The following is a 445659-nucleotide window of genomic DNA, read 5'->3' as shown; positions in this document are numbered from 1 at the left end:
CGACGGCGCGCCGCTGGCGGCCCTGAAGAGCCTGGACGGCGCGGACCGCGTCATCCACTGCGGCAGCTTCAACAAGACCTTGTTCAATGCCCTGCGCATCGGCTATGCCGTCGTGCCCAAGGCGCTGGCGCCCGCTTTCGCCGAGGCGCGGCGCAAGACCGGGCGGTCGGGCAGCCCGATCGAACAGATGACGCTGGCGCGCTTCCTGGAAGACGGCGGCTTCGCGCGCCACGTGCGCAAGGCGCGCGGCGTGTATGCGCGCCGGCGCGACGCGGCGCTGCAGGCGCTTCGCCAGGCCGTGGGCGCCGAGGCCTTGCGCGTCAGCGGCGAGCACGCCGGCTTTCATCTGCTGTGGTGGCTGCCGCCGGGCTGGGACGCGCGGCAGGTGGTCGAGGCGGGCCGCAAGGCCGACGTCGGCGTGCAGGACGTGGCCGAGTTCGCGCGCAAGGCGACGCCGGCGCCGGGCGTGGTGATCGGCTACAGCGCGGTGGACGAGGCGCGGCTACGGCGGCTGGGCGCGCTGCTGGCGGCGCTGCGGCCGGGGCGCGCGCGTGGATAAGGGCGCTGCCAGCACAGCAACGGACGCGGCGGCGCAATGACGGCAATGATGGAACGGGAGGCGGCCGGCGCGGGTTAAGCTTGCGGCCTAGATCTATCGCCACGCATGCTCTTCATGAAGAAACTCCTCGCCTTGCTGTGCGTCTCCTGGTCCGTGCCCGCGGGCGCGGCCTATGTTCCCAATGCCACCGAACAGGCGGTGCTGGAGGCGGTGCTGCGCGATGAAGTGGTTTCGTTCTCCACCGGCGGCCATAGCTTCGTGGGCGAGTCGCAAGGCATCGTCCCGGTGACGGCCGCGTCGGCTTCGCAGGCAATGGCCGCCCGCGACCGCAACGCCAGGATGCCCGAACTGAAGCAGCCGCTGCTGCTGTCGGGCGCGCTGGCCGCCACGGGCAGCGTCGCGGGGCAGGGCGAGTGGTTCGATTTCGCCGATACCGCCGCGCCCAAGGTGCGCGCGCGCCTGGCGCCGGGCCAGACCCTGGCGGGCAAGCCCAAGGCCGGTCAGGCGCTGGCCCTGGTCTGCGGCAAGATGGATCTGGCCAAGGACACGCTCAGCTTCAGCGGCTGCGAGCCCGCCGCCGCCGTCGCCGAGCGCGAGGCGGCAAGGCTCAAGGACGCCTTGGCCGCGTTCTACCAGGGCAAGCCGACCGATGCAAAGGTCGCCACGCTGGCGATCAACATCTCGCTGTACGCGCAGGAACTGCCGGTCGGCAGCGGTTGTCCCGGCGACGAGGCGCGCTGCGGGGCGTCCATCGCGGCGGTCAAGCTGCCGAGCCTGGGGCACAAGAACGCCGTATTGCAGCGCTTGCGCGAGGCCGGCGTGGACCTGAGCACGTTCAATCCGCGCCAACAGCCCTTGTTCGGGCACTAGGCGCGACAACGCGGGCCGGTCGGCAAGCCCGGCGGCCCTGGGGCCAAAGGCCCCCACCGCGTGCCCGCGCCAGACTCACTTCCATCCCCACCCACCCTAAGGGTTAGACCCGATATCAGCCGCTCCACGCGCCTTGTAGGATCCCGTTAAATATAAATGGGATCCCATTTGATCGATGTCATGGACAGGATCACGACTTTCAACACACAAGGAGCCAGAGGCACATGAGCAATATCGACCCCATCACCGGCAAGCGCATCCTCAATGAAGGCGGCCGCGGCGGCCCGTTGACCGAGGACCACCAGGGCATGCGCGCCTGCCACCAGGACGACCTGGAGTGGACCAATCTGCGTTACGAAGGCCAGTACGCCAAGATGATGTTCCACCCGACCGCCGAGGATCCGACCATCCCGAACGCCGGCATCGTGCGCTACGAGAAGGGTTCGGGGCATCCGCTGCACAACCATTACTTCGCGCAGGTCTGGTACATCCTGGAAGGCCAGTTCCGCATCGAGGGCAAGCTGTACGGCAAGGGCGCGATGATCTTCCATCCCGATCCCCATTTCGAAAGCGCGCTGGAAACCGTGGAGACGGGCGCCATCCTCTACGTGCAGTATGTCGGCCCGCACACGCGCCAGGGCGCCATCTATGAAGGCCGCTTCAACGTGAAGGAGCGGCGGCCGCTGGAGGAAGAGACCACGGCGGTCTAGCGCCGGACCCGCGCGCCCACGGCGTCGCCGCCCGGCCAGACCATGGCGGCGGCCCGCCGGTGGGACCGCCGCGCGACCAGACCTATGCATACAGACGCGCATTCCCCGCCCGCGATACGCAGGCGGGCGGGGACGAGCGCGCGCTCGAATCGGAGACATCGGGATGAATACCCCCGCAGCAGCGCCCCAACACCGTTCCCGCAAGCACTATGTGACCGCGGGCCTGTCCAGCATGATCGGCACCACCATCGAGTGGTACGACTTTTTCCTGTACGGCATCGCCGCCGCGCTGATTTTCAACAAGATCTATTTCCCCGCGATCGACCCCATCACCGGCACGCTGGCCGCCTTCGGCACCTATGCCGTGGGCTTCGTCGCGCGGCCGCTGGGCGGCATCGTGTTCGGTCATTTCGGCGACCGCGTCGGCCGCAAGTCCATGCTGATGATCAGCCTGATGCTGATGGGCGTGCCGACCGTGCTCATCGGCCTGACGCCCAGCTACGAGTCCATCGGCTACTGGGGCGCGGTGGCCCTGGTGTTCTGTCGTTTCCTGCAAGGCCTGGCGGTCGGCGGCGAGTGGGGCGGGGCGGTGCTGATGGCGGTGGAGCACGCGCCGGAAGGCAAGAAGGGGCTGTTCGGCAGCCTGCCGCAAGTCGGCGTCGCGCCCGGCCTGATCCTGTCGTCGCTGGCGATGGGCGCGGTGTCCCGGCTGCCCGAGGCGGACATGCTCAGCTGGGGCTGGCGCCTGCCGTTCCTGGCCAGCGTGTTCCTGCTGCTGGTGGGCTGGTACATCCGCGCCAAGGTCGGCGAATCGCCCGAGTTCCAGGCCGCGCTGGCCCAGCCCAAGCCCGAGGCGCCGCCGCTGCGCGCCGTGCTGCGCGATCACAAGGCGCCGGTGCTGGCCGCGCTGGTGGCCTGCATCTCGGAGAAGACCTGGTTCTACACCATCGCGACCTTCTCGCTGACCTATGCGGTCGGCACGCTGGGCCTGCCGCGCGAGACTATCCTGAACGGCGTGATCTGGGGCGCGGCCGCCGCGCTGGTCACCATTCCGCTGTTCGGCTGGCTGGGCGACCGCTGCAGCAAGCAGGCGATCTTCATCGCCGGCGCGCTGGGCATTTCGCTGTTCTCCGCGGGCTTCTTCTCGCTGCTGGACGAGAAGACGGCGTATCACACCAACGTCGCCATGCTGGTGGCCTTCGGCGTGGTCTATGCCGCCATGTACGCGCAGGAGTCCAGCCTGTTCGCCAGCATGTTCCCGCCCGAGGTGCGCTACACCGGCATCTCGCTGGCCGTGCAGATCGGCGGCGCCATTGGCGGCGGCACCGCGCCGCTGGTCGCCACCTACCTGCTGGCGCAGGGCGGCGGCTCGCCCAGGCTGATCGTGTTCTATCTGGCGGGACTGGGCGTGGTGGCGGCGGTGTGCGGGCTGATGATGCGGCCATATCGCCAGCCGCTGGCGCAGGCAGGCGCGCCGTTCGCGTCGGGCAGGGCGGGCAAGCGCGTCGCGCCGCTGGCCAGCCGTTGAATGCAGGTTTGAAGGCGGGTCTGGAAGCGCGACCCTAGCGCCGCGCTTCCATCCATTCCACCACCAGCTCGGTGGTGCGCGAGATGTGCGTGGCCATCGCTTCCCGCGCGGCCGCGCCGTTGCGCGCCGTCAGCGCGGCGATGATGTCCTCGTGCTGGCGGATGTTCTCTTCCATCAGCCGGGGCGGCATTTTCGAGGCAAAGCCCAGCACGTTCGAGACGATGCTGCCCTGCAATTCGGCGACCAGCTCGTGCAGCCGTTCGTTGTGGCTGGCCTGCGTGATCAGGTTGTGGAACAGGGCGTTGAATTTCAGCCAGTCCGACCCGCCCTCGCTGCGCACGCGGGTGCGCAGCGCCTCGGCGTAGCGCTGCTGATGTTGCGCCAGCAATTCCAGGTCCTTGTCGTCGATCCAGTCCACCGCCAGCTGCGCCGCCAGCCCTTCGAGCTCGGCCCGGATCTGGAACGATTCGCGGATGGCGCGCACCGAAGGCACCGTCACCACGGCGCGGCCGGTGCTGGTCAGCGTGATGGCGCGGCGCGCCTCCAGGAAGCGCAGGGCCTCGCGGATGGGCGTGCGGCTGGTCTCGAATTCAGCGGCCAGCTCGTACTGGCTCAGCGCGTCGCCGGGCAGGTACTGGCCATTGCGGATCCGCTGCAGGATTTCTTCCGAAATCTCGATCGAGGATCTGGATGCGTTTCGGGTGTTGCGGGTCTCGCTCATGCTCGGATCCATGGGGCCGGTCTGTGGCGGCCGTTCCTGGCGGCGGCGCCTTATGGCGGGGATGGTAGCACGCGGTTTGCGCGCGTTTTCACCGCGCGCGCGGCGCGGGATTTCACCTGGAATCGCGTCGGACATATCAGGCGCCCAGGAATTTGATATTGGACCGCCGCGCCGGCGCGTCCCTAGACTCTGCCTTGCACTGAGGGCTGTGAAGGAGACAAACACAATGCACTTGCAAGGAATCATCGGCTATCTGCTGACGCCCTGCGACGACGCCGGGCGGGTCGATCATGCGCTGCTGGCGCGCCACGTCGAGGAAATGATCGGCGCGGGCGTGCACGCGCTGGCGCCGCTGGGCAGCACCGGCTGCCTGCCGTACCTGGACGACGCCGAGCGCGAGGCCGTGGTCGAGACCGTGGTCGGCGCGGCGGCCGGCCGGCTGCCGGTGCTGGCCGGCGTGTCCAGCCTGGGCACCGCCAGCACCGTGCGCCACGCGCGCCACGCCGAGCGCGCCGGCGCGGCGGCGGTGCAGGTGCTGCCCAGCACCTACTGGAAACTGACCGAGGCCGAGATCCATGACTATTACCGCGCGGTCTGCGACGCGATCTCGCTCCCGGTGATGGTCTACAACAACCCGTTCACCACCGGCATGGACCTGCCCGTGCCGTTCCTGGCGAAGCTGGCCGCGCTGCCCAACGTCACCATGATCAAGGAAAGCAGTCCCGACGAAGGCAAGATCGCGCGGCTGCGCCAGGCCTGCCCGGACAAGACCGCCGTCTACATCGGCCTGAACCGCATGGCGCGCGGCGGTTTCGCCGCCGGCGCCGCCGGCTGGTGCACGGCCTCGGCCAATGTCGCCGCCGCGCACGCGGTGAACCTGTACCGCTGCGCCATGGCCGGCGATCAGGCTGGCGTGGACGACTGGTTCTCGCGTCAGTCCGGCCTCTTGAACTTCCTGATGGAACACGGCCTGCCGCGCACGGTGGCCGCCGGCCTGCGCCTGCGCGGCATTCCCAGCGGGCGGCTGCGCGCGCCGCTGGCGCCGCTGGCCCCGGAACACGAACACACCTTACTGAACATCCTCAAGCAAATGGAGATCGTGCAATGAAGCTGGGATTGCGCCGCCGTCTGGCGGTCTTGTTGGGAGCGGCGCTGCCGATGGCGGCGGCGTGGGCGCAGGCGTATCCGACGCAGCCGGTCCGGCTGATCGTGCCCTTCGGCGCGGGCGGCGTGACCGATACCACCGCGCGCGTGTTCGCCGAGGGACTGACGCGCGAGCTGGGCCAGCCGGTGGTGGTCGAGAACCGGGGCGGCGCGGGCGGCTCCATCGCCGCCAGCGCGGTCGCCAAGGCCAATCCCGACGGCTACACGCTGCTGGTGATCACAAATGGCATGTACGCCGTCAACCCCTTGATTTACAAGACGCTGCCCTACGACCCGAACAAGGACTTCGCCTATATCGCCATGCTGGCCAACACGCCCACCGTGCTGGCGGTGAGCGCGGACAGTCCCCACAAGACGCTGCCCGACCTGATCAAGGCGGCGTCCGCGCAGGCCGACAGGATCGCGTTTTCGACGGCGGGCGAGGGCTCCGACAACTACCAGGTGCTGGAGGTATTGCAGCAGGCCACCGGCGTGAAGATGCTGCACGTGCCCTACAAGAGCGGCGCCGAGTCGCTGACGGACGTGATGAGCGGCAACACCGACGTGACCGCCATCTCGGCCGTCACCGCGACGGGCTATATCCAGGCCGGCCAGATCCGCCCCTACGCGGTCACTTCGTCGCGCCGCCTGGCCAACCTGCCCGACATTCCCACCGCCAAGGAAGCGCTGGGTCAGGACGTGGAGGGCGGTTCGCTGTCCGGCATCGCCGCGCCGGCCGGCACGCCGCCCGAGGTGGTCGCGCGCCTGAACGCCGCCATCGGGGCTGTCGCCGGCGGCGCGATGGCGCAGGACAAGATCTATGCGCGCGGCAGCGAGCGCATGGACGGCTCGCAGGAAGCCTTCACGCTTCGGGTGGCGCAGGAGCAGAAGAAGTGGGCGGGCATCTTGGGTCGCCCGGGCAAGTAAGGGCGCGGCATGCGTTGCGGCTGGGAACGGCTCTCGCGTCTCCGGGGCCGTCCCCCCTCATTGCCGTCCCGCATCCCCGTTTTCATCCAGCGCTTCGCGCGCCGCGTCGACGAACCAGCGCACCGCCGGATTCGCCGGCTCGGCGTGCGCGGCCAGCGCCACGGCGTAGCTCAGCGGCTCGCCGGCGGCGTCCTCCAGATCGACGAACGCCACATTGTCGATGGCGATCCGGCGCAATGCCTCCGGCACGATGGCCACGCCCAGCCCGGCGGCGATCAGGGGCAGCGTGACCAGGGCGTGCGAGGACTCCTGCATCACGCGCGGATGAAAGCCCGCGCGCTGGCAGGCCGCCGCGATCTCGGCGGCGAATCCCGGGCTGTCCGAATGCGCCAGCGCCACCAGCGTGTCGCCGTCCAGCTCGGCCAGCGCGGCCGACCGGCGGCCGGCGAGCTGATGGCCCGCCGGCACCGCCAGCGCCAACCGTTGCCGGCCCAGCGGCGTCATGGCGATGCCCGGCACGCCCGACGCGGGCGGCACCAGCAGCGCCGCGTCCAGCTCGCCGCGCTGCAACTGCGCCAGGATCCCCACCGTGCTGCCGCTGCTCAGCCGCAGCCGCACCTGCGGAAAGCGCTGGCTGAACGCCGGCAGAATGCGCGGCAGCAGGTTCAGCGCCGCGCTCGGCACCGAGCAGATGCGCAGCGCGCCCACGCGTCCCTGCGCGGCATCGCGCGCCGCCTGCAGCGCGGACTCGGCGCCGTCGAGCAGGCGCCGGGCTTCATCCAGGAAGGCGATGCCCGCGACCGTCAGCCGCACGCCCTGGCGGTCGCGCTCGAACAGCTCGGCGCCGATTTCGGTCTCCAGCCGCTTGATGGCGATGCTGAGCGGCGGCTGGGTCATGTGCAGCCGCTCGGCGGCCTTGCGGTAGTTCAGTTCGGTGGCCAGCACCACGAACTGCTTGATCTGCCTGAAATCCATCGCGAGTCCCCTTGATCTTGTTCTACGGGTCGTCGCGGCTGGCTGGTCAGGCGCGCGCCCAGGCGCGATTGTGCGCGCATTGACGCGGGCTTGCACGCTTCTACGCTTCGTAACGCACCGCGCCCGGCGGGCGGCAGTATCCTCGGCTACTCAGGGTCGCCCGGGAAGGCGCCGGGCGCGGTTCCGTTCACAGGGCCCGGGCGCCTGCAATGCGCCTGGGTCCGCCATCTCCAGGAGACAAGCATGATCAGCAAGAACACGATATGCCTGTGGTACGACAAGGACGCGCTGGAGGCCGCGCAGTTCTATGCCCGCACCTTTCCCGACAGCGCCGTCGGCCGCGTGCTGCGCGCGCCGGGCGACTATCCGTCGGGCACGCAGGGCGATGTGCTGACGGTGGAGTTCACCGTGGCGGGCGTGGCCTGCCTGGGCCTGAACGGCGGCACGGCGTTCAAGCACAACGAGGCGTTTTCGTTTCAGATCGCCACCGACGACCAGGCGGAAACCGACCGCCTGTGGCACGCCATCGTTGGCAACGGCGGCCAGGAAAGCGCCTGCGGCTGGTGCAAGGACAAATGGGGCCTGTCGTGGCAGATCACGCCGCGCGCCCTCACCGAGGCAATCGCCGATCCGGACCCGGCGGCGGCCAAGCGCGCGTTCGAGGCGATGATGACGATGGGCAAGATCGACATCGCGGCGATCGAGGCGGCGCGGCGCGGTTGACGCGCCGGACACGCCGCCCGGCGATAGGGGCCGCGTCGGCCCGGCCTAGCCGGCCTCCGGCAGCAGCCGCAGCCCCGTCCGCTTCACGAATTCCTCATAGCTGATCGGCGGCCCCGCCTTGGTGCTGGCGCTGTTGGCCTGCCAGTGCACCCACGAGCGCCCGGTGGTGGCGTCGTACACGACCTTGTAGATATAGGCCGGCACGGCCACGCCGCTGCCGATGGTCCTGGGCTTGTCGGCGTAGACGGGTCCGGTGAACACGTACACGTCGCCGGACGCGCGCATCACGTACTTGCGGGTGTCCTGCTCGATCTGGCTCCAGGCGCCGCCGTTGTGCGTCTGGTCCTGCGGCACCATGTTGGCCAGCGAAAAGCTCTGCGCCATCGCGTCCGGGGTGGACATGTCTCCCGCCGGCGCCATGTGTCCGCGCGAATAGCCCGAGCCCTTGTAGTCGTCCAGCTCGGCGCGTTCCGAGCGCGGCAGGCGCGCCTCGGCGTAGAACTTGTCGGTGCGGCGCAGTCCCTGGCCCTGGGCCAGCGTCTGCCGGTTCAGGCGCTCGGCCACGAACACCGGCGTCTTGGTCTGGCCGTTATGCAGGATCGCGAAGGCCGAGAAACAGACCTCGCGCAGCTGCTGGCTGCCGGGCACCTCCGGCGGTCGGAAGTTGGGGAAGAACTGGCGGCATTCGGCGAAGATGGTCTGCGCCGGCGCGCCCGTGGGCACGGCGATCGGCGCCGTGGCGGCGGGCGCGTTCTGCTCGCGCGGCGGCTGGCGATGCTGGGAATTCTGCTGCGGGTGTTGTGGCTGATGATGCTGCTGCGGCCAGCCCAGCCGCGCCAGCACGTCCTGCACCGGCGCCGGTATCCGCCACTGCGGATTCAGCATGTAGGTGGCGGCGCCGAAGCTCGCCAGGGACGAGAACAGCAGCGCCTTCAGGAAGCGGGGGAAGCGGCCGCCGGCGCTGGCGCGGGCCGGGGATCTGCGTGGGGGGCTTTTCTTCTTGGCGGGGGTCTTCGCGCGCGTCATTACTACCTGTGAGCTACGTGGCGGCCGCTACAGGCGGCCGGCATGGTCACGGATTGTAGATGAGTGACAAATCCAGCTCTATTGACGCGCGCGGGGTTCGCGGGCACGGGCGCGGGGCAGGGCGCGCGCGAGGGAAAGACAGGCCGTCCGGGGCCGGCGGGCCGGCCCTGTCCCGCAAGCTCAGCCCTGCTGCAGATGCGCTTCGAACTGGCTGCGGTTGAACAACTCGAAATACAGCACGTCGCTCCAATACAGGCCCATCGGACGTTCCGTGGCGCCCGTGCGCGTGCTGTCGAAATCGTTGTCCAGGCGCAGTCCGTGGAAGGCGTCCAGCGGTTCCGCGGCCTGCCCGGCAACGGCCGTCCGAAGCGCGCGGGCGGCTTCGTCCACATTGGCCGGCAGCGCGTCCAGGGCCGCGCCGGCGTGCCGGCAGCGCACGATTTCCGCGTCCACGCAGGCCTTCAGCTCGGCTTCGCCGGCGTGGGACATGATGTCCAGCTCGATGGTCTCCAGCAGCAGGTGGCTGTCGCGATGGGCGTCGAGAAAGGCCAGCGTTTCGTCCAGCGCGGCCAGCAGCTGGTCCGAGGCGGGAGCGGCGGGCGGGGCCGGAACCGGCGCCGGGGCGGCGTTCGCTTGCGGCGAGAACATCTGCTTCACGCGGTCCATGAAGGAAGCCGGCTGCGGCGCGCTGGCGGCGCCGACCGCTGCGGAGGATGCCTGCGCGGGAGCCGGCGCCTGCGCCACGGCGGCGCGGACGATGTCGGCAAAGCGCCGCACGCGCGCGTAGCCCGGTTCGAACACGCTGCTGATCGCATACAGCCGGGTCTTGCTGCCCGGTTCCTCGTCTTCCATCCCGTCCGACACCAGCGAGGCGCATGGCTGCGGATCGCCGGACATCAACAGCCGGTATATGAAGGGCACGTCATAAGGCCATTCGGACAGACCGACGATCGTCTCGGGGCGGTCGGCGTAGGCGGCGGGGCGGTTGCTGAGGCTGTAGAGATAGGAACGGTTGGCCATGGGATGGGGTGCTATCAGGGGGCGGACGGAGGGATGGGCTATCTTAGGGCGGTTCTTGTCACTGTCCAGTGTCGACATGCGCCGATTTTCCGGCCTGCCCCTATCCGGGTCACTGCTACCTGGTCGTGTCGCAATTCTCACGTAAAATTTTGTTGCCGCCTTTACATATCGGCGCAACGCTATGTTGCCGAGATGCACGTCGATCTCTTCACTCTCTACCTCATCATCATCGGAACGCTGCTCGCCAGCGCCTGCCTGACTTACTGGGAGCACCGGACCCATCCCGGCCGCAGTACGTCGCTGCGGCTGCTGGCGGCCGGCTTCGCCACGCTCGCGGCGGGTTGCTCCATCGCCCTGTACCGCGCCGCCCTGCCCGGAGTGCTGGGCTCGGCGCTGAGCAATCTGGTCATCCTGGGCGGCTATCTGCTGGTGCTGAACGCCGTGGCCGCGCTCAACGGGCGGCTGTATCGCGCCGGCTCGCTGGGACTGCTGGGCGTCATGGCGCTGATCTGGGCCGGCGCGGGCTATTCGGGGCAGAACCTGGTCTGGACCTATGTCAGCGCCTTTCCCATCGCGCTGGTCAGCGGCCTGACCGCCTGGGAGCTGTTGCGCTGTAAGGCGCTGAGACCGCTGCTGCCGTTGCGCATCGCGGTGGCCGTGACCGGCCTGCACGCGCTGCTCTACCTGGGCCGCAGCTTCATCCTGCCCTGGTGGGTGGCCAGGGATGGCCCGGCCGCGCAGATGCTGGCCAGCAATATCACCATGTACGAAGGCGTGCTGTATTCCATCGTGCTGCCCATGACGCTGCTCAAGCTGGTGCGCGAAGAGACGCATGGCCAGCTGCTGCGGGAATCGCAGACCGACTACCTGACCCGGCTGGGCAACCGCCGCTGGTTCTTCGAGCAGGGCCAGCGCCTGATCGACGGCGGCCGGGGGCGCGAGCCGCTGGCCGTGCTGGCCTTCGACCTGGACCAGTTCAAGTCCATCAACGACCGCTACGGCCACCAGACCGGTGATCTGGTGCTCAAGTCCTTCGCCGACATCGCGCGCGGCGTGCTGGGGCCGGCGGTGCTGCTGGCCCGCATCGGCGGCGAGGAATTCGCCGCGGTGCTGGCCGGCAACGACGCCCGCCGCGCCGTCGCGCTGGGCGAGGACGTGGCCCGGCGTTTCGCCGAGACGCTGTCCAGCCGCGTCGACAGCCTGGGCATCCCGGCCACCGTCAGCATCGGGCTGGCGCAGTACGAGCACGACGCGCCGGCCCTGGCCCAGGGGCTGTCGACCGCCGACCAGGCGCTGTACCGCGCCAAGGCGCTGGGCGGCAACCGGCTGGAAGTGGCGCAACTGGCCGCGCCCATGGCGGCCGATTGAGACGGCCGGCGGCGCGTGCATGACGGTGCCTCAGGCTGGCGCATCAGGCGATAGGCGCAGACCGCTGGCGGCAAGAATGGATGCACGCCCGCTGGCTATACTCCCCGCGACCCGAACACGGAACCGTTCTCCATCATGTCCCATCCTCCCTCGCAGACGTCCAGCCGGGACGGCTATTGGTTCGAACACCTCAATGACGACATCGCCCTGGTGCGTGATGGCCGTCAGGTCAGGCTGGCCCGGCTCCAGCCGCCCTGGCTGGTGGTGGACCAGACCATCGCCACGCTCATCGTCAGCAGCGGCTGGCCCGGACGGCTGTGGCGCGCGCGCGTTACGGAACTGGGCGACATGTCCGGCCTGGTGGCGAACCCCGGCTATTGGCGCGCGGCTGCCATGGAGCTGCTGGAGGAACTGCCGCTGTCTGTCCTGTTCGGCGCGCACGGCGAGCGCGTGGTGGCATTGCTGGAGCAGATCCAGGCGCTGTCGCGCACGCAGGCCGAATGCCTGGCGGCGAACCTGGATCCGGACGCCGGCCACGCCTACGGCCGGGCCTGGCTGCGCTGGTCCGAGGCGCAAGGGCAGCAGCGGTCCACGCCGGCGGACGACTGGGAAGGCACGCTGGCCGCGCCCGGCGCGCGCGGCAAGGACAAATCGCCCATTCATTCCGGTTTCCTGCTGGTCCATGACCAGCTGCGCCGTCGCGCGCTGGCGCTCGACGGCGATCAGGCCATCGTGATCGAGACGGACGAGGACGGCGAGACCGAGGAAATGCTGGCGCCGCTGTGGCAGGACGTGAGCGATGCCCTGTTGTACGCGGCGATGGCGCAGGGCGCGCCGCAATACGTGGACGCCGGGGACGAGGCGGCGCTCATGCGCGCCTGGCGGGCCTGCTACGGGCAACGCTAGGCGCCGGCCCGCCGCAGCCGGGTGGCGTCCGTGCACACGCCCGGCAGCGGATCGCCGGCGGCCAGCAGCAGCGGTTCGATGTTCCGCTGCACGCGCGGCAGCAACCGTTGCAGCAGCGCCTGGCAATCGCGCCGCAGATAACTGGGCTCGCCCGTCAGCGCGCCCACGGCGCGCAATATCCAGGACTCGCGCGCCAGCACCAGCAGCACATGATGCCCGCTGGCGGCGTCGCGCAACAGCCATGCGCCGGTGGCGGCCAGCAAGAGCGGGTCCAGCATGTCCGCCAGCCTGCGCAATTCGGGCTCGCCCAGGCCGTGCGGCTCGTAGCGGGGTGCGGCGGTGTATTCAGCCAGGGTCCGGCGTTCCAATTGGTCCGCTTCCGTGCGCCAGGCCAGGGCCTGGCCGGCGTCGCCGCGCCGCAGGGCGATGGCGGTGAGTTGGCGCAGGCAGGCCAGGCGATGCGGGCCGGGCTGGGCGGCGGCCTCGCGCCATAGCGCTTCGGCGGCATCCTGCGCAGGCTCGCGCCGGGCATCGTCCGGGCCACGCGTCGTGTTCGCGTCCGGCGCTGCGTCCGGGCGGGCATTCTGGCGCTGCAACAGCGTCGCCAATTCGCACAGCGAGGGCACGTGGCCGGGATGATCCCGTAGATTCTCTTGCAGCAGCTTCATGGCGCCGTCCACATCGTCGGCCAGCATGGCGGCATGCCAGGCCATGCGCGCCCGCTCATCGGCCGACAGCGCGCGCAGGCGCTGCTTGCGCAGCAGATCGTGATGCGCCGCGACGGCCTCGCGGCGTTCGTCCTGCGCCTCGCGCAGCGCTTGCGCGGCGGCCTCGCGCCGCGAATCATCGAGCGCGCGTGCCAGCGGCAGGCGCCGGTCCTGCAACCATTCCTGCGCCGCGCAGGGCTGGGCGCGACGCCAGGGCAGGGGGCGGGAGGTTGCCGGCAAGGAGTGCGTGGACGCCATGCCCTGCGCGCCGGGCATGCCGGGCGCGGGCGTTGTCCGTTCGTCCAGGGCCCGTGGCACCTTCAGCGCCGCCAGGCGGTCCGCCAGCGAGGGATGGGTATCGTCATGGCTGGTCGGACGGCACAGGGCCTGATGCAGCCAGATCTGCGCCTCGGCCTGGTCACGCGGACTGGCCAGCGAGTCATCCTCCGCCAGCCGGACCAGGAGCCAGGGTGGTTCCGTGGCTGCGGCGTCGGCGTACAAGCTGGATGCGTATTCGTGCAGGGCACGTCCCTGCAGACAGGTCGCCATCAGGGCATCCGACGCGCACGCCACGCCGCAGACCCGCGCGGATTCCGCGTCGGCCTGGTACTCGCATTCGCGCGCGAAATCCAGGCTGGCTGCCAGGAAGCGTGGCACGTGCCAGTTCATGAAGAGCCGCAGCGGCGCGTTGGCCAAGCCCTTGCGACGCGCCAGTTGCCGCGCCGCTTCCTGCCATTGCAGCCGCGCGAAATACACCCGGCTGGCATAGCGTCCGTGCCGGCCGGCGATGTGCGCGCATTCATGCGCCAGGATGGCGCGGCAGGCGTCGGCCGACAGCAGCTCCAGCAGCGGCAGCCCGAGCCACAGCACGTTGCGCGTGCCGCCCCAGAGCCGCCGATGCTGCCGGATGCTGGCATTGCATTCGCTGTTCAGGTAGACCGCGTCCAGCGCCGGCGCGCCCACCTGGGCGCGCACCTGTTCGATCTCGCGGAACAGCGCCGGCGCGTCCGCGGGTGTGAGGAGCAGGCCGTCTTCCGGGCCGGGTGGGCGTGACGAGAAGGGCAGGCGCAGCATCGCCCAGCCCGCGACGGGCAAGGGCAGGGCCAGCGCCCCGGCGGCCACGCCCAGCGCGCCGGGCAGCGCCGCATACAGCCACAGCGGCGCCGTGCCCAGCGCCAGTCCCGCGCCGGCCAGCGCCGCGTCGCCCAGCAGCAGCCGGGACGACAGCTTCCATCCGGACCGGCCCGGGCGCGCCATGCCTACTGCGCGTCCGGCTTGGGCGGCAGGTCCTCGGCGCTGGTGCCGCCTCGGCCCATGTAGGCGCCGAACACCGTGCCGATGGTCTTGACCAGGCTGTGCGAATTCAGCACCTGCGACTGGATCTCGTCGATGCCTTCGTCGTCAGGCTGCAGCCGGCTGGCGTGCTGCGCCCATTCGATGGCGGCGAAGCGATTCTTCCTGGCGCCGCGCCCGTGCGCGTAGGCCAGCGCGATCTCGGCGCTGGCGCGCGCCGCGCGCCAGTCGTGATCCTCGTCCACCAGCGGACGCAGATAGGCGCGCACGCCTTCCTGCTGTTCCTGCTCGGTGCCGTGGTCGCGCAGCAGCACGCCGATGCGCAGCCGCGCCAGCGCGTCGGCGCGCGGCTCCTGGCGTGCGCCGTGAAGCAGGCGCAGAACCCTGTCCAGGTTCTCGCGGCGCGAGAAATCCAGTTCGTCGTCGAAGATGTTGCGATAGGCCATGTTGTACATGGCCAGCGGCGAGCCTTCTTCCACCGCGCACTGCAGCCACTGGTCGCGCACCGCGTCGTCCAGGTAGCTGTCCGGCGTGTTGTCGCGGAAGCCCCGGTGGATGTCGTACATGCTGCTGGCCGCGTCCGCCACGCGGCGGTCCGCCAGCTGCCGCGTCAGGAAATAGCCTTGCTCATGGTCGCCGCCATCCCATAGCATGGCGGCCGCCGCCAAGACGTTGAAATCGTCGTCCGCCTGGTCCTGCGCCAGCACCGCGGCGCGGTCCAGCAACTGCTGCGCGCGCGCCGGGTCTTGCGCGAAACCCCAGCGGCCGTAGTGATGGGCCACCGCCGCCAGCGCCTGCGGCGTAGCCACGGTATCCCAATGGCACATGCGTTCCAGCACGCTCTTGAAGGCGCCGTCGTCGTCCGGCAGGCCGTGGATGATGCTGACGTGCGCGAAGCTGCGGAACGGTCCGTCCACGTCGCCGAAATAACGGTTCGGCGGAAATGCCGCCGCGCTCTGTGCGTGCAGCGCGCGCGCCTGGACCTGGTCCTCCAGCGAATAGCTGACGAACTGCGCGTAAAAACCCAGCGCCATGCCGCGCTCTTCCGGCCGCAGCTCGCGCTGCAGGAACGATTCGAACATCTCGCGGTATTCCTCCACCGCCTCGGCGTCGTCCGGCTCCGGATAATCGCCCATCGAATCGAGGATGCCGATCCAGCGGATCGCGTTGCGCTGCAGCTCGGACAGCGCCGCGCACAGCGGTCCGCCGGCCATGCCGTCGATGTCCTCATAGCTGCCGCCCCAGCGCGGACGCAGGTACTGCGCATACGCCATCAGCGCGCCCAGGTGCCCGGGTCGCAGGTCCAGCGCGCGCAGCAGCCAATAATCCTTGGCCTGGTCCATCTCGTGCTCGGCGCGCGGCGCCAGGCCCGTGGGCAGGGCATCAGGCGTCTGTTCAGGCGTCAGGCGCGGCACGCCCAGCTCGGCCAGATGGGCCAGCGCGGCGTCCATCATGCCCGGCTCGTCGATGTCCTCGTGCGTGATGGTTTCCGGCGCGTTGCCCAGGAACAGCTGGCGCAGCCAGTATGGTTCCTGGAAATGCGCGCACATCTGCATCATCGTCACGCAGGCCGCGATCGGGCGCGGCGACAGCGCCATCGCCTGCACCAGCGCGGCGGCGGCGCGTTCACAGGCCAGGGCGGCGCCCAGCCAGCGGTCCTGCGTCACGCTGTCGGCCCAGCCGTATCCCCGGATGTCGCCGGCGCGGCCGAAACAGAAATTGCCCAGCACCAGATGGGCGTGGTACGAGCCCGGGCTGGCCGCGATCCAGTCTTGCAGAAAGGCGGCGGCGTCCTGGAACGGGACCATGGAATAGTCGAACAGCGTGCCCGAGTTGGCCGCCTCGAAATACGGCGCGCCCGGATCTTCGGTATCGGCCCAGTCCCGCTGTTCCAGCGCGTCGTAATAGGCGTCGATCTGGGCGTAGTCGCGGGCCTGGACCAGGGCGCGGAGGTCGCGGCGAATGGAGGTGAGGGATTGCAAGAGGCCACCTGAATCTGTGCGCGGGAAGGTCCCGCCGAGGACGCGATGATGCCTGATCCATGGCCGCGTTGGGGAGTTATGGCGACCGTATATGAATAAAGAATTCCAAAGGTAACTGCTGCCCATGCGGCAGGTGTGCAGATGCGCTGGCATGGCCGCGATCAAGCGCACCGCGCCCACGCGGACTCGCCGCCTTGCTCGGTATCATCACCAGGCTTTCACGGATCGGCCGCGTTCAAGGCCAGAAGGACTTTCGATGAAAAATGCGTTCCGCTCGCGCGTCAGCAGCAGCGGTTGCAGGTCCATGCCAGATGCGCCGTCGCGCGCAGGCGCTCGACGGCGACCAGGCCATTGTGATCGACACGGACGAGGACGGCGAGACCGAGGAAATGCTGGCGCCGCTGTGGCAGGACGTGAGCGATGCCCTGCTGTACGCGGCGATGGCGCAGGGCGCGCCGCAATACGTAGACGCGGGGACGAGGCGGCGCTCATGCGCGCGTGGCGGACCTGCTACGAGCGGGGTAGGAGTCGCGCTTATGGTGATACGCGGCAGGTTCAGCTCGTCTGATCCGCATCCGGCTTGATGCCGGCCGCTGCCAGGCGCCAGCTGGGAATGCGGTATTCATACCAGGCCTGTTCCAGCGACTGGTAGCGCGCCAGCCAGGGGGCGAGGTGGTTCTCGATGTCGGCCGGCAGGGCCGCCAGCCAGTTGGCCAATTCCTGTTCGTTGTGGATCGTCAGCACGGCGCCGCTGCCCAGCGTGGGTTCGTCGATCAACCCGTCGCCCGGCTTCAGATAGGCGCGGCGGTACAGGCGCCCCTTGTTCCAGATCTCGGCCGGCACATAGACCGGCCATTCCCTTTCGCACGGAAAGGACGCGTACACGCCCAGGGACAGGTGCTGTGCATTGTCGAAGGAGCCGCGATAGCGGATCAGCTCCGCGCCTTGCTGCACCTCGCCGCAGGTCCGCCACAGGCAACGCTTGCCCTTTTTCTTCCAACCCGCGAAGGCCGGCTGCGCGCGCAGCAGGTCCATGACGGCTTGTTCCAGATCGGCGAGGGCTATCGACATGCGGGATTTCCTTGGACGGTTGAGGGGGCAGTGCAAGAGGCGGACGGCAGGGCGGGGATGCCGGCTTCGCGGGTCGCCTTTGGTCATACCTTGATGCCAATTCAAGCCGGGACCGGCCGCACTGGCGGTCAAAGTATCATGACCACATTTTCACGGATCGGCCGCGCTCAAGGCCAGAAGGATTCTCGATGAAAAAATGCGTTCCGCTCGCGCTCTTGTCTGCCGTCCTGCTGACGGCCTGCGGTCCCAACAAGATCGTCGCCGACCTGCCGTCGCCTGACGGCAAGTACCACGTCGAGGTCCGCCTCTGCCCGCAGCCCGGCTCGCTGACCTGGACCGAGAAGACGCAGGTCTCGGTGCTGCCCAAGGGCGCCACCGAAAAATGCCAGGGATCGCTGCAGGCCGTGGCCCAGTTCGACTCCTACGGGCCGCAGGATCAGCTACAGGTCGAATGGATCTCCGCCACCGAAGTCCGCGCCTGGCATCCGCAGTTCAATCCGGAATACGGCCCGCAGTCGGCCAACTACAAGCCCGACAACCCGATCAAGCTGATCTTCAAGCCCAAGCCCTAGGCGGCGCTCACAGCGTGTTCTTGTGGACCTTGCCGTCCTTCATGATCAGGCGCAGGTTCTTGTCGGGATCCGCCAGGAAATCGAGATTGGCCGAGGGATCGCCGTCGGCCACCAGCAGATCGGCCCAGGCGCCCGGCGCGATCCGGCCCAGCGCGCCGGGGTAGGGGTTGCGCTCGCCCGACAGCGCCAGCAGCTCGCCGTTGACGCCCGTGGCCTGGCCCAGCAGCGTCAGCGGATCGTAGAAGCGCGTCAGCTTGGCCAGCTGCCTGCCCTGCGTCGCGGTGTTGCGGGGATTGAACAGGATATCCGTGCCCCAGCCCGTCTTGACGCCGTGCTTCTGCGCCAGCGCATAGGCCTGGACCGTGCCCTCGGCCACCTGCTTCTGGCTGGCCTGCCGCTCCGCGTCGGGATAGGCGTTGCTGTCCTCGTCCTGCAGGAACGGCTGCAGGCTCCACCACACGTCCTGGTCGCGCATCAGGCGCACGCTGGCCTCGTCGGCCAGCTGACCGTGCTCGATGCACTTCACGCCGGCGTGGATCGCGCGCTGGATGCCCTTGGGCGTGTAGACGTGCGTCATCACATAAGTGTTCCAGTCGCTGGCGGCCTCGACGCCGGCGCGCAGTTCGCGCTCGGTGAACTGGGTGCTGTCCAGCGGGTCGTACAGCGAGGCCACGCCGCCGCCCGCCATCATCTTGATCTGGCTGGCGCCCAGCATCAGTTGTTCGCGCACGCGGCGCAGCACCTGGGCCTCGCCGTCGGCGATCATGGCCACGCCGGTGTTTTCCACCAGGCTCAGCGGCGCGCCGTCGGCGCGCGGCAGGTCGCTGCGCAGCCGGAAATCCCCGTGCCCGGACGTTTGCGAGATCATCGCCCCGCTGGGATAGATGCGCGGCCCGTCCACCAGCCCCTCGTCGATCGCGCGCTTGAGCGCGAACGCCGGCCCGCCCGCGTCGCGCACCGAGGTGAAGCCGCGCATCAGCGTGCGCTGGGCTTCCTTGGCGGCCACCAGGTACAGATAGCCCAGGTCGGCCGTCATGGCCGTCATCTGCGGAATCGCCGCCAGCATCGTGTGCCAGTGCACGTCGATCAGCCCCGGCAGCAGCAGCTTGCCTTGGCAGTCCAGTACACGCGCGTCCGCCACGGTGGCGGACGCCGGCAGCAGGTCGGCGATGCGCTTGCCCTTGACCAGCACCTGCACGCCCTCGCGCGCCGCCGTGCCCGAGCCGTCGAACAGGCGCAGGTTGGTCAGCAGCAGCGGGCGTGCGTCATCGGCCAGCGCGGTCGCCGCCGCCATCGCCGCCGAGGGCAGGGCGAAGGGCGCCAGCATGGCGGCCATGCCGCCCAGGAAATGGCGGCGTGACAGGTCCTCGGTCACGCGCTGGTGCAGCCGCTGGCACTGCGCGCTATGGCAGGCGCACTGGCGGGCGCGCAGCGGACCCAGGATCCGGGAAAACGGCGAGGAGGAATCGGAACGGTAAGTCATGGCTGGCCCGCCCTGTCACGGTAAGCCACCGCGACCATGGTCATCAGCAAGAAGGTGATCAGCACGCACAGCAGCGTGCCGACCACGCCATAGGCGATGCGCGCGCCGGTGGGGTAGTACAGCAGCGGTTGCAGGTCCATGGCGACGAAGCTGCCGATCGCCAGCAACAGCAGCAGCGCCAGCATCAGCGGCCAGCGCGGGTAGCGCATCGCCGCGCGCGCGTCGCGGAATCCATATTCGCCGGTGACCGCGACGCGGGGCAGGGACAGTCCCGCCACGGCCAGCGCGTACAGCACCGGCAGCCAGATCAACGCCATCAGCGCGGTCAGGCAAGCGAAGAAAATCGTGTCGGTCTTGCCGTCGAGCAGCGCGTACAGCACGAAGGGCAGATCGCCGCAGATACGTGCCAGATAGGTGACGCCAATGGCCAGCGCGGCCAGCAGCACCAGGTGACGGGCCTCGCCGGCGCTGCCGCGCGCCGAGCCATCGTCGGCCGCGTGATTGACGACCCGGTGCCAGGCGTAGCTCATGCGCGCGAAGGCGATCAGGTTGACCAGCGCGAGCGCAACGAACAGCCAGTCGCGGAACTGGTACGGCTTGGGCGTCAGCAGGGCGAAGGGCAGCGACAGCGTGAAGACGGCCAGGGACCAGGGCGCGGCGGCCAGCATGGCGCGGCCCTGGGTGCGGATGGCGCTTGCGGTCGCCGCGACGAATCGGCGCGCTCCGGGGGTGTTCGACAAGGGATTCCTTTATCTGGCAACGAGAGGCTTAGTTTATACAGGTAGCGGCGCGTTGCGCGCCGGCGATCCACGCGGGCGATGGAACGCATTCAGGGCAATTGCCGACTCAGCGCGGATGGATGCCATGCCCGCCGATCCGCGCGACCCGCCCGCGTTCTCCCTGAGCCAGTTCGAGTGGCTGGTGCATCGTCGTCAGCACGAGGCCGCCGGACGGCTGTTGCTGCTGGGCCTGCGCCGCCTGGACGAGCGCCATGGGGCGCTGCCTGCCGGGCTGTCCGAGGACGCCCGGGCGCATTTCCTGGCCCGCTGGGCGGCGGCCGTCGGCGCCCTGTTCGCCGACCCGGGCTTCCAGGTCTCGCGCGACGGCTTCGAGCAGTTCCTGACGCTGCAGCGCTGGCTGGCGGCCATCTTCGGCGCCACGCCGTTCGGGCATGCGGATCACGTGATCGCCGCGCTGGCCGGCGCGATGCCAGGGCAGGGCGGCGCACTGGCGTTGAGCCCGGGCGACTTGCTCAAGTACTGCGTGTTGTGCGTGCCGGATTCCGAACTGGACGTGCCGCTGGACGCGCTCTGGGCGCATGACGCGCGGGCGGCGGTTGGTCTGTGCATCGCCCGGCTGGCCGCGCGCCAGATGGTCACGCCTTCGGCCTGCGCGCGCCGCGAGACCATGCTGCGCTGGCTGCCTCGCAAACTGGCGCAGCTTCCCGACCTGCGCGGCCTGCCGACAGCCGTGTTGCATGATGCGTACATGCATTGCAGTTATGCGCTGGCGGCGGACAAGCACGACATCAAGCGCGAGATCAACCGCCTGCTGCGACAGCGGCTGCTGGCCGACGGACTCGACGACATGCGCGCCCATCCGCCAAGGCGGGCGCGACCCTTGATGCTGGTGGTGCTGGAGGCCTTCTCGGCGCCGCATTCCCTGTATCGCACGCATTCGTCGACCTTGCGCGCGGCGCGCGCCCGCTTCGAGCTGCACGGGGTGGCGATGTCCGGGGCCGTCGATGCGGTCGCGCGGACGGTTTTCGATCGTTGCCACAGCCTGTCGCCGCCGGATGCGGTGGCGCAGGCCGTGGCGCTGGCGCGCGAACTCCGGCCAGACATCATCTATTACCCAAGCATCGGCCTGTCGCCGCTGGCGGTTCCGCTGAGCAATCTGCGCCTGGCGCCGTTGCAGCTCGCCGCCGCCGGTCATCCCGCGACCACGCACGCGCCAGGCATCGACGCCATGCTGGTCGAGGAAGACACGCTGGGCGATGCCTCTTGCTTCAGCGAGCGCGTGGTCACGCTGCCCAGGGACTGCGTGGTGCATGTGCCGCCGCCCGGCTTCCAGGCCCGGCCCGCGTCGCCCGGCGTGGAGAGCCCGCATCCAGACCCGGAACGCCCGCTGCGCGTCGCCGTCTGCGCGACCTCGCTGAAGTTGAACGCCCGCTTCCTGGCGACGTGCCGGCGCATCGGCGAGCGCGCTTCCCGGGCCGTGCAATTTCATTTCTTCGTTGGCGACTGCCGGGGCGTGGCGCACGCGGCCCTGCGGCGCACGGTGACCGCCGCCGTGCCGCAAGCCCACGTACACGAAAGCATGCCCTACGAGGACTATCTCGCGCGCCTGCGCGGCTGCGATCTGTTCCTCGATCCCTTTCCTTACGGCAACACCAACGGCATCGTCGACACCGTCAGCCAGGGCCTGCCCGGGGTCTGCATGACGGGCCGCGAAGTGCATGAACGCCTGGACGCCGCGCTGTTCCGGCGGCTGCGGCTGCCGGAATGGTTGATCGCGGCCGATGCCGGGCAATACGAGCGGGCCGCGATCGGACTGATCGACGATGCGCGGGGCAGGGCGGCGCTGACCGCGATGATTCTCGGCAATGGCGGCGCCGATGCCTTGTTCCAGGGCAGGCCCGAGAGGTTCGGCCTGATCGTCGAGCATCTGCTGGCGCAGGCCCGTTCCGCCGTTCCGGACATTCCGCGCTGACGCGTGGAACCGAAGCACGCACGCGTCCACACAGCGTCACCCGACCGTGCCACCCGGCGCGGCGAGGTCTTCGCAACCTCAATTGTTCGTTCAGGCGCCCAAGCACGGAGGCCGCATGCATTCTCAGTTCCGCATTCCACGCAAACAGCAACGACGCGTTCCGGCAGTCAGACCCGTCCATAGCCCGCTGTACCGTTCCTTGTTCCTGGGCATCGTGCTGGGCGCGGCCTTGCCCGTGGCGGCGCAAACGGTGGATGCCGTCAGGGTGGAGGGGGGCGCCAGCATGGAAGGCTTGCCCGTCGATGCCAGCCATCACGCGTCGGCCGAGCTGATCGTTTCCGGCAACGTGACGTTGCGCGGCGGCGATGTGGTGGCGGACACCGACAACACCTATGCCGTGCCCAGGCAAGACCAGACCGTCACCGGAGGCAGCGCCGCCTTGTCCGCCGCGCAGAACATGAGCGTGGCGGGTTCGATGGTGTTGTCGGGCGGCCAGGCGACCGCGCTCTCCGATTACCAGGATTACGAGGTTCCCGATCGGGGCGCGGCAAGGGGCGCGGGCGGCGCGACGACCGCGCGAATCGGCGGCAGTCTCGCGGTGGGTACGGACCTGGTCGTGCGGACGGCTCTCGCCTCGGCGTTCTCCTTTGATGGGCCCTACGCGTCGGCGCGGGCAGGCGCGGCGAGCCTGGAAGTGGGCCGGAATCTGAGCGTGGGCGGGGATTTCGTGATCGACGCCGCCCCGGTGGGCGCGATGCTGGTGTCGTCTAGCTCGGGCGCGGCCCAGGCGCTGCGCGAGGCCATCCAGGTGACGGTGGGCGGCGACGCATCCGTCGCGGGCCGCCTGGAATTGTTCGGCGGTCAGGCCCTGGCGGAAAACCAATCGTCCGAGGATGTCCTGGCCTCGGCCCGGTGGCGTCCCGTCACGCTGGACGTGGGCGGCAAGCTGGCCGTGGCCGGCGACACGACCCTGCATGGCACCGACGCCAACGTGATACGCATGGGCGATGCGCGCGCGGTCGGCGACGGCCGGGCATCGGATGCCGGCGTGATGCGGATCCGCGTCACCGGAGACAGCGTCATCGGAGGCGGCCTGGCGTTGCAGGCGGGCTCGGCGGACATCATGAATACCCGAAGCGCCTCGGATACCGCGCAGGCCACGGGCCAGTCCGTGCAGTATGTGGCGCAAGGCGACCTGCGCGTCGCCCAGGGCATCACGCTGCAAGCGGGATCGGCCAAGGTGGGACGCCCTGGGCGGGACATCAGGTTCAACGGTGTCGCCAAGGGGGGCAACAGCAGCCTGCAGGCGAGCGCCAACGTGACCAGCGATGGTCCGGTCAGCGTGCTGGCGGGCACCCATTACGTGGCTGCCCGACCCGCCGTGCTGCAGTTTCGCGAGACCGCCATGCTGGCGTTCCGCGAGACCGCCATCGATGCGCCCGCCTACGCCGCCGCCGGATCCGCCTCGCTGTCGGTGGCGGGGACGCTCTACATCCGTCACCAGGACGGACTGGTCGTGGCCGGCGAGCCTGGGGCCGCGCTGCCCGGCAACGCGATCGCCGGCAGTCCCTATGGTCAGGCCGTCTTTGCCGCCGGCGTGCTGCGCAGCCCGGCAGCGACCTTCAGTGACGCCAGTCGCGTCAGCATCGGCACGCTGGATCTGCGCGACACCAGCACCCAGCTGACGTTCGACAACACCCAGCCCTACAACGCCGCCACCGGCCAAGGCGTGCAGCTGGGCCAACTGCTGTTCGGCGGCGGCAACGCGCTGACCATCGCCGGCAACGGCGGCTTCGGCTTCCAGGGCGGCATCACCGTGCTCGGGCCCAATGCCGCCTATCAGGGCCCGGCCCTGTCCGCCAACGGAGGCCAGCTGAGCTTCCTGCTGCCCGCCGACGCCGTCAACGGCACCACCATGCTGCGCGCCAGCGCGCCGATCGCCACGCAGGGCGCCACCGTGGCCATGCAGGCCGCCGGCCCGCTCAAGCGCCTGCTGCCGGGCGACCGCATCACGCTCATCAGCGCCACCACCGGCACGGTCGCCAACCCGGGCTCCCACATCTTGGAGTATGGCGCGTACCGCTACCTGTTCGATGTGCAGAGCGCGTCCGCGCTGACCGCCACGTTGGCCGCCACCAATCTGACGCTGGCCGCCAACAAACTCTACCCGCAGTCCATCGGCGCCGGCATCGGCGCGCTGGCCGACAGCGGCGGCATGCTGTCGGCCGCCGACCTGCGCGGCCCCGAGCGGCGCGGCCTGTTCTTCAGTCCGGACCTGGGCCACACCCGCTACACCGACAAGAACCTCAAGCTGGACCGCGCCAACGCCGTGTTCGGCTACGCCCTGGGCGGCGCCACCGCCGCTGGCGACTACGTGGTGGCGCCGCTGGTCGAGGCCGGGCGCACCCGCTATCGCGGCCAGGCTTCGTCGGGCGGCCTGTCGGCCGAGGGCAAGGGCCGCGTCGACAACGTCGGCGTGGGCATCCTGGCGCGCTACTGGTTCCTGGGCGGCACGTATGCCGAGGCCTCGCTGCGCAGCGGACGCATGCGCGGCAGCTATACCGACGACATCGACGGCAGCACCAACTACCGCAGTCGTTCGAACTATTGGGGGGCCCACGCCATGCTGGGCCATGTGATGCCGTTGAGCGAGCGCGGCCAGCTCGACGCCTATGCCCGCCTGCAGTGGCAACGGCTGGGCGGCGATTCCGTGCGCAACGACGCGGGCGACCAACTCAGCTTCGACGCCACGCAGGCGCTGCGCACGCGCCTGGGCGCGCGCTACGTCTACGCGGCCGGCGACCAGATGCGCCTCTATGCGGGCGCGGCCTGGGAGCAGGACGCCAGGACCGAGGTGCGCGCGCGGCTCGATGGCAAGGCCTTGCAGGGCGCGGACACCAATGGCGGCGCGACGGTGCTGGAAGCGGGCGCGCGCTGGGAGCCATCGCCGTCCTGGTCGCTGCGCCTGAGCGCGCAAGGCCAGTTCGGGGCCAGGCAGGGAATAGGGGGAGAGGCTTTCGTCTATCGGCGCTTCTGAGGCGGGACGCCGGCAGCGCTCAGGTCGGCAGATGGGCCTCGACCGTCTCCAGGATCTGCATCACGTATTCGCCGCAAAGCTGCGCCACGAAGGGCGGGGTCCAGGCCGCATCAGCCTGGACCAACCGCGCGACAGCGCGCTCACGCCGCTCACGTCCTCGCGGATCTCCGCCGGAAACGCGGCCGCAAGCGGATCCGTGAGCGGCGTGTCGCGTGATGGAAAGAGATCGGTCATGGAACGAGACGGGCGCGGATGGACGCCGGGGATAATCCGGCATCCCCACCTGATTATCCCGCGCGGCTACTTCCGATAATTGCTGGCCTCGCGCTCGCCGGCCCATTTGCGCAAGGCATTGATGAACTCGGGGCAGACATTGCCGTCCACCTGGCTGTCGATGATGATGCTGTTCTGCATCCGCATCACCACCTTGCACTCATACACCTTGGTGCGATTGCCGTAATACCCGCTATTGCTCTGCTGGAATACCGGCGTGGCCGCGGTGGTCGCCGTGGCCGGAATCATGCCCACCACCTGCTGCGATGAGCCGGTGGACACCCATTCGGTATACGGCGCGGTCTGGTAATCGGACCAGACCAGCTCCATCGTGTTGCCCACCGCGCGCTTGGTTGATGGTTCGCCCAGCGCGGTGATCGCGTCGGCCACCGGACGGCCCTTCATATTCTTGGCCACGTTCACGCTGGGCGACAGCGACAGCCCCTGCGAGAACATGTTCGAGATCGAGGGCAGCGTCGAACTGCCGCCCGTCGGCATCGGCGCGCAGCCCGCCAGGGCGGCCGCCGCCAGCACCACCGGCAGGGCCTGCGCCGGCCGCCATATCGAACGAAGTCGCGATGTCTTCATAATGCGCTACGTGCTCCCTCTATATCTGGCGTGCTGCCGCTGGCGTACTGCCGCCGGCCTATTACCAATGCGATCGACAGGCGCGGGAAAAACCCGCGCCGAAGGTGCGTCATGTTAACGGAAAGACCGCGCCATATTGCATGGCATAACCCGTGAAACTCGTTAAGTTCTGTTTCCAAACGAGCGCGCGCCGCGCGCGGGAGTCAAACACCTGCGTGATAACATTCGCGCGTTTCGTGGCTCGTGCATATTCCTGCGCGCGCTCGCGAAAATGCCTTGTTTCCAGCACGCCGCACCTTACTTACTGGATACCGCAAAACGATGATGCCCGCGCGTCTGCTTGCCCTGTTCCGCGCCTCCGGCGCCGCCTTCGCCACCGCCGGCGCGCTCGCCCTGTCCATGCTGGCCGCGCCCGCCGCCCACGCCGAGGCGCTGTACGGCGCCGTCGCCACCGATGAAGCCCAGGCCAAGCTGTATTGGGTCATGCCGGAAACCTCGGCCGGCGAAGCCAAGCAAGGCGCGCTGGCCAAATGCAATAAGGCAGGCGCCAAGGGCTGCAAGAGCGTCACCGCCTTCTCCGACAGCTGCGTCGCGCTGGCGCGCAACTCGCGCAACGATCTGTTCTGGGGCAATAGCGTCTCGGCCGAAATCGCCGCGAAGAAAGCCATCCGCACCTGCACCAACGACAGCGCCGACGGCAAATGCAAACTGGCCGCCATGCCGCTGTGCGCCGGCCCCGGCTATAGCGAAGCCGACCTGAAGGCCCCTTACACCGCCACGCCCGCCCAGCTCGAAGCGCTGTCCGCCAAACTGGATTCGCGCGGCTACTGGGGCTCGGTCGCCGAAATGGAAACCGGCGCGCTGACCTACGCCGACGGTTATCCCACCGAGAAACAGGCCGTCGACGCCCTGCTCAAATGGGAAGACTGCAAGGGCTGCCGCACCGTGCTCACCTATACCGACACCTGCGTCGGCATGGCCTGGGGCAAGGGCAGCGAAGGTCGCGGCACCGGTTTCACGGCGCTCAACACCGACCCCGTCGCCGCCCGCAATGAAGCGCGCGCAACCTGCAACGCCAAGAGCAATGGCCTGACCTGCGTGGCCACGGTGCGCTGCTCGGGGCGTGCGTATATCAGCGGGTATAAGGGCGAGGACGAAAAGGCGAATTGATCGCTGCTCGCAACGCAGCCGGTTAGCCCCAATAACCGGCGGCATTCGTCCGACCACGGCCCGCCTGATTCCACGTCGGCGGGCTGTCTGATTTACCTCACCAGCGTTTCCCACGATCATCACGGCGGGATAATCGCGCACATCCTGGCGATGGCTTCCTGCCCTGATCCCCGCTCCAGCAGGAGTCCCACCCATGTCCGAACACCACCAATTCCTGTTTCCGCGCGACCTGCATCTGCCGCCGCCCGACTGGCGCGCGCTGGAAGCCAGATTGCTGGAAGGCGGCTACGTGCTTGAACCGCGCGGCCAGAACATTCCCCGACGCGCCCTGATCAACCTGAGCTTCGGCCTGGCCAGCCTGCACGAAGGCTCATACCAATACGACGAACACATGCGCACGCCGGGCGACGTGATCGCCCTGTATGCGCGCGCCGGTTATCTGCCTCCGGACATTCCGATCCGCCACAACGACACCATGGAAGAAACCGTGGCGCTGCTGGCCAGCCATGGCATCACGCTGGGCGATCTGTATGCCGACGACGAGGGCAGCGACTGGCATAGCCCGCAATACTGCCTGGGACCGGCGGCCAGGGAATATCTGAGCGCCGATGTGCGCGCCGACCATGACGCGGATCCCCGGAGCATTCCGCTGATGCTGCTGGCCTATGACGGGCCGTCGCCCCGCGTCGCGGTGGGCGAGAATTTATGCGAGCCGAGTTTGCCGGGTTCGGATGAACCGCTGGAGTCCTTGCCGCCGTTCGGTTCGCATATCGATTTCATCGGAGCAGCGTATGAGGATCCGGGCGTGCGGTGGCACTGCGCGGAGGCTGGGAGGGATTACCGGATCCTGGAGCTGGATTGGCATTTCAGCCTGGCGATGGGGTTTCGGATGGTGAGGCTGGAGGGGGTGGATGAGGCGAGTGCGCAGGGGCTGGCCAGGATGATCGGGAAACTTGCCGGGCTGGAGATGGTTTGCAGCCATCGGCATTTGTAAATCTGTCATGCCGGCCCTGGCTTCCCGGTGTGCTGCGGCCAGCGGCCATCCCCTTGAAAACGCCGAATATGCCGCAGGCGCATGCCGCGAATTCAGACCCGCGGCTTGATCGAAGCGATTTGCTATTCTCGTCGAACCACCTTGGCCGCGCGGTTTGACCCGCGCCTTGCCCCATCCAGTGCAGCCTCACCCACCATCGACCATGACGCCCTCGTTGAAAAAACACCGCCCGTCCGTGCAGCGCATCCTCGCGGACGTCGCCTCCCTGAGCCATGATCAACGCTACCGGCGCATGGTCGAACTCGGTCGTGACTCCCTCACGGATGCCCATCTCGCCGAAGACCTGAAATCCCTGGCGCAATCGGAGATCCACTACGAGCGGTTGTTGGCGCTGATGTCGGCCAGCGGTTCCTGCGCGGAGGATCTGATTGTCACGATGCTCGCCGATCCCTCGCCCATGCTGGCATCGCGCGCCGCCCGGCTGGCCGCGCGGGCCTTGCCCGATGAGATATTGATCCGGCTGATGCCGGACCTGACGAAGCCATGCCGCGTGGATCTGGCCTGCCGGCTTTGGCAGTCCGGACGGGGCCAGGTGAATGACGCCGTCTACCCGACACTCGAAGGGACCGCGCGCCGTCATCTGCTTTCCTGGACGACCGATGCATTCATCGAACGGCATCTGGACGCCGAGCAGTTGGCCGCGCTTGAAGCGCCGCAGTGGGCGACGTTGGCCCAACGCTTGCCCGGATTCGTGCGCGACAGGCTGACCCATGCCCTGGAGCAGTCCGGCAATCCGTCCTACGTCCTGCGCCTGGCCATCCGGGCCTCGCTCTATCGCATGTTGCGCAGCGACCCGGATGCCGGCTTGAGCCTGCTGCGCGCGGCGTTCACCCGAATCCCGGTCCATGACTTGCCGCTGGCGCGCTACGGGTCGATATTCCCGAAGGAAATCGCCGCGCTCATCGCGGGCCTGGGCGGCAGGCAGCGCATCGCGCTCACGGTGCAGGCCCTGAAGCGCCTGGACGCGTCCACGCTTTGCGAATTGTTGGCGGCCGACGCGCTGCCCAACCTGCATGAGGTCTTCCCACACCTGGATGCCGGCCAGCGTGACGCCCTCTACCGCCAGGGCGGCGAAGCCTGGCGCGAGCACAGCGGGGCGCTGCCGCTCGCCTTCGTGCAGGCCCTGTCCAGCGCGGCCAGGCAGACCGAAGCGCGCCACGCGTTCTCGCTGCGGCTGCTGGCCGCCGAGCCGATGGCCCGGTTGCCTTACCTGTCCTGCCTGCCGTTCCAGGAGGCGCTGGCCCTGGCCCAGCCCTTCCTGTCGCAACCCGATGGCGAGCTGCGCGCGCAGGCCGTGGCCGCGGTGGTCGGGGCAGGGCGGTACGAGGCTTCGAGCCTGCCCGCCATCCTGGACTTCTGCCGCGCGCGTGAGAACGAGCAGGACCCCGTGCGCCTGGCCATGCTGACGGCCCTGGCGGCGCTGCCGCCGTCGCGCTGGGAAGCCGCGCATCTGCCCGGCTTTACCGCGCTGATCGATGCCGCGTTGCGCGCCCGGGACTGCTCGCATCAGACCATGGCGGCCGCCACACAGTGGCTGATGGCCATCATCGCCGCGCATGCGGCCTTCGTGGCCGAGACGCTGCCCCGTCTGGTGGAACGCATGGGCAGCATGGGCAATCTGCGCTACGGGCATTGGGAATCACGCATGAGCGATGGCGAGTTGATCGGGATCGCCCCGCACTTGATGAGCCTGCTCGACACGTGGATCCGGCGGGAACGCGCCCCGGTCGCGCTGCAACTGATCTTCGGCTTCGGCTGCCGCGTGAAGGCCGTGGATCTGTTCATCGACCTGCTCGCCGACCTGACCCGGGACAAGCGCGGCAACGTGGCCCGTTCGGGGCTGGAGGCGCTGACGCGGCTCGGACTGCGCAAGCGGGCCGCCGAATTGATTCCCCGCCTGGTGCAGGACGATCCCAGCTGGATCCAGGTTTCGGCGGTGTCCTGGCATCTGCATCTGCACAGGCAGGACCTGCTGACGCCATTCCTGAGCGCGCGCGTGTACAAGGGACGCTTTCCGAGCGGCAAGGCGGCGTTTCTGCCCGCCTTCGACAGCGGCTTCTCGCGCTGGACGGCCGCGCAGCAGCAATGCTATGCCGACGAACTGGTCAAGATCCTCACCAGCGCCCAGCGCAACGCCTGGGAACTCTACGGGTCGGTCGAACGCTACGCGGCCATGCCGTCCATCGACCTGGCGCCGCTGGTCCAGCTTGCGCGCCTGGACGCGCCTGACCAGGGACTGCGCGACAAGACGCTGGAGGCGCTCGGGCGCGCCGACGCCGGACGCGGCGTGCCGGAGCTGATGCAGGCGCTGGACGACAACCGGGCCCGCGTCGCCATCTATGCCATGCGTCGATCCTTGATGAACCTGCGCCCGTCGCAGGTGCTGGACCTGCTCGTCCGCGTGCCGCGAGGCAAGGTCACCGTGGCCAAGGAGATCATCCGGCTCGCCGGCGATCTGAGGACGGACGACGCCTTTGCCTTCCTGGCCCGCATCGAAGGCGACGGCAAGCTGCATCCGGACGTGGCGATTGCCTTGATGCGGGCGTACTGGAATTTCCTCGAACACCCCGAAGTCTGGCAGCGATTGCACGCCGCCGCGCGCAGCGAGCAGCCGGCGCTCGCGCGCGCGACCATCCGCATTCCGCCGACGGGACTTCCCCCGGACGGCCAGCGCGCCTTGAGCAGGCATCTGGCATTGCTGCTCGGGCACGCCGATGCGCAAGTCCGCAAGGAAACCCTGGAAAGACTGATCGCGATGCCGCCCGGCGAAGGCGAGCCCTCGCTCTATCAAGCGCTGGCCGCGCAGCTCGATGACGTCGATGTCTCGCGGGTTGAACTCGCGGCCAGCGCGCTGCTGGGCATCCATGCAAGAAACCAGCCGCGTGAACTGGCCAGCAGTTTCGCGGCCGCGACGCGGGCACAGTCATTGGCCGCCATCGTGAACTCGTACCGGCGGCAGACGCGATCTGGCCTGCTGGAACTGGGCGCGTCGGCGAGCCTGGTGGTCGAAGCCTTGCTGGCCAGGCGCTGGCATCCGGGACTGGCGCTCCGGCTGGCGTTTTCGGTATTGAATCCGGAGGCCGCGCTGGCGATTGCGCGGCAGTTCGATGCGGCGGAATTGATGCATCCTGGCGTCGTTGGAGACGTCCTGGATGCGCTTTCCGACACGGTGACCGGCGCGCGCCTGGAAGCGCTGGCCCAGGTTGAAGCATCGCTTGGCGCCGAGCGCAACGCGCGCATGCGCCGCATCGGCCTGGGCATGTTGTGCGAGATGTCGGCCCGTTGCGGATGGACCCCGGAGATGCGCCAGCGGCTGTTTGCCTATCGGCAGGACAAGGATGCCTGGGTGTCCGACGCGGCCGACCTGATCACCTATCCGGATGAGTTTGCAGAATGAAGAGATTCCTTGTGGCCCACGACTACGGCATGGGCTCCCTGTGGTGGTGGATCGACGCTCCCTCGGCAGAGGCGATCATCCAGACCTATGCCGAAGTCATGATTGTTGAGCCGGCCGACGGGGAGGGGGAGAGATTCGCGGATATTCCGTCGCTTCGCATCGGCGATCCCGCGCCTGCGGGGCTTGATGATCTGGAGGAACAGCGCCGGGTTCAGCGGGCCAGTCCGAAGTTCGGGGCGCTGGTCGGGCGCGGCAGCGTCTATATCCGGAAGGATTATCCCGAGGAACAGGAAACCTATTTCTTCGAGTACGACGAGCAGGGGTATCGCACGCGGCAGGTTGTTGTGTCGGCGGGTGGCGAGGCGGAACGTAGCGGGCCGGAGGATTGGCTTTTCAATCCGCCGGAGGATTTGTGGGATCCGGAGCTGGCGGAGTGTGAGATTGCGCGGGAGGAGTTTGAGGGTTGTTGGGGGAAGGGTAAGGCTCGGCCGGACTGAGTCCTGCGCAGGGGCGATGGCAATCTGACGCTGCTGTTTTGTTTGGTGTCGCCATTGTGCTGGTTGTCTGTTGCTATGGTCGCGGCGGAAGGGGATCGATGCCCGGTTCGTTGCGGAGCCATGCCGTCTGAATTCCTGCCTCGATAGGAGGCTCGCGTATATCTGAACACCACTTTCCTGTTTTCAGACGAAAAACAGCTGCTGCCACCCGACTGGCGCGCGCTGGACAATACGACGAACACGTGCGCACTCTCGGCGACGTGATGGCCGGTACATGCCCGCCCGTTATTGATCATCAAGCATAACCATCCGCCAAAATGACACCATGGAAGAAACCGTGGCGCTGCTGGCCGGTCGCGATATCACGCTGGGAATCTGTATGCCGACGACGAAGGCAGCGATTGGCATAGCACGCGGCACAGCATGGGGCCGACGGCGGGTCACTTCATCTCGTTCATTAAGCTCTAGTTTTTTGTGCTCACGAGGGGAGGGGCGTGGAAAATACTCTACACAGCATGTTTGCATATAAGTCGACTGTGTGTTGATGCAGGAACTTGGTGAAAACGTATTCAAATTTTCTGGGTTGCACGAGTGCGGCCTTTGCTGGTAACTTTTGAACTTATTTTGAAAAAAAACACAGACAATAAGGAGTTCGATGTGGATCGTGATCGGAGTTTTGAAGTTGGAGTGGTCAATATTCGAGTTCATACGCGCCATGCGCCTGAAGAATATTTCGCCTTATGGAAAACCCTGTTTCGAGGTAAGCGTATTGCGATCCACTCTAATACAGCCATCATGATTGGTGAGGCCAGATCAACGGACAAGGATGATGAGTCTGCGCCTATTGTGGGATCTTTTTATAAATTTCTAAATATCGATCCTTCACAGACTTGGTTCGACATAGCCAGAAAGAAAAAAGCTGACGAAGACGATGTGTCGCAAATATCTATTCCTGATTATCTCAAACCAAATTTAACTGAGGTTCCGTACATTTTTTATCCAAAAAAACACCGCCTCTACTTTGTGTCGAAAGAAGGGGGGAGTGGGCATGCTGCTCCACGTACGATTATGCGCATGCTAAAGAGAATTACTGAAGATAGGGCTGTGCTGGATCGCTTTGGTAAGGTGGATGTTACGGTCGTCATGGAGCGAGCTAAGCTTGAAGAAATTTATCGATGGAAGGTTATAAAGCGTTTGGAGCTTGTAATTGAGCGTCCTAATCCGTTAGATTATGAAGATGAAGAGGTGATGTTTGAATATTTGCAGGGCCTGGGGGCTGAGTCAGAGCAGCGAGTGTGGAAGAAAGCACGAGACTCTCGAACATTGCAACCTGATGCGCAGATAAAGATGCTGGCTGTAATTGCTTCTGAGAATGGAAAAGTCGTTGCTAGCGGTCTTGATGATAAGCTACAGAAAATTAGCGTCTCGTCTGATAATTTTCCAATGATGCGGCGAGGAAAATATTCTCCAAATACGCAAACGCTCCTGGGGGCACTTCAGGACCTGGTGGTTAAATATTTCATGTGATCGGAAGATTGTGAGCCAGAGTGATAATCAAAAATACACCAATGCCGAGCTTTTGAAGCTGGCATGGAATACCCAAGGGGGTGTTAAGGGTGTAATTCATGGAATTGATCTATGGATTGCTTTGCCTGTATGGATGCTGACGGCACCCTTTTGGTTAGCTTCTGCTTGGTGGGATCAAGTCCTTGCTGTGGCGCCAAACGTACTTGGCTTTACTCTGGGCGGTTTCGCAATTTTCTTGGGTTTTGGAAGTGAGGATTTTCGCCGGGTTTTGACAGCTACAGGGAAAGATGCTGAGTCCACCCCTTATATGAGCGTTAGTGCCGCATTTCTTGTTTTCACTGTTTTTCAGATTGCGGCTATATTGCTGGCGCTTGTGGCAAAGGCTCTATACTTCCCAACTCCAGTGTGGCTCCTAAAATGGGCTACGATCATTGAGTGGGCGGGTCGAGTTGCTGGTGGTATCGGATATGGAATATTTATATATAGTTTGGTTTTTGCATTGAGGGCGGCTATCAGGATTTTTCGTCTTAGTCGATGGTATAACCACTATATGCGAATGCCTCAGAAAAAGAGGCGGCAGAGTAAATTCCCGTCTAGGGTGATGGGTTGTTCTTCGAAGGGGAGGAGAAAAAATATAAATTGTTCTCGGAGATTTTCTGATTGGCGGTCTTTGAAATAGAGGTTTCAACAGTTATTGGAGGGTGATGTGCCGAAAATTAGAAATATTATTAAAGATTTTCGCTTTGAGGAGAGTGCGGGTGTTCGGCATTGTGACGTTAATCGGGATCATGAAATAAGAAGAGGTGAGCGCCATTTTGCCTATGAGGAGGTTCCTGGGCAACGTCTCAATATATGTATGAGTTGTGCTCCCTCAGTTCTGAGGAGGGCCAGGGATCATCTGAGCGATATTATTAATGAGTTGCAGCGCTCTTAAGGGCTATGGCTATTATTTGGCTTCAGTGAGATTTGGTTGGGATTGCCACGAGACGAGTCAGCGGCAATCCCGGATAAGCCTGTTGATAGCCTGAGGGGCGCGTGGGCTACGGCGTATCGCCTTCTAACGCGTATCCGATCAAGTCTGCTAAGTGGTCGCAAAGCCCCTCAGTTCCACCCATTAAATTGGATGCAATCCAAGCATCTAATAACTGCTTCTGGCAGGCTTCCGGCGCATTTACTCCATTTCCTATAAGCCTGGAAATAGCCCAAATTCCTAAAGCGGTGCGTTCCATTTTTCGCAAATCAGCAGTCCGGACCATGCAGAATGCTGCATCATCTGGCGTTGGCCAGCGGTCGTGAGTGTAGGGGTGATTGTCCACTAGTCGCTTCGATTTGATGGCATGAAAAGAAAGCAGCTGCTATTCCTGTTGCTGCGAGTCCTGTCTTTTCCAGCTGTCAACCTGGGCGATCCTTCTGGGATTGCGGGGCCAGTATCGGCTCCAGTGGATATCGAAATCAAGCATGATGAGTGTCAAATCGAGCATGTTTCCGTCGACATGTCAGCAAACTGAAGGACGTGCGCATCGCAGTCATGAAAGCCTGCAAACATAGCAGCGCAGATTGAACGCGTGAAGGCTCCGGCGTGATCCTCATATAAGCCCGTGCCCCAAAACAAAAAGGACCGCAAGCGGTCCCTTCTCCATTCAACCTTGTCCCCCAGCCTCACCCCTCCGCCAGGAAAAACCTTTCCTTCAACTCCTGCAACCCAATCCTCTCCAGCATCTCCCGCAGCCGTTCCGCCGGTTTCCTTCTCGGCAGATCCTTGTACTGCGCGATGATCAGCTCGTTCTTCATCGAGTGCTCCCACCCGACCAGCTCGGTCACGCTGACCTGATACCCGTGCGCTTCCAGCTGCAAGCAGCGCAGCACATTGGTGATCTGGCTCCCGAACTCCCGCGTATGCAGCGGATGCCGCCAGATTTCCGCCAGCGGATCGGCCAATGCCTTGGCCTTGTTCTTGCGCAATACCGACGCCACTTCCGCCTGGCAGCAGGGCACGACCACGATGTACCTGGCCTTTTTCTCCAGCGCGAAACGGATCGCGTCGTCGGTGGCGGTGTTGCAGGCGTGCAGGGCGGTGACCACGTCGATGGACGGGGGCAGTTTGTCGGAGGTGATGGATTCGGCCACCGACAGATTCAGGAAGGACATGCCGCCAAAGCCCAGGCGCTGGGCCAGTTCTTCCGACGATTTCACCAGCTCTTCGCGGGTTTCGATGCCGTAGATGTGCGAGCCTTGCCGCTGCGCCTCGGGCTGTTCCTTGAAGAACAGGTCATACAGGATGAAGCCCAAGTACGACTTGCCCGCGCCGTGGTCGGCCAGGGTGACGGCGCCGCGTTGCGCCTGCACGTCTTTCAGCAGCGGTTCGATGAACTGGAACAGGTGGTAGACCTGCTTGAGCTTGCGGCGGCTGTCCTGGTTCATCTTGCCGTCGCGGGTCAGGATGTGCAGGGCCTTGAGCAGTTCGATCGACTGGCCGGGGCGGATGTCGTGGTTTTTTTCAGGCATGGGGCAAGGCAATGCGCCCCGCTGGGAGCGGGGCGCGGGGGAAGGCGGAAAGTGGCAGTTTAACGCTTCCACGGGGTGGCCGCGTGGTCCGGCAGGCGGTGGGCGGGGGATGGCTGCGCTGGCGGCGGCGGTGGATTCCGGGGGCGGTTTTGTTGAGCAAGTCAGCGGATGAATTGCTGGAAATCGGCGGCGGGGAATCGTCCGAATTCACGCCAATCCGCATCGCGGGCGGGAAATTTGCCCGTAGTCTTGCCGCTTTGCCGCCGCGCGGCTCCCGGGCCGATCGGGCTTGTGAGCCGCGCGGCGGGTGTTAGCGGCCTGACGGCCAAGGAGTCCTTGAATGCAACGTTCCACGCTGATCCTGTCCCTGGCGCTGTGCGCCATTCCCTACGCGGCGCAAGCAGAGACTTGCAAACCGACCACCGAGAGCGAAATCGCGGATCAGTTCGAACGCTGGAACGACATGCTCAAGACGGGCAATCCGGACAAGGTGGTGTCCATGTACGAGGACGACGCGGTGCTGCTGCCCACGATGTCCAACACGCCCCGGCTGACGCGGGACGCCAAGCGCGATTATTTCGTGCACTTCATGGAAAAGCATCCGGTGGGCAGCATCAACAGCCGGGCGGTGCGGATCGGTTGCAACGATGCCATCGCCAGCGGGCTGTACACCTTCAAGTTCGAAGACGGCCGTTCGGTGGCCGCGCGCTATACGTACACCTATGCGTGGAACGGCCAGGACTGGCGCATCACCAGCCATCATTCCTCGGCGATGCCGGAGCATTGAGCGGCGGATGGCGGCCGGCGGTGCGCAGGCTTGCCAGCCCGCCGCCGCCGTAGCGGTTTGGCATCCCGCTCCGGTCATGAGCGCGGTAGTGGATGTCCGGCGGCACGGCGCCGGACATCGACGGATGGGATGCCCGGCGCGCAAGGCGCCGGAACCCGCATGATCAGGCCGCCGCGTAGACCGGCTCGCCCAGGTTCAGCATCAAACGATTGGCCCAGGCGAAGATCGCGTCGGAATGCAGCAGGTCCAGGATCTCGCCGTCATTCAGGCCGGCGTCCTTCAGGGCCTGGATGCTGTCGGCGTTGACCGATGCCGGCGCGTCGGTGAGCTGGATCGAGAATGCGCCGATGGCGAGTTCGCGCGCCGTGGTGCCGGCGGTGGCCGGGTTCTCGAACACCTGGGCGATGACGTCGTTGCGCTTGGCCAGCTGTTCGAAGCGCTGGGCGTGGACCGATGCGCAATACACGCAGCCATTCACCCGCGACACCACGGTGGCGCCCAGCTCGCGCTCGGCGCGCGACATGCCGCCGGGGGCGTACATGATGGCGTTGAAGGCGGTGGAGCGCTGGCGCAGGATCTCGGGCTGGTGCACCAGGAAGCGGTAGTAGTCCGAGACCTTGGCCTTGGGGTGGCTTTCTTCCAGGATGGCGATCTGTTCGGGCGTGGCCTGTTCCAGGTCGACCACGTCCAGCCAGGCCTTCCATTCCAGCGATTCATTGGTGAAGCCATGCAGCCTGATGGCGTCGCCGGGCGCGGTGGCGGCGGTGTTGGCCGGATGCGGCGCGGGCGGCGTGGCGGCGGCGCGGGCGGGGCGGCTGGCCTGGGCCTGCATTGCCTTCAGGCCGGCCACCAGCCGCACCTGATACGACAGGAAGGCGACCAACTGCGACAGCGTGACCACGGCGGGCGTGGATACGCCGGCGGCGGGCAGGGTCTTGAGCGCGGCCTCGTCGCCCTCGACGGGCTTTTCGATCAGTTTGCGCGTGAATTCCAGGATGGCGGTCAGACGCGTGTCGGCGGCGTCCGCCGGCTTGCCGGTTTCGGCGACCTGGATATCGGCGGCGCTGGCGCCGGCGTCGATGGCGCGCTGGCGATAGTGCGCGGCCAGCTCGGGGGCGGGCGTCAGGCGCGCGGCATACAGCGCGACCAGCAGGCGCTCGGCCAGGGTCAGGCCGGGCAGGGTGGGGTCGAACAGCGCGTCATAGCTGCCCTGGGTGGCGGCGGCGACCTTGTCGCGTTGGTGGCGCACGGCGTAGGTGGCGTCGTCGGATTTCAGGCCGACGAGCTGGTCCACCAGATCCTGGGCGGCGTCGTAGACGATGGGTTGTTGTGCCATGGAATGAGTCTCCGGGTGTGTCGTTCAGTCGGCGCGGCCGGGCTGGGCCGTGACGTCGGCGTCGTTGCGCTGCGTGGACGGGCGGGCGTGGCCGCCGCTTGCCCGCGCCTTCACCGCCGCGTCCAGGAACTTCAGCACGCCTTCCCAGGATTCCTGGTCGGCGCGGGCGTTGTCCTTGGGATTGCCGCCGCTGGTGCTGATCTTGCCGGACACGGGGTGGGCATAGATCAGCTGGGTGGTGGGCACGTAGGGGAACAGGATGGAGTGGCCGCCGTTCTCGTAATCCAGCCACCGGACGGGATAGGGGTGATCCACTTCCGTCAGCTTGTCCCGCACCATCTTCGAGTACAGGCTGGACGGCCAGGAGCCGTCGTCGGTGGCGGACAGCAGCATGACCGGGCCCTGGATGTCCTCGACCTTGATGCGGGCGCGGGCCACGGCGTCGGGGTCTTGCAGGGCGGTGAGGATGGCCTTCTCGTGGCGGTGCGGCGAGGGGCCTTCGTCGAACGGGGCCCAGGTGGCGGTGCGGTTGTTTTCCCAGACGTGGGGCAGGGGCTTGCCGCCCAGCAGCCAGGTCGGGCCTTCGCGGCCGATCTTGGGGTCGCAGGCGTTCTGGCCGCTATGGACCACGGCGCCGGGCACGTAGGCGACCACGGCCGACACTTCCGTGGGGAAGGTGGCGCCCAGCAGCAGCACCAGCTCGCCGCCGCGCGACTGGCCGCTGACGGCGACGAAGTCGTGCTTGGGCCGGACCTTGTCGCGCAGCCAGCGCAGGCCGGTCTGGAAGTATTCCAGCGGGGTGTTGGAGATGTAGTCCGACAGGCCCGGCGCCTTGAAATAGGCCAGCGCGAAGGCGGCGTAGCCGCGCGAGGCGTACAGCGCGGCGCGCGGTTCGTTGATGCCGCCGCCGGACCCGTTCAGGATCAGCACGGCGGGATGCGAGCCGGGCGCGGCGCCGGGCGGCAGGTACAGCGTGCCGACCAGGCCGTGCTCGCGCACGTCCTGGCGCGTCACGCCCTCGGCGGCCAGGCGCTGCGTGAACTGGCCCTGGACCTGTGCGCCGGCGGCGCGCGCCAGGATCTCGGTGACCAGCGGCTCGGTGACGGGATGGTTGAAGGGCTCGCGGCTGGGCGAGTCCACGGGGGACTGCGACCAGATCAGGCCCATGGGCGAGACGCCGGCGTAGTCGCCCGAGACGGGCGCGTCGCGCGTCAGGTCCACGCTGCCGTCCTCGCCCGCGACGAAGGCGGCGTGGCTTTGCCACAGCACGCCGTTGCGGCGGGTGAGCGCGGTGATCTCGACGGTCTGGCCGGGCGCGACGTGCTCGACGCGGATGCCGCGCGGCACGTCGATGAGCGCGTCGGCGGGCTGGATGCTCAGGGTGGGAACCATGGTGCCTGCCTTACTTGCCCGAGTCCTTGGTCACCATCATGGCGGCGGTGCGGTCGCTGGTCATGGGGGTGACTTTCAGGCCCTTCTTGGCGGCCCAGATGTTCTTGTAGTGGAACAGCGGGATGATGCCCACGTCGTCGGCCACCAGCTTGACCGAGTCGCGCAGGATGGCTTCACGCTTGGCCACGTCGAATTCCGAGGTGGACTGCTCCAGCGCGGCGTCGACCTTGGGGTTGCTGTAGTGGCCCCAGTTGGACGCGCCCAGGCCCTTCTTGGCATCGACGGTCGCCAGGATGTTGACCAGCGCGTAGCTGGCTTCGCCGGTGCCGTTGCCCCAGGCCAGCATGCTCATGGCGAACTCGTTCTTGTTGGCGCGGCCCGAGTACACGGCCCACGGCACCACTTCCACCTGGGTCTTCACGCCCACGCGGGTCCAGAACTGCGCCACCGCCTGGGCCGTTTCCGGGCCTTGCGGGTAGCGGTCGTTGGGCACGTGCATGGTCAGCTTGAAGCCGTCGGGAAAGCCCGCCTCGGCCAGTAGCTTCTTGGCCTGGGCCACGTCGTTGGGGATGTCCTTGACGTCGGGGTTGTAGCCGAAGGTGCCCTTGGGCATCCACTGGTTGGCCTCGGTGGCGGCGCCCTGCAGGATGCGGTCGGCGATGGCCTTGCGGTTGATGGCCAGGTTCAGCGCCTGGCGCACGCGCACGTCCAGCAGCGGGTTCTTGTCCAGCGGCTTGCCGGCGTTGTCGGTGATGTACGGGCTGGACGCGGGGTTGAAGCTGGGTTGCAGCAGCATGACGCGCAGGCCGTCGTAGGGATAGACCGAGACGTTGGGCGCCTTTTGCAGCTTGGCCAGGTCGGACACCGAGACCTTGTCGATCACGTCCACGTCGCCGGCCAGCAGCGCGGCGGTGCGGGCGGCGGCGTTGTTGATGTAGCGGTAGTTGACCTGATCCCAGATCTGCTTGTCGCCCCAGTAGCCGTCGTTGCGCGCCATGACGACGCGGTCGCCGGGGGTGTAGGACACGAACTTGTAGGGGCCGGTGCCGACCATGGCCTTGCCCGAGTTGTAGTCCTCGGTGCTGGATTTTTCGCCCACGTGCTTGCTGACCACGTGCACCGAGGCCAGGTTCAGCGGCAGGTCGGGATTGGGAGCCTTGGTCTTGACGATCAGGGTCAGCGGGTCCTTGGCGCTCATCGAGTCGATGGTGCGCAGGTAGCCGGCGTAGGTGGCCACGCTGCCGGGCACGGCGCGGGCGCGGGTGTAGGAGTAGATCAGGTCGTCGGCCGTGAAGGGCGTGCCGTCCTGCCACTTCACGCCTTCGCGCAGCTTGAATTCCCAGGTCTTGTCGTCCAGCGGCTTCCAGCTGACGGCCAGGCCGGGTTGCAGCTTGTTCCACTTGTTCTCGATCAGCAGGTCCCAGAAGTGCAGGGCCACCGAGCGGTCGCCGGCGTGGTTGTTCAGCTGCGGATCCAGCGAGGACAGCGGGTCGGCGAAGCCGATGGACAGCTTGTCGGCCGAGGCGGCGGCGGACGCGCCCAGAAGGGCGGCGGCCAGGGTGGAGAGGATCAGGCGTTTCATGTTCGGGGTCCTTGGTGAGGGGGAACGGCAGGGGCTGGCGCCATGCCAGCCGCTTGCGATCAGTGCATGTCGTTCAAATGACAGGCGGAATGGTGGTGGATGGCGATTCCCTTCAATGTGGGAACCTCGGTCTTGCAGCGCGGCATCGCATGCGGGCAGCGCGGATGGAAATGGCAGCCGGTGGGCGGGTTGAGCGGGCTGGGGATCTCGCCCTTGATGGCGGTGAAGACCTTGCGCCGCGACTTCAGGTCGGGGATCTCGGCCAGCAGCGCCTGGGTGTAAGGATGGTTGGGGCGCTGGAACACCTCTTGCACGGTGGCGGTCTCGACCACGCGGCCCAGGTACATGATGACCACGCGGTCCGACAGGTGCTCGACCACGCCCAGGTCGTGGCTGATGAACAGGTAGGTCAGGCCCAGGTCCTCGCGCAGGTCCATGAACAGGTTCAGGATCTGCGCCTGGATCGACACGTCCAGCGCGGCCACGGCCTCGTCGCAGACCAGCATGGACGGCTGCACCGCCAGCGCGCGGGCGATGCCGATGCGCTGGCGCTGGCCGCCGCTGAACTGGTGCGGATAGCGCTGGCGCAGGGCCGGGTCCAGGCCGGCGCGCTGCAGCTGGGCGCTGACGTAGTCGTCGAACTCGCCCCGGCCGACCAGGCCGTGGATGCGCGCGGCCTCGCCCACGATCTCGTCCACGCGCAGGCGCGGGTTGAGGCTGGCGTAGGGGTCCTGGAAGATCATCTGGACTTTCAGGCGGGCCTGGTGCGCCTGGGCCGGCGTCATGTCGGCGGGGCGCAGGCCGTTGATGCGGACCTCGCCGCCGGACGGCGTGAGCAGGCCGGCCGCGACGCGGCCCAGCGTGGACTTGCCGCAGCCGGACTCGCCGACCAGGCCGACCACTTCGCCGGGGCGCACGATCAGGTCCACGCCGTCCACGGCGCGGGTCACGGCGGGCGGCCTGGACAGGCCGGCGCGCTGCAACAGGCGGCCGGCGGCGCCCACGGGGCGTTCGCCGAAGCGCTTGCTGATGTTGCGCAGCTCGATCAGGGGCGTGGCTGCGCCCTGCGTCGCCGTGGCGTCCTGCGCGTCGCGCGCCGGGTTGGCCGTGGCGTCGCGCCGCGCTGCGTCCGTTTGGCGTTCGGTGCCGCTCATGCCGCCACCTCCCGGATTTGGATGGTGGGGTGGAAGCAGCGCACGCGGTGGCCGGGCAGGGCCTCGCTGATGAGGGGCGTGCGGATACAGGCGGCGCTGGCGCGCGCGCAGCGCGTGGCGAAGGCGCAGCCCAGGGGCAGGTTGAGCAGGTTGGGCGTCATGCCGGGAATCTGGCGCAGCCGCTGGCCGCGCCGGTTGTTGCTGGGCAGGCTGTCGATCAGGCCCACGGTGTAGGGATGCTGCGGACGGTCCAGCACGTCGTCGACCGTGCCGTGCTCGACGATGCGGCCGGCGTACATCACGGCCACTTCGTCGGCCAGGCCGGCCACCACGGACAGATCGTGGGTGATCCAGATCAGGCTGGTGCCGTGCTGCTGCGCGAGCTTCTGCACCTCGGACAGGATCTGCGCCTGGATGGTGACGTCCAGCGCGGTGGTGGGCTCGTCGGCGATGATCAGGTCCGGCCGGTGCAGCATGGCGATGGCGATGGCCACGCGCTGGCGCATGCCGCCGGACAGTTGATGCGGGTAGGCCAGCAGCCGTTCCTCGGGGCTGGGGATGCCCATCATGCCGAGCGTGTCGCGGGCCAGTTCGCGCGCCTGGGCGCGGCTGACCTTGCTGTGGGCGCGCACGGTTTCGATCATCTGCGCGTCTACCCGCAGCACGGGGTTCAGCGTCATCATCGGATCCTGGAAGATCATGGCGATGCGGTTGCCCTGCAGCTTGCGCAGCTCGCGCGGCGCCAGCTGCGTCAGGTCGCGGCCCTGGAACAGGACCTGTCCGCCGACCACGCGGCCCGGCGCGTCGACCAGTCCCATGATGGAAAAGCCGGTGACGGACTTGCCCGAGCCGGACTCGCCGACCAGGCCCAGGATCTTGCCGCGTTCCAGCGTGAAGGACACGCCGTCCACGGCGGGCAGCGTGCTTGCGCGGGTGAAGAAATGGGTGCGCAGGTCGCGCACTTCCAGCGTCGCGGGCGCGGCGGCCGGGCGCGAGGCCGCGTCGTGATGGGCGGCGCTCATTTGTGGTTCCTCGGGTTCAGCACGTCGCGCAGGCGGTCGCCCACCAGGTTGATCGCCACGATGGTGATCAGGAGCGCGATGCCGGGATAGAAGCTGATCCAGTATTCGCCGGACAGCATGGTCTGGAAGCCGTTCGAGATCAGCAGGCCCAGCGACGGCTCGGTCACCGGCACGCCCAGGCCCAGGAAGCTGAGCGTGGCTTCCAGCGTGATGGCGCGCGCGATCTGCAGCGTGCCGATGACGATCAGCGGCGGCAGGCAGTTGGGCAGGATGTGCTTCAGCATGATGCGCCAGTCCGGGATGTCCAGGCAGCGGGCCGCTTCCACGTATTCGCGGCGGCGCTCGACCAGGGCCTGGCCGCGCGCGGTGCGCGCGTAGTAGGCCCATTCCAGGATCACCAGCGTCAGCACCACGTTGCCCACGCCCTTGCCCAGGTAGGCCAGGATCATCATGGCCACCAGGATGGACGGGAAGGACAGGATCAGGTCCACCAGCCGCATGATCAGCGCGTCGGTCTTGCCGCCGGCATAGGCGGCCAGCAGGCCCAGCAGCGTGCCGACCACGCCGGCGATCAGCGCCGAGCCCACGCCCACCACCAGGCTGATGCGCAGGCCGTAGAGAATGCCCGACAGCAGGTCGCGGCCCTGGCCGTCCGTGCCGAGCCAGTAGTGGAAGGTGTCCAGGCCGTTCATGCTGCCCGGCGTCAGGCGCGCGTCCAGCACGTCGATCTGCAGCAGGTCATAGGGATTCTGCGGCGCGATCCAGGGCGCCAGCGCGGCGGCCAGGATCAGCAGCAACGATACGACCAGGCCGACGACGGCGGTCTTGGACGACAGGAACTCGGCCAGATTGCGGCGCCAGGGGGATTCGCGGCGCAGGGCGGGCGTCGGGGTAGGTGTTGATGCCGCGCTCATGCCGAGGCCTCCAGCCGCACCCTCGGGTCCAGCACTTTATAAAGAATGTCCACGATCAGGTTCAGCGTGACGAACAGGCAGACCACCACGATCAGGTAGGCCACGATCACCGGGCGGTCCAGCGCGTTCAGGCTGTCCAGGATCAGCTTGCCGGCGCCGGGCCAGGCGAAGATGCTCTCGGTGACCACGGCGAAGGCGATGGTCGAGCCCAGCTCCAGGCCCAGCACCGTCACCAGCGGGATCATGGTGTTGCGCAGCACGTGCACGCCCACCACGCGAACCGGCGACAGGCCCTTGGCGCGGGCGAACTTGACGTAGTCCTGCGGCAGCACGTCGCGCACGCCGGCGCGCGTCAGGCGGATGACCAGCGAAATCTTGAACAGCGACAGGTTGAAGGCCGGCAGGATCAGGTGACGCCAGCCGTCGGCGGTCAGCCAGGACCACTGGAAGCCCAGCAACTCCACCGTCTGCCCGCGGCCGCTGGCCGGCAGCCAGCCCAGCGACACGCTGAAGGTCATGATGAGCATCAGCGCGATCCAGAACGTGGGCAGCGAGAAGCCCACGATGCTGCCCGCCATGATCAGCTTGGAGTACCGGCTGTCCGGATACAGGCCGGCCAGGAGGCCCAGCGGCAGGCCGATCAGCACCGCCAGCAGCATGGCGGCGATGGCCAGCTCGAAGGTCGCCGGCAGGCGCTGGATCACCAGTTCCACGGCCGGGATGTTGTAGACGAAGCTGTTGCCCAGGTTGCCGTGCAGCGCGCCGTTCAGGAAGCCCAGGTATTGCTGCCACAGCGGCTTGTCCAGGCCCAGCTCGGCGATGATGCGGGCGCGGTCCACCTGGTCCACGTCCTGGCCGATCAGGATGTCCACCGGATTGCCGATGGCGTGCAGGCCGACGAAGACGATCAGCGTCATCAGGAACACCACCACCGCGGCTTGCGCGATGCGGCGCAGCAGCCAGCCGGTCATTTGGCGGTCTCCGTGGCGGCGGTGGCTGGCGCTGTATGCGTGCGGGCTTGCGTGGGCGCTGCCGCCGTTGCCGGCCGCGCGGATACGGCCGAGGGCGGTGGCGCGGGCGTCCATTCGTCGCCGAACACTTCCGGCTCGGAGAACGCTTCCATGTTGGCGTAGTGCGCGGCCACGTCCTCGCGGTAGAACAGCCCGGCGATGCCTTGGGCCAGGCGCTTCGCGCCCTCGCTGATGGCGGGGATGTCGCCCGACACCGTGCCGTGTGTCAGCGCGGCCGGGTACGAGAAGCAGTGCACGCGGTCCAGCCCGGGACAGGCGCCGGGCGATTTTTCCTGCAGCTCGAAGGCGGGGCCCAGGTCGGGGGAGTCATGCAGTTCCTGGTCCTCGTCGCCGGTGGCGGGCGTGTAGCGGTCGCCCCAGGCGCGCACGTGCGGGGCCAGCGCGGCGAATTCCGGCCGCGCGGTCCAGTCGATGCGAAAACCCGTCGAGAAGATCAGGAAGTCCAGCGCGAACTCGCCCTTGGGCGTGGTCACGCGGATCTCGTCGTCGACCAGCGCCAGGTCCTGCACGCCGCAGCCCAGGTTGAAGCGGGCGTTCGGGTGGCGCGACACGCGCAGCGTGCTGCCGCGCGGCGGCGGCACCTGGGCGGCGTTGATGTAGTGGCGGATCTTCCACTTCCAGTCGTCGGGCAGGTTCAGGTGGCCATGGGTCAGGCCGGGGTTGCCGGCGCCCTTGCCCTTGTTGATGCGCGGAATGTCGTCGCGGCGGATGAGCAGGTCGACGCTGGCGGCGCCGGCTTCCAGCGCGGTGGCCGCGCTGTCCATGGCGGACGCGCCCGCGCCCACCACGCCGACGCGCTTGCCGGCCAGCATGGCGTAGTCCATGACGTCGGACGAGTGCGCCCAGCGCGCGCGCGGGATCTTGTGCGCGAAGCCGGGCACGTAGGCGCCGCCCAGGCCGTCGCGGCCGGTGGCCAGCACCACGCGGCGCGCCAGCACCGCGTGGCGGCCGGCGGGGGATTCGATATCGAGCCGGACCAGGCCGTCGGCGCGCGGCAGCACGGCCAGCACGCGATGTTCGTTGCGCACGTCCAGGCCCTGCACGCGGCGGTACCAGCGCAGGTAGTCCATCCATTGCAGGCGTGGGATCTTGTCCAGCGCGTCCCAGGCTTCCAGTCCGAACTGGGCCTCGAACCAGGCGCGGAAGGTCAGCGCCGGCAGGCCCAGCGCGGGGCCGGTCAGCTGCTTGGGCGAGCGCAGCGTTTCCATGCGCGCGGTGGTGGCCCAGGGGCCTTCATAGCCTTCGGGCGACTGGTCGAAGATGGGCGCGTTCACGCCCAGGTGAGTCAGCGCGGCGGACGCGGCCAGACCGGCCATGCCGCCGCCGATGATGGCCACGTCCAGCACGGGCTGGCCGTCTTCCAGGCGGGGCGTGACCCAGTTCCTGGCGGGGAGTTCGAGCCAGGACAGGTCCTGGCGCAGGCGCGTTTCCAGCGCGGCGAGGCCGGCGGCGGGCTTAGTCATGGCGGGGTGTTTCCGTATTGGGGGCGTCGGCGGCGCGGGCCTGGGCAGGCGCGACGGCGGCGTCGCCGGGGCCGTCGGGCAGGCTGGGCGCGTCGTCGCCGTAGACCGATTGCAGCAGCGCGCCGTGTTCGCAGGCGTCATGCCGGACGAAACCCGGCAGCAGCGCGGCGGCGGCCTCGGCCAGCGTGGCGGCGGCGGCCAGGCAGGCGGACGAGGGCGGTTGGGCTTGCGGCGTGATGACGCCGAAGAAAAAGGGTATGTCCAGGTCGATGGAACGGATCGCCACGCCCGGCATGGGCGTGCCGTAGGCGGTGACCGGCTCCAGCACCGACACGCCCAGGCCGGCGCGCACGGCGGCCAGCGCGTTGATGGACGAGTTGGTCTCGATGGTGCCGGTGGCCGGCGCGTTGGCGGCCAGCGCGGCGTCCAGGCGGCGGCGCAGGCGGTAGGGGTTGGCCATGGTGATGAGCCGGCGGCCGGCCAGCGCCGACACCGGCACCACGTCGTGCGCGGCCAGCGGATCGTTTTCCGGCAAGGCGACCACGCAGGCGGCCTGACCGATCCAGTGCACCGTCAGGCCGCGATGCTCCAGCGGCAGGCTGGTCACGCCCAGCTGGGCGGCGCCAGTCAGCACCGCGTGCACCACGCGCTCGGGCGAGGCGCTGCGTAGCTGGATGCGGCCTGGGCCGACAGGGGCGGCTGGGTGCGGGTCTGGGGGGGCGGCTTGATCGGCGACGAGGCGGGCGGCGTCCGCGCCTGCCTGCATGCGCTGCAAGGCGGCGGGCACCAGGCCGGCGGCCAGCGCCGGCGTGGCGGCGATCAAGAGGGGCTGGGCCTGGCCGCGCGCGATCTCGCCGGCGCGCTCGCGGATCTGCCGCATGCCGGCCAGCGCCCGCTCCACGTCCTCGTACAGCAGGAATCCTTGCTCGGTGGGCGTGACGCGCGGACCGCTGCGGGAGAACAGGGCGTAGCCGATCTCGGCTTCCAGCTCTTGCAGCAGCCGGCTGATCGCGGGCTGCGACCGGCCCAGCAGGCGACCGGCGGCGGTGACGCTGCCGGTGGACATGACGGCCGCGAAGGCCTCGAGTTGACGCAGTTCCATCTGGTTTGACTTATGCTAAGGACGAATTCTTACGCTTGAAGTATGCGTCCGACAAATAATTAAAGGGCATAAGTAAATTCCCTTTCTGGGGTTTTCCCTGGGAAATTCATTACTTTCAGTTATTTATCAGCGGGATGGGGGCGCCTGCCACGCCGAGGCGTGTGCGAATACGTGCATTCTTTAGCCGGCCAGGGGCGTTGATCCGGCCTGTGGCAGGCGGGCCGCGCTTCGGGATCGGGCACAATGCGCCTGCCGCGCGAACTGCCGTAAGGAGAGTGGAAGTTGATGATCAGATATTGCTCTGCCCTGTTGATCTGCGCCTCGCTGGCGGGCTGCATGACCGTGCCAGTCGATGTCGAGACCGGGCCCAGGGCGCCTGCGTCGGCCTTTCTGGATCCGTCGCTGTTGCAGTCCGCGCCGGACAAGGGCGAGATCCGAATCGCGCGCGACGCGGGCGTTTCCGGGGCGGCCGTCAATGTGCTCATTTATCTGGATGGCAGACATGTGGTCAATGTCGATGCCAACCGGGTAGCGGTGTTGCGCGTGCCTGCCGGCATGCGCAAGATCGGAATCCAGTACTTCAACGTGTCCGAACCCGTCGAGTATCACGAGCTGCGGGTCGAACCAGGCAAGCACTATGACTATCGCATCAGCGGCACTGCGGGCATGCTCATGGGCGAGTGGCGCTTCGAGCGTCTGAACTAGCGCCGGTGTCCGCTGCTGGCGCCCGGTACCCGCGCTCCGGGCCTATGACAGGGCGGCGGGTTCCCGGACCGCCCTGGCGCCTAGTGTCGGATTTGTCGCGCTCGAGGACGAGGCCATTTCGTAGCGGTTGCGCCCGGCCGCCTTGGCCGCGTACAGCGCGCCGTCGGCCTGCGCGAGCAGCGCTTCCAGATGCCTGCCGTCCTGCGGAAAGCAGGCGATGCCGATCGAGGCAGTGACGGATGCGAGGATGCCGGGATAGGGCTCGGCCAGCGCCTGGTTGAGCTTGCGCGCCACATCCCGCGCCGTGTCCGCGTCCGCGCCATCGAGCAGCACCACGAACTCGTCGCCGCCGAAGCGCGCCACGATGTCGGTGGCGCGCAAGGCGGCGCTCATGCGTTCCGCCGCGATCTTCAGCACCTGGTCGCCCGAGCTGTGTCCCTGGGTATCGTTCACCGCCTTGAAGTGATCCAGGTCCAGCGCCAGCAGCGCGGCGGGCCGGGCGCTGCGCTCGCCCGCGGCCAGCGCGCGGGCCGCCAGTTCGCAAAAGAGCAGGCGATTGCTCAGCGAGGTCAGCGGATCGTGGTACGCCTGCCGGCGGGCCTGGGACAGCATGCGGGACGCGTGCAGCAGGGACCGGCCCAGCATGGCGGTCTCGCTGTAGCGGCTTTCGGGCACGTCGATGGCCTCGCCGCGTCCCAGCGCGATCGCCGGTGGGACCAGCGCCGCCACGGCATGCTCGATCCGGGTCGCCAGGCGGTAGGCCGCCCAGATGCCGGCGGCGATGATGGCCAGCCCGGCGCAGGCGCCCCAGATCAGCGAGCGCCACAGGTCCGCCGTCAGGGCGGACAGGGGCGCGCCGACCGCCACGGTCCAGCGTCCGTCGCTGCTGCGGCTGAAGGCGGTCAGCACCGGGATGCCTTCCTTGGTTTCGCTGCGCAGCGTGCCTTCGCGTTCGCGCGCGGCGGCGGCGGCCAGCGATGGCACCGCGTGCTGGCCGACGTAGCGCATTTCCTCGCGCGTGTGGCCCACGATCAGCCCGTCGTCGTCCAGCGCCGCCGCTACCCAGCCATCCGGCATGGCCTGCCGGCGCAGCGCTTGGCCGATGCGTTGCGGCCGGACCTGCGCGTACAGGCCATAGCGCACTTCGCCACTGATCTCTACGGGTATGCCGATGGCCAGCATCGGCTCATTATGCAGGGCGGTGCTGAACAGGCCGGCCATGACGATGTCGCGGCCGCGTCCCATCTTGGCCAGCGCCGCGTCGGACAGGGCGCTGCGGATCGCCGGCCCGGGATTGGGCATGCCGCTGTCGGCTAGCGGCACGCCCTGCGGGTCCAGCAGCATGTAGCCGTCCACGTTCTGCAGGCGCAGCGCGTCGCCCAGCCGCCGATGGAAGGCCGGCAGCGCGCCGCGTTGGAGTTCGTCCTCGGTGGCCAGGATGCGCAGGCCGGTTTCCACGCCGCGCAGCTCCCGTTCCAGCTCGCCCGCCAGACTGCGGGCGGAAGCCAGCGCGGCCTCGTATACCCGTTCCTTGCGCAGCAGGAAGTCTTCGTAGGCGGCGCCCGCCGCCACGAAAATCGTCGGCGCCGTACAGGCGATGCCGAGCAGCAGCAAGGCGCGCCGGATGGAGGGAAGCCGTCCGGCGGAGGCGGCGCTGCGGTGAGGATTCGTCATTTTTCTTCAAAAGCGCCAGTTTTCCGACCGGTTTGCGAGCATTTACGCGATTTTGAACACCATGCCGGGCTACTGCGCGGTATTATTTTCGCCTGCAACATTCGCAGTGCTTCTGATCACCATCAACAAGGCGTGAGATGGGGGGCGGTTCGAATGAGCAAGCTCGCGACGACACTTGTTTTGGTTTGCGCAATGCTGGTCGCTGCGGTGGTTCCCACATTCATGGGGATCGCGCTGCTGGACTATTTTGCGTTTGAACGGGCCAAGAATCAGGCCCAGACCGTGTCCAAGGCCGTGCTCAAGCGCGCCGACGACGTGCTGACCCAGCTGTGGGAGGTCAGCCGGACGCTCGGCGACATGGGCAACAGTCCGCCGTGCGCGTCCTTCGCCCGTGCCGAGATGGGCAAGCTGGTGCTGCAGTCGCCGCTGCTGCGCGCCATCGCGGTGCTGGACGGATCGCGCGTGGCCTGTTCCTCGCTGGGCCATAGCATGGACAAGGTGGATATCGGCCAGCCCGATTTCGTGTCCGTGCGTGGCGTCAAGGTCTGGAGCGACGTGGTGCTGCCGGCCGCGCCCAATCTGCACTACAGCGCGCTGGCCGATGGCGGCTATGCCATTTTCCTGAATCGCGGCGACTTCCTGGGCGCGGCGGAGCTGCTGGCCCCGCACATGACGCTGGGGCTGGCGTATCCGGGCACGGCGGCGCAATTCCTGGGCAGCGGCAACGTCGACCCCGCCTGGATGGAAGGCCTGGAAGATCGCGTGCCCGTGACCGAGGAGCGCGCCGGCGCCGTCGTCGCGCTGACGCCGTCGTCGAAGTTCTCTTTCTTCGCCATGGCGACCCTGCCCAAGCATGCCTATCTGCACGACATGGCGCTGACCCGATGGATCGTAGGCGTCACGGGCGCGCTGGCCGGGCTGCTGGTGTTCACGGTGATCTTCTGGCAGTCGCGGCGCGCGCTGGATCTGCGCACGCAGTTGCAGCGCGCCATCCAAAACCGGGATTTCTATCTGGCCTACCAACCCATCGTGGACCTGCGCAGCGGCGCCTGGGTGGGCGCCGAGGCCTTGTTGCGCTGGCGCCGGCCATTGGGCGCCGAGGCGATCGGCCCGGACATCTTCATTCCCGCCGCCGAACGCTTCGGCCTGTCCGGGGACGTCGCCACGATGGTGTTCGACCTGGCCCGCCAGGACATCCCGGTCATCGCCGCGCAGGCGCCGGATTTCTATGTGTCGCTGAACCTGGCGCCCAGCGAGCTGTGCTCGGGCAAGGGGCGCGCCCTGACCCAGCGCCTGCTGGAAGTGACGGGCCGCGACCCGAAGCTGGTGTTCATCGAGCTGACCGAGCGTGGCCTGCTGGAGCAGAACGCCAAGGAACGCATCGAGGAATTGCGCGCGCTGGGCGTGCGGATCGCGATCGACGATTTCGGCACCGGCTATTCGAGCCTGGCCTATCTGGCGTCCTTTTCGCTGGACTACCTGAAGCTGGACAAGCTCTTCACGCAAGGCATCGCGGACAAGGGGCCGCGCCGGACGGTGGCGATCCAGATCGTCGAACTGGCCCGGTCGCTGGACCTGGACGTCATCGCCGAGGGCGTCGAAACCATCGAGCAGGCGATGGCGGTGTCCACGCATGGCGTCGCCAAGGCGCAGGGCTGGCTGTACGGACGCGCGGTGCCGCTGGATGAGCTGCTGCGCCGCTTGCCCGAAGGCTTGCGGCCGCCGCCGCGCGCGCCGCAACCCATCGCGCGGGAAGTGCCCGCCAGCTAGGCGCGGGGCGACGTGTTATCTGTTTGCCGCGCTCATGTTCCTGACGGCGGTTCGGCGCCGCCCTGGATCGAGCGCGCGCCATGGAAAGGGAGGCCGAATGCCGGGCGAGCGAGGGCGACAAACACGACGGGAAGACGGCAAGCCCCATGCCGGCGGGCCGGGCCGGCTGACGCACGCGGAGCGCGTCATCGATCCCGCGAGCGGCCTGACCAAGGGCGATCTCGCGCGCTACTACACGCAGGCTGCTCCGTTGATGAGGCCCTATCTGAAGGGGCGGCCGGTCTCGCTGGTGCGCGCGCCGTCGGGCATCGGGGGGGACCTGTTTTTCCAGCGCCACATGGATGCCGCGATGCCCGGTGCGCGTCTGTTGCCGGAGTCCCTGTATCCGGGGCATCCGCCCTTGCTGGAGCTGCCGACGCCGAGGGCGGTGCTGGCGGCGGTCCAGATGAATGCCATCGAATTCCACACCTGGAACGCCGTGAAGACGGCCATCGACAAGCCGGACCGCATCGTGTTCGACCTGGACCCGGGCGAGGGCGTGCCCTGGGAGAACGTCAGGCAGGCGGCCCGGGTGCTGCGCGCGTTGTTGAGCGAGATCGGGCTGGACGCGTGGCTCAAGACCAGCGGCGGCAAGGGCCTGCATGTGCTGGTGCCGCTGCGCAGGCAGCATGGCTGGGAAACCACGAAGGATTTTTCAGCGGCCCTGGTGCGGCATCTGGCGCAGGCCTGGCCGCAGTTGTTCGTGGCCAAGAGCGGTCCGCGCAACCGGGTGGGCAGGATCTACGCGGACTACCTGCGCAACGGCTTTGGCGCGACGACCGTGGCGCCCTGGTCGGCGCGGGCGCGGCCGGGCCTGCCGATCTCGGTGCCGATCAGCTGGGACGAACTGGAGCAGGTGCGCGGCGGCGCGCACTGGACCATCGCGGACGCGCGGGAGCGATTGGATATCGGCAATCGTCCCTGGGATGGGTATGCGCCGCAGGCCTTGGGCAAGGCCATGGCGGCGCTTGGTTCGCGTCCGTCGTGAAGGCGCGCGGCTGTCGCCAGGCAGGGCCGCGTCAGGGCGTCAGCGACTTCTTCATCGAAGGCGCAGGATGCCGCACGTAGTTTTCCTTTTCATAGAAAGGAATGGCGTCGGGCCGTGCGTCCAGGAACACCGCGCTCATTTCGCGGGCGCGCGCGTCCGCTTCGGCGTAGGCCATCAGCGCATGTCCCGCGCCGCTGCCTCGCACGGCCGCGTCCACCACCAGATCGTCCACGTGCAGGTGCGGGCCACGGGCCAGGGTGTGCACCGGTCGCATGCCCATGACGCCGACCAGCGTGTCGTTCAGGTAGGCGCCGACCAGCTCGTAGCCGCCATGCGCCTGACGGCGGGCGCGGCGCAGGAATTCCGCCTCGTCCAGGTTGCGCAGTTGCGCGATGAGCGGAAAAGCCAGGGCCCATTCAGCGGGCAGCAGTCTTCTGACGGAAATCATATTGGAGGGTGGGTTGAGTGGGAGGAGTGAAAGGCTGGCGCGCATCGAGTGGGAATCTGGCGCGCCAGGCGGGAATCAATACTGCATCTTGCCCTTGCCCATCAGCGTCAGCCCCAGGTTGCGGCCGGCGCGCATGAAGGGATACAGCGCCTTGGACAGGCAGGGCTTGCGGAAGATGGCGGCGTTGATCTGGTTGAACAGGTCGCTACCGGTGCTGAGCAGGGCCAGCCGGTTGACGCAGTCGGCGCCCCAGTAGATCTTGCCGTCCCATTGCAGCAGCATGCCTTCGTTCAGGTCATAGCCCCGCGCGCGGAAATGCGCCGCCAGGTCGGGATGCTCGCGCATGTTCAGCACGTCCAGCGGGCCGATGGTCTTGCGCAGCTGCATCAGCTGCACATAGTTCGAGCAGAAGGGGCAGTCGCCGTCATAGAGCAGCAGGTTGCAGGCGGCAGGATCGGACATGGAGCGTCTCGTGGGGAGGGGGCGATGAGCATAGCGTAGCAGGCGCTGGCGCACCCGCGCCTCAAGCCTCGCCGCCGTCCGTTTCCCACGCCAGCCGCAAGGCATAGTTGCGCACATCCTCGGGCCAGGACGCGACCTGTTCCTCGTAGCGCTTGCGATCGTCGGCATACAGCGCGCGCGTGGCCTCCTCGAATCCGGGCAGGTTGCCGGCCAGGCTGCACATGAAGAGATAGGCGGCTTCCTGCCGTTCGCGCTTGCGGTCGCGGACTTCATTGTCGCGGCGCGCCTGTTCGACCAGCTTGCGCAGCGCCACCGACGCGCCGCCGGGCTGCTCGGCCAGCCAGTCCCAGTGGCGCGGCAGCAGCGTCACTTCGCGCGGCACCACGCCCAGCTTGGGGCGGCCGCGGCCGCGCGGGGCTTCGGGTGTGGCGTCGTCCGACTCTGGGGTATCGGCGACAACTGGGGGCGGCGGCGCGTGGCGCGCGACGACTTCCTCGTCGGTGCCGCTCAGGTTCAGGTCGACCTGGTGGCCGGTCCTGTCATTGAAGATCAGCACGGGGGCGGACGGCGAAGAGGGCGGGGCGTGCTTGACGGCGAGCGCTACGTCGGCCAGGGAGCCGGAGGCGAGGATGTGGTGGCCGGCGAAGGCGGTATGGGTATCAGTGAGCTGGGCCATGAGCGGTGCGTCAGGGATGGATATGGATCTGGAGCTTGTCTGATTATGTTCCGGGTAAAACCAGCTGTCAATATTGCCCGGATAAAATATGAGATGAACGCGTTGGCGTGCGTCGTCGTCAAGACGATGATGCGGGCCGAAGACTGCTCCAAGTCCGCATCGTCAGACGGGGATGCCGGCAAGCATGTGCCAGAGCGGAGAGCCGGGCAGCGCATGCCCAGCCGCTTCTTGCAGTCGCTAAGTGCTTGATTCACAAAGTTCCCCAAAATTTTCCTAGGGTCAACACCTAGAAAAAAAGCCTGCTCGGCGTATAATCTTGCTTTGCGCCCGGAGTTACCCATGCGTCTCGTACAAAAAGCGCTCACCTTCGACGATGTGTTGCTGGTGCCTGCGTATTCCGAGGTCCTGCCTCGCGACACTTCCCTGGCCACGCGCCTGTCTCGCAACATCACCCTGAACATCCCGCTTGTGTCCGCCGCCATGGACACCGTGACGGAGTCGCGCCTGGCCATCGCCATGGCGCAAGAGGGTGGCATCGGGATCATCCACAAGAACCTGTCCGCCGACGCCCAGGCCCGTGAAGTGGCCCGCGTCAAGCGTCACGAGTTCGGCATCGTGATCGATCCGGTCACGGTCACTCCCCTGATGAAGGTGCGCGACGCCATCGCGCTGCAGCGCCAGCACGGCATCTCCGGCCTGCCGGTGGTCGAAGGCGGCAAGCTGGTCGGTATCGTCACCAACCGCGACCTGCGCTTCGAAGAGAACCTCGACCAGCCGCTGCGCAACATCATGACCCCGCAGGATCGCCTGGTCACGATGAAGGAAGGCGCGACGCTGGACGAAGCCCAGGCCCTGATGCACAAGCATCGCCTGGAGCGCGTGCTGATCGTCAACGACGGCTTCGAGCTGCGCGGCCTGGCCACGGTCAAGGACATCGTCAAGAACACCGAGCATCCGGTCGCCAACAAGGACGCCCTGGGCCAGCTGCGCGTGGGCGCGGCGGTGGGCGTGGGCGCCGGCACCGAAGAGCGCGTCGAGAAGCTGGTCGCCGCGGGCGTCGACGTGCTGATCGTCGACACCGCGCACGGCCACTCCCGTGGCGTGCTGGAAGGCGTGCGCTGGGTCAAGCAGAATTTCCCCAAGGTTGAAGTCATCGGCGGCAACATCGCCACCGCCGCCGCCGCGCGCGCGCTGGTCGAGTACGGCGCCGACGGCGTCAAGGTCGGCATCGGCCCCGGCTCCATCTGCACCACCCGCATCGTCGCGGGCGTGGGCGTGCCGCAGATCACCGCGATCTCCGACGTGGCCAAGGCGCTGGAAGGCACGGGCGTGCCGCTCATCGCCGACGGCGGCATCCGCTACTCGGGCGACGTGGCCAAGGCCATCGCCGCCGGCGCTTCCGCCTGCATGATGGGCGGCATGTTCGCCGGCACGGAAGAGTCCCCCGGCGAAGTCGTGCTGTTCCAGGGCCGTTCGTACAAGTCGTACCGCGGCATGGGCAGCCTGGGCGCCATGACGGAAGGCTCGGCCGACCGATACTTCCAGGACCCGGCCAACAACGCCGACAAGCTGGTCCCCGAAGGCATCGAAGGCCGCGTCCCCTACAAGGGCAGCGTGCTGGCCATCATTTACCAGCTGGTTGGCGGCATCCGCGCCTCGATGGGCTACTGCGGCTGCGCCACCATCGACGACATGCGCACCAAGACCGAATTCGTGGAGATCACCTCCGCGGGCGTGCGCGAGTCGCACGTGCACGACGTGCAGATCACCAAGGAAGCGCCCAACTACCGCGCCGACTGATCCGCACAGTCAACTACAATGTCAGGCATCGCGCACCGGCAGAATCGCAAAATCAGTCAGCGGTTCTGCCGGTGCGGTTTTATTTCCAATAGGTAGAGTCTCATGCACCAGCGCATCCTCATCCTGGACTACGGTTCGCAAGTCACCCAACTGATCGCCCGTCGCGTCCGCGAAGCCGGCGTCTATTCCGAAGTCCACCCGGGCGACGTCGACGACGCCTTCGTGCGCGAACAACTGGCCCAGGGCCTGAAGGGCATCATCCTGTCCGGCAGCCACGCCTCGGCCTACGAAGAAGGCTCCATGCGCGTGCCGCACGCCGTGTTCGAGCTGGGCGTGCCGGTGCTGGGCATCTGCTACGGCATGCAGTCCATGGCGCAGCAGCTGGGCGGCGTCGTCAGCTTCTCCGACCACCGTGAATTCGGCTACGCCGAAGTCCGCGCGCACGGCCATACCAAGCTGCTCGACGGCCTGGCCGACTTCACGACGGACGAAGGCCACGGCATGCTCAAGGTCTGGATGAGCCACGGCGACAAGGTCACCGCGCTGCCGCCGGGCTTCAAGCTGATGGCGTCCACGCCGTCCTGCCCGATCGCCGGCATGGCCGACGAAGACCGCAAGTTCTACGCCGTGCAGTTCCACCCCGAAGTCACGCACACCGTGCAGGGCAAGGCCATGCTGTCGCGCTTCGTCAACGAGATCTGCGGCTGCCAGGGCGACTGGAACATGCCCGACTACGTCGCCGAAGCCGTGGCCCGCATCCGCGAGCAGGTCGGCGACGACGAAGTCATCCTGGGCCTGTCCGGCGGCGTGGACTCGTCGGTGGCCGCGGCCCTGATCCACAAGGCCATCGGCGACAAGCTCACCTGCGTCTTCGTCGATCACGGCCTGCTGCGCCTGGACGAAGGCAAGCAGGTCATGCAGACCTTCGCCGAGAACATGGGCGTCAAGATCATCCACATCGACGCGACCGCCCAGTTCATGGGCAAGCTGTCCGGCGTGGCCGATCCCGAAGCCAAGCGCAAGATCATCGGCCGCGAATTCGTGGAAGTGTTCCAGGACCAGGCCGGCAAGCAGAAAAGCGCCAAGTGGCTGGCCCAGGGCACCATCTACCCCGACGTCATCGAATCGGCCGGCGCCAAGACCGGCAAGGCCACTTCGATCAAGTCGCACCACAACGTCGGCGGCCTGCCCGACACGCTGAACCTGAAGCTGCTGGAGCCGCTGCGCGAACTGTTCAAGGACGAAGTCCGCGAACTGGGCGTGGCCCTGGGCCTGCCGCCGCAGATGGTCTACCGTCATCCGTTCCCGGGTCCTGGCCTGGGCGTGCGGATCCTGGGCGAGGTCAAGCACGAGTACGCCGAACTGCTGCGTCGCGCCGATGCGATCTTCATCGAAGAGCTGCGCAACACCAAGGACGAGGCCAGCGGCCTGACCTGGTACGAGCTGACCTCGCAGGCGTTTGCCGTGTTCCTGCCGGTGAAGTCGGTAGGGGTGATGGGCGATGGGCGGACGTATGAGTATGTCGTCGCGCTGCGCGCGGTGCAGACGTTTGACTTCATGACGGCCGACTGGGCGCCGCTGCCGCATCCGCTGCTGGCTCGGGTTTCTTCGCGGATTATTAATGAGGTCCGCGGGATTAACCGGGTGGTGTATGACGTGTCGAGCAAGCCGCCTGCGACGATTGAGTGGGAGTGAGGGGAAGCAGTTTTTCCCTTATAAATCAACAGTCTAGGAGGTCTCTCAAAAGATCATCAACAAGAATGTGATTCTTCTAGATTGTTGATTTTAAAGACTATTTCGTGTGAGTAATTTACCTTTAAGGGCTTCCAGGCAGCGAAGCTGACGGTAAATTTGACGGGGTGCGCAAGCTCTTTGGACTGGGGTTGGCGTAGCCACGAAAGAACTACCGTCAGCGACGGTAGTTCTTCCTCTTAGACATCAGGATTTATGCGGGCCCGCAAGGGCATGTAGGTCTCGTGATAGGTGACGGCAATCGGCCGTTTCAATCAGGAGACTATTCCCGTGCTTACAGACTTTTCCCTGCGGAACTTGAAACCCCGCGCGATCCTCTACAAGGTCGCCGATCGCGATGGCATGTACGCCATCGTTTCGCCGAAAGGCACCATTACCTTCCGATACGACTACCGGATCAATGACCGACGAGAGACGTTGACCATAGGCCGTTACGGCTTCGGAGGAATTTCACTAGCCGAAGCCCGAGAAAAACTGCGGCGCGCCAGGAGGCTGCTGGGCGAGGGCACTTCGCCAGCGCTACAGAAGCAACGAGAGAAGGGACGTGGGCCGGAGACCGAGACCTTCAGCGATCATGCCACCCGTTGGCTTTATGGGGCCACGATGGCCGAGTCGACCCGTTCGATGCGAAAGAGCGTACTGGATCGCGACATCTTGCCGGCGTTCAACAAACGCCTTCTTGGCGAAATCCATGGGGAGGATCTACGCGCTCTATGTTTGCGCGTGAAAGCGCGAGGCGCACCAGCCACCGCCGTTCAAATTCGGGACCTCGTGAAGCAGATATATGGTTATGCGAATCTGCATGGGGAGAAGGTGGCAAACCCTGCTGATAGCGTAGATGCGGCTTCCATTGCGACTTTCGTGCCGAAGGATCGTGCCTTGTCTCCGCAGGAAATTCACCTAATGTCCAAGCAATTGGAGTGTGTGGCCACCTATCCGACGATCCGGCTAGCGTTGCGCATGATCTTGCTGACGTTGGTGCGAAAGAGTGAACTGATCGAGGCGACTTGGGACGAGGTCGATTTTGAGAAGGCTACCTGGACGATTCCAAAGCAACGGATGAAGGGACGGAGGCCGCACGTAGTTTATCTCTCACGCCAGGCGCTCGACATTTTCGTGGCGTTGCATACCTGTGCGGCCGGTTCCAAATTTGTCCTGCCGTAACGCTACAACGCTGACAGTTGCATTGACCTGCTCCCTGTGGTTAGTACGAAATCGATGTAGAGTCCGTTCACAAAGGAACGGCAATGAAGAAACGATTTACGGAAGAACAGATCATCGGGGTGCTGAAGGAGGCCGAGGCAGGGGCCAAGGTTGCCGAACTGTGCCGCAAGCACGGGATCTCGGAGGCCACTTACTACAACTGGAAGGCGAAGTTCGGCGGTATGACCGTTTCGGACGCCCAGCGACTGAAGGAGCTGGAGCAAGAGAACAACAAGCTCAAGAAGCTGTTGGCTGAATCGATGCTGGACAAGGCTGCGCTTCAGGACCTTTTGAGCCGAAAGTAACAAGCCCGCAGGCCAAACGCGAAGCGGTCAGAACGTTGATGACCGAGCGCGGCATGGGTATCACCCGGGCCTGCGGGCTGGTAGGCATTTCCCGGTCGCTGTTCGCTTATGAAAGTAAGCGTACGGGCGACGTGGCATTGACCGAGCGCATGAAGGAGATGGCAGCGCTCAAGCGACGCTACGGCTATCGGCGCATCCATATTCTGCTTCGCCGTGAAGGCTGGCAGACGAATCACAAGCGGGTCTGGCGGCTTTACAGCCAAGCCGGCTTGAGCGTTCGTAAGCGTCGCCGCAAGCGCATCGCTCCCGCAGAACGGGTAGTTCGTCCCGTTGCGACGGCGCCGAATCAGAGCTGGTCGATGGACTTCGTGTCCGACGGTCTGGCCTATGGCCGCAGGTTCCGGTGCTTGAACATCGTCGATGACTACACGCGCGAGTGTCTTGCCATCGAGGTCGATACATCACTGCCGGGATTGCGGGTGGCGCAGGTGCTGCAACGGCTTGCGGAACTGCGTGGGTTGCCCAAATCCATCACCGTGGACAACGGCCCGGAGTTTGCTGGCAGAGCCTTGGATGCTTGGGCCTATCAGGTCGGCGTGAAGCTGTCGTTCATCAGACCAGGCAAGCCCGTGGAGAATGCATACATCGAGAGCTTCAACGGAAAATTCCGCGATGAATGCCTGAATGAGCATTGGTTCATGTCGCTGCGCCAAGCCAAATCCTTGATCGAAGACTGGCGCGTCGAGTACAACACCGAACGCCCGCATAGCGCGCTGGGATACTTAACGCCGGAGCAGTTTGCTCAGGCGCACCGGCAACAACGGTTTTTAACTCTGGACTCTATGTCGGTGCCGTACTAAGTCTGGGGGCAGGTCCGTAACGGCCTTCCAACGAGCTGACAACCTAGGCCCCCGCTGTTACCGGTAATTTCCTGGACAGTACAGTGGGGTATAGCCTGAAGTCCGGTCGCCTATTCGGTATCATTGAAGTTGATTGATAATAGATCAGCGCTTCGCAAATCGCCCGAATCTTGCCCCAAAGGGCGTAACTTACTGACGGTAAAAGCGGCGGTAGAGCCCTATGTTAATCACAGCCAAACCCCTTAACCACACGGGTTTAGGCGGCCTGTTGATGATCGAGTGGGAATAAATTAACGTCATGTCAGGTCGTTTCATGCCGTCCGGAATACGCATGAAAATCCAGCCCTGACAGGCAGTTAGCGTTCCACGGCATCTCAAGCCGCCTCAGCAAAGCCCGTCGGAACCGACGGTATTGTTGGTGGCATCACAAAGCCGGACCTTGAACGACCAGGATTGGTACCGTCAAATGACTTGACGGTACCAAGGTCTCTGGTTTCGTTGAGGGATGTGATGCTTACCGACTTGAAATTGAAGGCGCTCAAGCCCACGGGAAAAGATCTACAAGATCACCGATCAGCGGCTTCTACGCAGCCGTGACGCGTACCGGGGTCATCAGCTTCCGGTACGACTACCGAATCGGGACGCGTCGAGAAACCTTGGTGATAGGCAATACGACTCGGGCCTGGGGGCGCGCAGCGTTGAGCGCGGCGACAGCCCTTCGCGCGGCAAGGCGGAGATGCGCCTGAAGGCTGCCGCGGAGCTGACCTTTGGGGCGTGGGCGAACAGGTATGTCGAGGAAGCCAAGTTGGCCGACTCGACCAAGGCGATGCAAAGGTCGGTCTATGACCGACACTCGGAAAAGGACTTCAGCAGGCTGAAGTTGGAAAAGATTCACTCTTGATTCGAGACCCTGCCTGCCGTTGCTGTAGACGCCTTGCAAAAATCCAGCTGATCCTTGGATGCGCCGGCAATGATTGGGGGTGAGCGCATGGCAGCGCTAAGAAAGGGCACGATTTGCCTCAGAGAGCAGGCAAAGTCGCTGGCGGAGCAGAGCCCGTCGGAAATCACCTCGATGCGACCTGTGTCTGCAAGAGCATATTGGTAGGCGCCGAGCATGAACATGAAGCGCCAGGACACGTCTTCGCGGGACAGGTCGGTGAGGCTGCGCGCGAACGCCGCGACGAAGCGCATTGACGATTCATCGTAGAGGCGCTGGCGCAGTTCGTGGCCAAAGCGCGTGCCGTCGAGTTGCAGATGAGCCTGCATGCGCAGAAACGCACGTCCGCTATCACCACTCGTTGCCAACCGGAATGCGGGTGCCAAAAAAATCTCGATGAGGCGCTCTACCGGGATTGGCGCCCCCTTCGCCGCGGCTTCTTCCGTGTCGAGCAGTCGCATGCGTTCTTCGACCAGTGGTGAGCCGCAGCGCAGGTACGTCTCCTGGAACAAGGCTTCTTTGCTTCGAAAGAAGTAATGGATCATGCCTTGGTTGACCCCGGCACTGTCGGCTACGTTGCGCAACGAACAGCCCGTGAAGCCAAGTTCGCCGAAAAGGCGTTCGGCCGCGTTCAGGATGCTTTCGCGCGCGTCGCTCTTGCGCCGTCGGCGTTGAGGTTGCTCGGCCGCAGTTGTCATGTGGTCTGGATCGATCTTCGGACTCATAGCTTGGCTGTTGTGCCTCTCACAGAAGGGGGTATGCGCGTGTCGGCAGTGATGGGTTTGTCTCCTGCCTGATCGGGTGGGCTCGCCACACGATTAGTTATTCGAAAGACTAATGATGAAATACCACCCCGCGTTCGTCTAGTGGTCTCCAACTGTGACTAGAGGCAGTTCAACGGACCATCGCAGCACATTGCCTTCACATTGGCGATTTGGCTGCCATGTCGCCAACGCCCACCGCCTATGCCTTCTAGGGGTTTTTACCATATCGACTTAGTCATTCGAATAACTAAAAATTAGCGCAACCCATACCTGCTTGTTGAGGAGACAAACATGCTGAGGTTCGCGCTACGGTTCGCCGTGCTTGGCTTGACCCTGTCCTTGGCGGCTTTGCCCGCAATAGCCCAGTATCCAGAGCGGCCCATTCGCCTGGTGGTGCCCTATGCGCCTGGCGGGGGAACAGACAATGTCGCTCGGCTGTTGGCCGCGAAACTCGGCGCCCGTCTGACTCAGCCCGTCGTCGTCGAGAACAAGGCGGGGGCCAACGGCATCATTGGATCGGACGCCGTGGCTAAATCCCCGGCCGATGGCTACACGCTCCTTTTGGCAGGACTTGGGCCGTTGGCCGTCAATCCGAGCCTCTTCCAGAAGATGCCGTATGAGCCCGCCCGCGCTTTCGCTCCCATCGTGAAGGTTTCGTCGGCGGCCCTGGTGCTGGTTGTCCCCGGCGTATCGAAAGACGGGCTCAAGGAGATCGTCGCAGGCGCAAAGAGCAAACCCGGCGAACTCAATATCGCAAATGCCGGAGAAGGGTCACCTCAACACATCTGCGCCGAGCTGTTCGCGCGCTCTGCCGGCATCAGGGTGAACCACATCCCCTACAAGGGCGCGGCGCCCGCTGTCACCGACTTGCTGGGGGGAGCGTGCAAGCGCTGTGTGACAACGTGGGCACTGTCCGGGCTTTCGTTCAGTCCGGCAAGGTCAAAGCCCTGGCCGTGTCGACTCGCCAGCGGGCGCAGGCGCTGCCGGATGTGCCCACCTTCGAGGAGCAGGGGCTGGCTGGCGTTGACTTCTCTTTGTGGTTCATGCTGGTGGCACCCGCTGGCACACCGGAGGAAGTCGTGACTCGCCTTAATACAGAAATCAACGCCATCCTCAAGCAGCCCGACGTGATCCGGACACTTCAAGACAACGGAAGCGAGGCCGCCGGAGGTTCGGTCGCAGAGGCATCGGAATTCCTGGCGAAGGAAAACCGTGCCTGGCCGGAACTGGTGCGCTCCATCGGTCTGACCAGACAGTAGCGCCGTTCACGAACTCTCGACCTCATTTCTCCAAGGACCTGCCTCAATGAGACTTATCGATCTGTCCGTCGCCATCGAGAACGACCTGCCAGTGGACCGGCCGGGGAATGGCCCAAAGATCCGGTATCAGAACCACCAGGAGACCTTCGAGGCTCTGGCCAAGCCTTTTGCTGGATTGCGCCCCGAAGACCTCCCCGACGGCGAGGCGTGGGCAGTCGAGCGTCTGGACCTGTCGACGCACAACGGGACGCACATGGACGCGCCGTGGCACTACGCATCGACGATGAATCGCGGCGAGCGCGCCGCGACCATCGACGAAGTGCCGTTGGACTGGTGCTACAGGCCCGGCGTCAAGCTGGACTTCCGGCACCTGCCGGACGGCCATGTGGTACGTGCCAGGGAGGTCGAGGATGAACTGACGCGCATCAACCATGACTTGCAACCCCTGGACGTCGTGCTGGTGAACACGGGCGCCGCGGCGCGCTACGGCCAAGATGATTACTTGGACAGCGGCTGCGGCATGGGACGCGAAGCGACGCTGTACCTGACCGAACGTGGCGTCCGGGTCGTAGGTACCGATGCCTGGTCCTGGGATGCCCCGTTCAGCCACACCGCCCGGCGCTTCCGCGAAACCCAAGATGCGTCGCTGATCTGGGAAGGCCACAAGGCGGGTCGGGAGATCGGCTACTTCCAGATGGAGAAGGTGAGCAACTTGCACCTGTTGCCCTCCACGGGCTTTCAGGTGATCTGCTTCCCCGTGAAGATCCGTGCCGCTTCGGCGGGGTGGGTCCGCGCAGTGGCTGTCTTGCCCTGACCAACCTACGAACCCTCAAACTTGGAGTACCCGCATGAATGCGAATGACCTGACTGGAACCTGGTTCCTGGGAGAGGCGTATGCCGTCGGCCCCCGGGGGGAGCGCCTGTACGACGTCTACGGCGCACGGCCGTCGGGCGTCATCCACTACGGCGACGACGGGCGCATGATGGCGCTCATCACTCACGACGGTCGAGAGCGGCTTGACGGCGACCGGCAGGCCGCGCCGGAAGCGCAGCGTGCACAGGCCTATAAGTCCTCCATTGCCTATGCCGGACGCTTCACGCTGGAAGCCGGTTGGATCTCGCATTGGGTCGACGTCTCCACCTATCCGAACTGGGTGGGGACGGCGCTTCGCCGCGCACTGAGCTTCGAGCAGGGCGACGCGGTCTTGACGACCGCACCGCAAATGCAAGACGGTGTCGAAACCGTCATCAAGCTGGTGTGGCGCCGCCAGCCTGTCGAGTCCTGAGTTCCATTGTTCATACATGGCAGCCCATCATGTCCAAGCCCTCTCGCAAGATCATCGTCACCTGTGCCGTGACCGGCGCCATCCACACGCCGACCATGTCGGACGCGTTGCCCTATCGCCCCGAGGACATTGCGCGCCAGGCCATTGATGCGGCGCAGGCGGGCGCCGCCGTGCTTCACCTGCACGCACGCAATCCGGAGAACGGCTCTGTGTCGATTGACTCCGAGCACTTCCTCGGCTTCCTGCCCTCGATCAAGGCGTCGACGAACGCGGTGGTCAACCTCTCTACAGGCGGCAGCCTTCGCAATACCGTGGCGGAGCGCATCGCGCCCGCAAAGCGTTTTTCGCCCGAGATGTGCTCGTTGAACATGGGTAGCATGAACTTCTCGATGCATCCCCTGGCGCAGCGTTATAAAAAGTGGAAGTTTGACTGGGAAGAGTCGTACCTGCGGGAATCGGACAGCTACATCTTTAGCAACACCTTCCGCGACATCGGGATGGTGGCCGAAGAACTAGGCCAGGAGCACCGCGTCAAGTTCGAGCACGAGTGCTATGACGTGGGACACCTATACAACCTGAAGTTCTGCCTGGACTCCGGTATGTTCAAGGCGCCGATCTTCATTCAGTTCGTCCTGGGCATTTTGGGCGGTATCGGTGCTGACCTGGAGAACCTGGTCTTCATGAAGCGCACGGCCGACAAGCTGTTCGGCGACCAGTACCAGTGGTCCGTGCTGGGTGCGGGGGCCAGTCAGATGAGTCTAGCCACAGCAGCGGCAACGATGGGTGGCCACGTGCGTGTCGGGCTTGAAGACTCGCTGCAGATCTCTCGAGGGCAACTGGCGGAATCGAACGCGCAGCAGGTACGCAAGGTGCGTGAACTGCTTGAAAGTCTGGGGCACGAAATCGCGACGCCCGATGAAGCGAGAGAGATTCTGTCGCTCAAGGGAGCTGCGGCCGTGAAGTTCTGACGTGCCTATGCAGCCGTCTTCCGGTTGAGGCGTCACGACCCGGCCGGGAAGGTGTTCCTGGAGCGGGCGACGCGAATATTCGAGGCCTTGAGGCAGGCGCGTGACGGCGTCAAGTCCGCCGCCAGCGGGTGTCGAGGACTGTTGGGCATCGCATTGAGCAGTTACAGTGATCGGCTCATCCCGAGTTTGGAGCCCGCCGAATGCCCGAAGCCTCCTTGGTACCGGAATTTCTCAAAGACTTTGCCTTGAAGCGCAATTTCGCCGTTCATGACTGCGTTTATGGCTCGATCAACCTGGGCAGGTCCTTTCCCATTGAGCAGTCATGTGGCGCGGTCTACGGAATATGGGCCAGTTCCCCTACACCCATCAGGACCGGCCTCGCTCCCATACCCGGCTACCCTCAGTGGTATCCGGTTTATTGGGGCAAGGACATCACGCCAGTCAGCCGTTTGAAGGCGCATGTCCAAGGTCATCAGAATGGAAACATCAATCTGCCAAGCATTCCCGAACTGGAGAATTTACCCCTGGTCTTTGGTTCCATTTTTGTTGCCCACTATGATGAGTTCGAGCGTTTGCTGCACGCGGGCTTTCCGCCGTTGCGTGGCACGCCCCAGGCCGGGCGTCAGTCGACGGTCGTGAAAGTGCGTGCGTGATAGCCCGTGCGCCATCAGGCCAAGTGGCCGGCCGCGTCCCCCGGCGTGCCAAGGGATGGTGGCGTTCCTGGTTTCCTTGACGGGCAGTGGGGTGCCGCTACGGACATGAGTCGCAGGCACAGGTGCCTTCCTCCGGTTCGCGTGCAATTCTTGTCCATGGAGCCGGATGGCGCGCAAGCAGGGTTGATTGAGTATTCCCGAGTCAAAGAAACCGTGACCGAATCACGTCCACATCGAACGGCGTAATCCCCTGGTGAGGCGCAAATACGGTCTCGGCCTGCTGCGGCGTTTCCACCCGTTCCCCCCGCGCGCGTACATGCAGATCAAACAGCGTCTCCAGATCCGGCCGGGGCGTATGCACCAATGCCCGCAGCATCAAGGACACCCCGCTCAGATTGTTCCGCACATTGTTCCAGCGCGGCGTGGACGTCAGCCCCAGGTCGGCCCAGATCACGCGGCGTTCCTGCAGGTCCATCACGAAAGGCAGGCAGATCTGCGTGTCCGACGCGATGTCGATCCGGTCGACCACCGTGCGTGGCTCGTACACTTCGCCCGAGGCCAGATCGGCGCGTGCCATCCAGCCGGCGAAGCACTCGGGCAGGTCGCAATACGGCTGCCGGGTGTAGGAGTTGATGGACGTGACGACGTAGCGGATGCCTTTCTCGACGAGGGCGTCGATGTCCAGGTCGATGAACTCCGAGGCGCCTTGCGGGGCGTCGACGATGTCGCCGCTGTGGTAGCCGCCGAAGCCCTTCAGGTTGTAGTACGCGACCGTCTGCATGAACAAGAAATTGGCGTCGAAGAAAGCGGCGGACAGGTCGATGTCCGTGCGCGCGCGGCCGTTCTTCCACCACAGGAACAGGCGGATGAAGCGCGTGTCCGGCAGCGGCAGGCAACTGCCGCACACCAGCGTGCGCAATGACTTCGATGCGGCGCGCTGCGCCAGCGGCACGATGTAGTCGCGCAGCGCGGGGTCGACGAAGCAGCGGCCCAGCGGCGGCAGCGAGGCGAAGCGCTTGACGAGCGCGTCCTGGCAGATCCGGGCCGCGCGCGCCAGCACTTCGGGCGCCAGCGGCTCACGGCGATCCTGGATGCCGTAGACCTTGGCCAGTGCGCCCTTGGGCGTGAAGGCCCGCAAGGGCAGGGGGCGGGGCGCCCGGGTCTGGGCCAGCACCTGCAGCAGGATCGGCGTGGACGCTTGCGCCGCCACCGTTTCGAATGCGTCCAGCACGGCGTCCGGTTCGGTCGAGCGGCGCAAGGTCACATCCAGCCGGCGCGCGAATTCGCCGGGACGTTGTTGCAGCAGGGGCGTGAGCGCGGCGATGTGCCGTTGGGCCAGCAGCGTCTCGACGCGCGACCCGAACGAGGCCGGCGCGTCGTTGCGCCGCGCCGCCGTGATGGCCGCCAGGGCGCGCGGGTATTTGTCGGCATAGTCGCCCGGGTGCAGCACTTCGGCCAGGCGCTTCCAGCGCTCGGCGTGGCGCATCACGTCTTCCACTGCGTTGGGCGCGCGATCGAGCAGGCGCAGCAGCAGGCGGCGCAAGCCGCGCTTCATCGGCGCGAAGCGTGTCGTCGCCGTGGTCAGCGACACATCTCCGCCGCTCAGGGCCACCGCCAGCCGCAGCGCGTCGGTCGCGGTCTCGACGTTGCGATCCAGGAATTCGTCCACCCGCGCATCGCCCGCCACGTGCTGGACCAGCGCGCCGCCAACCAGCGCGCGGATCTCGCGGAACGGCACGTCCCCGGGCAGCAGGCGGAAGACATCGCCGCGGTATTGCCGGATGAACCAGGCAACATCGGCGGCGTCCACCTCGGACAGCGAGGTGCGCGACGAGACCAGCGGCGCCAGCAGCGACTCGAATTCAGCGACGCGGCCCAGTTCGATGAGCCAGGGCACGAGCTTGCCCTCGAGCAATGGCGGGCGGGCATGCTCGTGCGCCGGCAGGCGGCGCAGCGTGAGGTAATGCATGACGGCCGTCAGGTACAGCTCGGCCTTCGAGGCTTTCAGCACCTGCTCGGGGAAGCCCGGATAGAACGGCTGGTGCTGCACGTGCGCGCCGACCCGGCGGCGCAGCACGCCAAGCATGTCGCGCAGCCAGCGCGCGAGTTCATCGGCGGACAGCATGCCGATCCGCTCGATCACCGACTCGGACAGGATGCAGTGGAACGCCGCGATTTCCTGGATGGCCGACGCGACCTGGGCGCGCGTGGCGCCGCCAGAACCCACGGGGACGTGGACCTTGGTGGCGCGGCGCAGGAACAGTTCCTGATTCATGCTTGCCTTGCTCCGGTGGCTCGCCGCTGCGAGCGAGCGGCGGCGTCATGGCGACGCCGATGTGAAAACGCCTGCGTGACGCAGGCGCGGTGTGGAGAGCGGGACCCCTAGGTAATCAGGGTGAGAAGGAAGGTGTCCCATAGCCACGAGGGGCATTGTACGGAAGGCCGGGCTTGCTTGCCAGATGGTGATGCGTTATATAGGTCTATAAAGATCATAAAAGTGATACTTATAAAGAAAAAATCTAGATAAAGAGCAGAGAAATGTCATTTAATTTGGCATCCACCGCCGAGATCCTGCGGGCCTTGGGCTCACGGCTGCGCATCCAGCGGTTGGCCCAGGGTCTGCCTCAGCGCGAGCTGGCGCAGATGGCCGGCCTGTCGCTCGGCGCGTTGCGCAAGCTGGAAGGCAGCGGCCAGTCATCGCTGGAGACCTTGATCCGCGTGACGCAGGCCTTGGGACTCGTGGATGAGCTGCAGGATCTGTTCGTGCTCAGGCGCCAATCCATCGCCCAGATGGCGCAGGCGGAATCCGCCGGGCAACGACAACGGGCGCCTCGTCGGAGCAAGACATGAAGCAGCTGGCCGTTCATTACTGTGGCTGGGGCGAGGACTGGCTCCTGGGGCTCCTGGCCGATGACGGCGCCACGCTGCTGTTTGAATACGCGTCCGAGGCCCTGGCGCAGGGACTGGAGCTGTCGCCGCTGCATCTGAAGCTGCGCGCTCCGGCCTACGGGGATTTTCCGCCTTATCTGCATCGGTTGCCCGGCCTGATGGCGGACAGCCTGCCCGATGGCTGGGGGCTGCTGCTGATGGATCGTTTGTTCCGCCGCCAGGGATTGCGTCATCCTGGGCCCCTGGATCGGCTGGCATTCATCGGGGACCGCGCCATGGGCGCGCTGCGCTTCGTGCCGGCGGCCGATCCGCATGCCGTGGAGCCCGACTGGAGCCTGCTGGCCCTGGCCCGGGAAAGCGAGCGGGCTCTGGCTGGAGAGGCGGGCGTTGCCTTGCGCGAACTGGCGCTGACCGGCGGGTCTCCGCAAGGCGCGCGGCCCAAGGCCTTGGTGCAGCACGACGCCGCGACCGGTCACGTCAGCACGCGCGGCGATGCGCCCGGCGTTCCCTGGTTGGTGAAGTTTCCGGCGCAGGGCGAGCATAAGGAGGTATGCGCCGTCGAACAGCTGTATGCCGAGCTGGCCCGCGATTGCGGCCTGGAGGTGCCAGCCAGCGCCTTGTTCGATCTGTCGTCCAGGCTTGCCGCCTTTGGCGTGGCGCGCTTCGACCGGGAACGAGGCATGCGCGTGCCCGTGCATAGCCTGGCGGGCCTGCTGCAGGTGGATTTCCGCATGCCGGGCAGCACGGACTACACGACCTTGCTGCGGGCCACCCGGTTGTTGACGCGCGATGAGCGCGAGGTCGAGAAGGCCTATGCGCGTGCCGTCTTCAACGTGTTGTTTCACAACCAGGACGATCATCCGAAGAACTTTGCATGGCGTCTCGGGCAGGATCGGCGTTGGCGATTGGCGCCCGCATTCGACCTGACGTTCAGCCACGGACCGATGGGACAGCATCACATGGATGTGTGCGGCGAAGGCGCCGCGGTGGGACGGGATCACTTGCTGCGGCTGGCCAGGGAGGGCGGGGTAGGCATGCCCATGGCAGAAGCCACGCTCGACCGGATGGTTGAGCAGGCGGCGGCCTTCGCCGGACGCGCCGAGGCGTTTCCGATTCGTCGCGCCACGGTGCGGCGGATGAGCATCGCGATAGCGGCCAGCCGCGCGCGGATTCAAGGCGTTCGACGGGGAAATTGACATATCGGTAATTTCCGATATGATCCCGCCATGGACTTGCTAGACATTTTCAAAGCCCTCTCGAACCGCACCCGCCTCGACATCCTCAAAGGCCTGAAGGATCCCGAGCGGCACTTCCCGCCGCAGGACGAGGGCGACGTGCATACGGTGGGCGTGTGCGTCAGCAGCATCCAGGAAGGCGTCGGGCTGTCGCAGTCCACGGTGTCCGACTATCTGGCCACCCTGCAACGCGCGGGCCTGGTCGAGGCCCGGCGCATCGGCCAGTGGACCTACTACAAGCGCAATGAAGCCAACATCAGCGCCTTTGCCAAGCTGATCGGGAAAGAGCTCTGAATTTTTTTGCCGGTAAATATCGGAAAATCTCGATATCCCTTTTTATCGAAATTAGGAGTTGAAATGAAAGCAATCGTGCTCAAGTCATTCGGCGGCCCCGAGTCGTTCGAACTATGCGACGTGCCCAAGCCCGTGCCGCAGGCGGGGCAGGTGCTGGTGCGGGTGCATGCCACGTCGATCAATCCGCTGGATTACCAGGTCCGTCGCGGCGACTATCCCGATCTGGTGCCCTTGCCGGCCATTACCGGCCACGATGTCTCGGGCGTGGTCGAGGCTGTCGGGGCTGGGGTGACGGCCTACGCGCCGGGAGATGAGGTCTGGTACACGCCGCAGATCTTCGAGGGGCAGGGCAGCTACGCCGAGTACCACGTGGCCGCCGAGAGCATCGTCGGCAGGAAGCCCGCCGCGCTGAGTCATCTGGAGGCGGCCAGCCTGAGCCTGGTGGGCGGGACGGCCTGGGAGGCGCTGGTCGCGCGCGCGGGGCTGCGGGTGGGGGAGAGCATCCTGATCCACGGCGGCGCCGGCGGGGTCGGCCACGTGGCGATCCAGCTTGCCAAGGCCACCGGCGCCCGGGTGCTCACGACCGTGCGCGAAGCGAACTTCGCCTTCGCGCGCGAGATGGGCGCGGACGTGGTGATCGACTATGAAAAGGAGGACTATATCGACGCCGTATTGCGGGCCACGGATGGCCGGGGCGTGGATGTCGTGTTCGATACCATCGGCGGCGATGCCTTGTCGCGCAGTCCCGACGCGCTGGCGCAGCTGGGCCGCGTGGTGTCGATCGTGGACATCGCGCAGCCGCAGAACCTGATCCAGGCCTGGGGCAAGAACGCGGCCTATCACTTCGTGTTCACCCGGCAGAATCGCGGCAAGCTCGATGAGCTGAGCGCATTGGTGGCGCAGGGCCGGCTGCGGCCGCATGTGGGGGCGGTCTATGCGCTGGCCGATGTTCCGGCCGCGCATGCGCGGCTGGAGAGCCGCAACAACGGGGTGCGGGGGAAGATCGCGATTGAGGTGGCGCCCGCCTAGCGAGCGGGGCGCTTGCCGCGTCGGGTGGCGCGCGGTTTGGTGGCCGGGAATCAGCGCAGGATCTGCCGTAGGGCAGTACTCGCCGGCTACGTGCCCGCAATCAGAAATTCTTCGGCGCTCGACAAGCTCAAGCCGTCCGTTCGCCCCGCGAAGTACCGCTGCGCGAGCACGGCGGGCGCGACGTGCCGGACATCGCGGAACCCCGCCTCCCGCGCCATCGCCATGATCTGGGCCGGCGCATAGAAGCTGATGAACGGCGTCCCGCTGGCGCGGGCGCCCTTGACGGCCATTTCGATGCCGGGCCGGACCTCGGGCGCCATCTGTTCCACCGGCAGCATGAACGTCATGGCGAGCGTGGAGCCGGGCGCCAGCGCGGCCACCTGTCGAAACGTGGCCAGCGTCGCGTCCCGGGTCAGATACATGCTGACGCCCGTGGAAGCGACGAAGGCCGGGCGCGTCGCATCGAAGCCCGCCTCGGCCAGCGCTTGCCAGGCGGAAGCGCCGGCCTCGAAGTCCACCGGGACCAGTTGCAGCCATTCCGGCACGCCGTAACCCAGCTCGACCAGTCGCCGGCGCTTCCATTCCTGCGGCGCGGGCTGGTCCACTTCGAACACACGCATGCGGCTGGCGATGTCGGGCCGGCGCTGGGCGAAGCTGTCCAGGCCCGCGCCCAGGATCACGTACTGCGCGACGCCCTGGGCGGCCTGTTCCAGCACCAGGTCTTCCACGAAACGCGCCCGCGCGACCATGGACGCGCGGAAGGTCCGGGTGAAGATCGGATCCATGTCGGGGCGCTCGCGCCAGCTGTCCGGCGGGGCCAGCAGCCGCAGGCCGATGTCGTCCTCGAAGACATGCGGCGGCGCATCGGCTTGCAGATGCAGGGCGCGCCACAGCGCGGTGCGCTCGGCCGTGCTGTCTGGGCTGGGGGCTTTGCTGTTCGGCATGGCGGTCGCTCCGCTTTTACTTGGGCGCCTGCAGGCTCCAGACACGGCCGTCGGGATCGCGCACCGTCATCTCCTGCGTGCCCCAATGGGTGTCCTGGAAGGGGGAGACGACTTCGACGCCGGGGTCCAGCTGGAGCGCCCGGGCATCGGCGACTTTCATCACCAGCTGCATGGCTGGCGCCTGGTCGGCGGGCACTTCGGCGATGAAGAGGTAGGGGCCCGGGCCGTTGCGGAGCTGGCCGGAGTTGTGGTCGGTTTCGAAGTCGAGCGTGTAGCCCAGGGACTGGAAGAATTTGGCCGACCTGCCCCAGTTGTGGGTCGTCAGGAATATGGCTTCTACACCTTCGGTTTTCATGGGATGGCTCCTAGTTTGGGTCGGCGGGCTTGTCGGCGTGATCGGCCAGATAGGCCCGCAGGGCTTCGGCGACCAGGGCCGACAGCGAAAGCTCGGCTTCGATCGCATGGTGCTTGACCTCCCGGATCAGGCTGACCGGCAGGTACACGTTGAACTGTTTGACGCTGTCATCACTCATGTTGCTATGATGCTAGCAAGCTATATTTTTTGTCAATGCCGTTTGCCGGCACGCTTTGTCGATACGTTTCGTCAACGTCGTCAAACGGTCACCCAGTCAGGCTGTGATGGTCGGACGCGGCAGGGGCAAGCCGCCCGACGGCGTCTCGAAGCGCTCCCGCAGCGAGGCTGGCGCCGTGGCGGCGCCGGCCCGTCCTGCCGCGCAGGCCGGGCCCAACCGCCGACGCCAGTTAACATGTGACCCAATGACCACGCAGCTGACCGTCTCACCGGCGCAGTCGTCCCATGGCGGACGCCCGCCTCAGCCAGAAGATCACCCGTTCCCGTCCCGGATCGCGACGGCGGCGGATCATCGCGGCGTCCAGTCCGCATCAAGGAGTCCCTGAATGGCGGAGCTGGCTTATGCCTATCTTGCCCCTTCCGAATTCGCGCAGCGCCCGGGCCAGGCCGACCTGAGCCTGGCCACCAGCGGCGGCGTCGCGCCGTCGGGCGCGGTGGCGCATCCCTTCTTCTTTTCCGGTTTCGTGGCGCAGCCGGCCGTGGTGGCGCAAGCGCTGCTGATGCTGGCGCGGGTGGCGCGCACGCGGTTCTATGTGCCGCCCAATACCCTGGCGGCGGTGCTGCGGGCGGCCGATCCGGTCGTGACGTCCACGCCCGAGGGCCTGCGCTTCGAGTCGTTCAGCGTGTGCTGCGGCGTGTATGCGCGCCTGGACGTGGACGCGGCGGCGCTGGACGCCACGCACGTGGCGCCGGGCGTGACCAATGTGGATGTGAATCCGCCGCTGCGCCAGGCGCTGGCGGGGCTGCGGGCGTCGGAGCCCCTGCACCTGAACGTGGGCAGTGATGCCTTGCGCGTGTCGACCGGAGCGGGCGAGATTGTCGAGGAAAAGGTGCCGCTGCCCACGCGCTGGCTCAAGGGTTTTGCCGAGACGCAGATGCTGTCGGCGGGCATGGCGTGCCGCCATGCGCTGACGGGGGCGGCCTTGCGCCAGTTCGTGCAGGCGCTGCCGCGGTCATCGTCGACCAAGACCGTGATGTGGGCGACCCAGGCGGCCCGCTCGCTGCGGCTGGCCACGCAGGCGACGCCCGGCGCGGTCTGCGTGGCGGGGCCGGAGCGGCTGCGCGTGCTGGAGCCCTTGTTGCGTTATGCCACCGCGCTGCGCGCCTATGGCGCGGAGACGGCGGCGGGCGCGCTGCCGCTGGCCAGCGCCTGGGTGCTGGAGCTGCCCGGCGCGCGGGTCACGCTGGGTCTGAGCCCGGAAAAGGCGCGGGGGTTCTCGGGCGAGGGCGCGGTGCTGCATCTGGTCGCGGGCGGCGATGCGAATGAGGACGCGGCGTTCGTGTCGACGCTGCTGGCTTTCGAGCCGCGCATCGATATCGCGCAGCTGGCCGCCCGGGCCCTGTTGCCCGACGCGCAGATCGCGTCCGCGCTGGGCGTGCTGGCGTCTTCCGGCCAGGTGGGGTTCGATCTGGCGGCGGGCGCGTACTTCCATCGCCCGCTGCCGGTGCAGGCGGGGCTGCTGGATACGTTGCATCCCCGGTTGGCCGAGGCGCGCAAGCTGGTGGCCGGCGGCGGGGTGCGGCGCGAAGGCGAGGGGCAGTACACGGTGCAATCGGCGCAGCAGCGCTACCGGATCGCGCTGGGCGCCGAGCCCGCGCAAGACCGTTGCACCTGCCCCTGGCACGCCAAGTATCAAGGCACGCGCGGGCCGTGCAAGCACACGCTGGCGGTGCGCATGTTTCTTGATCCCCTCAATGCGCCTGGAGCCGGAGCATGACCTTGAACCTGACCGAACGCCGCGCGGCGCTGCGCGAGGCCGCCGGCGGCGGCGACGCGGCGGATATCGCGCCGTTCGCGCGCGCGCTGGACGGCGCGGACGAGGACGAGCGCGCCGCGCTGGCCAAGGCCTTGCCGCCATCGCGCCTGTTCAACGCGGAGGGGCCGACGCCCCGGGCTTGCTTTGTGCTGGCCGCATTGGGCAAACCCAAGCTCGTGGCGGAGACGCTGGCGCCGGCGGACATGGAACGCAAGCGCGAATATGGCGCGCGCCACGGCGAGATGACGCCGGCCGTGATCGAGGCGGCAGCCGGACGGGACGCAACGTGGCGCGCCGCGTTCGTCGAGCTGTTAGCGGAGCAGTACTGGTGGGGTGAGCATCTGGCATGGCCGGTATGCCACGCGCTGGTCCGGCTGGACGGCGATGCGCCCTTGTCGGCGGCGTATCTGCGGTGCTTCGTGAGACAGGTCAGCGCCGTCGGCGCGGACGGGCAGCTGGACGCGGACCACGGCAAGCTCATGGCCGCGCACCTGCGGGCGCATCCCGATTGGATCGGGCGTGAATTCTGGGCCTTGTTCCGGGTCGAGGGCATGGGCGCCGATTACCAGCTCGTCGAGCGCACCGGGCCGGCTTGGGAAGCGGCCGTCCTGGCGTTGTGCCAGGAAGAGCCGGCGTTCCGCGAGCGGCTGCTGGTCGAGTCGAGGGAAGCGCTGCTGCGAGATTTTTCAGCGAAGAGCATCGCCTGGTACTTGCGCATGCATCGCCTGGCCGATCCGGCCGCGCACGAGGTCGTCGCCAGCCAGCACGCGTATCTCGCCGTGCTGGCCACGGCGCCCAGCACGGCGGTGGGCCTGGCCCAGGACATGCTCAAACGTGCCGTCGGGCTGCTGGACGCGGACGCGATGATCGATGCCGGGGCCGCCGTCCTGACGCGTGCGGAGAAGAAGCTGGTCAAGGCCCAGCTGGGGCTGTTCGCCGCGCTCAGGACCGATGCCGGGCAGCGCAACCGCCTTTCGCGGATCGTCGGCGAGGCGCTGGAAGGCATGCCGCTGGACCTCGCGCCGCTGGCGCGCAAGCTGGTGGACTCGTCGGACGAGACGCAGCGGGCCGCCACGGATGGCGAGACGGGCGCGCGGGAAGAGGGGGCGGCCCAGGCAGTCACGATACCGCCGCCGCGTCGCGAACCGTTGCCGGATCTGCCCGACCACACGCTCGCCATCGTCGATGACGAGGCATTGCATGCCTTGATCCGCGCGCAGTTCGAGGGCGCCGGAGACGGCGCCGAGTTGCCTCGCCTCTTCGCCCATCTGGCCAGCCGTCCGCAACTGCAACTGCCGGAGGCGCTGCGACACCGCGCCGCCGAGATCATCGAGTCGGTGTGGGACGAGCGCAATGCCTCGCCGCGACGCCTGCTGGCCGCCGCGCTGCTGGGCCGGGATGACGTCAGTTTCCAGGGCTATGCCCGCTATGTCGTGGCCAGCGCGGGCAAGCCGGATCCCGTGGGCGTGGCATTGCAGGAAAACACGTTCACCAGCCAAAGCTACGACGTGGCGACCGGCGACTGGACGATCCGCGAGACCTGGACCTCCCGCTCGGGCTACCAATATCTGCCGACGCATGCGCCGCTGGCTCTGCTGGCCGGCGTCTTTCACGAACTGCGGGCCAGCCGGGCGCGGGGCGAGCCGTTCATTCCGCCGGTGGCCGTCCCCGGCCAGCGCTTCGTCTGGGAACGGGTGCTGGCCGAGCCGGGCGCAGGGACTTTCTCGCGCGACTTGCAGGTGTTGGGAGAAGTGCCCAAGCCGTTCTGGATGGCGGCGGCCGACGCTTCCACATCGCCTGCCCTGGATGTCGCCGACGTGCCCGCCGAATTCACCTTCCGCGCCCAGGAGGCGCGGGAACAGGACGGCTACGACCAGGTGGTGCAATGGACGGCCTGGCTGCTGCGATCCAACCCCGACACGCTGGCCGCGCACTTCCATCCGATGTTGTGCGCGGCGGTGAATGTGATCAACGTGCGCGGCCTGGGGCCGCTGCTGGCGGCGCTGGGCGCGTCCCGCAGGGCGCCGGGCGGACCCGTGTACTCGGCCTTGGCGCTGGCCGCGTCGGCGAAGATGACCGAGCAGCGCGCCCAGGCGGCGGAAGCGATCGCGCGCTTGGCCGACGTTGGCCTGCTGGATCCCGCGCCGTTCGCCGAGCAGATCGCGGCGCACCTGGCGGACGGTTTCGCCTTGGCCGGGCGGCTGGCGCAGACGCTGGCCGACGCGGCCTCCATTAGCGCGCTCGCCGGCTGCCGCGCGCTGCAGACGCTGGAGGCGCTGCTGCCCAGGCTGGTCGATGCCGACGGCAAGCCGATGGCCCAGGCCGCCAAGCTCATCGAGCTTGCCGCGCGCCTGTCCAACGACTATGGCATGCCGATAGCCTTGCCCGCCACGCTGGCGGCGCGCCGCAAGGGCGCGTCGGTGCTGGCGGTGACCTTGCGCAGCCTGGAAACCGTCGCGCCGCGCGCGACGCCCTTGGCCGAAACCGCCGCTGCCGCCGCGCAGCGCACTCACGAGGAATAGCCGCTCGCATGACGACTTACGAAAATATCTTGGGCTACTACCGCGACCTGGCGCGGCTGGTCGAGGAAGGCGCGAGCTTGCGCGCGTTGTACGACGCCATGCTGGGCGTGCAGTCGGCAGACCTGCGCGCGGTGGACGCCTCGCCCAGGCGGCTGCGCGAGATGGCGCAAGGCTGGTCACAGCGCCCGAATTTCGTGCCGATCCGCCTGAACGAGCTGTTCAACGGGCTCCAGGTCGAGCACACCGATGACTACGTGCTGGCCATGGTCGGCGGGCTGGGCGGGCGGCACGAGCAGGAAGTGCGGCTGTTCATGCTGCGCCATGACCACGCGCTGCGCGATCAGGTGTTCTGGCGGGTCTTCGAGGTGGAAGGCGGCGGCGAGATCTCGCTGGCCAACATCGACAAGTTCTCGCGCGAGGAATTCAACTGGCACAACACGGTCGTGCTGCTGGCCAACGAAGGCACGCTGGAGCGGGGCCGCGTGCTGCGCGGCTGCCTGGAGGCGCTCAACCGGGATTTCTCCGCCTATCGCGCCGGCTGGTTCTCGCGCGTGTATGCGTCCCTGGCGCCCACGCCCGAAGAAACGGCGGCGGACCAGCCGCTGCTGCGCCTGTGTCTGGGTTCGTCGATCACCGCCACTGTCTCGCTGGGCGTCAAGCAGCTGGAGGTCCTGCACAAGCACGGCCTGCTCGACGCCGCGCCCTTCGTGCAAGCTTGCGGCGGCGCTTTTTCGGGGCCGAAGGCGGCGGCGCTGTCGGTGCTGCGCATGCTGGAGGCGCTGGGCGCGCGGGCCGCGGTCGAGTCCGACGCGGTGGCGCAGGCGCTGGCTTTGGGCCAGGGGCATCCGCATGCCGACGTGCAGCGGGCGGCGGTGAAGGCGCTGGCCAAGCTGGGCCGTGAGGATCTGGCGCATCAGCAGCGCGACGCGCTGGCGCCGGCGGTGGCGGCAATGCTGTCGGACGCCGGGGCCGGGAGCGCGGCAGGGGAACGGCTGGCGGCGGGCGGCCAAGCCCCGCCTTCGTCCAACGCGCTTCCCGGCTTGCCGCCGCCCGCGCCGCTGCGCCCCTGGACCGACGAGGATGCCCAGGAACGCTATGCCGCGCTGCTGGAAGCGCCCGCCGACGCGCTGGAGTTCGAGCTGGCGCTGGCCTGGCTGGCGACGTCCGGGCAGGTGGCGGCCACGATCGCGCCCCTGGCGAAGCGGGCGCGCCACCTTGCCGAGCGCGACGAACAGCACTACGCGGCTGCGCTGCTGCTGGCGGCGCACGATCCCGCGAGCGCGTTCCTGCCGCGAAAGTTCTGGCAAAACACCAGGAGCCGGCAGGTCGATGGCGAGTGGGTGCGGGAGAATGTGGGCGAACCCAAGGCGCTGCCCAGCGCCGAGGAAACCACCATGCTGCCCAGTTTCGTCACCCGGCTGCGCGAGGTGGCGGGGATCGTGCAGGGCAGGGCGTCGCGCCGTCCGCTGCTGGCCACGCCCACCGACACGCAGGGCTGGGTCGATGCCGATGTTCTGCTGGCCCGTTACGAGGCGGGCAAGGAGAGTGGCGCGCCGTTCCCGGTGGATCTGACCCAGGCCTTGCTGCGCGTGCCGCCCGAACAGCGCGCGCGCGTGGTCGAGGCCACCGGCGGCGCGTGGCCGCGGATCACCGACACCTTGCGGATCGAGTGGCACAGCCGTGGGTCGGAAACCTTGAAGGCCGATGGCTCTCCGCAATGGGTGTGGTGGCACCCCGAGATCCAAGCGGAGCCCATGGAAGCGCCTTCGGCCACGCAGCCGGCGCTGATTCCGTCGGGCCCGCTGCGCTACAACGACGGCGTCGACGCCCATGCGCTGGTCTGCGCCGAACTCGGCCTGGCCCATCCGGCGTCGACTTTGCCGCTGACGGCCGCCAATCTGGGGCTGATGAATGTCGCGGCGAGCGATGACGCCGAGCACCGCGCGGCCGCCATCCTGCGCGTGCTGGCCACGCATCCGGGCGCCTGGCGGTCCGAAACGGCCCAATTGCTGGCCCTGGGCATGGCGGCCAAGCAGGCCGGGGTGCGCGCGCAGGCGGTGGAAGTGTTCGCCGCCGCGATCCCGGGCCGCGTGGACGCGGCGGCCGTGGCGCAGGCTTTTGCCGCCTGCGCGCCCGCCATCGTTCTGACGCGCTGGGCGGAGTCCTTCGCGGACGCCGCGACGCTCGCGCCCGCCGCCGTCATCGCGGTGCTGGGCGGCCTGCTGCCGCGCCTGGACACCAAGGCGCGCGGCATCGGCGCGCTGCTGACGGTGCTGCTGGATGAGTCGCTGCGCCACGCGCGTCCGGTCGAGGATGTGGACCTGCGCGGCTGGCTGGCGGGCTTTGCCGGCGGGTCCGCCGCCGCCAAGGCCGCCAAGGCGCTGTTGGCGTTGGGGACGCCATAGCGCGTCCGTTCGCTTCCGCCGGCCCGCCGCGATCAGCGATATAGTGATGTGCCTTCAAGGTTCCCGCTCGCGCGGCGAGCCAGTATTTGTCTTTGATTCAGGAAGCCTGCATGACCCGGACCGCCGAACAGTTTCACGAACGCATGTGGGATATTCTGGATCCCGTTGACACCGAGTACTTCGAGGTCGTGGCCGCGCCCGCGCCCGACGCGCAGGCGATATCCAGCCTGGAGGCCGCTGTCGGCTTCCCGCTGCCGGCGGCGTTCGCGGCCTTCTGTCAGCGCGCCAACGGCCTGTGCGTGATGGCGCGCGAGGAAGTCTGGCCGCATGCGAAGGAATTCGAGGTCGGCCCCGCCTGGACCTTCTGGCGCGGCCTGGTGCTGCTGGGCATCGATGCGCCGGAACTGCCCGAATGGGCCAGCATCTCGGCGCAGCAGCGCCAGCTGGCCGAGGCCGGCCTGCCCGGCATCCTGCCCGTGCTGAAGATCGTGGGCGACGGCAGCCGGATCTGGGGCGTGGATCAGGCGGGAACGGTCGTGGTGATCGACGACATGACCGTTCCGGAGCCGCTGGAAGGCGATCTCACCGACCTCTATGCCGAACAGATCGCCGAGCTGATGCAGCGTCAGCAGGACATGGCGCAGCGATTGGCTGAGCGCGCAACGCGCAAGCAGGGCAAGCTGCCGGGATAGGGCTTGGCGGGACGCCGGCTGATCCCTGGCTCGATCAACATCTCTCGAATCACTTCAAACCGCTCAAGACCACACATGATCCGTTTACCGAGCAAAGTCGCCGCCTTGGCCGCAGGCATGCTGATGACGCTGGCGTGCCAGGCGCAGTCACCAACACAGCAACCCGCGCGGGAGACGCCCGCGTCGTCGACAACGCCATCGGCGCAGTCGCCTACCGTCGGCGCCTGGCGCAAGGTGTCCGATGCGCAGTTCAATCAGCAATACCGTTTCTCGATGCTGCCCGGCGTGGTCGCCGCGGGCGGCAAGAGGGCGGTGTACGACTACCAGGCCGGCAAGATCGTGTGCTGCCTGGTCGTGGTCGGGCCGGAGATCAGCGAGGCCGAGCTGGACAGCAACTACGGCATTCCGGGCCCGTGGATCACCGATCTGGTCAATGGCTGGAACCTGGACGCCGCGCCGTACCGGCCCCGCGTGCAGCTGCTGCGCGCCGAAGGCGCCTTGCTCGACTACGAATTCTCGGACATGGCCGACGAGCTGGGCGGCCTGCTGCTGCCCGCCCAGGCCCGGGCGGTGGCGCCGCGCACGCTGGAACTCGATGGCCAGCGTTACAGCGTGACGCGCAAGGATGTGCCGCTGGCCAGCGACGACGGCATGGTGCATGCCTATGCGCTGCGTCCGGCCCAGGGTGGCAAGCCCCTGGCGGTCGAGGTTCCCTACGGGATCTATTGAGCGCGATCGTGGCGCGACGCGTTTTGAGAAGGAGATGGCGGCAAGCATGAGCGCGACCCTGCAAGTCACGGAAGAACCCCTGTCCGACGAGGACATCCTGCTGCTGCGCCGCAGCCGCGGCGGCAGATTGCTGACGGCCGTGTTCGCCGGCCTGATGTTTCTGTTGCTGGCGAGCAGCGTGGTCCTGTTCGTGGTGCTGGTCATTGTCGACCGCAGCTTGCTGATCAGTGGCGACGGCCTGGTGATCCTGTTGTGCACGGCGGCGATGGGGGCCTTCGCGGTGTTTCTCGGGCGCAGGTTGTTGAAGCTGCCGCGCGCCTGGCGTCGCTTCAACCAGGTCTTGAAGGGGCGCATGCCCAAGCAGATCGTTGCCGGCCATCTGACCGGCTTCGGCCCGGCCGAGTCGCCCGGCATCTGCTACGCGTTTGGCGAGCAGCGCGTGAATGTGGCCCTGCCGTTCTGGAACGAGGTGTCCAGAGACACCCGCGACGGCTTCCGGCCCCTGGCGGCCGCGGCGCTGACGGACCTGCCCGTGCGGCTGCATCTGCTGACGCTGTCGCCCGACACGCCGCCCGTGCTGCTGCGGGCCGAGTATCCGATGAGCACGCAAGTCTGGAATTCGGTCGAGGAAATCAGCGATGCCGACCGCGAGGCCGTGCGCAATGAGGAACTGAGCCTGCGCAAGTTCTTCTACGTGGTCGCCCTGGCCGTGCTGGTCGGCAGCTTGTTCTGGAGCCCCTTGATCCTGCTGGCCGGCTTTCTCTTCCTGCTGGGACTCGTGCTGGGCATGCGCAGCCCCAGGCTCAAGCGCGCGCGGTACAAGCACGGCGTGCGCGGGGTGGTCGAGGAAGTCGTGACCTATCGCTTGCGCACGACCAACTCGAACGTTGCCACGTTGGTTCACAACTATCGCATCGGGGGCCTGATGTACCGGGTCGAGCACTTCGGGCCGGTGGCCGAGCCGGGTCAGCGCGTGGAGTTCGAGTATCTGGACGGATCGGACTTCCTGGGGCCGCGCGCCTTGTTCTTCCGGATCGAAGACCAGCCGGTCATGACGCTGTGAGGGCGTCGAGCAGGGCGTCGAGCGCCGCCGGCCTTCGCCGGGTCGCATGCTTAATATCACCAGGAGCAATTCATGTCCGCCATCATGGACGTATCCGATCAGCCTGAGGGGTCCGTGAGCGATGCCGGGCGCTATGCGCTCGGCCTGACGGAACCGGGCAGCCATGTGCTCATCCGGGAAGCGGGACGCGGCGATCTGGTCATCGGACCCGCCGGCATGGGCAAGAAGGCCGATCTGCACGTGGCGCCCGACGCGGCGATCCACTGGCCGGCGCTCGATCCCTATGCCACGCCAGCGGGATCGCCCTGGCCGCGCCATATCGGCTATTGTGGCAATGACGCCGGCTTCATCGGCTGGTCCGAGCGTCGCCCCATCGAGCAATTCAGCTGGACGCCGGCATTCGGCGATGCACGCCGCGTCGACGCGGGCGCCGCGCGGATCCAGACCTTGCAGCTGCGCTTGGAGGAAGGCGGCGGCCATCTTGACATGACGCTGCCGCCGGGTTGCGCGCTGCACCTGTTTGGCGATCTGTCGCGCCTGACCGCCGACGGCGAGCCGCCGGGTTCGCTGACGCTGGCGCCCACGCTGGGCCGCCGGCCTGGCATGGCGCCGTATGTCCTGCCCGACCTGGGGCTGTTGCAACAGGCGTCGTCGCTGTCGCTCGATGGCGGGCCGATGGGACAGGCGATTTCCCTGCAAGGCATCGAGCGCTTTCCGGCGCTGACGCAGCTCATGCTATGGGGCCGTTTCGCCGATTGGGACGCGCTGTTGCGGCTGCCTCATCTGCGGGCCCTGGAAATCCGGTTCACGCCAGACCTGCAGGGCCTGCCGCCGCTGGACAGCTGGCCGCTGCTGGACCGCTTCATTGCCTACAACGTCGACGAAGCCGCCGGCAAGCGGCTGAGGGCGCAGATGAAGGCGCGTGGACAGCAGCGGGCCTGGACCAGCCATGCCTCGGTCAGCCAGTTGCGCAAGCCGGAATGGTGGCAACGTGAATACGGGCGGCCTTTTTCGGGCTGGAGCGGCCGTCAGGCCAAGGCGGCGAACGCGGCCTATGATGCGGCGCGGGACGCACTCGACGGCGCGACGGATGTCGAGGCGGCGCAGGCGGCGATCACGGCCTTCGCCGCGCATTTCAACCAGATGAAGGGCATCGAAACCCCGGAGCGCGACGACATCGGCGAGGCCGTCTGGCAGTTCAGCCAGCGGGATTCGGCCTTGCGGCTCGGCGTGACCGAGGAGCAGGCGCAGCGCTGGTTCGATGCGGTGCGGGACTACTAGGACGGCAAGCGGGCAGCGTCGGGCGGCTCGGCCGCCGGGGACGCCGCGCGCCGGGGCGGTCCCGCGCAGCGGCAGCCTTAACGGAACGGATGGATATCGAAAGGGCCGTCGCCGACCGCCGTGCCCACGACCCGCAGTTCCGGATCGAGCCATTCGGAATAGTGCAGGCCCTGGTGCGCGAAATGCGTCACGGCGGCTTGCGCGACCGACTCGGTTTGCATGAAGGCGGAGAAATCCACGCTGTCCAGCTGATCCAGCGTGATCCGGCCCAGTTTCACCAGGCATTCCTTGCGCACCCAGAGCCGCAGGAAGGCCAGCGCGGCGGGCGAGACGGGGGCATCGGCGTCCGCATCGGATGCGGCCATGGACTGGAGCCGCTTGCGCTCCGCCGGGGCGAGCGCGAAATCCAGGTCGGAATGATCCGGCTGCGACGCGTTCCATCGTTCCAGGTCGATGCCGACGGGCCGGTCGCCGCAGGCGGCGGCGACGACGCCCTTCGCGTGGCTCAGGCTGACATGCAGCCCGGGATGATCGGGCAGGGTGGGGCGGCCATGCGGGCCGCCGCAGGTGTCGCAGCGCTGCCGCAGGACGATCGTCCCGGGCGGCGCGCCGATGATCGAGGCGGCCATGGCGCGCACGAGCCGGTGCGCGGCGATGAAGTCGCGCCGGTCCGCGTCGTGCGCGAAGGCGTTCGCCCGCTCGCGTTCCTCCTGCGTCAACGGGATGTCCTGGGCCGCGAGCGCGTCCAGGACGGCCCGCGTGGCGCCCCAACCCAGGACGCCGCGCCGGGCGCGTGGCGGCTTGCTCATGCGGTGGGACATGAGCAGCGCGATCCCGTCTCGTGCGCGGGCGGGCGCGTCATGCCGCCGCCGGCTGGGCCTTGCCCTTGCGGTGGTTGCGGAACAGCAGATGCGTGGCCGCCAGGTGAAAGCGCACTGCCAGCGCGGCGCATTCGGCGTCGCGCGCCCGCAGCGCGGCGATGATCTGCCGGTGGTGCTCGACGCTACGCAGCATGTCGTCGTCGCCGTAGAAATAGAACGAGCCGATGATGATCGGCATGTCCAGCAGGTTCTCGACCATGGCGCGCACGCGCGCCGACTGCGCGGCTTCCAGCAGTTTGTGGTGGAACTGATTGTTCAGCTGCTGGACCTGCTGCACGCGGTCGGGGGCGGCGGAGCGGACCGCGTCCTGCATGGACTGGTTCAGCCGTTCCAGTTCCTCGATCTGCGCGTCGCTGGCGTGGCTTGCGGCCAGCCCGGCGGCGTAGGGTTCCAGCAGCATGCGCAGCTCGAAGGCCTCGTCGATGTCGCGGTCCTGCCAGCCCAGCACCACGGCGCCGCGCCGTTCCTCGCGCGTCACCAGGCCGTCCGCGATCAGCCGTTCGATGGCGTTGCGCACCGGCGTGCGGCTGACCGACATTTCGGCGGCGATGTGCTCTTCGCGCAGCCGTTCGCCCGGCAGGAAGGAGCCCGCCATCAGGCGGCGTCGCAGTTCCCCGTATACGTGATCGCTGGCGTTGGACATGGTGAGGCGGGCGTGTCATCCAAAAACTGGACTATAGCGGACGGCGGGCGCGCGTCGAAATCGGGGCTGCGCCTACAGCCGTCCACCACCAGCGCTTGCGCTTTCGCTGTCAGTCTGTCAGTCCGCGCGCGCTTGCGCCAACCGTTCCAGGAACCGGGGCCAGACGTAGGGATTGAGCAGGCGCTCGGGCCGGACGCCGGCCAGCATCTGCGAGATCTGGCGCGCGGAGCCCGCCGCCACCTTGCGGCGGCCTTCATGCGTGACGCCGCCGGTATGGAAGGCGCTGGCCACGTTGGGATGCTGCAGCAGCCGCGACGCCGGCGAGGGCGGCTCGACGCGCCACACGTCCAGCCCCGCGCCCGCCAGATGGCCGCTGTCCAGCGCGGCCAGCAGCGCGTCTTCGTCGTGGATGCCGCCGCGCGCCGTCGACAGGAACAGCGCGCCCGGCTTCATGCGGGCAAAGGCCCACGCGTCCATCAGGCCGCGCGTGGCCTCGTCCAGCGGGCAGTGCAGGCTGAGGATGTCGGCCCGGGCCAGCAGGGTGTCGAAGTCCACGGGTTCGGCGCCGCGCGCGCGGATTTCCTCGGCGGTCAGCAGCGGATCGCAGGCGATGACCGTCAGGCCGAAGCCCTGCGCGATGCGCGCCACCCGGCGGCCGATTTCGCCGATGCCGACAAGGCCGATGGCGCGGCCCTCGATCTCGCGTCCCATCAGCGCTTCGCGGCTGCGGGCCGTGCCGGCGCGCAGGGCCGCGCCCGATTCGTCCAGGCGCTTGACCAGTGACAGCAGCAGCGCATAGGTCATTTCCGCGACCGAGGCCGCGTTGGCGCCGGCCTGGTTGACCACGGCCACGCCTGCCTGCGTGCAGGCCGCCACATCGATCGTGTCGTAGCCCGCGCCGCCGGAGGACACGCACAGCAGTCGCGGACAGGCCGCGAGCAGGTCAGGCGTGACCTGCCAGCCACGCGGCACTTCATCCCTGGCGGCGCTGACGTGATAGGCCCGCGCCTGCGCCAGGCCCTCGGCCGTGCGCGCGTCCCCGGCGGCGGCCGCTAGCACGGACAGGCGCAGCGCGGCGTCGTCCTGGATGGCCGCGTCGAAGACGGGATCGATCCACAAGTCCAGCCGCGCGACCGTGAACGCGTGCCGTGCGGGCGCTGTCATCGTCAGACCCCCGCGCAGCCGAGCTGCCTGAGGCGCGCGTCGATCCACGAGGTGTCCAGCGTGCCGGCGGCGATGTCGGCCAGCATTCGTTCCTCGATCTCGTGCTTGGCCTGGGCGGCTTGATAGAGCGTTTCGGCCTGGTCGAACGGAATCGCCAGCACGCCATCGTCGTCGCCCAGGATCAGGTCGCCGGGCGCGATGGTCATGCCGTCCAGCGCGATGATGCCGTTGATCTCGCCGGGGCCGTCCTTGTAGGGGCCGCGATGGGTCACGCCGGCGGCATAGACGGGGAAATCGCCCTGCCGGATCGCGCCGCAGTCGCGGATCGCGCCGTTGATGACGATGCCCGCCACGCCGCGCGAGCGGGCGTAGCTGGTCATGATCTCGCCGATGATGGCGTTGGTCAGGTCGCCGCCGGCGTCGACGACGATGACGTCGCCGGGCTGAGCCAGGTCCAGCGCCTTGTGCACCAGCAGGTTGTCGCCGGGGCGGGTGCGGACCGTGAGTGCCGGGCCGGCCATGACCGCGCCGCCGTGCATGGGCCGCAGGCGCGGGCCGCCGGCCGTCATGCGCGACATGCAATCGCTGATATTGGCCACCGGGATCCGGCGGAACCGTTCCGCCAGGTCCGGCGCGACCGCGCGCGTGCGCGCATGTATCTGGAATCCGTTCATGCTGCTTCCGTCTTGTCTGTGTTGATGCGCATCGGCGTCATTGCTTGGGAATGCCGGCGTCCCGGACCACCTTGCCGAACACATCGTGGTCGGCGCGATGGCGCTGCGCCAGGTCGGCGGGCGTGCCGCTCATCACGGTGTAGCCGGCGTCTTCCAGTTTCTTGACCAGCTCGGGCTTGGCCTGCACCTTGCGCAGCGCCTGGTTCAGCGTGGCGACCACGTCGTCGGGCGTCTTGCCCGGCGCCATCAGGCCCCACCAGATGAATTGGTTGATCGTGGGATAGCCGCTGTCCACGAAGGTGGGCACGTCGGGCAGGGCGGGCGAGCGGTCGGTCGCCACCACGCCCAGCGCGCGGACCTTGCCGCCACGGATCTGCGACAGCAGCGTGGCCACCGAGCCCACGTACATGTCGATGCGGTTGCTGGCCAGGTCGGGATAGGCCTGCGTCCAGCCGCGATACGGCACGTGCATCAGCTCGATGCCGGCGGCCTGGCGCCACAGGTAGCCGGTGAGGTCGCCCGTGCCGCCCACGCCGGGCATGCCCAGCGAGATGAAGTTGGGCTTGGCCTTGGCGGTCTTGACCACGTCGGCGATCGATTGGTAGGGCGACTCGGGCAGCACCACGAACACGCTGGGCGAGGACGCGACCGGGCCGACGGGCTTGAAGTCCTTGAAGGTGTCGTAGCTGAGCTTGTTGTAGAGCCAGGGGTTGAGCACGATGTTGTCGGTCTGCGCCATGACCAGCGTGTGGCCGTCCGGCTGCGCGCGTGCCGTGGCGTCCAGCGCCAGGTTGCCGCCGGCGCCGGGCTTGTTTTCCACGACGATGTTCCAGCCGGTCTCCTCGGCGATGGCGCTGCCGATCATGCGCGTGAGCGTGTCTGTGCCGCCGCCGGGCGGGAACGGCGAGATGATGGTGATGGGGCTCTTGCCCAGATCGGCGGCCGAGGCCGCGGCGCAGGCGCCCAGGAGCGCGGCGCCGATAAGCGTCTTGATGCGTTTCATTGTCTTCCTCGTGTGTTTTTTTAGTAGCGCGGCCGCGCGTTGCGGCCGGAATTCGGTGCGCGGGGCCTTCAGCGCTGGCGGGCCAGCTGCTCCAGCCAGGCCAGCCGCGCGGGGACGGTGTCCTCGACTTCGACGCCGCCCTGGGCGCGGGCGGCTTCCAGATGGCGCGCCGTGCGCGCGAACAGGCGCTCCACGCCGTCCAGCACCAGCGGCTCCAGGCCGGCTTCGTGCAGCTGGTCGCGGGCTTCGCGGACTTCGGCGTGGCGGCGTTCGGCATGGTCCACGTGCGAGCGCACGAAGGCGTCCATGAAGGTGGTCAGCGGCGTGCGGTCGATGTCGGACAGCACCTCGTAGAGCGAGGCGCGCAGGCCCATGGCGTTGGCGGCGACCAGGCATTCCACGGCCAGGCTTTCCATGCCCTTGGTCATGATGCTGCGCAGCAGCTTGAGCCGCACGGCGTCGCCGGGCGCGCCGTCGATGGCGCGGGCCGGCGCGCCGCCGCTGGCGGCCAGCGCGATCACCTGGTCCGCGCCCTGGCCGGCGCACAGCAGCGGCGTGCGCTCGGCCAGCAGGGCGATGGCGCCCATGATGGCCACGTCCGTGAAGGCCAGCCCGCGCGCCCGGGCCGCGCCGGCGGCGGCCTGCATGTCGGCGGCGCTGGCGGTGGTGAAGTCGGCGTAGACGGCGTCCGCGCGCAGGAAGGCAAGGCAGGCCTGCGCCACGGCCGAGGCGCTATGGCCGTAAACCGCCGACACCACGATGTCGGCCTCGGCCAGCCAGGGGCCCGGCGCGGCGTGCAGGGCGGCGTTCAGCGAGGCGGCGCGGGCGCGCATGGCCTCGTCGTCGCGCAGTTCGCAGATGCCGATGATGTGATGGCCGGCGGCGGTCCAGGCCCGTCCGTAGCAGGAGCCGACTTCGCCGCAGCCCAGGAGTGCGATTTTCATGGAAAAGTACAAAAAAAATACAATAGTGGCTTTGTACTCTCCAGACGATCTTGGTGTTTATTGGTAATTTCCCTTGGGTGTGGAATTCTTCTTGTACAAAAAAAACACAAAAAGGTTCGAAACAGCAGCGGGAGTCTACGGCGGGGGATGCGGGCGCCGCCCCGCGCGATCTCGGCGCTATCCTGGGGCGGCTGGTCCGCCCGTGATCGAGGCGTGCCGTGGGCTCGCAGGTAGGCAGGGCCGGCGACCAGGGTCTGCTGGCCGGCCCCGATGCGGCGCGCCACCAGCGTGGGTTCCAGCGTTCGCCCCGCGCGGATGGCCAGGTCGATGCGCTCGGCCAGCAGGTCGGCGCGGGGTGGTGGACGACGGCGCGTGCGGCTTGGATTCGTCCAGTTTCAAGGGGAATGGGGCGCCCGTCCGAGGCGGACCGGGTGTCGCGTCAGGGCATCGTCCGCGCCTCGCGCCGCACCGCCTGCGGCGGCATGCCGAAGCCTCGCAGGAAGGCCTCGCGCATGTGGCGCCGGTCGCGAAAGCCCGTTTCCCTGGCCACGACTTCCAGCGGATGCCGACTGCCTTCGATCATCAGGCGGGCGGCTTCGAGCCGCAGCCTTTCTACGGCCTTGGCGGGCGACTGGCCGGTCTCGGCCGTGAAGACGCGGCTGAACTGGCGCGGACTCAGCTTGGCCGCCTGGGCCAGTTCCTCGACGCTGAGCGGCTGCGCCAGGTTGCGCCGCGCATGTTCCAGCGCCAGCTGGATGCGGTCGGACTTGGGCGCCAGCCTGAGCATTTCCGAATGCTGTGATTGGCCGCCCGAACGGCGCTGGTGCATGACGAGGCGGTGCGCCACCGCGCGCGCCACCTTGGCGCCCAGGTCCTTTTCCACCAGCGCCAGCGCCAGGTCGATCTCGGCGGTCATGCCGGCGGATGTCCAGACCGGCCCGTCGGCGATGTAGATGCGGTCGGCCTCGACCTGCGCCTGGGGGCGGCGTTGCTGCAAGGCGTCGGCCCAGTACCAGTGCGTGGTGGCGCGGCGTCCGTCGAGCAGGCCGGCGTCGGCCAGCACGAAGGCGCCCGTGCACAGGCCGGCGACGCGCCGGGCGCGCGCGGCGAACCTGTCCAGCAGCCGCAGCAACTCGGGCGCGGCCGGCGCGGCCAGCGGTTGCAGCGTGCCGGCCACCAGCCAGGTGTCGGCCTGGCTGCGCGCGGTGAGCGGACGGGCCTGCAGCGTCAGGCCCGTCGAGGCGCGGGCCGAGCCGTCCAGCGCATAGGTGTCCACGGCATAGAAGGGCTCGGCCATCATCAGGTTGGCGAGTTCGAACACGGTCTGGGTGCCCAGCGCCATGACCTGGAAGCCCTCGGGCAGCGCGTAGCCGATGCGGTGCATGGAATTGTTCCTTCAGGGTATGTCTTGATTCATAACTATATACGTCATTTACGCCATTGCCGGCAAGCCGCAACATGCTTGCCATGGACGGGTTCCGTCCGCCTTCAAGGAGCAATACCATGGCACACACTCATCCCGGCACGGCGCTCGTCACGGGCGCTTCCAGCGGCATCGGCGCGCTGTACGCGGACCGGCTGGCGCAGCGCGGCTATGACCTGATCCTGGTCGCGCGCAACCGCGAGCGGCTGAACGCGTTGGCCAACACCATCAGCACGCGCAGCGGCCGCGCGGTCGAGGTGCTGCCGGCCGACCTGGGCGACCGCGCCGCGCTGGCGCGGGTGGAGGATCTGCTGCGCGAAGACGCCAGCATCACGCTGCTGGTGAATAACGCCGGCATCGGCACGCATACGCCGCTGCTGCAAAGCGACGTGGAGCAGATGACCCGCATGGTCGATCTGAACGTGACCGCGCCGATGCGGCTGGCCTATGCCGTGGCGCCTGCCTTCGTGGCGCGCGGCCGGGGCGCGATCATCAACATCGCGTCCATCGTGGCCATCGCGCCGGAACTGCTGAACGGCGTCTATGGCGGCAGCAAGGCCTTCGTGCTGGCGTTCAGCCAGTCGCTGCGGCACGAACTGGCCGCCGCCGGCGTGCAGGTGCAGGCCGTCCTGCCGGGCGCCACCGCCACCGATTTCTGGGCCATCGGCGGGCGACCGGTGGAGAACCTGGATCCGCGCATCGTGATGCGCGCCGAGGACCTGGTGGACGCGGCGCTGCTGGGCTTCGAGCGTGGCGAGGCGGTCACCATCCCCTCGCTGCATGCCGGCGAGAAATGGGATGCCTATGACGCCGCGCGCCTGGCCATGGCTGGCCAGCTGTCCAGCAATACCGTTGCGCCGCGCTATGCGGCAGCCCGTTGACGCAAGCCTCGATCCAGGGAGCACGCTTCATGCCACGCAACACCGAAACCATCGAAAGCCTGTTCGAACGCCAGCGCGGCACGCTGCCGGATACCTTCGGCCTGCGGCCGCTGAGAATCGCGGACGGACGCATGACCATGGAAATGACCCTCGCCCCATGGATGATGGCGCCCAACGGCTACCTGCATGCGGCCACGCAGGTATTGCTGGCGGATACCTGCGCGGGCTACGCGACGCTGGCGCATCTGCCCGAGGGGGCCAAGGGCTTCACCACGCTGGAGCTGAAATCCAACTTCCTGGGCACGGCGAAGGAAGGCGTGCTGAGCGTGGAGGCCGTGGCCGAACACCTGGGGCGTTCGACCCAGGTGTGGTCCGCGACCGTGGTGGACGGAAAGGGACGCAGGTTGTCGCTGTTCCGCTGCTCGCAGATCATCCTGTGGTGACGGGGGCGCCGATCCCGGCCGGGATCGGCCTTGCGCGGGAGCGCGGTCCCGGTACGCCTGGCCTCGGCGCGCCGCGCGCATCCAGGCAGTAGCGGCGGGTAGGGGGCGGGATGGCGGTCATCCAGAAAGCGCAGCAATGGCGGGCGTTCGCCTGGCGCCTGGACGGGACGCCTGTCATATTCCAGTCGCACAATCGGGGCGTTCTGGATTAAAAAAAGAGTCTTGCGCCGGACGTCCGGCCTACCGGGAGGAATCGTCATGGACCGCAACCGTCGGCATGCCGCCAGCAGGCGCGCATGGATCTTCATCGCGCTGTTGTCGGCGGTCCCCGCCGCGGCCTCGGCCCAGGAAGTCTGCGCCTTGCCCGCCACCATCGAGCGCGCTTCGCCCAAGCGCGTGGACTACGTCAACAAGGACCTGCCCACGGACTACCTGGCGCTGGTGCTGTCCTGGTCGCCCGAGCACTGTGAGACCCAGCGCAACCGGCCCGAGGGGCAGCGGCAGAAGCAGTCGTTCCAATGCTTTTCCGGCAACCGCTTTGAATGGGTGGTGCATGGCCTGTGGCCCCAGAACGGCCAGGCCCGCTCGGGCCGCGATCACCCGCGCAACTGCGAGGCCGCCGGCGCCGTGCCCGCGTCCGTGCTCAAGCAGCATCTGTGCATGATGCCGGGCGTGGAGCTGATGCAGAACGAATGGCAGGCGCATGGCACCTGCGGCTGGCGTTCGCCGGAGCGCTATTTCGCGGACATCCAGGCTGTGTACGGCACGCTGCATCGTCCCACCGTGCGCGACATGGCGGGCAAGAACGCCGACCTGTCGCCCAACCGCCTGCTCGACGCCACGGCGGGGGACGTCAAGCAGGCCTTCCTGCGGCTCAACCCGACGCTGCCGGCAGACAGCCTGCGCGTCAGCGTGGCCTCGAACAACCGGCTCAGGGAATTGTGGGTCTGCCTGGGCAAGGATCTGAAGCCGATGGCATGCCCGACGCGCGGGACGCCCGATGGGCAGCGGATCAAGATCAGGACGCCAATGCAGTGACTCGGCGTCGCTCGTGGCGGCGCGTATGCCAGGCGCATCTGGCGTAGCGCGGGAATGCGTGTTGGCTGGATACGCGCCAGACTTGTTACTCCCGCCGCGCGGCCGATCGGCCGCAATATCTCTCCCGACAACCCCGCAAGCGCCAAGCGCGGCGCGAGCACGGACACCAAGGAGAGAGCAATGCAAGCGCACAAGATCGGAACACGCCAGCAATGGCTGGCCGCCAGGCTGGAACTGCTGGACGCGGAAAAGAAGCTGACGTGGCAGGGCGACGAGGTGGCGCGGCAGCGCCAGGCGCTACCCTGGGTACGGCTGGACAAGACCTACCGCTTGCAGACCGACGCCGGCAGCGCCACGCTGGCCGACCTGTTCCAGGGCCGTTCGCAACTGCTGGTCTATCACTTCATGTTCGGGCCGGACTACAAGGCGGGCTGCCCGTCCTGCTCGTCGATCGCCGACGGTTTCAACGGCATCGTCACGCATCTGGCGCATCACGACGTGATGCTGTGGGCGGTGTCGCGCGCGCCGCTGGACAAGCTTCAGATCTACAAGCGGCGCATGGGCTGGACCTTCCCGTGGGCCTCGTCGGCCGGCAGCGATTTTAACTACGACTTCAATGCCTCGTTCACCGAGACCCAGCAGCGCGAAGGGCCGGAATACAACTTCCGGCGCGACGATCCCGCCATGAAGCTGGCGACCGCCGCGGCGCCGCCGCCGGAATTCGTGTCCTGGGCGGCGACGACCGGCACCGACCCGTCCACCTACCTGCGCGAACGCGAGGGCATGAGCGCCTTCGTGCTGCAGGACGGCGTGGTCTACCACAGCTATTCCTCGTACTCGCGCGGCACGGACGCGATCTGGGGCATGTACGCCTGGCTGGACCGCGCGCCGAAAGGGCGCAACGAGAGCGGCATGTGGCTGCGCCGCCGCGACGAATACGGCCAGCCATGAAGCGCCTGGCCGACAGCCTGTGCCTGGCCGCGGCGCCGGTCTTCGCGGCGATGGCCGCGCTGGCCGCCTGGCACGGCGATCCGGCCATGCGGATGCTGTGCGGGGGCGATGCCTGGCGGGTCGACGGCATGGCCTGGATGTACGCATTGATGAGCGCATTCCATGCCGCGCCGTGGCTCAGGCGGCTCGCGGGCCGGCAGGACCGGACCCGGCGGGCCATGCCCGAGGTTCGCGCCTTGTCGCCGCATCGGGGGAATCCCGGGGGAAGGACGAATTCCTTGTACGCCCCAAAGAAATGAACTAGGATTCATTGGATCATGTGAATCCAGGTTCATTTCTTCATGGCCTACCGTCAGACCCCCGAAGTCGAAGCCCGTCTCCAGGACAACCGCAGCCGCATCCTGCAAGCCGCCCGCGCGCTGGTGAGCGAAGGCGGCTGGACCGAGGCGCAGGTCGCCAGCGTGGCGGCGGCGGCCGGCATCGCCACCGGCACGGTGTACCGGTACTTCCCATCCAAGGCGGAACTGTTCGCCGAGGTGCTGGCGCTGGTCTCGCAGCGCGAGGTGGACGTGCTGGCCGCCATCGCCCGGGCGGACGGCGGCGCCACCGTGCGGCTGCATTCGGCGGTGGCGACCTTCGTCAAGCGCGCCATGCGCAATCCAAGGCTGGCCTATGCGCTGATCGCCGAGCCCTGCGACAAGGAAATCGACGAGGTACGGCTGACCTATCGCGCCGCCATCAGCGAAACAATCCGCGCCATCGTCGCCGAGGGGCAGGCCGCCGGCGAGATGCGCGCCGACGTGCGGGCGGACATCGCCGCCACCGTGATCGTGGGCGGCTTCATGGAAGGCCTGATCGGTCCCTTGTCGCCGCTGAACCGCCAGCAGGAATCGCAGGCCGAAGCCTATCGCCACGATGTCGCCGTGCTGGCCGACCAGATCGCCACGCTGGCCTGCGCCAGCGTGGCCGCCGCTGCCGGCGCCTTACGGCAGCTACCCCGGAGACGCGCATGAACGAACCCCTGCCTTGCGCCGCGCTGATGGCCGGCTCCGCCCCGGACGCGACGCCCGTCGACCGCTACCGCACCCATGCGGTCCTGAACCAGGCCGAACCGGCCTGCGGTTTCAATGCCTACACCGGCGACGCGGTGCTGCGGGCCGCCATCGCGCGCGAAGCGCCGTGGGCGCAATCGCGCTGCGCGGCCCTGGGCGCGCTGGCCGGCGACGAACAGACACAGGAGTTGGCGCGGCTGGCCAACCGGCATGCGCCCGAGCTGAAGACGCATGACCGTTACGGCAACCGCATCGACTGGGTGGAATTTCACCCCAGCTGGCACGCGCTGATGACGCTGGCCTGGAAGCACGAGGTGCCGAACCTTGCCTGGCGCGCCGACGCGCCGGGCGGCCACTATGCGCGCGCCGTGCTGTCGTACCTGTGGAACCAGGTGGAGCACGGCACCGGCTGTCCCACGGGCATGGCCTACGCCGCCCATGCGGGTTTCGAGGCCGAGCCGGCGCTGGCGGTCTGGAAGCGGAAGTCGCTGGGCACCGAATACGAGTTCAGCCGGCGCGAGGTCGGCGACAAGCCGTCCGTGGTCATCGGCTACGCCATGACCGAGAAGCAGGGCGGCTCGGACCTGCGCCAGACGCAGACCACGGCGCGCTACTCGCACACGGACGATTACCACGGCGCGGCCGCGCACTGGTGTGAACTGACGGGCCACAAGTGGTTCTGTTCGGTGCCGCAATCGGACGGCTTTTTCACGCTGGCCAAGGTGGACGGCGGCGTCACCTGCTTCTTCCTGCCGCGCACCTTGCCCGATGGTTCCTACAACCGCTTCTACGTGCAGCGCCTGAAGGACAAGGCGGGCAACCGCTCCAACGCCTCCAGTGAAGTGGAGTACGCCGGCACGCTGGCGATCCGCGTGGGCGAGGAGGGCAAGGGCATCCGCGAGATCCTGTCGCACTCGCACCTGACGCGGCTGGATTTCGCGGTCGGCTCGGCCGGCCTCATGCGGCAGGCGCTGACGCTGGCGCTGCGGCACACGATGACGCGCGGTGCGTTCGGCACGCCCATCGCCGACCGGCCCATGATGACCAACGTGCTGGCGGACATGGCGGTGGAGGTCGAGGCCTGCACGCTGATGGCGTTGCGCGTGGCCCGGGCCGCGGACGGGATGCGCGACAGCGAGCACGAGCGCCTGCTGGCCCGCGTGGCCACGCCGGCCGCCAAGTACTTCAACTGCTCGCGCGCGCCGTCGATCGCCTATGAGGCGCTGCAATGCCATGGCGGCAATGGCTTCATCGAGGAGAACCCGATGGCCCGCGTCTACCGCGAAGCGCCGCTGAACAGCGTCTGGGAAGGCACGGCCAACATGATGTGCATGGACGTGCGCCGCGCCATGGCCAGGGATGCGCGGACGCTGGACGCGCTGTTCGATGAATTGCGGCCGCTGGCCGGCCAGGACGCGCGCTTCGACGCGCTGGTCCGGCATGTTGGCCGGCTGGCGCGCGACGCGGCGCGGGATGAGTTCCTGGCGCGTCCCATGACCGAGGCGGTGGCGCGCGCGCTGCAAGGCGCCGAGCTGTTGCGCCACGGCACGGACGAGGTCGTGGACGCGTTCCTGGATACACGCGGTCCCGACGCGGCGGGCGCCTGGGGATCGCACTACGGCACGCTGGCCGGCAGGACCGGCCAGGCCGCCGCGCAACGCATCTTGCGGCGGGCCGACGTGGCTGGCTGATGGCCGGCGGCATGCCTGCCGCCGTTTCTGCTGGTGAACCTGGAGACAGGAGGTGGAGATGAATGCGCTGCATGAAGCCGCAATGCCCAGCCGGGCCGAGCTGATGTCCGGCGACGACTACCGCGAATCGCTGCGCGGCTACCGGCCCCGGGTCTACGTTGACGGCCGCCAGGTCGAGAGCGTCGCGGACGAGCCGTCCCTGCGGCCGGGCGTCAATGCCCTGGCCTACACCTATGATTTCGCGCGGCGCGAGGATGTCGCGCCCGTCGCGCTGGCCACGCAGTCTCGGCGCAACCGCGTGGTCAGCCGGATGCTGCACATCAACGAGTCGTCCGGCGACCTGCTGAACAAGTTGGAAGCGGTGCGCGCGCTGTGCCAGGAAACCGGCTGCGCCCAGCGCTATCTGGCGCACGACGCGCTCAATGGCATCGGGCAGGCCGTGGCGCGGATCGACGACGCCACGGGCGGCACGGAACACCGCGCGCGCTTCGAGGCCTATCTGGCGCATGCGCAGGACCGCGATCTGTCGCTGGGCGTGGCGATGACGGACGCCAAGGGCGACCGCAGCCTCAAGCCGCACCAGCAGCCCAATCCCGAGGCCTATGTGCGCGTGGTCGAGCGCAACGCGCGCGGCATCGTCATCAGCGGCGCCAAGGCCATCGTGACGGGCGGCCCGTACATGCACGAGCTGCTGGTCATGCCCAGCCGCAACATGGGAGCCGAGGACGCGGACTTCGCCGTCTGTTGCGCGGTGCGCGTGGACGAGCCCGGCATCACCCTGGTGTCGCGTCCGGCCGGACGCCCCGGCGAGAAGCTGGAACACGGCGATGCGCTGTTCTCGCGCAAGTACGGCCAGGCCACGGCCGTGGTGCTGTTCGACCGGGTGTTCGTGCCCTGGGAGCGCGTGTTCTACGCGGGGGACTGGGAGCACAGCCATGTGCTGACCTACAGCTATGCCACCCACCACCGCCACAGCTGCATCGCGGCAAGGGCGGGATTCGGCGACCTCTTGATCGGCGCCGGCGCGCTGATGTGCGAGGCCAACGGGCTGGATCCGGACGTCAAGGCCAATCTGCGCGAGCCGATGGTGGAGCTGATCAAGATCACGGAAGGCTTCTACGCCTGTGGCGTCGCGGCCAGCGTCTATGCCGCGCGCGATGAACACAGCGGCTCGTTCATGCCGGACCCGGTGTTCAGCAATATCGGCAAGCTGCTGCTGGCCACGCAGATCTACGACATGCACCGGCTGGCGCACGAGGTGTCCGGCGGGCTGATCGTCGCCTTGCCCGGCCCGGACGAAGATCACAACCCCGCCACGGCCGCCCGGCTGTCGGAGGCGCTGCAGGCCAATCCCGCCGTGCCCTACGACCGTCGCATACAGACGGCGCGCTTCATCGAGGACCTGACCGCCTCGTACCAGGGTGGCTGGTATTCGGTCATCAGCCTGCACGGCGGCGGTTCGCCGGCGGCGATGAAGCAGGAGATCTGGCGCAACTATCCCCTGGGTTCCAAGGTGGAACTGGTGGAACGCCTGCTGGAGCGGGGCGTGCTGCATGACGAGGCGCGCGCGGCCACGAAGAACCGCCAGCCCGGACGCTGCTGCGACATGGGGTGCAGCGCGCCGGGACAGCCCATCATGGTGCCCTTGCCCGCGCTCAAGCGTTGATCGACGCAAGCAGATCGTCGGGATGCACCATCAGCTCGCGCGCCAGCCGGCGGGTGGCGCCCAGATTCAGCATGGCTTGCCAGCGCGGGTTCTGCCGCAGGTCCTGCCACAGCGGTTCGAGCATGCGCGCGTCGGCCGGCTCGCCGGCGGCCAGCAGGGCGGCGTAGGCCAGGCTGGGCGGCGCGGACAGCAGCTGCATGCGGCTGGCGGCGTTGAGCGCCGGCGTCCAGGTTTCGTCGGGCGCGTCGCAGCAGTACAGCACGGCGTCGGCCAGATTCTCCATTTCCTGCGGCAGCGCGCGCAGCGAGGCGCCGCGCAGCCGGACCTGGCCTTGCTGCGTGGCGCAGGAATAGGACGCGTCCGGTTCGGCCTGGGCCAGCAGGCGCAAGCCGCGCAACAGGCGCGGCAGGTCGGTCGTGGCGGCGTCCACGGAGGCCTTGGCCTCGATGAGCAGGCAGACATCCCAAAGCGGCGTCTCGCTCGCGTTGTCGTTGGCGCGGCGCAGCAGCACCGCGTCCCACTCGGTCTTGGCGCGATCGGCATTGGCGGCCAGGGCCGACGGCACGCGCAGCGAGGTCACCACGCGGTAGCCGGGCGATGCGTCGCCATGGCGTGATTCGGAAGGGGACGCCTGGTCCAGATGCCGCGCCAGCGCTTCGAGCGCGCGCGCGGCCAGGATCTCGACCGCGACGCCGCGTTGCCTGGCCAGCAGGCCTTGCGCATTGGCCTCTTCGCTGCCGGAGCGCGGGCCTTGTTTCTCGCGGATCGCTTCGTACTGCCGCACCCGCGGGTCCGACGCCAGCGCGTCGAGCCGTTGCAGGCGGGCGAGCGCCGGGGCGTCGAGCAGCGCGCGCAGCGCGGACGCGAGGTCCGCGTCGGTGTGGACCTGCGGTAGATTCAGCAACGCTTGCGCGGTCTGCGCCGCCTGTTGCCATGATCCCGAAGAAACCTCGGCGTGCAGCCGCGCCAGGGATTCGCGTCCCGCGCCGGGCGCCAGGCGCGGCGGCTTGGCCGGATGCGCGACGGTGTTGATGGCGGTGCGCAGCTGGCGCTGGTCGGCGGTTTCCTGGCGGCGCAGTTCCAGGTATTCACGGACGACGGGGTGGCGGTATTCCTGCAGCGCGCCCTGGAACACGGGGTCGCCGGCATCGGGGCGCAGGGCCTCGTCGATGAGCGCGGCCAGCGCGTCGATGAACGCGTGGCGCACTGCGCCATCGGGCGCTTGGGCAGAAGCGTCGGCGGCCTGCAGCGGTTCGATGGCGCGCGCCAGCCGCGCGATGGGGCTGTCCGGATCGGGCTGCGCGACGGCGCCAGGGGCGGGCCGGGCCGTGCTCCGATAGCGCCGGGGTATGGCGCGCAGGATGGCGGCGAGCGTGGCGGAAGGCTGGGTCATGGCTGTCGGTCGGGCGCGGTGAAGTGACTGGCGCCGCCGCGTTCGCGCATCCCGCGAGCGCGGCGGCGGGACCAGCAATGATAAGCCGGGACCGTTGTTGCGATTGCCTGCCCCGCAAACGTGGCGCCAGCGCGGCGCGCGTCAGCGATTCACAGCGGCTGGCCGGCAGCCGCCTGCCGCAAGCAGGCGCGTCGCCGCGTCACGGCCAGCACGATGGCCGCCATCGCCAGCGCGAGGATGATCGCGCCATACGCGTCGGCCGCCGCCAGCAGCCCGGCGCGCTGCGCCATGTAGCCCGCGATCATGGTCGGCACACTGTTGGCCAGATAGCTCTCGACATAGAACGCGCCCATCAGGCCGGCGCGTTCGTGCGGCTCTGCCAGCGGCAGCACGGTGCGCACCGCGCCCAGGAAGGTGGCGCCGAAACCCAGGCCGGCGACGATGGAACCGGCCAGCAGCAGGGCGGGGTAGCCGGCGTTGGCGGCGATCAGGATCAGCAGCAGTCCGGACGCCAGCGCGATTTCACCGGACAGCAAGGTGCGGAAGGTGCCGACCCGGCGCAGCGCGACCAGGGCGATGGCGACGGCGCCGCTCAGCGTCAGCGCCGTCACGGCGAAACCGCCGAGCCAGGGCGAACGGGCCTGCGTGGCCGAGACGATCAGCGACGGCATCAGCGACAGGTAGAAGCCGCCCAGCATCCATACCGCGACATTGGCTGGCGTGACGCCGAGCAGCGCCTTGCGGGCCTGCGGCGGCACGGTGATGCGGGGACGCAGGCTGGCCCAGGCGCCGTCGCGGCGCGTCGCGGTCTCGGGCACGCGCCACAGCAGCGCCAGCGCCAGCAGGAAGAGCGCGAGCAGCAGCGCGTAGACGGTATGCAGCGGATCGGGTGCGTGCACCAGCAGCGCCGTGCTGCCCAGCGCGCCGGCCGCCATGCCGATCATGGGCGAGATGCCGTTGATCAGCGCGCCGCGCTCGCGGTGCAGGTCCAGCAGCGCGGCGCCCACCGAGGCCGTCGCAAGCCCCGTGGCCGCGCCTTGCAGCAGGCGCGCGCCGACCAGCCAGCCGGGGCCCGAGGCCAGCAGGAAACCGCACATGGCCACGCTCTGCAACAGCAGCGCCAGCGCGATCACCGGACGCCGGCCGATATGATCGGACAGCCGGCCGGCGGTCAGCAGCGCCGTCAGCAAGGCCAGCGCGTAGGCGCCGAAGACGACTGTGAGCAGCGTGGCGCTGAATCCCCATTCCTGCTGGTAGACGCGGTACAGCGGGGTGGGCGCCGCCGAGGCCGCCAGGAAGGACATCAGTACGAAGGCGTGGAAGGCGGTGGCGCCGCGACGCGACAGCTTGCCCGGCTGGATGACGGGGCAGGCCAGGGATTCGGATGAGATCGTGGACATGGCGCGCCTTTAAATGCAAAATATTTGCGTTAGTGAGAATACAAGATCACGCTCACTAACGCAAATATTTTGCTTTAGTGAATTGGCGCATAAGCATATCCATGACGGCAGGACCAGGCATGACCGACAAATCAGGGCCACGCCCCGGCGGGCGCAGCGCGCGCGTGCAGGCCGCGGTGCACCAGGCGGTGCGCGAATTGCAGCGGGAACAGGGCCGCGATGGGCTGACGGTGCCTGCGGTGGCGGCGCGCGCGGGCGTGACCCCGTCGACCATCTATCGCCGCTGGGGCGACCTGTCGCAGTTGCTGGCGGACGTGGCGGTGGAGCAGCTGCAGCCCGAGCAGGCGCCGCCCGACACCGGTTCGTTCTACGGCGATCTGCTGGCCTGGCTGGAACAGTACTTCGACGAAATGTCCTCGGTGCCCGGGCGCGCCATGCTGCGCGACGTGCTGGGCACGCCGGGCCACGAAGGGGCCGGCAAGTGCGACGGCTTCACGCGCCAGCAGATCGAGGCGATTCGCGAGCGCGCCATCGGCCGGGGCGAGCAGGCCGCCGAGGCGGAGCAGATCATCACGCGCGTGGTGGCGCCGCTCATGTATGGCGTGCTGTTCGCCAACCAGGCGCCGAGCGCCGCCAGGATGCTGGCGCTGGTTCGGGAAGTGGAGGCCGCCCGACGCGCCGGCGCGGCGTGAATCCGCGCGCCGTGATTCGTGCTAAATTGGAAAAAGTTCATTTCCATTTTTGAGATCCCATGCCAGATCGCACGACCGATACCGCCAGCGCGTCCCGCGCCAGGGGCCGGCCGCGCGAGTTCGACATGGAACAGGCGCTGGACCGGGCCGTGGACGTGTTCAGTCAGCGCGGCTACCACGGCACCTCCATTGGCGATCTGGCGCGCGGCACCGAGCTGGCGCAGGGCAGCCTGTACAAGGCGTTCAAGGACAAGCACGCGTTGTTCCTGGCAGCGCTGGACCACTACCGCGCGCGCCGCGTCGAAGGCATGGCGCGGGCCATCGGTGCCGGCGGCAGCGGGCGTGAACGACTGCGCAGGTTGCTGGCCTTCTACGCCGAATCGTCGCAAGGCCGGCAGGGCCGGCAGGGCTGCCTGGTGGTCGAGAGCGCGGCGGAGCTGTCGTTCTTCGACGAGGACGTGGCCGAACGCGTGACCACGGCGCTGGGCCGCAACGAGGCGCTGCTGGCCGGCCTGATCCGGGAAGGGCAGGAAGACGGCTCGCTGGCCGCGCATATCGATCCGGCAGACGCTGCCCGCATGTTGTTGTGCCTGGTGCAAGGCATGCGCGTGGTCGGCAAGACGGGCCGCCGGCGGCAGGACATGCTGGCGGTGGTGGACATGGCGCTCAAGGCGCTGGAATGACCGGCCGCCGGGAGGGTCCCGCCGGCTTTTTTTGCCAATTTAGGAAATAAATATTTCCAATTAAGGAGCAGCAACCATGAAGACGATCGCTTTCCTGGGTCTGGGCACGATGGGCCTGCCGATGGCCGCCAACCTGCTGCGCGCGGGCTATGTCGTGCGCGCCTGGAACCGTTCGCCCGCGCCGCTCGGGAAACTGGCGGCGCTGGGCGCGCAGGCGACGGCCAGCCCGGCCGAGGCCGCCGCGGGCGCCGATGCGCTGGTGTCCATGCTGGCCGACGACGCGGCCACGCGTTATGCGGTGCTGGAGGCCGGCGCGCTGGCCGCGCTGGCCCCCGGCGCGGTGCACGTCAACATGGCCACCGTGTCGGTGGCGCTGGCGGCCGAGCTGGCGCGGTTGCATGGCGAGCGCGGCGTGGCCTATGTGGCGGCGCCGGTGCTGGGCCGGGTCAACGTGGCCGAGGCCGGCCAGCTCAATATCCTGGCGGCCGGCGAGGCGCGGGCGCTGCTGGCGGTGCAGCCGCTGTTCGACGCGATGGGCCGCAAGACCTGGTATTTCGGCGAACGTCCCGAGCAGGCCAACGCCGTCAAGCTGGCGGTGAACTTCATGATCGGCAGCGCCATCGGCGCCATGAGCGAAGCGGTTGCCCTGGTGCGCGGTTACGACGTGGACAAGGCGGCCTTCCTGGAGATGGCCACGTCCACCGCATTCGCCGCGCCGGTGTACCAGGGTTATGGGCAGGCCATCGCCGAAGAGCGCTTCGAGCCGGCCGGCTTCAAGCTGGCGCTGGGCCTGAAGGACCTGCGCCTGGCGCAGGAAGCGGCCGAGCAGGTGCACGTGCCGCTGCAACTGGCCGGCGTGCTGCGCGATGCGCACATCGAGAGCCTGGCGCGCGGCGAGGGCCAGCTGGACTGGGCCGCCCTGTCGCGCACGCCGGCGCGGCGGGCCGGGCTGGAGTAAGGCGTCGGGGCGAGCCGCTCCTGATCAGGCGGGCGCCGCGCGCGCCTGCCGCCGCCATCGCGGCAAACCACAAGTGATCTTCCTGTCCCCTGCGGCGCTGCGCGCCCCGCGGGCGTCGCATACTGGCTGTCCGGTCGCCATACGGCTATGTTGAGCCGCCGGCGCGATCGCCGGTAATTCTGTCCTAGTTCATTGCAGACATGCCGTTGCGACAGTGATTGTTTGAAGTTGTCTATTGACAACCTTGTGTGTGGTTTTCGATAATGGAGGCGCTTGATGACCAGGTCTTTGCATCCGAAGAAAGAAGTCGAGGCGGCGCTCAGGCATGCCGAAACGCATGGCTGGCGCGTGACGGTGGGCGGGGCCCATGCCTGGGGCAAGATCTATTGCCCCAGGCGGCACGACGAATGCCGCTGTGGCGAGTTCTGCATCACCAGCGTCTGGAGCACGCCCAGGAATCCGGGCAATCATGCGCGCGCCTTGCGGCGCGTGGTCGACAACTGCACCGCGCACGGCGGCTGACGCGCCGCGCGCCGAGGAACAGCGATGGAATACATCTTCACCCTGAAATACCAGCTGGGCAGCGATGTCGAGGACATGGACGCCGTCATCGAGCGCCTGGGCGAAGCCGGTTGCGACGACGCGCTGGCGGGCATTGGCCTACCGGGCCGCCTGGCGCTGGAATTCACGCGCGAGGCGCCCAGCGCCGAGGTCGCGGTCGGCAGCGCGCTGGACGATGTGCGTCGCGCCTTGCCCGACGCCCGGCTGATCGAGGCTGCGCCGGACCTGGTCGGCCTGACCGACGTGGCCGAGATCGCCGGCGTGTCGCGGCAGGCCATGCGCAAGCTGATGCTGGCGTATCCGGGCAGCTTCCCGGTGCCGGTGCATGAAGGCACCACGTCCCTGTGGCATCTGGCCGACCTGCTGGAGTGGCTGCGCGCCCGGGGCAACGCCGCCTGGCCGCCCGCGCTGGCGGAAGTGGCGCGGGCCGCCTTGCAGGTCAACCTGGCCAAGGAAAGGCGCCGGGCCTCCGCCTGAGGCGCCCTTCAGGGCGCGTCGTGCAACAGCAGTTCCAGGCCGACGCGCTCGCCATCGCGCACGCGGCTGATGGCGTGCTTGAGATTGACGCGGTAGTAGCCGGCGCCGCCCTTGAACGGCCGCTGACCCGTGCCGATGATGGCGGCGTCGCCGATGCCCAGCGGCAGCACGATGGGGCGCGATTGCATGCGCGGACGCTGCTCGGTCATGACGAATTCGCCACCGGTGAAATCCCGTCCGGGCTCGGACAGCAAGGCCACGACCTGCAGCGGAAAGACGCAGTCGCCGTCGACGTGCTGATGCAGGCCCACCTCGTCTCCCTGGCGCAGCCGTTGCAGGCGCGACAGCGGCCGCGTCTGGCCGGCGGCGCGATTCCGCGCAAGGAATTCCGGCAGTTCGGCCGGATAGCGCAGCGGGTCGTCCAGGATCTGCTGCCAGCGGTTGGCAATCGGCGCCAGATGGCGATAGAACGCCTTGCGCCATGGCATCCAGGCCGCTGGCGCCGTGGGGGCGTGTCCGAACAGCTCTCCGCTGTCCGCGCTGGCGCTGGCGCGTGCAGTGGGCGCCGTGGCGGGCGCGGCGTTCGCCAGCTCGCGCGCCTGTGCCGGCGTCAGCAGTCCCGGCAGCAGCGCATAGCCTTCCACGTCCAGTTCATGGGCGATGGCGGTCCAATTCCTGCCGTCCAGCATGGCGACGATGCCGGTCATGGCTGTGCATCCCCGGCCGATGCTCGGACGGGATCGCCCGGCGGCTGCACGCCCTGGGCGGGCAGCCGCCACAGATACCATGCGGCGACGGTGCGATGCGGGCTCCAGGCCAGCCCGATGTCGCGCATCTGGCGCGGCGTGGGCGTCTTGTCCAGGCTCTTCAGGCGTCGATAGCCTTCGCGCACGCCATAGTCGTCCACCGGCAGGATGTCGGACCGCTCCAGCGTGTAGATCAGGAACATCTCGACCGTCCAGCGGCCCACGCCGCGCAGCGGCGTCAGGCGCGCGATCAGCTCGTCGTCGGACAGGCGCAAGGCGTCGGCGCGGCTCGGGACCACGCCGTCCGCAGCCGCCTGTGCGATGCCGCGAATGGCGACCAGCTTGCTGGCCGACAGGCCGCAGGCGCGCTGTTGCTGTTCATCGGTGGCCAGCAACGCTTGCGGACTGGGGAAGTCCGCGTCGGGGTACAGCGCCAGCAAGCGCGCCAGGATGGCTTCGGCGGCGCGGGCATGCAATTGCTGGTGGGCGATGGCGCGCACCAGCGCTTCATACGGTTCGCGGCCCGGCTTGGCTTCGTGCCGGCAGGGACCGACGGCCGCGACATGGCGCGCCCAGTCGGCGTCCAGGCCGGCCAGGAAATCAGCGGCGCGCCGGTAGGCGCGGGGAGACAGGTCGGCGGGGATGGCGGCGCGCGGCATCAGCGTCCTTGTTGCGGGTTCATCACGGAAGGGGTCCTGGCGGTCTTTTTAACGCATGCGCGCCGGGCCGGGCAGGGGTCAACGCGCATCATGAAAAATCAGACCCACGGTATGGCGCGAACCGCCGCGCACACGGCTCACGCCATGGCGCATGGCGACCTTGCGCGTGCCGCCGCGCTTGCCCGGAGCCGGCCGGTGATTGACCGTGAAGACCAGCGCGTCGCCCTGGTCCAGCGCGATGACCTCGGCGCGCTGGCCGCTGGAGGCGGTCTCCGTCATGACGAATTCGCCGCCGTTGAAGTCCCGGCCGGGCCGCGACAGCAGGATGGCCACCTGCAAGGGAAAGACCCGCTCGCCGTACAGGTCCTGGTGCAGGCAGTTGTAGTCGCCTGCCCCATATTGCAGGATGAGCGGCGTGGGCCGCTTCTGGCCGGCCGCATGGCATTGCGCCAGGAACGCGTCGTGCGTGGCGGGAAACCGTTGCGGATCGCCGAGCAGTTGGTTCCAGCGGTTGGCGATGGGCGCCAGGCGCGGATACAGCGCCTGGCGCAGCGCTTGCAGCAGCGGCGGCAGCGGGTAGGAAAAGTACTTGTACTCGCCCCGCCCGAAGCCGTGGCGCGCCATCACGATACGGCTGCGATAGCCGTCCGGCGAAGCGTATCCGGCAGCCAGAGCCGCGCATTGCGCGGGGTCCAGCAAGCCGGGCAGCCGCGCATTGCCGCGCGCGTCGAGCGCGCGCGCGATGGCTTCCCAATCGTGGCGGTCCAGGTCCGGCGCCATGGCGCAGGTTTCCGGCATCATCGGCCGCGCTCGCCGGCGAGCAGCGCGCGCTTGCGTTCGACGCCCCAGCGATAGCCGGATAGCGCGCCATCGCCCCGCACCACGCGATGGCAGGGAATGGCCACGGCCAGCACGTTGGCGGCGCAGGCGCCGGCCACGGCGCGCGAGGCGTCGGGCGCGCCGAGCTGGCGCGCCAGCTCGCCGTAGCTGCGGGTCTGGCCGGCCGGGATGGCGGCGAGCGCCTGCCACACTTGCTGCTGGAAAGCGGTGCCGCCCACGTCCAGCGCCAGCGGCGCATCGGTGTTGCCGTGGTCGATATAGGCGGCGATGGCGGCCAGCTCAGGTTGCAGCGATCGCGGATCCGCGTGCAGCGTCGCATCGGGAAAGGCGGCGGCCAGCTCGGCGCGCAGCGCGTCCCGGTCCGCGCCCAGCAGAATCGCGCAGATGCCAAGCTCCGTCTTGCTGGCCAGGACCATGCCCAGCGTGGTCTGGCCGATGGCGTAGCGGATCGGGCCTTGTGGCGCGCTGCCGGGCGCGCGGTAGCGGCAGGTGAATGCTGCGTCTTGGCGGATCATGGCGGGTCTCCTGGGGTTCGGGCAGTGAAGCCAGTGTAGGCAGGCCGGTCGCGTTCGCCACTCCGGTCCTTGCTGGGCGTTCCGCGAAGGGGCTTGTCACTGCCGCTGTCGCGCCGTCGCCGGCTCGTTCCCGGCGCACAGGTCGCGCACGGGCCTGGCCCGCCGCAGCAGCAGCGCCAGCCCGGCCAGGTTCAGCGCCGCGCCGGCCAGCCAGGGCCAGCCGTTCCAACCCTGGCCGGGCGCGGCATAGAGGGCGGTGACGCACAGCGGGCCGATGACGGAGGTCAGGCCCGCCAGGGAGGCCAGAGATCCTTGCAACTGCCCCTGGCGCGACGCGCCGGCCTGCTGCGAGAGCAGCGCCTGCAGCGCGGGTACGACCAGGCCGCCCAGCGCGAGTGGCAACAGGATCGGAAACGCCATCCAGCCCTGCGTCGCGAAGGCGATCAGCACGTAGCCGCAGCCATCGGCCAGCAAGCCCAGCATGGCGCTGCCGCGCTCGCCGAAACGCCGGGTGGCGGGGCCGGGCAGCAGGGCCTGCGCCAGCGCATGCAGCACGCCGAAGGACGCCAGGGACAGGCCGACCATGGCGGCGTCCCAGTGGTAGCGGTCTTCGCCGTACAGCACCCACAGGGATCCAGGCACCTGGCCAGAGATCTGCGCGAGCACGTAGGCCAGCAGCAGCGCCGGCACCGCCGGCAGGCCGCGAGCCCAGCGCAGGGCGCCCAGCGGATTGAGCGCCTGGAGCGCGCGAGCCGGGCGGATGCCGGCGGCGGCGGGGGCTGTTGCGGCCGATGTCGTGGCGTCGGGCGCGGGCCGCGATTCCGGCAGGAAGCGCCAGGCCATGAGGCAATTGAGCGCGTTCAGCGCGGCGGCGACGGCGAAGGGCGCATGCGGCGACCACTGGCCCGCCAGGCCGCCGATGACCGGCCCGGCGATCAGCCCCAGGCCCATGCAGGCGCTCAGGTAGCCGTAGCGGCGGGCGCGGTCCTCGCCGCGCGAGAGGTCGGCGATGCATGAGCTGGCGACCGCGCCGGTCGCGCCGGTCAGGCCGGCGACGGCGCGACCCAGGTACAGCACCCACAGCGCCGGCGCGACCGCCATCACCGCGTAGTCCAGCGCGGCGCCGGCCAGCGAGGCCAGCAGCACCGGACGGCGTCCGTGGCGGTCGGACAGCGCGCCCAGCAGCGGCGCGCACAGGAACTGCATCAGCGCATACAGCGCCAGCAGCACGCCGTAGTGGCGGGCGACCTGATCGGCGCCAGCCAGCGCGCGCAGCAGGCCGGGCAGCACCGGCATGATCAGGCCGATGCCGGCGGCATCCAGCGCGACGGTCGTCAGGATGACGAACAGGGCTTTGTCGGATTTCATTAAGAATTTATCAGTGATAAGTTTGTGTATGAAAATCTATCAGTGATAAATTGTCAAGCCTGGAATTTCAGTGAACGGACCTGAACGCCGGCGCGCATGCACAGAGGCATCCGCGCCGGCGGATGGGTCGATACAGAGGAAGCCGCGTGACCAAACTCAGCCGCGAAACCGTGATCCGCGCCGCGCTGGACCTGCTCAACGAGGTCGGCGTGGACGGCCTGAGCACGCGCCGCCTGGCCGAGCGCCTGGGCGTGCAGCAACCCGCGCTCTATTGGCACTTCAAGAACAAGCGCGAACTGCTGGACGCGCTTTCCCGGCAGATGCTGGTCGAACGCCACACCCGTGGCATCCCGCAGCCGGGCGAGCACTGGCGCACGTTCCTGCACGACAACGCCATGAGCTTCCGGCGCGGCCTGCTGGCCTATCGCGACGGTGCGCGCATTCATGCGGGCACGCGGCCGGACGGGCCGCAGGCCGGCGCGGTGGAAGCGCAGCTGCGCCTGCTGCGGGACGCCGGGTTTGCGCCGGACGCCAGCGTGCATGCGCTGCTGGCGGTCAGCCAGTACACGGTGGGCGCGGTGCTGGAGCAGCAGGCGGCACAGGACGGCGCGGGGCAGGGCATGACCCGGCAGGAACTGCCGCAGGACGCGCCGCTGCTGCGCGCCGCCATGGATATACTCGAAGGCGGCGGCCCGGACCAGGCGTTCGAACAGGGCCTGGCCCTGTTGCTGGACGGGCTGGCCTGCCGCCTGGAGCAGGGCGGCGCGCGCTCGCCTGCTCGCCGCGCCTCCAAGGGAAACACGTAATGATCGACCACGCCACGCTGCTTACCTATCTCGCCGTGCTGACCGGCTTCGTGCTGATTCCCGGCCCCGCCGTGCTGCTGACGCTGGCGCGGGCGGCCACCTCGGGCACGCGCGTGGGCATGGCGACCGGACTCGGCATTGCGGCCGGCGACCTGATCCATACCTGCATGGCAGTGCTGGGGCTGTCGGCCATCCTGATGACGTCCGCTTTCCTGTTCAACGTGGTCAAGTACGCCGGCGCGGCCTATCTGGTCTACCTGGGCGTGCGCGCCTTCCTGGAGCGGGCCGACCTGCCCGACCTGACGCCGGCCGCGCGCGTCGACGCGCGCACGGCGTTCCGGCAGGCGATCCTGGCCGAGGTGCTGAACCCCAAGTCGGCGCTGTTCTTCCTGGCCTTCCTGCCGCAGTTCGTGCGTCCGCAGAACGGTCCCGTGGCCTTGCAGCTGGCCACGCTGGGCGTGCTGTTCGTGCTGATGGGCGCCTTGAGCACGGGGCTGGTGGCGCTGTGCGCGGGCCGCGTCGGCCGCCTCCTGCGCCGCCATCCGGCAATCTGGCGCTGGCAGGGCAAGGCGGTCGGCACGGTCTATTGCGCGCTGGGCATACGCATGGCGATGCAGCAGCGCTAGTGCGCTGTCCCGCAGATACGCCCACACGACATCCACCCCTGGCCGCCATGACGGTTCTCGATTTCAAACCCGTGCGACTGGGCGCCGCGTTGCGGCGCTGGCGTCTGTTGAACCGGATCAAGCAGACGCATGCCGCCGAGCTGTTCGGCGTGGCGCAGTCCACGATATCTCGCTGGGAAAGCGGCGTGCAGGAGATGGAGCCGGCCGAGCGCGCGCAGGTCGAGCGTCGGCTGTCCGCCAGGCTGGACGCGGCGGCGGATCGGGCGCTGGCCCGATTGGTCGATGCCGGTCCGTCGCCGATGCACCTGGTCTGCGACCTGAGTCACGCGCTGCTGGCCTGCTCGCCGCCGCGCGCCGCCGAGTTCGGCGCGCCCTTGTCCGGGCTGATGGGCCGTTCGCTGTGGCGCTACGCCACCCCTGAAATCCAGCGCATGGAAGCGGCGCTGGAAGCCATGGGCTGGCGCGAAACGCAAGCCCCGCCCGCCATCGAGTTCCGCACCGGCGCCAATCGCTCGGATGAGGTGCCGATCCGCCAGAGCGCCTGCCGCTGGACGCGCATCGTGCTGGCGGACGGCTCGGCGGCGCGGCTGGTCGAGACGCTGTGACGCGGCCTCGGGTTCAGTCCTCGCGTCCGGCTACTTCCCTGCGTTGCAACAGCGCCAACCCCACCAGGCTGGCCGCCGGCATGGCGGCGCAATAGGCGACCAGCGGCCAGGCGCTGCCGCCATCCAGCGCCAGTGTGGACAGCGTGCCCAAGCCGGCCACGATCAGACTTTGCGCGGCGTAGTACAGCGCCACCGCGGCGCCCGACGCGTCGCCGTAGTCCCGCAGCGCGCCGTTGGCGCTGACTGAAACCACCAGCACCATGCCGGTCGCCACCAGCCACATCGGCATCACGAAGGTGGCAAAGGACGGCGCCGTCGTGGCGGCGCAGCCGGCCAGGAGCGCCGCGCCCGCCAGCATCGTCGCCGCCCCGCGCGCGAAGCTGCCGGCGATGCCCCAGCGCGCCACCAGGCGCGGCGCCAGCCGCGTGGCCGCGATCATGACCAGCGCGACCGTCGAGAAGGCCGCGCTGAAGGCCATGTGCGAGTAGCCGGCGGCGCCCATGAGCACGCGCGGCGAGGTCGAGAAGAACACGAAGAAGGCGCCCATCGCCGCGCTGAATCCCAGCGTATAGATCCAGAACCGCAGGCTGCCCAGCATGGGCGCGAAGCCGGGCCGCCGCGCGCCCGGCGTGGATGGACGGGTCTCGCGCCAGCGCGGCATGGCGCGCAACCACGCCAGCAGGCCCGCCGCGCCCAGCGCGACGAAGATCGCCCGCCAGCCGAAGCCCGCCGCGATGGCCGCGCCGAGCATCGGCCCGAGCGCGGGGACGAAGGCCAGCATGGCGCTGAACAGGCCATAGATGGTGCTGCCTTCCGGCCGGTCGGCATAAACGTCGCGCACGGTGGCGAACATGGCCACCAGCGCGGCCGAGGCGCCCAGCGCCTGTAGCAGCCGCAACGCGACGAACAGCCCGCCGCTGCCGGCGGCGGCCAGCGCCAGCGACGCGGCGGCATACAGCAGCGCGCCGCCCAGCAGCACCGGCCGCCGGCCGATGCGGTCGGACAGCGGGCCGAAGATCAATTGGCCCAGTCCCAGCATCAGCATGTAGATGCTGAGGGTCAGCTGGACCATGGCGGGCGTGGTCTGCAAGGCCGCGGGCATGGCCGGCACCACGGGCAGGTACACGTCCATCGCCAGCGAGGCGAGCAGGTCGAAGGGCGCCATCAGCGCGAGCGCAGGCGGCAGGGGACCGGCCCAGATGTCGGGGCGGGCAGGGGAAGAATGGGTGGGCATGGCAAAGCCTCCGCACGGAAAGAGAATCCGGCGGCGATCTGCCTGGATGAGGCTCAGAGAGGGGGCTCAATGAGAGGCGATCGCCGCAACGACTGGGGTTGGGTGTCGTTGCGGCTCAGCGATCCGTGAGCGGGCCTGGCGTCATGGAGAGAATGCGTGTGGCATGGAATCTGGACGCTGAAGTCTATCCGATCGGGTGCGATCCTGCCACGCGTGGCCGTGCGGTACGCGGGTTCGCGTCTCGCTGCGATCATTTTTTATGCGTGGACGCGCATCCGGCGGCGATGCAAGATCCGAGTCTGGCGCGCGCGATTCGAACCCAGCGCGCGGCCGACACGCAAGGAGTCATGAAGCATGGATGCCGCGACACTCGAAGGCCGGCTGGAATTCATCCGCCAGGCCGAACGCCTCAAGGACGTGCTGCGCAGCGGCCGCAGCTCCGGCGGCCGGCAGGAAAGCACGGCCGAGCACAGCTGGCGTCTGTGCCTGATGGCCATGCTGTTCCAGGATGGGCTCGCGGGGCTGGATCCGCTGCGCGTGTTGCAGCTGTGCGTGGTCCACGACCTGGGCGAGGCGCTGGGCGGCGATGTGCCGGCGATCGTGCGCGACGCGCATCCGGACAAGAGCGCGCGCGAGCGCCGCGACCTGTTGCAACTGGCCCGCAGCCTGGACCCGGCGGCGCGCGAGCGGCTGCTGGCGCTGTGGGACGAGTACGAGGCCGCCGCGACGCCGGAAGCCCGCGCGGTGAAGGCGCTGGACAAGATGGAAACCATTCTGCAGCACAGCCAGGGCGACAATCCGCCCGATTTCGATTACGGTTTCAACCTGACCTATGGCCGCGACTACGCGCAGCACGACGAGGTGCTGCGCGCGCTGCGGACCCTGGTCGACGAGGCCACGGCGCGCAGGATGGCGATCCCGCGCGCCGATTCATCATCCGCTTGAATCGATCCGGCTTTGATCCGGTCCAGAGAACATGCGCAGCACCCCGGAAGCCGGCCCGTTCCGGCAGGACATATTGAACGCCGCGACCGCTGGCATGGCCCACGCGCCCGCCAGGGAAATGCTGCTTCGCCATCGCGCGGCGGGCTGGACGCGGGACCGCATGTACGCGGAGCTGGCGTCCATGGCCGTGGCGGCGCCGGAGCATGAAGACTACCTTCATGACCTGATGGACTTCGTTTCGGGCTATTGTTCTCTCGCCATGAGGATCTTCGATTGAATCGCGTGCCGACGGGAGATTGACATGCAGGTGTTCAAGACGCTGGCCGAACTGCTGCGGGCCATCCCCGCGCTGCAGGCCGGGGAGTGGATCTACGTGAACCTGGACGCGTGGCGCGCGACGCCCGAGCAGGCCGTGTTCTATTCCATTTCGGAAACGTATCTGGAGGAACTGGACGATGACGAGGTCTACCTGGACGACGAAGACCTGGAAATGCCGCTAGCCGTCCGGGGCCTGGACTTGCGTGGCTGGATGCTGGCCGGGAATGTGCAATACATCGCCGGCCGGTTGAATGGCGAGGACCCGGCCGAATTCATCGCCCAGGTGAATCACTACCGAGAGTACGACAGCTTCAAATGACCGACTCCGCCTCCAAGTCTCCCGGCGCGACCGCGCCTGCCACGGACATCGCGCTCGGCCTCGCATCCCGCCATTCGCTGCGGGCGTTCATCGCTCAGCGCGTGGGCCAAGACGGGCTGGCCCAGGTCGGCGATGCGCCGTACCGGATGGACGTCGGCGCCGAGGATCTGACGGACGCCAACAACGCCTTCGGCGAGGCGGGCTTCCTGATTTCCTGGGTCGAGACCCGGAAGGCGAAGCGCGGGCTGTCGTGAGCGACGACGGTTTTTCACCCGCAAGCGCGCATCCCGAATCCCGCGCGCCGTTGCATTGACAGGCCCTAGCCCGCCGCGCCGTCCGGCAGCCTGGCGATCACCTTGAGTTCAACGTCGAACCCATACAGCCAGGTGACGCCCACGCCGGTCAGCGTGGGATACGGCGCCTGTCCCCAGAACTCGGGAACGATGCGCCAGATCCGTTCGAACGTCGATGCGGGATCGACGATGAACACTGTCACGTCGACCACGTCGTCGAAGCTGCAGCCGGCGGCGGCCAGCACGGCGTTGAGGTTGCGGAACGCCAGCCGCACCTGTTCGTCCAGGTCCGGCTCGGGCGAGCCATCCTCGCGGCTGCCGACCTGGCCCGAGACGAACAGGAAGCCGTTGGCCTTGATCGCCGGGGAATAGCGGTTGCGCTCATAAAGCGCCTGGCGTCCGGGGGGAAAGACGACGTCGCGTTGGGTCATGCCTGATCTCCGTGTACAGGCCGGCTGGCCTGGATGTGTGTGAACCGATGCCGCACTGTAGGAGGCGGCGCGCCGCCGATAAACGGGCAAGCCTGTCCAGCACTGTTTGTAGAATGCAAACAATCTGGCGAAGGGCAGGAGACACGCATGGACCGATTCGATGCAATGCAAGCGTTTGCGCGGGTGGTGGAGACAGGCAGCTTCACCAAGGCGGCCGAGACGCTGCGCATCAGCCGGACCAGTGTGACGCAGCTGGTGCAGCAGCTGGAGGCGCGGCTGCGCGTCAGGCTGTTGAACCGCACGACTCGCCAGGTCAATGTCACGGCCGACGGCGCGGCCTATTACGAACGCGTGCTGCGCCTGCTGGCCGACATGGACGATGCCGAGACCAGCCTGTCCGGCGCCTCGGCCTCGCCCCGGGGCCGGCTGCGCGTGGACGTGCCCAGTCCCTTCGCGCGCATGGTGCTGGTGCCGGCCTTGCCGGCCTTCCATGCGCGCCATCCCGAGATCCAGCTGGACCTCGGCGTGAGCGACCGCAAGGTGGACCTCATCGGCGAGAACGTGGACTGCGTGATCCGCGGCGGCGAACTGCAGGACCAATCGCTGCGCGCGCGCCGCGTGGCGGACCTGCGGCTGGGCGTGTACGCGTCGCCGGGCTATCTGGCGATGGCGGGCGTGCCACGGCATCCGGGCGAGCTGGAAGACTCGCACCATCGCATCGTGGGCTATCTGTGGGCGCGGCTGGGGCGGGCGCTGCCCTATGCCATGCAGCGCGGCGACGAACGCCTGAGCGTGCACGGACGCTACGCGCTGGCGGTGGACGACGGCAACGCCTATCTGCAGGCCGGCCTGGCGGGGCTGGGCATCTTGTGGCTGCCCGACTACATGGCGCGGCCGCACCTGGCCAGCGGCGAGCTGGCGCGGCTGTTCGAGGACTGGGACATGGAAACGATGCCGATGTACCTGGCCTATCCGCCCAACCGCCACGTCAGCGCCAAGCTGCGCGCCTTCATCGACTGGGTCGTGGAATTGATGGAGAGGCAGGCGTAGCACCGCCGCCCGGCGGCGCGGGCTAGGGGCAGGCATGGCGCTCCAGGTCGGCACTCCTGGTCTGAACGTCCCAGCCTGAAAGCGCTAGCCAGGAAATCAGGCCAGAAACTCAGGCCAGGCACTCAGACCAGGCACTCAGACCAGGCACTCAGACCAGGCACTCAGGCCACGAACTCAGGCCGTCTCCAGCGGATTCAAGCGATCGGCGATCTCGCGCTGGACCCGCCGCAAGTGCTGGCGCATGGCCTGTTCGGCGGCGTCCGGCGAACGCGCGGCGATGGCTTCCGCGATGGCGCGGTGTTCCTGGTCGCGTTGCTGGATGCGCTCGCTCGTGATCGCGCTGGCCATGGGCACGTGCAGCCTGTGGTCGGAGCCGACGCGGCGCAGGAAGGCATACAGGCTGGCCGCGAGCTGGTTGCCGGAGCTGTCGGCCAGCAGCTTGTGGAAGGCGATATCGCCGATGGTGCGCGTCACGCCTTGCGGCGTGGTGGCGGCTTCCAGGATCTTGGCGATCTGCACCGGCGATGCGCGCACCGCCGCCAGGCGCGCGATGGCCGGCTCCAGCACGATGCGCAGCTCGATGACCTCCAGCGCATTGGTGCCCTGGACCACCACGTCGCTCTTGAGCACCGGACTGTCGTTGCGGCGGATGATGGGGCGGGGCAGTTCGGCGGCGTCGCGCATCGTCTCCAGCGCCAGCCGCAGGCGATGCCGCTTCACCTTCAGCTGATCGGCCAGCAGGCGCTCGGGCGGCAGCTCCTCTCCCTTGCCGATCATGGCGCGGATCTGTGTGATCAGGCGCGTGACGTCATTCGAAACTTCGGGTTGCCTTGTGCGTGCCATGAGTTTCCCGCCTCCGGTTTTTTTGCGTACATCTTATGGGCGGAATATACGCCCAGCAATATCGAAAACCCTGAATGGTTGTTAATTGGTGGTTATTCGGTTGCTAATTCGCAAATGCCTGATTTGCATGGGGAAAGCCTAGAAAAATAAGGGTCGGAAAATCAGGTTTAGGGGTTTTCCATAAAAAAACCAGAATCGCGTTTACACAACCATTGGTTGTTATTAGATTTTGTTCCGCTGAATCCTGATAACCATTCAAAGGGGAATGTGTATGCACGCGACCGAGGTCGCCGGCGATGCGCGCGCGGCGGAATTGCTGTCCATGTATGAGCAGATCGAACGGAGGCACATGTTTCCGTTCTGGGCGCGCGGAGACAGCGCGCACGACGACATCAGCCAGCTGACCAACGGCCCCAAGCCGGTGCCGCACCGCTGGTCGTACCGCGACGACATCCAGCCCCTGCTGGCCCAGTCGGCGCGCCTGATCTCCACCGAGAACACCGACCGCCGCTCGCTGATCCTCATCAACCCGGGCCTGGCGCCGCGCCGCGCGACGGTGTCCACGCTGTACACCGCCTATCGCCAGAACGATCCCAACGAACTCATGCCGCCGCACGCGCACACGGCCAGCGCCGTGCGCTTCGGCCTGACGGGCCGGCAGAACTTCACGGGCGTGGAGGGCGAGGACATCACCTTCCTGCCCGGCGACATGGTGCTGACGCCGCGCGACACCTGGCACAACCACGGCAACCTGGGCGGCGAGCCGGCCATCAATCTGTCAGTGCTGGACTATCCGCTGGTCGAGAACCTGAACGCCCTGTCGTTCCAGCACGACTACCAGGAAAACGGCGAGGTCGTGCGCAAGCAGAGCGCGCGCTTCCAGACCGAGTATTCGCGCATGGTCTACGGCGCCGGCGGACTGACGCCGCGCTTTCTCGACCACCGGCGCGGCGGCGGCGATTCCTCGCCCATGTTCGTGTACCGTTACGAAGCCATGCGCGAGCTGCTGTATCGCTTTCGCGACTGGGACGAATCGCCGCACGAGGGCGTGTCGATCGAATACACGCATCCGCTGCGGGGCGGCCCGGTCTACCGGACCATGACCTTCTTCATGCAGATGGTGCGGCCGGGCGAGACCACGCTGCCGCTCAAGCAGACCGCCAACCTGCTGGTGTCGCCGTTCAGCGGCCAGGGCAGCATGACGGTGGGCGAACAGCGGCATGCGCTCGAACCGTTCGACACGGTCGCCGTGCCCAGCGAGAACTGGGTGCAGTACCGCAACGACGCCACCGAGCCGCTGATCCTGTTCATCGCCAGCGACGAGCCGGCGCTGCGCGCCATGGGCCTGTTCCACCAGTGGGGACGCACGGCCGGCGGCGATCTGGTCGAGCTGGTCTGAGGGAGCCCGGCCTTGGCTAAACAATGGAACACCTCGCTGCTTGCCCACGTCGATTGCGAGGGGGGCGGACAGGTCTGGGTGGAGGGCGCGACGATGTATGTCTCGCACATGCGTCCGCCCTATGGCACCTCGATCTACGACGTCGAAGACCCGCGCCGCCCGCGCCTGCTGGCGTCGCTGGAAGTGCCCATCGGCTGGCATTCGCACAAGGTGCGCGTGCGCGACGGCCTGATGATCGTCAACTATGAGAAGTTCCGCAGCGGCGCCGACGATTTCGGCGGCGGACTGGGCATCTACGACGTCAGCCGGCCGGACCGTCCGCGCCTGATCACGCACTGGAAGACCGGCACCCAGGGCGGCGGCGTGCACCGCTACGACTTCGACGGCCGCTACGCCTATATCTCGCCGACGGCGCCGGGCTACATCGGCAACATCGTCAAGATCCTGGACCTGCGCGATCCGGCGAAGCCCGAGGAAGTGGGGCGCTGGTGGATTCCCGGCCAGCACGAGGCCGGCGGCGAAACCTATCCCTGGGACAACTACGTGCCGCCGCGCTGCCACCATCCGCTGCGCATGGGCAACCGCCTGTACGTGTCGTACTGGCATCACGGCATGTTCATCCTGGACATCGAGGACATGGCGCGCCCGCGCCTGGTGTCGCAGTTCAACACCGGGCCGGCCCATCCGCATCCCACGCACACGGCGCTGCCCATACCGGGGTTGCTCAAGGGCCGCCAGATCCTGGTGGTGGCGGACGAGGACGTGGCCAAGCTGCGGCCGTCGCCGCCGGCCTTCACCTGGTTCTTCGACATCACGGACGAGCGCCAGCCCATGCCGATCTCCACCTTCCAGGTCGACGGCGTGGACCCTGACGGCCAGCCGCAAGAAGCCATGTCCGGCTGTCACCAGCCGGCCGAGAAGTTCAGCGGCAATGTGCTGCCCTTCGCCTGGTTCGCGCGCGGCCTGCGACTGCTGGACATCAGCGATCCGTTCCGGCCGCGCGAAGTGGGCTGCTACGAGCCCGACCCGCCGGCCGGCTGCGAACGCGCGTCGTCCAACGACGTCACCACCGACGACCGCGGGCTGCTCTACCTGCTGGACCGGCAGCGCGGCCTGGACATCATCGAAAGCTCCGTTTACGGGACCTGACCATGACCTATCTGCAACAAGCCTTTGGCAACAAGAATCCGAACCTGCCGTTCCATCCGGCGGTGCGGGCGGGCGACTACGTCTTCGTGTCGGGCCAGGTGGCCAAGGACGAGAACGGCGTCATGCTGGAAGGCACCATCGAACAGCTGACGCGTGCCACCATCGAAGCGATGCGGCGGGCGCTGCGGGCGGCCGACTGCGACCTGGCCGACGTGGTCAAGGCCACCGTCTACCTGGAAGACGCGCGCGATTTTGGCCGCTACAACGGCGTGTTCAAGGAGTACTTCCCGGACGGGATGCTCGCGCGCACGACCGTGGAGGCCCGCGCGGTCATCGACACCAAGATCGAGATCGAGTGCATCGCCTACAAGCCGCAGCGGTCCTGAACGGCCGCGCAAACCATATATCAAGGGAGAATCATCATGCTGGAAGTTCTGGGACGCGCCACCTCGGGCAATGTGCAGAAAGTGTTGTTCCTGCTCGAAGAGCTGGGCACGCCGTACAAGCGCCACGATTACGGCAAGACCTTCGAGGGCACCACGCTCACCCCGCAATACCAGGCCATCAACCCCACGCAGAAGGTGCCGACCCTGCGCGACGGCGAGCTGCACGTGTGGGAATCGCACACCATCCTGCGCTATGTGGCCAACAAGCAGGAAGCCCACGCGCTGTATCCGCGCGATCCCGCCGCGCGCAGCCAGGTCGAGCGCTGGATGGACTGGACGCTGGCCTCGCTCAACGTGGCCTACCTGGCCGGCTTCAAGGAAGCCAAGCTGCCGCCCGAGCAACTGAGCGAGGCGGCCGCCAAGCTGCTGTCCGCCGAGCTGTCGCTGCTGGACGGGCACCTGGCGGGCCGGCCCTGGGTCGCGGGCGAGGCCTTCTCCCTGGCCGACATTTGCCTGGCGCCGCTGGTGCGCCGCTGCCTGAAGTTCCCCCATCCCAAGCCCGAGCTGGCGCATCTGCGGCAATGGATGGCGCGCATCGAGCAGCGGCCGGCTTTCGCGGCGGCCGTGGCCGCGGGTTGAGGCGGGCCATGGACATGCAGGCGAATGCATCCGCCGGGCCCGGCCCGGCGCGGGAGGCGGCGCCCCTGGCGGCGCAGATACGGGCCCGCGGCCTGAACGTGGATTTCGACACCCGCGCCGGTTGCGTGCGGGTGTTGAGCGACATCGACATCGAGATCGCGAAGGGCTCGTTCACCTCCATCATCGGCCCTTCGGGCTGCGGCAAGAGCACGCTGCTGAAGGTGTTCGCCGGACTGGTGCCGCCGACCGGCGGCGAGGTCTCGGTGGCCGGCGTGCCGCCGGGCGAGGCGGTGCGGCAGCGGCGCGTGGGCATGGTGTTCCAGGAAGCGGCGCTGATGCCCTGGAAGACCGCGCTGGAGAACGTCTGTTCGCTGATGGCGCTGGTGGACGCGGTGCCGCGCGAGCGGCAACGCGACCGCGCGCTGGAACTGCTGCGCCTGGTCGGCCTGGAGTACGCGGCCGACCGGTATCCGGCGCAGCTGTCCGGCGGCATGCGCCAGCGCGTATCGATCGCACGGGCACTGGCGCTGGATCCCGAGGTGCTGATGATGGACGAGCCCTTCGGCGCGCTGGACGCCATCACGCGCGAGCACATGAGCGACTTCCTGCTCGATATCTGGCGGCGCACCGGCAAGACGGTGGTGTTCGTCACGCACTCCATCGACGAGGCGGTCTACCTGTCCGACAGCGTCTACGTCATGGCCACCAATCCGGCGCGCATCGTGCAGAAGCTGGATATCGGCCTGCCGCAGCCCAAGAACGAGGCGACGTTTTCCAGCCCGATGTTCCACCAGAAGTCTTTCCAGTTGCGGCAGCTGCTCAAGGCAGGGCATGCGCCGGGGAGCGGAAAATGAGCATGAGCACGACCTTGAAAGAACCCGCCGCGCCCGCGCGGCCCGCGTCCGGCCGGCTGCGCCAGGCCTGGCGCGCCGCCTTGCCCAGCCTCGCGCTGGTGCTGCTGATCGTGGCGCTGTGGGAGGCGGCGGTCCGGCTGCTGCAGGTGTCGGCCTTCGTGGTGCCGGCGCCGTCGGCCATCGTCGCCGTGCTGTTCGAGCGCCAGGACGAGCTGTTCCAGGCCAGCCTGGTCACGGGCGCGGAAATCCTCTACGGCTTTCTGTGTTCCTGCGTGGTGGGGATCACGCTGGCGCTGCTGGTGGACCGATACGCCTGGTTCGGCCGCGCCAGCTATCCGCTCATCGTGCTGTTTCAGAACGTGCCGAAGATCGCGCTGGCGCCGCTGCTGATCCTGTGGTTCGGCTATGACCTGCTGCCCAAGATCGCCCTGATCGTCATCATGGCCTTCTTCCCGGTCACGCTGAACATGCTGGTGGGCCTGCGCTCGGCCGACGCCAACCTGATGTCGCTGCTGCAGTCCATCGGCGCGACGCCGGGCCAGATCATGGCGCGCGTGAAGATCCCGTCCTCGCTGCCGGCCCTGATGGCGGGCATGAAGGTCGCGATCACCCTGAGCGTGATCGGCGCGATCGTCGGCGAATTCGTCGGCGCCTCGGCCGGGCTGGGCTACATGATCCAGTTCGCCTCCAGCCAGATGGATACGGCGCTGGTGTTCGCCGCGCTGGTGCAGATATCCGTCCTGGGCGTCTTCTTCTATTACCTGATCGAGCTGGCCGAGCTGCGGTTCCTGGGCTGGGCGGCGCGCTGAAGCATCGACAATCAACAAGGGGAAAATCATGATCAAGCGTAGCAAGCTGTGCGGCCTGCTGGGCGCGCTGGCCCTGGCCGGCGCGGTCCAGGCCCAGGCCCAGACCCAGACCAAGGATGCCGTCACCGTGCAGCTGGACTGGGTGGTGCGCGGCAACCATGCGCCGTTCTTCGTGGCGCGCGACAAGGGCTATTTCGCCGAGCAGGGCATCGACGCCGGTACGATCCGCAAGGGCACCGGCTCCACCGACGCGCTGCGGCTGGTGGCCAACGGCAACGCCGACTTCGGCTTCTCGGACCTGCCCACGCTGATGGTGGGCAGGTCGCAGGGCATCGCCAACACGGCGCTGGTGGCGGTCAACCAGAAGACGCCGCTGGCCATCATCTCGGTGAAGAAGAACTTCGACCTCAAGTCCGTGCAGCAGCTCAAGGGCGCCAATATCGGCGTGCATCCGGCCGGGTCCACCTACATCTTCCTGAAGGCGGCGCTGGCCAAGAACGGCATTTCGCTCAACGACATCAAGCAGTCCACGGTGTCGCCGCCTTATGAGAACTTCCTGCTGCTCAACCGCGTGAACGCGGTGCCGGGCTATATCGACGCCGAAGTGCCCGAGCTGGAGCACAAGGCCGGCGGCCCCGGCTCGCTGTCGGTGCTGCACGGCGCGGATCTGGGCATCCAGAGCTATGGCTCGGGCATGTTCACGGCCGACAAGACCATCGCCGAGCGGCCGGACCTGGTGCGCCGCTTCGTGGCCGCCTATATGAAGGGCTACGCCGACGTGATCCAGGATCCGGGCGCCGCGGCCGACTCGCTGATCAGGAACAACCCGGAATACAAGGGCAAGAAGGAGATGCTGGTGGCGCAGCTTCAGGCCGACCTGGACTACACCTTCTTCAGCGCCCATACCCGCGAGCACGGGCTGGGCTGGATCGATCCGGCGCAGTGGCGGGCCACCGCCACGCTCTATAAGGAACAGGGCGCGCTGGCGGCCAGCTTCGATGACAGCAAGGGCTTCGATACCCGCTTCCTGCAACAGGCCGGCCCGGTCAAACGCTGAGGAACCCAGGCATGAATCCGAAGACGCACGACACGGCCAGCGGCCCGGTGGCCTTGCCGGCCCAGGCCGGCCTGTACTACGGCGGCGCCTGGCACGCGCCACAGTCCGACCGCTGGATGGAGGTCCGCGCGCCGGGCACGGGCGAGCTGCTGATGCGCGTGGCCGAGGCCGGCCGCGAGGATGTGGCCCGGGCCGCGCGCGCCGCGCGGGAAGGCCATTCCATCTGGCGCCGCACGGCGCCGCTGGCGCGCGCGGCGGTGCTGCGCCGCGTCGCCCAGCGGCTGCGCGACAATGCCGCCCAGCTGGCCCTGCTGGACGCGCTGGACTGCGGCAATCCGGTGAGCGAGATGGGCTCGGACGTCATGGTGGCCGCCGCGCTGCTGGACTTCTTCGCCGGGCTGGTGACGGAGCTGAAGGGCGACACCATCCCGATGGGGCCGGACGCCCTGAACTACACCGAGCGCGAGCCGCTGGGCGTGGTCGCGCGCATCGTGGCGTTCAATCATCCGCTGCTGTTCGCCATGGGCAAGCTGGCCGCGCCGCTGGCGGCGGGCAACGCCGTCATCATCAAGCCGCCGGCGCAGGCGCCGCTGTCTGCGCTGCGCTGCGCCGAGCTGATCGGCGACCTGCTGCCGCCGGGCGTGCTGGCGATCCTGCCGGGCGGCGGCGAGGCCGGCGCCGCGCTGGCCGAGAGCCCCGACGTGGACATGATCGGGCTGGTCGGCAGCATCGCCACGGGCCGCAAGGTCATGCAGGCGGCCGCCGGCCGCATCAAGCCGGTGGCGCTGGAGCTGGGCGGCAAGAATCCCTTCGTGGCCTGCGCCGACGTCGATCCGGCGCAGGCGGCGCGCGCCATCGTCGACGGCATGAACTTCACTTGGTGCGGCCAGTCCTGCGGCTCGACCAGCCGCGCCTTCGTCCACCGCGACATCTACGACGAGGTCTGCCGCCATGTGGTCCAGGCTTGCGGCGCCTACGTGCCCGGCGATCCGACCGATCCGGCCACCACGATGGGCGCGATGATCAGCGCCGAGCACCGCGACCGCGTCAAGCGCGTCATCGACGAGGCCAGCGGCGGCCGGCTGCTGCATGGCGGCGCCATTCCGACCCGTGGCGTGCCGGCGGGCGGCCATTATCTGGAGCCCACCGTGTATGCCGATGTGCCCGCCGATTCGGCGCTGGCGCGCGAGGAACTGTTCGGGCCGGTGCTGGCGCTGATGCCCTGGCACGACGAGACGGCGATGCTGGACCAGATCCGGGGCCTGGACGTGGGCCTGACGGCGGCCATCTGGACGGCGGACCTGTCGCGGGCGCACCGGCTGGCGCGCGAGATCGACGCCGGCTTTGTCTGGATCAACGAGGTGGGCAAGCATTTCCTGGGCGCGCCCTACGGCGGCGTGCGGCAGTCGGGCATCGGCCGCGACGAGTGCTTTGGCGAGATGCTGTCCTTCACGCGGGAGAAGAATGTGCACGTGAATTTCCGGCAGGTGGCCAGGACATGAGCGCGGAGTACGACTACATCATCGTCGGCGCCGGTTCGGCCGGCTGCGTGCTGGCCAACCGCCTGAGCGCGCAGGCGGACTGCCGCGTGCTGGTGCTGGAGGCCGGCCCCTGGGATCGCGATCCGCTGATCCACGTGCCGCTGGGCTGGGGCAAGATCCTGCAGAAGCGGTTGCACGACTGGGGCTACGACGCCGAGCCGGCCGAGCACGCCGACGGCCGCGCGATCGAGTGCGCGCGCGGCAAGGTGGTGGGCGGCAGCTCGTCCACCAATGCCATGGCCTTCGTGCGCGGCCATCCGGGCGACTTCGCCCGCTGGGCGCGCGACTATGGCCTGGATGAATGGCGCTTCGAGGATACCCTGCCGTATTTCCGCCGGCTGGAGGACTGGGAGGACGGCGCGGGCGCCGAGCGCGGCGGCGGCGGCCCCCTGCGCGTGCAGCGCTGCCGCTACCAGGATCCGCTGCTCGACGCCTTCGCGACGGCGGCCGGGCAGGCGGGCCATCCCTGGCTGGAGGACTACAATGCGCGGCCCGCCGGCGGCTTCTCGCGCTTGCAGATGTCGATCCGCCAGGGACGGCGCTGCAGCGCCGCGACCGCCTATCTGCGGCCGGCGCTGCGGCGGCCGAACCTGCGCGTGGAGACCGGCGCGCATGTGCTGGGCCTGGGTTTCGACGGAGATCGCGCCACGGGGCTGCGCTATCTGCGCGGCGGCCGGCAGCAGACGGCGCGGGCGCGGCGCGAGGTCATCCTCGCCGCCGGCGCGATCAACACGCCAGCCATCCTGATGCATTCGGGCATCGGGCCGGCGCGAGTGCTGGAACAGGCCGGCCTGTCGGTGCGGCTGGACCGTCCCGGCGTGGGCGCCAATCTGCAGGACCACATCTCGGTCATCGTGACGGCGCGGCGGCGCGCGCCCGGTCCCTTCGTGCGCGAGCTGCGGCTGGACCGCATCGGCCGCTCGATGGTGCGCGCCTACCTGGGCGGCGAAGGTTTCGCCGGCGACGTGCCGGGCGGGGTGGTGGGCTTCGTGCAGCCCGAGGGCATGGACACGCCCGACCTGCAATTCCTGCTGACGGCGGCGCCGTTCACGGCCCGGCCCTGGCTCAAGCCCTGGCGCCAGCCGTTCCAGGACGGCTTCGCCGTGCGCACCGTCCTGCTGCATCCGCGCAGCCGGGGCCGCATCACGGTGGCGGGCGCGGATCCGCTGGCCGCGCCGCGCATCGACCAGAACTTCCTGGCCTGCCAGGAAGACCGGGAGCGGGTGCGCGATTCGGTGCGCATCGCGCGCGACCTGATGCGTCAGCCGGCGCTGGGTGATTTCGTGCTCGACGAGCTGGCGCCCGGGCAGGGCGTCGAAGACGACCCGGCGCTGGACGCATTCATCCGCCGCACGGCCATCACCGTGCACCACCCGGGCGGCACCTGTCGCATGGGCGCGGAGCGCGATCCGATGGCGGTGGTGGACGGGCGCATGCGCTGCCTGGGCGTGCCGGGGCTGCGCATCGTCGATGCGTCGGTCATGCCCGACCTGACCTCGGGCAATATCAACGCGCCCGTGCTGATGCTGGCCGAGCGCGCCGCCGACTGGATCCGCGCATCATGATGCGGCTGTCCCTGAGCCGGCACCGCTGCGTCAGCCTGCTGCCGCTGGCGGCGGGCGCGGTGCGCAGGCTGGACGATTTCTTCGCCGTGGACTGCCTGGACGCCGACGAGTGCCTGCCGGCGGACACGGCGGCGCTGATTGTCCGCTCATGCATGCTGGCCGGACTGCGCCAGAACGGCCTGCCGGCCAGCGTGCGCTCGGTGACGGTCGTCGGGGGAGCGGTGTCGGCGGACTTCCTGGACCATATGTGCGCGCGGCGCGTGCTGGTCACCTGCCCGGGCGTGGACGACGCCGCCTGCGAGGACCAGGCCATGGAGGTCTGCCACGATGTGATGGCGGCCTTCGGCTTCGGTCGGCTGGGCGCGCGGCCGCGCAACGTGGTCAACGACGTGCTGCTGTGCGACTGCTGCTAGGAGGGGCGGCAGCCCGTTCGCGCGGCGGCGCGGGCTGGCTCGCGCACTAGCGCCGATTGTCGCGCGCGGTGCAGATCTGGTGCAGGCAGGCGCGTAGCCAGCGGTGCGCCGGGTCGGCGTCCATGCGCGGATGCCACAGCATGGATACCGTGAACGCCGGCAGTTCCACCGGCAGCGCGAAGCGGCGCATGTCCGCGAGCAGCGCTGCGCAAAATTTCTCCGGCACGGTGGCGATCAGATCGCTGTCGCGGGCCAGCGCCAGCGCCTCGGCGTAGCCGCCGACGTAGGCGGCGATGCGGCGGCTCAGGCCTTGCGCCGCCAGCGCCTCGTCCACCGGCCCACGTTCGAGTCCGCGGCGCGTGGCCATGACGTGCGCCCCCGAGGCGTAGCGGGCGGCGCTGACCTTGCCGCGCGCCAGCGCATGCCCGGCGCGCACCACGCCGACATGGCGGTCGCGGAACAGCGCGCGCGTGTACAGCTCCGGGCCGGCGGTGTCGCCGACCACGCCGATGTCCAGGTCGATCTCGCCGTCGCGCAGCGGATCGCTGAGCTTGTTCGTCTTGGGCACGAAGCGCAGCCGCGCATCCGGCGCTTCCTCGGCCAGCCGGGCCAGCAGGCGCGCGCCGAAGGCTTCGACGAAACCGTTCTGGGCACGCAGCGTGAACACGCGCTCCAGCCGCGCCAGGTCGGGCAGCTCGGCCGGACGCAGCACCGCTTCGGCGTCGCGCACCAGCTGGCCGACTTGCGCGCGCAGCGCCAGCGCGCGCGGCGTGGGCACCAGGCCGCGGCCGGCGCGCACCAGCAGGGGATCGCCTGTGGTTTCGCGCAGGCGCGCCAGCGCGCGGCTCATGGCCGAGGGGCTCAGGCGCAAGCGCCGGGCGGCGCGCGCCACGCTGCCTTCGGCCAGCAGCACGTCCAGCGTGATCAGCAGATTGAAGTCGGGGGAGGACATGCGGCGACCATATCACGGGGCGTCGAACAGGTAGCGTTCCGTACACGAATAAAGTGCAAATGCTGCGTCTTCCGCCAGCATTGCCGCGCTCCTATCCTGACGGTCGATCCGTGCCCGCCGTCGCGGCGGCGCGCCTTTCTTTTCTTCCCCCCGCAGGATAGACCGTGAAGCTTGCTCCATTGACCCAAGATCCATCGACGCCGGCTGCTGGCGCCGCCGCCGCGCTTGATTCCGATTCGCCGCGCGCGCCCGCGCCGCAAGCCGCGCCGGCCAGGCGCGCGCCGCCGGCGGCCGTCTTCGCCGGCCTGGCGCTGTCCTCGCTGCTGGCCGCGCTGGGCACCAGCATCGCCAACGTCGGGCTGCCGGCGCTGGGACGCGCCTATGACGCCTCGTTCCAGCAGGCGCAATGGGTCGTGCTGGCCTATCTGCTGGCCATGACCTCGCTGGTCGTCAGCCTGGGTCGGCTGGGCGACCTGCTCGGACGCCGCCGGCTGAAGCTGGCGGGCATCGCCTGCTTCATCGCGGCGTCGGCCGCCTGCGCGGCCGCGCCGTCGCTGGCCTGGCTGGCCGTGGCGCGGGCCGCGCAGGGCCTGGGCGCGGCGGCGATGATGGCCTTGTCGCTGGCCTTCGCGGCCGAACTGGCGGGCAAGGACCGCGCGGGCCGCGTCATGGGCATGCTGGGCGCCATGTCGGCGGCCGGCACGGCGCTGGGGCCGTCGCTGGGCGGCCTGCTGCTGGAAGCCTATGGCTGGCGCGCCTTGTTCCTGGCGCTGCTGCCGCCGGGCGCGCTGGCGCTGGGCCTGGCCTGGCGCTACCTGCCGGCCGGCGGCGCGCCCGCGAACCGGCCGCGTTTCGACGGCCTGGGCACGGTCCTGCTGGCGGCGACCTTGCTGGCTTATGCGCTGGCGATGACGCTGGGACGCGGCCATGCCGGCTGGCTCAATCTGGGGCTGCTGGGACTGGCTGGGGCGGGCGCGTGGCTGTTCTTCCGGGCCGAGGCGCGCGTGGCCGCGCCGTTGATCCAGCCGGGGCTGCTGCGCGAGTCCGCGCTGCGGCTGGGCTGCGCGGCCAATGCGCTGGTGTCCACGGTGATGATGGCGACGCTGGTGGTCGGCCCGTTCTATCTGGCCGGCGCGCTGGGCCTGGATGCCGGCGGCGCCGGCCTGGCGATGTCGGCCGGGCCGGTGGCGGCGGCCCTGGCCGGCATGCCCGCCGGCCGCCTGGCGGATCGCCACGGCGCGGGCCGCATGGCCTTGCTGGGACTGGCCGCGATGGCGGCGGGCTGCGCCCTGCTGGCGCTGGCGCCGGCGGCGCTGGGCGTGGCCGGCTATATCGCGCCGCTGCTGGTGCTGACGGCGGGCTACGCGCTGTTCCAGGCGGCCAATGGCGCGGCGGTGATGGCGGCCGCGCCGGCCGGGCATCGTGGCGTGGTGTCCGGGCTGCTGACCCTGTCGCGCAACCTGGGACTGGTCACCGGCGCGTCGGCGATGGGGGCGGTGTTCGCCTGGGGCGCGGGCGCGCAGGATTTGCTGGCGGCGCCGCCGCAGGCGCTGGCTGCCGGCATGCGCGCGACCTTCCTGGCGGGCGCGGGCCTGTCCGTGGCGGCCCTGCTGGCCGTGGCCTGGCGCCGCGCCTGAGGCGGAGTCAGGCGCGGGCGCGCAGTGCCTTCTTGTCGACCTTGTTGGCGCTGGTGCAGGGCAGCGCGTCCAGGATCTCGATCACCGCCGGCACCTTGTAGCGCGCCAGGTTGGCCTGGCAATGCGCCAGCAGCGCCGCCTCGTCCGCGCTGGCGTCGGGCCGCAGCACCACGAAGGCGCGGATGAGCTCGCCCCGGTAGCTGTCCGGCCAGCCCACGGCGGCGGCTTGCGCCACGTCCGCGTGCAGGTACAGGACTTCATCGACCTCGCGCGGATAGACGTTGTAGCCGCCGACGATCACCAGGTCCTTCTTGCGGTCGCGGATGTACAGGAAGCCATCCTCGGCGAATTCGCCGATGTCGCCGGTGTAGAGCCAGCCGTCGCGCAGCGATTCGGCGGTGGCCTCGGGGCGCGCCAGATAGCCTTGCATGATCTGCGGGCCGCGCGCGCGGATCTCGCCGCGCTGGCCGGCGAGCAGGGGTTTCGCGCCGGTCTCCAGGTCCACGACTTCGACCTCGGTGCCGGGCACGGGCCGGCCCACCGAGCCGGCGCGGCTGCCTTGCGGGCCGTTGTAGGTCAGGATGGGGCCGGCCTCGGTCTGGCCATAGCCTTCATAGATTGGCGCGCCCACCGCGGCCTCCCAGCGCCGCAGCGTTTCCTCGGCCAGTGGCGCGGAGCCCGAATAGCAGACGCGCACGCTGGACCAGTCGGTCTGCGCGAAGCGCGCATGCGCCATCAGGCCGGCATAGATCGTCGGGCTGCCGGGGAACAGCGTGACGCGCTCGCGCGCCACGGCGTCGAACACATCGTCGGGCCGGTAGCGCGGCAGCACCACCAGCGTGGCGGCGGCGCTGGCCGCCAGGAACAGCCCCATCGCCATGCCGTAGGAATGGAACAGCGGCATGGCGCAGAGCACCGTCTCGGCGCCGTGGCGCGTGGGCAGCACGGCTTCGCGCTGGAACACATTGGTGGCGATGGCGGCCCGGCTCAGGATGACGCCTTTGGGCTGGCCAGTGGTGCCGCCGGTGTATTGCAGCAGCGCCGGCGCGTCCGCGTCGCCGGCCGGCGCGGCCGCCGGCGTTTCGTCGGATGGAATCGTCCAGGCGCGCGCCGCCGCGCCATCGAGCAGGCGGATGCCTTGCGCGGCGGCCAGCGGCGCGGCCAGGGCGGACGAGGCCTCGTCGGCGATCAGCAGCTCGGGTTGGGCGTCGCGCAGGATGAAATCCAGTTCGCGCGCGGTATAGAGCGGATTGAGCGGCACGTGCTGGCAGCCGGCCATTTGCAATGCCAGCGTCAGCACGCAGGCCAGGTCGGAGTTGCCTAGCAGGGTGGCCACGCGCGCGCCCGGCGGCAGCGCCTGTCGCAGGCGTCGCGCCGCCGCGCGCACCTCGGCCGCGTAGCGGCGGTAGTCGATGCGGCGTTCGCCGCAGACCAGGGCCGTGCGGTCGGGCCAGTCGGCGGCGGCGCGCTCCAGCAGTTCCGGGATCAGCGCGATGCGCGCGGGCAGGACGCCGTTCATGGCCGGCCTCCGGCCGCGTCCACGCGCAGCGCCACCGCCATCGCGCTGTCGCCGGCGGCGCAGCCGGTGAACAGGCCCAGCCCGCCGCCGCGCTGCGCCAGTTCCTCGATCAGCTCGATGACCGAGCGCAGGCCGGTCGGCGCCTGCGGATGGCCCCAGACCAGCGAGCAGCCGTAGTTGTTCATCTCCATGACGTCCAGGCCGGTGGCGCGGGCCAGCGCGATGTCGGACACCACGAAGGGGTTGTGGGTCTTGACCGCGTGCAGGTCGGCGGGCTTGAGCCCGGCCCGGTCCAGCGCGCGCCGGGCGGCCTCGATGGGGGCCTGCGGCATGTAGCCGGTTTCCGTGCGCGACTGGCCGAAGGCCAGCACCTCGACGCCGATCTCGGGCCGGCGCGACAGTTCGCGCGCGCGCGCCGCCGTGGTCATCAGCATGCCGGCGTTGCCGTCCGCCGGATGGGTCTGGCCGCCATAGGTGATGCTGCCGTCCGGCAGCACCGGCGTCAGCCGCGCCAGGCCCTCGGCGGTGGTGGCGTGGATGCCCTCGTCGCCCTGCAGCGTGCCCACGGTCTTGGCGAAGGCGGCATCGGGCAGCTCGAAGGGCAGGGTCATGTAGCGGCGCTGGAACGCGCGCTCGTCGGCGCAGGCCTGCGCGTATTGCTCGTAGCGGCGCAGGGTGACGGCGTTCTGTTCGGCCGTGGAGATGCCGTGGCGCCGCGCCACGCGCTCGCCGGTCTGCAACATGGCCAGCCCGCTCCAGGGATCCTTGGAAAAGTTGTCCAGCACCCAGTTCTCATGCACGCCCGAGCCGCCCGGCCCGGCGGGGTCGGGATGGTAGAGCTGCGGCCCGTTGGAGACCCGGTCGGCCATCAGCACCAGCGCGGTCGAGGCCTGGCCCAGCATGATGTCGGCGGCCGCCGTGGCCATGCCGCGCACGGACGTGGCGCAGGCCTGCGCGACCACCGGGCCGGCCAGATGGGGGGCGCCCATCATGCCGGCCACCCAGGGCAGGCCGTAGAAGGCGCCTTGCTGGGGCACCGAATAGCCGAGCACGGCGGCGTCCAGCCCGGCGGGATCGATGCCACGCCGCGCCAGTTCGCGGGCCGCGGTCCAGGCGGCCAGGCGCAGGCTGTGCAGCCGCGACAGGCTGCCCTGCCAGCGGGCGAAAGGGGTGCTCCAGTACACGCCATAGGGAATATGGACGCCAGTCATGCGGACTCCTGCGTTGCGAGGGTGGGGCGGGTCAGGGCAGGAAATGCCAGGCGCCGGAACGGGCCTGCATCAGCACGACGCCGCGCTCGTCCAGGCCGTTGTGGTTGGCGGGCGACATGCTGTAGATGCCCTGCGTGCCGACGACGCCGTTCAGGCCTTCCAGGGCGTCGCGCAGCGCCTGCCGGAAGGCCGGGGTGCCGGGTTGCACGTCGGCGGGCACCTTGGCCACGGCGGCGTCCAGCAGCAGGTACGCGTCGTAGGTATAGGGCGCGAAGGCGTTGCGCGAATCGGCGCCGTTGGCCGCTTCGTACTGCTGCGCGTAGCGCATGGCCACCGGCTTGATGGGGCTGTCGGCGGGCAGCTGCTCCACCACCTGCACCGGGCCGCTGGGCACGATCACGCCATCCACGCCCTTGCCGCCGAGCTTGAGGAAGTCGCGGTTGATCACGCCGTGGGTGTTGTACTGCACGCCGCCGTAGCCGCGCTCGCGCAGCGACAGGTGTGGCAACGCGCCGGGCGTGCCCGAGCCGCCGACCAGCACCGCGTCGGGATTCATCGAGGTGATCTTGAGTATCTGGGCGGTGACGGAATTGTCGGTGCGTGCATAGCGCTCATTGCTCAGCACCTTGATGCCGCGCTTGGCGGCGGCGTCCTGCAAGGCGCGGTAGACGGCGTCGCCCCAGGCATCCGAGAAGCCGATGTAGGCCACCGTCTTGACGTTGCGCCGCGCCATGTCGGCGGTCAGCGACTCGACCATGAGGTCGATGCCGTGGGCGATCACGAAGATCCAGGCGGCGCGGTCGGGGTTGACGGTGATGGGCGCCAGCGACAGCTGCGGCGTCCGCGCCTCGCGGGCCACTTCCGTCACGGCCAGCGAGGTCGGCACGTTGCTGGGCCCGATGATGGCGTCGACCTTGTTCTCGGTCACCAGCTTGCGCGCGGTGCGCACGGCGGCCGACGGATCGGTCGCGTCGTCCAGCGCGATGTACTCCACGGCGCGGCCGCCCAGCGTCTTGGGCAGCAGGGGCACGGTGCTGCGGTACAGCGAGCCCATCGAGGCGCCCGGCCCGGTGCTGCTGGCGATGACGCCGATGCGGATGTCGGCCAGGGCGGCGCCCGGCGCGAGCGCGCAGGCCAGCGCCAGCGCGGCGATACGACGATACATGGCAATTCCCCTTGTTGATGCGTTCATTGTCGGTGGCTGCGGCCGCAGCGGATCGCCATCGGCCGCGGACGCGGCAAGGCGCCCCGCACAAGCCCTAGTATGGCCATGCACCCGATAACTGGATAATTGCATTTCATGATCAATCGATAACCGGATGGCGCAGGACCGACCATGTCGCAGATTCCCACCTTGCAGCAGCTGCGCTCGCGTCTGCGCATCCGCCATCTGGTGTTGCTGGACGAGCTGGGCCGCAGCCTGAACATGCATCGCGCGGCCGAGGCCATGCACCTGAGCCAGCCGGCGCTGAGCAAGCTGCTGGCCGAGGCCGAGGAACTGGCCGGGCAGACGCTGTTCGAGCGCTCGCACCACGGCGTGACGCCGACGCCGCTGGGCCTGATGATGATCGGCCGCGCGCGGCTGCTGCTCAACGAGCTGGACGCGACCCACGCCGAGCTGACGGCGGCGGCCAGCGGCGCGTCGGGCAAGGTGCGCGTGGGCGTGTTTCCGGTGGTGGCCCATCTGCTGGCGCCCCTGACCGTGGAGCGCCTGCAGGCCTCGCATCCGGATCTGCGGATCGAACTGCGCGAAGGGCTGGAGCAGCAGCTGCTGCCCGCCCTGCGCGCGGGTGAGCTGGATTGCATCGTCGGGCGGCTGGTGGTGGAGGGCGCGGACGCCGACCTGCAATGCGAGATCCTGTACGAAGAGGCCACCGCGGCGGTCTGCGGCCCCTCGCATCCGCTGGCGACCCGCAGCCGGCTGGGCGGCGCCGAGCTGGACCGCTACCGCTGGGTGCTGCCGTCGCGCAACGCCGCGCTTTACAGCCTGGTGGCCAGCGCCGTCGCGGCGCGCGGCGCGGGCTTTCCGCAGGTCGCGGTGGAATCGGGCGCCATTCTCACCATCGTGTCGCTGTTGCAGCGCACGCCGCTGTTGTCGGCCATGCCGCTGCGGGTGGCGCGCTCGCTGGCCGCGCGCGGCCAGCTGGCGATCCTGCCGCTGGCCTTGCAGGCCAAGCTGCATCCGGTGGGCATCATGACGCGGCGCCAGGCGCGCGCCGCGGCCGCGACCGAACTTTTTCTACAGACGCTGCGCGCGGCGGCGCAAGTGGTGCGCGATGAGGCGCCGCTCGGCTAGCGGCCTCAGGCGTCGGCGCCGTCGCGCAGATGCCGCAGCAGTAGCGCGGCCGAGGCCGACAGGGGCCGTTCGGCGCTGGCGGCGATCAGCAGCTGGCGCTCGGCCCAGCTTTCCTCCAGCCGCAAGGCCGTCAAGCCCCACGGCCCCAGCCGCCGCTCGCAGGCGCCCAGCGGCAATACGCCGATGCCCAGCCCGGCGGCGATCATCTCGCACATGGCGTCGAAGCTGCGCACCTGGATGCGCAGGCGCAGCGGCAGGCCGGCGTCCTGCGCCGCGCGCGCGAGGGTGTCCAGCAGCGAGCTGCCCCGGTTCAGGCCGACGAAGTCATAGGCCAGGCAGCGCCTGAAATCGGTGACGTCGCGCGCGGCCAGCGCATGGTCCGCCGGCGCCACCACCACCAGCCGGTCGCGGCGAAAAGGCATCAGGTCCAGGCCGCGCCCGGGCACGCCGGCGGCGCAGATGCCCAGGTCGGCCAGGCCGTCCTGCACCGCGCGGGCGATGTCGCCGCTCAGCTGTTCCTCGACCTCCACGCGCGTGCCGGGGCTGCGCGCCATGAAGTCGGCCAGCGTCGCCGGCAGGAACTGCACCAGTGCGGACATATTGGCCCACAGCCGCACATGACCGCGCGCGCCGCTGGCATGCTCGCTGAGTTCGTTGCTGAAGAGTTCAAAGCCCTGGAACAGGCGCGCCGCGTGCTGCAGCGCCAGGCGGCCGGCGGCGGTCAGGACCACGCCCCGCGCGCTGCGTTCGAGCAGCTGCGCGCCGGCGGCGGCCTCGAAATCCGACAGGCGCCGGCTGGCCGCCGACAGGGCCAGGTGGCAGTGGCGCGCGCCCTGGGTGATGCTGCCGCTCTGCGCCACGGCGCAGAACAGACGCAGGGTCACGAAGTCCACGCGCGCGGGGTTGATCAGGTCCTGGGGCATGCGGCAGTGTAGCAGCGGGCGGGGGAGCAGCGTTCGCATTTTGCGAAGGCAATATGCCGGGCCGGCAATTCCCATATGGGGCGAGCGCGGTATAGAGTCCCTGGTATTCGCAAAACAGGGAAGCCCGGACCATCCGGGCGGAGCGCGCCATGATCGACCACCTGGACCATCTGGTCCTGACCACCACCGATGAACAAGCCTGCGTGGACTTCTACGTGGGCCTGCTTGGCATGAAGCTGGAAACCTTCGGCCAGGGCCGCAAGGCCTTCGTGTTCGGCCAGCAGAAAATCAACCTGCATGTGAAGGGCAGCGAGTTCGAGCCCAAGGCGCATCTGCCGGTGCCGGGCGCGCTGGACCTGTGCTTCATCTGCGCCGTGCCGCTGGACGAGGTGATCGCGCGCGTGCAGGCGAGCGGGGCGCGGATCGTGGAAGGGCCGGTGCCGCGCACGGGCGCCCGCTATCCGATCCGTTCCATCTATCTGCGGGATCCGGACCTGAACCTGATCGAATTGTCGGAGCGCGCGCCGGCCTGAACTCGGCCGTCACGCGTTACAGCGGATGGACGTAGCGCCGCGCCCGGGCGCGAATGCCGGCGATCTCGTCGTCTTCCACGCCGGAAAGCGTCCAGCCCTGGCGTTCGTAGAACGCGATGGCGCGCGTGTTGCCCTCCAGCGCGTACAGGTGGATCTGGCGGGCGCCGCGCGCACGCGCCCAGTCCAGCGCGCGCCGCATCAGCAGCTTGCCGGCGCCGGTTCCCTGCCAGGGCGCCAGCACGTGCAGGTTGTCCAGCAGCACGCCCCAGGGTGAATCCGGATCATCCTTGACGCAGACGAAGCCGATGGGCCGGCCATCCAGTTCGGCGATGAAGATCGCCTGCGCGCCTTGTTCGGGGCCGGCGATCTTGTGCTGCCAGTGGACCAGGCGGTCCTGCACGACCTCCTGGTCCAGGAAGCCGTCGGGCAGCAGTCCGCGATAGGTCCTGGCCCAGCTGTCGGCGTGCATGGCGGCGATCAGGTCGGCGTCGCGCGCATCGGCCTGGCGCAAGATCGGCGAGTCGGACATGGAATTCCTGGCGTGGGGCGCGCCGGCGGGAGAGGCGGCGCGCGTTTGACAAGGGGGCGGCGCAGCGGGCAAGCTTACACCCATGATGCCGCGCCGGTTCGTTCCCGCTTCGATTATTCCCGCCATTGCGACCTTGGCGGGCTAGCGCGCATCCATCCCTCGTGCAAGCAACCCGCCGCAAGGCGGGTTTCGCGTTTCATGGGCCCGTCTTCCGGTTTATTCCACTCAAGGAGTGTCCATGACAGACCCGCAATCGCAACCGTCCGCGCCCATGCTGCATTTCCTGTGCGGCAAGATCGGCGCCGGCAAATCCACGCTGGCCGCCGCGCTCGCCAGCCAGCCCGGCGCGCTGCGGATCAGCGAGGACGACTGGCTGGCGGCGCTGTACCCCGGCGAGATCCACGGCCTGGATGACTACGTGCGCTGCGCCGGCCGGCTGCGCGCGGTCGTCGCGCCGCATGTGCGGGCGCTGCTGGACGCGGGTCTGACCGTGGTGCTGGACTTTCCCGCCAACACGCGGCGCAGCCGTGCATGGCTGCGCGAGCTGGCGGCGGCGTCGGGGCGCGCGCACCGGCTGCATTTCCTGGATGTGCCGGACGAGGTCTGCAAGGCGCGCCTGCGCGCGCGCAACGAATCCGGCCTGCATCCGTACACGACCAGCGAGGAACAGTACGACGCCATCACGTCATACTTCGCGGCGCCCGAGGACGATGAAGGCTTCGTGGTGCAGCGACACGGCTGGACGGCGTAGCGCGGGGCGCGCCGCCGGCGTTCAGGACAGCGGCCATTTTCAGGACCTTGGCCACTGATAGCGCGTCGCCTGTTTGGCCAGGAAGCGTCCGACGGCCTCGCGGTGGTAGGGCGACGAGCGCGCCACGCCCTGTCCCGAGGCTTCCAGCTCCATCATGGTGTGCAGGTCGCTGTTCAGCGAGGCGTTCAGGCCGCGCTTGGTGGTGGACAGCGCGCCGGCCGGCAGCCCGGCCATGGCGAGCGCGATCTGGCGCGCATGCGCGTCGATGCGTTCCGGCGGCAGGATGTCGAGCACGATGCCCATGTCGCGCGCTTCTTCGGCATTGAATTCCCGGGCCGAGTACGCCAGTTCCTTGGCGCGCTGCAAGCCGACGATGCGGGGCAGGGTGTAGAGCGTGCCGCAGTCCGGGATCGCGCCCAGGCGCAGGAAGGACAGGCAGAAGCGCGCGCGCGGCGTGGCCAGCACCAGGTCGGCGGTCAGCGCCAGGCCCAGGCCGGCGCCGTAGGCGGCGCCGTCGACCTTGGCGATGACCGGCCGGTCCAGCGTGATCAGGGCCTCGACGGTGAACAGCAGCCGGACCATGCGTTCGCGCGCATGCTCGGCGGACGGATCGGCGTCCATGGTGCCGATGTCGCCGCCGGCGCAGAACGCGCCGCCCGCACCGCCCAGGATCACGACCCGCACCTCGCGGTCGCGCCGGATCGCGTCCACGGCATGGGCCAGTTCTTCGCGCATCACCATGTCCAGCGCGTTGCGTTGCGCGGGTCGGTTGAGCGTGATCGTGGCGACTCCGTCCTCGCACGTATGCAGCAGGGTTTGATAGGGCTGGGTGATGGTGGGCATGGCTGCGTCTCCGGGTGGCGGGTTCAGGCGATGGCGCCGCGTTCGCGCAGGGCCTGGATGTCGGACGGCGACCAGCCCAGGCCGGACAGCAGTTCCTCGGTGTGCTGGCCGGGCTGCGGAATCGGCCGCGCCTGCCCAGGCGTGCGCGACAGCCGGGGCGCAGGCGCCGGGTGGCGGATGCCGTCGGTCTCGACGAAGCTGGCGCGCGCGCGGTGTTGCGGATGGTCCGGGGCTTCCTCGAAATCGAGCACCGGGGCGAAGCAGGCGTCGCTGCCTTCGAGCAGCGCGCACCATTCGTCGCGGGTCTTGCCGGCGATGAGCGTCGCCAGCCTGGCCCGCAGCGCGGGCCACTGGGCGCGGTCCCACTGCCGCTGGAATTCCGGGTCGTCGATGCCGCAGCGTTCCAGCAGCAGGCGGTAGAACTGCGGCTCGATCGCGCCGATCGACACATATTTGCCGTCGGCGCAGGCATAGCAGCCGTAGAAGTGCGCGCCGCCGTCCAGCATGTTGGCTTGCCGGCGGTTGACCCAGTCGCCGTCGCGCAGCTTGCCGTGATAGGTGGTGGCCAGCAGCGAGGCGCCGTCGCAGATCGCCGCGTCCACCACCTGGCCCTGGCCGCTGCGGCCGGCCTCCAGCAGGGCGCACAACAGGCCGAAGGCCAGCATCATCGCGCCGCCGCCCATGTCGCCGACCAGGTGCAGCGGCGGGGCGGGCGGCCGGTCGGCCTCGCCCATGGCGTGCAGCGCGCCGGTGAGGGCGATGTAGTTCAGGTCATGGCCGGCGGCCTGGGCCAGCGGCCCGTCCTGGCCCCAGCCCGTCATGCGGCCATAGACCAGCCGGCGATTGCGCGCCAGGCAGACGTCCGGCCCCAGGCCCAGCCGTTCCATCACGCCCGGCCGGAATCCCTCGATCAGCGCGTCGGCGCCGTCCAGCAGCCGCAGCACCACGTCGACGGCGCCGGGCTGCTTGAGATCCAGCGCGATGCTGCGCCGACCCCGATCCACCACGGTGCCACCGCCGCCCAGGAACCCCGGCGTCAGCCGATCGACCCGGATCACATCCGCGCCCATGTCCGCCAGCATCATCGCGCAGAACGGCCCCGGGCCGATCCCCGCCATCTCCACGATAGTGAAACCACTCAAAGGACCCGCCATCCACCCTCTCCCAAAGACTGCCAGTCCAACCGCCGCCAAGCCACAGCACCAAACCACAGCACCAAACCACAGCGCCAAACCAAAGCGCCACAGCACCACAGCCACCCACCAAGCCGCCGCCCCCCAATCGGGATGCCGCGGATCCGGCTCAGCCGGTCCGCAGGCATGCCCCTGGGGGAAGGCGCGCAGCGCCTCGGGGGGGCCCCCTACCTTTCGAAGAATTCCGCCCGAGCCTCCAGCGCGACCTTGACGTACTGCTCCATATTGGCGTCCATCCGATGCGTCGGGCCGACGATGGACAGGGCCGTCAGCTGGCCGCCCACGCGGCCGGCGATGCCGATGGCCGAGACGCCCTCGTTGCCCTCGTCGCGGCTGGTGAAGTACTGCTTCTCGCGCTGCGCCTCGATCTGCGCGCGCAGCGTGGCGGCGTCGGCGATGCTGCTGGCGGTCACGTGCTCGAACTGCATGGTGTCGATGAGGGCGTTGCGTTCGGCCTCGCCCATCTCGCCCAGCAGCGCCTTGCCCAGCGCGGCCACGTGCAGCGCGAAGGTGGTGCCGGGTTGCACCACGTAGCGCAGCGCGCGCGGGCTTTCCTGGCTGGCGTAGATCTTCACCTTGTTGCCGTCGAGCAGGCCGCACATCGATGATTCTCCCGACTGGCGCGTCAGGATCTCCAGCGCCTCGCCGGCGAAGGCCTGCAGCGGATCGGCCGCCGCGATGCCCTGGGCCACGTCGAGCAGCCGTCCGGTGGGATGGAAATAGCGCGACTTGGGCGTGCGCAGCAGATAGCCGGCCTGGCGCAGCGTGTACAGCAGGTCGGAGCAACTGCTGTCGGCCAGGTCCAGCATGCGAGCCATTTCGGAATTCGTCAGCGGGCGGCGTTCGCGGGCATAGACTTCGAAGACTTGCAGGACGCGTTGGGCGGTCGGAATGATTTGAGGCATGGGGCGGGACGGTGGGTGTTGGAACCGGCCGCGAGGCCGGCGCTAGCGATCATTTCAGCGCGGACAGGCCCAGGACGCCTTGCGCCATCAACAGGGACTGGATCTGGTTGGTGCCTTCGGCGATGCTCAGGTGGCGGGCGTCGCGGTAATGGCGCTCGACCGGGAACAGCGTGGTGTAGCCGGCGCCGCCATGCACCTGCATGGCGGTCTCGGCCACGCGCAGCACGGCGTCGGTGGCGTGGCGCTTGGCCATGGAGCACAGCAGCTGGCTGTCCGCCGCGTCGCGGTCCAGCGCGTCGGCGGCGCGATAGCACAGCAGGCGCGAGGTCTCGACCAGCGTCATCATGTCGGCGATCATCTGCTGCACCAGCTGGAAGCCGCCGATGGGCCGTCCGAACTGGACCCGTTCGCCGGCGTATTTTACCGCCGCGTCATAGGCGGCCTGGGCGATGCCCAGGGCAGAGAAGGCCACCACGCAGCGGCCGATATTGAGGTATTTCTTGGCCAGGGCGAAGCCCTTGCCTTCGGTGCCGACCAGGTGCGAGGCGGGGATGTCCACGTCCTCGAACAGCAGTTCGCCCAATGGACAGCTCAGCATGCCCATCTTGGGGATCGGGCTGGACGAAAAGCCGGCCATGCCGCGCTCGAACAGCAGGCAGGACACGCCTTGCGCGCCGTCACGGCGCCGCGTCCGTACGAACACCACGCCCAGCTCGCAGACCGGCCCCAGGCTGATATAGAGCTTGCGGCCGTTGACGCGCCAGCCGGTGGCGGTCTCGTCGGCGCGGGTTTCGATATTGGCCGCGTCCGAGCCGATGTTGGGCTCGCTCAGCGCGAAGCTGGCGATGGCTTCGCCGGACAGGATGCGCGGCAGGTACTTTTCCTTGAGTTCGGGCGAGCCGCCATCGGTCAGCACCGAAGCGGCCAGGTTGCTGGTGCTGACGATGCTGCGCAGGGCGGGCCAGACGCGCGCCACCTCGGCGATCAGCATGCCGTAGGTCGTGGCCGGCAGGCCGTAGCCGCCGTCCCGTTCCGGCAGCATGCCGCCCAGCAGGCCGAAGTCGCGCATGGCGCGCAGCATTTCCTGCGGCACCATGCGGCCCTCGGCCTCGTAGCGGTCGACGATGGGCGCGACTTCCGCGTTCAGGTAGCGGCGCAGCGAATCCAGCAATTCGGTCTGGGTGGAATCCAGCGAGAAGTCCATGATGTTCCCGGTAGTGGTCAGTCGGCCCGCGCCTCGCCCTGGAAGGCGAGCAGCGCGTCCAGCGGCACCGCGCCCTGTCCGGCGGCGCCGACCCAGACGGGGTTGAGTTCCAGTTCGTGCAGCGTGTCGCGATGTTGCCAGGCGAAGTCGGACACCCGCAGGATCAGCGCCTCCAGCGCGGCGAAATCGGCGGGCGCCTGGCCGCGCACGCCGTCCAGGATCTCGACATGGCGGATCTCGCGCGTCAGCGCGCGCGCATCCTCGGGCGAGAGCGGGATCATGCGGTGCGCCACGTCGCGCAGGGTCTCGACGTAGATGCCGCCCAGGCCGAAAGTCATCACCAGGCCGAAGGCCGCGTCGCGGTGCACGCCGATCAGCACCTCGCGCCCGCCCGGCGGCAGCATGCGCTCGACCAGCACGCCGTCGATGCGGGTGTCGGGACGGTGGCGCGCCACGGCCTCGTGGATGGCGGCATGGGCCTGGCGCGCCGCGTCTTCCGAGGCGATGCCCAGCCTGACGCCGCCGGCCTCGGTCTTGTGCAGGATCTGCGCGCTGACCACTTTCATGACCACGGGAAAGCCCAGCGCGGCGGCATGGGCGGCGGCCTCGTCGGCGCTGCGCGCGATTCGTCCGGCGGGCATGGGCAGGCCGGCGTCGCGCAGCATCGCCTTGGCGTCGGCTTCGCTGAGCGCGCGCGCGTCGCTGGCCGCCGGGGGCAGGGCGGCGGGGGGCGCCGGCTCGGCTTTCCAGGCGATGGCGCGGGACAGGGCGGCGATGGCGTCCGACAGCGACAGGAAGGGCAGCAGGCCCGCCCGTTCCATCACGGAGTAGCCCGCGCTCAGTCGGCGGCTCATCCAGACCGGCACGATCAGGGTGTCCGTCCGCGAGGCCACCGAGACGATGGATTCGGCCATCGCGTCCGTGATGGCGCCATAGTCCATCGGAATGGGATACAGCACCGTGCCGACCGAGGGATCGGCGCATAGGATGCGCAGGCATTCGGCCGAGGCTTCCGGATTGCGCAGGATGTCGGCGGTGGTGTCCACCGGATTGCCGATGCTGGCGAAATCCGGCAGCAGCGCGGCCAGGGCGGCTTGCGTGGCGGGCGCCAGTCCGGCCATCGGCAGGCGCGCCGCGCCGGCCAGGTCGGCGGCCAGCGCGGCGGTGCCGCCTGAAAACGTGTAGATGCACAGCCCGTTGCCGCTCTTGGCCGAGGCGCGCGTCAGCAGTTGCGATACGGCCAGGAGCTGGTCCAGGTCGTCGACCTCGATGGCGCCGAACTGCCGGAACACCGCGCTATTGACGGCGGCCGTGCCCGCCACCGAGGCGGTATGCGACTGGGCCGCGCGCACGCCGGCCTCGGAGCGGCCGACCTTCAGCACAACCACGGGCTTGCCGCGCTCGCGCGCCAGCTGCAGGGCGGCGGTCAGGCGGCGGCCGTCCTTCACGCCTTCCATCAGCAGCGCGATCACGCGGATCCGGGGGTCGGCCGCCATGTGGGCGACGAAATCGGGAATCTCCAGGTCGACCTCGTTGCCGGCGGAGAACCACAGCCCCACGCCTTCGCCATGGGACAGGCCTTGCAGCAGGTTGCGGCCCAGCCCTCCGCCCTGCGTGGCCAGGCCGATGCCGCCGCTGTTCAGGTCGTCCTTGAAGGCGGGCGAGAAGGTCATGCCGATGCGGTCGCGCACGTTCACGAAGCCGGGGCAGTTCGGTCCGTAGACGTGCAGGCCGGTGTCGCGGCACAGCTCTGCGATCTCGCGTTCCAGGCGCCGGCCTTCTTCGCCGGCCTCGGAGAAGCCGGAGGTCATGACGACGGCATAGGGAATGCCGCGCCGCACGCACTGCTTGAGCGTGTCCAGCACGCGCGCGGCGTTGACCATCACCAGCGCGACGTCGATGTCGCCTGCCGGCAGGTTGCTGATCGAGGGCCAGCAGCGGCGTCCGCCGATTTCCTCGTAGGCCGGGTTGACCGGATAGACCTCGCCCGGCGCCGCGGAATGCAGCGCCAGGTTCTCGTACAGCCGGCGTCCCTGGCTGGATTCGCGCGGCGACGCGCCGACCACGGCGATGCCGCGCGGGTTGATGAAGCGGGTCAGGTCCGCGAAGGGTTTCATGCCTGGCTCTCCATGGGCCGCATCAGCATGGCGAAATCGGCTTGCGCCACGACTTCGCCGCGTTGGTTGATGGCTTCGCGCCGGAACACCACCTTGTCCTTGCCGGGGCGGTGGTTGGCGGTCCTTTCGGCCACCGTTACGCGCACGAAAATCGTATCGCCGATGAAGGTCGGCTTCGGAAAGCGGCAATGCAGATCGATCAGCGCCAGCACATGGGGCTCCAGGCGGCGGTAGCCGCTGGACTGGGTAGTCAGGCCGGACAGCACCGACAGCACCAGCAGACCGTGGGCGATGCGCTGCCCGAAGGGCGTGCCCTTGGCGTATTCGTGGTCGACGTGCAGCCGGTTGAAATCGCCCGACAGGCAGGCGAAGCCGACGATGTCGCTTTCGGTGATGGTGCGGCCGGCGGACTCGAACACATGGCCGACGTCCAGCGGGCCGCAGGCAGGGGCTTCAGGCATGGGCGGCTCCGGGGGCGATGGCGGGAACGAGGGCGTCACGAGGCATAGCGGCCGCCGGTCACGTGCAGCAGTTCGCCGGTGATGAACGAGGCGCGCTCCGAGGCCAGAAAGGCGACCGCGTCGGCGATGTCCTCGACCGCGCCCAGGCGCTGGACCGGCTGGCGCGCCAGCGCGTTGGCGCGCAGCATGTCGTAGGTGGACAGGCCGCGCACCAGCGGCGTTTCGATCAGGCCCGGGGCGATGGCGTTGGCGGTGATGTTGAACTTGCCCTGCTCCAGCGCCAGCGCGCGGGTGAAGCCGATCAGGCCGGCCTTGGCGGCGGAGTAGTTGGTCTGGCCGGGGTTGCCCCAGTGCGCGCGCGAGGCGATGTTGATCACGCGGCCCCACTTTCTTTCCATCATGGAGGGCAGGGCCGCCCGGGTGCAGTGGTAGGCGCCTTTCAGGATGGTGTCGACCACGGCGTCCCAGTCCGCTTCCGGCATCTTGAGCAGATACTTGTCGCGGGTGAAGCCGGCGTTGTTGACCAGGATGTCGATGCCGCCGTAGGCGCGCGCTGCCTCGTCGGCCATGGCACGCACTTGGCCGTCGTCGCAGACGTCCAGCACGGCGCCGATGGCCTCGAAGCCGGCTTCCTTCAAGCCGGCGACAGCCTGGCGCACGGAGTCGGGGTCGATGTCGGTGATCACGATGCGCGCGCCTTCGCGCGCCAGCGCCAGGGCCGAGGCGTAGCCGATGCCGCGGCCGGATCCGGTGATGACGGCGACTTTGCCGGTGAGCTGCAAATCCATGTTTCGGTTCCCTTTTCCTGGCCGCGCGGCGGGCTGGCCGCCTCGGCGTCCGCTGTGTTAATCATACGAGATGCCGAATCAATATACACACCACCGTAAAAATTGACAATTAAATCCGATGTGCGGGTATAGTGTTTGGCATGTCGGATAAATAAGCAGCGCCCGGCATGCCTTCCATCCTCTCAGGAGATCCACTCATGGCAATGTTGAAGGGACTGTTGGCCGCCGTGCTGAGCCTGGCCGCGACGGGCGCGGCCAGCGGCGCCGGCGCCTATCCGGACAAGCCGGTGCGCCTGTACGTCGGCTTCGCGCCGGGCGGCGCCACCGACCTGCTGGCCCGGCTGTACGCCAAGAAGCTCGGCGAGAAGTTCAACCAGACGTTCATCGTGGAGAACCGGCCCGGCGCCGGCGGCAATATCGCCGTCCAGGCCCTGGCGCAGGCGCCGGCCGACGGCTACACGATCGCGATGGCGGCGAACTACGTGGCCGCCAACGCGGCGATGCAACGCAACCCCTATGACTGGGAGCGCGACCTGATGCCGATCGGCATGGTGGCGTCGACGCCGAACATCCTGGTGGTGCCGGCGGCCTCGCGGCTGAACGGCGTGGCCGATCTGGTCCGCGAGGCCCGCAAGTCGCCCGGCAAGCTGACCTTCGGCTCGGCCGGCATGGGGTCTTCCATCCATCTGGCGGGCGAGCTGTTCAAGGTGATGGCTGGCGTGGACATGACCCACGTGCCCTACAAGGGCGTGTCGCCGGCCGAGGTGGATCTGGTCTCGGGCACCGTCGACATGATGTTCGGCAGCGTTTCCACGGCCATTCCGCTGGTGCAGTCGGGCAAGCTCAAGGCGCTGGCCGTGACCGGGCGCGAACGGATGAAGGCCATGCCGGACCTGCCCACCATCGAGGAGGGCGGGCTGAAGGGCTATGACGTGGAAGCCGTCTATTTCCTGGCGGCGCCGGCGCGCATCCCGCAACCGGTCCTGAAGACGCTGACCGAGGCGGTCGCGCAGATCAACCGCGAACCCGATGTGCGCGAATTCATGGACCGCATTTATGCGCGTCCGCTGACGGGCGGCCCGGACGAGGCCAGGGCCTTCCTGGCGGCGGAAGAGCGCAAGTGGCGGGACGTGGTGCAGGCCACCGGACTGACCGTGAACTGAGCGCGGCCGGACCACAAGAAAAAAACACAGGAGACTCCACCATGAACGTATCCAGACGCGCCGCGCTGGCGCTGCTGGCCGGCCTGACGGCCGGCCTTGCCCTGCCGCCATCCGCCCAGGCGGCCGGCGACTACCCCAACAAGCCGCTGCGGCTGATCGCGCCCAGCTCGCCGGGCGGCATCCTCGACATCACCAGCCGCGTGGTCGGCAAGAAGCTGTCCGAGCTGCTCAAGCAACCGGTCGTGGTCGAGAACGTGGCCGGCGCCGCCGGCATCCTGGGCATGCAGAGCATGTTGCGGGCCGAGCCGGACGGCTACACGCTCATCATGGGCAGCAGCGGACCGAACGCGGTCAATTACACGCTCTACGACAAGCTGCCTTACCGCATGGAGGATTTCGCGCCGGTGGCGCGCGTCATCACCATGCCGAACGCGCTGGTGGTCAACGCCAGCTCGCCGGTCAAGACGCTGGCGGACTTCCGCGCCCATGCCAAGGACAAGCCCGGCGGCCTGTCGATGGCGGTGTCCATGATCGGCACCTCGGGCCACCTGGGCGGCGAACTGCTGAAGAACCGCCTCGGCATCGCCGCCGTCACCGTGCCGTACAAGGGCGCGGCGCCCGCCACCAACGACCTGCTTGCCGGACAGGTCGATTTCACGGTGGAGAACGTCATCACCGTGGCGCCGCTGGTCAAGGCGGGCCGGTTGCGCGCGCTGGCCGTGACCACGCGCGAGCGCAGCCAGATCCTGCCCGACGTGCCGACACTGGCCGAGCAGGGCTATCCGGACATCGACGTCGGCGCCTGGCTGGGCGTGCTGGTCTCGGCCAAGACCCCGCCGGCCGTGGTCGCCCGCCTGAACGAAGCGCTGAACGCCGCGCTGGCCGACCCGGACGTGAAGCAGCAGCTGGCGCAGCAGGGCGGCATTGTCCAGGGCGGCACGCCGGCCGAGTTCGACGGCTTCATCCGCTCGGAAAAGGTCCGCTGGGAAAAGATCATCAAGGCCGCCGGCATCAAGGCGGAGTGACGGCGGGGCGGGCGGCGTTCCGGCGCCGGCCCGCGACGCACAAGGAGAGGCAATGGCTATCGACTATCAACGCCTGCGGGCATGGACGTTCGACGACCGCGTCGACCGCTACACCGCGCGCGACTGCATGATCTATGCGCTGGGACTGGGTTATGGCGGCGATCCGCTGGACGAAGCCGAGCTGCGCTACGTGCATGAACAGGACACGGCGGTGGCGCCCACCTTCCTGGCCACGGTGGGCGCGCCCAACGGCTGGGCGGCCGATCCGGCCACCGGCATCGACTGGCTGCGCATCCTGCACGGCGAGCACCGCATGGCGTTCCATGCCCCCTTGCCCGCGCAGGCCGAGGTGCGCAGCCGGACCCGCGTCACGCGCGTGGTCGACAAGGGCGCCGGCAAGGGCGCGCTGGTGGTCACGGCGCGCGAGATTTCCGACGCCGCCAGCGGCCAGCCGCTGGCCACCGTCGAGCACGTGTCGTTCTGCCGCGCCGATGGCGGCTTCGGCGCGGGCGACGAACCGCCGCCGGCGCTGCCGGCGCCGCCGGAGCGCGCGCCCGACGAGTCCGTGCTGCTGCCCACGCTGCCGCAGCAGGCGCTGCTGTACCGGCTGAATGGCGACCTCAACCCGGTGCACGCCGTGCCGCGCATGGCGCGCGAGGCGGGCTTCGACCGGCCCATCCTGCATGGGCTGTGCACCTATGGCATGGCCGGCCGCGCGCTGGCGCGGGCCTGCGGCCAGGGCGGCAAGCGCCTGGCCAGCATCGCCACGCGCTTTTCCGCGCCGTTCTTTCCCGGCGAAACGCTGCGCGTGGACATTTGGCGCGATGGCGGGCGGCTGCAGTTCCGCGCCTGGGCGCAGGAGCGCGGCGTGGCGGTGCTGAACAACGGCGTGGCGGAGCTGGCGGCATGAACGAGGAAACCCGCAACATCCCGCCGATCGTGGCCTACGCCCGCCAGATGCCGGACCGCGTCGCCTACCGCATGCTGCCCTCGGGCGCGACCGTGACCTGGCGCGAGCTGGAGCAGCGCAGCCGGCGCTGCGCGGCCGCGCTGCTGGCGGCGGGCCTGCGCACGGGCGACGTGGTCGCGGTCTTCCTGGAAAACCATCCGCGCTACTTTGAGCTGCTGTGGGCGGCGCATCGCATCGGTCTGTACTACACGACCATCAGCCGCCACCTCAAGCGCGAAGAGGCGCAGTACATCATCGCGGACTGCGATGCGCGCGTGCTGTTCCATTCCAGCCATACCCAGGCCGAACTCGATCCGGCCCGGCTGGACGCGGCGGGCGTGATCCGGATCTCGATGGACGGCGCGGCGGCGGGCGCGGCGGACTACGAAGACTGGCTGGCGCGCCAGCCCGAGGACGTGTCGCTGCCGGACACGCCCGAGGGCACGGATTTCCTGTATTCCTCCGGCACCACCGGCCTGCCCAAGGGCATCAAGCGCCCATTGGCGCAGGCCAACCGCTATTTCCGCGTCGGCGAGGCGCCCAGCAGCGCCTGGAAGGCCTTCGGCCCGGACACGGTCTACCTGTCCACCGCGCCGTTCTACCATGCCGCGCCGGTGCGCTGGAACATGGCCGTGCTGCGCGCCGGCGGCAGCTGCGTGATGCTGGAGAAGTTCGACGCCGCCGCCGCGCTGGCGGCGATCGCCGTGCACCGGGTCACGCATTCGCAATGGGTGCCGACCATGTTCATCCGGCTGCTGCGCCTGCCGGACGAGGAACGCGCGCGCCATGACCTGTCCTCGCTGCGCTACGCGGTGCACGCGGCCGCGCCGTGCCCGGCCGAGGTCAAGCAGGCCATGATCCGCTGGTGGGGGCCGATCCTGTACGAGTACTACAGCGGCACCGAGCTGGTCGGGCGCACCTCGCTGGGCTCCGAGGAATGGCTGGCGCATCCCGGCTCGGTGGGCCGGCCCGAGTTCGGCCGGGTGCATATCGTCAGCGAGGACGGCGAGCGGGAACTGCCGCCGGGGCAGCCGGGCGTCATCTATTTCTCGGGCGGCGGCGCCTTCGAATACCACAAGGATCCGGCCAAGACGCGCAAGGCCTACAACGCGCGCGGCTGGGCCACCTATGGCGACATCGGCTACCTGGACGCGGACGGCTATCTGTACCTGACGGACCGGCTGTCCAACATGATCGTGTCGGGCGGCGTGAACATCTATCCGCAGGAAGCCGAGAACCTGCTGTGCACGCATCCGGCCGTGGCCGACGTGGCCGTGATCGGCGTGCCGGACGCCGAGTTCGGCGAGGCGGTCAAGGCCGTGGTGCAACTGCGCGAACCGTCGGACGCGGGCCCGGCGCTGGCGCAGGCGCTGATCGACTATTGCCGCGCCCGCCTGTCTCCCATCAAGTGCCCCAAGAGCGTGGACTTCTCCGCGGACATGCCGCGCACCGAGACCGGCAAGCTGCTCAAGCGGCTGGTCAAGCAGCGCTATTGGCCGGCCGGGGAGGGCATCGCCCGATGACAAGCAAGGAACACGCATGAATCCGAAACGCACGCTGTTCGCGCCCGAGCACGAGCTGTACCGCGACATGGTCGCCCGTTTCATCGCCGAGCGGATCACGCCGCATCATGAGCGATGGGAGCATGAGGGCATGGTGCCGCGCGAGCTGTGGCGCCAGGCCGGCCAGGCCGGCCTGCTGCTGCCCAGCACGCCGGAATCGTATGGCGGCGGCGGGGGCGATTTCCTGCACACGCTGGCCGTGGTGGAGGAGATCGCCCGCGCGCTGGCCACCGGCGTGACAGGCTTCACCACCCATTCCGACATCGTGGCGCCGTACCTGCTCAATTTCGGCACCGAGGACCAGAAGCTGCGGCATCTGCCGGCCATGGCGCGCGGCGACACGGTGGCCTCGCTGGCGATCACGGAGCCCGGCGCGGGCAGCGACGTCAAGGCCATCCGCAGCACGGCGGCCCGCGTCGACGGCGGCTATCTGCTCAACGGCCAGAAGACCTTCATCACCAACGGCTTTCACGCCGACCGCGTGCTGGTGGCGGCCAAGACCGATCCGGCGGCCGGCGCGCGCGGCATCAGCCTGTTCTGGGTGGACGCGGCCACGCCGGGCTTCACGCGCGGCCGGCTGCTGGACAAGGTCGGCCAGCGCGCCCAGGACACCGCCGAGCTGTTCTTCCAGGACGTGCTGGTGCCCGACGCGGACCTGCTGGGCGAGCCGGGGCAGGGCTTTGGCTACATGATGAAGGAGCTGGCGCGCGAACGGCTGATGATCGCCGCGCGCTGCGCCATGGCGCTGGAAAGCGCGCTGCAATGGACGGTGGACTACGCCAGGCAGCGCCAGGCGTTCGGCAAGGCGCTGCTCGACAACCAGTACATCCGCTTCAAGCTGGCCGACATCAAGACGCTGGCCGCCGCCACCCGCGCATTCGTCGACGGCTGCGTGCGCCAGTACCTGGACGGCGAGCTGGACGCGGCCGGCGCGGCCATGGCCAAGCTGTGGGCGGCCGAGGCCACCCGCGCCATCGACGATCTGCTGCAGTTCCACGGCGGCTACGGCTACATGCGCGAATACCCGATCGGCAGGGCGTACACGGACGTCCGGCCGAACCGCATCTACGGGGGCGCCTCGGAGATCATGCGCGAGCTGATCGCCCGGACGCTCTGAGCACAACAGGCTGAGGACCATCCATGAAATCTTCCAAACCGGTCGCCATCGTCGGCGCCGCCGAATCGGACCTGGGCAAGGTGCCCGGCATGACGTCGCTGGACCTGCAGGCGCAGGCGGCGGCCCGCGCGCTGCGCGACGCGGGCCTGGCGCTCAAGGACGTGGACGGGGTGTTCGCCCATGTCGACGACAAGTTCGCCGGCCTGCAGCTGGCCGAATACCTGGGCATCCGTCCGCGCTACGTCGATTCGACCAGCGTCGGCGGCATGTCCAACGTCATGCACGTGCGCCACGCGATGGCGGCGATCCAGGCGGGCATGTGCGAGGTGGCGTTGGTGGCCTACGGCAGCACCCAGCTGTCGGACGGCTCGCGCAAGGTCGGCGGCGCGCCCGAGGACATGCGCATGCCGCGCGGGCAATTCATCACCCCCTATGGCCAGCTCAGTCCCATTGGCTACTACGCGATGGTGGCGCAGCTGCACATGCAGCGCTACGGCACCACCCATCGCGACCTGGCGGAAGTGGCGGTGGCGGCGCGCAGATGGGCGCAGCTCAATCCCCATGCCTACCGGCGCGAGGACACGTCGATCGACGAGGTGATGGCCTCGCGCCTGATCGCGGACCCGCTGCGCCAGCGCGACTGCTGCCTGGTGACCGACGCCGGCGGCGCCTTCATCCTGACCACGGCCGAGCGCGCCCGCTCGCTGCGCCGCCCGCCGGTGCACGTGCTGGGCATCGCCGAGTCCTTTTCGCATCACTACACGCCGTTCAATACTTCCGACTGGCTCGACACCAACGTGGCGGCGACGGCGGACGCGGCGCTGGCGATGGCCGGCGTCACGCGCCAGGACATCGACGTGGTGCAGATCTATGACCACTTCACCATCGGCGTGATTCAGTCGCTGGAAGAACTGGGCTTCTGCAAGCGCGGCGAGGGCGGCGCATTCGTGGCCGGCGGCCGGCTGGCGCCGGGCGGGGACTTTCCCATCAACACCTCGGGCGGCGGCCTGTCCTACAACCATCCCGGGCAGTTCGGCATGCTGCTGCTGCTCGAAGCGGTGCACCAGCTGCGCAAGGAATGCGGCGAGCGGCAACTGCCCAAGGCCGAGCTGGCGCTGGTGCACGCGCCCGGCCTGGTGTTTTCCTGCAATACCACCCTGATTCTCGGAGCCTGACCATGGAAACCGTGCAACGTCCGCTGCCGCAACCCACCCGCATCACCCAGCCGTATTGGGACGCGGCCAGGGAGGGCCGCCTGGTGATCCAGCAGTGCGCCCATTGCAAGGCGCGCCAGTTCTTCCCGCGCGAATTCTGCACGGCCTGCCTGTCGGCAGACCTGGACTGGATCGAATGCAGCGGCAAGGGCGCCGTGTACACCTACACCATCAACCGGCGCGGCGCCGGCGCGGCCTTCGGCGAGCGGGTGCCCTACGTGGTCGCGGCGATCGACCTGGACGAGGGCGTGCGCATGATGGCCAACATCGTCGACAGCCCGCCGGAGGCGGTGCGCATCGGCAGCCGCGTGCGGGTCTGCTTCGAGCGGGTGTCGGACGATATCGCGCTGCCGCAATTCACCTTGGACGGCTGAGCCGGATCGGGTGCGCGGCTGCTATGATTGCCGCCCCAATTCACCGGGGGCGGATCAAATCCGCACCCTCCGAGCAGCAAAATAATGAAAGCACTCTGTATCGCCGCGCTGGGCGTTTCCCTGCTTGTCCAGGCATCGCCGTCCTTCGCGGATGTCGGCAATGGGAAAAAGCTCTTCCTGGCGCGATGCGCGATGTGCCACGGCGCGGATGCCAAGGGCACAGGGCCATTGGCCAACAAGAGCAATCCGCCGACGCCCGACCTGACGACGGCCGCGTTCCGGAAACGCCTGACCGACTATCCAGGCGTCATTGTTTCCTCGGTCATCCTGCGGCCCAATGGCGACCTGATACCCAGGACGCTGCGGGAGAATGGCGTGAAGCTGGCGCCGCACGCCTGGACGGTCCAGGACTTCCGTGATCTGAATCAGTACATGAGCGGCCTGATCACCAGGAAATAGCGGTCTTCGGGCGACTTCACCGCCCGCGAGACGATCGCGCCCCGGCCGGCAATCAAGGTAATATGTGGATATCCATCCAGTATTTTGCCGGGGCCTGGAACTGACAGGGCCGCGCTCGCGGCCATCCCGTCACTCCCAGCCCGCCGGCCCGGCCGATGTTTCCTCCGCACCGTTATTACTACCTGCACAACTTCCAGCGCGCGCTGGCCTGGGTGGCCGAGCGCTATGACGATGTGCTGGACGAGCCGCAGCGCCGTTTCGTCGCCGACTACGCGGCCTTGCCGCAGCCGTCGCAGGCGCTGCTGGCGCGGTTGCTGCTGCGGCGCGGGCCGTGGTTCCGCGCCAGCGGCCTGATCTACGAGGAAATCGGCCCGGCCGAGACGGCCGCCGCGCCGCTGGAGGCGCTGGGCTGGCTGGACCGGGACGCGGCCATGACGCCGGATGAACTGTTCGGCCTGCATACCAAGCCCGAATTGCTGCGGCTGTTTCCCCATCTTCCCGCGTCGGCGCGCAAGGCCGAGCTGCTGGACGCGTTGCGCGCCCGGCAGCCCGACGCGAAACCCTATCGGGACTGGCATCCGGACGCCGGCGAAGCCGTCTGGCGCCTGATGGCGGGCGAGGTCTGCGAGCGCTTCCGGCTGATGTTCTTCGGCAACCTGCATCAGGACTGGTCGGAGTTCGTGCTGGCCGACCTGGGCGTTTTCCAGTACGAGAGCGTGCCTTTCGACGCGGCCTCGCGAGCATTCCAGTCGCGCGCCGACGTGGACCGCTACCTGGCTTTGCATGCCTGCCGCGCGGCGCTGGACGAGACGCCGCTGGCGGCGACGGGCGCGCGGCTGGACGCCTTGCTGGCTCAGGTCCAGGCCTGCGCCAGCGCCAATCGCTGGCTGGAGCAGCGCCGCGCCAAGGTGCTGCTGCGCATCGGCCAGGCCTGCGAACGGGCGGGCGACTGGCCGGCGGCGGAACGGGTGTACGCGCAATGCGCCTATCCGGGCGCGCGCCACCGCCGCATCCGCGTGCACGAACGCATGACATTGCTGCCCGAGGCGCTGGCGCTGGCGGAACAGGCCCTGGCCGCGCCTGAAAGCGAAGAGGAAGCGCAGCGGGTGGCGCGCATGTTGCCGCGTCTGCGGCGGGCGCTGGGCCAGCCCCGGCCGCCGGCCGCCGGGTTGCGCGCCGCGCCGCGTCACGACCTGGTGCTGCCCCGGCCGGCGGACGGCCTGCCTGTGGAACTGGCCGTGCGCGACCACTGGCACCGCGACGAGGCGCCGGCGCACTATGTCGAGAACACGCTGTTCAACGCGCTGTTCGGCCTGCTGTGCTGGCCGGCGGTGTTCGCGCCGGTGCCGGGCGCATTCTTCCATCCGTTCCAGCGCGGTCCCGCCGACCTGGGCGCGCCCGATTTTCCGGCGCGCCGCGCCGCGCAGTTCCAGGCCTGCCTCGCGCTGCTGGACACGCCGGAGTATCGCGACGAGATAGGGCGCCGCTACCGCGACAAGCAGGGCCTGCAGTCTCCCTTCGTATCCTGGGACGCGCTGTCCGAACCGCTGCTGGCGCTGGCGCTGGATTGCGTGCCGGCGGCTCACCTGAAGCGCGTGTTCGAGCGCCTGCTGTCCGACGTCAAGACCAACCGTTCCGGCCTGCCTGACCTGATCCGCTTCTGGCCGGCGGAAAAGCGCTATGAGCTGGTCGAGGTGAAGGGTCCCGGCGACAAGCTACAGGACAACCAGATCCGCTGGCTGGACTATTGCCTGTCGCACGGCATGCCCGTCAGCGTCTGCCATGTGCGCTGGCAGGACATGGACGTCGCGCCCGCCTCGCAGGGAGAAGGCCGATGAGCTGCGTGGCCGCCGTGCGCACGCTGTGCGAGTTCACCGCGCGTGCCGGCGACCTGGACCTGCGCTTCACGCCCGCGCCGACCGGCCAGGAAGGCGTGGCCGGGCACGGCGTGGTGACGGGCCGGCGCGGCCCCGGCTATGAAACCGAGATTGCCCTGTCCGGCGAATACGGCGAACTGCTGGTGCGCGGCCGCGCCGACGGCTACGACCCCGCCGCCAAGCGCCTGGAAGAGATCAAGACCTATCGTGGACGCCTGGACAGCGTGCGCGAGAACCACCGCGCCGCGCACTGGGCGCAGGCCAAGGTCTACGGCCATCTGCTGTGCCAGGCGCGCGGCCTGCCCAGCCTGACGGTGGCGCTGGTGTATTTCAACGTCGCCACCGAAGAGGAAACCATGCTGGCCGAGACGCATCCGGCGGCCGAGCTGGAGGCGTTCTTCAACGCGCAGTGCGAGCGCTACCTGGCCTGGGCGCGGCAGGAGCAGGCGCACCGGGGCGCGCGCGACGCGGCGCTGGCGGCACTGCGCTTTCCGCACGAATTCCGCAGCGGCCAGCGCGAGCTGGCGGTGGCCGCCTACCGCAAGGCGCGCGATGGCGGCTGCCTGCTGGCGCAGGCGCCGACCGGCATCGGCAAAACGCTGGGCACCTTGTTTCCGCTGCTCAAGGCCGCGCCCGAGGCCGGCCTGGACAAGCTGTTCTTCCTGGCCGCCAAGGGGCCGGGCCGCGCGCTGGCGCTGCAGGCGCTGGACACGCTGAACGCGCAGCCGGCCGCGCCCGGCCTGCGGGTGCTGGAGCTGCAGGCGCGCGACAAGCTCTGCGAGCATCCGGACAAGGCGTGCCATGGCGAGTCCTGCCCGTTGGCGCGAGGCTTCTACGACCGCCTGCCGCAGGCCCGCGCCGGCGCGCTGGCGCACGGCCGCATGGACGCCGCCGCGCTGCGCCAGGTCGCGGCGGCGCACGACGTCTGCCCCTATTACCTGGCGCAGGAATTGACGCGCTGGAGCGACGTGGTGGTGGGCGACTACAACTATTACTACGACGCCACGGCCATGCTGCACGCGTTGACGCAGGCCAGTCAGTGGAAGGTCGCGGTGCTGGCGGACGAGGCGCATAACCTGGTCGACCGCGCGCGTCGCATGTACACCGCCGAGCTGTCGCAGGCCGCGCTGGCCGGCGCGCGCCAGGCCGCGCCCAAGCCGCTGAAGAAGGCGCTGGACGGGTTGCACCGCTCCTGGCAGGCCTTCAACCGCAAGCAGGCCGAGCCGTACCAGGCCTATGACGCGCCGCCGGCGGGCGTGCTGGCCGCGCTGCAGAAGGCCACGGCGGCGATCACCGAGGCGTTGGCCGAGACGCCGCTGGCGCAGGACGATCCGGTGCTGGCCTTCCATTTCGAGGCGCTGCACTTCCAGCGCCTGGCCGAGCTGTACGGCCCGCACGCGCTGTTCGACGCCACGCTGGCGCAGCCGGGCGCGGCCGGCGCCAAGACGCCGCTGTCCACGCTCTGCGTGCGCAACGTGATTCCCGCGCCGCACCTGGCCGGGCGCTTCGCTACCGCGCATGCCACGGTGCTGTTCTCGGGCACGCTCAGTCCGCCGCGCTTTTTCCAGGACACGCTGGGCCTGCCCGCCGCCACCGACTGGATCGACGTGGCCGCGCCGTTCCGGGCCGAGCAGCTGGACGTGCGCGTGGCCGGCCATGTGTCCACGCGCTACCGCGACCGCGAGCGTTCGCTCGAGCCCATCGTGGACCTGATCGCCAGTCAGTACGCCAGCCGGCCGGGCAACTACCTGGGCTTCCTGAGCAGCTTCGATTATCTGGCGCGGGTGGCCGAGCTGATGCGCGCGCGCCATCCGCAGGTGCCGGTCTGGCAGCAGACGCCGGGCATGGACGAGGCGGGCCGCAATGCCTTCCTGGGGCGTTTCACGGAAGAGGGGCGCGGCGTGGGCTTCGCGGTGCTGGGCGGCGCTTTCGCCGAGGGCGTGGACCTGCCCGGCAAGCGGCTGATCGGCGCCTTCATCGCCACGCTGGGGCTGCCGCAGGTCAATCCGGTGAACGAGAACATGCGGCGCCTGCTGGACGCGCGCTACGGCCAGGAACACGGCTACGACTACGCCTATCTGTATCCCGGCATGCAGAAGGTGGTGCAGGCGGCCGGCCGCGTGATCCGCACGGAACACGACAGCGGCACGGTGCACCTGATCGACGACCGCTACCGCCGCGCCAAGGTGCGCGCGCTGCTGCCGGCCTGGTGGACGCTGCGCTGAGCGCGGTTGGCCGGGAACGCTGCGGAGTGTTGTCCGGCCGTCGTCAGTGGGGCGGCGTGGCCGGCCGCAACTCGGCCAGCGGCAGGCTGGGATCGCGGCTCAGCTGGTAGCCGTACCAGAGGCTGCGCGCCATGCGCTGCGCCATCTGCATCGCGGCGTCGGCCATCGGGCGGTTGGGCAGCGCGGCGGTGGTCTGGCCGAACAGGGCCAGCCAGCGTTCGAACAAGGCGGCGCTGAGATTGGGCATGGCCACGTGCGTGGGCATGGGCATGCCGGCAAAGCGCCGCGTGCCCAGCAGCACGGCCGACCAGAAATCCGACAGCCGCGTCAGGTGCTCGTCCCAGTCGTGGACCATGCCGTTGAACACCGGTCCCAGGAGCGCGTCGGACCGGACCTTGCCATAGAAGGTCTCGACCAGGTCCCGGATATCGTCTTCAGTGCAGAGGGGCGGCGTGTCCAGGATCGTCTCCGGGCGGAAGTGAAGGCAGGCGATCTTAGAGCGCGCCACAGCGGCCCGGCTTGATCTGGCGCAAGCGTGGCGGCGGGCAAGCCGGCGCCTCGCGGCGAGCGAGGTGGGCCGCTCCCGGCGGCACGCATGCTCCCGGGGCAGGGCGGACGCTCAGGCCGTGGCGCGGCCGCCGGCGAGCGCGCCTTCGCGCCTGCCGAGCAGCGCGTAGATCAGCACGGCGGTCAGCGCCGCGATGGCCGCCAGCACCCGCAGCACGATGCCGAAGGCCTGGCCGTAGCTCTGGCGCAGCAGGTCGGCCGCGCCCGGCAGCAGGGCGGACGCCTCGGCTAGCTGACCCAGCGCGGCGCGGTTCGCGGCCAGGGCCAGCGCGGGGTCGGCGGGCAGCGCCGCGCCCAGCCGAGCCTGGATCAGGAAGGCCAGCAGCGCGCTCAGCACCGCGATGGCCACGCCGTCGGCCGACACCCGCACCGTGTTGAAGATGCCGGTGGCCATGCCGACCTTGTCCTTGTCCACCACGCTGACCGCCAGCGCATCCATCAGGCCCCAGGGCAGGCCGATGCCGGCGCCGATCAGGCCCATGGGCAGGAGCAGGCCGCCGCCTTGCGCCAGGGCGTCGTCCAGCATGAGCAGGCCGCCGCCCGCGACCAGCAGGCCCGCCGCCGACAGCAGGCCATGGCTGAACCAGCGCGTCAGCAGCGCGGCCAGGAAGGGCACGACCAGCAGCGGCGCGGCCAGGCCGATCATGAGCTGGCCGGCCGCCAGCGCGCCGTAGCCGTCCATGCCGATGAAGCGTCCCGGCAGCATGGCGATCAGCGCGATGAAAAGAAAGGCAGGCGAGGCGGCCAGCGCCTGCACGCCGACGAAGCGGGCGTTGCGGAACAGGCCCAGCTCCAGCAGCGGGCTGGCGATGCGGCGCTCGACGCGCACGAAGGCCACGGCCAGCACGGCAGATGCCAGCAGCGAGCCCAGTACGCCGGGACTGCGCCAGCCGGTTTCGGGCGCCAGCAGCATGCCGCAGGTGAACAGGCCCAGCGCGCCGGTGAAGCAGAGCGCGCCGCGCCAGTCGAGCCGGCCGCGCATGCCAGCCGGCGTCGCGCGCACGCTGGCCGCGACCATGGCCGCGCCCAGCAGGCCGACCAGGCCGGTGGCCAGGAACACCCATTGCCATCCCGCCGCCTCGACCAGCCAGCCGGAGGCCAGCGGACCGAAGGACAGGCCGATGCCGAAGGTGGTGCCCAGCAGACTGAAGGCGCGGGCGCGCGCCGCGCCGTGGAACAGCGGCGCCAGCGAGGACATGGCGGCGGCGAAGGCGGCCGCGCCGCCCGTGCCCTGGACCAGCCGCAGCACGTCCATCCAGAAGACCGACGGCGCCAGCGGCAGCAGGAAAGTGGCGGCGCAGAACAGCGCCAGGCCCAGCAGCCAGACGCGGCGCGGGCCGATCAGGTCGACCAGGCTGCCGGCCACCATGATCACGCTGCCATAGGCCAGGATGTAGCCGTTGAGCACCCAGTTCAACTCGACGGGCGTGCCGCCCAGGGCCTGGCTGATGGACGGCAGCACCACGGCCGGGCCGGTGAAGCAGAGCGGGATGAGCAGGGCGGTCAGGCAGGCGGAAATCAGCTGCAGCCAGCGCCGGGAAGTCGTGGAAACGGAGTTCGGGTCAGTCGTCATGTTGCGGGAAGCCAAGAGGAGAGGCGCGCCTGGCGCCACGGTCCCGGCAAGAATAGGGGGCTGGCCGTTAAAGAAAAACAGGCTAGTATTCCGAATATTCAGGACATTGAAGTCCGTAATGCAGAAGTCCGCGGCGCTGTCGCGGCAAGCCAGGGAGCGGTGGCGATGGACAGCCTGAGCGGCATCAGCGTGTTCGTGCTGGTGGCGGAAACGCGCAGTTTTTCCGAGGCGGGACGCGTGCTGGGGGTGTCGCCGTCGGCGGTGGGCAAGAGCGTGGCGCGCATGGAGGAACGGCTGAAGGTGCGGCTGTTCCACCGCAGCACGCGGCATATCGCGCTGACGCCGGAAGGCGAGATGTTCCTGGAGCGCTGCCGCCGCATCCTGTGCGAGGTCGAAGCGGCCGAGCTGGAGCTGTCAGAGGCGTCCGATGCGCCGCGCGGCAAGCTGCGGGTGAGCCTGCCGCGCTACAGCGGCCTGTTCGAGCCGGCCATCGCCGAGTTCATGCAGCGCTATCCCGACGTATCGCTGGACCTGGATTTCACCGACCGCATGGTCGACGTGATCGGCGATGGCTATGACGCCGTGGTGCGCACGGGCGAGATGGACGATTCCGGGCTCAAGCGCCGGCGGCTGGGCGCGTTCCGCCGCATCCTGGTGGCGTCGCCCGAGTACCTGCGCCAGCACGGCGAGCCGCGCAAGGCCGCCGACCTGCATCGCCACGCCTGCCTGCATTACCGCTATCCCAGCACCGGCCGGCTCGAGCGCTGGCCGCTGAAGACGGCGGCCGAGGCGCAGGCGCCCGAACTGCCGCTGACGCTGGTCTGCAATAGCGTGGAGATGCGTATCCACCTGGCGCTGAACGCGCAGGGCATTGTCTGCCTGCCGGACTTCACCGTGCGCCGGGAGCTGGCCGAGGGCAGTCTGCGCATCGTGATGGAAGAGCGCACCCGGGGCAACGGCACCTTGTGGGCGTTGTGGCCGGCGAGCCGGCATGTTTCTCCCAAGCTGCGGGTCTTCATCGACCATCTGGCGCAGCGCCTGTTCCCCTGAAGGGCGGTGCGTCGACGCAAACTGCCCCCGCTTTTCGCGATAACGAAATAAATTCCTATTTGCGTGAATGCGCGGCCGGCGGCCCGTCCTCGGACCACGCGCAACTCGAGCGCCCGAGCCGGTCCGATGTCTGGCGCCGCAGTTTCGCGCTGCCGCGAACGGCCGCGCGGCGTAGTATATGCGCGGGGACCGGGGCCACGATGCCTCGGCCCGACAAAACGACAGCGCGCCGCCGCAGGCCGCGCCACAAGGAGAAAAGCATGCATGCAGCCGCCGCCCAGCCGGCCCTGAACGATATCGTCGCCCTGTCGGCGCAGGCTCTGTCGGATGCCATACGCCAGCGTCATGTGTCGTGCCGTGAAGTCATGGCCGCCTATCTGACGCATATCGACCGCGTCAATCCGGCGGTCAACGCCATCGTGGCGCGCCGGGACAGCGACGCGCTGCTGCGCGAAGCCGATGTCCGTGACGCCGAGCTGGCGGCCGGCCAGTGGCGGGGCTGGCTGCACGGCATGCCGCAGGCGCCCAAGGACCTGACGGCGGTGCGCGGCATGGTGACGTCGATGGGTTCACTGGTGTTCAAGGATCAGGTGACGGCGCACGATTCCATCATCGCCGAACGCATGCGCGCGGCCGGCGCGATCTTCATCGGGCGCAGCAACGTGCCCGAGTTCGGCCTGGGTTCGCATACCTACAACAAGGTCTACGGCATCACCCGCAATCCCTATGATCTGACGCGCAGCGCCGGCGGCAGCAGCGGCGGGGCGGCCGCGGCATTGGCGGCGCGCATGCTGCCGGTGGCCGACGGCAGCGACTTTGGCGGCTCGCTGCGCAATCCGGCGGGCTTCTGCAACGTCTACGGTTTCCGGCCCTCGGCGGGCCGCGTGCCCTACGGCCCGGCGCCGGAAGTGTTCCTCAAGCAGCTGGCCTACGAAGGGCCGATGGGTCGCAGCCCGCGCGACGTGGCGTTGATGCTGTCGGTGCTGGCCGGCCATGACCGCCGCGTGCCCTTGTCTCTGACCGGCGATCCGGCGCAGTTCGCGCAGCCGCTGGACGCCGACCTGCGCGGCAAGCGCATCGGCTGGCTGGGCGACTGGGGCGGCCACCTGCCGATGGAGCCGGGGGTGCTGGCGCTGTGCGAGGCGGCGCTGGAGAATCTGCGGACGGTGGGCTGCGAGGTCGACGCCCATCGCGTGCCGTTCGACGGCGAGCGTCTGTGGCGCATCTGGCTGGTGCATCGCCACCTGATGGTGGGCGGCCAGTTCCAGGCGCTGCTGCAGGATCCGGCCAAGCGCGCGCTGGTCAAGCCGGCGCTGGTCTGGGAAGTGGAGGGCTTGTCAGGCATGACCGCGCAGCAGGTCTATCAGGCATCCACCGAGCGCAGCGCCTGGTATCAGACGGTGTTGGCCATGTTCGAGGAGTTCGACTATCTGGCCGTGCCCACGGCCCAGGTTTTTCCCTTCGACGCCGAGCTGGACTGGCCCAAGCGGATCGCGGACCGCGACATGGACACCTACCACCGCTGGATGGAGGTGGTGACGCCCTGGACGCTGTCCGGCTGCCCGGTGATCAGCGTGCCGGCCGGCTTCGGCCAGGCCGGCCTGCCGGCGGGATTGCAGCTGATCGGGCCGCCCCAGGGCGACCTCGACGTGTTGCGGCTGGCCCATGCTTACGGGCAGGCGCGGGACTGGGTGTCGGCCCGGCCGCCGACGGCGCTCTGGGCCGGTTGAACGGCGCGAGAACCGGGGCCGGACTGCCGGCTTCGGTACGGTCTGACAGGGAAAAAGACAAGCCCGTTGTAACCGGGCTTTGCTTTTTCCCGACGGGAACGGGCTTTATTGGGGGTTGCCCCCCTATTTTCATGGCTTGCCGGCGACGGCTTTGCAATAATTGTTGGATCTTTGAACACCTCCGTAATGGACGGGGTGCCAGCGTCGCCGCAAGCGGCGCCGGAACATCCCTCGGCGCGGCCCGCATGACGGACCGCGCCGTTTTCGCACAAGGTCCCCCGGCATGAAGAATCTGACTCTGCGCCAACGCATCCTCGCCAGCTTCCTGGTCATCCTGGCCATCATGACGCTGATGGTGGTGGTCGACTACCGTCGGCTGCTGCACATCGAGGCCGAGGCCATGACCATCAGGGATGACGCGGTGCCGGGCCTGTACTACAGCACCGAGATCCGCTCGGCCTGGTTCGGCGGCTTCGTGGCGCTGCAGGACGCCTTTCGCGCGGACACCGAGCAGGAGCGCCGCACGCTGCTCGACACGCTGCCGAAAAGCGATCAGGCGCTCGATGCCAACGTCGAGCATTACCGCCGCACCATGTCGCGCGCCGACGACATCAAGATGTTCGAGAGCTTCGAGAAGGCGCTGCAGGAATACAAGCGCATCCGCGGCGACATCCTGGGCGCTTCCGGGCAGGTCGACCAGGCGCGCATTGAGGCCCGGATCAAGACCGAGTTGCGCCCCGCCTTCTATTCCGGACGCGAATTGATCGCCCAGATCGTGGCGGCCAACAAGGCGCAGGCCGACCTGTCCAGCACCAGCATCGGCAAGGCCGTGGACACCGCCGAATACGGCATGCTGATCTCGCTGGCCATGGCCATCGTCGCGGCCATCATCTGCGGCTATCTGCTGTTGCGCGCCATCGTCGACCCCATGCGCGACATCGTCCGCACCCTGGAACTGACCGGCAGCGGCGATCTCAGCCGTCGCCTGCGCCTGGCGCGCAAGGACGAATTCAACGCCATCGAAACCGGCTTCAACGGCATGGTGGACGAGCTGACCGGCCTGGTCGGCAAGACCCAGCGCTCGGCCGTGCAGGTCGCCACCTCGGTCACCGAAATCGCGGCCACGTCCAAGCAGCAGCAGGCCACCGCGTCCGAAGTGGCGGCCACCACCACCGAGATCGGCGCCACCTCGCGCGAGATTTCCGCCACTTCGCGCGAGCTGGTGCGCACCATGACCGAGGTGTCGGGCGCGGCCGAGCAGACCGCCTCGCTGGCCGGCAGCGGCCAGGTCGGCCTGGCGCGCATGGAAGACACCATGCGCAACGTGGTGGACGCGGCCGGCTCGGTCAACGCCAAGCTGGCCATCCTGAACGAGAAGGCCGGCAACATCACCCAGGTCGTGACCACGATCACCAAGGTGGCCGACCAGACCAACCTGCTGTCGCTGAACGCCGCCATCGAGGCGGAAAAGGCCGGCGAGTATGGCCGCGGCTTCGTGGTCGTGGCCACCGAGATCCGCCGCCTGGCCGACCAGACCGCCGTCGCCACCTATGACATCGAGCAGATGGTGCGCGAGATCCAGTCCTCGGTCTCGGCCGGCGTGATGGGCATGGACAAGTTCTCCGAGGAAGTGCGGCGCGGCATGGCCGACATGCAGCAGGTCGGCGATCAGCTGTCGCAGATCATCCAGCAGGTGCAGACGCTGGCGCCGCGCGTGCAGATGGTCAACGAAGGCATGCAGGCCCAGGCCACCGGCGCGGAGCAGATCAACCAGGCCCTGCAGCAGCTCAGCGACGCCGCGCAGCAGACCGTGGAATCGCTGCGCCAGTCCAGCCTGGCCATCGAGGAACTGACGCTGGTGGCCAACGACCTGCGCAGCGGCGTGTCCCGCTTCAAGGTGTGACCGCCATCATGACCGAATCCCTGTCCGCGCCGCCGGCCGCCGCGTCCACGGGACGACGGCTTTACCTGCTGTTTCGCATCGGCCGGGACCGCTATGCGCTGGACGCGGCCGACATCATCGAGGTGCTGGGCTGGCGTCCGCTCAAGCGCGTGCCGGGCACGCCGGCGTGGGTGGCGGGCCTGTTGTCCAGGCGCGGCGAGGGCGTGCCGGTCATCGACATGAGAGCGCTGGCCGGCTGCGGCCAGGCCGCCACCGTCACCAGCACGCGGCTGGCGCTGCTGCGCTATCGCGCGCCGGCCCTGGGCGGCGAGCGGGTGCTGGGGCTGATCCTGGAGCAGGCGACCGAAACCGTGCACTTCGACCCGGCCGCTTTCCGGCCGCTGGCGCTGGACAACCGGCAGGCGCGCTATCTCGGTCCGGTCCTGTCCGATGCCGCCGGCATGGTGCAGGCCGTGACCGTCGATGACCTGTTGCCGCCCGAGGCGCGGGCGCTGCTGTATCCCGCGCCCGATGCCGCGCGGCCGGGAGCGGCGTCATGATGCTGGTCGATGAGTTCAGCGGCCTGCTCAAGCGCAAGATGGGGCTGGACAGCCGCTCGATCGGCGCGGCCGCGGTCGAGCGCGCCGTGCGCCACCGCATGAGCGCGACCGGCGTGGACGATGAGCGCGACTACCTGATGCGGGTGCAGGCCTCGCCCGCCGAGATGCAGCTGCTGATCGAATCGGTGGTCGTGCCCGAGACCTGGTTCTTCCGCTATCCGGAGTCGCAGCAGGCGATGGCGCAGCTGGCCTGCGAGCGGCTGTTCGGCGCCGGCGCGGCCGACGAGCGTGTGCTGCGCGTGCTGAGCCTGCCCTGTTCGAGCGGCGAGGAGCCGTATTCCATCGCCATGGCCCTGCTGGACGCCGGCGTGCCGGCCTCGCGCTTCCAGATCGATGCGCTGGACATCAGCGAGCGCGTGGTCCAGTTCGCGCGCCGGGGCCTGTACGGGCGCAATTCCTTCCGTGGCGACGCGCTGGACTACCGGGACCGCTATTTCACCGAGACCGGCGACGGCCACCAGCTGTCCGCGCAGGTGATGGAGCGGGTGCGCTTCCAGTCGGGCAATCTGTTCGACGCCGGCCTGCTGGCCCACGCGCCGGCCTACGACTTCGTGTTCTGCCGCAACCTGTTGATCTATTTCGATCAGGCTACCCAGGAGCGCGCCGTGCAGGTGCTCAGGCGTCACACGCGCGAGGATGGCGTGCTGTTCGTGGGCCCGGCCGAAACCAGCCTGCTCACGGCGCGCCGGTTGCCGCCGGTGGCGATGCCGCATTGCTTCGCCTTCCTGGCGCGGCCGCGCCCCGATGCGGCGCCGGCCGCTGCCTCCCTGTTCAAGCCCGCGGCCTTGCCGGCGCAGCCGGCATCGCGCGTCCCCGCGCCGCGCCCGCCCGCGCCGCTCCGACCCATGCCCCATCCGGCCCGCCCTGCGGCGCCGCCGGCCGCGCCGGTCGTAGCCGTCGCGGCCAAATCGGAATCCGAGGCCGAAATCTCGCTGCGCCAGATCGAGGCGCTGGCGGACCAGGGGCGCGTGAAGGACGCGATCGCGCGCTGCGGCGCGCACCTGGAACGCTATGGCGCGAGCGCCGACGGCTTCTATCTGCAAGGCCTGCTGCAGGATGCGGCGGGCGATGCCCGCCAGGCGCAGGCCGCTTACCGCAAGGTCCTGTACCTGCAGCCCAATCATCGCGAAGCCCTGCTGCATCTGGCCGCGCTGGTCGCCTCGGAAGGCGACCACGAGAGCGCGCGCAGGCTGCAGGCGCGCGCGGCGCGCCAGGAGGCCCGACGTGACTGAACTGCATGCCGCGCTGGCGGACGTGGACGACTGCTGGAACCGCATCGGCATCCGCGGCGACCAAAGCTGTCCAAAACTGCCCGAGTACGTGCACTGCCGCAATTGCCCGGTGTACGCCAGCGCCGCCAGGCGCATCCTCGACCGCCTGCCGCCGCAGGTCGAGCTGGAGGGCGCCGATGCCGCCGGCGACGCCGCCGCGACGGCGGGCGAACCCGCGTTGCGGCGCGCCTCGTTGCTGGTATTCCGTCTGCACCGCGAATGGCTGGGCTTGCCGACCCGGGCGCTGGACGAGGTGGCCGCCGCGCGTCCCGTCCTGCCGCTGCCGCACCGGCGCGACCCGGCGGTGCTGGGCGTGACCAATGTGCGCGGCACGCTGACAGTCTGCCTGTCGCTGGCGCGGCTGCTCGGGTTGGAGGCGGCGGGTCCCGAACCGCGCGAGCGCGCCGGCGCCGCGCGCATGCTGATCTTCGGCGGCGCGGGCCGCGCCGTGGTGCTGCCGGTGGACGAGGTCGAGGGCATTCATTCCGTCGATCTGGAGCGGCTGGAACCCTTGCCAGCCACGGTGGCGGGCGCCAGCCTGAAATACTCGCGCGGGGTGGCGCGCTGCGGCGGCCACAGCGTGGGCGTCCTGGATGAAACCCTGCTGATGCAGGCTTTGGAACGGAGTCTGGCGTGAACCCGGACCAGATGCGAGACGCGTCCCTGCTGGAACTGTTCCAGCTGGAAACCCGCACCCAGGTGCAGGTGCTGAACAACGGCCTGCTGGCGCTGGAGCACGACCCGACCTCGGCCGCGCAGCTGGAAGCCTGCATGCGCGCGGCGCATTCGCTCAAGGGGGCGGCGCGCATCGTCGACCTGCATCCGGCGGTGCGCATCGCGCACGCGATGGAAGACTGCCTGGTGGCGGCGCAGGAAGGCCGGCTGCGCCTGCAGGCCAGCGATATCGACGCGCTGCTGCTGGGCACGGATCTGCTGCAGCGCGTGGCCACGCCCGGCGTCGAGCTGGGCGCGGAGATCGACCAGCTGGTCGAGCGCCTGAGCAACGCGCCCAACCTGCCGCCCGATGCATCGCCTGCGCCGCCGCGCGAGCCCCGGCCGTCAGACTTCCTGCCGCCGCTGCAGCGGCCGGGCGATCCACCGCCAGCGCCGCCCGAGCCGGCGCCGCTGCGGCGGTCGAGCGACCAGGCGCTGGCCGAAGGCGAGCGCGTGCTGCGCGTCACGGCCGATACCTTGAACAAGCTGCTGGGACTGTCCAGCGAGACGCTGGTCGAATCGCACTGGATCGCGCCGTTCAGCGCGTCCATGCTGCGGCTGCGGCGCATGCAGGCGGGCGCCGGGCAGGCGCTGGACGGCGTGCGCGCGGCGCTGGCCGGCCAGACGGTCGACGCGCGGGTGCAGGCGGCGCTGGACGACGCCCAGCGCATCGTCGAGCAGTCCGAGCGCGAGCTGGCCGAACGCACGGCCGAGGTCGACGAGTTCGGCTGGCGCATGGGGCATCTGGCGCAGCGCTTGTACGACACGGCGCTGGCCTGCCGCATGCGGCCCTTCGGCGATGGCCTGGGCGGCATGGCGCGCATGGTGCGCGACCTGGGACGCTCGCTGGGCAAGCAGGTGCGACTGGAGGTCGAGGGCGAATCCACCCAGGTCGACCGCGACATCCTGGACAAGCTGGACGCGCCGTTGATGCACCTGCTGCGCAATGCGGTGGACCATGGCATCGAGATGCCGATGGACCGCATCGAGGCCGGCAAGCCGCCGGAAGGCCTGATCCGCCTGTCGGCGCGGCATGCCGCCGGCATGCTGCTGATCGAACTGTCGGATGACGGCGGCGGCATCTCGCTGGACCGGCTGCGGGTCGAGGTGGTGCAGCGCAAGCTGACCAACGCCGAGACGGCCGCGCGCCTGAGCGAGGCCGAACTGCTGGAGTTCCTGTTCCTGTCCGGCTTCAGCACGCGCGGCGAAGTCACCGAGATTTCCGGACGCGGCGTGGGGCTGGACGTAGTCCAGAACATGGTGCGGCAGCTGCGTGGCGCGGTTCGGGTGCTCCAACACACCGGGCAGGGCACGCGTTTCGTGCTGGAGATGCCGCTGTCGCTGTCGGTCGTGCGCAGCCTGCTGGTCGAGGTGCAGAACGAGATCTACGCGTTCCCGCTGGCTTACGTCAGCCACGCGCTGCAGGTGTCGGCGGCCGATATCGAGCAGCTCGAGGGGCACCAGCATTTCCGCTTCATGGACCGGCAGGTCGGGCTGGTTTCGGCGCGCCAGATATTGCGCTCTGGCGAGCCCGCGCCGGCCGCCGAATCGGTCTGCGTGGTGCTGGTGGGCGACCACGAACGGCTGTACGGCATCGCCGTGGACAGCTACGTGGGCGAGCGCACCGTGGTCGTGCAGCCGCTGGATCCGCGCCTGGGCAAGGTGCAGGATGTGATGGCCGGGGCGCTGATGGACGACGGCCGGCCGCTCTTGATCCTGGATGTCGAGGACATGCTGCTGTCGGTGCAGAAGCTCATCGAGGGCGGCCGGCTGACCCGGGTGGACGGCGGCGGCCAGGTGGCCCAGGCGCGCAAGCGCAAGCGCGTGCTGGTGGTCGACGATTCGCTGACCGTGCGCGAGCTGGAGCGCAAGCTGCTGGTCAACCGGGGCTATGAGGTGGCGGTGGCGGTGGACGGCATGGATGGCTGGAACATGCTGCGCTCCGATGCCTTCGACCTGGTGGTCACGGACGTGGACATGCCGCGCATGGACGGTATCGAACTGGTTTCCCGTATCAAGGCTGACCCGCGTTTGCAAAGCCTGCCGGTAATGGTAGTGTCCTACAAGGACCGCGAAGAGGATCGCAGGCGGGGGCTGGACGCGGGCGCGGATTATTACCTGGCCAAGGGCAGTTTCCACGACGACGCGCTGCTGGATGCCGTCGAGGACCTCATCGGAAGGGCGCAGACGTGAGAATCGGGATCGTCAACGATTTGCAGATCGCGGTCGAAACCCTGCGCCGGGCGATCGCGCTGGAGCCTGGCCTGGAAGTGGCATGGGTGGCGTCCAACGGCCAGGAAGCCGTCGAGCAATGCGCCCGCGACCGTCCCGACGTCGTGCTGATGGACCTGATCATGCCGGTCATGGATGGCGTCGAGGCCACCCGCCGCATCATGGCCGAGACGCCCTGCGCCATCGTGGTGGTCACGGTCGACGTGGCGCGCCACACGGCGCGGGTGTTCGACGCCATGGGCTACGGCGCGCTGGACGCGGCCGACACGCCGGTGGTCGGCAGCGCCGACCTGCGCGGCGCGGCGGCGCCGCTGCTGCGCAAGATCCGCAATATCGGCTGGCTGATCGGCCGCTACGGCAGCCGGCCGACGCTGACGCCGGTGGCCCGGCCCAGCGAACAGCCGGATTCCCGGCGCCTGCTGGTGATCGGCGCTTCGGCGGGTGGGCCCGCCACCCTGGCACAGTTGTTACGCGATATTCCGTTGGATTTTCCGGCAGGCATCGTGCTGGTCCAGCATGTGGATGCCTCGTTTGCCGCCGGCATGGCGGATTGGCTCAACGATCAGGTGCCGCTGCCCGTCAGGCTGGTGCGCGAGGGCGAAAAACCGGCCGCCGGACAGGTGTTGCTGGCCGGCACCGACGACCATCTGCATATGCTGGCCGATGGTACCCTGCGTTACACCGAGAAGCCCAAGGAAAGCTTGTACCGGCCCTCCATTGATGTATTTTTCCATAGCGTGGCGGAGCACTGGCGCGGTATGGCGGTGGGGGTGTTGTTGACGGGCATGGGGCAGGACGGGGCCCGGGGGCTGAAGGCGTTGCGCGAGCGCGGCTGCCTGACCATCGCCCAGGACCAGGCCACCAGCGCCGTCTATGGCATGCCGAAGGCGGCCGCGGCCATGCAGGCCGCCGTGGAGATCCGGCCGTTGGACCAAATCGCGCCGCGCCTGATCAAGGCTTTTGCCTGAGCGGCATGCAAGCCAGACAAAGTACGTAATTCAAGGAAAGCACCATGCACCCTCCCATAGACAGCCCGATCACGGCCGACCTGAATTCGCATGCCGCCATGGTCCTGCTGGTGGACGACCAGGTCATGGTCGCCGAAGCCATCAGGCGGGCCTTGTCCACGGAAGGCAACATCGACTTCCACTATTGCTCGGACCCCTACAAGGCGCTGACCGTGGCCATCCAGACCCGGCCCACGGTGATCCTGCAGGATCTGGTGCTGCCGGGCGTGGACGGGCTGAGCCTGGTCAAGGAATATCGCAACCATCCTGTGACGCGCGACATTCCCATCATCGTGCTTTCCACCAAGGAAGATCCGGCCATCAAGAGCGCGGCCTTCTCCTCCGGCGCCAATGACTACCTGGTCAAGCTGCCCGATTCCATCGAGCTGGTGGCGCGCATCCGCTACCACTCGCGCTCCTACCTGGCGCTGGTGCAGCGCGACGAGGCCTACCAGGCGCTGCGCCAGAGCCAGCAGCAGCTGCTGGAAAGCAATATGGAACTGCGCCGCCTGACCAATTCCGACGGCCTGACCGGGCTGGGCAACCGCCGCTATTTCGACGAATACCTGAACGCCGAATGGCAGCGCGCGCGTCGCGACGGCCGCGAGATCAGCATGTTGATGATCGACGTGGACCACTTCAAGTCCTACAACGACACCTATGGCCACATCGCCGGCGACGAAGCGCTCAAGCGCGTGGCCAACACCATCTTCGCCAGCTGCGACCGCTCGACCGACCTGGCGGCGCGCTTCGGCGGCGAGGAATTCGCCCTGGTGCTGCCCGGCACGCCGGCCGGCAGCGCGCGGCTGGTGGCCGAGAAGCTGCGCCGCGCGGTGGAAGCCATGCAGATCCCGCAGAAGGACTCGGGCGGCGGCCCCTGGCTCACGATCAGCGTGGGCACGGCCACCGCGCTGCCCTGCGAAGACCAGCCTTGCACCGACCTGATCCAGGTGGCCGACCGCGGCCTCTACCAGGCCAAGCGCCAGGGCCGCAACCGCGTGGTGCAGGGCGCGCTGTAGCCGGTCTCCAGGCATGGGTCGGCGGCGCGCGCAGCCTAATCCTCGCCGCGCCGCCTGATGGCGCTGGCGCCCAGCATCAGCGTCAGGCTGGCCGCCACGGCCACCGTCGCCATGGCCATGCCTTCGCCCACCGAACCCTGTTCGAACTGGCGCCACACATGGATCGACACCGTCTGCACGCCGGCCGGCGCCAGCAGCAGCGACGTGACCAGCTCGCGCGAGGCCACCGCGAACACCATCAGCATGGACGCCGCCAGCGCCGGCAGCACCAGCGGCAGCACGATGCGCCGCAAGGCGCGCGCGGCGCTGGCGCCGTGCACGCGCGCCGCCGCTTCCAGGTTGGGGCCGATCTGCGCCAGCGCCGCGCCGACGTAGCGCACGGGATAGGGCAGCAGCAGGCAGGTATAGGACAGCAGCAGGATGCCCCAGGTGCCGTAGGGCGTGGCCGGCCAGAAGGGCTGGTTCCAGGCCAGGATCAGGCCCACTCCCACCACCACGCCGGGCAGCGCCGCCGGCAGCAGCGCCAGTCCGTCAATGGCGGGGGCGCCGGGCACGTGGCGGCCGGCCACGCACCAGGCCGCCAGCAGGCCGACCGCGCCGGCCAGCAGCGCGGCGCCTGCCGCCAGCGACAGGCTGGTGGACAGCGCGTCCCAGGCCTCGCCGCGAGCCTGGAACAGCGCGCCGAAATTGGCCAGCGTCAGGTTGGCGAGCGACAGTCCGCCGGACAGGTTGCGCGTCAGCGCCGCCGCCAGCATGGACGCCAGCGGCGCGGCCACCGCCGCCAGCGCGACCAGCGCGAACAGCAGCAGCGCGGGCAGGCGCCAGGGGCCCAGCTCGGCCTGCGCCAGCGGCGCCGGCTTGCCGGTGGTAGTCTCGAAACCGCGCCCGGCAAGCAGCGCGCGCTGCACCGCGAAAGCGGTCAGCGCCAAGGCCACCAGCACCAGCGACAGCAGCGCCGCGCCGGGCAGGTCGATGGGCCAGTCGGCCAGACGGCGCTCGATGGCGGTGGTCAGCACGCTGACGCCGGACTGCGCGCCCAGCGCCGCCGGCACGCCGTATTCCTCGATGGCCAGCGTGAAGGCCAGCAGCACGCTGGCGCCGATGGCCGGCAGCGACAGCGGCAGCGTGACGCGGAAGAAGGCGCGCCACGGCCCCGCGCCAAACACGCGCGCCGCCTCGGCCAGCCGGGAGCCCGAGGCCGCCATGCTGCGCGACACGGCGAAGTACACCACGGGAAAGATCGCCAGCCCCATCACCAGCGCCACGCCGGCGGGCGAGAAGAGCAGCGGACCCATGTGCCAGCCTGCCAGCTGTTGCAGGAAACCGCGCGGTTGCAGCGCCATGGTCCAGGACAGCGCCGCGATATACGGCGGCAGCAGGAAGGGGATGAGGAACAGCAGGTCCCACAGCCGCGCCAGCGGCAGGCGGAACAGGCCGCGCAGCGCGCCCAGCGGGATGCCGATGGCGGCGCTGACCGCCGCCACGGACAGGCCCAGCTTGAGCGTGCCGCCGACCAGCGCCAGCGTGCCGGGCTGCGACAGCACCGCGCCCCACGCGCCGAAGGGATCGCCCAGCGAGCCTTCGGCCAGTCGCGGAAACACGGCCTGCAGGACCACGAAGGCCACGGGCAGCGCGACGAGCACGCCCAGGGCGGCCACGGTGGCGGCCGCCAGGATGAATACGCTCTTCATGATTGCTCGGTTGTTATTGCACGGGTACCCCACCCGCATAGCATGCAAGGGAGTACAGAATTACGACATCCGACGATGCCCCCTCAAGCGGGGCGGCGCGGAGCCGGCTTTGCCGGGCCGCAGCCGCGCCCTTGGGGGAAGCGCGGAGCGCTTCGGGGGGGCAATCCCTATTGGCTAAAGGTGCGGGCGAAGCGCGCGAGGACCTCGGCGCGCGACGCGCTGGACGCGCCCTGGGCCTCGGGCAGCAGCGCCAGGTCCTTGAACAGCGGGCGCTTGGCCGCCACGTCCTGGCGCGCCGGCATCAGCCAGGCGTCCGCCACGGCGCGCTGGCCTTCCTCGGACAAGACGTAGTCGACGAACTTGCGCGCCTCGTCGGGCTGGCGCGCGGTCTTGAGGATCATCATGGGGCGCGGCGCGATGGCGGTGCCGCCGGCCGGGAAGATCACCTTTACCGACTCGCCCTTTTCGACGCTGGCGTAGGACACATAGTCCACCGCGCCGAACACGGCGGCCTTGGCGCCCTGCAGCACCGGCGTCAGCGCCTGCGCATTAGGGCCGGAAATGGTCATGCCGTTGTCGCGCAGCGTCTCGAACAGCTTCCACGCCGCCTCGCCCTGGGCGTTCTGCAGGCCCAGCAGCAGGTCCAGCGAGGCGCCGGACAGCGCCGGGTCGGGCATGGTCACCGCCTGCTTGAAGCCGGGGCCGGTCAGGTCGGCCCAGTCGCGCGGCTCGGGCGTGCCGCTCTTGGTGTTCCAGACAATGCCCAGCGCCGAGATGCCCTGGGCGACATAGGACGGCGCCTTGAAGCGCGCCGGCACCTGGGTCGCGTTGGGGCTTTCGTAGGGCAGCAGCCAGCCGCGCTGGTCCAGGTCCTGTGCGGTGTCCCACGAGGCCGAGATCAGCACGTCGGCGCGCGGGTTGGCGGCCTCGGCTTCGAGTCGCGCCATGACCTTGCCGGTGGTGGCCTGGAACACGTCGACCTTGATGCCGGTCTTTTCCTGGAAGCCGGCGGCCAGCTGCTTGATCAGGCCGCCGGGGCCGGCGGTGTATACGGTGAGCGCCTTGGCCGGTCCTGCGGCCAATCCGAGCGTGAAGGTCATGAAGAGCGATGCGAGAAGTTTGGGGGAATTCAAGAGATTCATTCTAATCGTCCGTAGTAGTGGGGCGCGATTGGCAGCGCTTGCAACGGGCGCTACGCTGCGGGGCCACGCGGATCCGGCTCCGCCGGTCCGCAGTGGCGCCCCCTGGAGGGGGAAGCGCGCAGCGCTTCGGGGGTGGGCACTATTTGGCCGTGCTGCATGCACGCGATCACGTGCGCCAGCGCATGGGCTTCCTGGTGGTCGTGGGTCACATAGACGGCGGTGGCGCCCAGGCGGCGCAGCAGCGCGCCGATCTCGGCGCAGAGCGTCTCGCGCAGGTCGCGGTCCAGGTTGGACAGCGGCTCATCGAACAGCAGCAGGCGCGGGCGGGCGACGATGGCGCGGGCCAGCGCGACGCGCTGTTGCTGGCCGCCGGACAGCTCGGACGGGCGGCGCCCGGCCAGCGCTTCCAGCCCGACCAGCGCCAGCGCCTCGGCCACCCGCCCGGGCCGCTCGCGCCGTGGCACGCCGCGCATTTCCAGCGGAAAGCCGACGTTCTGCGCCACGCTCATGTGCGGCCATAGTGCGTAGTCCTGGAACACCATGCCCAGGCCGCGCGCTTCGGGTGGATCGTGGCGGCGGCCGTCGAACGCGGTCTGGCCGCCGATGCGGATGCTGCCGGACTGCGGGCGCAGCAGCCCGGCCAGGGCCTTGAGCAGCGTGCTCTTGCCGCAGCCCGACGGGCCCAGCAGGGCCAGCACCGTGCCGGCCGGCACGTCCAGGTCCACGCCGTCGAGCACGGTGTGGCCGTTATAGGCGTGGCGCAGGCCGCGCACGGCGATGGCCGCGCCGCCCGATGCAGGGGCGGGCGCGTTCAAAACCGGTGCCGCAGGCCGAGGTTCAGGCCGAACTGGTTCTTGCCCGGTTCGACGTTGGCGCCGTATTTGCCGCCCAGCAGGCTGAGGGCGGCCTTGTCGTCGTTGATCACGTAGGCGGCCACCGCGTACAGCGTGGTGCGCTTGGACAGGTCATGCTCGCTGCCCAGCACGAACATGGTGGACTTCTGGCCGGAGCCGGCCGCCTGCGCGGCCGGGCAGACGGCGTTGTTCATGTCGTCGCAGGCCGCGTCATCCAGGTGATAGGCGGCGAACGACAGGCGAGTATCCTGGCGCGGCAGGTAGGTCGCGCCCAGCCAGGTCATGTTGTTCTTGTAGTCGCGCCGCGCCAGCTTCTGTTCGAGCCAGCGATAGCCGGCGTAGAGCTGCAGGCCGTCGAAGTCATAGGACAGCGCGGCGATCACGCGGTCTTCGCGGTTGCCGCTGTCGGCGCCGGTCTTGGGCTTGTCGGCGTTCTTGCCGTGGTACAGCAGCCCGGCGTCCAGGCCGCCCGATTTGTAGCGCAGGCCGCCGCCGACCATGCGGCCCAGGCTGCGGTCGCTGAAGGACTGGTCGTTGTTCCAGCCGAAGCTGTAGTACGCGCCCACCGAGACCGGGCCGAACTTGCCCACGTACATCGCGGTGTTGTCGCTGCGGTCGGAAAAGGCGGGGTCGGGGCGCTTGATCGAGAAGTTGGCGTTGTCGAATGGGTTGTACTTGCTCATCCATTCGATCATCAGCGTGTTGTGGCGGCCCAGCGTGAAGCGGCCCCAGTCCTTGCTGGACAGGCCCACATAGGCCTGGCGACCGAACAGGCGGTCGCCCTGCATGGTCTGGCCGTTGCTGGAGTCGAAGCCGTTTTCCAGCGTGAAGATGGCGGACAGGCCGCCGCCCAGGTCCTCGGAGCCGCGCAGGCCCCAGCGCGAACCGCTCAGGTTGCCCGTGCTGATGCCCGTCTTGCTGTGGCCGCCCGGGCCGTTGCTGACGTATTGCAGGCCGGTGTCGATCAGGCCGTACAGGGTGACGGTGGGGGAGGCTGCCCGGACGGGCGTGGCGGCGAGCGCCAGAGCGGACAGGCAGGCGCCAGCCGCCGCGATGCGGAGAGTCGATTTCATGAAAGGAGTCCTCTTTGGGATTCAATCGGAACCGACACTCTAGGCGGCGCTGGCTACATCCAGATGACATTGCCCCTCAGAGATGCAGCCGGGTCGAGGACTTGACCTCGTGCATGGACAGCGTGCTCAGCAGTTCCTTCACGCCTGGCAGCGTGCGCAGCCGGTTGCGCACGAATTCTGAATAGGCGTCGAAGTCGCGCGCCATGATGTGCAGCAGGTAGTCATGCTGGCCCGTGGTGTTGTGGCAGGCCATGACCTCGGGCATGGCGAGGACGCTGGCCTCGAAGGCCTGGCAGGTTTTCTCGGTGTGGTTTTCCAGCGAGATGCTGACGAAGGCCACCACGCCCATGCCCAGCGCGCGTCGGTCCAGCACGGCCTGGTAGCCGCGGATCACGCCGGACGACTCCAGGCGCTTTAGCCGCTTCCAGCAGGGCGAAGCCGACAGCGACACGCGCTCGGCCAGTTCGGCGTTGGACAGGCGCCCATCTTCTTGAAGGATTTTCATGATTTTCCAATCGATCGCGTCAAGTTGATGTAACAAGGCAGTGTCTTTCATTGAAATCGCCGTAAAGGAAAGAGTCTTTCTCATTATCCATTCATGGCAATTCAAATGGAAAGAATATTGCGGGCACGCGCGCCCATACTTCCGTGCACCCCGAGCCCGCCGGCGCTATCGTTTTCCGAGCAATACGCGCCCGCCCGGCAGGCCGGTCCCATCCGATACTGAGGCACAGCATGAGCTATTCGAACTACCACAAGAAAGACATCTTCGGCCGTCCCCTGCACGCGGAGACGCAGATGATGTCCTACGGTTTCGACCCCTTCCTGTCCGAAGGCGCGGTCAAGCCGCCGGTGTTCCTGACGTCCACCTTCGCGTTCCGCTCGGCCGAGGACGGCGCCGAGTTCTTTGATCTGGTGTCGGGCCGCAAGCCCCTGCCGCAAGGCGAGTCGGCCGGCCTGGTGTACAGCCGCTTCAACCATCCCAACCTGGAAATCGTCGAGGACCGCCTGTCGCTGCTGGACGGCTCCGAGGCGGCCGCCGTGACCTCCAGCGGCATGTCGGCGATCAGCGCCGTGTTCCTGGCCTTCCTGCGGCCCGGCGACCAGATGGTGCAGTCGGTGCCGCTGTATGGCGGCACCGAGACGCTGATTTCCAAGATCTTCCCCGAGTGGGGCATCGCCTCGCATCCGGTGCGCGACTGCCTGTCGGCGGCCAGCATGCGCGAGGCGCTGGAAGCGGCCGCGGCCAAGGGGCCGGTGAAGCTGTTCTTCGTCGAGACGCCGGCCAATCCCACCAATTCGCTGGTCGACTTCGCCGCCATGAAGGCCGAGCTGGACGCCTTCGAATCGCGCCACGGTTATCGCCCGATCTCGGTGTGCGACAACACGCTGCTCGGTCCCATCTTCCAGAAGCCCGCCGAGCACGGCGTGGACCTGTGCGTGTATTCGCTGACCAAGTACGTCGGCGGCCACAGCGACCTGGTGGCCGGCGGCGTCACCGGCGGCAAGGAGCTGATCAAGAAGGTGCGCGCGATCCGCAGCGCGTTCGGCTCGCAGCTGGATCCGCATTCCTGCTGGATGATCACGCGCTCGATGGAAACGGTGGTGCTGCGCATGAAACAGGCCGCGCGCACCGCCGGCAAGGTGGCGCAGTGGCTGGCCGGCAATCCGCACGAGCCGGTCCGCATCTACCACCCGGAACTGATCGCCGACGCCGCCTACCAGGACGTGTACAGGCGCCAGTGCAGCGGCGCGGGCTCGACCTTCGCCTTCGTGCTGGACGGCGGCCGCGCCAAGGCCTTCCGCTTCATCAACGCGCTGCGCCTGTTCAAGTCGGCGGTGAGCCTGGGCGGCACCGAATCGCTGGTCTGCCATCCGGCCTCGACGACGCACTCGGGCGTGCCGGCGGCCGAGCGCGACGCCGCCGGCGTGTCCGAAGGGCTGATCCGCGTCTCCATCGGCCTGGAGCATGAGGAAGACCTGATCGCCGACATGGACCAGGCGTTCCGCAGCCTGGCCTGAGGCGGCGGGCGAGGGCGCGGCGCGCGGGGGCGCGCGCCGCGCCCTAGGCGTTTTCCCCAGCGCCGCTAGGCCGCGCACGCTGGTACATTTGTACCGTTAAGGTACAAATGTGTAGAAGCAAGGATGCAGATCCAGGAACTGATGGCCTTGATCGAGGCCCACGTCCCCGCGCTGGGCGCCGAGTTGCAGCGCGCCGCCGCCTGGGTGGCGCGCAACCCGCGCGACGCGGGCCTGCTGTCGATGCGCCAGCAGGCCGCGCAGGCGGGCGTGTCGCCCAACAGCATGGCGCGCCTGGCGCAGGCGCTGGGCTATGAAGGCTACGGTCCGTTCCGGCAGGTGTTCCAGGACGCGCTGGGCCATGGCGCGCCGGCCTACAAGGAACGCGTGCGCCGCCTGCAAGGCGAAGCCGCCAGCCAGTTCGATGACGCGCTGCTGCGCACGCACCTGGACAATGCGCGCTCGCCCACGGTGGCCAATGCGCCCAAGGACATTGCGCGGGCCGTGCAGCGCATGCGCGCGGCGCGGCGCCTCTATTTCCTGGGCACGCGGTCCTGCTTCGCCATCAGCTATCACTTCGCCTACGCGTACAGCATGATCGCCGGCAATGGCGTGCTGGTGCATGGACTGGGCGGCACCTATCCCGACCAGCTCGACGCCGCCGGGCCGGAGGACCTGCTGGTCTGCGTCACCCAGAATCCCTACGGACGCCAGACGCTGGAAGCGGCGCGGGATTGCCGCCAGGCCGGCGTGCCGGTGCTGGCGCTGACCGACAGCCCGCTGGCGCCGATCCAGGCCCACGCCACGCAGGCGCTGCTGTTCGATGCCGGCACGCCGTCCTATTTCCATTCGATGGTGGGATCGCTGGCGCTGGTCGAGCGGCTGCTGGCCAAGCTGGCCGCCGCCGGCGGCGAGGCCGCGCAACAGCGCATCGACGCCTTCGAGCGGCGGCTGGACGCGTCCAGCGCCTATTTCGGCGGCCCGTCGCCGGGCCCGCGCCGGGGCGCCAGGAAAACATGACCGGATTCCGCGCCGCCGGCCGCGCCTGATGCCGGCGCATCCTCACCACGTTCCGAGGCTTATCGTGTCCCGACAGCAGATTCCCACCCTGGCGCCCGCGCCGTCGCTTTCCCGTCGCCGCTTCAGTCTTTGCATGGCGCTGGCGGCCGCCGGCCTGGCCGGACCCGCCGCGTCGCGGGCGCAGGACGCGGCCAAGCGGCCGCCGATCCGTCTGGTCGTTCCCTTCGCGGCGGGCGGCACGACCGATGTGCTGGCCCGCCTGCTGGCCGAGGAACTGCGCGCGGTCCTGGGCCAGCCCGTGCTGGTCGAGAACAAGGGCGGGGCGGGCGGCAACATCGGCGCCGCCGAAGTGGCGCGCGCGGCCGGCGACGGCGCGACGCTCATGATGGCCACGCCCGGTCCGCTGGCGGTGAACCAGTATCTCTATCCCAAGCCGGGCTACAACGCCGAAAAGGATTTCGCCGCGATCAACAACGTGGCCTTCGTGGCCAACGTGCTGATGGCCAGCGCCCAGAGCGGCATCCGCGCCTTGCGTGAACTGATAGACCGCGCCCGGGCCGAGCCGGGCCGCATCACCTACGGCAGCGCGGGCGTGGGCCGCACCAGCCATCTGGCGGGCGAACTGCTCAAGGCCGCCGCCGGCATCGACCTGACCCATGTGCCGTACAAGGGCGTGGCTCCCGCCATGAACGACCTGCTGGGCGGGCAGATCGACCTGATGTTCGACAACCTGCCGACCGCGCTGGCGCATATCCAGTCCGGCAAGGTGACGGCGCTGGGCGTCAGTTCGCCGACGCCAGCCACGGCGCTGCCGGACGTGCCGGCCATCGCCTCGCGGCTGCCGGGCTATGAGATCGAATCCTGGTTCGGCATCGTCGGCCCGGCGTCCCTGCCGCCGAAGGAGGTCGCGCGATTGGAAGGCGCCATCGGCCAGGCCTTGCAACGCCCGGCGCTGCGCCAGCGCATCGAGGCGCTGGGGGCGCGCGTGGACGGCGCGGGCAGCCAGGCCTATGCGGCCTTCATCGCGGCCGAGCAGCGCAAGTTCAAGCAGCTCATCGCCAGCGCCAACATCCGGATGGAGTGAACATGACGCAACGCAAGCGGCTGGCGGTGGCGCGGTTCTGGTACGAAGGCAACGCCTTTTGCCTGCAGCCGGCCGGCCGCGAGGATTTCGAGCGCCGCGAATGGCTGCGCGGCCAGGCGGGCCTGGACGCCGCGCGCGGCAAGGCCACCGAGCTGGCGGCTGTCGCGGATTTCCAGGACAGCCGCTCGGACTGGGAGGTCCGCGCTTCGCGTTGCGCCTCGGCCCAGCCGGCCGGCCCCGTGCCGCAGCCGTTTTTCCAGGCATACGTGGACGAGGTGCTGGACGATTTACGCGGCCAGCATTGGGACGCCATCTACCTGAGTCTGCACGGCGCCTCCATCACCGACGCGGACGACAGTCCGGAATTGAGCTTGCTGCGCGCCATACGCGCCGAGCATCCGCGCGTTCCGATCGGCGCCAGCTTCGACCTGCACGCCAATATCCCGCCGGCCTTGCCGCCGCTGCTGTCGTGCAGCGCCAGCTACCGGACCTATCCGCACATCGACATGCGCGAGACGGCCGCGCGCTGCCTGGAGCGGCTGATCGCCATCGCCGAGGGTGGGATCCGTCCCGTCGCCGCGTTCCGCAATGGCGGCGCGTGGCTGCAAAGCGCCAACATGCGCACCGACGCCGGGCCCATGGCGGATCTGCAGGCGCTGGCGCGCGCCCGCACGGTCGGCCCGCTGCGTGACATCGCGCTGCATGGCGGCTTTCCCTATGCCAATTCACCGCACAGCGGCGCGTCGGTATGGGTCTGGGCGGACACCGGCGAGGCGGCGGCGCGGGCGCTGGATGAGATCTATGCGGCCTATGAGGCGCGCTTCGCCGACTTCGAGCCCGAGCTCATCGCGCCGGCCGACGGCATCCGCCAGGCCCTGCGGACACCGGGCTTGGTGGCGGTGACTGACCCAGCGGACAACCCGCTGTCCGGCGGCATTGGCGACACGCCCGCGCTGCTGGCGGCCTTGCTGGCCGCCGGCCTGGAGGAACCCAGCGTCTATGCCAGTCTGGCCGATCCCGGTGTGGTCGAATGCGCCCGCGCGGCGGGCGAGGGCGCCATGCTGGACCTGCGCCTGGGCGGGCGGCGCACGCCGCTGTATGGCGAGCCGGTGGCCTTGCGCGCGCGGGTGCTGCGCTACACCGACGGCGTTTTCGTCAACAGCGGCCCGATGGAAACGGGGCTGGCCGTGCATTGCGGGCCGACCGTGGTGCTGGCCGTGGGCGCGGCGCAGCTCATCGTCACCACGCACGTCGCGCCGTGCAACGACCCGGCCTTTTTCGATCTGCATGGCATCGACCTGGCGCGCACCCGCCTGCTGTGCGTGAAGGCCAAGAACCATTTCCGCGCCGCCTTCGCCGGCCGCTGCCGGCGCATCGTGGATATCGACGCGCCGGGGCCGGCGATGCTGGATTTGCGCGCGCTCAGGCGGATGGCTGGCGCGGCGGGCGCCGGCTAGCGCGGACAGCACCGATCTGCCTATTTCCCAAAATTGACAACTAGTTTCCAATATTGGAAACTAGTTGTCAATTCTATGGGAGATACTGGTGAAGCAGAATAGGTCCGATATCCTGACCGATCTGGTCCTGGCGGTGTTCCGGCTGAATGGCGCGATGATCAACTGGGGCGACGATTTCAGCGCGTCCGCCGGCCTGAGCAGCGCCCGCTGGCAGATGCTGGGCGCCATCGCCCTGGCCGAGCGGCCCTTGTCCGCGCCGCAGATCGCCGAGCGGATGGGGGTGACGCGGCAGGGCGCGCAGAAGCAGCTCAACCTGCTGGCCGAAGCCGGCCTGATCGAGTTGATCGCCAATCCCGGCCACAAGCGCTCGCCGCTGCATGCGCTGACGGTCGAGGGCCGTCGCGTCTACCAGTCGATCGATGCGCGCTGGCGTGGCCATGCCGAACAGGTGGCCGCGCGCTTTGGTCGCGAGGATTTGGCCACGGCGCGTGAACTGCTGGCGGCGCTGACGGCGCTGCACGCGGCGGCGCCAGGAGAGCGCGATGCGGAATAGAGCGATTCTGAGCAGGCTGCATATCGCCTGCGCTTGTTCGGCCACGGTGACGCTCGTGGCTTTCTGGAGCGCGACCGCCGTGGCCGAATTGTTCCTGTCACATGCGGCAGTGGCCCAGGTCAAGCAGGCCATCCTGTTGGTCTTGCCGGCCTTCATTGCGCTGATCGCGTTGACCGGAGCCAGCGGCTACGCGTTGGGCGGCAAGGGCGGGCATCCGTTGCTGTCGCGTAAGCGCCGGCGCATGGCGCTGATCGGCGCCAATGGACTGCTGGTTCTGGTGCCTTGCGCCATTTTCCTGGCAGGCCGGGCGCGGGCGGACGCTTTCGACGGGATCTTCTACGGCGCGCAGGCGCTGGAACTGGTGGCGGGCGCCTTGAACCTGGCGTTGATGGGCGCCAATATCCGCGACGGCGTCGCGCTGGGCCGGGGCCGCAGGGCGCGGCGCATGGCTTGACTGGCACGAGCCGGGGCCGTGCCCCGGGGCCGGCTTGCCGTCAGGCCGCGCCGCGGCGGCCTTTCAGCAGCACGACGACCGCCGCGCCCAGCAGCATCGCCGTGCAGCTGGCCAGCACGGCGGTATAGCCCGCGTCGAACGCGGTGCGCGCCAGCTGCGCCAGGGCGCCTCCCAGTTCGGCTGACAGCTGATCGGCCACGATCAGCGCTTCGTCCAGGCTGTCGCGCGCCGGCGAGGCGGCGACGCCGACCGGCACGTCCAGCGACTGCGCGTACACGCCGGACAGGATGGAACCCATCAGCGTCACGCCCAGCGCGCCGCCCAGCTCGTACGACACCTCCTCGACCGAGGCGGCCATGCCGGCGCGCTCCACGGGCGCGCTCTGCATGATGGTGCCGGACGCGGCGGTCATGGCGGCGCCGATGCCGGCGCCGAGCACGCACAGGCTGGCTATCTGCGGGATCAGCGCGGCGTCGTAGCTGAGCAGGTAGCCGCCCATGCCGGCGCCCGAGACCAGCAGCGACGAAATCAGCATCCGCCGGCTGCCCACGCGCGGCAGCATCCAGCCGGCCAGCGGGCCGGCCACGAAGGCGGCCAGCGACAGCGGCAGGATGTACAGCGCGGCCTGCATCGGCGACATGCCCTGCACCAGCTGCAGGCGCTGGCTGAAGACCAGTTCCATGCCCAGCAGCGCGGCGGCGGCGAACAGCGCCGTGGCCACGGCCGAGCTGAAGACGGGGTTGCGGAACAGCGTGAAGTCGATCAACGGATAGGGCCGCGCGCGCTGGCGCCGCGCGAACACCACCAGCATCGCCACGCCCGCCGCGCAGGCCAGGCCGGCATGCAGCCAGGACGGCGAGGCCATGCCCAGCTGCTTGAGCGCATAGGCGCACAGGATCAGGCCGGCCATGATCTGCAACGATCCCACCAGGTCCCAGGGCCGGCTGCGGTCGGGCCGGCTGGCCGGCACCAGCCGCCAGGCCAGCGGCAGCGCCAGCAGCACGATGGGCAGATTGATGAGGAACACCGAGCCCCACCAGAAATGCTCCAGCAGCACGCCGCCCAGGACGGGGCCGAACGCCGCGCCGCCGGACGCCACCGAGGCCCAGACGCCGATGGCGATGGCGCGCTCGCGCTCGTCGGTGAAGGTGAGTCGCAGGATGGACAGCGTGGCGGGCATCATCATCGCCGCGCCCACCGCCAACAGCGTGCGCGCCGCGATCAGCCAGCCGGCGGAGGGCGAGTAGGCGGCGGCCAGCGAGGCCAGGCCGAAGACCGCCAGGCCGGCCATGAACAGGCGCTTGTGGCCGAGCCGGTCGCCTAGCGTGCCCATGCCCGGCAACAGGCCGGACACGACCAGGGCATAGATGTTGACGATCCACAGCTTGGCCGAGGCCGACACGCCCAGGTCGTGAGTGAGCCGCGGCAATGCCGTGTACAGCACCGTCATGTCGATCACGATCAGCAGCAATGCGCTGGAGACGATGGCCAGCACCAGCCAGCGGCCGGGTGCGGCCACGGCGGCGTTGGTCGGGGTGCGCTGCATGGTCCTGCTCCTTGTATCTACCTGATGGAACCTGGGATCGCCAGCGGCGGACGCCGCCGGGCAGGCCGCGAGGGCCGGGTTCCGGGCTCGGATTATCGATCTTCCATTTGATTGAAAAAAGTTAGAATCCATCTACTTAATGGATGGATAGGGCGAATCATGAACTGGACGTTGGAACAGCTCAGGCATTTCGCCGCCGCGGCCGCCCAAGGTTCGTTCTCGGCGGCCGCGCGCCAGCTGGGCAAGGCGCAATCCGCCGTCAGCACGGCGGTGGGCCTGCTGGAGGCCGACCTGGGCGTGGAACTGTTCGATCGTTCGCGCCGCAATGCCACGCTGACGCCGGCCGGCGAAGTGCTGCTGCAGGAAGCGCTGGAACTGTTGCGGCAGGCCGATGGTTTGCAGCAACGTGCGCTGTCCTTCGCCTCGGGCCAGGAGGCGCGCCTGTCGGTGGCGCTGGACGAGGCGCTGCCTTCGCTGGTGCTGGCCGATCTGGCCAAGGAAATCGCCGAACGCTTTCCGGCGCTGGAACTGACCCAGCTCAACGGCACGGCGACCGAGGTCGCCGACTACGTGGCGGCCGGCCGCGCCAGCCTGGGCTGCCATCTCGACCGGGGCGATCCGGGTCCCGCTTTCGCCGAGCGGTATCTGGGCCGCGTGGCCCAGGGCGTGTTCGTGTCGCGCTCGCATCCGCTGGCCGGCCTGGCGCGAGCCACGCGCGCCGACCTGGCCCGGCATCGGCAGCTGGTGATGAAGATGGAGGGCGTGGACGAGCGGGTGCTGAGCCCGATGGTCTGGCGCGCCGACAGCTCCTACAGCATCGCGAGCATGGCCGTGGATGGCCTGGGCTGGGCCATCCTGCCGCTGAACATCGCCGAATACGAGGTCTACCGCGACCAGCTCGCGAGCGTGCCCTGCGCGGGCCTTGCCTTGCCGCCGCTGTCGGTGCGGGCGCTATGGCTGCAGGGCGCCGAGCCCGGCGCCGCCGCCAGCTGGATCCTGGGGCGTATGGAACAGCTGCTGCGCGCCGGCGGCTAGCGGCAGCCTGCGCCCGACGCCGGACGCGCGCCTGGCCACGCGGACGGCGCATGGCCGCCGCGCGACGCGCACATCAGGACGGCTTGCGATACACCAGCACCGGCGTGGTCGAGTGCGTCAGCACCTTCTGGGTCTGGCTGCCCAGTACCACGGCGGCCATGCCACGGCGGCCGTGCGAGGCCATGGCGATCAGGTCGCAGCCGCGCTTGGCGGCGGCGTCGATGATGGCCTGATACGGGTCTTCGTGCGAAACCCGCAAGGTCTCGCAGGACAGGCCCAGCTCGCGCGCCTGGGCGGCGGCATCGTTCAGCAGCCGTTCGGCCTGGGCGCGGATCTGGTCCTGGTAGTCGTTCAGGCTGGCGGCCAGCTGGGCCGAGCCCATCGAGAACACATGGAACGGTTCTTCCACCGTCAGGATCGTGACGGCGGCGCCGAAGGTCTTGGCCAGTTGCAGGCTGCGGACCAGCGCCTCATTGGACAGGGCGGAACCGTCGGTGGGGATCAGGATGTGTTTGTACATGAAGCGTCTCCCGGCATGCGTGTGGTTGTTGCGGGCGCGCGGCGCTGGCCGCCCGCGCGGGGCGCCTGACGCGGCATCCGGCGGACGCCGGCTGCATGTAACACTGTATCGGCTTGCCGGCGCCGCGCCTTGCGCTGGATCAAGCGGACGAGGGGACGGCGCGTCAGCGCAACAGCGCGGTGACCAGGTCGGCGTCGCCTTGCGCGCCGGCCTGGAAATCCAGGGCGTCCAGCACATGGCGCAGGTGTTCGTCCATCAGGGCGCTGGCGGCGTCGGCGTCGCCCTTGCGCGCGGCCTGGATGAAGGCACGGTGCTCGCGCGAGGAACAGCCGGCGTCGTGCGTGCTCTGGTACAGCGCGGTGATGACGGCGCTGCGCGCCAGCAGCTCGCGCAGCATGTCGGTGAGCACCTGGTTGCCGACGATCTCGGCGAGCAGCAGGTGGAAGTCGCCCAGCAGGCGGTTGCGCGCCTGCGCGTCGCCACTCTCCAGCGCCTGGCGTTCCCGGGCCAGGTGGGCCTCGATGCGGCGGAAGTCGGCCGGGCGGGCGCGGGCCGTGAACTCGCGCGCCAGCGCGGTTTCCAGGATGCGGCGCACGGCATAGACCTCGCGCGCCTCGTCGGCGCTGGGCTTGCTGACGAAGGCGCCCTTGTCCGGCACGATATTGATCAGCTTGTCCTTGGACAGCATCAGCAGCGCGGCGCGGATCTTGGTGCGGCTGACCTGGTAGGCCCGGCCCAGCGCCTCCTCGCGCAGGCGGGTGCCTGGCGGCAGACGGTGCGCGACGATGGCGGCCGCGACATCCTTGGCGATGTCGTCGGCGCTGGGGTCTGGGGTGGCGTGCTGGGTCATGGGCGGCGGCCTGCGGGCCGGCGGGTGCGGGCGTGGGGCCGCCAGTCTATCAAACTCCGTTTTTCGGCTCTCATGTCCGCGTCCGCGCGACCGGCGCGCCCGGCTTCAACCGGCGCGACCGGGCCGGTGGCTGGCGGCCGGATGCGAGGCCGGCAGCCGCGCGGCGCCCGCGCTGAACAGCTTTTCGCGCAGCGTGCCGGGCGCGTAGTCTTCCTTGTAGATGCCGCGCGATTGCAGCTCGGGCACCACCAGGTCAACGAAGTCGCGCAGGCTTTCATGCGCGACCAGGCGGGTGAGGTTGAAGCCGTCGATGTCGGTCTCGCGCATCCAGCCCGCCAGCGCGTCGGCCACGGTCTGCGGGCTGCCTACGATGGGCGGCAGCCGGTAGCCGTTCTGCATCTGCGCCAGCAGCTTGCGCACGGTCCAGGTCTGCGCGCTGCGCGTGGTGATCGAGTCCAGCAGGGTCTGGATGCCCTGCGTGGCCTGTGCCTGGATCGGCTCGTCCAGGCCGTAGCGCGAGAAATCGATGTGGACCTGGCTGCCGTAATGCGCCAGCGCCGCCATGGGATTGGCGTAGCGCGCGTATTCGGCGTGCTTTTCCCAGGCCTGGGCGTCGGTTTCGCCGACGATGACGGTGGCCATGGCGTAGACCTGGATGTCCTCGCGCCGGCGGCCGGCGTCCTGGACCTGTTTGCGCAGCGCGGCGACGATGTCACGCACCGCCGGCTGCGCGCCGGTCAGGAACACGCATTCGGCGTGCGCGGCGGCGAAGCGCTGGCCCCGGCTGGAGGCGCCGGCCTGATACAGCACCGGCGTGCGCTGCGGCGAGGGTTCGGACAGGTGCGCGCCCTCATAGCGGTAGTACGGCCCGGCGTGCCGCTGCACGCGGATCCCGGCGGGGTCGGCGAAGATGCGCCGCTCACGGTCCACGCGCACCGCATCGTCGTCCCAGCTGCCTTCCCACAGCTTGTAGACGGCTTCCATGAAATCGTCGGCGATGGCGTAGCGGTCGTCGTGCGCGGCCAGCTCCTGGCCCAGGGCGCGCGCGGCGCTGGCCTGGTGGCCGGTGACGATGTTCCAGCCGATGCGTCCGCGCGTCAGGTGGTCCAGCGTGGACATGCTGCGCGCGAATACATAAGGATAGGCGTGGCTGAGATTGGCGGTGACGCCGAAGCCCAGGTGGCGCGTGGCGTGGGCCATCGCCGACACCAGCAGCAGCGGATCGTTCATCGGCGCCTGCACCGCCTCGCGCAGCGTGATGCCGGGATCGCTTTCCAGCCCGTCCACCATGCCCAGCGTGTCGGCCAGGAACAGGCCGTCGAACTTGCCGCGCTCCAGGATGCCGGCCAGCTCGACCCAGTAGTCCAGGTCGCGGTAGTTGCGCGACTGGTCGCGCGGATGCGCCCAGTAGCCGTGGGCGATGTGCCCGACGGTGTTCATGTCGAAGGCATTGAGCCGGATCTGCTTGCCCATGTCTCAGCCCGCCTGTTCCAGCCAGGGGAAGGCGATCAGGTCGTGGTACAGGCGGCGCAGCGTGGCGCGCACTTCCTCCGAGCCCTGATAGATGGCGATGAACTTCAGCAGGCGCGGGTCCTGGGCGTTTTCCGGCCGCGTGACCCAGCGGATGGCATAGCGCGAGCTGTCCTTCTCGGCGTAGAGCGCCGATTCCGGATTGACGCCGGCCACCGCGACGAAGCCCGGATAGATGACGGCCGCGTCCACGTCGTCCAGCGCGCGCGCCACGATGCTGCCTTCCAGCTCGCGAAAGCGCAGCTTGCGCGGATTGGCCGTGACGTCGCGCAGCGTGGCCTTGGTGCCCACGTCCGGCTTGAGCGTGATGAGGCCGGCTTCCTGCAGGATCAGCAGGGCGTGGCCGGTGTTGACCGGATCATTGGGGTAGGCGATGGCGGCGCCGTCGGGCAGCTCGGCCAGCGCGCGGTGCTTCTTGGAATAGATCGCCATCCGCGACGTGTAGCCCAGCGCCACCGGCACCAGCTTGTAGCCCTTGGCGGCGATCATGCTTTCCAGATAGGGCAGGTGCTGGTAGTAGTTCGCGTCCAGCGAGCCGTCGTTCACGCCCTCGTTCTGGCTGATGTAGTCGGAAAACTCCACCAGCTTGACGTCCAGCCCCTGGGCCCGCGCCTCGCGCACCGCGATTTCCATCGCCACATTGCCCAGGCCCACCGACACGCCCAGCGTCAGCGGTTTGTCGGCGCGCGCCGCGCCGCCGCCCAACAGGGCGACGGCGGCCAATGCCGCCATGCCCGCCCGGATGATTCCTTTCATGCCTGCCACGTTGCTGCTCCATCACTGCGGTTGCCGCGCCGCGCCAGGCGGCGCGGCGGCGGAAAAGGCGTGCATTGTGGTACGGCGCGGACAGGCCGAACAAACAAGGAATTCTCATTTGCTTAAGCCGGGAATCCGGAACCAATCAGGGCAGGGCGAGGGCGCGTCAGTCTTTGGCCATCAGGCCCAGCGCCTCGATCAGGTCCTTTTCCTTGGCGTAGGTCGCGCGCGCCCATTCGCGGTAGTCCTGGCTGTCGCGATAGGCGGGCTGCTGGTTCAACTGCTGCATCACCTCCAGGCTGGCCGGGTCGTACAGCGCGCGCTTGAAAGCGTCGTGCAGGGTCCGCACCACGGCCGGGTCCATGCCCTTGGGGCCGGCAAGGCCGTAGGGCGAGGTCGACACGACCTTGTAGCCCAGCTCCTGGGCCGTGGGCACGTCGGGCCAGCGCGTGGTGCGCTGCTCGCCGAAAGTGACCAGGAGGCGCATCTTGCCGGCGTCGACGAACTGGTCCCAGCCGGAGGCGTCGCTTTGCGCCATCACGTGTCCGCCCAACAGCGCCTGCTGCATGTCGGCATTGCCCTTGAACGGCACGTGGTTCAGCTGGACGCCGGCGTTGCGCGCCACTTCCTCCATCAGCAGGTGCGGCGACGAGCCCGCGCCGGTCGAGCCGTAGTCGATGCTGCCGGGGGCCTTGCGCGCGGCCTCGATGTAGTCGTTGAAGGTTCTGTACGGAGAATCGGCGCGCACGGTGAAGCCGAAGGTATAGCCCGACAGGCCGATGATGAAGGTGAAATCGTTGATCGGGTCCCAGTTGGTCTTGTGCATGTAGGGCATGCGCAGCATGGCCAGGGTGTACAGCGAAATGGTGTAGCCGTCCGGCTTGGCGGTCTTGGCCATGTTGGCCGGCCCCAGCGTGCCGCCGGCGCCCGGCCGGTTTTCCACGATGACGGGCTGGCCCAGGTACTTGGATGCGTCCTGCGCCACGATGCGCAGGTGGCGGTCGGTGGAGCCGCCGGCAGGAAAGGGCACGATCAGCGTGACCGGCTTGGCGGGAAAGGCGCTTTGCGCGGCGGCCGGCAGGGCGGTGGCGAGCGCGTACAGGGCGGCGCCGAGCAGGGCGCGGCGCAGGGGCTGCATGGACATGGCGGGAGTCTCCTTGGGGGATGCGCGGGCGCGGCCCCCGGGGCCGCGTCCTGGCGGGTTGCGCGTCTGTGCGTGCTCGTCTTTTTCCGTGTTCATTCAAGCAGCGGCACGGACACGGGCAGCCGCGCCAGCGTCTCGCGCAGCCGTGCCCGCAGGGCCGCGGGCGCGTCCGGCAGGGCCTGTACCGCGACCTGCGGCTGCGCGTCGGTCAGCACGCGCAGGCAGGGGCTGTCCTCGGGCAGGCCGCTTTCGCGCAGCGACTGCGCCACCAGCGCCTGGACCGATACGGCGACGGCCAGGCGGCGCAGGTCGGGTTTGTAGATCTTGCCCACATTGGTCATGGGCATCTGTTCCAGCACGATGACGCGGCGCGGCCGCGCCGGGCCTTCGTCGACCGTGGCGGCGGCATGGGCCAGCAGTTCGGCCTCGGTGATCCGGGCCTCCTCGGCCAGCGTGACGAAGGCGACCGGCAGCTCGCCGGCATAGGCGTCCGGCGCACCGACGGCAGCGCACAGGCGCACGGCCGGATGCGAGGCCAGCGCGTCCTCGATGGTCTTGGGATCGATGTTGTGGCCGCCCCGGATGATCAGGTCCTTGGCCCGGCCTTGCAGATGCAACCGGCCTTGTTCGTCCAGCCGGCCGATGTCGCCGCTGATGAGCCAGCCATCCTCGGTGAAGGCTTGTGCGGTGTCCGCCGGATCGACGAAGCCGGGGATCACGTTGGGCGCCTTGAACAGCACCATGCCGGCCTCGCCGGGCGGCAGGTCGCGCGCCGGCCTGCCGGGGGCGGCGTCCAGCGTGGCGATGCGCACCTGTACATAGGGCAGCGGAAAGCCCACGCAGTTGACCGGAAAAGCCGAGCCAGGTGGGCTGATGGACGAGATGCCGGCCATTTCGGTCATGCCCAGGCTTTCGTTGACGTGCAGGCCGAATTGCCGCTCGAAGCGCGCGGCCAGTTCGGCCGGCAGCGGCGCGGCGCCAGTGCGGCAGTAGCGCAGCGAGGAAATGTCCGCGCCGTCCAGCGGCACCTCGGCCAGCGCCGCCAGGATGGTCGGCACGCCCTGCAGCGAGGTGGCGCGATGGCGCTCGACCAGGCGCCAGTAATTGCGCAGCACCTCGCGGTTGCGCAGCAGCTGCGTCGTGGGGATGATGGTGGCGACGCCGGCCGACAGCGCGGCCAGCGAGGCGGGCAGGGCGCCGGCCACGTGGAACAGCGGATAGCCGTTGATGACCACATCGCCGGGGCCGGCGTTTTGCAGCTGCACCGCGGCCCAGGCGGTGAAGACCTGGTTGGCGTGCGTGTGGATGGCCAGCTTGGGCGCGCCTGTGGTGCCGCCCGTATGGAAATAGGCGGCCACGTCGCTGCCCTGGATGCGACGGCCGCTGGCCAGCCGGTCGGCCGGCATGGCGGCGCGCGCGGCGTTGAAGTCCAGCGCGCCTTCCGGCAGCGCCGGCCGCGCCGACGCGGGCTCGTCCATAGGCGCGACGCGCAGCAGGCTGCGCAGGCTGGGCACGCGCTCGCGCAGGCGCAGCGCCTTGGTCCAGGATTCGCAGTCGGCCTCGGCGCCGTAGGCGATCAGCGCGCGCGCGCCGGTGGCGTTCAGCAGCGCCGCCAGCTTGTCCTCGGATAGCAGCGGATTCAGCGGCTGCACCGCGCAGGCCGCCTCGCCGCCCCATAGCGCCAGGTGGTATTCCAGGCAGCCGGGCAGCAGGATGCCGACGGCGTCGCGCGGGCCCAGCCCCAGGCTGTGCAGCAGGTTGGCCGTCTGGTGGATGCCGGCCAGCAGTTCGCGATAGCTCCAACTCACCGTATCGCCGTCCGGGTCGGCGGTCTTCAGGAAGGTCAGGGCCGTCCGGTCGCCAAAGGCGGCGGCCGAGTTGCGGAAGATCTCGTAGGTGCTTTGCACCGTCAGCGTCTCGGCCAGGGGCCGGGCCGCCAGCCGTCGCACGTCGTCGATGCCGCGCACCGGGAAGGGCGCGGCGAAGGGCGGCGCCAGCGGCGGCTCCTGCGTTTGCGTGACGGGCGGGGCGGTGCCGGCGGTCATGATGCGCTCCGGTCGCGTTGGCGGCCCAGCGCGATGTAGCGCCGCAGATGGTGGTCCTCGTCGCCCAGCTGGTGGTCGATCATGACCAGCCGCTTGGCGTAGTGGGCCAGCGGCAGTTCCCAGGTCATGCCGATGCCGCCGTGCAGCTGGATGCTTTCCTCGGCCACCAGCGTGCCGATCCGGCCGATGGTGTACTTGGCCGCCGACAGCGCCTGTTCGCGCGCCAGCCGGTCGGGCAGGTCGAGCGCGGTGGCGGCGTTGATCACCGCCGAACGCGCCTGCTCGATCTCCAGCAACAGATCGGCCATGCGGTGCTGCAGCGCCTGGAAGCTGCCGATGGGCGCGCCGAACTGGCGGCGCGTGCGCAGATATTCCAGCGTGGCGTCGCGGGCGCAGTCCATCGCGCCCAGGGCCTCGGCGCACAGCGCCAGCAGGCCGCGTCCGGTAGCGTGTTCCAGCAGCGCGTGGCCGGCGCCGGCCTGGCCCAGCAGCGCCGCTTGCGGCACGCGCACCTGGTCCAGCGTCAGCTCGGCCGCGCGGCCGCCGTCGACCAGCGCGTAGCCACGGGCGCTCAGGCCCGGCGCGCTGGCCTCGACCAGGAACAGGCTGATGCCGTCTTCCTCGTCTCCGGCGCCGGACGTGCGCGCCGACACCAGGTACAGGTCGGCGTGCCCGCCGGCGTTGACCACGGCCTTGGTCCCGCGCAGCCGCCAGCCCGCGCCGTCGCGCTCGGCGTGGGTCGAGACGCGCGACAGTTCGTAGCCGGCATCCGGCTCGGCGCAGGCCAGCGCCGCGACCTGCTCGCCGGCGATCAGGCCGTCCAGCGATTCGCGCTGCGCCGGCGTGCCGGCCTGGGCGATGGCGCTGCCCACCATGAGCGCGTCCAGGAAGGGCTCGACCACCAGGCCGCGCCCCAGCGCCTCGAACACCACGGCGATGTCGAAACCGGCGCCGCCCAAGCCGCCGTCGCGCTCGGCGAACAGCGCGCCGATGGCGCCCAGCTCGGCATAGCGGCGCCAGAATTCCGGGCTATGGCCGCGCTCGGCGCCGGCGTTGCGGTGGCGCGTGGCGATGTCGTACTGCTCGGCGACAAAGCGCCGCAGCATGTCGGACAGCATGCGGCGGTCTTCGGTGTGCTCAAAATTCATGGCCGGCCCTCACAGTCCCAGGATCATCTTGGCGATGATGTTTTTCTGGATTTCATTGGAGCCGCCGAAGATCGACAGCTTGCGGTTGTTGAAGTATTGCGCCGAGGCGGTGTCGGCGCCGTCCGGCCCGATGGGCGTGTCGGCGCCATGCAGCGTCCCGCCGTCGCCGACCCGGGCATAAGGACCCATGGCGCGGCGGTTCAGCGCGGTGATTTCCTGGCGGATCAGGGTGCCGCGTATCTTCAGCATCGAGCTTTCCGCGCCCGGCGCGCCGCCGCCCGCGACGGCGGCCACCACGCGCAGGTTGGTGGTGCGCATGTTGGCCAGTTCGATCTCCACCCGCGCCAGGCGCGCGGCGAAGTCGGGGTCGTCGGCCAGCGGGCGGCCGTTGCGGCGCTGGCGCGCGGCCACGGCCTTCAAGCGGGCCAGCGCCGCCGTCGACTGCCCGACGCCGGCGATGTTGGTGCGTTCATAGGTCAGCAGGTACTTGGCGCAGGTCCAGCCCCGGTTTTCCTCGCCCACCAGGTTCGCGGCCGGCACCCGCACGTTCGAGAAGAACACCTCGTTGACCTCGTGCTCGCCGTCCAGCGTGATGATGGGGCGTACTTCCACGCCCGGGCTGCGCATGTCGATCAGCAGGAAGCTGATGCCTTCCTGGCGCCGGCCCTCGTGCGAGGTGCGCACCAGGCAGAAGATCATGTTGGCGTAGTGGCCCAGCGTGGTCCAGGTCTTCTGGCCGTTGACGATGTAATCGTCGCCATCGCGCACCGCCGTGGTCTGGACGGCGGCCAGGTCGGACCCCGCGCCCGGCTCGGAATAGCCCTGGCACCACCAGTCCGTGCCGTCCAGGATGCGCGGCAGCCAATGGCGCTTCTGTGCCTCGCTGCCGTACTTGATCAGCACCGGTCCCAGCATGCTCAGGCCAAAGGGCACGATGCGCGGCGCACCGGCCAGCGCGCACTCGTTATCGAAGATGAACTTCTGCGTGCTGCTCCAGCCGGTGCCGCCGTACTCCACCGGCCAATGGCTGGCCAGCCAGCCGCGCCGGTTCAGCACGGCGTGCCAGCCAGCCATGTCCTCGCGCGTCAGCGGCCTGCCGCGCAACACCTTGTCGGACAGCGCGGCCGGCAGTTGCGCGGCCAGGAAGGCCCGCACCTCGTCGCGGAACGCGGTTTCTTCGGCAGTGAATTCCAGATCCATATCAGTCATCCGTGGCGCTGTGCGCCAATATCGTCGCAAGAAAATCGGTGCCCTCGACCGGGGCCGCACGGAGCCGGCTTTGCCGGTCCGTAGCGGCGCCCCTTGAGGGGAGCGCGTAGCGCTCGGGGTGGGCTCTACATTTCGAACAATCCGGCGGCGCCCATGCCGCCGCCCACGCACATCGTGACCACCGCGTACCGCGCGCCCCGGCGGCGACCTTCCAGCAGCACATGGCCGGCCAGCCGCGCGCCGGTGACGCCGAAGGGATGTCCCAGCGCGATGGCGCCGCCGTTCACGTTCAGTCGTTCCATTGGAATGCCCAGGCGCTGCTGGCAGTACAGCACTTGCGAGGCGAAGGCTTCGTTCAGCTCCCACAGGTCGATGTCGTCCACCTTCAAGCCATGCCGCGCCAGCAGTTTTGGCACGGCATGGACGGGGCCGATGCCCATCTCGTCGGGCTCGCAGCCGGCGATGGCCAGGCCCCGGAAGACGCCCAGCGGCGCGATGCCGGCGCGGCGGGCCTCGGCCGCTTCCATCAGCACGCAGGCGGCCGCGCCGTCGGACAGCTGCGAGGCATTGCCGGCCGTGACGAACTGGCCGTCCCCGCGAACCGGCTTGAGCGCGGCTAGCGCCTCGTAGGTCGTGCCGGGGCGGTTGCAGGTGTCGCGGTCCACGGTGACTTCGCGCTCGCTGGCGGCTCCGGTGGCGCGGTCGGTCACGGCCATGACCGTGGTGACCGGAATGATCTCTTCCCGATAGCGGCCGGCGGCCTGGGCCGCCTCGGTGCGCTGCTGGCTTTGCGCCGCGTAGCGGTCCTGCGCCTCGCGGCTGATGCCGTAGCGGGCGGCGACGATGTCGGCGGTCTCGATCATGGGCAGGTACAGCTCGGGCTTGTGCGCCAGCAGCCACGGATCCAGACCGCTGACGCCGTCGTCGCGGGTGCGGATCTGCGAAACGCATTCGACGCCGCCGGCGATCATGGCCGGCGCGCCGTCCATCACGATGCGCGCGGCCGCCGAAGCGATGGCCTGCAGGCCCGAGGCGCAGTAGCGGTTGATGGTGGCGCCGCCCACGGACTCGGGCAGCCCGGCGCGGATCACGGCCTGGCGGCCGATGTTGCGGCCGGTGGCGCCCTCGGGATAGCCGCAGCCGATCAGCGCGTCCTCGATCAGGGCCGGGTCCAGGCCGGCGCGTTCCACCGCGGCGCGCACGGCGTGCGCCGCCAGGGTGGGACCGGCGATCAGGTTGAATTCGCCGCGCTGCGCCTTGGTGATGGGCGTGCGTGCGGTGGAGACGATGACGGCTTCTCTCATGTCGCGTACTCGCAGGAAGGGGAAGGGGCGGGCGGCGCCGCGTTCAACGGTTCAGGCTGGCGAAACCGCGCCCGGATGCCGCCAGCTCGGCCAGCAGCGGCGAGGGCTTCCAGAACGCCGGATCCTCTGCCGCATAGGCGCGCACATCGGCCAGCACGCGCTCCAGGCCCACGCTGTCGGCGTAGTGCATGGGGCCGCCGCGCAGCCGGGGAAAGCCGTAGCCGTACAGGAACACCACGTCGATATCCGAGGGGCGCAGCGCGATGCCCTCGCGCAGCACGTTGGCGGCCTCGTTGATCATGGCGGCCAGGTAGCGACGCTGGATCTCGTCCTGGCAGAATGCCCGGGGCGATCCACCGGCGCGGCGGCGTTCCTCGTCGATCAGGGCCAGCACTTCGGGATCGGGCTCGCCCTGGCGCGCGCCGTCCGGGTACAGGTAGAAGCCGCGTCCGCTCTTCTGGCCGAACCAGCCGCGCTCGCAAAGCAGGTCGGGAATGCGCACGTAGCGCAGCGCCGGGTCGCGCGTGGCGGCGCGGCGCTTGCGCGTGGCCCAGCCGATGTCGCCGCCAGCCAGGTCGGCCATCTGGTACGGGCCCATGGGATAGCCGAAGGCGCGCACGGCCGCGTCGATCTCGTAGGGCGAGGCGCCGTCCTGCATCATCAGGTCGGCCGCCTGCCGGTGCACGGCCAGGATGCGGTTGCCGATGAAGCCGTCGCAGACGCCGGCCCGCACGGGCGTCTTGCCCAGTCGCCGCGCCAGTTCGAAACCGGTGGCCACGGTGTCGGGCGCGGTCGACTGGCCCGCCACCACCTCCAGCAGCTTCATGATGTTGGCCGGCGAGAAGAAATGCAGGCCCAGTACGTCGGCCGGCCCGCGCGTGGCGCGCGCGATGCGGTTGATGTCCAGATAGGACGTATTGGTCGCCAGCACCGCGCCCGGCCGCGCCACGCGGTCCAACTCGGCGAACACCGCCAGCTTGACGTCCATGTCCTCGAACACGGCCTCGATGATCAGGTCGGCCTCGTCCAGCGCGTCATACGTGATGGCGCCTTGCCAGCGGGCCATGCGGGCCGCGCGTTCTTCCTCGCTCATGCGGCCCTTGCCGACCAGCCGCGCGTAGACCTGATCGACCCGCGCGCGGCCGCGCGCCAGCGCCGCCTCGTCCTGCTCGACCATCACCACCGGCAGCCCCGCGTCCAGCAGCGCCACGGCGATGCCCGCGCCCATGGTGCCGCCGCCCACCACGCCGACGCGCTCCAGCCGGCGCGGCCTGGCCTGCTCCAGCTCGGGAATGCGCCAGGTCAGCCGCTCGGCATGGAAGGCGTGCTCGATGGCGGCGCGCGTCACCGGGTCCGGGCCGGCCTCGCGCAGGGCCGCGTCCAGCGCGGCGCTGACCTGGGCGTCCACGGAAGGTGATCGGGGACCCCCGGCGGCGGGTCCGTCCGCGTGGCGCGTGCCGGCGCTGGCTTGGGCTGTCATGGCTTGCGTCTCCTTGGCCATCTCCGTGGCCGGTTTCTTCATCGCCGGGCCGCCATCGCAGGCGACAGGCCCCTGGGGGCGCGGCGTAAGGGCTGGATTCATGGACCGTTTGAAACGATCCAGGCCCTGCGCCTAATTCTTAATCAGCAAAGAAGTCTTGACAATGCCATCAATAATTGACACAGCGATCAATAAAATTTGACAATGCAGCGGAACGCAATCGAACGACGATAGGCCGACATGGACACCAAATCCCTGACCCTGCTGGTGGAGATCCTGGACGCGGGCAATCTGAGCGAGGCCGCGCGCCGGCTCAAGATGACCCGCGCCAATGTCAGCTACCACCTGAGCCAGCTGGAGCGGTCGGTCGGCATGCAGCTGGTGCGGCGCAGCACGCGCCGCGTGGAAGCCACCGAGATCGGGCTGAAGCTCTACCAGCACGGCCGCAGCATCCAGGACGAGCTGGTCGCCGCGCGCGAGTCGGTGCAGAGCCTGGGCAAGACGCCGCAGGGCAAGGTCCGGCTCAGCGTGCCCAGCGGCTACGGCCAGTTCGTCATGACGCCCTGGCTGCTGGAGTTCAAGCGCGACTATCCCGACATCGTGCTGGACGTGCTGTTCGAGAACAGCGTGGACGATCTGCTGCGCGACGAGGTCGACATCGCGGTGCGCATCATGTCGGAACCGCCGCAGAACCTGGTGGCGCGTGAACTGGGACAGGTCCGCTACGTGGCCTGCGCCTCGCGCGCCTATGCCGAGGCCAAGGGGCTGCCCGCGATGCCCGAGGACCTGGCGCGCCGCCCCGTCATCAGCGCCGCCGTCATCGGCCGGCCGCTGCGGCTGTCGGCCTATTACGGCGGCCAGCCACGGCAGCATGTGGTGCTGGAGCCCACCGTGCTCTCGCGCAATTACGCCTTCCTGCGCGACGCCATGCGCGCCGGTCTGGGCGTGGGCATCGTGCCCGACTACGTGGTGCACGAGGACGTGGCGCGTGGCGAGCTGCTGCAGGCGCTGCCGGACTGGCGGCTGAGCATCTTCGGTCGCGCCATGTATATGCTGTACATGCCTAACCGCCACCATCCGCGCGCCATCGCGATGATGATCGAGTACATCCTGCGGCGCGCCCAGGCCGCGCATGAGGGGCAACCCGGCCTGCTGGGCGTTGCGGGCTGAACCGAGAATTCGTTGCCATTTAAACAATTGGTGACGCCCCACTGGAAAAACTGCGCCACAATGCGCCACCGTATTCCCGCCCGCCAGGTACCACGATGAAGAAGACCCTTGCGCTGCTGATGTGCGCCGCCTTGCCCGCCCTTGCCGCCGCGGCCCAGCCCGATGTCGAAGCGTTGAAGCTGAACCCGCAGAACAAGCTGTACTGCAATGAGCAGGCCGATTGGTGCGTCGGGATCAAGCTGGACGGCGGATTCGAGGACAACGGTCCCTTTGCGTCCAGCCGTAGCCTGCGCGCCGATTACCGCATCTGGGACTTGCCGGATATTCCGAACTTTTCCAACTTCACCGTCTGGCCGCACCTGATACGCCTGAGCGAGGAGCGCGCCCTGGTTGGCGTGATCGGCCCCGCCGCGCCGGACTACAAGCAGGAAATCCAGTTTTCGGGCGGCAGTTTCTCGCGCAAGGACCTGTACCTGTTCATGGTCGATCTGGACCAGAAGGTCTCGGGCCTGGTGCACGTGATGCCCCTTAGCGCCAAGGCGTCGATACGATCCTGCTTCAACGAATCGGATCAGCAGCGACGCGAGGCTAATTGCATGGATCAGTATCGCTACGACGCCGTGCTCAAGGCGGTGGCGGGCGGGCAGTCGTATCCGGACCTGCAGGTCACCACTCAGGCCACGCGTGCACCGGCGGGGGCCAGCCGCTATGCGGATTCGAGCAAGCTGCCGGCGCCGACGGCGGCGCAGTCGCAGCCGCAGGCCGACAAACAGTGCAGCTACACCGTCACCTACAAATGGAAAGAGGACGGTTCGGTGTATCGGCCCGCCACGCCCGTGCCGGATTGCGCCGAATTCCTGGAAGCCCAGCCGCCGAAGAAGGGCTAGGGCGTTTCGACGTTCTTGACGGCCCGGCGCGGGCGCGTGGCATCGTGCCGGCCCAGTGTGCTGTCCCGCAGATACGCCCGCACGAAATCCACCCCTAGCCGCCATGGCGTCGTTGCAAATCCTCGTGATACCTACGCTTATCACTGCGGTTTGCGCCTAGCCCTGACGTCTATGGATGAATTTCGTCATGCGGACGTATCTACGGGACAGCACACTACCGCAGCATCGGCAGGCTGCCCGTCAGTCCATTGATCCAGCGCCGCGCGCCGGCCAGTCCGATGCCCACCATGGGCAGGCGGCGATGCGCGGATTCCCGGTGGCGCTCCCAATAGGCGTGGCAGTCGTGGATGCCTTGCGCATAGGCGGGAAACAGCGCCAGCCCGCCGCCGACGGGCGGCTCCATGGGCAGGCGGTCGCACAGCGCGGCCATCTGCGCGTCATTGGCGCTGAGGATGATGATGGGCAGGTGCGAGATAGCGAATGATTGCAGTCCGTCCACATCCCGCAGCGGCCGAGCGGCCCAGCCGGGCAGGCCCGCGCCCAGGCCGGCGGCGATGCAGGCGGCGGCGTTGGCCGCCTGGCCCAGGGCCAGGCCGGCCGACACCACGATGACGACTTTTTCCGGCGGGACGGGCGCGGACGTGGCGGGCGATTCGATGGGGCCGCCGGCGGCGGTCGGGTCGTGCATGGCGCGGTTCCTGGCAAAGCCGCCATGCTCGCGCGGGCGTCGCGCCGGGTCTTGAACGGGCGTGAAGACGGCGACGTTCAGCGCGGGCAGACGCGGATGCGATGACCGTCGGGATCCAGGGCGACGAAGGTCAATCCGAAGACTTCGGCGACAGGTGGTTGCTCGATGGGCACGCCCAGCGTCTGCCAGTGCGCGTGCAGGCCCCGCACCGCGTCGTCATCGGCGACGGTGAAGGCGACTTCGCTGCGATGGCCGGAGACGGGCGGCGGCGGGCTGACGCGGTGCGAGGCCCACAGGCCGAGCGTGTGACCGCCTTCCAGCGCGAAGGCGGCATAGCTGGGAAAGGCGTCCAGGGGCTCGCGGTCGAGCAGGCGTTGGTAGAAGGCCACGCTGGCCAGGGGGTCGGCCACGTACAGCAGGAACAGGTTGAGGCGCGCGGGGATGGGAGAGGGCAAGATGGGCTCCGTGGTGGTTGCATGAGCCCTCATGCTAGGAGTTGCCACTGCCAGTTTATGTCAGCAGTCGACTTGCTTCCGATACCCCGGAAGCGCCCCAGCCCAGGCGGGGTGGGGGCATCCAGGATAGTCATCCACAAACTGGCGGTATCCGCTGCTGTGGGCACGTGGCGAGCCACTGGGCGGGGAGGCTGTTGAGTCTACTTGATGCCGGCCAGCTTGATCGTGATGATCGAAACGGTGCCCGGCGGGATGCCCGATGCGGCATGGGCCTGCGTCACGGGGGTCAGGATCTTCGCCGAGCCGCCAAGCCCCAGCTGCTTGACGATGCTCTGGAACAGCGGCGGCAGGTCCTTGACGTGGCTGCTGCGAGTTTCCCGGACCAGTTCTTCGCCCGTGGAGAGCTGTTCTTCGATGTCGAACAGGATTTCGTTCTTGTCCGACACGCTCGGCGACTTGCCTTTGTCGAGAATCCTGTAGATCACGCCGTCCGGCATCTTGACCGCGCCTTTTTCCTTCGCGGCCGCCGCCAGCAGGACCTTGCTCTCTTTTTCATTCTTGGACAGCATGGCGGTTTCCAGCTGCTGTTGCGCGCCGTCGAGTTCGGCCGAGAGTTTGGCCTGGGGCAGCTGCAGGCGATTGTTGATCTTGTCGGTGAAGCCCTGCGAGAACGCCTGCAGGTCCAGCTTCTTGCCGATGGACGCGAACTTCTGGGTTTCCTGCGGCGCGCTTTCCGCGTACCAGGCGCCGACGGCATAGCTGACGCGCACGTCCTTGGGCGCCGCGTCGTTGATGACGACGCGCCCGGCGCCGCCTGTCTTGTCCGCCTTGGCCTGTTGCGCGGATTGCGCGGCCTGCTGGTCCCTCAGTTGCTGATCCCTGAGCTGCTGGTTGGCGGCCTGCAGGTCCGCCGTCTGTTGTTTCAGGCTGGCGATCTCGGTTCGCGCCGTGCCCAGGGCGGCGCTGAGCGCGCTGTCTTGGGAGGCGTTGCCTGCCGTTGCCGTCCTGGCGCTGGCGAGTTCGGCCGCTAGGGCGTCTCTTTGCGCTTGCGCGTCTTCAAGCCGCTGGCCCAGTTCGCGGATGCGGGCCTGATTCTGTTCCTGCTCGGCGGCCAGGGCGCTGGATTCCGGCGAGCGGCTCCCTTGGGCCTGCCGCTGCGCCAGCTGCTCGGTGAGCAGCGCGTTGCCCTGTTCCGTCGCGGCCAGCTTCTGTTCCAGTTCCTGGAGCTGTTCGTTCGCCTGTCGCAATTGGCCGACGAGTTCCGCGTTGGCGCTGGGCGCCTGGGCCGGGCTGGCTGCGCGCGGCGCGCCGGGCTGTGAGGGAACGGGATAGGCCTGGGGGCGGGCCTGTCCGTCGCCGATGATGCGCTCCTGGGCCAGCCGGTCCAGCAGGCTGGTTTCGATGGCAAACGCCGCCTTGCCGGAGAACAGCAGCGTGCCGCAAAGCGTCGCGTAGGCGTACTTTCTCATAGCTTGTTCAGGCTTTGGGCGCGGGTCCTCATATTGGAATAGACCGCGCTGTTGATTCGAACGCAAACCAGGGAGAGCATTTTCTTCACTTCCGTCAGCATGATTTCGGAGGCGTTTTCGTCGATGAGCGTTTCGTTGGATTTGTAGATCCGGAAGTTCTCGTCGATGGCATTCATCTGCTCACGGTATTTTTCGTAGGTCGCCGGATCCAGGTTCTTCAGCGCGGAAAACTCTTGATAGCATTTTTCTTCCTGGTTGCGTGCCTCGGGTTCCTCTGAGACGCGCGCGGGGCTGATGGTGTTGCAGCCCGTCAGGATGAACGCCGCGAGCAGGGCGGCTGCGCCGGATAGGTGGAATCTCATTAAACGTCCTCGGGAATTTCTGATTGCTTTGCTGAGTTTCTGCGGGGAGGCGAGCAGCGGATCTTGGTCTTGGGTCTGGCCACGAGCAGGGTTGATGCATGGGGTCGAAAAACAGGCGCGTGAAAATAAACGACCTCCCGGAGGGAGGCGTGCGCGCATTGCTTTTTCTGCCACGGAATTAGACTATGGCCATCGGAATGGCGGCATAAGACAAATCTGAATTTGAAACTGGTACCCGGCGACTGCCCCGCATTTACAAGGGGAAACCCGGGTCGCGAGCAATCGATGCATTGCATCGTTTCAAAGTGCCAGCCGCGAGCGCTGCCGCACCGCGCCAGCAATGCGCCATGCGCGACGAGTGGCGAGTGGCGAGCGATGCGGGCGCGGAAGCGATTGCGGCGGCCAGTGGCCGCCGAGGTTCAGGCGCGCGAGCCGCGCGCCGGCGAGGGATTGAAGCCCAGTTTCTCGGAGATCTCGCGGGCGGCCCGCAGCAGGCTGTCGAGATAGGCGTCGCGGTTGTTCAGGCCGTCCTCGCGCGGCGTCACCAGGCAGAGCGTGGCGATGCAGGCGCCGTCGGCCTGGCGGACGGGCGCGGCGAAGCAGTGGGTGAAGTTTTCGACCACGCTGTTGAAGGCGAAGTAGCCATCGCTGGCGGCGCGCCGGACCTGGGCGATGAAATCGGCGGCCGCGAGCCGGCCGCCATCGGGCATGACGAAGTCCTCAGGCGGGATCAGCGCGCTGATCTGCGGGTCCGACAGGTGCCCCAGCAGCAGCCGGCCCGACGCGGTCCAGGGGATGGGAACCAGCTCGCCCACGCTGGACGAGATGCGGAACGGCCGCAGGCCCTCGCGCATCATGGCGACCGTGTACTTGTTGCCTTCGAGCAGGCACATTTGCGCAGTTTCGCGGGTTTCCTCGGCCAGCCGGACCAGCATGCGGTCGCATTCGCGCATGAGGTCGAACTGTTCGGCGTAGGCCGTGCCCAGGAAATACAGGCGGCGGCCCAGGAATACGCGCCCGTCGCCGCCCTGGTATTCGAGCATGCCGTGCTCGAGCAGCAGGTTGACCAGCTCATAGACGGACGAACGCGGCGCGCCGATGGCCGCGGCGATCTCGTTGGGGCGCAGGGGCTGGCGCCGCACGCGCAGGAATTCCAGGATCTCGAACGCGCGGTCCAGCCCCCGGGTGCGTTTCGCCACGGTGTCGCCGGGGGCGTCGGCCATGTTCATCTCCAGTACCTCGTTCCGGTGGGATCCGCCGGTGGCGGATCCGTCCGCAAGTCGCGGACGGCCATCATAGGCGATCGGACCCTAGCTGAAGCTCGACGACTTGAGGAACTCCGCCAGCCGCTCGGTCCGGGGGCGCGCGAACATCTCTCTGGGGTCGCCTTCTTCGCAGATGACGCCCTGGTTCATGAAGATGACGCGGGACGATACTTCGTAGGCGAAGCGCATTTCGTGCGTGACCAGCAGCATGGTCATGCCGTCGGCCGCCAGCGCCTTGATGACCTGCAGCACCTCGCCCACCAGTTCGGGGTCCAGCGCCGAGGTCACTTCGTCGAACAGCATCAGCCTGGGCGCCATGGCGATGGCGCGGGCGATGGCCACGCGCTGCTGCTGGCCGCCGGAGAGCTGGCCGGGGTAGTGGTTGGCGCGCGCCGCCAGGCCCACGCGTTCCAGCCATTGTCCGGCGATGGCGCGGGCCTGGGCCTTGTCCAGCTTCTTGACCTTGATGAGGCCCAGCATGACGTTCTCGGCCGCGCTCATGTGGGGGAACAGATTGAACTGCTGGAAGGCCATGCCGGTCAGCGCGCGCTGGCGGGCGATGTCCTTCTCGCTCTTGCGCCGGCGCTGGCCGCCTTCGACGTGGTAGCCGATTTCCTCGCCGTCCAGCCGGATGGTGCCGCCCTCGAATTCCTCCAGCATGTTGATGCATCGGAGCAGGGTCGTCTTGCCCGAGCCGGACGAGCCGATGATGGAGATGACTTCGCCTTCGCGCACGGCGCAGTCCACGCCCTTGAGCACTTCGTTCTGGCCGTAGGCCTTGCGCAGGCCCGCGATGTCCAGGATGGTGTTGGCCATGGTGGTGATCTCCTCAGGACGGCAGCGCGGTCTTGCGCTCGACGTATTTGCCCAGGCGCTCGATGCCGAAGTTCACGATGAAGTACAGGCCTCCGGCCAGGAAATAGAACTGGAGGCTCATGAAGTTGCGCGAGATGATTTCCTGCGTGCGCAGCAGCAGCTCGGCGACGCCGATGACGGACAGCAAGGTGGACGCCTTGACCATCTCGGCCGCCGTGTTGACCCAGGCCGGCAGGCATTGGCGCAGCGCCTGCGGCCACAGCACCGACGAGAAGGTCTGGGCGAAGCTCAGGCCGATGGCCTTGGCGGCTTCGGTCTGACCCCGGGGAATGGCCTGCAGCGCGCCGCGCACGATCTCGCCGACGTGCGACGAGCAGAACACCGCCAGCGCCAGCACGCCGGCCGCGAAGGGCCCCAGGTCCAGGCCGATGGCCGCCGACACGTAGTAGCTGGCCAGCACCAGGACCAGCACCGGCGTGCCGCGCACGATGTCGATGTAGGTCCGCAGCGCCAGGCGCGCGGCCCGGCCGCCATAGGTCAGCGCCAGGCCGGCCAGCACGCCCAGGACGGAGCCCGCGGCGATGGCCAGCAGCGAGATCGACACCGAGACCGCCAGGCCGTTCAGGATGACCTGGCGGGCGGCCCACAGTTGTTCAAGAAAGGTCTGCGACATGGGATTCACCTGGGCAGCGCCAGGCGGCGCTCGATCAGGCGCAGCGCGGCGGCGATGAGGAAGCAGCAGGCGACATAGAGCGCGGACGTGACGATCCAGGTCTCGATGACGCGGAAGCTCTCGACGTTGATCTTGCGCGCGGCGAAGGTCAGTTCGGGCACGGCGATGACGGCCGCCAGCGAGGTGTCCTTGAACAGCGAGATGATCGTGGACGACAGCGAGGGCAGCACGTTGCGCAGCATCAGTGGCGCGATGATGGTCGCGCGGATCTGCGTGGGCGTCAGGCCGATCGCCAGTCCTGCCTCGGTCAGGCCGCGCGGGATCGACAGCAGCCCGGCGCGGAACACCTCGGCCAGGTAGGCGCCGGAATAGAGCGACAGCACCAGCATGAAGCTCTTGATCTTGTCGATCCGGACCCCCAGCTGGGGCAGCGCGAAATAGGCGAACAGCACCAGCACCAGGATGGGCAGGTTGCGCAGCAGCGTGACGTACAGCCGCGCCGGCGCGGACAGCGCCAGGCGCCTGGACGTCAGCGCGAAGGCCAGGGCCAGGCCGATCGCCGCGCCGATCAGGATGGAAACCGCGGCCAGGCCCAGGCTCAGCGCCAGGCCGCTCATCAGGTACTCGAAGTTGCGCCAGACGGCGCCGAAATTCAGCGTGTAGTCCATGCGTCGTTCCCGCAAGCTGGGTGGCGGCGGGGACGGCCCCGCCGCGGGCGAGGATCAGCGGTATTCGACCGGGAAGCCGATCTGCGGCGGCGGCAGGTCCTTGCCGAACCAGGTCTTGAACGACTTGGCGTAGGCGTCGAATTCGACGCCGGTCATGGCTTCGTGCAGGGCCGTGTTGACGAAGTTGAGCCAGTCCTGATCGCCGCGCTTGACGGCGCAGGCGTAGGTCTGCGGGTTCCAGCCGTAGCCGGCGTCCTTGAAGCGGCCGGGATTCTGCGTCATGTACCAGGCCAGCGAGGACTGGTCGGTGGCCACCGCGTCGGCGCGGCCCGAGGCCAGCGCCTGATAGATCAGGTCCACGGACTCGTACTGGTCGACATTGGCCTTGGGCAGCGCGGCGCGCACCATCGGCTCGGCATAGACGTTCTGCAGCACCGAGACCGTCACGGACGAGCCGGCTTCCTTCAGCGCGGCGTAGTCGGCGTACTTGCCGTCGGCCTTGAGCATCAGGCCCACGCCTTCGCGGTAGTAGGGGATGGTGAAGGCGACCTGCTGGGCGCGTTCGCCCGTCACGGTCATGAACTGGCAGGTGATGTCGACCTTGTTGGTGGTGATGTTGGGAATGCGGGCGTCGGATGATTGGTTGACGTAGGTGATCTTGTCGGGATTGCCGAACAGCGCCTTGGCGATGATGCGGCCCATGTCCACGTCGAAGCCCTGCAGCTTGTCGTCGGCGCTCTTGAAATGCCAGGGCGCGTTGGTGCTGCCGGTGCCCAGGACGAGATGGCCGCGGGCCAGCACGTCTTCGAGCTTGCCGGCCTGGGCGGGTGCGGCGGACAGGAGGGCGGCGGCGGCCAGCGACAGCAGGCCTGCGCGTACGGAAGTGGTCATGGCATTCCCCTTCAGATGGAAGCGTTGTTGGCGATTGTTATGTCCGATATATTGGACATATGTCTTTTTTATTGGATTGATTGATTAGGCGTCACGGGTCATGCCTTGTCAATCAAGGGTTTCCACGGCCTGGCGCCAGCGCGCAAGGCTCTCAGGCGAGGCGGGAACGACGGGCCGCCGGCGGGCGGCGCGCGCTTGGTATGCTGCAAAGCTGATTCGTCCCTCGAGCGCCATGACCGCATGACCGACACGCCTCGCCACGACACGCCCGCCGTTCCTCATTCCTCCCTGGCCTCGGACGCGCGGCGCGCGCAGCTGCGGCGCATGAAGATCGCCGCGCTGCTCCTGCTGGCCGCCATGTTGGGCGGTTTCGTGGCCAGCCACGCGATGGGCGGGCAGGGTGTCTGGGCCTGGGTGCGGGCGTTCTGCGAGGCGGCCACGGTGGGCGCGCTGGCGGACTGGTTCGCGGTGGTGGCGCTGTTTCGCCGGCCGCTGGGGCTGCCGATTCCGCACACGGCCATCATCCCCAGCAACAAGGACCGCATCGGCGACAACCTGGCCGTGTTCGTGCGCGACCATTTCCTGGACCCGGACACGCTGCTGGAAAAACTGCGCGTGTTCGATCCGGCCGCGCGTTTGGCCCGCTGGCTGGAGCGGCCACGGCAGGCGCGCGTCCTGAGCGAGGGCGCGCGCCGCGTGGCGCTGCAGACGCTGGATCTGCTGGACGACCGCGCGGTGCGCGGCGTGATCCAGGAGTTCGTGGTGTCCAACCTGCGGCGCTGGGACGCGTCCGCCACGGCCGGCGAGGTGCTGAGCCTGCTGACCCGCGACGGACGCCATCAGGAGCTGCTGGACGCCGCGCTGGAGCGGCTGGGCGGCTACCTGGGCACGGAAGAGGTGCGCGAGCGCGCCTCGAATCTGCTGGTGAAGTTCGCGCGCAAGGAATGGCCGCGCATCATCGCGGCCGTGGACGTGATCGCCTCGGTGGACGGCATCGCCGACAACCTGGCCGACCGGCTGGCGCGCGCGCTGGTGCAGGAGCTGCGCGAAGTGCTGTCGCAGCCGGATCATCCGGTGCGCCAGGACTACGAGGGCTGGCTGCAGGACTATATCGGACGGCTGCGCAGCGATCCGGCGCTGGCGGCGCAGGCCGAGGCGCTCAAGCAGCGCGCCATCGATCACCCGAAGGTGCAGGAGTACGTGCGCGGACTATGGGACGACATCCACGCGGCGCTGCGGCGCGATCTGTCCACGCCGGACTCGGCGCTGGCCGCGCATCTGGAAAGCGCCTTGTTGGCGATGGGCCGCAGGCTCGCGGAGGATGCGGCGCTGCGCGAGGCGCTGAACCGCCACGTGCTGGGCGCGGCGCGCCGGCTCACCGGCAGGCTGCGCGCCGGCGTCACCGGGCATATCGCGCGCACCGTCAAGAACTGGGACGAGCGCCATCTGGTCGACGAGCTGGAGCTGAGCGTGGGCCGCGATCTGCAGTACATCCGCTTCAACGGCACGCTGGTGGGCGGGCTGATCGGGGTGGGCCTGCACGCGCTGGTGCTGCTGGCGGGCGGCTGAGCGCTGGCCGCGTTGCCGCCAGGCGGGCATGCCGGTCCTAGGCCAAGCCATTGCGGCCATGCCGCCGGTAGCCCTCGCGCAATGCCAGCCGGTCGTAGTAGGCCGCCACCGCCGGCAGCGCCGGCTTCGCGAAAGGCGTTTCGAACCACCGGTTGACCGACAGGCCGACGGGAATGTCCGCCAGCGAGTAGCCGGCGCCCGCCACATGGCCGCCGGTGGCTTGCAGGCGCTGTTCCAGGATGCCCATGAACTGCGTCCACGCCTGTTGCGAGGCCTGGATCGCGGCGGGATCCTGATGGGCGGGCGACTGGCGCGCCAGGGCCATGAAGGCGTAGCTCCATGAGCGGTTCAGGTCCGTGGCCTGCCAGTCCATCCATTGATCCACCCGGGCGCGCAGGCGCGCCTCGGCCGGGTAGAGCGCGCCGTCGCCGTACTGGTTGGCCAGGTAGCGGATGATGCTGTTCGATTCCCACAGCGTGAAGTCGCCGTCCTGGATGACGGGCACCATGGCGTTCGGGTTGAGCGCCAGGAAGGCCGGCGCGTTGGTGGGCTGGAAACCCGAACCCCAGTCTTCGCGCTCGAAGGGCAGGTCGAGTTCGACGCAGGTCCACAGGACCTTGCGCACGTTGATGGATGAGGCTTTTCCCAGGATTTTCAGCATGAGGCGGACGGAGGGATGGACGATCGACCGGGCCAGTCTATGGCATGGCGCGTCCAGGCGGCAGATACAGTTTGCGTTTTCCCGGGCCGCAACAGTGCCGGCGCCGCCGGCCAACCGCCGCCGGCGAGGCCCGCTGGGCTAGGCATGGCCAGCCCGCGCCCGCGCTCCGGATCAGCCGGCCACGGCTTCGGGCTGGCTGCGCAGCCTGGGCACCGGCGAGGCGCAGATCACGGCGAATTGCAGCGCGAAGCCCAGCGCAGAGACCCACAGGCAGGCGGCGATGTCGACCTGCTCGGCCAGGGCCGCGCCGATCAGCGCACCGACGGGCCGGGCGCCGAAGGTGGCGGTCAGGATCACGGCCGATACGCGGCCCAGCATGGCGTTGGGCGTGACCGCCTGGCGCAGCGTGGTGGTGGCGATGGTCCAGAGGATGGGACCGGCGCCGAACAGGAAGAAGGCGAGCGCCGCCAGCGCGGGCGAGGGGCGCGCCAGGGTCAGCAGCATCAGGCCGCTGGCCAGCAGCGCGCACAGCGGGCCGGCGGCGATCAGCGCGCCGAAGCTCAGCCGGCGCGCCAGGCGCGGCGCCAGCAGCGCGCCGGCCAGCATGCCCAGGCCATAGATGCCCAGCGTCAGGCCCACGCCGGCGGCGTCCAGCCCCAGGTCGCGGATGGCATAGACCACGTACACGGCCTGCAGCACGAACCAGGCCACATTGAAGAACACGGCGGTGACCAGCACGGGCCGCAGCAGCGGATGGCGCAGCACGAAGGCGGCGCCGTCGGACAGTTCGCGTCCGATGTGGCGGCGCGTCGCCGTCGCGGCGGGCGCGTCGGCCGGCAGTCCCGCCAGCAGCAGGGCGGCCAGCAGCGACAGCGCGGTCGCCAGCGCGTAGGCGGCGGACGCGCCCAGCGCGCTGACCAGCGCGCCGCCGGCGGCCGGCCCGGCCGAGAAGGCGGCGCTGCGCGCCAGCTCCAGCCAGCGGTTGGCGCCGGCCAGCTCGGCCGGCCGCAGCAGCCGGGGCACCAGCGCGGGCGCGGCCACGTTGTAGGCGACGGTGCCGACGGCGCCCAGGAAACCCAGCGCGGCCAGCAGCGGCAGGGTCAACTGGCCGGACCAGAGCAGCGCCAGCAGGCACAGCAGGCTCACGGCGCGCGCACACTCGGCGGCGCTCATCAGCAGCCGGCGCTGCATGCGGTCGGCCAGCACGCCGGCGGGCAGCGACAGCAGCAGGAAGGGCAGGGTCTGGGCGGTCTGCAGATAGCCGGTCTGGGCGGCGTCGGCGCCCAGCGCCAGCACGGCGGCCAGCGGCGCGGCGGCCAGGGCGATCTGTTCGGAGAATTGGGCGGCCAGGTTGGACGAGGCCAGTCGGCGGAACGCCGGAGACAGGGAGGGCATGGAGGCGATGGCAGCCGGTGCGTTGGACGGGAACCGTCCTGGCGTGGCAGCGTGCGGCCAGGACGGCGGAGACGCCATCATGGCCGCCGCCGTCCGCCACGGCACTCCGCTACTTGCGCTGCCCGGCAGCCGCCTCAGGGGATGGGCGGATAGTCGCCGAAGCCGTCGGGCCAGGGCGTCAGCACTTCATAGCCGGTGTCGGTCACCACCACCATGTGCTCCCACTGCGCGGACAGCGAGCGGTCCTTGGTGACTACGGTCCAGCCGTCGGGCATCTGGCGCGTGGCCGGCTTGCCGGCGTTGATCATGGGCTCGATGGTGAACATCATGCCGGGTTGCAGCACCAGGCCCTCGCCGGGACGGCCGTAGTGCAGCACCTGCGGCTCGTCGTGATAGATCTGGCCGATGCCGTGGCCGCAGTACTCGCGCACGATGCTGAAGTGCTCGCGGTGCGCCACCGTCTGGATGGCGTGACCGATATCGCCCAGCGTGGCGCCTGGCTTGACGGCCATGATGCCGGCGCGCATGGCTTCGTAGGTGGTGCGGACCAGCCTGCGGGCCAGCGGGCTGGGCTCGCCGACGTAGTACATGCGGCTGGTGTCGCCGTACCAGCCGTCCTTGATGACGGCCACGTCGATGTTCAGGATGTCGCCGTTCTTGAGCACCTTGGACGACGGGATGCCGTGGCAGATGACGTGGTTGGGCGAGGCGCAGATGGTCTTGGGAAAGCCGTGGTAGCCGATGTTGGCGGGGATGGCCTGCTGCACCTTGACGATGTGGTCGTGGCAGATGCGGTCCAGCTCGTCGGTGGTGACGCCGGGCCGCACGTGCTCGGCCACCACCTGCAGCACTTCGGCCGCCAGCGCGCCGGCCTTGCGGGCCATTTCGATGTCGGCGGCGGATTTGATCGAGACCTTCCTGGCCATCACGCGGCCTCCCGATGGGCGTCTTGCGGCTGGCCCTGGGACAGGGCGGCGATGGAGAAGCCCTCGGCCTGCTCGATGCGGATCAGCAGCTGGCAGATGTCCGCGTGGCGCAGCTGGGGATACAGCTCGGACAGCATGCCGATGCGCATCCAGTGCTCGGCCTGGGAATTGATGGAGCGGCTGAGCGCGGCGCTGGCCACGCGCAGGTTCTCATGCATCTGCTCGGAGATCTTGACGATGCCCATGTAAGTGATCCGTATATGGTTTGTATATGGATCGTATCTTACTGCGGGCACCGGGCCCGGCGCAAATCGGACGGGGCGTCAGGCCGTCTTGGCCCGGCTGCGCTTGGCGGCGGCGGGCTTAGCCGCCTTGCCCGCACCCTTGGCGCCAGCCTTGGCCGAACCGCGCGCGGCTTCCTTGGCAGCGGCCACCGCGCCATCGAACTGCTCCATCCAGGCCAGCGCGTCCAGGTAGGACAGGAACTGGTGCAGATAGCCGGGCGAGAGCTGGCGCATCAGCGCCAGCGAGCGGTGGACCAGGTTGTTGGAATTGAGCGGGCCGGCATTGTCGGGCACCTGCTGTTCCGATTGGCGCAGCTGGCGGTTGGCGCTGACCTTGGCCCAGATATCGCGGTACACGTCCAGGAGCGGCAGCTCCGGGTAGGCGCCGCGCCAGGGCACCGCGTGGCCGGTGTCGAGCGCGCGGGCCAGGCTGGCCAGGGTGTCGGCGGGCAGGGGCGCGTCGATGGGCGTATCGGCGGCGGCGCAATCCCGCGCCTCGCGGCCAGGCGCTTGCGACGGCTCGGGCGCGGGGCCGCCGGGCGCGGCCTCGTCCCGCTCCAGGTCCGCCGCGTAGGCGTCGAGCAGGGCGGCCAGGCGCTGGTCCAGCAGCGCGCGGGCGGCGCCGGCATGCGGGGCGGCGCGTCGCTCCAGCGCTTCCATGAAGCGGAAGCGCACGGGATCCATGCGGTCGGCGCCGCGCTCGCGCCAGGCGTCCAGGCGCAGGCCGGCGGCGCTGCGGGGCAGGGCGGGGGCGCCGGTGGGCGCGTCCGCGTGGGCGCTGGCGGACTCGTCCACGGGGGCGCTCAAGGCCTGGCGGTCCTGATCGCTTTCCCGGGCGGTCGGGATCGGATCCCGTTCGCGCCCGGCGTCGGCCTGCGTGTGGTCACTCATTCGGTTTCTTGGCCGGGTCGCCGGCCAGGCGCGGCACCGGCGCGATTTCCACGCGGCGGTTCTTGGCCTGGCCCTCGGCGTCGGCGTTCGAGGCCACCGGCTGCTCCGAGCCGAAGGCCGCGGCGAACAGGGACGAGGACGGCACGCCGGTGTCGATCAGGGTGCGGGTGACGGTCAGCGCGCGCTGGGCCGAGAGATCCCAGTTGTCCGCGAAGCGGCGGTTGCCCTCGCGCACCTGCTGGTCGTCGGTGAAGCCGCTGACCATCAGGATTTCCTGGCGCGTGCCCAGGTAGGCGGTGAGCGGTTCGGCCAGGCTCCTGAGCAGCTCGCGGCCCTCGGGCTGGAGCTGGTCGGAGTTCAGCGCGAACAGCACGCTGCCGCTGATGCCGATGCGGCCGTTGACCAGCGTGACGCGGCCGGCGGCCAGCGGGCCGGCCAGCACCTGTTCCAGGCTTTCGCGGCGATGGGTTTCCTCCTGGCGCTGCTTGACCTCGTCTTCCAGCTGGGTCGACAGTTCGAGCTGCATGCCGATCACGCTGACCAGGATCAGCACGAACGAACCCAGCAGCACCGACATCAGGTCGCCGAAGACCGCCCAGGTGGGCGCGGTGCTGTCCACGCCGGCGTCGAAGTCCTCGCTCATGCGGCCTCGGTTCCCGCGTCGGCGCGCTGGCTGGCCAGGTGCTGCAGGTCTTCAATGATCTGCTTCTGCGACATCAGGCTCAGGTCCACCACTTCACGCGCCTGCGACACGTAGTAGGAGAGCTGTTCGTCGCCACGGGCGATGGACTTGTCCAGCGCCGCCTCGATGCGTTCGAGCTGCGTGGCCAGCTTGTCGTTGGACGCGCTGAACAGCTGCACCGCGGCGCCGAAGGCCTCGCCCAGGCTGGCCACTTCGACGGCGCTGCCGGTGACCTGGGCCGAGATCTCGGCCAGCTTGCCGGTTTCGGATTCGACGCGTTCCGAGAACTGCGCGCCCACCCGGTCCATCAGCTCCGAGGTGGTGCCGACCAGCGCGTCCACGGCGGCGCGTTGCTCGGTGGAGGCGAGGTTGACGGCGTCCAGCAGGGTCGCGAGCGTGTCGAGCAGGCGGCCGCGCTCTTCCAGCATGGCGTTGTCGTGGGCCAGGCTGTCGGACAGCTTCTGACGCAGTTCGCCGATGACCTCGGCGGCGGCGCGCGGCGCCTCGGACGCGGCCTGCGCCAGGCGCTCGATCTCGGCGATGGTGGCGCTGGCGTGGGTGTGGGTGTGCTCGGAGATGTCGCGCGCGGCCTGGGCCAGCGCGTCGCAGATTTCCTGCTGGCGGCTGGCGGTGGCGGCGCCGGTCTGCTGCCATTCCTCGCGCAGCGCGGCGGCCATGCCGGCCAGCGATCCGGTCCAGGCGTCCAGGCGGGCCTCGTCGCGGGCCACCAGGTCGCTTTGCAGGGCGACGGCGGCCTTGGGCGCCTCGGCGGCGGCATCGACCAGGCGGTTGATCTCGGCCAGCGTGTCGCTGGCGTGGGCGCGCGATTGATCCGAGATCTGGCGGGCGGTGTCGGCCAGCGCCTCGCAGATCTGCTGCTGGCGGCTGGCGGCATCGGCGCCGGCCTGCTGCCATTCCTGGCGCAGCGTGGCGGCCATCTCGGCCAGCGTGCCGGTCCACGCGTCCAGGCGGGCCTGGTCGCGGGCCACCAGCTCGGCCTGCAGGGCGACGGCGGCCTTGGGCGCCTCGGCGGCGGCATCGACCAGGCGGTTGATTTCCGCCAGCGTGCCGCTGGCCTGGGCGCGGCCTTGCTCGGAGATGTCCTGCGCGGCCAGCAGCAGGGCATCGCAGATTTCGCGCTGGCGGCTGGCGGCGTCGGCGCCGGCCTGCTGCCATTCCTGGCGCAGCGCGGCGGCCATCTCGGCCAGCGAGCCGCTCCAGGCGTCCAGGCGCTCGCGGTCGCGCGCGGCCAGCTCGCCCTGCAGGGCGAGGGCGGCCTTGGGCGCGTCGGCGGCGGCGTCGACCAGTCGGTTGATTTCCGCCAGCGTGCCGCTGGCCTGGGCCTGCGTCTGTTCGGAGATGCGCTGCGCGGCCAGGGCCAGCGCGTCACAGATTTCGCGCTGGCGGCTGGCGGCGTCGGCGCCAGCCTGCTGCCATTCCTGGCGCAGCGCGGCGGTCATCTCGGCCAGCGAGCCGCTCCAGGCGTCCAGGCGCTCGCGGTCGCGCGCGGCCAGTTCGTCCTGCAACGCGAGGGCGGCCTTGGGCGCGTCGGCGGCGGCGTCGACCAGCCGGTTGATCTCGGCCAGCGTGCCGCTGGCCTGGGTGCGCGCCTGCTCGCAGATGTTCTGCGCGGCGAGCGACAGCGCGTCGCAGATTTCGCGCTGGCGGCTGGCCGCCTCGGCGCCAGCCTGCTGCCATTCCTGGCGCAGCGCGGCGGTCATGTTCTCCAGCGAGGCCGTCCAGGCCTGCAGGCGATCCTGGTCGCGCGCGGCCAGCTCGGCCTGCAGCGCGGCGGCGGCCTTGGGCGCGTCGGCCGCGGCCTGCACCAGTCGGCTGATCTCGGCGATGGTCTCGCCGGCCTGCAGCTGGGTGTGGTCGGAGATGCGCTGGGCGGTCAGCGCCAGCGCGTCGCAGATCTCCTGCTGGCGGCCGGCGGTCTGCGCCGCCGCCTGTTCCCATTCCTGGCGCAGCGAGGCCGAGACCGAACCCAGCGATGCGTTCCAGGCGGCCAGGCGCTGCTCGTCGCGCGCCATCAGCGCGGCTTGCAGGTCGGCGTGGGACTGGCTCACGGCCTGCACCAGCGCGGCCGATTGGCGTTCCAGCGCGGCGGCGGCGGCGGCCAGGGCCTGTTGGTTGTCGCCAGCCAGCTTTTCGCCGGCGCGTTCCTGGCGCGACAGCGCGCCGTCCCAGACGTCGGACAGCTTGCCGGCCGAGGCCTCCATGCGCGTGGACATGCCATCCATCAGCGCGGCGGAACGCTGCTCGAAGGTGGCGGCGAACTGATCCAGCGAGACGCGCAGGTCGTTCGCCAGCGTTTCGTTGGCGCGCTGCTGGCCGTCCAGCGCGCGCGCCCAGATGCCGGCCACGTCGGCGGTGGATTCGCGGAATCCGGCGGACAGGCCGTCGAGCTGGCGCTGCACTGCGTCGGACACGGTGTCGCGCAGCGCGGCGGTCTCGCGCGCCAGGCCGGTCATGGTGGCTTCCACGACAGGCTGCAACGCCGCGCCGGCGGCGCGGGCGCTGTCGGCCACGCTGGCCTTGAGCGTCTGTTCGACCGAGGCGGCCAGGCGGCTGTAGGCGGCCTCGGCCTTGCCCTGGAAGGCGTCCTGGCTGGCGAGCTGGCGGTCATTCATGGCCTGGCCCTGGCGCTCGACGGCGTCGATCATGGCCTGCAGGCGTTCGGCCAGGGCCGGCATGGCGTCGGCCTGGCGCTGCAGCAGCTTGAGCGTTTCCTCGCGCTGGTAGCTTTGCGAATAGGGGCGCAGCGTGGTGGCGACGCGGGCGTCGAACTGCTGCGAGGCCAGGATGCGGTCGCGCCGGCAGAGCGCGGACAGCAGGCCCAGCATGGCCGAGGTGGCGACGCCGGCGATCGAGGTGCCGAAGGCGAAGCCCAGGCCCTTGACCGGCGCGGCCAGCGAGGCGCGGATGGCGTGCAGGTCGGTGGCGCTTTCCAGCGCCAGGCCGGTGCCCCGCAGCGTGACCACCATGCCCAGGAAGGTGCCGAGCATGCCCAGCAAGACCAGCAGGCCGACCAGGTAGGGCGTGAGCGAGGGGCCGGGCAGGGCGGCGCGCTCGCCTTCGATGCGCAGCCGGGCGGCGTGGCGCAGGCTGGGCGGCAGGGAGTCGAGCCAGCCGGCCAGCGAGGCGGGCGGGGCCTCCAGCCCGGCCACCGCCTGGCGCAGCCCGCTGGTGGCGCGGCCGTAGCGGTACAGCTCGAAGGCGCCCGCCATGTAGAACAGGGCGATCAGCAGCGTGACGCCGAGCGCCAATGGGTTCGAGCCGACATAGCCCGCGCCGATCCAGCCTGCCGCGGCCAGGCCCACAAGAAAAACGACCAGATTGATGAGGTATCGGGACATAGTGTCCTAATTAGCGGGTGCGAAGCGCCGCGAGCAGCCCTTCCACCGGTTGAAAACGAATATCCAGTTCGGCCAGCAACACGCTGCGCATGTCCTTGCGAAACGTGTCCAGCCAGGCGCCGGGCTTGGCCGGCGGCGGCATTTCCGCCGCCTCGGCTTCTTCCTGCGCCGATTGCTCGGCCTTGCGCAGCCGCTCGAAATGCGCGCCGAGCAGCGTCGGAATAGTCGTCATGAGGGCGCGTTCGCGCACGCTGAGCGATCTTTCCATGATGGCGTCCACCATCGCCAGCCGGGTCATTTCCGGATTGCGTCCGGCCAGCATGCCGCGCAGGCGGCTGCGCAGGCCGCCGATGCCGTTCTCCATCGTGTGCTGCAGCGACAGGTAGCGCTGGCGGAAGCTGGAGTAGTCGGCGTCGGTCGGCGCCTTGGGCACGGCCTGCGTCCGCGAGGGCGGCTGCCGGCCGCGGGGCCGGGCGGCGGTGAACTCGGTGTCGCTGGCGATGGCATCGGCCAGCGTGGTCCGCAGCTTCAGGCTTTCCCGGTCCTGCTCGCTGTCGAACGTCGGGCCGCCCGGCGCCATGGCCGGTGGCTTGCCATCCAGCACGGCGGCGAGCGCGATGGCGTCCGTCCAGCCCAGCCAGAGGCTGAGCCGGTCGGAAAGGGATTGTCCGGATTCGGGAACGTCGACGTCCGTCAGGCGAGCAAGCAAGCGAACGAGCGTCGGGCCGCTGAAACCTGTGCGCCGAGGGGCTTGCACCATACCACCAGAGCCAAAAAGGGGGGAGTTTACACGCTGGCGCGGCGGAAAGCGGACCCCAGGGCGGCGGCGGGCGGATGGAGCGGGGAAGACGCTTGGATTCCCCTGGGGGACGGAGCGCCGGCCGGGGCCGGCTCCACGAGGCGGACGGCCGTGGCGCCAACCGGGAAGCGCCGCCGCCGGATTCGGGCGGCGGCGTCCGTTCAGCGGCTTTCGGACGCGGGCTCGGGCTGGCGCACGGCGCGGATCCTGCCGCTGGTGCTGCCGCCGCAATAGAACACGCCGTCGCCCGCTTCCAGCCCGGAGACGTAGACGCCCGGCGGCATGAGCAGGCTCTCCTGCACTTCTCCGGTCTCGGGCGAGACGCGGCGCAGTTCGCTTTCGTCGTTTTCCCAGGTGCCGTGCCACAGGCCGCCGTTGGTCCACGTGACGCCGGTCACGTAGCGGTCCGAGGCGATGGTGCGCAGGATCTTGCCCGTGGCCGGGTCGATCTTGTGGATCTTGCGCTCGCGGTAATGCGCCACCCACAGCGCGCCCTCGGCCCAGGCCATGCCCGAGCAGCCCTCGGCGGGCGCTGGCAGCGTGGCCAGGATCTCGCCGCTGCGCGGGTCGACCTTCTGGATGCTCGGACCGGCGAGCTGGTACAGGTGCCGGCCGTCATAGGCGGTGCCGGCGCGCGCCGTCATCTTGATGATGCTGACGATCTTGCCGCTGGCCGGATCCATCGATTGCAGCGAATCGCCGGTGGCGAACCAGACCCGGCGGCCGTCGTGGCTGACGCCGTGGACATCGGTGACGCCGGGGAAGGGGCCGTATTCACGGACGATCTGGGCGGGAGCGGATTTCATGGCGGGGAGTCTCCGGATGGGAATGGAGCCATGCTAGTCCGCCGGCGGCAGCGGCGGGAGTAACAAAACCGTCGCGCATCCGGGCGGCGGCGGCGCGGCCCAGCGGCGCGCGCGCCCCTGTCCCAGCGGCTGGGCCTGGCCGGCGGCGGCCAGGGTTTCCAGGGCACGCTGCACCGAACGTTGGCTGGCGCCCAGCGCCAGGGCCAGCGCGGCGCTGGACCAGGGCTGGCCGTCCGCCAGCAGGGCTTGCAGTTCCGGGTGGGCGCTTTCGTCGGGCGGGGCCAGCGTCACGGCTTCGCAGCCGGGTGGCAGGGCCAGCGCATAGCCCCGGCGGCTGGCCCGGACCTCGGCCAGGCCCTTGAGCGCGACGCGCAGCCGGCCGGCCTCCACCCGCAGCCGGGCGCGATGGGTCTCGTCGGGCCGCCGCAGGCGGAAGACGGCGGCGATCAGCGCCTCGCGCGGCGCGTCGCCGGGCCAGGCCTCGGCCAGCTGGCGCGCCAGCGCGAACAGCACCGGCCGCCGCGACAGGTCCACCGTGGCCATGGGACTGCGCAGCGCCTGGCGGGCGGTGTCCGCCACCAGCGCGTCCGAGGCCATCAGCGCCTCGACTTCGTCCAGGCGCAGCAGGCGCTGCGCGCCGTGGTGGGTCAGCCTGGCCGCCGGGGCCTCCAGCAGGCGCGACAGCGCATCGGCCTCGGCTTGCAGCGCGCCGATACCGGATTCGCGCGCGGCGGCCCGGGCCTGGGCCAGCGCCAGCCGGGCGGGTTCTGCCTGCAGGCGGCGCAGCGCGATGCCGGCGGCGGCCAAGGCATGCACCGCCCGCGCGGCGGCGGGCAGCGGCGCCTGATCCCAGCCCGCGATGGCGACGGCGGCGTCGTCGGCACGGCCCAGCAGCAGCAGGCGCCGCGCATGCAGCAGCCGGGCATGCGCGGCGTTGGCGAGGTCGCCGTGCCGCAGCAGGGCCTGGCGGGTGGATTCCAGCGTTTCGTCGGGCCAGTCCAGGTCGCGCATCGCCAGCGCCACGTCGGCTTCGGCCAGCTCGCAGCGCGCCCGCGCCAGCTCCTGCTCCGGGCGGAACGCGCGGGCCGCGCGCCGCAGCAGGGCGCGGGCGCGTTCCAGGTCGCCCAGCTGGGCCAGGGCGATGCCACGCAGCGCCAGCGCCGGCGGGTCGCCGCGCAGCGCGACATGGTGCAGCGCGTCCAGCGGATCGCCCGCGGCGAGCGCGCGGGCGGCGGCGGCCAGGGGCGCGTCCATGGGATGTCCCGGCGCGGCGGCCTCAGCCCTGGGACAGGGTCACGGCGCCAAAGGTCATCCACACGCAGGCGGTTTCCGACGCCTGTCCGCGATAGGTGCCGCTGGCGCCGCCCAGGCGCATGGCCACGGCGGCGAATTCCCAGGCCCGCATGTCGTCGCATTCGACTTTTCGATTGCTGTACTCGGGCAATCCATGGGCTTCGCCGAAGGCGCGCGCCAGCTCGGCGTGTTCGGCCAGTTCCGGCGGCACGGACGGGTGATCCCAGCCCCACAGGAAGGATCCGTCGTCGCTGTTGGTGGTGCCGACGATCTGGACAGGGGCCGAGGCATGCATGCCGTCGGGCAGCACGAAGCGGATCAGCCCTTCGTCCATGTCCACCGACCAGCGCTCGGCTTGGTCCAGGTGCCAGGAACCGCAATGGGCGGCGGTGGCGGCCTTCATGCCTTCCAGGCTCTGCGCGATATAGACGCGGGGGTCGGCGGGGGCGGTGTTGTGGGCGTCGGTCATGAGTGGATGGTTCCAGGAAAGGGGTAAGAGTGATGACGTGGGTCAGGCCGAGGCCGGACGCGGCAACAGATAGGCCACGGTGTCGCGCCCGTAGTGCGTTTCTGTGCCGGCCTGGACGAAGCCGAGTTTTTCGAGCACGCGCCGCGAGGCCAGGTTGTCCGGCCAGGCGACGGCGGACAGGGCCGCGACATCCAGCATGCGCCAGGCATAGTCGCACAGCTGGCGGCCGGCTGCGGTGGCGCAGCCCCGGCCCCAGGCGCGCCGTTGCAGCCGGTAGGCGAGCTGGATGCGGTCGGTGCCGGGCAATGGCGTCAGGCTGGCCCAGCCGACCGCGTCGCCGTCGGCCACCACGGCCCAGTGGCCGAGCTTGCCGGGCGCCTCGCGCAGCCAGTCCAGCAGTTCGCGGCGGCGCGCCTCGGTGGCCGGCTTGACGCCGGTGCTGTAGCGCATGACCTCGGGGTCGGACTCCAGGGCCAGCAGCATGGGCACGTCGTCCACGCACATGCGGCGCAGGGCAACCGGCGGACGTTCGGCTGGGACAGTGATGATGGGCATGAACCGGGCTGGCGCGGGCGATCTGGGTATCTGTTGCGGCGAGGATAGCAGACCTTGCCGTTGCCGGCTGTCACCTGCATCGGTCCTTGGAAATATAATTAGCTGCCATATGATATGCTGCCTTCTTATTTTTTGAGGAGCGGTACATGGACAGTCCGGACGGCATGCTGGAACCCAAGCACCACGCTTTGCTGAACGAGTCGGCGCGCCGGAGGCTGCCGTCGGCGGACGGCGTGCGCCTGTGCTTCCAGCTGCTGGCCACGGCCAGCGCGATCGACCGCGATTGCGCGGCGCGGTTGGCGCCGCGCGGCCTGTCCGAAGGCAAGTTCGTGTTGCTGTTCCTGTTGCACGGCCAGTCCGGCGGCCTGTCGCCGCATGAATTGGCCGAGCGCGCCGGTGTCACGCGCGCCACCGTTACCGGCCTGCTCGATGGGCTGGAGCGCGACGGTTTCCTGCGGCGCGAGGCCGATGAGGTCGACCGGCGGCGGGTGCAGGTGCTGTTGAGCGCAAAGGGCAAGGCCATTGCGACGAAGCTGTTCGCCGAGCACACGCAATGGATAGGCGGGCTGTTCGAAGCCCTGTCCCCGGCGGAACGCAAGCGGCTGGGTGAATTGCTGGGCAAGGTCTGGCGAGCCACGGACAGCGGCCGCGCGGCGTTGCAGGAGGTGGCGCGATGAGCAGGAAGGCAGCCAAGACGCCCGCCGCCGGACGCGGCGTGCAGGACATCAGCCTGGCGCGGCGCGCGCAGTTGGACGCCGGCGCGCCGGCGTCCAACCTGACCGAGTGTCTGGCGGTGGATTTCGCCGCGCTGATGGCGGTCGCCGTGCCGCAGGCCGGCGCCGATGCGGCCGCCGCTATGCGCGCGGCGTCGGCGCAGGGCATTTCCCGGCGCATGGCGCTGGCCGGCGCCCTGATGCTGGAGCGCCTGGGGCCGGCCGGCTTCGACGCGCTGCGCGGGCACGCGTCCGACACGGTGCGCGGTTGGGCCTGCTTCATGGCGGGCGCGATGCCGGGCCTGGACCTGGAAGCGCGGCTGCGCCTGATCCGGCCGCTGGCGGACGACGCGCACTTCGGCGTCAGGGAATGGGTCTGGATGGCGCTGCGCCCCGGACTGGCGGCGGAACTGCGGCGCTCGGTGGCCTTGCTGACGCCGTGGACCAAGGAACCGTCGGAGCGCCTGCGCCGCTTCGCCAGCGAGTCGCTGCGTCCGCGCGGCGTGTGGTGCGCACACATCGCTGAACTCAAGGCCGATCCCGGGATCGGTTTGCCCTTGCTGGCGCCGCTGCGCGCCGATCCCTCGGTATATGTGCAGGACTCGGTGGCTAACTGGCTGAACGACGCCAGCAAGGACCAGCCGGATTGGGTGCGCGGCGTATGCGCGCGCTGGCAGGCCGACGCGCCGGCCGAGGCCACACTGCGGATCTGCAGGCGCGCGCTGCGCACGGTCGGCGCCTGAGGCTGGCGCCGCCGTGGCCAGGGCGGCGCTCAGGCTTCGGCTTGCAAAGCCGCGAGTCGGGCATTGTTCGCCACATTACACGCGCATGACGGCGTCGCCTGAGCGGCGTTCGCGCTGCCCGGCGCCGGTCATGCGGCGGACATGCGGGCGTCATATCGTCTGCGTTTTTTGGAGATCGGGCCATGCGCATCCGGGACGGGGAAATCAAGGACGCCGCGGCGATCGCCGCATTGCTGGGCGAACTGGGCTATCCCGGCACGGAGGATTTTTGCGCCGACAAGATCGCGCGCATCGCCGCGCATCCGGACGCGCGCCTGCTGGTCGCGCAAGCCGGGGACGGCGGCGTGCAGGGCTTCATCGGCCTGCATTTCATCGTGCAGCTGGCCTTGCCGGGCGACTTCTGCCGCATCACGTATTTCTGCGTCAGCGAGGCGGCGCGCGGCCTGGGCGTGGGTCGCGAGCTTGAAGAGACGGCCGCGCGGCTGGCGCGCGAGCGCGGCTGCGACCGCATCGAGGTGCATTGCCACGAGCGCCGCGTCGACGCGCACCGTTTCTATTACCGCCAGGGGTATGAGGAATCGCCGAAGTACCTGATGAAGCGCGCATGACGCCGCTCTTCGAGGCAACAGGGCTCAGGCCAGCGCCTGCAACGCTTCCCTGAACGCCCGTGCCGCCGGTCCCAGCGGCTGGTCGATGCGATGCGCCAGATAGGTCTCGACGGCGACCTGGCTGCCCCGGCCCAGGCTGCTGGTGGGCAGTCGCAGCAGCCGGCCCTCGGCCAGGTCGCGCTCGGCCTGCCACAGCGGCAGCCGGCCCCAGCCCAGGCCGGCCAGGATCATGGCGTGCTTGGTGTCCTGGCCGCTGACGCGGCAGGTCTGCGGCGACAGCACGGCGAAATCGCGGCCCTGGCTCAACGGCGAGGCATCGGTCTGCACGATCTGCACATGGTCGGCCAGCTCGGCCGGCTCCAGCATCTGCCCGGCGACGACGCGGCCGGCCAGCGCATGGCCGGCGCCGACCACCGCCACCATCTGCACCGAGGACAGCGCCTGCACCGCGATGCGCGGGTCGCGGAAATGCTCGCCGGCGATGATGCCCAGGGCGTGGCTGCGGTCCAGCAGGGCGGCGATCGGGCCGCCCAGCGGCAGCACCGTGACGCGCGGCGCCACCGACGGGTAGGCTGCGCGCATGCGGCACAGCGCGGCGCCCACGTGGGCGATGGGAAACAGCGTATCGACGACCAGCGGCAGTTCGAGTTCAACGCCTTCGCCCAGCCCCTGCGCGCGCGCCCGCATGGCGTCGACCCGCAGCAGGATGTCGCGGGCATTGGCCAGCAGTGCCTGGCCCTGCGGCGTCATGACGGGACGCCTGCCCTGGCGGTCGAACAGCGACACGCCCAGTTCGGATTCCATGTTGGCGATGGCATGGCTGACGGCCGACTGCACCCGCGACAGCTGGCGGGCGGCGGCGCGGAAGCTGCCGGCGTCGGCCACGGCGGCGAACACGCGCAATTGGTCCAGGGTGAGGGCGTCCAGCATGGGCGTCAGTGATCTATGGAATCGATCGGTTGCGTCAAAAGATTATCACTTAACAGGATCGCCACGGACGGGCATGCTGGCGGCTTCGATACGCGGACACAGAAGGCGGCGATGGACCAGCACGAGACCCGGACGGCCCGGGCGCGGGAGACGGAGCAGGGCATGCGGCGCACAGGCGACGGGCAGGGCGGGACGCCGGCGGGCACGCGCTGGGCGGCGGTGCTGGCCATCGTGGGCGCGGGCGTGGTGGCGGCGTTGCAGGTGGGCAAGGTCATCATCGCCGCGCCGCTGTTGCGGCGGGACATGGGGCTGGACTTGGCCGCCGTCGGTTCGCTGACGGCGGTGTTCTCGGTGCTGGGCATGGTCGGCGGCATCGCGGCCGGCGGCGTGATCGCGCGCTTCGGCGCGCGCCGCATGCTGCTGCTGGGGCTGGCGGCCACCGCGCTGGGCACGGCCGCGGGCGCGGCGGCGCCGGGCTACAGCGCGCTGCTGGCATCGCGCGTGCTCGAAGGGCTGGGTTTCCTGATGATCACCGTGGCGGGGCCGGCGGCCTTGCAGCGGCTGGTGACGCCGGCGCGGCGCGACCTGGCCTTCGCGCTGTGGAGCTGCTACATGCCGGGGGGCATGGCCGTCGCCATGCTGGCCTCGCAGGCCTTCGCGGACTGGCATGCGTACTGGTGGTGCGCGGGCGCGGCGGCGCTGCTGGCGTTGGCCTGCGTGGCGCTGCTGGCGCCACCGTCCGCCGCCGGCGCAAGCCTGTCCTGGCGCGGCCTGCGGCAGGACACGATCGACACGCTGGGCACGGCCGGTCCGGTGCTGCTGTCGCTGACCTTCATGCTGTACAGCCTGATGTTCTTCGCGCTGTTCAGCTTCCTGCCGGTCCTGCTGATGGAGCGGCTCGGACTGTCGCTGGCGCAGGCCGGCCTGTACAGCGCCATCGCCACCGTCGCCAACGTTATCGGCAACCTGGGGGCGGGCATGCTGCTGGCGCGCGGCTGGCGGCGTTCGACGCTGATCGCGATCGCCTGCGCATCGATGGCCCTGATCGCCTTGCTGATCTTCCGCTCGGGCGCGCCGGCCATGACGATCTTCCTGCTGTGCGTGGCGTTTTCGGCCGTTGGCGGCCTGATCCCGGCCACGCTGCTGGGCTCGGCGCCGCTGCTGGCGCCCAGGCCGGCGCTGGCGGCGGCCTCGGTCGGCCTGGTCATGCAAGGCAGCAACCTGGGCCAGGTGATCGGGCCGGTCACGGTGGGCGCCGTGATCGATCGCCACGGCTGGCCCAGCGCCGCCTGGGTGGTGGTCGCGGCCGGCGCGGGCGGCCTGCTGATCGCCTGGGGGCTGCGCCGCCTGGGCCGGCGCGCGTCGCACGCGGCGCGGCTCTAGTGTGCTGTCCCGCAGGGGCGCTCACACGAAGTCCAGTCCTGGCCGCTACGGGTTTTCATCAATTCCCGCGCGGCTTGGGCTGCTTACAATTATCCATATTGTGAATTATTGTCCACAATATGGATAAAAATATGCCCGTAGAGACACCCGACCAGACTCCCTTGATGCCTTACCAGTACCCGAATCCGCCGGACGCGCTGCCGGAGATCGTGGTGCCTCACGCCATCCCGCAGGACGAGCGCCTGTGGGTGCCGCAGGCCGAGAACGTGTGGTTCCGGCCGCTCTGTCTGAACGCCAGCCAAGGCTATTGGATGAACCTGCTCAGGGTCCGCAAGTCCGGCGTGCTGAGCCGCCACCGCCATCCGCAGGCGGTGCATGGCTTCGTGCTCAAGGGACGCTGGCGCTACCTGGAACATGACTGGGAGGCCGTGGAAGGCAGCTATGTGTTCGAGCCGCCCGGCGAGACCCACACGCTCTATGTGCCCGAGGACGTCGAGGAAATGATCACGTACTTCCAGGTCAACGGCGTCATGTACTACACGGATCCCTGGGGCAAGGGCATGGGCTTCGAGGACGTGTTCACCAAGATCGACATGTGCCGCAAGCACTTCGAGGCAGTCGGCCTGGGCGCCGGCTACGCCGACCAGTTCATCCGCTGATCCAGTCCGGCTGGCGCCGTGGCGCCGCACGCCAGCCGCCGCATTGCAGGCGCCGCCCGCGCGGCCGTCCGGCCATGCTTCGTCCGGATCCGTGCCGCGCATCACCACAGCACAAGACCAAAGAGCAAGGGAGACAAGATGAGTGAGCACAATATGCGGCGCCGCGTCCTGGCGCGCGGCGCGGCGGCGATGGCCGCGCTGGCGTTGTTCGGCGGGCAGGCCATGGCGGCGGATTTTCCCAGCCGGCAGATCGAGCTGATCGTGCCGTTCCAGCCCGGCGGCGGCACCGACGGCGTGGCGCGCGCCTTCGCCGAGGCGGCCCGCACGCACATTCCGCGCAGCATCGTGGTGCTGAACAAGCCCGGCGCCAGCGGCGCCATCGGCTGGACCGAGATGATCAACGCCAAGCCCGACGGCTACAAGCTCGCGGTGGTGACGGTGGAGCTGGTCACGCTCAAGCCCATGGGGCTGGTGAAGTTCAACCAGGACGACATCCAGCCCATCATCCAGTTCAACGCCGATCCGGCCGCCATCACCGTGCACGCGGACGCGCCCTGGAACACGCTGCAGGAGTTCCTGGCCGACGCCAGGAAGACGGCGGGCAAGGTGTCGGTGGGCAATGCCGGCAACGGCTCGATCTGGCACTTCGCGGCGGCGGCGCTTGGGGAAAAGACCGGCATCGAGTTCAACCACATCCCGTTCCAGGGCGCCAGCCCGGCCGTGCAGGCCTTGCTGGGCAAGCACGTGGACGCGGTGGCCGTCAGCCCGGCCGAGGTGGCGCAGTACGTGCTCGCCGGCAAGCTGAAGATGCTGGGCGTGATGGCGGACCAGCGCGTGAAGAACTTCGCCAAGGTGCCCACGTTCAAGGAAATGGGCATAGATCTGAGCCTGGGCACCTGGCGCGGCATCGCCGGGCCGAAGAACCTGCCGCCGGAAGTCCTGGCGTATCTCAAGGCCGAGTCGCGCAAAGCGATCGACGAGCCCGCCTTCCGCGAGGTTCTGGAGAAGCAGTACCTGGGCTTCTCCTATGCCGACGACAAGGGCTTTCGCGACAACATGACGCGTGACGCGGCCGTCTTCACCGAACTGGTGAAGACGCTGCCCATGAAGAACTGAGTCCGGCGCGAGGAAGGCATGCAAGCGATGGACATGACGTATCGGCAGGACATTCTCGCGGGCAGGACGGCCCTGGTGGCCGGCGCCACCCAGGGCATCGGCGCGGCCATCGCCAACCAGCTGGCGGCGATGGGCGCCCGGGTGGTGGCGCTGGGCCTGGGGCCGGGCGATGGCACGCTGGACGCCTCGGTGCGCACGCGCCAGGCCGACGTCACGCGCCAGCACGACGTGGACGCGGCGCTGGCCGACTTCGACCGCCTCGATATCCTGTTCAACTGCGCTGGCATCATCAAGCGCGGCCAGGAGCACGATCCGGACGTGTTCCAGCAGGTGCTGGACGTGAACCTGACCGGCACCATGCGGGTCTGCGCCGCCGCGCGGCCCGCGCTGAAGGCGGCGCGCGGCTGCATCGTCAACACGGCGTCCATGCTGACGTTCTTCGGCGGCGGACTGGTGCCCGGCTACGCCGCCAGCAAGGGCGGGGTGGGGCAGCTGACCAAGTCGTTGGCGATCGCCTACGCGCCGGACGGCATCCGCGTCAACGCGGTGGCGCCCGGCTGGATCGCCACGCCGCTGACCCAGGCGCTGCAGGACGACCCGGCCCGCGCCGGGCCCATTCTGGCGCGCACGCCGCTGGCGCGCTGGGGCACTCCCTAGGATGTGGCGCGGGCGGCGGTGTTCCTGTGCACGCCAGCTGCCGCTTTCATGACGGGCGTGGTGCTGCCGGTGGACGGGGGATACATGGTGGCCTAGCGTCGTTTTCAGCCTCGACAGGCAGCAAGGCCGCGCGGGCGTGAGCGGCGGGTTATGCTGTCCCGCCTTTCCGCCCGCTTTCTTTATCCGCGCGGCCGCAGCCGCGCCCGGATACACAGGTTCCTCGCATGTCTTCCGCCACGCCCGCTTCCACTTCCAACTCCGCCGACAATGGCGTCGCTGGCACCGCCGCGTTTTCCAAGTTCATGCGCGTGCTGCAATGGGTGGCGGACAATCCCGAGCCCGTGGGCATCGCCGAGATCGCCAAGGCCACCGGCTTTCCGCGTCCCACCGTGCACCGGATCGTGGCGGCGCTGACTGCCGAGCGGCTGTTGGTGGAGATCGGCGCGACCCGCAGCTGGACGCTGGGCCATCGCCTGGTGCAGCTGGCCAGCCGCAGCTGGAGCCGCTCGGGCCTGCGTACGGCCGCGCGCGACGCCCTGCGCGCGCTGCGCGACGAAACCGGCGAAACCGTGCATCTGGCCGTGCCCTCGGGCCTGTGCATGGTCTATATCGAGAAACTGGAAAGCCCCAGCGCGGTGCAGATGGCCTCGCGCATCGGCACCAGCGTGTGCCTGCATTCCACCGCCGTGGGCAAGGCCTACCTGGCGGCGCTGGCGCCCGACGCGGCCGAGCCGCTGCTGGGCCAGATCGGCTACGAGCGGCAGACGCCGCAGACCATCGCCGACGCCGCTGCCTTGCGCAAGCAGCTGCTGGACGTGCGCGCCTGCGGCTGGTCCACGGACGCGCAGGAGAACGAGCAGGATATCCACTGCTTCGGCGCGGCGGTGCGCGATGCCGGCGGCCGTCCGGTGGCCGCCGTCAGCGTCAGCACGCTGGCGTTCCGGCAGAAGCCAGACATCCAGGCCAGCTACGTGGCGCCGCTGCTGCGCGCCTGCGCGGCGATCGGCCAGCGCCTGGCCGAGAATCCCAACCTGGCCTACGCCTAGGCCTGCGCCGCCACCGGCTCGGGCTTGACGCGCACGGCGCGCAACACGCCCACGATCAGGCAGCCGATGCCGATCAAGGTCAGCGGCTGCGGCATCTGGCCGCGCAGCATGTAGGCATAGGCCAGCGCCGCCAGCGTCTCGAACACGATCAACTGCCCGACCAGCGCGGTCGGCAGGCGCTGGCTGGCCTCGTTCCAGCACAGCGTGCCCAGCCACGACGCGAACAGGCCGATGGCGGCCATCAGCGCCAGGAACACTTCGGGGCGCGGACCCAGCGGCATGGGAAAGGCGTCGCCGGTCGCCGCCATGCCGGTCCACAGCAGCGCGTAGCCGGCCAGGGCCAGCGGCAGCGTGGCCACGCCCTGGGCGGTGGCCCAGGTGCGCGGGCTGCGGTCGGGATGGGCGCGCAGCCAGTCGGCGTTGCGCAGCGGATACCAGGTCCAGCAGGCCACGGCGGCCAGCGCCAGCAGCGCGCCCAGCGCGTAACGGCCCAGGTCGGCGTCCGGATCCTGGCGCAGCGCCTGCAGCTCGACCTGGTTGACGCAGGCGATGCCCAGCGCGATCAGCGCCAGCGACGGCGCCAGCCGCTTCCAGGGCAGCCGCCCGTCACGGCGCGCGTTGCGCAGGTTGGCGCTGACGGCGATCACGACCGGCAGCGTGCCGATGATCATGGTGGGCACCGGCCCGCCGGCGCGCTGGATGGCGCTGGCCAGGCACAGGTAGTACAGCAGGTTGCCGATGGCGGCCAGCTTCAGCGCCTCGATCCAATCGGCACGGCCCAGCTGGCGCAGCGCGCGCCGGTCCAGCCAGGCGAGCGGCAGGGCGATCAGGCCGAAGGCCAGGTAGCGCGCCACCGATTGCAAGGCCGCCGGATACTCGGGCAGCAGCAGCGGGCCCACGAACACCAGCCCCCACATCAGGCCGGCGGCCAGGGCGTACAGGGTTCCAGCCCACATAGAATCACTCCGGTTCCAGACAAGGAAAACGCGGCCAGTCTATCGGCGGCAGGCGAGGGCGGTCTTGTACCAGATTGCTGCGCGGGCGTTGGCGGCGCATTCCCGCGACCGCGTCGGCAGCGCCGGCGCGGCACCCGCGCCTGTTCGGCGATCTGCGGTCTCAGGCGCGCATCTGCTTCTGGTAGCGCGCGGGCGTGACGCCGTAGCGCCGGGCGAAGGCCCGCGTCAGGTGGGCCTGGTCGGTCAGGCCAGCCGCCAGCGCGACCTGGGCGGGCGGTTCGCCGGCGGCCAGGCGGCGCTTGGCCTCGAACAGGCGCAGCGCCATCAGCATCTGCTGCGGCGTGGCGTGGCAATGCGCCTGGAAGCTGCGCAGGAAATGGAAGGGGCTCAGGCCGGCCTCGCGCGCCAGCTCTTCCAGCGTCAGCCGGCGCGACAGATGCGCGCGCATGTAGTCGATGACGGGCGCGAAGCGCGGCGCGCCCTCGGCGCGGACCGGGCGCGGCACGCGGGCGTGGCGGCGGAACTCGGCCAGCAGCGCGTGCAGGGCGCTGTCGAAGGCCAGCGGCTCACGCGCGCGCCACAGGGTGTCGAGCAGGGCGGTGACGCGCGTGGCGCTGGCCGTGTCCAGGCCCACGGCAGTGTCGAACCACCAGCCGTCCTCGCCCGTCACGCGCGCGACCACGTCGGCGTCGATGTACGCCATGCGGTAGCGCCAGCCGCCCTCGGTCTCGGCGCGGCCGGTGTGCAGTTCATCGGGATTCATCAGCACCACCGAGCCGGACGGCGCCAGGTGATCGGCGCCACGGTAGCGGAAGCGCTCCACGCCGGATTCGATGGCGCCCAGCCCGAAGGCGTCGTGGGTGTGGGGTTCGAAGGCGTGGCGGATGATGTGGGCGCGGTACAACTCCACGCCGGGCCGGTGACCGGGCCGTCGGAACTCGGCGCGGTCGTCCGGATGGTCGAATGCGTCCGGCACGCCCTCCATGGCGGGCGCGGGTTCGTCGGGGGCAGCGGGAACGGGGCGCATGACGGCATTTAAGCACGCGCGCGTCAGGCCGGGCCGTCCCGCATCTGCGCCGCGCGGGCCAGCAGCAGCTCGCGTTCGCGGGCGTTGCGGGTCATGCCGGCGGCGCGTTCGAAGGCCTCGCGCGCCTCTGCATGCCGGCCCAGCTTGGCCAGGAGGTCGCCGCGCACGCTGGGCAGCCAGTGGTAATTGGCCAGCGCGCCCTCGGCCTCCAGCGCGTCGACCAGGTCCAGCGCGGCCCGCGGGCCGAAGGCCATGCCGACCGCCACTGCCCGGTTCAGCTCCGCCACTGGCGAGGGCATGGCCTGGACCAGCGCGTCGTACAGCGCCACGATGCGCGGCCAGTCGGTGTCCTCGGCGCGACGGGCGCGGGCGTGGCAGGCCGCCAGCGCCGCTTGTAGCGCGTAAGGGCCGAGCGCGCCGCCCAGCGATTCGGCGCGCGCCAGCGCGGCCAGCCCGCGCCGGATCAGCAGCGGATCCCAGCGGCCGCGGTCCTGGTCCATCAACAATACCGGCCGGCCCTGGCCGTCGGCGCGGGCGGCCAGGCGCGAGGCCTGCAGCTCCATCAGCGCGACCAGGCCGTGCGCCTCGCTGTCGCCGAGCGCCAATTGCGCCAGGATGCGGCCCAGGCGCAGCGCCTCGTCGCATAGCGCGGGCCGTGTCCAATTCTCGCCCGATGTGGCCGAATAGCCTTCGTTGAAAATCAGGTAGATAACTTCCAGCACCGAGGCCAGCCGCGCGGCGCGCTCGGCCGGGCCGGGCACTTCGAACGGCACGCGCGCGGCGGACAGGCTGCGCTTGGCGCGCACGATGCGTTGCGCGATGGTGGACTCGGAGGCCAGGAAGGCGCGCGCGATCTCGGTCGTCGACAGGCCGCCCAGCAGCCGCAGCGTCAGCGCCACGCGCGCCTCGGTGGACAGCAGCGGATGGCAGGCCGTGAAGATCAGCCGCAGCAGATCGTCGCCGATATCGTCCTGGCGCGCGGCGTCCAGCGCGTCGACGAAATCCGGTTCCACGTCGGCCTCCAGCGCCTGCAGCTCGTGGCCGATCTGCTCGTGCTTGCGGCTGTGCAGCGCGTCCAGCCGCAAGCGGTCGCGGGCGCGGTTCTTGGCGGTGGTCATGAGCCAGGCTCCGGGATTGTCGGGCACGCCGGACGCGGGCCAGCGTTCCAGCGCGGCGACCAGCGCGTCCTGGGCCAGTTCCTCGGCCAGGCCGACGTCGCGCACCAGCCGCGCCACGCCGGCGATGACGCTGGCGGCCTCGATCCGCCAGACCGCCTCGATGGCGCGGTGGGTGGCCAGCGCGGCCGGACTGTCCGGCGCGCCGGCGTCAGCCGAGGGCTTGTTGCCCCTCATGCCTGCGGCGGCACCGCGCCCGGCTCCATGTACACCAGTTCCCAGACATGGCCGTCCAGGTCCTCGAAGCCGTGCGAATACATGAAGCCGAGATCCTGCGGGCTGCGCGGCACCGCGCCGCCGGCGGCACGCGCGCGGGCCACCAGCTCGTCGACATGGGCGCGGCTGTCGCAGGACAGCGCCACCAGCACCTCGGTGGATTGATGGGCGTCGGCCACCGGCTTGCCGGTGAAGGTCTTGAAGAAGTCCGTGACCAGCAGCATCACGAACAGATTCTCGCCCGCGACCAGGCAGGCGCCCTGGTCATTGGTGAACTGCGGATTGAACTCATAGCCCACGCTGCGGAAGAAGGCCTGCGATTTCTTCATGTCGCGGATCGGCAGGTTGACGAACATATGCTTGTGCATGGCAATTCCTGGTGTCTGATGTCGAAAGAAAAACGGTATTCATACGCCCGGCTCGCCCCGGACCGAGGTCGCGCGGAGCCGGCTTTGCCGGTCCGCAGCGACGCCCTTGAGGGCAGAAGCGCCTAGCGCTTCACGGGTGGGCTTCGCCCTCCGGTCCGTAGCGACGCCCCCTGGGGGGAGCGCGCAGCGCTCGGGGGGGGCTTCTACTTCGGGGACTTCTATTGTTGTCCGTTGCCCGGGATGTCGCGGAACCGTTCGATGGCGGGGCTGGGCGCGAAATCCTCCAGCTCGTACAGCTGCCGCACCTCGACCGAGCAGGGCTGGCCGGGGAAGGGTGAGGGAAAGCGTAGCGCCCATTGCATGGCTTCCTCGCGCGAGCGGGCCTGGATCATGGTGTAGCCGGCGATCAGCTCCTTGGTTTCGGCGAAGGGGCCGTCCAGCACCTTGCGTTCGCCCTGGGCGTCGTACTGGACGCGCCAGCCCCTGGACGAGGGCAGCAGGCCGTTGGCGTCCAGCAGCACGCCGGCCTTGGACAAGGCCTCGTGGTAATTCACCATCGCGGCAAGCAGGCTTTCTTCGGGCATGCGGCCGGCTTCGCTGTCGGCGGTGGCGCGGACCATGATCATGAATCGCATTTCTGAGTCTCCGGGAGGGAAAGATCCAGGCCCGGATCCGGGCTTGGATCCGGGCTTGTACTGGCACGACGAACGGAGAGGATGCAGATCGACAGTCCGCTTGTATTCCTGGGGTAAACCCCTAGAAAAAAATCCCGCGACGGGTGTCGCGGGACGGGGCGATACGGGTTCAGGAGAACGGCGCGCTAGGCGCCGCCAGGCCTGGTCGCCAGCACTTCCGGATTGACCACATGGATCGGCTGGCCGGCGGCATAGGACACGATCTGGTCGAACACGTCGGAGAACTGGGTCTCGTATTCGTCCTCGGTGACATAGCCAATGTGCGGCGTGCAGATCACGTTGGGCAGGTTCAGGAGCGGATGCCGGGTGTCGCGCAGCGGCTCTTCCTCGTACACGTCCACCGCCGCCATGCCGGGCCGGCCGGCGCGCAGCGCCTGTTCCAGCGCGCCCGGCGCGATCAGGCCGGCGCGGCTGGTGTTGACCAGCAGAGCGCCGGGCTTCATGCGCGCCAGGTCATCGGCCGTGACGATGCCGCGCGTGTCCTTCACCAGTCGCATGTGCAGCGACAGCACGTCGCAGGCCTCGAAGAAGGCGGCCTTGTCCGGCGCCGTGTCCCAGCCCTCGTCGCGGGCGCGCTGGCGCGAGGCCTCGCGGGCCCAGACCAGCACCTTCATGCCGAAGGCCGCGCCGTAGCGCGCCACTTCCGCGCCGATCCGGCCATAGCCGTAGATGCCCAGGGTGCGCCCGCGCAGCGTGCGGCCCACGCCGATCTGCCAGTCGCCGGCCTGCAGCGCCTTCATCTGCTGCGGGATCTGGCGCATGGCGGCCAGCGCCAGCCCCCAGGTCAGCTCGGCGGCGGCATAGGACGGCGTGCCGGCGTGCTGGTTCGAGGACACGATGACGCCATGCGCGGTACAGGCGGCGATGTCGATATGCGGATAGACGCTGCGCTGGCTGATCAGCTTCAGGCGCGGCAGCCGGGCGATCAGCGGCGCCAGGATCTGGGTGCGCTCGCGGATCAGCACCAGCGCGTCGGTGTCGCGCAGCCGCTCGGCCAGCGCGTCCGTGTCCTGCAGGTGGTCGTTCCACACGGTGACCGCGTGGCCGTCCAGCTTGCGGAAACAGGGCAGGCCCCGCAGCGTGTCGAAGTAATCGTCGAGGATGGTGATGTTCATGTCGGTCTCCCTGGCTGTGCCGGCATTGTGGACGCGACGCGCGGCGCACGTAAAATGAAATTAATTGCCCGATTGATGCATTTTTCTCATGAAAATAGACGTGCTCGGCGTGCAGGCTTTCGTCGCGGTGGCGGACCACAAGAGCTTTCGCCGCGCGGCGGGCGAACTCAGCATCACCCAGACGGCGCTCAGCCGCCGCCTGCAGAACCTGGAGTCCTTCCTGGGCGTGCGGCTGGTCGAGCGCAGCACCCGCTCGGTGGCGTTGACGCCGCCAGGCGAGAGCTTCCTGCCGCAGGCGCGCCGGCTGCTGACCGACCTGGCCGCCGCGCTGACCGAGATCCGCGAAACCGGCAAGGCCAGGCGCGGCGACGTCACCATTGCCTGCGTGCCGACCATTGGCGTGCACTACCTGCCGCAGATCCTGCAGCGCTATAGCGCCGATCATCCGCAGAACCGCGTCAAGGTGCTGGATCACTCCTCGGCGGTGGTGGCCCAGGCGGTGCTGACGCGCGAGGCGGAGTTCGGCATCAACATCGCCGAGTCGCATCCGCCCTCGCTGGAAAGCGTGCCGCTGCTGCAGGACGATTTCGTGCTGATCTGCCGCGACGACCATCCGCTGGCGGGCCGTGAGGCGCTGCCTTGGAAGGCACTGGAAGGACACCGGCTGATCTTTCCCGGCGCCAGCAGCAACAACAGGCCCTTGCTGGACCATGCGCTGGCGGAAAGCCAGCTGGAGCTGTCAGCCTTCTACGAGGTGCAGCGCAGTTCGACGGCCGTCGGGCTGGTGGCGGCGGGCGCCGGCATCGCGGTGGCGCCCAGGCTGGCCTGGCAGGCGGGCTCGTATCCGGGCCTGCGCGTGGTGACGTTGCACACGCCGACGGTCAGGCGCACGTTTTCGTTGCTGAGCCGCAAGGGCGCTGTGCTGTCGCCGGCGGCGCAGGCGCTGCACGACCTGATCCTGAAGCATGGCCGGCAGGCGCCTGCCGGGTCGCGGCGCGTTGGCAAGGGCGGCTGAGGTTGCCAAAGGAGAAAGACGGGGGCGCGGCTACTGAGCAGGCTGGCGAGACATTCATGGAGCGGTCGAAGCCGACTCAAAGAAAGCAGGGGCCCAGCTCGCGCACTTCCACGGTGGCCCAGGCGGCGGCCGGGCATTCGGCGGCCAGCGCCAGCGCTTCCTCGCGCGTGTCGCAATCCAGCAGGAAGAAGCCGCCGATCATTTCCTTGGCCTCGGCGAAGGGGCCGTCGACCACGCTGCGCTCGCCGTCGCGCACGCGCAGCCGCACCCCCTCGGCGTCGGATTTCAGCGATTCGGCGCGTTGCAGCAGGCCGCGCTCGTTCAGGCTTTCGGCATAGCGCAGCATGGCGCCATAGGCCTCGCGGCCTTGTTCGGGCGTGCGCTCGGCGCGTTGGCCGACCGGTTCGACGATCAGGAGCAGATAGGACATGGAGGGAGGTTCCTGGCGCAGGGCAGGCCGCCAGCTTAGCGCCGTTCGCGGCCGGCGGCGAGAGGCGCCGCCGCCCGCCGCCGCTCAGGACTTGGCCGGCGCGGGCGCCGGCGCGGCCTTGGGCGGCTGCGTGATGTCCATGATCAGCTCGACGCGGCGGTTGGCGGCGCGGCCGGCCGGCGTTTCGTTGCTCTCGATGGGTCGCGTTTCGGCATAGCCCACCGCGCGCAGGCGGCCGGCGGACACGCCGTCGCGCACCAGCTCGCGCAGCACGCTGGTGGCGCGGCTGCTGGACAGCTCCCAGTTCGAGGCGAACTGGCGGGTCTGGATCGGCACCGTGTCGCTGTGGCCCTCGACCGAGACCTGGTACTCGTTCTTGTTCAGGATCGCCGCCAGCCGCTTGATCACGTCCAGCCCGGCGGGGCTGAGCGTGGCCTGGCCCGAGGCGAACAGCAGCTCGTTGCTGATGCGAAAGCTCACCGATTGCTCGTTGACGATCACGTCCACCGATTTGCCCAGGTCGGCCAGTCCCAGCGACTCCTTGGACGGGGCCTTCAGCGGCGGGGCGGCCTCGGCGACGATCTCGCCGTCGCTTGCCGTGGCCGGCGCGGCCGCCTGGGCCGTGGCCTCGGGCGCGGCCCATTCGGGCGGAATGGCGACCTTGTCGAACTCGGAATATTCGCCGTCGTAGGCGGGCAGGCCGCTGGCGGCCAGCGAGCCGACCAGCTCGACCGGTTTGCTCTCGCCGGGGAAGCCGTGCAGGCGCGAGATGGCCAGCATCACCACCAGCATGGCCAGCAGCAGCGTGATCAGGTCCAGGTAGCTCAGCAGCCAGTTCTCGGAATCCTGCTCGACCGCCTCGTCCACGTGCCAGCGCGCGTAGCGGTCCTTGCCGCCGGCGCTCTTGCTCTGGCTCATGCGCCAGCCGCTGTTCTCGGCGGCCTTCTGCGCGCGCAGCTGGGCCTGGCGGGCCTGTTCGATCCGCTGCGCCAGGGAGGGAGAAATCAGGCTCATTGGCGCGCGGCGGCGGGGCGGGCGATGGACACGGGACGGGCGCCGGCCTTGACCTGGCCTTCGGTCCTGGCCGGCTGCGCGGCGGGGGCGCCGCCGTCATAGATCTCGTCCTCGACGTGCATGACGAAGGAATTGAGGGTCTCGCGCACGACGGCCGGGCCGCGCTTCTCGCACATCATGGCGATGCCTTGCAGCACCATGTTCATGGATTCGACGCGGCGGGCGGTGCGGCGCTCCAGCTTGACCGCGATGGGCTTGCACACCAGGTTGGCCAGCAGGATGCCGTAGAACGTGGTCATCAGGCCGATCGCCAGCTGCTGGCCGATGGTCTGCATGCTGCCGTCGCCCAGGATGGCCATCAGGTTGATCAGGCCCACCAGCGTGCCCAGCATGCCGAAGGCCGGGGCGAAGGTGGCCATGACGCGGAACATCTGCGCCTCGGCCTGTTCGCGCGCGCGCAGCCGCGCCACGCGCCATTGCAACAGCTCGATGATCTGGTCTTCCGGGGTGTTGTCGATGATGAGCTGCACGCCGGTGCGCAGGAAGGGGTTCGAGACCTTCTTCAGCTCCTGTTCGACCTTGTGCACGTCGGTGTTCATCCACAGCTGGGCCATGTTCACCAGCTCGTCGATGTCGCGCTGCTGGTCGTGCTGGTCGTTGCGGAACACGGTGCGCACCAGCTTGAACACGCGCACCACCTCGGACAGCGGGTAGGCGATGAAGAGCGCGGCGCAGGTGCCGCCCAGCACGATGGCCAGGCCCGGCAGATTGAAATACATGCCGGGGTTGGTGGCGGACAGCGCCACCACGATGATCAGGGTGAGCAGGCCGACGGCGGCCCCGATGACGGTAGACGGATTCATGGATCTGGCCCGAAGGGAAGGCGCTGCGCGGACGCAGCGCTGGATGCTGGGGCATTCTAGCCAGGGCGGGCCGCCTTCAATCGGCGGGAAAACGGGGCGAAAAGGGCGGTAAGCGGCGGCTTGGCGCGGGCGGCGGGGAGCAGGAGCGCCGTGCGTAAATCGGGGACGCATGGAGGGGCGCAGTCGCCGGAGCCGCCCGCGCCGGCCGTCCGTTCGCAAGGCCAGCCCCTGGCGTCAGCGGTTGCGGCGCGCCAGCCACTCCTCGCGGCTGATTTCCCACAGCTCGCTCGGATGGCGGCCGCTGACATAGCCGCGTTCCTCGGTGCGCAGCAGCCGCATGCCGGATTTCTCGGAGATGCGGCGCGAGGCGGCGTTAGGCGCGGCTTTGGGCGCGCGCAGCAGCGGTTTGCCCAGCGTCTCGAACCAGTAACCGGTCACGGCCTCACAGGCCTCGCTCATGTAGCCCCGGCCCTGCCAGGCCGGCGCCAGCCAGAAGCCGCGATGATTGTCCGGCTCGTCGTCCATCAGGCTGATCACGCCGATCAGCGCCTCGGGCGCGGCCTGCTCGCGGATCGACCAATGCCACTGCTGGCCGCGCGCCATGGCGGGCAGGGCCAGGTTCTCGACGAAGTGGCGCGCGCCGTCGGGCGGATAGGGCCAGGGAATCTGGTCGGCCAGGTAGCGCACCACTTCCCATTGCGGAAACAGGCGCTGGATGGCGTCGGCGTCTTCGCGCGCCAGCGGGCGCAGGATCAGGCGGGGGGTGTGCAGGACGGGCAGGTCTGGGGCGGACATGGGACGGGGCGGGCGTGGCGCCGGGCGCGGCGTGTAATGGCGGGAATGCGACGGCGAGGGATAGCAGGCGGGAAAAGGGGGTGCGGCCAGGGGAAATGTATATCATGACGGCCTGAGCGACGCGTCCGCGCGGCCGTCGCGGCATTGGAGAAAGACTGTGAATACCCCCAACGAAAACGTCAGCATGGCGCTTTTCTGCGACTTCGAGAACGTGGCGCTGGGCGTGCGCGATACCCGCTACCAGAAGTTCGACATCCGGCCGGTGCTGGAACGCCTGCTGCTCAAGGGCAGCATCGTGGTCAAGAAGGCCTATTGCGACTGGGAGCGCTACAAGGAATTCAAGGCCCCCATGCACGAGGCCAATTTCGAGCTGATCGAAATCCCCCACGTGCGCCAGTCCGGCAAGAACTCCGCCGACATCCGCCTGGTGGTGGATGCGCTGGACCTTTGCTACACCAAGTCCCACGTCAATACCTTCGTGATCATCAGCGGTGATTCCGATTTCTCGCCGCTGGTGTCCAAGCTGCGCGAGAACGACAAGAAGGTGATCGGCGTGGGCGTCAAGCAGTCCACCTCCGACCTGCTGATCGCCAATTGCGACGAATTCATCTTCTATGACGACCTGGCCCGCGAAGGCCAGCGCGCCGCCGAGTCGCGCCGCGACAGCCGCGACAGCCGTGGCGCCGGCGGCGGCCAGCGTCGCACGCCGGAAGAGGAGCGCCGCCGCAAGGAAGAACAGGAAGCCCGCAAGACCCAGGCGGTCGAGCTGGTGGTCGAGACCTTCGACGCGCTCATGGCCGAGCGCGGCGACGGCGACAGGATCTGGGCCTCGGTGCTGAAGGACGCGCTCAAGCGGCGCAAGCCCGATTTCAACGAGTCCTACTACGGCTTCCGCGCCTTCGGCAACCTGCTGGAAGAGGCGCAGTCGCGCGGCTTCCTGGACGTGGGCCGCGAGGAAAAGTCGGGCACCTATGTGTACCGCGACAGCGCCCATGGCCGTCCGGCGCCGCGCCAGGGCGTGCGCGCCGCGGCCTTGCAGCCGGCGGATGAGGCCGTTGCCGCCGCCGCGCAGGAAGCGTCCGCCGAACCGGCGCAAGGCGCCGCGCGGGGTTCGCGCGGCGGCCCGCAGGAGGGCACGAGGGGCCGGTCGGGCCGCGATCGCAAGCGCGGCGGCCGCCGTGACGCCGAGCGTGCGCAGGATGATGGGGCGGCGGATGGCGACCGCGAACCGGCGCAGGACGCCGCGCGCGCGGCCACGCCCGTGTTGCCGTGGGAGGATGCTGAATCCTGGGAAGGCCAGCAGGCGCAAGCGGAAGACGAATCGCGCGCCAGCGCCGGCTTCGCGTCCACGCGGCCGTCGCAAGCCGCGCCGGACCTGCGTTCGGACGCCGCCGCGCATGCGCAGGACGACAGCCAGGCAACGCAGGATGGTTCGGCCGATGCCGACACGCCCGCCGCCGTCCAGGCGACCGCGAAACCGGCCGCCAAGCGCGCCGCCAAGACCCCGCGCCGCGCCGCCGGCCGGGGCAAGGCCGCCAAGACGGCGGGCGACACCATGGCCGCCGACGACGGTGCGACTGGCGACAAGGCCGGCGTTGCCGCGCCGGCGCCCGCCGCTACCGCCGACGCGCCGGCACCGGACGAGGCCAAGCCCGCGCGCAAGACCGCCGCGCGTCCGCGTCGTCCGCGCAAGACCGCCGCGTCCTCGGACGCCTGAGTCCGGTCGCTGTGCCCGGCGCAAGGGTCGGCTACGCGCCGCCCGGCGCGTAGCGTCCCGGCGTCACGCCATGCTCGCGCTTGAACATGGCGATGAAGGCGCTGACGTTGTCATAGCCCAGGTCCAGCGCCACCGTGGTCACGGCGGCGCCCGCCGCCAGCATTTCCAGCGCCCGCATCAGGCGGGCGCGCTGCCGCCACGCGCTCAGCGTCAGGCCGGTCTCCGCCAGGAAATGCCGCGCCAGCGTGCGCGGCGCCATGCCGATCCAGTCAGCCCATTGGGCTAGCGTGCGGGTGTCGGCGGGATCGTCCGACAGGGCCAGCGCCAGCCGTTGCAGCCGGGCTTCGGCGGGCAGCAGCAGGGCGTCGGCCGCTTGCGGTTGGTCGCGGATCTCGTCGCGGATCACTTCGACCACGCGCCGGCGCGGTGCGTCCCGCGCATCGCCGTCCCAGGCGGCCGCGCGCTCCACGGCGGCCAGCAGCAGGGCGGACGCCGCCAGTGCGCGCGGCGCCGACGGCAGGCCGGCGCAGGCCGCCGGGCTCAGGTAGACGCTGTAGCCCGAATATGGCCCGTGCGAGCGCAGCCCATGCGGCCAGCCTGGAGGAATCCACACCGCCTGAGAGGGCGGCGCGACCCATTGCCGGTCGCCGGCATAGACCGTGATCAGGCCCCGGCGCGCGCCCAGCAACTGGCCGCGCGCGTGGCGGTGCATGGCGGTGTCGCGCAGCTCGGCATCATCGCGTCGCACGGCGATGGCGCGCGGACCGCGCGGGGAACGCGCCAGGGCGGGATCGAGCAGGGGAGCGGGCGGAGTCGGCGTTGGCATGAATGCGGTATCGAATGACCAGAATACGCCAGTCTTGCCGGCGCGACGCGCCTATCGTAGCGCCAGTGCCCGCAGCGCGCGCCATCACGGCGGCCCGGGCGCGGCAAGGAGCCGATATGAAAGCGCAAGACGTACTGCCCGATGACGTGAACCAGGGCGAATTCCAGGGCGTGATGGTGCGCAAGGGCACGGTGGGCGCGTTCCTGGCGAATGCGCGCGCCTGGTGCGACGCCGCCGCCACGCGGGAGCGCCGCGAGGCCGCCGGGCGCGACATTGCGGAGGCCTTGCCCGCCTTGCGCGCGCTGGGCCTGTTCGAGGTGCTGCAGCTGCGTGATCCGGCGCTGCGGGCCTGGATCGAGGCGCATGAGGCGGATGAGGCGACCAAAGCGGTAGCGGCGCGGGCGCGGGAAGTGATCGCATAAGGCGGCGAGATGCCGGCTGGCGGCGGTCGCGGGCGCGCACCCGTGGCGCGATGCATTAACCGCCCCTGATCTATCATCCAGGGTTTGCGGCGGGCGCGGGGCGTGGGCCCCGATGCCTGCCGCGGTTCCGGTGCCTTTCATGCAATACGTCCTGGTCAGTTCCTGTCTGCTGGGCAACCCCGTGCGCTACGACGGCCGCGGGGTGCCCGTCGATCATCCCGTGCTGGCGCGCTGGCGCGCCGAGGGCCGCATCGTATCCGTCTGTCCCGAGGTCGCCGGCGGCATGCCCATTCCCAGGCCGCCCGCCGAGATCGAGCCGGGGGCCGATGCCGCCGCCGTGCTGGCCGGCCGCGCCCGCGTGGTCGCGGTCAATGGCGAGGACGTCACCGCCCCGTTCGTGCAGGGCGCGGGCATGGCGCTGGATGCCGCGCGACGCCAGGGCATCCGCATCGCCGTGCTCAAGCAGGGCAGTCCGTCCTGCGGCAGCGCCTACGTGTATGACGGCCGTTTCCAGGGACAGCGCCAGCCCGGCCAGGGCGTGACGGCCGCGCTGCTGCGCGAAGCGGGCTTGCAGGTGTTCAGCGAGCAGCAATGGGACGAGGCGCAGGCCTGCCTGCTGGCGCTGGAAGACGCCGGGGAACCCTGACCATGGGCGAGCTGCTGGCGGCCGTGGGGATCGGGGCCTGCGCCTGGCTGGCGTGGCGCTTCCTGGCGACCACGGCGGGCCGCCGGCGTGGCGTGGCGGCGGCAGGGGCCGGGGCGTGCCTGCTGCTGTCGGCCTTCTGCTTCTGGCTTTGGTACGACCTGTACCTGATACGCGACTTCAACGAGCTGGGCCGGGACTACGATCCGGTGGATCAGGTCGTCTATACGGACAGTGGCTTCGTGTGGATCGTGCCGGCGCTGCTGTTGCTGGCCGCCGGCGCGTGGCTGGCCTGGCGGGCCAGGCGGCGCTGAGGGCGGCCGCCCGGCCTGGAAGTCAGTTGGCGCGGTAGCCGCGGCTGTTCATGCAGGAATCCAGCGCGCGGTTGTAGGAGTCCACCATGACCTGCGTGGTCCATTGCGAGATGGTGGCGGGGTCGTAGCCGCTCTGGTTGACGGCCCAGCGCTGGCAATCGGTGGACGCGTTGGCCAGCGCATTGTCGGCGGGACTCTGCTGTTGATACTGCACCGGCGCGTACTGTTGCGGCGCGGCTGCGTAGACGGGCGCGGGCGCGGCATAGACAGGCGCCGGATAGACCGGCGCGGCATAAACCGGCGGGCTGGTGTAGGCCACGCCGGGCGCGTAGACGCCGGCCTGCGCGTAGCTCGGCTCCGAGTTGGCCGCCAGGTACAGCCCGGCGGCGGCCAGCGCCACCGCGCCGCCTATCCACCAGCCGCTGGCGCTGCCGCCGCGATAGTGATCGTGATGGTGATACCTGCCGGCGAAGGCTGGCGAACTTGCCAGGGCCAGTGCCAGCGCCGCGCTGACCAGTCGGCCTGAAAACCGCTTCATGATTCGTGCTCCCGAGTCGCCCAGGCCCGGCGATGCGCGGAGAACTGTGGCGATGACGCTACTTTACCGCCGCGGCGCGGAAATAGATGTGTCAATGGTTACCCGCATTTCAGCGGATTTCAGGACTTGGGCGGACGGTCCTTGCTCGCGCCCGGATCGTCGCAAGTTTGCGACGATCCGGGCGTCAGCGTGATCGTCGGCCGCGCATCGAAGTCGTCCGACGACGTCAGCAGCGTGCGATAGGTCGCATAGCCCGGTTTCTCCACGCACCAGTTCCAGAAAAAGATCGTCCGGCCATGGATCATCAGCGATTCGGCACGCCATTCGCTGTGATTCTCGAATGAGGCGACGCCGTCCTCGCCGCTGCGCTGTTCATCGCGCCAGCGTTCCCGGCCATAGGGATAGGAGGAGGTGATCAGGATCACGCGGGCGTCCGCCAAGGGCCTGGACTGCTCGTCGATCACGGTGGCGCGGGCCTGCGGCTGCAGCGTCCTGTACGCCGGGTACGGAATGCAGCCGCCCAGCAACAAGGGCGCGGCCAGCAGGGCCGCGCGCAGCGAAAAAAATGGGAGACGGAACGGTCGACGCAACAGTCGATACATATTGGCGGTGTGGCAATACAGGGAAACAGTGGTCAAAAGAATACGAAGGTAGTATTTTCTCGCGACTAGCAAGGCAAGACCATTCATGAGTACGGCACGACCCCCATCTTTATCGCAAGACCCGCGCCTGACGAAAGGCGAACGCACCAGATTGCAGCTTTTGGAAGTGGCCGCGGCGGAATTCGCCGAACGCGGCTTCCAGCATACCCGGATCAGCGACATTGTCGCCCGCGCCGGCGTGACGCAGCCGGTCTTCTATCAATACTTCACCAGCAAGCAGGCGGCCTATGACGAACTCGTCGGCATGTTCGCCGAGCGCCTGCGCGGCATCATCGGCCAGGAGCGCGAGCCCGGCGCGCCGGGCTCGGGGCTGGACGAGCGCGTGCGCGCCAGCGTCGGCGGCCTGCTGGCCATCTTGCGCGAGAATCCCGACCTGACCCGCATCGGCTTCTTCCAGGCCGATTCGGCCGAGGATCTCAAGGACGAACTGGCGCGCATGATCGCGGCCAGGGTGCGCCTGGAGCAGCAGGCCGGCCTGTTCCGCGCCGAGGTTTCGGCCGAGCTGTTCGCGCATGCGCTGATGGGCATCATCGAACGTTTCGTGCGCCAGGCGCCGGGGCAGGAATCCTCGACGCTGTCGGGATTCATCTCGGACCTGCTGCTGGACGGCGCGCGCCGCCGCGCGGCGCCGGCGGACATGCCCGCCTGACGCTCCGCCCGCACTGACGGATCCCTGAACGCAGGCATGGCGCGTGGCACGGCTTCGGCGCCGGCGCGTCCCATGGCGCGGGCTTCTGGCAATATGTGCCGTCCGGCGCAGACGCCGCCCGCAACGCCACAAGGGAACCGCCATGAATTACCGCAGACTGGGAAACAGCAATCTCCGCGTATCGCCGCTGTGCCTGGGCACCATGATGTTCGGCGAACAGACGCCGGACGACGAGGCGGCGCGCATCGTCGCGTCGGCGCGCGAACAGGGTGTGAATTTCATCGACACGGCCGATGTCTATAACGACGGTCGTTCCGAACAGGTGCTGGGCAGGCTGCTCAAGGGCCAGCGCCATGACTGGGTGCTGGCCAGCAAGATCGGCAACGCCATGGGCCAGGGCCCCAACCAGGCGCATTATTCGCGCCAGTGGCTGGTGCGCGGCGTCGAGGCCAGCCTGGCGCGGCTGGACACCGATTTCCTGGACATCCTGTACCTGCACCGCGACTACCACGAGGAAAACCTGGAAGAGGCCGTGTGGGCGCTGGGCGACCTGATCCGCGCCGGCAAGCTGCGCGGTTTCGGTCTGTCGAACTTCCGAAGCTGGCGCATCGCCGAGGTCATCCGGTTGTGCGCACAGCTGGGCGTGCCGCAGCCGGTGGTCTGCCAGCCGTACTACAACATGCTCAACCGTGGCCCCGAGGTCGAGATCCTGCCCGCCTGCGGCCACTATGGCCTGGGCGTGGTGCCGTACAGCCCGATCGCGCGCGGCGTGCTCACGGGCAAGTACCTGCCGGGCCAGGCTCCCGGGGCGGACACGCGCGCCGGTCGTGGCGACCGCCGCATCCTGGCCACCGAGTTCCGCGAGGAATCGCTGCGGATCGCGCAGCGGCTGGTCGAGCATGCCGCCGCGCGCGGCGTGCAGCCCGGCCCCTTCGCCACCGCCTGGGTGCTGGCCAATCCGCTGGTCAGTTCGGTGATCGCCGGCCCGCGCACGCTGGCGCAGATGCAGGACTACTACGCCGCGCTGGACCTGCGCATCACGCCCGAGGACGAGACGCTGGTGGACGATTGGGTCACGCCGGGTCACGCTTCCACCCACGGCTACAACGATCCCAACTATCCGTTCCACGGCCGGCCGGTCCCCCGCGCCTGACTCCGCCGCGTCCGATCAGCCATGCGCACAGCGCCGACACCAGGCCCGCGAACAGCACGTACAGGCAGATCAGCCAGGGCTGGCCGCCGCCGCTCTTGAGCAGGGCGGTGGCGATGATGGGCGTGATGCCCGAGGCGAAGATGCCGGAGAACTGATAGACGAAGGAGATGCCGGTGTAGCGCACCTTGGCGTCGAACAGCTCGCAGAACAGCGCGGCCTCCGGCCCGTAGACGGCGGCGTAGAAAATGCCGAAGGGCACGATGATGGCCAGCCACACCAGCATCACGCTGCCCTGGCTGTTGAGCATCAGCCAGAAGCCCGGGAAGGACGCCGCCGCCGTGATCAGCGAGCCCCAGAAATACACGCGGGTGCGGCCGACGCGGTCCGACAGCCGGCCGAAGAAGGGGATGAACACGCACATCACCAGCGCCGCCGCCATCACGCCGGTCAGCGCCTGCGTGCGCGTGATCTGCACGGTCTGGGTCAGGTACGAGATCGAGAAGACCCCGAACACATTGAAGAACACGCCGTCGATGTAGCGCGCGCCCATGCCCTTGAGCACATTGCCCGGATAGCGCCGCAGCATGTCGAAGAAGGGAATGCGGCTCTCGGCGTTGCGCGCCTTGACCTCGGAGAACTCGGGCGTCTCCTTGATGTTGATCCGGATGTACATGCCCACCAGCACCATCGCGGCCGAGGCCAGGAAGGCGACGCGCCAGCCCCAGGCCATGAACTGCGCGTCGGTGAGCAGGGTGGACAGCAGCGCCACCGTGCCCGAGGCCAGGCACAGACCGATGGCCAGCCCGATCTGCGGCAGCGAGGCGTAGAAGCCTTTCTTCTCCGGCGGCGCGTACTCATAGGCCATCAGCACCGCGCCGCCCCATTCGCCGCCCAGCCCGATGCCCTGGAACACGCGCAAGAGCAGCAGCAGCACGGGCGCCCAGATGCCGATGCTGTCGTAGGTGGGCACCAGGCCAATCAGGAAGGTCGACACGCCCATGATCATCAGCGTCATCACCAGCATGCTCTTGCGGCCGATGCGGTCGCCGAAGTGGCCGAAGATCAGCCCGCCCAGCGGACGCGTGATGAAGCCGACCGCGAAGGTGGTGTAGGCCAGCATGGTCGACACCAGCGGGTCGTCCGTGGGGAAGTACAGCTTGTTGAACACGATGCCGGCGACGACGCCGTACAGGAAGAAGTCGTACCACTCGATGGTGGCGCCGATCAGCGAGGCGGTGACGACTCTGCGCACCGCCGCTACGTTCTGCTTGGCCATGTCTGCTCTCCTCTGGTGGATGGCCGGGCGGTCTGCGCCGCGCCTGGCCGTTGGGGGTGCTACGGTTGGACTGGCGGATGCCGCATCATCGGGCTGCCGTGGCGCCGGCCTCGCCCGTCCGCGTGCATGCCTCCAGCGAGGCGGCGCCTGGCGTCGCGGGCAGGGACTGTTCCTGCAATATGAATTCGGCCGCGCGCTCGGCCAGCATGATCACGGGCGCGTTCGTGTTGCCCGACACCAGCGTCGGCATGACCGAGCAGTCGACCACGCGCAGCCCGGCCACGCCGCGCACGCGCAGCCGCTCGTCCACCACCGCCAGCGGATCGTCGGCCGGCCCCATCTTGGCCGTGCCCGAAGGATGAAAGATGGTGGCGCCGTATTCGCGGCAGAAGTGCAGGATCTCGTCGTCGTCGCGCACCTCGGGGCCGGGCCGGAACTCGCGTTTCATCAGCCCGGCCAGCGGCTCGGCGGCCGCCAGCCGGCGCGCGTATTTGACCGCATCCACCGCCATGCGGCGGTCCGGCTCGGTGGACAGGTAGTTCGGCTGCATGGACGGGGCCTCGAAGGGATCGGCGCTGCGCAGCCGCACATGGCCGCGCGAGCTGGGCCGCAACTGGCACACCGAGTAGGTGCAGCCCGAGAACGGATGCACCTTGCCGCCGGCCATGTCGGCCGACAGCGTGGCGAAATGGAACTGCGTGTCCGGCGTGGCGCTGGCCGGATCCACGCGGCAGAACAGGCCGCCCTGGTTGATGCCGACCGCCAGCGGCCCGTCGCGGAACAGCAGCCATTGCAGGCCGATGCGCGCGCGCCCGGCCAGCGTGCGCAGCTGGTCGTTGGTGGTGATGGGACGGCGGGTCTCGTAGATCAGCCGGATCTGCAGATGGTCCTGCAGGTTCTCGCCCACGCCCGGCAGGTCGCGCACCACGCCGATGCCGTGCTGGCGCAGCAGCGCCGCCGGCCCGACCCCGGACAGCTGCAGCAGCTGCGGCGATTGCAGCGCGCCGGCGCACAGCAGCACCTCGCGCCGGGCTCGCAGCGTGCGCACCTCGCCGTCGACGCGGTAGCGCACGCCGCAGGCGCGGCGGCCCTCGAACAGCACGGCCATGGCGTGGGCGCCGGTCTGCACGCGCAGGTTGGGCCGGCCCTCGGCCGGACGCAGGTAGGCCACGGCGGTGGAGCAGCGCCGGCCGTGGCGCGTGGTGAGCTGGTAATAGCCCGCGCCTTCCTGTTCGCCGGTGTTGAAGTCGCGCACGCGCGGCACGCCCAGGCCGGCGGCGGCCTCGATCATGGCCTCGACCAGCGGATGCGGCGTCTTGATCGAGGTGGCGCTCAGCGGGCCGCCCACGCCGCGCGTCGGGCTCTCGCCCAGGTCGTTGTCCTCCAGCCGGCGGAAGTAGGGCAGGCAGTCTTCCCAGCGCCAGCCGGGATTGCCGGCGGCGGCCCAGGCATCGTAGTCGGCGCGCTGGCCCCGGATATAGATCAGGCCATTGATGGCGCTGGAGCCGCCCAGCGTGCGGCCGCGCGGCCAGTAGATGCGGCGGCCCAGCATGTTGGGATCGGGATCGGTGTAGTAGCCCCAGTTCACTTCCTTGTGGAACATGGTCTTGCCGTAGCCGATGGGGATGTGTATCCACGGATAGCGGTCGCGCGGACCGGCCTCCAGCAGGCAGACGGCATGCGCGCCGTCCTCGCTCAGCCGGTTGGCCAGCACGCATCCGGCCGAACCGGCGCCCACCACGATGTAGTCCACTGTGTCCGACATGCCGCCTGTCTCCCTGGCGCCCGGGCCTGCGCAAGCGCGCGTCCGCCACGACGCGTTTTTTCCTGCTTGCCGGGGCCGGGGGCGCTTATATACTGGCCGGGTTCCTCGCGGCGCGAGCACGGCCCGCGAGGCTTGAGGCGATTCTAGGAAGCGCGCGCGCCGGGCCAAGCGCAATCGGCGCGCGGGGCGGGAAATGGAACAGAACATGGGGCTTCGGTTTCAAAATCGCAGTGCAGCATCGCGGGACGGCGCCGATGGCGGCATCCAGGACGGCCGGGACGAGGACGCCGGGTCGCGGCTGGAGGAGGCGCGCAGCCTGCGCGCCCTGCATGTGCTGGACCATCTGGCCCGGGCCCAGCATCCGCCCACGCTGGCCCAGCTGGCGCAGCGTCTGGCCATGCCCAAGACCACCCTGATGCGGCTGCTGGCCGCGATGCAGCGCGCCGGCTTCGTCGCCGCCACGCCGGTCGAGCGCGGCTACGTGCCGGGGCCGCAGGCCGGCGCGCTGGCGCTGGCCACGCTGCGCGCCTCGGCCTACACGCGCGCCTGCCGCGCGGTGCTGGCGCAGCTGGCCGGCACGCTGGGAGAGACCTGCAACCTGACCGCGCCGGACGGCGACCGCGTCATCTACATGGAGCGCGTCGAAACCGCCGAGCCGTTGCGGCTGATCTTCGCGGTGGGCCGCCACGTGCCCATGCACTGCACCGCCAGCGGCAAGCTGTTCCTGGCCTCGATGAGCCGGCTGGAACGCGCGCGCGTGGTGGCTCGGCTGCCGCTCACGCGCAACACGCCGCGCACGCTGACCCGGCCCGAGCAGCTGGAGGAAGAGCTGGAGCGCCTGGCCGCGCGCGGCATCGGCATCGACAACGAGGAGTTCGTGCGCGGCATGAGCGCGGTGGCGGTACCGGTGCGCGACGAGGAAGACCGCGTGGTGGCGGCCGTGGCCTGCCATGCGCCGACGGCGCGGGTGATGCTGGATGATCTGCTGCGCGCCGTGCCGGTGATGCAGCGGGCGGCCGAGGCCATGCGCGAGGTGTTCTCGCAGCGGCCCGCGGCCGGCTGATCGGGGCGCGCGCCCCGGCTCAGTGCGGGGCGGCGGCGCGAGCCTTGCGCCGCGCCACGCTTTCCCAGGCCGCCACCAGGATCATGATCAGCGTGGTCAGGCCGCCCACCATCAGGTTGTCGGTGACGAAGGCGATGGGCGCCAGCACGGCCAGCAGCAACAGGCCGACCACGTGCGACAAGGGGAAGCGGCCGTAGACCACGGTCTTGTAGATGCCGTTGCCGGCGAGGTATAGCGCCGGGCCGCCGATCAGCGCGGCGGCGGCCGGCATGGCGATGCGGCCGTCCGGATGCAGGATGACCAGTTCGTTGGCCACGGCGGAGACGATCACGCCGGCGATCAGGATCACGTGCACGTAGTGGAACCAGGCGCCGATGCGGCCCGGATCGTCCGAATGCACGATGGCCTCGGTGCCGTCATGGCTGCTGGTGTCGAAGTACACCCACCACATCGCGGCGGTGCCGAGGAAGGCGGCCAGCAGCGCGATCAGCGCCGGCGCGTGCCAGTTGTCCAGGCCAGCCAGCGTGGCGCCGGTGATCAGCAAGGTCTCGCCCAGCGCCACGATGACGAAGAGCTGACAGCGCTCGGCCAGGTGGCCGCCCTCGATGGTCCATTCGCGCGTGGCGGAACGGCCCAGGCCGGGGAAGCGGAAGCCGATCATGGGCGACAGGTATTCGCAGGCCACCGCCAGCGCCCACAGCGCCAGCCGCGTGTCGTCCTGCGACAGGCCGCCGGCGATCCACAGGACCGCCGACACGCACAGCCAGGCCAGCATGCGGCGAAAGTTGGGCGAGAGCGGATGCGACGGCCCCAGGTGCAGCACGATGAACAGCGTGCGGCCCACCTGGATCACCACGTAGCTGATGGCGAACACCAGCCCGGTGGCGCCGAAGGCGCCGGGCAGGGCGGCACCCGAGACCAGGCCGGCCAGCATCACGGCGAACAGCATCACGCGCATGGGCACGGCGTCGGGGTCGAACCAGTTCGTGACCCAGCAGGTGTACTGCCAGCCCAGCCACACGGCGAACCACAAGACCAGCGCGTGCAGCGCGCCCATCAGGGTCAGGTCGTGCAGCAGGCTGTGGGAGATCTGGGTGACCGCGAAGACGTACACCAGGTCGAAGAACAGCTCGACGAAGGTGACGCGGGCTTCGTGGCCGTCGCGGCGGCGCAGCAGGTTGGCGCTTGCGAGAAAGGTCATGAGGAGGCTGCCTGGCTGTGGTGGCGCAGCCAGATTAGCGCAAGCCCATCCGCGCCGGACCGTCAAGCTCTGCAAAGTCCGGCCGGGCGTGGCGGCGACGCCACGCCCGCCTCGCCTTAGTGCATGGGCGGCGTGTCGCCGGCCGGCCGCGCCAGCTCATGGTTGCGCGTGCGCACCAGCGCGGCGCTGAGCAGCGCCGCGACGCCGGCGATGAGGGCGCCGGCCAGGAAGGTGGCCTGGTAGCCGCCGTTCAATGCGGCCTGCGGGGCGGCCCCGGCCGCCGCCAGCCCAGCGCTGCGCGCGGCGGCCAGGCTGGCCAGCGCCGCCAGTCCCAGCGCGCCGCCCATCATGAAGGCGGTGTTGACCAGGCCCGAGGCCAGGCCGGAGCGCGACGGCTCGACGTCGCTCATGGCGGCCAGCAGCATGGGATTGAAGGCCACGCCCGCGCCCAGCCCCAGCAGCACCATCGCAGGCAGCACGTCGAGCGTGAAGCTGCCGTCGATGGGCGCGCGCGCGAACAGCGCCAGCCCCAGGGCCGCCAGCGCCAGCCCCCAGGCCAGCGGCCCGCGGATGCCGAAGCGCATCACCAGCTTGGCCGACAGGCCCAGCGAGAACACCGCCATGATCAGGTTGCCGGGCAGGAAGGCCAAGCCCACCTGCATGGCGTCATAGCCCAGCACGCGCTGCATGTAGAGCGCCGACACGAAGAACCACGCGAACATCGCGGCGGCCCACAGCACCGCCACGACGTTGGCGGTGGCCAGGTTGCGCAGGCGGAACATGGACAGCGGCATCAGCGGGTCGGACGAGCGCGCCTCGATCGCCAGGAACAGCGCCATCAACAGCGCCGCCGCGCCCAGCAGCGACAGCGACTGCGCCGAGGTCCAGCCGGCCTCGTTGCCGTTGACCACCGCATAGACCGCCAGCAGCAGCGAGGCCGTCACGGTCAGCGCGCCGCCCGCGTCCAGCCGGGTGCCGGCCGGAGCGGGCCGGGACGCCGGCAGCAGCCGCAGGCACAGCGCGTAGACCAGCACGCCGATCGGGATGTTGACCAGGAAGATCCAGTGCCAGCTCAGCGCGCTGGTCAGGAGGCCGCCCAGCAGCACGCCGATGCTGCCGCCGCCGGCGCAGACGAAGCCGTACACGCCCATGGCGCGGGCGCGTTCGCCCGGCTCGGTGAAGAGGTTCATGATCAGCGACAGCGACACCGCCGAGACCACGGCGCCGCCCAGGCCTTGCGCGGCGCGCGCGACGATCAGCAGCGTTTGCCCCTGGGCCAGTCCACAGGCCAGCGACGCGGCGGTGAACAGCGTCAGGCCGGCCAGGAACATGCGGCGCGAGCCGTACAGGTCGCCCAGCCGTCCGCCCAGCAGCAGGAAGCCGCCGAAGGTCAGCATGTAGGCGTTGACCACCCAGACCAGCGCGGTCTCGGTGAATTGCAGGTCTTCGCGGATCGAGGGCAGGGCGACGTTGACGATGGTGGTGTCCAGGACGATCATCAACACGCCCAGGCAGAGCACCATCAGCGCCCACCATCGTTGCTTGCCATGCAGGTCATGCGTCATCGATTGTTGCTCCCGGGGGCCGAAGGACACCGGAAGCCGTCGCGCATGAGCCCCCTGCGTGCGCGATCGTCCAGGCGCGGCGCGCGGGCAAGGCGCGGTCCGCGGAATTTTCCGGAGCGCGATAGTAACGCCGGCGATGCCGGTAGTGGTGTCATTTCGAGACGATTTGTCCGGGAAATCTCTTATTGCCGCGCCGCCGCCGGCCTTTCTATCATGCGAGCCAAGGTCAGCTTCGACCGCGGCGCGCACGGCGCGCCGGCAGTGGCGGTACCCGCGGCAATGATTGCCGCCTGAATTCACCTTCTGGCTATGAAAGCCCCCGATATGCACGCAACGCGTGGTCGGGGGCTTTTTGTTTTCGTCGTCGGATCGTGCGTCGCGTTCTGTTCCAGAAATGAAGGAGATGGCATGCAAGAGTCTTCCCCGCAGCATCCGCCCGCCGCCGATTTGCGGATCGCCTGCGTGCAGATGGCCCCGGCGATGGGCGAGGTCGCCGCCAACGTGGCGCGCGCCGGGGCGCTGGTCGAACAGGCCGCCGCCCAGGGCGCGCGGCTGGTGGTGCTGCCCGAGCTGGCCAATACCGGTTACATGTTCGAAAGCCGCGAGGAAGCCTACGCGCTGGCCGAGACAGTGCCGGACGGCCCCAGCGCGCGCGCCTGGATCGCGCTGGCGCAACGGCTGGGCATCCATCTGGTGGCTGGCATCGCCGAGCGCGACGGCGGCCGGCTCTACAACTCTGCGCTGGTCGCCGGCCCGCAAGGCTATCTGGGCACCTACCGCAAGCTGCACCTGTGGGGCGACGAGAACCTGTATTTCGAACCGGGCGACCTGGGCCTGCCGGTGTTCCACACCGAGTTCGGCCGGCTGGGCGTGGCCATCTGCTACGACGGCTGGTTCCCCGAGGTCTACCGGCTGCTGGCGATGCGCGGCGCGGACATCGTGGCCGTGCCCACCAACTGGGTGCCGATGCCGGGGCAGACGCCTGACGGCCCGGCGATGGCGCACGCGCTGGCGATCGCCGGCGCTCACAGCAACGGCCTGACCGTGGCCTGCGCCGACCGCGTGGGCATCGAGCGCGGCCAGCCCTTCGTCGGCCGCAGCCTGATCGTGGGCGCGCAGGGCTGGACGGTGGCGGGGCCGGCCAGCCACGACCGGGAAGAGATCCTGGTCGCGGCGGTGGACCTGAAGGCCGCGCGCCGCGCGCGCCAGCTCAACGCCTTCAACCACGTGCTGCGCGACCGGCGCCGCGACGTGTACGACGAAATGCTTGGCGCCGGCCCATCGCCGGCGGCGGACAGGACCGTGACCTGAATAGCGAATCCAGCAGCGAACCCGCAGCACATCCGAACGGCGGACCACCGCCGGCCCCCAAGGAGAAAACCATGAGCATTTCGCAACGTCGTCTTCCGTATTGCAACTTCCTGCTGCGCCTGTCGGTGGTCGCCCTGCTGGGCGCGTCCGCGTCCGCGCAGGCCGCCGAACCCTTGCGCATCGGCGTGCCGGTGGGCCTGTCCGGCGCCAACAGCGTGATCGCGCCGGCCGTGGTGCAGGCCTCGCAGCTGGCCGCCGACGAGATCAACGCCGCCGGCGGCATCCTGGGCCGCCAGGTGGTGCTGGAGATCGCCGACGACGCCTCGTCGGCGGTGGGCGCGCAAAAGGCCTACGACACGCTGGTGTTCCAGAAGAAAGTGGACGCCGTGATCGCCATGGAAACCAGCGCGGCGCGCAACGCCGCGCTGCCCATCATCAACCGGGGCAAGATCCCGTACATCTACAGCTCGTTCTACGAAGGCCGTTCCTGCAACCGCTGGATGCACGTCAACGGCTGGGTGCCGGAGCAGCAGGTCGCGCCCATCGTCGACCACTTCATGAAGGAGCGCGGCGTCAAGACCTTCTTCCTGGTCGGCAGCGACTACTCCTTTGGCCGGGGCATGCTCAAGTTCACCCGCGAGTACATCGAGAAGCAGGGTGGCAAGGTGGTGGGCGAGGAATACCTGCCCATGGACGGCACCGACTGGACGCCCATCGTCTCCAAGATCCGCTCGGCCCAGCCCGGCGCGCTGATCAGCTCCACCGCGGGCGGCAGTCCCAACGTGGGCCTGGCCAAGCAGATCCGCGCGGCCGGACTGTCCATGCCCTATGGCAACCTGGCCATCGACGAAGGCACGGCCAGGACCATGGGCGACACGGCGGCGGGCATGTACATGTCGGCGTCCTACCTGACCAGCATCGACAACGCGCAGAACCACAAATTCCTGGCCGCGCTGAAAGCCAAGTTCGGCGACCAGGCCAAGACCGCCAATGACCTGTCCGAGCCGCAGTACGAGGGGTTCTACCTGTACAAGGCTGCGGTGGAAAAGGCCGGCGGCATGGATGCGCAGAAGATCGTGGCGGCGCTGAGCCAGGTGTCCTTCGACGGTCCGCGCGGGGTGGTGAAGATGGACCGCCAGCGCCATGCCGCGCTGACCATGCGGCTGGGTCAGGTGCAGCAGGACGGGTCCATCAAGATCCTGCAGACCTTCGAGAACGTCGACCCTGGCGCCCAGTGTCCGGATCTTAAGTGAGGTGAGGCCCACCCCCGAAGCGCCACGCGCTCCCCCTCGAAAGGGGACGCCGCCACGGACCGGCGAAGCCGGCTCCGTGCGGCCCCGCCAGGCGTATTGCCGGGGCGCGGCAAACTGTGTTGGATGCGTGCCGCCCGCCAGTCGGGCGGCCGCCGGAGAAGACGATGGGATTGTTGCTGGACATCCTGAGCACCGCGGCCATGCTGTTCATCGTGACCGCCGGGCTGATGATCATTTTCGGGGTGATGAAGATCGTGAACTTCGCCCATGGCGCCATCATCACGCTGGGCAGCTACGCCAGCCTGGTGGTGACGCAGCTGGGGTTGAACCCCTGGCTGGCGCTGCCGGCCGCGCTGGCGGCGGGCGTGGCCACCGGATTGCTGGTCGAGCGGCTGATCGTGCAGCCGCTGTACAAACGGCCGCTGGACGCCATCCTGGCGACCTGGGGCCTGGGCATCGTGATCGGCCAGCTCATCACCATGGCCTTCGGCCGCGAGGTGCAGTTCGTCGATTCGCCGGTGCAGGGCGCGGCGAGCTTGCTGGGCACGGAGTACTCGGCCTACCGGCTGTTCCTGATCCCGGCGGCGTTGCTGCTGTACCTGCTGCTGACGCTGCTGCTGAACCGCACGCGCTTCGGCGTGCGCACGCGCGCCGTCATCATGAACGAGAACCTGGCGCGCGGGCTGGGCATCCAGGCCGAGCGCATCCGCCTGGCGACTTTCGGCCTGGGCGCGGGCCTGGGCGCGCTGGCCGGCGCGCTGATCACGCCGTTGTCCAGCGTCGATCCGAACATGGGCCTGCCCTGGCTGGTCAGCGCCTTCATGCTGGTGATGGTGTCCGGCCATTCGATCGGCGCGCTGCTGCTGACCTGCCTGGTGTACGGCGCCTGCCAGGTGCTGGTGAGCGTGTACCTCAGCCCGATCCTGGGCGGCGTCACGATCGCCGTGCTGGCGGCGCTGACGCTGCGCATCCGTCCGCAGGGCTTTTCCCATGACTGACGCGGTAGTGGCGCGCGCCACGGAGAATTCATGATGACTGACACCTTGTTGGAACGCGAAGCGCCCGCGGGCCGCGCGCGCCGCAACGGCCGCGATCTGGGCGCGCTGGCGGCGCTATGCCTGGCACTGACCGTGGCCGGCCCCTGGCTGTTCGACACCTATCTGCTGAACGTGCTGATCAAGGCGCTGTTCTTCGCCATCGCCGCGGTGACGGTGGACCTGCTGTGGGGCTATACCGGCTACCTGACCTTCGGGCAGTCGGCGTTCTTCGGCGTGGGCGCCTATGCGGCCGGGCTGGCCTTCACGCATTTCGGCTTCTCGCCCGGAGTGGCGGCGCTGGCCGTGCTGGCGGCGGCGCTGGCCTCGGCGGCGCTGGCGCTGGTGACGGGCTGGCTGTCCTTCTACCGGGGCGCCTCGCCGTTCTTCGCCACGGTGATATCGCTGGTGCTGCCCATCGTGCTGACCCAGGTGGCGCTGTCCGGCGGCACCTATACCGGCTCGTCCTCGGGGCTGACCGGCTACGACAGCTTCGACCTGTCGCTGCAGGCCTGGTACGTGGTAGCGGCGGGCGCGCTGTCGGCGGTGGCGCTGCTGGCCTGGACGGTGACGCGCAGCGACGCCGGCCGCATCCTGGCGGCGCTGCGCGACAACGAATCGCGTTGCAGCTACCTGGGGCTGGACACGGCGCGCTGGCGTATCGCGCTGCTGGTCGCGTGCGGCGTGGTGGCGGCGCTGGCGGGCTTCGGCTACGGCGCCTTCAGCGGCGTGGTGGCGCCGGAGCTGACCGGCTTCGTGTTCGGCACCGAGCTGATCATCTGGGTGGCGCTGGGCGGGCGCGGCACGATCTGGGGGCCGGTGCTGGGCGCGATCCTGATCAACCTGGCGGCCTCGTACCTGAGCGGCTACATGCCCTTCGTGTGGCAGTTGCTGCTGGGCGTGACCTTCATCGTGGTCATCCTGCTGCTGCCGCGCGGGCTGCTGCCGCTGCTGCTGGGGCCGAAACGGCGCGCGGCCGCCGCGACCGCGCCGGCGCTGACCGCCAGGCCGCCGGCGCCGGAAGGCGCGGCGGGGTTGAGCCTGCGCGGCGTGGCCAAGCGCTTCGGCAGCCTGCAGGTGCTGGAAGGCATCGACCTGAAGGCCGGCGGCGGCGAGCTGCTTGGACTGATCGGCCCGAACGGCGCGGGCAAGACCACGCTGATGCGCTGCATCGCCGACGGCGCCGAGCGCTCGGCCGGCGAGATCGAGCTGTGCGGCCGGACCATACGGCGCGAGGGGCCGGCGTTCTGCGTGCGCGCCGGGCTGGGCCGCAAGTTCCAGAACGCCAACATCTTCGACAGCATGACGGTGGCGGAAAGCCTGCGCATCGCCTCGGCCATCCGCGAGCGCCCGTCCTGGCTGCGGCGCGCGCCCGAGCTGCGGCTGCCGCCCTACGCGCTGGAAGTGCTGCGCATGACGGAACTGGATCAGTGCCTGGACCGCCCAGCGCGCGACCTGTCGCACGGCCAGCAGCAGGCGCTGGAACTGGCCATGGTGCTGGCGCTGGAGCCGCGCGTGGTGTTGCTGGACGAGCCCACGGCGGGCCTGAGCAAGGCCGAGCGCACCCGCATCGGCGAGGTGCTGTCTTCGCTGTCGCGGCGCTACGGGCTGTGTTGCCTGCTGGTCGAGCACGACCTGGATTTCGTGGCCGAGGTGGCCACGCGCATCGTGGTGCTGCACCAGGGGCGCATCGTGATGGACGGCAGTTTCCAGGAGGTGGTGGAGTCGGCGCTGGTGCGCGCCATCTACGCCGGCAGCGCGCAGGCGGTGGCAGAGGAGGCGCGGCAATGAACATGCAGGCGAATGGACGGGCGAAGGCGGACGGACGCGCCGGCGCGGGCGGGCAGGGCGGCCAGCCCGCCCTGGCCCTGGAGGGCGTGTCCAGCGGCTACAAGTCGGCGCTGGTGCTGCGCGACGTGTCGCTGGCGGTGGAGCCGGGGGCCTGCGTGGCGCTGCTGGGCAAGAACGGCATGGGCAAGAGCACGCTGCTCAAGACGGTGATGGGCTATCTGCCCAAGGCCGGCGGCCGGGTACGGCTGGGCGGCGCGGACGCCACGCGCATGCGGCCGCAGGACGTGGCGCGCCACGGCGTGGCCTATGCCGCGCAGGAACAGGCGCTGTTCCCGGACCTGAGCATCCGCGACAACCTGCGGCTGGGCCTGCCGTCCGACCGGCTGTTCGACGAGCGCTTCGCCGACATGGCGCAGCTGTTTCCGGTGTTCGCCAGCCGGCTGCGCCAGCATGCCGGCACCCTGTCGGGCGGCGAGCAGAAGATGCTGCTGGTGGCTCGCGGGCTGATGCAGCGGCCCGCCTTGCTGCTGCTGGACGAGATCACCGAAGGCCTGCAGCCCTCGGTGATCGACCGGCTGGCCGGCGCGCTGGCCTGGGAGCGCGAGCGGCGCGGCACCAGCATGTTCATCGTCGAGCAGAACGTGGCCTTCGCGCTCAAGGTGGCCGACCGCTACCTGATCCTGAAGCAGGGCGCCATCGTCGACCAGGGCGAGGCTGGCGCGGCCGGGGCCGCAGGCCATATCATTGATCACCTGAAGGTATGAACCCGCAGGCATGAACCCGGATCCCGACGCCATGACGCAGGCCAATGACGGCAACGCGCCGATCCCGAATTCCGCAACGCCGCCGGCCCCGGCCGTGCCCGGCTGGCGCATCGGCGTGCTGTACTCGCGCAGCGGCGTCAGCGGCACCACCGAGTCGCAGCATTTCTTCGGCACGGTGCTGGCCGTGGAAGAGATCAATGCGCTGGGCGGCGTGCTGGGCCGGCCGCTGGAGCCGGTGGTCTACGACCCGCGCAGCGAGAGCGAGGAATACCGCCGGCTGGCCGGCCGGCTGCTGCTGGACGACGAGGTCAACGTGATCTTCGGTGGCTGCACCTCGCATTGCCGCAAGGCCATGCTGCCGGTGGTCGAGCGCAGCAACTCGCTGCTGTGGTACGCCTCGGTCTACGAAGGTTTCGAGTATTCGCCCAACGTCATCTACACGGGCGCCGCGCCCAACCAGGGCAGCATGCAGCTGGCGGCCTACCTGATCCGGCATTGCGGCTCGCGCATCTTCCTGGTGGGCGCCGACTACATCTATCCGCGCGAGACCAACCGCATCATGCGCGACACCGTCGAGCAGCACGGCGGCGAGATCCTCGACGAAACCTATCTGCGGCTGGGCTGCGACCAGGCCGACATCAACGAGGTTGTCGAGGACATCCGCCGCATCCAGCCGGACGTGGTGTTCTCGACGCTGATCGGCTCGGACGCCGAGCGCTTCTACCGCCGCTACCACGAGATGGGCCTGTCGGCCGCGCGCATGCCCATCGCCAGCCTGACCATGACCGAGGCCGAGGTGGCCCAGGTCGGCCCGGCCCTGTGCGCCGGCCACATCACCGCGGCCACGTATTTCAATTCGGTGGACACGCCGGCCAACGCGCATTTCCTGGCGCGCTGGCGGCAGCGCTTCGGCGAGCGCCCGGCCAGCGTCTACGCCGAGGCGTCGTACAGCCAGTTGCACCTGTACGCCCGCGCCTTGCAGCGCGCGGGCAGCCAGGACACGCGCAAGCTGGTGCAGGCGGTGCATCAGGTGGCCTTCGACGCGCCGGGCGGCCCGCTGGCGGTGCTGCCCGAGAACAACCATTGCGCGCTGACGCCGCGCATCGGCGTGTGCCGGCCGGACGGCGGCTTCGACGTAGTGTGGCAGAGCGACGCGGCGGTACGGCCGGACCCGTACATGACGTCGCTGGGGCTAGACGCCTTCTGGCTAGAATAGGTCGCCGACATGGACCATAGCCTACGCCGCCTCTACGAGGACCTGCGCAGCATCGCGGTGGCCGTGGTCTATCCGCCCGGCGAGGACCGCGACCTGCTGGTCGAGCAGCTCAAGCGCATCGGCTGCCGCATCCATCTGCACTGGCCGTTCCCGGACTGTCCGCCGGCGGGCGCCGACGTGGTGTTCTTCCTGGTGTCGCAGTGCGGGCAGAACAGCGCCGCCTGGTCGTCCAGCGAGGCTGACGCGACGTTGATCGCGCTGTCGGACTACGAGACGCCGACCACGCTCAAGCAGCTGCTCAAGACCAACGCCCACGGCGTGCTGACGCGGCCGTTCCGCTCGGCTGGCATCCTCAGCACGCTGGTGCTGGCGCGCTCGGCCAAGCTGTTCCAGAACCGCCAGCAGAACAAGATCGACAAGCTCGAGGGCACCATCAAGGCGCGCCGCGTGATCGAGAAGGCGATCCGCGCGCTGATGGACAACCAGCGGGTGGACGAGCGCGAGGCCTACGAGCACATGCGCTCGCGCGCCACCCGCCTGCGGGTCAGCGTGGCCGAGGTGGCCGCCATGATCGTTGAGGCCAGCGAGGCCATGGAAAAACTCGGCCTGGGCGGCGCGTCGGCGCGCGCACTGGGCACGGCAGAAAAAACCAAGGGAGACCCCATATGAAAGTCCTGATCGCGCGCATGAACCACGAGACCAACACGTTCTCGCCGGTGCCCACGCCGCTGTCCGCCTTCGGCAACGACGGCCCGACCTACGACGCCGCCGCCTACGAAGAGAACAAGGGCAAGCGCACCGCCATGTCCGCCTTCATCGACCTGGCCGAAGCGCACGGCGCCGGGCTTGTCACGCCGGTGTCGGCCACGGCCTACCCCAGCGGGCGGGTGGACGGCGCGGCCTACAGGGAACTATGCGACCGCATCGTCGCCGCCGCGCCCGGCTGCGACGCGCTGCTGCTGGATTTGCATGGCGCCATGGCGGTCGAGACCACCGACGACGGCGAGGGCGACCTGCTGGAACGGCTGCGCCAGGCCGCGCCGGGCGTGCCGGTGGCCGTGGCGCTGGACCTGCACGGCAACGTCACGCAGAAGATGGTGGACAACGCCGACGTCATCATCAGCTTCAAGACCTATCCCCACGTCGACATGTACGAGACCGGCGAGCACGCCGGCCGCATCCTGTTCGACTGGCTGGCGGGCGGGCCGCGCCCGGCGCTGGCCTGGCGCCGCCTGCCGCTGATGACCCATACGCTGCGCAGCGCCACGGCCGAGGGCGCGATGCGCGAGGCGGTGCAGGCCGCGCGCCAGGCCGAGCAGGGCGCGGTGCTGGGCGTGTCGGTGCTGGCCGGCTTCGCGCTGGCCGACATCCCCGCGCCCTGCCTGAGCGTGGTGGCGGTGGGCGCGGGCGAGGCCGGACGCGCGGCCGCCGAGCGCGCCGTTACGGCGCTGGCCGACGCCATCTGGGCCAACCGCGACGGCTTCTACTACCGCAGCGAGCCCCTGGCCGACTCGCTGGCGCGCGCGGCCCGGCTGGCCGAAGGCGCGAACAAGCCGGTGCTGCTGCTGGATCATGGCGACAACTGCATGTCGGGCGGCACCTGCGACACCATGGACGTGCTGATGGCGGCGCTGGACGCCGGGCTTACCGGCATCCAGGCCGGGCTGTATTGCGACCCCGAGGCCGTCGCGGCCATGGCGCGCGCGGGCGTGGGCGCCACGGTGGAGCTGCCGGTGGGCAACAAGCGGCCCATCGACGCCATCGGCCGCGCCGCCGCGCCGGTGACGCTGCGCGGCGTGGTGCGCGCGTTGAGTAACGGCGAATACGTGATCACCGGCCCGACCTACACCGGGCAGACCGCCTGCATGGGCCCCAGCGCGGTGCTGGACCTGGGCGCGGCGCAGCTGGTGCTGACCAGCCGCACGCACGAGCCCTGGGACCTGGGCGTGTTCGAAAGCCTGGGCCTGGACCCGCGCGCCGCGCGCTTCGTCCTGGTCAAGTCGCGCATGTATTGCCGGCCGGTGTTCGTGCCCATCTCCGGCGCGCTGGTCGAGTGCGACAGCCCGGGCGTCACCAGCTCGGACTACGGCCTGTTCGCCTACCAGCGCCGCCAGCGGCCGCTGTATCCGCTGGAGCCGATGGCGCAGCAGGACTATCGCGCCCAGGCTTGAACGGCGGGCCGCTATCCTGTCCAATGGCGGCTTGCGGGCGCGGCGTCCGGCCGCGCCCCGATCGCCATACTGGGAGGAAGGGCCATGGCCACGGTGCGCTTGCTGTCGGACGAGGAAGTCCGCGCGATTCCCGAGGCGTGGGCGGTGTTCGAGGACATCCGCGCCACGCGCAAATCCGATTTCGTCAACAACTTCTGGCGCGCCCTGGCTAGCGATCCGCCGCAGCTGCGGCGGGTCTGGGAACAGCTCAAACAGGTCATGATGGCGGACGGCGAGCTGTCGCCGCTGGTGCGCGAGCTGATCTACATCGCCGTGTCCACGGCCAATGGCTGCGGCTACTGCATCCATTCCCATACGGCGGCGGCCAGGGCCAAGGGCATGACCGACGGCCAGCACGCCGAGCTGCTGGCCGTGATCGGCATGGCGGCCCAGACCAATGCGCTGGTCACGTCCATGCAGGTGCCGGTGGACGAGGCTTTCCTGGTCAAATAGGCGGCGTCATGGCGCTGATCCCGTTGTTTCCGCTATCGCGCGCGCTGTTTCCGGGCGGCGTGCTGCACTTGCGCGTGTTCGAGGTGCGCTACCTGGACATGGTGCGCCGCTGCATCGCCGACGGCACCGGCTTTGGCGTGGTGGCGCTGCTGTCGGGCAACGAGGTCCGCAGCCCCGAGGGCCTGGAGACGCTGGCGCCGGTGGGCACGATGGCGCGCATCGAATCCTGGGACGCGCCGATGCCCGCGCTGCTGGCGCTGCGCTGCGTGGGCGCGGGCCGATTCCGGCTGCATGCCAGCCAGCTGGCAAAATACGGGCTTTGGATGGGCGAGGCCGAGGCCATCGCCGACGACCCGCCGGCCGAGGTGCCGGCGGACCTGCAGGATTGCGCCGACGCGCTGGGCAGGCTGATCGCGGGCTGGCAGCGCGAGGGCGTGCCGGCCGAGCACATGCCGCTGGCGCCGCCGTTCCGGCTGGACGACTGCGGCTGGGTGGCCGACCGCTGGTGCGAGCTGCTGCCGCTACCGGCGGCCGAGCAGGCCCGGCTGCTGGCGCTGCCCGACCCCGTGGCGCGCCTGGCCGCCGTGCGGCAGGCGTTGCGGGACGCGAGCTGAAATTTTTCTTGGATGTTATGGAAATCAGAATTGACGAGGGCCTGCGGGCCTATATCGACCCCTTGACCGAAGACGAGTCCGCCGCGCTGGAACGCAGCCTGCTGGCCGAAGGCTGCCGGGACGCGCTGGTGCTGTGGGGCGACCTGCTGATCGACGGGCACAACCGCTACGCGCTGTGCAGGAAACACAATATTCCGTTCGAGACGCGCCAGAACACCAGCTTCAAGTCCATCGAGGACGTGTATCTCTGGATGATCGAGAACCACCTGGGCCGGCGCAGCGTGTCGGACTTCCAGCGCGGCGTGCTGGCGCTGCGCAAGCGCGAGATCCTGCAATCGCGCAGCACGCCGCCCTGGGACGAGGGCGCGCGGGCGGAAGGCGATGAGTCCGTGCCGACCGCCGCGAGCCATGCCGGCGGTGACGCCGAGGGTGACGGCGCGGGTCCCAAGCCCGTCGTGATGTCCCAGGCCCAGGGCCGCGCCGAGCTGTCGCGCCAGGCGCTGGCGCGCGCGGCGCGCATCAGCAGCAGCACGCTGGGCCAGATCGAGAAGATCCAGAAGGAAGCCGCGCCGGAACTGGTGCGGGCCGTCAAGGCCGGCGAGATATCCATCAACGCGGCCGCCGCCGTGGCCTCGCTGCCGCAGGAACGCCAGGCGGCAGCCGCCACGGCCGGACGCAAGGAACTGCGCGAGGCCGCCCGCGAAGCCCGCCAGGCCAAGGCCCCGCCGCCACGCGAGGCCCCGCCCGAGGTGCCGGTGGAAGAGATCGAGGACCTGCCCGCCGAAGTCACGCGCCTGCGCGCGGTGCTGGCGCGGGTGACCGAGGAACGCGATCAGTTGAAGAAGAAGGTGGCGAACCTGACGGTGGCGCTGTCCGAGGCGCGCAAGGCGGGTGGTGGGGATGATTGAGCGGGGTGGGATTTCAGGGGGAGCCCCGGGGGCAGGGGTGTATTGACCCAGCAGGACCTGCTCAGGTTATGCAGGGTCAATACAGAGCTGTCGGACCTACCCCAGCCGCCCCTCCGGCAAGATCGAACGTGGAAGGAAAAAGCCTCGCCAGGGGCGAGGCTAGTGAACCGGAATGTCGATGGCAGCGGGCAAGGGTCAGCCCATCGGTCGGCGGTATCCGCGTACGGACCTCGTTAGCCGATCACGCCCAAAAACTCGCCCACCACCCGATAGCGATGTTCGTCATCGTCCTTGCTGAGTTCAATGGGATTCAGTGCGGGATTGGTAGATCGCGGTTTCAATAGGATCTTCTGATTCTCAGAGCCGTCTTCGGTGCGCACCTTGAAGCTCTGATATTCCTTGACCGTGAATCGCGAACCGGCGTCGCCGTCCTGCGTATCGGCGCATTCCACCAGCACGATTTTTCCATTGCGGCTGCCGCCCGGGTTCAAGCGAAACAGGCAGATGGCGCCGTCGGGGATGACCATGTTCATGGATTCGCCGACTACATGGCAAGCAAAAATATTCTTTCCCACGGGCATGTCCTCGGGGACCGCCACCCAGTTTTCATGTTCGACGTGCTGGAGCTCGCTGAAGCCGCCTGCCGCCGCTCGCAGGTCATAGAGAGGGACTGCGTTGACGTAAGGTTCCAAAGGCTTGCCAGGCGTCGGGAACGCGATGACGTTAGATCTGTAGCTCTTCACATGTCGCTTCAGATAGCGCCTCAAACTGTCGTCGCACGCATAGAGAAACGTACCGCGTATGCCGCGCAGCATGATGGTCCGGTAGATATTAAGTATGAACTTCTTGAGTTCATTCGGATCTTCGATGGTCTGCTTTCCGTTCCGGTCATGGTAGTTGTGCCGGTCAATGACGATTTGGTCGAGTTTTTCGTCATAGCGGATTTCGCGGCCGAATATTACACCGGTGTAGTTCAGGTCATAGCCTTGGGTGGTATGAATGCAGCCCACCTCGTCCTCGGCGCCTTCCGTGTTGATCCAATCCGCGCTCGTGCTGTTCCACCGCAGTCGAACGTCACCGATTTCGATGTCATGCAGTTCGGGGGATTTCTTGGAAATCCAGGGCCAGGCGTAACCGGCGACCAGTCGCGTTAAACCAATGCTGGCGTTTCTCTGCTGTATCTCCCTTATCATGTCGGGGAGTTCATCAAACACAAGAAACTCGTACTTGCCAGAACTGAACTTCTGGTTAGCCGAAAGCCGCATATGCAGTAGATCATCGACGAACCGCACGTAGTGCTGCCCGCCGCGGGCTCGGAACTGGGACGTCAGTGTTATGACCGTGCTGTCCGCCGAAGACTTGATCTTCTCGAAGTCGGATGCGTTGGCATCGGATGGTTTGATGCTCTGGTCCGGGTCGTAGAAGAAGACAGCCTTATCCGATTGGCGCGTGACCCAGTCCACCTCGCTGCACGTATTCTTGTCCATTCCAAGAGCCGCACAAGCTGTGTCGAAGCTTCTGTAATAGGCTCCCAGGTTGACGCGCTTGCGCAGTCGGTGTGACTCATCGACCAAGACGATGTCGTAGCGCTGCTTCGTCAGCTCGGATGGGCTGATGACCATATCGGGACGCAGGCCTGCCACGTTCTTGAACGCGTTCTTTAGCGTAGTCCTGAAGGAGTTCATAGGTACTACCAAGGCCATGCGCGGGTTTGGAATCGATTGCTTTATCTGTTGCAGCAGCTCCCGGACTTGCTTTTCTTCGTCGGAAAAATCGCGCAGATCCAGTTCTTCAAGGTCGGAATGAACGAGCTTGAAAAGGAATGTCGCCAATACTGACTTTCCGGTTCCGGCGCCTCCTTGGACCACGACATGTTTCAACCCGGGGTCGACCAGCGACCGCATTATCTCGATCAGGCCTTGTCGTTGATCCGCCGACAGAGATTTGTACGGCGAGTATTTGAAAACATCGGAATTGTCGATGGCCTCGATTGATCTTTGGGCGATTCCGTGCTCGCGCAGTCTATCCCAGGTCTCGCGGAATATCCTGGAATAGAGTTCATTCCGCTGATAGTAGTTGTGGTCGCTCAGGCCGAGGTTGCCGTTCAAAATGCTGAAACGGCCGTCGGCAGACATGTACTTTATGAGGGAGGACTCTATATCGAGCGTCGCCGACTTGTTGAAGCGTTCACTGCTGACGAGGTGTACCGTCGTCAACGATTTCTTCTGAGGGTGTTTGAGATGCGTACTCAGACGGGTCAGCGTGTCTGTTGTCTCGCCGATATAGGCGTAACGTGTCGTTCCATCGCTGAGGATATAGACGAGCGGCCAATTGCCCGCTGCGTATGAGTTGGTCTCGATGTCGGTCAGTGTTTCTGTGGAGAACCGGTAGCGGTTCACTTCGACGAGGTGCGGCTGGGTCATAGCTCGTTGTATTTTTTCGCGGTTCCCTTTGCCTTGTGGACGGGGTATTTCTGTTTGTTCTTTTCGATCTTTTCCAGGACGATTTTCTTTACGTCGAAGTTGTACGCGTCGGACAGCAGCAACGCATAAGCCAAGACATCGGCAAGCTCTTCTTTCACCTTTTCGCGATCGGCGGCTTCCGGGGGCTTCCATAGGAAGACCTCCAGCAGCTCGCTGGCCTCGATGCTGAGGGCCAGCGCCAGGTCTTTAGGGTTATGGAACTGCTGCCAGTTTCGTTCGTCGCGGAATTGGCGCAACCGCTGAATGACTTCTTCCATTTCTTGTCTTTGCGGACGTGGGATTGTTGGAATGCATGATAGACGGCTTGGCGTTCAGTTGCACTTATGGCGAGTCATTTGTTGGAATGCCCCATATGAGAACGCTTGCCCGTCTATCGAATCGCGCCCTTGAGGGTTATTGGCGTCGGGGCGACGCGATGCCTGGGGCGGACGTGGGCTGGCCGCCGGGACTTCGCCATTGGACGGGCGCGGCATTCATCTATCGATTCGGAAAATCCCTGGGGTACAGGGGCAAGGCAAAGAGCCAAACTCGATGCTTGTAAGCAACGGTGATTTTTAGAGATGGTGCTCGAGGCCGGAATCGAACCGGCACGCCTTGCATGCGGGGGATTTTGGATCCTATATCAACAGTCCTTCGCCGAACAGGCTGTTCAACCATGCCGAGTAACAGCTGTTCCCCGACCATCCCCGGCATCTCACCCGCAACGGATCGCCGTCATCACATCCTTGTCATCGACGATCAGGTTCAACCGGGTGTCGTTGTATTCCATCGTGACCAGCTGGCCGGGACGCAGCATGCGGGCGGTCTGGCTGCCGCTGCGTGAGCGCAGGTCTTCCAGCACGGCGGGGGTGGCTTTCTTGCCGATCTCGGATTGCAGGGCGCTGGCGTCGCAGGTCTTGCCGGACGGGCCGCTGGCCATCGGGCTGTAGCTGGATCCTGACGAAGTCCCGCTGCTGGCGGCGGGCGCGCTGGAGCTGGTATCCGAGGACGGGCTGGACGGGGAGCGGGGCGCGCCGGTGTTGGCGCAGGCGCTCAGAGTGGCGGCCAGCAGGACGGGAATCAGCTTGCGGATCATAGAGGGCTCCTTGCTACTACATGAACTACGCGAAAATGCCGCGCGGACCGGGATGCATGTCGGGTCCGCGCGAGAAAACATGATAGACCAGACAGAGACGGGCCGCCTCAATGGAAGTTCCGGCTCTGCGTGCTCAGTCCGCCCAGCAGATCGGACATATCCACCAGCCGCTGCGCGATCAGGTGGCGCACGCCGTCCACGTTCTGCCAGGCGCCATAGACGCCCAGCAGGCTGGAGCCGAGCAGCTCGCGGCGCTGGCGCTCGATCAGCTCGGTGCGCACCACCACGTTGACCGGGCCGGTCTCGTCCTCCAGCGTCACGAAGATCACGCCCTTGGCGGTCTGCGGCCGTTGCCGCACGGTGACGATGCCGCAGGCGCGCGCCACGCGCCGGTGCGGATAGGTGTTGAGCACGGCGGCGGGCTGGAAGTTGCGCGCGGCCAGTTGCGGGCGCAGCAGGGCCACCGGATGGCTGCGCAGGGTCAGCCCGACGCTGCGGTAGTCGGCGGCCACCGATTGGCCTTCGTCCGGCGCGCTTAGCGCCGGGGCCTGGACGTCATGGATGGCGGCGTGCCTGAGCAGGTCGCGGCTGCTGGCGCTGGCGGCGGCTTCCCAGCTGGCCTGGCGGCGGTGGCCGGCCAGTGTGCGCAGCGCGTCGCCGGCGGCCAGCGCGTTCAGTTCGTGGCGCGTGAGCGCGGCGCGGCGCGCCAGGTCGCCGGTGTCGGCATAGGGCGCCTGCGCGCGCGCGGCCTCGATGCGTCGGGCGGCTTCCTCGCGCAGGCCCTGAACCAGGCTCAGGCCCAGGCGCACGGCGGGGCGCGGCTCGCCGGCGGGCGGCGCGTGGGGATGGGCCCGGCGCGGGGTGGCGAGAGCCTCGGGCGGCGGCGTTTCCAGCGCCGAGTCCCAGCCGCTGTGCACCACGTCGGGCGGCAGCACGCGCACGCCGTGGCGGCGGGCGTCCTGCACCAGCTGAGCCGGCGCGTAGAAGCCCATGGGCTGGGAATTGAGCAGGGCGGCCAGGAAGGCCTCGGGCTCGTGGCGCTTGAGCCAGGAGCTGGCGTAGGCCAGCAGCGCGAAGCTGGCGGCGTGGCTTTCGGGAAAGCCGTATTCGCCGAAGCCCTCGATCTGGCGGAACAGCGCTTCGGCGAAGTCCAGCGTGTAGCCGTGGGCCAGCAGGCCGCCGACTAGCTTGACGCGGTATTTGTCGACGCCGCCCTTGCGCTTCCAGGCGGCCATGGAGCGGCGCAACTGGTCGGCGTCGCCGGGCGTGAAGCCGGCCGCCACCACGGCGATCTGCATGACCTGTTCCTGGAAGATCGGCACGCCCATGGTGCGCGAGAGCACGTCGCGCACCTTTTCGCTGGGATAGGTTTCGTCTTCCTTGCCCTGGCGTCGGCGCAGGTAGGGATGCACCATGCCGCCCTGGATCGGCCCCGGCCGCACGATGGCCACCTGTACCACCAGGTCGTAATACTTGCGCGGCCGCAGCCGGGGCAGCATGCTCATCTGCGCGCGCGACTCGATCTGGAACACGCCGATGGTGTCGGCGTCGCAGATCATGTCGTAGGTCGGATCGTCGCCTGGCGGGATGTCCTGCAGCCGCAGCGGCGCGCCGCGACGCTGGCCGGCCAGCTCCAGCGTGCGGCGCAGCGCCGACAGCATGCCCAGCGCCAGCACGTCGACCTTCAGCAGCTTGAGCGCGTCCAGGTCGTCCTTGTCCCACTGCACCACGCTGCGGTCGGGCATGGCGGCGTTCTCGATCGGCACCAGGCGCGAGAGCTTGCCGCGCGAGATCACGAAGCCGCCCGGGTGCTGCGACAGGTGGCGCGGAAAGCCCATCAGCGTCTGCGCCAGCCAGGCCCATTGCCGCGCCACGCGCGAGTCCGGGTCCAGCCCGCAGGCGCCCAGCGTGCGCAGCATTTCCTTCTTGCCGTCCCACCACTGGTGCGCGCGCGCCACCGCGTCGATCACGCCGTTGTCCACGCCAAGCGCGCGGCCGGTGTCGCGCAGCACGCTGCGCGGTCGATAAGAGATGACCACCGCGGTCAGCGCGGCGCGGTCGCGGCCATACTTGTCGTAGATGTACTGGATCACTTCCTCGCGGCGCTGGTGCTCGAAGTCCACGTCGATGTCGGGCGGTTCGTTGCGCTCCTTGCTGATGAAGCGCTCGAACAGCGCGTGGCCGCGTATCGGGTCGACCTCGGTGATGCCCAGGCAGTAGCAGACGGCCGAGTTGGCGGCCGAGCCCCGGCCCTGGCACAGGATGCCCTGGCCGCGCGCGAACTGGACGATGTCGTAGACGGTCAGGAAATACGCCTCGTATTGCAGGTCGCGGATCAGGCCCAGCTCTTTCTCGATCTGCGTGGCGATCGCCTCGGGCACGCCCTGCGGGAAGCGGCGCGCGGCGCCGGCCTGCGTCTCCTGGCGCAGGTAGGTGGCGGGCGTGTGGCCCGGCGGCACGATCTCGTCCGGATACTCGTAGCGCAGCTCGTCCAGCGAGAAGCCGCAGCGCCGCGCCACCGCCAGCGTCTGCGCCAGCGCCTCGGGCGGGTACAGGCTGGCCAGCCGCATGCGCGTGCGCAGGTGGCGCTCGGCGTTGCCGGCCAGCGCGTAGCCGCAGCGCGACACCGGCTGGTGGCTGCGGATGCCGGCCAGCGTGTCGTGCAGCGGCTGGCGCGAGCGCAGGTGCATCTGGACCTGGCCCAGCGCCACCAGCGGCAGCCCGGCTTCCCGCGCGGCCGCCACGGTGGCGTCGCGGTGCAGATCCTCGCGGGAACGGTGCAGCAGGGTCAGCCCGACCCAGGCGCGGCGCGGGAACACGCGCGCCAGCCAGCGCGCCTGCTCGGCGACGCGGGCGGCGTCGGCGCCGTACTCGGGCGTCAGGATGGCCAGGCATTCGGGCAGGCCGCGCAGGTGCGCGCAGCCGGGCGGCGGATCGGTGAAGTCCTCGGGCGCCAGCCGGTACTCGCCCTTGGGCGCGCGCGAGCGCGCCAGCGTGATCAGCTCGGACAGGTTGCCGTAGCCCTCGCGCGTCTGCGCCAGCAGGGTCAGGCCCAGCGGCGCCGCGTCGGGCGCGGCGCGCAGCTGGAAGCAGGCGCCGATGAGCAGCGGCAGGTTGAGCTTCTTTGCCTCCATGTGCGCGCGCACCACGCCGGCCAGGCTGCACTCGTCGGTGATGGCCAGGGCTGCATAGCCCAGCTCGGCGGCGCGGGCGGCCAGCTCTTCCGGATGCGAGGCGCCTTGCAGGAACGAGAAATTGCTCTGGCAGTGCAGCTCGGCGTAGCCGGGCAGCAGGGCCAGGAGTTCCGGGGCGTCGGCGGGATCGTCGGTCGGGCGCATGGGACGGATGCAGGGGGCAGAACGGCGGGCCGGCGTCAGGCGTACAGCCCGTGCAGGAACCAGCGCGCGTGCTCGGCGTCGCGCTCGCGGTAGATCCAGTAGCGCGCGGCGGCTTCGTCCTCGGCGACGAAGTAGTCGCGCACGGTCAGCTGCGGATCCCACCAGCCGCTCTCGATGCGCTCGGGACCGCGCATCAGCCGCAGCGCCTGGCCCCGATACTGCGGGCGGTCGCCGGCCAGGCGCAGCGGCTGCGGCGGATCCAGCAGCCAGAAGGGACGGTCCAGCAGCGCCGGCAGCGGCTCGGCGCCGGCGGGCGCTTGCAGCGCGTCGCCCCAGGCATTGGCGGCCTCGGGCCTGTGATCGGCCTGGGGCCGGGCGCGGCGCACGCGTTCGCGGCCCAGCCGTGCGCTGAGCAGGTCCAGCAGCCGCGCCTGGTCCTCGGCGGTGCCGCCGGGTTCGGGAAACAGCGTGGCGCTGGCGGCGGGCTGGGCCACGGTCTCGGGCGCCAACAGGGCCACGGCGATGACCGGGTCGGTCAGCGTCATGCGGCCCAGCTTCTCGCGCAGCAGGCCGAGGATCTGCGCCGGCTGCCAGGCTGGTTGCGACAGCGCCAGTTCCAGCTCGGTGGGCGGGCGCGCGCGGCGGCCGCGCTCGTGCTCCAGGCTGAGCGTGATCTTGCGCACCGCCAGCTGGCTCGCGGCCAGCCAGCCGCCCAGCTGTTCGGCCAGCCGGCGGGCCACGGCCAGCACCGCGTCGGTGTGCTCCAGGTATTCCATCAGCTCGATGCGGCGGGCGAAGCGCGCCGGCGGCTCGATCCAGCGCTGCGGCTCGGGCGCCAGACCATAGGCGGCGTCCAGCGCCGCCAGCAGTTCGGGCGCGCTGCGCCGCTGCAGGCCGGCGCGCGGCAGGGCGCGCAGGTCGCCCAGCGTGGCGCAGCCGATGTCCTGCAGCCAGTCCAGGCGCGGCCGCGCCGGGGGCAGCAGGGCCAGCGGCAGCGCGTCGAGCCTGCGAACGAGCGTGGGCAGCGTCAGCACCCGCCGGCAGGCGCGCCGTTCCCGGCGCTGCGCCAGCAGCCAGGCGCCGGCGGCGGTGGGCGCCATGCCCAGCGATACCCGCAAGTCCAGCGCCCGCAACGTGGCGGCGACCCGGCGCGCCAGCGCGCGCGGGCCACGGAAGAATTGCAGGCTGGCGCCCACGCCCAGCAGCACGGTGGCCTCGTCGGCCAGCGCGACCTCGGGCGTGTATTGCAGCAGGGCCAGCGCCGCGCCCTGCAGCGCGTCGGCCTCGGCCTGCGGACTGCGCGGCAGCAGCTCGACCTGGGGCGCGATGGCGGCGGCGCCGGCGCGCCGCATGTCCAGCCGCACGCCCGCAAGGCGCGCGGCCGGGGTCAGGGCGATCACGCGCTCCTGCTCCAGCACGGCGTACGCCTGGGCGTCGTCAGGCCAGTGCGGGCGTATGGCGTCCAGCGGCAGGCAGCGCAGGCAGGCGGCGATCCAGAGGCGCATGGCGGGCGGGTGTTTCGAAGGCGCCGGGCTCCAGGCCCACGTGCAGCGGCGTATCGCAGGCAGGCCCCCGGCGCTTGAGGATATGGACGGACAGTCCGCCCGGCGCGGGCGCCAGCGCCAGCCGCAAGGGGGCGGGCGTGGCGTGGGCGGCGGCGGCGGACGGACGCAGGGCGACGAACAGCAGGTCGCTGGCCTGGGCCGCCAGATGCAGCCGGCGCAGCGATTCGGGGCGGACCTGGGGCAGCCAGCAGAGCAGGGCGCCGCAGCTGCCGTTCCTGAGGATCTGCTCGGCGGCCCAGAGCGCGTCCGCCGGTTTTTCAGGGCAGACCCAGAGCAACTGCCGGGGATCCAGCCGCCAGCTCATCCAGCTGACGATATTGGGCGCGTGCGGCGGCTGCACCAGCGCGATCGGACGCCGTGTCTCCAGCTGGGACAGGGCCGGGCGCAGCAGGCGGATCTCGCCCACGCCGGGATGCGGAGACAGCAGTTCGACCAGGCTGCCCATCGGCCAGCCGCCATCCGGCAGCTCGGCCGACAGCGCCGCATGTCCGGTCGGCAGGCAGCGCGCCGCCCCGCGCGCCAGCTGGGTGGCGCGCCACAAGGCGGGATGGATGCGTTCGGGGGACTGCATGGCGGGGTGGCCGAGGGGCGCGGCGGGTTGCTGTTTATTACTGTATAAATATACAGCATATGGCGTCGGTCAGACGTAACCTGATGCGATTGAATCTGGATGGCCGATTGCCTATGATCCCTAGGAATCCGACGAGTAACAGACCATGCGACCATCCCTAGTGCTCGATTTGAAGCGAAGCGCGGTACGCGAGGCGGCAAGCCGCTACCGCACCGAGAACGTGCGCGTCTTCGGCTCGGCGTTGTACGGCACCGACCAGGAAGGCAGCGATCTGGATTTACTGGTCGACGCGTTGCCCGGCGCCACGCTGTTTGACCTGGGCGGCCTGCAGGATGAGCTGGAGATGTTGCTCGGCATCCACGTCGATCTGCTGACACCGGCGGATTTGCCTGCGGCATTCCGCGAACAGGTGCTTGCGGAAGCGCGGCCGGTATGAGCGTGAATCGCCTGTCCGACTACCTGGACCATATCCGCCAGGCTGCGGTCGACGCCCGTAGTTTCGTACAGGGAATGACCAAGAGCGATTTCCTTGCGGACAGACGCACCCAGCAAGCCGTCATCATGAGCCTGGTCATCATTGGCGAGGCGGCCACGAAAATCATGGACCGTCACGCCGATTTCGTCCTGGCCCAGCCGGATGTGCCTTGGCGCAGCATGCGTGGGATGCGCAACCGTATCGCGCACGGTTATTTCGATATCAATCTGGATGTAGTCTGGGAAACCGTGCGGACGGCGTTGCCGGCGCTGCTGGCAGACTTGCCGGGACCGGACGAACTTTCCTGACGCGCCTCTATCCGACCCTCCTGAGCTGCTCGATCGCCGCCGGATTCTCCAGCGTGGAAATGTCCTGCGTGATCGGATCGTCGTTGGCGATCGCGCGCAGCAGGCGGCGCATGATCTTGCCGGAGCGCGTCTTGGGCAGGCTGCCGGCGTAGCGGATCTCCCTGGGCTTGGCGATGGGTCCGATCTCGCGCGCGATCCAGGCGCGCAGCTCGGCGGAGATCCGCGCGGCGGCCGCGTCGTCGGGCGGGCCGCCCTTGGGCACGACGAAGGCGACGATGGCCTCGCCGGTCAGCGCGTCGTGGCGGCCGACCACGGCGGCCTCGGCCACTTCCGGGTGCGCGACCAGCGCCGACTCGACCGCCATGGTGCCCAGGCGGTGCCCGGATACGTTCAGCACGTCGTCGATCCGGCCCGTGATCGTGTAGTAGCCGGTGGCCGGGTCGCGCAGGGCGCCGTCGCCGGCCAGGTAGGTCTTGCCGCCCAGCTCGGCTGGGAAATAAGTCTGCAGGAAACGCGCGTCGTCGCCCCAGAGGGTGCGCAGCATGGCGGGCCAGGGGCGCGTGAACACCAGCGAGCCGCCTTGCCCGTCCGGCGTTTCGCGGCCGGTCTCGTCGACGATGCGCGCGCCGATGCCGGGCAGGGGCAGCGTGCAGGATCCGGGCGCGAGCGGGGTGGCGCCGGGCAGCGGAGCGATCAGCGGGCCGCCGGTCTCGGTCTGCCACCAGGTGTCGACGACCGCGCAGCGGCCCTTGCCGACTTCCTCGTGATACCAGCGCCAGACCGTCGGGTTGATGGGCTCGCCGGCCGTGCCGAGCACGCGCAAGGTGTCCAGCCCGTAGTGCCGGGGATGCGCGTGCGGATGTTCGTGCGCGCCCTTGATCAGCGCGCGGATCGCGGTCGGCGCGGTGTAGAAGATGGACACCCGGTGCCGGTCGATCATGCGCCAGAAGCGGCCCGGATCGGGGTGCGTGGGCAGGCCTTCATAGACGAGCTGGGTCGTGCCGCAGAGCAGCGGGGCGTAGGCGACGTAGGTGTGGCCGGTGATCCAGCCGATGTCGGCGGTGCACCAGAATACGTCGTCGGGCTTCAGGTCGAAGGTCCAGCGCAAGGTCTGCGCGGCCCACAGCAGATAGCCGGCCGTGGCGTGCTGCACGCCCTTGGGCTTGCCGGTGGAGCCGGAGGTGTAGAGCACGAACAGCGGATGCTCCGCGTCCACCCAGTCGGGCTCGCAGTGTTCGGGCTGGGCGCCGGCGGCTTCGTGCAGCCAGGCGTCGCGCGCCGCGTCCCAGTCGATCCTGGCGCCGGTGCGGCGGTACACGAACACGCGGCGCACGCCGTCGCAGCCGCCCATGGCCAGCGCTTCGTCGGCGATGCGCTTGAGCGGCAGCGTCTTGCTGCCGCGCACCTGCTCGTCCGCGGTGATCAGCAGGCGGGCGCCGATGTCGACGATGCGTTCGTTCAGCGACTTGGCCGAGAAGCCGCCGAAGACCACCGAGTGGATCGCGCCGATCCGGTTGCAGGCCTGCATGGCGACGATGGCCTCGACCGACATGGGCAGGTAGATCGCCACCCGGTCGCCGCGCTGGATGCCGCAGGCCTTCATGGCGTTGGCCAGTTGGCAGACGCGCGCCAGCAGGGCGCGGTAGCTGATCGGTGTCACCGCGCCGTCGTCGGCTTCGAAGACAATGGCGGTGCGCTCGCCCAGCCCGCTGGCGACGTGCCGGTCCAGGCAATTGAAGGACGCATTGAGCCGGCCGTCGCCGAACCAGCGGTAAAAGGGCGCATGAGAATCGTCCAGCACCTGGGTGAACGGCTTGCGCCAAGCCAGCGTCTCGCGCGCCAGGCGCGCCCAGAATCCCGCGTTGTCCCGTTCGGCCTCGTCGACCAGCGCCCGGTAGGCGTCCATGCCGGCGACGTTGGCGGCGGCCGCGACACGGGGTGCTGGCGCGATCAGTTCCTGCGCGGCTCCGGCGGGCGAGGCCGGGGCTGCATCGGGGCCGCTGTCGCGGGCGGTGGCGTGCTTCATGTCCGATCTCCTGGTGTCTGCGTCCGGGCGTCTGGCCGCCCGGCGTCGTTGCGTGAGGGGTCAGCCGGCGGCCAGCAGTTGTCCGGCCGCGTCCAGCAGCAGGTCGCAATGCTCGGTCGAAAACGGCAGGGGCGGACGGATCTTCAGCACATTGCCGGCGGCGGCGCAGGTGCTGACCAGGATGCGGCGCTGGCGCAGGCCGTTCACCAGGCGCAGCGCCTCGCGCGTGTCGGGCGCGCCCGCCTGATCGACGATCTCGACGCCCAGGTACAGGCCCGCGCCGCGCACGTCGCCAATGCGCGCGTCGGCGCGTTGCAGGCGTTCGAAGCCGTCCTTCAAATACTGGCCGACCTGGGCGGAACGCTCGATCAGCCGCTCGTCGCGGAGCACGTCCAGCACCGCCGAGGCGGCGGCGCAGCAGACCGTGTTGCCGCCGAAGGTGTTGAAGTAGCCCGAGCGCTCGGAGAACGAGGCCATCAGCTCGGGCCGCGCGACCACGGCCGCTATCGGCATGCCGTTGCCCATGGGCTTGCCCATCACCACCAGGTCGGGCGTGATGCCGTGGCGACTGAAGCCCCACATGCCGGCGCCGGTGCGGCCGAAGCCTGGCTGCACCTCGTCGGCGATGTAGACGCCGCCATGGCGCCGCACGGTCTCGGCCGCCGCGCGCAGGAAGCCGGGCGGGTCGGCGTACAGCCCGTCGCTGGAAAAGATCGAATCGAAGATCGCGCCGGCGAAGCGGATGCCGTGCCGGCGCAGGTCGGCGATGGCCTGCTCGATGCCGGCGGCGAAGGCCAGGGATACGTCCTCGCCGCTTCGACCCGGCGGGGGCGCGGGCACCGTGCGCACATGGACGCCCAGCGGCACGCCGGGGCCGAAGGCGGGCGTGATCTCGGCCACGGCGGTGGAATGGCCGTGATAGGCGAAGCGCGTCACGATGAAGCCGGCGCCGCCCGTGTGATAGCGCGCCATGCGCAGGGCCAGGTCCACGCTTTCGGTGCCGCTGCTGGTGAAGAGCAGGTTGGACAGGGCCTCGGGAAAGGTCGCCAGCAGCCTTTCGGCATAGGCGTAGACCACCTCGGACAGGTAGCGCGTGTGCGTGTTCAACTGCGCGGCCTGGCGCGCCACGGCGTCGACGACGCGCGGATGGCAGTGTCCGATCGAGGGCACGTTGTTGTAGGCGTCCAGGTAGGCGCGGCCTTCATGGTCGTACAGCCAGACGCCCTCGGCGCGCGTGATGTGGACCGGATCTTCATAGAACAGCGGCACCGCGGCGCCGAAGATCCGCTGGCGGCGTTCGATCAGGCCTCGGATGGTCGGGTCGGCGACGGCCGCCGAGGCGGGGTCGTAGGTGTTCAGCGCGAGCATGCTGTCAGCGGACATGCCAGGTCTCCACAATGAGGGAAAGCAGCGGGGAAGAAGAGCGGGGGGTCACAGGTCGAGCGCCGGAGGCAGCCGCTGGAAGACGCGCGTCTTGGCCAGCAGGTAGGCGATGCCGGCGGCCAGCCAGACGGTGCCGAGGATCTGGGCCAGCGTGTCCATGTGCGCCCACACGTAGAGGATGATGGCCAGCCCGACGGCGGGCAGCAGCAGGTCGCGCAGGTGCTGCTCGCCGCGAGGCCGGAGGCGGCTGCCGTCGGCCAGCTCGCCGCCGCCGCGCACGTAGTACAGCCAGACGACCGAGATGTTGAGCGCGGCGAAGGCGAACATCGCGCCGTAGTTGACCAGGTTGGACAGCGTTTCCATGTTGGCGAAGTTGCCGAGCGCGAACTCGATGGCGCAGATCAGCAGGATGCTCCAGTGCGGCGTGCGCCAGCGCCGGTTGACGCGGGCGAAGACCGCGCGCGGCAGCAGCTCGTCCCGGCCCATGCCGAACAGCAGGCGGGCGCCGGCGGCGGTGGCGACCACGTTGAACACGCCCAGCGCGGTCAGGTAGCCGACCGTGAAGAACACGCTGAAGGCTTCGCCGCCAGTGGCGCGCGACACCTGGAACAGCGTGGTGTTGAGCCAGGCCTCGTCGCCGATGTGCTGGCGCCAGTCGGGGATGGCCAGCATGGCCACGTAACCGCAGGCGAACATCGTCAGCGTGCCGATGCCCACGCACCAGTAGATGGCGCGGGGAATGTCGCGCTTGGGCCGGCGGGTTTCCTCGGCCAGCGTGGTGATGGCGTCAAAGCCCAGGAAGCTGAAGATGGCCAGCGAGGTGGCGGCCGCCAGGCTGGAGACGCTGTCGAACTGGAACGGTTGCGTGCTCAGCAGCGTGCCCACGCCGGCGCCGTCCACGGCCACCGCGCGGCCCCACACCACGATGGAGGACCAGACCACCAGTTCGCCGAACACCAGCAGCCCCAGTCCGAGCCGGGACATGAGCTGCACGCCGAACAGGTTGACCATGCCGGTGCCGACGGAGAACACGCCCAGCAGCACCCAGTAGGGCACCCCAGGCAGATACTGCTGCGCGAAATAGGCGGAGCTGGACGCGGTGACGGTGGGGATGAGGATGTAGTCCAGCGTCAGCACCCAGCCGGACAGGAAGCCGAAGTACGGATTGCAGCCCCGGCCGACGTAGTTGTAGACCGAGCCGGCCAGCGGGAAATTGCGCACCATCACCGCATAGCTGAAGGCGGTGAACAGCATGGCCACGCCGGCCAGCAGGTAGGGCAGGGCGACGGTGCCGCCGGACAGCTTGAGCAGGATGCCGAAGATGATCGCCGGCGCGATCGGCACCATGTAGTTCAGGCCGAACGCGGTGAGCTGCCAGACGTTCATGCTGCGGTCCAGCTCCTGCACATAACCGTACTTCGAGACATCGTGCTCGGCGTCGGCGGACGCCGGATCCAGGGTGGGCGGCATGGGAGCTCCGTGCGGATGCGGATGGGAAGGGCGCCAGGGGCGATGAGCGGCCGCCGGGCCTGGCACGGGCGGCGGGCTACAGCGCCGCCATGCTTTCGGGCAGGGTCTGGCCGCCATCGATCACCAGCGTCTGCCCGGTGATGAAGCCGGCCTCGCGCGAGGCCAGGAACAGCGCCGCCCAGCCGATGTCGCGCACGCTGCCCAGACGCCGCAGCGGCACCGAGCGCGTCATCTGTTCCAGGTAGTCCGGGCCCATCTCGTTCAGCCCCTCGGTGAGCACGTTGCCGGGCAGGACCGCATTGATCGTGATGCCGTGGTGCGCCAGTTCCAGCGCGGCGGTGCGCATGAAACCCAGCTGCGCCGCCTTGCTGGCCGCGTAGTGCGCCCAGCCCGGATAGCCGGTGACGGGGCCGGTGATCGACGAGGTCAGGATCACGCGGCCTGCCTCGGCCTGCTTCAGCCAGGGCAGACAGGCCTGCACGGTGTAGAGCGCGCCGCGCGCATTGGTGTTCAGCACCAGGTCCCAGGCCGGCCCGTCGATCTCTTCCAGCGACGCGCTGGGGAAGATGCCGGCGTTGGCGCAGACGATGTCGATGCCGCCATGGTCCCGCGCCACGGCGCGCGCGGCGGCGTCCATCGAGGTGCGGTCGCCGACGTCCGCGGCATAGCCACGCGCCTGGCCGCCGGCGGCGACCAGTGCGTCGGCGCAGGCCTGGGCCGCGTCGCGCGAGCGCGCCATCACGGCCACGCGGACGCCCTGTTCGGCCAGGACTTCGGCGATGCCCTTGCCGATGCCCCGGCTGGCGCCGGTCACCACGGCGACTTTTCCTTGGATGGAAGCAAACATGGCGGGCTCCTGGTTGGATGGAGCCCCATCTTGCGCCGGCGCCACCGCGCGCGCTTGACCTGCCGGGACAGTTGCTTGATCGGGCGCGACGCCTAGGGTCTACCCTGAGCGGCCATGGGGCGCGGCCATGGCGATCGTCGCGGTCTCCGGGTTGACCCTGAGCCGCCTTGCCGTCCGCGGTCAAAGTTCTGCGCGCCACGGCCTAACGACCGGCGGCCGGCCCGGCTGAAGATGGGGCCACCACGCAGCCCAGCCCGGAGCCCCCCCATGGCAGAACGCAACGACGCCGCCTACCGGCGATACATCGATCAGCTGTCCGACCTGGCGCGCAGCGCGCTGCCGTTATACGGCGTGGACACGCGCGCCGACATCGGCCTGCTCAGCCATTCCGAGAACACGGTGTTCCGGATCGAGGACCGGCGCGCCGGGTTCAAGGCCGCGATGCGGATTCACCGTCCGAATTACCAGACGCGCAACGCCATCCAGACCGAGCTGGACTGGATGCGCGCGCTGAACGAGGCCGGCATCGGCACGCCGCAAGCCTTGCCCGCGCTGGACGGCACGGTGCTGCAGCGCGTCACGCGCAAGCCGGCGGGCACGCGTTATGTAGCGCTGTTCCGCTGGATCGACGGCGGTTTTCCCGATCCGGACAAGCTGGACGCCTCGCAGCGCCACCTGGGCTGGCTCAGCGCCCGCATGCACGCGCAGTCGCGCGCCTGGCGGCGTCCCGGCCATTTCGAGCGCATGGTCTGGGACCACGCCGGCACGGTGGGCCCGGCCGCGCATTGGGGACAGTGGGAACGCGCGCCGGGCCTGACGCCGGCACAGCGCGAGACCCTGCGCCTCACCGAGCGATTGCTGGGTCAACGGCTCGATGCCTTCGGCACAGGGCCGGAGCGCTTCGGCCTGATCCATGCCGACCTGCGCAGCGCCAATCTGCTGGTGGATGGCGAGCGCACCCATGTTATCGATTTCGATGATTGCGGCCTGGGCTGGTTTCTGCATGATATGGCTTCGACGCTCAGCTTCATCGAGCACCGCGCCGACCGGGACCGGCTGATGGATGCCTGGGCCGAGGGCTACTGCCAGGCCGGCAGCCTGTCCCAGGCGGAGCGGGATGAGTTTCCGACGTTCCTGATGCAGCGTCGCCTGCAATTGCTGGCCTGGATGGGCTCGCACAGCGAGACCGATCTGGCCCGCAGCCTGGGCGGCGCCTGGGTCGCGGCGACCGCGGAATTGGGGGCGGACTACATCCGGAAGATGGCTTGACGGCCCCTGCGTCCGGGGAGATGATCCGCCGGAATTGGAAGACCTCCAGCCTTACCAGAATCGAGGAATTGGAGCATGCGTGACACGTCCCCGCGCTTGCGCGCCACGCCCGCGGCGCGGTCGCAGGCGTCGAGCATCCTCTCGGCGGCCGCGACCGGTCTGGTGAGCTTCATCCTGCTCGAGGGCGGCGATCCGGACCGCGTGCTCGGGCTGGCCGGCGTGAGCGCCACGGCGCTGGGGCAGCCCGCCAGCAGCCTCGGACTCGACCTATATTGCCGGGTCATGGAGCAGGCGGCGGCCGATACCTGCAACGGCAACTTCGGCCTGCGTTACGGACAGCAGTACGAGCCGGGCCAGCTGGGTCTGCTGGGCTATGTCGCGCTGGCCTCGCCGACGGTGGGTGCGGCCTTCGAGAACATCGGCGGATTGTTCCATCATCACCAGCAGCGTTCCATCCTGCGCGTGGTGCGCCAGCCTGAGCTGAGCCGCATCGAATATCAGATCCTGGATCGCAGCATCGCCGCGCGACGCCAGGACGCCGAGCTGTCGCTGGGCATGTTCTTCAACATTCTGCGCCACGCGCTGGGCAGCCGCTGGTCGCCCGAGGCCGTGCTGTTCGAGCATGCGCGTCCGGAGTCCTGGCCCGAGCACGAGCGCAGCTTCGGCGCGCCGGCGCTGTTCGCGCAGCCCTGCAACGCCATCGTGCTGCCGACGCGGCAGCTGGACGCGCCCATGCCCGGCGCCGACGCCCATCTGCTGGCGCTGCTGCGGCACAACCTGGCTCAGCTGGGGCTGGCGGGCATGCCGGGCGAATCGCTGGTCGAGCGCGCCGCCGCCGCCATCCGCCGCCAGCTGGCCGACGGCGAGCCTTCGCTCGACGATGTGGCGCGGGCGCTGAACATCCCGAACTGGACGCTGCAGCGGCGCCTGCGCAACCACGGCTGCACCTATCAGGAGCTGCTGCTGGAGGTGCGCCGCGAGCTGGCGCTCAACTATCTGAAGGATCGCGAGATCCAGATTTCCGAACTGGCTTTCCTGCTCGGTTATTCCGAGATCAGCGCGTTTTCCCGCGCCTTTCACCGCTGGCTGGGCATGTCGCCCAGCGAGTGGCGGCGCGGCTACCTGGAGGCGGGCGGAGAGGCATAGCAGCAGCGGGCATCAGGCGGCGGCCCGGACGCGCAGGTCCGGGCCGCCGCGCGCAGTCGCGGTTCCATAAAACCATACAGGGGAAGCATCATGGCTCACGTGCACAGCACGGTAGGCGTGGATTCGTCGCGCCAATTGCTGAAGTGGCAGCAGATCATGGGCGACGTGTACTACCGCGTCGATATCGTGGGAGACCGCAAGCACGGCATCCGCGGCAAGCTGGCCGAACAGGCGCTGGGCGGGGTCAGCCTGACGCGCTTCGACTCCGACCGGCAGCGCGTGCTGCGGACGCGGGCCCATATCGCCAGCGATGGCGAAGACAGCTATGTGCTGGTCTTTCCCGAGACCGGGCCGCTGTACTTCGAGCACCAGGGGCGCAACGGCTATGTGCAGGCCGGCGGCTATGTCATGGTGCGCAGCAGCGAATACTACGAGCTGTCCTGCGCCGACAATTTTCGCAACACCACCGTCCGCATCCCGGCCCAGGCGCTGGAAAGCGAGTATCCGCGCGCCTGGACGCATTGCGCCCGGGCGCCGCGCGGCCCCGGCGAATTCGCCGGCGTGGTCCGTGGCTTCGCGCAGTCGGCGTGGCGGCTGAACGACGCGTCGCGCCAGCGGCTCGGGCCGGCGCTGGCCTCCGAGGTGGCGCGGCTGGTGGCGATCCTTCTGCGCGGCGAGGAGGAGGAAGGCGACGAGGCCGGCGCGGCGGAAGGCGGCCGGCGCGGGACGGACTGGCTGTACCGGGAGATCGTCAGCCGGATCCGGGGCTGCGACGCAGAGACGCCGCTGAATGCCGCGCAGGTGGCGCAGCAGCTGCGCATCTCGCCGGGGTACGTGCACCGCATCCTGGCGCGGCACGCCACCAGTTTCGGCGAACAGCTGCGCGAGGCGCACTTGCAGCAGGCCTACGAGATGCTGGCCGACGCCCGCCTGAACCACCTGACGATCAAGGAAGTGATGTACCGCGCCGGATTCAGCAATTTCTCCCACTTCTGTTATGCGTTCAGGCAGCGCTTCGGCTGTACCGCCGGCGAACTGCGCCAGCGCGGGGCCGCGCCCGCCGTCTCCTGACACGCAGTGATGCCCGGCGGTCCGCCCGCCGCCGGACAAACAAACCGTGCACTCCCACGACATTCCCGCCGGGCGGGGGTTGATATCTTGGCCGCAAGCGATTTCAACCCAAGGGGAACACGATGACACCGCACTCCGATCCCGGGCTGGCCGAGGAATTCCGCGCCCGGCCCTGCGGCCCGCACAGCGAGCCGCTCAAGCGCCTGCTGGAACGCTTTCGCGGCGTGGCCGTGGCGCACAAGCATGTGCTGGTCGAGCTGTCGCACTACGGCCCCTGGCAGGCCGCCCGGCTCGGCGCGACCCGCAATGACCCTGTCGAGCTCATCGCGGGCGCAGTCTTCGACCGCATCGAGGACGCCGAATGGTTCGTCTTCAAGGCCCGCTGGGAACAACACTTCGGGCAGGCGTTGCAAGACTGACGGCGCGGGCAATGAGCGCAAGCATGGGAGACAAGCAATGAACAGCAGCATTACCGGCTATAGCGACAAGATCAGCGTGGCGGGCGGCGAGACGATCGCCTTCAAGGTGAGCGCGCGGCCCGCCCGGCCGTATGAGGCGCGGCTCGTGCGTATCATCCACGGCGACATGAATCCGGCGGGGCCCGGCTACAAGGAAGCGCACGTGCCCAGCAGCATCGAGGGGCGCCATGATGGACGGGAGCAGCGGATCCACTGCGGCTCCTGGGCCTGTGTCGACGGCAACCGTCACTTCGCGCGGCTGCGTTCGATGACGCTGCAGGCCATCGTCTGGCCGACGCGGCCGGGCGGTCGGGCGCAGACCATCATGAGTCTGTGGAATCCCGACGCCGGCCAGGGCGTGCGGCTGGATATCAATGCCCGGGGCGAGCTGGAGGCGGTGCTGGCGCAAGGCGGGCGGACCGAGACCGTGGCCAGCGGCAAGCCCATGCTGGCGCGCGAGTGGTATTCGGTGGCCTTGTCGATCGACGCGGAAGAAGGCGTGCTCACCTTGCATCAGGTGCCGCACCGCGTCTACGCCCGCGTCGACGACCGCGCCCGCGTGCAGCGGCGGCAATCGGCGCCGGCGCTGGACGGGCAGACCCTGCTGGCCTTCGCCGCGACGCCCGCGCCGGCAGGCGGCCGCATCATCGGAACGGCGCTGATGAACGGCAAGATCGACCGTCCCCGGCTGAGCGCCCGCGCGCTGGACGAGGCAGAGATCCGCGCGCTGGAAGATCCGTCGTTCCAGGGCATGCGCACGGCCGGCGTGGTGGGGGTGTGGGATTTCTCGCGCCGGATGGAATCCGAGTCGATCGAGGACGTCAGCGGCAACCAGCTGCACGGCCGCACGCTCAACCTGCCAGTGCGCGCGATGAAGGGCGCCAACTGGACCGGCGAGGAAATGAACTGGCGCCACGCTCCCCGGCAGTACGGGGCGATGCACTTTCACGACGACAGCGTCCACGACGCCGGCTGGGAGACCGATTTCTCGCTGACCGTGCCGGCATCGCTGCGGTCCGGCCTGTACGCGGCCCATCTGCGCTGCGGGGACGACGAGGAGTTCATCCCCTTCGTGGTCCGCGCCACGCCGGGCCAGACCGGCAACCGCATCGCCTACCTGGTGCCCACCGCCAGCTACATGGCCTATGCCAACGAGCACATGCCCACCGACGCGCCGCTGGCGCAGCTGTTGACCGACCAGGTGGCGGTGCTGCGCAAGAACGACGTGTTCCTCAGCGAGCACCGCGAATACGGCAACTCCTGTTACGACGTGCACAGCGACGGCGCGGGCGTTTGCTACACCTCGCGGCTGCGGCCCATCCTGAACATGCGGCCGAAGTACCGCTCCTGGCTGGGCGGACGCGGTTCCGCGCTGTGGCAATTCAACGCCGACACGCATGTCACGGACTGGCTGGAGGCGCAGGGTTACGGCTACGACTGCCTGTCGGACGAAGACCTGCATTACCAGGGCGAGGCGGCGCTGGGCGATTACGACGTGCTGGTCACCAGCAGCCATTCCGAGTACTGGTCCAAGGAAATGTGGGACGCGGTGGACGCATTTCGCGGTCGGGGCGGGCGCATCATCTCGATGGGCGGCAACACCTGGTACTGGCGCGTGGCCTTCAATCCCTCGGTGCCGGGCGTGATGGAGGTGCGCCGCAACGAGGACGGCACCCGCGCCTGGGCGGCCGAACCGGGCGAGTACTACCACAGCTTCACCGGCGAGTACGGCGGTCTCTGGCGGCGCCAGGGACGGCCGCCGCAGATGATCGCCGGCAACGGCTTCATCGCCCAGGGCTTCGATGATTCCTCGTACTACCTGCGCCAGGAAGGCAGCTTCGATCCGCGCGCCCGCTTCATCTTCGAGGGCATCGCGGACGACGAGCGCATCGGCGACTTCGGGCTGGTCGGCAACGGCGCGGCCGGGCTGGAGCTGGATCATGTCGATCGCCTGCTGGGCAGCCCGCCGAACACGCTGGTGCTGGCGTCCTCGACCGGCCATTCCGACATCTATCAGGTGGTGGCCGAGGAAATCCTCATCAACTACCCGGGCACCGGCGGCACCGTCAGCCCGCTGGTGAAGGCGGACCTGGTCTTCTACGAGACGGCGGCCGGCGGGGCGGTGTTCTCGACCGGGTCCATCGCCTGGGCCGGCAGCCTGTCGCACAACGGCTACGACAACAACGTGTCCCGGATCATGCGCAACGTCCTGAACCGCTTCCTGGACCCCGAGCCCTTCTAGCCCCGGGCCGTCCCTTCCATTTTCCTTTCCATCGCGCCGCCCGCGGGACCGTCCCTCGGGCGGCGCAGCCGGCGCGCCGGAGGCCGCAATGAAAGACCTGATCATCAAACTGCCGGCGCGGGCCAAGTCCGCCATCGTCGGCCTGTGGCTGGGAGGCTGCCTGCTGCTGGCGGTGTTCCCGCCGTTCTACCTGGCCGCGGGCGGCCAGCGCGCGCTGGTGCTGGGCATGCCGCTGGCGATCGCCTACTGGCTGATCGACGCCGTGCTGCTGGTGGCCGGCATCGCCTTGCTGATGCGCGTGGAGCGCCTGCGCGGCGAGTTCGGCGACGAGCTGGACAACGAACATTCCTGAGAGAACGCCATGAACGGATCCACCCTGATCACCTTCGGCATGCTGTTCGGATTCATGGCGTTGATCGTCGTGATCCTCTATGCCACCAAGCGCAGCAGCGGCACCTTCACCGACTACGCGGTGGGCGGCCGGTCCTTTTCCGCCTGGTTCATCGCCATGTCGTACACCAACTCATGGTGGCCCGGCGCCACCTACACGGCCTTCTTCGGCCTGAGCGCCGGCGCGGGCGTGCTGGGCCTTTATGCGCTGGCCTACTCGCTGCTGGGCGTGACCGCCATGTACCTGATGGCGGAACGGGCCTGGGTCTGGGGCAAGCGCTTCGACCTGCGCACCCAGTGCGACATGCTGGGCATGCGCTTCGATTCGAAGGCGGTGCGCGTGATCGCCAGCCTGATCGGCATCATCTGCCTGTTTCCCTGGCTGGTCCTGGGCATCCAGGCCATGGCTGTGCTGTTCCATTTCGCCAGCTTCGGCACCTGGAGCGTGGGCGCCAGCCTGGTCGCGGGCGTGGCCCTGATCGGCGTACGACAGATCTGGACGGTGCAGATGGGCATGCGCGGCCTGGTCATCACCGACCTGGTCCAGGGCATCGTGGCCTATGGCGGCAGCGCGCTGCTGTGCCTGGGCCTGCTCTGGTTCAGCCGCGAGGCGTCCTACGCGAATCTGGCGACGCTGCCGTCCGAGCTGCTGCGCCTGCCGGGGCAGGGCGGCCAGTACGGCATCTGGTACGTGTCCAGCCTGATCCTGACGGGCGTTATCGGCTCGCTGTGCTGGCCGACCAGCTACCAGCGCATCTACACCGCCAGCGGCGTGGGCGCGGTGAAGAAGGGCACGGTGCAGACCATGATCGTGGCCGGCGGCTTCTACGCGCTGCTGACGCTGGTGGCGCTGGCCGCCAGCGGCCTGGACGTGGTCAGCGCCAAGCCGCAGGACGGCTGGTTCACGCTGCTGTACCACGTGGGCGGCGAATGGATGCTGGGCCTGGCCATCGTCATCGTGCTGGCCGCCAGCATGGGCTGGGTGGACGGCTGCGTGCAGGTCTGCGGGGCGCAGATCGCCAACGACATCGTGCAGGTGGTGTCGCCGCGCACGGACCGGCAGATGACCATCATCGCCAAGGCCTCGATGGCGGTGTTCATGCTGGGGGCCTCGGTGGTGGCCTTCCTGACCTACGATTTCCCACGGCTGCAACTGCTGGCGCAGATGTCCTACCAGGGCATCGTGCAGCTGGCGGTGCCGCTGTTCCTGGGCATGTTCTGGCGCGGCGGCAACCGCATCGGCGCCTTGCTGTCGATGGGCTGCGGCTTCACGCTGGCGGCGGTGCTGACCTGGTTCTATCCCGACGACATGCCGGGGTTGGGCAGCCTGACCTCGGGCGTGCTGGCGCTGGGCGTCAACCTGTTGCTGTACCTGGGCTGCCATGTCTGCTTCGGCCAATCGGAGCAGGAACGCGAGCGGGTCCGGCGTCTGTTCGACGCGGGGCGCGCCAAGGCAGACGCGCCGGCGGGGCTGCCAACGGCGCGTCCGGTCCGGGCCTGAACGGACTGGCCGCGTCCGCGTGGCCCCTGCGTGTGGAACGAACGCAGGGCGACGGGCGCGGCGGTCGGCCCCGGCTGGGCAGGCGCCCGAGCCTGCGTGCTAAGGTGGGCGCTTTTCCAGACCTGCCGCGCTCCCGTTCCACGATGCCCGATTTCTTCGGCAACCTCATCGACCAGATCCTGGGCTTTGCCCGCGCCCACGAGCAATGGCTGCCGGCCATCGGCTTCGCTTTCGCCTTCGTGAAGTCACTGCCGCTGGTGGCGCTGTTCGTGCCGGGCACGGCGCTGCTGCTGTCGATCGGGGCCGTGCTGGGGTCGGGCGCGGGGCAGTTCGCGCCCGTCTGGCTGGCCATCGCGATCGGCGCCGCGCTGGGCGACTGGGTCGCTTATGCGCTGGGCGTGAAGGTCGGGCCGGCGCTGCTGCAATGGGCGCCGCTGCGGCGCCGGCCGCGCCAGGTGCTGCGCGCGGCGGCTTTCATCAAGCGCTGGGGCGTGCTGAGCATCGTGCTGTGCCGCTTCTTCGGGCCCTTGCGCGCCACGGTGCCGACGCTGGCCGGCATTTTCGAGATGCGGCGCGGGCCGTTCCAGGCGGCCAACTGGGCCTCGGCTTTCCTGTGGGCGGCGGCCCTGCTGGCGCCGGGCTGGGCGGGCGTGGGCTGGTTCATGGGCCGCTAGCGCCAGGGCAGGCGAGTGGGCAGGCCAGCGGCCCGCCCGGCATTCAACGCGGGTCGGCGTCGCGCAACCTGGCCATGGCGTAGGCGTTGACATGGCGGCCGTCGCGCACCGCGTAGTCGCGCAGTTCGCCTTCGACCTCGAAGCCGTGCTTGCGGTACAGGGCGATGGCGGGTTCGTTGTCGGTATAGACCATCAGTTCCACCCGGCGCAGGTTCATCCAGTTGTCGGCCACGTCCAGCAGCGCGCCAAGCAGGCGGCCGCCGATGTCCTGGCCGTGCCAGCCCTTCGCGACCGCGATGCCGACGCTGCCGCAATGGCTGCGCCGGACGCGTTCGAATTGCTCCAGGCTGGCGTATCCCGCCACCTCGCCCTGCACCGTGGCGACCAGGCCGACGCGCCTTTCGCTGTCCTGTTCCATGCGCTTGCGCCATCTTTCCAGCGACGGGTAGGGCAACTGCAGGACCTGGCGCGCGACGTCCGGATCGCCATGCAGCGCGGTGATGCCCGGGACGTGTTGTTCGCAGGCGCGTTCGATCAGGACGGAGGCGGGGGCCATGGAGGTGTTGTGGAAATTGATGAAGTTCGCAGTATAGATTCGCGCCAGCGGCATACCTGGGCGCGGCCGTCGGCGGCGTCGTTCGCGCCTGTTCGGCCGTCCGCGTTCACACCGCCGCCGCGTCGGCCAGCAGCCAGTCGCGCAGCCGCGCCAGCGCGGGGGGCGCGCCATCCTGCGCCTTCAGCGTGCACAGGCTGAAGGCGGCGCCGCTATCGACGAAGCCCAGCGGCGCGGCCAGGCGGCCGCGATGCAGCTCGGCCTCAACCAGCACGGCCGGCGCGATGGCCACGCCCAGGCCGGCGGCAGCCGCTTCCAGCATGTGCCCCAGATGATCGAATTCGCGGCCGGGATGACGCGGGGCCAGCTTCACGCCGACGCGGCCGGCCCAGTCCCGCCAGGCCTCGGGCCGCGAGCTGGTGTGCAGCAGCGGCGCGTCCAGCACGTCGGCCGGACGCGACAGGCGGGCGGCCCAGGCTGGCGCGCAGACCGGGCCGGTGGCCTCGGCCAGCAGCGGCGTCACGGCCCACTCGCGCGGCCAATCGCGGCCGGCCAGGATCAGCGCGTCGACGCGCCGGGTGTTCAGCAGGGCGGCGTCCGCCGCGGTCTGCAGGCGGATGCGGATGTCGGGATGCGCGGCCTCGAAACGCTCCAGCCGGGGGATGAGCCAGTTGGACAGGAAACTGGCCGGCGCGCCCACGGCCAGCTCGGAAGGCTGGGTGCTGCGCCTGAGCGCGTCGCAGCGGCGCTCCAGCAGGTCGAAGGCGTCCTCGGCCGCGCGCTGCAGGTCCAGGCCGGCGGCGGTCAGCTGGACGCCGCCGGCGCGGCGCTCGAACAGCGGGCAGTCGAACCATTGCTCCAGCTGCCGGATCTGTTGGCTGACGGCGCTGTGCGTCACGCACAGTTCCTTGGCGGCCAGGCTGAAGCTCAGCTGGCGGGCGGCGCTGTCGAAGAAGCGCAGCGCGTTCAGGGAGGGCAGGCGTCTCATGATCAGGTTGTTAGTTCAGCTAACATTGATGATAAACAAATCATTGATTTAAAACTGGTTTGATGAAAGCTAGCATAAACGGAAATCCCGGCTCGTCCGAGCCAGCACCGCAAATGGAATCCGTGACTCATGCAGCCAGCTTCCCATCCGGACATTCCCGACCGCCATGGCCAATTCGGGCCCTATGGCGGGCGCTACATGCCCGAAACCCTCATCCCCGCCCTCGATGAACTGGAACGCGCCTTCCGCGCACTGCGCGAGGATCCGGACTTCTGGCGGTCCTTCCGCGCCATGCTGGCCGATTACGTGGGCCGGCCCAGCCCGTTGTTTCTGGCCGAGGGCATTTCCGACGAGCTGGGCGGGGCGCGCATCTACCTGAAGCGCGAGGACTTGAACCACACCGGCGCCCACAAGATAAACAACTGCCTGGGCCAGATCCTGCTGGCGCGCCGCATGGGCAAGCGCCGCATCATCGCCGAGACCGGCGCGGGCCAGCATGGCGTGGCCACCGCGACGGTGTGCGCGCTGTACGGCCTGCAATGCGTGGTCTACATGGGCGCGCAGGACATGGCGCGCCAGTCCGTCAATGTGCGCCGCATGCGCATGCTGGGCGCGCAGGTGCGCGCCGTCCATACCGGCACCGCGACGCTGAAGGATGCGATGAACGAGGCGCTGCGCGACTGGATCGCCAACGTCGCCGACACCTACTATCTGCTGGGCACCGGCGCGGGCCCGCATCCCTATCCCTGGCTGGTGCGCGAGTTCCAGCGCGTGATCGGCGACGAGACGCGCGAGCAGATCCTGGCCCGGACCGGGCGCCTGCCGGATGCCATGGTCGCCTGCGTCGGCGGCGGTTCGAACGCGCTGGGCTTCTTCTATCCCTTCCTGGGCGATGCGGGCGTGCGGATGATAGGCGTGGAAGCGGGCGGGCTGGGCCTGGCCAGCGGCGCTCACGCGGCCAGCCTGGGGGCCGGCTGCCCCGGCGTGCTGCACGGCTGCCACAGCTATTACCTGCAGGACGAGGATGGCCAGATCATCAATGCGCATTCGATCTCGGCGGGCCTGGACTACCCGGGCGTGGGGCCGGAGCATGCGCTGCTGCACGACCGCAAGCGCGTGGACTATGTCTCCGTGACCGACGCGCAGGCCGTGTCCGCCTTCCACTGGCTGACCCGCCGGCAGGGCATCCTGCCGGCGCTGGAAAGCGCCCATGCGCTGGCTCATGCGCGCGAACTCGCGCCCCGCATGCGGCCCGACGACATCCTGATCGTGTGCCTGAGCGGGCGCGGCGACAAGGACCTGGACACCGTTACCCAATATGACGAGGCAGCACATGAACCGGCTTGACCATACCCTCGGCGCGCTGCGCCGCGCCGGACGCAGCGGCCTGGCCGCCTATTTCGCGGCGGGCGACCCCGATCCGGAAGCTTCGCTGGCGCTGCTGCGCGGCCTGCCGGCGGCCGGCGCGGACGTGATCGAGCTGGGCATGCCGTTCAGCGATCCGGTGGCCGACGGCCCGATCCTGCAGCAGGCCAATGCGCGCGCGCTGGCTGGCGGGCAGACCTTGAAGCGCACGCTGGCCCTGGTGCGCGCCCTGCGCGAGACGGAGAGCCGGACGCCGGTGGTGCTGATGGGCTATCTCAATCCCATCCTGCGCCATGGCGTCGCGGCCTTCGCCCGGGATGCGGGCGAGGCGGGCGTGGACGGGCTGATCCTGGTCGACCTGCCGCTGGAACACGCGGGCGAGATCGACCGCCAGTTGCGCGAGCACGGGATGCACCTGATCCGCATGTCGGCGCCGACCTCCGAGGATTCCCGGCTGGCCGACACGCTGCGCGACGCGGGCGGTTTCGTCTATCACATCATGCTGGCCGGCACGACCGGGGCCGAGCTGCCGGACGAGGACCGCATCGCCCGGGCGCTGGCCAAGGTGCGCGCGCATACGGGCTTGCCGGTGGCGGCGGGTTTCGGCGTGCGCACACCAAAGCAGGCCAGGGTGGTGGGCAGGCATGCCGACCTGGTGGTGGTCGGTTCCCGGCTGGCCGAGGTGCTGGCCGAGCGCGGCGTGCCCGGCGCGCTGGAGGAAGTGCGGCTGCTGGCCGGCGCCTTGCGGCAGTAGAGGGTGGCCCGCCCGGCATGCCGGGCGGCCGCGCACGCGTCAGGAACGCGCGGCGGGCGGCGGCGCGCCGTTGGCGTCCACGCCGTAGTAGCGCATGTCCGCGTAGGGAATCCAGCGCGACTTGCGCAGCAGCCGGTGACCGATCCAGAAGGCCAGGAACAGCGGGATCGCCAGATAGGTGGAGATCACGCCGATCCAGTCGATGCGCTGTTCCAGGAAGGCCTGGTAGTTCTGGCCCAGCGTCACCAGCAGGCACAGCACGAAGGCCAGCAGCGGGCCGAAGGGGAACAGGCCGGCCTTGTAGGGCAGGTCGGCGGTGTCGTAGCCCTGTTTCACATAGCCCTGGCGGAAGCGGTAGTGGCTGACCGCGATGCTGAGCCAGACGATGAACTCGGTCATGCCGGCGAAGTTCAGCAGCCAGATATAGACCGCCTTGGGACTGTAGACCACGCTGAACATGCACAGGCAGGCCAGCACGGTGGTGGCCAGCAGCGCGCGCAGCGGCACGCCGCCGCGCGTCAGGCGCTTGAAGAAGGCGGGCGCCTGGCCGTCCACGGCCATGTTGAACAGCATGCGCGTGGCGGCGTACATGCCGGAGTTGCCGGCCGACAGCACCGAGGTCAGGATGACCGCGTTCATGACCGTCGCCGCCGACAGCAGGCCGGCGTGCTGGAACACCAGCGTGAACGGGCTGACGGCGATATCGCCGACCTCGTTGCGCAGCAGTTGCGGATCGGTATAGGGAATGAGCAGGCCGATGATCAGGATGGCCAGCACGTAGAACAGCAGGATGCGCCAGAACACGTGGTTGATGGCGCGCGGCACGTTGCGGCGCGGGTTTTCGGATTCGCCGGCGGCCACGCCGACCAGCTCGGTGCCCTGGAACGAATAGGCCACCACCATGGCCACGCCCACCCAGGTGGCGAAGTTGCCGACGAAGGGCGCGTCGCCCACGCTCCAGTTGACCAGGCCGATCTGGTCGCCGCTGTGTATGATGCCGACCAGCATGCCCAGGCCCACGACGATGAAGCACAGCACGGCGATGACCTTGATCAGCGCGAACCAGTATTCGGATTCGCCGAAGCCGCGCGCCGAGAAGGCGTTCAGGCCGAAGGTCAGCGCCAGGAAGGCCACGCTCCAGATCCATCCGGGCGAATCCGGGAACCAGTAGGCCATGACCAGCTGCGCCGCCACCACGTCCACGGCCACCACGGTGGCCCAGCTGAACCAGAAGGTCCAGCCCAGCGCGAAGCCGAAGCCCGGATCCACGTAGCGCGAGGCATAGGTGCAGAAGGAGCCGGACACCGGCATGAAGGTGGCCAGTTCGCCCAGGCTGGTCATGATGAAATAGACCATCAGGCCGATCACCAGGTAGACCAGCAGCGCGCCGCCGGGACCGGCCTCGGCGATCGCCGCGCCGGAGGCGATGAACAGGCCCGTGCCGATGGCGCCGCCGAGCGCGATCATGGTCAGGTGGCGCGCCTTGAGCACGCGCTGCAGCTGATTCGCGCTGCCCGCAGGGGTCCCCGAATCTGTCGTCGGTGTCGTCATTGTTGGAATGCCAGGGGTATTTGTTGCAAGGGGCCGTATCGGGTGGATGCCGGACAGGGGCCGGTTCCGCCTCGCCCAGGGGGGCGGGAACTGTAGTCCGTGGCCTTGAAGGTCCAGGCCGCTTGGCGTCCTGGACGGGCGCCGCGCCAGGCGGCGCGGACGCCGGGCTGGACGGCAAAGCCCGGCATTTTACAATGTCCGGAATTTCCGGGCGCGGCCGCGCGCCCACGCCCGCAGGAGCAGCATCATGGCCCATTCCCCTCAAATCGAATTTCTGCCCGAGCCGGGCGTGGACGTGCGCCAGCTGTTCATCCTGCTGCACGGGGTCGGCGGCACGCCGGACAGCCTGCTGCCGCTGGCCGACGCGGTGCGCGCCGCCTTTCCCACGGCTGCGGTGCTGATCCCTGAAGGCTTCGAGCCCTTCGATGGCGGCGGCGCCGGCCGCCAGTGGTTCTCGGTGCGCGGCGTGACCGAGGAAAACCGTCCCGCGCGGGTGGCGGCGGCATTGCCGGCGCTGGCCGCCTATGTGCAGCAGGCGCAGCAACGCTTCGGCCTGCTGCAATCGGACACGGCCCTGGCCGGCTTCTCGCAGGGCGCCATCATGGCGCTGGAGCTGGTGCAGGCGCATGACGGCATGGCCGGCCGCGTGATGGCGTTCTCGGGGCGCTACGCCGAACTGCCCAGGACCGCGCCGCGCTACACCACGCTGCACCTGCTGCATGGCTCGGCCGATCCGGTCATGGACGTGGCGCTCATCCAGGCGGCGCAGGCCCGGCTGAACGAGCTGCATGGCGATTCCACCATCGACGTGGCCACCGGCCTGGGGCACGAGCTGCATCCGGCGCTGATCCAGCGCGCCATCGTGCGCCTGCAGACCTGCGTGCCGCTGCGCAGCTGGGAAGCGGCGCTGGGGCTGGACCAGAGCCCGCCGGACGGCACCACCGTGCATTGAACCGGCGCGGGCCGGCCTGCCCGGGAGCCGGCCGGTCCGTCAGGGTGCGTATTCGCCGCGCACGCGCTCCGAGAAACCCTCGGCCAGCATGATCTTCTTGCCGTCCAGGTCCAGCAGCCCGTCGCGCTTGAGGCGGTTCAGCACGCGCGTGACCGTGACGCGGGACAGGTCGACCAGGCTGCCGATCTGCTCATGTGTCAGGTTGACCGTGATGGGCGCGCCCTCGGCGCAGGCGTCCTGGTGGGTCTGGCGGAACTGGTCCAGGAAGCGGATCACGCGCTGCTCGGGCGAATCGAAGGTGGCCTGGCGCAGGCGCGCCACCATCTGGCGCTGCTTGACGCTGAGCAGGTAGATCAGGGCCAGCGCGAAATCAGGGTCCTGCCGCACCAGGTCGGGGATGCGTCCGGTCTCGAAGCGCAGCAGGGAGCTGTCCTCGATGGCGCGCGCGCTGGAGTAGCGCGGCTGCTTGAGGAAGGCGGCGGCCTCGCCGATCAGGCTGCCCGGCCCCATGATGTTGAGGATGGACTCATGGCCGTCCTCGCTGAGCATGTGGACATGGACCTTGCCGGTCACGATCACGTAGAACAGGTCGTCGACCTGGCCCTGGTTGAAGAGGCTGGCGCCGCTGGGCAGCGTGACGGGCTGGCCCAGGTGGCTCAGCGAGCGCAGGTAGGCGGCCTGTTCGCCCTGGGGCAGCCAGGTCTCGACGGCGACGTGACGCGCCGGGCCATTCGCTTGTTTGGCCACGTTTTCCCTTGGTGTGTGTCTGTCGTTCTTGTATGCCTCCGGATTATACGGTTGGCGAGCAGCGGCCCGGCCGCGCGCGCGGCCGGGTCCGGCAGGGTTGGGGCGGGCCGCCCCGGGCGTCACACGCCCCAGCGCGGAATGGGGTGGCTGCCCATCGAGATGCAGACGTTCTTCATCTCGCAGAAGGTCTCCAGGCTGGCGTCGCCGCCCTCGCGGCCCACGCCCGAGTCCTTGATGCCGCCGAAGGGCTGGCGCAGGTCGCGCACGTTCTGGCTGTTGACGAAGACCATGCCGGCCTCGATGCCGCGCGCCAGCCGGTGGGCCTTGCCCACGTCCTGGGTCCAGACGTAGGAAGCCAGCCCGTAGCGGCTGTCGTTGGCCAGCCGCAGGCCCTCGTCCTCGTCGTCGAAGGGAATCAGACAGACCACCGGACCGAAGATCTCTTCCTGCGCCACGCGCATGCGGTTGTCCACGCCGGTGAGCACGGTGGGCTGCACGAAGTTGCCCTTGGCCACGCGCGCCGGCAGCCCGGCCGGCACGCCGCCGCCGGCCGCCACCACGGCGCCTTCGCGGCGGCCGATCTCGATGTAGCCGGTGACCTTCTCCCAATGCTGGCGCGTGATCATCGAGCCCACGTTGGTGTCCGGGTCGCGCGGGTCGCCCACGATCAGGCGCGCGGCGCGCTCGGCGAACTCGCGGGCGAAGCGGTCGTAGATCGAGCGCTGCACGAAGACGCGCGAGCCGGCGGTGCAGCGTTCGCCGTTGATCGAGAAGATGGTGAACAGCGCCGCGTCCAGCGCGCGCTGCTGGTCGGCGTCCTCGAACACCAGCACGGGCGACTTGCCGCCCAGCTCCATCGACAGCCGCTTGATGCCGGCGCGTTCGGCGATGCGCTGGCCGGTGGCGGTGCCGCCTGTGAAGGAAATGGTGCGCACGTCGGGATGGCGCACCAGCGCGTCGCCGGCTTCCGAGCCATGGCCATGCACGATGTTGAGCACGCCTTTGGGCACGCCGGCCTCCAGCGCCAGCCGGCCGAGCCGGTCGGCGGTCATGGGCGACAGCTCCGACATCTTCAGCACCGCGGTGTTGCCCAGCGCCAGGCAAGGCGCCACCTTCCAGGTGGCCGTCATCAGCGGCACGTTCCAGGGCGAGATCAGCCCGCACACGCCCACCGGCTGCAGCAGCGTGTAGTTGAGCATGGTCGAATCGACCGGGAAGGTCTGGCCGTTGATGCGCGTGGCGACTTCGGAAAAGAAATAGAAGTTCTCGCTGGCGCGCGGGATCAGCTGCTTCGAGGTCTGGTGGATGGGCAGGCCGGTGTCGTCGGTCTCCAGTTCGGCCAGCTCGGGCACGTGGCGCTCGATCAGGTCGCCCAGGCGGCGCATGATGCGGGCGCGCTCCCTGGCCGGCAGGCCGGCCCACTTGGGAAAGGCTTCCTTGGCGGCGGCCACGGCCAGGGCGACTTCGCGTTCGCCGCCCAGCGCGACTTCGGCCAGCACCTCGCCGGTGGCGGGATTGATGTTTTCCAGCGCGGACGGGCTTTCGACGGGCTTGCCGTCGATCAGGTGAGGGATCATCACTGCGTTCTCTTGTTCGGGAGGGATGAGAAGGGGAATCGGCAAGCTCAGGCGCCGCGCGCGGCGATGGCGTCGATCTCGATCTTCAGGCCGGGCCGGCCCAGGTGGGAGATGCCGACCGTGGTGCGGCTGGGCGGGCGGTCGGGAAAGAACTCGCGGAACACCGCGTTCATGGCGGCGAACTCGCCGATCATGTCGGTCATGTGCACCGTCATCTGCAACACGCCATCGGCCTCGCAGCCGGAAGCGGCCAGCAGGTCCAGCACGTTCTGCAGCGCCTGGCGCGTCTGGGCCTCGATGCCGGGCTCGAATTCGCGGGTGCCGGGCAGAAAGCCCACCTGGCCCGAGACGAACACCAGGTCGCGCCAGACCACGGCGGGCGAGTGAGGCAGGCCGGCATCGCGGCCGATGAGCTGTTTTTCCATGGCGGCTTCCCCGGGGCGCGCGTCAGCCGGCCGAGCCGATCACGGCCACGACTTCGATCTCGACCTTCAGGCCGGGCCGGGCCAGATGGGCCACGCCCACGGTGGAGCGGGCCGGCGGCTGGTCGGGGAAGACGCGCTTGAACACCGCGTTCATCGCCTGGAAGTCGGCGTCCATGTCGGTCATGAAGACGGTGGCCTTGGCCACGTCGGCCATGCGGCCGCCGGCGGCCTCGATCACGGACTGGATGTTGCGGAAGGCCAGCTCGGTCTGCTCGGTGATGTCGTCCGAGAAGGCGCGCGTGACGGGATCGGAGCCGGTGTGGCCCGAGACGAACAGCAGGCGGTCGACCTGGATGGCGGGCGAGTACGGCCGGTGCGGCAGCAGGCCGGTGGGCGGGACGATGACGTGTCGGTTCATGGCGGAAATCCTGCGGGCGGGGCGGGTCAGTCGATATAGGTGGGGATGGCGCGGGTGATCGGGTCGGACACCGGCTGCGGGCTGCCGTCGGCCAGCGCGGCCACGGTCATGGATTCCTCGTACCAGCGGCGCGGCGGCGGCGGACCCCACAGGCTCTGGCGGCGCGGGTTGTCCAGTTCCCAGCGCTTGGGCGCCTGGTCGCGGTCCACGGTCAGGTAGTCGCCGGTGTAGAGTTCGAAGCGGTTGCCGTCGGGGTCGCGCACATAGACGAACAGTGCGTTGGAAATGCCGTGGCGGGCCGGGCCGCGCTCGATGTTGTCGGCGTAGCCGGCGGCGGCCAGCGCGTCGCAGGCGCGGATCACGCCCATGGGCTCCATCAGCGAGAAGCCCGCGTGGTGCACGCTCGGGCCCTTGCCCGTCATCACGGCGATGTCGTGGATGGTGGCCTTGCGGTACAGCCAGCTGGCCCACACGCGTTCCTCGGGTGGGGCCGAGGCGGTGAATTCGGAGCAGTAGAAGCCCAGCTCGCGCGTGTACCAGTCGAAGCCGGCCTGCGCGTCGGGCATCAGCACGTTCAGGTGATCGAGCCGGGTGGGGCAGCCGTGGCGGTGCAGATGGTATTGCTGCAGCAGCCAGGGCGCCTGTTCCATGTGCGCGTAGTACTCGACCTGGAAGCCGAACGGATCCTGCACGCGCAGCGCGCGGCCCTGGCCGCGTTCCTCGCCGGCCGCCAGCCAGCGCATGGGCAGGCCCAGGCCGGCGAACTTGTGCGCCAGGCGGTCCAGGTCTTCCGCGCAGGAAACGCGGAAGCTGAAATGGCCGATGCCGGGAGAGGGCGAGCGCGTCAGCACCACGCTGTGATGCTCGCGGTCCTCGATGGCGCGCAGGTAGACGTGGTCGGCGTCGGACTCGGTCTCGAACAGGCCCACCACATCCACGTAGAAGTCGCGGGCGCGGGCCAGGTCCGAGACCAGGTACTCGATATGGCCCAGCCGCAGGATGTTGAAGTCGGGCTTGCCCGGCGTGTAGTCGATCATTTCCTGTCTCCGTCCGGGGCGCGCGTCTCGGCCCGATTCATGTTGATGACATTCTGTGCGCCGGGGCCGCGCGGCGTCTGTATCGCGGGATACATGCGGGGCATGGCTTACTCCTGCTCCGGCGCGATGCGCACGGGAAAGCGCGTTTCCATCCAACGGCCCATCGCCAGCAGGCGGTCCTCGCGGTACTTGGGCGCGACCCATTGCACGCCAGCCGGCAGCGCGGCGCCCTGCGCCCAGACCGGATAGGACAGGGCCGGAACCTGCGCGCTGTTGAACGCGGGCGTATAGGGATTCCAGGACATCCAGTCGGCGCCCGGCTGGTCCTGCGGCACGTCGCGTCCGGCCTCGAAGGCGCACAGCGGCACGGTGGGCAGCAGCAGCAGGTCGACCCGCGCGTGCAGGGCGGCCAGCTCGTTGGCGTAGCGGTCGCGCTGCTGGCAGATCGCGTGATAGCGCGAGATCGGCCAGTCGTCCACGCCTTGCACGAAGGCCAGCAGCCCGGGGTCGAGCCGGCCATGCTGCTCGGGCGCGATGGCGCGCACGGCGGCCGCGCAGCCCAGCCGGTACAGGTCCTGGCCGACCTGCGAGGCGGCCTCGATGTCGTAGTCGACTTCGGTCACGTCGAAGCCGTCGGCGCGCAGCGCGGCCAGCGTCTCGTCCAACGCGGCGCGCACCGGCGCGGCGCTGCGTGGGCCCCAGCGCCGGGGCGACAGCAGGCCGATGCGGGGGCGCGCGGCCGGGGCGTCGGCGCCGCCGTCCTCGCCCAGGTTGGAGGTCCAGTCCAGCGGCGAGGCGCCGCGCGTGGCCAGATAGGCTTCCTGCAGCTCGTCCATGCCGGCGGCGATGGGGCCGGTGTGCACGATGTTCGCGAAGGCGCTGGGCAGGGGCGACAGGGGGATGCGCCCGTGCGTGGGCTTCAGGCCGATGGTGCCGGTGAAGGCGGCCGGGATGCGGATCGAGCCGCCCGCGTCGCTGCCCATGGACAGGCGCACCACGCCGGCGGCCACGGCCGCCGCGCAGCCGCCGCTGCTGCCGCCGGGCGTGAGCGACGGGTTCCACGGATTGCGGGTGATGCCGAAGGCCGGACTGTCGGTGATGCCTTTCCAGTTGAATTCCGGGGCGCGGGTCTTGCCCAGCAGCACGGCGCCGGCATCGGCCAGCCGCTGCACGAACACGGTATGGGCCGCCGCCGGTTCGGCCGACGTGAGCGCCGAACCGCGCCGCGTGGGCCAGCCGCGCACGGCGGCGAATTCCTTGATGGCCACCGGCATGCCGTCCAGCGGTCCGAGCGCCGCGCCCTGGCGCCAGCGTTCCTCGGATTCTCGCGCGCCGGCCAGCGTGCCGGCGCGGTCCAGCAGCGCGAAGGCGTTGATGATCGGATCGGCGCGTTCGGCGTGCTCCAGCGCGCTGCGCGCCACGTCCATGGGCGAGACCTCGCCCAGACGGTACAGTTCGCGCAGGCGTGGCCAAGGGGTTTGATGCAGCATGATCAGTCTCCGGGTTCGGAATTGCCTCAGGCGGCGCAGGCGCCGAGATAGCTGGCCAGTAGGTCGGGATCCTGCGCCAGTTCGGCCCCGCTGCCTTGCTTGACGATGCGGCCCAGCTCGATCAGGTAGGCCAGGTCGGCGCTCTTGAGCGCGATGCGCGCGTTCTGCTCGACCAGGATCACGGTCAGGCCCTCGCGACGGCGCAGGTCCACCACCACGTCCATGATCTGCTGCACGATCAGCGGCGCCAGGCCGATGGACGGCTCGTCCAGCAGCAGCACGCGCGGATGGGCGATCAGGGCGCGGCCGATGGCGACCATCTGCTGCTCGCCGCCGGACAGCGTGCCGGCCAGCTGCTCGCGCCGCTGCGCCAATACCGGGAACAGCGCGTAGACGCGTTCCAGCTCGCGCGCGAAATCGGTGCGGCGGCGGAAGGCGTAGGCGCCCAGGCGCAGGTTGTCCTCCACCTTCATCGAGGCGAACAGCGAGCGCTTCTCCGGCACCAGGCACATGCCGCGCCGCACGCGCTCTTCGACCGGCGTGTTGCCCAGGGGCTGGCCCTGCAGCAGCACCTGGCCGGCGCGCGCGGGCAGGGCGCCCATCAGCGCCTTGAGCAGGGTGGTCTTGCCGGCGCCGTTGGCGCCGATCAGCGACACCAGCGTGCCCTGCGGCACGTCGAAACTGACGCCGTGCAGCGCATCCACCTGGCCGTAGCTGACCGCCAGGTCCCTCACTTCGATCGCGTTCATGCCTCGGCTCCGAGATAGGCGGCCACCACGGCCGGGTTGCGCTGCACCTCCTGTCGTTCGCCCTGCGCCAGCAGCGCGCCGTAGTTCAGGACGAACAGGTAGTCCACGCAGCCCATGACGAGTTCCATGTCGTGTTCGACCAGCAGCACGGCCATGCCTTGTTCATCGCGCAGCTTGCGCATCAGCTGCACCAGCACGGCCTTTTCCGGGCCGCGCAGGCCCGCCGCCGGCTCGTCCAGCAGCAGCACGCCGGGCCGTGCCATCAGGGCGCGCGCCACCTCGACCAGCCGCTGGCTGCCCAGCGTCAGGCTGGCGGCCGGGCGCAACGCCTCGTCCGCCAGGCCGACCAACTCCAGCGCGGCGCGCGCCTCGCGCGCCAGGCGCCGTTCCTCGGCCCGGTCCAGGCCCAGCGCGGCCGACAGCAGCCCGGCCTTGCCCTGGATGTGGCCGCCGATCAGCACGTTGTCCAGCACCGTCAGTTCCGGCACCAGCTGCACGTGCTGGAAGCTGCGCGCCACGCCGCGCCGCACCACCTCGTGCGCGCGCGCCGGCAGCGCCGCGCCGTCCAGCGAGACCTGTCCGCCGCTGGCCGGCAGAACCGCGGTCATCACGTTGAACAGGGTGGACTTGCCGGCGCCGTTCGGGCCGATCAGGCCGGTGATGCGTCCGGGCGGAATGTCCAGCGTTACGTCCTTGAGCGCCTGCAGCCCGCCGAAGCGCTTGTGCACGGCGTCCACGCTCAGGCGCTGGCCAGCTGTGACCGGGCGCGGCGCGGGGTCGGCCTCGCCGGCGGCGGCAGGCCGCGCCGGCGGTTTCAGCCGCACCCAGGTCAGCAGCCCGTTGGGCCAGCGCAGCAGCGCCACGATCAGGATCAGGCCGAACAGCATGGTCTCCATCTGGCCGGGGATGCCCAGCAGGTTGGCGATCAGGTACTGCGCGCCCAGCTCGATCGCGGTATAGGCCAGCACGCCCAGCAGCGGGCCCAGCGGATGCAGGCAGCCGCCCAGCACGACCATGATGAGCAGGTTGAACGAGGCGCCGATGGAGAACGAGGTCGGGCTCAGGAAGCTCATGTAGAAGGCGTACAGTCCGCCCGCCAGCGCCGCCAGCGCGGCCGACAGCACGAAGATGCGGATCTTGGCGGCGGCCACGTCCACGCCGAAGGCCGCGGCCATGGTCGGGCTGGACTTGATGGCGCGCGCGGCCCGGCCCATGCGGCCGCGATAGATCCGGCAGTAGGCGATGTAGGCCAGCCCCACGGCGGCCCAGGCCAGCGCGCCCATGGAGCGGGTGCCGAACTCCATGCCCAGCATGCGCAGCGGCGGGATGTTGGACAGGCCGGAAGCGCCGCCGGTGACTTCGATGGCCGCCACGAAGCAGACGTAGGCGGCGATGCCCCAGGCCAGCGTGGCCAGCGGCAGGTAGTGGCCGCGCAGGCGCAGCGTGAGCCGGCCGATCACGTAGGCCAGCGCCGCGCAGGCGGCCACGGCCAGCAGGATGGCCAGCGGCGGCGGTACGCCATAGTCGCGCGCCAGGATGGCCGAGGCGTAGGCGCCGCCGCCCAGGAAGGCGGCGTGGCCCAGCGACAGCTGGCCGGCGGCCAGCAGGAAGGCCAGGCCCAGGCAGACCAGGGCGTTGGTGCCGGCCAGCGTCATCAGGCCCACGTAGTAGGTCGGCAGCAGCACGATCAGCGCGGCGACCGCGAGGGCCGCGCCGGGAAGTAGCAGTTTTTCGGGTTTCATCGGCGGGAGCGCTTGCGCGTGTTCAATGTTCGTCCAGGTCGGCGCCGGCGCGGCTGTTGCGCCAGAGCAGGATGGGGATCACCATCGCGAACACCAGCGCGTCGCGGTAGGAACTGCTGAGGAAGGAGGCGAAGGACTCCAGCACGCCGACGATGAAGACGCCGGCCACCGACAGCGGGTAGTTCACCAGCCCGCCCATCGCCGCGCCCACGAAGCCCTTGAGCCCGACGACGAAGCCCATCTCGTAGTGCGCCGTCACCAGCGGGGCCAGCAGCATGCCGCTGGCGCCGGACAGCGCGGCCGCCAGGAAGTAGCTGAGCCGGCCCGCCATCACCACGGGGATGCCGCAGTACTGCGCGCCTTCCCGGTTGACCGAGGCCGCGCGCAGGGCCTTGCCGGTCAGGGTGCAGCGGAAGAACAGGTATAGCGCCAGGGCGGCCGCCAGCGAGAAGGCCATGATGAACAGCGACTGCGCCGCGATGTCGACGCCGGCCAGTTCCAGGCGCGCCTCGCTGATGGGCGGCACGGCGCGCGGATCGGCGCCCCACAGCAGCAGCGCGAGCGGATGCATGATCATGGACACGCCCACGCCGATGATCACCAGCACGACCGTGGAGTTGGCCGGGTTGGGCTCGACCGTCAGCCGGTAGACGATGGGGCCGAGCGCGGCCACCAGCGCCAGCGAGGCCAGCATCTGCAGCAGCGGCGAGGGCACGCGCCAGGCCAGCGCCGCCAGCGCGGCCAGCGCCGCGCCCGCCGCCAGGTAGGACGCCAGCGGGCGCAGCAGCGAGCGGCCGTTGGCTCGCGCCCGCAGCAGGTCCAGCAGCAGGCAGGCGGCGCCGCCCGCCGCCACTACGTAGACCACGGGCGCCAGCGTGCCTTCGACGAAGCTGGCCAGCGTCAGCGCGCCGAAGGTCACGTACTCGCCTTGCGCGATGTTGACCACGCGCGTGGTGGTGTAGACCAGCACCAGGCTCAGGCCGACCAGCGTGTACACCGCGCCGTTGGTCAGGCCGTCCGTCGCCAGGAACAGGGTAGTGGTGAGATCCATCCCTACTCACCCAGCAGTTCGAACTTGCCGTCCTTGACCGTCACCAGGAAGGTGCTGCGCCGGTCCAGGCCCAGGTGGTCGGTCGGGCTGTAGCTGAACAGGCCGTTGACGCCGCGATACTCGCGCGTCGCCTCGATGGCGTCGCGCAGCGCCTGGCGGGCCTGCGTCAGGTCGCCGGCCTTGCCGGCGGCAACCACCTGGCGATAGGCCAGCAGCGGGATCTGCACCGTGTCGTAGGCCTGGGCCGCGAACATGTCGGTCTTGCCGGTGCCGTACTTGCCGTCATAGGCCTGCACGAACGCGGCGATGCCGGACTTGAGCGGATGGTCGTCGGGCAGCTGGCGATACACGGGCAGGGCCGAGGTGCCGACCAGCGCGCCTTCGACCGCCTTCTTGCCGACCGCCATGAAGGCCGGCGTGGCCGAGCCGGCGCCATGCAGCACCGGACCCTTGTAGCCGACGCGGCGCAGCGTCTCGGTGGCCAGCGCGGACGAGGGCGGGATGGCGTGGAAATAGACCGCGTCGGGTTTCTTCTGCGACACGCGCAGCGCCTGCGGCGTGAAGTTGGTGTCGCCGCGCGAGAAGCGCTCGGCGGCGACGATCTCCAGGCCCTTGCGCGTGGCGATCTGCTTGAACTCGACCCAGCCGCCCTCGCCGTAGGAGTCCTCCAGGCCCATGAAGGCCACCTGCTTCCAGCCCTGCTTGACCATGTAGTCGACGGTGTGGTCGATCATCAGGCGGTCGGTCAGCGGCGTCTTGAAAGTGAACCGGTGGGCGTCGGCCGGCTCGATGACCGAGGCCGCCGCGGCCAGTGACAGGTTGGGCACGCGCTCTTCCTCGATCACCTTGTTCACCGCCAGCGAGGCCGGCGTGGTGGTGCAGCAGATGACCAGGTGGACGCGATCTTCCTGGATCAGCTTGCGCGTCGCGTTGACGGCGCGCGCCGGGTCGGAACCGTCGTCGTACTTGATGAAGCTGACGCGGAACGGCAGGCTGGCGTCGGCGGCCGTGCGTTCCTCCATCAGGTTGATGGCGGCCACCGCGCCGGTGGCGATGGCCGAGGCGCCGCCCGTGACCGAGCTGACCACGCCGATCCGCAGTTCGGGCCGGTCGTCGGCCTGCGCGGCCGTGGCCAGGAACAGGCCCGCGCACGCGAGGCCGGCCAGCAAGGGATTGAATCTGCTCATCTATAGCTCCCGTAGAGGACAAGACAGGACGCCGGCGCATGCGCGGGCCTGGTTGAGAGCTAGTCTGGCAGGGGCGGGCGGGGCGCGGATGTATCCTGCGATACAAACCGCGGCCGTGGGGAGTTGGGGTTTTCCTGGGCTGCGTGCCTAGCGCGCGGGCGTCTTCAGCGCCTGGTCCAGGCGCGCGAACAGGTCCTGGTAGGCGGCGGCGTCGGTGACGACGCGGCTCTTGGCGTCGCCATTGCTGTCCCAGATCGTGCTGTTCAGGCCGATCCAGACGCGCGCCTGGGCGCCGTCGCGGCGGATGACGAGCTGGGCGTAGGTGCTCTGGTGGTCCGGCTTGGCGCCGTAGGCCAGGCCCTGCGACTTGAGCAGGCCGCGCAGCGCCTCGCGGCTGCGGCCGACCAGCTTCTGGTGGCGTTCGCCGGTGACGATGTCGGTGGCGGCGTCGCCGGCCACCTGTTCATAGCCGGCGGCCTTCAAGGCCGCCGCGCAGGCGTCGCGCAGTTGCGCGGCGTCGGACGCGGGATAGGCGCGCACGCGCACCTGGTCCACGGCGGCGCGCTCGGCCGGCGTCAATTCGATCGTGGTTTGCTTGGAGCTGTAGCGCAGCATGCTGCCGCCCGCGCCTGTGACGCGTTCCGGCGGCTTGGCCGGTTTGGGCGTGCCGGAGCAGGCGCTCAGCAGCGCAATGCAGGCGAGCGGCAGGAGCCGGGAACAGCGGGAGCGCGGCAGGACGGCCATGGAGTCGGAACGCTTGCAATGAGGCGCCAGCGGGTGGCGGGATCAGGCGAAACCGGCCGATCGTAGCACCGGCCGGCGTCGACGGCGGACTCAATGCCGGCGGTCGGGTTCGCCCCCGTCCTCCCAGCCGCCGCCCAGCGCCAGGAACACGGCGATCTGGTCGCTGCTGAGTTCGGCCCGGGCCGCCGCCAGCGCGCTTTCGTTGGCGGCCAGCGTGCGTTCGGCGTCCAGCACCGTCAGGTAGTCGGTCTTGCCATATTGGAACAGCTGGCGCGCCTGGCTGGCGGCCTGGGCGCTCTGCTCGCGCGCGGCTTGCAGCGCGCTTTCGCGGTCGAGCTGGCGCGCATAGACGGTCAGCGCGCTTTCCGTTTCGCGCAGTGCGTTGAGCACGGCGGCGTCGAAGCGGGCGGCGGCGGCCTTGGTGCCGGCCTCGGCCTGGGCGATGCGGGCCTGGGCGGCGCCGGTGTTGGGAATGGTCCAGGAGATCAGCGGCCCGATGCTCCAGCTGAAGGTGCCGCGGTCGCCGAACATGGCCGCGGGGCCGCCGGACGCGCCGGACAGGCCCAGCGAGATCTTGGGGTACAGGTCGGCCGTGGCCACGCCGATGCGGGCGGTGGCGGCGGCCAGGCTGCGTTCGGCCTGGCGGATGTCGGGACGGCGACGCAGCAGCGCGGCGCCGTCGCCCACCGGAATGGTCTGGGTCAGGCGCGGCGCCGTGGCGCATTGCAGCAGGCTGGCGGGAATTTGCGCCGGCGTGCGGCCGGTCAGCGCCGCCAGCCGGTACAGCGCGGTGCGCTGCTGGGCCTGGAACGGCGGCAGGTTGGCCTGCAGCTGTTGCAGCTGGCCGCGGGCGCGGGTCACGTCCAGCGCGGTGCCGCGTCCGGCGCGTTGCAGGCGCTCGACGGCGTCCAGCGAGGCTGTCTGCACCTCGACCGAATGCCGGGCGGACGCCAGCTGCATGCCGGCGGCGCACATGTTGGCATAGGCGCGGGCGGTCTCGGCGGCCACGGTGACGCGGGTCGCGTCATAGGCGGCGCGGGCGGCCTGCTCGTCGCCGCTTGCGGCTTCCACCGCGCGGCGGATCTGGCCGAACAGGTCCAGCTGGTACGACACGCTGGCGCCGGCCGAGTAGGACCAGCGGCTGGGGGGATCGACGCCCGGCTGCAGCTCCTGCAGGCCGGAGACGTGGCCGAAGGTGGGCGAAGCGTTGACGCCGACGCTGGGCTGCTGCTGGGCCTGGGCTTCGCGGGTGGCGGCTTGCGCGCGTTCCAGATTGGCGGCGGCCACGCGCAGGTCGGTATTGGCGGCCAGCGCCTGTTCCACCAGTCCGTCCAGCGCCGGGTCGTCGTACAGCCGCCACCAGCGTCCGGGCGGCGCGTCCTGCCGGTAGGCCGCCTCATGCGACTCCAGGAAGGGCGCCTGCGCGTCCGGTCGCTGGACGGCGGCGTCGGCGGGCGTCCGGTAGTCCGGACCCACGGCGGCGCAGCCCGCCAGCGCGGCGGTCAGCATCAGCGGAAGGAAATGGCGGGTATTCATGACGGTTGCGGCAAGACGTGTGGAGACGGAGGGCGGGAGAGCGGGGATCAGGAGTGGCGCGGCGCGCCGTCGTCCCGCGCGGTCTCCGGCGGGTTGACGGACACGGTGGCGGTCTGGCCGGCCACCAGGCGCACGCCCTCGGGCACCTGGTCGATCTTCACGCGCACCGGGATGCGCTGCGCCAGCCGCACCCAGTTGAAGGTGGGGTTGACGTTGGGCAGCAGGTTGGCGCCGGTGCTGCGGTCGCGGTCGGCGATGCCCAGCGCGATGCTTTCCACATGGCCATGGATGCGGCGGTCGTCGCCCATCAGCGTCACGGTCACGGGGTCGCCTTCGTGGATGCGGGGCAGCTTGGTTTCCTCGAAATAGCCTTCGATGTAGAACGAGCCGGAATCCACCAGCGCCATCACGCCACGGCCGGCGGTGGCATAGGCGCCGGCGCGCAGGTCCAGGTTGGTGACGCGGCCGTCGGTGGCGGCCAGCACGCGGCTGCGCTCCAGGTTCAGGCGCGCGCTGTTCAACTGCACCTCGGCCTGGGCCAGCGCGGCCTCGGTCTGCTGCAGCTTGGTCTGGCTCTGTTCCAGGGCTTCCGCCGCGACCAGCTGGCCCAGCGCGCGGTTGCGCTTGGCGTCGCGCAGCGCTTGTTCGCGCGCCACCTGCTGCGAGCGCACCGAGGCCTGGGCCTGGTCGTAGGCGAGCTGGAAGCGGGCGCGGTCGATCTCGAACAGCACGTCGCCGGCCTTCACGTCCTGGTTGTCGTGCACCGGCACGTCGGTGACCAGGCCGGACACATCCGGCGCGACCTGCACCACATAGGCCTTGACGCGGCCGTCGCGGGTCCAGGGTTCGATTTCGTAATGCACCCAGAGCTGCCAGCCGGCCGCGACGGCGGCGGCCACGACGGCGGCCGTCAGCGCGAACTTGCCGATGGCGGCGGGGCGCAGGGCGTTGGGGATCTTCATGCGAGTCTCTGGAAAATATAGGGAGATATCAGGGTGACGCCGTAAAGCAGCACCACGAACAGCGCGAGGTCGAACAGCGCCGGGTGCCACACCAGCCGGTACAGGCCGGCCCGGGCCAGCAGCCGGCGCAGGGCCCAGGCCACGCCCAGCGTGACCACGCCCAGCACCAGCAGCCAGGGAAAGTAAATGCCGTACAGGTTGAATTCGCCGATCATGATGCGTGGCCCTCCAGGTGGGGATGGGCGGGTTGGTACTCGGGCGCGTCGGGGAAGAAGGCGCGGCGGATGCCCACCAGCGCCACCACCGCGCGGTCGCGCGCGGCCGGGCCGGCGGGCGCGCCCGCCACGCCGGCCAGCGCGCGGTCGATCTGCGCCAGGAATTCCGGCGTCTTCTGGCCGCCGCGCCAGGACGAGCGATCGCGGAAGTAGCGCGCCAGTCCGTCGAGCACGGGGCGCAGCACCGGTTCGGCCATGGGCAGGTGGCGGCGCGCGCGCTGCAGTTCGGTGATGTCGCGGCCCACGCGCAGGTCCTTGAGCGCGTCGGCGGCCATCACGTCGTCGGGGCGCTTGGCCAGCGCCAGGCGCGGTTGCAGCAGGCCGATGCGGTCCAGCATGCGCGCCGCGTAGCCGTGGCGGGCCTGGGTGCGCGGCGAGGCCGCCAGCGCCGCCAGGTCGCGCCAGTTGGCGGCCTGGATGCGGCGCGCGCTCCAGTCGGCGCTGACAGTGCGGAAGATGGCGGCGATCACCGCCGCCAGGCCCACGCCCATGATCTGCGCGACCTGCGTGTCGATGAACGAGACCAGGTCGGCGGTGTTGGTGTCGTGCAGCGCCATGGTGCCGACGAAGCCGAACAGCACCGCCATGGCCTTGCCGGCGGAGGCCGGGCGGGCGATGAACACGCCGATCACGAAGGCGGTGGGCAGCATCGAGAGCGCCAGCATCTCGAAGGAATGGATCGCGGGCATGATGCCCAGCAGGTACAGCGCCGACAGCGGGATCGAATACACCGTGTAGGTCAGGAACTGCATGATGCCCGGCACGGGATTGTCCTGCGAGGCGAAGAAGCAGCTGAAGATGGCGGCCATGAGCGCGGCGGTGGCGCCGTTGCTCCAGGCCGTGCCGATCCAGAACGCGCAGCAGGCGGCGATGGCCAGGCCGGCGGCGGCGGCCGACAGCAGCGCCATGCCGTGGTCGCGGTGCAGCGGGCGGCGCTGCGCGTCCAGGTGGCGCGGCGCGCGTCGCGCGGCGCCGTTCAGCCCGGCGCGGATCTCGCGCCGCAGCGTCAGGCATTCGTCATAGCCGTCGATCAGCTCGCGCAGCCGGGTCATCAGGCTGGCCAGCAGCGCGTCGCGCCAGCTGGAGCGGCTGTCGATGGCCGGCGTCAGCCGGACGGCGGCCGCGCGCAGCCGCAGCGCGGTGGCATGGGTGGCGCGCGGACCGGCGTCGATCCATTTGGAAATGCTGGCCAGCAGGCGCGTGACGTTCTCGGGCAGCGGCTGGCCGTCGGCCTGCAGGGCGCGCATGCGGTCCTCGACGGCCGAGACAATGGGCGTCAGCGCCGCGACGCGGTCCTGCATGGCGCGCACCGCGCCGGCGGTCCAGCGCAGGTTGCTGGTGTCGAACGGCACGTGGGTCGACAGCAGGCGCAGCTGGGTGATGTCGTTGGCCAGGGTGCGGCGGTCCTTGTCGGACTTGCCGGCGTCGCCGCCGGCCAGGATGTCTTGCATCCAGAGCCGGGCGTCGCGCACGGCCTTGTCCAGCAGCAGCGTCAGCGCCGGCGCCAGGCCGCGCGGCAGCACCACGCTGTGGACCAGCGTGGCGCAGACGATGCCCAGCGCGATTTCCTCGACGCGGGCCAGCGCGGTGTCGAACACCAGCGTGGGTTCGGAGACGGACGGGAAACCGATCATGGCGGCGGTGTAGCCGGCCAGCATGAACAGATAGGAGCGCGGCGTGCGGTCCAGCACCGACATATACAGGCAGGCGCCGACCCACAGGGCCATGGCGGCGGTCATCACCACGGGCGAGTTGGACAGGCGCGGCACCATGTAGACCGTCATGGCCGAGCCGACGAAAGTGCCGACCAGCCGGTACAGCGCCTTGGAGCGCACCGCGCCGGACCAGGGCTGCGACACGATGTAGGCCGTGGTCATGGCCCAGAACGGACGCGGCAGGCCCATGCTGTACGACAGATAGAGCGCCAGCATCGCGCCCGCGTAGCTTTTGAGCGAGAACACGGCTTCGCGGACATTGGGCAGCGCCGGCAGCTTCATGGCCGATAGTCCTCCTGCGCGCCGGCGGCGCTGCGGCCCAGCGCGGCCTTGAGCGCCTCGGACACGCGCAGGCAGGCTTGCAGATCGTCTTCGCTGATGCCGTCGAACAGGCGCCGGCGCAGCGCGACCAGCACGTCCTCGACCTGGGCGCGCAGCGCCTGGCCGGCCTCGGTCAGGTGCAGGGTCTTGGCGCGGCGGTCATGCGGGTCTTCGCGCCGTTCCATCAGGCCGGCGGCGACCAGCTGGTCCAGCACGCGCACCAGGGAAGGGCCTTCCACGCCCAGCGCCTCGGCCAGCGCGCCCTGGCGCACACCATCGCCCAGGCGGCCGGCGAGGATGACGGGCCAGGCGGTGGCCTGGGACAGGCCGTAGTCGGCCAGCGCCTTGTCGGCGGCGCCGCGATAGGCGCGCGACAGCACCATGAGATTTGCGGTGGTGGCCATGAGCAGGGAGTCGGAAGGCGTGTTCATGAATTAGATTGTATCCTATCTATTAGCTTACTAATAAATGAAAATGAACGATATCTCCATGAATTTTTTCAATCGGGACGATCGGAGGCGGGCTTTCCATGGATGGAAAGCCGGGAGGCGGGAGCGGGAAGGAGGGAGCGCCGGCCCGGATCAGGCCGGCGCGCGGCCGTCAGCCGTTGCAGTCGGCCCAGCAGTTGGGCGTTTCGTACAGGCGCACGCGGGTCAGGCGCAGCTCGGCGCCATAGTGGCCGTGATAGTGCGGCGCCAGCGTCTCGAACACGATGGCGGCCAGGTTCTCGGCCGTGGGGATGCGGTCCAGCACCACGGTCTTATGGCCGGGCAGGGTGTCCAGGAAGCCGCGCACGGCGGCGTCGCCCTCATAGACCAGGAAGGCGTGGTCCCAGACGTCGACGATGTGCTGCTTGGCGATCTGCTTGATTTCGGAGAAATCCATCAGCATGCCGTTGTCGGACTCGCCGGGCGCCTGCACCACGTCGCCGGTCAGGGTGATTTCCAGCACATAGCGGTGGCCGTGCAGGTTGCGGCATTGGCTGCGGTGATCGGGAATGCGGTGGCCGGCGTCGAATTCCAGCCTGCGGGTCACGGAGATCATTGCGCGCTCCGCGAAGCGTAGGGGTGAATCATGGAATGCCTATGTATTTATGCGTTTGCAGGCTGAGCCGCCATTGCGGATGCTGCGTACAGTATTGGACGGCCCGTTCGGTATTCGCCACGCGGGCGGGACCGTCCATGGGTTGCAGGAAGAAATGCTCGAAATCCAGGTGCGCGAAGCGTTCGGGCAGCGCATTGGCTTGCGGATAGACCAGCTTGAGTTCGTTGCCGCGTTCCAGCACCACAGGCGCCGTGCCCTTGGGGCTGACGCAGATCCAATCGATGCCGGCTGGCGCGGGCATCGTGCCGTTGGTCTCGATGGCCACCGTGAAGCCGCGCGCGTGCACCTCGGCCAGCAGGGCCTCGTCCAGCTGCAGCAGCGGCTCGCCGCCGGTGAAGACCACGTAGCGCCGTTCCGCGCCGGGGCCCCAGGCCGCGGCGATGGCGTCGGCCAGCGCCTGCGCCGTGGTGAACTTGCCGCCGCCTTCGCCATCGGTGCCGATGAAGTCGGTATCGCAGAAGGTGCAGGCGGCGCTGGCGCGGTCGCTTTCGCGGCCGGTCCAGAGATTGCAGCCCGCGAACCGGCAGAACACCGCCGCGCGGCCGGCGTGGGCGCCTTCGCCCTGCAGCGTCTTGAAAATCTCTTTGGCGGAATAAGTCATGGGATGCCGGAATTCGGGCAAAAGCGGACTATTTTAGCGCTCCCGGCAAAGCCGTGCCGGGCCTTGGCGTAGACTTGGCGCCCATGTTTCATATCCAAGATTCCCTGTACCTGGACGAGCGCGAGCTTGTGTTCACGATGATCCGCGCCCAGGGCGCGGGCGGGCAGAACGTCAACAAGGTGTCCAGCGCCGTGCATCTGCGCTTCGATGTGCGCGCCTCCAGCCTGCCGGCCGAGGTTCAGGACGCGCTGTGCGCGCTCAACGACCACCGCGTCTCCAAGGATGGCGTCATCGTCATCAAGTCACAGGCGTTCCGCAGCCAGGAAAAGAACCGCGCCGAGGCGATCGAGCGCCTGATCGCCATGGTGCGCGCGGCGGCGCGCACGGAAAAGCCGCGCCGGCCGACGCGGCCCACCCGCGCCTCGCAGCGCCGGCGCGTGCAGCGCAAGGTGCTGCATGGCGAGGTCAAGCGGCTGCGCGGCAGGGTGGGCGATGAATGAGGGCGCACGGCTCGCGGCTTCCGGGCGGCATCGCGTCGACGAGGCGGAGCTGGCGCGCGAATGCGGCGAGTATCCCCACTCGTCGCGGGGGTATGAGCATATATCGATCTTTAACGATATATGATTCGATAAATTGCGATATTTGAATATGAACCCGGATCCTTCGAATTCCGCTTCCGCCGGCGACGACCCAACCGTCAACGCCGACGCCATCCTCAAGGCGCTCGCCAACCCGGTGCGCCGCGAGATCCTGGCGTGGCTGAAGGATCCCAAGGCGTATTTCGAGGAACGCCCGGGCCATACCTTCGAGCATGGCGTCTGCGCCGGCCACATCGACGGCCGCTGCGGACTGTCCCAGTCGACGGTGTCCACGCATCTGGCCGTGCTGCAGCGCGCCGGCCTGATCACGGCCACCAAGGTCGGGCAATGGGTGTTCTTCCGTCGCAACGAAGCCCTGATCGCCGCATTCCTGCGGCAACTGAACCAGGACATGTAGCGCCGTCCGTTCAGCAACGCCCCGGCAGGCGCCGGGGCAAGAGGAAGTCGCATGAGCCTATTGTTCGAACCCCTGGTCCTGGGAGACCTGACCCTGCCCAACCGCGTCATCATGGCGCCGCTGACGCGCATGCACGCCAGCCCCGGGCGCGTGCCCAATGCGCTGATGGCCGAGTACTACACGCAGCGCGCCGGCGCGGGCCTGATCCTGTCGGAAGCCACCGCCGTGACGCCGCAGGGCGTGGGCTATGCCGACACGCCGGGCCTGTGGACGCCCGAGCAGGTGCAGGGCTGGCGCCAGGTCACCGCCGCCGTGCACGCGGCCGGCGGCCGCATCTTCGCGCAGCTCTGGCACGTGGGCCGCATCTCGGACCCCATGTTCCTGGACGGCCAGTTGCCGGTGGCGCCCAGCGCCCTGGCGGCGCGCGGCCACGTCAGCCACGTGCGTCCGCAGCGCGCCTACGTGACGCCGCGCGCGCTGGAAACGGCGGAACTGCCCGGCGTGATCCAGGCCTACCGGCTGGGCGCGCAGATGGCGCAGGAAGCGGGTTTCGACGGCGTGGAAGTGCATGCGGCCAACGGCTACCTGCTGGACCAGTTCCTGCAGGACAGCACCAATCTGCGCAATGACGATTACGGCGGCCCGGTGGAGAACCGCGCGCGCCTGTTGCTGGAAGCGACCGACGCCTGCGTTGGCGTCTGGGGCGCGGGCCGCGTGGGCGTGCACCTGTCGCCGCGCGGCGATATCCACACCATGGGCGATTCGGACCGCGCTGGCACCTTCGGCTACGTGGCGTCCGAACTCGGCCGGCGCCGCATCGCGTTCCTGTGCGTGCGCGAGCATGAGGCGCCCGACAGCATCGGCCCCGCGCTCAAGGCGGCCTTTGGCGGCGCCTACATCGCCAACGAAGGCTTTACGCGTGAGTCCGCCGAGGCCGCGATCGCCGCCGGCCGCGCCGACGCGGTGGCATTCGGCGTGCAGTACATCGCCAATCCGGACCTGGCGCGGCGTTTCGCGCTGAAGGCGCCGCTGAACCGGCCCAACCCCGCCACGTTCTACGCGCCGGGCCCCGGCGGCTACACGGACTATCCGGCGCTGGCCTGAGGCCGGAGCGCCGGGCGCGCGGCGCGCATGGGCGCGTCCGCGCCGCCGGCTGCGGCGCGTCCTAGAATGCCGCGCGCATGGGATAGGTGTACAGGCCGAAGTGCGCGGTGTTCAGCGCCAGGTGCGCCAGCACCGCCGCCGCCAGGCCGCCGTGGCGGTAGGCCAAGCCGTAGGCGGCCCCCGCCAGGCCCGCCAGCAGCATCCATTGCCAGCCGCCGGCATAGTGCGCCAGGCCGAACAGCGCGGCCGCGCACAGCAGCGCGGCATCGGCGCCCCAGCGGCGCGCGCGCCACAGCCGGCCCAGCCGTTCCTGGATATAGCCACGGAACAGCGCTTCCTCCGCCAGCGTCACCAGCAAGGCATTGTTGACCAGCCACAGCCAGCCGTTGTCCGGCCACTTGGGGGCCCAGCCGACCATGCCCAGGGCCAGCGCCAGCGTCAGGCACACGAGCACCGCCGCCGCGCCGCAGGCCAGCGTGGCGCGCAGCGTGCGGCCCGCGTCCAGGCCCGTCATGACGGGCGGCAGGGCCAGGATGATCCAGAACGCCACCAGCGGCTTGTCCAGGTTCAGGTACATGCTGAACGGCACGGCGTCCGGACTGAGCGGCGCGCGCGGGATCACCAGCGGATTGTGGAATCCCGGCATCAGGTGCAGGAACAGCGCCGCCGCCACGGCGATGAACAGCATGTGGCCGGCCAGCCGCAGGGCGGTCGGGGCCGCCGGCTGCACCAGCAGGGCGGCCAGCGCCAGCAGCGCCGGCGCGGCCAGGGCGGCGGGGTCCAGCGCGCCCTGCGTGCCGGCCCAGGCATAGGCCACCGCCAGCGCCAGGGGCGCCCAACGGCGCGTGGCGGGGGGCCACAGCAAGGCGGCGGACAGGAACAGGACGGACCAGGGGGACAACAAGGGCACCGGAAACTCGCGATCGGGAAAACTGGCGAGTGTAAACGGTGACGGGCTTTTCATTTTCCGGCTTTCGGGCGACCATGCGGCCAGCGCGGCGGCGCGCGTCACCGCGTTTTCTCACATCCAAGCAGAGGTTTGCCCATGAAAATGATTGCGTGGTTGATGCTGGCGGCGGCGATCGTGCCCTTCCTGTCCGCCATCCTGGCCAAGGCGGGCGGCCAGAAGTTCGACAACAACGACCCGCGTCCCTGGCTGGCGCGGCAGGAAGGCTGGCGGGCGCGCGCCAACGCGGCGCAGAGCAATGCCTTCGAGGCGCTGCCTTTCTTCTACGCGGCGGTCTTGTTCGCGCTGCACAACCAGGCCGACGCGACGCGCGTGGCCACGCTGATGGCGTGCTGGCTGGGGCTGCGACTGGGCTATCTGGCCATGTACGTGGCGGGTTGGGGCGCGCTGCGCTCGCTGGTCTGGGCGACCAGCATCGGCTTCACCATCGCCATCCTGTTCACCGGCGTCTGAGCCGGCCGCCGCGCCGCCCCGGGGCCTCGGCCGGCCCGCCGGCGCGGCGTCATTTCCACTCGAAGACGGCGCGTGCGGCGCCGGCGCCCTTGACGGCGACCTGGCGTTCCTGCGTCTGGCCCTTGTAGGTGGCCGACACCTTGTAGTCGCCGGCCGGCAGCTTCACCAGCATGTACGGGCCTTCCGACGTCGCGCGCAGCACCGGCTTGCCCTGGCCGTCGTGTATGGCCACGGTCACGTCCGCGACATAGTCGGCCTTGCCGCCGACCTGTGCGGCGAAGGTCAGCGCCAGGGGATAGTCCTTGGCGGCGGCCTTCAGGGCCTCGGATTCGTCGAGCCCGATGCCGCCGCTGACGTACTGCACCGATCCCTGATGCTGGACCGGCGGCAGTCCCGCCTGCGCGGTGTTCAGCAGGCCGGCGATGGCCATGCTGCCCAAGGCCATGGCCGCGGCCATAGTGCAACGTTCGATGCGCTTGTTCATGCTGTTCTCCTTGATTCGACGGACGGCGGTGCGCCGCGCCGGGCGCTGGCCGGCGCGCGTCATGCGTTTCGACCCGCGACGGCGTCCGGAGTTCGTGCGCCGGCGTATTCGGGAGGCAGCTCGAAGAGGAGTTCGCTTTCTCCGTTCAGCGTGCCGTCAGGCGCGTAGCGCCGCTCGTGCAGCAGCCCGGCGCCATGCTCCCGCAAGGCCAGCACGGTCGAGCTGCGGGTGCCGTAGGTGGGGCTGACGATGAAGGGGCTGCTCAGCAGTTTCTCGCGGTCCGGCGGCAGGCCGGTGGCGGGCAGTTCGTCGTCGTCGGCCGGTTCACGATCGGCCAGGGCCGTGTACAGCGCGGGCAGGTCGGGCTGGGGGCCCTGGCGCAGCACATCGGCGAAGGCGCGCTTGGTGCGCGCGAGCTTGGGCCAGGGCGTGTCCAGCAGGTGGTTGGACAGCGCGTACAAGCCTGCTACGAGCCGTCGCGGCGCGCCGTCACGGTTGCTGACATACCAGGCTTGTTCCATGTCGCCCACGATCAGGTTGAAGCCGTTGTAGGCCTGCCCCTCGTTATGGACGCGCGCCATGTACTCGGCCGGCGGCTCGTCGCCGCGCAGGTAGCGCTCGACCAGCGCGCCGCGCGAGGGCGCGTCGGCGCGGTTCAGGCCGGGTTCGCGGAAATTGGTGACCAGCGCGTAGCGGCCATGGCTCGAAGCGCCCATCCAGGTGCCGCCGGCCAGCGCATCGCGCCCGGCGTAGATGCCGGCCGCGTCGGGCCATTGCGCCGCGGCCAGCGTGGGGCGGGCGTGGAATTCGTCGCGGTTGGCGGCGATCAGCACAGGGATGCCGGGGACGGCATGCAGGGCAAGCACGGCGAGGCACATGGTCAGTCCTTGATGAGCGGCGCGACCTCGGGCGCGGCCAGCCGGAAGTAGTCTTCCGTGTCGAGCAGGATGGAGGCGTCCAGACGGCCGGCGTTGAACACGATTTCATCGTGCCGCTCGCGCAGCGTGGGGTCGACCAGCAGGTGCAGCTCGGGATTGAAGGAGAAGGGCGGGATGGCGCCGATCTCGCAACCGGTCAGCTCGCGCGCCAGGTCCTGCGAGGCCAGCGAGGCCTTCTTGCCGCCGGCGGCGCGGGCGATGGCGTCCAGGTCGGCCTGACGGTCGGCGGGGAACACGGCCAGCACGTTGCGGCGCTGGTTCGAGGAAATCTTCACGCGGCAGACCAGCGCCTTGGCGCCCTGGCTCACGGCGGTGCCGCGGATGGCGGCGACTTCGACCGATTTGCCGGCGGCGGCATGCTCGATCAGGCGATAGCGCGCCTGATGGCGGGTCAGCAGGGCTTGCAGTTGGCTGAATACGTCCATGTTGGATCCGGGATCGCGGGAGTGCGGAACGGGCGTGCGGGAAACCGCGATCGCTGCGCGCATGATACGCCCGCGCTAGATCTCACCGGTGAAGGCGTAGCCCCAGCCCCAGACCGTCCGGATCGGGAGGTCCAGGTGCATGTCCTGCGCCTTGCGCCGCAGCCGGCTCACCACCACGTCGGTGCGGCGCACCGAGTCACGGCCGGCCTGGGGGTCGGGCGCGAAGGCGTCGCTGCGCGGCAGGCGCTTGTCCATGGCCGAGGTCAGCTTGAGCAGGAATTCGCGCTCGGCCTGGGTCAGCGGCAGGCGCTCGCCGCGCGGGCTGACCAGGGTCCAGGCGGCGTCCTGGAACTGCCAGCGTCCGGCGGCGGCGCCGGCGGACGCTGGCTGCGCGCGCGTCTCCGCCTCGGCGTGGCGGCGTCCCGAAGGCGGCGTGCGGCGCACCAGGGCCTGCAGCGCGGCGGCGATCTCGGCCGTCGCGACGTCGGGCTGGAAGCAGACGTCGGCGCCGCAGTGCAGCCCGAGGATGCGGTTTTCTGGCGAATCGAAGGTGGAGATGGCGACGATGCCCGCCGTGGTGTCCATGGCGCGCAGGCCGGCGACGGCCATGCACAGATCGGTCAGCTCCGCTTCCATGACAAGCAGCGGCGTGCGGCGGGTCTGGAACAGGCGGAACAGGCCGTTGGAATCTTCGCAGCGGCGGGGCGAGAAGCCCATTTCGGCCAGTGCGCCGCTGCGGCGCGCGCGCTGATCGGCGTCGGGAGAAAAGACGATCAGGTCTAGTAGGTCATTCATGAATCGTTGTGGGGGGTCATTGCGGCTCGAGCGCATGAATGATGCATCGGTTACCAGTGATTCCCAAACCTCGCTCAACGCCCCTTTCTGACCCGAATTCTCGGACATGGCCTGCCGCGCCCTGTGGCGTGCGCGATGTTGGTGCACGATGTGGGCGCATGAACCGGCCGCTTGGCGGGCGGGCCGGCGGCATTGGCCCATCGATGGTGTAATGGGTCAGGCCAGCCGGAGGCGATCCTTTCCGGCCTCCGCCGTTTCCGCCGGCGCGGGCCTCACGGGCCGCGAGCCGGCGCATTCCTCAACGATCCCCCGTCCGCCGCGCGCGCGGCGGCGAGGTCGCGCTACAGGAGCACGCAATGAAGATCCTGATCGTCGTGACTTCCCATGACACGCTGGGCGCCACCGGGCGCAAGACCGGCTTCTGGCTGGAGGAGTTCGCCGCGCCGTACTATGCCTTCCTGGATGCCGGCGCCGAGCTGACGCTGGCCTCGCCCAAGGGCGGCCAGCCGCCGCTGGATCCCAAGAGCGACGACCCCGAGGCCCAGACCGAGGCCACCCATCGTTTCCGTGGCGATGCCCAGGCCCAGCGCCGGCTCGCGGCCACGCTGCCGCTGGCCGAGGCGCAGGCGGCCGATCATGATGCCGTGTTCTACCCGGGCGGCCACGGGCCGCTGTGGGATCTGGCCGAGGATCCGCGTTCGGTGAAGCTGATCCAGAACATGCTGGCCGCCGGCAAGCCCGTGGCGGCGGTGTGCCATGCGCCGGGCGTGCTGCGCCACGCCAGGACCGCCGACGGCAAGCCGATGGTGCAGGGCAGGCAGGTCACGGGCTTTTCCAACGCCGAGGAGGCCGCAGTGGGCCTGAGCCAGATCGTGCCGTTCCTGGTGGAAGATGAACTGGTGCGCCTGGGCGCGCAGTACAGCCGCGCCGAGGACTGGCAGCCGCACGTGATCGCCGACGGGCTGCTGATCACCGGGCAGAATCCGGCATCGTCGGTCGGGGTGGCCGAGGCCTTGCTGGAGCGCCTGCGCCAGTGAACCGACAGGCGTCGGAGACGCGCCGCCCAGCGCGCGCGGAACGTGCAGCAATGTGTCAGAATCGCTACTTTATGATTCCGACGCGGCGCCATCGCAGTGCCGCGCATGCCTTGTTCGATGCCTCCAGACGTACCCTCAGTGCCGCCGTCACCGTCAGACGGCCTGGCTGCCCCATCCCCGGCCACGGATGTCCCGCAGCGTTTTTCGACGGAAGGGGAGCCGCCCGGCTCCTGTGAGGCGGCGCTGTTCGCCGCGATGCGCGCGCGCGATCCGGCCACGGGTCGGCACTGCCACCGCGTGGTGGCGCTGAGCGTGGCGCTGGCCCGTGCCTGCGGCCTGGCCGAAGACGAGCTGGAGTCCATCGCCGTCGCCGCCCGATTGCACGACCTGGGCAAGATCGCCACGCCCGATCGCGTGCTGTTCTCGCCCGGCAGGCTTGAAAACGAGGACTGGGAAATCATGAAGTCGCACGCCGCCGTCGGCGCCGACATCATCGGCCAGAGCGACCTGCCGGGACGCGACCAGATCGCGCTGGCGGTGCGCCACCATCACGAGCACTTCGACGGCTCCGGCTATCCGGATGGATTGGCGGGTCATGACATCCCGCTGCATTCGCGCATCATTTCCCTGGCGGATTCCTACGATGCTCTGGGCGACGCGCGACCCTATCACCCGGCCCGCACGCATGCGCAGATCATGCTGATCCTGCATCGCGAGGCCGGCGCCAAGTGCGATCCCGACCTGCTGCGGGTGTTCGAGGGCATGATCAGGCACAGCCCGCTGCGGGTGCCCTGAGGGCGCCCGGCCGCCGCTTTCCAGGCGGCGGTCGCGTCAGGGCGCAGGGCGGGAGCCTGGCGCGTCCTGCCCGGGCGCGTCCTTGTCGCCGTCCGACAGGATCAGCGTGTAGCGCCGCAGCGGTTCCTTGAAGTAGGCGACCCCCGCCTTGTCGACGCGTCCGTGCAGCGTCAATGTCTTGCGGCCTTCGACGATGTCGCCGCCGTCGGTCGCCTGCACGGTGGCTTCCACGCAATCGCCTTCGAAGTAGCCGCGCGTCCGGACCACGAGATTCAGGTCGACGTAATGATCGACCTCGCCGCCGGTGATCCGGCCATGGTCGGGCCCGCGCGTCCAGTAGATGTCAATGACCTTGCCGCCGGCGCGCTCGGTGGGCGCGCAGTCGCGCGCGTCGCCGTTCGCCGTTTCGCTAGCGGCGGCTGTGGGCGGCGCCAGGCCGGCGCCTGCCGTCCTGCCGCCGTCGCGGCCCGCGGCAGGCGCGCCCCATAGCGCCAGCGCCGCGCAGAGGGCGGCGCTGGCGTACAGGGCGGGAGGCTGCCTGCGCATGAAATCCCGCGCTTCAGCGCAGGCGATAGCGCGCCGCCACCGGTTCCAGGTCGCGCAGCGTGCGCTGCTGCCAGGCGGCGTCGTGGCCGAGTTCCTCGGCCAGGATACGGGCGACTTCCGGCGCTGCCAGCATGGCGGCCTCGCTGTCCAGGAACAGGGCGCGGTTGCGACGCGCCAGCACGTCCTCGGCGGTGCGCGCCAGCTCGTAGCGGGCGGCGTAGCGCACATGGGCTTCGGACAGGCCGCTGGCGCTGACCAGCATGCGCTCGGCGCCCGGCAGGGCCTTGAGCGCGGGCAGGTCGCTGCCGTAGTAGCTGTCCGGCGTGCCGGCGTGTTCCTGCGACGGCGACAGTCCGGCGGCGCCGTGCAGGGCCAGCGACTCGGTGCGGCAGGGGGCCTGCGTCAGCAGCTGGTTCTGGATGGCCGTGTTGACCACGTCCTGCGCCATGCGGCGGTAGGTGGTCCATTTTCCGCCCGTGACCGTGACCAGGCCGGCCTTGGACACCAGGATGGTGTGTTCGCGCGACAGCGTCTTGGTGGATGCCTCGCCGGTGGCCTTGACCAAGGGGCGCAGCCCGGCCCAGACGCTGGTGACATCATCGCGGGTGGGCTTGCGGCTCAGATAGCGGGCCGCCGTGCCCAGGATGAAGTCCACGTCCTGCGCGCCGGCGTCGGGATCCAGCGGCAGGTCGTCGCGCGGGGTGTCGGTGGTGCCGACGATGGTGTGGCCGTTCCACGGCACCACGAACAGCACGCGGCCGTCGTCGGTCTTGGGAATCAGGATGGCGCGCTTGCCCGGCAGGAAATCGCGCGGCAGCGTCAGGTGCACGCCCTGGCTGGGCGCGACCATGGTGGGAGCGTTCTTGTCTTCCATGCGACGCACGGCGTCGACCCAGACGCCGGTGGCGTTGATCACGCAGCGCGCGCGCAGCGTGAAGACCGCGTCGCCCAGCGCGTCGGTGGCCGTCACGCCGTCGACCTTGCCGTTCGTCATGGTCAGCCCGGTGGCGCGCACGTAGTTGACCGCCGTGCCGCCCAGGTCGAACAGCGTGCGCATCAGGCTCATGGCCAGGCGCGCGTCGTCGAACTGGCCGTCGTAATACAGCACGCCGCCCTTCAGGCCGCGACCATTGACCTGCTCGGCCAGCGTCGGCGCGTTGGCCAGCGTGTCGCGGCGCGACAGCCAGCGGCTGGGCGACAGGTTCAGCTTGCCGGCCAGCATGTCGTACATCTTCAGGCCGATGCCATAGAAGGGCTGGTCCAGCAGGTTGTAGGCCGGCACGACGAAGCCCAGCGGCCACACCAGATGCGGCGCGTTGCGGTTGAGCAGGCCGCGCTCGTGCAACGCTTCGCGAACCAGGCTGACATTGCCCTGCGCCAGGTAGCGCACGCCGCCGTGAACCAGCTTGGTGGCCTTGCTGGACGTGCCCTTGGCGAAGTCGGCGCCTTCGATCAAGAGCGTGCGGTAGCCGCGCGAGGCCGCGTCCACGGCGGTGCCCAGGCCGGTGGCGCCGCCGCCGATGACGATCACGTCCCAGGCGGGCGTGTTGTCGAGCTGGGCGAGCAGGCGGTCGCGATCGGGCGGGGTGACGGAAGCGAGAGTGGAATTCATAGGAGCTGGTAGAGCATGTCCGCGGGGATTGGGGTCATGCGCTGTGGAAGGTTGTCGGTTCGGCCTGTGGTGGGCGTGGGCGGGCGTCGGGGCGGATTCAGGCGGCGGGCTTGGCCGGCGCGGCGGCCGCGACCTCGCAGCGCACGCCGGCGTCCAGCAGCGCCTGGGCCAGCGGTTCCTGGGGATGCGCGTCGGTGAAGAAGCGGTCGATCTCGGAAATGTGGGCCAGCTCGACCATGGCCTGGCGCTTGAACTTGCTGCTGTCGGCCGCCAGCCAGACTTCGCGCGACTGTTCGATGATGGTGCGGGAGACACGCACTTCGCGGAAGTCGTAGTCGCGCAGCGTGCCGTCGGCCTCGATGCCGGAAATGCCGATCAGGCCGATATCCACCTTGAACTGGCGGATGAAATCCATGGTGGCTTCGCCAATGATGCCTCGGTCGCGCGAGCGGACCACGCCGCCGGCCACGATCACCTCGCAGTCCGGATTGTCGGACAGGATGTCGGCCACGTGCAGGTTGTTGGTGATGACGCGCAGGCCACGATGGCGCAACAGGGCGCGCGCGATGGCCTCGGTGGTGGTGCCGATGTTCAGGATCAGCGAACAGCCGTCCGGCACGGCGCGGGCCACGGCCTCGGCGATGCGCTGCTTGCCGGCCGCGTGCAGCCCTTGGCGCTTGCGGTAGGCGATGTTCTCGATGGTGGAAGCCTCGATGCGCACGCCGCCATGAAAGCGCGACAGCAGCCCGGCTTCCGACAGGAAATGCACGTCGCGCCGCACGGTCTGCAGCGTGACGTCGAAGCGTTTGGCGAGTTCTTCGATCGTGGCTGAGCCTTGGGCGCGCACCATTTCGATCAAAGCGCTCTGTCTGGGATTCAGTGTCATGTGCGTATGATAAAACAACAAAAGCGAAAAATAATGACGCACTGCAAGATTGTTTTCTGTTCGTTTTTTAAGTAAAACGCACAAAAAACGAAAGCAACATGAAAGGCCCGCTGATTCGCGCCCAAAAAAACGGGGGCGGATAAGCTGCAGCACCGCAATGCCCCAACCCGGTCAAAAAAACCGGGACGTATTGGTAGGTTGAGGAGACTAGATGCAGCTGAACCTGGACAGGACAGGTTTGCGAGCCGGCTCGCAAACGCACCTGTATCCGATGAGCCTGGCGCCGGCGCCGGGCGCGATGACCGTATTGCTGGGGGCCACCCTGGCGGGCAAGACCTCGCTCATGCGGATCATGGCCGGGCTGGACCGGCCCACCGAGGGTCGCGTGCTGGCCGACGGCGTGGACGTCACGGGCGTGCCGGTCAGGCAGCGCAACGTGGCGATGGTGTATCAGCAGTTCATCAACTATCCGTCGATGACGGTGTTCGACAACATCGCCTCGCCGCTCAAGCTGCGCGGCGAGAGCGGCATCGCCGACAAGGTCATGGCGATGGCGGCGCGGCTGCATATCGACCATCTGGTCCAGCGTTATCCGTCCGAGCTTTCCGGCGGCCAGCAGCAACGCGTGGCGCTGGCACGCGCGCTGGTCAAGAACGCGCCGCTGATCCTGCTGGACGAGCCGCTGGTCAACCTGGACTACAAGCTGCGCGAAGAGCTGCGCGACGAGCTGAGCGCGCTGTTCGCGCAAGGGCGCTCGACCGTGATCTATGCCACCACCGAGCCCGGCGAGGCGCTGCTGCTGGGCGGCTATACGGCGGTGCTCGACGAAGGGCGGCTACTGCAATATGGACCCACGGCCGAGGTGTTCCATCGTCCGTCCTCCATCCGCGTGGCGCGCGCTTTCAGCGACCCTCCCATGAACCTGTTCGCGGCAGCGCGGCGGCCGGGCGGCTTCGAGCTGCCGGGCGGGGTGCGCGTGGAGCGGCCCCTGCCCGCGGGAGCCGGCGACATCACCGCCGGCCTGCGCGCCGGCGCGCTCGACGTGCATGAGCAGCCCGGCCACATCGCGCTGGACAGCGTGGTGAAGCTGGCCGAGATCTCCGGATCGGACACTTTCGTGCATGCCGAGACCGCCGCCGGCGAGGTGGTGGCGCAGCTGCCGGGCGTGCACCGCTGCACGCTGGACCAGCGCCTGCGGCTGTATTTCGATCCGGCGCAGACCTACGCCTTCGGCGCCGACGGCGCCTTGCTGGCAGCGCCGGGCTGGCCGTCGGCTCCCGTCGCGAAGGAGGCCCGCTGATGGCGCAGATCGAGCTGGACCTCTCCCATTCCTACGTGCCCCATCCCCAGGCCGACGAGGACTACGCGCTGCTGCCGCTGAAGTTCACGTTCCGCGATGGCGGCGCCTACGCCTTGCTTGGCCCGTCGGGCTGCGGCAAGACCACCTTGCTCAACTGCGTGTCGGGACTGCTGCGGCCGTCCCATGGCCGCATCCTGTTCGACGGGCAGGATGTCACCGCCAAGACGCCGCAGGCCCGCAACATCGCCCAGGTGTTCCAGTTTCCCGTGGTCTACGACACCATGACCGTGGCCGAGAATCTGGCGTTTCCGCTGCGTAACCGAGGCATCGCGCCCGACCGGATCCGCGAGCGCGTGGGGCGCATCGCCGAGATGCTGGAAATGTCCCAGGTGCTGGACCGCCGCGCCAGCGGCCTGACCGCCGACGCCAAGCAGAAGATCTCGCTGGGCCGGGGCCTGGTGCGCAGCGACGTGTCGGCGGTGTTGTTCGACGAGCCGCTGACGGTGATCGATCCGCAGCTCAAATGGGAATTGCGGCGCAAGCTCAAGGAGATCCACCGCGAGTTCAAGCTCACGCTGATCTACGTCACGCACGACCAGACCGAGGCGCTGACCTTCGCCGACCAGGTGATGGTGATGGCGCGCGGACGGGCGGTGCAGGTGGGCGGCGCCGACGACCTGTTCGAACGGCCGGCGCATACCTTCGTGGGCCATTTCATCGGCTCGCCGGGCATGAACTTCCTGCCGGCCCAATGGACCGACGGCGCGCTGCGCGTCGGCGCCTGCCAGCTGGATGGGCTGGACGCCGCCCAGGCCGCGCGCCTGGCGGACGCCGGCCCGGTCAAGCTGGGCGTGCGGCCCGAGTACCTGCGGCGGGTGGAGCCGGGCGCGCCGGGCGGGCTGCCGGTGCGGGTGGAACGGCTGCAAGACGTCGGCACCTACCTGTTGCTGACGGCGGACTTCGAAGGCAATGCCGTGCGCGCCCGCCTGAACAGCCAGGCGCAGGCGCCCGCGCCGGGCGAGACGGTCTGGCTGTCGGCGCTCAATACGCATACCTGCTTCTACCGCGACGAGGAGCTGATCCGATGAAACCGATCAATCACCGGGCCTGGTTCCTGGTCCTGCCCGTGGTGCTGTGCGTGGCGTTCTCGGCCATCCTGCCGCTGATGACCATCGTCAACTATTCGGTGCAGGACATCATCTCGCCGGAGCGCCGCGTGTTCGTGGGCACCGAATGGTTCGCCGCCGTGCTGCAGGACGAGGAACTGCATGGCGCGCTGCTGCGGCAGATCGGCTTTTCGCTGGCGGTGCTGGCCATCGAGATCCCGCTGGGCATCCTGCTGGCGCTGTCCATGCCGGCCTCGGGCTGGCGCGCGTCGGCGGTGCTGGTGGTCATCGCGCTGTCGCTGCTGATTCCCTGGAACGTGGTCGGCACCATCTGGCAGGTGTTCGGCCGCACCGACATCGGCCTGCTCGGCGCGACGCTGTCCTGGCTGGGGGTGGACTACAACTACACCGGCAGTGACGTGGACGCCTGGGTCACGGTGCTGGTCATGGACGTGTGGCACTGGACGCCGCTGGTCGCGCTGCTGTGCTATGCGGGGTTGCGCGCGATTCCCGATGCCTACTACCAGGCCGCCCGCATCGACGGCGCCTCGCGCCTGGCGGTGTTCCGGTACATCCAGCTGCCCAAGATGCGCGGCGTCCTGATGATCGCGGTGCTGTTGCGCTTCATGGACAGCTTCATGATCTATACCGAGCCCTTCGTGCTCACCGGCGGCGGCCCCGGCAACGCCACCACCTTCCTGTCGCAGTACCTGACGCAGAAGGCGGTGGGGCAGTTCGACCTGGGTCCGGCGGCGGCGTTTTCCATCATCTATTTCCTGATCATCCTGCTGCTGTGCTTCATCCTCTACAACTGGATGCAGCGCGCCGGCACCACGGGCGGCATGGACGAGGAGCGCGCAAATGCGTGAGCAAAGCACCTGGTGGCGCGCCATCTTCCTGGCGCTGTATCTGGCGTTCGCCATCCTGCCGCTGTACTGGATGCTGAACATGTCGTTCAAGGCCAATACCGAGATCGTCAGCACGCTGACGCTGTGGCCGCGCGATTTCACCTTCGAGCACTACCGCACGATCTTCACCGATCCGGCCTGGTATTCCGGCTACATCAACTCGCTGATCTATGTGCTGATCAACACGGTGATCTCGCTGGCCGTGGCGCTGCCGGCGGCCTACGCGTTCTCGCGCTACCGTTTCATCGGCGACAAGCACGTGTTCTTCTGGCTGCTGACCAACCGCATGACGCCGCCGGCCGTGTTCCTGCTGCCGTTCTTCCAGCTCTACAGCTCGTTCGGCCTGATGGACACGCACCTGGCCGTGGCGCTGGCGCACCTGGTGTTCAACGTGCCGCTGGCCGTGTGGATCCTGGAGGGCTTCATGTCCGGCGTGCCGCGTGAGATCGACGAGACCGCCTACGTGGACGGCTATTCCTTTCCGCGCTTCTTCCTGACCATCTTCCTGCCCCTGATCAAGTCCGGCGTGGGCGTGGCGGCATTCTTCTGCTTCATGTTCAGCTGGGTCGAGCTGCTGCTGGCGCGCACGCTGACCTCGGTCAACGCCAAGCCGATCGTCGCCACCATGACCCGCACCGTGTCCGCGTCGGGCATGGACTGGGGCGTGCTGGCCGCGGCCGGGGTGCTGACCATCGTGCCCGGCGGCATCGTCATCTGGTTCGTGCGGCATTACATCGCGAAGGGCTTCGCGATGGGCCGGGTATAGGAGGGCGGGCCATGTTCAGCTGGATGGTATGGACTACCCCCGTCGCCGTGTTCTTCAGCTGCATCGCGCTGATGCTGGTGGGCATGACGATCTGGGAATTGAAATCGCCCACGGTGGAGCGCAAGGGCTTCCTGCCCATCCGCACCACGCGCGGCGACCGCCTGTTCATCGGCCTTCTGGCCGCGGCCTGGGTCAACCTGGCGTTCCTGGGCCTGGGCGGCAAGGCGGCGGAATGGTTTTCGTTGGACGGGCCGCCGTCGGTGTGGATCAGCTTCGTGGCCTCGATGCTGTTGCTGGCCTTCATCATGAGGAAAGGCTGACGGGGCGGCTAGACCCCGCAAGAACAAGCAAGCGGTTTGGAAGGACTATCGGCCAGCGTCTTCCCCGGCCAGGAGTCCGCAGCACAAAAGAGGGGAGACTTTTCGAGGAGACTTTTCATGAAATTTCGCATGCGCGCCGTCGCGGCCGCCATTGCCCTGATCGGCACGTCCGCGGCCTGGGCCGGCGAACCCGAGGCGCAGAAGTGGATCGATTCCGAGTTCCAGCCCTCGACGCTGTCCAAGGACCAGCAGCTGGCCGAGATGAAGTGGTTCATCGAGGCGGCCGCCAAGCTCAAGGCACAGGGCGTCAATGAAATCAATGTGGTGTCCGAGACCATCACCACCCACGAGTACGAGTCCAAGACCCTGGCCAAGGCCTTCAGCGAGATCACCGGCATCAAGGTCACTCACGACCTGATCCAGGAAGGCGATGTGGTAGAGAAGTTGCAGACGTCCATGCAGTCGGGCAAGTCCATCTACGACGGCTGGATTTCCGATTCCGACCTGATCGGCACCCACTACCGCTACGGCGCCATCCTGCCGCTGTCGGACTACATGGCCGGCGCGGGCAAGGAATGGACCAACCCCAACCTGGACCTGAAGGACTTCATCGGCACCAAGTTCACCACGGCGCCGGACGGCAAGCTCTACCAGCTGCCCGATCAGCAGTTCGCCAACGTGTATTGGTTCCGCGCCGACTGGTTCGCGCGCCAGGACCTGAAGGACAAGTTCAAGGCCAAGTACGGCTACGAGCTGGGCGTGCCGACCAACTGGTCCGCCTATGAAGACATCGCCGACTTCTTCTCCAATGACGTCAAGGAACTGGATGGCAAGAAGGTCTATGGCCACATGGACTACGGCAAGAAGGACCCGTCCTTGGGCTGGCGCTTCACCGACGCCTGGCTGTCGATGGCCGGCGCCGCCGACAAGGGCCTGCCCAACGGCATGCCGGTGGACGAGTGGGGCATCCGCGTGGCCGACGACAAGTGCACGCCGGTGGGCGCCTCGGTGGCGCGCGGCGGGGCGACCAACAGCCCGGCGGCCGTGTACGCGTTGACCAAATACGTGGAATGGATGAAGAAGTACGCGCCCCAGCAGGCCATGGGCATGACCTTCTCCGAATCCGGTCCGGTGCCGGCCCAGGGCCAAGTCGCGCAGCAGATCTTCTGGTACACGGCCTTTACCGCCGACATGACCAAGAAGGGCCTGCCGGTGGTCAACGACGACGGCACGCCCAAGTGGCGCATGGCGCCGTCGCCCTACGGCCCGTACTGGAAGGACGGCATGCAGAACGGCTACCAGGACGTGGGCTCGTGGACCTTCTTCAAGTCCACCGATCCCAAGCGCATGGCCGCCGCCTGGCTCTACGCGCAGTTCGTCACGGCCAAGACGGTGTCGCTGAAGAAGTCCATCACCGGACTTACGTTCATCCGCGACAGCGACATCCACAGCGAGTTCTTCACCAAGAACGCGGCCAACTACGGCGGGCTGATCGAGTTCTATCGCAGCCCGGCGCGGGTGGCCTGGACGCCCACCGGCAACAACGTGCCCGACTATCCCAAGCTGGCCCAGCTCTGGTGGAAGAACGTCGCCACCGCCGTGACCGGCGAGAAGACGCCGCAGGCCGCCATGGACAATCTGGCCAACGAGATGGACCAGGTGATGGCGCGCCTGGAGCGGGCCGGCATGGCGCAGTGCGCGCCCAAGCTCAACGCCAAGGGCGATCCCAACAAGTGGCTGTCCGACCAGCAGGCGCCGTGGAAGAAGCTGGCCAACGAAAAGCCCAAAGGCGAGACCATCGCCTATGACACGCTGCTGCAGGCGTGGAAGGCGGGCAAGGTGCGCTGAGCACGTCGCCGGCACGCAGGACGCCGCCGCGAGGCGGCGTTTTTTTGCGCCCATTCATTGCCAACCGAGTCCTTGCAGAAACGTAATCCTGCTATCAGCGTTTTGTCCGTACCCCGTTTCTAGAATGGTCTCCATGCTGCAAACCGGCAGCGATTCATCCCAAGGAGCTCACCATGAAGACCATTCGCAACGTTGCCTTGACGCTGGCCCTGGCCGCCGGTGCCACGTCCCTGGCCCAGGCTCAGACCCCGGCGCAGGCGCAGCCCGCCGCCAGCTATCACGGACAGTCCCTGACGCGCGCGGAAGTGCGCGCCGACCTGGCCCTGTGGAAGCGCGCCGGCCTGGAGCGCTTCTGGCGCGGCGAGGCCTCGCCCGATATCTACAGCCGTGAATACCGGGTCGCCTATGCCGAGTATGTGCGCCTGCGCAGCGGCCCCGAGTACCAGGCCGAAGTGCAGCGCCAGGGCGGGGCGGGCCGATAGGCGGGGCGGCAGGCGTGGCCTGCGCCATGCTCGATGCGCCGCCGCAGTCCAGCTACAGCCTGCATCTCGCGGACCTGGAGCTGGACTTGCTGCGCGGCCGGGTCATTCGCAATCGCGAGGTCCTGCGGCTGACGCCCAAGGAATTCGCCTTGCTGGCCTTCCTGATGCAGCGGCCGGGCGAGGTCTACGATGCCTGGCAACTCGCTGAACAGGTCTGGGGCATGCAGCTGCCCGTCTTCGAGCGCAAGAACCCGAAATCCCACGCGGTCGCGATCGCGGTGCGCAGGCTGCGCCGCAAGATCGATGCGGGCCGCAGCCCCCGCCTGTTGCACACGCTGCGCGGCGGGGCCTATATGCTGGCCGCGCTGGATTGAGTCTGCGCGGTTCGTCAGCGCCCGTAGGGGCTTTTTTTTCCTGCGCGTTAGCTGTTTCGCGGCATTGGAAAACAAAAAAACCGCGCCTTCTTTAGGAAAGGCGCGGCGACGAAACACCTTCCCTTCGCGGAGGAGGGTGCCATCAACGGAGTTCGGCGCGGCGCGCGGACCGCGCTTGCCCGCTTAGAAGCGGTGGCGCAAGCCCATGCCCACTTCCGTGGCCTTGATGCCGTCCACGAAGGCCCAGTTGCTGGTGTGCGATGCGATTGCGTAGACATCGGTGCGCTTGGACAGGCTGTAGTTGTAGCCCAGGCTGTAGGTGTTGCTGGCCGAGTCGCCGCCCGTCAGCTTCTTGTTGTTGGCATCGGCGCGTTGCCATGACGCGAACAGGCTGCTGCCGCCGCCCAATGGCGCGGACAGCCCGATGAAGTACGAATTCGACCGGAAGCCCTTGGAGAACGCATACGAAGGCGTGCCGGTGAAGGCGCCGACACTGCCGCCGTTGGGCAGCTTCTTGCCGGCGAACCAGCCGTCGGTGACGCGGTTGTAGGCCAGCGCCAGCTTGAACACCTCGAAGTCGTACGATCCGCCGATCACGTAGGAGCGCGGCGTGGCGCTGGTCTCGGCCGGGCTCAGCTTGTTGGATGCGTTGAGCTGGTCGTAGGTGACGAAGGCATTGACCGGTCCGTTGTCGTAGCGCAGGCCGGCGGTGATCGCCCGGGTGTTGTCCGCCGTGGCGAAGCCGGTCTGGCTGTCCTTCAGGTCGTTGATGTTGCTGGAATAGCCGATGGCGGCGCGCAGTCCGCCCATGGAGGGCGTCTCATAGACCAGCAGGTTGTCGTAGCGCGGATAGTAGGACGAGCTGAAACCCAGGCCGGCGCCGGTGTTCAGCTGGTTGAAGCCGCCGCCGAACGATGAGCCCAGCATGCCCGAGAAATAGCGCGTGCCCACGTTGTATTGGCGTCCGAAGCGGAACTCGCCCCATTCGGCGCTGCCCAGGCCGATGGTGGCTTCGCGCCCGAACAGGCGATTTTCCTGCAGCGAGCTGCCATTGCGGCTGTCGAAGCCCGATTCCAGTTGGAACACGGCATACAGCCCGCCGCCCAGGTCTTCCTTGCCACGCAGGCCCCAGCGCGATCCGGCCGTGGTGCCGGTGGTGGCGCCCATGCGACTCACGCCGCTGCCGGTCGTGACGCCGGTCTTGGGGTCGGTGTAACTGCCGTTGATCCGGGTGTAGCTGATGCCGGTGTCGATCAGGCCGTACAGCGTGACCGAGGTTTCCGCCTGCGCGGCGGCGGACAGCGCCGCGCCCAGAGTGGCCGCGAAGATCTTCTTCATTCAAAGGCTCCGTTGATATGGAATGTGAGTGGAGCCAAGCCAGCGGCGCCGCCGCGCGGGGGTGCGAGCGCAGGTGGTGCGGGAACCGGGGCTTGGCCAGCCAAGTTTGGAAGCCGCCGTTCGACAGACAGCCGACATTCAAATTACGAATCCGATCGCCGCGCGCTGCATTTTCTGTCATCTTTTTCTGCGGCTCGCGCAGGCGCAGGCCGTTCGCGGGATTGCGCGAATCGCGTCAGGCAGAGCCGTGTTGCGACGACACAACACGGCTGGTATCGCCTATCAGAATCGATGACGCAGGCCCGCGTATGCGTCCAGGGCTTGAACGCCGTCGACGAAGGCCCAGTTGCGGGTATGAGAGACCAGCGCGTACAGGTCGGTGCGCTTGGACAGGTTATGGCTGTAGCCCAGGCTGTATGTTTGGCCGGTGGCGTCGCCGCCTGTCAGTCGTGAGGTGTTGATGTCAGTGCGCTGCCATGAAGCGAACGCATGTCCCGACAGGCCCGTCGGAACGGCGAGCGCGATGACATGGGAATTGGAGCGCAGTCCCTTGGAAAACGCATATGTAGGGGTGCCTGCCAATCCACCCACGCGGCCGCCGTCGCGAAAGCTCCTGCCGGCGAACCAGCCGTCGGCCACGCGGTTGTAGGCCACTGCGATCTTCAGCGCGGTGAAATCGTATGAGGCGCCGATGATGTAGGCGCGCGGCGTGGCGGCGGCCTGGGCGGCGCTGAGCAGCCGGGAAGCGTTGAGCTGGTCGTAGCCGAGGAAGGCGCTGAGCGGGCCCCGGGCGTATTGCAGGGCGGCGGTGATGGCGCGCGTGTTGTTGGCGGTCGCATAGCCGGTTTCGGCATTGCGCGTGTCGTTGACGCTGAAGGCGTATCCGGCCGCGGCCTTGATGCCGCCCATCGACGGCGTTTGGTAGAAGATCTGGTTGTCGTAGCGCGGGAAGGACGCCGAGCTCATGCCCAGTCCGTACCCAGTATGCAGCAGGCTGAAACCGCCGAATGCCGGACCCAGCATGTCGAGGAGGTAGCGCGTGGCGGCGTTGTACTGACGGCCCAGACGCAGCTCGCCCCAGCGGGCGTTCAGCAGGCCGACGGTGGCCTGGCGGCCGAACAGGCGGCCTCCTTGCAGGCTCCTGCCGTTGCGGCTGTCAAAGCCCGATTCCAGCTGGAACACGGCATGCAGGCCGTCGCCCAGGTCTTCCTTGCCGCGCAGGCCCCAGCGCGGTCCGGATGCCCCGCCGCTCAGGGCGCCCAGGCGGCTCTTGCTGACTCGCAGGGTACGTCCGGTTGCGGGATCCTTGTAGGCGCCGCTCAGCCTTGTGTAGCCCATGCCCGCATCCATCAGGCCGTAAAGCGTGATGGATGCGGGGACTTGCGCCGTGGCGGTCTGCATGACCAACGTGGTCGTTGTTGCAGCGAGCAATTCCTTCATCATGTGTGCTGTCTCCCCTGTTGTTATGTCGCGCCTTGTGCAGCCGTTCTTGCCGGCAATGCGGGTTTATTTTGGTGTTGGGAAGAGAACGGGCAGGTGACCGGGGAATTACAAATTTGATTGACTTGCTTCGAATGGTTTTGTGGGAGCGTGGGCGCCTGCTGCGGGCTGCCCGGCTTCCGTCGCTCGCACGACGGCGTCTGGCGGCTTGTTGCGCGGTGTATGCTCGCGGTCCTGCGGCGCGATGGGAGACGCCGCGCCTGTCAGAGGTCTGGCCCATGTCCTGTTTTGTAAAGTCCGCGTCGCGCTTGTTTGCCGTTCCAGATCGCATCGCCGTCTCGCGCAAACGCGTGTCCGGCCTGTTCGCGGCGGCGGCATTGAGTCTGGCCGCCAGCCAGGCCCAGGCGGTTGGATTCCAGCGCATCAGCTTGCCCATGGACATGAACGGTCCCGCGCTGCAAGGCGCGGCGTGGTACCCCTGCGACGCGCCGGAGGTCGAGATCACGGTCGGCCGTAGCGTCATCGCCGGCACGCCGGACTGCCCGATGCCGGCGGGGCCGATGACGCTGGTGGTGATGTCGCACGGCTCGGGCGGGTCTTTCCTTGGCCATCACGACACGGCGCGGGCGCTGGCCGAGGCCGGCTTCGTGGTGGCCGCGCTGAACCACACGGGCGACAACGCCCTGGACCGCTCGCGGCAGGGCTACCTGTCGATCTTCTCGACGCGTCCGCGCGAGATCCGACGGCTCATCGACTACATGACCGGCGCCTGGCCGGGCAGGGCGCAGCTGCGCTCTGACGCGGTCGGCTTCTTTGGTTTCTCGCGTGGCGGCTATACCGGCCTGGTGCTGGCGGGCGCCGCGCCGGATTTCAGTCAGGGGTTGTCGTTCTGCGAATCGCAGCCGGGGCTGCCCATGTGTCGCGACATCGCGGCAGGCAAGGCGCCGGTCCAGCCTTACCCGAAGGATGTCCGCGTCAAGGCCCTGGTGATCGCCGATCCGCTCAATGCGTTCGCGCCGTCGGCCTTGGCCGGCGTGGCCGCGTCTGTCCAGCTGTGGGCGTCTGAGCAGGGCGGTGACGGCGTGACGCCTGCCAGCGTGGAAGCGCTGCGCCAGGGCTTGCCGGCGGGGACTGATTTCCGCCGGGTCGCCGGCGCGGGTCATTTTGCGTTCGTGGCGCCGTGCTCGCAGGCGCAGGCCGACGCGCTGCCGTCGCTGTGCACCGATGGCCCGGGTTTCGACCGGGCGGCTTTTCATCGCGATTTCAACGCCGGCGTCGTCGCTTTCATGCGCCAGGCCCTGCGCTGAAGCTCGGGCCGAAGCGGGTAGACTGGCGGCTGGACCCCACGGGAGCGTTGACTTGGCCACCACCCTGCGCCGATACACCGAACTGCCTTACCTGATCGACTACCTGCAATCGGGCGAGCTCGCGCTGCTCAATCCCAAGGCCTGGGACGACCGCAACGATTCGTTCTATATCGAGGAGTACGCGCGCGCCAGGGAACTGGAGGGCATCTATGCCTTGTGCCTGGCCGAGGCCTTCGAGACCTACCACCACTGGCGCGTTTTCTCGAACGGCAGCGGCGGCGTGTGCATCGAGTTCGACAAGGACAAGCTCATCGCCGAGGTAGCCGACGTGCCGGGCCTGCGCGCCGAGACCGTGCAGTATCGCACCATCAAGGCGCTGCGCGAACAGCCCGTGGCCGAGTCCGACCTGCCGTTCCTGAAGCGCCACGCGTTTCGCGACGAGAAGGAGTTCCGGCTCTTCGTCGGCAGGAAGACGCGCGACACGCCCTTGCTGCGCGTGCCGGTGGACCGGTCGGCGGTCCGGCGCGTGACGCTCAGTCCCTGGTTGCCGGCGTCGGTCTGCGATCAGGTCAAGAAGTTGCTCAAGACCATCGAGGGTTGCGCCAAGCTGCGCGTGTACCGTTCCTCGCTGGTGGAAAACGAGGAATGGAAACGCCTGGCGCGGCCGCGCTAGACGTCTCGCGAGCGAACCGATCCGGGCGGAGCGCGGCGACGCCCAACCCCCTTAATTCATGCGCCGCGCATCGCGGCCCGCACCCATGATGACACCCGCTGAAATCCTGCAAGCCTATGCCAGCCTGGGCTGGAAGAACAACAACGACCCGATGTCACAGGTGCTGGCGCTGCGGCGCGAGGATCCTGCCGCGCTGGGCGAGCTGGTGCTGGGCTTCCTGGACAGCGGGCAAAAGCACTCGACCTTCATCGACACCGCGCTGGACCTGATGGACGATGCATCGTATGCCGCCACGCTGCGGCGGGTCTGGCAGGATGCGCGGGACGGCAAGCACGGCGAGGCGATGGAAGAGGTGCTGGATTCGGCGGCGCTGCAATGGCCTGAACTGTATTCGGGCAGTTGGGAGCAGCTGCTGGCGGCGACGCGCGCCGAAGCCGGCGGGCCGCGCTACTACGCGGACTTCGCCTGGCGGGCGATGGACGCGGCCACGGCGCACGAATGGCTGGACCGCCTGGATGGCGAGACCGACGAAGCGCTGCGGCGCAGCCGCGCCGTGGCGTTGCTGCATGCGCGCCAGCCCGATGTGACGCTGGAGGCGTGGCGCCGGGCCTGCGCCGGACAGCCGGACATGGACCAGGAGGCCTGGATGGACCTGCTGGGCTATGCGCTGGAAGAGGGCGGACTGCGGCCACTGCATGACAGCCGCCCGCTGCACATCTCCGCCAGCGCCGCGCAGCGCCGTCACATGGACGCCTCGCAACCGGCGTGGCGGCGCGAGATCCGCGCGCTGCATCCGACCTGGAAGCGCTTCGACGGCCCCGGCAAGGACGCCACGGCGGTGCAGCTGGCGGGCATGGGCGGCGCATTGCCGGGTACTTGCGGCCTGTGTCACGGCCCGTTGCACCGCCTGTTGTCGCTCGACCAGCCGGCGCGCGCCGGCATCGCCTGCGACGGCCCGCTCAGCTTCGGCGTCTGCCTGTCCTGTCTGGGCTGGGAGGAGTCGGCCCTGTTCTACCGGCATGACGCCGAGGGCCTGCCGCAAGCCCATCCCACGCAGCGCAAGGACGTGGCGATCGAGCCGCAGTTTCCCGCCGAACCGCTGGCGTCGGCCGAGGTCACGCTGTTCGAGGCGCCCGCGCGCTGGGCCTGGCAGGATTGGGGTGACTCGAACGGCCAGCAGAACCTGAGCCGCGTCGGCGGCGCGCCCAGCTGGGTGCAGCAGGCCTGGTATCCGCCTTGCCCCGATTGCGGCCACAAGATGTCCTTCGCTTTCCAGTTGGACTCCGACCTGCCGCAGGACGACGGCAACGAATGGATGTGGGGCAGCGGCGGTTGCAACTACAGTTTCTGGTGCGCGCATTGCCGCGTCAGCGGACATTTCTGGCAGTGCACCTAGTCCGCCGTCCCGCGGAGACGCCCGCAAGAAATCCACCCCTGGCCGCATGGCTCCGGCCATCCCCGGGCCGGCGGCGGGCGGTGTATTCTCGCAGTCGTGCGGCGCCTGCATGACAGGCGGTCCAGGCACATCCGAACCCGCCGGCCGGCGCCGATCCCGCGCCGGGCCGCTTCGAGAATAGACAGGAGACAAGCATGTTATTGACCGAAGAGCAGCAGAGCGTCCAGGAGATGGCGCGCCGTTTCGCCCAGGAGCGCCTGGCGCCCGGATCCGAACGCTGGGACCGTGAGCACGCGTACCCCGCCGAGGCGATCCGCGAGATGGCGGAGCTGGGCTTCTTCGGCATGCTGGTGCCCGAGGACTGGGACGGCAACGCCAGCGGCTATCTGTCTTACGCCGTGGCGCTGGAGGAGATCGCGGCCGGCAACGGCGCCTGTTCCACCATCATGAGCGTGCACAACTCCGTGGCCTGCATGCCGATCCTGAAATTCGGCACGGACGAGCAGAAGGAACGCTTCCTGCGTCCGCTGGCGCGCGGCGAGCATATCGGCGGCTTCGCGCTGACCGAGCCGCAAGCCGGCTCGGACGCCAGTAGCCTGCGCACCCGCGCGCGCCGTGACGGCGACCATTACGTGATCAACGGCGCCAAGCAGTTCATCACGTCCGGGCGCACCGGCCAGACAGTGATCGTGTTCGCCGTCACCGACCCGGACGCCGGCAAGCGCGGCATCTCGGCCTTCATCGTCCCGACCGACACCCCGGGCTACCAGGTCGTGCGTGTCGAGGACAAGCTCGGACAGAATCTGTCCGACACCTGCCAGATCGCCTTCGAGGACATGCGCATCCCGGCCGCGTGGCGGCTGGGCGAGGAAGGCCAGGGCTACAAGATCGCGCTGGCCAACCTTGAGGGCGGTCGCATCGGCATCGCCTCGCAGGCGGTGGGCATGGCGCGCGCGGCCTTCGAGTGCGCGCGCGATTATGCGCGCGACCGGCAGGCTTTCGGCAAGCCCATCATGGAGCACCAGGCCGTGGCCTTCCGCCTGGCTGACATGGCCACGCGCATCCACGCGGCCAGGCAGATGGTGCTGCACGCGGCGGCCTTGCGCGAGGCCGGCAGGCCGGCGCTGACCGAAGCCTCGATGGCCAAGCTGTACGCGTCCGAGATGGCCGAGCAGGTCTGCTCGGCGGCGATCCAGACGCTGGGCGGCTACGGCTACCTGAAGGATTTTCCGGTCGAGCGCATCTATCGCGACGTGCGCGTCTGCCAGATCTACGAGGGCACCAGCGACATCCAGCGCCTGGTGATCGCCCGCAGCCTGGCCTGAGCGCGCCGTTCTTTCCACGGCCGGTCGTGCCGGACCGGATCACGGGCCCAGATCATCGGCCGTAACTGCCGGGCGGACCTGCGGGACGGGCGGTCCGCCGGCGCCACAGCCACAGGCCATAGACGACGAGATTGCCAGCGACCAGCAAGGTGGCCAGCACGATCTGCGTCTCGCGGGTTAACCCTTCCGGGTAGATGGCGGCGGTCAGATAGTGCTCGATGAAGCCGCCGGCATAACCCTGCTGGCCGGCGCGGGCGCGCAACGCGTTTTCCAGCGGCGTCAGCGGACAGAGCCAACCCATGCCGATCACCAGCGCGCCCCAGGCCAGCGCGGGCAGGTGCAGCCACGCCAGGCGCGGACGCCACAAGGCCAGCAGGCCGCCGAACATCACGAAGGCGATGAAGACCGCGTGGAAAGCCAGCACCAGGTCGGCGAGCGTGCGGTAGAGCATGGCGGGAATTCCGGAAATGGGCGGGGTTCGAGACCATCGCAATGGCGCGGCCCGGGATCGCGGCTTGCGGCGTCCCGGCGGCCCGCGCTCAGGTTTTCAGGTCGCGCAGCAGCTTGGCCAGTTCGGGCGCCTGCATCAGCGAGACGCCGTTCGCACGTGCGTATTGCAGGGCCGTGTCGGGCACTTCGCCCAGGGCGATGCAGATGGCTTCGCGCGCGCCGCGGCGTTCGCGTTCGGCCTGCAATTCTCGCAAGGGCTCGACGCCGACGCGCGCCGCCTTCCAGCGCCGGGCGCCGACGATGGCGACGTGGCCGTCCTTGCTCAGGGCGAAATCGGCGCCGGGCGCCTGCAGGCGCTCGACCTCGCAGCCGTCGCGCTGGAAGCCGGCTTGAACCGTGCGGGAAAAATCCGTCCAGGACATCGCGGCGGCGGCCTGCGCCACGGCCTGCACGCGCGTCTCGGACGGCGCGCGCAGCTGCTTCCAGGCCGCCATGATGGCGATCACGGCGAAAGGGATGGCGGCGAACACGCCCATGGCCGCGTACTCCAGCGGCAGTGCGGCGAAACCACCCACGCTCAGCAGCGCCGCGATGGCCGCGCTGATCCACCAGGGCGAGCGCAGCAGCACCGCGAAGATGGAATTCCGGGGCATCTTGAATTTCATGGCGGATCGGGCTCGGTGAGTGGCAGGGGCGGGGTCAGGCCGCGTCGTCGGCGTCGTTGCCGTCGCCGTCGCCGTCGCCGTCGCCGTCGCCGTCGCGCACCACGATGCGCAGGTCGCCGATATCGACGATCTGGCCGGCGCGGATCTTGGCGGTCTTGCGGTGCTCGACCACGCCGCCCACGCTGACATGTCCCTCGGCGACCAGCATCTTGCCGGCGCCGCCGCTGTCGCAGGCGCCGGTCGCCTTGAGCAACTGGTTCACTTCAATATACGGACAGCCGGGCGCGAGGGTGAATTCGATGATGGGCATGGCGAGGGAAATATCCAGGAAAGCGGACGTCAGGCCGGGCCATTGGCGGCCGGCGGATTGGCGGGCGGGGGCGGGTTGCCGGCCGAAGGCACGTCGCCTGGCGCTCGGACGCTGGGCTCGGCGCGCGCCATCCAGGCGATCAGCGAGGAACGCATGGCTTCCTCCACCGACATCTGGATCGGCTGCACCCATTCCTGCGGCACGAACACGGTGTAGCCGCCAATCATGTAGCCCATGGGCAGGTAGACCGCCACGCGCGCGCCCGGACTGAAGCCTTCGGGCAGGCCGTCCAAGTTGCGCCGGGTCACCAGGCCGACCAGTTCCAGCTGCTGGCCGGGAATGCGCAGGATCACGACCTGCTGCGCATTGGTCTTGGCGCTGGGCGAGAAATAGTCGGCGAAGCTCTTGAGCGAGGAATAGATGCTTTTGACCACGGGCAGGTTGGTGAAGGGCGTTTCCACCAGCGTCAGGACGCGCTTGACGCGCTCCTTGGACACCAGGTAGCCGATCAGCAGAATGCCGAGGATGCCCAGGGCCAGGCCCATGCCCGGCACGTAGAAGCCGCCGATGAACGGGCGCAGGAAGGTCAGCGCCACGGCCTCGGTCCAGGCCAGGAAGATATACAGCAGGTATACCGTCAGGGCCAGGGGCAGGACCGTGATCAGGCCACGGAAGAAGTATTTATAGAGACGGTGCATAGGCGAAAACAAGCATCAGGACGCGCGCCGCAGGGCAGGCGCGGGGCCGGCCGGGGGGCAAAAGGGGTGCCAGCATACCAGCCGCTGGCCGCCGGCTCTGTTACAAATCGCGCGTGTCTATCTATCGACGGGCAGATACAGCGATTCCTTGATCTCTTCCATCACGATGTAGCTGTGCGATTCGGCGGAAGCGGGCAGGCGCTTGAGGATCTCGCCGAGCAGGCGGCGGTATTCGTTCATTTCGCTCAGGCGCGCCTTGACCAGGTAGTCGAACTCACCGGACACCAGGTGGCATTCCATGACTTCGGGTACGTACAGCAGTTCCTGCTTGACCTTGTCGAACACGTCGCCGGACTTGGCGGACAGCTTGATTTCCAGGAACACCAGCAGGTTCTTGCCCAGCGCCGCCGGATTGACGCGCGCGTGGTAACCGGTGATCACGCCCTCGCGCTCCATGCGCTTGATGCGGTCGGAGCAGGGGGTGGCGGACAGGTTCACGCGCTCGGCCAATTCCGTGACCGGAATGCGGCCCTCGCGCTGCAGGATATCCAGGATTTTCAGGTCTAGGCGGTCCAGTTCGCGCATTTCACTTTCGCGGGGTCAAAAAGCAGGGTTGGTCGGGAAAAAGCACTGCCAAAGCAAAATCTTCAGTGATATTCACTGTGATAAGGGTCATAGACTACAGAAATTCCTGCATAAAACCAACCATCGGAAAGAATCATGCATGTGATCGTCCTCGGCAGCGGTGTCATCGGCACGACGACCGCCTATTACCTGGCCCGCCAGGGCGCCAAAGTGACGGTGCTGGACCGCCAGCCCGCGGCCGCCAAGGAGACCAGCTACGCCAACGCCGGCCAGGTCTCGCCCGGTTATTCCACGCCGTGGGCCGCGCCCGGCATTCCGATGAAGGCCATCAAGTGGCTGTTCCAGAAGCATGCGCCGCTGGCGATCCGCCTGGACGGCAGCCTGTTCCAGCTGAAATGGATGGCGGCCATGCTGGCCAACTGTTCGGCCGAGCGCTACGCGGTCAACAAGGAACGCATGCTGCGCCTGTCCGAGTACAGCCGCGATTGCCTGCGCGAACTGCGCGCGGCCACCGGCATCCATTATGAAGAGCGCACGCGCGGCACGCTGCAGCTGTTCCGCACCGAGGCGCAGCTGGAGGCGGCCCGCCGCGACATCGCCGTGCTGGAAGAGGTCGGCGTGCCCTACGAGCTGCTGGACCGCAACCGTCTGGCCACCGCCGAGCCGGCCCTCGAACGCTCCAGCCACAAGCTGAGCGGTGGTCTGCGCCTGCCCAACGACGAGACCGGCGACTGCCATCTGTTCACCACCCGCCTGGCGGCCATGGCCGCCGAGCTGGGCGTGGAGTTTCGCTATGGCCAGAACGTGGCCGGCCTGAACACCGCGGGTGGCCAGATCACCGGCGTGCGCGTCGGCGACGAGGTGCTGACCGCCGACCGCTACGTGGCCGCCTTCGGCAGCTACACGCGCGGCTTCCTGGAGCCGCTGGGCCTGGACTTGCCGGTCTATCCGCTCAAGGGCTATTCGCTGACCGTGCCCATGGTCGACGAGTCCGCCGCGCCGGTGTCGACCATCCTGGACGAAACCTACAAGATCGCCGTGACGCGCTTTGACCAGCGCATCCGCGTCGGCGGCATGGCCGAGGTGGCGGGTTTCGACCTGCGCCTGAAGGACGCCCGCCGCAAGACGCTGGAGATGGTGGTGGATGATCTCTTCCCCGGCAGCGGCGACCTGCCGCGCGCCGAATTCTGGACCGGCCTGCGGCCGATGACGCCGGATGGCACGCCGGTGGTGGGCGCCACCCGCTACGACAACCTGTTCCTGAACACCGGCCACGGCACGCTGGGCTGGACCATGGCCTGCGGTTCGGGCAAGCTGGTGGCGGATCAGGTCATGGGCCAGCGTCCGGCCATCCGCGCCGACGACCTGGGCCTGTCGCGCTACGACCGGGGCGCCGCGCGCAGCCAGCCGCTGGTGCTGGGCGGCAAGGGCGCCTGAGCCCGACTGACGTTTGTCTCCAGCGCCGGCCAGAAGCCGGCGCCTTTATACGGCCCGCCCGGCGCACGATACCGGCCGGGCCGTCGTTTATCCAGCGTCGCCAATGACGCCTTGCCGGCTGGCATGGCGGTCAACCAGGCGGGGCGATGCGCGGCTGCTGTGGGTGACGGCAGGGTCCCTGTCGAGGGCCGTCCGCGCCCGCGTGCTTGTGACACAATCGCCGCATGACGCATATCCTGCATACCGCCGACTGGCAGATCGGCCGCCAGTACGGCCAATTCGATTCCGATGACGCCGCCATGCTGGCCGAGGCCCGCTACGACGCCGTGGCCCGGATCGCCGAACTGGCGGCCCAGCGCGGCGTGGACGCGGTGCTGGTGGCCGGTGACGTGTTCGACACGCAAGGCATCTCCGACCGTGGCATCCGTCGCCTGTTCGGCGCGCTGGGCGCCTACGCCGGCCCCTGGGTGATGATCGCCGGCAACCACGACGCCGCGCTGGCCGACAGCGTCTGGACCCGCGCCATCCAGCTGGGCTGCGTGCCCGCCAATGTGCATGTGCCGCTGCGCGCCGGCGTGGTGGACCTGCCCGGCGCCAACCTGGCGGTGCTGGCCGCTCCGCTCACCCAGCGCCACACCTACGATGACGTGACCCAGGCGTTCGACCTGATGGAAAGCGAGGCCGGCCGCGTGCGCGTCGGACTGGCGCACGGCAGCGTCACGGGCCGCTTGCCGGACACCATCGACGCCACCAACCCTATCGCGGCGGACCGCGCTGCGCGCGCGCGGCTGGACTATCTGGCGCTGGGCGACTGGCACGGCTGCCTGCGGGTGGACGAGCGTTGCTGGTATGCGGGCACGCCCGAGCAGGATCGCTTCCGGGGCAATGAGCCGGGCTATGTGCTGGACGTGCGCATCGCTGGCCCGGGCGCGGCGCCGGAGGTCGAGCGCGTGGCCCTGGGCCGCTACCGCTGGTCCGCCTGGCGCGAGACGCTGAGCCTGCCGACCGATGCCCAGGCGCTGGCCGACCGTCTGGCCGCGCTGCGCGGCGAGGACGTGCTGAAGCTGGAGCTGGCCGGCCATGTCGGCATGCCCGGCTGGGAGCTGCTGCAACGCGCTGCGGGCGAGGCGGCCGCGCAGGCGCGCGCGCTGCTCTGTGATTTCTCGGGCCTGCTGCTGGAGCCGGACGAGGCCGATTTCGCGCAGCTGGGCGCCAGCGGCTACGTGGCCGAGGTCGCGGCGCAGTTGCAGGCGATGCAGGCCGCGCCGGGCGACGAGGCGCAAGCCGCCGTTGCCTCCGAGGCGCTGCGGCTGCTGCTGCGGATGCAGCGCGAGGCAGCGGCCGAAGGAGGCGCGCAATGAAGCTGTCGCGCATCGTCCTGGAAGAATTCCGCAAGTTCCGCCAGCCCCTGGCGCTGGACGGCCTGCAGCCCGGGCTGAACCTGTTTGTCGGCCCCAACGAGGCCGGCAAGAGCACCGTGGCGGCGGCCATCCGCGCCGCCTTTCTCGAGCGCTACAGCACCAAGACGGTCGCCGATCTGGCGCCGCGCGGCGAATCCGGCGCGCGGCCCAGCGTGGAGCTGGCGTTCAGCCACGCGGGGCGTGACTACGTGCTGAAAAAGCAGTTCCTGACTAAGGCGCGCTGCGAGCTGCTGATCGATGGCGGCGCCGAACGCCTGGACGGCGAGGCGGCCGAGAATGCGCTGGCGGCGCTGTTGGGCTTCGACTTGCCCGGACGTGGACAGAGCAAGCCCGAGCAGGCGGGCATCCCCGGGCTGCTGTGGATCCAGCAGGGCGAGGGCCAGTCGCTCAGCGCGCCGGCTGGCCACGCCCAGGGCCATCTGCGAGAAGCGCTGACGCGCCTGTCCGGCGAACTGGCGGCCGGCGATGGCGACAGGCTGTTCGAGCGCGTGTCCGCCGAGCGCGGCGCGCTGCTGGACGCGCGCAACGGCAAGCCCAAGGGCGTGTTCAAGGATGCCGATGAGGCGTTGGCGCGCGCGCGGTCGGCGCGCGATGACGCTTTGCGCGCCAAGGCGCAGTTGGACGCGGACGTCGACCGGCTGGCCGCCTTGCGCCAGGAACATGGGCAGGCGCAGCAAGCCGAGCCCTGGAAGGCGCTGGAAGCGCGGGCCGCCGAGGCGCGCACGCGCCTGGCGGCCCTGGCGCGCGAGCGCGAGACGCTGGAAGGCTTGCGCCGCGAGCTGGCGCAGGCCGCCAGCAACCTGGGCCTGTTGCAGGATCAGGTCGGGCGCGACCAGCAGGATGAAGCCGAACTGCGGACGCTGGAACAGCAGGCGCAGGCGGCCGCCGAGCGCCTGCGCCAGTCCGAGGCGCCGCTGGCGCGCGCGCTGCAACAGCGCGACGCGCAACGCGCCGCCGCCGACGCGGCGCGGCTGGCCTTGACGGCGGCGCAGGCGCAGGCCGATCGGCGCGACCTGGAACAGCAATTGCGCCAGCTGGACGCCGACACGGAGCGCCTGGATGGCGCGCTGAAAGCGGCGGATGAACTGATTGCCCAGGGATCGGCGCTCAAGGCCGAGGTGGTTGGCATCGAAGTGCCGGACGCCGATCTGCAGGGACTGCGCGGGATCGAAAGCCAGCGGGCCAGCCTGCGCGCCCAGCTGCAGGCCGTGGCCACGCGGCTGTCGTACCGATTGGAGCCGGGCGCGCGGGCGCTGCTGGACGGCCGCGAACTGGAGGTCGACGGGCAACTGCTGTTGACGGCGGCGGCGGAGCTGGAACTGCCCGGCGTGGGCCGGCTGTGCATCGAGCCGGGCGGCAAGGACCTGCCCGCGCTGCAACGCGAACTGGCCGCGCTGGACGCCGAAGGGGCGGCGCTGCTGGCCCGCCTGGGCGCGGCCAGCGTCGATGAGGTCGAGGCGCGCCATGCCCGCCATGCCGCGCTCAAGGGCGATCTGGAAGGCATGCGCAGGGCGTTGCAGATCCACGCGCCCAAGGGCATCGACATGCTGCGCGGCCAGCGCGACGAGGCGCTGGCGCGGCGCGATGCGCTGCGAGCGCGTCTGCATGCCTTGCCGCCGGCCGCCGCCGGCGAGGCCCTGGACCTCGCCTCGGCGCGGCAGGCCCTGGGCGAGGCGGAGGCTGCCGCCGAACACGCGGGCAATGCCTGGGCCGAGGCCCGGCGCGCGGCGGACGCGGAGGCAACCCGCGCCCAGATGCTGCAATCGCAGGCCACGGCCAGCCGGACCGCGCTGCTGTCGCCCGAGCGCGTCGCGCAGCGGCAGGAGCGGGCAGGGCGGCTGGCCGAGACGCGCAGCCATCATGATCTGCTGGCGCGTCGGCTGGGCGAGGCCGAGGCGGCGCTGGACGGCCAGCGCCCGGCGCTGATCGAGCAGGACGCGTTGCGCTTCGAACAGTCGGCCGCGCTGGAGCGCGAGGCGCAGCAGCGCCGGCACGGCGAGATGCTGCAATTGCAGGGCAAGCTGGACCAGGCCGGCGCGCAAGGCCTGGGCGAACGGCTGTCCGAGGCCGAGGCCGATTGCGAGCGGCTGCAACGTCGCCGCGACGAGCTGGATCGGCGCGCGCAGGCGCTGGACTTGCTGTTGCGGCTGCTGAGCGACAAGCGCGCGGCCGCCACCCAGCGGCTGCAGGCGCCGCTGGCGCGCCGGCTGCGTCATTACCTTGGGCTGCTGTTCCCCGAAGCGGCGCTGCGCCTGGACGATGCCTTGCTGCCCGCCGCCTTGCAGCGCGCCGGCGGCGAGGACGCGCTGGACAGCCTGAGTTTCGGCACCCGCGAGCAGCTGGGCATCCTGGCGCGCTTTGCCTACGCCGACCTGTTGCAGGAGGCGGGGCGTCCGACGCTGCTGGTGCTGGACGATGCACTGGTTCACGCCGACGAGGGCCGCCGCGACTTCATGAAGCGGGCGCTGTTCGATGCCGCGACACGCCACCAGATCCTGATGTTCACCTGCCATGGCGAGGCCTGGCGCGACCTGGGCGTGGCGCAGCGGCGCATCGGCGACGCGTAGGCTGGGCGTATGACGCGGACGAATTACGCGGACGAATGATGCGGACGAATGATGCGGACGCACGACTTCGAGCGGTGTTCCGAGCCGCGAATGGCGGGCTCGCTCAATTCGCGTGACGCCGCTGGACGCGCCCGCTGCGCGCGCGTAGACTACGGTACTTGACCCTGTGCGGTATCCAGGTCGGACGCCACGTCCGGCCCGCGTCCGAGCAAGAGGCGATCCTTCCTGATCTCCGGGTCGTTCACCCCCAAGCTCATGTCCGACTTCCTGTCCATCGCCGTCACCGCCAGCGCCGTCCGCGCAGCGGGCACGCGCGCGCCGGCACGGGCCATGACGCGAGGCGCGGTGGTCTCTCCTCCTGTCGCAGCGGCGCCGCCGCCCGCGGCCCCGCCGACCGTCGTCGGGGTCGTTGCCGTCGTCGCGGGCCCGTACCCGCCGTCGGCCGTCGTCCGCCGCTAAGGCGCTTCCCGCTCGTTCCGATCCGTTCGGGCGATCCGGTACGCGCCGCGCTTCGTCCAATCACGCTCCTGCCTGGCCCGCCAACCGCCTGCCTTGACGCCTGAACGCGTCCGGCGGTTCGCGCATCCGTCTCGCCGCTTTCCCGCGACGGGATGGCCCGGGCTCGAGCCTGTTCACTCATCGACAGGTAGAAACTCATGTCTTTCAACCGGAATGCGTGGGCCGCCCATGGCTCCACTTCCTTGTTCGTGCTGCTGTGGAGCGGCGGCGCGATCTTCGCCAAATGGGGGCTGGCGCATGCCTCCGCCTTTGGCTTCCTGCTGCTGCGCTTCGTGCTGGCGCTGGCGGTGCTACTGGCGATCTGCGCCGGTCGCCGCCGCTGGCTGCCGGCGCCGGGCACGCGCGTCAGCGTGGCGCTGACGGGCTTCCTGCTCATCGGCTGCTATTCCATTTGCTATCTGCTGGCGCTGGACCACGGCGTCACGCCAGGGGTGCTGGCGACCCTGCTGGGCGCGCAGCCCATCCTGACGCTGGCGCTGATGGAGCGGCGCTTCGACGCGGGCCGTGTGTCGGGCCTGCTGCTGGCCCTGGCCGGGCTCATCATGGTGGTGTTCCAGAGCATCGCCTTGGCGCGCTATTCGGCGGCGGGCATCGGCTTCGCCCTGGCCGCGCTGCTGAGCATGACGGCGGGGGCCATCCTGCAGAAGCGCGCCAGCCAGCCGCCCATGGACGTGATGCCGCTGCAATACGCGGTCAGCCTAGTCCTGTGCCTGCTGTTCGCGCCGTTCCAGCCCTTGTGGGCGGACTGGAGCATCGGCTTCGTGCTGCCCTGGCTGTGGATGGGCCTGGTGATCTCGGTGGGCGCGACGCTGCTGTTCTACCGCATGATCCAGGCGGGCAACCTGGTCAACGTGACCAGCCTGTTCTATCTGGTGCCGGTCGGCACGGCGCTGCTGGATTTCCTGATCCTGGGCAATCGGCTGCCGGTCTTGAGCCTGGTCGGGATGGCGGCGATCCTGCTGGGGCTGATGCTGGTGCTCAGGCCGGCGCGATAGCGGGGAGGGCGCCAGCCTTGCGCGGCGGCTGGCGCCCGTGCTGCCTTGCCGTCGCGCGGGCGCCCGGCCCGGTCAGGCCAGTTCCAGTTCCCGCGCTTCCCAATGCCCGCTGACCAGCTGGCTGGGACGCTCGCTCGCGATGACCCTGGCGCAGACCGGCCAGGCGTCCAGGCGCACGTTCAGGCCGGCATAGATGCCGTGGCCGGGGCCGGCCGTGATGGCGCCTTGCGCCTGGATGCCTTCGCCCGCGCGGATGGCGCCCTCGGCGCGGATGTCCTCGCCGGCGATCATGCCCCAACCGGCGGCCAGGTGCTCGCCGCAATCGACGGACGCGCCGGCCTGGATGCCGCAGCCGGCGCTGAGCGCCTTGGCGGCGATGACCGAGCCGCCCGCCTTGAGGCCCTGGCCGCAGGCGATGGCGTCGTCGCAGGCCACGTCCTGGCCCGCGTGCAGATGGCCCCCCACGGTTATCTTGCCGCCCGCGCGCACATCCCATTTGGCGCGCGCGTTGCCGGCGCAGTCCAGTGTGTCGGCCGTCTCGATGCCCCATTCGGCGCTGATGTCGCCGCCCGCGCGCAGCAGGCCGGCGCTGGCGATCTGGGCGCCCGACTGGATGTTCTCGCCGGCGATCACCGATTCGCCGGCGCGGATGCCGCCGCCCGCGATGATGCCGCGTCCGGCGCGCACCACGGAATCCACATTGATGCCCATGCGCACCTCGATCGTGCCGGCGAACACCACCGCGCTGGCGTCGATCTCGTCCAGCCGCAGCACCGCGTCGGTCGGGCCGAACTGGTCCAGCAGCCAGCAGGCATCGCCGACGCGGCCGTCGGCGACCAGGGCGTCGAGCACGGCCTGATAGTCGCCCTGTCCGTTGTGATCCCGCAGGAACCATTTGTAGCCGCCCGCGCAGGGATTCTTGGCTTTGACGAAATTCTTGGTGAGTTGCATGACGATAGGCGCAAAGGTCGTGTGCGCCCGGCCGGCCGCCGTCCGGTTCAGGGCGGACGGAAGCGGGCCGAGCGGCAGAGACCGCCGGCCTGGATGTGGGCGGGCGGTCCCGGGCCGAGGCCGGCGGCGGGCGCGGATGTGCGCAAGCAGCCGGCGGCAGGCCGGAAAAGGGCGGAAAACGGGAAGGGGCGCCGGCGGATTAGCCGGGCTTGGAGCGCGCGTAAGCGGAACGCGCGGCGACTTCCTGCGAGCTCAACAGGGTCGAGCGCAGGGCGCAAAGGGCGCTGGCGGCGTCAGGAGGGGAGGAAAGATCGGATCGCACGGGGGCAGATGCTACCACCGGGGCGATTGCAGTCAAGGGGCTGCGGTCCGGGCGCAACGGTCCGGCGCCGCCGCGCCCGGGGGATCGGACGAGGCGGCGCGGCCGGCAGGGGCGTTCAGTTCGACAGCTTGATGTCGCGGTCCTTGGCGATGCGCTGGCGCAGTTCCAGTTCGCGCTTGATCAGGGCGGCGTATTCGGCCGGCGTACTGCCGTCCACCAGCGAGCCGCCATCGGCCAGGCGCTGGGCGATCTTCGGATCCTTCAGCACCTTGACGGCGGCGGCGTGGATGCGATCGACCACGGCCTGCGGGGTGCCCGCCGGCGCGACCAGGCCATACCAGGCCATGTTGTCCATCTGCGGCAGGCCGGCTTCCCCGAAGTTCGGCACGTCCGGCAGCGAGGGCAGGCGCTTGGGCGCCTCGATCGCCAGGGCGCGCAGCTTGCCGGCCTGGATATGGGGCATGGAAGAGGGCAGGTTGTCGAATTGCGCGTTGACCTGGCCGGCGATCACGTCGTTCAGCGCCGGGCCCGAGCCACGGTATGGCACGTGCACCATGTCGGTATTGGTCAGCGACTTGAACAGCTCGCCGTCCAGGTGGCTGATGCCGCCGGTGCCGGACGAGGCGTAGCTGTACTTGCCCGGGTTGTTCTTGAGCAGCGTGATGAATTCGGCCAGGGTCTTGGCCGGCACCGAGGGGTTCACGGTCAGGACGTTGGGTACGTTGACCAGATTGGTGATGGGGGTGAAGTCCTTGATCGGGTTGTAGGGGTTCTGCGGATTGGTGGCCGGGTTGGTGGCCATGGTGCTGACGGTGGCCACGCCCAGGGTGTAGCCGTCGGGCGTCGAGCGCACCAGGGCGTCGGCGCCGATGGAGCCGCCGCCGCCGCCCCGGTTCTCGACCACGACGGCCTGGCCCAGCTCGCGGGTCAGCCCCTCGGACACGATACGAGCGACGATGTCGGTGGTGCCGCCGGCGGCGAAGGGCACGATCAGGCGAATGGGTTTGCTGGGGTAGGCGTCGGCGGCCACGGCGGCCGAGCTGAGGCAGAGGCCCGCGAGGGCGGCGGCCAGGGCGGCCTTGGCTTGGGTAAGCGCGGTCAAGAGTCTTCTCCGTATCTTTTATCTTCTGAGGGACTGGGGCGGCGCCTGCGGGCCGCCTCCGTAGCGCGCCGCATTCCTTTTGAGAGCGCGTCACGGGGGCCATTCAACCGAGGAAGCCGGGGCAGGTCAAGCCGGGGGAGTCCCTGTCTGGCGCGGTGTGAGGATGGGTGCGCGGCTCCGCCGATCAGGGTTCTCACAGGGGCGGAATGCGCAATGATTGCGCAGCGATCGTGCCGTCATCGGACCGCTACGCGCATAAATCTCTGCATAACTTACAAGAATCTGATATTTTTCGGATGAGATTCTTGGCCGGTCTTGCAAGAAAACTATTGCGTTTGTTTCTCCCGTCGCCGTTCAATGGCGCAGATGTAGTTCCCGCGGGGCAACGCGTAGTGCAGCGACGCACCAGGCCAGGGTTCCGTCCGTCTTTGTCTTTCAATCCCCGGTCTGTTTCGTCTCTCGCTGCCTGGCGCTGGCGGGAGGGGGCCCGGACACTCTCGGAACGCCATGTCGCTGATCCTGATCCTCGCTCTGCCGTTCGCCGGCAGCCTGTGCGCCGCGCTGCTGCCGTCCAACGCCCGCAACGCCGAAGCCTGGCTGGCTGGCCTCATCGCGCTCGCCTGCGCGGTGCTGGTGGCGAGCCTCTATCCCCAGGTCGCCGGCGGCGGCGTGGTCCGCTACGACATCCCCTGGGCGCCAGCGCTGGGGCTGCAATTCACGTTGCGCATGGACGGCTACGCCTGGCTGTTCTCGCTGATCGTCTCGGGCATGGGCGCGCTGGTGGTGCTGTACGCGCGCTACTACATGTCGCCGGAAGATCCGGTGCCACGCTTCTTTTCCTTCTTCCAGGCCTTCATGGCCGCCATGCTGGGCGTGGTGCTGTCCGGCAATCTGATCCAGCTGGTGATGTTCTGGGAAATGACCAGCCTGGCCTCGTTCATGCTGATCGCCTACTGGCACCATCGCCTGGACGCGCGGCGCGGCGCGCGCATGGCGCTCACCGTCACCGGCGCGGGCGGGCTGTGCCTGCTGGCCGGCGTGCTGATCCTGGGCCACATCGTCGGCAGCTACGACATGGACCGGGTGCTGGCCGCCGGCGACCTCGTGCGCGCGGATCCCTGGTATCCCGCGGTGCTGGCGCTGGTGGCGCTGGGCGCGCTGACCAAGAGCGCGCAGTTCCCGTTCCAGTTCTGGCTGCCCAACGCCATGGCCGCGCCCACGCCGGTGTCGGCCTACCTGCACTCGGCCACCATGGTGAAGGCCGGGGTGTTCCTGCTGGCGAGATTCTGGCCGGTGCTGGCCGGCACCGACGCCTGGTTCTGGATCATCGGCGGGGCGGGGCTGATCACGCTGGTGCTGGGCGCCTACGCCGCCATCTTCCAGCAGGACATGAAGGGCGTGCTGGCCTATTCCACCATCAGCCACCTGGGCCTGATCACGCTGCTGCTGGGCCTGAACAGCAGCCTGGCGCTGGTGGCCGCCATCTTCCACATGGTCAACCACGCGACCTTCAAGGCCTCGCTCTTCATGGCCGCCGGCATCGTCGACCACGAGACCGGCACGCGCGACCTGGGCCGGCTCTCCGGCCTGTACAAGGCCATGCCGATCACGGCCACGCTGGCCATGGTGGCGGCCGCGTCCATGGCGGGGGTGCCGCTGCTCAACGGCTTCATCTCGAAAGAGATGTTCTTCGCCGAAACCACCTTCGTCAGCGGCGACTGGACCACTCGCGTCGGGCTGCCGCTGGCGGCTACCGTTGCCGGCGCCTTCAGCGTGGCCTATTCGCTGCGCTTCATCCTGCAGGTGTTCTTCGGGCCGCCGGCCACCGACCTGCCGCGCGCGCCGCACGAGCCGCCGCGCTGGATGCTGTTTCCCAGCGCGCTGCTGGTGTTCATGTGCCTGCTGGTCGGCGTGTTCCCGGCGTACACCGTGGGTCCGTTCCTGGCCACGGCCGCGCAGAGCATCCTGGGCGCGGACATGCCCGAATACAGCCTGGCCGTCTGGCACGGCGTGAACCTGCCGCTGGTCATGAGCGTGGTCGCCATGACGGCGGGCGTGGTGCTGTACCTGGCGCTGCGCGCGCACCAGCAGGCCAATCCCGGCCGCGTGCCCTTCATCTACCGCTTCGACGGCCGGCGCAGCTTCGAGACGCTGCTGGACGGCTCCAGCGTGGCGGCGTCCTGGCTGCTGCGCTGGCTGGCGTCCTCGCGCCTGCAGGTGCAGATGCTGCTGATCGTGCTGGGCACGCTGTTCGTGGCGTGGCTGCCGCTGCGCGCCGGCGGCTGGCTGGATGGCGCGGGCCATCTGACCACGGTGGACCCGGCCTTCGCCCTGCTGTGGCTGGTGGGCGGCGTCTGCGCGGTGGCGGCGGCCTATCAGGCCAAGTACCACCGGCTGGCCTCGCTGGCGCTGGCGGGCGGCGCGGGCCTGGTGACCTGCCTGACCTTCGTCTGGTTCTCGGCGCCGGACCTGGCGCTGACGCAGCTGTCGGTCGAGGTGGTGACGCTGGTTCTGTTGCTGCTGGGCCTGCGCTGGCTGCCGCGCCGCATCGAGCAGGATGACGAGGGCGCCTGGAGCAGCCTCAAGGCGCGCGGCCGCCGCCTGCGCGACCTGCTGATGGCCGTGGCCGCCGGCGGCGGCATGTCGGCGCTGGCCTACGCGGTGCTGACGCGGCCTCAGGGCGACACGATCTCCTCGTACTTCGTCGAGCGCGCGCTGCCGGACGGCGGCGGCACCAACGTGGTCAACGTGATCCTGGTGGACTTCCGCGGCTTCGATACCTTTGGCGAGATCACGGTGCTGGGCATCGTGGCGCTGACCGTCTACGCGCTGCTGCGCCGCTTCCGTCCCGCCGCCGAAAGCGCGGACCTGCCGCGCCAGCAGCTCGACCAGGACGGCGGCGTGCCGCTGGAGGCGCCCGACATCAAGCGCCTGCTGCCCGAGGGCAGGATGATGGTGCCGGCGGTGCTGGTACGGCTGCTGCTGCCCACCGCCGCCCTGATCTCGGTGTATTTCCTGCTGCGCGGCCACAACCAGCCCGGCGGCGGCTTCGTCGGCGGCCTGATCTTCGCCACCTCGGTCATCCTGCAATACATGGTGGGCGGGGTGTACTGGGTGGAATCGCGCAGCCGGCTGAATCCGCAGAACTGGATCGGCCTGGGCCTGCTGTTCGCCGGCGCGGCGGCGGTGTCGGCCTGGCTGCTCTACAAGCCGTTCCTGGCCGCGCTGGCCTGGGACATCGCGCTGCCGCTGGTCGGCCACGTGCACCTGTCCAGCGTGTTGCTGTTCGACCTGGGCGTGTACATGCTGGTCGTGGGCTCCACCGTGCTGGTGCTGGTGGCGCTGGCGCACCAATCGCTGCGCGCGCAACGCAAGGCCGCTGTCGAAAGCCAGGCGGCGGCCGCTCAAACAGGGGAAGCTTGATGGAATTGATTTACGCCGTCGCGATCGGCGTCTTGGCGGGCTCGGGCGTCTGGCTGCTGCTGCGGCCCCGGACGTTCCAGTTCATCATGGGCCTGTCGCTGGTTTCCTACGCGGTCAACCTGTTCATCTTCGGCATGGGCCGGCTCACCTCGGGACGCCCGCCGGTGATCGATCCGGCCGCCTCGCATGATCCGTCGTGGTATGCCGATCCCTTGCCGCAGGCCTTGGTGCTGACGGCCATCGTGATCGGCTTCGCCACCACGGCGCTGTTCCTGGTGGTGTTGCTGGCGTCGCGGGGCCTGACCGGCACCGACCACGTCGACGGACGGGAGTCCGGATCTTGAGCTTCTGGTTGCAACATCTACCCGTATTGCCCATCGTCACGCCGCTGGTCGCTGGCGCGCTGATGCTGCTGCTGGCCGACACCAGCCGCCATGCCCGGGGCGCGATCTCCCTGTTGTCCACCGTGGCCCAGCTGGCCGCCGCCATTGCCTTGCTGGCCGCCGCCGGCGGCGCGGCGGGCTGGCCGGGCGGGGTGGGGGTCTACCTGGTCGGCGATTGGGCCGCGCCATTCGGCATCGTGCTGGTGGTGGACCGACTGGCCGCCGTCATGCTGACGCTCACCGCGGTGCTGGGCCTGGCCACGCTGATCTACGCGCTGGCGCGCTGGGATCGCGCCGGGGTCCATTTCCATTCGCTGTTCCAGTTCCTGCTGATGGGGCTGAACGGCGCCTTCCTGACCGGCGACCTGTTCAACCTGTTCGTGTTCTTCGAGGTGCTGCTGGCCGCGTCCTACGGCCTGCTGCTGCACGGCTCGGGCGTGGCGCGCGTCAGCGCCGGCATGCAGTACATCGCGGTGAACCTGGTGGCGTCCTTCCTGCTGCTGATCAGCATCGCGCTGATCTACGGCGTGACCGGCACGCTGAACATGGCCGACCTGGCGCTGCGCGCCGGCAATCTCGCCGGCGCCGACCGCATGCTGTTCGAGGCGGGCGCGGCGGTGCTGGGCGTGGCCTTCCTGGTCAAGGCGGGCGCTTGGCCGCTGAACTTCTGGCTGGTCAAGGGCTATGGCTCGGCCGGCGCGCCCATCGCCGCCATGTTCTCCATCATGACCAAGGTCGGCATCTACGCGCTGCTGCGCATCGGCTCGCTGCTGCTGCCCACCGGGGCGCCGGCCGCCTTCAGCCTGGACTGGATGTTCGCCGCCGGTCTGGCGACGCTGCTGTTCGGCGGCCTGGGGCTGCTGGCCACGCAGCAGCTGGAGAAGATGGTCGGCTATTGCGTGATCGTGTCCGCCGGCACGCTGCTGACGGCGCTGGGCATGCCGGGCGTGACGCTGACCGGGCCGGCGCTGTTCTACCTGATCAGCTCGGTGCTGACCACCGGCGCCTTCTTCATGCTGGCCGAGCTCATCGAGCGCACCCGCAGTTTTGGCGCCAACGTGCTGGCCGTGACACTGGACGCCTTCGACCTGGACGATCCGGCCTCGGTTAATCGATCGGACGACGTGGTGGGCGTGGCGATTCCGGCGGCCATGGCCTTCCTCGGCCTGGCCTTCATCAGCTGCGCCTTGCTGGTGACCGGGCTGCCGCCGCTGTCGGGCTTCGTGGCCAAGCTTTCGCTGCTGTCGGCGGCGGTGTCGGCCGCGACCGAGTCCGCGCCGCCGCTGGACGCCTGGCTGCTGGTGGCCGCCGTGCTGCTGTCCGGCCTGGCGGGCCTGATCGGGCTGGGGCGCGCGGGCATCCGCGTGTTCTGGGCCAGCGACGACCGCAGCACGCCGCGCCTGCGCGTGATCGAGGCCGGCCCGGTGGCGGTGCTGATCCTGCTGTGCGTCGGTCTGGCGGCGGGCGCCGGTCCGGTGTCGGCCTATCTGGACGACGCGGCGCGCTCGCTGGATCACCCCAAGTCGTACATCGACGCCGTGATGTCCGCCCAGACGGTGCGCGCGGCGCAAGGAGGCCAGTGATGCGGCGCCTGTATTTCCTGTTCCTGCCGCTGTTCCTGTTCGTGCTGTGGCTGGTGCTGAACGAAAGCCTGTCGGCCGGCCAGATCGCGCTGGGCGCGGCGCTGGCGCTGTGGTTCACCTGGGCCGCCAGCCGGCTGCGTCCGCTCAAGGCGCGGCCGCGGCGGCTGTGGAAGGCGGTGCCGCTGTTCCTGAACGTGACGGTCGACATCATCAAGTCCAACATCGCGGTGGCCAGGCTGATCCTGAATCCGCGCCGCAACGATTTTTCGCCGGGGTTCATCATGATCCCGCTGAGCATGCGGGATCCGCATGGCCTGGCGATGCTGGCCTGCATCGTCACCTACACGCCCGGCACGGTCTGGGTGGACCTGACCGACGACCATTGCCTGAAGCTGCACGTGCTGGACCTGCAGAACGAGGAGGAATGGGTGCAGCTGGTGCAGGACCGCTATGAGCGTCCGCTCAAGGAGATTTTCGAATGAACACCGTGCTTTACTGGGCGGCGTCCTTCGCCCTGGTGTGCTTCGCGCTGGGCATGGTGCTGGCCGCCGTGCGCCTGCTGCGCGGCCCCACCGCGCAGGACCGCGTGCTGGCGCTGGACACCCTCTACATCAACGGCATGCTGACCATGCTGGTCTTCGGCATCCGGTCGGGCACGTCGGTGTATTTCGACATCGCGCTGCTGATCGCGCTGTTCGGCTTCGTGGGCTCCACGGCCATGGCCCGCTTCCTGCTGCGCGGGGAGGTGATCGAGCCATGATCGAATCGCAGATTCCGCTGTGGGCGGGCATTCCGGCCAGCATCCTGCTGGTGCTGGGCGGGCTGCTGGCGCTGACTGGCTCGGCCGGCCTGCTGCGCTTCCGTTCCTTCTATGCCCGCATCCACGCGCCCACGCTCGGCAATACGCTGGGCTGCGGCTGCGTGCTGGCGTCTTCCATGCTGGTGTTCTCGGCGCTGTCGTCGCGGCCGGTGTTCCATGAGGTCATCATCACGCTGCTGCTGATCGTGTCCTCGCCGGTCACCGCCATGCTGCTGATGCGCGCCGCGACCTATCGCGGCAGCCTGAAGCGGGAAGACGCGGACAGGGACGCCCGCTAGGGGCGAGGAACAAAGTAACAAGGGACGCAACATGTACAGGCCCATGACCGCGTCCCGGCTGTTGCGCTGCGTCATGCTGGCGCGCGGGGCGCGCGGTGCGCGGACGGCTTGCGCGAGCGCAAGTCCGGGCCGGCCTTTTGCGCCGCGCGGCCCCAAAATGGATGAAACTTCAGCTTACGTTTCCACGTCGGTGGACATGCCCCGGTAGCGCCGGCGTGGGATAGTTGTTCCATGGGAGCGGCAGTCGGATTCCCGACCAGCCGCTCGTGTGTTCAATCGTCTCTCAGGAGCTGGCTATGAATGTACGTTCCATTTCCACGAAACGCCTCGCGGGCGCGCTCTGCGCCGCCGGACTGGTGCTGGGTGCCGCGGCCGCGCACGCCGCCGACCCGATCGGGCGCGCCGGCATCCAGGCGCAGTACGAGCAGGACGTGGCGAACTGCAAGAAGGGCACGACGGGCCAGGACCGCAGCGCCTGCCTGCGCGAGGCTGGCGCCGCCCGCGAGGAAGCCAATCGTCAGCGCTTGCAGGAGGGCTCGACGTCCCAGCTTCAGCAGAACATGCTGGACCGCTGCAATCGCCTGCCGCAGGCGTCCCGCCAGGACTGCATTACGCAGATGACCTCGCCCACCCAGGTGCGCGGCAGCGTGCAGGGCGGCGGCGTATTGCGCGAGACCGTGATCCAGGCGCCGGCCGAGAGCGCGCCGCCGCCCGCCGCCACGCCGGGCATGGCCCCGGCCACCGGCGCGCCGATGCGCCAGTAAGGCCGCGCCCGCCGGCGGCCGTGGCCGGCCGGACGGGCAGGGCGCGCGTCCGCGCGCGCCCATCGGGGCGCAGCCGCCGCCGCAATCAGGCAAAATGGCGGCTGTCGCCCTCACACACGCATATCCATGTCCGACGTCATCGCCCTGATTTTCGACTTCGACGACACGCTGGCCTCGGACAGCACGTCCGGGTTCCTGGGCAGCATCGGCGTGGACACCGCCAGTTTCTGGAAAGACCAGGTCGATCCGCTGCTGACCCATCACGATTGGGATCCGGTGCCCGCCTATCTGTACAAGATGATTCAGCTGTCGCAGGCCGGCCAGCACGGCCCGATCACGCAGCAGCGCCTGCGTGACTGGGGCGCGCGGCTGGAATTGCACGAAGGCGTTTCCACCCTGTTCCCGCGCCTGCGCGCGGCGGTGCGCGCCGAGCATCCGCAGGTGCAGCTGGAGTTCTACCTGATCTCCAGCGGCATCGGCGACGTGGTGCGTTCCACGCCCATCGCCCACGAGTTCACAGAGATCTGGGCGTCCGAGTTCACTTATGGCGCCGACGGCGGCATCGAGTTTCCGCGCCGCATCGTCAGCTTCACCGACAAGACGCGCTACCTGTTCCACATCCAGAAGGGCATCATCGGACGGGAGTTCCGCAACAAGCCGTTCGAGGTCAACCGCAAGGTGCCCGAGGACCGCCTGCGCGTGCCATTTGACCAGATGGTCTTCGTCGGCGATGGCTACACCGACATTCCGTGCTTCTCGCTGATCCGCCGCGCCGGCGGCTTCGCCTTCGGCGTGTGGGACCCCAAGCACCGCGACAAGCGTAGCCGCGCCTGGGGCTTCATCGAGGAAGGCCGGGTGTCCAACCTGAATCAGGCCCGCTACGACGAGAACGCCGAGCTGTATCAATGGCTGGAAGAGGCCGTCACCAGCCTGGCTGGCCGCATCACGCTGAAGTCCCGGGTGTACCGTGGCTGAGGCGGCGCTGATCGCGCCGCCCGCACTGTGGACAGCCCAGGACGAGCAGTTCATGCGGCTGGCGCTGGAACTGGCGCAGGAGGCCTACGACATCGGCGAGGTGCCGGTGGGCGCGCTGGTGGTGTCGGCGCAGGGCGACATCCTGGGCCGCGGCTACAACCGCACCATCATCGACCACGATCCCACCGCGCACGCCGAGATCGTGGCGCTGCGCGCCGCCGCCGCGCAGCTGGAGAACTACCGGCTGCCGGGCATCAGCGTCTATGTCACGCTGGAACCCTGCGTCATGTGCATCGGCGCCATGCTGCACGCGCGCCTGGCGCGGGTGGTGTTCGGCGCGCATGATCCCAAGACGGGCGCCTGCGGCAGCGTGCTGGATGTCGGCGCCGTCCCCAAACTCAATCACCACACCTCGGTCACAGGCGGCGTGCTGGCGGAAACCTGCGGCGACCTGCTGCGCCGGTTCTTCCGCGAGCGCCGCAGCAAGGAATCCAAAGCATGAGCAGCAAGTCCAAGAGCGGCAAGTCCAAGGCCGCCCACGATCACGACGCCCACCACGAGCACGCGCATGACCACGACGGCCATGTCTGCGACGATGACTGCGGCCACGACCATGATCATCCCCACGCGCTGCCGGACGCGCGCGGCATTTACCTGATTTCGCCGTCCTCGGCCGTGCGCGATCCCGACACCGTGGCGCTGGCGCGCCAGCGCCTGGAGGCCCAGGGCTTCAAGACCGCGCTGGACCGCACGGCGCTGGCCGTGCACCAGCGCTTTGCCGGCACCGACGCCCAGCGTCTGGCCGGCCTGACGCGCGCCACCAAGCAGAAGCTGCCCATCGTCATGGCGACGCGCGGCGGCTACGGCCTGGGTCGGCTGCTGCATCTGATCGACTGGAAGGCCATGGCCGACAGCGGCAAGCGCTTCGTCGGCCTGAGCGACTTCACCGCCTTCAACCTGGCCCTGCTGGCCAAGACCGGCGCGGTCAGCTACACCGGCGCGACCGCCGTCGCCGATTTCGGCGGCAAGAAGGTCGACGACCTGACCGAGGCGCTGTTCGGCGAGATCATGCGTGGCGAGCTGGAGATTCTCAGCTTCGAGACCCAGGACGCCGATCCGGTCGATTGCCGCGGCATCCTGTGGGGCGGCAACCTGGCGATGGTGGCGTCGCTGCTGGGCACGCCGTACATGCCCAAGGTGCGCGGCGGCATCCTGTTCCTGGAGGACGTGGCCGAGCATCCTTACCGCGTCGAGCGCATGTTGATCCAGCTGTGGCAAGCCGGCATCTTGGACAAGCAGAAGGCCATCGTGCTGGGCCGCTTCAGCGATTACAAGCTGGCGCCGCACGACAATGGCTATGACCTGCACGAAGTCGTCGCCTGGCTGCGCAAGACGGTCAAGGTGCCGGTGGTCACGGGCCTGCCCTACGGCCACGTCGCCACCAAGGCCACGCTGCCGATCGGACAGAAGGTCGGCCTGGCCACCGAGCCGGGCATGGCGCACCTGGTGATCGACGAGCATATGGGGTAAGCCTACACGCGTGGTCGGGGCTGTCCTGTCCCGATTTTCCGCCGCCCGGGCCCGCGCCGGGCGGTTTGTCGTCCGGGCTTGCTACACTATCGGGTTTTCCCAGGCGCGTCTTCGGCCGCGCCGTTCGGGCAACTTTCATATCCCCGCTCCAAGACACCGTGATCTCAACCGCCAATCTCACCATCCAGTTCGGTCCCAAGCCCCTGTTCGAGAACGTCAGCGTCAAGTTCGGCGAAGGCAACCGCTACGGGCTGATCGGGGCCAACGGGTCCGGCAAGTCGACGTTCATGAAGATCATCGGCGGCGACCTGGAACCCTCGGCGGGCAACGTGTCGCTGGAGCCGGGCGTGCGCCTGGGCAAGCTGCGCCAGGACCAGTTCGCGTTCGAGGACTTCCGCGTGCTGGACGTGGTCATGATGGGCCACACCGAAATGTGGTCGGCCATGTCCGAGCGCGACGCGATCTACGCCAACCCCGAGGCCAGCGAAGACGACTACATGCGCGCCGCCGACCTGGAGGCCAAGTTCGCCGAATACGACGGCTACACCGCCGAGGCGCGCGCCGGCGAGCTGCTGCTGGGCCTGGAAATCGCCGTCGACCTGCACAACCTGCCGATGCGCGAAGTGGCGCCGGGCTGGAAGCTGCGCGTGCTGCTGGCGCAGGCGCTGTTCTCGAATCCCGACGTGCTGCTGCTGGACGAGCCGACCAACAACCTGGACATCAACACGATCCGCTGGCTGGAGAACGTGCTCAACGGCTACCAGAGCACTATGATCATCATCAGCCACGATCGTCACTTCCTGAACCAGGTGTGCACGCACATGGCCGACGTGGACTATGGCGAGATCCGCATCTACCCCGGCAACTACGACGACTACATGCTGGCCTCGACCCAGGCTCGCGAGCGCCTGGTGTCCAACAACGCCAAGGCCAAGGAACGCGTCGCCGAACTGCAGGACTTCGTGCGCCGCTTCGCCGCCAATAAGTCGAAGTCGCGCCAGGCCACCTCGCGCCTGAAGCAGATCGACCGCATCAAGGCCGAGCAGGTCGAGGTCAAGCCCTCGTCGCGCCAGAACCCGTACATCCGCTTCGAGCAGAACAAGGTCATGCACCGCCAGGCGGTCAACGTCGAGCACCTGACCAAGTCCTACGACGCGCCGGTCATCAAGAATTTCTCGGCCATGGTCGAAGCCGGCGAGAAGATCGCCATCATCGGCGCCAACGGCGTCGGCAAGACCACCTTGCTGCGCCTGCTGGCCACGGACCTGGCGCCGGATTCCGGCACGGTGAAATGGTCGGAAAACGCCGACCTAGGCTACATGGCCCAGGACGTGTCCGACCAGTTCCTGCAGACCGACAGCAACCTGCTGGACTGGATGGGCGACCACCGCCAGCCGGGCGACGACGACCAGTCCATCCGCTCTGTGCTGGGCCGCCTGCTGTTCTCGGCCGACGATCTGCCCAAGGCGCCCAAGGTGCTGTCCGGCGGCGAGAAGAACCGCATGACCTTCGGCCGCCTGATGCTGGGCCGGCACAACGTCATGCTGCTGGACGAGCCGACCAACCACCTGGACATGGAATCGATCGAATCGCTGCAGTTCGCGCTGGAGAAATACCAGGGCACGCTGGTGTTCGTGTCGCATGACCGCGAGTTCGTGTCCGGCCTGGCCACGCGCGTGATCGAGATCCTGCCATCCGGCGAAATCGTCGACTACCGTGGCGGCTACGAGGACTACCTGACCTCGCGCGGCATCGAAGCCTGAGCCTGCTGACGGGTCTTGCGCCCGCCGGCTGCAAACGGCGCGCCTGACGGTGCGCCGTTTGCTTTTGCCGGCCGCCATGTCGTTCTGGATCGGCGGCTTTCAGCAAACCGCAATACGCGCCGCGCTATCATCGGCGCGGCCCGGCTCCGCCCAACAGCCACGGCCGCGTTTCTTCCTCCCACGTTTTTTCGCGGACCGCCGGATGTCATTTCAGCGGCCAGCGTCTCGCAGCCATGCCTCCCTCTACCCACACCGCGCCCGATGGCGCGCAATTGAGCGCCTTCGCGCTGACCGTGCGCATTGTCGCCATCGCCTTCTTCACCTTCATCTGCTATCTGGCCATCGGCCTGCCGCTGGCGGTGCTGCCCGGCTATGTGCATGGGCAACTGGGCTACGGCTCGGTGCTGGCCGGGCTGGCGATCAGCGTGCAGTACGCGGCCACGCTGTTGAGCCGTTCGCACGCCGGACGCATGGCGGACACGGTGGGCCCCAAGCAGACCGCCGTCGTCGGCATGGCGGCCTGCGCCGTCAGCGGCGTGTTCCTGTTGCTGGCCTATGCCTTCGAGCGCAGCGCGTGGCTCAGCCTGTCCGCCATCATCGCCAGCCGGTTGGCGCTGGGTTTCGGCGAGAGCTGGGTCGGCACGGGCGCGGCCACCTGGGCCATCGCGCGCGTTGGGCCGCTACACACCGCGCGGGTGATTTCCTGGAACGGCATCTGCACCTATGGCGGCCTGGCGCTGGGCGCGCCGCTGGGCGTGTACCTGGAAAGGGAATGGAGCATGGGCGCGCTGGGCGGCGCGGTGCTGCTGCTGGGACTGGCGGGCCTGGGACTGGCGCTGGCGCGGAAGGCGGTGGCCGTGGTCGGCGGACACCGCATGGCGTTCAAGAGCGTGGTGCTGCGCGTGTTTCCGCATGGCATGGCGCTTGGGCTGGGTTCGGTGGGCTTCGGCACGCTGGCGGCCTTCGTGGCGCTGTACTACGCCAGCCGCTCTTGGGAGGGCGCGGCCCACGCGCTCAGCGCCTTCGGCTGCGCGTTCATCGGCGTGCGGCTGTTGTTCGCAGGCACGATCACGCGTTACGGCGGCTTCCGGGTGGCGCAGGTTTCTTTCCTGGTCGAAGCCGCCGGGTTGGCGCTGCTGTGGCTGGCGCCTAGCACCGGCCTGGCCTTGATGGGCGCCGCGTTGACCGGTTGCGGCTTCGCGCTGGTGTTTCCGGCGATCGGGGTGGAGGCGGTGGCCAGGGTGCCGGCGGGCAGCCGGGGCGCGGCGCTGGGCGCCTACTCGGCCTTCCTGGATCTGGCGCTGGGCGTGACCGGGCCCGTGGCCGGCTATATCTCGGGCGGCTTCGGCTATCCGGCCATCTTCCTGTCGGCGGCGCTGGCGGTGCTGGTGGGTTTCGGGATCGCCACGGGCCTGTATCGGCATGCGGCCAGGCAGGCTCGGGCCGCTGCTGGAAATATATAGCCAATAGTTATTAAAAAATTCGATAAAACTAGTTTGGATTCATATAACGAATTGTTAGATTAGGTGCCGTCCCAACGCGCGCCCACGATTCGTTTCCATGAACCTGACCTTCGACCACGTCCACAAGCAATTCGGCGACTTGCCCGTCGTAGAGGGCTTCAGCAGCGAATTCAAGACCGGCGAACTGGTCGCTCTGGTCGGCCCGTCGGGCTGCGGCAAGTCCACGCTGCTTCATCTGGCCGCTGGCCTGGAAGCGCCCACGCAGGGCCAGGTGCTGGCCGACGGCAAGCCGGTGGCCGGTCCGCATCCCAGCCGCACCCTGGTGTTCCAGGAACATGCGCTGTATCCCTGGCTGACCTTGCAGGACAACGTGGCGCTGGCGCTGGAATTCCAGAACATCCCCAAGGCCCGCGCGCGGGACGGCGCGCGCGACTGGCTGGCCCGCGTCGGTCTGGGCGGCTTCGAGAAGTACTACCCGCATCAGGTGTCCGGCGGCATGCGTCAGCGCGCCGCGCTGGCGCGCGCCTTCATCGCCCAGCCGCAGACCATGCTGATGGACGAGCCCTTCGGCGCGCTGGACGCGCTGACCCGCCTGAGCCTGCAGGACGTGCTGCGCCAGCTGATCGCGCAGGAACGCCCCACGGTGCTGCTGGTCACGCACGACGTGGACGAGGCGCTGTTCCTGGCCGACCGCATCGTGGTGTTCAGCGCCCGCCCGGCGCGCGTGCTGCGCGAGTTCAACCTGGCGCATCGCGTCAAGAGCCACGACCTGTCCGACCTGGCCGACGAAAAGCGCGAGATCCTGCGGCTGCTGGGCATCTCGGTAGGCGGGGCCAGCGCGCATGCCGACATGGCGCTGGCCGCCTGAGGCGCGCCGTCGCGCAATTCTTCCCATACGCGGTCCATCAAGCGGGGCCGCGCCTGAATCGAAATCCCTGGAGCACTCGATGAAACTCAAGCAATGGCTGTCCCTGCCGCTGGCCGCGGCACTGCTGGCAGCGGCCCCCGCGATGGCGGCCGATAAATTCCGCGTCGGCTATCTGCGCGTTATGGATGACGCGCAGGCCATCGTGGCCCAGGAAGGCGGCTACTACAAGAAGGCCGGCCTGGATTCCGAGCTGATCGAATTCAAGTCGGGCACCGACCTGATCAAGGCCATCGTCGGCGGCCAGCTGGACATCGGCGTGCTGGGCTTCACCAACGCGGTGGCCTGGGCCTCCAAGGGCGCGGACCTGAAGGTGGTGGGCGGCGCGCAGCAGGGCTATCACTCGCTGATCGTGCGCGACGATTCCGGCATCAAGGACATCGCCGGCCTGAAGGGCAAGACGCTGGCCTCGCAGGCCGAGGGCAGCACCGCCGATGTGGTGCTCAAGGGCGTGGTCCTGAAAGAGGGCAAGCTGACGCCCGACGACGTCAACGTCATGGGCGTGAGCCCGGCCGTGGCGGTGCAGTCGCTGGTGGGCAAGCGCGTGGACGCGGCCTTCCTGTTCGAACCCTATGACCGCATCGCCCAGCTGGTGGCGCCGGTCAAGCAGATCTACGAAGTGGGCCAGGCCTGGCCGTTCCCCTGCATGGTGGTGATCACCTCCGGCGAGACGCTGGCCAAGCGCAAGGACGATGTCTGGAAGGCGCTGGACGCGCAGAACCAGGCCATCGACCTGCTGCAGAAACAGCCGGCCCAGGCGTCCAAGCTGATCGCGTCCTACTTCATCGCCGAGCCGACGCTCAAGACCCTGACGCGCGGCGAGCTGCCGCGCGAGACGGTGATCGCCGAGGCCATCAGCACCCAGGTGTTCACGCCCAAGCTGACCGACAAGGACACGCGCCGCATGCAGGAGATCGCCGACATCCTGCAGGCCCAGGGTTCGCTCAAGACGCGCGACGGCAAGCCGTATGACGTGTCCAGCATCGTCGATCTGTCCTGGCAAGAGGCTCGCAAGCTTTGAGCGCTTCCACTCGCGTGACCGGCGCCCGCAAGCATCTGGCGGGCGCTTTGGGCGTCGTATTTATTCTTGCGCTGTGGCAGGCCGCGGCGCTGGCGCTGCCTGACTTCCTGATGCCGGGCGTGCCGGCCGTGCTGACGCGCCTGCTCGAGGACCTGGGCAAGGAATCCTTCCACCAGAGCCTGCTGGGTACGCTGGGCCGTCTTGGCGCCGGCTATGGCCTGGCGCTGGCGGCCGGCATCGGCTTCGGCCTGGTGGCGGCGGTGCTGTTCTTCTTCCGCGAGGTGCTGCGCAGCGCCATCGTCATCCTGCAGTCGATTCCGTCGATCGCCTGGGTGCCGCTGTTCCTGATCGTCATGGGTTTCGGCAGCGCGCCCATCATCGTGGTGGTGGCGTTGTCGGCATTCTTCCCAGCCGCGCTGAGCGTGATGAACGCCACCGAATCGGTGCAGCGCGTGCATGTGTCGGCGGCCCGTGTCATGGGCGCCACGCGCTGGGGGCTGGTCAAGCGGGTCTACCTTCCGGCGGTCATGCCCGAACTCATCACCGGCGCGCAGCTGGCGTTTGGCAATGCGTGGCGGGCGTTGATCTCGGCCGAGATGCTGATCGGCTTCGGCAAGGGCCTGGGCCGCTCGCTGGCGTATTCGGGCGAGATCGCGGACATGACCGGCGTGATGACCAACATCCTGGTCATCGCCGTGCTGGCCGCGCTGATCGACCAGTTCGTGCTCGAGAACCTCAAGCACCGCCTGCTGCGTTACCAGTACGTATAAGGCGCGCATCATGCTGCCTGAACGGATCGGCGTTTTTCTGGCCCTGGCGGCGGCGATCTGCCTGCCGCTGGCCGGCGCCGCGCCGTCCGCGCCGCCCGAGCCCTTTGCTGCGGCGCGTGCGCGCGGCGAGCTGGTCATCGGCTTGCCCTACGTGGCGCCGCCGCCGGTCGCTGGCGCCAAGATCCGCACGCCCGATGGCCTGGACGTGGCGGCTGCCGAGAAGCTGGCCCAGAGCCTGGGCCTGCAGTTCAGCCTGCGCCAGTTGACCGCGGAAGAAGCCGGCGCCGCGCTGGCCTCGGGACAGGTGGATCTGGTGCTGGGCGAGCGCGCGGGCGTCGAGGCCGCCGCCGCCGTTCCCGGCGCGCAACTGGCCTGGCAAGGCACGGGCTACGCCGTCCGTCCCAAGGCCGTCATTCGCAGCGATACGCGCATGCGCAGCGGCGCCGACACGCGCGGCCGCCGCGTGTGCATGGCGCAGGCCGCGACCGCGGCCCAGGCGCAGGCGCGCGCCTGGGGGGCCGAGGTGCGCACCTATCGCGTGCCTTCCGATGCGCTGGTGGCGGTGCGAGAGGGCGATTGCGACGTGGGCCTGATCGACGACGCGCTGTGGGAGCCGCTGATGCGCTTTCCCGAGTGGAAGAAATTCTCGTCGACGCTGGCCGCCGAAGGGGCGCGCGCCGAACGGGCGTGGCTGGTGTCCGCCGCGGCGCCGGCCGACCGCGCCTGGCTGGCCGCCGAAATGCGCGCCTGGGACCGCGCCGGCGCCTGGAAGGCGCTGGCCGCCAAGTGGGCGCGCGACGTGGCCTTCGACGTGTACCTGGACCAGGAAGTGCCGGACTGCCACGGCTAGGAGCGCGCCGCGCGGGCCGCTGCACTTACAATGCGCGGCTATGAGCCACACGCTGACCGCGCCCTGCGCGCACCAGGAAGACATCAAGAAAAGCCGCTTCGCCGCCTTTGCCGCGCCCGTGTCCACGGTGGATGAAGCGATGCGCTTCTTCGCCGCGAACAGCGATCCCGAGGCCACGCACAACTGCTGGGCCTACAAGATCGGCCAGGAATACCGTTTCAACGATGACGGCGAGCCGGGCGGCACGGCGGGCCGGCCGATCCTGCAGGCGATCGAAGGGCAGGGCATGGACCGGGTGGCGGTGCTGGTGGTGCGCTGGTTCGGCGGCGTGAAGCTGGGCGCGGGCGGGCTGGTGCGCGCTTACGGCGGCTGCGCCGCCAACTGCCTGCGGGCGGGCGAACGGACCGAGATCGTCGATCTGGCCACGGTGGGCTGCCAGTGTGGCTTTGCCGAGCTGCCCTTGCTGAAGTCGCGGCTGGCCGGCGCCGGCGCGGTGATGCTGCATGAAGACTATGGCGCCGATGGCGTTGCGCTGCGCTTCACCGTGCCGCGCGCGGTCGTGGCCGAGCTTGAGGTGACGGCCGCCAATATCACGCGCGGGCGGTCCGCCTGGGAAATCCTGTCCTGAAAAAAACAAAGCCCCGTGCAGGGGCTTTGCTTTTTGCGGAAAGGCGCGGCTGGGTCAGGCGTCCTGGCCGTCCTGCGCGGCGGCGATTTCCTGGTGGACCTTTTCCATGTCCACTTCCTTGATTTTGGTGAGCAGTTCCTTGAGCTGGCCGCCCGACAAGGCGCCCGGCTGCGAGAACAGCAGCACTTTTTCGCGGAACACCATCAGGGTGGGGATGGAGCGGATGCCCAGCGCGCCGGCCAGTTCCTGTTCGACGTCGGTGTTCACCTTGGCGAAGGTCACGTCGGGATGCTCGGTGGCAGCCTGCTCGAACACGGGCGCGAAGCCGCGGCAGGGGCCGCACCAGGGCGCCCAGAAGTCGACGATCAGCGTGCCGTCCGGCGTGATGGCGTCCTGGAAACTGTCTTTGGTGAGTTCAACGATGCTCATTTTCTGTCCTTGCCGCGCGGGCGGCAGTAGAGGCGATGCGAGGGGCGGGGCTGTGCGGGCCATTTCCGCCCGATCCGGCGATGCGCGATCCTGACGCTGAGTTGTCAATATAGTGCTGGGAACGCGGGCATCGCAATGGTGAGGCGTCCTGTCGGGCGCGGGCCGGGGCGCTCAGGCTCCGGTGCGGGTGGATAGTCCGGCGCCGTTCTTCAACGACGCCACGATTTCGAAGGAGCGGAGTCGGTCGCGGATATCGAAGAAGTCCGAGACGATCATGACTTCATCGGCCTCCGTTTCGGCGACCAGCGCCTCGAGCTTGCGCTTGACCGTGTCCGGGCCGCCGACGATGGCCGCGCCCAGTCGTTGTTCGACCGCCGCGCGTTCCCATTCGTTCCATACGCCGTCCATGCTCTCGACCGGCGGCTGCAACTGCAGCCGGTTGCCACGCACCAGGGAAAGGAACTTCAGTTCCTGCGTGGTGGCCTGGAAGCGCGCGGCCTCGTCCGTTTCGGCGGCGATGACGGGCACGCCGATCATCGAATAGGGCTTGGACAGCGTGGCGGACGGCTTGAACAGGTGCCGGTAGAGGCGCATCGCGGCCATGCCCTCGGGCGAGAAATGACCGGCGAAGGAGAACGGCAGGCCCAGCTCGGCGGCCATGCGGGCGCTAAAGTCGCTCGACCCTAGCAGCCAGATGGGAATGTCCAGACCTTCGCCGGGAATCGCGCGCACCGGCTGTCCCGGACGCGAGGGCGCCAGGAAGCCGCGCAACTCTTCAACCAGCGCGGGGAATTCCAGGCCGCTGCGCGGGCCGCGCCGCAGCGCGTGCTGCGTGGCGCCGTCGCTGCCGGGCGCGCGGCCCAGGCCCAGGTCGATGCGGCCGGGATACAGGGTTTCCAGCGTGCCGAACTGCTCGGCGATGATCAGCGGCGCGTGATTGGGCAGCATCACGCCGCCCGAGCCCACGCGCAGCGTCTTGGTGTGCGCGGCCACGTGGCCGATCAGCACCGCCGTGGCGCTGCTGGCCACGCCGTTGATGTTGTGGTGTTCCGCCAGCCAGAAGCGGTTGTAGCCCAATCGTTCGGCCTGCTGCGCGACCGCGACGGTGTTGCGGAAGGCGTCGGCCGCGTCGCGGCCCTGGACGATGGGAGCCAGGTCCAGGATCGAAAAGGGAATGCGGGCCAGCGCGCTCATCGGGCGATCCTACAGTCCGCGGGCGAGGACGGACGGGCGATGCCGATCTCGCCTGTTGCGGTACAGGCGCCGGGGCGGGCGGGGTGGCGTTCAAGGTGCAAGGCGGACTCCATATGCTGGGATACTTGGGGAGTGTATCGACGAATTCAAGCCCGGCAGGCAGCAACCTTGTCGGCCTGCGGGTTGATCGCTTTTGCCAATCGGCGCGATTGACGCAGTCCATGCCCCGGAAACGACGCCGCCAGCGCATGTGCGCTGGCGGCGGGAACCCTCAGGTCGAAGCCGTCCGTGGCGGACGGCGCGGCCTTTATTCCGATGGGAAAAAGGCGTAGCGGATCACGAACAGCAGCGCGACCAGCCAGGTGGCCGGATGCACGTCGCGGACCTTGCCGGTGGCGGTCTTGAGCACCACGTAGCTGATGAAGCCGAAGGCGATGCCGTTGGCGATGGAGTACGTGAAGGGCATGATCAGCGCGGTCAGCGCGGCCGGGGTTGCTTCGCAGACGTCGTTCCAGTCGATGTCGATCAGCTCGCGCATCATCAGGCCAGCCACGTAGAGCAGGGCGGGCGCGGTGGCGTAGGCCGGCACGGCGCCGGCCAGCGGCGAGATGAACAGCGCGGCCAGGAACAGCACGGCCACCACCAGCGCGGTCAGGCCGGTGCGGCCGCCGGCCTGCACGCCCGAGGCGCTTTCCACATAGGCGGTGGTGCTGCTGGTGCCCAGCATCGAGCCGGCGACGATGGCCGAGCTGTCGGCGAACAGCGCGCGGCCCAGGCGGTTGGGGCGGTCTTCCGGCACCAGGCCGGCGCGCTTGGCCACGCCCACCAGCGTGCCGGTGGCGTCGAACACCTCGACCAGCACGAACACCAGGATCACGTGCACGAAGCCCGAATGCAGCGCGCCCAGGATGTCCAGCTTGAACAGCGTGGGCGCCAGGCTCGGCGGCGCCGAGAACACGCCCTTGAATTCGTTGTAGCCCAGCGCCATGGACATCAGCGTCACGACCAGGATGCCGATCAGGATGGCGCCGCGCACGCGCAGCGCGTCCAGCGACGCGATGATGAAGAAGCCCAGGATGGCGAACAGCGGGCCGGGGCTGGTGAGGTTGCCCAGCGTGACCTTGGTCGCCGGATGGGCGGCCACGATGCCGGCGCTGCTGAGCGCGATGATGGCCAGGAACAGCCCGATGCCGGCGGCGATGGCGCTGCGCAGCGAATGCGGGATGCCCTTGATCAGCCAGACACGGATGCCCGAGAAGGTCAGGAACAGGAAGATCACGCCCGAGATGAACACGGCGCCCAGCGCCTGCTCCCAGGTGTAGCCCATGGTCTTGACCACGGTGAAGGCGAAGAACGCGTTCAGGCCCATGCCCGGCGCCATGCCGATCGGCCAGTTGGCGATCAGCGCCATCACCAGCGAACCCAGCGCCGCGGCCAGGCAGGTGGCGACGAAGACCGCGCTGCGGTCCATGCCGGTGGAGGACAGGATGTCCGGGTTGACGAAAATGATGTATGACATCGTCAGGAACGTCGTCAGGCCGGCGATGAGTTCGGTCTTGACGGTGGTTCCATGTTCACGCAGCTTGAATAGCTTCTCCAGCATACGGGTCCCCAGTGAGTGTGTGAGTGCGCGGATTGGGCGGGCGAGGGCGGTGGACGCCTCGCCGCGTTCTTGTAAACGGGCGTATTTTCGCATCAGTTGTAAACTCTGCCGCCATGATTATTCTCGGCTTTGAAAGCTCCTGCGATGAAACCGGCGTCGCGGCCGTCTGCACTGAACGCGGATTGCTGGCGCACGCCCTGCACACCCAGATCGCCATGCACCAGGAATACGGGGGCGTGGTGCCTGAGCTGGCCTCGCGCGACCATATCCGGCGCGTGACGCCGCTGACCCGCCAGGTGCTCGAGGAAGCCGGCATCGGCATGGCCGACGTCGGCGCGGTGGCCTACACGGCCGGCCCCGGCCTGGCCGGGGCGCTGCTGGTGGGCGCCAGCGTGGCGCAGGCGCTGGCCTGGTCGCGCCGCCTGCCGGCCATAGGCATCCACCACCTGGAAGGCCATCTGCTGTCGCCCATGCTGGCCGACCCCCGGCCCGAATTCCCCTTCGTGGCCTTGCTGGTGTCTGGCGGCCATACCCAGCTGATGCGGGTCGACGGCGTGGGTCGTTACGAATTGCTGGGCGAGACGCTGGACGACGCGGCCGGCGAGGCCTTCGACAAGTCGGCCAAGTTGATGGGCCTGGGCTATCCGGGCGGTCCGGCGCTATCGAAACTGGCCGGTAGTGGCGACGCGACGCGCTTCGAGCTGCCGCGTCCCATGCTGCACAGCGGCGACCTGGATTTCAGCTTCAGCGGCCTGAAGACGGCCGTGCTGACGCGGGTGAAGGCAGCCGAGCAGGCCGGCGGGCTGGACGAGCAGACGCGCGCCGATCTGGCGGCGGCCACCCAGGCCGCGATCGTCGAGGTCTTGGCCGCCAAGTCCATCCGCGCGCTCAAGCAGACCGGCCTGCGCCGGCTGGTGGTGGCCGGCGGCGTGGGCGCCAATCAGCTGCTGCGCGCCAAGCTGGACGCGGCGCTCAAGCCGCTGAAGGCGCGGGCCTATTTCCCGCCGCTGCACCTGTGCACCGACAACGGCGCGATGATCGCCTTCGCGGCGGCGGAACGCGTCAAGGCGGGGCTGGCGGTGCTGGATCCGGACGCGCACAGCTTCACCGTGAAGCCGCGCTGGGACCTGGCGGAGATCGCCGGCTGAGGGGGAAGCCCCCCCAAGCCGTCTTACTTCTTGGACTTGCCGCCGCCGATGCGGCTTTCGGTGCCCTGGATCAGGCGCGTGATGTTGGCGCGGTGGCGATAGAACAGCAGCACGCCGATGATGGCCAGCGCGATGCCCAGCGGCGGCTGCGCGTACCAGGCCAGGCCCGAGCCGAACACGTAGTAGACCGGGGCGAAGAAGGCCGCCACCAGGGCCGCCAGCGACGAATAGCGGAAGAACACCGCGATGATCAGCCAGGTGGCCGCGGTGGCCACGGCCAGCCAGGGCTGGATCGCCACCAGCACGCCCAGCGCGGTGGCGACGCCCTTGCCGCCCTTGAAGCCCAGGAAAATCGGGTACAGATGACCCAGGAAGGCGGCGACCACCACGCAGGCCAGCGCCACCGGCGTGATGCCGGGAGCCAGTTGCTCGGCCAGCCAGACGGCGAACCAGCCCTTGGCGGCGTCGCCCAGCAGGGTCAGGGCGGCGGCGGTCTTGTTGCCGGTGCGCAGCACGTTGGTCGCGCCAGGGTTTCCGGAGCCGTAGCTGCGGGGGTCCTGCAGGCCCATCAGCTTGCTGACCACCACCGCGAAAGGCACCGAGCCGATCAGGTAGGCCAGCAGGACGAGGGCGGCGGTGAACGCCAGGGAAGGTCCGGTAAGCGCCATGAATGAGGAATCCGTGGTTGCGGCCGGTCTGGGCCGGCGTTGTCGTAGTGGCTGCGGATTCTACCGCGACGGGGGCCGGATCTGGTTGAGGGTTATCGCAAGGGTATGGCAAACCGGGGTCGGCTTCGGACGGTACAATCGGCTCCGTCCACCCGTGTTTTACTTTCTTTCGGATGCACAATGCGAATTCTGGTTTCGAACGATGATGGTTATTCGGCCCCCGGGCTGGAGGCGCTGGTCAAGGCGCTGCAGGGACTGGGCGAACTGACCGTCGTCGCGCCCGAAACCAACCACAGCGGCGCGTCGAATTCCCTGACGCTCAACCGGCCCCTGTCGGTGCGCACGGCCTCGAACGGCTTCATCGCCGTCAACGGCACGCCGTCCGACTGCGTGCACGTGGCGCTGACCGGACTGATGGACGCGCGGCCCGACCTGGTCGTCTCGGGCATCAACAATGGCGCCAACATGGGCGACGACACCCTCTATTCGGGCACCGTCGCCGCCGCCAGCGAAGGCTATCTGTTCGGCATCCCCGCGATCGCCTTCTCGCTCGCCGAGAAGGGCTGGGAGCACATCGAATCGGCGGCCCGCGCCGCGCGCCAGGTGGTCGAACGCCATCTGGTGCAGCCGCTGGCGCCGCCGGTGCTGCTCAACGTCAATATCCCCAACCGCCGTTTCGAGGATCTGCATGGCTTCCAGGTGACCCGCCTGGGCAAGCGCCATCCGTCCCAGCCCGTGGTGCGCACCACCACGCCCTATGGCGACACGGTCTACTGGATCGGTCCGGTCGGCTCGGCGGCCGACGCGGCGCCGGGCACGGATTTCCATGCCGTGGAGCAGGGCCTGGTCTCGGTCACGCCGCTGCGGCTGGACCTGACGCAGCACAGCCAGCTGGACGAGATCCGCGGTTGGGCGGAGCCGCTATGCGCAAGCGCGTAAGCCAGCCCGACGTGTCCCAGCCGGTGCCGGGCAGGCCGCGTCCGCTCGGCTACGGCTCCGGACTGGCGCCGGGCGTCACGCCCGCCAACAGCAACACGCGCATCTCCGCCGCCGCGCTGCCGCGCCAGCCACAGGCGCCCGTGCCGTCGTCCGGCGGCAACCTGGGCCTGAACTCGGACCGCCTGCGCCAGGCCATGGTGCAGCGCCTGCGCGCGCAGGGCATCAGCGACGAGCGCGTGCTCAACGCCATGGCCGCCGTGCCCCGCCATCTGTTCGTGGACGAGGCCCTGGCGAGCCGCGCCTACGAGGAATCGGCGCTGCCCATCGGCCATTCACAGACCATTTCCCAGCCCTGGGTGGTGGCGCGCATGATCTCGGCGGTCTGCGAGGACCGCGCCCCGACCCGAGTGCTCGAAGTGGGGGCCGGCTGCGGCTATCAGGCCGCGGTGCTGGCCCAGATCGTGCGCGAGGTTCACAGCATCGAACGCATCCGCGGTTTGTACGAATTGGCGCGCAATCACCTGCGCGCGCTGCGCCTGACGACCCGCATCCGCCTGATCTATGGAGACGGCACCGTGGGCCTGCCCGGCGTGTCGCCGTTCGATGCTATTGTTGTGGCTGCCGCTGGCTTGGCCATCCCGCAGGCGTTGCTGCAGCAGCTCGCGCCGGGAGGACGGCTGATCGCCCCCGAGGGCAGCACCAGCCAGCGCCTCGTGCTGATCGAACGCACGGGCGCCGCCAGCTGGAAACGCACAGAATTAGAGGCCGTGCGCTTTGTGCCGCTACGCGCCGGAATACAATCTTGAGCAAACAGGAGAAACGTATGCTCAACGGGCAGTTGCAACTGACCGATACCGCTTTTGGCGCGCCCATGCCGCGCCTGCGCCGTCCGCTTTATCTCGCGGGCGCCATCAGCCTGGTCGTCCTGGCCGGTTGCGCTTCCAAGGGCCAGCGCGCCCCCGTGGTCGACATGGCCGGCGGGCAGCAGACCACCGCGACGGCCCAGCCTGGCGGCAGCTACGTCGTCAAGCCGGGCGACACGCTCTACAAGATCGCGCGTTCGAACAACGTCGACGTCGAGAACGTCAAGCGCTGGAACAATCTCAGCGATCCCAACCAGATTTCGGTGGGCCAGGTGCTCAAGCTGTCCGGTGGCGGCGCCGCGGCCGGCGGCGCGACGCAGGTCACGCCGGTGGCCTCCGCCAAGTCGTCCTCGACGCAGCCGCGCCCGCTTGATCAGCCGTCCGACAGCGGCGCCGCGACCTCGACGCCATCGACCGCCACGCCCGCCCCGGCGCCCACGCCGGCCGAAAAACCGGCGCGCGCGGCCGATGCCGGCGTCATCAACTGGGGCTGGCCGGCCACCGGCCAGATCACCCAGGGCTTCAACAGCAACACCAAGGGCATCGACATCGCCGGCAACCTGGGCGACCCCGTCATCGCGGCGGCCGACGGCAAGGTCATGTACAGCGGCAACGGCGTGCGCGGCCTGGGCAACCTGATCATCGTCAACCACCAGAACGGCTTCATCACGGCCTACGCGCACAACCGCGCGCTGCTGGTCAAGACCGGCCAGGACGTCAAGCGCGGCGCCAAGATCGCTGAAATCGGCCAGAGCGACGCGACCTCGCCGCGCCTGCACTTCGAGATCCGCCGCCAGGGCACGCCCGTCGACCCGATGCAATACCTGCCCGCGCGATGACGCCGACGCTGGTATTCGACCTGGAGACCATCCCCGACGCCGACGGGCTGCGCAAGCTCAACGGCTGGGGCGAGGACGTGCCGGACGCCGAAGTGGTCGAGCGCGCGCTGACGGCGCGCCGCGAGGCCGTCGGCCATGACTTCCTGCCGCTGCACCTGCACAAGGTTGCGGTGGTGGGCTGCGTGTTCCGTGACGACCAGGGCTTTCGCGTCAAGACGCTGGGCCAGCCCGACGATCCCGAGGCCGCGCTGCTGGCGGGCTTCTTCAAGACCATCGAGCGCTATACCCCCAAGCTGGTCAGCTGGAACGGCTCGGGCTTCGACCTGCCGGTGCTGCACTACCGCAGCCTGATCCTGGGCGTGCCCGCGCCGCGCTACTGGGACATGGGCGAGGAAGACCGCGAGTTCAAGTTCAACAACTACATCTCGCGCTACCACAGCCGCCACACCGACCTGATGGACCTGCTGGCCAAGTACAACGGCCGCGCCAACGCGCCGCTGGACGAACTGGCCAAGCTCTGCGGCTTTCCCGGCAAGCTGGGCATGGACGGCAGCAAAGTCTGGGAAGCCTGGAGCCAGGGCCGCGCAGACGAGGTGCGGGCCTATTGCGAGACCGACGTGGTCAACACCTGGCTGGTGTACACGCGCTTTCGCTTCCTGCGCGGCGAACTCGATCCCGTCTCCTACGAGGCCGAGATCGCCCTGGTGCGCGACACGCTGTCCGCCAGCGACGCTCCGCACTGGAAGGAATACCTGGACGCCTGGAAAGGGTAGGCCCACCCCCGAAGCGCTGCGCGCTTCCCCCTCCAGGGGGCGCCGCTACGGACCGGCAAAGCCGGATCCGTGCGGCCTCTATCGGGGATGATCGGCATATGGGGGCGTTCCACGTGCTTCTTAAGGCGGTTGGGATGTCGAAATCCGGGACGCAATTGACTGAAACAAGCAGGGGCGTAGGCGAAACCTGACTGAAACCGGGCCTCTCGCACAATGGTCTCGCTTTCTTCAATTTCAGGAGACCTCGATGTCCCGCTACGCTCTACGTTCGAATCTGGCCGCTCTAGCCATTGCCGTTGCCGGCGCGATGGGGGCGGGCGCCGTGTCTGCCGCGCCGCCGGTCGATGGCGGCGCGCCGGACGCCATGCATGAAGGCCGCCACGACGGCTTCCACAAAGGCATGCATGACGGCGTCTATTTCCCCGGCCTGGGACCCGTGTCCAAGAAGCAGCTCGAACAGCTGAAACTGGACGACAAGCAGCAGGCGCTGGTCAAGACGGCCCAGGACAGCCAGCGCGGTCTGCGCGACGCCATGCGCGCCGCCGGCGCCAAGCGCCATGACCTGCTCAAGGCGCAGCTGGATAGCGGCAAGCTCGACCCGCGCGCGCTGATCTCGCAGTCCGAGCAGAACCGCGGTCAGTTCGACACCCAGATGAAGCAGGCCCGCGATCAGTGGCTGGCCGTCTGGGACAGCCTGAATGACGCCCAGCGCAGCCAGGTCGCGTCCATGCTCAAGGAACGCCAGGCGCGCATGGAACAACGCCACGCCCGCATGCAGGAACGCCACGGCAAGGGCGCTCCCGCGCCCACGGCCGCGCCTGCGCCAGCGACGGCTCCAGCCGCCAACTAAGCGACGCTTCAGGCGCCTGCGGCGTAGCCGCGACCCGCGCTCCACGCCTGGCCCGCCCGGCCCCCGACGCTCCCGCGTTCGGGGGCCGCTTCGTTTCCGGCGCTCGCGCAGGCCGAGTCCTCGGGCCATGGCTGTTGGGATGTCGCCTTTGGGACCTTGTCGAGGGATGGGGCGGCGACTCGCGGCATGGAGCGGGGCTGGATCCAGCATGGCGCGCATTCCCCATTTTGATGCGCGGGAGGGGCGGAGTCGTGCCCGCGCGGCACGCTTCTGGTGCGCGTGGCCTCGCGTTCAGCCCGTCGCCAGCGCGGCGTCACCGGATTGAAACCTGGCACGGGCCTTGCTTGAAGAGCAGCGAGCCGTCGCCATTGATCCGATGCGCCGGCCGGCCAGACGGAAACGCCCCGTGGGCGTTCCGCCGACTCCCTTCATCCGACCAGGACTCCGCACCATGAAGAAGACGCTGCCAGCCTTGCCCCTCGTGTTCGCTGCATGTTTCGCCGCGGTCGCGCAAGCCGAGCCCACCGATCTGGGCGGCGGCTTCTCGCTCAGCGGCAATGCCGCCATCGTCAGCGACTACCGCTTCCGTGGCTATTCGCAGACCGACTTCCGTCCTGCCGCGCAGCTGGGCATAGACCTGACCCACAGCTCGGGCTTTTACCTGGGGAACTGGAACTCCAATGTGTCCAGTTTCGTCTACACCGACGGCAATCTGGAAATGGACTTCTACGGCGGCTGGAAGGGGGATGTGGGCGGCGGCCTGACGCTGGACGCGGGGGTGCTGCACTATTACTACCCGGGTTCCAGCTCGCCCAAGGGCGGCAACTACAACAACACCGATCTCTACCTGGCCGCGACCTACGCCAACTACACGCTGAAGTACTCCTACACGCCCGGCGACTTCTTCAGCACGCCCGACAGCAAGGGCACCTGGTACCTGGACGGCACCGCCAATTTCGACCTGGGCGACGGCTGGGGCCTGGTCGGGCACCTGGGCTATCAGAAGCTCAAGAACCAGACCAACATGAATGGCGATTCCATCAGCCATTACGTGGACTACAAGCTGGGCGTGACCAAGGATCTGAAAGGTTGGGTGCTGGGCCTGGCGGCCGTGGGCGCGACCAAGGACAACTGGCTGCCGACCAAGTACGGCCATCCGTCGGGACGTTTGGGGGCGGTGTTCTCGGTGGCGCGCAGCTTCTGAGGGACCGAAGGCGGCCGGCGGGGCGCGCCCCGCCCGGACGCGGGCCGACGGCGGTCCCGCGCGGGGGCGGCTGCGGCGCTCCCGCCGCTCGCTTTACAATGCGCGGTTGCATGTAATCCTGGACCGCGCAAGATGTCTGACGTTTTGAATATCGAATCCCTTGACCTGGAAGCCCGCGGCATCGCCCGCCGCGAGGGCAAGGTCGTGTTCGTGGAGGGCGCCCTGCCGGGCGAACGCGTGGTGGCCACCACCGTGCGCCGCAAGCCGTCCTATGAAATCGCCCGCGTCGAGGAGATCCTGCGTCCGTCCTCGCAGCGCGTGGTGCCGCGCTGCCCGCATTTTGGCGTCTGTGGCGGCTGTGCCATGCAGCACCTGGAGCCCAGCACCCAGGTGGCGATCAAGCAGCGTTCGCTGGAGGACACCTTCTGGCACGTCGGCAAGCTCCGTCCCGCGCGCGTGCTGCCGCCGCTGCAGGGCCCGACCTGGGGCTACCGCTACCGCGCCCGCCTGTCGGTGCGGGTGGTGCCGAAGAAGGGCGGCGTGCTGGTGGGCTTCCATGAGCGCAAGAGCAGCTATGTGGCCGACATGCGCGAATGCCATGTGCTGCCGCGCCACGTCAGCGACCTGCTGCTGCCCTTGCGCGCCATGATCGCCTCGATGTCCGCGCCCGATCGCATGCCGCAGATCGAGGTCGCGCTGGGCGAGGGCGTGACCGCGCTGGTGCTGCGTCATCTGCTGCCGCTGACCGACGGCGATATCGCCATCCTGCGCGCGTTCGCGGCCAGGCATCAGGTGCAATGGTGGCTGCAGCCCAAGGGGCCGGACACCGTGCACGCGCTGGAGCCGGCCGATGCCGACGCGCTGGCCTACACCATGCCGGAATTCGGCCTGCGCATGCCGTACCGTCCCACCGATTTCACGCAGGTCAACCACGCGATCAACCGTTCGATGGTGTCGCGCGCGCTGACCCTGCTGGAAGTGCAGCCCACCGACCGCGTCGCCGACCTGTTCTGCGGTCTGGGCAATTTCACGCTGCCGCTGGCGACCCAGGGCCGCGAGGCGGTGGGCGTGGAAGGCAGCAAGATGCTGACCGACCGCGCCTTCGAGGCCGCCGCGCGTCACGGGCTGGCGGCAAGCACCAGCTTCGCCACGCTGAACCTGTTCGAAGTGGATGTGGAATGGCTGCGCGGCCTGGGCTATTTCGACCGCATGCTGATCGACCCGCCGCGCGAAGGCGCGCAGGCCGTGGCGCAGGCGCTGTCGCTGCTGGCGGCCGAAGAACGTCCGCGTCGCATCGTCTACGTGTCCTGTAATCCGGCCACGCTGGCGCGCGATGCCGCCATCATGGTGCACGAGGGCGGCTACGTCCTGAAGAGCGCAGGCGTGATCAACATGTTCCCGCACACCGGTCACGTCGAATCCATCGCCGTGTTCGAATCGTTGGACGCCGAGGGCGTGCGCGAGGCGCAGCAGCGCGCGCGCGAAAAAGCCGAGGCGGCCCGCCTGGCCGCTGAGCACCCCCCCGTCGCCGCCTGAGACGCAGGGGGATCTATTCCCCTTGCAGGCCTTCCAGGATCGGGCAGTCGGGTCGCCCGTCGCCATGGCAGTTCTGCGCCAGGTGCTTGAGCGTGGCGGCCATGTCGCGCAGGGCTTCGGCCTTGCGCTCCAGTTCCTGCACATGCTCCAGCGCGATGCGCTTGACGTCGGCGCTAGCGCGGCTGCGGTCGCGCCACAGCGCCAGCAGCTCGTTCATCTGCTCGACCGAGAATCCCAGGTCGCGCGCGCGGCGCACGAAACGCAGCGTGTGCAGCTCGTGGTCGCCGTAGACGCGGTATCCCGACTCGGTGCGCAGCGCCGGGCCGATCAATCCGATGCTTTCGTAGTAGCGGATCATCTTGGCGGAAATGCCCGTGGCCTGGGCGGCTTGTCCGATGTTCATCACGTGGGCTCCTGTGTGGTCCGGCGCAGGGCTCAGGCCCGCGCGGCCTGCGGGCGGAAGGTCTTCAGGCGCAGAGCGTTGCCCAGCACGAAGACGCTGGACAGCGCCATGGCGCCGGCGGCGAAGATCGGCGACAGCGACAGGCCGAAGGCCGGATACAGCGCGCCGGCGGCCAATGGGATCAGCGCGGCGTTGTAGGCGAAGGCCCAGAACAGGTTCTGGCGGATGTTGGCCAGCGTGGCGCGGCTGAGCGCGATGGCGTTGGGCACGCCGTTCAGATCCTCGGCCATCAGCACCACGGACGCGGCCTCGATCGCCACGTCGGTGCCCGTGCCGATGGCGATGCCGGTGTCGGCGGCGGCCAGCGCCGGCGCGTCGTTGATGCCGTCGCCGACGAAGGCCACCTTGCGGCCGCCCTCGCGCAGCGCGGTGATGGCGGCCACCTTGCCGTCGGGCAAGACTTCGGCGCGCACCTCGTCGATGCCCAGCTCGCGCGCCACGGCCTGCGCGGTGTGGCGGTTGTCGCCGGTGATCATGGCGGTCTTCAGGCCCTGCGCGTGCAGCGCGGCGATGGCGGCCACGGCCGAGGGCTTGACCGGGTCGGTCACGGCCATCATGGCGGCGGCGCGGCCGTCCACGGCAACGAAGATCGGCGTCTTGCCCTGGTTGCCCCATTCGGCAGCGCGTTCACCGAAGACGCCGACGTCCACGCCGCGCTCGGCCATCAGGCGGGCGGCGCCGGCCAGCACCTTGCGGCCGCCGACCACGGCTTCCACCCCCGCGCCGGTGATGGCGGCGAAACCCTCGGCGGGCAGCAGCGCCAGCTTGCGCTCGGCGGCGGCCGCGACGATGGCGACGGCGATGGGGTGCTCGGAGCGGGCCTGCACCGACGCGACCCACAGCAGGACTTGCTCGGCGTCATGGCCGGGCGCGGCGTCCAGGCCGGTCAGCGTGGGCTTGCCCAGCGTCAGCGTGCCGGTCTTGTCGAACGCCACGACCTGCACGTCGCGCAGCGTCTGCAGCGCGTCGCCCTGGCGGAACAGCACGCCCATTTCCGCGGCGCGGCCGGTGCCCACCATGATGGAGGTCGGCGTGGCCAGGCCCATGGCGCAAGGGCAGGCGATGATCAGCACGGCCACGGCATTGACCAGCGCGTGCGACAAGGCTGGCGCGGGGCCGAGGAACAGCCAGAGCAGGAAGGTGAGCAGGGCCACGCCCATCACGGCCGGCACGAACCAGCCGGTGACGCGGTCCACCAGCGCCTGGATGGGCAGGCGCGCGCCTTGCGCGGCCTCGACCATGCGGATGATGCGCGCCAGCATGGTGTCCGCCCCGGTATGGGTCACGCGCAGCGTGAAACTGCCGGACGTGTTCAGCGTGCCGCCGGTGGCCTGCATGCCGGACGTCTTCTCGACCGGCACGGGCTCGCCCGTGAGCATGGATTCGTCCACATAGGAATGGCCTTCGATGATCTCGCCGTCCAGCGGGATCTTCTCGCCCGGACGCACCAGCACGATCTCGCCCTTGCGCACCTGCTCGATGGGCAGGTCCATGGGTTGGCCGTCGCGCATGACGCGGGCGGTGCGCGGCTGCAGGCCGATCAGACGCTGGATGGCCGCGCCGGTGCGGCCCTTGGCGCGCGCCTCCAGCATGCGGCCCAGCAGAATCAGCGTGACGATGACGGCGGCCGCCTCGAAATAGACGTTGCGGGCCGCCTCGGGCAGCCACTGCGGCGCGAAGGTGGCCACCACGGAATAGCTCCAGGCGGCGCCGGCGCCCAGCGCCACCAGCGAGTTCATCTCGGGCGCGCGCCGCCACAGGGCCATGAAGCCCTTGCTGAAGAAGTGCCGGCCCGGCCAGGCCAGCACCAGCGTGGTCAGCGCGAATTGCAGCAGCCAGCTGTTCTGCCGGCCGATATTGGCCAGCACCCAGTGGTGCATGGCGGGAATCAGGTGCGAGCCCATCTCCAGCACGAAGACGGGCAGGGTCAGGGCCAGCGAGATGCCGAAGGCCTGCTTCAGGCGGCGGGCCTCGGCGTCGCGGGCCTCGGCCTGGCGTTCGGCGTGATCGTCCTCGGCGGCGATGGGGCGGGCCTCGTAGCCGATCTTGCCGACGGCGTCCACCAGCGCCTGGGCGTCGGCGGCGGTCGGGTCGAAGGCGACCCGCGCGCGCTCGGTGGCCAGATTCACCTGGGCCTGGGCCACGCCCGGCACGCGGGTCAGGGCCTTCTCGACGCGCTTGACGCAGGACGCGCAGGTCATGCCCTCGATGGCGAGCTCAAGCTCGCTGGAAGAGGCGGGGATGGCGATGTTCATGGCGGGTCTCTTTCTATCCGGGAAGCCCACAGTTTCATCCTTCCCATTGTTGGAAGGTCAAGCCTGATTCTACGCTTGACCTTTCCATGATGGGAAGGTTTACAGTGCTGCCATGCCTGGGATCATTCCAGGCCGTCCCTGAATCTTTCGGAGAGCATCCATGAGCATCGAGTTCCAAGTCCCCGACATGACCTGCGGCCACTGCGTCAAGACCATCACCGGCGCCGTCACGGCCGCCGTGCCCGGCTCGGCGGTGGTCACGGACCTGGCGACGCACCGCGTGACGGTGACCGGCACGGACCAGGCGGACAAGGTCGAGGCCGCCATTCGTGACGCGGGCTACGAGCCGGCACGCGTCTGAGCGTCCCGCCAGGCGGCCTTGGCCCTGGCGCGCGCCTGATGGATTTCATAGAATTCATCAGGCGTTTTCTATTTTCTTATTGCTTAAAACTATCGATCAATTAAAACAATTAAATTTGATATATCGATAGTGGCGATTTATCATTCTTTCCATGGTGGTTGAACAGAACCCCGCTACCCCAAGGAGAGATTGAATGCTGCAAAACCGTGAAGGCCAACGTGTTCCCAACGTCACGTTCCCCGTCCGCGAGGGCAACACCTGGAAAAAGCTCACGTCCGACGACATCTTCAAGAACAAGACGGTCGTGGTCTTTTCGCTTCCCGGCGCTTTCACGCCGACCTGCTCGTCGACCCACCTGCCGCGCTACAACGAACTGGCGCCCGCGTTCTTCAAGGAAGGCGTGGACAGCATCGTGTGCGTGTCGGTGAATGACACCTTCGTGATGAACGAATGGGCCAAGGACCAGGAATCGGCCAACATCACGCTGCTGCCCGACGGCAACGGCGCCTTCACCGAAGGCATGGGCATGCTGGTCGACAAGAGCGACCTGGGTTTCGGCAAGCGCAGCTGGCGCTATTCCATGCTGGTCAAGGACGGCGTGGTGCAGAAGATGTTCATCGAGCCGGAAAAGGAAGGCGATCCCTTTGAAGTGTCGGACGCCGACACCATGCTGGCGTACTTCGCGCCCAAGGCCAAGAAGCCCGACCAGGTGGTCGTGTTCTCCAAGCCGGGCTGCCCGTTCTGCGTGGAAGCCAAGGCGCTGCTGCAGGACAAGGGTTTCGATCCGATCGAGATCCCGCTGGAGAACAAGGTCCGCGGCCGCGTCATCGGCGCCGTCTCGGGCAAGGGCACCGCGCCGCAGGTGTTCATCAACGGCTCGCTGATCGGCGGCCTGGACGACCTGAAGGCGCACTTCGCCTGACAGGCATCAGGCATGCCGGGCCCGGGCGGCCCGGCATGCTGCGCGGCTCCGCGCCTTGTGTGGTGGAGCCCGCGCGCCGAATTCCCCCCGCTGCGCGCGTTCCTGCGCGGCCCCGTCCGGGCGCCGCGGGGACGGTCGCGTCTCGAGCCCGCGCAGCAAGGCGAATTCGCCCTAGGCAAGACACCGCACAACCACGCCATATCGGGAGCACATGGATATGAAGACTTTGCACACTGACGTCGCCGTCATCGGCGCCGGCACCGCCGGCCTGGCCGCTTATCGCGCAGCCCGCGCCGCCGGCAAGCGCGCCTTGCTGATCGAGGGCGGCCCCTATGGCACGACCTGCGCGCGCGTGGGCTGCATGCCGTCCAAGCTGCTGATCGCCGCCGCCGAGGCCGCGCATGCCGCGATGCATACCGATGCGTTCGGCGTGCGCGTGGAAGGCGAGGTCAGCGTCGATGGCAAGGCGGTCATGGATCGCGTCAAGCGCGAGCGCGACCGCTTCGTCGGCTTCGTGCTGGACGGCGTGGAGAACATTCCCGCCGAGGACAAGATCCGTGGCCAGGCGCGCTTCGTGTCGGACACCGTGCTGCGCGTGGATGAGCATGCCGAGATCCAGGCTTCGCGGGTGGTGATCGCCACCGGCTCGCGGCCGTCGGTGCCGCCGCCGCTGCGCGACTTGGGCGACCGGCTTGTCGTGAACGACGATGTGTTCGCCTGGGACGATCTGCCGCGCCGCGTGGCCGTGTTCGGCCCTGGCGTGATCGGACTGGAGCTGGGTCAGGCGCTGGCGCGCCTGGGCGTCGAGGTGCGGGTGTTCGGCGTCAGCGGCAGCCTGGGCGGCATCAGCGACCCGCTGGTGCGCCAGAGCGCCCGCAAGATCTTCCAGCGCGAGTTCTACCTGGATCCGGACGCCCGCGTGCTGGAAACCAGGCGCGTCGGCGATGAGGTCGAGGTGCGCTACGTGGCGCTGGACAACAGCGAGCGCACCGAGCGCTTTGACTATGCGCTGGTCGCCACCGGCCGCCGCCCCAACGTGGACGGGCTGGGCCTGGAGCACACCTCGCTGGCATTGAACAGGCAGGGCGTGCCGCTGTTCGACCGCGAGACCATGCAGGCTGGCGATGCGCCCATCTTCATCGCCGGCGACGCCAACGCCGACGCGCCGCTGCTGCACGAGGCCGCCGACGAGGGGCGCATCGCCGGCGAGAACGCCGCGCGCTATCCCGATGTGCGCCCCGGTCTGCGGCGCGCGCCGCTGGCGGTGGTGTTCTCGGATCCGCAGATCGCGCTGGCCGGACAGGGCCACGCGCGGCTGGTGCCGGGCACCTTCGTCACCGGCCAGGTGGATTTCGGCGACCAGGGCCGCTCGCGGGTGATGCTGAAGAACCGGGGCATGCTGCACGTGTACGCCGACATCGCGACCGGCCGTTTCCTGGGCGCCGAGATGGTCGGTCCCGGCGCCGAGCACATCGGCCACCTGCTGGCGTGGGCCGTGCAGCAGGAGCTGACTGTGGCGCGGATGCTGGAGATGCCGTTCTACCACCCCGTGATCGAGGAAGGCCTGCGCACGGCGTTGCGCGATGCCGCCGCCAAGCTGGCGCAGGCGCGCGAGGCGCTGCAGGTCGAGGAAACTGCCTGAAGGGGTTGAGCCGGGGCCGCAATGGCGGCCCCGCTTGCCCTCGCGACTACTTGCCGGCGCCGAGCGCGCTGTTGTACGCGGCGGCCAGCCTGCGCACGCCTTCGCGGATCTGGTCCACGTCGGGCGCGGCATACGACAGCCGCATGGTGCCGGCCTTGGGATTGGCCGCATAGAAGGCCGCGCCGGGCACGAACAGCACGCGCTGTTCCACGCAGGCCTGGAACAGCGCGCCGGGCGCCAGGTCGTCCTGCGCCTCGGCCCAGATGAACATGCCGCCTTCCGGCGGATTGGCCAGGATGCGGCCGCCGAGTTCGGCCTGCAGCATGTCGACCATGGCCTGCATACGGGCGCCGTACTCGCGCCGGGCGCGTTCCACCGTGTCCGGATAGCGGCCGGCGTTCAGGTACTCCGCGGCGATCAGCTGCGCGATTGGCGAGGTGCACAGATCGGTGGTCTGCTTGGCGATGGCGCAGCGGCGGATGACTTCGGCCGGCGCCACCATCCAGCCGACGCGCAGCGCCGGCGCCAGCGTCTTGGACAGGCTGGACAGGTAAATCACCGGATTGGCCGACGGCAGCCTCGCGCCCAGCGCGTGGATCGGCTCGACCGCCGTGGACGAGAAGCGCAGTTCGCCGTAGGGATCGTCCTCGACCACGACCACGCCGTGCCGCGCCGCCAGGCTCGCCAGCTGCGCGCGCCGTTCCTGGGACAACAGCGTGCCGCAGGGGTTGGAGTAGGTCGGGACGGTGTAGATGAGCTTGGGCAAGGCATCGGCCGGCGCGTTCGCCAGCAGCGTTTCCAGCGCATCGATCCGCATGCCCTGGGCGTCCACCGGCACCTGCTCGATGCGCGCGCCGGCCAGGCGCAGCGCCTGCAGCGTCGCCGGATAGGAAGGCGATTCCACGTAGACCACGTCGCCGGGTTCCACGAACACGCGCACCAGCAGGTCGAAAGCCTGTTGCGAGCCCGTGGTCACCAGGATGTCCTCGGGCTTCGCCTCGATGCCGCGCGCGCCGCAGAGCCGCGCCAGCGCCTCGCGCAGCGCCGGGGCGCCCTCGGTCGCGCCGTACTGCAGGATGCCGGCGCCCTGGGCGAAGACCCGTTGCGCGGCCTGTTCGATGCCGGCGCCATCCAGCAGCGTCGGCGAGGGATAGCCGCCGGCGAAGGAAATCATGCCGGGACGGCTCAGGTAGGGAAACAGTTCGCGGATGGGCGAACCGGCCGGTTCGGCGAAGGCGGCGGCGTAGGGAGAGTGGCTCATGGTCGGCTCGTTGCGCGGGGCGCGGACGTTCAAGCGGGCAGGGCGGCGTCTTCGGCCTGGCCCAGCAGGGCGCGGACGCGCGCCAGCGATTCGGCCTGGGCGGCTTCGTACAGCGCGATCTCGTCGTGCACGGCGCAGCCCAGGTCGCGTTCGAAGGCCGCGCGCGCTTCGTTGGCCGAGTAGTTGCGCTGCTCTGCGCTGCCCAGGTTCGAGCGGAAGATGCCGGCCGCGCTCACGGGCAGGAAGTCCTCGTAGGTGATCGGATTGGCTTGCACCAGGCCGCGGGCCAGCAGCGCATCGATATCCAGGTCGGCGGCCGACGGGTCGGCGTGGCGCAGGCCGTCGTCGGTCAGCGCGTAGCGGAAGAAGGCCAGGCCTTCGGCGCGCAGCGTGTCCAGATCGTCGGGGAATTCGGTGAAGACCTCGGTCAGCCGGTCTTCGTAGCGCTGGCCGGGCGCCTGTTCGCGGGCGCGGGCAAGCAGCGCGTCATAGCGCTGGCGGCCCTTGCGGGTGAGCGCGATGCCGCGCTGCTCGACTTCGCCGAAGCGGGCGGTATGGGTGCCGGCGGTGTCCGCGCCCAGGAAGCGGACCGGTTCCTCCAGCGCCTTGAAGCTGGTCTGGCGCAGCAGGATGGGGTGCTTGCGGCGTGGCGGGCCTTCGACCACTTCCTTGGCTGGGATGCCGCGGCCCGGCATGGCGGCCTGCAGCGCGTCGATGTCCAGCGTGCGCGGGGTCAGGTGGTTGATGTGCGGGCCGGCGAAACAGACCACGTCGGCGATCAGGCGATGGGCGTCGTGCAGGGCCTGGTAGGTCTCGGCCGTGACGGTGGCCTCGCTGTGCCAGCGGAAGGTCTCGCGCACCTGTTCGACGAATTCGTCCGCCTGGGCGCTGTCCAGGCCGCCGCCCCGTTCGAACTGCTCGGTCAGCGCCAGCGCGCGCGCCGTGAAGATGTTGCGCCGTTGCAGGATCTCGCGCGCCTGCGCGGCCAGCGCCTGGTCTTCGAGCAGATCCAGGCGCAGCAGCGAGGTGAACACACGGAAGGGATTGGCCGCCAGCGCCGCGTCGCCCACGGGGCGGAAGGCGGTGGAATGGACCGGGATGCCGGCGACCGACAGGTCGTAGTAGCCGACGGGCTCCATGCCCATGACCGCGAACACGCGCCGCATGGTCGCCAGTTCGGCGGCCGTGCCCAGGCGGATGGCGCCGTGGCGCTCCAGGTTCAGCCGCTCCAGGCTGGCCGAGCGCGCCAGGCTGTCGCGCAGTTCAGGCGATCCGGCCAGCACGTCGGCGTTGATGTCGGCGACCAGATCCAGCAGGGTGCCGTACTGCGGCACTTCCTGGCGGTACATGTCGGACATGGCGCGCGAAAAACGGGTGCGGATGTCATCCGGGGAAACGAGGGAGGAGCGGGTCATGGCAGGAAACGGGGTCAGGGTAGAAAAAAGTCGGCCGGGAATGGTCATGTCATTCATTAAATACATGAAAAATTCCCGATTGCGTGATTCTCCTGGTGTGTGCTCAAGGGGGTCAACCGACATTTGTGTCTGAGGTCATTCATAAATAGAATGAACTCCCATGAAATTCCCCCGCAAATACCTGCCCTCCATGTCCGTGCTCTGCGCCTTCGAGGCGGCCGCCCGCCACCAGAGCTTCACCGGCGCGGCGCTGGAACTGAGCCTGACGCAAAGCGCCGTCAGCCGGCAGATCCGCGCGCTGGAAGAGCTGCTGGGCACGGACCTGTTCGTTCGAGAGCGTCAGACCGTGCGGCTGAACAAGGCCGGCGAGGCCTATGCCCGGGAAATCCGCGAGGCGCTCAAGCGTGTGTCGGCGGCCACGCTGGGCTTTCGCGCCAATCCGCAGGGCGGCACGCTGAACATCGCGATCCTGCCCACCTTCGGCACGCGCTGGCTGGCGCCGAGGCTGCCGGCGTTCATGGCGGCCAATCCTGGCATCACCATCAACCTGGCCACGCGCCCGGAGCAATTCGATTTCGCCACCGAGCCGGTGGACGCGGCGATCCACTTCGGCCTGCCGGTATGGCCGGGGGCCGAGCTGGATTTCCTGATGAGCGAGCAGGTGGTGCCGGCATGCAGCCGGGCGCTGCGCGGGCAGTTCGATTTCCAGGCGCCGGCGGACCTGCTGAAGGCGCCGCTGCTGCACCTGGAAAGCCGGCCCGATGCCTGGGAACGCTGGTTCCACGCCATGGGCGTGCAGGCCCAGGGCGTGAACGGCATGCTGGTGGATCAGTTCGCGCTGGCCTCGCAGGCGGCCATGTCGGGCCTGGGGGTGGCGCTGTTGCCGCGCTTCCTGATCGAGGCCGAACTGGCGCGCGGCGATCTGGTGCTGGCCATCGACGCGCAGGTGGAAAGCGCCGAGAAATACTATCTGGCCTGGCGTCCGAGCCAGGCCAGCTATCCGCCGCTGCAGGCGTTCCGCGCCTGGCTCGCGGCGGCGGCGCGGCAAGCCTGAGGCGGACGACCGCTCAGGTGTTCTCGCGGTATTGCAGCGTGAAGCCGGCCCGGTCGTCCTGCGCCAGCTCGCGCGCCAGATAGGGCATGGCAGGCTTGAGCGCCTCGTGCAGCGTCCAGGGCGGATTGACCAGGAACATGCCGCTGCCGTGCAGGCCGTAGCCGTCGATGGCCGCCTTCTTGACGGTCAGCGTGGCGTGCAGCCAGCTCTTGACCTTCAGGTTTTCCAGATGGCGGGCCATCTCGTTGGCCTCGCGCCGCTGCACCAGCGGATACCAGACGGCGATGGTGCCGGTGGCGAAACGCTTGATGCACTCCTTGACCGTGTTCAATGTGCGGCGGTAGTCGTTCTTGTCTTCATAGGACGGATCGATCAGCACCATGCCGCGCCGGGTGGGCGGGGGCAGCAGCGCCTTCACGCCTTCGAAGCCGTCATCGCCGTAGATGGTGGTCTGGCGCTGGGCGTTGCGGTCCAGGTGTTCCAGGTTGCCGACCAGCGTGTCGATCTCGGTCGGGTGCATCTCGAACATGCGCAGCCGGTCCGACGGACGCAGCGCATCCAGCGTCAGCCACGGCGAGCCGGGATAGCGCCGCAGCCGGCCGTTGGTGTTATAGGCGCGGACGCGCTGCATGTACTCGGCCAGGATGGGCGGCAGGTCGTCGCGCTCCCAGAGCCGGCCGATGCCGTCGGCGGACTCGGCGGTCTTGGTGGCCCAGTCGCCGTCCAGGCTGTACAGGCCGGCGCCGGCATGGGTGTCGATGACCCAGTACGGCGCGTCCTTGCGGTTGAAGTAATCCAGCGTATGGACGAGGATGGCGTGCTTGAGCACGTCGGCGTGGTTGCCGGCGTGGAAGGCGTGGCGGTAGCTGAACACGGGCGCCCGGTCCTTTAAGCCTGGACGGGCCGGATCGCGGCCAGCTCGTCGGTGAAGATGCCGTCGATGCCCCAGTCGAGCAGCAGGCGCGCGCGCTCCGGATCATTGACGGTCCAGGCGGCGATGCGGTAGCCGGCGGCGTGCACGGCGTCGATCAGCTCGCGGGTGGCGTCCTTCTGGTTGATGTTCAGCGCCACGCACTGGTATTTCTGCAGGCGCGCCAGCCAGTCGGCCGGGACTGTTTCCACCAGCAGCGCGCGCGGCAGCTCGGGCGCGGCTTGCAGCGCCGCCGCCAGCGCCTCTTCGGCGAAGGACGAGAGCAGGGGGGCGGTGGCCGATTGCTTCCACAACTCGCGGGCCGCCAGCGCCACGGCGCGGCCGGTCTCGGCCTCGCGACCCGGGCAGGGTTTGATCTCGACATTGCTGGCGATGCCGTTGGCGACGGTGTAGCGGGCCACGGCGGCGAAGGTGGGCAGCGGCTCGCCGGCGTAGGCGGCCGAGTGCCAGCCGCCGAAATCCAGCTGCGCCAGTTCGATGTAATCCTTGGCGGCGGCCGGGCCGTGGCCGTTCGAGGTACGGTCCACGTCATCGTCGTGCATCAGCACCAGCACGTTGTCGCGGCTGAGCTTGACGTCGTACTCGAACATGGTGAAACCGTGTTCGGCGCCGACGCGCATGGCGGCCAGCGTGTTCTCCGGCGCCAGACGGCCGCCGCCGCGGTGGGCGATGTAACGGGAGTAGGGCCAGGAGGGGAGGTTTGCGGTCATTTGGGTGTTGCTTGAGTGTTCTACGGAGCAGGGTTGCAAGGATACTCCTAATGGCCTATTTCAGCGGCGCCTTGCCCTGCGACACGTCCATGATCATGCGCGTCGACAGGTACAGCCGGGGCACGATGCTGCCGATCTGTATGTACTCCGCCTCATTGGAGTGGGCGCCGAAGCCGGACAGGCCCATGCCCTCGATGACCGGGCCGCGCGCCTTCAGCGCGGCGAAGGCGGCGTCGGTGCCGCCGCCGCTGGCGCGGTCCACCACCTTCATGGGCAGGCCCAGCTCCTGGTAGATGGCCACGCCGTGCGAGGCCAGCGCGCGCGAGGCGGCGGTGGCCTCCAGGGGCGGGCGGCGCACCTCGAACTTCACGCTGACCTTGGACTCGGGCAAGAGCTTGTTGCGTGACTTTTCCTCCAGCGTGCGCGCCAGCGCGTCGAAATCGGCCACGCGCAGCGCGCGGGCGTCGGCCTGGGCCGTGGCCTGGCCCGGGATGACGTTGCGGTTGGTGCCGGCCTGGGCGATGGTCCAGTTCAGCTTCAAGCCTTTTTCGGGCTGCGACAGCTTGTCCATCTGCAGCACCTGGTGGGCCAGCTCGTACAGCGCGTTGATGCCGCCCTCGGGCCGCGCGCCCGCGTGCGAGGTCTTGCCCTGCACCGTCAGGTAGGCCGCGCCGATGCCGCTGGTGGCCAGCGTCAGCCGGGCTTCGGCGCCGCCGCCTTCATACGAGAACACGGCGTCCTGGTCGGCCGCGAGGGCGGTGATGGTGTCGCGCGCGCCCGGCGAGCTGATTTCCTCGTCGCCGTTGATCAGCACGGTGATCTTGCCGTAGCCGCGGAAGTCCAGCTTGCGCAGCAGGGCCAGGGTGTGGATGATGGCCGCCACGCCGTGCTTGTCGTCGGCGATGCCCAGGCCATAGGCCTTGTCGCCGTCGATGCGGAAGGGCTGGTCCTTGAGCATGCCGTTGCGGTAGACGGTGTCCATATGGGCGATCAGCATGATCTTCCTGTCGCCGCTGCCCAGGAACTCGGCCCGCACCATGGGGCCGACCTTCTCCGGCGTGTCGTCCAGGCGGAAGACCTGGGCGGGCTGGATGATCTCGGCCTTGCCGCCCAGCGCCGCCAGCCGGTCGCGCACCAGCGCGGCGATGCGCTCCACGCCTTCGACGTCCTTGCTGCCGGATTCGATGCCGACCAGGTCGCGCATGGTGTCCAGCATGGCCTGCCGCTCGGCCTGGGCGGCCTCGTGCACGGCCGCCACGGGCGCGCTCCAGGCGGCGGCGCTGCCCAGGAACAGGACGGCGGCGCCAGCGGCGCGGGCGAGGAAAGGGCAAAGGCGCGGAGTCATCATGAACGCAAACCTCGTTTGTCGCTGGGCGCCGGGCGCCCGGGAACGGACCACGATACGGGCCGGGCCGGCGCGCCGGAACCGGGGTTTCCCTGCTTGACGCACTGGCGCCGGGCGATGATCAAAGGAATCTGAACATCGCGCGCGGGCGGGAAATGCTAAAATCCCGCGGCTGATCCGGTGTATAACCGGTGTGGGAACAAGGCGAAGCTCGTTCGCCTTTTTTTATGCGTTTTCTTGCGGCTCCCGGTCTACGTCCGGAGCGCGGCAACAGGGATTCCATGTTCGAATTTATTCGCAGCCATCGTCGCTGGATGCAGTTCATTCTGCTGCTTCTGATCGTGCCGTCCTTTTTCCTGGTCGGCATACAGGGCTATGAAAGCTTCATGCGCAAGGAGCCCGAGCTGGCCACGGTCGCGGGCCAGCCCGTCACCCGCGCCGAGTTCGACCAGGCCCATCGCAATCAGCTGGAGCAGTTCCGCCAGCGCCAGGGCGCGCAGTTCGACCCCGCCGTGGTCGATACGCCGTTCGTGCGCCAGGGCCTGCTGAACGAGCTGATCAACCAGCGCCTGATGGCGAACGTCGTCATCGACAACCGTCTGTCGGTGTCGGACACCACGCTGCGCAACTACATCCTCAAGAATGTTCCCGAGGTCCAGGCCAATGGCGTCTTCTCGCGGGAACGCTACGATCAGGTGTTGGCCGCGCAGGGCTTGACGACGAATACGTTCGAAGCCAGCGTGCGCCGCGACCTGTCGATCGGCCGCGTGCTCGAACCCGTGGGCATGACCGCCCGCGCGCCCGCCGAAGTGGTGGCTTCGCTGGAAACCGCGCTGACCCAGACCCGTTCGGTCCAGCTGCGCCGCTTCGCCGCCGCCGACTACCGTTCGAAGGTCGATGTGGGCCCGGCCGACATCCAGTCCTGGTACGACGCCAACAAGCAGCAGCTGCAGATTCCCGAGCAGGTCCAGGTGCAGTACCTGGTGCTGGACGAAGCCGCCGCCACCCAGGGCGTGCAGGTCAAGGACGAAGACCTGGCCTCGTACTACGAACAGAACAAGACCCGCTTCGGCCAGCCCGAGCGCCGCCGCGTCAGCCATATCATGATCAACCTGCCGGCCGGCGCCTCGGAAGATGCGCGCAAGGCCGCTCGCGCCAAGGCCGACGAGCTGGACAAGCTGGCCGTGGCCGACCCGTCCAGGTTCGCCGAACTGGCTCGCAAGGAATCGCAGGACGCCGGCTCGGCCGCCAATGGCGGCGACCTGGGCTGGCAGCAGAAGGGCGCGTTGCCCGGTTCGCTGGACAAGGCCGCCTTCGGCCTGAACAAGGACCAGGTCTCCGGCGTCGTCGAAAGCCCCAGCGGCCTGCACATCCTCAAGCTGACCGAGATCCAGCCCGCCGCGATCAAGCCGCTGGCCGAGGTCAAGGACCAGCTCGCCGGCGAAGTGCGCAAGCAGCTCGCCGCCGTGCGTTTCTCGGAAATGGCCAGCCAGCTGAGCAAGCAGGTCTATGACCAGCGCGACAGCCTGCAGCCCGCCGCCGACGCGGTCGGCCTGAAGCTGCGCACCGCCGCCGGCGTGACCCGCGAAGGCCTGCTGCCCGCCGACAAGGCCGGTCCTGGCTCGGCCGCCGCCGGTCCGGACGCCGCGCTGCTGGACAACCCGCGCGTGCGCCAGGCGCTGTTCTCGGCCGACGTGCTGCGCGAAAAGCAGAATTCCGGCGTGATCGAGCTGGCTCCGGACACCATGCTGGCCGTGCGCGTCGCCGCCGTGGAGCCGGCCCACGTGCCGCCGCTGGACAAGGTCAGCGAGACCATCCGCGCCAAGCTGCTGGACGAGCGCTCGGCCGAAGCCGCCAAGCAGGCTGGTGAAGCCGCGCTGGCCGCCTACAAGGCCAATCCGGCAGCCTCGCCCGAAGGCTTCGCCGGCGTGGTGATCGTGTCGCGCCAGGATCCGGGCGGCCTGCCGCGCGCGGTGCTGGACGCCATCATGCGCCAGCCGGCCGGCGCGCTGCCCGCCTATGTCGGCGTGCAGGCTGGCGCCGACTATACGGTGGCGCGCCTGGAGAAGGTCGAAGCGGGCAAGGTCGAGCAGGCCGAGCGCGAGAGCCTGGCGGGCCAGTTGGCCGGCGCTTATGGCCAGGCCGAAAGCGAAGCCGTGCTGCGCATGCTGCGCGAGCAGTACAAGGTGCAGTTGCTGCCGGCCTCGGCCGACGCCATCAAGGGCGAGCAGCCCGCCTCGGCGGGCTGACCCCCTAGTTGAGCAGTGGCCGCAGCGCCGGCCACACGTTATCGAGCAGTTGGGGCTGGGCATCCTCGTTGGGATGGATGCCGTCAGCCTGGAACATGGCCCGGTTCGTCGCAATGCCTTCCATCAGGAAGGGGACGAGCCGGGCTTTTTCGTCCTTGGCCACCGTGGGGAACAGCTGCGCGAAGCGCTGCGTGTAGTCGCGCCCGTAGTTGGGCGGGATCTGCATGCCCACGATGACCACGTCGGCGTCGGCCTGGCGCGCGGCCTGGGCCATGTTGCGCAGGTTCTGCTCGGTCATGGTCAGGGACAGGCCGCGCAGCGCGTCGTTCGAGCCCAGCTCCAGCACCACCACGGCCGGCGCGTGCTGGCGCAGCAGCGCCGGCAGGCGGGCGACACCGCCGCTGGTGGTGTCGCCGCTGATGCTGGCGTTGACTACCTTGTACTTGGGGTATTGTTGCGAAATCCGCTCGGACAGCAGCGGCACCCAGCCGGTGCCGCGCTTGATGCCATATTCGGCGGACAGGCTGTCGCCCAGCACCAGCACCGCGCGCGGCGCGGAACCTTGGGCCGAGGGGGCAGTCTGAGCGTGGCCGGGCGCGATGGCGGCGGCGGTCAGGACGGACGTGTACAGCAGACGGAAAAATAGGCGCATGGATAGCAATAACTCGATCGAGGTGAAAGGGCTGGGCAAGCGGGTCGCCGACGCCGGCGGCACGCTGTCTATCCTGGAAGGAATCGATTTTACGGTCGAGGCGGGCAGCGCCGTGGCCATCACGGGCAGCTCGGGCTCGGGCAAGTCCACCTTGCTGGGACTGCTGGCCGGGCTGGATGTTCCCAGCGCGGGCAGCGTGAGGCTGGCCGGCCAGGACCTGTTCGCGCTGGACGAGGACGGCCGCGCGCGGCTGCGCGCCAACCATGTGGGCTTCGTGTTCCAGTCGTTCCAGCTGCTGCCGAACCTGACCGCGCTGGAAAACGTCATGCTGCCGCTGGAATTGGCCGGCCAGCCGGCGCGCGAGGCCGCCCAGGCCATGCTCGAGCGGGTGGGGCTGGGCGAGCGCCTGCACCACTATCCGCGCACGCTGTCGGGCGGCGAGCAGCAGCGCGTGTCGCTGGCGCGCGCCTTCGTGGTGAATCCGGATCTGCTGTTCGCCGATGAGCCCACCGGCAGCCTGGACGCGGCCACGGGCGAGAAGGTGATCGACCTGATGTTCGACCTGCACCGCGAGCACGGCGCCACGCTGGTGCTGGTGACGCACGATCCGCAGCTGGCGGCGCGTTGCGGCCGCCAGCTGGTGCTGGCGGCGGGGCGGATGGCCTGACGGCCTGGCGGCGGTCCGGACTCCGGCTCCAGGTTTCAATGGCCGCCGGGAGCGGATCCGCCGCGTTCCTCCTTACTTCGTCTTGGCGACCGCCTGGCCCCAGGCGGCCACCACCGCTTCATATTCCTGAGCCGCCGCTTCCTGGCTGATCGGGAAGATCTTGATCGAGGCCAGGTCGGGCAGGGTGGTCAGGCTGGCCACGGCCACGTCGCTGCGGGTGGGGCGGCGGAAGTTCTTCACCAGTTGCGCTTCCTGGGCCTCCTTGCTGAGCAGCCCTTCATACAGCGCCTGGGCGGCTTGCGCGTTCTTGGCGCCCTTGATGATGAACATGCCTTCCGGCGCCAGGTAGCTGCCCTCGGCCGGGTAGACCAGCCTGATCTCCTTCTGGCCGCCGGCGACATATTCCTGGGCGGCGTATTCCAGCGTCATGCCGGCGGCGTATTCGCCCGCCGCCACGCCCTTGTAGGTGGTGCCCGACGAGGCCGTGACCACGGCGTTGGCCGCGATCTTGTCCAGGCCGGCCTGGCCGAACTGCTTGTACAGGCCGTAGACCAGCATGTAGGCCGTGCCGCTCTTGGACGGATCGGTGATGGCGAACTTGCCCTTCCATTGCGGCTGCATCAGGTCCGACCAGGACGCCGGCGCGGCCAGGCCCTTGAGCTGGCGCTCGTTGACCATCAGCACCATCACGTGCACGTTGGTGCCGACCCACAGGTCGTCCGGACCGCGGAACTCGGCCGGAATCTTGTCCAGGTCGGCGGGGCGGTACGGCTGCAGGTGCTGGCGGTAGGCGCCCAGCGTGCCGAAGCCGCCGCTCCAGAACAGGTCGCCGCGCGGGTTCTGCGCCTCGGCCTCGATGCGCTTCATCATGGTGCCGGTGCCGCCCGTGACCGGCTGCACGTTCAGCGACGGCGACTTCTTCTTGACGGCTTCCAGCGCCGTCTCGATGGTCTCGGTGTTGTTGGACGAGTACAGCACCACGTTCTGGGCCTGGGCGGCGCCGCAGGCGACCGAGGCGGCCAGCAGGCCGGATTGCAGCAGGTGTTTGATTTGCATGACGAGTCTTCCTGGGACGGGTTATTTGCCGGAAAAGAGCTTGATGCGGAACGCCTTCACCGACACGATGATGGGCAGCACGATCACGGTGACCAGCGCGGCGCCATAGGCCGAGGCCATGCCCAGGCGGCCGCCGTCGACCTGCCGGAAGATGGCGATGGGCATGGTTTCCAGGCCGCCGCTATAGGCCACGATGGACGCCGACAGTTCGGAGATCGTGGTCAGCCACATCAGCAGGGCGGCCGAGATGATCGAGGCCTTCATGGCGGGCAGCACGACCTTGAAGAAGGTCATCAGCGGCGACACGCCCAGGCTGATCGAGGCTTCTTCGATCGAGTCGGGGATGTTGAACAGCACCGACGAGGCGTTGCGCACGGCGAAGGGCAGGCGCCGCACCGTGTAGCACAGCACCATGATGGCCGAGGTGCCGGCCAGCACCAGCCAGCCGGTGTTGAAGGTCTGCACCAGCGCGATGCCCAGCACCGTGCCCGAGATGGTCAGCGGCAGCACCACGATGTAGTCCAGCGCCTGGGTGTAGGCGCTGCGCTTCTTGATGGTCAGGTAGCTGACCAGCACCGCGAAGGCCACGCCCAGCACCGTCGCCAGCGAAGCGAACTTGAGCGAGTTCAGGATGGGTTCGGGCGCGCCGTGCAGCGCGCGCTGCATGCTGGCCAGCGACCAACTGCCCCAGTGCATGACCGGCCCGCTGGTCTTGGTGAAGGCGGCCACGAATACGATGATCAGCGGCAGCAGCGACACCAGGATCACCAGACCCACGCCGCCGGTGTAGAAGATCGAGGCCCACGAGCGCACCCGCACGGCGGCAGGCGCGCGGCCTTGCGTCATGGTGTAGACCTTGCGCTCGACCACGCGCTTCTGGAAGAACAGCACGATGGCCACGATGGCGATGGACACCACCGACATGGCGCTTTGCAGCGTGGGGCTGCCGCCCATTTCGCTGACGAAGGTGTTGTAGGTCATGACCGACAGCAGCGGCACGCGGCTGCCCAGCAGCATGGCCAGCGCGAAATTGCCCACCACCAGCGTGAACACCACCAGCGCGTTGACCAGCACGGCCGGCAGCAGCACCGGCACCAGCACGCGCAGCTTGGTGGTCAGCGGCGGCGTGCCCAGGCTCAGGCCGGCTTCCTCCAGCTGTCCGTCGAAGCCGCGCAACGCGGCCAGCACGCCCAGGTAGATGTAGGTGTAGTACACCAGCGTCATCGAGAAGACCATGCCGGTCCAGCCGTAGAACGAAGGCAGCGAGATGCCGGCGTCGCCCAGCAGGTTGGTCAGCAGGCCGTTGTTGCCCAGCAGCAGCAGCCAGGACTGGCCGACGATGATCTCCGGAATCACGATGGTGAGCACGGGCAGGATGGCCACCAGGTTCTTCAGCGGGAAGTCGTAGCGCGCCACCATGTAGGCGAAGGGCACGCCCACCAGCACGGTGCAGGCGGTGACGGCCAGGCCCAGGATCAGCGTGTTGCCGAAGGCCTCCAGGTACTGCGAGTCCGCCAGCAGCGCGCGAAAGCCCTGCAGCGTATAGCCGCCGTCCGGGCCGGTGACGCTGTTGGCGAACAGCACGCCCAGCGGATACAGCACGAAGAACAGCAGCAGGATCAGGCTGATCGCGGTCAGCAGGCCCCAGGGCCACCATTTGATTTTCATGGCTGGCGCGTCCTCAGGCGTTCACGACCCGGCTGTCGGCGGGGATCAGCACCTGCACGGCCTCGCCGGGCTGGAACTGGGCGACCATATTGCCCGCGTGCAGCTCGACGCGGAGTTCCGAGCCGTCCTCCAGCGCGATGCGGTAGGCGGTCTTGAAGCCCAGGTACTGGCGCCGCAGCACCTTGCCGGGCAGGGTGTTGGGGACGTAGGGCGCGGGTGCCATCAACGCCAGTTCCTCGGGCCGCGCGATCAGCACGCCGCGCGCGTCCAGGCTGCCCGCGCCCTGCACGCCGTCGAAGTCGCGGCCGCACAGCTGGTAGCGCACCAGGCCTTGCGGAGCCTGGCCCGGCACGGCCTGGGCCGGCACCGGGATCACGTTGGCCGAGCCGATGAAGTCCGCCACATAGGCATTGACCGGCGTGCCGTACAGTTCCTCCGGCGTGCCCAGCTGGGCGATGCGGCCGTGGTCCATGATGGCGATGCGGTCGGACATGGCCAGCGCTTCTTCCTGGTCGTGCGTGACGAACACGGTGGTGATGCCGGCCTCGCGCACCAGGTCCAGGATCACATCGCGCATCTGCAGGCGCATCTTGGCGTCCAGGTTGGACAGCGGCTCGTCCATCAGCAGCACGCGCGGCCGGATCACCAGGGCGCGCGCCAGCGCCACGCGCTGGCGCTGGCCACCGCTCATCTGCGCCGGGTAGCGCTGGGCCAGCGCCAGCAGCCCGACCTTGTCGAGCGCCTCGTTGGCGCGCCGGGTGATTTCGGCGCGCGCCACGCCGCGCGCCCGCAGGCCGTAGGCCACATTGTCGAAGGCGCTCTTGTCCGGGAACAGCGCGTAGTCCTGGAACACCATGCCGATGTCGCGGCGGTGGGCGGACACGCGGGTCACGTCGTCCTGGTCGAACAGCAGGCGGCCGCCGTCGGGCGCGTGAAAGCCCGCGATGCACCGCAGCAGCGTGGTCTTGCCGCAGCCGCTGGGCCCCAGCAGCGTATAGAACGCGCCGTCCGGGATGTGCAGGGAAAGGTCGCGCAGCACCTGCTGCCCGCCGAAGGTCTTGACGATGCCGTCTACCGTGATCGATGCCATGTTGGATTCCTGCGAGGGATAGCCGGCATGATAGGAAGCGTCAACCGGCGCGACCAGCGACGTTTCTTAAGGCGTGGCGTTAGTTTTTCTAAGAGGTCGGCGCCGCCGCTATCCCCTAGAATGCCGCTGCATGGACGCGCGCCCGCACTGAGCGGGCCGTGGACCGGAAAAATAACGACACGACAAGGGAAACCGTGGGAAATCGCAGCACAGACTCGCGCCGCGCAGGCCGGCGGGCGGGCGCGGCCTGACATGGCCGGTCACAGCCTGCCGCCGCTCAAGGCGCTGCGGGTATTCGAGGCGGCCGCCCGGCTGCGCAGCTTCACGGCCGCCGCCGATGAACTGAGCATCACGCACAGCGCGGTCAGCCAGCAGATCCGCATCCTCGAGGACCATGTGGGGCAGCCCCTGTTCGCGCGCGAGGCGCGCGGCGTGGCGCTGCTGCCCTGCGCCCAGGCCTATTTCCCGGAAGTGCAGGCCAGCCTGGAGCGCATCGCCGCCGCCACCGCCAAGCTGCGCGCACCGGGATTTACCGGCACGCTGCGGGTCTGCGCCACGCCGTCGCTGACCATGAAGTGGCTGATTCCGCGCTTGTCCGGCTTCCAGGCGCTGCATCCGGGCATCGATGTTCAGCTGACCACGCAGGGCCGTTCCTTCCTGGACCGGGGTGGCGACGCCGGCAGCGACGTGCTGCTGCGCCACGGCTACATGGCGCACGCCGAGCTGAGCTGCGTGCACTGCCTGGACGATTTTCATGTGCCGGTGGCTTCGCCGCGCTTCATCGAGCGCAACCGGCTGGCCGCGCCGGCCGACTGTCTGGGCCATCCGCTGCTGAAGGTCGCGGGCGGCATGGACTACTGGCCGCGCTGGTTCGCGCTGGCCAAGGTCGACGTGCCCGCGCAATTGCCCGGGCCGGTGTTCGACCATCACTTCCTCTGCATGCAGGCCGCCATGAACGACCTGGGCATCGCGCTGGCGCCGTGGTGCCTGCTGCAGGACGACATCGCCGCCGACCGGCTGCGTCCGCTGTTCGCGCAGCCGCAGCTGCCCAACGCCGGCATCCATGCGCTGTACCGTCCCGACGGGCCGGCGGCGGCGGCCGCGCAACGATTCATCGACTGGCTGTGCGGGCAGGGGACCGAGCCGTCCCGTGGCGCATAGCGCAAGCAAGGAAATCCTCATGTCCGAACCCTTCGAGCCAACCGCGCACGCCGCCTATCCCGGCCTGAGCCTGCGCCGCCCCTGGACGCCGGCGCCGCTGTCGGCCTACCGCGTCATCGCCTTCGACATGGACTCGACGCTGGTCGCCATTGAAACGCTGGACGAGATGGCCGCGCTGATGGGGCGCGGCGCCGAGGTGGCGGCGATCACCGAGGCCGCGATGCGCGGGGAGATCAGCGACTACAAGCAAAGCCTGCGCGAGCGGGTGGCGCTGCTTGCCGGCATGCCGCAGGCGCTGGCGGACCAGGTCTATGACGAACGCCTCACCCTTAACCCTGGCGCCGAGGAACTGATCGGCGCCTGCAAGCGCGCCGGCCTCTACTGCCTGCTGGCGACCGGTGGCTTCACCTGCTATACCGACCGGCTGCGCCAGCGCCTGGGGCTGGACGACGTGCGCGCCAACGTGCTGGAGACGCGCGACGGCAGGCTCACCGGCCGGCTGTTGCCGCAGCCCTGGGGCGACATCTGCGACGGCGAGGAAAAGAAGAACAAGCTGCTGGAGGTCTGCGCGCGGCTGGGCGTGGCGCCCGAGCAGGCGATCGCCGTGGGCGACGGCGCCAACGACCTGCCCATGATGCGGGCGGCGGGGCTGTCGGTGGGTTTCCATCCCAAGCCGGCGGTGCGGCGCGAGGCCGACGTGACCATCGAGGCAGGCGGGCTGGACCGCCTGCTGCAACTGTTCACGCCGGGCTAGCGGGGTGCGCGGCCCGGGCAAGCGCCGGGCCGGCGCGGTTCAGGCCAGTCCGTCGATGCGCGCGTGCGGATTGACCGGCGATTCGTAGTCCACGCCCTCGACCTCGAAGCCGAACAGGCGCAGGAAGTCGGACTTGTAGCCGGCGAAGTCCGTCAATGCGTTGATGTTGGCGGTCTCGACCTGGTTCCACAGTTCCTGCACGCGCGCCTGCACGGCGGGCGCCAGTTCCCAGTCGTCCACGCGCAGCCGGCCTTCCTCGTCCCGCAGCGGCGCGGGGCCGCAGATGCCATCGCGGTACAGGCGGTAGACCTGTTCGATGCAGCCCTCGTGCGTGCCTTCGGCCTTCATGACCTTGAACAGCAGCGACAGGTACAGCGGCATCATGGGGATGGCCGAGCTGGCCTGCGTGACCACGGCCTTGAGCACCGACACGCGGGCGTCGCCGCCGCGCGCCGCCAGCTTGGCGCGGATGTCCAGCACCTTGCGGTCCAGGTCCTTCTTGGCCGCGCCGATGGAGCCGTTCCAGTAGATGTCGTGGGTGATGCGCTCGCCCAGGTAGGTGAAGGCCGTGGTGGTGGCGCCCTCGGCCAGCACGCCGCCTTCGAGCAGCGCGTCGATCCACATCTGCCAGTCCTCGCCGCCCATCACGGCGACGGTGGCGTCGATCTCTTCCTGCGTCGCCGGTTCCAGCGTGGATTCGCGCACGACCTCGCGGTCGGTATCCAGGCCGCGCAGCGTGACGGCGCGGCCCACGGGCTTGAGCACCGAGGTGTAGACCTTGCCGTCGCGCGGATGGCTGCGGCGCGGCGCGGCCAGGCTGTAGACCACCTGGTCGACCTGGCCCAGGTCGGCGCGGATGGCCTCGATGACCTGGCGCTTGATCTCGTCGGAGAAGGCGTCGCCGTTGATGCTGCGGGCGTACAGCCCCTCGGCCTGGGCGAACTGGTGGAAGGCGGCGCTGTTGTGCCAGCCGGGCGTGCCCGGCTTGGATGGCTCGGACGGGCGCTCGAAGAACACGCCCAGCGTCTGCGCGCCGCCTGCGAAGGCCGCGCTGATGCGCGCGGCCAGGCCGTAGCCGGTGGACGCGCCGATCACCAGCACGCGCTTGGGCGCGCCGGCGATGGGACCCTGCCTGCGCACGTAGTCGATCTGCTGGCGCACATTGGCCTCGCAGCCGGCGGGATGGGTGGTCACGCAGATGAAACCGCGCACGCGGGGCTTGATGACCAGGCGCACGCCGTCCTGGGCGGGCGCGTTATCGGGCGGGGATTGGACCATGCGGGGCCTCAAGTCTGGAATCCGGCGCGGGGCCGGCGGGTCGGAAGCGAAAATGCGACGGGCATTGTACGGGAGCCGGGCCCGGGGCGGCCAGTTGACGGGATGCCGGCGGCTTGCTAGTACGGGGCTAGCGGGCGGCGGCCCGGCCGCGCCGCCATTCCACCAGGCCGATGCCCATGCCGCTGGCGCAGATCACGGCGATGCCCAGCCAGGTCAGCGGGTCCGGGAAATGGCCCCAGACCAGCCAGCCCACGGTGGTGGCGCTGATGATCTGCAGGTAGATGAACGGCGCCAGCGTCGAGGCCGGCGCGCGCCGGTACGCGGCGATCTGGAACAGGTGGCCCAGGCCGCCTGTGATGCCGGTGGAGATCAGCAGGCTCCAGTCCAGCAGGGACAGCTCGCGCAGCACCGGCAGCGCGGGCGGCAGGATGAAGGGCAGGGCCAGGGTCAGGCAGGCGGTGCCGACGGCGCCGCTCCAGATCAGCGAGGTGAACGGGTCGTCGCCGGCCACGCGGCGGGTGGCGATGAACTGGGCGGCGAAGCAACAGGCGGTGAGCAGGCCGAACACGGTGCCGGTGGGATCCAGGCCGCCGCCGGGCCGGATCACGATGATGACGCCGACGAAGGCGATGCCGGCCGCCACGAAGCGCGACAGCCGAGCCGGCTCCTTCAGGATCCAGGGCGCAAGCGACAGCACCAGCAGCGGCGCGAGGAAGTTGATGGCGGTGGCCTCGGCCTGGGGGATGTAGCTCAGCGTGGTGAAGAACATGAGCGTGGCCAGGAACATCGAGGCGCCGCGCACCAGCTGCTCGCGCGGCCGCACGCTGCGCAGCACGCCCAGGCCGCGCGCCGGCAGCACCAGGGCCAGCACCAGCACCAGGTGCACGGCATAGCGGAACCAGGACAGCAGCAGCAACGGCACGCCTGCGTTCATGACCCACTTGCCGCTGGCGTCCAGACAGGACAGCGTCCACATGGACAGGACCAGCAGCAGCACGCCGATCAACGGTCCGCGGGTGGCGGGCGCGGCGGGGCGCGGGCGACCGGTAGCGGCCGGGGTCATGGACAACTCCTGTGGGGGACGGTGGGCGGCTGACATGATACGCTCATCGCGCCAGACGGATAGGGCCATGATCGAATTACGCAACGTCGAGACTTTTTTCTGGGTCGCCACCCTGGGCAGCTTCCGGGCCGCCGCGGACAAACTCAACACCACACAGCCCGCGGTATCGCAGCGCATCGCCTCGCTCGAGGCCGACCTGGGCGTGCGGCTGTTCGAGCGCGAGGCGCGCGGCGTAAAGCTCACCGGCAAGGGCCACGAACTGCTGTCGCATGCCGAACGCATGCTGCAGGTGCGCCGCGACATGTTTGAGGCCGCGCGCGAGCAGAACGTCATGTCCGGCACCGTGCGCATCGGCGTGGCCGAGACCATCGTGCAGACCTGGCTGCCCACGCTCATCGAACTGGTGCACACCGCCTATCCGGCGCTGGTGCTGGAGATCGAGGTCGACACCACGCACGTGCTGCGCCCGCATCTGCTGTCGCGGCAGATCGACCTGGCCTTCCTGATGGGGCCTGTGCTGGAGGCGCGGGTCGAGAACCTGCCGCTGTGCACCTATCCGCTGGCCTGGGTCGCCAATCCGCAGCTGGACCTGGGGCCGGAGCCGGTGACGCTGGAGCGCATCGCGCGGCTGCCCATCATCACCTATCCGTCCAACAGCGCGCCGTACCGCGTGGTGCGCGACATGCTCACGCGCGCCGGCGTGGCCGCGCCGCGCATGTACGGCAGCGCATCCATGTCCATGATGGTGCGCATGACCGAGGACTGCATCGGCACCAGCGTCATCGCGCCGGTGTTCCTGGGCAAGGAACTGGCGCGCGGCGAGCTGCGCATTCTGCGGGTCGAGGCCGATCCGCTGCCCGAGCTGAGTTTCACCGCGAGCTGGGTGCAGGGTCCGGACAGCCATGCGGTGCGCCTGATCGCGCAGATGGCGCAGAAAGTGGCCGCGCAGGCCACCGATGGAACGCCGGCGGGCTAATCAGACCGGGCCGGCGGCCCTAGGTGTTTTCCCGTGGACAGGCGCGGCCCAGGCGCGCCGCGCGGCCATCGCGCGATATTGCCGTTGGGCTGCAAAGCCGCGCCAGCACTGGGTTTGCGGGTAATAAGCCAGCTGTCGCGCGCCACACCAAAGAAATATTTATACCTCGGCATCGCAACATACGATTGGACGCTGCGCGTCCCGGACGGTGCAATGCCGCCACATCGATAACGAGCGCCCGTAAAGGCGGCGCGGGGATAGCGGGGAAGGGCAGCGGACGGGTTCCGGGCGGCGGCGAAGCCAGGCTTCGCGCGGCGCGGCGGAACCGGACCGAGGCGGTTCCGGCGGCCCCGCATACAGCCACGGGGCCGGCGCTCGCGATTCGCGTTCCGCATTCGCGGCCGCGCGCAGCCAGGGCCAACGGGGACCCGCGCGCGGCAGACATTCCCGCAGCCAGGAGCTTGATCCATGAAGAAAACCCTCATATGCGCCGCCATGGCGGCCGGCCTGCTGGCCGGCGCCGCCCACGCCCAGGACCTGCCCAAGACGCAGCTGAAGGTCGTCGGCGGCCTGTCGAACCTGACGGCCTACAACGATTACGAAAAGCCTTTCTGGACCAAGACCATTCCCGAGCTGTCCAAGGGCCAGGTCACGGCCGACATCAAGGGCTTCAATGAAATGGGCCTGAAGGGTCCGGAGCTGTTGCGCCTGATGTCGCAGGGCGTGATCGAGTTCGGCACCGCCACGCTGTCGTACTTCGCCAGCGACAACCCCATCAACGAAGCCATCGACCTGGCCGGCCTGGCGCCGGACGCGCAGACCGCGCGCGCCGTCACCAATGCCTTCGAGCCGGTCTATGCGCGCCTGTACGGCGAGGGCAACAACGTCAAGCTGCTGGGCATTTCCACCTATCCGGCCCAGGTGCTGTTCTGCAACGCCGAAATCAAGGGCCTGGCCGACCTGAAGGGCAAGAAGGTCCGCACCAGCAGCCGCACCACCGCCGAGTTCGTCGAGGCGCTGGGCGGTTCCAGCGTCACCATGGCCTTCGGCGAAGTGGTGCCGGCGCTGCAGAACAAGGTGGTGGATTGCGCCATCACCGGCTCGCTGTCCGGCTATTCGGCCAAGTGGTACGAAGTTTCCACGCACCTGTACGCGCTGCCGATCAACTGGAACCAGCAGATCCACGCCGTCAACCAGAAGGCCTGGGACAAGCTGGATCCGGCCGTGCGTGGCTTCCTGCAGGCCAATGTGAAGACGCTGGTCGACAACATCTGGGACGCCGCCGCGCGCCAGACCCAGGAAGGCTATGACTGCAATACCGGCGCCGCCGCCTGCCCGTATCCGGTCAAGGGCAAGATGGTGCTGGTGCAGCCGTCCGAGGCCGACCGCGCCCTGCTCAAGAAGGTCACGCAGGAAGCCGTGCTGCCCAAGTGGGCCGCGCGCTGCTCGGCCCAGTGCGTCAAGGACTTCAACGCCACCGTCGGCAAGACGCTGGGCGTGACCGCCAGCAAGTGATGTCCCGCTTGCGATGTCCCGCAAGTGACATCGCGCAAGTGACGTCGCGAATGACGTCGAGCACGTAACCGGGACCGCGCGTCGCCGGCCCTCGCGGGCGGGGCGGCGCCGGCTCCCGGCGTTTCCACCCCCGGCGCCCCGCGCCGGGCGACCCCCTCGCGGAGTCAAGACCGATGACCTCTACCGAACATTTCCGCCTGCTCGGCGGGCTGCTGCGCCGCGCCGAAAGCTGCTCGCGCGTGGCCGTCTGGGCGGGCGGGGCGCTGACCATCGCCAGCGTCCTGCTCATTTCCTTCGACGTGCTGGCCCGCAAGTTCCTGGGCTTCACGACCGGCGGCGCCGACGAACTGTCGAGCTACGCCTTCGCCATCAGCACGTCCTGGGCGCTGGCCTTCGCCACGCTGCAGCGCGCCAACGTGCGCGTGGACGTGCTCTACCAATTCCTGCCGGTGCGGCTGTCGGCCGTGCTGGACTGGCTGTCGCTGGTGGCGCTGGCCGTCTTCATGGTGTTCCTGACCTATTACGCCTATGACATGGTGCAGACCTCCTGGGCGCAGAAGTCCGCCGCCAACACGCCCCTGGCCACGCCGCTGTGGATTCCGCAGGGTCTGTGGCTGCTGGGCCTGGCCTGGATGTGCCTGACGGTGGCGCTGATGCTGGCGCGCGCCTCGGCCGCGCTGGTCACGGGCGACATCGAACTGGTCAAGCAGATCTGCGGCGTGCGCTCGGCGCAGGAAGAGGCCGATGAGGAAGCCGCCGCCGGCGAACGCATGGTCAAGGGAGAAGCCGCATGATCGCCACCGCCCTGATTCTTCTGCTGGTGCTGATCGGCCTGTCCATTCCTGTGGGCGCCGCCCTGGGCGTGCTGGGCCTGACGCTGGACCCGCTGTTCTCCATGCTGCCGCTGTCGCGCGCCATCGGCGAACTGTCGTGGAGTTCGAACAATGAATTCCTGCTGGTGGCGATTCCGCTGTTCATCATGCTGGGCGAGGTGCTGCTGCGCGCCGGCTTCGCCGAGCGCATGTACGGCGCGATGAGCCTGTGGCTGTCGTGGCTGCCGGGCGGGCTGATGCACGCCAACATCGGCGCGTCCACGCTGTTCTCGGCCACTTCCGGCTCCAGCGTGGCGACCGCCGCCACGGTGGGCACGGTGGCCATTCCGCAGATCCGCAAGTACGGCTACAACGAGCCGCTGTTCCTGGGCAGCCTGGCCGCCGGCGGCACGCTCGGCATCCTGATCCCGCCGTCCATCAACCTGGTCATCTACGGCGTGCTGACCAATTCGTCCGTGCCCAAGCTGTACCTGGCCGGCATCATCCCGGGCTTCGCCATGGCGGCGCTGTTCATGCTGACGGTCGTGATCGCCTGCGTGGCCAAGCCGTCCTGGGGGGGCAAGAAGATCCACGCGACCTGGGGCCAGCGCATGGCCAGCCTGGTTCATCTGGCGCCGCCGCTGGGCATCTTCCTGCTGGTGGTGGGTTCGATCTACGCCGGCCTGGCCACGCCGACCGAGGCCGCCGCGCTGGGCGTGCTGGGCGCGCTGGTGCTGGCCGCCTGGTACCGGCGCCTGACCTGGAACATGTTGCGCGAGGCGGTGGAAGGCACCATGCGCTCCACGGCCATGATCATGCTGATCGTGATCGCCGCCAGCTTCCTGAACTTCGTCATGTCGGCCACCGGCCTGACCGACGCGTTGACCCAGTCCATCACCGGCCTGGGGCTGTCGCCGGGCTGGATGCTGCTGATCGTGATCGTGTTCTACCTGGTGCTGGGCTGCTTCATGGAGACGCTGTCCATGATGATCACGACGATTCCCATCGTTGCGCCCATCATGATCGGCCTGGGCTACGACCCGATCTGGCTGGGCATCGTCATCATCATCCTGGTCGAGGCCGCGCTGATCACGCCGCCCGTGGGCCTGAACCTGTTCGTGGTGCAGAGCCTGCGCAAGAGCGGTTCCATGGGCGCGGTCATCGTCGGCAGCCTGCCGTTCGTGCTGGCCATGGCCGTGATGCTGGCGCTGCTGGCATGGTGGCCGGACGTGGCGCTATGGCTGCCGCGCGCCTTCGGCTAGACACGCGCATTTCCCCTTGATTCCTCCCGGGCGGCGGCCCTGCCGCCCCGGGGTTCCCATCGCCCCGACGCGGGGCGGGCGCCCGCGCGGCGGGCCATCCCATTCATCATTCATTGGCAGGACAGACATGAAAGCCGTATTCCAGATCGAAGGTTCGAATCCCCGCCAGGTGGAAGTCGACTTCAACACCCTGATCGTCGCCGGCTGGGCCGGGCGCGACATGGCCGCCATCGAGCATCACATCGAGGAACTGGCGGCCATCGGCGTGCCGCGTCCCACCAGCGTGCCGCTGTACTACCGCATCGCCGACAACCAGCTGACCCAGGCCGACACGGTGCAGGCCGTGGGCGGCGACTCGTCCGGCGAGGTCGAGACCTTCGTGTTCGCCGTGGATGGCGAGATGTACGTCAGCATCGCCTCGGACCACACCGACCGCAAGCTGGAAACCTATAGCGTGGCGCTGTCCAAGCAGGTCTGCGTCAAGCCGGTGGCGCGCGCCGCGTGGCCGCTGGCCGACGTGGCCGGCCACTGGGACGAGCTGGTGATCCGCTCGTACATCGTCGAGAACGGCGAGCGCGTGCTGTATCAGGAAGGCCCGCTGGCCAGCCTGCGCACGCCCCAGGATTTGATCGCCGGCTACACCGGCGGCGCGGCGGTGCTGCCGGAAGGCGCCGGCATGACCTGCGGCACCGTGGGCGCCATCGGCGGCATTCGCCCTTCGGCCGACTTCAGCATGGAACTGTATGACCCGCGCCGTCAGCGCAGCCTGCGGCACCGGTATCATGTCGAGGAACTGCCGGTGGTGGCCTGAGGCCGGCCCGGGCAGTCCCTGACACGTCTGTATTTCTCTCATGCCGCGCGGCGGCGCTTTGGATCGCTATGCCATTGACCTTGAATGAACTGACGACGGCTCTCGAAGAGGGCAGCACCACCTCCGTCCAGCTGACCGAACAGGCGCTGGCGCGCGCCACGGATCCGGCGGGCGAGGGCGCCCGCGCCTACACCCGGCTGTACGCCGAATCGGCGCTGGCCCAGGCGCGCGCCTCGGACACGCTGCGCGCGGCCGGGGTGGTCCGCTCGGCGGTGGAGGGCCTGCCCGTCAGCATCAAGGACCTGTTCGACGTCAAGGGAGAAACCACCATGGCCGGCTCGGTGGCGCGCGAAGGCGAGCCTGCCGCTGAGCACAACGCCGTGGTGGTGGACCGGCTGATCGCCGCCGGCGCGGTCATCGTCGGCCGCACCAACATGACCGAGTTCGCGTACTCGGGCCTGGGCATCAATCCGCACTACGGTACGCCGCTCAATCCCTGGGACCGCGCCACCGGCCGCATTCCGGGCGGTTCCTCATCGGGCGCGGCGGTATCGGTGGCCGACGGCATGGCCGCCGCCGCCATTGGCTCGGACACCGGCGGCTCGGTGCGGATCCCGGCGGCGCTGTGCGGGCTGACGGGTTTCAAGCCCAGCGCCTGGCGCGTGTCCATGGCCGGCGTGCTGCCGCTGTCGGCCAACCTGGATTCCATCGGCCCCATCGCCGCCAGCGTGCGCTGCTGCGCCGAGCTGGACGCCATCCTGTCGGGTGACAACGAGCCGGCGCCCGCGCCGCTGCCGCTGCGCGGCCTGCGGCTGGCGGTGCCGGTCACGCTGGCGCTGGACGCCATGGACAAGCACGTGGCCGACACCTTCGCGCGCACATTGGCCCGGCTGGCCGAGGCCGGCGCGCTGATCGACGAGATCGAGGTGCCGGAATTCGCGGAACTGGGCGCCATCAATTCGAAGGGCGGCTTCACCGCGGCCGAGGCCTGGGCCTGGCACCGCGACCTGATCGCCCGCGCCGGCAAGCGCTATGACCCGCGCGTGGTGTCCCGCATCCTGCGCGGCAAGGACATGAGCGCCGCCGACTACCTGGACCTGCTCGACGCCCGCGAAGCCTGGGTGGCGGGCGTGGACCAGCGCATCGCCGGCTATGACGCGCTGATCCTGCCGACCACGCCCATCGTTGCGCCCGCGGTGGCCGACCTGGCTTCATCGGACGAAGCCTATTACGCGGCCAACGGCCTGATCCTGCGCAATCCCACGCTGATCAACTTCCTGGATGGCTGCGCCCTGTCGCTGCCGTGCCAGGCGCCCGGCACGGCGCCGGTGGGCCTGATGATCGCCGGCGGCAACGGCGCCGACCGCCGCATCCTGGGCATCGGCCTGTCGGTCGAGGATCTGCTGGCCGTTCGCTGATCGCGAATCACGGCGCGGGCCTTGGGCGCGCGCCGTGCCGGCGCTAAGATGGCGGCTGTACCAGCCAGGGTCCGGACCCGATGATCGACCTGCGCAACATCGAGACGTTTTTCTGGGTGGCCACGCTGGGCGGCTTTCGCGCCGCCGCGGAAAAGCTCAGCGCCACCCAGCCCGCGATTTCCCAACGCATCGCCTCGCTCGAATCGGACCTGGGCGTGCGCCTGTTCGACCGCGACGTGCGTGGCATCAAGCTCACCGCCAAGGGGCGTGAACTGCTGTCCCACGCCGAGCGCATGCTGCAGATGCGGCGCGACATGCAGGAGGCCGCGCGCGCCAAGAGCGTGATGAGCGGCATGCTCAGGCTGGGCGTGTCCGAAACCATCGTCCATACCTGGCTGCCCAGGCTCATGGAGCACCTGCACGACGCCTATCCCGGGCTGATGGTGGAGATCCAGGTCGACACGACCACGGTGCTCAAGGCGCAGCTGGCCTCGCGCCAGATCGACCTGGCCTTCCTGCTCGGACCGATGGAAGAGCCGAGGGTCGAGAATCTGTACCTGTGCAATTACCCGCTCAGCTGGGTGGCCAGCCCCAAGCTCAAGGTCGGCCGCCAGCCGATCTCGCTCAGGCGGCTGGCCGAATGGCCCGTCATCACCTATCCCTCCACCACCGATCCGCACCGCGCGGCGCGGCAGATGCTGTTGCAGGCCGGTGTGGAGTCGCCGCGCATGTACGGCAGCTCGGCGCTCAGCGTGATCGTGCGCATGGCGCTGGACGGCATCGGCACGGCGCTGATCGCGCCGGTGATCCTGCGCCGCGAGCTGGCGCAGGGCGAGTTGCGGATCCTGGACGTGAAGGACGGCGAGGTGCCGCCGCTGCACTACACCGCCTGCTGGATGCAGGGGCCGGACAGCCAGGTGCCGCGCACGGTGGCCGAGGCGGCGCAGCAGATTGCGCGCGAGGAAGCGCAGCGCCATCCGGCATAACCCTGATAAGGATTTCTGATCGGGGTCTATCGCAACATGTGATTAGACGGACGCGGCGAGTTCCGGTGCAATGCTCCCCATACCAAACAAGCTTCAAGGGGATCAACATGAATGCAATCACCGTGGCGCGCGACAGCGTCGCGCTGGCCCGCCAGGCGCGGCTCGACGCCCGCAGCGGCCGGTTCACCGGCCCCACCGCCAACCTGGCGCCCGGCCATGTGCAGGCCAACCTGGCGATCCTGCCGCGCGCGCTGGCGGCCGACTTCCTGCATTTCTGCCAGCGCAATCCCAAGCCTTGTCCCTTGCTGGCCATGTCCGAGCCGGGCGATCCCTCGCTGCCGGAACTCGGGCAGGACATCGACATCCGCAGCGACATCCCGCGCTATCGCGTCTGGAAGCATGGCGAGTTGGTGGCCGAGCCCACCGACGTGCACGACTGGTGGCGCGACGACCTGGTGTCCTTCCTGATCGGCTGCTCGTTCTCGTTCGAGGAAGCCATGCTGGACAACGGCCTGCCCGTGCGTCACATCCAGCAGGGCTGCAACGTGCCCATGTACCGGACCAACGTGCCGACGCAGCGCGCCGGCGTGTTCGGCGGTCCCCTGGTCGTGTCCATGCGCCCCCTGAAGGCGGCGGACGCGATACGCGCCATCCAGGTCACTTCGCGTTTTCCCTCGGTGCATGGCGCGCCGGTGCATCTGGGTGATCCGTCCCTGATCGGTATCGCAGATATAGCCAAGCCCGACTACGGCGACGCGGTCGAGATCCTGCCGGGCGAGATTCCCGTGTTCTGGGCCTGCGGCGTCACGCCGCAGTCGGTGGTGGCTGCGGTCAAGCCGGAATTCTGCATCACCCACGCGCCGGGCCACATGCTGGTCACGGATCTGGTCAACAGCCAGATGGCGATACTTTGATATCTGAGCATAAGCCCCGCTAGCCAGCGGCGGCCTTAAGCGCTATTTTTGTTCTGCCTTCATAACGATCCATCAAAGGACAAGGGGAAAAGGCGACAACGAACGAGTGCCGGCATCTTCCGCGATCGCGGAGGAGGGCGTCTTGCCGCCGGACGAAACGTAACCAGGCGGGGCGTCCAGCCCCGTGCATGTTCAGCCATCAGGCTTATTCCGGGAGTTCAGTAATGAAGATGAAGCTCATTGCGGGTGTGGTCGCAAGTCTGGCCCTGTTGTCCGCCGTGCCGGCCTCGGCGCAGCAGAAGACCGTGCGCATCGGCGCGATCTATCCGCTGTCCGGCGCGCTGGCGTCCACCGGCGCCGAGATCAAGGCCGCGGTCGAGCTGGCCGTGGAGATCGTCAATAATCCGCATCCCGAACTGGAAGGCATTCCGCTGGCTGCCGGCAGCGGCCTGCCGGCATTGGGCGGGGCCAAGATCGAAGTGGTGTTCGGCGACTCCCAGGGCAAGCCGGAAGTCGGGCTGGCCGACGCCCAGCGCCTGATCGATCAGGAAAAGGTGGTGGCCCTGACCGGCGCCTACCAATCCGCCGTGACCAAGACCGCCAGCCGCATCGCCGAGCAGCGCGGCATTCCCTACCTGAACGGCGAGTCCAGCAGCCCGGATCTGACCGAGCGCGGCTACAAGTGGTTCTTCCGCACCTCGCCCAACGATGACACCTTCATCGAGAACATGATGCAGTTCCTGGACGGCGTGAAGGCCGTCCCGACCACCAAGATCGCGGTGGTGTACGAGAACACGGACTTCGGCGTGAACACCTACAAGGCCGTCGAGAAGTTCGCCAAGCAATACAAGCGCGAGGTCGTGGCCAATATCGCCTACAGCGCCGGTTCGGCCTCGGTCACGGCCGAGGTGCAGAAACTGTCGGCGGCCAAGCCCGACGTGGCGATCTTCGCCAGCTACACGTCCGACGCCATGCTGTTCGTGCGCACCATGCGCGAGAGCAAGTACGCGCCGCCGGTGCTGCTGGCCAACGACGCCGGCTTCATCGATTCGCGCTTCGTGCAGGAAGTCGGACCGCAGGTGCAGGGCGTGCTGTCGCGCGATGTCTGGGGCAACGACGTGGCCGCGGCCAAGGCGGGGCTCAAGAAGATCAACGACATGTACAAGGCCAAGACGGGCAAGGACCTGAACGGCAACAATGCGCGTTCCATGCAGGGCGTGCTGGTGCTGGCCGACGCCATCAACCGGGCCGGTTCCACCGATCCCGAGGCGATCCGCAAGGCGCTGGCCGCGACCGACTTGGGCGAATCGCAGGTGGCCATGCCCTGGGATGGCGTGAAGTTCGACGCCAAGGGGCAGAACACCAAGGGCGCCGGCCTGATCCTGGAACTGAAGGGCGCCGGCTACCAGACCGTGTGGCCGGAGAAGTACCGCTCGGACAAGAGCCTGCCCACGCTGCCGTTCAGCTGGAAATAAGCCGCATCACTTGCAAGCAGCGGCGGGCCGTCGCGCCCGCCGCAGGAGTCCCTCATGTTCGAAGCTCTCTCGGCAGGCCTGTTCAACGGCCTGATCTATGCCGCGGTGGCGGTGGGGCTGGCGCTGATCTGGGGCATCACCGACGTCATCAACTTCGCCCACGGCGAGTTCCTGATGCTCGGCATGTATGCCGCCTATTGGCTGTTCACCCTCGGTCATATCGATCCCACGATGTCCGCGCCGCTGGTCGCCATCGCGCTGGCCTTCGTCGGCTTCATGACCTACGCGCTCATCATCCGGCGGCTGCAGAAGGGGCCGGCCATGGCCATCATCCTGGCCACCTTCGGCCTGGGCCTGGTGCTGCGCCAGCTGGCCTTCATCGCCTTCAGCCCTGACTATCGCAGCCTGCCCGACACGCTGGTGTCCGGCAGCGTGTCGCTGGCCGGCGTCTCGCTGGGCCGTCCGCAGGTCGTCACCGGTCTGGTGGCGCTGCTGCTGGTGGCGGTGCTGTTCGTCCTGGTCTATCGCACGCGCTGGGGCCACGCCCTGCAGGCGGTGGCGGAAGACCGCCAGGTGGCGGCGCTGGTGGGCATATCGCCCGACCGCGTCAATGCCCAGGTCTGGATGCTGGGCAGCGCCGCGGTCGGCGTGGCGGGCGCGCTGCTGACCACGTTCTTCTACGTGTTTCCCTCGGTGGGCACGGTGTTCGGCCTGCTGGCCTTCGTGGCCGTGTGCATGGGCGGGTTCGGCTCCCTGCCGGGCGCGTTCATCGCCGGCATCCTGATCGGGATCATCGAGGCCATGACGGGCTACTTCGTCGCGCCGGCGCTGAAGACGGTGAGCGTGTTCATCCTGTTCATTCTGGTTCTCTGGTATCGGCCCAAGGGCCTGTTCGGACGGTGGTGAGATGGCGATGAACAAACCTGCTGATATTTCCACCTCGCCGAAATGGCCCTTGGCGGTGGCCGCGCTGCTGGCGCTTGGCCTGGCCCTGGTGCCCGCCGTGGTCACCGATTCCTTCACGCTGCAGGTGCTGCTGCTGGCGATCATGTTCGGCGCGCTGGGCGCGTGCTGGAACCTGGTCGGCGGCTTCCTGGGGCGGATCTCCTTCGGCCATGCCGTGTTCGTGGGCGTGGGCGGCTATACCACCTTGCTGCTGCTGCATCACCTGAAGCTCACGCCGCTGCTGGGCATCCTGCTGGGCGGGCTGATCAGCGCGGGCCTGGCCTGGCTGGTGGGCGGGCCGACGCTGCGCCTGTCGGGCCATTACTTCGCCATGGCCACCATCGCGCTGCTCCAGATCGGCCTGCTGCTGATGATCAACTGGGACTGGGCGGGCGGCGCCGTGGGGCTGGAGGCCCCGATCGGCGACGCGGCCTGGATGCTGCTGTTCCGCAGCAAGGTGCCGTACTACTGGATCGCCGTGGGCCTGGCGTTCCTGACGTTCTGCGCCACGTACTTCCTGGTGCATTCGAAGACCGGCTTCTACTGGCGCGCCATCAACGGCGACGAGGCCGCCGCGCGCAGCCTGGGCGTGGCCGCCGACCGCTATAAGATGCTGGCCTTCGTGCTGTCGGCCGGCATGACGGGCGTCTGGGGCGGATTCTTCGCCATGTACGTGGGCTTCATCGATCCGGAGTCCATGTTCAGCCTGACCATGTCGGTGCAGGTGGTGCTGGTGACGATCCTGGGCGGCGTGGGCACGCTGCTGGGTCCGTGGCTGGGGGCGGCCGTGCTGCTGCCCCTGTCGGAAGGCACGCGGGTGCTGTGGGGCAGCTCGGGCTTGGGCCTGGACCTGCTGATTTTCGGGCTGGCCATTCTGCTGGTCACCATGTTCCTGCCCGGTGGCCTGATTACCTTGAGGAAGCGCCATGGCTCTGCTGGACGTTGAGAATCTGACCAAGCGCTTCGGCGGCCTGGTGGCCAACAAGGACATCTCGCTGTCGGTGCAGGCCGGCGAGATCGTCGCCATCATCGGGCCGAACGGCGCGGGCAAGAGCACCCTGTTCAATGGCCTGGTCGGCCACCACCAGCCCACCTCGGGCTCGGTGGTGTTCGACGGCCAGTCCATGGTCGGCAAGCGCCCCGAGCAGGTGGCGGCGATGGGGCTGGTGCGGACCTATCAGATCCCGCGCAGCTTCGGCCAGATGACGGTGCTGGAGAACGCCATGGTGGGCGCCTTGCTGCGTCATCCCCGGCTGCCGGACGCGCGCCGCGAATCCATGAAGGTGCTGGAGCTGGTGGGGCTGGCGGACCGCGCCGGCGTCAGGGCCGCCGAACTGAACGTGGCTGGCCAGAAGCGCGTGGAGCTGGCGCGGGCGCTGGCCACCGAACCGCGCATGCTGTTGCTGGACGAGGTCGCCGGCGGCCTTAATCCGGCCGAGGCCATCGCGCTGGCCGAGATCCTGCGCGGCATCCACGCGGCGGGGGGCACGCTGATCATCGTCGAACACGTGCTGGAAGTGGTGATGCGGCTGGCGCAGCGCGTGCTGGTGCTGAATTTCGGACAGATGATCGCCGAGGGCGCGCCGCAGGACATCGTGCGCGACCCGGCCGTCATCGAAGCCTACCTGGGGAGGAAGCACCGTGCATGAGGCGATGCTGAAGATCGAGAACCTGAGCGTGTCCTATGGCGGCGTGCAGGCGGTGCGGGAGATTTCCCTGGAAGTGCGTCCCGGCGAGATCGCCGCGCTGCTCGGCGCCAACGGCGCCGGCAAGTCCAGCACGCTGCTGGCCACCGTGGGCTCGGTCAAGCCCAAGGCCGGCCGCGTCATCTTCGAGGGACGGGACATCACGGGCACGCCGCCCGACCGGCTGGTGACGCAGGGGATCGCCATGATCCCCGAGGGCGCGCGCGTGTTCGCGCGCCAGCCGGTGGAGCAGAACCTGCGGCTGGGCGCCTACACGGTGCGCGACGAGCGGGTCTATCGCGAGCGGCTGGAGCAGGTCTATGGCCTGTTTCCGCGTCTGAAGGAACGGCGCGAGCAGCTGGCGGGCACCATGTCGGGCGGCGAGCGCCAGATGCTGGCCATCGGCCGCGCGCTGATGAGCGGCCCCAGGCTGTTGCTGATCGACGAGCCCAGCCTGGGCCTGTCGCCGCTGCTGGTCGAGCAGGTGTTCGACGCGCTGGCCGCGCTCAATCGCGACCATGGTCTGTCGGTGCTGCTGGTCGAGCAGAATATGACGCAGGCGCTGGAGGTGGCGGCGCGCGCCTATGTGATGCAGAGCGGGCGGGTGGCGCTGTCCGGTTCGGCGGCGGAGCTGGCGGCGTCGGACGAGGTGCGCAAGGCGTATCTGGGGATGTGAAGGCGAGGGCGGCGTGAGCCGCTTTCCGGTCCCGCCACCCGCTCATCGGGCGGGTGGCGGGATGGCGTCAGGGCAAAGAAAAACCCCACCGCTCGCGCGGTGGGGTTTTCGTCTTCATGCGGCCGGGGGCGGGCCTTGAATCGCGGTTGGCGATCAGAAGATATGGCGAATGCCCAGGCCGCCGCCGACTTGGCTGGTGCGGCCGGAGATATCGCCGGTGGAGGCGTCGCGGACCTTGTTGTAGTCCACGGTGCCGTACACCTGGGTGCGCTTGGACAGCGCGTACTCGGCAACGGCGATCAGAGCGTAGCGCTTGCCCTTGTCGCCGTCGACCACGACGTTCTTGGCCTGGTCATAGTAGGCGGCGCCGGTGATGGTCCAGCGCGGGGTGGCCTGCCAGCTGGCGCCCAGGAAGTAGCCGTTGTCCTTGCGATCCAGGGTGCTGTTGTTGTCCACCGCGCGGCCCATGATGCCGTTGACCCAGTTGGTCTGATCCTTGCCGTTGAAATAGCCGGCGAAGACCTTGACGACTTCGAACTGATACGAGGCGCTGAGGTTCCACACCTGCTGACGCTTGTCCGAGTCGTTGGCCCCGAAGGTCTTCTGGAAAGCACCACCCAGGCCGAGCTGGCCGATCGTGTAACGCAGGCTGATACCCATTTGCTGGCCGGCGGCGCGGTCCGACCACTTGTCACCATTGGACCACTGGCCAATCACAGCCAGGTCTCCCAGCGTATTCGCATAGCGGAAGGCATTGTCCGCACGGACGCGACCCATCGCCGCAGGCAGCCACGAGTTTTCGGCGTAGTTACCGACAGTCAGCGGATCGAAGTGGTCGGCCATCAGGTCCTGGATGACAGTGTTCTGTAGGCCCAGCGTGAGCGCGCCGATCTTGCCGCCGTCCAGGCCGACGTAGGCCAGACGGTTGAAGGTCTTGCCGGAGCTGGAGGACTTGCCGTTTTGCACGTCGAAGCCTTGCTCCAGGCGGAAGAAGGCGCGGTTGCCGTCGCCCAGGTCTTCGGAGCCGCGCAGGCCCCAACGGCTGTTGGAAATGGCGCCGTTGGACATTGAGAGGCGGCTGCCGTCAGCGCCGGTTTGGCCGTCGCTGGTATTGACGTAGCGCATGCTGACGTCGGCGATGCCGTACAGGGTCACGCTGGTCTCGGCGGCCGCGGTGCCGGCGGCCAGGCCCAGGCCTGCGGCGGCGAGAGTGAGGGTAATGCGTTTCACGAAGACTTCTCCTTTGTCATTTCTGTTATTAGAGCGCCGGGCTTGTGGCTCGACATGTTGCGTCTGGCTGATCGTCAGGCGCTGGGCCCATGCACCGACGCTGGGATGAGCGCGGGTCCGGAGCAGGGGTCCAAGGGGCTTGAGCGCGCCATCGTTGTGCAACCTCTAGCGCCCTGGAATTCTAAAAAGGTTACGAACGGTATGGGCGGATTAATCTTTTCGCGTTTTCCCTGGGTTTACAGGATTTGAAAAAGTGACATTGCGCGGACAATCGCGTAATTGTTCAAAAAAAACCCTGCAACTGGTGCAGGGTTTTTGAGCGGTCGGGGATCAAAGTGTCATGTGCTGGGGCAACCACGTCGCTATGCCGGGCAGCACGTACAGCAGCAGCACCGCCAGGATCATCAGGAAGAACATCGGCAGCGAGGCGCGGGCGATGTAGGGCAGCTCGCGCCCGCTCATGCCGGACAGCACGAACAGGTTGAAACCCACCGGCGGCGTGATCTGTGCCATTTCCACCACGAAAACGATGAAGATGCCGAACCAGATCAGGTCGATGCCGGCCGCCTGCACCGTGGGCAGCAGCACGCCCATGGTCAGCACCACGATGGAGATGCCGTCCAGGAAGCAGCCCAGGATGATGAAGAACACCATCAGCGCCATGATCAGACCGAATTGCGACAGGCCCAGTCCGCCGATCCATTCGGCCAGCGCGCGCGGCAGGCCGATGTAGCCCATGGCCAGCGTGAGGAACTGCGCGCCCGCCAGGATCAGCGCGATCATGCAGTACAGCCGGGTGGCGCCCAGCAGCGATTGCATGAAGGTCGAGCGGTTCAGCGAGCCTTGCAGCGCCGACAGGATCAGCGCGCCCACCACGCCCACGGCCGCCGCCTCGGTGGCGGTGGCGATGCCGGTGTAGATCGAGCCCAGCACCGCGCCGATCAGCAGCATGACCGGAATCAGGTGGCGCGAACGCGACAGCTTCTCGCGGAACGTCAGGCCCGGATCGGCCGCCGGCACTTCGCCCGGATTGCGGATCGCCCACCAGGCGATGTAGCCCATGAACAACAGCGCGAGCAGGATGCCCGGCACGATGCCGGCGATGAACAGCTTGGCGATGGAGACATCCGCCGCCACGCCGTAGACGATCATGATGATCGACGGCGGGATCAGGAGGCCCAGCGTGCCGGCGCCCGACAGCGTGCCCAGGATCTTGGATTCCGGATAGCCGCGGCGCGTCAGTTCGGGGATGGTCATCTTGCCGACGGTGGCGCAGGTGGCCGCCGACGAGCCCGAGACCGCCGCGAAGATCGCGCAGCCGATCACGTTGGTGTGCAGCAGCCGCCCGGGCAGCCGGTTCAGCCAGGGCGCGAGGCCCTTGAACAGGTCTTCCGACAGGCGGGTGCGGAACAGGATCTCGCCCATCCACAGGAACAGGGGCAGGGCGGTGAGGGTCCAGCTGGACGCGGCGCCCCAGATTGTGACGGCCATGGCGTCGCCGGCCGGACGGCTGGAGAAGATCTCCATGCCGATCCAGGCGGTGCCGGCCAGGGTCAGGCCGACCCAGACGCCGCAGCCCAGCAGCGCGAAGATCGAGACGACCAGCAGGGTGATGACGAGAAGTTCATTCATGGGTTTGCTGCGAAGTAGCGGCGGCGATGCCGCGCGAGCGCCGGACCAGCTCATCGAGCAGGGCGACCAGGAACAGGACCGTGCCCACGGCCATGCTGATCTGGGGAATCCAGAGCGGCGTGGCGTCGTTGGACGTGGAGACGTCGTTGAATTGCCAGGAGTCGTAGGTCAGCTTGACGCTGAAGAAGGCGAACGCGGCGGCCAGCAGGCAGCCCACGGCCAGCGCGAAGATGTCCAGGCGGCGGCTGCCGGCGGGCGACAGCGAGTTCAACAGCAGCGTGACGCGGATGTGCTCGCCGTGCTTGAAGGTGCTGGCCAGCGCCAGGAAGCCGGCCGCGGCCATGAAGTAGCCGGCATAGGCGTCCGTGCCGGGGATGTTCAGGCTGAGCTGGCGCGCGATGATGGCGGCCAGCACCGAGACCAGCACGCCGACGGTGCACAGGCCGGCCAGCAGGCCGGCCGCGCCGTATAGAGAGTCCAGAAAGCGGCGCATGGCGATATCACTGCTTCCGGTAGGCGTCGATCATGGCCTGGCCGTCGGCGCCGGCCTTCTTGAGCCAGTCATCCAGCATGCGCTTGCCGATCACGGACAGGCCTTCCTTCAGCTCGACCGTGGGCTTGAGGGTTTCCATGCCGTTCTTGGCCAGCTCTTCCTGATACCACTTGTTCTTTTCCTGCGACAGCTTCCAGCCGCGTTCCTCGGCCTGCGCGCCGGCCTTCTTCAGCGCGTCCTGCGTGGCGGGATCGAGCGCGTCGAACGCCTTCTTGTTGACGATGACCGCGTTCTTCGGCAGCCAGGCCTGGGTGTCGTAGAACTTTTTGATGTACTCGTAGGTCTTGGTGTCGTAGCCGGTGGACGCCGAGGACATGTAGGAATCGATCACGCCGGTGGCCATGGCCTGGGCCAGTTCGGCCTGTTGCACCGTGACGGGCTGGGCGCCGACCAGTTCGGCGATCTTGGCCGTCACCGGGCTGTAGGCGCGCCACTTCAGGCCCTTCATGTCGGAGATCTGCTTGATGTCCTTGTTGGCGAAGATGCCCTGGGGCGGCCAGGCCACCGCGTACAGCAGCGTCATGCCTTGCGAGTTGAGCTTCTTTTCCAGGAACGGCTTCTGCGCCTGGTAGAGCTTGAACGAGGCGTCGTAGCCGGTGGCCAGGAAGGGCAGGCCGTCCAGCTCGTACAGCGGGTCTTCGTTGGCGAAGTTGGTCAAGAGGATCTCGCCGATCTGGGCCTGGTTGCCTTGCACCGCGCGCTTGATCTCGGGGGCTTTGTACAGCGAGGCGTTGTTGTGCAGCGTGATCTTCAGCTTGCCGCCAGACAGGCTATCCACGTCCTTGACGAAGTTGGTCAGGTTCTCGACGTGGAAGTTGCTCGCCGGGTAGGCGCTGGGCAGGTCCCACTTGGTCTGGGCCTGCGCGCCCGCGCTGAATGCCAGGACGATGCTGCCGGCCAGCAGCGAGATTTTCTTGTGCATGGGGTGGTCCTTCTGTGCGGTGATATAGACGGGGCAAGGCCCCGGTTGGCATGGCGGAAAAGAGCTGGCGTGGATGACACGCCGCTGAAAAGCGCAGTCATTCTATGTTGCCGGCCGGTCACGGCGAGCAGGCAAATGTTGAATTTACGGGTTATTCCTAGGCGTTGCGGCGCGCGCCCGCGCATGAATCCAACACATGGTCCGCAATGCGCGGCCGACATCGCGTGTGCTTGCGGTTCTGGCGAACTGTCCGGCGCGCGAGGCATGCATGCGATTGGCATCGAAGCCTGCTTGCCAAGTGAATAAAATTCCAGCATCCGCTACGCCATACAGGGGCCTGGAGTGAACTTCGTTTTTCGCCGTGATGAATTGCTGGTCGTGGAAGAGACCGGCGTATTGCCCGACGCGCAGGTGTGCGCGGGTCTGGGCCTGCCGCCGCAGGCGCTGCAACCTGTATGGCTGGATCCCGGCGCTCCGCAGCGCGCCGCGCACGTCGAGCCCGGTATCGAAGCGCCGCAAGGCTATGCCTTCCGCAAGCTGCGCGGCCTGTTCGGCGTGCTGGACGATCACGGCATGGCCCAGGCCGGTCGCGCCTATCAGATCGCCGAGTGGGCGCGCACGCACCGCTATTGCGGCGCCTGCGGCACGCCGGCCGAGCGCGTGGCGGGCGAGTTCTGCCTGCGCTGCCCGGCCTGTGGTCATAGCGCCTATCCGCGCATCTCGCCGGCCATGATGGTGCTGGTGCGTCATGGCGACCGCATCCTGCTGGCGCGGCATGCCGGGCGCATCTCGGCGATCTATACCGCGCTGGCCGGCTTCGTCGAGCCGGGCGAGAGCATCGAGCAGACCGTGCACCGCGAGGTCTACGAGGAAGTCGGCCTGAAGGTTGGCAACCTGCGCTACTTCGGCAGCCAGTCCTGGCCCTTCCCGAATTCGCTGATGATCGCCTACACGGCCGACTATGTGTCCGGCGAGACCCGCGTGCAGGAGGACGAGATCCTCGAGGCGCGCTGGTTCGGTCCCGGCGATCCCATGCCCGAGATCGCAGGGCGCGTGTCCATCGCGGGCGCGCTGATTCGCGCCCACATGCCGCTGGGCTGGGCCGGCTAGTCGCAAAACGGCATTTTTTCTAGGGGTATTCCCTTGAAAGGGGCATTTCCATTCGTGCCCTAGTTATTTTTTATTGATGAAATGTAGATAAATTATTAGTATTTTGAGGACATGAACTCCGCCAGCCAGCCATGACCTCAACCTTGATCGCCGCCTCCGCCCATCTGGCAGGGGGCAGTTCGCCCGATCTGTCCGAAGTCGAATTCGGCCTGATGATCGCCGGCCACGCGTTCGACCGATGGATCGTGCGCTGCATGGCGGCGGCCGGGCTGCCGGACCTGACGCGCACCGACGTGATGGTCTTTCACCACGTGTACCACCGGCAGCGGCCGAAGAAGCTGGCCGATATCTGCTTCACCCTCAATGTCGAGGACACGCACATCGTCAGCTACGCGCTGAAGAAGCTCGAGCGCCTGGGCATGGTGCAGGGCGAGCGCGCCAGCAAGGAAGTGTTCTACAGCGTCACAGAGGAAGGTTCGACGGTGCTCAAGCGCTACGCGGAAATCCGCGAGCAGTGCCTGACCTCCGGCCTGAACGGCCCGGGCGGCGGCGGACTGGAGTTCAGCCGCCAGCTCGCGCATACGCTGCGCGCGCTGTCCGGCCTGTACGACCAGGCCGCTCGCGCGGCGACTTCCCTCTGATCCCGATCACCCGAATACGGCGCGGAGCCCGCTCCGCCGCCCGCAGCATCCGCCGGCATCGCCGCCGCGGCAATTTTTGTTTTCAAGGACTACCTGATCATGAAGTGGCAATTCTGGATTGACCGTGGGGGCACGTTCACCGACATCGTGGCGCGTCGTCCCGACGGCAGCACCACGACCGCGAAGATGCTGTCGGAAAACCCCGAGCAGTACCGCGACGCCGCCGTGGCGGGCATCCGCAAGCTGTTGGGCATCGCGCCGGGCCAGCCCGTGCCGGCCGAGCAGGTCGAGTGCGTGAAGATGGGCACCACGGTGGCCACCAACGCGCTGCTGGAGCGCAAGGGCGAGCGCACGTTGCTGGTCACCACCAAGGGCTTTCGCGACGGGCTGCGCATCGCTTATCAGAACCGTCCGCGCCTGTTCGACCGCAACGTCGTGCTGCCGGAAATGCTCTATGAGTCCGTGGTCGAGGCCGACGAGCGCATGGACGCCGAGGGCAAGCTGGTGCGCGGGCTGGACGAGGAAGGCCTGCGTGCGGCCATGCGCGCCGCCCATGACAGCGGCATCCGCGCGGTCGCCATCGTGTTCATGCATGCCTGGAAGGCGCCCGAGCACGAGCAGCGCGCCGCCCGCATCGCCCGCGAGCTGGGTTTCACGCAGGTGTCGGCCTCGCACGAGGTCAGCCCGCTGATCAAGTACGTGTCGCGTGGCGACACCACCGTGGTGGACGCCTATCTGTCGCCCATCCTCAAGCGCTATGTCGACCAGGTGGCCGGCGAGCTGCCCGGCATCCGCCTGATGTTCATGCAGTCCAGCGGCGGCCTGACCGACGCGCACCGCTTCCGTGGCAAGGACGCCATCCTGTCCGGCCCGGCCGGCGGCATCGTCGGCATGGTGCGCACCAGCGAACAGGCCGGCTTCCCCAAGGTGATCGGCTTTGACATGGGCGGCACGTCCACCGACGTATCGCACTACGCCGGCGAATTCGAGCGCGAGTTCGAGACCCAGGTGGCCGGCGTGCGCATGCGCGCGCCCATGATGAGCATCCACACGGTCGCGGCCGGCGGCGGTTCCATCCTGCATTTCGATGGCGCGCGCCTGCGTGTCGGCCCTGATTCGGCCGGCGCCAATCCCGGCCCCGCCTGCTACCGCCGTGGCGGCCCGCTGGCGGTGACCGACTGCAACGTGCTGCTGGGCAAGATCCAGCCCGACTTCTTCCCCAAGGTGTTCGGCCCCGAGGCCAATGAGCCGCTGGACCGCGACGCCGTGGTGGCGCGCTTCACGGCCATGGCCGACGAGGTGCGGACGGCCACCGGGCGCGAGATGACGCCCGAGCAGCTGGCCGAAGGCTTCCTGGAAATCGCCGTGGGCAACATGGCCGAGGCCATCAAGCGTATTTCGGTGCAGCGCGGCCACGACGTGACCGAGTACGCGCTGACCACCTTTGGCGGCGCCGGCGGGCAGCACGCCTGCCTGGTGGCCGACGCCCTGGGCATGACCACGGTGTTCGCGCATCCGCTGGGTGGCGTGCTGTCGGCCTATGGCATGGGCCTGGCCGACCAGACCGACATGCGCCAGAAAACCGTCGAGCAGGTGCTGGACGCCGCGCTGATGCAGACGCTGGCCGGTGAGCTGGACGAGCTGGCCGGACAGGCCGTGGGCGAACTGCGGCGCCAGCACGTGGCCGAGGCCGACATTTCCGTGCAGCGTCGCCTGCACCTGAAGTACCAGGGCACCGACACCTCGCTCGAAGTGCCGTTCGGCACGCTGGAGCAGGCGCGCCAGGACTTCGAGGCGGCCTACCGCCTGCGCTATTCCTTCCTGATGCCCGACCGGGCGCTGGTGGTCGAGACCATTTCGGTCGAAGCCACCGGCGGCGGCGAGCGCGTGGACGGCGCCTCGGTGGCGCAGACCCGCGACGCCGCGCTGGCGCCCAGCCGCCAGGTCCGCATGTACAGCGGCGGCGCCTGGCGCGATGTGCCGCTCTATGTGCGCGAGGCGCTGGCGGGCGGCGACAAGATCGCCGGCCCGGCCATCATCTCCGAGCCCAACCAGACCACGGTCGTCGAAGCCGGCTGGCAGGCCGAGCTGACCGGGCAGGACAACATCGTGCTGCGCCGCGTCGAGGCGCGTCCCGAGCGCCGCGCCATCGGCACCCAGGCCGATCCGGTCATGCTGGAGGTCTTCAACAACCTCTTCATGTCCATCGCCGAGCAGATGGGCTACCGCCTGCAGAACACCGCGTACTCGGTGAACATCAAGGAACGCCTGGACTTCTCCTGCGCGATCTTCGACGCCCAGGCCCGCCTGATCGCCAACGCGCCCCACATGCCCGTGCACCTGGGTTCGATGGGCGAGTCGGTGCGCACCGTGATGAACGCCAACCGTGGCCGCATGATGCCGGGCGACGCGTATGTGGTGAACGATCCCTACCACGGCGGCACGCACCTGCCCGACGTGACGGTCATCACCCCGGTGTTCGACCGGGGCGGCAAGGAAATCCTGTTCTACGTCGGCTCTCGCGGCCACCACGCCGACATCGGCGGGACCACGCCGGGCTCGATGCCGCCGGATTCGCGCACGGTCGAGGACGAAGGCGTGCTGTTCACCAATTTCCAATTGGTCAAGAACGGCGAGCTGCGCGAGCAGGCCGCCCGCGACATCCTCGGCTCGGGGCGCTGGCCGGCGCGCAATCCGGACCAGAACATCGCCGACATGCGCGCGCAGATCGCCGCCAACGAAAAGGGCGTGCAGGAACTGCTGCGCATGTGCGATCACTTCGGCCTGGACGTGGTGCGTGCCTACATGGGGCACGTGCAGGACAACGCCGAGGAAGCGGTGCGCCGCGTGATCTCGGTGCTGAAGAATGGCCGCTACGAGTACCCGCTGGACAACGGCGCGGTGATCAAGGTGGAAGTGCGGGTGGACAATGCGGCGCGCAGCGCCGTGGTGGACTTCACCGGCACCTCGCCGCAGCTGGACAACAACTTCAACGCGCCGGGCGCCATCGCCGTGGCCGCGGTGCTGTACGTGTTCCGCACCCTGGTCAACGACGACATTCCGCTGAACGACGGCTGCCTGGTGCCGCTGTCCATCGTGCTGCCGGAAGGCTCGATGCTGCGCCCCAACTCGCCGGCTTCGGTGGTGGCGGGCAACGTGGAAACGTCCATGTGCATCGTCAACGCGCTGTATGGCGCGCTGGGCGTGCTGGCCTCCAGCCAGGGCACGATGAACAACTTCACGTTCGGCAACGCGCGTCACCAGTACTACGAGACCATCTCGGGTGGTACCGGAGCCGGTCCGGTCCGCATCGACGCGGCCGGTCCGCGCGACGAGGGTTTCGCCGGCACCTCGGTGGTACAGGCGCACATGACCAACTCGCGCCTGACCGATCCGGAAGTGCTGGAGTTCCGTTTCCCGGTGCGGCTGGATTCGTATGAGATCCGTCATGGCTCCGGGGGCGGCGGTCGCTATCCGGGCGGCGACGGCGGCGTGCGCCGCATGCGCTTCCTGGAGGACATGACGGCCGCGATCCTGTCGAACAACCGCCTGCACGCGCCGTTCGGCCTGTCGGGCGGCCAGCCCGGCGCCATGGGTCGCAACTATGTCGAGCGGGCCGACGGCACGGTGCAGCCGCTGGGTCCGCAGGACAGCGCCCAGCTGCGTCCGGGCGATGTGTTCGTGGTGGAAACGCCGGGAGGCGGCGGCTACGGCGCGCTGTAGGCGCTGGGCGGCAGCCTCGGGCGCCGCTCGCGGGAAGCGTCAGGCTTCCCGCGAGCGGCGCTTTTTCATTCCGGATCGTTCATCACGTCCAGCGCGATCTCCGCGCGCGGCTTGCGGTCGTACACGCGCAGCGTGACTTCGCCGTCGCCGATCTCGAACACGGCGGTGGCCAGCGTGTTCTCGCCATCGGGGTCATGCCGGTCCGTGCGCAGGATCGGCAATGCGCCCTCGGTATCGTGCAGCGCGGCCAGCAGCTCGGCGCCGCCGGTCGCGGGCGACCAGCTGTCGACGATGCCTTCGATGCGGTGCTGGCGCGCGCGCGACGAATCGGTGACGACCTGCGGCAGGCCGGCGGTGTCAGCGTGGATCATGTGGTTGGCGTGGCCGTAGCGGGCGCCGATTTCCTGTATCGAGACATCGCCGGGCAGCACTTCGACGCTGAACAGCCTGGCGTCCTGCGCCGAGCCCAGCGTGTGGTGAAAGCCCCCGGCGCAGGGCGTGGCGCGCAGCAGCTGCACGGCCTCGTCCAGCGTGGCGCAGTCCAGCGCCGCGCGCGCCAGGAACATGCGTGGCACGCCTTCGTGTCGTTGGCGCGCGCGCAGGTTGTTGATGGTCTGGACCAGTCCGGCGCGATTGGCGCCGAAGGTATGGCCGGGCAAGGAGCCGGGGTAGTAGAAGCCGAGATAGCCGGGCGCGTCATCCAGCGCCACATCCACCAGGTGGCAGCGGCCATACAGATAGGGGTCGCCATCTTCGTTGTGGCCGATCCAGCGCGTGCCATCCGCCGACTTCAGGGCCGCCGAGGTGCAGCCGTCGGTGGTCTTGTGCAGCAGGTCGCCGCGACAGTTCCACAGGAGCGCGTCGGCCAGCGGCATGTCCAGGCCCTCGGCCAGCCCTTCGAATTCTTCCCATACCGCTGGCAGCGCCGCCCTGGCCTGCGCCGCCAGCGCGTCCAGGTAGGGATGCCCGCGCCATGGGCGCAGCGTTTCCCAGGTCTCGCTCTGGTCCAGGTAGGCGGACATCAGCGGGCGGGCCAGCTTGCCCAGCGCCTGTCCGACCTGCCGGCGCGTGCCGGCGATGCGTACATGCTTGTATGGCATGGGGGATTCTCCGGGGTGTCATGCGGATTGTAATTTTTCTAAGCTCTGGCGGGTGGGGACGGATGCGTTAAGATCGCCAATGCGTTGTGCCGGCGATCCCGGCGCTACCCCAGGAATCATGCCCCGACGACAAACCCGGGGGGCCTCGAGCGTCCCCCAAGAGGAGAGTTACATGATCAAACGCAAGTTCGCCGCCGCGCTGGTCGGCTTGTCCGTCGCCATGTTCGGCGCCGCCTCGTCAGCCCAGGCCAAGGAGCTGGTCGTGGCCACCGATACGGCTTTCGTGCCGTTCGAGTTCAAGCAGGGCAATACCTACACCGGCTTCGACGTGGATCTGTGGGCGGCCATCGCCAAGGAACTGAAGCTTCAGTACAAGCTCCAGCCCATGGACTTCAACGGCATCATTCCGGGCCTGCAGACCAAGAACATCGACGTGGCGCTGGCCGGCATCACCATTCGCGACGACCGCAAGAAGGTCATCGACTTCTCCGATCCCTACTACGAAAGCGGCCTGGCCATCCTGGTCGGCGACAAGAACACCGACATCAAGGACGCCAAGTCCCTGTCTGGCAAGACCGTCGCCGTCAAGACCGGCACCGCCACGGTGGACTTCCTGAAGGCCCAGGTGCCTGACGCCAAGCTGAAGCTGTTCCCCAACATCGATAACGCCTATCTCGAGCTGGCCACGGGCCGCGTCGACGCCGCCGTGCACGACACGCCCAACGTGCAGTACTACGCCAACACCGCCGGCAAGGGTCGCGTGAAGGTGGTGGGCTCGGTCAAGAGCGGCGACTTCTATGGCATCGCCTTCCCCAAGGGCAGCGATCTGGTCCCGCAGGTGAACAAGGCGCTGGCCACGCTCAAGGCCAACGGCGAGTACGACGCCATCTACACCAAGTGGTTCGGCAAGAAGCCCTGAGCTTTGCCGCGTTTGGTTTTTCGGTAGTTCGGGGTTGCCCGGCAGCGGTTCGATCCGGTCGTTTCCTGTGGGACGGCCGGATTCGGCAAAGGGCGGCCCCGGGCCGGCCGGCGCCGGCCGGCATCCCCGCCTAGCAGCGGCGCGCATGGGCGCCTGAGGGGGAAATCGTGGAATTCGACTGGTCAGTCATCCGGGACGCGCTGCCCAATTTGCTGGAAGGGACCTTGATGACCGTCAAGATCACCTTCTGGGGCTTGTTCGGCGGGTTCCTGCTCGGCGCGCTGTCCGGCGTGGTCCGGGCCTACGGGCATCCCATCCTGTCCGGCATCGCCCAGGTGTACGTCGCGGTCATCCGCGGCACGCCCATCGTGGTGCAGGTGATGTTCATCTATTTCGCCTTGCCTATCATGGCTGGAATCCGGGTGGACGCGGAATGGGCGGCCATCGTCACGCTGATGATCAATTCGGGCGCCTACATCTCCGAGATCGTGCGCGGGTCGCTGCTGTCCGTGCACAAGGGACTGAAGGAAGCCGGGCAGGCCATGGGGCTGCCGTTTCACAAGATCCTGCTGCACATCATCGGGCCGGTGGCGTTCCGCCGCATGATCCCGCCGCTGGGCAACCAGTGCATCATCAGCCTGAAGGACTCCTCGCTCTTCATCGTGATCGGCGTGGCGGAACTGACACGGCAGGGCCAGGAAATCATGGCCGCCAACTTCCGTGCGGTCGAGATCTGGTCCGCGGTGGCCATCGTCTACCTGATCCTGACCGGTGCGATGGCGCTGGGCCTGCGCCTGCTGGAAAAGAGGATGCGCATACTATGAGCATGGTTGAATTCCACAACGTCACCAAGCGCTTCGGCGAGTCCTTGGTGCTGAACGACATTTCGCTGAACATCGACGCGGGCGAAGTCGTGGTGGTGGTCGGGCCGTCGGGCTCGGGCAAGTCCACCTTCCTGCGTTGCATCAACGTGCTGGAGACCATCAACGGCGGCGACCTGCTGGTCGACGGCCTGAGCGTGAAGGGTGACGCGGCCCAGGTGCGCGAGATCCGGCGCGAGGCCGGCATGGTGTTCCAGCAGTTCAACCTGTTCCCGCAGATGACGGCGCTGGAGAACGTCATGTTCGGGCCCGTCCACACGCGCGGCATGGGCCGGGACGAATCGCGCAAGCTGGCCCAGGAACTGCTGGGCAAGGTCGGCCTGGCCGAGCGCATGAACCACTATCCGTCTGAGTTGTCGGGTGGCCAGCAGCAGCGGGTAGCCATCGCCCGCGCATTGGCGATCAAGCCCAAGCTGATGCTGTTCGACGAGCCGACCTCGGCGCTGGATCCGGAGCTGCGGCACGAAGTGCTGAAGGTCATGAAGGACCTGGCCGAGGAGGGCATGACCATGGTGGTCGTGACCCACGAGATGGAGTTCGCCCGCAAGGTCGGCAGCCGGCTGATCTTCATCGACGGCGGCAAGGTGGCCCATGACGGTCCGCCCACGGAGCTGCTGGGCAATCCGCCCAGCCAGCGCCTGCGGGATTTCCTGCAGCACGTGGCCTGAGCATTGCTGCCGGACGCCGGCCCGCGCTGGCGGCGGCAGACCTGAAAGAGCGGACATCGTCCGCTCTTTTTCATTCAGGCTCGCAAGAAGGGTGGTTCCGGCCATCCTCTCGGGCTGTTCGCCCTGGCTGTTCTTGCAGGCTCGCGATCCGGCGCGGCGGACCGCTAGCCCGTTCGTTTATTTTTGAATCGTATGTTTCATGGTATCCACCTATAGATCAAACGTTTCATAAATCCTACGATGCGTTCCTGACCACGACGCGGCTATCGGATGCACGCGCATGGCTGTCTATGGGGAAAGGAGCGTGACATGAGCATCGCCAGCAACGCGGGGCAAGCAGGGAGCATGGGCATGGGCGCGGCCGCGCCGGCCAGCGCGGAACGGGCGGCGTCCGCCTACGCCAAGGTGACGCGGCGCATCGTGCCGTTCATCGTTCTCTGCTACTTCTTCAGCTACCTGGATCGCGTCAACGTCGGCTTCGCCAAGCTGCAGATGCAGCAGGCGCTGGGCTTGAGCGACGTGGTCTACGGCATCGGCGCAGGGATCTTCTTCTGGGGCTACATGTTGTGCCAGGTGCCCAGCAGCCTGTTGATCTACAAGCTGGGCATGCGGCGCTGCATGGCGGCCATCATGATCCTGTGGGGCCTGGTGTCGGCGGGCACCATGCTGGTGACGACCCCCACCGAGTTCTATGTGGCGCGTTTCCTGCTCGGCGTCACCGAGGCGGGGTTCTTCCCGGCCGCCGTCATGTACCTGAACAAATGGTATCCGGCGGATCGCCAGGCGCGCATCATGTCCATCCTGTTCCTGGCCATGCCGCTGGGCATGGTGCTGGGCGGGCCGATTTCGGGCGCGCTGATGACGGGCACGCATGACCTGCATGGCCTGCAAGGCTGGCAATGGATGTTCCTGCTGGAAGCCTTGCCCGCGATCCTGCTGGGGCTGCTGGTGCTGCGCATGCTGCCGGAATCGCCGCAGTCCGCCGCGTGGCTGACGCCGGAGGAAGCGGCCGCCGTCAGCGGCGCGCTGTCGGCCGAGAACGCGCGCAAGAGCAGCCGTCTCGTGGACGCGCTGAAGAATCCGATCCTGTGGATGCTGATGGCCATCTGCCTGTTGTTCAATATCGGCAACTACGGGCTGGTGTTCTGGCTGCCCACCATCATCCAGTCGACCGGCATGCAGTCGCCGCTGGAGATCGCCTTCCTGACGGCGATTCCCTACGGCGTGGCCTGCGTCGTGATGAACCGCAATGCCGCGCACGCCGAGCGCAGCGGCGAGCGCCGGCTGCACACCGCGATACCGATGCTGGTGGCGGCCGCGGGCATGTGGGCCAGCACGCTGTTCCCGCACAATACGGTGGCGGCGATGGTGTTCCTGACCGTCGGCGTGTCCGGCCTGATGGCCACGCTGGCCATGTTCTGGGGGCTGCCGGGCCGCATCCTGGCCGGCAGCGCCGCGGCCGGCGGCATCGCCCTGATCAATAGCGCCGCCAGCCTGGCCGGGCTGATCGGCCCGGTGCTGATGGGCGGCGTCAAGCAATGGACCGGCAGCATCTCGATCGCGGTGCTGGTGCTGGCCGCGCTCATGCTGGCGGCGGCCCTGCTGATTCTTGCGATCCCGAAGCGCCTGATGGCGGCGGGGGCGGTGCGATGACGCCGGTCCTGACGGATTCGCAGCCGTCGTCGGACCCGCAGGCCAGGGTGGAAATCGTGCTGCGCGGCCTGGAGGGCGCGGTGTCCGCCGAGGATGCCGGGGCGGCGGCCGATCTGGTGCGCAACATGGGGCGCATGGTCCTGGCGCTGGAACAGGCCCTGGCGGAATCGGCGCGCGTCGACGCCAGGGAGGGCGACAAGCATGGCGTCTGAACGTAGCGCGGCGGCGATCCGCGATGCGTTCTTGAGCGGCAGGCGCAGCGCCGTACAGATCGCGGAGGATTGCCTGGCGCGGGCAATGGCGGCGCAGCGCTTCAATGTGTTCTCACGCGTGCTGGAGACCGAGGCGCTGGCGGCGGCGCGCGCGCTGGACCGCCGGCTGGCCGCTGGCCTGGCCATGCCGGCGCTGGCCGGGGTGCCGTTCGTGGCCAAGAACCTGTTCGACCTGCGCGGCCATCCCACGCTGGCCGGCGCGGCGCCACGGCAGGCGGACGCGCCCGCCGCGCGGGACGCGGCCGTGCTGCGGGCCTTGCTGGACGCCGGCGCGGTGCCCATCGGCCTGACGCATATGGACGAGTATGCCTGCGGCGCGACGGGAGAGAATGTGATCGGCGGCGCGGTGCGCAATCCCTGGGATCCTTCGAGGATCACGGGCGGCTCATCGGCGGGCACGGCCGCCGCGATTGCGGCCGGCGTGGTCCCGCTGGGCCTGGGCTCCGACACCAATGGCTCGATTCGCGCGCCGGCTGCTTTCTGCGGCATCTGGGGCTTGCGTCCGGGCACTGGCCGCCTGTCCACGCAAGGTTGTTTTCCTTATGCGGAAAGCCTGGATGCGGCGGGGCCGATGGCGGCGGACGCCGGCAGCCTCGCCCTGGCTTGGCGGGCATTGCGCGGCGGGGCGTCGGATGCGCTGGTCAGTGGTCATGGCCGACTGCGGATTGGAGTGCTACGGGCCGGCTTCGCGGAGCATGCCGAGCCGCAAGCCTGGAACGCGGTGCTGCGCGTGGCGGCAGCGTTCACGTCCGCGCGCATGATAGACCTGCCGGATGTGGACCGCGCGCGCGACGCGGCCAGCATCATTTCCGCCTACGAGGTCGCGCGCAATCATCTGCGGCATGGATTTGCCGGGCGTCATGCCGGCTATAGCGCGATGGTCAGGCAGCGGATGTTGGCCGGCCTTGCCTTGCCGGACGATTGGTACCGTACCGCGCAGGCCTGGCGGCGGGTCTGGCGCGCGCGTATGCAGACCCTGTTCCAGGACGTGGACCTGCTGCTGACTTGCGCCACGCCGTATGCCGCGCCGCCAGTCGGCGCCGAACGTCTGGTCGGCGAGCAGGGGCGCATCTATGCGCCGCGCGCGGACGCCGGGCATATGACGCGGCCGGTGTCGCTGGCGGGCCTGCCCGTCGTCGCGGCGCCGGTGGCCGTGCCGGGCGCGGACATGCCCCTGGGCGTGCAGCTGATCGGTCCGCCTGGGGGCGAGGCTCCAGGCCTGGCCGCGGCCATGCGCCTGGAAGAGGAGGGCGTGTGCGGTTTTCCCGCTCAGCCTCGGCCGGCGGACGGCAGGTAGGCGCCGCTGCGGTGCAGCTGTTCTTCCGCCTGTTTCAGGGTCTTGATCGCCCCCTTGCCCTCCTGCGCCAGCAGTTGCTGCACCAGCGCTTCCACCAGGGCCATGCCGGCGCTGATCGACGGGAAGAAAGATGGGCTGTCCACCGAGAACACCAGCGTGCAGTCGGCCTTCAGCGCGATCGGCGCGGCCACGCTGTCGCTCAGCGCGATGACCTTGCTGCCGGCGCGGCGCGCGGCCTCGGCGACGCGGACGATTTCCTGGGAGTAGGGCGCGAAACTGGTCATGAGCACCGCATCGTCCGGCTTCAGGGCCCGCAGGTCCATTTCCAGCGTGCCGGCGTCGCCGCGTACCAGGTGCACGGAATCGCGGAACAGACGGTACAGATAGTGAAAGCCGAAGGCGATCGGGTAGCTGGAGCGGAAGCCGGCCACGTGAACGGTGCTGGCGCCGGCCAGGATGGCGGCCGCCTGCGCCAGCGCCTTGGCGTTGGCGGCGCCGGTCTGCTCCAGGTTGCGGTGCTGCGCCTGCAACATGGTTTCCAGCATCCGGTCGGAGCCGCTTTCACGCACCAGCCTTTGTGCGCGTTGCGCATAGGGCTGCGGACCGCCACGGAGGGCCTCGACGAAGACCAGCCGCAGGCTTTGCCAGCCGTCATAGCCCAGATGCTGCGCCAGGCGCACCAGCGTGGCCGGCTGCACGCCGGCGTCCGCCGCGATCTTGCGCATCGACAGCAGCGGCACTTCGCTGGGGTGGTCGAGCAGATGGCGCGCGCCGCTTTGCAGCTGGGCGCTGAGCTCGCCGAACTGCTCGCGCAGCGCGGCGAGCAGGGCGTCCAGGGAGTGGGGCGGCGTGGCGGGCGATGGCGGCATGGTCTGGCTGGCGGGATTGAGCGTGAAACGATTGTTGCATAGGCCCGGCCTCCCGTGTTGTGGCGGGGCGAGATGTTCTAGGATCGCGCTGTAGCGGCGCGCAAGCGTGAAGGGTCGCCGCGAGCGCGGCGACGCAATGAAGGGAGGTAAGCATGGAAAACAAGAGGGCAGGCCAGCGAGCGGAGGCAGAGCTGTTGTTCCGGCGCGCCACGGTGGTCGACGGAACCGGCGCATCGCGACGCCGCGCGGACGTGGCGGTCGCCGGCGGCAGGATCGTGGCGGTGGGCGAGCTGGCAGGCTGGCGCGCTGATCGCATCATCGAGGCGGACGGGCGCGTGCTCGCGCCGGGCTTCATCGATACCCATACCCATGACGACGGCTACCTGCTGGTGCATCCGCACATGAAGCCCAAGGTGTCGCAGGGAATCACGACCGTGGTGACCGGCAATTGCGGCATCAGCGTCGCACCGCTGGTCCACGCCGATCCGCCGCAGCCGCTGGACCTGATGGGGCCACCGGCGCTGTTCCGCTTCGAGACCTTCGGCGCATGGCTGGACGCGCTGCGGGACCAGCCCGCCAACGTCAACGTGGCGCCGCTGGTGGGGCATTCCACGCTGCGGGTCCGCGCCATGCGGGACGTGTCGGGGGCGGCTACGCCGCAGGAAATCGAGGCCATGCGCGCCGAAGTGGAACTGGCGCTGCGCGCGGGTGCGTTCGGCGTGTCCACCGGCACCTTCTATCCGCCCGCGGCGGCGGCCTCCGAGGCGGAGATCATCGCGGTCTGCGAGCCGCTGAAACGGCTGGGCGGCATCTACTCCACCCATCTGCGTGATGAGACGGACGATATCGTCGCATCCATCGAGGAAGCCCTGCGGGTCGGGCGCGCGCTGGATTGCATGGTGGTGTTCTCGCATCACAAGGTCGCTGGCAAGCGCAATTTCGGGCGGTCCGAGCAGACGCTGGCAATACTGGCCGAGGCCGCGCGCTCGCAGCCGCTATGCCTGGACTGTCACCCCTATCCGGCCACGTCCACCATGCTGCGGCTGGACCGCGTCGGCCAGTCGTCGCGCACCATGATCACCTGGTCCAAGGGCTATCCGGAAGCCGGCGGGCGCGACTTTCACGAATTGATGGCCACGCTGGGCCTGGACGAGGCCGGCCTGCTGGAAAAATTGAAGCCGGCCGCCGCGATCTATTTCGTGATGGACCCGGGCGACGTGGAACGCATCGCCCGCTACCCGCTGACCCTGTTCGGCTCCGACGGCCTGCCGTTCGATCCGCGCCCGCATCCGCGCCAGTGGGGCACCTTCCCGCACATCCTGGCAAAGATGGTGCGCGAGTCCGGCCTGATGACGCTGGAACAGGCCATCCACAAGATGACCGGCCAGGCCGCGCAACAATACGGCCTGCAGGACCGCGGTCGCATAGAAACCGGCTGCCACGCCGACCTGGTCCTGTTCGACCCGGACCGCATCCAGGACCGCGCCACTTTCGAAGATCCGATACAGGTCAGCGAGGGCATCGAAGGCGTATGGCTCAACGGCAGCCAGACCTGGGACGGCCACCAGACGCTACCCGCCCGTACAGGCCAGGTACTGCGCCGCGAGACCAGCCCCGTCTGAACAGCGGGGCAGGCAGGGGGGCAACTACAGGAATCTGTGGGCAATAGAAAACAGACCGCCGCAAGAACAGGTGCCCCCAAATCGGGATGTCACGGATCCGGCTCCGCCGGTCCGTAGACATGCCTCCTTGAGGGGGAAGCGCGCAGCGCTTCGGGGGTGGGTCACCCTTTCACTCGGACGATCTTCTGCACCTGCGGCACGTGGCGGATGGCGCGGATCACCTGGGCCAGGTGCTTGCGGCTGTCGACCTGGATGGTCAGGTGCAGCGACACCGTGGCAACCGCGTCGTCGTGCATCGTGACGTGGACGATGTTGGCGTCGGCGGCCGTGACCTCGGCGGCCAGCCGGCCCAGCACGCCGCGCTCGTTGCGCGTGACGATGTCCAGGCGGGTGGCGAGGTGCTTGGCCGTGTGCGTGTCCCAGCCCACATTGATCCAGCGTTCCGGTTCGCGCAGGCGCTGGCGCATGGCCACCGGGCAGTCGGCGGTGTGCACGACCAGACCGTGGCCCATGCGCATGCCGGCGATGATGGGGTCGCCGGGCAGGGGGCCGCAGCAGGGCGCGAGCTGCACCGCCTGGCCTTCGTTGCCCTGGATCAGGATGGGCGCGCTGCGGGCCGAGGTCAGCTCGTCCACCGCGGCGGCGGTGGTGGCGACCAGCTGGTGCTCGGGCGCGAAGCGGCGCGCGACCACGGCGGCCAGGCGCTTGCCCAGGCCGATGTCGGCCAGGATTTCCTCGCGCGAGCTGGCGCCGGTGCTGCGCGCCAGCTTCTGCCAGGCGGGATCGTCGGTGGCGGGCAGCGGCATGTGCAGTTCCTGCATGGCCTGGCCCAGCAGGCGCTCGCCGAAGGCGACCGATTCCTCGTATTTGACGGTGCGCAGGTAGTGGCGGATCTCGGAGCGCGCGCGTCCGGTGCGCACGTAGTTCAGCCACTGCGCGTTGGGGCGCGAGGCCGGCGAGGTGACGATTTCCACCGTGTCGCCGCTGCTCATTTCGGTGCGCAGCGGCACGAACTCGCCGTTGACCTTGGCGGCCACGGCCTGGTTGCCGATGTCGGTGTGAATCGCGTAGGCGAAGTCCACCGGCGTGGCGCCGCGCGGCAGCGAGATGATCTTGCCGCGCGGGGTGAACACATAGACGGCGTCGGGGAACAGGTCGACCTTGACGTGCTCCAGGAACTCGCCGGAATCGCCGGTCTGGCTTTGGATGTCCAGCAGCGATTGCAGCCACTGGTGAGTGCGCTTCTGCAGGTCGTTGAGGGTCAGGTCGGCGCCCTTGTACAGCCAGTGCGAGGCCACGCCTTCCTCGGCCACATGGTGCATGTCGCGGGTGCGGAACTGGAATTCCACCGGCGTGCCGTAGGGGCCGACCAGCGTGGTGTGCAGCGACTGGTAGCCGTTTACCTTGGGAATGGCGATGTAGTCCTTGAACTTGCCGGGCACCGGGCGATACAGCTGGTGCAGCGTGCCCAGCGCCAGATAGCACTCGGGCAGGGTGTGGACGATGACTCGGAAACCGTAGATGTCCAGCACGTCCGAGAAGGATTTTTTCTGGTCGACCATCTTGCGGTAGATGCCGAACAGGGTCTTCTCGCGGCCAGTGACCTCGGCCTCGATGCCGGCGGCGGGCAGGGCGGCGCGCACCGAATCGGCGATCTTGCTGATGACCTCGCGGCGGTTGCCTCGCGCGGCCAGCACGGCCTTGTACAGCACCTGGTAGCGGTTCGGGTGCATGGCCGCGAAGCACAGGTCCTGCAGTTCGCGGAACAGCAGGTTCAGGCCCAGCCGGTGCGCGATGGGGGCATAGATGTCCAGCGTCTCGCGCGCGATGCGGCGGCGCTTTTCGGGGTTGACCGCGTCCAGCGTGCGCATATTGTGCAGCCGGTCGGCCAGCTTGATCAGGATGACGCGCACGTCGCGCGCCATCGCCAGCAGCATCTTGCGGAAGCTCTCGGCCTGCTGTTCGGCCTTGGTGGCGAAGTCCAGGCGGTCGAGCTTGGACAGGCCGTCGACCAGCTCGGCGACCTCGGGGCCGAACTTCTCGGCGAGTTCCGTCTTGGTGACGCCCTGGTCTTCCATCACGTCGTGCAGCAGCGCGGCCGACAGGGCGTTGACATCGAGCTTCCAGCCCGCGCAGATTTCAGTGACGGCGATGGGGTGAGAGATGTAGGGCGAGCCGCTCGCGCGGAATTGGCCCAGATGCGCCTGATCGGCGAAGCGGTAGGCTTCGCGCACGCGTTCTACATCTTTCTTGTCGAGATAGCTGCCGATGATTTCGGTCAGCGGCGCCAGGGAGGCGACGGGCGATGCCGTCGCGTCGGCCGCCTCCTGGGCGGCGACGGAAGGCGGTGGAGGCGGGGTCTTGTCTTTCTTGCCCGTGCGCCGTCCCAAACGGGAGCCGGCGCGCAGGGCGGCAAGCAGACCTGATGAAGCGTACTTCAGCCCGGGAAAAGCCATGCGTGCCGCCCCCCGGAGAGAATCAGGTCGGAACTTTGCGGAGCATTTCCACGCCGGTGAGGCCGCCCGCGATTTCGCGCAGCGCAGTGACCGTGGGCTTGTCTTTGCTGTCCAGGCGCGGGGCATGGCCCTGCGCCAGCTCGCGGGCGCGGTAGGTCGCGGCCAGCGTGAGCTTGAAACGGTTGGGGATCTGGTTCAGACAGTCTTCGACGGTAATGCGAGCCATTAGGACACCTGGTGCTGATGGAAATAGGAGGAAATGCTTGCGTTTCAGTGCGCCGCCGGGATGCCGAGCTGCGCGAACAGCGGAGCGTGGCGGGCGGCCTGAGACGAAAAGCGCAGCCGCGCGGCGCTGACGATTTGGGTCAGTTCCGACAGGGCTACGCTAAATTCTTGATTAATAATAACATATTCGCATTCCGGAGCGTGCGCGATTTCACCGCCCGCCGCCATGAGCCGGCGCGCGATGACTTGCGGCTCGTCCTGGCCGCGCGCCTTGAGCCGGGCTTCGAGTTCCTCGATCGACGGCGGCAGGATGAAAATGCCGATGGCGCCCGGAAAGCGCTGCTTGACCTGGCGCGCGCCCTGCCAGTCGATCTCGAGCAGCACATCGCGTCCTTCGCGGGTGGCGGCGTCGATGCGGTCGCGGGGCGTGCCGTAGAAATTGCCATGCACCTCGGCCCATTCCAGCAGGGCCTGATCGTCGCGCATGCGCTTGAAATCGTCGACCGCCACGAAGCGATATTCGCGACCGTCTTCTTCGCCGGGACGCGGCGCGCGCGTGGTGCAGGAAACCGAGAGCAGGATGGAAGGGTCTTGCTGGAGCAGGGCCCTGACCAGGCTGGATTTGCCCGCGCCGCTGGGCGCGACGACCATGAAGACGTTTCCGGAATTGGCGTGCATGAATAGATGACGAGCGTGTGATGCCGAGACCGCAAGAATAACAAATCGCGCGGTGCGGCAGGGGCGAAACCCGCTGCCGCGCCGCGTTTTCAGCGGTTCAGGGCTTGGCCGCCTGCAACAGCTTGCCGCCGGGCGCGGGGGAATCGCTGCCCAGCAGATGGCCGTTGACCTCGATGCCGTAGAGCGAATCGTCGGAGTCGTGGTACTTGGCGCGGGTCGCGGCCACCGACTCTGCGTAGCGCGGATCCTGCGGTCGTTCGTGGGCGTTCATGAAATAGGCCACGTCCCACGCTTCCTGGTCGCTCAGCATGCCGGCCTGTCCCAGCGGCATGTTGGCCTTGATGAAGCCGGCCGCGTTGCCGATCTGGTGCATGCCCGCGCCCCAGTTGAACGAGTCCGCCCCCCATAAGGCGGGGAAGACCCAGTGCTTGCCGTTCTTCTGGCCCTGGCCTTCAGCGCCATGGCACACGGCGCAGTACTGGGCGTAAACCTTTTCGCCACGCAGGTAGTCGGCCTTCTGCGCCGGCGCGGGCAGCTTGCGGTAGCCCTGGCCTTCCAGCGTCACGCCGGTCGGCGCCTTGCTGGCCAGCCAGAACATATAGGTCTGCAACGCGGTCAGCACGGGATCGTCGGCGGCGGGCGGCTTGCCGTTCATGCTGTAGCGGAAACAGCCCTGCAGGCGCTCGGCCAGCGTATTGACGTGACCGTTCTTGGCTCGGTACGCGGGATACAGCACATAGGCGGCCCACATCGGCGCCGAGTCCGGGCGGCGGCCGGCGTCGAGGTGGCAGCTGCTGCAATTCAGGTCATTGCCGACGAACTTGCCGGCGGCCTGGGGCGTGTGCAGGAAGATCTGCTCGCCCTGGCGCACGATCTTGCCGAACTCGGTGTCGGGCAAGGAAGCGGCCGACGGCGGCGTGAAGCTGGGGCGCGGCTCGGCGGCCAGCGCGGTGGCGGACATCGACAGGGCGAGGGCGGCGGCGAGCCAGGCGCCGGGCAAGCGGGTAAGGCGCGGGTTCATTGCTTGGCTCCCGGTGCGGCGGCTTGCGCGGCCAGTTGCTCGGCGGCCTGGGGCAGGCCGGCGTAGTAGGCCGACACGGCATCGATCTCGGCGTCGGTCAGGCGGGTGGCCACGGCGGGCATCAGGCCCAGCGGGCCGGGCGGGCGCTGGCCCTGGCGCCAGGCGCGCAACTGCCCGGAAATGTAGGCAGCCGACTGGCCCGCCAGCGCGGGGAAGTTGTCGCCGACGCCGATGCCGCCGGGACCATGGCATTGGTTGCAGGCGGGGACATTCTTGTCCCAGGCGCCTCGGGTGGCCAGCCAGGCGCCAGTGTCGGCCGGCGCGGCACGGCCCATCGCGGTCGCGGCGAGCTTGTCCGTATCCAGCGGCGCGGGCAGGGAGGCGTAGTAAGCGGCGACGGCCTGGCGCTGGGCGGGATCGAGCGCCTGGGCCGTGGCTTTCATGATCGGACTGACACGTCCTCCATCGGCCATGGCGTCCAGCTGTTCGGCCAGGTACTTGGCGCCCAGGCCGGCCAATCTCGGGAAACCGGCGGAGGGATTGCCTTCACCCTTGGCGCCGTGGCAGGTGACACAGGCGGGCGCGCCATTGGCGCCCTGGGTGCTGATCTGGGCGCCGTCGGGCGCGCCGAGCGTACAGGCCGGCGCCGCGAGCAGGGCGCCCAGCGCCAGGGCGCAGGCCCGGCGTCGTGCCACGGTGAGGGACCGTCTAGGCATGGAGCTTCTCCGTTCAATGCTGATTTTTGTAATAAGCAAATTTCCACAAATTATAAAGAAACTTGTGACAGATCATCGCGCTGGCAGGCGCTTGAGGGGGGTCAGGCTATGCCTGCGGCTCGATTCCAACCCGAAAGACGGTGAAACCGCGCTGGTACGTTCGCTTGCAGCGCGCGCCATGGCCTTGGGGTAGGATTTCGCCCATCGACAAGAAGGAGAGTCCGATGCATACGAACGAGATCGACGCGCAGCGCGTGGCCCTGGTGACCGGAGCGGGCACGGGCATAGGCCGGGCGGTGGCGCTGGAATTCCTGGCTCAGGGTTACCGCGTGGTGCTGGCGGGTCGGCGCCGCGAACTGCTTGAGGAAACGCGCACGGCGGCGGGCGAAGACGGCGTGCGCGCGCTGGTGATGCCGACGGATGTGTCCGACGAGCATGCGGTGCGGGATCTGTTCGACGCGGCGCAGCGTGAGTATGGGCGCCTGGATGTGCTCTTCAACAATGCCGGACGCGGCGCGCCCGCGGTGCCGATCGAGGAATTGTCGGTCGACGTCTGGCGCGATGTGGTGAACACCAACCTGACTGGCATGTTCCTGTGCGCGCAGGCCGCGATCCGGGTCATGAAGTCGCAGACGCCGCGCGGCGGCCGCATCATCAACAACGGCTCGATCTCGGCGCATGCGCCGCGGCCGTTCTCCATCGCCTACACGGCCACCAAGCACGCGGTGACCGGCCTGACCAAGTCGATTTCGCTGGATTGCCGGCCCTATGGCATCGCCTGCGGCCAGATCGACATCGGCAACGCGGCGACCGACATGACCGAGCGCATGGCCGCTGGCATCCTGCAGGCCGACGGCAGCACCAAGGTGGAGCCGCGCATGGACGTGGCCCACGTCGCGCAGGCCGTGGCCGCGATGGCGCGCCTGCCGCTGGACGCCAACGTGCAGTTCATGACCATCATGGCCACCAACATGCCCTTCGTGGGCCGCGGCTAGGGGGGAGGCTCACCCCCCGAAGCGCTGCGCGCTTCCCCCCTCAAGGGGGGGCGCCGCTGCGGACCGGCAAAGCCGGATCCGCGCGGCCCGGCTGGCGTGGCGCCTGCTCTGGCGCCATGAGCAATTCGATTGCCCCAAGCCTACGCGCTTGGGGGGGCTCTTTTAGCGCTCAGCCTGGGCGAGCATCTGGCCGGGAGCCGGTTCCAGATAGCGACGGGCGCCGACGTAGCGCTTGGTCCAGTACGGATTCTTCATTTCGTCCACGCGCACCTTGGCGCCACGGCGCGGGGCGTGCACGAACTTGTTCTGGCCGATGTAGATCCCCACGTGCGAGGTGACGCCTCGGCCCCGGGTGGCGAAGAACACCAGGTCGCCGGGACGCAGGTTCTGCTTGTTCTTGATGGCTTCGCCCTCGGTGCGCTGCTGGCGCGCGGTGCGGGGCAGTTCCAGGCCGGCGATTTCGCGAAAGACATGCAGGACCAGGCCGCTGCAGTCGAAGCCCTCGGAGGCGTCGTCGCCGCCCCACGCATAGGGGGTGCCGATGGCTTCCAGGCCGGCTTGCACGACGCGTTCGCGCAGGGTGGGGACGGTGGGTTCCTGCGCCAGGCGCAGGCCATTGAGGCTGGCGCGGGCCTGGGTGGTGGTGGACAGCGAGGCCTGGGCGGCGCCGGGGATCCAGGACAGGGTCAGCGCCAGAAGGGGGACGGACAGCAGGCAGGCAAGGCGGGGAGGGGCGGTTCGGTCTTTTCGCGTAGGCGGCGTCATTGCGTCACTTCAGGAAATCGGAGTGGGCGGCATGGCTTGGCCAGGGGTTGCGGCACCCTGGCAAGCCGGCGGAAAGGGCGCAGCGCCGGGCGGTCCTCACCGGCGCTGCAGCACTATTGTAATGGAATAAAGTTTCATTACATTTGTCGTGCAATGCAGCATCCCGATCGGGCCATTGTTACGTCATTCGCAGAATAAAGCGTAACGGGCCGAGGCCGGCCGCCCGGAATCGGGCGCGATGGGTTCCATGCGCCCCTTGCGGGCGACCGTGGCCGCGATGACCGTTCATGCACGCGCGGCTCATGCATAATCAATGCATCAGCCCGGTGCCGCGCATGCCGCATGCGGCGGCGCCGCAAGGCCGACATAAAACAGATAAGAAAGCGGAGTAAAAGCGCAATGATGAATGCAGTCCACCCCGAATCCTCCATGAACCGGCCCGACGCCTTGCCTTTCGAACCCTTCCAGGACGCGGTTGCCGCGGTCGACCGGCTCGAAGAGATCTACAGCCGCAATACCGCCTTCCTGCGCGCGGTCTTCCGAGAGGTGCTCGAGGACGCCGGCGCCCGGGAAGGCGACAAGTCGCGGGCCCGGGCCTATTATCCGGCCATCCGCATCCGTGTCGAGACCTACGATCCCATCGACACGCGCCTGTCCTATGGCCACGTGGCCGAACCGGGCATCTACCAGACCACGATCACCCAGCCGGCGCTGTTCCGCGACTACCTGATCGAGCAGGTCGGATTGCTGCTGCAGAACCACCGCGTGGCGGTCGAGGTGGGCGAGTCGGACTCGCCCATTCCCCTGCATTTCGCCTTCCCGGAAGGCGCCTACGTCGAGGGCGAGCACCTGGAAGCGCTCAAGCGCCCGCTGCGCGACCTGTTCGACGTGCCCGACCTGGCCGTGACCGACGACGCCATCGTCAACGGTTCCTGGCGCGGCAAGGACGGCGAGCCCAAGCCGCTGGCGCCCTTCACCGCGCAGCGCGTGGACTACTCGCTGCACCGGCTGCAGCACTACACGTCGACCGCGCCCACGCATTTCCAGAACTTCGTGCTGTTCACGAACTACCAGTTCTACGTCGACGAGTTCTGCGCCCGCGCTCGCGCCCTGATGGCCAGCGGCAACCAGGATTACGAGATGCTGGTGGAACCCGGCAACCGCATCACCCGGCGCGGCGAAAGCGGCCCGGCCGAGGCGGGCGAGCTGCCGCGGCTGCCACAGATGCCGGCTTATCACCTGGTGCGCGGCGACCATTCCGGTATCACCCTGGTCAATATCGGGGTGGGCCCGTCCAACGCCAAGACCATCACCGACCACATCGCCGTGCTGCGCCCACACGCCTGGCTGATGCTGGGCCACTGCGCCGGTCTGCGCGATTCCCAGCGCCTGGGCGACTACGTGCTCGCGCACGGTTATGTGCGCGAGGATCACGTGCTGGACGCCGACCTGCCGACCTGGGTGCCGGTACCGGCGCTGGCCGAGGTGCAAGTGGCGCTGGAGCAGGCGGTGGAAGAGGTGGCCGGCCTGTCGGGCTGGGACCTGAAGCGCATCATGCGCACGGGCACCGTGGCCACCATCGACAACCGCAACTGGGAGCTGCGCGACCACGTCGAACTGGTCGAACGCTTCGCCCAGTCACGCGCCATCGCCCTGGACATGGAATCCGCCACCATCGCCGCCAACGGCTTCCGTTTCCGCGTGCCCTACGGCACCTTGCTGTGCGTGTCGGACAAGCCGCTGCACGGCGAGCTGAAGCTGCCCGGCATGGCCAGCGCCTTCTACCGCCGCCAGGTCAACCAGCACCTGGAAATCGGCATCCGCGCCCTCGAACGCCTGCGCGGCATGCCGCCGGAGCGCCTGCACTCCCGCAAGCTGCGGACCTTCATGGAAACCGCCTTCCAATAGCCGGCACGGCGGTCCGGGCATCGCCTCCCTGTCCCTCGTTGATTTATCTGCAATATAGGGACAGGGGGCTTCCTGCTACAAATCTGTTATCGCGGCAGCGCGGCCGCGACAGGGCTACCCCGATCACATCCGCGCCGCCGCCCCCCGCTTGGCACGGCCTTCCCAAGCGGGGCCACGCGGAGCCGGCTTTGCCGGTCCGCTGTGGCGCCCCCTTGAGGGGGGAGCGCGCAAGCGCTCGGGGGTGGGCCCATTTTTTGCTATGCTCGCGCGTTGCTCGGATACCCGGGGCGCCGGCGGCCTATCCCGCGGCATTTCCCAGGCTCCTTCCAGATCCCATAAGGAACGCACTTTGGCACCATCGGAACACGATGAATCCCGCGCCGCCGGCAAGGCCGTGACCGGAGGCGAAAGCCCCTCCGGCCTGCGCCGCGCCCTGTCCGCGCGCCACCTGACCATGATCGCTGTCGGCGGCTCGATCGGCACCGGCCTGTTCGTGGCATCGGGCGCGACCGTGGCCCAGGCCGGCCCCGGGGGCGCGCTGCTGGGCTACGCGCTGATCGGCATCATGGTCTATTTCCTGATGACCAGCCTGGGCGAGCTGGCCGCGGCCATGCCGGTTTCCGGCTCGTTCTCGACCTATGGCGCGCGCTACGTCGAAGAAGGCTTCGGTTTCGCGCTGGGCTGGAACTATTGGTACAACTGGGCCGTCACGGTGGCGGTGGATCTGGTGGCCGCGCAGCTGGTGATGGCCTACTGGTTCCCCGACATTCCAGGCGTGTACTGGAGCGCGCTGTTCCTGGCGATCACCTTCGGGCTCAATGCCTTGTCCGCGCGCGGCTTCGGCGAGGCCGAGTTCTGGTTCGCGCTGATCAAGGTGGTCGCGGTGCTGGCCTTCGTGGTCATGGGCGTGATGATGCTGCTTGGCATCATCCGCGGCGGCGAGACCGGCGGCCTGGCCAACTGGACCGTGGGCGACGCGCCGTTCGCGGGCGGTTTCGCGGCGCTGATCGGCGTGGCCATGGTGGTGGGCTTTTCCTTCCAGGGCACCGAACTCATCGGCATCGCGGCCGGCGAATCCAAGGATCCCGCGCGCAACCTGCCGCGCGCGGTGCGCCAGGTGTTCTGGCGCATCCTGCTGTTCTACGTGATGGCCATCCTGGTCATCGGCCTGCTCATTCCCTATACCGATCCGCAGCTGCTGCGCACCGAAGTCACCGACGTCAGCGTCAGCCCCTTCGCGCTGATCTTCGAGCGCGCCGGCCTGCTGGCGGCCGCCTCGGTCATGAACGCGGTGGTGCTGACCTCGGTGCTGTCGGCCGGCAACTCCGGCATGTACGCCGCTACTCGCATGCTGTACAGCCTGGCGCGCGACGGCAAGGCGCCCGCGGTGTTCGGTCGCGTGACCGGCAACGGCGTGCCGCTGTGGGCGCTGGTGGCCACGACCGTGGTCGCGGCGCTGTGCTTCTTCAGCTTCATCTTCAGCCCCAAGGCCGTCTACGTCTGGCTGCTGAACACCTCGGGCATGACGGGCTTCATCGCCTGGCTGGGCATCGCCATCAGCCACTACCGCTTCCGGCGAGGCTATGTGGCGCAGGGCCGCAACCTGGCGGACCTGCCCTATGTGTCGCCGTTCTTCCCGTTCGGCCCGATCTTCGCCTTCGCCTTGTGCCTGATCATCACGCTGGGGCAGAACTACCAGGCCTTCCTGCAGGACCGCATCGACTGGGGCGGCGTGGTGGCCACGTATGTCGGCATTCCGCTGTTCCTGCTGATCTGGCTGGGCTATCGCCTGGTGCGCGGTTCGCGCTTCGTCAGTTACCGCGACATGCGCTTTCCGGATGCGCGGGCGCGCAGCGAGTACCTGGATACGGCGCTGCGCGGCGGCGCGGTGACGGAAACGCGCTGATCAGCAAGCACCGGCGCCGTCCCGGCGGGGAGGGCGCCGGCATCGCGGCAAGCTCTCAGCCCGCCACGTAGGCGGTCTTCACCGTGGTGTAGAACTCGATCGCGTGGCTGCCTTGCTCGCGCGAACCGAGGCTGGATCCCTTCCGGCCGCCGAAGGGCACGTGGTAGTCCACACCGGCGGTCGGCACGTTCACCATCACCATGCCGGCCTGCGCATGCCGCTTGAAGTGCTGCACGTGCTTCAGGGACGTCGAACAGATGCCGCTGGCAAGGCCGAATTCCGTGTCGTTGGCAAGGGCCAGCGCGTGTTCGTAGTCGCGTGCCGGCATGACCGCCGCGACCGGCCCGAAGATTTCCTCGCGGCAGATGCGCATGGCGTTGTCGCAGTCCGCGAAGATGGCGGGCGCCATGTAGTGGCCCGGCGTGCCGAGTTGCAGCTCGCCGCCGCCGCACAGCAACCGCGCGCCTTCCTGCCTGCCGATGTCCACGTAGCGCAGGTTCTGTTCCAGTTGGTCGCGGCTGGCGACGGGGCCGATGTCGGTTCCGGCTTCCAGCGCGTGGCCGATCCTGAGCGAGGCCGCGCGGTCCCGCAACTTCTGCAGGAAGCGCGCGTAGACGCCTTGCTCGACGATGATCCGGCTCGATGCCGTGCAGCGTTGTCCGGTGGAATAGAACGCGCTTTGCACCGCGCACTCGACGGCGACGTCCAGGTCGGCGTCGTCCAGCACCACCATCGGATTCTTGCCACCCATTTCCAGCTGGGCCTTGGCCATGCGTTGCGCGGCGGCCTGCGCCACGCGCCGGCCCGTGGCGACCGAACCGGTGAAGGAGATGGCGTCGATGCGGCGGTCGTCCAGCAGCGCCTGACCCACCTGCGAGCCGCGACCCATCACCAGGTTGAAGACGCCTGCCGGCAGGCCGGCGCGGCTGATGATCTCGGCCAGCACCCAGGCGCAGCCCGGCACCAGTTCGGCGGGCTTGAACACGACCGTATTGCCATAGGCCAGCGCGGGCGCGATTTTCCAGGCGGGAATGGCGATCGGAAAGTTCCAGGGCGCGATGATGCCGACCGTGCCCACGGGTTCGCGCGTCACGTCGATCTCTATGCCAGGCCTGACCGAGGCCAGCTTGTCGCCGCGCTGGCGCAGGGCTTCGCCGGCGTAGAACTTGAAGATGTAGCCGGCGCGCGTGACTTCGCCGATGCCTTCGGGCAGCGTCTTGCCTTCTTCCCGAGACAGCAGCCGGCCCAGCTCTTCGCGGCGCGCGAGGATTTCGGCGCCGATGCGATCCAGGGCATCCGCGCGGGCCTGCGGGCTGCAGAAGCCCCATGCCGCCTTGGCTTCGTGCGCGGCGGCGATCGCGGCTTCGGCCATGCCGGCGTCGGCCTGGGCATAATGATCGATCGTGTCGCGCGTGTCGGAAGGATTGATGTTGGCGACGCTGGCCGCGCTATCCAGCCACTGGCCGGCAATGAAGTTCGGTTTCATGGGATCAATGTGGGTAGAGTGAGATGGGGTTGTGGACGGAGCAGGGCGGCTGTCTTCAAGGGCCGCCATTCAGGCATCGAGCAGCGATAGCTCCAGGCGCTTGATGCGTTGGGCGACGCCGCGGGCGAATTCCAGCGTCACCTTGGATAGCGGCCGCTGGCTCGGCACGACGATGCCGACGGTCAGGGCGTTGATATTGGGCTCCTCGATGGGACGCCACACCACTTCGCCGCTGGAGATTTCCTCCAGGAACGCCAGCTTCGAGAAAAAGGAAATGCCGCGTCCGGTGACGATCAGGCGCTTGAGCAGCAAGGTGGAGTTGCAGGTCACGCTGGGGGTCAGCAGATCCCAGAATTCGGAGAACTTCGGCGACACGCCTCCCTGCATGGGAAAGCGTCCCTCCAGCCGCAGGAAGGCATGGCTGCGGCAGTCGGCAAAGCTCACGACGTCCTTCCTGGCCAGCGGATGCGAGGATGCCATCACCACGCCAG

At 68.9% G+C, this 445659-nt stretch carries 419 protein-coding genes and 4 pseudogenes (2 of these 423 cut by a window edge); 227 read left to right on the top strand and 196 right to left on the bottom strand.

What is annotated here, in order from left to right:
* The 4 genes from C2U31_RS23045 to C2U31_RS23030 all read left to right on the top strand — a co-directional run.
* A protein-coding gene (locus C2U31_RS23045; RefSeq protein WP_233772474.1) for a PLP-dependent aminotransferase family protein crosses the window boundary here: on the top strand, positions 1-559 show its 3' end. The gene continues 1013 nt to the left of window position 1, outside the view; only the last 559 of its 1572 coding nucleotides appear in the window; the start codon falls outside the window, past its left edge; the stop codon is at positions 557-559.
* Positions 560-673: 114 nt separating this feature from the next.
* On the top strand, positions 674-1429 hold the full coding sequence (locus C2U31_RS23040; protein WP_158658445.1) for a hypothetical protein: 756 nt from the start codon (positions 674-676) through the stop codon (positions 1427-1429).
* 224 nt (positions 1430-1653) lie between these two features.
* Positions 1654-2139, top strand: a complete 486-nt coding sequence (locus C2U31_RS23035) for a cupin domain-containing protein (protein ID WP_103274912.1) — start codon at positions 1654-1656, stop codon at positions 2137-2139.
* A gap of 163 nt (positions 2140-2302) precedes the next feature.
* Positions 2303-3667, top strand: coding sequence for an MFS transporter (locus C2U31_RS23030; RefSeq protein ID WP_199770874.1), 1365 nt, complete (start codon positions 2303-2305; stop codon positions 3665-3667).
* Between the two features lie 34 nt (positions 3668-3701).
* Here C2U31_RS23030 and C2U31_RS23025 read toward each other — a convergent pair whose 3' ends face one another.
* The gene (locus tag C2U31_RS23025; RefSeq protein ID WP_103276526.1) at positions 3702-4388 is read right to left on the bottom strand and encodes a GntR family transcriptional regulator; all 687 of its coding nucleotides are present in this window, start codon (positions 4386-4388) and stop codon (positions 3702-3704) included.
* A 226-nt stretch (positions 4389-4614) separates the two neighbouring features.
* On the opposite strand from C2U31_RS23025, the gene C2U31_RS23020 reads away from it, so the two are divergent.
* Both C2U31_RS23020 and C2U31_RS23015 read left to right on the top strand, forming a co-directional pair.
* Positions 4615-5496, top strand: a complete 882-nt coding sequence (locus tag C2U31_RS23020) for a dihydrodipicolinate synthase family protein (protein ID WP_103274911.1) — start codon at positions 4615-4617, stop codon at positions 5494-5496.
* The gene (locus C2U31_RS23015) at positions 5493-6458 is read left to right on the top strand and encodes a tripartite tricarboxylate transporter substrate binding protein (RefSeq protein WP_103274910.1); all 966 of its coding nucleotides are present in this window, start codon (positions 5493-5495) and stop codon (positions 6456-6458) included. The genes C2U31_RS23020 and C2U31_RS23015 overlap by 4 nt, the downstream gene beginning before the upstream one ends.
* 57 nt (positions 6459-6515) lie before the next feature.
* Here the strand turns inward: C2U31_RS23015 and C2U31_RS23010 are convergent, their stop codons facing one another.
* Positions 6516-7433, bottom strand: a complete 918-nt coding sequence (locus C2U31_RS23010) for a LysR family transcriptional regulator (protein WP_103274909.1) — start codon at positions 7431-7433, stop codon at positions 6516-6518.
* Between the two features lie 243 nt (positions 7434-7676).
* On the opposite strand from C2U31_RS23010, the gene C2U31_RS23005 reads away from it, so the two are divergent.
* A complete protein-coding gene (locus C2U31_RS23005) occupies positions 7677-8156 on the top strand; it encodes a VOC family protein (RefSeq protein WP_103274908.1) in 480 nt (159 codons plus the stop codon).
* 45 nt (positions 8157-8201) lie between these two features.
* Here C2U31_RS23005 and C2U31_RS23000 read toward each other — a convergent pair whose 3' ends face one another.
* Both C2U31_RS23000 and C2U31_RS22995 read right to left on the bottom strand, forming a co-directional pair.
* Complete coding sequence (locus tag C2U31_RS23000) at positions 8202-9182, bottom strand: DNA/RNA non-specific endonuclease (RefSeq protein WP_103274907.1); 981 nt, start codon at positions 9180-9182, stop codon at positions 8202-8204.
* 180 nt (positions 9183-9362) lie between these two features.
* On the bottom strand, positions 9363-10202 hold the full coding sequence (locus tag C2U31_RS22995; RefSeq protein ID WP_103274906.1) for a hypothetical protein: 840 nt from the start codon (positions 10200-10202) through the stop codon (positions 9363-9365).
* A gap of 192 nt (positions 10203-10394) precedes the next feature.
* Here C2U31_RS22995 and C2U31_RS22990 point away from each other — a divergent pair, with 192 nt between their 5' ends.
* Together C2U31_RS22990 and C2U31_RS22985 are read left to right on the top strand one after the other, a co-directional pair.
* Positions 10395-11570: a diguanylate cyclase gene (locus tag C2U31_RS22990; RefSeq protein WP_103274905.1), complete on the top strand. Its 1176-nt coding sequence runs from the start codon at positions 10395-10397 to the stop codon at positions 11568-11570.
* Positions 11571-11705: 135 nt separating this feature from the next.
* On the top strand, positions 11706-12476 hold the full coding sequence (locus C2U31_RS22985; protein ID WP_103274904.1) for a hypothetical protein: 771 nt from the start codon (positions 11706-11708) through the stop codon (positions 12474-12476).
* Here the strand turns inward: C2U31_RS22985 and C2U31_RS22980 are convergent.
* From C2U31_RS22980 to C2U31_RS22965, 3 genes are all read right to left on the bottom strand, one after another.
* The gene (locus C2U31_RS22980) at positions 12473-14440 is read right to left on the bottom strand and encodes a M48 family metallopeptidase (protein ID WP_103274903.1); all 1968 of its coding nucleotides are present in this window, start codon (positions 14438-14440) and stop codon (positions 12473-12475) included. The genes C2U31_RS22985 and C2U31_RS22980 overlap by 4 nt on opposite strands.
* Positions 14441-14442: 2 nt before the next feature.
* Positions 14443-16458 carry a DUF4034 domain-containing protein gene (locus tag C2U31_RS22975; RefSeq protein WP_103274902.1) on the bottom strand — a complete coding sequence of 672 codons (2016 nt, stop codon included), beginning with the start codon at positions 16456-16458 and terminating at the stop codon, positions 14443-14445.
* Between the two features lie 555 nt (positions 16459-17013).
* Positions 17014-17529: a hypothetical protein gene (locus tag C2U31_RS22965; RefSeq protein ID WP_233772473.1), complete on the bottom strand. Its 516-nt coding sequence runs from the start codon at positions 17527-17529 to the stop codon at positions 17014-17016.
* Positions 17530-17717: 188 nt separating this feature from the next.
* Here C2U31_RS22965 and C2U31_RS22960 point away from each other — a divergent pair, with 188 nt between their 5' ends.
* Positions 17718-18101, top strand: coding sequence for a hypothetical protein (locus C2U31_RS22960; protein WP_103274900.1), 384 nt, complete (start codon positions 17718-17720; stop codon positions 18099-18101).
* A 7-nt stretch (positions 18102-18108) separates the two neighbouring features.
* Here C2U31_RS22960 and C2U31_RS22955 read toward each other — a convergent pair whose 3' ends face one another.
* Together C2U31_RS22955 and C2U31_RS22950 are read right to left on the bottom strand one after the other, a co-directional pair.
* Positions 18109-19584, bottom strand: coding sequence for an amidohydrolase family protein (locus C2U31_RS22955; RefSeq protein ID WP_103274899.1), 1476 nt, complete (start codon positions 19582-19584; stop codon positions 18109-18111).
* Positions 19581-20324 (bottom strand): hypothetical protein, encoded by a 744-nt coding sequence (locus tag C2U31_RS22950; RefSeq protein WP_233772472.1) that lies wholly within the window; start codon positions 20322-20324, stop codon positions 19581-19583. Before C2U31_RS22950 ends, C2U31_RS22955 begins: the two co-directional genes overlap by 4 nt.
* A gap of 124 nt (positions 20325-20448) precedes the next feature.
* Here C2U31_RS22950 and C2U31_RS22945 point away from each other — a divergent pair, with 124 nt between their 5' ends.
* Both C2U31_RS22945 and C2U31_RS22940 read left to right on the top strand, forming a co-directional pair.
* Positions 20449-22296: a peptide transporter gene (locus C2U31_RS22945; RefSeq protein ID WP_199770873.1), complete on the top strand. Its 1848-nt coding sequence runs from the start codon at positions 20449-20451 to the stop codon at positions 22294-22296.
* 115 nt (positions 22297-22411) lie between these two features.
* Positions 22412-25333 carry an autotransporter outer membrane beta-barrel domain-containing protein gene (locus tag C2U31_RS22940; RefSeq protein ID WP_103274897.1) on the top strand — a complete coding sequence of 974 codons (2922 nt, stop codon included), beginning with the start codon at positions 22412-22414 and terminating at the stop codon, positions 25331-25333.
* 300 nt (positions 25334-25633) lie between these two features.
* On the opposite strand, the gene C2U31_RS22935 is transcribed toward C2U31_RS22940, so the two are convergent.
* On the bottom strand, positions 25634-26194 hold the full coding sequence (locus tag C2U31_RS22935; RefSeq protein WP_103274896.1) for a hypothetical protein: 561 nt from the start codon (positions 26192-26194) through the stop codon (positions 25634-25636).
* A 321-nt stretch (positions 26195-26515) separates the two neighbouring features.
* On the opposite strand from C2U31_RS22935, the gene C2U31_RS22930 reads away from it, so the two are divergent.
* From C2U31_RS22930 to C2U31_RS30645, 6 genes are all read left to right on the top strand, one after another.
* Entirely contained in the window at positions 26516-27364 is an 849-nt protein-coding gene (locus tag C2U31_RS22930; protein ID WP_103274895.1) for a DUF4189 domain-containing protein, read from the top strand.
* 193 nt (positions 27365-27557) lie between these two features.
* Positions 27558-28358 carry a hypothetical protein gene (locus C2U31_RS22925; RefSeq protein ID WP_103274894.1) on the top strand — a complete coding sequence of 267 codons (801 nt, stop codon included), beginning with the start codon at positions 27558-27560 and terminating at the stop codon, positions 28356-28358.
* Between the two features lie 214 nt (positions 28359-28572).
* Positions 28573-31815: a hypothetical protein gene (locus C2U31_RS22920; protein WP_158658444.1), complete on the top strand. Its 3243-nt coding sequence runs from the start codon at positions 28573-28575 to the stop codon at positions 31813-31815.
* Complete coding sequence (locus C2U31_RS22915; RefSeq protein ID WP_103274892.1) at positions 31812-32312, top strand: hypothetical protein; 501 nt, start codon at positions 31812-31814, stop codon at positions 32310-32312. Before C2U31_RS22920 ends, C2U31_RS22915 begins: the two co-directional genes overlap by 4 nt.
* Before the next feature lie 600 nt (positions 32313-32912).
* Positions 32913-33839 (top strand): DUF4747 family protein, encoded by a 927-nt coding sequence (locus C2U31_RS22910; protein ID WP_158658443.1) that lies wholly within the window; start codon positions 32913-32915, stop codon positions 33837-33839.
* A 10-nt stretch (positions 33840-33849) separates the two neighbouring features.
* A complete protein-coding gene (locus tag C2U31_RS30645) occupies positions 33850-34518 on the top strand; it encodes a hypothetical protein (RefSeq protein ID WP_158658442.1) in 669 nt (222 codons plus the stop codon).
* Between the two features lie 361 nt (positions 34519-34879).
* Here C2U31_RS30645 and C2U31_RS22905 read toward each other — a convergent pair whose 3' ends face one another.
* Complete coding sequence (locus tag C2U31_RS22905; RefSeq protein ID WP_233772471.1) at positions 34880-35068, bottom strand: hypothetical protein; 189 nt, start codon at positions 35066-35068, stop codon at positions 34880-34882.
* 430 nt (positions 35069-35498) lie between these two features.
* Positions 35499-36344 carry an SAM-dependent methyltransferase gene (locus C2U31_RS22900; protein WP_103274889.1) on the bottom strand — a complete coding sequence of 282 codons (846 nt, stop codon included), beginning with the start codon at positions 36342-36344 and terminating at the stop codon, positions 35499-35501.
* 340 nt (positions 36345-36684) lie between these two features.
* On the opposite strand from C2U31_RS22900, the gene C2U31_RS22895 reads away from it, so the two are divergent.
* The gene (locus C2U31_RS22895; protein WP_103274888.1) at positions 36685-37131 is read left to right on the top strand and encodes an SgcJ/EcaC family oxidoreductase; all 447 of its coding nucleotides are present in this window, start codon (positions 36685-36687) and stop codon (positions 37129-37131) included.
* A gap of 163 nt (positions 37132-37294) precedes the next feature.
* Here the strand turns inward: C2U31_RS22895 and C2U31_RS22890 are convergent, their stop codons facing one another.
* From C2U31_RS22890 to C2U31_RS22850, 9 genes are read right to left on the bottom strand one after another with little or no spacing between them, the layout of a single operon-like run.
* Positions 37295-38467, bottom strand: coding sequence for a CMD domain protein (locus tag C2U31_RS22890; RefSeq protein ID WP_103274887.1), 1173 nt, complete (start codon positions 38465-38467; stop codon positions 37295-37297).
* Between the two features lie 24 nt (positions 38468-38491).
* A complete protein-coding gene (locus tag C2U31_RS22885; RefSeq protein ID WP_103274886.1) occupies positions 38492-39859 on the bottom strand; it encodes an acyl-CoA thioester hydrolase/BAAT C-terminal domain-containing protein in 1368 nt (455 codons plus the stop codon).
* Between the two features lie 10 nt (positions 39860-39869).
* Entirely contained in the window at positions 39870-41441 is a 1572-nt protein-coding gene (locus tag C2U31_RS22880) for an ABC transporter substrate-binding protein (RefSeq protein ID WP_103274885.1), read from the bottom strand.
* 59 nt (positions 41442-41500) lie between these two features.
* A complete protein-coding gene (locus C2U31_RS22875) occupies positions 41501-42595 on the bottom strand; it encodes an ABC transporter ATP-binding protein (protein WP_233772470.1) in 1095 nt (364 codons plus the stop codon).
* Positions 42592-43617 carry an ABC transporter ATP-binding protein gene (locus C2U31_RS22870; RefSeq protein WP_103274884.1) on the bottom strand — a complete coding sequence of 342 codons (1026 nt, stop codon included), beginning with the start codon at positions 43615-43617 and terminating at the stop codon, positions 42592-42594. The genes C2U31_RS22875 and C2U31_RS22870 overlap by 4 nt, the downstream gene beginning before the upstream one ends.
* Complete coding sequence (locus C2U31_RS22865; protein WP_103274883.1) at positions 43614-44531, bottom strand: ABC transporter permease; 918 nt, start codon at positions 44529-44531, stop codon at positions 43614-43616. Before C2U31_RS22865 ends, C2U31_RS22870 begins: the two co-directional genes overlap by 4 nt.
* Positions 44528-45502 (bottom strand): ABC transporter permease, encoded by a 975-nt coding sequence (locus tag C2U31_RS22860; protein ID WP_103274882.1) that lies wholly within the window; start codon positions 45500-45502, stop codon positions 44528-44530. The genes C2U31_RS22865 and C2U31_RS22860 overlap by 4 nt, the downstream gene beginning before the upstream one ends.
* Positions 45499-47025, bottom strand: coding sequence for an NAD(P)-binding domain-containing protein (locus C2U31_RS22855; RefSeq protein WP_103274881.1), 1527 nt, complete (start codon positions 47023-47025; stop codon positions 45499-45501). Before C2U31_RS22855 ends, C2U31_RS22860 begins: the two co-directional genes overlap by 4 nt.
* Positions 47018-48127, bottom strand: a complete 1110-nt coding sequence (locus C2U31_RS22850; RefSeq protein WP_103274880.1) for a LysR family transcriptional regulator — start codon at positions 48125-48127, stop codon at positions 47018-47020. Before C2U31_RS22850 ends, C2U31_RS22855 begins: the two co-directional genes overlap by 8 nt.
* A 336-nt stretch (positions 48128-48463) precedes the next feature.
* Between C2U31_RS22850 and C2U31_RS22845 the strand changes: the two genes are divergently transcribed.
* Positions 48464-48832, top strand: coding sequence for a hypothetical protein (locus C2U31_RS22845; protein WP_158658441.1), 369 nt, complete (start codon positions 48464-48466; stop codon positions 48830-48832).
* Between the two features lie 42 nt (positions 48833-48874).
* On the opposite strand, the gene C2U31_RS22840 is transcribed toward C2U31_RS22845, so the two are convergent.
* Complete coding sequence (locus C2U31_RS22840; protein WP_158658440.1) at positions 48875-50506, bottom strand: sensor domain-containing diguanylate cyclase; 1632 nt, start codon at positions 50504-50506, stop codon at positions 48875-48877.
* A gap of 192 nt (positions 50507-50698) precedes the next feature.
* On the opposite strand from C2U31_RS22840, the gene C2U31_RS22835 reads away from it, so the two are divergent.
* Positions 50699-52276 (top strand): EAL domain-containing protein, encoded by a 1578-nt coding sequence (locus C2U31_RS22835; protein WP_158658439.1) that lies wholly within the window; start codon positions 50699-50701, stop codon positions 52274-52276.
* A gap of 97 nt (positions 52277-52373) precedes the next feature.
* Entirely contained in the window at positions 52374-53303 is a 930-nt protein-coding gene (ligD, locus tag C2U31_RS22830; RefSeq protein ID WP_199771079.1) for a non-homologous end-joining DNA ligase, read from the top strand.
* 31 nt (positions 53304-53334) lie between these two features.
* On the opposite strand, the gene C2U31_RS22825 is transcribed toward ligD, so the two are convergent.
* From C2U31_RS22825 to C2U31_RS22815, 3 genes are all read right to left on the bottom strand, one after another.
* Positions 53335-53751, bottom strand: a complete 417-nt coding sequence (locus C2U31_RS22825) for a GNAT family N-acetyltransferase (protein WP_103274875.1) — start codon at positions 53749-53751, stop codon at positions 53335-53337.
* 75 nt (positions 53752-53826) lie between these two features.
* Entirely contained in the window at positions 53827-54213 is a 387-nt protein-coding gene (locus C2U31_RS22820) for a DCC1-like thiol-disulfide oxidoreductase family protein (protein ID WP_103274874.1), read from the bottom strand.
* Between the two features lie 61 nt (positions 54214-54274).
* Complete coding sequence (locus tag C2U31_RS22815; RefSeq protein ID WP_103274873.1) at positions 54275-54889, bottom strand: DUF2239 family protein; 615 nt, start codon at positions 54887-54889, stop codon at positions 54275-54277.
* A 339-nt stretch (positions 54890-55228) separates the two neighbouring features.
* Between C2U31_RS22815 and guaB the strand changes: the two genes are divergently transcribed.
* From guaB to C2U31_RS22790, 4 genes and pseudogenes are all read left to right on the top strand, one after another.
* Positions 55229-56689, top strand: coding sequence for an IMP dehydrogenase (guaB, locus tag C2U31_RS22810; protein WP_103274872.1), 1461 nt, complete (start codon positions 55229-55231; stop codon positions 56687-56689).
* 102 nt (positions 56690-56791) lie between these two features.
* Positions 56792-58384 carry a glutamine-hydrolyzing GMP synthase gene (gene guaA, locus C2U31_RS22805; protein WP_103274871.1) on the top strand — a complete coding sequence of 531 codons (1593 nt, stop codon included), beginning with the start codon at positions 56792-56794 and terminating at the stop codon, positions 58382-58384.
* A 327-nt stretch (positions 58385-58711) separates the two neighbouring features.
* A pseudogene (locus C2U31_RS22800) lies at positions 58712-59602 on the top strand (tyrosine-type recombinase/integrase); the annotation flags it as partial.
* 86 nt (positions 59603-59688) lie between these two features.
* A protein-coding gene (locus C2U31_RS22790; protein ID WP_103274870.1) for an IS3 family transposase occupies positions 59689-60809 on the top strand; the annotation gives its coding sequence in 2 pieces (ribosomal slippage) (positions 59689-59947 and positions 59947-60809; 1122 coding nt in all).
* Between the two features lie 891 nt (positions 60810-61700).
* Here the strand turns inward: C2U31_RS22790 and C2U31_RS22780 are convergent.
* Positions 61701-62471 carry a TetR/AcrR family transcriptional regulator gene (locus C2U31_RS22780; RefSeq protein ID WP_103274869.1) on the bottom strand — a complete coding sequence of 257 codons (771 nt, stop codon included), beginning with the start codon at positions 62469-62471 and terminating at the stop codon, positions 61701-61703.
* Positions 62472-62801: 330 nt separating this feature from the next.
* Between C2U31_RS22780 and C2U31_RS31275 the strand changes: the two are divergent.
* The 5 genes and pseudogenes from C2U31_RS31275 (at position 62802) to C2U31_RS30640 (ending at position 66676) form a co-directional block, all read left to right on the top strand.
* A pseudogene (locus C2U31_RS31275) lies at positions 62802-63769 on the top strand (Bug family tripartite tricarboxylate transporter substrate binding protein).
* Between the two features lie 46 nt (positions 63770-63815).
* On the top strand, positions 63816-64583 hold the full coding sequence (locus C2U31_RS22770; protein WP_103274867.1) for a cyclase family protein: 768 nt from the start codon (positions 63816-63818) through the stop codon (positions 64581-64583).
* A 34-nt stretch (positions 64584-64617) separates the two neighbouring features.
* On the top strand, positions 64618-65055 hold the full coding sequence (locus C2U31_RS22765) for a lipocalin-like domain-containing protein (protein WP_103274866.1): 438 nt from the start codon (positions 64618-64620) through the stop codon (positions 65053-65055).
* Between the two features lie 29 nt (positions 65056-65084).
* The gene (locus C2U31_RS22760) at positions 65085-66023 is read left to right on the top strand and encodes a 3-keto-5-aminohexanoate cleavage protein (RefSeq protein ID WP_103274865.1); all 939 of its coding nucleotides are present in this window, start codon (positions 65085-65087) and stop codon (positions 66021-66023) included.
* 200 nt (positions 66024-66223) lie between these two features.
* A complete protein-coding gene (locus tag C2U31_RS30640; protein WP_158658438.1) occupies positions 66224-66676 on the top strand; it encodes a hypothetical protein in 453 nt (150 codons plus the stop codon).
* Positions 66677-66878: 202 nt separating this feature from the next.
* Here the strand turns inward: C2U31_RS30640 and C2U31_RS22750 are convergent, their stop codons facing one another.
* Positions 66879-68951 carry a TerD family protein gene (locus C2U31_RS22750; RefSeq protein WP_103274864.1) on the bottom strand — a complete coding sequence of 691 codons (2073 nt, stop codon included), beginning with the start codon at positions 68949-68951 and terminating at the stop codon, positions 66879-66881.
* 263 nt (positions 68952-69214) lie between these two features.
* Between C2U31_RS22750 and C2U31_RS22745 the strand changes: the two genes are divergently transcribed.
* The 4 genes from C2U31_RS22745 to C2U31_RS22730 all read left to right on the top strand — a co-directional run bounded on the left by C2U31_RS22745 (position 69215) and on the right by C2U31_RS22730 (position 72123).
* Positions 69215-69526, top strand: coding sequence for a helix-turn-helix domain-containing protein (locus C2U31_RS22745; protein ID WP_103274863.1), 312 nt, complete (start codon positions 69215-69217; stop codon positions 69524-69526).
* A complete protein-coding gene (locus C2U31_RS22740) occupies positions 69523-70761 on the top strand; it encodes a type II toxin-antitoxin system HipA family toxin (RefSeq protein WP_103274862.1) in 1239 nt (412 codons plus the stop codon). Before C2U31_RS22745 ends, C2U31_RS22740 begins: the two co-directional genes overlap by 4 nt.
* Before the next feature lie 30 nt (positions 70762-70791).
* Complete coding sequence (locus C2U31_RS22735) at positions 70792-71094, top strand: helix-turn-helix transcriptional regulator (RefSeq protein WP_103274861.1); 303 nt, start codon at positions 70792-70794, stop codon at positions 71092-71094.
* Between the two features lie 63 nt (positions 71095-71157).
* Positions 71158-72123, top strand: a complete 966-nt coding sequence (locus C2U31_RS22730) for a zinc-dependent alcohol dehydrogenase family protein (protein ID WP_103274860.1) — start codon at positions 71158-71160, stop codon at positions 72121-72123.
* An 86-nt stretch (positions 72124-72209) separates the two neighbouring features.
* Here C2U31_RS22730 and C2U31_RS22725 read toward each other — a convergent pair whose 3' ends face one another.
* Genes C2U31_RS22725 through C2U31_RS22715 form a run of 3 tightly spaced genes read right to left on the bottom strand, consistent with a single transcriptional unit; the run spans position 72210 to position 73600 of the window.
* Positions 72210-73067: a class I SAM-dependent methyltransferase gene (locus C2U31_RS22725; RefSeq protein WP_103274859.1), complete on the bottom strand. Its 858-nt coding sequence runs from the start codon at positions 73065-73067 to the stop codon at positions 72210-72212.
* Between the two features lie 16 nt (positions 73068-73083).
* Positions 73084-73422 (bottom strand): glyoxalase/bleomycin resistance/extradiol dioxygenase family protein, encoded by a 339-nt coding sequence (locus C2U31_RS22720; RefSeq protein WP_103274858.1) that lies wholly within the window; start codon positions 73420-73422, stop codon positions 73084-73086.
* 10 nt (positions 73423-73432) lie between these two features.
* Positions 73433-73600, bottom strand: a complete 168-nt coding sequence (locus C2U31_RS22715; RefSeq protein ID WP_103274857.1) for a CopG family transcriptional regulator — start codon at positions 73598-73600, stop codon at positions 73433-73435.
* A gap of 385 nt (positions 73601-73985) precedes the next feature.
* On the opposite strand from C2U31_RS22715, the gene C2U31_RS22710 reads away from it, so the two are divergent.
* From C2U31_RS22710 to C2U31_RS22680, 7 genes are all read left to right on the top strand, one after another.
* A complete protein-coding gene (locus C2U31_RS22710) occupies positions 73986-75377 on the top strand; it encodes an SWIM zinc finger family protein (RefSeq protein WP_103274856.1) in 1392 nt (463 codons plus the stop codon).
* Positions 75374-77938 (top strand): DUF6493 family protein, encoded by a 2565-nt coding sequence (locus C2U31_RS22705; RefSeq protein WP_103274855.1) that lies wholly within the window; start codon positions 75374-75376, stop codon positions 77936-77938. Before C2U31_RS22710 ends, C2U31_RS22705 begins: the two co-directional genes overlap by 4 nt.
* Positions 77939-77946: 8 nt before the next feature.
* Positions 77947-80343, top strand: a complete 2397-nt coding sequence (locus C2U31_RS22700; protein WP_103274854.1) for a DUF6493 family protein — start codon at positions 77947-77949, stop codon at positions 80341-80343.
* A gap of 110 nt (positions 80344-80453) precedes the next feature.
* Positions 80454-81035: an SMI1/KNR4 family protein gene (locus C2U31_RS22695; protein WP_103274853.1), complete on the top strand. Its 582-nt coding sequence runs from the start codon at positions 80454-80456 to the stop codon at positions 81033-81035.
* A gap of 75 nt (positions 81036-81110) precedes the next feature.
* Positions 81111-81764 carry a hypothetical protein gene (locus tag C2U31_RS22690; protein WP_103274852.1) on the top strand — a complete coding sequence of 218 codons (654 nt, stop codon included), beginning with the start codon at positions 81111-81113 and terminating at the stop codon, positions 81762-81764.
* 46 nt (positions 81765-81810) lie between these two features.
* Positions 81811-82827, top strand: a complete 1017-nt coding sequence (locus tag C2U31_RS22685; protein WP_103274851.1) for a hypothetical protein — start codon at positions 81811-81813, stop codon at positions 82825-82827.
* A 72-nt stretch (positions 82828-82899) separates the two neighbouring features.
* Positions 82900-84108 carry a hypothetical protein gene (locus tag C2U31_RS22680; RefSeq protein ID WP_103274850.1) on the top strand — a complete coding sequence of 403 codons (1209 nt, stop codon included), beginning with the start codon at positions 82900-82902 and terminating at the stop codon, positions 84106-84108.
* A 77-nt stretch (positions 84109-84185) separates the two neighbouring features.
* Here C2U31_RS22680 and C2U31_RS22675 read toward each other — a convergent pair whose 3' ends face one another.
* From C2U31_RS22675 to C2U31_RS22645, 7 genes are all read right to left on the bottom strand, one after another.
* Complete coding sequence (locus C2U31_RS22675; protein WP_103274849.1) at positions 84186-84929, bottom strand: 4'-phosphopantetheinyl transferase superfamily protein; 744 nt, start codon at positions 84927-84929, stop codon at positions 84186-84188.
* 37 nt (positions 84930-84966) lie between these two features.
* The gene (locus C2U31_RS22670) at positions 84967-85632 is read right to left on the bottom strand and encodes a GntR family transcriptional regulator (protein WP_103274848.1); all 666 of its coding nucleotides are present in this window, start codon (positions 85630-85632) and stop codon (positions 84967-84969) included.
* Positions 85633-85749: 117 nt separating this feature from the next.
* Positions 85750-86796 carry a hydroxyacid dehydrogenase gene (locus C2U31_RS22665; RefSeq protein WP_103274847.1) on the bottom strand — a complete coding sequence of 349 codons (1047 nt, stop codon included), beginning with the start codon at positions 86794-86796 and terminating at the stop codon, positions 85750-85752.
* Between the two features lie 2 nt (positions 86797-86798).
* Complete coding sequence (locus tag C2U31_RS22660) at positions 86799-87470, bottom strand: RraA family protein (RefSeq protein WP_103274846.1); 672 nt, start codon at positions 87468-87470, stop codon at positions 86799-86801.
* A gap of 37 nt (positions 87471-87507) precedes the next feature.
* Complete coding sequence (locus C2U31_RS22655) at positions 87508-88473, bottom strand: tripartite tricarboxylate transporter substrate binding protein (RefSeq protein WP_103274845.1); 966 nt, start codon at positions 88471-88473, stop codon at positions 87508-87510.
* 68 nt (positions 88474-88541) lie between these two features.
* On the bottom strand, positions 88542-89417 hold the full coding sequence (locus C2U31_RS22650) for an NAD(P)-dependent oxidoreductase (protein ID WP_103276522.1): 876 nt from the start codon (positions 89415-89417) through the stop codon (positions 88542-88544).
* Positions 89418-89856: 439 nt separating this feature from the next.
* On the bottom strand, positions 89857-90801 hold the full coding sequence (locus C2U31_RS22645) for a GlxA family transcriptional regulator (protein WP_103274844.1): 945 nt from the start codon (positions 90799-90801) through the stop codon (positions 89857-89859).
* 119 nt (positions 90802-90920) lie between these two features.
* Between C2U31_RS22645 and C2U31_RS22640 the strand changes: the two genes are divergently transcribed.
* The 8 genes from C2U31_RS22640 to C2U31_RS22605 all read left to right on the top strand — a co-directional run bounded on the left by C2U31_RS22640 (position 90921) and on the right by C2U31_RS22605 (position 98562).
* Positions 90921-91721, top strand: a complete 801-nt coding sequence (locus C2U31_RS22640) for an SDR family oxidoreductase (RefSeq protein WP_103274843.1) — start codon at positions 90921-90923, stop codon at positions 91719-91721.
* 29 nt (positions 91722-91750) lie between these two features.
* Positions 91751-92164 (top strand): PaaI family thioesterase, encoded by a 414-nt coding sequence (locus C2U31_RS22635; protein ID WP_103274842.1) that lies wholly within the window; start codon positions 91751-91753, stop codon positions 92162-92164.
* 258 nt (positions 92165-92422) lie between these two features.
* Positions 92423-93202, top strand: a complete 780-nt coding sequence (locus tag C2U31_RS22630; RefSeq protein WP_103274841.1) for a ribonuclease — start codon at positions 92423-92425, stop codon at positions 93200-93202.
* A 180-nt stretch (positions 93203-93382) separates the two neighbouring features.
* Positions 93383-94153 carry a DUF899 domain-containing protein gene (locus C2U31_RS22625; protein ID WP_103274840.1) on the top strand — a complete coding sequence of 257 codons (771 nt, stop codon included), beginning with the start codon at positions 93383-93385 and terminating at the stop codon, positions 94151-94153.
* Complete coding sequence (locus C2U31_RS22620) at positions 94150-94452, top strand: hypothetical protein (RefSeq protein ID WP_199770871.1); 303 nt, start codon at positions 94150-94152, stop codon at positions 94450-94452. The genes C2U31_RS22625 and C2U31_RS22620 overlap by 4 nt, the downstream gene beginning before the upstream one ends.
* A gap of 42 nt (positions 94453-94494) precedes the next feature.
* Positions 94495-95166: a TetR/AcrR family transcriptional regulator gene (locus C2U31_RS22615; protein WP_103274839.1), complete on the top strand. Its 672-nt coding sequence runs from the start codon at positions 94495-94497 to the stop codon at positions 95164-95166.
* Positions 95167-95192: 26 nt separating this feature from the next.
* Positions 95193-96896: an acyl-CoA dehydrogenase family protein gene (locus C2U31_RS22610; protein WP_233772904.1), complete on the top strand. Its 1704-nt coding sequence runs from the start codon at positions 95193-95195 to the stop codon at positions 96894-96896.
* Between the two features lie 58 nt (positions 96897-96954).
* Positions 96955-98562 carry a 4-hydroxyphenylacetate 3-hydroxylase family protein gene (locus C2U31_RS22605; protein WP_103274837.1) on the top strand — a complete coding sequence of 536 codons (1608 nt, stop codon included), beginning with the start codon at positions 96955-96957 and terminating at the stop codon, positions 98560-98562.
* Here C2U31_RS22605 and C2U31_RS22600 read toward each other — a convergent pair.
* Together C2U31_RS22600 and C2U31_RS22595 are read right to left on the bottom strand one after the other, a co-directional pair.
* On the bottom strand, positions 98552-99955 hold the full coding sequence (locus C2U31_RS22600) for a 3-deoxy-D-arabino-heptulosonate 7-phosphate synthase (protein WP_103274836.1): 1404 nt from the start codon (positions 99953-99955) through the stop codon (positions 98552-98554). The two genes, C2U31_RS22605 and C2U31_RS22600, sit on opposite strands and share 11 nt — an antisense overlap.
* Positions 99956-100104: 149 nt before the next feature.
* Positions 100105-101355 carry an MFS transporter gene (locus C2U31_RS22595; RefSeq protein WP_103274835.1) on the bottom strand — a complete coding sequence of 417 codons (1251 nt, stop codon included), beginning with the start codon at positions 101353-101355 and terminating at the stop codon, positions 100105-100107.
* A 119-nt stretch (positions 101356-101474) separates the two neighbouring features.
* Between C2U31_RS22595 and C2U31_RS22590 the strand changes: the two genes are divergently transcribed.
* From C2U31_RS22590 to C2U31_RS22570, 5 genes are all read left to right on the top strand, one after another.
* Positions 101475-102047 (top strand): TetR/AcrR family transcriptional regulator, encoded by a 573-nt coding sequence (locus tag C2U31_RS22590; RefSeq protein ID WP_103274834.1) that lies wholly within the window; start codon positions 101475-101477, stop codon positions 102045-102047.
* A 59-nt stretch (positions 102048-102106) separates the two neighbouring features.
* Positions 102107-102730, top strand: a complete 624-nt coding sequence (locus C2U31_RS22585) for a TetR/AcrR family transcriptional regulator (RefSeq protein ID WP_103274833.1) — start codon at positions 102107-102109, stop codon at positions 102728-102730.
* Between the two features lie 76 nt (positions 102731-102806).
* Positions 102807-103688, top strand: a complete 882-nt coding sequence (locus C2U31_RS22580; RefSeq protein ID WP_103274832.1) for an NAD(P)-dependent oxidoreductase — start codon at positions 102807-102809, stop codon at positions 103686-103688.
* Positions 103689-103964: 276 nt separating this feature from the next.
* The gene (locus C2U31_RS22575) at positions 103965-104210 is read left to right on the top strand and encodes a hypothetical protein (protein WP_103274831.1); all 246 of its coding nucleotides are present in this window, start codon (positions 103965-103967) and stop codon (positions 104208-104210) included.
* A gap of 24 nt (positions 104211-104234) precedes the next feature.
* The gene (locus C2U31_RS22570) at positions 104235-104726 is read left to right on the top strand and encodes an AlpA family transcriptional regulator (protein WP_103274830.1); all 492 of its coding nucleotides are present in this window, start codon (positions 104235-104237) and stop codon (positions 104724-104726) included.
* Between the two features lie 8 nt (positions 104727-104734).
* Here the strand turns inward: C2U31_RS22570 and C2U31_RS22565 are convergent, their stop codons facing one another.
* The 5 genes from C2U31_RS22565 to tet form a co-directional block, all read right to left on the bottom strand.
* Positions 104735-105433 carry a 2OG-Fe(II) oxygenase gene (locus C2U31_RS22565; RefSeq protein ID WP_103274829.1) on the bottom strand — a complete coding sequence of 233 codons (699 nt, stop codon included), beginning with the start codon at positions 105431-105433 and terminating at the stop codon, positions 104735-104737.
* Positions 105430-106131 carry a DNA-3-methyladenine glycosylase gene (locus C2U31_RS22560; RefSeq protein ID WP_103274828.1) on the bottom strand — a complete coding sequence of 234 codons (702 nt, stop codon included), beginning with the start codon at positions 106129-106131 and terminating at the stop codon, positions 105430-105432. The genes C2U31_RS22565 and C2U31_RS22560 overlap by 4 nt, the downstream gene beginning before the upstream one ends.
* 78 nt (positions 106132-106209) lie before the next feature.
* On the bottom strand, positions 106210-106932 hold the full coding sequence (locus C2U31_RS22555; protein ID WP_199770870.1) for a 2OG-Fe(II) oxygenase: 723 nt from the start codon (positions 106930-106932) through the stop codon (positions 106210-106212).
* The gene (locus C2U31_RS22550) at positions 106929-107486 is read right to left on the bottom strand and encodes a methylated-DNA--[protein]-cysteine S-methyltransferase (RefSeq protein WP_103274827.1); all 558 of its coding nucleotides are present in this window, start codon (positions 107484-107486) and stop codon (positions 106929-106931) included. Before C2U31_RS22550 ends, C2U31_RS22555 begins: the two co-directional genes overlap by 4 nt.
* 96 nt (positions 107487-107582) lie before the next feature.
* The gene (tet, locus tag C2U31_RS22545; protein ID WP_103274826.1) at positions 107583-108854 is read right to left on the bottom strand and encodes a Tet(A)/Tet(B)/Tet(C) family tetracycline efflux MFS transporter; all 1272 of its coding nucleotides are present in this window, start codon (positions 108852-108854) and stop codon (positions 107583-107585) included.
* 146 nt (positions 108855-109000) lie between these two features.
* On the opposite strand from tet, the gene tetR reads away from it, so the two are divergent.
* Genes tetR through C2U31_RS22530 form a run of 3 tightly spaced genes read left to right on the top strand, consistent with a single transcriptional unit; the run spans position 109001 to position 110891 of the window.
* A complete protein-coding gene (tetR, locus tag C2U31_RS22540; protein WP_103274825.1) occupies positions 109001-109660 on the top strand; it encodes a tetracycline resistance transcriptional repressor TetR in 660 nt (219 codons plus the stop codon).
* Positions 109660-110286: a LysE family translocator gene (locus tag C2U31_RS22535; RefSeq protein WP_103274824.1), complete on the top strand. Its 627-nt coding sequence runs from the start codon at positions 109660-109662 to the stop codon at positions 110284-110286. The genes tetR and C2U31_RS22535 overlap by 1 nt, the downstream gene beginning before the upstream one ends.
* Positions 110287-110333: 47 nt before the next feature.
* On the top strand, positions 110334-110891 hold the full coding sequence (locus C2U31_RS22530; RefSeq protein ID WP_103274823.1) for a helix-turn-helix transcriptional regulator: 558 nt from the start codon (positions 110334-110336) through the stop codon (positions 110889-110891).
* A gap of 13 nt (positions 110892-110904) precedes the next feature.
* Here the strand turns inward: C2U31_RS22530 and cml are convergent, their stop codons facing one another.
* Positions 110905-112125 carry a CmlA/FloR family chloramphenicol efflux MFS transporter gene (cml, locus tag C2U31_RS22525; protein WP_103274822.1) on the bottom strand — a complete coding sequence of 407 codons (1221 nt, stop codon included), beginning with the start codon at positions 112123-112125 and terminating at the stop codon, positions 110905-110907.
* Between the two features lie 354 nt (positions 112126-112479).
* Between cml and C2U31_RS22520 the strand changes: the two genes are divergently transcribed.
* Genes C2U31_RS22520 through C2U31_RS22505 form a run of 4 tightly spaced genes read left to right on the top strand, consistent with a single transcriptional unit; the run spans position 112480 to position 113961 of the window.
* Entirely contained in the window at positions 112480-113070 is a 591-nt protein-coding gene (locus C2U31_RS22520) for an HD domain-containing protein (RefSeq protein WP_103274821.1), read from the top strand.
* Between the two features lie 31 nt (positions 113071-113101).
* Positions 113102-113347, top strand: coding sequence for a hypothetical protein (locus tag C2U31_RS22515; protein ID WP_103274820.1), 246 nt, complete (start codon positions 113102-113104; stop codon positions 113345-113347).
* A gap of 24 nt (positions 113348-113371) precedes the next feature.
* The gene (locus C2U31_RS22510) at positions 113372-113707 is read left to right on the top strand and encodes a hypothetical protein (protein WP_103274819.1); all 336 of its coding nucleotides are present in this window, start codon (positions 113372-113374) and stop codon (positions 113705-113707) included.
* Positions 113704-113961 (top strand): hypothetical protein, encoded by a 258-nt coding sequence (locus C2U31_RS22505; RefSeq protein ID WP_103274818.1) that lies wholly within the window; start codon positions 113704-113706, stop codon positions 113959-113961. Before C2U31_RS22510 ends, C2U31_RS22505 begins: the two co-directional genes overlap by 4 nt.
* Positions 113962-114026: 65 nt before the next feature.
* Here the strand turns inward: C2U31_RS22505 and C2U31_RS22500 are convergent, their stop codons facing one another.
* Positions 114027-114431: a RidA family protein gene (locus C2U31_RS22500; protein WP_103274817.1), complete on the bottom strand. Its 405-nt coding sequence runs from the start codon at positions 114429-114431 to the stop codon at positions 114027-114029.
* Between the two features lie 147 nt (positions 114432-114578).
* Between C2U31_RS22500 and C2U31_RS22495 the strand changes: the two genes are divergently transcribed.
* On the top strand, positions 114579-115481 hold the full coding sequence (locus tag C2U31_RS22495; RefSeq protein ID WP_103274816.1) for a LysR family transcriptional regulator: 903 nt from the start codon (positions 114579-114581) through the stop codon (positions 115479-115481).
* A 174-nt stretch (positions 115482-115655) separates the two neighbouring features.
* Here C2U31_RS22495 and C2U31_RS22490 read toward each other — a convergent pair whose 3' ends face one another.
* Complete coding sequence (locus C2U31_RS22490) at positions 115656-116324, bottom strand: FadR/GntR family transcriptional regulator (RefSeq protein WP_103274815.1); 669 nt, start codon at positions 116322-116324, stop codon at positions 115656-115658.
* A gap of 271 nt (positions 116325-116595) precedes the next feature.
* Between C2U31_RS22490 and C2U31_RS22485 the strand changes: the two genes are divergently transcribed.
* The 10 genes from C2U31_RS22485 to C2U31_RS22440 are packed head-to-tail and all read left to right on the top strand — an operon-like array spanning position 116596 to position 126136.
* Positions 116596-117723 (top strand): cupin domain-containing protein, encoded by a 1128-nt coding sequence (locus C2U31_RS22485; protein ID WP_103274814.1) that lies wholly within the window; start codon positions 116596-116598, stop codon positions 117721-117723.
* A 12-nt stretch (positions 117724-117735) separates the two neighbouring features.
* Entirely contained in the window at positions 117736-118872 is a 1137-nt protein-coding gene (locus C2U31_RS22480) for an LVIVD repeat-containing protein (protein WP_103274813.1), read from the top strand.
* Positions 118873-118874: 2 nt separating this feature from the next.
* Entirely contained in the window at positions 118875-119258 is a 384-nt protein-coding gene (locus C2U31_RS22475; protein ID WP_103274812.1) for a RidA family protein, read from the top strand.
* Between the two features lie 36 nt (positions 119259-119294).
* Entirely contained in the window at positions 119295-119897 is a 603-nt protein-coding gene (locus C2U31_RS22470) for a glutathione S-transferase family protein (protein WP_103274811.1), read from the top strand.
* An 8-nt stretch (positions 119898-119905) separates the two neighbouring features.
* A complete protein-coding gene (locus C2U31_RS22465; protein WP_233772468.1) occupies positions 119906-120751 on the top strand; it encodes an ABC transporter ATP-binding protein in 846 nt (281 codons plus the stop codon).
* A 2-nt stretch (positions 120752-120753) separates the two neighbouring features.
* Positions 120754-121560, top strand: a complete 807-nt coding sequence (locus tag C2U31_RS22460) for an ABC transporter permease (protein ID WP_233772467.1) — start codon at positions 120754-120756, stop codon at positions 121558-121560.
* A gap of 28 nt (positions 121561-121588) precedes the next feature.
* Positions 121589-122617: an ABC transporter substrate-binding protein gene (locus C2U31_RS22455; protein ID WP_103274809.1), complete on the top strand. Its 1029-nt coding sequence runs from the start codon at positions 121589-121591 to the stop codon at positions 122615-122617.
* 11 nt (positions 122618-122628) lie between these two features.
* A complete protein-coding gene (locus tag C2U31_RS22450; protein ID WP_103274808.1) occupies positions 122629-124119 on the top strand; it encodes an aldehyde dehydrogenase family protein in 1491 nt (496 codons plus the stop codon).
* Entirely contained in the window at positions 124116-125723 is a 1608-nt protein-coding gene (locus C2U31_RS22445; RefSeq protein ID WP_103274807.1) for a GMC family oxidoreductase, read from the top strand. The genes C2U31_RS22450 and C2U31_RS22445 overlap by 4 nt, the downstream gene beginning before the upstream one ends.
* Entirely contained in the window at positions 125720-126136 is a 417-nt protein-coding gene (locus C2U31_RS22440; RefSeq protein WP_103274806.1) for a hypothetical protein, read from the top strand. Before C2U31_RS22445 ends, C2U31_RS22440 begins: the two co-directional genes overlap by 4 nt.
* 46 nt (positions 126137-126182) lie before the next feature.
* Here C2U31_RS22440 and C2U31_RS22435 read toward each other — a convergent pair whose 3' ends face one another.
* A complete protein-coding gene (locus tag C2U31_RS22435) occupies positions 126183-127088 on the bottom strand; it encodes a LysR family transcriptional regulator (RefSeq protein ID WP_103274805.1) in 906 nt (301 codons plus the stop codon).
* 164 nt (positions 127089-127252) lie between these two features.
* Here C2U31_RS22435 and C2U31_RS22430 point away from each other — a divergent pair, with 164 nt between their 5' ends.
* Positions 127253-128725, top strand: coding sequence for an MFS transporter (locus tag C2U31_RS22430; RefSeq protein WP_233772466.1), 1473 nt, complete (start codon positions 127253-127255; stop codon positions 128723-128725).
* A 7-nt stretch (positions 128726-128732) separates the two neighbouring features.
* Here the strand turns inward: C2U31_RS22430 and C2U31_RS22425 are convergent, their stop codons facing one another.
* From C2U31_RS22425 to C2U31_RS22415, 3 genes are read right to left on the bottom strand one after another with little or no spacing between them, the layout of a single operon-like run.
* The gene (locus C2U31_RS22425; RefSeq protein ID WP_103274804.1) at positions 128733-130244 is read right to left on the bottom strand and encodes an AMP-binding protein; all 1512 of its coding nucleotides are present in this window, start codon (positions 130242-130244) and stop codon (positions 128733-128735) included.
* On the bottom strand, positions 130241-131455 hold the full coding sequence (locus tag C2U31_RS22420) for a thiolase family protein (protein WP_103274803.1): 1215 nt from the start codon (positions 131453-131455) through the stop codon (positions 130241-130243). The genes C2U31_RS22425 and C2U31_RS22420 overlap by 4 nt, the downstream gene beginning before the upstream one ends.
* Positions 131456-131486: 31 nt before the next feature.
* A complete protein-coding gene (locus tag C2U31_RS22415) occupies positions 131487-132620 on the bottom strand; it encodes an ABC transporter substrate-binding protein (RefSeq protein ID WP_103274802.1) in 1134 nt (377 codons plus the stop codon).
* A 171-nt stretch (positions 132621-132791) separates the two neighbouring features.
* Between C2U31_RS22415 and C2U31_RS22410 the strand changes: the two genes are divergently transcribed.
* On the top strand, positions 132792-133751 hold the full coding sequence (locus C2U31_RS22410) for a LysR substrate-binding domain-containing protein (protein WP_103274801.1): 960 nt from the start codon (positions 132792-132794) through the stop codon (positions 133749-133751).
* A gap of 5 nt (positions 133752-133756) precedes the next feature.
* On the opposite strand, the gene C2U31_RS22405 is transcribed toward C2U31_RS22410, so the two are convergent.
* The gene (locus C2U31_RS22405) at positions 133757-134674 is read right to left on the bottom strand and encodes a LysR substrate-binding domain-containing protein (RefSeq protein ID WP_103274800.1); all 918 of its coding nucleotides are present in this window, start codon (positions 134672-134674) and stop codon (positions 133757-133759) included.
* 149 nt (positions 134675-134823) lie between these two features.
* Here C2U31_RS22405 and C2U31_RS22400 point away from each other — a divergent pair, with 149 nt between their 5' ends.
* Positions 134824-135207, top strand: a complete 384-nt coding sequence (locus C2U31_RS22400) for a VOC family protein (protein WP_103274799.1) — start codon at positions 134824-134826, stop codon at positions 135205-135207.
* Between the two features lie 16 nt (positions 135208-135223).
* Here the strand turns inward: C2U31_RS22400 and C2U31_RS22395 are convergent, their stop codons facing one another.
* Complete coding sequence (locus C2U31_RS22395) at positions 135224-135736, bottom strand: GNAT family N-acetyltransferase (protein WP_103274798.1); 513 nt, start codon at positions 135734-135736, stop codon at positions 135224-135226.
* Between the two features lie 238 nt (positions 135737-135974).
* Between C2U31_RS22395 and C2U31_RS22390 the strand changes: the two genes are divergently transcribed.
* Positions 135975-136487, top strand: coding sequence for an ATP-binding protein (locus tag C2U31_RS22390; RefSeq protein WP_103274797.1), 513 nt, complete (start codon positions 135975-135977; stop codon positions 136485-136487).
* Between the two features lie 39 nt (positions 136488-136526).
* On the opposite strand, the gene C2U31_RS22385 is transcribed toward C2U31_RS22390, so the two are convergent.
* The 7 genes from C2U31_RS22385 to fabG (C2U31_RS22355) form a co-directional block, all read right to left on the bottom strand.
* The gene (locus C2U31_RS22385; protein WP_103274796.1) at positions 136527-137330 is read right to left on the bottom strand and encodes an enoyl-CoA hydratase/isomerase family protein; all 804 of its coding nucleotides are present in this window, start codon (positions 137328-137330) and stop codon (positions 136527-136529) included.
* A 23-nt stretch (positions 137331-137353) separates the two neighbouring features.
* The gene (locus C2U31_RS22380; RefSeq protein ID WP_103274795.1) at positions 137354-138484 is read right to left on the bottom strand and encodes a CaiB/BaiF CoA-transferase family protein; all 1131 of its coding nucleotides are present in this window, start codon (positions 138482-138484) and stop codon (positions 137354-137356) included.
* Positions 138485-138690: 206 nt separating this feature from the next.
* On the bottom strand, positions 138691-139428 hold the full coding sequence (locus C2U31_RS22375; RefSeq protein ID WP_103274794.1) for an IclR family transcriptional regulator: 738 nt from the start codon (positions 139426-139428) through the stop codon (positions 138691-138693).
* A 49-nt stretch (positions 139429-139477) separates the two neighbouring features.
* On the bottom strand, positions 139478-140632 hold the full coding sequence (locus C2U31_RS22370; RefSeq protein ID WP_103274793.1) for an acyl-CoA dehydrogenase family protein: 1155 nt from the start codon (positions 140630-140632) through the stop codon (positions 139478-139480).
* A 17-nt stretch (positions 140633-140649) separates the two neighbouring features.
* Positions 140650-142749 carry an acetate--CoA ligase family protein gene (locus tag C2U31_RS22365; RefSeq protein WP_103274792.1) on the bottom strand — a complete coding sequence of 700 codons (2100 nt, stop codon included), beginning with the start codon at positions 142747-142749 and terminating at the stop codon, positions 140650-140652.
* Positions 142746-143210 (bottom strand): MaoC/PaaZ C-terminal domain-containing protein, encoded by a 465-nt coding sequence (locus tag C2U31_RS22360; RefSeq protein WP_103274791.1) that lies wholly within the window; start codon positions 143208-143210, stop codon positions 142746-142748. Before C2U31_RS22360 ends, C2U31_RS22365 begins: the two co-directional genes overlap by 4 nt.
* Before the next feature lie 35 nt (positions 143211-143245).
* A complete protein-coding gene (gene fabG / locus C2U31_RS22355) occupies positions 143246-143998 on the bottom strand; it encodes a 3-oxoacyl-ACP reductase FabG (RefSeq protein WP_103274790.1) in 753 nt (250 codons plus the stop codon).
* Between the two features lie 197 nt (positions 143999-144195).
* On the opposite strand from fabG (C2U31_RS22355), the gene C2U31_RS22350 reads away from it, so the two are divergent.
* The 10 genes from C2U31_RS22350 (at position 144196) to C2U31_RS22305 (ending at position 155963) form a co-directional block, all read left to right on the top strand.
* Positions 144196-145161: a tripartite tricarboxylate transporter substrate binding protein gene (locus C2U31_RS22350; protein WP_103274789.1), complete on the top strand. Its 966-nt coding sequence runs from the start codon at positions 144196-144198 to the stop codon at positions 145159-145161.
* 41 nt (positions 145162-145202) lie between these two features.
* Complete coding sequence (locus C2U31_RS22345; RefSeq protein ID WP_103274788.1) at positions 145203-146186, top strand: tripartite tricarboxylate transporter substrate binding protein; 984 nt, start codon at positions 145203-145205, stop codon at positions 146184-146186.
* 52 nt (positions 146187-146238) lie between these two features.
* The gene (locus tag C2U31_RS22340; protein ID WP_103274787.1) at positions 146239-147096 is read left to right on the top strand and encodes a MaoC/PaaZ C-terminal domain-containing protein; all 858 of its coding nucleotides are present in this window, start codon (positions 146239-146241) and stop codon (positions 147094-147096) included.
* Complete coding sequence (locus C2U31_RS22335; RefSeq protein ID WP_233772465.1) at positions 147093-148658, top strand: AMP-binding protein; 1566 nt, start codon at positions 147093-147095, stop codon at positions 148656-148658. The genes C2U31_RS22340 and C2U31_RS22335 overlap by 4 nt, the downstream gene beginning before the upstream one ends.
* 16 nt (positions 148659-148674) lie before the next feature.
* Entirely contained in the window at positions 148675-149814 is a 1140-nt protein-coding gene (locus tag C2U31_RS22330; RefSeq protein ID WP_103274786.1) for an acyl-CoA dehydrogenase family protein, read from the top strand.
* A gap of 23 nt (positions 149815-149837) precedes the next feature.
* Positions 149838-150989, top strand: coding sequence for an acetyl-CoA acetyltransferase (locus tag C2U31_RS22325; protein WP_103274785.1), 1152 nt, complete (start codon positions 149838-149840; stop codon positions 150987-150989).
* A gap of 2 nt (positions 150990-150991) precedes the next feature.
* Complete coding sequence (locus tag C2U31_RS22320) at positions 150992-151402, top strand: Zn-ribbon domain-containing OB-fold protein (protein WP_103274784.1); 411 nt, start codon at positions 150992-150994, stop codon at positions 151400-151402.
* An 84-nt stretch (positions 151403-151486) separates the two neighbouring features.
* The gene (locus tag C2U31_RS22315) at positions 151487-151861 is read left to right on the top strand and encodes a cytochrome c (RefSeq protein WP_103274783.1); all 375 of its coding nucleotides are present in this window, start codon (positions 151487-151489) and stop codon (positions 151859-151861) included.
* A 155-nt stretch (positions 151862-152016) separates the two neighbouring features.
* Positions 152017-153699, top strand: coding sequence for a VRR-NUC domain-containing protein (locus C2U31_RS22310; RefSeq protein WP_103274782.1), 1683 nt, complete (start codon positions 152017-152019; stop codon positions 153697-153699).
* The gene (locus tag C2U31_RS22305; protein ID WP_103274781.1) at positions 153696-155963 is read left to right on the top strand and encodes an ATP-dependent DNA helicase; all 2268 of its coding nucleotides are present in this window, start codon (positions 153696-153698) and stop codon (positions 155961-155963) included. The genes C2U31_RS22310 and C2U31_RS22305 overlap by 4 nt, the downstream gene beginning before the upstream one ends.
* A gap of 43 nt (positions 155964-156006) precedes the next feature.
* Here C2U31_RS22305 and C2U31_RS22300 read toward each other — a convergent pair whose 3' ends face one another.
* Both C2U31_RS22300 and C2U31_RS22295 read right to left on the bottom strand, forming a co-directional pair.
* Complete coding sequence (locus C2U31_RS22300; RefSeq protein WP_103276517.1) at positions 156007-156423, bottom strand: group III truncated hemoglobin; 417 nt, start codon at positions 156421-156423, stop codon at positions 156007-156009.
* A gap of 159 nt (positions 156424-156582) precedes the next feature.
* Positions 156583-158103: an MFS transporter gene (locus C2U31_RS22295; protein WP_103274780.1), complete on the bottom strand. Its 1521-nt coding sequence runs from the start codon at positions 158101-158103 to the stop codon at positions 156583-156585.
* A 165-nt stretch (positions 158104-158268) separates the two neighbouring features.
* Here C2U31_RS22295 and C2U31_RS22290 point away from each other — a divergent pair, with 165 nt between their 5' ends.
* The 9 genes from C2U31_RS22290 to C2U31_RS22250 all read left to right on the top strand — a co-directional run bounded on the left by C2U31_RS22290 (position 158269) and on the right by C2U31_RS22250 (position 169628).
* On the top strand, positions 158269-159153 hold the full coding sequence (locus C2U31_RS22290) for a LysR substrate-binding domain-containing protein (RefSeq protein ID WP_103274779.1): 885 nt from the start codon (positions 158269-158271) through the stop codon (positions 159151-159153).
* 260 nt (positions 159154-159413) lie between these two features.
* Positions 159414-160883: an amidase gene (locus C2U31_RS22285; RefSeq protein ID WP_103274778.1), complete on the top strand. Its 1470-nt coding sequence runs from the start codon at positions 159414-159416 to the stop codon at positions 160881-160883.
* A gap of 283 nt (positions 160884-161166) precedes the next feature.
* Positions 161167-162786, top strand: a complete 1620-nt coding sequence (locus C2U31_RS22280) for a methyl-accepting chemotaxis protein (protein WP_103274777.1) — start codon at positions 161167-161169, stop codon at positions 162784-162786.
* An 8-nt stretch (positions 162787-162794) separates the two neighbouring features.
* Positions 162795-163325 carry a chemotaxis protein CheW gene (locus tag C2U31_RS22275; protein WP_103276516.1) on the top strand — a complete coding sequence of 177 codons (531 nt, stop codon included), beginning with the start codon at positions 162795-162797 and terminating at the stop codon, positions 163323-163325.
* Positions 163322-164617, top strand: a complete 1296-nt coding sequence (locus C2U31_RS31020) for a protein-glutamate O-methyltransferase CheR (protein ID WP_103274776.1) — start codon at positions 163322-163324, stop codon at positions 164615-164617. Before C2U31_RS22275 ends, C2U31_RS31020 begins: the two co-directional genes overlap by 4 nt.
* On the top strand, positions 164610-165293 hold the full coding sequence (locus C2U31_RS22265) for a chemotaxis protein CheW (protein ID WP_233772463.1): 684 nt from the start codon (positions 164610-164612) through the stop codon (positions 165291-165293). The genes C2U31_RS31020 and C2U31_RS22265 overlap by 8 nt, the downstream gene beginning before the upstream one ends.
* Positions 165290-167563: a hybrid sensor histidine kinase/response regulator gene (locus C2U31_RS22260; protein WP_103274774.1), complete on the top strand. Its 2274-nt coding sequence runs from the start codon at positions 165290-165292 to the stop codon at positions 167561-167563. Before C2U31_RS22265 ends, C2U31_RS22260 begins: the two co-directional genes overlap by 4 nt.
* Positions 167560-168570, top strand: a complete 1011-nt coding sequence (locus tag C2U31_RS22255) for a chemotaxis response regulator protein-glutamate methylesterase (RefSeq protein WP_103274773.1) — start codon at positions 167560-167562, stop codon at positions 168568-168570. The genes C2U31_RS22260 and C2U31_RS22255 overlap by 4 nt, the downstream gene beginning before the upstream one ends.
* A gap of 44 nt (positions 168571-168614) precedes the next feature.
* The gene (locus C2U31_RS22250) at positions 168615-169628 is read left to right on the top strand and encodes a PleD family two-component system response regulator (RefSeq protein ID WP_103274772.1); all 1014 of its coding nucleotides are present in this window, start codon (positions 168615-168617) and stop codon (positions 169626-169628) included.
* A gap of 35 nt (positions 169629-169663) precedes the next feature.
* Here the strand turns inward: C2U31_RS22250 and C2U31_RS22245 are convergent, their stop codons facing one another.
* From C2U31_RS22245 to C2U31_RS22225, 5 genes are all read right to left on the bottom strand, one after another.
* Positions 169664-171319 (bottom strand): iron ABC transporter permease, encoded by a 1656-nt coding sequence (locus C2U31_RS22245; protein WP_103274771.1) that lies wholly within the window; start codon positions 171317-171319, stop codon positions 169664-169666.
* Positions 171320-171486: 167 nt separating this feature from the next.
* Positions 171487-172419 carry an ABC transporter substrate-binding protein gene (locus C2U31_RS22240; RefSeq protein WP_199770869.1) on the bottom strand — a complete coding sequence of 311 codons (933 nt, stop codon included), beginning with the start codon at positions 172417-172419 and terminating at the stop codon, positions 171487-171489.
* A 92-nt stretch (positions 172420-172511) separates the two neighbouring features.
* On the bottom strand, positions 172512-173276 hold the full coding sequence (locus tag C2U31_RS22235) for an ABC transporter ATP-binding protein (RefSeq protein ID WP_103274769.1): 765 nt from the start codon (positions 173274-173276) through the stop codon (positions 172512-172514).
* Positions 173273-174388, bottom strand: coding sequence for a porin (locus C2U31_RS22230; RefSeq protein WP_103274768.1), 1116 nt, complete (start codon positions 174386-174388; stop codon positions 173273-173275). The genes C2U31_RS22235 and C2U31_RS22230 overlap by 4 nt, the downstream gene beginning before the upstream one ends.
* A gap of 76 nt (positions 174389-174464) precedes the next feature.
* Positions 174465-174893, bottom strand: coding sequence for an Lrp/AsnC family transcriptional regulator (locus C2U31_RS22225; RefSeq protein ID WP_233772462.1), 429 nt, complete (start codon positions 174891-174893; stop codon positions 174465-174467).
* Positions 174894-175123: 230 nt separating this feature from the next.
* On the opposite strand from C2U31_RS22225, the gene C2U31_RS22220 reads away from it, so the two are divergent.
* The 6 genes from C2U31_RS22220 (at position 175124) to C2U31_RS22195 (ending at position 180975) form a co-directional block, all read left to right on the top strand.
* The gene (locus C2U31_RS22220; RefSeq protein WP_103274766.1) at positions 175124-176410 is read left to right on the top strand and encodes a cystathionine gamma-synthase family protein; all 1287 of its coding nucleotides are present in this window, start codon (positions 175124-175126) and stop codon (positions 176408-176410) included.
* 123 nt (positions 176411-176533) lie between these two features.
* Positions 176534-177427, top strand: coding sequence for a MurR/RpiR family transcriptional regulator (locus tag C2U31_RS22215; protein ID WP_103274765.1), 894 nt, complete (start codon positions 176534-176536; stop codon positions 177425-177427).
* Between the two features lie 64 nt (positions 177428-177491).
* On the top strand, positions 177492-178511 hold the full coding sequence (locus C2U31_RS22210; protein WP_158658437.1) for a tripartite tricarboxylate transporter substrate binding protein: 1020 nt from the start codon (positions 177492-177494) through the stop codon (positions 178509-178511).
* Positions 178512-178513: 2 nt separating this feature from the next.
* Positions 178514-179968 (top strand): M81 family metallopeptidase, encoded by a 1455-nt coding sequence (locus C2U31_RS22205; protein WP_103274763.1) that lies wholly within the window; start codon positions 178514-178516, stop codon positions 179966-179968.
* 88 nt (positions 179969-180056) lie between these two features.
* Positions 180057-180521 (top strand): MarR family winged helix-turn-helix transcriptional regulator, encoded by a 465-nt coding sequence (locus tag C2U31_RS22200; RefSeq protein ID WP_103274762.1) that lies wholly within the window; start codon positions 180057-180059, stop codon positions 180519-180521.
* A complete protein-coding gene (locus C2U31_RS22195; RefSeq protein ID WP_103274761.1) occupies positions 180511-180975 on the top strand; it encodes a hypothetical protein in 465 nt (154 codons plus the stop codon). The genes C2U31_RS22200 and C2U31_RS22195 overlap by 11 nt, the downstream gene beginning before the upstream one ends.
* 40 nt (positions 180976-181015) lie before the next feature.
* Here C2U31_RS22195 and C2U31_RS22190 read toward each other — a convergent pair whose 3' ends face one another.
* Complete coding sequence (locus tag C2U31_RS22190; RefSeq protein WP_103274760.1) at positions 181016-182521, bottom strand: MFS transporter; 1506 nt, start codon at positions 182519-182521, stop codon at positions 181016-181018.
* Between the two features lie 159 nt (positions 182522-182680).
* Between C2U31_RS22190 and C2U31_RS22185 the strand changes: the two genes are divergently transcribed.
* A complete protein-coding gene (locus C2U31_RS22185) occupies positions 182681-183556 on the top strand; it encodes a LysR family transcriptional regulator (RefSeq protein ID WP_103274759.1) in 876 nt (291 codons plus the stop codon).
* Between the two features lie 73 nt (positions 183557-183629).
* Here the strand turns inward: C2U31_RS22185 and C2U31_RS22180 are convergent, their stop codons facing one another.
* The 10 genes and pseudogenes from C2U31_RS22180 to C2U31_RS22135 all read right to left on the bottom strand — a co-directional run.
* A complete protein-coding gene (locus C2U31_RS22180) occupies positions 183630-184076 on the bottom strand; it encodes a universal stress protein (protein WP_103274758.1) in 447 nt (148 codons plus the stop codon).
* Positions 184077-184239: 163 nt separating this feature from the next.
* On the bottom strand, positions 184240-184926 hold the full coding sequence (locus C2U31_RS22175; RefSeq protein ID WP_103274757.1) for a GntR family transcriptional regulator: 687 nt from the start codon (positions 184924-184926) through the stop codon (positions 184240-184242).
* 105 nt (positions 184927-185031) lie between these two features.
* Positions 185032-186399 (bottom strand): LLM class flavin-dependent oxidoreductase, encoded by a 1368-nt coding sequence (locus C2U31_RS22170; RefSeq protein ID WP_103274756.1) that lies wholly within the window; start codon positions 186397-186399, stop codon positions 185032-185034.
* Between the two features lie 3 nt (positions 186400-186402).
* Positions 186403-187212, bottom strand: coding sequence for a MetQ/NlpA family ABC transporter substrate-binding protein (locus C2U31_RS22165; protein ID WP_103274755.1), 810 nt, complete (start codon positions 187210-187212; stop codon positions 186403-186405).
* A gap of 166 nt (positions 187213-187378) precedes the next feature.
* Positions 187379-188356: a tripartite tricarboxylate transporter substrate binding protein gene (locus C2U31_RS22160; protein ID WP_103274754.1), complete on the bottom strand. Its 978-nt coding sequence runs from the start codon at positions 188354-188356 to the stop codon at positions 187379-187381.
* A 92-nt stretch (positions 188357-188448) separates the two neighbouring features.
* Positions 188449-190401 carry an acyl-CoA synthetase gene (locus C2U31_RS22155; RefSeq protein ID WP_103274753.1) on the bottom strand — a complete coding sequence of 651 codons (1953 nt, stop codon included), beginning with the start codon at positions 190399-190401 and terminating at the stop codon, positions 188449-188451.
* Complete coding sequence (locus tag C2U31_RS22150; protein WP_103274752.1) at positions 190398-191549, bottom strand: acyl-CoA dehydrogenase family protein; 1152 nt, start codon at positions 191547-191549, stop codon at positions 190398-190400. Before C2U31_RS22150 ends, C2U31_RS22155 begins: the two co-directional genes overlap by 4 nt.
* 9 nt (positions 191550-191558) lie before the next feature.
* Positions 191559-192749: an acyl-CoA dehydrogenase family protein gene (locus C2U31_RS22145; protein WP_103274751.1), complete on the bottom strand. Its 1191-nt coding sequence runs from the start codon at positions 192747-192749 to the stop codon at positions 191559-191561.
* Positions 192750-192883: 134 nt separating this feature from the next.
* Positions 192884-194062 carry an acetyl-CoA C-acyltransferase gene (locus C2U31_RS22140; protein ID WP_103274750.1) on the bottom strand — a complete coding sequence of 393 codons (1179 nt, stop codon included), beginning with the start codon at positions 194060-194062 and terminating at the stop codon, positions 192884-192886.
* A 43-nt stretch (positions 194063-194105) separates the two neighbouring features.
* Positions 194106-195404: pseudogene (locus tag C2U31_RS22135) on the bottom strand (3-hydroxyacyl-CoA dehydrogenase NAD-binding domain-containing protein); the annotation flags it as partial.
* Positions 195405-195782: 378 nt separating this feature from the next.
* Here C2U31_RS22135 and C2U31_RS22130 point away from each other — a divergent pair.
* Together C2U31_RS22130 and C2U31_RS22125 are read left to right on the top strand one after the other, a co-directional pair.
* Positions 195783-196712: a LysR family transcriptional regulator gene (locus tag C2U31_RS22130; RefSeq protein ID WP_103274749.1), complete on the top strand. Its 930-nt coding sequence runs from the start codon at positions 195783-195785 to the stop codon at positions 196710-196712.
* Between the two features lie 95 nt (positions 196713-196807).
* A complete protein-coding gene (locus C2U31_RS22125; RefSeq protein WP_103274748.1) occupies positions 196808-197599 on the top strand; it encodes a hypothetical protein in 792 nt (263 codons plus the stop codon).
* Between the two features lie 214 nt (positions 197600-197813).
* Here the strand turns inward: C2U31_RS22125 and C2U31_RS22120 are convergent, their stop codons facing one another.
* From C2U31_RS22120 to C2U31_RS22080, 9 genes are all read right to left on the bottom strand, one after another.
* Positions 197814-198287, bottom strand: a complete 474-nt coding sequence (locus C2U31_RS22120; RefSeq protein WP_103274747.1) for a DUF2000 family protein — start codon at positions 198285-198287, stop codon at positions 197814-197816.
* Positions 198288-198364: 77 nt separating this feature from the next.
* Positions 198365-198742, bottom strand: a complete 378-nt coding sequence (locus C2U31_RS22115; protein ID WP_233772461.1) for a VOC family protein — start codon at positions 198740-198742, stop codon at positions 198365-198367.
* A 200-nt stretch (positions 198743-198942) separates the two neighbouring features.
* The gene (locus tag C2U31_RS22110; protein WP_103274745.1) at positions 198943-200211 is read right to left on the bottom strand and encodes an FKBP-type peptidyl-prolyl cis-trans isomerase N-terminal domain-containing protein; all 1269 of its coding nucleotides are present in this window, start codon (positions 200209-200211) and stop codon (positions 198943-198945) included.
* Positions 200208-200732, bottom strand: coding sequence for a hypothetical protein (locus tag C2U31_RS22105; protein WP_158658436.1), 525 nt, complete (start codon positions 200730-200732; stop codon positions 200208-200210). The genes C2U31_RS22110 and C2U31_RS22105 overlap by 4 nt, the downstream gene beginning before the upstream one ends.
* Positions 200733-200992: 260 nt before the next feature.
* Entirely contained in the window at positions 200993-201796 is an 804-nt protein-coding gene (locus C2U31_RS22100) for an IclR family transcriptional regulator (protein WP_103276515.1), read from the bottom strand.
* Positions 201797-201883: 87 nt separating this feature from the next.
* Positions 201884-202654 carry an amino acid ABC transporter ATP-binding protein gene (locus tag C2U31_RS22095; protein WP_103274743.1) on the bottom strand — a complete coding sequence of 257 codons (771 nt, stop codon included), beginning with the start codon at positions 202652-202654 and terminating at the stop codon, positions 201884-201886.
* 13 nt (positions 202655-202667) lie between these two features.
* The gene (locus tag C2U31_RS22090) at positions 202668-203327 is read right to left on the bottom strand and encodes an amino acid ABC transporter permease (protein ID WP_103276514.1); all 660 of its coding nucleotides are present in this window, start codon (positions 203325-203327) and stop codon (positions 202668-202670) included.
* A 5-nt stretch (positions 203328-203332) separates the two neighbouring features.
* Positions 203333-203995: an amino acid ABC transporter permease gene (locus C2U31_RS22085; protein WP_103274742.1), complete on the bottom strand. Its 663-nt coding sequence runs from the start codon at positions 203993-203995 to the stop codon at positions 203333-203335.
* Between the two features lie 54 nt (positions 203996-204049).
* Positions 204050-204886 (bottom strand): transporter substrate-binding domain-containing protein, encoded by an 837-nt coding sequence (locus tag C2U31_RS22080; RefSeq protein WP_103274741.1) that lies wholly within the window; start codon positions 204884-204886, stop codon positions 204050-204052.
* Between the two features lie 240 nt (positions 204887-205126).
* Here C2U31_RS22080 and C2U31_RS22075 point away from each other — a divergent pair, with 240 nt between their 5' ends.
* The gene (locus tag C2U31_RS22075; RefSeq protein ID WP_103274740.1) at positions 205127-206455 is read left to right on the top strand and encodes a DUF445 domain-containing protein; all 1329 of its coding nucleotides are present in this window, start codon (positions 205127-205129) and stop codon (positions 206453-206455) included.
* Positions 206456-206492: 37 nt separating this feature from the next.
* Here the strand turns inward: C2U31_RS22075 and C2U31_RS22070 are convergent, their stop codons facing one another.
* The 12 genes from C2U31_RS22070 to C2U31_RS22015 form a co-directional block, all read right to left on the bottom strand.
* Positions 206493-207116, bottom strand: a complete 624-nt coding sequence (locus tag C2U31_RS22070; RefSeq protein ID WP_103274739.1) for a glutathione S-transferase family protein — start codon at positions 207114-207116, stop codon at positions 206493-206495.
* 171 nt (positions 207117-207287) lie between these two features.
* Entirely contained in the window at positions 207288-208511 is a 1224-nt protein-coding gene (locus C2U31_RS22065; protein WP_103274738.1) for an MFS transporter, read from the bottom strand.
* Positions 208512-208645: 134 nt separating this feature from the next.
* Entirely contained in the window at positions 208646-209437 is a 792-nt protein-coding gene (gene map, locus C2U31_RS22060; protein ID WP_103274737.1) for a type I methionyl aminopeptidase, read from the bottom strand.
* Positions 209437-209682, bottom strand: a complete 246-nt coding sequence (locus C2U31_RS22055; protein WP_103274736.1) for a ParD-like family protein — start codon at positions 209680-209682, stop codon at positions 209437-209439. Before C2U31_RS22055 ends, map begins: the two co-directional genes overlap by 1 nt.
* A 78-nt stretch (positions 209683-209760) precedes the next feature.
* The gene (locus C2U31_RS22050) at positions 209761-210612 is read right to left on the bottom strand and encodes a DUF2894 domain-containing protein (RefSeq protein ID WP_103274735.1); all 852 of its coding nucleotides are present in this window, start codon (positions 210610-210612) and stop codon (positions 209761-209763) included.
* Positions 210605-211255 carry an OmpA family protein gene (locus tag C2U31_RS22045; protein ID WP_103274734.1) on the bottom strand — a complete coding sequence of 217 codons (651 nt, stop codon included), beginning with the start codon at positions 211253-211255 and terminating at the stop codon, positions 210605-210607. Before C2U31_RS22045 ends, C2U31_RS22050 begins: the two co-directional genes overlap by 8 nt.
* The gene (locus C2U31_RS22040) at positions 211252-214653 is read right to left on the bottom strand and encodes a DUF802 domain-containing protein (RefSeq protein ID WP_103274733.1); all 3402 of its coding nucleotides are present in this window, start codon (positions 214651-214653) and stop codon (positions 211252-211254) included. Before C2U31_RS22040 ends, C2U31_RS22045 begins: the two co-directional genes overlap by 4 nt.
* A 10-nt stretch (positions 214654-214663) precedes the next feature.
* On the bottom strand, positions 214664-215413 hold the full coding sequence (locus C2U31_RS22035) for a DUF3348 domain-containing protein (RefSeq protein ID WP_103274732.1): 750 nt from the start codon (positions 215411-215413) through the stop codon (positions 214664-214666).
* A 200-nt stretch (positions 215414-215613) separates the two neighbouring features.
* Positions 215614-216258: a glutamine cyclotransferase gene (locus C2U31_RS22030; protein ID WP_103274731.1), complete on the bottom strand. Its 645-nt coding sequence runs from the start codon at positions 216256-216258 to the stop codon at positions 215614-215616.
* A 33-nt stretch (positions 216259-216291) separates the two neighbouring features.
* Complete coding sequence (locus tag C2U31_RS22025) at positions 216292-217512, bottom strand: helix-turn-helix domain-containing protein (RefSeq protein WP_103274730.1); 1221 nt, start codon at positions 217510-217512, stop codon at positions 216292-216294.
* Between the two features lie 22 nt (positions 217513-217534).
* The gene (locus C2U31_RS22020; protein WP_103274729.1) at positions 217535-218020 is read right to left on the bottom strand and encodes a DUF6882 domain-containing protein; all 486 of its coding nucleotides are present in this window, start codon (positions 218018-218020) and stop codon (positions 217535-217537) included.
* Between the two features lie 42 nt (positions 218021-218062).
* Positions 218063-218575 carry a GNAT family N-acetyltransferase gene (locus C2U31_RS22015; protein ID WP_103274728.1) on the bottom strand — a complete coding sequence of 171 codons (513 nt, stop codon included), beginning with the start codon at positions 218573-218575 and terminating at the stop codon, positions 218063-218065.
* Between the two features lie 146 nt (positions 218576-218721).
* Here C2U31_RS22015 and C2U31_RS22010 point away from each other — a divergent pair, with 146 nt between their 5' ends.
* The 3 genes from C2U31_RS22010 (at position 218722) to C2U31_RS22000 (ending at position 220639) form a co-directional block, all read left to right on the top strand.
* Positions 218722-219252, top strand: coding sequence for a MarR family winged helix-turn-helix transcriptional regulator (locus tag C2U31_RS22010; RefSeq protein WP_233772460.1), 531 nt, complete (start codon positions 218722-218724; stop codon positions 219250-219252).
* Positions 219249-220031, top strand: a complete 783-nt coding sequence (locus tag C2U31_RS22005) for a DNA alkylation repair protein (protein ID WP_103274727.1) — start codon at positions 219249-219251, stop codon at positions 220029-220031. Before C2U31_RS22010 ends, C2U31_RS22005 begins: the two co-directional genes overlap by 4 nt.
* Positions 220032-220213: 182 nt before the next feature.
* A complete protein-coding gene (locus C2U31_RS22000) occupies positions 220214-220639 on the top strand; it encodes a GNAT family N-acetyltransferase (protein ID WP_103274726.1) in 426 nt (141 codons plus the stop codon).
* Between the two features lie 24 nt (positions 220640-220663).
* On the opposite strand, the gene C2U31_RS21995 is transcribed toward C2U31_RS22000, so the two are convergent.
* Positions 220664-221569: a LysR family transcriptional regulator gene (locus C2U31_RS21995; protein WP_103274725.1), complete on the bottom strand. Its 906-nt coding sequence runs from the start codon at positions 221567-221569 to the stop codon at positions 220664-220666.
* 162 nt (positions 221570-221731) lie between these two features.
* On the opposite strand from C2U31_RS21995, the gene C2U31_RS21990 reads away from it, so the two are divergent.
* The 5 genes and pseudogenes from C2U31_RS21990 (at position 221732) to C2U31_RS21970 (ending at position 226430) form a co-directional block, all read left to right on the top strand.
* A complete protein-coding gene (locus C2U31_RS21990; protein WP_103274724.1) occupies positions 221732-222952 on the top strand; it encodes a CynX/NimT family MFS transporter in 1221 nt (406 codons plus the stop codon).
* 131 nt (positions 222953-223083) lie between these two features.
* The gene (locus C2U31_RS21985) at positions 223084-223611 is read left to right on the top strand and encodes a 2,4'-dihydroxyacetophenone dioxygenase family protein (protein WP_103274723.1); all 528 of its coding nucleotides are present in this window, start codon (positions 223084-223086) and stop codon (positions 223609-223611) included.
* 138 nt (positions 223612-223749) lie between these two features.
* Entirely contained in the window at positions 223750-224727 is a 978-nt protein-coding gene (locus tag C2U31_RS21980) for a tripartite tricarboxylate transporter substrate binding protein (RefSeq protein WP_233772458.1), read from the top strand.
* A gap of 33 nt (positions 224728-224760) precedes the next feature.
* Positions 224761-225480 (top strand): annotated as a pseudogene (locus C2U31_RS21975) (SDR family NAD(P)-dependent oxidoreductase).
* A 128-nt stretch (positions 225481-225608) separates the two neighbouring features.
* Positions 225609-226430 carry an IclR family transcriptional regulator gene (locus tag C2U31_RS21970; RefSeq protein ID WP_103274721.1) on the top strand — a complete coding sequence of 274 codons (822 nt, stop codon included), beginning with the start codon at positions 225609-225611 and terminating at the stop codon, positions 226428-226430.
* Here the strand turns inward: C2U31_RS21970 and C2U31_RS21965 are convergent.
* The 6 genes from C2U31_RS21965 to C2U31_RS21940 all read right to left on the bottom strand — a co-directional run bounded on the left by C2U31_RS21965 (position 226427) and on the right by C2U31_RS21940 (position 231982).
* A complete protein-coding gene (locus tag C2U31_RS21965; protein ID WP_103274720.1) occupies positions 226427-227386 on the bottom strand; it encodes a DMT family transporter in 960 nt (319 codons plus the stop codon). The genes C2U31_RS21970 and C2U31_RS21965 overlap by 4 nt on opposite strands.
* 160 nt (positions 227387-227546) lie before the next feature.
* Positions 227547-228413, bottom strand: coding sequence for an AraC family ligand binding domain-containing protein (locus C2U31_RS21960; protein WP_369869689.1), 867 nt, complete (start codon positions 228411-228413; stop codon positions 227547-227549).
* 23 nt (positions 228414-228436) lie between these two features.
* Positions 228437-229765, bottom strand: a complete 1329-nt coding sequence (locus tag C2U31_RS21955; protein WP_103274719.1) for an RNA polymerase sigma factor — start codon at positions 229763-229765, stop codon at positions 228437-228439.
* Positions 229762-230172 carry a VOC family protein gene (locus C2U31_RS21950; RefSeq protein WP_103274718.1) on the bottom strand — a complete coding sequence of 137 codons (411 nt, stop codon included), beginning with the start codon at positions 230170-230172 and terminating at the stop codon, positions 229762-229764. The genes C2U31_RS21955 and C2U31_RS21950 overlap by 4 nt, the downstream gene beginning before the upstream one ends.
* A gap of 218 nt (positions 230173-230390) precedes the next feature.
* Positions 230391-230807: a YciI family protein gene (locus C2U31_RS21945; RefSeq protein WP_103274717.1), complete on the bottom strand. Its 417-nt coding sequence runs from the start codon at positions 230805-230807 to the stop codon at positions 230391-230393.
* Between the two features lie 185 nt (positions 230808-230992).
* Entirely contained in the window at positions 230993-231982 is a 990-nt protein-coding gene (locus C2U31_RS21940) for a D-2-hydroxyacid dehydrogenase family protein (RefSeq protein ID WP_103274716.1), read from the bottom strand.
* 88 nt (positions 231983-232070) lie between these two features.
* Between C2U31_RS21940 and C2U31_RS21935 the strand changes: the two genes are divergently transcribed.
* Entirely contained in the window at positions 232071-232997 is a 927-nt protein-coding gene (locus C2U31_RS21935; RefSeq protein WP_103274715.1) for a LysR family transcriptional regulator, read from the top strand.
* A gap of 76 nt (positions 232998-233073) precedes the next feature.
* Here C2U31_RS21935 and C2U31_RS21930 read toward each other — a convergent pair whose 3' ends face one another.
* From C2U31_RS21930 to C2U31_RS21915, 4 genes are all read right to left on the bottom strand, one after another.
* Positions 233074-233427, bottom strand: a complete 354-nt coding sequence (locus tag C2U31_RS21930) for a YciI family protein (protein ID WP_103274714.1) — start codon at positions 233425-233427, stop codon at positions 233074-233076.
* An 84-nt stretch (positions 233428-233511) separates the two neighbouring features.
* Complete coding sequence (locus C2U31_RS21925; protein ID WP_103274713.1) at positions 233512-234441, bottom strand: OmpA family protein; 930 nt, start codon at positions 234439-234441, stop codon at positions 233512-233514.
* Positions 234438-235304 carry a motility protein A gene (locus C2U31_RS21920; protein ID WP_103274712.1) on the bottom strand — a complete coding sequence of 289 codons (867 nt, stop codon included), beginning with the start codon at positions 235302-235304 and terminating at the stop codon, positions 234438-234440. The genes C2U31_RS21925 and C2U31_RS21920 overlap by 4 nt, the downstream gene beginning before the upstream one ends.
* A 234-nt stretch (positions 235305-235538) precedes the next feature.
* Positions 235539-236099, bottom strand: a complete 561-nt coding sequence (locus C2U31_RS21915; RefSeq protein ID WP_103274711.1) for a GNAT family N-acetyltransferase — start codon at positions 236097-236099, stop codon at positions 235539-235541.
* 157 nt (positions 236100-236256) lie between these two features.
* On the opposite strand from C2U31_RS21915, the gene C2U31_RS21910 reads away from it, so the two are divergent.
* Positions 236257-237816, top strand: coding sequence for an NYN domain-containing protein (locus tag C2U31_RS21910; protein WP_103274710.1), 1560 nt, complete (start codon positions 236257-236259; stop codon positions 237814-237816).
* A 31-nt stretch (positions 237817-237847) separates the two neighbouring features.
* Here C2U31_RS21910 and C2U31_RS21905 read toward each other — a convergent pair whose 3' ends face one another.
* Positions 237848-238642: a helix-turn-helix domain-containing protein gene (locus C2U31_RS21905; RefSeq protein ID WP_103274709.1), complete on the bottom strand. Its 795-nt coding sequence runs from the start codon at positions 238640-238642 to the stop codon at positions 237848-237850.
* 116 nt (positions 238643-238758) lie between these two features.
* Here C2U31_RS21905 and C2U31_RS21900 point away from each other — a divergent pair, with 116 nt between their 5' ends.
* The 3 genes from C2U31_RS21900 (at position 238759) to C2U31_RS21890 (ending at position 240021) form a co-directional block, all read left to right on the top strand.
* Complete coding sequence (locus C2U31_RS21900) at positions 238759-239064, top strand: hypothetical protein (protein WP_103274708.1); 306 nt, start codon at positions 238759-238761, stop codon at positions 239062-239064.
* Between the two features lie 139 nt (positions 239065-239203).
* Entirely contained in the window at positions 239204-239710 is a 507-nt protein-coding gene (locus tag C2U31_RS21895; protein ID WP_103276511.1) for a DUF523 domain-containing protein, read from the top strand.
* Between the two features lie 2 nt (positions 239711-239712).
* Positions 239713-240021 (top strand): hypothetical protein, encoded by a 309-nt coding sequence (locus C2U31_RS21890; protein WP_103274707.1) that lies wholly within the window; start codon positions 239713-239715, stop codon positions 240019-240021.
* Positions 240022-240043: 22 nt separating this feature from the next.
* Here the strand turns inward: C2U31_RS21890 and C2U31_RS21885 are convergent, their stop codons facing one another.
* A complete protein-coding gene (locus C2U31_RS21885) occupies positions 240044-240559 on the bottom strand; it encodes a hypothetical protein (RefSeq protein ID WP_103274706.1) in 516 nt (171 codons plus the stop codon).
* A gap of 119 nt (positions 240560-240678) precedes the next feature.
* Positions 240679-241197: a carboxypeptidase regulatory-like domain-containing protein gene (locus C2U31_RS21880; RefSeq protein WP_233772457.1), complete on the bottom strand. Its 519-nt coding sequence runs from the start codon at positions 241195-241197 to the stop codon at positions 240679-240681.
* A 115-nt stretch (positions 241198-241312) separates the two neighbouring features.
* On the opposite strand from C2U31_RS21880, the gene C2U31_RS21875 reads away from it, so the two are divergent.
* The gene (locus C2U31_RS21875; protein WP_369869688.1) at positions 241313-241870 is read left to right on the top strand and encodes a TetR/AcrR family transcriptional regulator; all 558 of its coding nucleotides are present in this window, start codon (positions 241313-241315) and stop codon (positions 241868-241870) included.
* A gap of 142 nt (positions 241871-242012) precedes the next feature.
* Complete coding sequence (locus C2U31_RS21870) at positions 242013-243023, top strand: aldo/keto reductase (RefSeq protein WP_103274703.1); 1011 nt, start codon at positions 242013-242015, stop codon at positions 243021-243023.
* Here C2U31_RS21870 and C2U31_RS21865 read toward each other — a convergent pair.
* Both C2U31_RS21865 and C2U31_RS21860 read right to left on the bottom strand, forming a co-directional pair.
* Positions 242944-244299: an MFS transporter gene (locus C2U31_RS21865; RefSeq protein WP_233772456.1), complete on the bottom strand. Its 1356-nt coding sequence runs from the start codon at positions 244297-244299 to the stop codon at positions 242944-242946. The two genes, C2U31_RS21870 and C2U31_RS21865, sit on opposite strands and share 80 nt — an antisense overlap.
* A gap of 85 nt (positions 244300-244384) precedes the next feature.
* Positions 244385-246064, bottom strand: coding sequence for a GMC family oxidoreductase (locus C2U31_RS21860; RefSeq protein ID WP_103274702.1), 1680 nt, complete (start codon positions 246062-246064; stop codon positions 244385-244387).
* Between the two features lie 193 nt (positions 246065-246257).
* On the opposite strand from C2U31_RS21860, the gene C2U31_RS21855 reads away from it, so the two are divergent.
* Positions 246258-247127 (top strand): IclR family transcriptional regulator, encoded by an 870-nt coding sequence (locus C2U31_RS21855; RefSeq protein WP_103274701.1) that lies wholly within the window; start codon positions 246258-246260, stop codon positions 247125-247127.
* A gap of 19 nt (positions 247128-247146) precedes the next feature.
* Here the strand turns inward: C2U31_RS21855 and C2U31_RS21850 are convergent, their stop codons facing one another.
* Positions 247147-248328 (bottom strand): low temperature requirement protein A, encoded by a 1182-nt coding sequence (locus tag C2U31_RS21850; protein ID WP_103274700.1) that lies wholly within the window; start codon positions 248326-248328, stop codon positions 247147-247149.
* 116 nt (positions 248329-248444) lie between these two features.
* Positions 248445-249893 (bottom strand): DHA2 family efflux MFS transporter permease subunit, encoded by a 1449-nt coding sequence (locus C2U31_RS21845; RefSeq protein ID WP_103274699.1) that lies wholly within the window; start codon positions 249891-249893, stop codon positions 248445-248447.
* Positions 249894-250301: 408 nt separating this feature from the next.
* Between C2U31_RS21845 and C2U31_RS21840 the strand changes: the two genes are divergently transcribed.
* The 11 genes from C2U31_RS21840 to C2U31_RS21790 all read left to right on the top strand — a co-directional run bounded on the left by C2U31_RS21840 (position 250302) and on the right by C2U31_RS21790 (position 261447).
* A complete protein-coding gene (locus C2U31_RS21840) occupies positions 250302-251204 on the top strand; it encodes a nitrilase family protein (RefSeq protein WP_103274698.1) in 903 nt (300 codons plus the stop codon).
* Between the two features lie 71 nt (positions 251205-251275).
* Positions 251276-252457 (top strand): substrate-binding protein, encoded by a 1182-nt coding sequence (locus tag C2U31_RS21835; protein ID WP_103274697.1) that lies wholly within the window; start codon positions 251276-251278, stop codon positions 252455-252457.
* 164 nt (positions 252458-252621) lie between these two features.
* Positions 252622-253455, top strand: a complete 834-nt coding sequence (locus tag C2U31_RS21830) for a branched-chain amino acid ABC transporter permease (RefSeq protein WP_103274696.1) — start codon at positions 252622-252624, stop codon at positions 253453-253455.
* A gap of 33 nt (positions 253456-253488) precedes the next feature.
* Entirely contained in the window at positions 253489-255282 is a 1794-nt protein-coding gene (locus C2U31_RS21825) for an ATP-binding cassette domain-containing protein (protein WP_103276510.1), read from the top strand.
* 2 nt (positions 255283-255284) lie between these two features.
* On the top strand, positions 255285-256046 hold the full coding sequence (locus C2U31_RS21820) for an ABC transporter ATP-binding protein (protein WP_103276509.1): 762 nt from the start codon (positions 255285-255287) through the stop codon (positions 256044-256046).
* A gap of 10 nt (positions 256047-256056) precedes the next feature.
* On the top strand, positions 256057-257262 hold the full coding sequence (locus tag C2U31_RS21815) for a transporter substrate-binding domain-containing protein (RefSeq protein ID WP_233772455.1): 1206 nt from the start codon (positions 256057-256059) through the stop codon (positions 257260-257262).
* Between the two features lie 9 nt (positions 257263-257271).
* Positions 257272-257931 carry an ANTAR domain-containing response regulator gene (locus C2U31_RS21810; protein ID WP_103274695.1) on the top strand — a complete coding sequence of 220 codons (660 nt, stop codon included), beginning with the start codon at positions 257272-257274 and terminating at the stop codon, positions 257929-257931.
* Entirely contained in the window at positions 257928-259433 is a 1506-nt protein-coding gene (locus C2U31_RS21805) for a M81 family metallopeptidase (protein WP_103274694.1), read from the top strand. Before C2U31_RS21810 ends, C2U31_RS21805 begins: the two co-directional genes overlap by 4 nt.
* A gap of 84 nt (positions 259434-259517) precedes the next feature.
* Positions 259518-259925, top strand: a complete 408-nt coding sequence (locus C2U31_RS21800) for a carboxymuconolactone decarboxylase family protein (RefSeq protein WP_103274693.1) — start codon at positions 259518-259520, stop codon at positions 259923-259925.
* A gap of 8 nt (positions 259926-259933) precedes the next feature.
* A complete protein-coding gene (locus C2U31_RS21795; protein WP_103274692.1) occupies positions 259934-260539 on the top strand; it encodes an LON peptidase substrate-binding domain-containing protein in 606 nt (201 codons plus the stop codon).
* Positions 260540-260556: 17 nt separating this feature from the next.
* Entirely contained in the window at positions 260557-261447 is an 891-nt protein-coding gene (locus C2U31_RS21790; protein WP_103274691.1) for a hypothetical protein, read from the top strand.
* A 233-nt stretch (positions 261448-261680) separates the two neighbouring features.
* On the opposite strand, the gene C2U31_RS21785 is transcribed toward C2U31_RS21790, so the two are convergent.
* From C2U31_RS21785 to imuA, 6 genes are all read right to left on the bottom strand, one after another.
* Positions 261681-263870, bottom strand: coding sequence for a DNA/RNA helicase domain-containing protein (locus C2U31_RS21785; protein ID WP_103274690.1), 2190 nt, complete (start codon positions 263868-263870; stop codon positions 261681-261683).
* Positions 263867-264187: a nucleotide pyrophosphohydrolase gene (locus C2U31_RS21780; protein WP_103274689.1), complete on the bottom strand. Its 321-nt coding sequence runs from the start codon at positions 264185-264187 to the stop codon at positions 263867-263869. The genes C2U31_RS21785 and C2U31_RS21780 overlap by 4 nt, the downstream gene beginning before the upstream one ends.
* 437 nt (positions 264188-264624) lie before the next feature.
* Positions 264625-265005 (bottom strand): I78 family peptidase inhibitor, encoded by a 381-nt coding sequence (locus C2U31_RS21775; RefSeq protein WP_103274688.1) that lies wholly within the window; start codon positions 265003-265005, stop codon positions 264625-264627.
* A 107-nt stretch (positions 265006-265112) separates the two neighbouring features.
* Complete coding sequence (locus C2U31_RS21770; protein WP_103274687.1) at positions 265113-268343, bottom strand: error-prone DNA polymerase; 3231 nt, start codon at positions 268341-268343, stop codon at positions 265113-265115.
* Between the two features lie 35 nt (positions 268344-268378).
* On the bottom strand, positions 268379-269848 hold the full coding sequence (locus tag C2U31_RS21765; protein ID WP_103274686.1) for a DNA polymerase Y family protein: 1470 nt from the start codon (positions 269846-269848) through the stop codon (positions 268379-268381).
* Positions 269781-270479 (bottom strand): translesion DNA synthesis-associated protein ImuA, encoded by a 699-nt coding sequence (gene imuA / locus C2U31_RS21760; protein WP_103274685.1) that lies wholly within the window; start codon positions 270477-270479, stop codon positions 269781-269783. The genes C2U31_RS21765 and imuA overlap by 68 nt, the downstream gene beginning before the upstream one ends.
* A 145-nt stretch (positions 270480-270624) precedes the next feature.
* On the opposite strand from imuA, the gene C2U31_RS21755 reads away from it, so the two are divergent.
* The gene (locus C2U31_RS21755) at positions 270625-270915 is read left to right on the top strand and encodes a nucleotidyltransferase family protein (RefSeq protein WP_103274684.1); all 291 of its coding nucleotides are present in this window, start codon (positions 270625-270627) and stop codon (positions 270913-270915) included.
* The gene (locus C2U31_RS21750) at positions 270912-271262 is read left to right on the top strand and encodes a DUF86 domain-containing protein (protein ID WP_103274683.1); all 351 of its coding nucleotides are present in this window, start codon (positions 270912-270914) and stop codon (positions 271260-271262) included. Before C2U31_RS21755 ends, C2U31_RS21750 begins: the two co-directional genes overlap by 4 nt.
* Positions 271263-271269: 7 nt before the next feature.
* Here C2U31_RS21750 and acs read toward each other — a convergent pair whose 3' ends face one another.
* The 4 genes from acs to fabG (C2U31_RS21730) all read right to left on the bottom strand — a co-directional run bounded on the left by acs (position 271270) and on the right by fabG (C2U31_RS21730) (position 276988).
* On the bottom strand, positions 271270-273168 hold the full coding sequence (gene acs, locus C2U31_RS21745; RefSeq protein ID WP_233772902.1) for an acetate--CoA ligase: 1899 nt from the start codon (positions 273166-273168) through the stop codon (positions 271270-271272).
* A gap of 180 nt (positions 273169-273348) precedes the next feature.
* Positions 273349-274671 (bottom strand): aspartate aminotransferase family protein, encoded by a 1323-nt coding sequence (locus tag C2U31_RS21740; RefSeq protein ID WP_199770868.1) that lies wholly within the window; start codon positions 274669-274671, stop codon positions 273349-273351.
* Between the two features lie 48 nt (positions 274672-274719).
* The gene (locus tag C2U31_RS21735; RefSeq protein ID WP_158658435.1) at positions 274720-276141 is read right to left on the bottom strand and encodes an APC family permease; all 1422 of its coding nucleotides are present in this window, start codon (positions 276139-276141) and stop codon (positions 274720-274722) included.
* 76 nt (positions 276142-276217) lie between these two features.
* Positions 276218-276988 carry a 3-oxoacyl-ACP reductase FabG gene (gene fabG, locus C2U31_RS21730; protein ID WP_103274680.1) on the bottom strand — a complete coding sequence of 257 codons (771 nt, stop codon included), beginning with the start codon at positions 276986-276988 and terminating at the stop codon, positions 276218-276220.
* 267 nt (positions 276989-277255) lie between these two features.
* Here fabG (C2U31_RS21730) and C2U31_RS21725 point away from each other — a divergent pair, with 267 nt between their 5' ends.
* The 8 genes from C2U31_RS21725 to C2U31_RS21690 all read left to right on the top strand — a co-directional run bounded on the left by C2U31_RS21725 (position 277256) and on the right by C2U31_RS21690 (position 285739).
* Positions 277256-278257, top strand: coding sequence for a phosphotransferase enzyme family protein (locus tag C2U31_RS21725; protein WP_158658434.1), 1002 nt, complete (start codon positions 277256-277258; stop codon positions 278255-278257).
* A 75-nt stretch (positions 278258-278332) separates the two neighbouring features.
* Entirely contained in the window at positions 278333-279403 is a 1071-nt protein-coding gene (locus C2U31_RS21720) for an AraC family transcriptional regulator (protein WP_103274678.1), read from the top strand.
* A 90-nt stretch (positions 279404-279493) separates the two neighbouring features.
* Positions 279494-280474: an AraC family transcriptional regulator gene (locus tag C2U31_RS21715; protein WP_103274677.1), complete on the top strand. Its 981-nt coding sequence runs from the start codon at positions 279494-279496 to the stop codon at positions 280472-280474.
* Between the two features lie 122 nt (positions 280475-280596).
* Positions 280597-280893 carry a hypothetical protein gene (locus C2U31_RS21710; RefSeq protein ID WP_103274676.1) on the top strand — a complete coding sequence of 99 codons (297 nt, stop codon included), beginning with the start codon at positions 280597-280599 and terminating at the stop codon, positions 280891-280893.
* A gap of 37 nt (positions 280894-280930) precedes the next feature.
* The gene (locus C2U31_RS21705) at positions 280931-283174 is read left to right on the top strand and encodes a N,N-dimethylformamidase beta subunit family domain-containing protein (protein ID WP_103274675.1); all 2244 of its coding nucleotides are present in this window, start codon (positions 280931-280933) and stop codon (positions 283172-283174) included.
* Between the two features lie 88 nt (positions 283175-283262).
* On the top strand, positions 283263-283526 hold the full coding sequence (locus C2U31_RS21700) for a hypothetical protein (RefSeq protein ID WP_103274674.1): 264 nt from the start codon (positions 283263-283265) through the stop codon (positions 283524-283526).
* Positions 283527-283535: 9 nt separating this feature from the next.
* Positions 283536-285065 (top strand): sodium:solute symporter, encoded by a 1530-nt coding sequence (locus C2U31_RS21695; protein ID WP_103274673.1) that lies wholly within the window; start codon positions 283536-283538, stop codon positions 285063-285065.
* Between the two features lie 143 nt (positions 285066-285208).
* On the top strand, positions 285209-285739 hold the full coding sequence (locus C2U31_RS21690; protein ID WP_103274672.1) for a DedA family protein: 531 nt from the start codon (positions 285209-285211) through the stop codon (positions 285737-285739).
* Positions 285740-285782: 43 nt separating this feature from the next.
* Here C2U31_RS21690 and C2U31_RS21685 read toward each other — a convergent pair whose 3' ends face one another.
* Entirely contained in the window at positions 285783-286295 is a 513-nt protein-coding gene (locus C2U31_RS21685) for a GNAT family N-acetyltransferase (RefSeq protein WP_103276506.1), read from the bottom strand.
* A gap of 106 nt (positions 286296-286401) precedes the next feature.
* Positions 286402-287280: a LysR substrate-binding domain-containing protein gene (locus C2U31_RS21680; RefSeq protein ID WP_103274671.1), complete on the bottom strand. Its 879-nt coding sequence runs from the start codon at positions 287278-287280 to the stop codon at positions 286402-286404.
* Positions 287281-287409: 129 nt separating this feature from the next.
* Between C2U31_RS21680 and trpB the strand changes: the two genes are divergently transcribed.
* Together trpB and trpA are read left to right on the top strand one after the other, a co-directional pair.
* Complete coding sequence (gene trpB, locus C2U31_RS21675) at positions 287410-288627, top strand: tryptophan synthase subunit beta (RefSeq protein WP_103274670.1); 1218 nt, start codon at positions 287410-287412, stop codon at positions 288625-288627.
* Positions 288614-289399 (top strand): tryptophan synthase subunit alpha, encoded by a 786-nt coding sequence (gene trpA, locus C2U31_RS21670; RefSeq protein ID WP_103274669.1) that lies wholly within the window; start codon positions 288614-288616, stop codon positions 289397-289399. The genes trpB and trpA overlap by 14 nt, the downstream gene beginning before the upstream one ends.
* 39 nt (positions 289400-289438) lie before the next feature.
* Here trpA and C2U31_RS21665 read toward each other — a convergent pair whose 3' ends face one another.
* Positions 289439-290950 carry an amino acid permease gene (locus tag C2U31_RS21665; protein WP_103274668.1) on the bottom strand — a complete coding sequence of 504 codons (1512 nt, stop codon included), beginning with the start codon at positions 290948-290950 and terminating at the stop codon, positions 289439-289441.
* A gap of 247 nt (positions 290951-291197) precedes the next feature.
* On the opposite strand from C2U31_RS21665, the gene ypfH reads away from it, so the two are divergent.
* Positions 291198-291902, top strand: coding sequence for an esterase (gene ypfH / locus C2U31_RS21660; protein WP_103274667.1), 705 nt, complete (start codon positions 291198-291200; stop codon positions 291900-291902).
* Between the two features lie 39 nt (positions 291903-291941).
* Here the strand turns inward: ypfH and C2U31_RS30635 are convergent, their stop codons facing one another.
* From C2U31_RS30635 to queE, 18 genes are all read right to left on the bottom strand, one after another.
* Positions 291942-292649, bottom strand: coding sequence for a Crp/Fnr family transcriptional regulator (locus tag C2U31_RS30635; RefSeq protein WP_158658433.1), 708 nt, complete (start codon positions 292647-292649; stop codon positions 291942-291944).
* Between the two features lie 119 nt (positions 292650-292768).
* The gene (gene hpaE / locus C2U31_RS21645; protein ID WP_199770867.1) at positions 292769-294229 is read right to left on the bottom strand and encodes a 5-carboxymethyl-2-hydroxymuconate semialdehyde dehydrogenase; all 1461 of its coding nucleotides are present in this window, start codon (positions 294227-294229) and stop codon (positions 292769-292771) included.
* 44 nt (positions 294230-294273) lie between these two features.
* Complete coding sequence (locus C2U31_RS21640) at positions 294274-294651, bottom strand: RidA family protein (RefSeq protein ID WP_103274665.1); 378 nt, start codon at positions 294649-294651, stop codon at positions 294274-294276.
* 22 nt (positions 294652-294673) lie between these two features.
* A complete protein-coding gene (locus C2U31_RS21635; RefSeq protein WP_103274664.1) occupies positions 294674-295069 on the bottom strand; it encodes a RidA family protein in 396 nt (131 codons plus the stop codon).
* A gap of 26 nt (positions 295070-295095) precedes the next feature.
* Complete coding sequence (gene hpaD / locus C2U31_RS21630; RefSeq protein ID WP_103274663.1) at positions 295096-296106, bottom strand: 3,4-dihydroxyphenylacetate 2,3-dioxygenase; 1011 nt, start codon at positions 296104-296106, stop codon at positions 295096-295098.
* 107 nt (positions 296107-296213) lie between these two features.
* Positions 296214-297596, bottom strand: a complete 1383-nt coding sequence (locus C2U31_RS21625; protein ID WP_103274662.1) for an amidase family protein — start codon at positions 297594-297596, stop codon at positions 296214-296216.
* Positions 297597-297622: 26 nt separating this feature from the next.
* On the bottom strand, positions 297623-298345 hold the full coding sequence (locus C2U31_RS21620) for an ABC transporter ATP-binding protein (protein WP_103274661.1): 723 nt from the start codon (positions 298343-298345) through the stop codon (positions 297623-297625).
* Positions 298342-300087: an ATP-binding cassette domain-containing protein gene (locus C2U31_RS21615; RefSeq protein ID WP_103274660.1), complete on the bottom strand. Its 1746-nt coding sequence runs from the start codon at positions 300085-300087 to the stop codon at positions 298342-298344. Before C2U31_RS21615 ends, C2U31_RS21620 begins: the two co-directional genes overlap by 4 nt.
* Positions 300088-300109: 22 nt before the next feature.
* A complete protein-coding gene (locus tag C2U31_RS21610; RefSeq protein WP_103274659.1) occupies positions 300110-301138 on the bottom strand; it encodes a branched-chain amino acid ABC transporter permease in 1029 nt (342 codons plus the stop codon).
* A gap of 2 nt (positions 301139-301140) precedes the next feature.
* Positions 301141-302325, bottom strand: a complete 1185-nt coding sequence (locus C2U31_RS21605) for an ABC transporter substrate-binding protein (protein WP_103274658.1) — start codon at positions 302323-302325, stop codon at positions 301141-301143.
* 147 nt (positions 302326-302472) lie between these two features.
* Positions 302473-303069 carry a hypothetical protein gene (locus tag C2U31_RS21600; RefSeq protein ID WP_103274657.1) on the bottom strand — a complete coding sequence of 199 codons (597 nt, stop codon included), beginning with the start codon at positions 303067-303069 and terminating at the stop codon, positions 302473-302475.
* Positions 303070-303159: 90 nt separating this feature from the next.
* Positions 303160-304605: an efflux transporter outer membrane subunit gene (locus C2U31_RS21595; protein ID WP_103274656.1), complete on the bottom strand. Its 1446-nt coding sequence runs from the start codon at positions 304603-304605 to the stop codon at positions 303160-303162.
* 47 nt (positions 304606-304652) lie between these two features.
* Entirely contained in the window at positions 304653-305567 is a 915-nt protein-coding gene (locus C2U31_RS21590) for an HlyD family secretion protein (protein ID WP_103274655.1), read from the bottom strand.
* A complete protein-coding gene (locus tag C2U31_RS21585; RefSeq protein WP_103274654.1) occupies positions 305564-305782 on the bottom strand; it encodes a DUF1656 domain-containing protein in 219 nt (72 codons plus the stop codon). The genes C2U31_RS21590 and C2U31_RS21585 overlap by 4 nt, the downstream gene beginning before the upstream one ends.
* Positions 305779-307839 (bottom strand): FUSC family protein, encoded by a 2061-nt coding sequence (locus C2U31_RS21580; protein WP_103274653.1) that lies wholly within the window; start codon positions 307837-307839, stop codon positions 305779-305781. Before C2U31_RS21580 ends, C2U31_RS21585 begins: the two co-directional genes overlap by 4 nt.
* A complete protein-coding gene (locus C2U31_RS21575) occupies positions 307836-308309 on the bottom strand; it encodes a MarR family winged helix-turn-helix transcriptional regulator (protein ID WP_103274652.1) in 474 nt (157 codons plus the stop codon). The genes C2U31_RS21580 and C2U31_RS21575 overlap by 4 nt, the downstream gene beginning before the upstream one ends.
* 169 nt (positions 308310-308478) lie before the next feature.
* The gene (gene queD / locus C2U31_RS21570; protein ID WP_103274651.1) at positions 308479-308922 is read right to left on the bottom strand and encodes a 6-carboxytetrahydropterin synthase QueD; all 444 of its coding nucleotides are present in this window, start codon (positions 308920-308922) and stop codon (positions 308479-308481) included.
* Between the two features lie 28 nt (positions 308923-308950).
* Positions 308951-309583: a 7-carboxy-7-deazaguanine synthase gene (queE, locus tag C2U31_RS21565; RefSeq protein ID WP_103274650.1), complete on the bottom strand. Its 633-nt coding sequence runs from the start codon at positions 309581-309583 to the stop codon at positions 308951-308953.
* 83 nt (positions 309584-309666) lie between these two features.
* Here queE and arfB point away from each other — a divergent pair, with 83 nt between their 5' ends.
* From arfB to C2U31_RS21550, 3 genes are all read left to right on the top strand, one after another.
* Complete coding sequence (arfB, locus tag C2U31_RS21560; RefSeq protein WP_103276504.1) at positions 309667-310083, top strand: alternative ribosome rescue aminoacyl-tRNA hydrolase ArfB; 417 nt, start codon at positions 309667-309669, stop codon at positions 310081-310083.
* A gap of 148 nt (positions 310084-310231) precedes the next feature.
* On the top strand, positions 310232-310579 hold the full coding sequence (locus tag C2U31_RS21555; protein WP_103274649.1) for a helix-turn-helix transcriptional regulator: 348 nt from the start codon (positions 310232-310234) through the stop codon (positions 310577-310579).
* 51 nt (positions 310580-310630) lie between these two features.
* Positions 310631-311683 (top strand): alkene reductase, encoded by a 1053-nt coding sequence (locus C2U31_RS21550; RefSeq protein WP_103274648.1) that lies wholly within the window; start codon positions 310631-310633, stop codon positions 311681-311683.
* A 61-nt stretch (positions 311684-311744) separates the two neighbouring features.
* On the opposite strand, the gene C2U31_RS21545 is transcribed toward C2U31_RS21550, so the two are convergent.
* Positions 311745-312593, bottom strand: a complete 849-nt coding sequence (locus tag C2U31_RS21545; protein WP_233772452.1) for a CPBP family intramembrane glutamic endopeptidase — start codon at positions 312591-312593, stop codon at positions 311745-311747.
* A 135-nt stretch (positions 312594-312728) separates the two neighbouring features.
* Between C2U31_RS21545 and C2U31_RS21540 the strand changes: the two genes are divergently transcribed.
* On the top strand, positions 312729-313103 hold the full coding sequence (locus C2U31_RS21540; RefSeq protein WP_103274647.1) for an MAPEG family protein: 375 nt from the start codon (positions 312729-312731) through the stop codon (positions 313101-313103).
* 49 nt (positions 313104-313152) lie between these two features.
* Here the strand turns inward: C2U31_RS21540 and C2U31_RS21535 are convergent, their stop codons facing one another.
* From C2U31_RS21535 to C2U31_RS21520, 4 genes are all read right to left on the bottom strand, one after another.
* Positions 313153-313587, bottom strand: a complete 435-nt coding sequence (locus tag C2U31_RS21535) for a carboxypeptidase-like regulatory domain-containing protein (protein WP_103276502.1) — start codon at positions 313585-313587, stop codon at positions 313153-313155.
* 59 nt (positions 313588-313646) lie between these two features.
* Positions 313647-314465, bottom strand: a complete 819-nt coding sequence (locus tag C2U31_RS21530) for an NRDE family protein (RefSeq protein WP_103274646.1) — start codon at positions 314463-314465, stop codon at positions 313647-313649.
* A 2-nt stretch (positions 314466-314467) separates the two neighbouring features.
* Positions 314468-314950, bottom strand: a complete 483-nt coding sequence (locus C2U31_RS21525; RefSeq protein WP_103274645.1) for a YbaK/prolyl-tRNA synthetase associated domain-containing protein — start codon at positions 314948-314950, stop codon at positions 314468-314470.
* 75 nt (positions 314951-315025) lie between these two features.
* Positions 315026-315745: a response regulator transcription factor gene (locus tag C2U31_RS21520; protein ID WP_103274644.1), complete on the bottom strand. Its 720-nt coding sequence runs from the start codon at positions 315743-315745 to the stop codon at positions 315026-315028.
* Between the two features lie 356 nt (positions 315746-316101).
* Here C2U31_RS21520 and C2U31_RS21515 point away from each other — a divergent pair, with 356 nt between their 5' ends.
* Both C2U31_RS21515 and C2U31_RS21510 read left to right on the top strand, forming a co-directional pair.
* On the top strand, positions 316102-316782 hold the full coding sequence (locus tag C2U31_RS21515; protein ID WP_103274643.1) for a type 1 glutamine amidotransferase domain-containing protein: 681 nt from the start codon (positions 316102-316104) through the stop codon (positions 316780-316782).
* Positions 316783-317037: 255 nt separating this feature from the next.
* Complete coding sequence (locus C2U31_RS21510; protein WP_103274642.1) at positions 317038-317577, top strand: HD-GYP domain-containing protein; 540 nt, start codon at positions 317038-317040, stop codon at positions 317575-317577.
* 36 nt (positions 317578-317613) lie between these two features.
* Here C2U31_RS21510 and C2U31_RS21505 read toward each other — a convergent pair whose 3' ends face one another.
* The 3 genes from C2U31_RS21505 to C2U31_RS21495 form a co-directional block, all read right to left on the bottom strand.
* A complete protein-coding gene (locus tag C2U31_RS21505; protein ID WP_103274641.1) occupies positions 317614-318123 on the bottom strand; it encodes a hypothetical protein in 510 nt (169 codons plus the stop codon).
* A 13-nt stretch (positions 318124-318136) separates the two neighbouring features.
* Complete coding sequence (locus tag C2U31_RS21500; protein ID WP_103274640.1) at positions 318137-319735, bottom strand: glycerol-3-phosphate dehydrogenase/oxidase; 1599 nt, start codon at positions 319733-319735, stop codon at positions 318137-318139.
* Between the two features lie 97 nt (positions 319736-319832).
* A complete protein-coding gene (locus C2U31_RS21495) occupies positions 319833-320621 on the bottom strand; it encodes a DeoR/GlpR family DNA-binding transcription regulator (RefSeq protein ID WP_233772451.1) in 789 nt (262 codons plus the stop codon).
* Positions 320622-320832: 211 nt separating this feature from the next.
* On the opposite strand from C2U31_RS21495, the gene C2U31_RS21490 reads away from it, so the two are divergent.
* From C2U31_RS21490 to C2U31_RS21455, 8 genes are all read left to right on the top strand, one after another.
* Positions 320833-321921 carry an ABC transporter ATP-binding protein gene (locus tag C2U31_RS21490; RefSeq protein WP_103274638.1) on the top strand — a complete coding sequence of 363 codons (1089 nt, stop codon included), beginning with the start codon at positions 320833-320835 and terminating at the stop codon, positions 321919-321921.
* On the top strand, positions 321921-323009 hold the full coding sequence (locus C2U31_RS21485) for an ABC transporter ATP-binding protein (protein ID WP_103274637.1): 1089 nt from the start codon (positions 321921-321923) through the stop codon (positions 323007-323009). The genes C2U31_RS21490 and C2U31_RS21485 overlap by 1 nt, the downstream gene beginning before the upstream one ends.
* Complete coding sequence (locus C2U31_RS21480) at positions 323006-323896, top strand: carbohydrate ABC transporter permease (protein ID WP_103274636.1); 891 nt, start codon at positions 323006-323008, stop codon at positions 323894-323896. The genes C2U31_RS21485 and C2U31_RS21480 overlap by 4 nt, the downstream gene beginning before the upstream one ends.
* Positions 323889-324701: a carbohydrate ABC transporter permease gene (locus C2U31_RS21475; protein ID WP_103274635.1), complete on the top strand. Its 813-nt coding sequence runs from the start codon at positions 323889-323891 to the stop codon at positions 324699-324701. The genes C2U31_RS21480 and C2U31_RS21475 overlap by 8 nt, the downstream gene beginning before the upstream one ends.
* An 11-nt stretch (positions 324702-324712) precedes the next feature.
* Positions 324713-325021 (top strand): DUF2160 domain-containing protein, encoded by a 309-nt coding sequence (locus C2U31_RS21470; protein WP_103274634.1) that lies wholly within the window; start codon positions 324713-324715, stop codon positions 325019-325021.
* Between the two features lie 117 nt (positions 325022-325138).
* Complete coding sequence (locus C2U31_RS21465; protein ID WP_103274633.1) at positions 325139-326869, top strand: ABC transporter substrate-binding protein; 1731 nt, start codon at positions 325139-325141, stop codon at positions 326867-326869.
* 173 nt (positions 326870-327042) lie between these two features.
* Entirely contained in the window at positions 327043-327351 is a 309-nt protein-coding gene (locus C2U31_RS21460; RefSeq protein ID WP_103274632.1) for a DUF4148 domain-containing protein, read from the top strand.
* 26 nt (positions 327352-327377) lie between these two features.
* Positions 327378-327725 carry a winged helix-turn-helix domain-containing protein gene (locus tag C2U31_RS21455; RefSeq protein ID WP_199770866.1) on the top strand — a complete coding sequence of 116 codons (348 nt, stop codon included), beginning with the start codon at positions 327378-327380 and terminating at the stop codon, positions 327723-327725.
* A gap of 183 nt (positions 327726-327908) precedes the next feature.
* On the opposite strand, the gene C2U31_RS21450 is transcribed toward C2U31_RS21455, so the two are convergent.
* Complete coding sequence (locus C2U31_RS21450; protein WP_103274630.1) at positions 327909-329063, bottom strand: porin; 1155 nt, start codon at positions 329061-329063, stop codon at positions 327909-327911.
* Between the two features lie 282 nt (positions 329064-329345).
* Entirely contained in the window at positions 329346-330506 is a 1161-nt protein-coding gene (locus C2U31_RS21445) for a porin (RefSeq protein WP_233772450.1), read from the bottom strand.
* Between the two features lie 275 nt (positions 330507-330781).
* Between C2U31_RS21445 and C2U31_RS21440 the strand changes: the two genes are divergently transcribed.
* The 4 genes from C2U31_RS21440 (at position 330782) to C2U31_RS21425 (ending at position 335204) form a co-directional block, all read left to right on the top strand.
* Complete coding sequence (locus tag C2U31_RS21440; RefSeq protein ID WP_233772448.1) at positions 330782-331810, top strand: dienelactone hydrolase; 1029 nt, start codon at positions 330782-330784, stop codon at positions 331808-331810.
* Positions 331811-331862: 52 nt separating this feature from the next.
* Entirely contained in the window at positions 331863-332483 is a 621-nt protein-coding gene (locus tag C2U31_RS21435) for a DUF2971 domain-containing protein (RefSeq protein ID WP_103274629.1), read from the top strand.
* An 85-nt stretch (positions 332484-332568) separates the two neighbouring features.
* Entirely contained in the window at positions 332569-333879 is a 1311-nt protein-coding gene (locus C2U31_RS21430) for a hypothetical protein (RefSeq protein ID WP_103274628.1), read from the top strand.
* 194 nt (positions 333880-334073) lie between these two features.
* The gene (locus tag C2U31_RS21425; RefSeq protein ID WP_103274627.1) at positions 334074-335204 is read left to right on the top strand and encodes an acyl-CoA dehydrogenase family protein; all 1131 of its coding nucleotides are present in this window, start codon (positions 334074-334076) and stop codon (positions 335202-335204) included.
* Between the two features lie 52 nt (positions 335205-335256).
* Here the strand turns inward: C2U31_RS21425 and C2U31_RS21420 are convergent, their stop codons facing one another.
* From C2U31_RS21420 to C2U31_RS21400, 5 genes are all read right to left on the bottom strand, one after another.
* A complete protein-coding gene (locus C2U31_RS21420) occupies positions 335257-335655 on the bottom strand; it encodes a DUF2784 domain-containing protein (RefSeq protein WP_103274626.1) in 399 nt (132 codons plus the stop codon).
* An 88-nt stretch (positions 335656-335743) separates the two neighbouring features.
* A complete protein-coding gene (locus tag C2U31_RS21415; protein WP_103274625.1) occupies positions 335744-336319 on the bottom strand; it encodes a restriction endonuclease in 576 nt (191 codons plus the stop codon).
* A gap of 34 nt (positions 336320-336353) precedes the next feature.
* Positions 336354-336629 carry an RNA-binding S4 domain-containing protein gene (locus tag C2U31_RS21410; protein ID WP_103274624.1) on the bottom strand — a complete coding sequence of 92 codons (276 nt, stop codon included), beginning with the start codon at positions 336627-336629 and terminating at the stop codon, positions 336354-336356.
* A 29-nt stretch (positions 336630-336658) separates the two neighbouring features.
* Entirely contained in the window at positions 336659-337327 is a 669-nt protein-coding gene (locus tag C2U31_RS21405; protein WP_103274623.1) for a DUF502 domain-containing protein, read from the bottom strand.
* A gap of 117 nt (positions 337328-337444) precedes the next feature.
* On the bottom strand, positions 337445-337912 hold the full coding sequence (locus C2U31_RS21400) for a winged helix-turn-helix transcriptional regulator (RefSeq protein WP_103274622.1): 468 nt from the start codon (positions 337910-337912) through the stop codon (positions 337445-337447).
* Between the two features lie 135 nt (positions 337913-338047).
* Between C2U31_RS21400 and C2U31_RS21395 the strand changes: the two genes are divergently transcribed.
* The 4 genes from C2U31_RS21395 (at position 338048) to C2U31_RS21375 (ending at position 344851) form a co-directional block, all read left to right on the top strand.
* Positions 338048-339349, top strand: coding sequence for a D-amino acid dehydrogenase (locus C2U31_RS21395; protein WP_103274621.1), 1302 nt, complete (start codon positions 338048-338050; stop codon positions 339347-339349).
* Between the two features lie 224 nt (positions 339350-339573).
* Entirely contained in the window at positions 339574-340710 is a 1137-nt protein-coding gene (locus tag C2U31_RS21390; protein WP_103274620.1) for a DNA repair exonuclease, read from the top strand.
* A complete protein-coding gene (locus C2U31_RS21385; protein ID WP_103274619.1) occupies positions 340707-343337 on the top strand; it encodes an AAA family ATPase in 2631 nt (876 codons plus the stop codon). Before C2U31_RS21390 ends, C2U31_RS21385 begins: the two co-directional genes overlap by 4 nt.
* A gap of 656 nt (positions 343338-343993) precedes the next feature.
* A complete protein-coding gene (locus tag C2U31_RS21375) occupies positions 343994-344851 on the top strand; it encodes a DMT family transporter (RefSeq protein ID WP_103274617.1) in 858 nt (285 codons plus the stop codon).
* 72 nt (positions 344852-344923) lie between these two features.
* Here the strand turns inward: C2U31_RS21375 and C2U31_RS21370 are convergent, their stop codons facing one another.
* Both C2U31_RS21370 and C2U31_RS21365 read right to left on the bottom strand, forming a co-directional pair.
* The gene (locus C2U31_RS21370) at positions 344924-345802 is read right to left on the bottom strand and encodes a hypothetical protein (RefSeq protein WP_103274616.1); all 879 of its coding nucleotides are present in this window, start codon (positions 345800-345802) and stop codon (positions 344924-344926) included.
* Between the two features lie 437 nt (positions 345803-346239).
* Positions 346240-347226, bottom strand: a complete 987-nt coding sequence (locus C2U31_RS21365; RefSeq protein WP_103274615.1) for a tripartite tricarboxylate transporter substrate binding protein — start codon at positions 347224-347226, stop codon at positions 346240-346242.
* A 507-nt stretch (positions 347227-347733) separates the two neighbouring features.
* On the opposite strand from C2U31_RS21365, the gene C2U31_RS21360 reads away from it, so the two are divergent.
* From C2U31_RS21360 to C2U31_RS21280, 17 genes are all read left to right on the top strand, one after another.
* Positions 347734-350649, top strand: a complete 2916-nt coding sequence (locus C2U31_RS21360) for a monovalent cation/H+ antiporter subunit A (protein ID WP_103274614.1) — start codon at positions 347734-347736, stop codon at positions 350647-350649.
* Complete coding sequence (locus C2U31_RS21355) at positions 350649-350993, top strand: Na+/H+ antiporter subunit C (RefSeq protein ID WP_103274613.1); 345 nt, start codon at positions 350649-350651, stop codon at positions 350991-350993. Before C2U31_RS21360 ends, C2U31_RS21355 begins: the two co-directional genes overlap by 1 nt.
* On the top strand, positions 350990-352615 hold the full coding sequence (locus C2U31_RS21350; protein WP_103274612.1) for a monovalent cation/H+ antiporter subunit D: 1626 nt from the start codon (positions 350990-350992) through the stop codon (positions 352613-352615). Before C2U31_RS21355 ends, C2U31_RS21350 begins: the two co-directional genes overlap by 4 nt.
* Positions 352615-353097 (top strand): Na+/H+ antiporter subunit E, encoded by a 483-nt coding sequence (locus C2U31_RS21345; RefSeq protein ID WP_103274611.1) that lies wholly within the window; start codon positions 352615-352617, stop codon positions 353095-353097. Before C2U31_RS21350 ends, C2U31_RS21345 begins: the two co-directional genes overlap by 1 nt.
* Positions 353094-353375: a K+/H+ antiporter subunit F gene (locus tag C2U31_RS21340; RefSeq protein ID WP_103274610.1), complete on the top strand. Its 282-nt coding sequence runs from the start codon at positions 353094-353096 to the stop codon at positions 353373-353375. Before C2U31_RS21345 ends, C2U31_RS21340 begins: the two co-directional genes overlap by 4 nt.
* Positions 353372-353713: a monovalent cation/H(+) antiporter subunit G gene (mnhG, locus tag C2U31_RS21335; protein ID WP_103274609.1), complete on the top strand. Its 342-nt coding sequence runs from the start codon at positions 353372-353374 to the stop codon at positions 353711-353713. Before C2U31_RS21340 ends, mnhG begins: the two co-directional genes overlap by 4 nt.
* Positions 353714-354009: 296 nt before the next feature.
* Positions 354010-354477 carry a hypothetical protein gene (locus C2U31_RS21330; RefSeq protein ID WP_103274608.1) on the top strand — a complete coding sequence of 156 codons (468 nt, stop codon included), beginning with the start codon at positions 354010-354012 and terminating at the stop codon, positions 354475-354477.
* Positions 354478-354603: 126 nt separating this feature from the next.
* Positions 354604-355452 carry an HAD family hydrolase gene (locus tag C2U31_RS21325; RefSeq protein WP_103274607.1) on the top strand — a complete coding sequence of 283 codons (849 nt, stop codon included), beginning with the start codon at positions 354604-354606 and terminating at the stop codon, positions 355450-355452.
* A gap of 52 nt (positions 355453-355504) precedes the next feature.
* Complete coding sequence (gene tadA, locus C2U31_RS21320; RefSeq protein WP_233772901.1) at positions 355505-355954, top strand: tRNA adenosine(34) deaminase TadA; 450 nt, start codon at positions 355505-355507, stop codon at positions 355952-355954.
* Entirely contained in the window at positions 355951-356982 is a 1032-nt protein-coding gene (locus tag C2U31_RS21315) for an LD-carboxypeptidase (protein WP_103274605.1), read from the top strand. Before tadA ends, C2U31_RS21315 begins: the two co-directional genes overlap by 4 nt.
* 158 nt (positions 356983-357140) lie before the next feature.
* Complete coding sequence (locus C2U31_RS21310; RefSeq protein WP_103274604.1) at positions 357141-358745, top strand: ABC-F family ATPase; 1605 nt, start codon at positions 357141-357143, stop codon at positions 358743-358745.
* 233 nt (positions 358746-358978) lie between these two features.
* On the top strand, positions 358979-360208 hold the full coding sequence (locus C2U31_RS21305; RefSeq protein WP_103274603.1) for an MFS transporter: 1230 nt from the start codon (positions 358979-358981) through the stop codon (positions 360206-360208).
* 97 nt (positions 360209-360305) lie between these two features.
* A complete protein-coding gene (locus C2U31_RS21300) occupies positions 360306-361076 on the top strand; it encodes an ABC transporter ATP-binding protein (protein WP_103274602.1) in 771 nt (256 codons plus the stop codon).
* Positions 361077-361155: 79 nt separating this feature from the next.
* Positions 361156-362154 (top strand): ABC transporter substrate-binding protein, encoded by a 999-nt coding sequence (locus tag C2U31_RS21295; protein WP_103274601.1) that lies wholly within the window; start codon positions 361156-361158, stop codon positions 362152-362154.
* Complete coding sequence (locus C2U31_RS21290; protein WP_103274600.1) at positions 362151-362924, top strand: ABC transporter permease; 774 nt, start codon at positions 362151-362153, stop codon at positions 362922-362924. The genes C2U31_RS21295 and C2U31_RS21290 overlap by 4 nt, the downstream gene beginning before the upstream one ends.
* 10 nt (positions 362925-362934) lie before the next feature.
* Entirely contained in the window at positions 362935-363774 is an 840-nt protein-coding gene (locus tag C2U31_RS21285; RefSeq protein WP_103274599.1) for a transporter substrate-binding domain-containing protein, read from the top strand.
* Positions 363775-363814: 40 nt separating this feature from the next.
* A complete protein-coding gene (locus tag C2U31_RS21280; protein WP_103274598.1) occupies positions 363815-364402 on the top strand; it encodes a YigZ family protein in 588 nt (195 codons plus the stop codon).
* A gap of 54 nt (positions 364403-364456) precedes the next feature.
* Here the strand turns inward: C2U31_RS21280 and C2U31_RS21275 are convergent, their stop codons facing one another.
* The 3 genes from C2U31_RS21275 to C2U31_RS21265 form a co-directional block, all read right to left on the bottom strand.
* Positions 364457-364831, bottom strand: coding sequence for a co-chaperone YbbN (locus C2U31_RS21275; RefSeq protein ID WP_103274597.1), 375 nt, complete (start codon positions 364829-364831; stop codon positions 364457-364459).
* 171 nt (positions 364832-365002) lie between these two features.
* Positions 365003-366025, bottom strand: coding sequence for an LLM class flavin-dependent oxidoreductase (locus tag C2U31_RS21270; RefSeq protein WP_103274596.1), 1023 nt, complete (start codon positions 366023-366025; stop codon positions 365003-365005).
* A gap of 307 nt (positions 366026-366332) precedes the next feature.
* On the bottom strand, positions 366333-367628 hold the full coding sequence (locus tag C2U31_RS21265; protein ID WP_103274595.1) for an NCS2 family permease: 1296 nt from the start codon (positions 367626-367628) through the stop codon (positions 366333-366335).
* 113 nt (positions 367629-367741) lie between these two features.
* Here C2U31_RS21265 and tsaD point away from each other — a divergent pair, with 113 nt between their 5' ends.
* Positions 367742-368776, top strand: coding sequence for a tRNA (adenosine(37)-N6)-threonylcarbamoyltransferase complex transferase subunit TsaD (tsaD, locus tag C2U31_RS21260; protein ID WP_103274594.1), 1035 nt, complete (start codon positions 367742-367744; stop codon positions 368774-368776).
* Positions 368777-368799: 23 nt separating this feature from the next.
* Here the strand turns inward: tsaD and plsY are convergent, their stop codons facing one another.
* On the bottom strand, positions 368800-369444 hold the full coding sequence (gene plsY / locus C2U31_RS21255) for a glycerol-3-phosphate 1-O-acyltransferase PlsY (RefSeq protein WP_103274593.1): 645 nt from the start codon (positions 369442-369444) through the stop codon (positions 368800-368802).
* 180 nt (positions 369445-369624) lie between these two features.
* Here plsY and surE point away from each other — a divergent pair, with 180 nt between their 5' ends.
* The 7 genes from surE to rlmD all read left to right on the top strand — a co-directional run bounded on the left by surE (position 369625) and on the right by rlmD (position 376448).
* A complete protein-coding gene (gene surE, locus C2U31_RS21250; protein WP_103274592.1) occupies positions 369625-370383 on the top strand; it encodes a 5'/3'-nucleotidase SurE in 759 nt (252 codons plus the stop codon).
* Positions 370368-371189, top strand: coding sequence for a protein-L-isoaspartate(D-aspartate) O-methyltransferase (locus C2U31_RS21245; protein WP_199770865.1), 822 nt, complete (start codon positions 370368-370370; stop codon positions 371187-371189). Before surE ends, C2U31_RS21245 begins: the two co-directional genes overlap by 16 nt.
* A 17-nt stretch (positions 371190-371206) precedes the next feature.
* The gene (locus C2U31_RS21240; protein WP_103274591.1) at positions 371207-372085 is read left to right on the top strand and encodes a peptidoglycan DD-metalloendopeptidase family protein; all 879 of its coding nucleotides are present in this window, start codon (positions 371207-371209) and stop codon (positions 372083-372085) included.
* Entirely contained in the window at positions 372082-372858 is a 777-nt protein-coding gene (locus C2U31_RS21235) for a 3'-5' exonuclease (protein ID WP_103274590.1), read from the top strand. Before C2U31_RS21240 ends, C2U31_RS21235 begins: the two co-directional genes overlap by 4 nt.
* Before the next feature lie 247 nt (positions 372859-373105).
* Positions 373106-373708, top strand: coding sequence for a hypothetical protein (locus tag C2U31_RS21230; protein WP_103274589.1), 603 nt, complete (start codon positions 373106-373108; stop codon positions 373706-373708).
* A gap of 451 nt (positions 373709-374159) precedes the next feature.
* Positions 374160-374912, top strand: coding sequence for a TorF family putative porin (locus tag C2U31_RS21225; RefSeq protein WP_103274588.1), 753 nt, complete (start codon positions 374160-374162; stop codon positions 374910-374912).
* 132 nt (positions 374913-375044) lie between these two features.
* Complete coding sequence (gene rlmD / locus C2U31_RS21220) at positions 375045-376448, top strand: 23S rRNA (uracil(1939)-C(5))-methyltransferase RlmD (protein WP_103274587.1); 1404 nt, start codon at positions 375045-375047, stop codon at positions 376446-376448.
* Between the two features lie 13 nt (positions 376449-376461).
* Here the strand turns inward: rlmD and cueR are convergent, their stop codons facing one another.
* Positions 376462-376851, bottom strand: coding sequence for a Cu(I)-responsive transcriptional regulator (gene cueR, locus C2U31_RS21215; protein ID WP_103274586.1), 390 nt, complete (start codon positions 376849-376851; stop codon positions 376462-376464).
* 32 nt (positions 376852-376883) lie between these two features.
* Complete coding sequence (locus C2U31_RS21210; protein WP_103274585.1) at positions 376884-379166, bottom strand: heavy metal translocating P-type ATPase; 2283 nt, start codon at positions 379164-379166, stop codon at positions 376884-376886.
* Positions 379167-379326: 160 nt separating this feature from the next.
* On the opposite strand from C2U31_RS21210, the gene C2U31_RS21205 reads away from it, so the two are divergent.
* The 3 genes from C2U31_RS21205 (at position 379327) to C2U31_RS21195 (ending at position 382091) form a co-directional block, all read left to right on the top strand.
* Entirely contained in the window at positions 379327-379527 is a 201-nt protein-coding gene (locus C2U31_RS21205; protein ID WP_103274584.1) for a heavy-metal-associated domain-containing protein, read from the top strand.
* Positions 379528-379720: 193 nt separating this feature from the next.
* Positions 379721-380449 carry a glutathione peroxidase gene (locus C2U31_RS21200; protein ID WP_103274583.1) on the top strand — a complete coding sequence of 243 codons (729 nt, stop codon included), beginning with the start codon at positions 379721-379723 and terminating at the stop codon, positions 380447-380449.
* A 217-nt stretch (positions 380450-380666) separates the two neighbouring features.
* Entirely contained in the window at positions 380667-382091 is a 1425-nt protein-coding gene (locus C2U31_RS21195) for a dihydrolipoyl dehydrogenase (RefSeq protein ID WP_103276498.1), read from the top strand.
* Between the two features lie 46 nt (positions 382092-382137).
* Here the strand turns inward: C2U31_RS21195 and C2U31_RS21190 are convergent, their stop codons facing one another.
* Entirely contained in the window at positions 382138-383352 is a 1215-nt protein-coding gene (locus tag C2U31_RS21190; protein ID WP_103274582.1) for a PLP-dependent aminotransferase family protein, read from the bottom strand.
* Positions 383353-383381: 29 nt separating this feature from the next.
* The gene (locus C2U31_RS21185; RefSeq protein WP_103276497.1) at positions 383382-384767 is read right to left on the bottom strand and encodes a VOC family protein; all 1386 of its coding nucleotides are present in this window, start codon (positions 384765-384767) and stop codon (positions 383382-383384) included.
* A gap of 160 nt (positions 384768-384927) precedes the next feature.
* Here C2U31_RS21185 and C2U31_RS21180 point away from each other — a divergent pair, with 160 nt between their 5' ends.
* Entirely contained in the window at positions 384928-385821 is an 894-nt protein-coding gene (locus tag C2U31_RS21180) for a LysR family transcriptional regulator (RefSeq protein WP_103274581.1), read from the top strand.
* A 13-nt stretch (positions 385822-385834) separates the two neighbouring features.
* Here C2U31_RS21180 and C2U31_RS21175 read toward each other — a convergent pair whose 3' ends face one another.
* The 3 genes from C2U31_RS21175 to C2U31_RS21165 are packed head-to-tail and all read right to left on the bottom strand — an operon-like array spanning position 385835 to position 388807.
* The gene (locus C2U31_RS21175; RefSeq protein ID WP_103274580.1) at positions 385835-386695 is read right to left on the bottom strand and encodes a 23S rRNA (adenine(2030)-N(6))-methyltransferase RlmJ; all 861 of its coding nucleotides are present in this window, start codon (positions 386693-386695) and stop codon (positions 385835-385837) included.
* 14 nt (positions 386696-386709) lie between these two features.
* Positions 386710-387462, bottom strand: a complete 753-nt coding sequence (gene ugpQ / locus C2U31_RS21170; RefSeq protein ID WP_103274579.1) for a glycerophosphodiester phosphodiesterase — start codon at positions 387460-387462, stop codon at positions 386710-386712.
* Between the two features lie 55 nt (positions 387463-387517).
* The gene (locus C2U31_RS21165; protein ID WP_103274578.1) at positions 387518-388807 is read right to left on the bottom strand and encodes a M20/M25/M40 family metallo-hydrolase; all 1290 of its coding nucleotides are present in this window, start codon (positions 388805-388807) and stop codon (positions 387518-387520) included.
* 281 nt (positions 388808-389088) lie between these two features.
* Between C2U31_RS21165 and C2U31_RS21160 the strand changes: the two genes are divergently transcribed.
* Positions 389089-391056: a SurA N-terminal domain-containing protein gene (locus C2U31_RS21160; protein ID WP_103274577.1), complete on the top strand. Its 1968-nt coding sequence runs from the start codon at positions 389089-389091 to the stop codon at positions 391054-391056.
* Positions 391057-391060: 4 nt separating this feature from the next.
* On the opposite strand, the gene C2U31_RS21155 is transcribed toward C2U31_RS21160, so the two are convergent.
* Positions 391061-391708 carry an arylesterase gene (locus C2U31_RS21155; protein ID WP_199770864.1) on the bottom strand — a complete coding sequence of 216 codons (648 nt, stop codon included), beginning with the start codon at positions 391706-391708 and terminating at the stop codon, positions 391061-391063.
* On the opposite strand from C2U31_RS21155, the gene C2U31_RS21150 reads away from it, so the two are divergent.
* Positions 391707-392375 carry an ABC transporter ATP-binding protein gene (locus C2U31_RS21150; protein ID WP_199770863.1) on the top strand — a complete coding sequence of 223 codons (669 nt, stop codon included), beginning with the start codon at positions 391707-391709 and terminating at the stop codon, positions 392373-392375. The two genes, C2U31_RS21155 and C2U31_RS21150, sit on opposite strands and share 2 nt — an antisense overlap.
* Before the next feature lie 72 nt (positions 392376-392447).
* On the opposite strand, the gene C2U31_RS21145 is transcribed toward C2U31_RS21150, so the two are convergent.
* The 3 genes from C2U31_RS21145 to C2U31_RS21135 are packed head-to-tail and all read right to left on the bottom strand — an operon-like array spanning position 392448 to position 396189.
* Positions 392448-393431, bottom strand: a complete 984-nt coding sequence (locus tag C2U31_RS21145) for an ABC transporter substrate-binding protein (protein ID WP_103274575.1) — start codon at positions 393429-393431, stop codon at positions 392448-392450.
* 21 nt (positions 393432-393452) lie between these two features.
* Complete coding sequence (locus C2U31_RS21140) at positions 393453-395099, bottom strand: iron ABC transporter permease (RefSeq protein ID WP_103274574.1); 1647 nt, start codon at positions 395097-395099, stop codon at positions 393453-393455.
* Between the two features lie 13 nt (positions 395100-395112).
* On the bottom strand, positions 395113-396189 hold the full coding sequence (locus C2U31_RS21135; RefSeq protein ID WP_103274573.1) for an ABC transporter ATP-binding protein: 1077 nt from the start codon (positions 396187-396189) through the stop codon (positions 395113-395115).
* Between the two features lie 252 nt (positions 396190-396441).
* Between C2U31_RS21135 and C2U31_RS21130 the strand changes: the two genes are divergently transcribed.
* Positions 396442-397350 carry a LysR substrate-binding domain-containing protein gene (locus C2U31_RS21130; RefSeq protein ID WP_103274572.1) on the top strand — a complete coding sequence of 303 codons (909 nt, stop codon included), beginning with the start codon at positions 396442-396444 and terminating at the stop codon, positions 397348-397350.
* Between the two features lie 19 nt (positions 397351-397369).
* Entirely contained in the window at positions 397370-398104 is a 735-nt protein-coding gene (gene serB, locus C2U31_RS21125; protein ID WP_103274571.1) for a phosphoserine phosphatase SerB, read from the top strand.
* Between the two features lie 39 nt (positions 398105-398143).
* Here serB and fabV read toward each other — a convergent pair whose 3' ends face one another.
* Positions 398144-399334, bottom strand: a complete 1191-nt coding sequence (gene fabV, locus C2U31_RS21120) for an enoyl-ACP reductase FabV (RefSeq protein WP_103276495.1) — start codon at positions 399332-399334, stop codon at positions 398144-398146.
* A 175-nt stretch (positions 399335-399509) separates the two neighbouring features.
* Positions 399510-400445, bottom strand: coding sequence for a DMT family transporter (locus C2U31_RS21115; RefSeq protein ID WP_103274570.1), 936 nt, complete (start codon positions 400443-400445; stop codon positions 399510-399512).
* Between the two features lie 67 nt (positions 400446-400512).
* Here C2U31_RS21115 and C2U31_RS21110 point away from each other — a divergent pair, with 67 nt between their 5' ends.
* The 13 genes from C2U31_RS21110 (at position 400513) to C2U31_RS21050 (ending at position 413920) form a co-directional block, all read left to right on the top strand.
* A complete protein-coding gene (locus C2U31_RS21110) occupies positions 400513-401421 on the top strand; it encodes a LysR family transcriptional regulator (RefSeq protein WP_103274569.1) in 909 nt (302 codons plus the stop codon).
* 468 nt (positions 401422-401889) lie between these two features.
* On the top strand, positions 401890-402936 hold the full coding sequence (locus C2U31_RS21105; protein ID WP_103274568.1) for a TRAP transporter substrate-binding protein: 1047 nt from the start codon (positions 401890-401892) through the stop codon (positions 402934-402936).
* Between the two features lie 173 nt (positions 402937-403109).
* Positions 403110-403730: a TRAP transporter small permease subunit gene (locus C2U31_RS21100; protein ID WP_103274567.1), complete on the top strand. Its 621-nt coding sequence runs from the start codon at positions 403110-403112 to the stop codon at positions 403728-403730.
* Positions 403727-405010: a TRAP transporter large permease gene (locus C2U31_RS21095; RefSeq protein WP_103274566.1), complete on the top strand. Its 1284-nt coding sequence runs from the start codon at positions 403727-403729 to the stop codon at positions 405008-405010. Before C2U31_RS21100 ends, C2U31_RS21095 begins: the two co-directional genes overlap by 4 nt.
* Positions 405011-405137: 127 nt before the next feature.
* Positions 405138-405821 (top strand): DUF2848 domain-containing protein, encoded by a 684-nt coding sequence (locus C2U31_RS21090; protein ID WP_103274565.1) that lies wholly within the window; start codon positions 405138-405140, stop codon positions 405819-405821.
* Between the two features lie 68 nt (positions 405822-405889).
* A complete protein-coding gene (locus tag C2U31_RS21085) occupies positions 405890-407239 on the top strand; it encodes an amidase (RefSeq protein ID WP_103274564.1) in 1350 nt (449 codons plus the stop codon).
* An 80-nt stretch (positions 407240-407319) separates the two neighbouring features.
* Entirely contained in the window at positions 407320-408225 is a 906-nt protein-coding gene (locus tag C2U31_RS21080; RefSeq protein ID WP_103274563.1) for a LysR family transcriptional regulator, read from the top strand.
* A gap of 107 nt (positions 408226-408332) precedes the next feature.
* Positions 408333-409139, top strand: coding sequence for a putative hydro-lyase (locus C2U31_RS21075; RefSeq protein WP_103274562.1), 807 nt, complete (start codon positions 408333-408335; stop codon positions 409137-409139).
* Between the two features lie 224 nt (positions 409140-409363).
* The gene (locus C2U31_RS21070) at positions 409364-410614 is read left to right on the top strand and encodes an ABC transporter substrate-binding protein (RefSeq protein WP_103274561.1); all 1251 of its coding nucleotides are present in this window, start codon (positions 409364-409366) and stop codon (positions 410612-410614) included.
* Positions 410615-410668: 54 nt separating this feature from the next.
* Positions 410669-411520, top strand: coding sequence for a branched-chain amino acid ABC transporter permease (locus C2U31_RS21065; RefSeq protein ID WP_103274560.1), 852 nt, complete (start codon positions 410669-410671; stop codon positions 411518-411520).
* A gap of 7 nt (positions 411521-411527) precedes the next feature.
* Positions 411528-412505, top strand: coding sequence for a branched-chain amino acid ABC transporter permease (locus C2U31_RS21060; RefSeq protein ID WP_233772447.1), 978 nt, complete (start codon positions 411528-411530; stop codon positions 412503-412505).
* Positions 412486-413208 carry an ABC transporter ATP-binding protein gene (locus C2U31_RS21055; RefSeq protein ID WP_103274558.1) on the top strand — a complete coding sequence of 241 codons (723 nt, stop codon included), beginning with the start codon at positions 412486-412488 and terminating at the stop codon, positions 413206-413208. The genes C2U31_RS21060 and C2U31_RS21055 overlap by 20 nt, the downstream gene beginning before the upstream one ends.
* A gap of 4 nt (positions 413209-413212) precedes the next feature.
* Positions 413213-413920 (top strand): ABC transporter ATP-binding protein, encoded by a 708-nt coding sequence (locus C2U31_RS21050; protein ID WP_103274557.1) that lies wholly within the window; start codon positions 413213-413215, stop codon positions 413918-413920.
* Positions 413921-414073: 153 nt separating this feature from the next.
* On the opposite strand, the gene C2U31_RS21045 is transcribed toward C2U31_RS21050, so the two are convergent.
* The 4 genes from C2U31_RS21045 to C2U31_RS21030 form a co-directional block, all read right to left on the bottom strand.
* Entirely contained in the window at positions 414074-415150 is a 1077-nt protein-coding gene (locus C2U31_RS21045; protein ID WP_103274556.1) for a porin, read from the bottom strand.
* Positions 415151-415480: 330 nt separating this feature from the next.
* A complete protein-coding gene (locus C2U31_RS21040; protein ID WP_103274555.1) occupies positions 415481-416782 on the bottom strand; it encodes a TRAP transporter large permease in 1302 nt (433 codons plus the stop codon).
* Positions 416775-417275 (bottom strand): TRAP transporter small permease, encoded by a 501-nt coding sequence (locus tag C2U31_RS21035; protein WP_103274554.1) that lies wholly within the window; start codon positions 417273-417275, stop codon positions 416775-416777. Before C2U31_RS21035 ends, C2U31_RS21040 begins: the two co-directional genes overlap by 8 nt.
* Positions 417276-417282: 7 nt before the next feature.
* Positions 417283-418257, bottom strand: a complete 975-nt coding sequence (locus tag C2U31_RS21030; RefSeq protein ID WP_103274553.1) for a TRAP transporter substrate-binding protein — start codon at positions 418255-418257, stop codon at positions 417283-417285.
* A gap of 342 nt (positions 418258-418599) precedes the next feature.
* On the opposite strand from C2U31_RS21030, the gene nudC reads away from it, so the two are divergent.
* The 3 genes from nudC (at position 418600) to C2U31_RS21015 (ending at position 423731) form a co-directional block, all read left to right on the top strand.
* Entirely contained in the window at positions 418600-419367 is a 768-nt protein-coding gene (nudC, locus tag C2U31_RS21025) for an NAD(+) diphosphatase (RefSeq protein WP_103274552.1), read from the top strand.
* A gap of 131 nt (positions 419368-419498) precedes the next feature.
* On the top strand, positions 419499-420008 hold the full coding sequence (locus tag C2U31_RS21020) for a winged helix DNA-binding protein (RefSeq protein ID WP_103274551.1): 510 nt from the start codon (positions 419499-419501) through the stop codon (positions 420006-420008).
* Positions 420009-420107: 99 nt separating this feature from the next.
* On the top strand, positions 420108-423731 hold the full coding sequence (locus C2U31_RS21015; protein WP_103274550.1) for a hydantoinase B/oxoprolinase family protein: 3624 nt from the start codon (positions 420108-420110) through the stop codon (positions 423729-423731).
* A gap of 65 nt (positions 423732-423796) precedes the next feature.
* Here the strand turns inward: C2U31_RS21015 and C2U31_RS21010 are convergent, their stop codons facing one another.
* The gene (locus C2U31_RS21010) at positions 423797-424831 is read right to left on the bottom strand and encodes a C45 family peptidase (protein WP_103274549.1); all 1035 of its coding nucleotides are present in this window, start codon (positions 424829-424831) and stop codon (positions 423797-423799) included.
* Positions 424832-425003: 172 nt separating this feature from the next.
* Between C2U31_RS21010 and glnH the strand changes: the two genes are divergently transcribed.
* The 6 genes from glnH to C2U31_RS20980 all read left to right on the top strand — a co-directional run bounded on the left by glnH (position 425004) and on the right by C2U31_RS20980 (position 430521).
* On the top strand, positions 425004-425750 hold the full coding sequence (gene glnH / locus C2U31_RS21005) for a glutamine ABC transporter substrate-binding protein GlnH (RefSeq protein WP_103274548.1): 747 nt from the start codon (positions 425004-425006) through the stop codon (positions 425748-425750).
* Between the two features lie 167 nt (positions 425751-425917).
* Positions 425918-426574 (top strand): glutamine ABC transporter permease GlnP, encoded by a 657-nt coding sequence (gene glnP, locus C2U31_RS21000; protein ID WP_103274547.1) that lies wholly within the window; start codon positions 425918-425920, stop codon positions 426572-426574.
* Entirely contained in the window at positions 426571-427299 is a 729-nt protein-coding gene (gene glnQ, locus C2U31_RS20995) for a glutamine ABC transporter ATP-binding protein GlnQ (protein WP_103274546.1), read from the top strand. Before glnP ends, glnQ begins: the two co-directional genes overlap by 4 nt.
* 309 nt (positions 427300-427608) lie before the next feature.
* The gene (locus tag C2U31_RS20990; protein WP_103274545.1) at positions 427609-428952 is read left to right on the top strand and encodes an MFS transporter; all 1344 of its coding nucleotides are present in this window, start codon (positions 427609-427611) and stop codon (positions 428950-428952) included.
* Positions 428949-429164: a hypothetical protein gene (locus tag C2U31_RS20985; protein ID WP_103274544.1), complete on the top strand. Its 216-nt coding sequence runs from the start codon at positions 428949-428951 to the stop codon at positions 429162-429164. Before C2U31_RS20990 ends, C2U31_RS20985 begins: the two co-directional genes overlap by 4 nt.
* Positions 429154-430521: an amidase family protein gene (locus tag C2U31_RS20980; RefSeq protein WP_103274543.1), complete on the top strand. Its 1368-nt coding sequence runs from the start codon at positions 429154-429156 to the stop codon at positions 430519-430521. The genes C2U31_RS20985 and C2U31_RS20980 overlap by 11 nt, the downstream gene beginning before the upstream one ends.
* Here the strand turns inward: C2U31_RS20980 and C2U31_RS20975 are convergent.
* Positions 430494-431390: a MurR/RpiR family transcriptional regulator gene (locus tag C2U31_RS20975; RefSeq protein ID WP_103274542.1), complete on the bottom strand. Its 897-nt coding sequence runs from the start codon at positions 431388-431390 to the stop codon at positions 430494-430496. The two genes, C2U31_RS20980 and C2U31_RS20975, sit on opposite strands and share 28 nt — an antisense overlap.
* 152 nt (positions 431391-431542) lie before the next feature.
* Here C2U31_RS20975 and C2U31_RS20970 point away from each other — a divergent pair, with 152 nt between their 5' ends.
* A complete protein-coding gene (locus C2U31_RS20970; RefSeq protein ID WP_103274541.1) occupies positions 431543-433012 on the top strand; it encodes an amidohydrolase family protein in 1470 nt (489 codons plus the stop codon).
* A gap of 161 nt (positions 433013-433173) precedes the next feature.
* On the opposite strand, the gene C2U31_RS20965 is transcribed toward C2U31_RS20970, so the two are convergent.
* From C2U31_RS20965 to C2U31_RS20945, 5 genes are all read right to left on the bottom strand, one after another.
* Entirely contained in the window at positions 433174-435468 is a 2295-nt protein-coding gene (locus tag C2U31_RS20965) for a bifunctional (p)ppGpp synthetase/guanosine-3',5'-bis(diphosphate) 3'-pyrophosphohydrolase (RefSeq protein WP_103274540.1), read from the bottom strand.
* A gap of 22 nt (positions 435469-435490) precedes the next feature.
* Complete coding sequence (rpoZ, locus tag C2U31_RS20960; RefSeq protein WP_006219679.1) at positions 435491-435694, bottom strand: DNA-directed RNA polymerase subunit omega; 204 nt, start codon at positions 435692-435694, stop codon at positions 435491-435493.
* Positions 435695-435738: 44 nt separating this feature from the next.
* Positions 435739-436371: a guanylate kinase gene (gene gmk, locus C2U31_RS20955; RefSeq protein ID WP_103274539.1), complete on the bottom strand. Its 633-nt coding sequence runs from the start codon at positions 436369-436371 to the stop codon at positions 435739-435741.
* A gap of 97 nt (positions 436372-436468) precedes the next feature.
* A complete protein-coding gene (locus C2U31_RS20950; protein ID WP_103274538.1) occupies positions 436469-437392 on the bottom strand; it encodes a c-type cytochrome in 924 nt (307 codons plus the stop codon).
* Positions 437389-438108, bottom strand: a complete 720-nt coding sequence (locus C2U31_RS20945; RefSeq protein WP_103274537.1) for a c-type cytochrome — start codon at positions 438106-438108, stop codon at positions 437389-437391. The genes C2U31_RS20950 and C2U31_RS20945 overlap by 4 nt, the downstream gene beginning before the upstream one ends.
* Positions 438109-438332: 224 nt before the next feature.
* Here C2U31_RS20945 and C2U31_RS20940 point away from each other — a divergent pair, with 224 nt between their 5' ends.
* Positions 438333-439103, top strand: coding sequence for an SDR family oxidoreductase (locus C2U31_RS20940; RefSeq protein ID WP_103274536.1), 771 nt, complete (start codon positions 438333-438335; stop codon positions 439101-439103).
* Between the two features lie 162 nt (positions 439104-439265).
* Here C2U31_RS20940 and C2U31_RS20935 read toward each other — a convergent pair whose 3' ends face one another.
* Complete coding sequence (locus tag C2U31_RS20935) at positions 439266-439868, bottom strand: C40 family peptidase (protein ID WP_103274535.1); 603 nt, start codon at positions 439866-439868, stop codon at positions 439266-439268.
* A gap of 399 nt (positions 439869-440267) precedes the next feature.
* Between C2U31_RS20935 and C2U31_RS20930 the strand changes: the two genes are divergently transcribed.
* Positions 440268-441776 (top strand): AMP nucleosidase, encoded by a 1509-nt coding sequence (locus C2U31_RS20930; protein WP_369869683.1) that lies wholly within the window; start codon positions 440268-440270, stop codon positions 441774-441776.
* A 349-nt stretch (positions 441777-442125) separates the two neighbouring features.
* Entirely contained in the window at positions 442126-443682 is a 1557-nt protein-coding gene (locus C2U31_RS20925; RefSeq protein WP_103274534.1) for an amino acid permease, read from the top strand.
* Between the two features lie 55 nt (positions 443683-443737).
* Here the strand turns inward: C2U31_RS20925 and C2U31_RS20920 are convergent, their stop codons facing one another.
* Together C2U31_RS20920 and C2U31_RS20915 are read right to left on the bottom strand one after the other, a co-directional pair.
* The gene (locus C2U31_RS20920) at positions 443738-445168 is read right to left on the bottom strand and encodes an aldehyde dehydrogenase family protein (protein ID WP_103274533.1); all 1431 of its coding nucleotides are present in this window, start codon (positions 445166-445168) and stop codon (positions 443738-443740) included.
* Between the two features lie 69 nt (positions 445169-445237).
* Positions 445238-445659, bottom strand: the end of a protein-coding gene (locus tag C2U31_RS20915; RefSeq protein WP_103274532.1) for a LysR family transcriptional regulator. Its footprint extends 493 nt past the window's final position; the window shows 422 of its 915 coding nt (coding positions 494-915); its start codon lies beyond the right edge, outside the window — the gene reads right to left on this strand; it ends in the stop codon at positions 445238-445240.

Source organism: Achromobacter sp. AONIH1 (genome assembly GCF_002902905.1).
Classification (GTDB): domain Bacteria; phylum Pseudomonadota; class Gammaproteobacteria; order Burkholderiales; family Burkholderiaceae_B; genus Achromobacter.
This window is presented reverse-complemented; position numbering and strand designations above follow the sequence as displayed.

What these genes read in the sequence shown, in the direction of transcription:
- C2U31_RS23040 (WP_158658445.1), top strand. Translation starts at nt 674, where the DNA reads ATGAAGAAACTCCTCGCCTTGCTGTGCGTCTCCTGGTCCGTGCCCGCG.
- C2U31_RS23035 (WP_103274912.1), top strand. Translation starts at nt 1,654, where the DNA reads ATGAGCAATATCGACCCCATCACCGGCAAGCGCATCCTCAATGAAGGC.
- C2U31_RS23030 (WP_199770874.1), top strand. Translation starts at nt 2,303, where the DNA reads ATGAATACCCCCGCAGCAGCGCCCCAACACCGTTCCCGCAAGCACTAT.
- C2U31_RS23025 (WP_103276526.1), bottom strand. Translation starts at nt 4,388, where the DNA reads ATGAGCGAGACCCGCAACACCCGAAACGCATCCAGATCCTCGATCGAG.
- C2U31_RS23020 (WP_103274911.1), top strand. Translation starts at nt 4,615, where the DNA reads ATGCACTTGCAAGGAATCATCGGCTATCTGCTGACGCCCTGCGACGAC.
- C2U31_RS23015 (WP_103274910.1), top strand. Translation starts at nt 5,493, where the DNA reads ATGAAGCTGGGATTGCGCCGCCGTCTGGCGGTCTTGTTGGGAGCGGCG.
- C2U31_RS23010 (WP_103274909.1), bottom strand. Translation starts at nt 7,433, where the DNA reads ATGGATTTCAGGCAGATCAAGCAGTTCGTGGTGCTGGCCACCGAACTG.
- C2U31_RS23005 (WP_103274908.1), top strand. Translation starts at nt 7,677, where the DNA reads ATGATCAGCAAGAACACGATATGCCTGTGGTACGACAAGGACGCGCTG.
- C2U31_RS23000 (WP_103274907.1), bottom strand. Translation starts at nt 9,182, where the DNA reads ATGACGCGCGCGAAGACCCCCGCCAAGAAGAAAAGCCCCCCACGCAGA.
- C2U31_RS22995 (WP_103274906.1), bottom strand. Translation starts at nt 10,202, where the DNA reads ATGGCCAACCGTTCCTATCTCTACAGCCTCAGCAACCGCCCCGCCGCC.
- C2U31_RS22990 (WP_103274905.1), top strand. Translation starts at nt 10,395, where the DNA reads ATGCACGTCGATCTCTTCACTCTCTACCTCATCATCATCGGAACGCTG.
- C2U31_RS22985 (WP_103274904.1), top strand. Translation starts at nt 11,706, where the DNA reads ATGTCCCATCCTCCCTCGCAGACGTCCAGCCGGGACGGCTATTGGTTC.
- C2U31_RS22980 (WP_103274903.1), bottom strand. Translation starts at nt 14,440, where the DNA reads ATGGCGCGCCCGGGCCGGTCCGGATGGAAGCTGTCGTCCCGGCTGCTG.
- C2U31_RS22965 (WP_233772473.1), bottom strand. Translation starts at nt 17,529, where the DNA reads ATGTCGATAGCCCTCGCCGATCTGGAACAAGCCGTCATGGACCTGCTG.
- C2U31_RS22960 (WP_103274900.1), top strand. Translation starts at nt 17,718, where the DNA reads ATGAAAAAATGCGTTCCGCTCGCGCTCTTGTCTGCCGTCCTGCTGACG.
- C2U31_RS22955 (WP_103274899.1), bottom strand. Translation starts at nt 19,584, where the DNA reads ATGACTTACCGTTCCGATTCCTCCTCGCCGTTTTCCCGGATCCTGGGT.
- C2U31_RS22945 (WP_199770873.1), top strand. Translation starts at nt 20,449, where the DNA reads ATGCCCGCCGATCCGCGCGACCCGCCCGCGTTCTCCCTGAGCCAGTTC.
- C2U31_RS22940 (WP_103274897.1), top strand. Translation starts at nt 22,412, where the DNA reads ATGCATTCTCAGTTCCGCATTCCACGCAAACAGCAACGACGCGTTCCG.
- C2U31_RS22935 (WP_103274896.1), bottom strand. Translation starts at nt 26,194, where the DNA reads ATGAAGACATCGCGACTTCGTTCGATATGGCGGCCGGCGCAGGCCCTG.
- C2U31_RS22930 (WP_103274895.1), top strand. Translation starts at nt 26,516, where the DNA reads ATGATGCCCGCGCGTCTGCTTGCCCTGTTCCGCGCCTCCGGCGCCGCC.
- C2U31_RS22925 (WP_103274894.1), top strand. Translation starts at nt 27,558, where the DNA reads ATGTCCGAACACCACCAATTCCTGTTTCCGCGCGACCTGCATCTGCCG.
- C2U31_RS22915 (WP_103274892.1), top strand. Translation starts at nt 31,812, where the DNA reads ATGAAGAGATTCCTTGTGGCCCACGACTACGGCATGGGCTCCCTGTGG.
- C2U31_RS22905 (WP_233772471.1), bottom strand. Translation starts at nt 35,068, where the DNA reads ATGGAACGCACCGCTTTAGGAATTTGGGCTATTTCCAGGCTTATAGGA.
- C2U31_RS22900 (WP_103274889.1), bottom strand. Translation starts at nt 36,344, where the DNA reads ATGCCTGAAAAAAACCACGACATCCGCCCCGGCCAGTCGATCGAACTG.
- C2U31_RS22895 (WP_103274888.1), top strand. Translation starts at nt 36,685, where the DNA reads ATGCAACGTTCCACGCTGATCCTGTCCCTGGCGCTGTGCGCCATTCCC.
- C2U31_RS22890 (WP_103274887.1), bottom strand. Translation starts at nt 38,467, where the DNA reads ATGGCACAACAACCCATCGTCTACGACGCCGCCCAGGATCTGGTGGAC.
- C2U31_RS22885 (WP_103274886.1), bottom strand. Translation starts at nt 39,859, where the DNA reads ATGGTTCCCACCCTGAGCATCCAGCCCGCCGACGCGCTCATCGACGTG.
- C2U31_RS22880 (WP_103274885.1), bottom strand. Translation starts at nt 41,441, where the DNA reads ATGAAACGCCTGATCCTCTCCACCCTGGCCGCCGCCCTTCTGGGCGCG.
- C2U31_RS22875 (WP_233772470.1), bottom strand. Translation starts at nt 42,595, where the DNA reads ATGAGCGGCACCGAACGCCAAACGGACGCAGCGCGGCGCGACGCCACG.
- C2U31_RS22870 (WP_103274884.1), bottom strand. Translation starts at nt 43,617, where the DNA reads ATGAGCGCCGCCCATCACGACGCGGCCTCGCGCCCGGCCGCCGCGCCC.
- C2U31_RS22865 (WP_103274883.1), bottom strand. Translation starts at nt 44,531, where the DNA reads ATGAGCGCGGCATCAACACCTACCCCGACGCCCGCCCTGCGCCGCGAA.
- C2U31_RS22860 (WP_103274882.1), bottom strand. Translation starts at nt 45,502, where the DNA reads ATGACCGGCTGGCTGCTGCGCCGCATCGCGCAAGCCGCGGTGGTGGTG.
- C2U31_RS22855 (WP_103274881.1), bottom strand. Translation starts at nt 47,025, where the DNA reads ATGACTAAGCCCGCCGCCGGCCTCGCCGCGCTGGAAACGCGCCTGCGC.
- C2U31_RS22850 (WP_103274880.1), bottom strand. Translation starts at nt 48,127, where the DNA reads ATGGAACTGCGTCAACTCGAGGCCTTCGCGGCCGTCATGTCCACCGGC.
- C2U31_RS22845 (WP_158658441.1), top strand. Translation starts at nt 48,464, where the DNA reads ATGACCGTGCCAGTCGATGTCGAGACCGGGCCCAGGGCGCCTGCGTCG.
- C2U31_RS22840 (WP_158658440.1), bottom strand. Translation starts at nt 50,506, where the DNA reads ATGACGAATCCTCACCGCAGCGCCGCCTCCGCCGGACGGCTTCCCTCC.
- C2U31_RS22835 (WP_158658439.1), top strand. Translation starts at nt 50,699, where the DNA reads ATGCTGGTCGCTGCGGTGGTTCCCACATTCATGGGGATCGCGCTGCTG.
- ligD (WP_199771079.1), top strand. Translation starts at nt 52,374, where the DNA reads ATGCCGGGCGAGCGAGGGCGACAAACACGACGGGAAGACGGCAAGCCC.
- C2U31_RS22825 (WP_103274875.1), bottom strand. Translation starts at nt 53,751, where the DNA reads ATGATTTCCGTCAGAAGACTGCTGCCCGCTGAATGGGCCCTGGCTTTT.
- C2U31_RS22820 (WP_103274874.1), bottom strand. Translation starts at nt 54,213, where the DNA reads ATGTCCGATCCTGCCGCCTGCAACCTGCTGCTCTATGACGGCGACTGC.
- C2U31_RS22815 (WP_103274873.1), bottom strand. Translation starts at nt 54,889, where the DNA reads ATGGCCCAGCTCACTGATACCCATACCGCCTTCGCCGGCCACCACATC.
- guaB (WP_103274872.1), top strand. Translation starts at nt 55,229, where the DNA reads ATGCGTCTCGTACAAAAAGCGCTCACCTTCGACGATGTGTTGCTGGTG.
- guaA (WP_103274871.1), top strand. Translation starts at nt 56,792, where the DNA reads ATGCACCAGCGCATCCTCATCCTGGACTACGGTTCGCAAGTCACCCAA.
- C2U31_RS22780 (WP_103274869.1), bottom strand. Translation starts at nt 62,471, where the DNA reads ATGAGTCCGAAGATCGATCCAGACCACATGACAACTGCGGCCGAGCAA.
- C2U31_RS22770 (WP_103274867.1), top strand. Translation starts at nt 63,816, where the DNA reads ATGAGACTTATCGATCTGTCCGTCGCCATCGAGAACGACCTGCCAGTG.
- C2U31_RS22765 (WP_103274866.1), top strand. Translation starts at nt 64,618, where the DNA reads ATGAATGCGAATGACCTGACTGGAACCTGGTTCCTGGGAGAGGCGTAT.
- C2U31_RS22760 (WP_103274865.1), top strand. Translation starts at nt 65,085, where the DNA reads ATGTCCAAGCCCTCTCGCAAGATCATCGTCACCTGTGCCGTGACCGGC.
- C2U31_RS30640 (WP_158658438.1), top strand. Translation starts at nt 66,224, where the DNA reads ATGCCCGAAGCCTCCTTGGTACCGGAATTTCTCAAAGACTTTGCCTTG.
- C2U31_RS22750 (WP_103274864.1), bottom strand. Translation starts at nt 68,951, where the DNA reads ATGAATCAGGAACTGTTCCTGCGCCGCGCCACCAAGGTCCACGTCCCC.
- C2U31_RS22745 (WP_103274863.1), top strand. Translation starts at nt 69,215, where the DNA reads ATGTCATTTAATTTGGCATCCACCGCCGAGATCCTGCGGGCCTTGGGC.
- C2U31_RS22740 (WP_103274862.1), top strand. Translation starts at nt 69,523, where the DNA reads ATGAAGCAGCTGGCCGTTCATTACTGTGGCTGGGGCGAGGACTGGCTC.
- C2U31_RS22735 (WP_103274861.1), top strand. Translation starts at nt 70,792, where the DNA reads ATGGACTTGCTAGACATTTTCAAAGCCCTCTCGAACCGCACCCGCCTC.
- C2U31_RS22730 (WP_103274860.1), top strand. Translation starts at nt 71,158, where the DNA reads ATGAAAGCAATCGTGCTCAAGTCATTCGGCGGCCCCGAGTCGTTCGAA.
- C2U31_RS22725 (WP_103274859.1), bottom strand. Translation starts at nt 73,067, where the DNA reads ATGCCGAACAGCAAAGCCCCCAGCCCAGACAGCACGGCCGAGCGCACC.
- C2U31_RS22720 (WP_103274858.1), bottom strand. Translation starts at nt 73,422, where the DNA reads ATGAAAACCGAAGGTGTAGAAGCCATATTCCTGACGACCCACAACTGG.
- C2U31_RS22715 (WP_103274857.1), bottom strand. Translation starts at nt 73,600, where the DNA reads ATGAGTGATGACAGCGTCAAACAGTTCAACGTGTACCTGCCGGTCAGC.
- C2U31_RS22710 (WP_103274856.1), top strand. Translation starts at nt 73,986, where the DNA reads ATGGCGGAGCTGGCTTATGCCTATCTTGCCCCTTCCGAATTCGCGCAG.
- C2U31_RS22705 (WP_103274855.1), top strand. Translation starts at nt 75,374, where the DNA reads ATGACCTTGAACCTGACCGAACGCCGCGCGGCGCTGCGCGAGGCCGCC.
- C2U31_RS22700 (WP_103274854.1), top strand. Translation starts at nt 77,947, where the DNA reads ATGACGACTTACGAAAATATCTTGGGCTACTACCGCGACCTGGCGCGG.
- C2U31_RS22695 (WP_103274853.1), top strand. Translation starts at nt 80,454, where the DNA reads ATGACCCGGACCGCCGAACAGTTTCACGAACGCATGTGGGATATTCTG.
- C2U31_RS22690 (WP_103274852.1), top strand. Translation starts at nt 81,111, where the DNA reads ATGATCCGTTTACCGAGCAAAGTCGCCGCCTTGGCCGCAGGCATGCTG.
- C2U31_RS22685 (WP_103274851.1), top strand. Translation starts at nt 81,811, where the DNA reads ATGAGCGCGACCCTGCAAGTCACGGAAGAACCCCTGTCCGACGAGGAC.
- C2U31_RS22680 (WP_103274850.1), top strand. Translation starts at nt 82,900, where the DNA reads ATGTCCGCCATCATGGACGTATCCGATCAGCCTGAGGGGTCCGTGAGC.
- C2U31_RS22675 (WP_103274849.1), bottom strand. Translation starts at nt 84,929, where the DNA reads ATGTCCCACCGCATGAGCAAGCCGCCACGCGCCCGGCGCGGCGTCCTG.
- C2U31_RS22670 (WP_103274848.1), bottom strand. Translation starts at nt 85,632, where the DNA reads ATGTCCAACGCCAGCGATCACGTATACGGGGAACTGCGACGCCGCCTG.
- C2U31_RS22665 (WP_103274847.1), bottom strand. Translation starts at nt 86,796, where the DNA reads ATGACAGCGCCCGCACGGCACGCGTTCACGGTCGCGCGGCTGGACTTG.
- C2U31_RS22660 (WP_103274846.1), bottom strand. Translation starts at nt 87,470, where the DNA reads ATGAACGGATTCCAGATACATGCGCGCACGCGCGCGGTCGCGCCGGAC.
- C2U31_RS22655 (WP_103274845.1), bottom strand. Translation starts at nt 88,473, where the DNA reads ATGAAACGCATCAAGACGCTTATCGGCGCCGCGCTCCTGGGCGCCTGC.
- C2U31_RS22650 (WP_103276522.1), bottom strand. Translation starts at nt 89,417, where the DNA reads ATGAAAATCGCACTCCTGGGCTGCGGCGAAGTCGGCTCCTGCTACGGA.
- C2U31_RS22645 (WP_103274844.1), bottom strand. Translation starts at nt 90,801, where the DNA reads ATGCACCGCATCGGCTACGCGCTGCCCGAGGGCTTCCAGGTCATGGCG.
- C2U31_RS22640 (WP_103274843.1), top strand. Translation starts at nt 90,921, where the DNA reads ATGGCACACACTCATCCCGGCACGGCGCTCGTCACGGGCGCTTCCAGC.
- C2U31_RS22635 (WP_103274842.1), top strand. Translation starts at nt 91,751, where the DNA reads ATGCCACGCAACACCGAAACCATCGAAAGCCTGTTCGAACGCCAGCGC.
- C2U31_RS22630 (WP_103274841.1), top strand. Translation starts at nt 92,423, where the DNA reads ATGGACCGCAACCGTCGGCATGCCGCCAGCAGGCGCGCATGGATCTTC.
- C2U31_RS22625 (WP_103274840.1), top strand. Translation starts at nt 93,383, where the DNA reads ATGCAAGCGCACAAGATCGGAACACGCCAGCAATGGCTGGCCGCCAGG.
- C2U31_RS22620 (WP_199770871.1), top strand. Translation starts at nt 94,150, where the DNA reads ATGAAGCGCCTGGCCGACAGCCTGTGCCTGGCCGCGGCGCCGGTCTTC.
- C2U31_RS22615 (WP_103274839.1), top strand. Translation starts at nt 94,495, where the DNA reads ATGGCCTACCGTCAGACCCCCGAAGTCGAAGCCCGTCTCCAGGACAAC.
- C2U31_RS22610 (WP_233772904.1), top strand. Translation starts at nt 95,193, where the DNA reads ATGGCCGGCTCCGCCCCGGACGCGACGCCCGTCGACCGCTACCGCACC.
- C2U31_RS22605 (WP_103274837.1), top strand. Translation starts at nt 96,955, where the DNA reads ATGAATGCGCTGCATGAAGCCGCAATGCCCAGCCGGGCCGAGCTGATG.
- C2U31_RS22600 (WP_103274836.1), bottom strand. Translation starts at nt 99,955, where the DNA reads ATGACCCAGCCTTCCGCCACGCTCGCCGCCATCCTGCGCGCCATACCC.
- C2U31_RS22595 (WP_103274835.1), bottom strand. Translation starts at nt 101,355, where the DNA reads ATGTCCACGATCTCATCCGAATCCCTGGCCTGCCCCGTCATCCAGCCG.
- C2U31_RS22590 (WP_103274834.1), top strand. Translation starts at nt 101,475, where the DNA reads ATGACCGACAAATCAGGGCCACGCCCCGGCGGGCGCAGCGCGCGCGTG.
- C2U31_RS22585 (WP_103274833.1), top strand. Translation starts at nt 102,107, where the DNA reads ATGCCAGATCGCACGACCGATACCGCCAGCGCGTCCCGCGCCAGGGGC.
- C2U31_RS22580 (WP_103274832.1), top strand. Translation starts at nt 102,807, where the DNA reads ATGAAGACGATCGCTTTCCTGGGTCTGGGCACGATGGGCCTGCCGATG.
- C2U31_RS22575 (WP_103274831.1), top strand. Translation starts at nt 103,965, where the DNA reads ATGACCAGGTCTTTGCATCCGAAGAAAGAAGTCGAGGCGGCGCTCAGG.
- C2U31_RS22570 (WP_103274830.1), top strand. Translation starts at nt 104,235, where the DNA reads ATGGAATACATCTTCACCCTGAAATACCAGCTGGGCAGCGATGTCGAG.
- C2U31_RS22565 (WP_103274829.1), bottom strand. Translation starts at nt 105,433, where the DNA reads ATGACCGGCATCGTCGCCATGCTGGACGGCAGGAATTGGACCGCCATC.
- C2U31_RS22560 (WP_103274828.1), bottom strand. Translation starts at nt 106,131, where the DNA reads ATGCCGCGCGCCGCCATCCCCGCCGACCTGTCTCCCCGCGCCTACCGG.
- C2U31_RS22555 (WP_199770870.1), bottom strand. Translation starts at nt 106,932, where the DNA reads ATGATGCCGGAAACCTGCGCCATGGCGCCGGACCTGGACCGCCACGAT.
- C2U31_RS22550 (WP_103274827.1), bottom strand. Translation starts at nt 107,486, where the DNA reads ATGATCCGCCAAGACGCAGCATTCACCTGCCGCTACCGCGCGCCCGGC.
- tet (WP_103274826.1), bottom strand. Translation starts at nt 108,854, where the DNA reads ATGAAATCCGACAAAGCCCTGTTCGTCATCCTGACGACCGTCGCGCTG.
- C2U31_RS22535 (WP_103274824.1), top strand. Translation starts at nt 109,660, where the DNA reads ATGATCGACCACGCCACGCTGCTTACCTATCTCGCCGTGCTGACCGGC.
- C2U31_RS22530 (WP_103274823.1), top strand. Translation starts at nt 110,334, where the DNA reads ATGACGGTTCTCGATTTCAAACCCGTGCGACTGGGCGCCGCGTTGCGG.
- cml (WP_103274822.1), bottom strand. Translation starts at nt 112,125, where the DNA reads ATGCCCACCCATTCTTCCCCTGCCCGCCCCGACATCTGGGCCGGTCCC.
- C2U31_RS22520 (WP_103274821.1), top strand. Translation starts at nt 112,480, where the DNA reads ATGGATGCCGCGACACTCGAAGGCCGGCTGGAATTCATCCGCCAGGCC.
- C2U31_RS22515 (WP_103274820.1), top strand. Translation starts at nt 113,102, where the DNA reads ATGCGCAGCACCCCGGAAGCCGGCCCGTTCCGGCAGGACATATTGAAC.
- C2U31_RS22510 (WP_103274819.1), top strand. Translation starts at nt 113,372, where the DNA reads ATGCAGGTGTTCAAGACGCTGGCCGAACTGCTGCGGGCCATCCCCGCG.
- C2U31_RS22505 (WP_103274818.1), top strand. Translation starts at nt 113,704, where the DNA reads ATGACCGACTCCGCCTCCAAGTCTCCCGGCGCGACCGCGCCTGCCACG.
- C2U31_RS22500 (WP_103274817.1), bottom strand. Translation starts at nt 114,431, where the DNA reads ATGACCCAACGCGACGTCGTCTTTCCCCCCGGACGCCAGGCGCTTTAT.
- C2U31_RS22495 (WP_103274816.1), top strand. Translation starts at nt 114,579, where the DNA reads ATGGACCGATTCGATGCAATGCAAGCGTTTGCGCGGGTGGTGGAGACA.
- C2U31_RS22490 (WP_103274815.1), bottom strand. Translation starts at nt 116,324, where the DNA reads ATGGCACGCACAAGGCAACCCGAAGTTTCGAATGACGTCACGCGCCTG.
- C2U31_RS22485 (WP_103274814.1), top strand. Translation starts at nt 116,596, where the DNA reads ATGCACGCGACCGAGGTCGCCGGCGATGCGCGCGCGGCGGAATTGCTG.
- C2U31_RS22475 (WP_103274812.1), top strand. Translation starts at nt 118,875, where the DNA reads ATGACCTATCTGCAACAAGCCTTTGGCAACAAGAATCCGAACCTGCCG.
- C2U31_RS22470 (WP_103274811.1), top strand. Translation starts at nt 119,295, where the DNA reads ATGCTGGAAGTTCTGGGACGCGCCACCTCGGGCAATGTGCAGAAAGTG.
- C2U31_RS22465 (WP_233772468.1), top strand. Translation starts at nt 119,906, where the DNA reads ATGGACATGCAGGCGAATGCATCCGCCGGGCCCGGCCCGGCGCGGGAG.
- C2U31_RS22460 (WP_233772467.1), top strand. Translation starts at nt 120,754, where the DNA reads ATGAGCACGACCTTGAAAGAACCCGCCGCGCCCGCGCGGCCCGCGTCC.
- C2U31_RS22455 (WP_103274809.1), top strand. Translation starts at nt 121,589, where the DNA reads ATGATCAAGCGTAGCAAGCTGTGCGGCCTGCTGGGCGCGCTGGCCCTG.
- C2U31_RS22450 (WP_103274808.1), top strand. Translation starts at nt 122,629, where the DNA reads ATGAATCCGAAGACGCACGACACGGCCAGCGGCCCGGTGGCCTTGCCG.
- C2U31_RS22445 (WP_103274807.1), top strand. Translation starts at nt 124,116, where the DNA reads ATGAGCGCGGAGTACGACTACATCATCGTCGGCGCCGGTTCGGCCGGC.
- C2U31_RS22440 (WP_103274806.1), top strand. Translation starts at nt 125,720, where the DNA reads ATGATGCGGCTGTCCCTGAGCCGGCACCGCTGCGTCAGCCTGCTGCCG.
- C2U31_RS22435 (WP_103274805.1), bottom strand. Translation starts at nt 127,088, where the DNA reads ATGTCCTCCCCCGACTTCAATCTGCTGATCACGCTGGACGTGCTGCTG.
- C2U31_RS22425 (WP_103274804.1), bottom strand. Translation starts at nt 130,244, where the DNA reads ATGAACGGCGTCCTGCCCGCGCGCATCGCGCTGATCCCGGAACTGCTG.
- C2U31_RS22420 (WP_103274803.1), bottom strand. Translation starts at nt 131,455, where the DNA reads ATGACTGGCGTCCATATTCCCTATGGCGTGTACTGGAGCACCCCTTTC.
- C2U31_RS22415 (WP_103274802.1), bottom strand. Translation starts at nt 132,620, where the DNA reads ATGTATCGTCGTATCGCCGCGCTGGCGCTGGCCTGCGCGCTCGCGCCG.
- C2U31_RS22410 (WP_103274801.1), top strand. Translation starts at nt 132,792, where the DNA reads ATGTCGCAGATTCCCACCTTGCAGCAGCTGCGCTCGCGTCTGCGCATC.
- C2U31_RS22405 (WP_103274800.1), bottom strand. Translation starts at nt 134,674, where the DNA reads ATGCCCCAGGACCTGATCAACCCCGCGCGCGTGGACTTCGTGACCCTG.
- C2U31_RS22400 (WP_103274799.1), top strand. Translation starts at nt 134,824, where the DNA reads ATGATCGACCACCTGGACCATCTGGTCCTGACCACCACCGATGAACAA.
- C2U31_RS22395 (WP_103274798.1), bottom strand. Translation starts at nt 135,736, where the DNA reads ATGTCCGACTCGCCGATCTTGCGCCAGGCCGATGCGCGCGACGCCGAC.
- C2U31_RS22390 (WP_103274797.1), top strand. Translation starts at nt 135,975, where the DNA reads ATGACAGACCCGCAATCGCAACCGTCCGCGCCCATGCTGCATTTCCTG.
- C2U31_RS22385 (WP_103274796.1), bottom strand. Translation starts at nt 137,330, where the DNA reads ATGCCCACCATCACCCAGCCCTATCAAACCCTGCTGCATACGTGCGAG.
- C2U31_RS22380 (WP_103274795.1), bottom strand. Translation starts at nt 138,484, where the DNA reads ATGGCGGGTCCTTTGAGTGGTTTCACTATCGTGGAGATGGCGGGGATC.
- C2U31_RS22375 (WP_103274794.1), bottom strand. Translation starts at nt 139,428, where the DNA reads ATGCCTCAAATCATTCCGACCGCCCAACGCGTCCTGCAAGTCTTCGAA.
- C2U31_RS22370 (WP_103274793.1), bottom strand. Translation starts at nt 140,632, where the DNA reads ATGGACTTCTCGCTGGATTCCACCCAGACCGAATTGCTGGATTCGCTG.
- C2U31_RS22365 (WP_103274792.1), bottom strand. Translation starts at nt 142,749, where the DNA reads ATGAAACCCTTCGCGGACCTGACCCGCTTCATCAACCCGCGCGGCATC.
- C2U31_RS22360 (WP_103274791.1), bottom strand. Translation starts at nt 143,210, where the DNA reads ATGCCTGAAGCCCCTGCCTGCGGCCCGCTGGACGTCGGCCATGTGTTC.
- fabG (WP_103274790.1), bottom strand. Translation starts at nt 143,998, where the DNA reads ATGGATTTGCAGCTCACCGGCAAAGTCGCCGTCATCACCGGATCCGGC.
- C2U31_RS22350 (WP_103274789.1), top strand. Translation starts at nt 144,196, where the DNA reads ATGGCAATGTTGAAGGGACTGTTGGCCGCCGTGCTGAGCCTGGCCGCG.
- C2U31_RS22345 (WP_103274788.1), top strand. Translation starts at nt 145,203, where the DNA reads ATGAACGTATCCAGACGCGCCGCGCTGGCGCTGCTGGCCGGCCTGACG.
- C2U31_RS22340 (WP_103274787.1), top strand. Translation starts at nt 146,239, where the DNA reads ATGGCTATCGACTATCAACGCCTGCGGGCATGGACGTTCGACGACCGC.
- C2U31_RS22335 (WP_233772465.1), top strand. Translation starts at nt 147,093, where the DNA reads ATGAACGAGGAAACCCGCAACATCCCGCCGATCGTGGCCTACGCCCGC.
- C2U31_RS22330 (WP_103274786.1), top strand. Translation starts at nt 148,675, where the DNA reads ATGAATCCGAAACGCACGCTGTTCGCGCCCGAGCACGAGCTGTACCGC.
- C2U31_RS22325 (WP_103274785.1), top strand. Translation starts at nt 149,838, where the DNA reads ATGAAATCTTCCAAACCGGTCGCCATCGTCGGCGCCGCCGAATCGGAC.
- C2U31_RS22320 (WP_103274784.1), top strand. Translation starts at nt 150,992, where the DNA reads ATGGAAACCGTGCAACGTCCGCTGCCGCAACCCACCCGCATCACCCAG.
- C2U31_RS22315 (WP_103274783.1), top strand. Translation starts at nt 151,487, where the DNA reads ATGAAAGCACTCTGTATCGCCGCGCTGGGCGTTTCCCTGCTTGTCCAG.
- C2U31_RS22310 (WP_103274782.1), top strand. Translation starts at nt 152,017, where the DNA reads ATGTTTCCTCCGCACCGTTATTACTACCTGCACAACTTCCAGCGCGCG.
- C2U31_RS22305 (WP_103274781.1), top strand. Translation starts at nt 153,696, where the DNA reads ATGAGCTGCGTGGCCGCCGTGCGCACGCTGTGCGAGTTCACCGCGCGT.
- C2U31_RS22295 (WP_103274780.1), bottom strand. Translation starts at nt 158,103, where the DNA reads ATGACGACTGACCCGAACTCCGTTTCCACGACTTCCCGGCGCTGGCTG.
- C2U31_RS22290 (WP_103274779.1), top strand. Translation starts at nt 158,269, where the DNA reads ATGGACAGCCTGAGCGGCATCAGCGTGTTCGTGCTGGTGGCGGAAACG.
- C2U31_RS22285 (WP_103274778.1), top strand. Translation starts at nt 159,414, where the DNA reads ATGCATGCAGCCGCCGCCCAGCCGGCCCTGAACGATATCGTCGCCCTG.
- C2U31_RS22280 (WP_103274777.1), top strand. Translation starts at nt 161,167, where the DNA reads ATGAAGAATCTGACTCTGCGCCAACGCATCCTCGCCAGCTTCCTGGTC.
- C2U31_RS22275 (WP_103276516.1), top strand. Translation starts at nt 162,795, where the DNA reads ATGACCGAATCCCTGTCCGCGCCGCCGGCCGCCGCGTCCACGGGACGA.
- C2U31_RS31020 (WP_103274776.1), top strand. Translation starts at nt 163,322, where the DNA reads ATGATGCTGGTCGATGAGTTCAGCGGCCTGCTCAAGCGCAAGATGGGG.
- C2U31_RS22250 (WP_103274772.1), top strand. Translation starts at nt 168,615, where the DNA reads ATGCACCCTCCCATAGACAGCCCGATCACGGCCGACCTGAATTCGCAT.
- C2U31_RS22245 (WP_103274771.1), bottom strand. Translation starts at nt 171,319, where the DNA reads ATGAAGAGCGTATTCATCCTGGCGGCCGCCACCGTGGCCGCCCTGGGC.
- C2U31_RS22240 (WP_199770869.1), bottom strand. Translation starts at nt 172,419, where the DNA reads ATGACCTTCACGCTCGGATTGGCCGCAGGACCGGCCAAGGCGCTCACC.
- C2U31_RS22230 (WP_103274768.1), bottom strand. Translation starts at nt 174,388, where the DNA reads ATGAAATCGACTCTCCGCATCGCGGCGGCTGGCGCCTGCCTGTCCGCT.
- C2U31_RS22225 (WP_233772462.1), bottom strand. Translation starts at nt 174,893, where the DNA reads ATGAAAATCCTTCAAGAAGATGGGCGCCTGTCCAACGCCGAACTGGCC.
- C2U31_RS22220 (WP_103274766.1), top strand. Translation starts at nt 175,124, where the DNA reads ATGAGCTATTCGAACTACCACAAGAAAGACATCTTCGGCCGTCCCCTG.
- C2U31_RS22215 (WP_103274765.1), top strand. Translation starts at nt 176,534, where the DNA reads ATGCAGATCCAGGAACTGATGGCCTTGATCGAGGCCCACGTCCCCGCG.
- C2U31_RS22205 (WP_103274763.1), top strand. Translation starts at nt 178,514, where the DNA reads ATGACGCAACGCAAGCGGCTGGCGGTGGCGCGGTTCTGGTACGAAGGC.
- C2U31_RS22195 (WP_103274761.1), top strand. Translation starts at nt 180,511, where the DNA reads ATGCGGAATAGAGCGATTCTGAGCAGGCTGCATATCGCCTGCGCTTGT.
- C2U31_RS22190 (WP_103274760.1), bottom strand. Translation starts at nt 182,521, where the DNA reads ATGCAGCGCACCCCGACCAACGCCGCCGTGGCCGCACCCGGCCGCTGG.
- C2U31_RS22185 (WP_103274759.1), top strand. Translation starts at nt 182,681, where the DNA reads ATGAACTGGACGTTGGAACAGCTCAGGCATTTCGCCGCCGCGGCCGCC.
- C2U31_RS22180 (WP_103274758.1), bottom strand. Translation starts at nt 184,076, where the DNA reads ATGTACAAACACATCCTGATCCCCACCGACGGTTCCGCCCTGTCCAAT.
- C2U31_RS22175 (WP_103274757.1), bottom strand. Translation starts at nt 184,926, where the DNA reads ATGACCCAGCACGCCACCCCAGACCCCAGCGCCGACGACATCGCCAAG.
- C2U31_RS22170 (WP_103274756.1), bottom strand. Translation starts at nt 186,399, where the DNA reads ATGGGCAAGCAGATCCGGCTCAATGCCTTCGACATGAACACCGTCGGG.
- C2U31_RS22165 (WP_103274755.1), bottom strand. Translation starts at nt 187,212, where the DNA reads ATGAAAGGAATCATCCGGGCGGGCATGGCGGCATTGGCCGCCGTCGCC.
- C2U31_RS22160 (WP_103274754.1), bottom strand. Translation starts at nt 188,356, where the DNA reads ATGTCCATGCAGCCCCTGCGCCGCGCCCTGCTCGGCGCCGCCCTGTAC.
- C2U31_RS22155 (WP_103274753.1), bottom strand. Translation starts at nt 190,401, where the DNA reads ATGACCGCCGGCACCGCCCCGCCCGTCACGCAAACGCAGGAGCCGCCG.
- C2U31_RS22150 (WP_103274752.1), bottom strand. Translation starts at nt 191,549, where the DNA reads ATGAATTTTGAGCACACCGAAGACCGCCGCATGCTGTCCGACATGCTG.
- C2U31_RS22145 (WP_103274751.1), bottom strand. Translation starts at nt 192,749, where the DNA reads ATGGATCTGGAATTCACTGCCGAAGAAACCGCGTTCCGCGACGAGGTG.
- C2U31_RS22140 (WP_103274750.1), bottom strand. Translation starts at nt 194,062, where the DNA reads ATGAGAGAAGCCGTCATCGTCTCCACCGCACGCACGCCCATCACCAAG.
- C2U31_RS22130 (WP_103274749.1), top strand. Translation starts at nt 195,783, where the DNA reads ATGGACACCAAATCCCTGACCCTGCTGGTGGAGATCCTGGACGCGGGC.
- C2U31_RS22125 (WP_103274748.1), top strand. Translation starts at nt 196,808, where the DNA reads ATGAAGAAGACCCTTGCGCTGCTGATGTGCGCCGCCTTGCCCGCCCTT.
- C2U31_RS22120 (WP_103274747.1), bottom strand. Translation starts at nt 198,287, where the DNA reads ATGCACGACCCGACCGCCGCCGGCGGCCCCATCGAATCGCCCGCCACG.
- C2U31_RS22110 (WP_103274745.1), bottom strand. Translation starts at nt 200,211, where the DNA reads ATGAGAAAGTACGCCTACGCGACGCTTTGCGGCACGCTGCTGTTCTCC.
- C2U31_RS22105 (WP_158658436.1), bottom strand. Translation starts at nt 200,732, where the DNA reads ATGCGCGCACGCCTCCCTCCGGGAGGTCGTTTATTTTCACGCGCCTGT.
- C2U31_RS22100 (WP_103276515.1), bottom strand. Translation starts at nt 201,796, where the DNA reads ATGGCCGACGCCCCCGGCGACACCGTGGCGAAACGCACCCGGGGGCTG.
- C2U31_RS22095 (WP_103274743.1), bottom strand. Translation starts at nt 202,654, where the DNA reads ATGGCCAACACCATCCTGGACATCGCGGGCCTGCGCAAGGCCTACGGC.
- C2U31_RS22090 (WP_103276514.1), bottom strand. Translation starts at nt 203,327, where the DNA reads ATGTCGCAGACCTTTCTTGAACAACTGTGGGCCGCCCGCCAGGTCATC.
- C2U31_RS22085 (WP_103274742.1), bottom strand. Translation starts at nt 203,995, where the DNA reads ATGGACTACACGCTGAATTTCGGCGCCGTCTGGCGCAACTTCGAGTAC.
- C2U31_RS22080 (WP_103274741.1), bottom strand. Translation starts at nt 204,886, where the DNA reads ATGACCACTTCCGTACGCGCAGGCCTGCTGTCGCTGGCCGCCGCCGCC.
- C2U31_RS22075 (WP_103274740.1), top strand. Translation starts at nt 205,127, where the DNA reads ATGACCGACACGCCTCGCCACGACACGCCCGCCGTTCCTCATTCCTCC.
- C2U31_RS22070 (WP_103274739.1), bottom strand. Translation starts at nt 207,116, where the DNA reads ATGCTGAAAATCCTGGGAAAAGCCTCATCCATCAACGTGCGCAAGGTC.
- C2U31_RS22065 (WP_103274738.1), bottom strand. Translation starts at nt 208,511, where the DNA reads ATGCCCTCCCTGTCTCCGGCGTTCCGCCGACTGGCCTCGTCCAACCTG.
- map (WP_103274737.1), bottom strand. Translation starts at nt 209,437, where the DNA reads ATGGCCAGGAAGGTCTCGATCAAATCCGCCGCCGACATCGAAATGGCC.
- C2U31_RS22055 (WP_103274736.1), bottom strand. Translation starts at nt 209,682, where the DNA reads ATGGGCATCGTCAAGATCTCCGAGCAGATGCATGAGAACCTGCGCGTG.
- C2U31_RS22050 (WP_103274735.1), bottom strand. Translation starts at nt 210,612, where the DNA reads ATGAGTGACCACACGCAGGCCGACGCCGGGCGCGAACGGGATCCGATC.
- C2U31_RS22045 (WP_103274734.1), bottom strand. Translation starts at nt 211,255, where the DNA reads ATGAGCGAGGACTTCGACGCCGGCGTGGACAGCACCGCGCCCACCTGG.
- C2U31_RS22040 (WP_103274733.1), bottom strand. Translation starts at nt 214,653, where the DNA reads ATGTCCCGATACCTCATCAATCTGGTCGTTTTTCTTGTGGGCCTGGCC.
- C2U31_RS22035 (WP_103274732.1), bottom strand. Translation starts at nt 215,413, where the DNA reads ATGGTGCAAGCCCCTCGGCGCACAGGTTTCAGCGGCCCGACGCTCGTT.
- C2U31_RS22030 (WP_103274731.1), bottom strand. Translation starts at nt 216,258, where the DNA reads ATGAAATCCGCTCCCGCCCAGATCGTCCGTGAATACGGCCCCTTCCCC.
- C2U31_RS22025 (WP_103274730.1), bottom strand. Translation starts at nt 217,512, where the DNA reads ATGGACGCGCCCCTGGCCGCCGCCGCCCGCGCGCTCGCCGCGGGCGAT.
- C2U31_RS22020 (WP_103274729.1), bottom strand. Translation starts at nt 218,020, where the DNA reads ATGACCGACGCCCACAACACCGCCCCCGCCGACCCCCGCGTCTATATC.
- C2U31_RS22015 (WP_103274728.1), bottom strand. Translation starts at nt 218,575, where the DNA reads ATGCCCATCATCACTGTCCCAGCCGAACGTCCGCCGGTTGCCCTGCGC.
- C2U31_RS22010 (WP_233772460.1), top strand. Translation starts at nt 218,722, where the DNA reads ATGGACAGTCCGGACGGCATGCTGGAACCCAAGCACCACGCTTTGCTG.
- C2U31_RS22005 (WP_103274727.1), top strand. Translation starts at nt 219,249, where the DNA reads ATGAGCAGGAAGGCAGCCAAGACGCCCGCCGCCGGACGCGGCGTGCAG.
- C2U31_RS22000 (WP_103274726.1), top strand. Translation starts at nt 220,214, where the DNA reads ATGCGCATCCGGGACGGGGAAATCAAGGACGCCGCGGCGATCGCCGCA.
- C2U31_RS21995 (WP_103274725.1), bottom strand. Translation starts at nt 221,569, where the DNA reads ATGCTGGACGCCCTCACCCTGGACCAATTGCGCGTGTTCGCCGCCGTG.
- C2U31_RS21990 (WP_103274724.1), top strand. Translation starts at nt 221,732, where the DNA reads ATGCGGCGCACAGGCGACGGGCAGGGCGGGACGCCGGCGGGCACGCGC.
- C2U31_RS21985 (WP_103274723.1), top strand. Translation starts at nt 223,084, where the DNA reads ATGCCCGTAGAGACACCCGACCAGACTCCCTTGATGCCTTACCAGTAC.
- C2U31_RS21980 (WP_233772458.1), top strand. Translation starts at nt 223,750, where the DNA reads ATGAGTGAGCACAATATGCGGCGCCGCGTCCTGGCGCGCGGCGCGGCG.
- C2U31_RS21970 (WP_103274721.1), top strand. Translation starts at nt 225,609, where the DNA reads ATGTCTTCCGCCACGCCCGCTTCCACTTCCAACTCCGCCGACAATGGC.
- C2U31_RS21965 (WP_103274720.1), bottom strand. Translation starts at nt 227,386, where the DNA reads ATGTGGGCTGGAACCCTGTACGCCCTGGCCGCCGGCCTGATGTGGGGG.
- C2U31_RS21960 (WP_369869689.1), bottom strand. Translation starts at nt 228,413, where the DNA reads ATGCGCCCCGTTCCCGCTGCCCCCGACGAACCCGCGCCCGCCATGGAG.
- C2U31_RS21955 (WP_103274719.1), bottom strand. Translation starts at nt 229,765, where the DNA reads ATGAGGGGCAACAAGCCCTCGGCTGACGCCGGCGCGCCGGACAGTCCG.
- C2U31_RS21950 (WP_103274718.1), bottom strand. Translation starts at nt 230,172, where the DNA reads ATGCACAAGCATATGTTCGTCAACCTGCCGATCCGCGACATGAAGAAA.
- C2U31_RS21945 (WP_103274717.1), bottom strand. Translation starts at nt 230,807, where the DNA reads ATGCGATTCATGATCATGGTCCGCGCCACCGCCGACAGCGAAGCCGGC.
- C2U31_RS21940 (WP_103274716.1), bottom strand. Translation starts at nt 231,982, where the DNA reads ATGAACATCACCATCCTCGACGATTACTTCGACACGCTGCGGGGCCTG.
- C2U31_RS21935 (WP_103274715.1), top strand. Translation starts at nt 232,071, where the DNA reads ATGAAAATAGACGTGCTCGGCGTGCAGGCTTTCGTCGCGGTGGCGGAC.
- C2U31_RS21930 (WP_103274714.1), bottom strand. Translation starts at nt 233,427, where the DNA reads ATGTCCTATCTGCTCCTGATCGTCGAACCGGTCGGCCAACGCGCCGAG.
- C2U31_RS21925 (WP_103274713.1), bottom strand. Translation starts at nt 234,441, where the DNA reads ATGAGCCTGATTTCTCCCTCCCTGGCGCAGCGGATCGAACAGGCCCGC.
- C2U31_RS21920 (WP_103274712.1), bottom strand. Translation starts at nt 235,304, where the DNA reads ATGAATCCGTCTACCGTCATCGGGGCCGCCGTCGGCCTGCTCACCCTG.
- C2U31_RS21915 (WP_103274711.1), bottom strand. Translation starts at nt 236,099, where the DNA reads ATGTCCGCCCCAGACCTGCCCGTCCTGCACACCCCCCGCCTGATCCTG.
- C2U31_RS21905 (WP_103274709.1), bottom strand. Translation starts at nt 238,642, where the DNA reads ATGCCAACGCCGACTCCGCCCGCTCCCCTGCTCGATCCCGCCCTGGCG.
- C2U31_RS21900 (WP_103274708.1), top strand. Translation starts at nt 238,759, where the DNA reads ATGAAAGCGCAAGACGTACTGCCCGATGACGTGAACCAGGGCGAATTC.
- C2U31_RS21895 (WP_103276511.1), top strand. Translation starts at nt 239,204, where the DNA reads ATGCAATACGTCCTGGTCAGTTCCTGTCTGCTGGGCAACCCCGTGCGC.
- C2U31_RS21890 (WP_103274707.1), top strand. Translation starts at nt 239,713, where the DNA reads ATGGGCGAGCTGCTGGCGGCCGTGGGGATCGGGGCCTGCGCCTGGCTG.
- C2U31_RS21885 (WP_103274706.1), bottom strand. Translation starts at nt 240,559, where the DNA reads ATGAAGCGGTTTTCAGGCCGACTGGTCAGCGCGGCGCTGGCACTGGCC.
- C2U31_RS21870 (WP_103274703.1), top strand. Translation starts at nt 242,013, where the DNA reads ATGAATTACCGCAGACTGGGAAACAGCAATCTCCGCGTATCGCCGCTG.
- C2U31_RS21865 (WP_233772456.1), bottom strand. Translation starts at nt 244,299, where the DNA reads ATGGCCAAGCAGAACGTAGCGGCGGTGCGCAGAGTCGTCACCGCCTCG.
- C2U31_RS21860 (WP_103274702.1), bottom strand. Translation starts at nt 246,064, where the DNA reads ATGTCGGACACAGTGGACTACATCGTGGTGGGCGCCGGTTCGGCCGGA.
- C2U31_RS21855 (WP_103274701.1), top strand. Translation starts at nt 246,258, where the DNA reads ATGGAACAGAACATGGGGCTTCGGTTTCAAAATCGCAGTGCAGCATCG.
- C2U31_RS21850 (WP_103274700.1), bottom strand. Translation starts at nt 248,328, where the DNA reads ATGACCTTTCTCGCAAGCGCCAACCTGCTGCGCCGCCGCGACGGCCAC.
- C2U31_RS21845 (WP_103274699.1), bottom strand. Translation starts at nt 249,893, where the DNA reads ATGACGCATGACCTGCATGGCAAGCAACGATGGTGGGCGCTGATGGTG.
- C2U31_RS21840 (WP_103274698.1), top strand. Translation starts at nt 250,302, where the DNA reads ATGCAAGAGTCTTCCCCGCAGCATCCGCCCGCCGCCGATTTGCGGATC.
- C2U31_RS21835 (WP_103274697.1), top strand. Translation starts at nt 251,276, where the DNA reads ATGAGCATTTCGCAACGTCGTCTTCCGTATTGCAACTTCCTGCTGCGC.
- C2U31_RS21830 (WP_103274696.1), top strand. Translation starts at nt 252,622, where the DNA reads ATGGGATTGTTGCTGGACATCCTGAGCACCGCGGCCATGCTGTTCATC.
- C2U31_RS21825 (WP_103276510.1), top strand. Translation starts at nt 253,489, where the DNA reads ATGACTGACACCTTGTTGGAACGCGAAGCGCCCGCGGGCCGCGCGCGC.
- C2U31_RS21820 (WP_103276509.1), top strand. Translation starts at nt 255,285, where the DNA reads ATGCAGGCGAATGGACGGGCGAAGGCGGACGGACGCGCCGGCGCGGGC.
- C2U31_RS21815 (WP_233772455.1), top strand. Translation starts at nt 256,057, where the DNA reads ATGAACCCGGATCCCGACGCCATGACGCAGGCCAATGACGGCAACGCG.
- C2U31_RS21810 (WP_103274695.1), top strand. Translation starts at nt 257,272, where the DNA reads ATGGACCATAGCCTACGCCGCCTCTACGAGGACCTGCGCAGCATCGCG.
- C2U31_RS21805 (WP_103274694.1), top strand. Translation starts at nt 257,928, where the DNA reads ATGAAAGTCCTGATCGCGCGCATGAACCACGAGACCAACACGTTCTCG.
- C2U31_RS21800 (WP_103274693.1), top strand. Translation starts at nt 259,518, where the DNA reads ATGGCCACGGTGCGCTTGCTGTCGGACGAGGAAGTCCGCGCGATTCCC.
- C2U31_RS21795 (WP_103274692.1), top strand. Translation starts at nt 259,934, where the DNA reads ATGGCGCTGATCCCGTTGTTTCCGCTATCGCGCGCGCTGTTTCCGGGC.
- C2U31_RS21790 (WP_103274691.1), top strand. Translation starts at nt 260,557, where the DNA reads ATGGAAATCAGAATTGACGAGGGCCTGCGGGCCTATATCGACCCCTTG.
- C2U31_RS21785 (WP_103274690.1), bottom strand. Translation starts at nt 263,870, where the DNA reads ATGACCCAGCCGCACCTCGTCGAAGTGAACCGCTACCGGTTCTCCACA.
- C2U31_RS21780 (WP_103274689.1), bottom strand. Translation starts at nt 264,187, where the DNA reads ATGGAAGAAGTCATTCAGCGGTTGCGCCAATTCCGCGACGAACGAAAC.
- C2U31_RS21775 (WP_103274688.1), bottom strand. Translation starts at nt 265,005, where the DNA reads ATGATCCGCAAGCTGATTCCCGTCCTGCTGGCCGCCACTCTGAGCGCC.
- C2U31_RS21770 (WP_103274687.1), bottom strand. Translation starts at nt 268,343, where the DNA reads ATGCGCCCGACCGACGATCCCGCCGACGCCCCGGAACTCCTGGCCCTG.
- C2U31_RS21765 (WP_103274686.1), bottom strand. Translation starts at nt 269,848, where the DNA reads ATGCGCCTCTGGATCGCCGCCTGCCTGCGCTGCCTGCCGCTGGACGCC.
- imuA (WP_103274685.1), bottom strand. Translation starts at nt 270,479, where the DNA reads ATGCAGTCCCCCGAACGCATCCATCCCGCCTTGTGGCGCGCCACCCAG.
- C2U31_RS21755 (WP_103274684.1), top strand. Translation starts at nt 270,625, where the DNA reads ATGCGACCATCCCTAGTGCTCGATTTGAAGCGAAGCGCGGTACGCGAG.
- C2U31_RS21750 (WP_103274683.1), top strand. Translation starts at nt 270,912, where the DNA reads ATGAGCGTGAATCGCCTGTCCGACTACCTGGACCATATCCGCCAGGCT.
- acs (WP_233772902.1), bottom strand. Translation starts at nt 273,168, where the DNA reads ATGGACGCCTACCGGGCGCTGGTCGACGAGGCCGAACGGGACAACGCG.
- C2U31_RS21740 (WP_199770868.1), bottom strand. Translation starts at nt 274,671, where the DNA reads ATGTCCGCTGACAGCATGCTCGCGCTGAACACCTACGACCCCGCCTCG.
- C2U31_RS21735 (WP_158658435.1), bottom strand. Translation starts at nt 276,141, where the DNA reads ATGCCGCCCACCCTGGATCCGGCGTCCGCCGACGCCGAGCACGATGTC.
- fabG (WP_103274680.1), bottom strand. Translation starts at nt 276,988, where the DNA reads ATGTTTGCTTCCATCCAAGGAAAAGTCGCCGTGGTGACCGGCGCCAGC.
- C2U31_RS21725 (WP_158658434.1), top strand. Translation starts at nt 277,256, where the DNA reads ATGGCAGAACGCAACGACGCCGCCTACCGGCGATACATCGATCAGCTG.
- C2U31_RS21720 (WP_103274678.1), top strand. Translation starts at nt 278,333, where the DNA reads ATGCGTGACACGTCCCCGCGCTTGCGCGCCACGCCCGCGGCGCGGTCG.
- C2U31_RS21715 (WP_103274677.1), top strand. Translation starts at nt 279,494, where the DNA reads ATGGCTCACGTGCACAGCACGGTAGGCGTGGATTCGTCGCGCCAATTG.
- C2U31_RS21710 (WP_103274676.1), top strand. Translation starts at nt 280,597, where the DNA reads ATGACACCGCACTCCGATCCCGGGCTGGCCGAGGAATTCCGCGCCCGG.
- C2U31_RS21705 (WP_103274675.1), top strand. Translation starts at nt 280,931, where the DNA reads ATGAACAGCAGCATTACCGGCTATAGCGACAAGATCAGCGTGGCGGGC.
- C2U31_RS21700 (WP_103274674.1), top strand. Translation starts at nt 283,263, where the DNA reads ATGAAAGACCTGATCATCAAACTGCCGGCGCGGGCCAAGTCCGCCATC.
- C2U31_RS21695 (WP_103274673.1), top strand. Translation starts at nt 283,536, where the DNA reads ATGAACGGATCCACCCTGATCACCTTCGGCATGCTGTTCGGATTCATG.
- C2U31_RS21690 (WP_103274672.1), top strand. Translation starts at nt 285,209, where the DNA reads ATGCCCGATTTCTTCGGCAACCTCATCGACCAGATCCTGGGCTTTGCC.
- C2U31_RS21685 (WP_103276506.1), bottom strand. Translation starts at nt 286,295, where the DNA reads ATGGCCCCCGCCTCCGTCCTGATCGAACGCGCCTGCGAACAACACGTC.
- C2U31_RS21680 (WP_103274671.1), bottom strand. Translation starts at nt 287,280, where the DNA reads ATGAGACGCCTGCCCTCCCTGAACGCGCTGCGCTTCTTCGACAGCGCC.
- trpB (WP_103274670.1), top strand. Translation starts at nt 287,410, where the DNA reads ATGCAGCCAGCTTCCCATCCGGACATTCCCGACCGCCATGGCCAATTC.
- trpA (WP_103274669.1), top strand. Translation starts at nt 288,614, where the DNA reads ATGAACCGGCTTGACCATACCCTCGGCGCGCTGCGCCGCGCCGGACGC.
- C2U31_RS21665 (WP_103274668.1), bottom strand. Translation starts at nt 290,950, where the DNA reads ATGACGACACCGACGACAGATTCGGGGACCCCTGCGGGCAGCGCGAAT.
- ypfH (WP_103274667.1), top strand. Translation starts at nt 291,198, where the DNA reads ATGGCCCATTCCCCTCAAATCGAATTTCTGCCCGAGCCGGGCGTGGAC.
- C2U31_RS21640 (WP_103274665.1), bottom strand. Translation starts at nt 294,651, where the DNA reads ATGGAAAAACAGCTCATCGGCCGCGATGCCGGCCTGCCTCACTCGCCC.
- C2U31_RS21635 (WP_103274664.1), bottom strand. Translation starts at nt 295,069, where the DNA reads ATGAACCGACACGTCATCGTCCCGCCCACCGGCCTGCTGCCGCACCGG.
- hpaD (WP_103274663.1), bottom strand. Translation starts at nt 296,106, where the DNA reads ATGATCGACTACACGCCGGGCAAGCCCGACTTCAACATCCTGCGGCTG.
- C2U31_RS21625 (WP_103274662.1), bottom strand. Translation starts at nt 297,596, where the DNA reads ATGCTGCATCAAACCCCTTGGCCACGCCTGCGCGAACTGTACCGTCTG.
- C2U31_RS21620 (WP_103274661.1), bottom strand. Translation starts at nt 298,345, where the DNA reads ATGAACGCGATCGAAGTGAGGGACCTGGCGGTCAGCTACGGCCAGGTG.
- C2U31_RS21615 (WP_103274660.1), bottom strand. Translation starts at nt 300,087, where the DNA reads ATGAAACCCGAAAAACTGCTACTTCCCGGCGCGGCCCTCGCGGTCGCC.
- C2U31_RS21610 (WP_103274659.1), bottom strand. Translation starts at nt 301,138, where the DNA reads ATGGATCTCACCACTACCCTGTTCCTGGCGACGGACGGCCTGACCAAC.
- C2U31_RS21605 (WP_103274658.1), bottom strand. Translation starts at nt 302,325, where the DNA reads ATGAGCAGATTCAATCCCTTGCTGGCCGGCCTCGCGTGCGCGGGCCTG.
- C2U31_RS21600 (WP_103274657.1), bottom strand. Translation starts at nt 303,069, where the DNA reads ATGGCCGTCCTGCCGCGCTCCCGCTGTTCCCGGCTCCTGCCGCTCGCC.
- C2U31_RS21595 (WP_103274656.1), bottom strand. Translation starts at nt 304,605, where the DNA reads ATGAATACCCGCCATTTCCTTCCGCTGATGCTGACCGCCGCGCTGGCG.
- C2U31_RS21590 (WP_103274655.1), bottom strand. Translation starts at nt 305,567, where the DNA reads ATGAAGATCCCCAACGCCCTGCGCCCCGCCGCCATCGGCAAGTTCGCG.
- C2U31_RS21585 (WP_103274654.1), bottom strand. Translation starts at nt 305,782, where the DNA reads ATGATCGGCGAATTCAACCTGTACGGCATTTACTTTCCCTGGCTGCTG.
- C2U31_RS21580 (WP_103274653.1), bottom strand. Translation starts at nt 307,839, where the DNA reads ATGAAGCTGCCGGCGCTGCCCAATGTCCGCGAAGCCGTGTTCTCGCTC.
- C2U31_RS21575 (WP_103274652.1), bottom strand. Translation starts at nt 308,309, where the DNA reads ATGAACACGCCTTCCGACTCCCTGCTCATGGCCACCACCGCAAATCTC.
- queD (WP_103274651.1), bottom strand. Translation starts at nt 308,922, where the DNA reads ATGATCTCCGTGACCCGCAGGCTGGAATTCGACGCCGGCCACCGCATT.
- queE (WP_103274650.1), bottom strand. Translation starts at nt 309,583, where the DNA reads ATGACTTATTCCGCCAAAGAGATTTTCAAGACGCTGCAGGGCGAAGGC.
- arfB (WP_103276504.1), top strand. Translation starts at nt 309,667, where the DNA reads ATGTTTCATATCCAAGATTCCCTGTACCTGGACGAGCGCGAGCTTGTG.
- C2U31_RS21555 (WP_103274649.1), top strand. Translation starts at nt 310,232, where the DNA reads ATGAACCCGGATCCTTCGAATTCCGCTTCCGCCGGCGACGACCCAACC.
- C2U31_RS21550 (WP_103274648.1), top strand. Translation starts at nt 310,631, where the DNA reads ATGAGCCTATTGTTCGAACCCCTGGTCCTGGGAGACCTGACCCTGCCC.
- C2U31_RS21540 (WP_103274647.1), top strand. Translation starts at nt 312,729, where the DNA reads ATGAAAATGATTGCGTGGTTGATGCTGGCGGCGGCGATCGTGCCCTTC.
- C2U31_RS21535 (WP_103276502.1), bottom strand. Translation starts at nt 313,587, where the DNA reads ATGAACAAGCGCATCGAACGTTGCACTATGGCCGCGGCCATGGCCTTG.
- C2U31_RS21530 (WP_103274646.1), bottom strand. Translation starts at nt 314,465, where the DNA reads ATGTGCCTCGCCGTGCTTGCCCTGCATGCCGTCCCCGGCATCCCTGTG.
- C2U31_RS21525 (WP_103274645.1), bottom strand. Translation starts at nt 314,950, where the DNA reads ATGGACGTATTCAGCCAACTGCAAGCCCTGCTGACCCGCCATCAGGCG.
- C2U31_RS21520 (WP_103274644.1), bottom strand. Translation starts at nt 315,745, where the DNA reads ATGAATGACCTACTAGACCTGATCGTCTTTTCTCCCGACGCCGATCAG.
- C2U31_RS21515 (WP_103274643.1), top strand. Translation starts at nt 316,102, where the DNA reads ATGAAGATCCTGATCGTCGTGACTTCCCATGACACGCTGGGCGCCACC.
- C2U31_RS21510 (WP_103274642.1), top strand. Translation starts at nt 317,038, where the DNA reads ATGCGCGCGCGCGATCCGGCCACGGGTCGGCACTGCCACCGCGTGGTG.
- C2U31_RS21505 (WP_103274641.1), bottom strand. Translation starts at nt 318,123, where the DNA reads ATGCGCAGGCAGCCTCCCGCCCTGTACGCCAGCGCCGCCCTCTGCGCG.
- C2U31_RS21500 (WP_103274640.1), bottom strand. Translation starts at nt 319,735, where the DNA reads ATGAATTCCACTCTCGCTTCCGTCACCCCGCCCGATCGCGACCGCCTG.
- C2U31_RS21495 (WP_233772451.1), bottom strand. Translation starts at nt 320,621, where the DNA reads ATGACACTGAATCCCAGACAGAGCGCTTTGATCGAAATGGTGCGCGCC.
- C2U31_RS21490 (WP_103274638.1), top strand. Translation starts at nt 320,833, where the DNA reads ATGCAGCTGAACCTGGACAGGACAGGTTTGCGAGCCGGCTCGCAAACG.
- C2U31_RS21485 (WP_103274637.1), top strand. Translation starts at nt 321,921, where the DNA reads ATGGCGCAGATCGAGCTGGACCTCTCCCATTCCTACGTGCCCCATCCC.
- C2U31_RS21480 (WP_103274636.1), top strand. Translation starts at nt 323,006, where the DNA reads ATGAAACCGATCAATCACCGGGCCTGGTTCCTGGTCCTGCCCGTGGTG.
- C2U31_RS21475 (WP_103274635.1), top strand. Translation starts at nt 323,889, where the DNA reads ATGCGTGAGCAAAGCACCTGGTGGCGCGCCATCTTCCTGGCGCTGTAT.
- C2U31_RS21470 (WP_103274634.1), top strand. Translation starts at nt 324,713, where the DNA reads ATGTTCAGCTGGATGGTATGGACTACCCCCGTCGCCGTGTTCTTCAGC.
- C2U31_RS21465 (WP_103274633.1), top strand. Translation starts at nt 325,139, where the DNA reads ATGAAATTTCGCATGCGCGCCGTCGCGGCCGCCATTGCCCTGATCGGC.
- C2U31_RS21460 (WP_103274632.1), top strand. Translation starts at nt 327,043, where the DNA reads ATGAAGACCATTCGCAACGTTGCCTTGACGCTGGCCCTGGCCGCCGGT.
- C2U31_RS21455 (WP_199770866.1), top strand. Translation starts at nt 327,378, where the DNA reads ATGCTCGATGCGCCGCCGCAGTCCAGCTACAGCCTGCATCTCGCGGAC.
- C2U31_RS21450 (WP_103274630.1), bottom strand. Translation starts at nt 329,063, where the DNA reads ATGAAGAAGATCTTCGCGGCCACTCTGGGCGCGGCGCTGTCCGCCGCC.
- C2U31_RS21445 (WP_233772450.1), bottom strand. Translation starts at nt 330,506, where the DNA reads ATGATGAAGGAATTGCTCGCTGCAACAACGACCACGTTGGTCATGCAG.
- C2U31_RS21440 (WP_233772448.1), top strand. Translation starts at nt 330,782, where the DNA reads ATGTCCTGTTTTGTAAAGTCCGCGTCGCGCTTGTTTGCCGTTCCAGAT.
- C2U31_RS21430 (WP_103274628.1), top strand. Translation starts at nt 332,569, where the DNA reads ATGATGACACCCGCTGAAATCCTGCAAGCCTATGCCAGCCTGGGCTGG.
- C2U31_RS21425 (WP_103274627.1), top strand. Translation starts at nt 334,074, where the DNA reads ATGTTATTGACCGAAGAGCAGCAGAGCGTCCAGGAGATGGCGCGCCGT.
- C2U31_RS21420 (WP_103274626.1), bottom strand. Translation starts at nt 335,655, where the DNA reads ATGCTCTACCGCACGCTCGCCGACCTGGTGCTGGCTTTCCACGCGGTC.
- C2U31_RS21415 (WP_103274625.1), bottom strand. Translation starts at nt 336,319, where the DNA reads ATGAAATTCAAGATGCCCCGGAATTCCATCTTCGCGGTGCTGCTGCGC.
- C2U31_RS21410 (WP_103274624.1), bottom strand. Translation starts at nt 336,629, where the DNA reads ATGCCCATCATCGAATTCACCCTCGCGCCCGGCTGTCCGTATATTGAA.
- C2U31_RS21405 (WP_103274623.1), bottom strand. Translation starts at nt 337,327, where the DNA reads ATGCACCGTCTCTATAAATACTTCTTCCGTGGCCTGATCACGGTCCTG.
- C2U31_RS21400 (WP_103274622.1), bottom strand. Translation starts at nt 337,912, where the DNA reads ATGCGCGAACTGGACCGCCTAGACCTGAAAATCCTGGATATCCTGCAG.
- C2U31_RS21395 (WP_103274621.1), top strand. Translation starts at nt 338,048, where the DNA reads ATGCATGTGATCGTCCTCGGCAGCGGTGTCATCGGCACGACGACCGCC.
- C2U31_RS21390 (WP_103274620.1), top strand. Translation starts at nt 339,574, where the DNA reads ATGACGCATATCCTGCATACCGCCGACTGGCAGATCGGCCGCCAGTAC.
- C2U31_RS21385 (WP_103274619.1), top strand. Translation starts at nt 340,707, where the DNA reads ATGAAGCTGTCGCGCATCGTCCTGGAAGAATTCCGCAAGTTCCGCCAG.
- C2U31_RS21375 (WP_103274617.1), top strand. Translation starts at nt 343,994, where the DNA reads ATGTCTTTCAACCGGAATGCGTGGGCCGCCCATGGCTCCACTTCCTTG.
- C2U31_RS21370 (WP_103274616.1), bottom strand. Translation starts at nt 345,802, where the DNA reads ATGCAACTCACCAAGAATTTCGTCAAAGCCAAGAATCCCTGCGCGGGC.
- C2U31_RS21360 (WP_103274614.1), top strand. Translation starts at nt 347,734, where the DNA reads ATGTCGCTGATCCTGATCCTCGCTCTGCCGTTCGCCGGCAGCCTGTGC.
- C2U31_RS21355 (WP_103274613.1), top strand. Translation starts at nt 350,649, where the DNA reads ATGGAATTGATTTACGCCGTCGCGATCGGCGTCTTGGCGGGCTCGGGC.
- C2U31_RS21345 (WP_103274611.1), top strand. Translation starts at nt 352,615, where the DNA reads ATGCGGCGCCTGTATTTCCTGTTCCTGCCGCTGTTCCTGTTCGTGCTG.
- C2U31_RS21340 (WP_103274610.1), top strand. Translation starts at nt 353,094, where the DNA reads ATGAACACCGTGCTTTACTGGGCGGCGTCCTTCGCCCTGGTGTGCTTC.
- mnhG (WP_103274609.1), top strand. Translation starts at nt 353,372, where the DNA reads ATGATCGAATCGCAGATTCCGCTGTGGGCGGGCATTCCGGCCAGCATC.
- C2U31_RS21330 (WP_103274608.1), top strand. Translation starts at nt 354,010, where the DNA reads ATGAATGTACGTTCCATTTCCACGAAACGCCTCGCGGGCGCGCTCTGC.
- C2U31_RS21325 (WP_103274607.1), top strand. Translation starts at nt 354,604, where the DNA reads ATGTCCGACGTCATCGCCCTGATTTTCGACTTCGACGACACGCTGGCC.
- tadA (WP_233772901.1), top strand. Translation starts at nt 355,505, where the DNA reads ATGCGGCTGGCGCTGGAACTGGCGCAGGAGGCCTACGACATCGGCGAG.
- C2U31_RS21315 (WP_103274605.1), top strand. Translation starts at nt 355,951, where the DNA reads ATGAGCAGCAAGTCCAAGAGCGGCAAGTCCAAGGCCGCCCACGATCAC.
- C2U31_RS21305 (WP_103274603.1), top strand. Translation starts at nt 358,979, where the DNA reads ATGCCTCCCTCTACCCACACCGCGCCCGATGGCGCGCAATTGAGCGCC.
- C2U31_RS21300 (WP_103274602.1), top strand. Translation starts at nt 360,306, where the DNA reads ATGAACCTGACCTTCGACCACGTCCACAAGCAATTCGGCGACTTGCCC.
- C2U31_RS21295 (WP_103274601.1), top strand. Translation starts at nt 361,156, where the DNA reads ATGAAACTCAAGCAATGGCTGTCCCTGCCGCTGGCCGCGGCACTGCTG.
- C2U31_RS21285 (WP_103274599.1), top strand. Translation starts at nt 362,935, where the DNA reads ATGCTGCCTGAACGGATCGGCGTTTTTCTGGCCCTGGCGGCGGCGATC.
- C2U31_RS21280 (WP_103274598.1), top strand. Translation starts at nt 363,815, where the DNA reads ATGAGCCACACGCTGACCGCGCCCTGCGCGCACCAGGAAGACATCAAG.
- C2U31_RS21275 (WP_103274597.1), bottom strand. Translation starts at nt 364,831, where the DNA reads ATGAGCATCGTTGAACTCACCAAAGACAGTTTCCAGGACGCCATCACG.
- C2U31_RS21270 (WP_103274596.1), bottom strand. Translation starts at nt 366,025, where the DNA reads ATGAGCGCGCTGGCCCGCATTCCCTTTTCGATCCTGGACCTGGCTCCC.
- C2U31_RS21265 (WP_103274595.1), bottom strand. Translation starts at nt 367,628, where the DNA reads ATGCTGGAGAAGCTATTCAAGCTGCGTGAACATGGAACCACCGTCAAG.
- tsaD (WP_103274594.1), top strand. Translation starts at nt 367,742, where the DNA reads ATGATTATTCTCGGCTTTGAAAGCTCCTGCGATGAAACCGGCGTCGCG.
- plsY (WP_103274593.1), bottom strand. Translation starts at nt 369,444, where the DNA reads ATGGCGCTTACCGGACCTTCCCTGGCGTTCACCGCCGCCCTCGTCCTG.
- surE (WP_103274592.1), top strand. Translation starts at nt 369,625, where the DNA reads ATGCGAATTCTGGTTTCGAACGATGATGGTTATTCGGCCCCCGGGCTG.
- C2U31_RS21245 (WP_199770865.1), top strand. Translation starts at nt 370,368, where the DNA reads ATGCGCAAGCGCGTAAGCCAGCCCGACGTGTCCCAGCCGGTGCCGGGC.
- C2U31_RS21240 (WP_103274591.1), top strand. Translation starts at nt 371,207, where the DNA reads ATGCTCAACGGGCAGTTGCAACTGACCGATACCGCTTTTGGCGCGCCC.
- C2U31_RS21235 (WP_103274590.1), top strand. Translation starts at nt 372,082, where the DNA reads ATGACGCCGACGCTGGTATTCGACCTGGAGACCATCCCCGACGCCGAC.
- C2U31_RS21230 (WP_103274589.1), top strand. Translation starts at nt 373,106, where the DNA reads ATGTCCCGCTACGCTCTACGTTCGAATCTGGCCGCTCTAGCCATTGCC.
- C2U31_RS21225 (WP_103274588.1), top strand. Translation starts at nt 374,160, where the DNA reads ATGAAGAAGACGCTGCCAGCCTTGCCCCTCGTGTTCGCTGCATGTTTC.
- rlmD (WP_103274587.1), top strand. Translation starts at nt 375,045, where the DNA reads ATGTCTGACGTTTTGAATATCGAATCCCTTGACCTGGAAGCCCGCGGC.
- cueR (WP_103274586.1), bottom strand. Translation starts at nt 376,851, where the DNA reads ATGAACATCGGACAAGCCGCCCAGGCCACGGGCATTTCCGCCAAGATG.
- C2U31_RS21210 (WP_103274585.1), bottom strand. Translation starts at nt 379,166, where the DNA reads ATGAACATCGCCATCCCCGCCTCTTCCAGCGAGCTTGAGCTCGCCATC.
- C2U31_RS21205 (WP_103274584.1), top strand. Translation starts at nt 379,327, where the DNA reads ATGAGCATCGAGTTCCAAGTCCCCGACATGACCTGCGGCCACTGCGTC.
- C2U31_RS21200 (WP_103274583.1), top strand. Translation starts at nt 379,721, where the DNA reads ATGCTGCAAAACCGTGAAGGCCAACGTGTTCCCAACGTCACGTTCCCC.
- C2U31_RS21195 (WP_103276498.1), top strand. Translation starts at nt 380,667, where the DNA reads ATGAAGACTTTGCACACTGACGTCGCCGTCATCGGCGCCGGCACCGCC.
- C2U31_RS21190 (WP_103274582.1), bottom strand. Translation starts at nt 383,352, where the DNA reads ATGAGCCACTCTCCCTACGCCGCCGCCTTCGCCGAACCGGCCGGTTCG.
- C2U31_RS21185 (WP_103276497.1), bottom strand. Translation starts at nt 384,767, where the DNA reads ATGACCCGCTCCTCCCTCGTTTCCCCGGATGACATCCGCACCCGTTTT.
- C2U31_RS21180 (WP_103274581.1), top strand. Translation starts at nt 384,928, where the DNA reads ATGAAATTCCCCCGCAAATACCTGCCCTCCATGTCCGTGCTCTGCGCC.
- ugpQ (WP_103274579.1), bottom strand. Translation starts at nt 387,462, where the DNA reads ATGACCGCAAACCTCCCCTCCTGGCCCTACTCCCGTTACATCGCCCAC.
- C2U31_RS21165 (WP_103274578.1), bottom strand. Translation starts at nt 388,807, where the DNA reads ATGACTCCGCGCCTTTGCCCTTTCCTCGCCCGCGCCGCTGGCGCCGCC.
- C2U31_RS21160 (WP_103274577.1), top strand. Translation starts at nt 389,089, where the DNA reads ATGTTCGAATTTATTCGCAGCCATCGTCGCTGGATGCAGTTCATTCTG.
- C2U31_RS21150 (WP_199770863.1), top strand. Translation starts at nt 391,707, where the DNA reads ATGGATAGCAATAACTCGATCGAGGTGAAAGGGCTGGGCAAGCGGGTC.
- C2U31_RS21155 (WP_199770864.1), bottom strand. Translation starts at nt 391,708, where the DNA reads ATGCGCCTATTTTTCCGTCTGCTGTACACGTCCGTCCTGACCGCCGCC.
- C2U31_RS21145 (WP_103274575.1), bottom strand. Translation starts at nt 393,431, where the DNA reads ATGCAAATCAAACACCTGCTGCAATCCGGCCTGCTGGCCGCCTCGGTC.
- C2U31_RS21140 (WP_103274574.1), bottom strand. Translation starts at nt 395,099, where the DNA reads ATGAAAATCAAATGGTGGCCCTGGGGCCTGCTGACCGCGATCAGCCTG.
- C2U31_RS21135 (WP_103274573.1), bottom strand. Translation starts at nt 396,189, where the DNA reads ATGGCATCGATCACGGTAGACGGCATCGTCAAGACCTTCGGCGGGCAG.
- C2U31_RS21130 (WP_103274572.1), top strand. Translation starts at nt 396,442, where the DNA reads ATGGCCGGTCACAGCCTGCCGCCGCTCAAGGCGCTGCGGGTATTCGAG.
- serB (WP_103274571.1), top strand. Translation starts at nt 397,370, where the DNA reads ATGTCCGAACCCTTCGAGCCAACCGCGCACGCCGCCTATCCCGGCCTG.
- C2U31_RS21115 (WP_103274570.1), bottom strand. Translation starts at nt 400,445, where the DNA reads ATGACCCCGGCCGCTACCGGTCGCCCGCGCCCCGCCGCGCCCGCCACC.
- C2U31_RS21110 (WP_103274569.1), top strand. Translation starts at nt 400,513, where the DNA reads ATGATCGAATTACGCAACGTCGAGACTTTTTTCTGGGTCGCCACCCTG.
- C2U31_RS21105 (WP_103274568.1), top strand. Translation starts at nt 401,890, where the DNA reads ATGAAGAAAACCCTCATATGCGCCGCCATGGCGGCCGGCCTGCTGGCC.
- C2U31_RS21100 (WP_103274567.1), top strand. Translation starts at nt 403,110, where the DNA reads ATGACCTCTACCGAACATTTCCGCCTGCTCGGCGGGCTGCTGCGCCGC.
- C2U31_RS21095 (WP_103274566.1), top strand. Translation starts at nt 403,727, where the DNA reads ATGATCGCCACCGCCCTGATTCTTCTGCTGGTGCTGATCGGCCTGTCC.
- C2U31_RS21090 (WP_103274565.1), top strand. Translation starts at nt 405,138, where the DNA reads ATGAAAGCCGTATTCCAGATCGAAGGTTCGAATCCCCGCCAGGTGGAA.
- C2U31_RS21085 (WP_103274564.1), top strand. Translation starts at nt 405,890, where the DNA reads ATGCCATTGACCTTGAATGAACTGACGACGGCTCTCGAAGAGGGCAGC.
- C2U31_RS21080 (WP_103274563.1), top strand. Translation starts at nt 407,320, where the DNA reads ATGATCGACCTGCGCAACATCGAGACGTTTTTCTGGGTGGCCACGCTG.
- C2U31_RS21075 (WP_103274562.1), top strand. Translation starts at nt 408,333, where the DNA reads ATGAATGCAATCACCGTGGCGCGCGACAGCGTCGCGCTGGCCCGCCAG.
- C2U31_RS21070 (WP_103274561.1), top strand. Translation starts at nt 409,364, where the DNA reads ATGAAGATGAAGCTCATTGCGGGTGTGGTCGCAAGTCTGGCCCTGTTG.
- C2U31_RS21065 (WP_103274560.1), top strand. Translation starts at nt 410,669, where the DNA reads ATGTTCGAAGCTCTCTCGGCAGGCCTGTTCAACGGCCTGATCTATGCC.
- C2U31_RS21060 (WP_233772447.1), top strand. Translation starts at nt 411,528, where the DNA reads ATGAACAAACCTGCTGATATTTCCACCTCGCCGAAATGGCCCTTGGCG.
- C2U31_RS21055 (WP_103274558.1), top strand. Translation starts at nt 412,486, where the DNA reads ATGGCTCTGCTGGACGTTGAGAATCTGACCAAGCGCTTCGGCGGCCTG.
- C2U31_RS21050 (WP_103274557.1), top strand. Translation starts at nt 413,213, where the DNA reads ATGCTGAAGATCGAGAACCTGAGCGTGTCCTATGGCGGCGTGCAGGCG.
- C2U31_RS21040 (WP_103274555.1), bottom strand. Translation starts at nt 416,782, where the DNA reads ATGAATGAACTTCTCGTCATCACCCTGCTGGTCGTCTCGATCTTCGCG.
- C2U31_RS21035 (WP_103274554.1), bottom strand. Translation starts at nt 417,275, where the DNA reads ATGCGCCGCTTTCTGGACTCTCTATACGGCGCGGCCGGCCTGCTGGCC.
- C2U31_RS21030 (WP_103274553.1), bottom strand. Translation starts at nt 418,257, where the DNA reads ATGCACAAGAAAATCTCGCTGCTGGCCGGCAGCATCGTCCTGGCATTC.
- C2U31_RS21020 (WP_103274551.1), top strand. Translation starts at nt 419,499, where the DNA reads ATGACCTCAACCTTGATCGCCGCCTCCGCCCATCTGGCAGGGGGCAGT.
- C2U31_RS21015 (WP_103274550.1), top strand. Translation starts at nt 420,108, where the DNA reads ATGAAGTGGCAATTCTGGATTGACCGTGGGGGCACGTTCACCGACATC.
- C2U31_RS21010 (WP_103274549.1), bottom strand. Translation starts at nt 424,831, where the DNA reads ATGCCATACAAGCATGTACGCATCGCCGGCACGCGCCGGCAGGTCGGA.
- glnH (WP_103274548.1), top strand. Translation starts at nt 425,004, where the DNA reads ATGATCAAACGCAAGTTCGCCGCCGCGCTGGTCGGCTTGTCCGTCGCC.
- glnQ (WP_103274546.1), top strand. Translation starts at nt 426,571, where the DNA reads ATGAGCATGGTTGAATTCCACAACGTCACCAAGCGCTTCGGCGAGTCC.
- C2U31_RS20990 (WP_103274545.1), top strand. Translation starts at nt 427,609, where the DNA reads ATGAGCATCGCCAGCAACGCGGGGCAAGCAGGGAGCATGGGCATGGGC.
- C2U31_RS20985 (WP_103274544.1), top strand. Translation starts at nt 428,949, where the DNA reads ATGACGCCGGTCCTGACGGATTCGCAGCCGTCGTCGGACCCGCAGGCC.
- C2U31_RS20980 (WP_103274543.1), top strand. Translation starts at nt 429,154, where the DNA reads ATGGCGTCTGAACGTAGCGCGGCGGCGATCCGCGATGCGTTCTTGAGC.
- C2U31_RS20975 (WP_103274542.1), bottom strand. Translation starts at nt 431,390, where the DNA reads ATGCCGCCATCGCCCGCCACGCCGCCCCACTCCCTGGACGCCCTGCTC.
- C2U31_RS20970 (WP_103274541.1), top strand. Translation starts at nt 431,543, where the DNA reads ATGGAAAACAAGAGGGCAGGCCAGCGAGCGGAGGCAGAGCTGTTGTTC.
- C2U31_RS20965 (WP_103274540.1), bottom strand. Translation starts at nt 435,468, where the DNA reads ATGGCTTTTCCCGGGCTGAAGTACGCTTCATCAGGTCTGCTTGCCGCC.
- rpoZ (WP_006219679.1), bottom strand. Translation starts at nt 435,694, where the DNA reads ATGGCTCGCATTACCGTCGAAGACTGTCTGAACCAGATCCCCAACCGT.
- gmk (WP_103274539.1), bottom strand. Translation starts at nt 436,371, where the DNA reads ATGCACGCCAATTCCGGAAACGTCTTCATGGTCGTCGCGCCCAGCGGC.
- C2U31_RS20950 (WP_103274538.1), bottom strand. Translation starts at nt 437,392, where the DNA reads ATGAACCCGCGCCTTACCCGCTTGCCCGGCGCCTGGCTCGCCGCCGCC.
- C2U31_RS20945 (WP_103274537.1), bottom strand. Translation starts at nt 438,108, where the DNA reads ATGCCTAGACGGTCCCTCACCGTGGCACGACGCCGGGCCTGCGCCCTG.
- C2U31_RS20940 (WP_103274536.1), top strand. Translation starts at nt 438,333, where the DNA reads ATGCATACGAACGAGATCGACGCGCAGCGCGTGGCCCTGGTGACCGGA.
- C2U31_RS20935 (WP_103274535.1), bottom strand. Translation starts at nt 439,868, where the DNA reads ATGACGCCGCCTACGCGAAAAGACCGAACCGCCCCTCCCCGCCTTGCC.
- C2U31_RS20930 (WP_369869683.1), top strand. Translation starts at nt 440,268, where the DNA reads ATGATGAATGCAGTCCACCCCGAATCCTCCATGAACCGGCCCGACGCC.
- C2U31_RS20920 (WP_103274533.1), bottom strand. Translation starts at nt 445,168, where the DNA reads ATGAAACCGAACTTCATTGCCGGCCAGTGGCTGGATAGCGCGGCCAGC.